Raw genomic sequence first — 406,567 nt, forward strand, 5'->3', positions numbered from 1 at the left:
CTGAACGTGGAGCCGCTTGTCGGAATCGAACCGACGACCTTGTCATGACGAGGAGCACGGTTGATACCGGCCAGAACCTTCGTCCCCTGAACGTGGAGCCGCTTGTCGGAATCGAACCGACGACCTTGTCATGACGAGGAGCACGGTTGATACCGGCCAGAACCTTCGTCCCCTGAACGTGGAGCCGCTTGTCGGAATCGAACCGACGACCTTTTCATTACGAGTGAAACGCTCTACCGACTGAGCTAAAGCGGCAAGGTCCGCCGGGGGTCGCCCGCCGAACCTCGACGAGTCTACCTAGCGGGATCCGCTCGATCGAAATCGGGCTGACGTGGTCTCGATACACGCCCAGCTCGCTGGCGCTCGCGGGCGCACTCGACCACCGGACCACCGGTGATCGAGTGCCGCCGAGGAACGAGGCGGCGTATCGAGATCACCATCGGAGGACGCAGCGCGGAGTACTCGACCACCGTGGTGGCTCTAGAATCGGCGACTGTGGAGCCCACCGAGCAGACCCTGGCCGAGCTGGAGGACATGCGCGCGAGCATCGACAACATCGATGCCGCGCTCGTTCACATGCTGGCCGAGCGCTTCAAGTGCACCAAGCGGGTGGGGAAGCTCAAGGCCGAGCACCACCTGCCGCCGGCCGACCCGGAGCGGGAGTCACGGCAGATCGCGCGGCTGCGGTCCCTGGCAGCCGAGGCCGACCTCGATCCCGCCTTCGCGGAGAAGTTCCTGACCTTCATCATCGACGAGGTCATCCGGCACCACGAGGCCATCCGCGGCTGAACGCGCACACGACATCGGAGGACCCCATGGCCATCACTGACGACGTACTCGCCGAGATCGACGACGACACCCTCTCCACGATCGCCGACCGGCTCGGCATCGACCAGGCCCAGGCACGTGCCGTCGTCGCGGACGCGGTCCCCGCGCTGGTCGGCGGCCTCGGCAACAACGTCCAGAGCGAGGACGGCGCCGCCTCCCTGGCGCGAGCCTTGGGCGACCATGCCGACGCCCAACCGCTCAGCAACCTCGACGACCTCGTCGGAGGCCTGCTGGGCGGCGGCATCCTGAAGCACGTCTTCGGCGACAAGGTGCCCGACGTGTCGGACGCCATCGGCAGCAAGAACGGCACGAGCGGCGTCGACGCGCAGAGGATCCTCGCCGTCGTCGCCCCGATCGTCATGGCCATCCTCGCCAAGAAGCTCGGCGGTCAGGCCGGCGGCGGCGCGGCCCAGCAGCAGCCGGACCTCGGCTCGATCCTCGGATCGATCCTGGGTGGTCGCTAGCCGCTAGGCCTTGCAGACCGTGCCGTCCTTGGGGACCTTCCCACTGACCAGGTAAGCGTCGACCTTCTCGTTGATGCACTCGTTGCCGGCGGCGTAGGCGGTGTGGCCGTCGCCCTCCCGCGTGACGAGCACGCCGGTCTTCAGCTGCGCGGTGAGCGCCTTGGCCCACTCGTACGGGGTGGCCGGGTCGCGCGTGGTGCCCAGCACCAGGATCGGCTCCGACCCCGACGCGTCGATGGGGATCTGCGGGTGCGTCGGCTTGATCGGCCAGGACGCGCAGCCGAGCACGCCCCACGCCAGCGCCTTGCCGAACACCGGCGAGACCTTCTCGAACCGCGGGATGCTGGCCTTGACCTCCGCGACGGTGCTGTGGTCCTCGGTGTCGAGACAGCTGACGGCGTAGATGGACTCGCCGATGTTGCTGGCGAAGTGGCCGTCGCTGCCGCGCTGGAAGTAGGCGTCGGCGAGCTTGAGGAACAGCGAGCCGTTGCGCTGCAGGCCGAGCTGCAGCGCCTGGGTCAGCACGGGCCAGGTCTTCTTGTCGTAGAGCGTGACGGCGACGCCGTAGAACATCAGGCCCTCGGTGAGCTTGCGGTCCTCGCCGGTGCGCAGCGGGCTGGCGTCGGCCGACGCGAGCAGGTCGCTGAGGCGCTGCAGCGCGACGTCGGGGTCGCGGCCGAGCGGGCACGAGCTCTTCTGCACGCAGTCCTCGACGTAGGCCCGGATCGCGCGGCCGAACCCGGTGGCCTGGCCGAGGGCGCCGTCCTCCGCGCTGAGCGACGGGTCGACCGCACCGTCGAGCACCATCCGGCCGACCTTCTCCGGGAACAGCGTCGCGTAGGTGGCGCCGAGCTGGGTGCCGTAGGACGCACCGAACCAGTCGAACGTCGTGCTGCCCATCAGCGCCCGGACGACGTCGAGGTCGCGCGCGGCCTCCTCGGTGGACACGTGGGCGGCGAGCTCGCCGTCCTTGCGCTCGCACGCCTTGCCGAGCTCGGTGTAGTCGCTGCGGAACGCCTCGATCTCGGCGGCGTCGTCGGGCGTGGGGTCGCTCGCGGCGAAGTCGTCGAACCGACGGTCGCCGAAGCACTTCAGGGGGTCGCTCGCCCCGACGCCGCGCGGGTCGACGCCGACGATGTCGTACTCGTCGAGCACCGCGTCGGGGAGCTGGCCGTGCAGGTAGTCGGCGAACGTGGTGGCGACGCCGCCGGGGCCGCCCGGGTTGACGAACAGGTAGCGGCCGCCCTTGCCCTCGGCCGGGATGTCCTTGACCCGCACGGTGGTGGTCTCGCCCTCGGGCTTGTCGTAGTCAATCGGCACCTTCACGTCGGCGCACCGTCCGTCGCCGCAGTCGGACCACTTCACCGTCTGCGTGTAGAACGGCCGCAGCCCGTCCGGACCGGTCTCGCCGGTGGCCTTCGGCAGCGCGGCCTCGTCGTCACCGCTCACGAGCGCGTAGGAGACGAGGCCGGCACCGACGAGGACGACGGCGAGGAGGAGCGCGATCAGCGCAGGGCGACGGGTCACGGCAGGAATCCGATCATCATGCGTTCGAGGGCCAGCTGAGCAGCGGCGTTGGCGTCCAACGCCTCACGACACTCGACGATCGCATCGATGCGTCGGAGGGTCGACTCGGGCGTCCACATCCGGGCGGCGGTCTCGACGTCGGACGCGACGTCGGCGTTGACCAGCGGCGCTCCCGACGCGCACTGCACGGCGACGACGTCGCGGCAGAACGCGAGCAGGTCGAGCAGCACGCCGTCGATGCCGTCGCGGGCCAGGCGGGTGCGGCGGCGCTTCTGGTCGCGCTCGAGCCGCGAGGCCTCGCCGGCGTACCCGGCGGGACGGCGGCCACGCTCCTCCACGCCCCACGAGGCACGGAGGTCGGACGTCTCCCGCTCGTCGGCGACGTCCGCGATGGCGGCAGCGCGGGCCGTGGCCTCCTCGTTGATGGCCTGCGCGGCGGCCAGGCAGTCGCCGAGGCTGCGGATGCCGAGCGGTATGGCCAGGATCGCGCGGCGGCGCTCGCGGGCCTCGGGGTCGCGGGCCAGCCCACGGGCTCGGCCGATGTGCCCCTGCGACGCGGCGGCCGCGGCGTGCGCGAGCTCGGGCTCGATGCCGTCGCGGGAGACCAGCAGCCCGGCGATGGCGTCGGTGGGCGGCGTGCGGAGCAGGACCGGACGGCAGCGGGACCGCACGGTGATCATGACGTCCTCGACGGCCGGGGCGCAGAGCATCCAGACCGTGTGGGACGCCGGCTCCTCGATGGCCTTGAGCAGCGCGTTGGCCGCCTGGTCGGTGAGCCGGTCGGCGTCCTCGACGATGAGCACCTGCCAGCGCCCGAGCGCCGGCCGGAGCGCGGCCTTGCGGACGTACTCGCGGGCGGTGTCGATGCCGATGGTCAGGCCGTCAGTGCGGATGACCGCGATGTCAGGGTGGCTGCCGGACCGGGCCGTGGTGCAGGAGTGGCACTCGCCGCAGCCGCCGTTCTCGCACTGCAGCGCGGCGGCGAAGGCACGCGCCGCGTTGGAGCGCCCGGAGCCGGGCGGACCCGTGAACAGCCAGGCGTGCGTCAGGTGTGCCGGGTCCGCGAGCGCCGCCTGCAGGGTCTCGACGACGGGCTCCTGACCGACGAGCTCGGTCCAGACGCTCACTGTGCCTGGCCCAGCCACGGCTCGACGGCGGCGAGGATGCGCTCCGCCTGCTCGTCGGGCTGCTCGTCGCCGGGCACCACGAGGTAGTGCTGGGCGTCCTCGGCGGCCAGCGCGAGGAAGTGCTCGCGGACGCGCTGGTGGAACGCGAGCGGCTCGGCCTCGATGCGGTCGTGGTCGCCGGCGCGACTGAGCCCCGTGCGCGGGTCGACGTCGAGGACGACGGTCAGGTGCGGCCGGAGGTCGGACGTGGCCCAGCGCAGGACCTGCTCGAGCTCCTGCGCGTCGATGGACCGTCCCGCCCCCTGGTACGCCAGCGCGGAGTCGACGTACCGATCCGTGATCACGACGGAGCCGGCGGCGAGGGCCGGCAGCACCACCGTGTCGACGTGCTCGGCCTTGTCGGCCGCGTAGATGAGTGCCTCGGTGCGTGCCGACACCTCCCCGGTGGCGTGGTCGAGGACGATGCGCCGCAGGGCGGTGCCGACGTCGGTGCCGCCCGGCTCGCGGGTGAGCACGACGTCGTGGCCGCGGTCGCGCAGCGTGCGCGCCAGCCGCTCGGCCTGGGTGGACTTGCCACCGCCCTCACCACCTTCGAGGGCGATGAACACCCCGCGTTCGGTGAAGAGCGGCTCCATGGCAAGGGAGCCTAATGGGCGGCTCCCACCCGCTCGGGGGGAGCCGCCACTCCTCAGGCGCTGAGCTTCTCGTCCAGCTGCCGCGGGGCAGACCCGCGGCCGATCTGGATCCGGCGCGGCTTGGCCTGCTCGGCGACGGGGATGCGGACGGTCAGGACCCCGTCGGTGTACTCGGCGTCGAGCGCGTCGACGTCGAGGGTGTCGCCCAGGAACATCTGGCGGCTGAACGTGCCGAACGCACGCTCGCCGACGATGCGCTCGGCACCGTCGATCTCCGGACGCCGGCGGTCGGCGTGGACGGTGAGGACGTTGCGCTCGACGGTCAGGTCGATGCTCTCCGGGTCGATGCCCGGGAGCTCGAGCTCGATGACGAACGTGTCGTCGAGGCGGTAGGCGTCCATCGGCATGACGGCCGGGCGCTCGGTGGTGCCGAACACGGCATCGGCCAACCGGTCGAGGTCGCGGAACGGATCAGTGCGCATCAACATCTCACAGCCTCCTGTCGGTCGTGCTCGGTCTCCCGAGCAAATCTATGCTGAGTGGTTGAGATTATATGAACCATGTGTCAGGCTTTCAAGCATGGATCTCGACCCGAGGCAAGGACTGTTCGGCATCTCGGTGGCCGCCGAGCTGACCGGCGTCAACGCCCAGATGCTGCGGACGTACGAGGCTCGCGGCCTGATCGATCCCCACCGGACCGAGGGCGGGACGCGTCGCTACAGCCAGCACGACATCGCCCGCGTCGACCGGATCACCAGCCTGCTCGCCGACGGCCTGAACATCGCCGGGATCGCGCAGGTGCTCGCGCTCGAGGCGGAGGTCGCCCGGCTGCAGGAGCGGCTCGACCAGCACGGGTGAGTGCACCGTACCCTCCCGGACCGGCATGATCGCCCCATGCGAACTTCACGACTGGAGGCGTTCAGCGACGGCGTCCTCGCCATCATCATCACGATCATGGTGCTGGAGCTGGAGGTGCCGCACGGGGAGACCTTCGCGGACCTCCGCGAGGCCACCGGCATCGGCCTGCTGACGTACGTGCTGAGCTTCGTCTACATCGGCATCTACTGGAACAACCACCACCACATGTTCCAGCTGGTCGACCGGATCAGCGCCGGCGTGCTGTGGGCCAACCTCCACCTGCTGTTCTGGCTCTCGCTCTACCCGTTCACGACGGCCTGGATGGACGAGTCCGACCTCGCCCGGGTGCCCACGACCGTGTACGGCATCAACCTGATCGCCGCCGCCATCGCGTACTACGTGCTCCAGCTGCGGATCTTCGCCGCGGAGGGACCCGACGGGCCGCTGCGCCGAGCCGTCGGTCGCGACCTCAAGGGCAAGCTCTCCCCCGTCATCTACCTCTGCGGCATCGTCGCGGCGGCCAGCGGGAGCGAGGAGCGCGAGTGGACCTCGTGGCTCGCGGTGGGCTTCTTCGCCGTCGTGGCGATCCTGTGGCTGATCCCCGACCAGCGGATCGAGCGGACCATCCGGGAGGCCGAGGCCACCGGCTGACGTCGGCATGGTTGGTTTACCAGGTTCAGTGGGCAAGTTCGCACATCTCAAGGCAAATTTGCCGTAAGGAGTGCTGGTTTCCCTACTGAACCTGGTAAACCACCCACCCGTTGAGCCGCTCAGGACTTCTTGGCCGCGGCCTTCTTGGTCGTCTTCTTCGCCGTCTTCTTGGCCGCCGCCTTCTTGCGGCCGCCCTTCTTGGCCGGGCCCTTGGCGCGGCGCTCGGAGAGCAGCTCCTGCGCGCGCTCGGCGGTGATGTTCTCCAGCGAGTCCTCCTTGCGGAGGGTGGCGTTGTACTCGCCGTCGGTGACGTACATGCCGAAGCGGCCGTCCTTGACGACGATCGGCTTGCCGCTGACCGGGTCGTCGCCGAGCTCCTTGAGCGGCGCGGCCGCGGCCCGACGGCCGTAGGTCTTGGGCTGCGCGTAGATGGCGCGGGCCTGCTCCTCGGTGAGCGTGAGCAGCTGCTCCTCGGTCTCCAGCGAGCGCGAGTCGCTGCCCTTCTTCAGGTACGGGCCGTAGCGGCCGTTCTGCGCGGTGATCTCGACGCCGTCGACGTCGGTGCCGACGACCCGCGGCAGCGTGAGCAGCTTGACGGCGTCGTCGATGCCGATGGAGTCCAGGCTCATCGTCTTGAACAGGCTCGCCGTGCGCGGCTTGGCCGACTTCGGCGCGTCCGCCGGCAGCGCCTCGGTGACGTAGGGACCGAAGCGGCCGTTCTTGGCCACCAGCTCCAGGCCCGTCTCCGGGTGGGTGCCGAGGCTCTTCTCCTGGCCGGCCGGGTTGGCCAGCAGCTCCTTGGCCTTCTCGAGCGTGAGCTCGTCGGGCGGGAGGTCCTCGGGGACGTTGGCGCGGGTGGGGACGTCGACGCCGCCGTCGCCCGGCAGCATCGGCGGGCCCTCGACGTACGGCCCGTACCGGCCGACGCGCAGGTTGATGTCGTCGCCGATCGGGAACGTCGCGAGCCCGCGGGCGTCGATCTCCGGCAGGTTGTCGACGAGCCGCTTGAGTCCGGTGTCGTGCTCGCCCTCGCCGGTCCAGAAGCTCTGCAGGACGGCGACGCGGTCCTCGCGGCCGCCGGCCACCTCGTCGAGGACGTCCTCGAGCTCGGCGGTGAAGCTGTAGTCGACGAGACGGGAGAAGTGCTGCTCCAGCAGGCGCACGACGCTGAAAGCGATCCATGCCGGCACCAGCGCCGTGCCCTTCTTGTACACGTAGCCGCGGTTCTGGATGGTGCCGATGATCGAGGCGTAGGTGGACGGGCGCCCGATCTCCCGGTCCTCCAGCTCCTTGATCAGGCTGGCCTCGGTGTAGCGGGCCGGCGGCTTGGTGGAGTGCTCGGCCGACCCGAGCTCGGCGGCGGTGACCGTGTCGCCCTCGGCGACGTTCGGCAGCTTGGTCTGCTGGTCGTCGTTCTGCGCGTCGGGGTCGTCGCCGGACTCCACGTAGGCCTTGAGGAAGCCGTAGAACGTGATGGTGCGGCCGGACGCGGCGAACACGGCGTCCTGCCCGGTGGTGGCGTGGGCGCCGATGCGGATCGAGACGCTGTTGCCCTTGGCGTCGGTCATCTGCGATGCGACGGTGCGCTTCCAGACCAGCTCGTAGAGCTTGCCCTCGTCGCCGGACAGGCCGACCTGTTGCGGCGTGCGGAACGACTCGCCCGCCGGGCGGATGGCCTCGTGCGCCTCCTGGGCGTTCTTGACCTTGCCGGCGTAGGTGCGCGGCGCGTCCGGCAGGTACTCCGCGCCGTACAGCTCGCGCACCTGGGCGCGGGCCGCGGTGAGCGCGGTCTGCGACAGCGTCGTGGAGTCCGTCCTCATATAGGTGATGTAGCCGCCCTCGTACAGCCGCTGGGCGACCTGCATCGTGCGCGCGGCGCCCCAGCCGAACTTGCGGGACGCCTCCTGCTGCATCGTCGTGGTGCGGAACGGTGCGTACGGACGGCGCGTGTACGGCTTCGACTCGACCGAGCGGATCGTGAAGGTCTGGTCGTTCAGCGCGGTGGCCAGCGCCCCCGCGGCCTCGGCGTCGAGGTGCACGACGTCGGTGGACTTCAAGAGCCCGTCGTCGCCGAAGCTCGACCCGGTGGCGACGCGCTTGCCGTCCACGGAGTGCAACTTGGCCGGGAACTGGCGCGGGTCCGCGCCCTCGCCGGCGTCGAAGGTGGCCTCGAGGTCCCAGTAGGCGGCGACCTTGAACGCCATGCGGGCCCGCTCGCGCTCGACGACGAGGCGGGTGGCGACCGACTGGACTCGACCGGCCGACAGACCGCTCATCACCTTCTTCCAGAGCACCGGGCTGACCTCGTAGCCGTAGAGACGGTCGAGGATGCGGCGGGTCTCCTGCGCGTCGACGAGGTCCATGTCGATGTCGCGCGGGTTGGCGATGGCGCGCTGGATGGCCTCGCGGGTGATCTCGTTGAAGACGATGCGCCGCACCGGGACGGTGGGCTTCAGCTCGTCGAACAGGTGCCACGCGATGGCCTCGCCCTCGCGGTCCTCATCCGTGGCCAGGACGAGCTCGTCGGCCTCCTTGAGCAGCTTCTTCAGCTTCGTGATCTGCGACTTCTTGTCCGCGGAGACCACGTAGACCGGCTCGAAGGAGTTCTCGATGTCGACGCCGAGGCGGGCCCACGGCTCGCCCTTGAACTTGGCCGGCACCTCGTCCGCACCCCGCGGGAGGTCGCGGATGTGACCGACGCTGGAGTCCACGACGTAGCCGTCGCCGAGGTAGCCCGCGATGCTGCGGACCTTGTTCGGTGACTCGACGATGACGAGCGTGGTCAACGGCTGCGCCTCTTTCCTGGGGTAGGTCGGCCCATACGGTAGCCCGTCCTGTCAAGGGACCGACGCGAAGGGGCGCACCACGGACGGATCCGCGGTGCGCCCCTCGTGCGCGTCTCGGGTCAGGCCGTGGCCGGAGCCGGGGCCTCCTCCTGGACGTCGCCGATCGCGATCGGACGACGCTTGGAGACGTAGACGGCGATGATGATGACCACCACGGCCACTGCGGCGATCGAGTACCGCACCCACGCGTTCTCGTCCTCGCCGTAGGCGAACTTGATGATGACCGGCACCGCGAGCAGCGAGACCAGGTTCATCACCTTGAGCAGCGGGTTGATGGCCGGGCCGGCGGTGTCCTTGAACGGGTCGCCGACGGTGTCGCCGATGATCGTGGCCTCGTGGGCCTCCGATCCCTTGCCACCGTGGTTGCCGTCCTCCACCAGCTTCTTGGCGTTGTCCCACGCACCACCGGAGTTGGCGAGGAACACGGCCATCAGCACGCCGGTGCCGATGGCGCCGGCCAGGTACGCACCCAGCGGGCCGATGCCGAGGCCGAAGCCCACCGCGATCGGCGCGAAGATCGCCAGGATGCCCGGCGTCGCCAGCTCACGCAGCGAGTCGCGCGTGCAGATGTCGACGACCTTGCCGTACTCCGGGCGGCCGGTGCCGTCCATGATCCCCGGGATCTCCTTGAACTGGCGGCGCACCTCGAACACGACCGCACCCGCGGCGCGACCGACGGCGTTGATCGCCAGGCCGGAGAACAGGAACACGACGGCCGCACCGATGATCAGGCCGACGAGGTTCGACGGATCGGCGACGTTGAGGATGCCGCTGAACGCGTAGGTCTCGCCCACCTTGATGTCGGCGGCGCTGCCGGCGTCCAGACCGGAGTCCTGGATCGCGTCGCTGATGGCGTCGCTGAACGAGCCGAACAGCGCGGTGGCGGCCAGCACGGCGGTCGCGATCGCGATGCCCTTGGTGATGGCCTTGGTGGTGTTGCCCACCGCGTCGAGCTCGGTGAGGATCTGCGCACCCTTCTCGTCGACGTCGCCGGACATCTCCGCGATGCCCTGGGCGTTGTCGCTGACCGGGCCGAAGGTGTCCATCGCGACGATGACGCCGACGGTGGTCAGCAGGCCGCAACCCGCGAGCGCCACGCAGAACAGCGCGACCGTGACCGAGCCGGAGCCCAGCAGGAACGCGCCGAACACGGCCGCACCGATCGTGATGGCGGTGTAGACGGCCGACTCGAAGCCGACCGACAGGCCGGACAGGATGACCGTGGCCGGGCCGGTGAGGGCCGTCTTGCCGACGTCCTTGACCGGACGCGTCTCCGTGCCGGTGAAGTAGCCGGTGAGCGCCAGGATGATCGCGGCGAGCGCGATGCCGATGAGCACCGCGATAATCGCGATGACGCGCGGCGAGGTCTCCTGGCCGAACAGCTCGAGGCCGGGCTCGCCCTGGCCGGTGGCCTGGGACAGCGTGGCGATCAGGCCGCTCGGGTCGATGCCCTTGAGGTCGTCGAAGCTCGACGGCAGGTAGAACCAGGCGAACACCGCCGTGCCGACGGCCGAGATGAGGGCCGACAGGTAGAAGGAGCGGTTGATCGTGGTGAGGCCGCCCTCGCCCGCACGGGGGCGGGTGATGTAGACGCCGATGATCGCGGTGATGGCGCCGATGGCCGGGACCACGAGCGGGAACACGAGGCCCTTCTCGCCGAAGGCGACGGAGCCGAGGATCAGCGCCGCGACGATCGTGACGGCGAACGACTCGAACAGGTCGGCCGCCATGCCGGCGCAGTCGCCGACGTTGTCACCGACGTTGTCGGCGATCGTGGCCGCGTTGCGCGGGTCGTCCTCGGGGATGTTCTGCTCGACCTTGCCCACGAGGTCGGCGCCGACGTCGGCCGCCTTCGTGAAGATGCCGCCGCCGACACGCATGAACATGGCGAGCAGCGCGGCGCCGAAGCCGAAGCCCTCGAGCACGGCGGGGGCGTCGGCCTGGTAGATCAGCACGACGGCCGAGGCACCGGCCAGGCCGAGGCCGACCGTCATCATGCCGACGTGGCCGCCGGTGCGGAACGCGATCTTCATGGCCGGGTCGCGACCCTCGGTCTGCGCGGCCGCGGCGACGCGGACGTTGGCCCGCGTGGCGAGCCACATGCCGAGGTAGCCGATGGCGGCCGAGAACGCCGCGCCGACCAGGAAGAAGATCGACCGGCCCCACTGGACCTTGTCGTCATCCGGGATGAACCAGATCAGGACGGCGATCGGCAGGACGAACAGACCCAGCGTCCGGAACTGTCGGCCGAGGTACGCCGCTGCGCCCTCCTGGACCGCCTGGCCGATCTGCTGCATCTTCTCGGTGCCTTCGCTGGCCCTGAGGACCTCGGCACGGAAGACCGCCGCCAGGATGAGTGCGAGGACCGCGACGCCTGCGACGACGGCCACGAGGATCGTGTTGTCGTCGTTCAGGTCGAGGTTCTCGGCAGCCGCAACGTACGTCGCGTGAACCATGAATTTCCTCCACGAATGAGGCAAGACTTACCGGGACGTAACGTAACGGCCCACTGTGACGGGCACGACACCGGGTAGGTCAGCGGTGCGACTGGACGGCCGCCTCGACCGTGGCGTGCAGGCCGAAGACCTTGTCGAGCCCGGTGATCTCGAAGATCTTGAGGATCCGCTCGTGGGTGCAGACGATGTCGAGCGAGCCGCCGTCGGCGCGGACGCGCTTGAGGGCACCCACCAGCACCCCGAGGCCGGTGGAGTCGAGGAACTCGACCTGCTCGACGTCGACGATGAGGCGGCGGTGGCCTGCGTCGATGGCCGAGACGATGGACTCGCGCAGGCGCGGCGCCGTGTACACGTCGATCTCGCCGCCGACCGCGATGATCTCGAACGGTTCGGCGGTGCGCGTGCTCAGCGTCAGCTCCATGGCGCCCTTCCTGTCTGAAGAATTGAACCACGCGGGGCGCTCCCGCGCGTCCCGTCGGGAGCGTCTGGGAGACTCGCCGCGTGGATCCGGCGGACCTCCTCACCCGCTACGGCGACCGCGTCACCCACGTGCAGCGCGTGCCGGCCCGGGACGCCGTCGTCGAGCCGTGGCCGGACTGGGTCGACCCGCGGGTCCGGGCGGTGTTCGAGGGCCCTTCGGGCGGCGGCGTCACGGAGCTGTGGGCCCACCAGGCGGAGGGTCTGCGGCTGGTGCGCGACGGCCGGCACGTCGTGATCTCCACGGGCACGGCGTCCGGCAAGTCGCTCGTGTTCCAGGTCCCCGCGCTCGACGCCCTCGCGGCCGGTCGCGCGGGCAGCGGGCTGCACGGCCACCGCGCCCCCACTGTTCTGTACTTGGCGCCCACCAAGGCGCTCGCCGCGGACCAGCTGCGCCGGCTCGCCCCCGCCGCGTCGCTGGCGCGCGCGGCCACCGTCGACGGCGACAACAGCCGCGAGGAGCGGGCGTGGGCGCGCGACCACGCCGACTACGTGCTCACCAACCCCGACACGCTGCACCACTCGATGCTGCCGGGCCACGACCGCTGGACCCGGCTGCTCGGTGGCCTGCGGTACGTCGTGGTCGACGAGTGCCACCACTACCGCGGGGTGTTCGGCGCGCACGTGGCGCACGTGCTCCGTCGGCTGCGACGGGTGTGCGCCCACTACGGGGCCGACCCGGTCTTCGTCCTGTCGTCGGCCACGGTCGCGGAGCCGGCCGCGTTCGCGTCGCGGCTCACCGGGCTCGACGTCGCGGCGGTCACCGACGACGCGTCGCCGCACGCGGCCCGCACGATCGCGCTCTGGGAGCCGCCGCTGGTCGGGGCGGCGCACTCCTCGCAGGCGCCGACGCGACGGCCCGCCACCACCGAGGCGGCCGAGATCCTCACCGACCTCGTCGTCGCCGGCACCCGCACCCTGGTGTTCGTGCGGTCGCGGCGGGGAGCGGAGTCCGTGTCGGCCGGAGCACAACGACGACTCGACGAGGTGGACCCGTCGCTCAAGGGCAGCGTGGCCACCTACCGCGGCGGCTACCTCCCCGAGGAGCGTCGCGAGCTGGAGCAGCGCCTGCGCGACGGGTCGCTGCTCGGGCTGGCCAGCACCAACGCGCTGGAGCTGGGCATCGACGTCGCCGGGCTGGACGCCGTGGTCAGCGTCGGCTTCCCCGGCACCCGGGCGGCGCTGCAGCAGCAGCTGGGCCGGGCCGGTCGCGCCGGCCAGGAGTCGCTCGGCGTGCTGGTGGCCCGCGACGATCCGCTCGACACCTATCTCGTGCACCACCCCGAGGCCCTGCTCGGCGCGCCCGTGGAGGCGTCGGTGTTCGACCCGGACAACCCGTACGTCCTCGGCCCGCACCTCGCCGCGGCCGCGCACGAGCTGCCGCTGACCGAGACCGACCTCGAGCTGTTCGGCCCGCGCGCCGCGGAGGGCGTGGCCGCCCTGGAGGAGGCCGGCTGGCTGCGCCGCCGGGCAGCGGGCTGGTACTGGACCCGGCGCGACCGCGCGTCCGACCTCGCCGACCTCCGCTCGAGCGGCGGGTCACCGGTGCAGATCGTCGACTCCGGCACCGGACGGCTGATCGGCACGGTGGACGCGGGCTCGGCGGACGCCACGGTCCACGACGGCGCGGTGTACGTGCACCAGGGCGAGGTGCACGTCGTGCAGGAGTACGACGTCGAGGACGGCGTGGCGGTCGTGCGCCCGGACGACCCCGGCTACACCACCATGGCGCGGTCCACCACGGAGATCACCGTCGTCGAGTCGCAGCGCACCCAGCGCTGGGGTGCTGCCGCCATCCACCTCGGCACGGTGGACGTGGTGAACCAGGTCGTGTCGTACAGCCGGCGGACGCCGCAGGGCACCACGCTCGGCGAGGACCCGCTCGACCTTCCGGCGCGCACGCTCCGCACCACCGCGGTGTGGTGGACGCTCGAGCCAGGGGCCGTCGTCGACGCACTCGCCCCGGTCGACGTGCCCGGTTCGGCGCACGCGGCCGAGCACGCGGCCATCGGGCTGCTGCCGCTCCTGGCCACCTGCGACCGCTGGGACATCGGCGGGGTGTCCACCGCGATCCACGCCGACACGGGCACGCTGACCGTCTTCGTCTACGACGGCTATCCGGGCGGTGCCGGCTTCGCCGAGCGCGGCTACGAGGTCGCCGCCCGCTGGCTCCGCGTCACGCGCGACGCGATCGAGGCGTGCGAGTGCCCGTCCGGGTGCCCCTCGTGCATCCAGTCACCCAAGTGCGGCAACGGCAACGAACCGCTCGACAAGGCCGGCGCGGTGCTGCTGCTGGACGCCCTTCTCGAGGGTGCTCCGATGCCCTCTGCAACGGCACCGTGACGTGCGTCGCACGCCCTTGATACCAGCGAAAATCTGGGAGTAGCGTCCAATTTCGACACCGTGCATGTCACCGCGGCGCTCGGGGGGTTGAGCGAAAGGTGCCAACCGCATGTCACTCCCGACGATCCTTCGCAGCCACCGCCTCGCTTGGGGAGCAGCCCTGTCGGCCGCTCTCGTCGCCGCGGGCCTCGGCGCAGCCACCTCCCCCAGCTCGGCAGCCGGCTTGCTGCCCACCACCACGACGCTGACCACGAGCGCCAACCCGGGGCCGTCCGGCGGCTCCGTCCAGCTCACCGCGACCATCAAGGTGACCGTCGGCCTCTCCCCCGTCACCCCGACCGGCTCGGTGACGTTCACGATCACCCCGCGCAACAGCACCGGCACCCCGGTGACCACGCAGTCGGCGCCGATGACCGGGTGCATCCTGCTGTCGTCCAGCTGCAAGGCCGTCACGACGCTGAACCTGACCGGGGCGCTCTCCAACGGTGCGACCGTCGTCGCGTCCTACGGCGGCGACCTCCTGGCGGGCGCCAGCTCGTCGGCGCCGCTCACGCAGGAGGCCGTCGACACGACCCAGTGCAACGCCGACGCGGCGTGCCAGGACAGCAACACCTCGCCGAGCGGGACCACCGCCATGCAGGTGCTCGTGGCCGACCAGAACGTCAACCAGAACTACCAGATCCACATCGCCTGGTCCCCGAGCGGACTCAGCTGCACCACGCCCGGCGCGGGCGACACCGCGGTCTGGGACGTCACCTACCAGGCGGCGGGCAAGACCGGGGTCTACACGGTCTTCGGCAACACCGCGATCGCCGCGCAGTCCGTGGCGTACCGGATCTGCTACGGCTCCGACCAGCCGTTCCTGACGTACGACGGGACGCCGGCAGCGCTGGTGAGCACCAACCCGGTGACGTACGAGGGCGTGCTCCCGCAGTGCACCACCGAGGGCGAGCCGTACCACGACAACGGCTGGGGTCTCGGCGACCCGTCGCACAACCACGGCAAGGGCAAGCCGCAGCCGCCTGTGTCGACCGTGCCGCCGCCGTGCGTCGTCGGCGCCACGTTCACCGCCGCGAGCGGCAGCACGCCGGCCAAGCTCGCCACCACGATCTCCGCCCCGGCGGGTGATCCGAAGACCACGCACTGATCAACCGCGGTCAACCGGCCGCGGACGTCCGGGGGGAGAGAAAGGAATCCCCCAGAATGACGGTTCAGACGAAGGTCCTCGACATCAGACCCCTGGTGCGGCTCCTCGCCGTGCTCTCCCTCCTCCTGGCGGGCGTGGTGGCACTCGCACCACCGAGCTCCGCCACCGGAGCGCTCCTTCCGAGCAAGACCGTGCTGACCACGGACGCCGCTCCCGCGGTGGCCGGCGGCGACGCCCACCTCACGGCGACCGTCTCGATCCTGAACGTCGGGTTCCGGCCGGTGACGCCGCACGGGACGGTGACGTTCACCCTGACGCCGTCGGTCGGTGACCCGGTCGTCCTCAACGCCACGCTCGGCAACTGCACGTTCTTCCCGCGCCGGTGCACGGCCGTCGTGACGGCGCACCTGACCGACGACCTGATGGACGGCGCCAGCGTGGTGGCGCACTACAACGGTGACCTGGTCGCCAAGCCGAGCACGTCCAACGAGCTATGGCAATCCACCTGGTACCCGGCCCAGTGCAACGCCGACACCTTCTGCGGGCACTACACGTCCTCGGACAGCGGCACCACGGACATCTACATCCAGGTGGACGACCAGGGCGTCGACCAGGACTACCAGATCGAGGCCGGCTTCTCGACCGTCCCGCTCTCGTGCACGAAGGCGGGAGCCGGCGACACCGCGGTCTGGAACGTGACCTATCCCGCGGCGAAGGAGGTCACCTACACGACGTACGGCGCGACCGCGGTGAAGTCCAAGTACACGCCGACGCGCATCTGCTACAGCTCGGACCAGCCGTTCAGGACGAAGTACGGGTCGTGGGCCAAGCAGGTCGCCCCGGGCGCGTACGAGGGTCTGCTGCCGCTGTGCAAGCCCGAGTCTGCCGGGCCGTGCGTGTCCGGAGCGGACTTCTACCCGGCTGGTGGCGACTGCGAGGGCGGATGCCCGGCGCAGCTGAACACCTACATCCGGGCGCCGGAAGGTGACCCGAAGACGACGCACTAGTCGTCGCGCCGGTCACACCGGCACGGCATCGGCGAGCCCGAGACGACGGGACAGCTCACGCATCTCCGCCTCCCAGGCGGCGAGCGTCTCCGGCTCGACGCGGCCCTCCGACTCCTCGCGCAGGAGCCGGAGGGCCATCGCCACGTCGTGGAGACTGCCGCGCTCCCGTGCCGCCTCCAGGCCGGCGAGCCGGGCCTCGTGCGCCTCGTCGTGCTCGCCGAGGGCGGCCAGGCCTGCGGCACGGACGCGCTGCAGCAGCGGCACCGTGGCCACCAGACCCGGGGCCGCGAGCGCCTCACCCAGCGCGCGGACGGCGAGCTCGACCGCCTCGCCGTGCCGTCCCGCCAGCTCCAGCGCCTCCGCCCGGAGAGCGTCGATGACCCTGACCTCACCGGTCTCACCGGCGCCCTCGCAGTACCGGCGCGCCTGCTCGAGCAGGTCGAAAGCCTCGTCGAAGCGTCCCTCGCGGGCCGCCATCCGGCCCAGCTGGTACTGCCCGAACGCCACCTCGGTCTCGGCGCCGATGCCGCGCCACACCCGCATGGCACTCCGCAGCAGCCCGTGCGCCTCGGCGAGCCGGCCCTGGTCGATGAGGACCTCGGCGATGTTCGCCTCCGCGGTGGCGGCGCTCCACTCCCGTCCGGCGCGGCGGTAGACCTCGGCGGCGGCGCGGTAGTGCGCGAGGGCCTCCGGCCACTGGCCGACGAAGTAGTCGCGCATGCCCAGGCTGTTGTGGATGCGACCCTGCCCGGTCAGGTCGCCGAGGCGCTCGTAGATCTCGAGGGACTGCAGCGCGCGCGGCGTCTCGCTCGCGCGGCCGAGTGCGACCTCGGACCGGTCGAGGTACTCGAGGGCGTGCGCGAGGACCTGGTCGTCGCCGGCGCGCTCGGCCTGCTCGACCGCCCGGGCCGCCCAGGTGACGGCCTGCGCGTCGCGGCCCTGGAGGTGCAGGGCTCGCGCGTACCGAGCCATCAGCTCGCCGCGGACCAGCGCGGCCGCGTCGCTGTCGTCGTCCTCGACGGCGTTCAGACCCTTGGTGATCCAGCGCAGCGAGCTCGAGTACCGGGCGCTGGCGCCCTCGACCAACGCCATCTTCATCCGGAGGCGCGCGAGCGTGGGGCCGTCGAGATCGTCGAGGCGCAGGGCGAACCGGAAGGCGGCGCGCGCCTCGTCGAACTCGCCGAGCTCGAACCGCACGTCGCCGAGCGCCTCGTAGGTGCCGAGGAGGTCGAGGTCGGAGCGGTCGCGCAGTCGGCGCGACGCCTCGACCGCCCGCTGGAACGCGTCGGCAGCCTCGGAGTTGGCGTAGCTCGCGAGCGCACGTTCCGCCGCCAGCAACGAGTACCGCCAGGCGTCGCGGAACCGGGCGCCCTCGAAGCAGTGGATCGCCAGGAGCGCCGCCTGCTCCTCGCGGTCGGGACCGAGCACCTCGATCACCTCGGCGGTGAGGGCGTGCAGCCGGGACCGGCGCCGATAGGCGAGGCCCTCGTAGGCGGCGTCGCGGGCCATGTGGTGGTGGAACTCGACCCGTCCGTCGCCGAGGTCTGCCACGAACTCGTGCAGCGTCCGGAGCTCGTCGGGACGGGCCGCGCCGGACCCACCCTCGGCGCGCAGCACCGCGTCCAGGACCTTGAGCTCGACGACCATGCCGAGCACCGCCGCCGCGCGCAGTGTTCTGCGCACCGGCGGGGTGAGCCGGTCGATGCGCGACGTCACGACCTCCTCGACCGAGTCCGGGAGATCCCGCGCGTCGGGTGAGTGGCGCGCGTGGTGGACGAGCTCCTCGAGGAACATCGGGTGCCCCTCGGCCCGCTCGATCAGCGCGGCGACGCGGTGCGCCGGGAGCGGGTCGTCGTCGGTGAGCGCCGCCACGAGCTCCTCGACCGCCACGGGATCCAGGGGCCCGAGCTCGATGACCGTGGCCTCGTCGGCGATCTCGGCCCGCTCGTCGGGACGGTAGACGGCGACGACGAGCCACGGCCGGGTGCCGGCCTCCGCCACGAGGCGCCGGAGCACGTCGACCGACGCGTCGTCGAGGAGGTGCGCGTCGTGGAACACCACGACCGCCGGCTCCGCGACGAGGTGGCCGAACAGCTCGCTGATCACCCACTCCAGGCGTTCCTTGCGGGCCTCCTGGTCGAGGTCCCGCACCACGTCCGTCATCGCGAAGTCGGCCTCGACCACCGGCCCGAGCAGGGGCAGCCACGGGACCATGTCGGGGGCCTGCTCGCGCACGACCAGACCGAGAGCGTCGGCGACGGCGGCCCTCGACGCCGTGGGGTCGAGCCGCAGCTCGCGGTAGAGCATGTCCTTGAGCGCCTTGTACGGCGTGGACCGGGCCAGTCCGTCCCCGGTGACCCACATCGTGCGCCGGCCGGCGCGCACCGTGAGCTCCTCGACGAGGCGGGTCTTGCCGATCCCGGCCGGGCCGACGACGTCGACGACCTGCCCGGCTCCGCCGGCGGCCTCCTCCATCAGGCCCAGGAGCAGGTCGAGCTCGTGGTCCCGCCCGACGAGCGGGGCCTGGCCGGTCGCCCGACGCTCGACGAGCGGGAGGACGGCCTCGACCGAGACGGCGTCGATGGGATCCGTCTTGCCCTTGACGTGGAAGGGCGGGATCTGACGGGTGCGGAAGCGGCCTCGGACCCGCTCGGAGGCTGCGAGGGTGGTGAGGAGCTGACCCGGTTCCGCCGTGGCCATCAGCCGAGCGGCCAGGTTCACCGAGTCGCCGGACGCCGAGTAGGTGCGGCGGTAGGGCGGGCCGAAGTCCCCGGCGAAGACGCGGCCGGACGTCATCCCGCCACGTCGCGGCAGCGCGCCCGCGTCGTCGATGACGCTGCGCATCGCGGTGAGCACCCGCGCCTCGTCGTCACCGACGCGCCGCGGGGCTCCGGACATGTAGATCAGCTTGACGCTGTCCTCCGCGAGGTCCGACGCGACGAGGGTGACCTCGCTCCGTGCGGCCGCGTCCTGAGCGTCGCAGACGAAGGCCTCGATGGCGTCGGTGACGGCGTCGGGTCCGTCGCTCGCGGCGAGGGCCGCGAAGCCGGCCAGCTCGAGGAACCCGACCGCGACCGAGCGGTGCTCGCTCTCCGAGCCGCCGCTGAGGAAGTGGTCGCGCAACGGGGCCGGCAGGGCGCTGCCCAGGTCCACGTCGGGATAGACGGTCGCCGGGCGGACCTCGAGGGGGTCGAGACGGAGGCCGGTCGCCTCGACGTCGACCAGCCGTCCGTCGTCCTTGGCCCGGGTGACGATCGGCGTCCCGGACTCCTTCAACAGCTGGACGGTGAGCGGGTCGAGGACGATCTCGCCGGCGTCGGCGATCTTCTCGAAGTGCGTGACCTTCGTGGCCACGTCACCGGCGACGATGAGCTCGCGGTGGTGGTTCCCCACGAGGTAGAAGTCGACGTCGCCCGACGCGATCCCGATCGACATGCCCAGCTGGACGGGTCCGATCGAGGTGCGGAGCCGGCCGGCGCGCCGGATCACCCGTTGCATCTCGGTCGCGGCCACCAGGGCTCGAGCCGCGTGGTCCGGCCGGTCGATCAGGAGGAGCACGGCGTCGCCGCCCCACTTCACCAGCTTCCCGCCGTGCTGATACACCGGCTCGAGCAGCTTCTCGAACAGCGCGTTGAGGATGTCGCCCATCTCCTCGGCGCCGATCTTGCCGCGGCGGGCGAGGGACTCGGTCAGGCTCGTGAAGCCGGAGACGTCGGCGAACACGACGGTGCCCGGAATGCTGCGGCGTCGCTGGTCGTCCCGCTCGTGCAGCCACCGCTGGACCAGCTGAGGCACGTACGGGCCGAGGACCGCCTGGTCTCGATCCATCTCCGCCTCCGTGTCGTCGAACCCCCCGACACGTGATTCGAGGATAAGCGCGAAGGCGGGACCGACGAACCGGATGAGACCCAGCCGACACCGCACCACATATTCCACAAGATCTCTTGTGCAATACCTCTTGTGCATCTATGGTCGGTCCATGTCCACACCCCGTCGCTCCGGATCCCCCGAGGTCCGCACCGTCACCGAGGCGGTCGCGCTCAGCGCGCTGGCCCACCCGGTGCGCTCACGACTGATCGACGCGCTGCAGGTCGACGGGCCGTCGACGGCGAGCGTGCTCGCCCGCCGCACCGACCAGGCCGTCGGCAACGTCAGCCATCACCTGCGCGTCCTGGCCGAGGCCGGGTTGGTGGAGGAAGCACCCGAGCTGGCGAAGGACCGACGCGAGCGGTGGTGGCGCCTCGCCACCGCCGGCTTCCGGTGGTCGCACTCCGACCTCGTGGGTGATCCGGCGGCGGAGGCCGCCGGTGCCGCGGCCGAGTCGCTCCAGCTCCGTCGGCAGGTGGACCGCACCAGCGCGTGGCTGGACGCGGCCGAGTCGAACGAGACGTGGCGGGACGCAGCGTTCGCGACCCAGAGCTGGCTCCGTCTAACCCCGGAGGAGCTGGCGGAGCTGAGTCAGGAGATCGTGGCGCTGGTCCGGCGTTGGTCCGAGCGCGAGGTCGATGACGACCTCGAGCGGGAGTCCGTCATCGTCTACTCGCGCGGATTCCCGAGCAAGCCGTGACCGCCCTCCAGGCCGAGACGCGTCCGGCCCCTCCTCCCCTGCGTCGGAACCGCCGGTTCACGCTGTTCTGGATCGGCGAGGGGGTCAGCCTGCTCGGCAACGCGACGACCACGCTGCTGCTGCCGCTGGCGGCGATCACCGAGCTGGGCGCCGGGCCCGGGTGGATGGGTGCTCTCACGGCCGCTGCCTGGCTCCCCTGGCTCGTGGTCGGCCTGCCGGCGGGCGCCTGGGTGGACTCCTGGTCGCCGCGGTCGGTGATGATCACGGCCGACGTCGTCGCCGCCGTGGCGCTCGCCAGCGTCCCGGTGTGCGTCGTGCTGGACGCCCTGACGCTCACCCAGCTCGTCGTCGTTGCCCTGGTGAACGGCACGAGCACGGTGTTCTTCCGCTCCGCCTACGTGAAGCTCGTGACCGACATCGTCCCGTCCGAGCACCTGGAGCAGGCGAACGGCCGCCTCCTCGGCACCGAGTCCGCCATGCAGGTGGCCGGACCGGGGATCGGCGGGCTCGTCGCCCACGCGGTCACGGCCGCCGGCGCGCTGCTCCTGGACGCGGTGAGCTTCATGGTGTCCGCCGTGTGCCTGTGGCGCCTCGGGCCGTCGAGCTCGACGTCCATCGAGCCGTCCGAGACGCCGACGCTGCGCAGCCGGATCGCCACCGGTGTCGCCTACGTGACGCACGACCACTACCTCCGCGTCCTCATCGTCATCGGCTGCGTCTCCAACTTCGGGCTGACCGGCATCACTACCCTGCTCGTGCTGTTCCTGGTGGATCACGTCGGGCTCTCGTCCGCTGGCGTCGGGATGGTGATGGCGTGCGGCAGCGTGGGCGGCCTCCTCGGGGCGACGCTGGCGTCGTCCGCGTCGCAGCGCTGGGGGTCCGGCCGGGTGTCGACCTTGTTCCTCGTGGGGTCCGGGGTCACCAGCCTCCTCGTCCCGCTCGGAGCATCAGGACCCCGCGTGGTGCTCACGGTCCTCGGCCTCTTCGGCACCGGGGTGCTGGTCGTCGCCGGCAACGTGATCCGTGGGGCGTGGCGTCAGCGGTACGTGCCGGCCGAGCTGATGGGGCGGGTGGCCACGACGAGCCAGATGATCAACTTCGGTGCGATGCCGCTGGCCGGCCTCACGGCCGGGTGGCTCGGTGCGCACCTCGGGCTCCAGGTCACGCTGGCCGTCATGGCGGTGATCAATGCCGTCGCGTGCTGGGCGATCCTGCTGACGCCGCTGCGTCGCGCTCGTCACCTTCCCGCCGCACCGGCCGGGACGTAGTCCGCCGGGGCGGCCCGGGCGTCGACCTCGAAGGTCCAGACCCGGCCCCACCACCGATCCGTCTCCCGGCGTGCGGTGACGGTGGCGACGCCGAGGTCCATGCGGCACCGGACCAGCCGAGCGCCGTTGCGCCGGGCGACGTCGCGCGCGGCGGCGCATCCGTCGCGGCCGGCCGAGGCGGCACGGGAGCCGGCGAGCGCGGCGAGATCCGCCGCGGACGTCGCCTGGTGGTGGACACGGACGGCGACGGCGACCTGCGTCATGATCACCGCGACCGCGCAGAGGGCGGCGCCGACCCAGACGGCGTGCGCCGTGATCGACCCACGATCGGACCGGCTCACGGCGACTCGTCGGCCGACACCGCCGAGGCCCGCAAGGTGCGCGCGCCGACGTGCGAGAAGAACGGCAGCGGCAGCCGGGACCGGGCCGAGACCTCGACCGTGACGAGCCCGTCGTGGGAGGACACCTGGACCGTGGCGCCCGGAGGCGACTGCCGACGGGTGATCGACTCCGCCGTCGCCGGCGTCTCGCCGCGTGCCACGAGCCGCGCGCCCTCACGAGCCGCGTCGACGAGCTGGACCTGGGTGAGGCCGAGCGACACCATCCACAGCAGGAGCACGGCGAACGCGACCCCGAAGGGGGCGAGGACGGCCGTCTCCGCGGTGACCATGCCCCGTGCGTCGTTCACAGGAACGGCAGGTGGGCGTGGCGCACGAGCTCGAGCAGCGTGCTCGGGTCGAGCGCCCGGGTGAAGATGTCGGCGAGGTGACGGAAGAACCAGCCGTCCGGGTCGCCCAGCTTCATCAGCAGCGACGCGATCATCACGGCGCCGAGGGTGCCGACGGCGAACTCCGCGGTGGCCATGCCGCGGTCGTGGGTGGGGTGCATGGGTGTCCTTTCCGGGTGGCGCGGCCGGCAGAGCAGGGGACGCCGGCCGCGCCGGTTCGGGGTGGTCAGACGTTGGTCAGAGACCGGGGATGAGGCTCGGGATCTTCTCGAGCACGCCCTGGACCAGGTCGCCGAACCACTGGGACTGGCCGATCTTGACGAGCACGCCGCCCACGGTGCAGGCGCCCAGGGTGCCGACGGTGTACTCGGCGGTGGTCATGCCTCGTTCGGCGCGACGGCGAAGGCGTTCGACGGTCATGAGGTGTCCTTTCGGAGTGGATGGATGCCAGAAGATGGCTCCGGCGCGAACCGGTTTGAGGTCTCGAGCCGCGGCCTGGGGACGAGCCGAGGGCGAGCGGGCCCTGTGGACCGCTCGTGTCACTCAGCCGAGACGGAGCGTCCCCACCACGCCGATGACCGTCGGGACCACGCCGACGAGCAAGAACGCCGGGAGGAAGCACGCCCCCAGCGGCGCCGCCGTGCGGACACCGACGCGACGGCTCTGCTCACGCAGCGCGGCGCGACGTTCTCGACGCAGCTCGTCGGCGACCGAGCCCACGACCCGGGACACGGGCGTCCCCGAGGCGTCGGCCCGCCGGAACGCGCGACCCAGCGGCGCCAGGACGGGCTGCTGCGCCAGGTGGGTCCAGACCGACTGCGGATCGCCGGCCACGGCGAGGCGTGAGGCGACGGCGGCGAGCTCGTCGCCGAGCGGCGGGTCGGTGACGTCGGCGACGGCGGCGAACGCCGCGACCGGCGGACGGCCGACGTCCAGGGCGGCGACCACGAGGTCGAGCGCCGTCGGCAGCTGAGAGGCGATCTCAGCCGCGCGCCGGCGCGACGCGACCGTCTCCATACCTGCCACAGCCGACCGTGCCGCCGGCGTGACCACCGCAGCCGCCAGGAGGCCGATGACGGGACCGAGCAGGAGCACCGCAGCCACCGGAACCAGCACCGTGGCCGCGAGGACGGCGTCCACCGCAGCGCGAGGCTCGTCCGCGACGAACAACCGTCGACACCGGCCGTCGACCTGCGGCGGCACCCACCACCACGCGGCGAGGGCTGCGAGCAGGGCGGCGCTCACCGGCCGACCTCGGGGGCGGCGGCGATCCGGTCGACCCAGGCGACCCCGGCGCACGCCAGGGCGACCCCGGTGGCCAGGCAGAGGGAGCCGGGCAGCGTCCCGGTCAGGACGTGCACCGGATCGGCACCGAGGCCCGCGCCGAGCGACAGCCCGAGCACCGGCAGCACCGCCATGAGCCGACCGGTCGCCCGCGCCGGAGCGGCCTCGGACCGCACCTCCCGCTCGACCTCGGCATCGTCGCGCACGGTGGCGGCGACGCGATCGAGCACTCCGGCCAGCGGCGCGCCGACGCGCTCGGCCACCTGCCAGGCCGCCGCGAGGTCGTGCAAGGCCGACGCGCCTGGCTCGCGACCCGCCGTCCGCAGCGCTGCCGGGACGTCACCGCCGTGAGCCGCTGCGGTCGCCGCCGGTCGCAGCGCCGGGACGTCGTCGCCCAGGGCGGCCAGCGCGTGCTGCGGAAGGATGCCGGCTCGGAGCTCGGCGGCGAGCAGGTCGAGCGCGACGCACGTGTCGGTCCGGCGGCGGCCGGCGGCCGTTCTCGTCCGGACGGCGACCACCTGGCGCCACACGAACAGCGCTGCGCCCAGCGCGGTGGCGGCCACCACCACGCGCGGCGGACCGGCGACGGACGCGACGACGACCACGGCGGTGACGACCAGGACACCGCCCACCGGCCGGCCCAGCCGTCTCAGCCGCGACCACGACGGCCCGCCGATCCGCCCCGTCCTGATCGCCACGATCCAGGCACCGGGCGGACGTGCCAGGAGGACCGCGAGCGCCGCGAACGCGGCTGCGCCGCCCGCGAGCGCCGTCACGGTGCTCGCGGGAGGAGGTCGTCGAGGCGGTCCCAGGCAGGTCCGCGGGACGTCCCGTCGGCGTCGAACGTGAGGGCCGGCAGACAGTGCACCAACGCGTCGTCGCCGGCGACCAGCATCCCGATCTGACGCAGGCGCCGCTGCCCTCGCTCGTCGCGGTCGAGGTGGAGGACGAGCGAGAGCCCGGCCGCCAGCTGGCTGTGCACTGCTGCCCGCGGCAGTCCGGCGGCGACGCCCAGGGCCTCGAACCTCGCCGGGACGTCGGACGGGGAGTTGGCGTGGACCGTGCCGCACCCGCCCTCGTGCCCGGTGTTCAGGGCGGCGAGGAGGTCGACGACCTCGGCACCGCGGACCTCGCCGACCACCAGCCGATCAGGGCGCATGCGCAAGGCCTGCCGCACGAGGTCGCGCATCGTGACCAGGCCGGCACCCTCGACGTTCGCGGGCCGCGCCTCCAGGCCGACGACGTGCGGATGGTCGGGGCGCAGCTCGGTGGCATCCTCCACCACGACGAGCCGCTCGCCGGACGGGACGATCGACAGCAGGGCCGCGAGCAGCGTGGTCTTGCCCGACCCGGTGCCGCCGCTCACCACGAAGGCGATCCGCGCGGCGACGATCGCCCGGAGCCACTCGGCCCCGTCCGGTGCCAGGGTGCCGGCGGCCACGAGCTCGTCGAGCGTGAACGACCGGCGGGCTGGGACGCGCAAGGAGATCAGCGTGCCCGGACGGGCCAGCGGCGCGAGGACGGCGTGCAGGCGGGTGCCGTCCGGGAGCCGGGCGTCCACCCAGGGACTGGCGTCGTCGAGGCGGCGACCCGCCTGCGCCGCGAGCCGCTGGGCGAGCCGGCGGACCGCGTCGTCGTCGGGAAAGGTGACCGGCGTGCGCTCGAGCCCTGAGCCGCGGTCGAGGTGGACCTCGTGGGCGCCGTTGACCAAGACGTCGGTGACGCCGTCGAGGACGAGCAGCGGCTCCAGGGGCCCGGCCCCGACCGTCTCCCGACGGAGCTCGTCGACGATCGTCAGCACCGTGGCGCTGTCGGCGAGGCGCTGCTCGGCACGCAGTGCGGCCGCAACGGTCTGCGCCGTCGGCTCGGCCGTGTCCGCGGCGAGGCGACGGCGCACGCGGGCCACGAGACGAGGGTCGTTCACGGGACCGAGACCCGTGCGTCGAGACCGAGGACGTCAAGGACGAAGCCGGCCACGCGTCGGGCCGGCCTCGACCCGCCGGGTCCGTGCCCGTGGTCGACGGCCTGGCGGAGGTGGCGGTCGTGACGCAGGCGGGCGAGCACCGGGAGCCCCAGAGCCTCCGACACCGCCTCGCTCCCGATGCCGCCGGGACGGACCACGGAGACCAGCGCGACCGACGACGTGTGCGGCTCGAGCCGCGCGACCACCCGCCGCGCCGCACCGACCGCTCGCACCTCCTCCGGCACCAGCACCACCGTGAGCACCGACCGGCCGACCAGCTCGGCGCCCGCAGCGTCGAGGTGGCGCGGCACGTCGGCCACCACGACGTCGAAGCCACGCAGTCCGGCGGCGAGCACGCCACCGATCGCGTCCGGGACCTCCGGTGGCCCGTGCCGTCCCCACGACAGCACCGACACACCGGCGTGCGTGGGCAGAGCATCGGCGAGCGAGCCGGCCGCCACCGTGCCGGCCGCGTGGCCGAGGTCACCCCACCGCAGCCCGTCGGCGTGCTCGGCCCCGAGGACGAGCTCGATGCCGCCGCCGAGCGGGTCGGCGTCGAGCAGCAGTGTCCGGAGCCCGCGGTCCGCCGCACCCAGCGCGAGTCCCGTGGCCACCGTGGACGCTCCTGCGCCGCCGACCCCGCCGACGACGGTGACCAGGCAAGCCTCACCGCGACCGTCGAGCGCGACGGCGAGCATCTCGACGACGCGTCGGTCGTCCGCGTCGGTCACGACGTCGACCGCACCGACCGCGACCGCGTCCGGCCAGGACGCCTCGCGCTCGCGGGTGAGCAGCAGGACGTGGTCGCGACGCGGCAGCCGCGCGCGGCCGATGCCCGGGGCGAGGTCGTCGCCGAGCACCACCGCCGCCGCCCCGCGCCACGACCGCCGGACGGCGGACACGTCGGTGGCCACGTCGGGCGTGGACCCGACCGCCGCACACCAGCGCAGTGCGACGTCGAGCAGGTGCTCATCGGCGGTGCCGATCAGTAGGGGCGAGGGGTCCGGTGCGTCGTCCACCCCGCCAGCGTGGCCGCCGGTGACCCCACGGGCCCAGGCCCGCTCGGCCCGCTGTGGACGGGTGAGCGCAGCTGCTCGCCCTGTGGACCGTCAGACGGCCACCGGCACGTGCTCGTACCCGCGGAGCACGCGGGTGGCCCGCCGCTCGGTCGGGCCGCTGACCTGCAGGTCGGGGTAGCGCTCGAACAGCGTCCGGAGGGCGATCGTCCCCTCCAGCCGAGCCAGGCCCGCGCCGAGGCAGTAGTGGGCGCCCGACGAGAAGGCCAGGTGGTCGCTCGCGTTCTCGCGGGCGACGTCGAACACCTGCGGGTCGGTGAACACCGCCGGGTCGCGATTGGCGCCCCCGAGAAACACCACGACCGGCTCGCCCTTGGTCAGCGCCTGCCCCTGGACCTCGACGTCGTCGTACGCCGAGCGCAGCGTCATCTGCACCGGCGAGTCGTGCCGCAGCACCTCCTCGACGGCGTTCGGCCACAGCTCCGGCTTCTCCCGCAGCAGCTCGAGCTGGTCACGGTGCCGGTCCAGCTGGACGACGCCGTTGCCGATCAGGTTGACCGTGGTCTCGAACCCGGCGCCGAGCACCAGCAGTCCGAGGGCGCGCAGCTCGTGCTGGTCGAGCCGCTCCTCGTCGGACGTGGTCGCCAGCCGGCTCAGCAGATCGGTGCCCGGGTCGCGGCGCAGGTTCTCGATGTGCTGGTCGAACCAGACGTTCAGCCGCCGGACCGCCTTCTCAGCCGTCCGGTAGTTCCGCCACCCGAGCAGCGGCTCGAGCAGCATCGCGGCGTCGTTGCCCCAGACGAGGATGTCGGCCTGCCACCGCTCGGGCACGCCGAGCAGGTCGGCGATCACCACGACCGGCAGCCGCGACGCGTACGCCTCGACGACGTCCCACTGCGACGCGCCGCCGCGCGCCATCTCGTCGAGCAGCCCCTCGGCGATCTCGGTGATCCGCTGCTCCAGCGCCGTCACCGACCGAGCGGTGAACTCCCGCGAGACCAATCGGCGGTAGCGGCCGTGCGCGGGTGGGTCGACCGCGAGCAGCGACGGCGGGTCCATCGGGCCCATCGCGTCCGGGTCCATGACCTTGCTGAGCACCCGGCGCGTGAACGGCGGCAGCTCGCCGTGCCCACCGCCGACGCCGAACGTCGGCGACCGCAGCACCTCGCTGGCGACGGCGTGCGAGACCGTGCCGGACATCAGCTTCGTCCGCTTCACCGGGCCGGCGGCGCGGACCCGCTCGTACTCGTCGAACGGGTCCGCGTTGAGGGAGGCATCGGCCAGGAGGCGCGCGATCGGGTCCCCACGTCGCATCGCCAGACGGAGGAAGCCCTCGCCGACGCCGTGCCCCAGGAACCAGGTCGTCCACGACCTGGGGAGGGAGCCGCGCTCAGGCCGCCGTGAGCTCACGGTCCCGGTGGGCCTCGAGGATGTCGAGGACGGGCTGGTGCCAGGCGTGCAGCGCGGACCAGCGCTCGTCCATCTCCGACTCCCCGAGGTTCGTGTCGATCTGCGTCTCGACGTGCAGGCGCCACCGGTACTCCAGCTCAGCGAGCAGCTCGTCGGGGCCGGCGAACGCGTCGGCGTAGTCGTCGCACCACGGAAGCACCCCGTCGCGCCGGATCTCGGCCATCGCGCGCACCTCCCGGATGACGTCCTGGCGGCGTCGGGTCTCGGTCCAGGTCATCGGCCTCCCCTTTCCACGGGATCAACACGATCGACGGTACGAGGGAACGACCCTCCCATCATCGGCCTGCGGGACCCCTTCGGCGTCCGACCAGGGTCGGAGACCCGTTCCGACCGCGAACGGATGTCCTCGCCGCGCCCGCGTACCTACCCTGGTGACATGCGTGTGCCGACGATGGTCACCCCGGTGCTCGCCCGCATCGAGCGGGTCAGCGAGGAGCACGGCCTCGCGTACCCCTGGTGGATCCCGATCGCGTCGTGGTCCGGCCAGCTCGGAGCGGCCCTCGCCGCCCTGGCCCAGCGGAAGGAGCTCGCGTCCGGCTGGACCGTCCTCGTGGTCGCACTCCTGGTGACGCCCGCGGCGATCCAGCTCCTGAACGGGCGGTGGATCAGCTGGTGGCTGGAGGCCCTGCTCGCGCTCGGCGCGGTGGGCGTGATCCTCAGCCTCCCTCAGGACGGTCTCGGCGCCGCCGACCTCGCCCCGTTCGTCCTCTGCCTGATCGCCGCGGAGTCCACGGCTCGCGAGGGCTACCGCCGCGGCCTGGTCGTCACCGGTGCCGCCGTCGCGATGGTGCTCGTCGCGTGGTCCGCCGGACACGTCGGAGCCGTCGCGGTGAACCTGCTCGTGGTGATCCTCGGCGCCGACATCGGCTACATGTTCCACTGGCAGGCCCGCGCCCTGGCCGCCGAGCGCGAGGCGCGCGCCAGCGAGCACACCCGCGCGACGCTCGCCGAGCGCGACCGCATCGCTCGCGAGATCCACGACCTCGTCGCGCACTCGCTGAGCGTCACGATGCTGCAGATCACCGGGGCCCGGCGCATGCTCACCGACTCCGCCGATCTGAAGGGGGACGACGTCGAGGAGGCCATCGACGCCCTCCGCGACGCCGAGCGCGTCGGCCGCCAGGCCATGCACGACATCCGGCAGACCGTCAGCGACATGGCCACCGAGGGCGACCAGACCCGGCCACTGCCCGGCGCCGACGACCTGCCGTCGCTCGTCCAGCGCGTGCGGAACGCCGGCCTCAACGCGGGCTACCAGGTCCACGGCGACATCGGCCGCCTTCCACCGGCGCTCGGCCTCGGCCTCTACCGCGTCGTGCAGGAGTCGCTCACCAACGTCACGAAGCACGCCCCGGGTGCCGCCGCGAACGTCAGCATCGCGGTGGGCCGGAGCGACGTCCGGCTGACCGTCCGTAGCACGCGGACCGACCGCACCGAACCCGACGGCTCCGGCTCCGGCATCACCGGCATGGAGGCGCGCATCGCCCAGCTCGGCGGTCAGCTGTCGTCCCGCCCCGTCGGCGAGGAATGGGTGGTCGAGGCCCTCGTGCCGCTCGAGGCCGACGAGAAGGGGCCGCACTGCGTGGTGTCGTCGAAGATCCAGTCGATGACCGGCCCCACGGAGCAGCCGGCCACATGACCACGGAAGACCAGCCGACCCGCGTCATGCTCGTGGACGACCAGGAGCTCGTGCGCTCCGGCCTGCGACGCATCCTCCGGCGCCGCGACGGCTTCGAGATCGTCGCCGAGTGCGGCGACGGCGACGAGGTGCCGGCCGCCCTCGCCGAGCAGCCGGTCGACGTCGTCGTGATGGACCTGCGCATGAAGCGCGTCGACGGCATCGAGGCCACCCGGCGTCTCCGCGACGACGAGGAGGCGCCACCGGTCCTCGTCCTCACCACGTTCGACAGCGACGAGATGCTGTCCGGTGCCCTGCGCGCGGGCGCGAACGGCTTCATCCTCAAGGACTCCTCCGCCGAGGACCTGATCCGCGCCGTCCGCACCGTCGCCGACGGGGACTCCTGGCTCGATCCAGCCGTCACCGCCCGCGTGCTCACCCGGTACCGCGACAGCGGCGAGGCCACCCCGCTCGCGTCGGAGCACGAGGAGGTGCTCACGTCGCGCGAGCAGGAGGTGCTGCACGCGATCGGGTGCGGGCTCTCGAACCAGGAGATCGCCCAGGCGCTGTTCATCTCCGAGGTCACCGTGAAGAGCCACATCGGCCGGGTGTTCGTGAAGCTCGGCCTGCGCGACCGGGCCGCCGCCGTCGTCTACGCGTTCGACCACGGCATCGTGCGACCGGGCGACACCGAGCGGCTCGCCGGGTCCTGACCGTCAGTCCCCGGCCGGGTGGGCGTCCCGCGGGTTCACGGGCAGCGTCCGGAGCTGCTCGACGACGCGGCGCTGGTAGAACACCTGGCCCCGGCCGTTCGGGTGGATGCCGTCCGGCCCGATGTACTTGTCCTGGTTCCCGTCGCCGCGTGGGTGCTTGGCCGAGCCGGTCCCCGTCAGCCAGTTGTCCGTGTAGGGGTCGATGAAGCCCACCACGTTGTCGTGCTCGGCGGCAGCCTGCCGCAGCACGTCGGTCATCTCGAGATACATCGGGGTGGGGTGGTCCGGGATCGTGTCCGACGAGATGGGCTCGACCCCGACGATGACGATCGGCGTCGTCGGCAGGCGCATCTCGACGGCGGTCAGGAACCGGTCCACCGCGTCCCGGTACGCGTCGGCCGAGTACATCGCGCTGTCGTTCAGCGACCCGTTGACGAGCAGGGCGTCGATCGGTGCCGTGTCGATGGCCTGCAGCCGCTCCTCCGACCCGTAGCGCGTCGACTCGCTGAGGTTGAAGTACCCCGCGAGCGGGACCTGGAGGCCGGCGTTGAGGTAGCCGGTCCCGCTCTGGGCCATGTTCCAGACGCGGAAGCCGGTCAGCGTCGCCAGGGTCGGTGCCGCCGACCGCGAGATGGACCCCTTGTAGGGGCTGGGCTCGTACATGGAGTCGGAGACCACGCCGATCGTGAACTCCGGCTTCGCCGCCTTCACCGTCACCGGCTCGTCGGCCGAGTGCTCGACGCCACTGAAGATCGTCGGTCCCTCGAAGCGCACGGTGACCGTCCTGGTCTTGGGCAGGGTGATGACGAGCCAGTCGTCGCGCCCGTCCGTGTCGTCGACCCAGAACGCCTTCTTCGAGACCGGCCGGCCGTCGAGCCACACCCGGGCCTCGGACTGCCGGTACGTCTTGTAGTGGATCGCGAACCGCCGCCCGGTCACGACGAACCGGACGTCGACCCCCTTCGCCACCGAGTTGTTCAGGAAGAACTCGGCCGCGTCGTCGAGCGTCAGCCCACCGAAGTGCGTGCCGAGCGGCTGCGGCGGCAGCGAGTACGTGAACACGTCGTCGCGGTCCCACCGGATCTCCTCGCGGTCGCCCCACTTCGGCGGACGGGTACGCAGCGACGCCTTGACCTCGTCCGGCCCGAGGACCTCGGTCGACATCGGGTGCATCAGGTCGCCGAACGTCACCGGCCGCGGCTTCTCCGCCGTGCCCGACGACGGTCGCGCCAGGACGAACCACGCGAGCGCACCCGCGACGACGAGGCCGGCGGCCACGCCGGCGACGACTGCGTTCCTGCCCCCGAGACCGCGGCCTCTGATGGTTCCTCCTGGGGCGGACTCGTGATCTCCCGGTCACGGTAGTCCAGACCGACCTGTCCGGTCCGCACTTCCGGGCTGGATCAGCGCCCTATCCTGGCGACGTGCCACCTGCGCGTTCGGCAGCCTTCTTCGACTTGGACAAGACGATCATCGCCAAGTCGAGCACGCTCGCGTTCAGCCGCCCGTTCTACGACGGCGGGCTGCTGAGCCGTCGCGCCGTGCTGCGCAGCGCCTACGCCCAGTTCATGTTCGCGGCGAGCGGTGCCGACCACGACCAGCTCGAGAAGATGCGGAACTACCTCACGCAGATGATCACCGGCTGGGACGTCGAGGTGGTCCGCCAGTCCGTCGCCGAGACGCTGCACGCGATCATCGACCCGATCGTCTACGACGAGGCCGTCGAGCTCATCGAGCTGCACCACGCCGCCGGCCGCGACGTCGTCATCGTGTCGGCCTCCGGCACCGAGGTCGTCGAGCCCATCGGCGAGATGCTCGGCGCCGACCACGTCGTCGCCACCCGGCTCGTCGAGGAGGACGGCAAGTACACCGGCGAGGTCGAGTACTACGCGTACGGACCCAACAAGGCCAAGGCCATGCGGGAGCTCGCCGAGGAGCGGGGCTACGACCTCGACGCCTGCTTCGCCTACTCCGACTCCGAGACCGACGCCCCGATGCTCGAGACCGTCGGGCACCCGTTCGCCGTGAACCCGGACAAGGCGCTGCGGAGGCTGGCCGAGGAGAACGGCTGGCCGATCCTGCAGTTCGTCAGTCCGGTGTCCATGCGCGCCCGGCTCGGCCTCGACACCCGCGTGGCCAAGGCCGCGGCGGTCGGCGTCGTCGCCGTCGGCGTCGGAGCCATCGCGCTCGCCATGGTCGGCCGGCGGCGACGGCCCGCCCGGCGTGGGTTCCGGGCCGTGGGCGGAGTCAGGTAGAGCTGTTTGTGAACCCGAGCGCAGAAGGTTACGACTCAGTAGGTCTATCGTCCTCCCGGCCTCTGGCGTAGAACGTAGGGAAGAACTACACAGACGGCACAGCAGCTCAGTACCCACGCGGCGATCTCCCGTCCCAAAGGGCAGTCGCACCCGGGACATCCGCGACACTCAGGGATCACGCGGCCCCGAGGCGACGATACGACGAAGGCACGCTTGGTAGCTGCAGCTTGCTGGCCCGTGGCGGCGTCACCCTCGACGGTGGCGCCGCCTATCTGTTCCTAACGAGGGTCGGCGGGAAGCACGTCGCGGACGGCCTGGAGGCCGGCCTCGTCGTCGCGGTGCACGACGGCGACGTCCCAGAAGTGGTACGGGCGCTCCTCGAGCGGGGTGTCGAGGTACGCCGACCGCTCGACCATCTCCTCGATCGGGTAGCTGCCGACCGGGCGGCTGCCGTTGTCCCAGACGCGGACGTGCGCGTAGCCGAGGTCGGCGAGCTCGTCCCAGACGGTCAGGGGGTCGTAGCCGGCGAGCCGGGTGAGGTCGTGGTGGTACTCGAAGAACAGCACCGGCTGGGTGTCGGCCCAGGTGCGCGCGACGGCCGGCACGAGCGTGACGTCGTACCCGTCGGTGTCGGACTTCACGAGCCGCACCTGGTCGAAGTCGGGGTGCCGCTTGCGCAGCTCGTCGACGGTGATCGTGGGCATCGTGTCGGTGGACTGTCCCGGCTCGAACCGCGTGGTGCCGCCGCCGCGGACCGGGGCGAGGTCGACGTCGTCGGCGTACGGCAGGAGGAGCGAGGGCTCGACGGCCACGTCGTCGCGCGCGTCGACGTTGCGGTGCAGGAACTCCAGGAACGCGTCGTCGCCCTCGACGCACAGCACCGAGCCCGGGGCCGCGTCGAGGATCTGCAGCGCGGAGTCGCCCACGTTCGCGCCGATGTCGATCGTCACCACCGGACGGCCGTCGCGCTGGGCGAGAGCCGCCGCCAGCCGCGGCAGGTTCTGCCCGTACTCCGGCTCGACCCGCGCGTAGTCGGGGAGCCGGTGCGACCACGGGAGCACCATCTCCACCCCTTGCACCGTGCGGGTGACCGGACGCATCGGGAACCGGTCACGGACCGCCCAGCCGGCACGTCGCACGACGCGCTGGACCAGCGTCTCCGGTGTCTTGGGGGGCATGCACGCTCCTTCGTGTCGACGATGAACTCTAACCGGGCACCGCCGTCACGTACGGTATTCGTCGTGAGCATCCCTGCTGCCACGCGCCCTCGGAGCGTGGCCATCGACCTCGTGCGCGTCATCGCCGTCGTCGCGGTGGTGACCCGGCACACCTGGTACGACCCCGACGGCGTCGTCGCCCAGGTGATCTGCCCGTGGGCGATCGCCGTCTTCTTCGTCCTCACCGGCTACCTGTGGTCGTCCCGCAAGACGCTCCAGCAGGAGGTCGACTCGCGCGCCACGGCCCTGCTCCTGCCGTACGCCGTGTGGATGGTGCTGATCAGCATCCCGTACTTCATCTGGGCGTTCACGTCTCCCGGCCTCGCCGAGACCGCCCAGGAGCTGGACCTCAGCCAGTCCGCGTGGGCCACCCGGCTGCTGCTCGCGGTGGTCTACGGCTCGCAGCTGCTCGTGCAGCCGTACAGCGCGTGCTGGTTCTTCACGGTGATGTTCATCGCCGTGGTCCTGCTGCGCTACCTGGGCCGGTTCCCCCGCCGCTACACGTGGATCATCCTGGCGCTCACCGTCGTCATCACCGTCGTGGTCCCGAAGATCCTCTGGTACCCGCCGCTCGGCGCCGGTCTAGCGCTCGTCTGCATGCTCTTCATCGTGCTCGGCCAGGAGTTCCGCAAGGTCCGCGATCGCATCACCCGGCCGCTCGTCACCGGCGCCGCGCTGTTCGCGATCGGCGCGCTCGCGGTGTACCTCGGCGCCGCCCACAACACGGACGGCGTGCTCATCGAGGTGAAGCTCTCCACGTACGGCTACCCGGTGCTCGGCCTGCTGACCGGCGTCGTCATGAGCGTCGGCGTGGTCCTGATGGCCGAGGCGTTCGAGTCGCGCATCCCCGACAAGGCGGCGCCGTTCATCACCGAGGCGGCCTCCACCGCGACGTTCTCGATGTTCCTGCACCCCGTGCTGCTGTGGATGCTGAAGAACCCGCAGGAGGGCCACGTGCCCGTGCAGAACTACTTCATCGCGCTGCTCGTGCCGTACGTCATCGCCGTCGTGTGCCTGCGGCGCGGCTGGCTGACGTGGCTCACCGGAGCACCGCGACCGCCGCTGCCGGTGGCCGACACCATCGGGAGGCTGCCGGTGGTCGGGCGCCCGTGGCGCTCGCTCGTCGGGTCCAGCTAGGAAGGCAGGGGCGTCCGGGAGAGCCAGGCGGTGCCGAGACGCTCGGTCACCGGCTCCTGGCGCACGACGTGCAGGTCGGCCGAGGCGAAGAACTCCTTCAGCTCGGACCACGCGTAGCCCGGGACGTCGTGGTACTCGAGCACGACGCGCTCGACACCCTTCCAGTCGGCCGGGTCGGAGCCGAGGACGATGTCGTACTCGGCGCCCTCGGTGTCGATCTTCACGACGTCGACCGAGCCGCCCGCGTGGGCCTTGGCCTCGGCGAAGGTGACGCACGGGATCTCGATGACCTTCGAGCCCTCCGGTGCCGTGATGCCGTTCAGGCCGCTGCCGCCCTGGTTGTCGGCGAAGCTCAGCGTGCCGGTGGACGACGACACCGCGACGTTCTCGACGGTGACGCGGTCGTCGAGCTTGTTGGTCTCGATGTTGCGGCGCGTGTACTGGTAGGTGGACGGCGACGCCTCGAACGTCTGCACCCGGGCGTTCGGGTGCAGCGTGGCGAACGCCATCGAGAAGCAGCCGATGTGGCCGCCGATGTCGAGTGCCTGGAGCTCGGGTCCGAGGTCACCGGTGAACCAGCCGAGCCGGTACGCGTCCTCGACGAAGATCTCGTAGACCGGCACCCGCGCGCCGGCGACGTTCGGGCACGCGACCGTCAGGCCGTTGTCGGTCTTGAAGACCAGGTCGGGCGAGCGACGAGCGATCTGGGTCAGGACGGCGGGCCCGTTGTCGAAGCCAGTCACCGTCTGCCGCACCCGCTTCGAGGCACGGGTCAACCGTTCGAGCATGGAGCACAACCTAACCGAGAGATGGGTGGGACGAGATCAGGGGACACCGATGATCGCCTTGTCGCGCCCGGCCGTCAGACGCTTCAGGGACATCGCCGGCTTCTCCAGGTAGTGCCAGCTGAGCCAGGCGATCGGCATCGTCGTGGCGACGCACAGGAAGGCGAAGACGACGTAAGGCATCGGATGGTCGACGTTGACGACGGCCCAGATCTGCGTGATCGGGAACGCATAGATGTAGGTGCCGTACGAGAGGTCGTTCGGGTAGTTGATCCGACCCCCTCGGCGTGAGGTGGCGACGTACATCAGCGCATAGGCCCAGAAGATCGGGGCGAGTGTGTGGAACCAGCCGATCGTGGCGAGCCCGAGGCAGACGGCGAGGCAGGCGAGGACTGCGGCCAGCGAGAGCTTGATCTTGTCGCGGTAGATGTAGAGGACCGCCCCGGCGAAGAAGAACCCGCCCAGGCGGGCCAGCGGCTCCAGCAGGGTGAAGATTCCTCCGTCGACGTCGCCCTTCGCTCGTCCGCCCGTGGCCGTGTTGCTCACCGTGGACAGGTCTTGGCCGAGCTTGTCGTAGATCTTGATGAATGCGCAGCAGAGGAACGCGAAGACGATGCCCGGGTTCACCAGCTTGCGTGGGACGACCAGCACGAGGATGCCGATGCACATCCAGAGACCGAACTCGAAGAACAGCGTCCAGGCGGAGAAGTTCCAGATCCGGTCGACCGGGATGCTGCCCTCTGGGATGGTGCCGTGGATGTCGAACTGCTTCAGGACGAACAGCAGGTTCTTGTAGACGTAGCTCGCCGCGCTGCCCCAGTCGTAGCCCGACAGTGACCTGCCCTGCAGCACCCGGGACAGCGGGCCGAGGATGACCGCGACCAGCAGGAACGACGCGATCCAGGCCGGGTAGATGCGCAGCAGGCGGCGCCACAGGAAGTCACCGAACGACCGCGAGCTCAACCGGCTGGCGGTGATCAGGTACCCCGACATCACGAAGAATCCGGCCAGCGCGTACGTACCGACCGTGTCCTTGAAGATGAGCTTCGGCATCTCGTCGGCATAGCCGCCGAGCGTGATCGCATGGACCAGGATGATGCCCCCGGCGAAGGCCAGTCGAATGGCATTGATGCTGTTGCATCGGGAGTCCAGGGCCTCACCCAGCGTCTTCACCCGGACACTCTAACGGCGCACCGACCCCGGGCCGGACGATTCCAGATTCTCAGACGATTCACACCCCAACCTCCCGAACGGAGGGCCCCACGCCGGTAGGCTCTCCCGCCGTGACCACGACGAAGACCGAGCCGACGACCGAGGACCGCGCGCCCGAGAGCACGGGGCTGATCCGCCGGATCGTCGCCCTCCTCCCCGCCGGTCACTGGGTCTACCTGCTCTCGCTCCTCGTGCCGCCGATGATCGTGGCGCTGCTGTTCCAGACCGCACGCCTGCACGCGGTTGGCACGACGATCGGGTCGCTGTCGTACTTCGACAAGCTGCACTCCGACATCGCGTTCCACCTCGCGGTGATCGTGTTCTGGGTCGGAGCGTTCGCCATCGTCCGGAGACGCGGATCGCGACGGGCCCTGGTCATCGCGCTGCACGTGTTCTTCACGCTGCTGAGCCTGATCATCATCATCACGCACCTGTTCTTCTACATGCTCGACCTGATGCCGAACCTGGCGTCGTTCCAGCTGGTCACCCTGGTGTTCCAGGTCGCGGCGGTGCAGATCATCCGCGCCGAGGCGAACTCCGCGCTCGTCGCCGTCGCCTTCGCCGGCGCGATCCTGGCCAACTTCTTCCCGCACGTGATCACGCACTGGGTGGTCCGCCGGCGCACCCCGCGCAAGCTCAGCACGCCCCCGGAGGAGCCGCGGCCCACGTCGTTCTCCACGCGGACGATCGCCGTCGGCACGGCCGTCACGTGCGTCGTGCTGCTGGTCATCGCCGGGCTGCCGAACATCACCGACTCCACCAACTTCACGCGCAACCGCGCCGTCAGCATGCCGATGGAGGCGGTCAAGGACCACTTCCAGGGCGACCCGCCCGGCTTCGTCCAGCCCACCCGCGCCGACATCCCCGACCAGACCAAGCTCGTCAGCACGCCCAGCACGAAGAAGCTGAACGTCGTGATGATCGTGCTGGAGTCGCACGGCCGCGTCTCCACGACGCTGGGCGACCCGAAGCTCGACACCACCCCGGTGATGTCGGAGCTGGCGAAGTCGAGCCTCGAGGCCACCCGCGAGTTCACCGTCGTGCCCAACACCACCAAGTCGATGGTCACCGCGAACTGCGGCGTCGCTCCCCCGCCGGACACGATCAACAGCGAGGCGAAGCCGGGCGGCATCGCGTCCAAGTGCCTCGCGAACCTGCTCCGGGAGCAGGGCTACGACACGGCGTACTTCCAGTCGGCCACCCGCACGTTCGAGAACCGCGAGAAGGTCGTCAAGGGCTTCGGCTTCGAGCACTTCAACGCCGAGGAGAACTACGCCAAGAAGGGCTTCAGCACCGTCAACACCCTCGGCTACGAGGACGACATCATGGTGAAGCCGAGTCTCGACTGGGCAAAGCAGCGCAAGGACAAGCCGTTCTTCATGGAGTACCTCACGGTCACGGCGCACACCAAGTACGTCATGCCGAAGGGCTTCAAGCTCAAGCACTACGTCGACGACAAGAAGCACAACGACTACCTCAACGGCGTGCGCTACCAGGACCGGTTCGTCGGCAAGATCATCGACGGCTTCAAGAAGGCCGGGCTCGCCGACAACACGATCTTCGTCGTCACCGGCGACCACGGCGAGGCGTTCCGCCAGCACGGCCGGCGCCTGCACAGCGACGTGCCGTGGACCGAGGGCCTCCAGATCCCGCTCCTCATCAAGATGCCGGGGCGCTGGGAGAACGGCGCCAAGATCGACCACCTCGTGCAGAACATGTCGATCCTGCCGACGATCGTCGACCTCCTCGGCTACAAGGTCGAGGGCGGCGAGTACCACGCGTCCTCCATCCTGAAGCCGGAGGAGAACCCGGCGCCGCGCATCTCGCACTGCTGGAACGTCGACCAGTGCGGCGTCTACTTCCCCGACGACCGGCACGCCTTCATCTACTTCTACGACTACCGGCCGTCGGAGTACTACGACCTGTCGAAGGACCCGCTGGAGAAGAACGACATCGTCGACACGCTGTCCGAGGACACCCGCAAGAAGTGGGAGCGGAAGATCGTCGCCTGGGTCGCCGAGACCAAGGCCGTGCACGACCTCAGCCGCAGGCTTGCCAAGAAGGAGGGCCGCACCTCCGCGGAGTGAGGCCGGCTCAGTGGACGGTGCCGAGCGGGACGATGCCGCCGGCGGGGACGTCACGCGAGGCGATCGCCCGGCCGCCGACGACCGCGCCCTTGCCGATCGTCACGTCGCGCAGGACGAGGCTCTGCAGCGCCAGCCACGCACCGTCCTCGACGCGGATGTGACCGAGCCGCACCGCGAAGTCCGACGTGCGGTGGTCGTGGTCTCCGGGGCACAGGAAGACGCCCTGCGAGAGGCACACGTCCGAGCCGAGCGTGATGTGACCGGCGGTGTGCAGCCAGGAGTCCTCGCCGACCCAGGTGTCGTTGCCGATCACCAGCTTCCACGGCCAGGTGACGCGCACCCGGTGCCGGATGATGACGCCCGAGCCGATCTTCGCGCCGAACAGGCGAAGGACCGGCGGCCGCAGGCGGCGCGGGAACCACCAGGACGTGAAGAACAGGCCGTGCACGAGGGTCCAGGCGACCTGCCACAACCGGCCACGACCGCGATCGTTCCCTCGGTCGGCGTACGTGGCGAGGCGCGGGTACAGGGGTGCCGCGTCTTGGGTCATGGCCGCAACCATTCCAAGGGTCGGGGTCAGCGGCACCTCGGCGGGCCAAAGATGGCCCGGACGGACTAGAGAAGGACTAGGAAGCGTCTCAGTGGACGGACCCGAGACGGATCACGCTGCCGGGCGGCACGTCCTTGGTGACGATGGCCCGGCCGCCGATCACCGTGCCGGTGCCGATCTTGACCTCGCGGAGCACGAGGGCCTCGGCCGCCACCCACACCCCGTCGTCGATCGTGATCGGACCGGGCCGGGGCCGGAAGTCCGACGACTTGAAGTCGTGGTCGCCGGCGCACAGGAAGACTCCCTGCGACAGGCAGACGTCCGAGCCGATGGTGATGTGACCGGCGCTGTAGAGCCAGCTGCCCTCGCCGATCCAGGAGTCGTCGCCGATGGAGAGGTACCACGGCCACTGCACGCGGACGCGGTGCCGGATGACGACGCCCTTGCCGATCGTCGCCCCGAACATCCTCAGGACGACCGGACGGAGCCGGCGTGGGAACCACCAGGCCGTGAAGACCGTGCCGTGGACGATCATCCACAGCGCGTTCTTGACCTTGCTGCCCTTGTCCCAGCCCTGTCCCTTGTACGTGCCCAGGCGCGGGTAGTGGAACTGTTGTTGCTCAGTCACGCGAGTCAGCCTTTCCGGTGCACTGACGTGAGGACGTCCTCGAAGCGGTCGGTGATAGCACCCGACTCGAACTTATCCTCCGCGACGGCACGAGTGCGACGCCCGATCTCGGCGACCGCGTCGGGATCCTTGACGAGGTCGAGCAGCCACGTCGTGGACCGCTCGGCCGACTCGTCGTCGGGCTCGGTGACGAAGCCGCCGCTGGCCAGGATGTCGGCCGCCGCCGGGTTGTCGCCGGGCATCAGCCCGAGGATCGGCCGGCCGGCCGCCATGTAGGAGAGCACCTTGCTCGGGATGGAGAACGTGGTGGCGTCGGGCTCGAGCAGCGCGACGAGGACGTCCGCGGAACCGAGCACCTCGGGGAGGTCGTCGGCAGGCTGGAACGGGAGCACCCGCATCGGCAGGGCGGCCTCAGCGCGAGCCAGGGCCGCGAGCTCGTCGGCCGGCTCCCCCTCCGACACGACCGTGAGCGCGGCGTCGACGCCGCGGTCGCGCACGGCCCGCAGGAGCTCGACGAGCAGCATCGGGTTGTGCTTGCGGCCCAGCGTCCCGGAGTAGAGCAGCCGGAGCTCGGCGTCGGCGTCGAAGAGGTCGGCGGTGCGGCGGTTGTCGCGGTCGACCGGGTAGATGTCGTCGAGCGGCGCCCAGTTGGGGATGACCGACGTGCGCTCCGGCGGGATGCCCCAGTCGTCGTACACCTCGGTGAACGTCGGGCCGATGGCGACGACGTGGGAGGCCCGCTTCGCGCACCAGGCCTCGAGCCGCACGAGGAAGCGGGCGCCCGGTCCGGCGATCAGGCGGGGCAGCCGCCGGCGCAGCTCCGCGCCGAGGGCGAAGCTGTAGATGTCCTGGTGCCAGAACACCCACGAGAGCTTTCGCCGGCGGGCGTACCAGGCGAAGAGGACCAGCGCGAACAGCGGGATGTTGCACGCCACGACGGCGTCGACCTGCTGACCGTCGAGCCGCTTCCGCCAGTGCTTGGCATAGGCGCGCTCGAACCGCAGCCGGCCGAACGGGTCGTACTTCTTGAACGGCGTGTCGATCGTGATGCCGGTGAAGCTGAGCCCCTCGGGGTCCCCCGGCTGGCGCTCGAGGTGTCCCTTGCCGCTGACGTACTGGTTCGAGAAGACGTGCTCGACGTCGTGCCCGCGCTCAGCGAGCCGCCGGGACAGCTCGGCCTGGAACGGATGGCCCGAGAAGTCGTGCAGGACGATCCGCATGGATCAGGATGCAGCGACGAGCTGGTCGTAGATCCATCGGTAGGTGGCCTCGAGACCGGTGGCGAGGGAGATGGAGGGCTCCCAGCCGTAGATCGAGCGGAACATCGTGTTGTCGCTGTTGCGGCCGCGCACGCCCTGCGGAGCGGTGAGGTCGTGGTTCTTCTCGACCTTGATGCCGGCGATCTCCTCGAGGATGCCGATCATCTGGTTGATGGTCACGAGCTCGGCGCTGCCGAGGTTGACCGGCTCGACGTTGTCGCCGGCCAGGATCTCGCGCGTGCCGCGGATGCAGTCGTCGATGTACATGAAGCTGCGGCTCTGCTCGCCGTCGCCCCAGACCTCGATCGTGTGGTCGCCGCTCAGCTTGGCCTGGGCGATCTTGCGCGAGAGCGCGGCCGGAGCCTTCTCACGGCCGCCCTCGTACGTGCCCTCGGGGCCGTAGACGTTGTGGTAGCGGGCGACGCGGGTCTCGAGGCCGTAGTCCTCGCGGAAGTGCCGCGCCATGCGCTCGCTGAACAGCTTCTCCCAGCCGTAGCCGTCCTCGGGGTCGCCGGGGTAGGCGTCCTCCTCCTTGAGGGCGGTGACGTCGGCGGACTGCTGCTTGGCGCCGTTGTAGACGCAGGCCGAGCTGCTGTAGAAGAAGCGCCGGGTGCCGGCGTCGCGCGCGGCGACGAGCATGTTGGTGCTCGTGAGCACCGACAGCATGCACTCGGCCTTGTTGTTCTCGATGAAGCCCATGCCGCCCATGTCGGCCGCGAGGTTGTAGATCTCCTCGGTGCCCTCGGCGATCTTGTGAGCGTCGACCGGGTCGGAGCAGTCGGCGACGATGTTCTCCGCGCCGTCGTGCACCTGGTGCCACTCGCCGAGACCCTTCACGTCGACCGACCGGACCTCGTAGCCGTCCTCGAGGAGCCGTCCGACCAGGTGTCCTCCGATGAAGCCGCCGCCACCGGTCACGAGTACGGTCATGTCGATCTCAACCTCCGATTCAGGGGCGCCCGAGAAGAAGGTGACCCGTCGATGTCTGCGCTCGGCACGAGCGCGGCGAGATACCCCGCCGTGAGGGAATCCTAGGCCACGCGTCCAGCGTTCGGCAGGAGGTTGGACGAACACCCAGGTGCGTGACCTCAGGTGTGACCGGCTCGTTTATCCTGATGCGTGCTGCGGGGCAAGAAACGCCCGGCCATCCGGCCCAAGTGGGCCGAAGACGGACGCCATCGCGCATACACTCACACCACACAATCGTCGGCCGCGTGCAACGGCCGCGTCACCGACATGAGGGGAACTCGTGGATCTGCGTCAATTCTTGGGCATCATCCGTGCCCGCTGGAAGTTCGTCGTGGTCACGATCGGCGTCGGCGCACTTCTGACCACGGGACTCCTCCTCAAGACCTCCCCGTCGTACGCGTCCACCACGACGCTGTTCATCTCGACGCCGGCTACCGGCGCGGCTGACACGTACTCGGGCACGCTCACGGCCGGGCAGCGCGCCCAGTCGTACGCGAACCTCGCCACCGACAGCGAGGTCCTGCAGCGCGTCGCCGACCGTCTCGACATCAAGATGAGCACCGGCGAGCTGCGCGGCAAGATCAGCACCTCGGTCGTGACGGGCACGCTGCTGCTGAAGATCGACACGAAGGCCAGCTCCCCGGAGCTCGCGCAGCAGATCGCGTCCGTCGAGGCCGACGAGATCATCCGCCTCGTCAAGAACCTGGAGACGCCCAGCGACACCGAGATCCCCGCGCCGATCATCGCGCGCGTGGCCGGCAAGGCGTCGCTCAACAAGAACGCCGTCGCGCCGAACATCTACCTCTACCTCGGCGTCGGCCTCATGCTCAGCTTCCTGATCGGCATCGCCGGCGCGGTGCTGCGCGACCTCCTCGACACCACGGTCAAGACCGGCGACGACGTCGAGACCATGACCGGCAACGCCCTCATGGCCACGCTGCCGTACGACGCCCAGGTGAAGAAGCAACCCCTGAGCATCGAGGAGGGCAACGGATCGCTCGGCGAGGCGTTCAGGGTGCTGAGGACGAACCTGCAGTTCGCCAACCTCGACGCCACCCGGCAGATGATCGTCGTCACGAGCGCCGTGCCCGACGAGGGCAAGACGTTCGTCGCCACGAACCTCGCCATCTCGATCGCCAAGAGCGGCCGCTCGGTGCTGCTGCTCGACGCCGACATGCGCAACCCCAACGTCGCGGACATCCTCGGCCTGGAGAACTCGGTCGGTGCCATCTCGGTCCTGCTCGGCCGGGCCACGCTCGAGCAGGCCACGCAGGAGCACGTCAGCGGCGTGAGCTTCCTGGGCACGGGCCCGCGTCCGCCGAACCCGTCGGAGGTGCTCGACACCCAGGCCATGCGCGACCTGATGTCGACGCTGCGTGCCAGCTACGACGTCGTCATCGTCGACGCCCCGCCGATGCTGCCCGTCGCCGACACCGCGATCCTCATGACCGAGGTCGACGGCGCGCTCCTGCTCGCCCGGTTCGGCTCCACCACGCGTGAGCAGCTGCGCCAGGCGGTCAACCGCATCGAGACCGTCGGTGGCCGCCTGTTCGGCACCGTGCTCAACCGCACGCCGCGCAAGGCCCTCGGTCGCTACGGCTACGGGTACGGCTATGGCTACGGGTACGGCTACGGCGAGGTGCCGACCGCTCCGAAGTCGGTCGAGTCCGATCGCAAGGCGTCGTCCGGCGGTGTCATGAGCGGCGCGGGGCGTCGGGTTCGACGATGACCATCAGTCGTCCCGCGCCTGACCAGCGCGAGATCGACACCACGCCCGTCGGGCCTCCACCGCTCGGGAACAAGGGGCTGCCGTACGCCTTCGTGGCGCTCTGCCTGCTGCTGTTCATCCCGCTCGGCGTCAAGGGCATGACCTACGCGATCATCGCCGGCGCAATGATCGTGCTGGCCACGCTGCTGTTCGTGCTCGGCATGGAGAAGTTCGGCACCTGCGTCATCTGGCTGGCGATGTTCACCGCTCCGATGACGGCCGTGGTGCTGCCGGGCGCGAGCATCGTCACCGCCGCGGACTTCTGCTGCGTCGTCGGGTTCTCGCTGCTGTTCCCGATCATCGTCCGGAAGCACCTGTGGGTCCCGTGGCAGTTCGGCGTCGGGTCGCTCGTCTTCTTCACCCTCGGCATGATCGTGTCGTTCCGCGTGCCCGTGCCGTTCGCGTCGATCGACCTCAACCTGCGCGTCACCGCGGCCACGATCCTGATGCCGCTGGCCTTCGCCTGGTGGGCGCCGCGCGGCCGCAAGCTGTTCTGGATCGTCGCCGCCTACCCACTGGGCCAGTGCTTCAACGTCGTGTACGCGGTCCTGCAGGGCCCGACCCTCGGCAACGGCCGCTACAAGGGCCTCACCGAGCAGCCCACCGCGTTCGGCTACGCGTCCCTGCTGGCGCTGTGCGTGATCCCGTTCCTCATGGTCTCGGTGCAGAGGAAGTACCGGTGGATGGCCGGGCCGGCCGCGCTCATCCTCATCTACGGCATCTGGATCAGCGGCAGTCGTGCGTCGCTGCTCGTCCTCGCCATCCTCGTCGTGCTGTACCCGCTGCTCGAGCGCTCGCTCAAGGCCGCCTACGTCGTCGCCTTCCTGGGCGTCATCGGCATGGCGATGTTCCAGCGCATCCTGGACCAGAACGGCGGCTCCAACGCGCTGGCCCGCCTCTTCGGCGGCAGCGGCTCCGGCGGCTCCGACGAGGCCCGCATCGACGGGCTGATGGACGCGTTCCACGTGTTCGAGAAACATCCGATCTTCGGCGCCGGGTACGAGTTCGACACCTTCCTGGCGCACAACATCTACATGCAGGTGCTCACCTGCGTCGGCGTCGTCGGGTTCGTCGCGTTCATGCTCATCCTCTGGGCGTTCGCGATCCCGCTGTTCACCGGCCGTCAGCCGTACCGCCTGCTCGCGTACCCCGCCGTCGCCTACATCGTCGTCGGTCCCATCACGCCGAACCTGGGCAGCCGCTACGTCGGCATCATGCTCGCGGTGAGCCTCATCGGCGCGACGATCGGCCGCATGGGGCCCGACGACGTGCTCGAGGACGACGAGCCGCCGCCCGGGCCGGAGCCGCGGCACTCGGCACGTCTCCGCCGCATCACATGACCCGGCTGCCCAGACCCCTCGAGCCGCTCTGGCCGCTCGCGAAACGGCTGCACCGTCTCGGTGCCCGCACGTCGGGGATCATCTTCCGCCGGCTCTCCGGCCTGTTCGGTGCCCGCGGCCTCCCGCGCCACGGCACGGACCGCACGATGCTCACCGCGTCCGCCGAGCCGGAGACCGTCACGGTCCACGGGTCCGACTCCGCCGAGCACCTGCGCCGCCCGGTCCCGGAGGGCGCTCCGCCGCGGCACCCGGCGTACACGTCCGTCGCGAGCTTCGCCGTGCCGTCGCGCTTCACCGCCGAGCTCACTGACGGCGTCGTCGTCGGCGACTACGGCGCGACGATCACCGCCGGCGGGCTGTTCGACTTCGAGACCAGCCCGTACTTCTCGATCGACGACTGGCGCGAGCACCCGCTGTTCCTGCGTCCCCGGCTGCCCGCCATCGAGCCGTTCGACGGCACCCTGCTGGCCCTGGCCACCCGCGGCGGCGGCTACAGCTACTACCACTTCCTCTTCGACGTCCTCCCGCGCTTCGGCATCTTCGCCGAGACCATGCCGGGGGTCGAGCCCGACGCGCTCTACCTGCCCACCACCGAGCCGTACCAGCGCCAGCTCCTCGAGCTCACCGGCCTCGACCGCTACCCCGTCGTCGAGACCGGCAAGAACCGTGCGGTGCGGGCGAGCCGTCTGCTCGTCCCGTCGCCGCCGAACCCGCTGGAGGTCGCGCCGCGCTGGATGGTCGACTGGGTGCGCAAGCAGCTGCCGGCCGGCGACGTCACCGGCAAGCCGCGCCGCATCTACGTCACCCGCGGCGGCGCCAGGCACACCCGGCGGCTGGAGTCCGAGGCCGAGGCGTGGCCGCTGCTGGAGGAGCGCGGGTTCACCCGGCTCGACCCCGGCTCGATGAGCGTCCGCGACCAGATCGACCACTTCGCCGCCGCCGAGGTCATCGTCGGCCTCCACGGCGGAGCGCTCACCAACCTCGTGTTCGCCTCGCCGGGCGTGAAGGTGCTCGAGGTCTTCGCGCCCACCTACGTGAAGCACTGCTTCTGGGCCATCACCGACAGCATCGAGGGCGCCGACTACCGCTACCTCGTTGCCGACCGTCCCCAGATCGACCCGGACGACTGGCTCACGGTCATCCAGGACGACATCGACCTGGACGCCGAGCGACTCATCCGCGCGGTGGACGAGCTCCTCGAGAGCTGAGTCATCTGCCGCCCACGGCCCGGCACCCCCGCCGCTAGGTGAGGCGGTGCTCGACGGTGTCGGTCACCGGCGGCTCGAGCTCGTCGGCCTCCGGCGCGTGGATCGAGTCCGCGCTGTCGTGCCGCCACGTCATGACCGCGGCGAGCCAGGCGCAGCAGAAGACGCTGACACCGATCATCGCCCAGGCCACGCCGTCGAGGTCGTCGGCCTTCATCCCGACGTAGGCGAGCACGGCCAGCAGCACCGTGGAGACGCCCTCCGCCACCGACGCCGCGACGACCCGGCCCTGCGCCTGCGCGGCGGCCGCGAGGACGCGGCGGAGGGCCAGGAACGCCCACGCGATCACGAGCAGGCGGCCCAGGCCGATGGCCGGCTCGAACTCGTCGCCGAAGAAGATCCGGATCGCCGGGCCGAGCACGATCTCGATGCCCAGCACCATGGCGGCGGCCAGGCCGACCGACGCGAGGACCCAGCGGCGCATGACGCCGATGGAGTCACCCGGCTCGAGGCTCGCGAGCTTCGGCAGCAGGGCGAGCGCGACCCCGTTCAGCGCCACGAGCGGCAGGCTGGTGACCGAGACGGCCACGGAGTAGATGCCGAGTGCGGCCTGCCCGAGGACGACGCCGACGAGCAGCTGGTCGAGGCCGAGGGCGTCGAGCGGCTTGAGGCCAGTGGTCCAGGCCCGGCGCGCGAACGCGTGCACCTCGGACGACGGCACGGCGAGCGACGTGTCGCCGGTGGGCTTGCGCAGCATGCACCAGCCGAGGACGCTGCCGCCGGCGAGCGACGCGGCGTAGATCGCCAGGATCGTCGGGGCGTGCTCGGTGGGCACCGCGACGAAGATGATCACGACCGCCGCGACGTAGGCGGCGATGCCGATGAGGCGAGCCGAATTGACCCGCTGGATGGCGCCCTCGCCCTGGAGCAGCGCGAGCGCCAGGTAGTTGAGGCACTGGAAGTAGGCCACGGCCGCACCCAGCACGGACAGCAGCAGCCACTCGTCCTCGTGCCGCACGACGATCGCCGTGAGGATGCCCGCGACGAGGCCGGGACCGAGCATGGCGAGCGTCCACCGGCCGATCAGGCCGCGCGCCGCGTCGCGCGCGGCGGCACCGGACGCACCCACGGCGTGCGACGCCGCGGCCGGCAGCCCGCCGACCCCGAACGCCGAGCACAGCGACGCGACGACGATGACGAGCACCATCAGGCCTCGTCCGTCGGCCCCGAGCATGCGGGCCACGATCGGGCCGGAGACGAACGTCAGGACCTGCACCCCGACGCCCGCGAGGGCGATGGAGACGATGGCACGCAGACCTCCAGCCCGAAGGCGGTGCGTGAGGCGGCCGACGGCCGAGCCCTGGTTCATGCGTCCCCTGACGTCGAGTGCGGCGCCACACTACCCGTGAACTTGACCGATGCGTGCCAGGTCAGCGGCCAGTTCCGCATAGACTCCCTGCGACGGTGACCGCGAGCAGAAGAGCGACGATGAGCGAGAACGAGATCCTTCCCGTGCAGGCACCCTCCTGGGGGCGTCGACTGGCCGGACTGGACGGCATGCGCGGCACGGCTCTGCTGGGCATCATCGCGGCCCATGCCATCATCTTCTTCCCGCCGCTGCGGGCGGACGGGTCGGGCATCTACACCGGTGCGCAGAACGCCGCCGTCGGCCTGCTGTCCTACTCGCTGACGTTCTTCTTCGTGCTGTCGGCGTTCCTGCTCTACCGGCCGTTCGCGTCGGCCATCATCAAGGACCGGCCGAACCCGCCCACCTACGACTTCTACCGGAACCGCGTCCTGCGCGTGTGGCCCGCGTACCTCGTCGTGCTGGCGATCGTCGGCTTCGGCTTCGGGCTGACCGTCGTCGACAAGGACGCCCCGACGCTCGAGGGCCTCGGCCGGCTCACCGACCCGGTGCTGCTGATCACGAACGTCCTGCTGATCCAGAACTACAGCCCGTCGACGGCCTACACCGGTCTCGGCGTCTCGTGGTCCCTGGTCACCGAGATCGGCTTCTACGTCCTGCTCCCCCTGATGGGCTGGATCGGCGTGCTCGTGGCGCGCCGCCGCAGCCGCGTCTTCGCCGCGCTCGTGCCCGGCATCCTGCTCTTCGTCGTCGGCGTGGCCTGCCGCATCATCGCGATCGCGTGGAACGACGGCCACGACGTCAAGCCGCTCACCACCTGGAACTCGGTCTTCGACCGCAGCACCCTCGTGCAGTGCGACCTGTTCGGCGTCGGCATGATCGCCGCCGCGCTGCTCGTGACGTCGCAGTCGATGTCGCCCACCGCCATGAAGCGGCTGCACCGGTGGGGCTGGACCGCGATCGCGCTGTGCGCCGTGATGGTCGTGATCCTCGGCCGCGGCGAGCGGCTCACGACGTTCATGGGCATCGCGTTCGCCGCCGGCATCGTGCTCACCCAGATGTCCGGCGCTGACGCCGCGTGCCGCTGGTTCGTGAAGGTCATGGACACCGCGCCGCCGCGCATCGCCGGCGAGATCAGCCTGAGCACCTATCTGTGGCACTACCCCGTGCTGCTGTTCCTGCTGAAGCACTGGGGCGACGAGCTCCGCTACGACGGCAACGGCGGCGTCATCGTCGCGTGGCTGGCCGTGGCGATCCCGTCGCTGATCCTCGGCGCGATCACGTACCGGCTCGTCGAGCTGCCGGCCATGAGCCGCAAGCGGCGCACCGACCGGGCCCAGCCCGACGCGAAACCTGCATAGCCCTTCGACCTCGTCGCGGTTTACCAGGTTCAGTGGGTAAACCGACACATCTCACGGCAGATCTGCCGTGAGATGTGCAAGTTTGCCCACTGACGTCACGAGAGTCCGACGATCCGAGCAAGGAGGACCGGAGCCGGCCCACTGCCGCCGTCACCTTCCAAGGCAATTCAGCACTCCTCAGGGCAGATGTGCCGTGAGGAGTGCGAGCTTGCCTACTGAACCTGGTAAACCGACACCAGGAGCGGCGATTAGTTAGTCCTTCTTCTGCACGAAGATCATCAGCGAGGCGGCCATGCGTTGCGGCAGCAGGCGCTCGATGAACGCGGCGACGCGCCAGGCGAGCCGGGACTTTCCGGCGTACTGGGGCTCGCAGATCTGGCCGTACACGACGACGTGGTGGCCGGCGAAGTAGCGCTTGATGTCCCTGCGCGTGTTCATGGTGTAGCGGACCGGGAAGACGTCCTCGGGCAGGCGGTCGGGCTGCAGCTTCTTGAGCAGCTGCACGTGCCGACGGTTCGGGATGACCCGGGCGCCGATGCCCACGAAGCTCCACTTGAACGGCGTGCGGGCCGCGAACCAGCCGCCCGGCTTGAGCACGCGCATGACGTCGTTGGCGACGTCCTGGGCGTCCTCGCGGTTGATGTGCTCGAGCACGAAGTCGGCCATCACGAGGTCGAAGGTGTTCTCCTCGAACGGCAGCGGCGCGCCGAGCTCGACGACATGCGCCTCGTCGAGGGACGGGTTGGTGGTGACGGCGGGGTCGACGTCGGTGCCGACGACCTCCTTCACGCGGCCGCGCAGCATCCGCAGGCGGCGCTGGAAGGGAGCGATCGGCTCGACGGCCCACCAGCCGCGGCCGGCGCCGAAGTCGAGCACACGGCTGTCCTCGTCGACGAGCGCGTTGATGCGGGTGTAGAAGTCGACGCTGCCGTCCATGCGGCTGTATCCGCCGGCGGTGACCTCCGGGTAGAGGTGCGTCAGCGTCGGGTGCGGGGTGTACTGCTGGTCCGTCTCGGTCACGGGGACACCCTACGCATCAGACGTGCTCAAGAAGGCGGAAGTCTCCTCGATTCCCGACTCGATCCTGGCGACGTCGACCCGCACCATCTCCTCCACCATCGCCTCGAACGAGGTGGTGGCCTCCCAGCCGAGCGTGTCCCGGATGCGCGTCGGATCGCCCAGGAGGCCGGGGGTGTCGGCCTGGCGGAGCAGGTCGGCGTCGTGCTGCACGTACGACCACGGGTCGGCGAGACCGGCAGCACCGAAGGCGACGTCGACCAGCTCGCGCAGCGAGTGGAGCGTGCCGGTGGCGACGGTGAAGTCCATCGGCTCGTCGTGCTGGAGGATCGCGTGCATCGCGACGACGTAGTCGGTCGCCGCGCCCCAGTCGCGCGACGTGTCGAGGTTGCCCAGCGTGATGCGGTCGCGCTTCCCGGCGGCGATCTCCGCCGCGGCGCGCGTGATCTTGCGCGTGACGAACTCGGGACCGCGCAGCGGGCTCTCGTGGTTGTAGAGGATCGCGACGCTGACCGGCAGCCCGTCACGCTCGCGGCGCTCGACCGCCGACCGGTGCGCCAGGCTCTTGGACTCCGCGTACGGGTTGCGCGGGTCGTGCGGCGTGGTCTCGTCCTGCGGGCTCGGCGCGGCGGTGCCGTAGATCTGCGACGTCGACGGCTGCAGCACTCGCGTCTCCGGGGCCAGCTCGTGGACCGCCTCGAGCATGCGGTCGACCGCGTGCGCGTTCACCTCGTGCGCGAGCGCCGGGTTGGCCCAGCACTCGTTGACCTGTGTCATCGCAGCGAGGTTGTAGATCTCGTCGGGCGCGTGTTGCTCGACCAGCCGACGGAGGTCGGCGGTGTCGCGGAGGTCGAGCTCCTCCAGCACGATCTCCGGCAGGTACGGACGGAGCGGGTGCGGAGCGCCGGGCATCGTGGTGCCGACGACGGTGTAGCCGAGGGAGACGAGGTGACGGGCGAGATAGGTGCCGTCCTGGCCGGCGACTCCGGTGATCAGGGCGGTGCGGCTCACGCAGTGCCTTCCAGGGCCGCCAGGTCGGCGTCGACCATCAGGCGCGCCAGCTCGGCGACGCCGGTGGTGGTGGTCCAGCCGAGCACCTCGCGCGCCTTGGTGGGGTCGGCGATCAGGCCGTCGACCTCGTTCGGCCGCTCGTACTGGTCGCCGTGCTTCACGTGGTCCTGCCAGTCGAGCCCGACGTGCGAGAACGCCAGGTCGCAGAAGTCGCGCACGCTCGTGCCGACGCCCGTGCCGAGGACGAACGTGTCGGGCTCGTCGTGCTGCAGCATCTTCCACATGCCCTCGACGTACTCCGGCGCATAGCCCCAGTCACGCACGGCGTCGATGTTGCCGAGCACCAGCGACTCCTGCAGGCCGAGCTTGATGCGGGCGACGGCCTGGGTGATCTTGCGGGTCACGAAGTTCTCGCCGCGGCGGGGCGACTCGTGGTTGAACAGGATGCCCGACGCGGCGAACATGCCGTACGCCTCGCGGTAGTTGAGCGTGGCCCAGTGCGCGAAGACCTTGGCGGCGCCGTACGGCGAGCGCGGTGCGAGCGGGCTCGTCTCGACCTGCGGCGGCGGCGTGGAGCCGAACATCTCCGACGTCGACGCCTGGTAGAAGCGGCAGTCGAGCCCGGACGCCCGGATGGCCTCGAGCAGGCGGATCGTGCCGATGCCGTCGGTGGACGCGGTGTACTCGGGCAGCTCGAACGACACCTGCACGTGGCTCTGCGCCGCCAGGTTGTAGACCTCGTCCGGCTCGATGGCGTGGATCAGGTTGGTGAGGCTGACCCCGTCGGTCATGTCGCCGTAGTGCAGGTGGAAGCGGGCCGACGTCTCGGCGTCGTCGCGGAGGTGGTCGATGCGACCGCGGTTGATGGAGGACGACCGTCGCACGAGTCCGTGCACCTCATAGCCCTTGGAGAGCAGGAGCTCGGCCAGGTACGAACCGTCCTGTCCGGTGACCCCGGTGATGAACGCGCGCTTCATGTGAGAACTTTCGGTCGGTGCTGTCCGTACGGCCGCACGAGCATATCGGCCACGTATGATTGCGTGGGCCGTCGGCCCGCCACCCCAGAGCTGGAGGATCCATGGAGTCGAGCGGTGTCGAGCGCGCCGGCAGCCTGTTCACGGAGTTCGCCGTCGAGCCTCGCTGCGAGGCCTGCCTGTCGACCGCCATCGAGCACCACCCGACGTCGCGCAAGAGCGGCTCGGTCATCTACGAGTGCTCGGTCTGCGGGCTGCACGGCATGGCCACACGCCCGAAGCTGGAGGCCCTCGCCGAGTTCGCCACCACGTACGACCGCGACATGTACGCCGACTGGGTCGACATCACCCGCGCCGGCCAGCTCGACCACGACCACGCCGAGGTGCTCGACCGCATCGAGTCCCTCGTCGGCGGCTCCGAGGGCCGCAGCATCTTCGACGTCGGCGCCGGCGCAGGCTCGTTCCTCTCGATGGCGCGCGACCGCGGCTTCCACCCCACCGGCAACGACCTCTCGCAGGGCGCGGTCGACCTCGCGGGCGAGAGCGGCATCGAGCTCCTGCTCGGCGACCTGTCGGAGATCGACGACGCCGGCGAGCACGACGTCGCCACGCTGTGGTGCGTGCTCGCCCACGTGCCCGACGGCGACCAGCTCCTGAAGGACGTCTTCGACGTGCTCAAGCCCGGCGGCCTGATGTACCTGCAGACCCCGCGCTGGTCGGCCATGGACACCATGGGCATGAAGGCGCACGACTGGACGCGCGGCCGCATGACCAAGATCACCGACCGGCGCCTGGCGATGCACCACATGGTGCTGCACACGGCCGACAGCATCCGCGCCCAGCTCGAACGCCTCGGCTTCGAGGTCGTCGCCGTCGAGCCGCACGTCCGCTACACGCTCACCACCGCCAGCTACCTCGGCTCGCTCGGTTTCGGGGAGACGTGGCAGCAGCGCCTCGCCAAGCCCATCGACGGCCTGCTGAACCGCGACCTGTTCTTCCGCAACGTCCTCGACGTCTACGCCCGCCGCCCGCTCGACGCCTAGGACGCGAGCGGCGAGGCCTCGGCTCCGCGGGCGAACGCCTGGCTCGCGTAGTTGAGCCACTGGTGCACGCCCGGGCTGTCGCCGCGCGCGTAGGCAGCGAGGGCCGACCGGTAGCCGTCGGGCACGGCGGCGTGACCGGCCTCGGGCACGGTGACCGACGCGGGGTCGATGCCGCGCTCCACCAGCACGAGCCGCTCGGCGGCGCGAGCCACGACGCCGGCGTGCGACGCGAACGCACCGCACGTGGCGATCTCGGCGTGGACGAGGGCGGCGACGACCAGGCCGGGCGCCTCGGTGGGCTGCACGAGCATCCGGGCGAGCTCGTTCAGGCGGTCGGCACCGATGGGGTTGGCCGGGCGGCCGAGCTCGTCGTCCGGCACGGATCCGGCCGCGGCCATGGCGTGGAGCCGCGCGATGGCTTGCAGCGGCGCCTTGCGCCAGGTGGACAACAGGCCGAGCAGCTCGGTCGACAGGTGCAAGGCTGCGCGGGCGGTGGTGTCGCCCCCGCCGGCCGCGAGCGCGTCGGCGTCGACGCCGCTGCCTTCGAGCGACGCAGACGCGGCGGCGCCGAGCAGCAGGGACCGCGCCGTGTCCTCGGGCGTCGTCTGCCGGAGGCCTCGGTCGCGCAGCAGGGCGTCGATGCCGTCGCGCGTGGCCGAGTAGGACGAGGGCACGCCCTCGAGCGACAGGACGGCCAGGAACGGGTCACTCACCGGGTGAGCGTATCGGCGCGCGTCCCCGGTCTTCCGAGGGTGTCCCGGTAGCCTGCGACGTGATGAACGAGTCCGGTGTCCTGAGCACAGAAGCCGCTCCCGGCGGACGGACCGGCGCGGAGCGAACCGCCACCTGGATGGTCGGCGAGCGGCTCTCATGCGTGCTCCACATGGGTGACAGCTCGCTCGCGTACCTGCTGGCCGACCAGGGCCACGAGGTGGTCATCGCGGGCGACGACGTCACCGGCGTCCGCCACCCCGAGATCCAGTACGTGAAGAGCCAGGGCGAGCGCTTGCCGTTCATCTCCGACGTGTTCGACGTCGTCATCGCCCCCGAGCTGCGCGACGCGCCCGTGGCGCTCGCCGAGTACGCCCGCGTGCTGATGCCCGGCGGCCTGCTCTCCACCGTCACCCGCACGTACGACAGCTCGATCCCCTGGATGCGCAAGCTGCGCGAGATCGTCGGCGACTGGTCCCCCGCGCACACCCCGGCCGACACGTTCACCGCCAGCGGGCTGTTCGAGGAGCCGGAGACCAACGAGTTCGGCACCTGGGAGGAGCTCGACCTCGCCGGCCTGCTGCGCTTCGCCGAGCAGACCAAGCACCCGTCCGTCGGCGACGACGCCATGGCGCGCGTGCACGAGCTGTTCACGTCCTACGGTGCCCAGACCGGCACCCTGCGGCTGCGCCACCAGACGCACTGCCTGCGAGCACGCGTCGTCAAGGAGAACCTCGCCCGCGAGGAGGCTCCGCCGGACGCGACGCTGATCGAGCTCGGCTAGGAACATCTCGATACACCTGCTCGCAGAGCTCGCATGCACTCGATCATCGAGCGGTGCGTCTCGGGGGTCGAGTGCGTTCGCGAGCGCCAGCGAGCTGGGCGTGTATCGAGACCACGAGGCGGATGCAGGCTCGTCTGACCCCTATATCGGCGCGGCGCGGCGCACGAGCGACCGCACCATGGCCCGGCGCTTGGCGATCTGGTCCGACAGCAGCACCTTCGTGCTGCGGCGGACCGGCTGACGGTGGAACAGGTGGTAGTTCTCGCCGTTCGTCGTGAGCTGGTAGCCGAGCCGCTCCGCCAGGATCTCCAGGGACCGACGGGTGTGGAACGCGATGTGCTGGCCGGAGCCGAGCATGTAGTACCACCACTCGTCCGGCTTCGGCGGCGCCGCAGGGTCGTGCAGCATCGTGGTGAAGAACATCCGGTCGTTCGCGGCGGCCACCTTGGCGAGCTCCTCGGCCGGGTCGACCAGGTGCTCCATGACCTCGAACGCCGTGACCATGTCGTACGAGTCGAGCTCGTCGCCGTCGAACCCCGGCGCGAGGACGTTCTTGGCGTACGGGTCGAACGTGTAGAAGTCGAGGCCCTTGTCGCGCATCATCCGGGTGAGCGTGCCGTAGCCGCCGGCCCAGTCGAGGAACCGGCCGCTGCCGAGCCGCTCGCTGCGGATCAGCAGCGACGTCACCGTGGCGAGCAGGCGACTGCGACGCAGCAGGCCGGCGTCGCCGTCGTAGATGGCGCTGTCGTACGCCTCGTCGAGCCAGTACGGGTTCGGGGCGGTGATGATGCCGCACGACGGGCAGAGGTGGAACTCCACCTCGTAGCGATCGAGCACCGTGCCGTTCTCGAAGTGCTGCATCCGGGTGCCGCAGATGACGCAGTCGTGGTCCTGGCCCTGGGTGCGCTCGCTCACCGCAGCAGTGTAGGGCGTGTCTGCGGGATTCGTCGGCACTCTCTCCTACCGTTGCGAGAGAAGGAAGGAGAAGGCATGAGCGAGTCACTGGTCGACCTCGGGCTGGCCCTGGTGTGCGGGACCTGCGAGTGCGAGATCGACTTCCCCGATGCCACCACCGCGGAGGTGGGCGTGTGCCGCGAGTGCGGCATCGCGTTCCTCGTCGACCGCCCCGTCGCGAGCAGCCGCACCGCCTGAAACCTCCGTAGACTTGCCCGGTGAAGTTCCTCAACGGGCTGCAGCCGGCGCACGACCTCACGTACAACGACGTGTTCATGGTGCCGGGCCGCTCCGACGTCACGTCGCGGTTCGACGTCGACCTCTCCACCTCCGACGGCACCGGCGCCACGATCCCGATCGTGGTCGCCAACATGACCGCGGTCTCGGGTCGTCGCATGGCCGAGACCATCGCGCGCCGCGGCGGCATCGCGATCATCCCGCAGGACATCCCGATCGACGTGGTGGCCTCCACCGTCGCCCGGGTCAAGGCCTCGCACACGCTCTACGAGACGCCGGTGACCGTCGACCCGACGATGACGATCGGCGAGACCCAGGTGCTGCTGTCGAAGCGCGCGCACGGCGCCGCCGTCGTCGTCGAGGACGGCAAGCCGGTCGGCATCGTCACCGAGCGCGACGGCGCCGAGATGGACCGCTTCGCCCAGGTGCGCGAGGTGATGAGCGGTGAGCTGTTCACGGTCGAGGCCGGGCTGGAGGCGCGCGAGTACTTCGACGCCCTCGCCGGGTCGCACATCGGGATCGCGCCGGTGCTCGACGGGGGTCTTCTCGCCGGCGTGGTCACCCGCACCGGCGCGCTGCGCTCCACGATCTACACGCCGGCCGTCGACGCGGACGGCCGCCTCGTCGTCGGTGCCGCCGTCGGCATCAACGGCGACGTCCGCGCCAAGGCGGACGCCCTGCTGGCCCTCGGGATCGACGTCATCGTCGTCGACACCGCGCACGGTCACCAGGAGAAGATGCTCGAGGCCCTTCCGCTCGTCGTCGCGGCGCGTGACGCCCACGCCGAGCGCACCGGCCGTCGCGTGCCGGTGGCGGCGGGCAACGTGGTCTCCCCCGACGGCACCCGCGACCTGATCGCCGCCGGCGCGGACGTGGTGAAGGTCGGCGTCGGACCGGGCGCCATGTGCACCACGCGGATGATGACCGGCGTCGGTCGGCCGCAGTTCTCCGCCGTGCTCGAGTGCGCCGAGGCCGCGCGCGCCGAAGGCCGCCACGTGTGGGCCGACGGCGGCGTCCGCTACCCGCGCGACGTCGCCCTGGCCCTCGCGGCCGGCGCCGGCAGCGTCATGATCGGCTCCTGGTTCGCGGGCACGTACGAGAGCCCGGGCGACATCCGGCACGACACCGACGGCCGCCCGTACAAGGAGTCGTTCGGCATGGCGTCGTCACGCGCCGTGGCCAACCGCACCCGCGACGCCGCCGGTTTCGAACGCGCCCGCATGGCCCTGTTCGAGGAGGGCATCAGCACGTCGCGGATGTACCTCGACCCGGCCCGCCCCGGGGTGGAGGACCTCCTCGACGCCATCACCGCCGGCGTCCGGTCGTCGTTCACCTACGCCGGCGCCCGCACGCTCGAGGAGTTCGCCGACCGCGTGGTCGTCGGCGTCCAGAGCGCGGCCGGCTACGACGAGGGCCGCCCCCTCCACGCCAGCTGGTAGTCACCGTCGTTTCGACAGGCTCAACGACCGGTGGTTGAGTGAGCCCCGGTCCTTGAGCTTGTCGAAAGGACGTTCTGAGCGGCGATCCCCGCCACGACGATCGCGAGGCCGTCGGCGAACGTGTCGGCGCGGGCGAGCGGGTCGTCGTCGATCGCCCCGGCGCTTCCGGCCTGGAGGGCTAGCTGCTCGTCGGTGACGTGGCCGAGCACGAAGTACAGGACCGTGGCGGCCGCCACCGGGTCGCCGAGGATCTCCTCGAGCCGGGCGCCGGGATCCACCTCGCCGAGCCCGAACGCGTGGGCGGCCGCCACCAGCTCGCCGCCGTCGCGGTAGGCCAGCATGGCGTCGCGCAGCGCGTGGGCGTAGCCGCGCACCTGGTCCTCCCAGGAGCCGTCGACCGGACGGTCGCCGCGGCGCAGCACCTCGTCGGCCACTGCGGCGAGCAGGGCCTGCTTGCTCGGGAAGTGCCAGTACAGGGCGCTGGCTCTGACGTCCAGGTCGGCGGCGAGGCGGCGCATCGACAGGTCGGCCAGTCCGTACCGGTCGAGCACGTCGAGCGCGTGCTCGACGACGTCGGACCGGGAGTGGCTCATGACGCCGCACGCTACCTGAACACCGTTCACCTGAGCCAGGGATTCGGACCCTAGTCGGCACGGGCCCGGTCCCCTAGGCTGCCCGACACGCGGATGCCTCGGGGGACGTCTTCGCGGCGACGCGTCACATAGGGGGAACATCACGATGCGCAGAACCAAGGGGTGGGCTGTGTCCGCAGCCCTGACCGCGCTGGCCGCCACCGCCGCTGGGATCCAGTCGGCGTCCGCGGCGCCCAGCGACCGCCCGGCCACGCAGACTCGCCAGATCTCCGAGGACGGCTCCCGGGCCGACTCGGCGATCGCGAAGGCCCGGGACCATGCCGACCGCACCAAGGTCGGCGCCCACCAGAAGCTCGTCGTCACGGACGCGCTCGCCGACTCCACCGGCGAGACCCACGTCCGCATGCGCCGCACCTACCAGGGGCTCCGCGTGATCGGCGGCGACCTCGTCGTCCACCAGTCCGCGAACGGCGCGTTCGAGGGATCCTCGCAAACGCTGAAGGCGGACCTGACACTGTCCGCGCAACCGGAGGTCACGGCCGCGAAGGCCGCGGCCAAGGTCAAGGCGAGCAAGGACTCCAAGCCCGAGCTCGTCGTGGACGCCACCACCGCCACCCCGCGCCTCGCCTGGCGGGTCACCGTCAGCGGCGCGCAGAAGGACGGCACCCCGAGCCGCATCGACAACTACGTCGACGCCCGCTCCGGCAAGGTCATCCGCAGCGAGCAGCGCATCCAGACCGTCGATGGTGACGGCAACACGCTGTACAGCGGTCTCGTCCCACTGCGCCTCACCCAGTCCGGGTCGTCGTACCAGCTGAAGGACCCGACGCGCGGCGGCACCTACACGGTCGACGTCAACAACGGCACCGACAACATCCTGTGCACGCTGCTCGGCCTCGGCTGCCCGAAGGAGACGCTGTTCACCAGCACCGACACCCACTTCGGCACCGGCTCCAACAGCAACCGTGAGTCCGCCGCGGCCGACGCGCAGTTCGGCACCAACGTCACCTGGGACTACTACCAGCAGACGTTCGGCCGCAACGGCATCTTCGGCACCGGCGCCGGCTCGTACAACCGCGTCCACTACGGCAAGAACTACGTGAACGCGTTCTGGGACGGCAAGCGCATGACCTACGGCGACGGCGACGGCTCCGGCTACGGACCGCTCACCTCGCTCGACGTCACGGGCCACGAGATGTCGCACGGCGTCACCGAGAACACCGCCGGTCTGACCTACTCCGGCGAGTCCGGCGGTCTCAACGAGGCCACCAGCGACATCTTCGGCACGATGGTCGAGTTCTTCGCGGCCAACAGCCAGGACCCGGGCGACTACCTCATCGGCGAGGAGTTCGACCTCGCGCACCACACCGGGTTCCGCCGCATGGACAACCCGGCGAGCGACGGTGACTCGCTGAGCTGCTGGTCGACGAACGCCAAGAACGTCGACGTGCACTACTCCTCCGGCATCGGCAACCACTTCTTCTACCTGCTGGCCGAAGGGTCGGGAGCGAAGACGATCGGTGGGGTCGCGCACAGCTCGACGACCTGCAACGGCTCCACGGTGACCGGCATCGGCCGGGCCCAGGCCGCGGCGATCTGGTACCGCGCGCTCACGGTCTACATGACGTCGAGCACCAACTACGCCGGTGCTCGCACCGCCACGCTGAACGCTGCCAGTGACCTCTACGGGGCAAGCAGCGCCCAGCGCAACGCGGTCGCGGCCGCCTGGAGCGCGGTGAGCGTCGGCTGAGCCACGGCAAGGGTTCGGTCGTCAGTAACCGCCGGAGTATCCGCCGTCGCTGTCGGACTCCGCGGGCTCCTTCTTGACGACCGAACCCTTGTCGTCCAGCACGTACCAGATCTGGTCCACTCCCTGCCCGTTCACGTCGCCGGCCGCCTTGTCGCCGGCGTAGTAGTACAGCGGGTGACCGGCGTAGGTGGCCTGGTTCCCCGTCGTCGTCGTGCCGATGAGGCTCGCGTTGGCACCGTCGCCGGCAGTCGGCTTGCCCTTCACGACGGGCCACTGCGCCTTGCACGTGGCGTCACAGTCCATCGACGCGGTGTTGTCGCCGTCGTGGACGAAGAGGTAGAGCGTGCGGCCGCTGCCGTCGACGAGGATGTCGCCGAGCGACGAGTCGGCCACGGCGATCGTCGACGGGTCCTGCGGGGCGGAGCTGGCCGGGGCGCCGGCGTCGTCCGATCCGGAGGAGTCCGACCCGCAGGCGGTGAGGCCGAGCGCGATCGTGGCGGTGAGGCTGAGGATGGCGAGGAGTCGCTTGGTCATGGCCGTGGTACGCGGGGGCAGGAGAAAGGGATTGACCGCAATCCATCCGACGCTCCCGGACGTACCGTGAGGTGTGGAAGTGTTCTCCCGCGCTGATCGCACCGCGGACGCCGCGCTCATCGCGGGGTTCGCGCTCGGTGACGCGCAAGCGACCACGGCGTTCGTCCGTCGCTTCCAGCACCCGGTCTTCGGCATGGCGTACTCGGTGACCCGGGACCAGGGCCTCGCCGAGGACGTCAGCCAGGAGGTGTTCGTGCGCGCGTGGAAGGCGGCCGGGAGCTACGACGTGCGGCGCGCGTCCGTCCTCACCTGGCTGCTGACGATCACCCGGAACGCCGCCATCGACGCGATCCGGACCAAGCGCCCGACGCCCGTCGACGACGACTCCCTCGACCCGCTGCTCGAGGCGACGCTCCAGCCGCCGAGCGCCGAGGACGTCGCGCTGCTGTCTCTGGAGTCGCGGCAGGCGGCGGAACGGCTGCGGAGCCTGCCACCGGAGCAGGCCCGGGCCGTCACGCTCGCCGTCATCGGCGGCTGCACGGCCGCGGAGGTCGCCCGGCGCGAAGGCATCCCGCTGGGTACGGCCAAGACCCGGATCCGGACCGGCCTGCACCGGCTCCGCGACGCGATGAAGGAGGCCCGGCATGACTGACGAGCACCTGACCGACGACGCGCTCGTCGCGCTCGCCCTCGGTGACTTCGGGCCGGGCCAGGACGACGAGCTGCAGCACCTCGGCACCTGCAGGACGTGCCGCGCCGCCTACGACGAGCTGTCCCGCACGGTCGACTCCGTGATGACGGCGGCCCCGTCGGTGGCGCCGCCCGCCGGGTTCGAGGCCGGGGTCCTCGGCCGCATCGCGGCCGAGGCCGCTCCCCGCCGACGTCCACGACGCACCCTCCTGCTCGTCGCCGCGGCCGCCGCGGTGCTCGGCGTCGCTCTCGGAGCGGTCGGTGCCCGGACGCTGGTCGACGATCCGACGCTGTCCGCCAGTGCCGACGGCGCCGCGCTGCGCACCAGCTCCGGCTCCGAGGTCGGCACGGTCGAGCCCAGTGCCGTCGGCGGCGAGGAGGTCGTCGTCCTGCAGGTCACCGACGGCAGCCCCGGGACGCACTACACGTGCCGGATGGTGCTCACGGACGGCAGCACGCGCGACGCCGGCGACTGGCGGATGCCGGCGTCCGGACGCTCCACCTGGATCGCCTACGGCTCCGCGGACACCGTCGATCGGGTCGAGCTGGTGACCGACGACGGCGACGTCTGGTCGTCGGCAGAACTTTCCTGATCGTTCACCGGCGAAACCTCTTCCCATCCCCCGGACCGTGACGTAGGTTCCACCTGTCACACCGACGATCGGGGGATCCGTGGGCACCATTCGTACGCGCCTGTGCGCACTCACCAGCGGCCTGGCGGCCGCCGCAGCCATGGGCGTCGTCGCGATGCCGAGCGCGTCCGCGGCGCCGAGCACCCTCGTCGTCAGCGAGGTCTACGGCGGGGGCGGCAACACCGGCGCCCCGTTCCAGAACGACTTCATCGAGCTCTACAACGCGGGCTCCTCCGCGGTGGACCTCTCCGGCTACTCGGTCCAGTACCACTCCAGCTCGGCGACCGGCAGCTGGCAGGTCACCGGGCTCCCCGGCAGCATCGGCGCCGACGAGCACTTCCTCGTCGCCGAGGCGGCCGGCGCCGGGAACGGCGACCCGCTGCCGACCAGCCAGGCGTCCGGGTCGATCAGCATGTCCGGCACGAGCGGCACGGTCGCGCTGGTCCACGGCACCGCCGCGCTGACCTGCGGGGTCGACTGCACCACCGACGCAACCGTCGTCGACCTGGTCGGCTACGGCACGGCGGCCATCCACGAGGGAGCGACCGCAGCGCCGGCGACGTCCAACACGACGTCGGCCCAGCGGAACGCGTCGGGTGCGGACACCGACGACAACGGAGCCGACTTCAGCACGGCAGCACCGACTCCCGAGGGCGACGGCGGCGGCAGTGGCGACCCCGAGCCGGGCGACCTGCGCATCCACGACCTCCAGGGCGACGGGTGGATCTCCCCGAAGGCAGGCGAGCAGGTCACGAACGTGCCGGGCATCGTCACCGCCGTGCGCACGAAGGGCTCGCGCGGCTTCTGGATCCAGGACTCGACCCCCGACGACGACCCGGCCACGAGCGAGGGCGTCTTCGTCTTCGGCAGCCCCGGGAACGTCGCCGTGGGCGACTCCGTGCTGGTCAGCGGCAAGGTGAGCGACTTCTACCCGAGCGGGCCGCCGTCGAGCGGCTCCGACCTGTCGGTGACCGAGATCGGCTCCCCGACCGTCACGGTGCTGTCGAGCGGCAACGACGTGCCGGCGCCGATCGTGATCGGGCCGACCACCGTGCCGGGCACGTACGCCCCCGACCTCGGCGGCTCGAACATCGAGGGCACGCCGGTCACGCCCGACCGCAGCGCGCTCGACTTCTACGAGTCGATCGAGGGCATGCGGGTCCAGGTCGACGACGCCCGTGTCGTCGGGCCGTCGAACAAGTACGGCGAGCAGTTCGTCACCACCAAGCCGGACAAGGCCGCGAGCTACCGCGGCGGTGCCGTGCTGCTCGGCGAGAACCTCATCCCGTCCGGACGGCTCGAGGTCGTGGCCAACGACGGCGCGAACCTCGGTCTCGACGTCGGCGACGTGCTGCAGGGCGCCACCGTCGGGCCGATCGACTACTCCGACTTCGGCGGCTACCTCGTGGCGGCGCAGACCGTCGGCACGGTCCAGCACAACCACCTGCCGCGCGTCACGGCGAGCGCGCAGACCGCCCGCCAGCTCGCGGTCGCGACGTACAACGTCGAGAACCTCGCGCCGTCGGACTCCGACAGCAAGTACGCCGCGCTCGCGGAGGGTGTCGTGGAGAACCTGGCGAGCCCGGACGTCGTGGCGCTGGAGGAGGTCCAGGACAACACCGGCGCGACGGACGACGGCGTCGTGGACGCGACCGACACCCTGACGAAGCTGACAGCGGCCATCTCCGCCGCCGGCGGCCCGGACTACGAGTGGCGCAGCGTCGACCCGGTGAACGACAAGGACGGCGGCCAGCCCGGCGGCAACATCCGCGTGGCGTTCCTGTTCAACCCGAAGCGGGTGAGCTTCGTCGACTCCGGCAGCTCCACGGTGGACCGGTCCACCACCGGCACGCAGGTCCAGAAGCACGTCTTCGCCCTGCCAACGCTGTCCCTCTCTCCCGGTCGCATCGATCCGACGAACCCGGTCTGGCGCGACAGCCGCAAGCCGCTCGTCGGCGAGTTCCGGTTCCGGGGCAAGCCGGTCTACGTCATCGCCAACCACTTCAACTCCAAGGGCGGCGACCAGAACGCCGACGGCCGGTACCAGTACCCGGAGCAGTCGTCCGCGACCCAGCGGGCCGGCCAGGCGCTCGTCGTGCACCGGTTCGTCGAGCAGCTGAAGGCGGCGAGCAAGCAGGCGCGCGTCGTCGTGCTGGGCGACTTGAACGACTACCAGTTCAGCCCGACCCTGTCCGTCCTCCGCACCGGCAAGGCCGACGGCACCGGGACGCCGATCCTGAACGACCTGATCACGACGCTCCCGGCGGACCAGCAGTACACGTACATCTTCAACGGCGTCTCCCAGGTGCTCGACCACATCCTGGTGACCCCGAACCTGAAGAAGGTGCAGTACCAGGTCGTCCACGTGAACGCCGAGTACCACGACCAGGTCAGCGACCACGACCCGCAGGTCGTCCGCATCACGCCGTGATCTCGATACACCGCCTCGTTCCTCGGCGGCACTCGATCACCGGTGGTCGAGTGCCCCCGCGAGCGCCAGCGAGCTGGGGGTGTATCGAGACCACCTCAGCCAGTCAGGACTCCGTGCTCGACGCAGCGGGCGGACCAGCCGCGGGGCACGACCTGGACCACCATGCGGCGGCGGCAGTGCGTGCAGAACCGCGGCGGCTCCATGGTCAGGCGGTCACGGCAGCGCGCGTGGTCGCCGGACGCGAGGTCCTCGCCGCAGTGGCCGCAGTACGTCACAGGGTCTTGGACAGCTCGCGGATCGGCATGCCGAGCTCGGTGAGCAGGTTCAGGTCCTCGTCGGCGTCGCGGCCGAGCGTGGTCAGGTAGTTGCCGACGATGACGGCGTTGATGCCGCCGAGCAGGCCGTCGCGGGTGCCGAGGTCGCCGAGCGTCAGCTCACGGCCGCCGGCGTAGCGCAGGATCGTGCGCGGCATCGCGAGGCGGAACGCGCCGATGGCCCGGAGCGCGTCGGCGGAGCTCATGACCTCCTGGTCGCCGAACGGCGTGCCCGGGCGCGGGTTGAGGAAGTTCAGCGGCACCTCGTGCGGGTCGAGCGCCGCGAGCTCGGCGGCCAGCTCGGCGCGCTGCTCGAGCGTCTCGCCCATGCCGATCAGCCCGCCGCAGCACAGCTCCATGCCGGCCTCGCGGACCATCTGGCAGGTCTCCCAGCGCTCCTCGTACGAGTGCGTGGTGACGACCTGCGGGAAGTACGACTTCGCGGCCTCGAGGTTGTGGTTGTAGCGGTGCACGCCCATCTCGACGAACTCGTCGACCTGCTCCTGCGTGAGCATGCCCAGCGACAGCGCGATGTTGATGTCGACCTCGGCCTGGATGGCCTTGATGCCCTCGCGCACCTGGTCCATCAGCTTGCGGTCGGGGCCGCGGACGGCGGCGACGATGCAGAACTCGCTGGCGCCGGTCTTCGCGGTCTGCTTCGCCGACTCGACGAGCTCGGGGATGTCGAGCCACACCGAGCGCACGGGCGACTGGAACAGGCCCGACTGGCTGCAGAAGTGGCAGTCCTCGGGGCAGCCGCCGGTCTTGAGCGACACGATGCCCTCGACCTCGACCTCCGGACCGCACCACGCCATGCGCACCTCGTGCGCCAGCTCGAGCAGCGCGGGGACGTCCTCGTCCGGCAGCTGGAGGATCTCGACGAGCTGGTCGCGGTCGAGACCGCGGCCCTCGGCGAGCACCTGGGTGCGGGCGGTCTGCAGGATGCTGCTCACGTGGTCCCCATTCTTTGACACCGAATCGTCCGCGATCCTAGCCTGAACGCTGTTCAGGAGATAGGGGCCCGGCGGGGGTGCCGGGCCGTGGCGGCGAAGGAGCCCCGTGACCGTCAGTCAGCTCGACGCACGCCACGTCTGGCATCCGTACGCCCCGATGCACGACCCGAACCCGCCGCACCAGGTGGTGTCGGCGTCCGGCGTGACGCTGACCCTGGCCGACGGAACCGAGCTGCTCGACGGCATGTCGTCGTGGTGGGCCGCCGTGCACGGCTACCGGCACCCGCGCCTTGACGCCGCCGTCATGAAGCAGCTCGACTCGATGGCGCACGTCATGTTCGGCGGCCTCACCCACGAGCCGGCCGTCGAGCTGGTCCGGCGGCTCGTCGACCTCACGCCAGCCGGCCTCGACCACGTCTTCCTCGCCGACTCCGGATCGGTCTCCGTCGAGGTCGCGCTGAAGATGGCCCTGCAGTACCAGCGTGGTCGCGGCCAAGCGCAGCGCACCACGATGCTGAGCATCCGCGGTGGGTATCACGGCGACACGTTCGGGGCGATGAGCGTCAGCGACCCGGTGGGCGGCATGCACGAGATGTTCACCGACACCCTCGCCTCGACCGTCTTCCTCCCCCGTCCGCCGGCGGGCCTCGACGCGGACATCGACGCCTGGATCGCCGAGTCCACGTCGCTCGTCGAGCAGCACGCCGACCGCGTCGCCGCCGTCATCGTGGAGCCCGTCCTGCAGGGCGCGGGCGGCATGCACGTCTACCCGCCCGCCGTCGTCCGCTGGCTGCGCGAGCAGGCCGACGCGCACGGCTGGCTGCTGATCCTCGACGAGATCGCCACCGGCTTCGGCCGCACCGGCACGATGTTCGCCACCGAGCGTGCGGGGGTCGTCCCCGACGTCATGTGCGTCGGCAAGGCCTTGTCCGGCGGCTACCTCACGCTGGCGGCCGCGCTCTGCACCTCCGACGTCGTCGAGGGCGTCGAGGCGAGCGAGGCCGGCGCCCTCATGCACGGCCCCACCTACATGGGCAACCCGCTGGCCTGCGCCGTCGCCTCCGCGAGCCTCGACCTCCTGGGGGAGAATGACGCGCTCGCTGCAGTCGCCCGCGTCAACGCCGGTCTCGAGTCCGGTCTCGCGCCCGCCCGCGACCTCGGCCACGTGCTGGACGTCCGGACGCTCGGCGCAGTGGGCGTCGTGCAGCTCGACCGTCCCGTGGACATCCCCGTGGCCGCCCGCGCCGCAGCCGGTCTCGGGGTCTGGATCCGGCCGTTCCGCGACCTCGTCTACGTCATGCCGCCGTACGTCAGCACCGACGACGAGGTGGCCCGCATGGCGGCCGCCGTGGTCGCTGCGGCACAGTCGTGCGTATGAGCTTCGACGACTGGCTCGCCGAGCAGGCGGCCAAGCGTCGGGACGCCGGGCTCGAGCGCTCGCTGGTGTCCCGCGCGCCCGACGACGACCTGGTCGACCTCGCCGGCAACGACTACCTCGGCCTCTCCCGCGACTCGCGCGTCGTGGCCGCCGCGTCCGGCGCAGCCCACCGCTGGGGCGCCGGCGCGGGTGCGTCGCGCCTGGTCACCGGCACGCTCGGCGTCCACGACCAGCTCGAGGCGGCGCTCGCCGTCTGGGTGGGCACCGAGGCTGCGCTGGTCCACTCCACCGGGTACCACGCGAACCTCTCGGCAGTGACCGCCCTGGCCGACGCCGACACGCTTATCGTCTCCGACGCCCACGTCCACGCCTCCCTCGTCGACGCGTGCCGGCTGGCCCGAGGCCGCGTCCAGGTCGTGCCGCACCTCGGGGTCGCCGAGGTCGAGGAGGCACTGTCCGAGCGCACGGAGTCGCGCGCCCTCGTCATCACCGAGTCGATCTTCTCCGTGCTCGGCGACGCCGCCCCGCTGACCGAGCTCGCGGACGTCTGCGCGCGCCACGGTGCCGTGCTGGTCGTCGACGAGGCGCACGGCCTCGGCGTCGCCGGCGACGGCGGGCGGGGGCTGGTGAACGCCACCGGCCTGGCCGGGCGCCCGGACGTGGTCGTGACCCTCACGCTCTCCAAGGCACTCGGCGCGCAAGGTGGCGCGGTGCTCGCGTCGCAGGCCGTCGTCGACCACCTGGTCAACCGCGCCCGCCCGTTCATCTACGACACCGGGCTGGCGCCGGCGGCAGCCGGAGCGGCGCACGCGGCCCTCGACGTCATCACCCTCGAGCCCGCCCTCGTGCAGCGCGTCAACACCGTCGCCACGGCACTCGCCGACACCGTCGGAGTCGACCGCCCGGCCGGCGCCGTGCTGTCGGTCCCGATGCCGGGACCCACCGAGGCCGTCGCCGCGCAGGCCGCCTGCGCTGCGGAGGGCATCCGGGTCGGGTGCTTCCGGCCACCCTCCGTCCCCGACGGCATCAGCCGGCTCCGCCTCACCGCCTCCGCCGGCATCTCCGACCTGGACCTGGCCCGCGCCTGCGACGTCCTGAAGACCGTCCTCCCGTGACCCGCTTCATCGTCGTCACCGGCACCGACACCGGCGTCGGCAAGACGGTCGTCACCGCGGCGCTCGCCCGGCTGTTCCAGTCGCGCGACCAGACCGTCCGGGTGGTCAAGCCCGTGCAGACCGGTGTCGCCGAGGGCGAGCCCACCGACGCCGACGAGGTCAACCGCCGGTGCGGCGAGATCGCCGAGGACCTGGCCCGACTCGGCCAGCCGCTCGCGCCCGAGTCGGCCGCGCTGGCCACCGGTGACGCGCTGCCCACGGTCGCCGAGCACGTCGAACGGATCCGCGCCGTCGACGCCGACGTCGTGATCGTCGAGGGGGCCGGCGGCGTGCTGGTCCGGCTCGACCTCGACGGCGGGACCATCGTCGACGTCGCCACGGCGCTCGACGCCGAGGTCGTCGTCGTCACGCGGGAGTCGCTCGGCACGCTCAACCACACCGGGCTCACCGTCGAGCACCTGCGCCGGGCCGGCCTCGACCCCGTCCTCGTGCTCGGCTCCGTGGACGCCGTCCCGTCCCTGGACGCGTCGCACAACCACGACGACCTTCCCCGCCTCACCGGCTGCCGGGTCGTCGGCCGCGTTCCCGCAGGTGCGGGCGGCATGGAGGTCGAGGACTTCCGCCACGACGCGCCGGCCTGGTTCGCCGAGCTCGACTGAAAGCCGAAGGTTGCGGCGTGTGACCTGTCGCACATCGCGCCGGTTTCCCCTACGGTCGTCGTGGGCGCGGCAACGTGCCGCGCTTCATCGGGGGAAGAGGTGAATCCTGTGGTCGAAGAGATCACACCGGAGGCACACGCGGAGTACCAGCGCATCCACGCGACCGGCGACTTCGCCGAGCTCAAGCGGTCGTACCTGGGCTTCGTCGTGCCGCTGACCATCGCGTTCATGGTCTGGTACCTGCTGTACGTCCTGGCGTCGAACTGGGCGACCGACTTCATGGCCCACAAGCTCGTCGGCAACATAAACGTGGCGCTGGTGTTCGGGATCCTGCAGTTCGTCACCACGTTCGCGATCGCGTACTGGTACGCCAAGTACTCGTCGCGGCGGACGGACCCGATCGCGGACTCGCTCCGTGATCAGTACGAGCAGGAGATCGAGCGATGATCGACCTTCTCCTCCCCATGGCCACCGAGGACGACAAGCAGAACCTCACCGGCGGGCTGTTCGTCGTCGTCGTCCTCCTCACCGTCGCCATCACGTTCTGGGCGAGCCGGAACACCAAGACCGCCAAGGACTACTACGCCGGTGGCCGCAGCTTCACCGGCTTCCAGAACGGACTCGCCGTCTCGGGCGACTACATGTCCGCGGCGTCGTTCCTCGGCATCTCCGGAGCGATCGCGCTGTCCGGCTACGACGGGTTCCTGTACTCGATCGGGTTCCTCGTCGCGTGGCTGGTGGCCCTGCTGCTCGTCGCCGAGCTGCTCCGGAACTCCGGGCGTTACACGATGGCCGACCAGCTCGCGTACCGGATGCGTCAGCGCCCAGTACGCACGGCGGCCGCGACGTCCACCGTCGTGGTGTCGATCTTCTACCTGCTCGCCCAGATGGTCGGCGCCGGCGCCCTCGTGGCGCTGCTGCTCGGCGTCAGCAGCGAGTCGGCGAAGAACTGGACCATCGCGGGCGTCGGCGTCCTGATGATCTTCTACGTCGTCGTCGGCGGCATGAAGGGCACCACCTGGGTGCAGATCGTGAAGGCCGTCCTGCTGATGACGGGCACGATCCTCATCACGGTTCTCGTGCTCGCGAAGTTCGACTTCAACCTCTCGGACCTCCTCGGCACTGCCGCGGACGAGAGTGGCAAGGGCTCGGCGTTCCTGGAGCCCGGGCTGAAGTACGGCGTCTCGACGACGAGCAAGATCGACTTCGTCTCGCTCGGCCTCGCACTCGTGCTCGGCACCGCCGGGCTGCCGCACATCCTGATCCGCTTCTACACCGTGCCGACGGCGCGGCAGGCGCGGAAGTCGGTGCTGTGGGCGATCGGCCTGATCGGCAGCTTCTACCTGATGACGCTGGTCCTCGGCTTCGGCGCCGCGGCCCTGGTCAAGGGGGACGAGAAGACACAGATCGCCGACTCCGGCGGCAACCTCGCGTCACCACTCCTCGCGGAAGCCGTCGGCGGTGGCAACGGGTCCACGGGCGGAGCGGTGCTGCTGGCGCTGATCTCGGCGGTGGCGTTCGCGACGATCCTCGCGGTCGTGGCCGGCCTGACGCTCACGTCGGCGTCGTCGGTGGCCCACGACCTCTACGCGAACGTGTGGAAGCGCGGAGCGGTCACCGAGAAGCAGGAGGTGAACGTCGCACGCGTGGCGGCCTTCGTCATCGGCGGCATCGCGATCGCCCTGGCGATCCCGGCGCAGAAGCTGAACATCGCGTTCCTCGTGGCGCTCGCGTTCGCGGTGGCGGCGTCGGCCAACCTGCCGGCTCTGCTCTACAACCTGTTCTGGAAGCGGTTCAACACGCGCGGTGCGGTGTGGAGCATCTACGGCGGACTGATCGTGTGCGTCGGCCTGGTGTTCTTCTCGCCGGTCGTGTCGGGATCGGAGACGGCACTGTTCACCGACCACGACTTCCACTGGTTCCCGCTGAGCAACCCGGGCATCATCTCGATCCCGGCCGGCTTCCTCTTCGGCTGGCTGGGCACCGTGACCTCGACGGACCGCACCTCCGAGGACCGGTACGTCGAGCTGGAGGTCCGCGCGCTGACGGGCGCCGGTTCGGAGAAGTAGGGGCCGGAGTGCCCCGCGAGTGACCTCGGTCACCCGCGGGGCACAATGGCGAAAGAGCCGACGGAGGAGAGACATCGTGACCAGCGAAGCCATCGACAACCTGTCCCGTGAGGATCGACGTTTCGAGCCGCCGGCGGACCTCGCCGCCGACGCGAACGTGAAGGCCGACGCCTACGAGACGGCGAGCGCCGACCGGTTGGCGTTCTGGGAGGAGCAGGCGAAGCGGCTGGACTGGGAGACGCCGTGGGAGCAGGTCCTCGACTGGTCGGGCGCGCCGTTCGCGAAGTGGTTCGTGGGCGGGAGGATCAACGCCGCGTACAACTGCGTCGACCGGCACGTCGAGGCCGGCAAGGGCGACAAGGTCGCGTTCCACTGGGTCGGTGAGCCGGAGGACGACACCCGCGACATCACGTACGCCGAGCTGAAGGACGAGGTCTGCAAGGCGGCCAACGCGCTGCTCGAGCTGGGCGTGCAGTCCAGCGACCGGGTCGCGATCTACATGCCGATGATCCCGGAGACCGTGGTCGCGATGCTCGCGTGCGCCCGGATCGGCGCGCCGCACACCGTCGTGTTCGGCGGCTTCTCCTCGCAGGCGCTGATCGACCGCATCCACGACTGCGACGCCCGGGTCGTCATCACCGCCGACGGCGGCTACCGCCGGGGCGAGCCGGCCGGCTTGAAGCCCGCCGTCGACACCGCCCTGGAGCAGTGCCCCGACGTCCGCTCGGTGCTCGTCGTCCGCCGCACCGGCCAGGACGTCGACTGGACCGAGGGTCGCGACGTCTGGTGGCACGAGCTCGTCGACGGCCAGTCCGCCGAGCACACGCCCGAGGCGTTCGACTCCGAGCACCCGCTGTACGTGATGTACACGTCGGGCACCACGGGCAAGCCCAAGGGCATCCTGCACACCACCGGCGGCTACCTCGTGGGCACGTCGTACACGCACTGGGCGGTCTTCGACCTCAAGCCCGACACCGACGTCTACTGGACCGCCGCCGACATCGGCTGGGTCACCGGCCACAGCTACATCGTCTACGGGCCGCTGGCCAACGGCACCACGTCGGTCATGTACGAGGGCACCCCGGACACGCCGCACAAGGGCCGCTGGTGGGAGATCATCTCGACGTACAAGGTCAACATCCTGTACTGCGCGCCCACCGCCATCCGCACGTTCATGAAGTGGGGCGCCGAGATCCCCGAGAAGTACGACATGTCGACGCTGCGGGTCATCGGCTCCGTCGGTGAGCCCATCAACCCCGAGGCCTACGTCTGGTACCGCGAGACCATCGGCGGCGGACGCTGCCCGGTCGTCGACACCTGGTGGCAGACCGAGACGGGCCAGATCATGATCAGCCCGCTGCCAGGCGTCACCGCCGGCAAGCCGGGCTCGGCCATGACCCCGCTGCCGGGCATCGAGGCCAAGGTCGTCGACGACGAGGGCAACCCCGTCGGCAACGGACACGGCGGCTACCTCGTCCTGACCGAGCCGTGGCCGGCCATGCTGCGCGGCATCTGGAACGACGACGAGCGGTTCAAGGAGACCTACTGGTCCCGGTTCAAGGACATGTACTTCGCCGGCGACGGCGCCAAGCTCGACGACGACGGCGACATCTGGCTGCTCGGCCGCGTCGACGACGTCATGAACGTGTCGGGCCACCGCATGTCGACCACCGAGATCGAGTCGGCCCTGGTGTCGCACCCGAAGGTCGCCGAGGCGGCGGTCGTCGGCGCCAACGACCCGGACACCGGCCAGGCCGTCCACGCCTACGTCATCCTGCGCGAGTCCGCCGGCGACGGCGGCCCGGAGGTCGTCCAGGAGCTCCGCGACCACGTCGCCAACGAGATCGGCAAGATCGCCCGCCCGAAGTCGATCATGGTCGTCCCCGAGCTGCCCAAGACCCGGTCCGGCAAGATCATGCGCCGCCTGCTCCGCGACGTCGCGGAGAACCGCGAGGTCGGCGACGTCACCACGCTGGCCGACACGAGCATCATGGACAAGATCAGCGCCGGCATGCAGGACGCCAAGAACCAGGAGGACTGATGACGCCACCTGAGGAGCGAAGCGACGAACGGTGGCGCAGGTCGAGTGTGCACGCCGAAGGCGTCCGGCGTATCGAGACCATCTGAATGCTTCGAAGTGGTCTCGATACACGCCCTCGTTCCTCGGGCGCGCTCGACCACCGGCTCGATGCGCAGGCCAAAGACCATCGGTAGGGTCGGAGCATGACTGACGTCGATCAGAAGCCGGACGAGCCCACCATCGGACGCCTGGTGGCGGAGGCCAGCCGCGACATCTCGAGCCTCGTCCAGGCGGAGATCCAGCTCGCCAAGTCCGAGCTGAAGGTCAGCGTCCGCGCCGGCGGCATCGGCGCTGCGATGCTGGCCGTGGCCGGGTTCCTCGGACTGCTCATCACGGTTTTGGTCTCGATCTCGATCGCGTACTTCCTCGTCATGGCCGGTCTCGACCCTGCGTGGGCGTTCCTGATCGTCGCCGGCGCCTACCTGCTGCTCGCGGCCCTGCTCATCGGCCTCGGCATCGTGATGCTCAAGCGCATCCGCGCGCCCAAGAAGACCATCGAGACCGCAGGGAAGATCCCGGCAGCACTCAAGGGCGACCCCGGAGGAGCAGCCCGGCGACCGTAGCGGCGAGGCCCGCGAGGGCCAGCACGAGCAGCCACGCGTTCAGGGAGTCGCTCGCCCGGTCGACGAGCAGGTCGCGCATCTCGCGCGCGAAGTCCGTGCGCGCGGGCGTGCGGTCGAGCACCTCGGGCACCGCCCAGCCGGTGGCCACGCGCAGGACGCCCGCCACCAGGAGCGCGCCGACGCCGAGCCCCGCCAGCGCGAGCCCGCGTCGTCGCGCGAGCACGAGGGTCAGCAGGGACGCGACGCCGATCACGACCAGGCCGATCTTGGACTGGCCCGGCGTGTCCTCGACACGGTCGAGCACCTCGGGATCCGGGGAGTCGTAGACCGGCACCTTCAGCGTGGACGGGACGTCGACCGGGACCGGGAGCCCGCCGCTCGCCTTCTTGACGACGAAGGAGGCGATCGGGCCGATGTCGACCGTCAGCCGGTCCGCACCCCGGTCGAACGTGAGGCGGTGGGTCCGGCGCTGCGAGTCCTCCCACGCGTCGACGAAGCCGGGATCGTCGGAGAGCTGCGCGGCGAACCGCGCCACGACCTGGGCGACCGCGGCACTGGCGGCGTCGGGCAGACCGGCCGCCGAGCCGACGTCGTCCGACACCTGTGCGGCGAGCGCCTTCTGCAGCTCGGTGTCGTCGACGAACGTCCGGGTGAAGTCGACGTAGCCCTGCTCGTCCGCGACGTGCGTGGCGATCCAGAGCGCCGGCACGGTGATGATCGCGGCCACCACCGCGACGATCCAGGCGACGACCGATCCAGCTCTACGCATCAGGCGACTCCCGTCGCGGCCGCACTAGGTGCACCGACCCGTGTCGACCTGGCTCGACGCGGTCGCGCCCTTGCGGGCGTCGGCCCCGACCTGCTCGGCGGTCAGGGCGTAGCCGGTGGACTTGTCGGTGACGGAGGCAGCGAAGATCACTCCCAGCACCTTGCCATCCGGCGACACCAACGGCCCGCCGGAGTTGCCGGAGCGGACCAGACCGCGCACGGAGTACGTGCGGCGGGCGTTCTGGCCCTTGTCGTAGATGTTCGGGCTGCGCAGCGTCAGCTCGCCGCGGATGCGGGCCGCCCGGGCGTCGAACGGGCCGTTCTCCGGGAAGCCGAGGATGGCCGCCTCGTCGCCGGCCATGGCGTTCGATCCGAACGACAGCTCGGGGCGGTCGAGGCCGTCGGCCGCGAGGACCGCGATGTCCAGCTCGGGGTCGAACAGCACGACGCGGGTCTTCACGCGGCTGCCGCCGATCTCCACGAACGGCTCGTCGACACCCGCGACGACGTGGGCGTTCGTCATGACCCGGCCGGGTGCGTAGACGAATCCGGACCCCTCGACGCCGCGGTTGCACTCGGCCAGCCCGATCACCTTCACCACGCTGCGTGACGCAGCGCGGACGCCGGGCTGGTTCAGCGTCGCGTCGTCCGGCGGGTCGACGGCGGTGATCCGCTCGTTCTCGAACGGGTCGATGTAGCGCGGGAAGAGACTGTCGTCGAGCGTGCGGTTGAACGAGCGCAGCAGGTCCGATGCCTTCGTCGGCATGACGTCGTCGACGTGATCGAGGATCGTGGAGCCGCGGACCGCGGTGGAGAGGTACGGGATCGTGGAGCCGCTCACCGAGTAGCCCAGCGCCCACGCCGCCACCAGCATCGCGACCACGCTGAGGACCGCCCCGCCGAGGGCGTCGACCCACTTCAGCGGCTTCCAGGTGAGTCCGCGGCGCAGGTCCGTGCCGATGTAGGTGCCGACGCCCTGGCCGATGGCCGCGGCCAGCACCACGAGGGCGAGCGCGAGCAGCGACGACGACAGCGTCGGCGTGTCGTCGGACAGGAACTTGGGGACGATCGCGACGGCCAGCAGGCCGCCCGCGAGCAGTCCGATGGTGGCGACAGAGTTGACCACGAAGCCCTGCACGTAGCCGGACACCGCGTACGCGAGCAGCACCAGGACCAGGATGACGTCGAGCGAGTTCACAAGATCTCCGGCAGGGGTCGTGTGACGTTGTCGTCCCAGGGCTGCTCCCAGCCGAGCGCCGCGAACAGGCGGCTGATCACGCCGGCGGTGAAGCCCCACAGCGGCACCTCGGAGCCCACCTCGAACGCGGGTCCGCGCCAGCCCGTGGGGTGCACGACGCTGAACCGGTTGGCCGGGTCGATGAGCAGATGAATCGGGTGGTGCAGGATGCTGCCGACCTCGGCGGTGGAGACCGGCTCGAGGGTGCGCGGCTTCAGCCAGTAGGCCAGCACGCACGTGACGGCGAAGTTGCTCGGCGGCAGCCAGAGCGTCGGGAGGGTGCCGAACACCAGGAGCTCGTCGGCGTCGATGCCGACCTCCTCCTGGGCCTCACGCAGGGCGGTGGCGACCGCGTCGGCGTCGTCGGGGTCGGACGCACCGCCGGGGAAGGAGATCTGGCCGGCGTGGTTGCGCAGGGTCGCCGCCCGTTGGGTGAGCAGCAGCTCCGGGCCGTCCTGGCCGTCGGCGAAGCAGATGAGCACGGCGGCCGGGCGGGCGTCGGGCGGCGGGTGCGGGAAGCGCGGGGCCAGCTGCTCGGCGCGCACGGACCCGGCCAGCTCGGCCAACGGATGCAACCAGTCGGGAAGCTGGTCGACCACGTCGGTGTCGGTCACCGCTCGACTCCCAGGTGCTGTCGGATCGCCGCCGTGAGGTCGGCGTACGACCGGAACGGGGTGCGCTCCGTGAATACCATTCTTCCCTGGGAGTCCACGAAGACGCTCATCGGCAGACCGGACACGCGGAGCGGACCGCGGACCTTCGAGGACCGGTCGACGAGAAGCGGGTAGGTGACGTTCGAGTCCTTCGCGAGCCGCAGCGCGGCCTCCGGCGCGGCGTCGGCCATGTCGATCCCGAGGACGCGGACCCGGCCGTCGTAGTCGCGGTCGGCGCGGGCCAGCAGCGGCAGCTCGTCGCGGCACGGTCCGCACCAGCTCGCCCAGAGGTTGATGATCGTGGGCGTGCCGGCCAGCCCGGCGAGGGTCACCTTCCGGCCGCCGCCGAGGCAGTCGAGCGTCACGTCGGGCAGGGCGTCGTCGCTCGGTGCCTTCGCGTCGGAGGCCGGGCAGTCCTCGATGCCCGCGGCAGTCTTCAGGTCGGCGAGTTCGCCGGCCGACGCCCCCGACGGCTCCGCGCCACCGCCGAACGTCGGCTTCGTGCTCGGCTCGTCGGACCCGCCGCAGGCGGAGAGCAGCAGGGTGGCGAGCAGCGCAGCGGCCAGAGCCTTCACGCGCGGCCTTGGGTGGTGACGAGCTTCTCGGCTTCCTCCGGGTCCGTCGGCCCGGTGCCGTAGGCGGGGCACCAGCGGGCGACCGGGCAGGCGCCGCACGCCGGTTTGCGCGCGTGGCAGCGGCGCCGGCCGTGCCAGATGAGGTGGTGGCTGAGCATGGTCCAGTCGCGCTTGGGGAACAGTGCGCCGACGGCATGCTCGGTCTTGACGGCGTCCTTGCCGGTGGCCTCGTCGACCCACTCGAACCGGCGGACGAGCCGGGCGAAGTGCGTGTCGACGGTCAGGCCGGGGACGTCGAACGCGTTGCCGAGCACGACGTTCGCGGTCTTGCGGCCGACGCCGGGCAGGGTCACCAGGTCGGTGAGGCGGCCGGGCACCTCGCCGTCGAACCGCTCGACGAGAGCACCGGACAGCTTCAGGATGCTGTCGGTCTTGGCGCGGAAGAACCCGGTGGTCTTGACGATCTCCTCGACGTCGGCGCGGTCGGCCCCGGCGAGGGCCGTGGCGTCGGGATAGCGGGCGAACAGGACCGGCGTGACGGCGTTGACGCGGCGGTCCGTGGTCTGTGCCGACAGCACCGTGGCGATCAGCAGCTCGTACGGATTCGTGAAGTCCAGCTCGCACCCGGCGTCGGGGTAGGTCTCCGCGAGGACCCGGTTGATCTTGCGGGCGCGTCGTACCAGCGTCGTCGCTGGCTGAGAGGTCTGCTCGGCCACGACGCCAGGGTACGGGGCATGGATAGACTGTGACCGAGGCAACAAGTGAAGGATGGCCCGTGACTGACGACGTGCTGCGGCAAGCGCCGCTGTTCTCCGGACTCGACGACGAGGCGGCCGGGCTCATCGAGTCGTCGATGGGGAGTGTCTCCCTCAAGCGCGGCGAGGTGCTGTTCAACGAGGGCGACGACGGCAACCAGCTGTACGTCGTCACCGACGGCAAGATCAAGCTCGGGCGCACGTCGCCCGACGGCCGCGAGAACCTCCTGGCCATCCTCGGCCCGGGCCAGATGTTCGGCGAGCTCTCGTTCTTCGACCCGGGCCCCCGGTCGGCCACCTGCACCGCGGTCACGGACGTCGACCTGAAGAGCCTCGGTCACGACGCCCTGCTGCCCGTGCTCGCGTCCCACTCCGACGTCGCCCTCGCGCTGCTGCACCAGCTCGCCGGCCGTCTGCGTCGCACCAACGAGGTCGTCGGCGACCTCGTCTTCTCCGACGTCCCCGGCCGCGTCGCCAAGGCCCTGCTCGACCTCGCGTCCCGCTTCGGCCGCCGCGCCGACGACGGCGTGCACGTCAACCACGACCTCACCCAGGAGGAGCTCGCCCAGCTCGTCGGCGCCTCCCGCGAGACCGTCAACAAGGCCCTCGCCGACTTCGCCTCCCGTGGCTGGCTCCGCCTCGAGCCCCGCAGCGTCGTCATCCTGGACCTCGAGCGCCTCCAGCGCCGCGCCCGCTGACCCGACCTGGGGTCCCGGGGTCCTCGAGATTTGGCCGCTTAGGCACCGTTCCGCGGCCAGAACGACGGATTTTGCGTTGATCAACGGCCAAATGTCGGGCGCGGGCCACGGTACCCGCGCTCACGAAGGGCTTCATAGACGCGCCAGGCGATCGCGCGCTCGTTCTTGAAGTCCTCCGTGGTCACCACGATGAGCCGCCACCCGAGCGACTCCAACAGCTCACGACGCAGATGATCGCGTTGGCGCTGGCGGGCGTCGCGCTCGTGGACCCACCCGTCGTGCTCGACGATCACTCGGTACTCGGCGTACGTGAGATCACCCTTGGCGATCTGCACGCCGTGGTCGTCGACAATCGGCGGATTCGGCTCAGGAATCGGCAGGCCGGCCTTCATGAGGATCCAGCGGACGTCGGACTCGCGCGGGGAGTCGACGCGCGGTCGCACCCACGGCGCGACGCGCCGGGCTCTCTGGACGCCGTCGAGATGTGACTTCCGGGCGTACTCGTTCAACGCGTAGACGTCGGTGCTTCCTTGCCGCACGAGCCAATCACCCACCCGAAGCAGCTGTCGTTCTTCGAGCTGGGTGGCGACGTCGACGAACGTCCGGTCGGGCCCGAGGATCGGTACGCCGGCCATGTCGAGCGGGCTGAGCTCTCCCTGCCGTCGGTGCACCACGATCCCAGGTCGCTCGACATGCAAGCGCGACGCCGTCGAGATGTGGATCGGCGTCTCGGCAACTCCGTCGTAGCCGCGCCATCGCAGGTTCGAGACATGACTCAACGCAGCGTCGGGTGGCATGACGAGGAAGGCGCCGCGGACGAGCAGATCGAAGGAGATCGGCGTCTCCACCGTCCGGTGCACGCCACGGAAGACCTGCGCGAAACGACGACCCTGGAGCATGCGTCGCGTCACGCCGAAGCGTGCGGCCTGGGCCGGCGTGAAGGCGCGGCCGTGCAGCTCTGGAGGGATGACGCGCACCGACTGACGATGACCTGGATTCGTCGATCTAGCCGGAGCACGTCCACAAGTCGGAGATGTGGCCGGTTACGCACCAGATTTCGACGCTAGCCCCTCGAAAATGGTGCGCAACGGGCCAAATCTCGAGGACCCGGGGGCTACGACGACCGCAGGTAGGTGAGCTGGGCCTCGACGCTGAGCTCGGCGGCGGGCCAGAGGGACTGGTCGACGTCGAAGTAGACGCGCTCGACGACCTCGCGGGCGGTGGTGGCGCCGGCGGCGAGGGCCTCGCGGACCTGGTCGAGGCGCTCCTGGCGGTGGTCGAGGTAGTAGTCGAGCACCGCGGCGGGGTCGTCGACGACGGGGCCGTGGCCGGGCAGGATCCGCTCGACGAGGCCCTCGGCGGTCAGCTCGCGCAGCAGGGCGATGGAGTCCAGGTACGGCCCGAGGACGCCGTCGGGGTGGACGACGACCGTGGTACCGCGGCCGAGCACCATGTCGCCGGTCAGGAGCGTGGGCTCGTCGGCGAGGCGGAAGCAGGTGGAGTCGGACGTATGGCCGGGCGTCGCGACGACCACGACCTTCAGGCCGTCGATGTCGATGGTCTCGCCGTCGACGAGGGGCTCGGCGTCGTGGCAGAACTCCGGATCGGTGGCACGGGACGGCGCCCCGGTGAGCTCGATGAACCGCTCGATCGACTCGGTGTGGTCGACGTGCCGGTGCGTGAACAGCACCAGGCCGACGTCGCCGGCGGCGGCCAGCACCGCCTGGAGGTGGGCGTCGATGTCCGGACCGGGGTCGACGACGATCGACCGGGTGGCCCCGGGCTCGCGCAGGACCCAGGTGTTGGTGCCGTCGAGCGTCATGACGCCCGGGTTGGCGGCCAGGACACGCGTGGCGCGATCGGTGACGACCAGCGGCTCAGAGGTGGTGGTCACGGGTCCTCCAGCGGGTTCTCCAGGTACAGCTGTCCGTCGACCTCCACGAGCTTCGGTTCGATCGGGATGATCGACCGGGCGGCCGCTGCCTCAAGGATGCCCTGAGCCGTGAGTCCCGACACCTCTTTGCACGTGATCGCCGTGGGCGGCAGCATCGCCGCCTCGCCGGCCTTCATCGCCGCCAGGGCCGTGGTGAGGGGCATCCAGGCGGCCTTGTCGGACTCCCCCGGCAGCTCGCCGACGACCTGGCCCGCGGGCAGCGCGGCCACGAAGAACCGGGTGTCGTAGCGACGCGGCTCGAACTCCGGCGTGATCCAGTGCGACCAGGCGCCGAGCAGGTCGGCGCGCAGCACCAGCGATCTCTCGGCGAGGAACTGCGCGAACCCGTACTCGCCGTTCTCCAGCGCGACGCGGGCGGCCTGCATCTCCGACGAGCTCGTGTCCCCCACGACCGTGTCGGCGTCCGGCCCGGCGAGCAGGATGCCGGACTCCTCGAACGTCTCGCGCACGGCGGCCACGACGAGCGCACGGGCCGTCTCGGGGTCGCACCCGAACCGCTCGCCCCACTCCTCGGCCGACGGACCGACCCAGTCGACGGGCGCGGCGTCGGACTCCTGCACCTTGCCGCCCGGGAACACGTAGACGCCCGGCGCGAACGCCATCGTGCTCTGGCGGCGCATCAGGTACGCCTCGATGCCGTCCGCCCCGTCGCGGACGAGCACGATCGTGGCCGCGGGCCGTGGCGTCGCCGGGTTGCCGGCCACCTTCGCCGCGTGCTCGCGCAGGCTGTCCGGCACCGGGATGCGCATCAGCCGACCTCGACCACGAGCTCGACCTCCACCGGTGCATCGAGGGGCAGGACGGGGACGCCGACGGCGCTGCGGGCGTGCTTGCCGGCGTCGCCGAAGACGTCGCCGAGCAGCTCGCTGGCGCCGTTGGCCACGCCAGGCTGCCCGGTGAAGTCGGGAGTGCTCGCCACGAAGACCGTGGCCTTCACGACGCGCACGACGGAGGACAGCTCGCCGATCTCCGCCTTCACGGCGGCCAACGCGTTCAGGGCGCACTGCCGGGCGCACTCGGTGGCCACCTCGGCGGACACCTCGCCGCCGACCTTGCCCGTGGCGATCAGCTCGCCGTCGCGCATCGGCAGCTGGCCGGCCGTGAAGACGTGCGCACCGCTGCGCGCGGCCGGCACGTAGGCGGCCACCGGTGGCACCACCGCGGGCACGGGCAGGCCGAGCTCGGCGAGGCGCTCCTCCGGGGTGCTCATGACTCGATCGGCCGCTTGAAGTAGGCGACGAGGTTCTCGGGGTTCATGCCCGGCACGATCTGCACGAGCTCCCACCGATCGGCCCCGAAGTTGTCGAGGATCTGCTTCGTGTTGTGCACCAGCACCGGTGCCGTCAGGTACTCCCACTGCGTCATGAGGCGACCCTATCGCCGCATTAGTAGGGTCTACGCCGTGACCATCGCCACCCCCCTGCACGTCGTCACGGGCAAGGGCGGCACGGGGAAGACCACGGTCGCCGCCGCGTTGGCGACCGCCCTCGCCCAGTCCGGACAGCGCGTCCTGCTCTGCGAGGTCGAGGGCCGCCAGGGCATCGCGCAGCTCTTCGACGTCCCGCCGCTGCCCTACGAGGAGCGCAAGATCGCCATGGGCCTGGGCGGCGGCGACGTCTACGCGCTGGCGGTCGACGCGGAGTCCGCGCTGCTCGAGTACCTGCAGATGTACTACCGGCTCGGACGGGCCGGCAAGGCGCTCGACCGCTTCGGGATCATCGACTTCGCCACCACGATCGCTCCCGGCGTCCGCGACGTGCTGCTCACCGGCAAGGTCTACGAGGCCGCCAAGCGACGCGAGGGCAAGGACTTCAGCTACGACGCGATCGTGCTCGACGCCCCACCCACCGGCCGCATCGCCCGCTTCCTGAACGTCAACGAGGAGGTGGCCGGGCTGGCGAAGGTCGGTCCGGTCCGGCGCCAGGCCAACTCGATCATGGAGATGATGCGGAGCAGCAGCACGCGCGTCCACCTCGTGACCGTGCTGGAGGAGATGCCCGTGCAGGAGACGCTCGACGGCATCGCCGAGCTGAAGGACACCCGGCTGCCGGTGGGCCACGTCATCGTGAACCTGGTGCGGGGAGCGTTGATCGGCGCGGAGACCGCCGAGGCGCTCGAGTCCGGGCGGCTGGGCAGGAAGCAGGTCGCTGCCGCGCTGTCGAAGGTGGCCGTCGACCCCGCCGCCGCCGACGACCTCATCGCGACCGGCCACGCCCACCTCCAGCGCCAGGCGCTCCAGGAGTCGCAGCGCGAGGTGCTGGCGACGTCCGGGCAGCCCACCGTCGAGCTGCCCCTGCTCGGCGACGCCATCGACCAGGGCGCATTGTTCGAGCTCGCCGAGATACTGCGCGACTCGGTCCTGGAGGACGCATGAGCCCCGCACCCACGCGCGCCAAGGGTCGCGGCCGCCGGTCCCGCACCGCCGGACCGTCGGCGCCGGCGACGCGCACCGACTCGATCGACGTCGACGCACTGCTGGCCGACCGCGGCACCGAGATCATCGTCTGCTGCGGCTCCGGCGGCGTCGGCAAGACCACCACGTCCGCCGCCCTCGCGCTGCGGGCCGCCGAGCAGGGCCGCCGCGTCTGCGTCATGACGATCGACCCGGCCCGACGCCTGGCGCAGTCGATGGGGCTCACCGAGCTCGACAACGTCCCGCGCCCGGTCGACGGCGTCGACACGTCGGCCGGCGGCGGTCTCGACGCGATGATGCTCGACATGAAGCGCACCTTCGACGAGGTCGTCGAGGCGCACTCCACGCCGGAGAAGGCGCAGCAGATCCTGGCCAACCCGTTCTACGTGGCGCTCTCCAGCTCCTTCGCCGGCACGCAGGAATACATGGCGATGGAGAAGCTCAGCCAGCTGCACTCCGACGAGAACCACACCTGGGACCTCATCGTCGTGGACACCCCTCCGTCGCGGTCGGCACTCGACTTCCTCGACGCCCCGGAGCGGCTGTCGTCGCTGCTCGACGGCAAGTTCGTCCGGCTGATGGTGGCGCCCGCCCGAGGGCCGGCCAAGCTGCTCAGTGCCGGCGTCGGTCTCGTCACCGGCGCCCTGAGCAAGGTGCTCGGCGCCCAGATGCTCACCGACCTCCAGGGCCTGATCGCCGCGCTGGACACGATCTTCGGCGGGTTCCGCCAGCGGGCCGAGGCCACGTACGCGCTCCTGCAGGCCGACGAGACGGCGTTCGTCGTCGTGGCCGCGCCGGAGCCCGACGCGATGCGCGAGGCCGCCTACTTCGTCGAGCGGTTGTCGGAGGAGTCGATGCCGCTGGCCGGGCTCGTCGTCAACCGCTCGCACCTCGACGCCGGCGTGCTCACCGCAGCGGACGCCGAGTCGGCCGGCCGCAAGCTGGCCGACGGGTCCAAGGCCGAGCGCGGCACGTCGGAGCTGCTGGCGGTGCATGCCGCCCGGGCACGCGTCGCCGCCCGCGAGTCACGCGTGGTGCAGCGCTTCACAGCGGCGCACCCGCGTGTCCCGTCGGTCTGGGTGCCGGCCCTCGCCGGCGACGTGCACGATCTCGACGGACTCCGTGAGATCGGCGAGCTGCTGGCGGAGTCCTAGGTCGGGGGCCCTAGGACGCAGCCTGCAGGATGGTGCGCCAGGTCGTCACGTTCGGACGACGACGCAGCAGGGCACGACGCTCGCGCTCGGTCATGCCGCCCCAGACACCCCACTCGATGCGGTTGTCCAGAGCCTCGACCAGGCACTCCGCCCGGACCGAGCACCCGCCACAGACCTGCTTGGCACGGTTCTGCTCGGCACCCTTGACGAACAGTGCGTCCGAGTTGCCCTGACAGGCGGCGACCGCCGCCCAGTTTTCGTTCCACCCCATGATGTACCTCCCGAGATTTCAGCCCTGGTGAGCCGAAAGTGATACGTGTGAACAACCTAAGAATTTGGGGCGTATGGGGTCAGACACGGACGGGCCAAATCTCGATAGTCCTTTCGGGCTACCGACGCTGCGCTCCCGCGCACCGTGAGAGCAGCAGAAACGTCACGTAACCTTGGTCCATGTCCTGGGACGATCTCGCTGACTCCGTGCGCAAGACGGTGCAGAACGAGCCCGTCCACGACAGCACGGGGTCGATCCTGTTCTCGATCACGCGCCTCGCGGCCCTGGCCGGCGTCGTCGTCGCGGCGGTGCTCGTGCCCGGCGTCGCGTTCATGGCGGTCACCGCCAACAACGTCAGCAACGACCTTGTCGACCTGCCGCTGGAGCTGCAGGTCCAGCCGAACCCGCAGACCACGCGACTGCTCGCGTCCGACGGCAGCCTGCTCGCGTACTTCTACCAAGAGAACCGGCAGGACGTGCCGCTCGAGGGCATCGCGCCGATCATGCAGGAGGCGCTCCTGTCCATCGAGGACAACCGCTTCTACGAGCACGGCGCCCTCGACCTCAAGGGCACGCTGCGCGCCCTGGTCAACAACGCGTCGGACGGCCAGACCCAGGGCGGCTCGTCCATCACGCAGCAGCTCGTGAAGCTGACGCTCGTGCAGCAGGCCACCACCAAGGAGCAGGTGCGCGCGGCCACCGCCAAGTCCACGGCTCGCAAGATCCGCGAGCTGAAGCTGGCCATCGCCTACGAGCGTGAGCACACCAAGAAGGAGATCCTGGAGCGCTACTTCAACATCGCCTACTTCGGCGACGGCGCCTACGGCATCCGGTCGGCCGCGTACCACTACTTCTCGGTCAGCCCCGACAAGCTCAACACCCTGCAGGCGGCCACGCTCGCGGGTCTGGTGAAGAACCCCGTGGAGTTCGACCCGCGCATCTACCCGGAGCGGGCCCTCCAGCGTCGCAACACCGTGCTGCAGGTGATGGAGCGGCTCGGCAAGCTGCCCAGCGACCAGGCCGAGGACCTGATGGCCAAGCCCCTCGGGCTGAAGATCAAGAGCTTCCCGAACGGTTGCGTCGCGTCGAAGGCGGAGTTCTCCTGCGACTACATCCGGCGCTACCTCCTCCGAGAGCCGGCGCTCGGCGCGACGCTCAAGGAACGTCAGGCCCGGCTGGAGCGCGGCGGCCTGACCATCAAGACCAACATCGACGTCCGGATGCAGAAGGCCATCAACAAGGCCGTGACGTCCACCGTCGGCGCGAAGGACAAGGCGATTGGCTCGATGGCCCTCGTCGAGCCTGGCACCGGCAAGGTCCGGGGCATCGCGCAGTCCAAGCCGATGGGCCGCAACAAGAAGAAGGGCCAGTCGTTCATCGACTACTCGGTGCCGACCAGGTACGGCGACTCCGTGGGATTCCAGGCCGGGTCGACGTTCAAGATGTTCACGGTCGCTGCAGCGTTGAAGAAGGGCATCCCGGTCTCCAAGACCTACAAGTCACCGCAGAACCTGCTCATGAGAGCCGGCACGTACTTCGACTGCGAAGGTGGGGGCGTCGGCGATTGGCCCGTCAAGAACTCGACGGGCGCCGGCACGTTCAACATGTACCGAGGAACCCGTCAATCGGTGAACACCTACTTCGCCCAGCTCGAACGTGATGCCGGGCTGTGCAACACCGTCAAGGCTGCTCAGTCGATGGGCATCCCGGTCGACACCGACTCCAAGGATCACTTCACAGACGTCGTCGGTCCGTTCACCCTGGGCGTCACGTACGTGAGCCCACTGGACATGGCCGCGGCGTACGCCACACCGGCATCCGGCGGGATCTACTGCGAGCCGATGCCGGTCGACCAGATCGTCGACCAGAACCGCAAGGTCATCAAGAAGTACACCAAGCAGTGCGATCGGGCGATGGACAAGGACGTCGCTGCGCAGATCAACGACATCCTCACGGGACTGCAGAAGCCCGGTGGATTCGGTTACAGCAACGGCACAGCGCTGCGCATCCCGTCGGCCGCCAAGACCGGTACCACCAACGACAACAAGTCCGTCTGGTACATGGGTTACACGCCCGAGCTGGTTGCCGCGTCGATGATCGCCGGCGTCGACTCCAAGGGCAAGCCGCGGTCCCTGGCCGGAGTGACGCTACGAGGAGTTCCCGTGAGCTTCGCTCGTGCCGGGGGTAGCTCGCTGGCCGGCCCGATGTGGAAGATCGCCATGGGCGTCATCCAGGACTACCTCAGTCCGGTGGCGTTCGACCCGCCGCCGGAGCGCGAGCCGCGGCCCGAGCCCAAGAAGAAGAAGCCGGACACCAACGAGGAACGACCCCCGGGAGACGGCAACAACGGCAACGGACACGGCGGCGGCATCATCATCAACCCGCCGGACCCGCACTGACGGTCGTCAGGCTCCGAGCTGGCGCTTGACCTCGGCGGCCACGGTGCCACCGTCGGCGCGACCCTTGACCTGAGGCTGCACGACGCCCATCACAGCACCCATCGCCTTCATGCCCGCGCCCGCAGAGCCGGTGGACTCGATCGCGGCGGTGACGATCTCGCGGATCTCGTCCTCGCCGAGCTGCGCGGGCAGGTACTCGGCGATGATCGCCGACTCCTCCCGCTCCTTGGCGGCGAGCTCGGGACGGTTGCCGGCGTCGAACGCCTCAGACGCCTCGCGCCGCTTCTTGGCCTCGGAGGTGAGCACGCCGATGACGTCGTCGTCGGTGAGCTCCTTGGCCTCCTTGCCGGCGACCTCGGCGTTCGTGATGGCCGTGAGCACCATGCGGAGGGTGCCCGAGCGCAGCGAGTCACGGGCCTTCATCGAGGCGGTGAGATCGGCGCGGAGGCGGTCCTTGAGCTCAGACATGCCCTCAGCCTAGGGCCCGTAGGGTGGTCGTATGCGACCGCTCGCCTGGACCTTCGGAGCCGCGCTGGCCGGTCTGGCGTACTCGGCGATCTACGAGGTGCGGGCGTTCACGCTGCGGGAGGCGACCGTGCCGGTGCTGGCGCCGGGGTCCGCACCGCTGCGGGTTCTGCACCTGTCCGACGTGCACATGACGCCGACGCAGCACCGCAAGCAGGGCTGGCTGCGCGGGCTCGCAGAGCTCGAGCCCGACCTCGTGGTCAACACCGGTGACAACCTCGCGCACGTCGACGCGCTGCCACCGGTCCTGGACGCCTATGGCGACCTGCTCGACCTGCCGGGCGTCTTCGTGTTCGGCTCCAACGACTACTTCGCCCCGAAGCTGAAGAACCCCGGCCGCTACCTGACCGGTGGCACGGGGGTCGAGGCGTCCGGCTCCTGGAACCGCTACATGGACCTGCCGTTCCGGGAGATGCGCCGGGCGTTCGAGGCGCGCGGATGGGTCGACCTCTCCAACCGCCACGCCGACGTCGAGGTGGCCGGACGTCGTCTCGCGTTCGTCGGCGTCGACGACCCGCACCTCGGCTACGACGAGCTCGACGAGGAGCCGGCCGACACGACCGCCGACCTCGCCATCGGCGTCGCGCACGCCCCGTACCTGCGCGTGCTCGACCGCTGGAACGCGCTCGGCTACCCGCTGATCCTCGCCGGTCACACCCACGGCGGACAGCTCTGCATCCCGTTCAAGGGCGCCATCGTCACCAACTGCGACCTCGACCCGGCACGCGCCAAGGGCCTGCACCAGCACCAGGTCGGCGGGCACGACCCGTCGTGGCTGCACGTCTCCGCGGGCCTCGGCACGTCGCCCTACGCGCCGGTCCGCTTCGCCTGCCGCCCCGAGGCAACTCTGCTCACGCTCACTGGGATAGACTCCCTCGGGTTGCCCGCGTAGGGCACCAGCCACGGGGTGTGGCGCAGCTTGGTAGCGCGCGTCGTTCGGGACGACGAGGCCGCAGGTTCAAATCCTGTCACCCCGACCAGTTTCTCCTGACGCTCTCGTAGCCGGATCGCAATCTGCAGCGGCGGGCGGGCGACCTCCCCTGTGAAAGACTGACCGCATGGTCGAGGAGCCGCGTCCCACCAAGAAAGTCGTGAAGAAGGTCGTCAAGAAGACCGTCGTGCGGCCGGCCTCCACGATCTCCACCGGCACCCGCCCGGCACCGCCGAAGGCCACGGCCGCGGCACCGCCGAAGAAGACCGTCAAGCGCCCCTCGATCGACCTGTCGTCGGTGCGGACCCGCGGCGCGGGCGCCGCCCACGGGGTCACCGACCGGCTGCTCGACGCACGCGACGTCGTCCGCGACGGCCTGGCCAACGGCTGGGACGCGCTGCGCCGACTGCGCCTCCCCCACCTGGTCGGGTGGCAGGCGGCGCTGATCAGCGGACTGTTCGTCGGCCTGGTCGCGGTGCTCCTCGGGTGGGCGTCGGCCGAGCTGTTCACGGCGACGCGCGGCACGTCGTCAGGCGGCGGCTGGGGCGGGCTGGCCCTCGTGGTCGTCGCGTTCGTCGCGTTCTTCCTCGGCGAGCTCCTGCTCGACGGGTTCGGCGTGGAGCAGCCGCGACTGACCAGCTTCCTCGGTGTCGTCCTGGTGTTCGTGGTCATCCTGATCGCGTTCCTAGAGCCGGCGCAGAGCCAGGCGGCGTGGATCCTGCTCCCCGTGCTCGGGGCGCTGATGTTCGCCGCGGCCGAGCGGCTGGTGACGTTCGCCGTCAACCAGCCCACCGAGCAACGATGACGGAAATTCTCTGGACACCGCCGGACGGCGGGACGCGGCTCGACGCCTTCGCCCAGGAGGCCCGGCCGCAGGCCTCGTCGTACCCGGAGCTCTGGCAGTGGTCCGTCGACGACCTCGAGGGGTTCTGGCAGGCGGTCTGGCGCCACTTCGACGTTCCCGCCGTCGGCGAGCCCGTCCCGGCGCTCGCCGACGACGCGATGCCGGGGGCGCGCTGGTTCCCGAACGTCCGGCTCAACTACGCCGAGGCGATGCTCCGCCTGCCGGGCCGGGCCGACGACGACGTCGTGGTCGTCGGACGGTCGCAGTCGCGCGACGAGGTCCGGCTGACGGCGGCCGAGCTCCGCGACCAGGTGGCACGCGCCCGGGCCGGTCTCGTGCGTGCGGGCGTCGGCCGCGGCGACCGCGTGGCCGCCTACGCGCCGAACATCCCCGAGACGCTCGTGCTGATGCTGGCCGCCGTGAGCCTCGGCGCCGTGTTCAGCTCGTGCGCACCGGAGTTCGGCGTGCAGAGCGTCATCGACCGGTGGCAGCAGATCGAGCCCACCCTGCTGCTCGCGGTCGACGGCTACCGGTACGGCGCCAAGGACGTCGACCGGCGCGACGAGGTGGCCGCCATCCACGCGCAGCTGCCGAGCCTGCGCACCGTCGTCCACCTGCCGTACCTCGACGCGGACTCCCCGACCCCGGACGGCGCGATCACGTGGGCGAACCTCACCGCCGAGTCGGCGCCGCTCACGTTCGACCGGCTCCCGTTCGACGCGCCGCTCTACGTGCTGTTCTCCTCCGGCACCACCGGCCTGCCGAAGCCGATCGTGCACGGCCACGGCGGCATCACGGTCGAGCACCTGAAGACCCTGGCGCTGCAGAGCAACCTCGGACCTGACGACACGTTCTTCTGGTTCTCCACCACCGGCTGGATGATGTGGAACTACTTGGTCTCCGGCCTCGGCGTCGGGTCCACGATCGTCATGTTCGACGGCAACCCGGGCCACCCCGACCTGTCGATGCTCTGGCACCTCGCCGACGAGCTCGACGTCACCTACTTCGGCACGTCGGCCCCGTTCCTGCTGCAGTGCCGCAAGGAGGGCCTGCGCCCGCGCGACGTCGCGGACCTCTCGTCCCTGCGCGCCGTCGGGTCCACCGGCGCTCCGCTGCCCGCCGAAGGGTTCCGCTGGGTCTACGACGCCGTGGGCGACGACCTGCAGCTCGGCTCGGTCTCCGGCGGCACCGACGTCTGCTCGGCGTTCGTCGGCGCGGCCCCCACCGTCCCGGTCTACGCCGGCGAGATCTCGTGCCGCGCCCTCGGCTGCGCCGTAGACGCGTTCGACGACACCGGCCGCTCCGTCGTCGGCGAGACCGGGGAGCTGGTCATCACCCGCCCGATGCCGTCCATGCCGGTCAGCTTCTGGGGCGACGCCGACGGCAGCCGGTACCGCGAGTCCTACTTCGAGGAGTACCCCGGCGTCTGGCGGCACGGCGACTGGATCACCATCACCGACCGCGGCACCTGCATCGTCACCGGCCGCAGCGACGCCACCCTGAACCGCGGCGGCGTCCGCCTGGGCACGTCGGAGTTCTACGCCGTCGTCGAGTCGCTGCCCGAGGTCGCCGACAGCCTCGTCGTGCACCTCGAGGACGACGAGGGCGGCGCCGGCAACCTGCTGCTGTTCGTCGTGCTCGCCGAGGGCGCGACGCTCGACGACGAGCTCACGTCATCCATCGCCCGTGAGCTGCGCACCCGCCTGTCGCCCCGCCACGTGCCCGACGCCGTGCACGCCGTGCCGGTCCTCCCCCGCACGCTGTCCGGCAAGAAGCTCGAGGTACCGGTCAAGAAGATCCTGCGCGGCGCCTCCATCGAGCAGGCCGCCGCCAAGGGCGCCCTGACCGATCCCACGTCGCTCGACGTCTTCGTCGAGCTCCGCTCCCGCTGGCAGTGACGTTTTCGCCCAGTTTCGGCGAGAAACAGGGCGAAAGTGTCACGCTCAACGGGAAAGCAGGAGCTCCGCGATCTGGATCGTGTTGAGCGCGGCGCCCTTGCGCAGGTTGTCGCCGCTCACGAACAGCACGAGGCCGGTGCCGTCGGGGACCGAGTGGTCCTGACGGATGCGGCCGACCAGGCTCGGGTCGGTGCCGGCGACCTGCAGCGGCGTGGGCACGTCGACGAGCCGGACGCCGGGCGCGCTGCCGAGGATCTCGGTGGCGCGCTCGGGCGTGATGGGCCGGTCGAACTGCGCGTGAATCGACATCGAGTGACCGGTGAACACCGGGACGCGCACGCACGTGCCGGCGACCAGGAGCTCGGGGATGCCGAGGATCTTGCGGCTCTCGTGCCGGAGCTTCTGCTCCTCGTCGGTCTCGCCCAGCCCGTCGTCGACGATCGTGCCCGCCATCGGCAGGACGTTGAACGCGATGGGCGCGACGTACTTGACCGGCTCCGGGAACTGCACGGCGGAGCCGTCGTGCGTGAGGGCGTCCGCCTTGTCGACGACGGCGAGGGCCTGCGAGTGCAGCTCCTCGACGCCGGCGAGGCCCGAGCCCGAGACCGCCTGGTACGACGCGACGACGAGCCGCGCGAGGCCCGCCTCGTCGTGCAGCGGCTTGAGCACCGGCATCGCGGCCATGGTGGTGCAGTTGGGGTTCGCGATGATGCCGCGGCCACCGGGTCCGTCGCCCGCGGGGATGTCGTGCGGGTTGACCTCGCTGACCACGAGCGGGATCGACGGGTCCTTGCGGAACGCCGACGAGTTGTCGATGACCGTCACGCCGGCCTCGGCGAAACGGGGCGCCTGGACGCGCGACATCGTGGCGCCGGCGGAGAACAGCGCGACGTCGAGCCCGGACGGGTCGGCGGTCTCGGCGTCCTCGACGACGATCTCGCCCCCCTTCCAGGGCAGCGTCTTGCCGGCCGAGCGGGCGGACGCGAAGAACCGCACCTCGTCGGCCGGGAAGTCGCGCTCGGCGAGAAGCTGACGCATGACGGCGCCGACCTGTCCGGTGGCACCGACGACTCCGAGCTTCATCGGCCCGTCCCTCCGTAGACCACGGCCTCGACCTCGTCCGAGCCGAGCTCGAACGCCTCGTGGGCGGCGTTGACGGCGGCGTCGACCTGGTTCTCGGCCACGACGACCGAGATCCGGATCTCCGAGGTGGAGATCATCTCGATGTTCACGCCGGCCGAGGCGAGCGCCTCGAAGAACGTGGCGGTGATGCCCGGTGACGAGCGCATGCCGGCGCCGACGATCGACACCTTCCCGACGCTGTCGTCGTACTGGAGCCGCTCGAACCCGACCTGGTCCTTCAGCCGGGCCAGCGCCGTCATGGCGGTCTGGCCGTCGGCGCGCGGCAGGGTGAACGAGATGTCCGTGAGCGCCGTGGCCGCGGCCGAGACGTTCTGCACGATCATGTCGATGTTGATCTGGGCGTCGCCGAGCGCGCGCAGGATGGCCGCGGCCTCACCGACCTTGTCGGGCACGCCGACGACGGTGATCTTGGCCTCGCTGCGATCGTGCGCGACTCCGGAGATGATGGCTTGTTCCATGGTGGTGTCCTTCAGGACGTCGTCGGCTGCCACGACCCACGTGCCGGGCTTGTCGGAGAACGACGAGCGGACGTGGATGGGCATGTCGTAGCGGCGCGCGTACTCGACGCACCGCAGGTGCAGGATCTTGGCGCCGTTGGCCGCCATCTCCAGCGTCTCCTCGTAGGAGAGCCGCGGGATCTGGCGGGCGTTGGGCACGATGCGGGGGTCGGCGGTGAAGATGCCATCGACGTCGGAGTAGATCTCGCAGACGTCGGCACCGAGCGCCGTGGCCAGGGCGACGGCCGTGGTGTCGGAGCCGCCGCGTCCGAGCGTGGTGATGTCCTTGGTGGTCTGCGAGACGCCCTGGAAGCCGGCGACGATGGCGATGGCCTCGTCGTCGAGCGCGGCCTGCAGGCGCCCCGGCGTGACGTCGATGATCTTGGCGCGGCCGTGCTCGGCGTCGGTGATCACGCCGGCCTGCGAGCCCGTGAACGAGCGAGCCTCCTGGCCGAGGTTGCCGATGGCCATCGCGAGGAGCGCCATCGAGATGCGCTCACCGGCGGTGAGGAGCATGTCGAGCTCGCGGCCCGGGGGAAGCGGCGAGACCTCGTTCGCGAGGTCGATGAGGTCGTCCGTGGTGTCGCCCATGGCCGACACGACCACGACGACGTCGTGGCCGGCCTTCTTGGTCGCCACGATGCGCTGGGCGACCCTCTTGATGCTCGTGGCGTCCGCCACGGAGGAGCCGCCGTACTTCTGCACGACAATGCCCACGGGAAATCCTCGGGGGTGGGAATCAACACTGGTCAGCCCGGGCGGCGCTGACCAGGCCACACCAGTCTACCGGGCCGGAACCGCCGGGAGACCACGAGATTCTGCCGAATCCGTTTCGAGCAGAAATCAAGAAGGCATTCCGTCAGTGGATGCTGCCAGAATTCCTGCCATGCATCGTCAGATCGCCGGAAAGCTCACCGGCCGCGCCACCAAGTGGATCGTGCTCGCCTTCTGGGTGGTGCTCCTCATGGGCACGGCCCCGCTGGGCGCCAAGCTCATCGACGTCCAGAACAACGAGGCCTCGTCCTGGCTGCCGCAGTCGGCCGAGTCCACGAAGGTCGTCGAGGAGCTCACGGGCACCGTCAGCCCCAACGACATCCCCACGCTCGTCGTGTACCACCGGTCCTCCGGACTCACCGCCGACGACCTCGCCGCCATGGACGAGCAGGCCGCCGAGATCCGCGAGATCGACGGCGTCACCAAGGCCGGCGTGCTCACGCCCAACGCGGCGCGCGCCCTCGCCTCCTCGGGCCAGCCCGCGCCCACGCTCGTGTCCGACGACGGACAGGTGGGCTACCTCTACCTGACGTTCAACTTCGGCACGAACGGGTGGAACGACATCCCCGACGCGGCCGACGAGATCCGCGACATCGCGAAGATCCCGGGCGTCACCGTCCACCTGGCCGGCTACGGCGGCCAAGCGGCCGACGCGGCGGAGGCGTTCGAGGGCATCGACACGAACCTGATCTTCATCACGCTCGGCGTCGTGATCGTGATCCTGCTGTTCACCTACCGCAGCCCGATCCTCTGGCTGCTGCCGATCCTCAGCGCGGTGTTCGCGTACAACGTGTCCGCGGGCGTGGTCTACCTGCTCGCCAAGTACGCCGACCTGACGGTCAACGGGCAGAGCCAGGCCATCCTCGGCATCCTCGTCATCGGCGCGGGCACCGACTACGCGCTGCTGCTCGTCGCGCGATACCGGGAGGAGCTCCGTCGGCACGACGACCGGCACGAGGCGATGGCGTTCGCACTGCACCGCGCGGCGCCCGCCATCCTGGCCAGCGCGGCCACCGTCGTCGTCGGCATGCTCTGCCTCTCGTTCGCCGAGCTGAACTCCACGGCCGGTCTCGGACCGGTGCTGGCGATCGGCGTCGCCATCACGTTCCTGGTCATGGTCACGCTGCTGCCGGCGCTGCTCGTCATCGTCGGCCGCTGGATCTTCTGGCCCAAGCGCCCCGGCTTCGGCTCGCACGAGCCCAACACCACGGGCCTGTGGGCCAAGGTCGGCGAGCGGATCAGCGTCCGTCCCCGGGCGGTCTGGTCGGTCACGGCCCTCCTGCTCGCGGCCGCCTGCCTCGGCCTGTTCTCGCTCAACACGTCCGGCCTGTCCACCGAGGACAGCTACACGAAGAAGTTCGACTCGATCAAGGGCCAGCTCTTGCTCACCGACCACGGGCTGTCCGACAGCTCCAACACGGTGCAGATCACGGCCAAGACCGACCGCATCCCGGCGGTCGAGGACGCGATCGCCTCGGTCGACGGCCTCGGTGCGCCCACCGCGGTCAAGGAGATCGGCCACGGCCGGAGCTACTTCGAGGCCACCATCGGCGAGGACATCTCGTCCACGGCGGCGTTCGACATCGTCGAGAACACCCGCGCCGCGGCGCACGACGTGAAGGGCGCCGACGCGAGGGTGGGCGGCGGCTCAGCCTTCTACCTCGACACCAAGGACGCGTCGATCCGCGACAGCAAGGTGATCATCCCGATCGTCCTGGCCGTCGTGCTCATCATCCTGATGGTGCTGCTGCGGGCCCTGGTCGCGCCGCTGGTGCTGATCGCCACGGTGGTGCTGTCGTTCGGTGCCGCGCTCGGTCTGTCGGCGCTGCTGTTCAAGCACGTCTTCGACTTCGCCGGGTCCGACCCCGGGTTCCCGCTGTTCGTGTTCGTGTTCCTCGTCGCGCTGGGCATCGACTACAACATCTTCCTGATGACCCGGGTCCGCGAGGAGACCATCAACCACGACACCCGCAAGGGCTCGCTGATCGCGCTGTCGTCCACCGGCGGCGTCATCACGTCGGCCGGCCTGGTCCTGGCGGCCACGTTCCTGGTGCTCGGCACCATCCCGCTGGTCTTCCTGGCCGAGCTGGGTGTCGCCGTGGCGCTGGGCGTGCTGCTCGACACGATGATCGTCCGGTCGGTGCTGGTCACCGCGCTCAACCTCGATCTGGGCAACAAGATCTGGTGGCCGAGCCGGCTCGACCAAGGCGCCGCGGGCACCCCGCCGCCGACCGACGAGCTGCAGGAGTCGCGGGTCTAGCCCGATGACGGACGATCGCAGCTGGGGCCGCGCCGCGGACCGGCTCGCCGCGGAGCACCGGGGCGAGCCGACGCGGTGGGTCGAGGAGCTCTGGGCCACGGAGGAGCGCGACGAGGTCGACCTGCCGTGGGACCGCACGGACCCGTTCCCGGACGTCGCCGACTTCGTGGCCTCGCTCGGCCGGGGCGCGGGACGGCGTGCCGTCGTCGTCGGTGCAGCTCTGGGTGCTGACGCCGAGGCGCTCGCGCGGGCCGGCTGGGACACCGTGGCGTTCGACATCTCCGCGTCGGCGGTCTGGCTGGCCCGGCAGCGCTACCCGGAGTCGTCGGTCCACTATCGCGAGGGCAACCTGCTCGAGCTCTCCGACGACCTGGTCGGCGCGTTCGACCTCGTCGTCGAGGTGTTCACCGTGCAGGCCATGCCGCCGAGCGTCCGGTCGCAGGCCACCGCGGGCATCCGGCGGCTGCTCGCCCCGGGTGGCACCGCGGTGGTCGTGCAGTTCGTGCGCGGCGACGCCGACCCGGACGACGGCCCGCCCTGGCTGCTCGATCGGGCCGAGATGGAGTCGTTCGCCGGCGACGACGTGACGCTCGCGGACCTCCAGGTCCGGCCCTCCCCTCGCGGCGAGGGCGGCCAGATCTGGGTGGGAACGCTGCGCCGCTAGCGGTACTCGGGGTTGTGCGTGTAGTCCCGCACGCCGTCGTCCCAGACGGTGCGCTGGTTGCCGTACGCCGGGATGCCGTCGCGGAGCATGACCGCGAGGTGCATCAGGTTGTACGTCATGAACGTCGTGTTCCGGTTCGTGAAGTCGTTCTCGGGTCCGCCGGAGCCCGGGTCGAGGTAGGACGGGCCGGGCCCGGCCTCGCCGATCCAGCCGGCGTCGGCCTGCGGCGGGATGGTGAAGCCGACGTGCTGCATCGAGTACAGGACGTTCATCGCGCAGTGCTTGATCCCGTCCTCGTTGCCGGTGATCAGGCAACCGCCGACCCGGCCGTAGAAGGCGTACTGGCCGTCGTCGTTGAGCAGGCTCGACGCCGAGTACAGCCGCTCGATGACCTGCTTCATGATGCTGCTGTTGTCGCCGAGCCAGATGGGTCCGGCCAGCACGAGGATGTTCGCCGCCATGACCTGCTCGAGGATCTCCGGCCAGGCGTCGACCTCCCAGCCGTGCTCGGTCATGTCGGGGTAGACGCCGGTCGCAATGTCGTGGTCGATCGCGCGGATGGTCGTGACGTCGACACCGTGGCTGCGCATGATGTCGGCGCTCTTGGTCACGAGCCCGTCGGTGTGGCTGGGCTCGGGCGACCGCTTCAGGGTCGCGTTGATGAAGACGGCCGAGAGGCCGGAGAACTCCGGGGCAGAACTCATGGCGACACGCTGGCGCACCGGAATGAGCTCGCGCAAGGGCTATGCTCCCCGATGAGAGGGCTTCCTCTCAGATCGAGGGAGAACGATGACGCACGAGATCGCACGCCCGCGTGCCCAGCGGGTCGACGCGCGCACCAACGCGCAGCGGATCATCGACGTCGCCGCCGTGGAGCTGGCGGCCGGCCGGTCGCCGTCGCTGGAGGAGATCGCCGCGAAGGCCGAGCTGGGCGTCGCTACCCTCTACCGCCACTTCCCGAACCGGGAGAGCCTCGTCGCCGCCGCCACGCACGCGGTGTTCGAGGAGGAGATCGTGCCGCGACTCGACGCCGCGCAGATGATCGGCTCGCCCCGCGAGACCCTCATCGACATCACGCTGCGCATCGCCGACCTGGCCGACGGTGACGGCCTCAGCCTGACGGCCGAGCTCGCCGACGACCTGCTGGCCAGCTACCGCGAGCCGTTCGGCGTGCTGCTGCGTGCCGCGAAGGCGCAGGGCGAGATCCGCGAGGACCTCGAGGTCGAGGACATCCCGCACGTGCTCGGGATGCTCGTGGTCGGCTTGTCGAAGCCGGGCATGACGCACGCGCTGCGCACCCGCTACCTGACGCTGATGTTCGACGCGCTCCGGCCGGGACACCCCGGCACCCTGCCGCCGGGAGACATGCCCTAGGACGAGATGGCCGTGCGGCCCTCGAACGCGCGGCCGAGGGTGAGCTCGTCGGCGTACTCGAGGTCGCCACCGACGGGCAGGCCGCTGGCGAGCTTGGAGACCTGCAGGCCCAGCGGGCTGAGCATGCGGATGAGGTAGGTGGCCGTGGCCTCGCCCTCGAGGTTCGGGTCGGTGGCGATGATGACCTCGGTGACCGTGCCGTCGTTCAGGCGCTGGAGCAGCTCCTTGATGCGCAGCTGGTCCGGGCCGATGCCGGCGATGGGCGAGATGGCGCCGCCGAGCACGTGGTACCGGCCGCGGAACTCGCGTGTGCGCTCGATGGCGACGACGTCCTTGCTCTCCTCCACCACGCAGAGCACGGTGGGGTCGCGCCGCGGGTCCGCGCAGATGCGGCACTCGGTGTCGACGGTGACGTTGCCGCAGATCGAGCAGAAGTGGACCTTGGCCTTCACCTCGGTGAGCACGGCGGCGAGGCGCTTCACGTCGTCAGGGTCGGCGTCGAGCAGGTGGAACGCGATGCGCTGGGCGCTCTTGGGGCCGACGCCGGGCAGCCGCCCGAGCTCGTCGATGAGGTCCTGGATCACGCCGTCGTACACCGGACCAGCCTAGTCGGGGGGTCCTACGAAATTCGCCAGCATGTCGTGGCCGCGCGCCGTCAGGATCGACTCCGGATGCATCTGGACGCCTTCGACGGGATGGGAGCGGTGACGCAGGCCCATCACGACCCTCGACGCGGTGCGCGCGGTGATCGCGAGGTCGTCGGGCAGGGTGGCCGGGTCAACGACGAGCGAGTGGTAGCGGCCGCAGGTCAGCGGGGTCGGGAGGCCGGCGAAGACGCCGGTTCCGTCGTGGTGCACGAGCGACGGCTTGCCGTGCACGACCTCCGTCGCGCGCACGACTGCGGCGCCGTAGGCCTCCGCGATCGCCTGGTGGCCCAGACACACCCCGAGGACGGGCAGGGTGGGGCCGAGGCGGCGGATCGCCTCGACGCTGACGCCCGCGTCGGACGGTGTGCCCGGCCCCGGCGAGACGACGAGGTGGGTGAAGCCGCCCGCCGCGATCTCGTCGACCGTGACCGCGTCGTTGCGCACCACCTCGGCCGACGCCCCCAGCTCCCGGACGTACTGCACCAGGTTGAAGACGAACGAGTCGTAGTTGTCGATGAACAGGACTCGCGGCCTCGCGGTCCCTAGCGCCGAAGGCGCGGGAGGGAGCTCTGCGACCGAAGGGCCACCGCTAGCGACCGTGTCGGCCTGGAGCGAGGTGGCCACCGGCCCGGGCGGCCACGTGCCGACGCCCTCGACCTCGGTGACCGGCACGACTCCACGCAGGGCGTTGGCGACGAAGACCTCGGAGGCGCGAGTGAGGTCGGCGGTGGTGAGGCGGCGCTGGATCACCGGGATGCCTGCGCCGATCAGCGTCTCGACCACGCGCGCCCGGCCCGTCCCGGGGAGGATGCGTCCGTCGAGCGGCGGGGTGTGAACGCCGTCGTCGTGGACGACGAACACGTTGGCCCGGGACGTCTCGAGCACGCTGCCGTCGTCGTCGAGGACCAGAAGGTCGGTACCCATCGCCGCCCACGGTCCGGCACCCCCGCCGGGACCCCCGGGCAGGTCGTGGGCCAACGGGCCCCGATCGACCCACTTGTGCGCGCCCCATCCGCCGGGCACCACGCGCGGCACCAGGCGGAAGGCGTCGACGTCGTCGGTGATCGTGGCCGTCGTCATGGAGACCACGACCCCGCCGGCCGAGGGGACGGCGTCGAGGCGCAGCCGGTGGCGCCCGGCCAGACCTCGGGCCTTGCGGTGCACCGCCGCCTCGAGACCGGCGCGCACCGTCTGGCCGTAGACCGACCGGACACTGGCATCGAGCCTCGCCACGTGCGCCTCGACGTCCATCGCCTGGCCGTCCACCACGAGGAGGGTGTCGAAGACGCCTCGCCGCGTGTCCGCACGCCCCGTCCTTTCGACAGGCTCAGGGACCGTTCTCTCGGCACCGGCGGTTGAGCCTGTCGAAACCTCGAGCCGGCCACCGATGGCTTCGATGAGCGGGCGGGCCTTGACCAGGCACTCGGCGTACTCGCCGTCCGGGGTGGAGTCGGCGACGATGCCGCCGCCGACGCCGAGCCAGATGCGGTCGCCGGCGATCTCGAAGGTGCGGATGGCGACGTTCAGCTCCAGGCCGGCGGTCGGGCTGACGTGGCCGATCGCGCCGGTGTAGGTCTCGCGCGCGGTGGGCTCGAGGGCCGCGGCGACCTCCATCGCCCGCACCTTGGGGGCGCCGGTCACCGAGCCGGGTGGGAACGTGGCCCGCAGCAGGGCGGAGGACGGCACGTCGTGGGCGACGTGCCCGACCACGTCCGACACCAGGTGCCAGACCGCGTGCCGCTCGGCCCGCACCAGCGCCGGCACCCGGACGCTGCCCGGCGTGCACACCCGGCCGAGGTCGTTGCGCATCAGGTCGACGATCATCACGTTCTCGGCGCGGTCCTTCGCCGACGCCTCCAGCTCGGCCGGGTCCGAGTCCAGCGGCGCTGTGCCCTTGATCGGCGACGTGAGCACCTCGTCGCCGGTGCGGCGGAGGAACAGCTCGGGCGAGAAGCTCGCGACCGCACCCTCGGGGGCGTCGACGAACGCGGCGTAGGCCGGAGCGAGGGCGTCGACGCCGGCGCAGAACAGGTCGAGCGGGTCGCCGGCGAACGACGCCTCGAGCCGGGCGCACAGGTTGACCTGGAAGATGTCGCCGGCGCGGATGTGCTCGAGCGCCTCGCTCACCGCGGCCCGGTGGCTCTCCGGCGACGGCGTCATCGCGAACGCGCCGACGTCGAACGACTCTGACGTCGCCTCCCCCGCCAGGGCGTCGAGCACGTCGGTGTCGTCGGCCGGTCCGATCGACTCGAGCCACCAGACGCCGTCGGTCAGGCGGAGGACGCGGTCGTAGAACGCGAGCCGGGCCGGCGGCTGCGGCACCGGACGGTGCGCCGGCTCCGGCAGCCGCTCGACGAGGCGGCCGAGCTGGTACCCCCAGACGCCGATCCAGCCACCTCCGAACGCCGGGCCCGGACGGGGTGCGGGATCGTCGACGACCTCGAACGGGTCCTCGCCGGGCTGGAGGACCCGGACCGGGTCGAAGGCGATCAGCGCCTCGCCGTGGTGCCAGTCGCCGATCAGGGCGACCAGCCGGTCGCGCCCACGGAACCGGCGCAGGACGTCGAGCGGCTCGAGGGCGAGATCGAGCCGGACGCGGCGGACGTCAGTCGTCGCCAATGACGCGGGCTCCCAGCTCGCGCGAAAGCAGCTGCTCCGGGTCGTCGTCGCCGGTGTCGACGACCGGGTCGTCCGGGTGCGCGGCCGCGTCAGGGTCCTCGCGCTCGGCGGGGCTCGACTTCTTGGCCATGGCCTCGTGCACCGCCTCGGGTGCCTTGACACCGGAGGTCTTCGGGGCCGGCGCCTCGGCCGGGGTCTGGTCGCGCGACGGGTCGGCCGACGGGTCGACGATCGCCTCGATGCGCCACGAGACGCCGAGCACCTCGCCGAGCGCCTGCCGGAGGTGGTCGCCGGAGCCCTTGCTGACGAAGGAGTCGCGGGCGCCCGCGTTGACCAGCGCGATCGTCAGGGTCTCGCCGTCGCGGGAGACGACCTGCGCGTTCTGGCTGAGCATCACCCACGTGTAGCGGCTGATGTTCTTCACCGCGTCCAGCACGCCCGGCCAGAGGCGCCGGACGTCGGCGATCCCGAGGTCCCCGGTGGGCTGCTCCGTCAGTTCGGCTTCCGGCTCGGGGGTCGTTTCGACAGGCTCAACGACCGTGTGCTGCTCAGGCTCGACCGCTTCCTCGGTCCTTGAGCTTGTCGAAAGGACTTCCGGATCAGGTGAAGAGGTGGCTTCGACGGTCTCAACCACCGGCGCAGGGGCCCCGTCGATGCCGATGCGGCGCTCGAGGCGGTCGAGGCGGGCGGAGAAGCCGAGGGCCCCGTGGTCGGCGCCGGGGACGAGGATCCGGGCGCACATGATCTCGAGCAGGAGGCGGGGCGCGGTGGCACCGCGGAAGTCGACGAGCGCGGTGTTCACGATGTCGGCGGCCCGGGTGAGCTCGGCGGGGCCGAATCCGGCCGCCTGACCGCGCAGCCGCTCCGCGCGGTCGCCCGGCACTTCGAGCAGTCCGGTGGTGAGGGCGTCCGGCACGGCCGCGACGATCACGAGGTCGCGGAGCCGCTGCAGGAGGTCCTCGGCGAACCGGCGCGGGTCCTGGCCGGACTCGATCACCTTGTCGACGACGCCGAACACCGTGCCGCCGTCGCCGGCCGCAAAGGCGTCGATGGCCTCGTCGAGCAGCGCGTCGGGCGTGTAGCCGAGCAGCTGGACCGAGAGGTCGTACGTGACCCCGTCGGACCCGGCGCCGCCGAGGAGCTGGTCGAGGACGCTGAGGGTGTCGCGCACCGACCCGGCACCGGCCCGGACGACGAGCGGCAGCGCGTTGGGCTCGAGCTTCACGCCCTCGCGCTCGCACAGCTCCATCAGGTAGTCGCCCAGCACCTTGGGCGGCACCAGGCGGAACGGGTAGTGGTGCGTGCGCGAGCGGATGGTGCCGATGACCTTGTCCGGCTCGGTGGTGGCGAAGATGAACTTCAGGTGCGGCGGCGGCTCCTCGACAAGCTTCAGCAGCGCGTTGAAGCCCTGCGGCGACACCATGTGCGCCTCGTCGATGATGTACACCTTGTACCGGCTGTTCACCGGGGCGAAGAAGGCGCGTTCGCGCAGGTCACGGGCGTCGTCGACGCCGCCGTGGCTGGCCGCGTCGATCTCGATGACGTCGATGCTGCCGGGGCCGCCGCGGGCGAGGTCGCGGCAGCTCCGGCACTCGCCGCACGGCTCGGCGACGGGCGCCTGCTCGCAGTTGAGCGCGCGGGCGAGGATGCGGGCGCTGGTGGTCTTGCCGCAGCCGCGCGGTCCGGAGAACAGGTAGGCGTGGTGCACGCGGTTGGCCGACAGGGCGTGCCGCAGCGGCTCGGTGACGTGCTCCTGGCCGATGACCTCGGCGAAGGTCTCCGGCCGGTACCGGCGGTACAGCGCGAGGGGTGCGTCCACGGTGCGACCCTAACCGTCGACCAAGACACGGTCACGAAGCCAGGCGTCCACCAGGCGGTACGCCTCGGCCCGCGGCTCCGCCGTGGACAGGAAGACGTCGTGACGGGCGCCCTCGATGGGCACGGACGTGACCGCGTCGCCCAGGCAGCCGGCCCAGCGCGCGATCTGCCGGACGTCCAGGACGAGGTCCATCCCCTCGACCTCCGGCGACCACGCCAGCGCCGACTGGCTGCGGGTCGAGCGCAGCACGAGCGACGGGACGCCGACGTCGAGCCCCTGGTGCAGCCGGGCGTGCCCGCGTCGGATCGCGCTGAGCCAGCCGTACCGGACCGGGCAGCCGGCGAGCGGCTTGGAGTCCAGGTCGTACTCCCACTCGCCGTGGGCCGTGACGCTCAGGCTGGCGCCGTACGCGTCGCCGTCGGGCAGGAAGCTCATCTCCGCGAACGGCCGGATCCTGGCCATCAGGTGGATCAGCATGGTGCCGATGCCCCGCATCCACGGCTTGCCCTGCAGGTCGAACCACGGGCTGTTCAGCACCATCCCGTTCACCCCGGCCGGGCGGGTGCGGTCCAGCCAGAGCGGGAGGATCAGCCCGCCGGTGGAGTGGGCCGCGAGCAGCACCGGGGCGTCGGCGGTCTCGTGCCGGACGGCGGCGAGCGCCTTGGACAGCTCGGCGTCGTAGAGCGCGAGGTCCGAGACGTAGTGCCGCGACTGGCCCTCGCGCCAGGACCGTCCGCACTTGCGGAGGTCGAGCGCGTAGAACGCGAACCCGCGCTCGGTGAAGAAGTCGGCGAGCTCCTTCTGGAAGAAGTAGTCGGTGAACCCGTGGACGTAGAGCACGGCGCGCTGCGGGTTCGCGGGCGGCTCGCGGCGCACGAGGGTCGCGACGACCTGCCCCTCGCCGTCGGGGTCGTCGCCCAGCTCGATGACCTGCTGCTCGTAGCCGTCACCGAGGATGTCTGGCTGCCAATCCGCCATGCGCGCAGGATATGGGTACGTCGACACAATGGGTTCCGTGCCTGCCTCCGACACCCAGAAGTCCCTCGACCTCGCCCTGCGCGTGGGCGAGATGCTGCTGGCCAACGGCGCGGGCGCGGCCGACGTCACCGCGACGATGTCGTCGATCACGCACCACCTCGGGCTGCGGCAGGCCATCGTCGACGTCACCTTCACGATGCTGACCATCGCCCACCAGGGCGGCCCGGACGAGGCGCCGATCGCCCTGCGCCGCAACGTCACGCAGCGGGAGATCGACTACGCCGACCTCACCGCCGTCGACCACCTCGTCGCCGACCTGCTCAGCGACCGCATCACGCGCGACGAGGCGGCCCAGCAGGTGCTGCAGCTGGCGTCGTCCGGCCACCCGACGCCGCGATGGGCGGTCACCGTGAGCTGGGGCGTCGTCGGGGCCGGGGTGGCGCTGCTCCTCGGCGGCGACTGGATCGTGCTGCTCGTCGCGGCCCTCGCAGGCGGGGTGATCGAGGTGCTCCAGCGACGCCTGGCCCGGTTCCGGCTGCCGTTCTTCTACTCGCAGGTGGCGGGCGGGTTGCTGGCGACGCTGCTGGCCGTGGCCCTCGCCGTCACCGACGTCCCCGTCGATCCCTCGCTCGTGGTGACGGCGAGCATCGTCATGCTGTTGGCCGGCCTCGGCTTCATGGGCGCCATCCAGGACGCGCTGACCGGCTTCTACCTCACCGCCCAGGCCCGCATCCTCGAGGTGATGATCGCGACGATCGGCATCATCGTGGGCGTCAGCTTCGGTCTCGCCGTGGGCGACTCGCTCGGCGTCGACCTCGGCCTCGAGCCCGGCCGGTCCGGCCTCTCGCACCTGCCCGGCGTGATCGCCGGCTGCGCGATCACCGCCGGCGGGTTCGCGTTCAGCGCCTACGCCCCGCGCCGCATCCTGCTGCCGATCGCGCTCATCGCCGGCGTCGGTGGCGCGCTCTACTACACGCTCACGGACCGCGGCGTCGGTCCGGCGGCCGCCTCCGGCATCGCCGCCGTGGTCATCGGCTTCGTCAGCTACGGCGTGGCCGGCCGCGGCCGCGTTCCACCGCTGGTGATCGTGGTGTCCTGCATCGTGCCGCTGCTCCCGGGCCTGTCCATCTACCGCGGCCTCTCCCTCCTGGCCGCGGAGAACTACGTCGGCATCATCGCGATGATCACGGCGGTCGCCGTCGCGATCTCCCTCGCGGCCGGCGTCATCCTCGGCGAGTACGTCGCGCAGCCGCTCGGTCGCGAGGCCCGACGCCTGGAGCAACGCCTGGCCGGCCCGCGCCTCGTCGGACCCATCAGAGCCCGTCTGCACAAGCGCTCGGATCGCTAGCGCACGACCGTTCGCAGGGTGCGCTCAGCGCGCAGCAGCCGGACCTGCTGCCCCCAGGTCAATGTGATCCGGTCAGCCTCTATGCCGTCGCCGAACACCACCAACGAGTCGGACTCGACCCGCACGGTCAGCGCGTCCTCCTCGAGGAGGCCCGCCACCAGGTCCGCCCCGGTGGACGGAGACGGCCACGGTTCGCGTACGAACCACGCCAGCGTCGGGTCCGACGGACTCGGCAGCCGGAGGTCCGGTGCCTGGATCCTCTGGAGGGAGCGGAGCCAGCCGGTCGCACCGGTACCCGTGCCGACGATCATCCCTGACGACGACTGCCGTTCTGTCGTCTCACGCCAGCTGAGCTCGTATCGCGCCGACTGATGATCAGGTCGGCCCAGAAAGATCTCGTTCAGCGCCGTCAGGGTCTGACCGTCGTCGACGGACGCCTCCACCATCGTGCGCTCGCACAGCTCGACCCGCCCTGCTGCAGTCGCCTGCAGGAGGTCCGGAACGGCTGCCGGAGAGTGACAGACCAGGACGCCCGCGTTCACCATCGGCACCGGATCGACACCTAGCACGCATTGGCCCTCCAGGTACTTCGCGACGTTCGCCACAAGGCCGTCGGGCCCGACGACCACGACGATGTCGTCGGGCCCAAAGACGAAGCGGTTCAGCTCCGCGCGCTCGACAGCCGCGCGACGCCAGTCGACCGGGATGGCCCGTGCCACTGCGTCCAGCGCCGACTGCGTCCGCTCGTGACGATCCACCAGCGGGTCGAGGCTCTGACCGCGGCTCTCGAGGAAGAACGCCGCCTGGCCTACGGTCGCGTGCCGTGCGATCAGTTCCTCGTACTCCGTGGTGCGGCGTACCACCACGACGCGGGGAGTCATCGCTCTGCCGTCGCAAGTCGGGCCATCAGCCCGGTGAGCAGATCAGGCGTGATCGTGACCTGACCGATCTCGGGCAGGTGGCCTGCGACCCCGCATCGCAAGCGCGAGGACGAGCTCCTGGGGGACGCCGTCGTAGGCAGCCATGCGCGCCCGCTCGTTCTCGGCCTCGGCGGCGCCGGTCAGACGCTCCGCCTCCGCACGAGTCTCGGCGAGGGTCGCGATGCGTTGCGCCTTCGCCTCGGTCGCGATCTGCTCAGCGGCCGCAGCCTCCTCAGCCTCACGGCGCGCGTTGGCTCCATTCTCCTCGATCAGTTGCTGGCGCCGGCGCGCGAGCTCGATCTCGTTGGCGAGCTCGTTCTCGCCGATCGCTGCCTCGCGCTCGACCGCGAGCGCCCGACGTTCGAAGGTGGCCTTGTCCGCCTCCTGCTGGATCGCCTCGCGCGCCGGCGTCTGCAACGCCTTCTCGACGTCGGGCTCCGGCCGGACCAGCGAGATCCGCACCCCGATCACCTCGACGCCAACCGACCGGAGTCGTTCGTCAGATCGCATGGCGGCGAGGACGCGTGTACGCACCTCGTCCGGGTCGACCGCCAGAGCCTCGGCCAGGCTCAGCCCGGCGAAAGCCGAGGTCGCCGCCGCGACCGTTCCCCCGGTGATCATGCTGCCCACGACCTCGAGCGGGTTCTCCGTCCACAGACCGCTGCGCAGATCGACGGAGAAGTCGACGCGTGCGGCGGCCAGCTCCGGCTCGGCGAACCGGAAGGAGACGGTCAGCGGGACGGCGATCTGGTGAAGGTCCGACGTGCGAACCGGGACCAGCAGGGTGTGCTCGCGGTCCTCGACGGGCACCTCGCTGATGGCGGCGCTCATCGGTCGGAACCAGAACGCCGCGCCGGCACCGCTGTGTCGCCGACGACCGCCGCTGAGGTGCAGCAGGTGCCCGGTAGCCGTGGTACGGACGTGCCGGGCGAAGGGGTAGTTCGTGATGGTGGCCATGTTCGGGCCTCGCTTCCTGAAGTTTATCGTTAGTTTGACGATAAGCCTCCGTTCCATTTCTTGTCAAGATGACGATAAGTACCTATGCTCAGAACGTGAGCCACCCGCCGTTCGCCGTCACTGTCGACCTGGTCGTGCTGACAATCCGGGAGTCCGAGCTGTGCGTGCTCCTCGTACAGCGCGGCGAGGAGCCCTTCTCCGGTCAGTGGGCTCTGCCCGGAGGGTTCGTCCTGGTCGACGAGGACATCGAGGCCGCCGCCTACCGCGAGCTGGCCGAGGAAACCGGCGTGTCCGAAGGCCTGCACCTCGAGCAGCTCGCCTCCTACGGGGCGCCCGACCGTGACCCGAGGATGCGCACCGTGAGCGTGGCCTGGCTGGCACTGGCGCCGGAGCTCGCCGAACCGGTGGCCGGAACGGACGCCGCACACGCCGAGTGGGTGCCCGTCGCTGAGACAGGCCTTTTGACGCTGGCCTTCGATCACGAGCGCATCCTCGCGGACGGATTGGAGCGCGCTCGGGCGAAGATCGAGTACTCGCCCCTGGCCGCCGCCTTCTGCCCAACGGAGTTCACGGTCGGGCAGCTGCGGAAGGTCTACGAGGCGGTCTGGGGGCATTCGCTGGATCCGCGGAACTTCCACAGGAAGGTCACCCGGACCGAAGGCTTCCTGAGCGAGACGGGTGGCACATCCACGATCGACGGAGGTCGACCCGCGAAGCTCTACCGGGCTGGGACGCGCGCGATGCTCAATCCTCCGATCAGACGCTGAGCGCGATCGGTCGATCGCCAAGGTCCTGATGCTCGGAAACGCCTGCTCAGGAGCCCACCCGATGGGATGATCGGCGCCAGGAGAGCAGATGAGGCGCCGAATCTCAGGACGTATCGGGGTGCTTGCCGTCGTGCCCTTCTTCCGCCGTCTCGGATTCCACGTCCGGCGGCTCACCGGCGGAGTGGATCACTCGTTCTTCGTCCGGCTGTTCGGCGCGCTCGCCGCGATCGTGCTGACCGCGTCCGTGCTCGTCGCCCTGTCCGAGGGGCCACGCGACGACGTCGGCGGGTTCTTCCGCAAGGTCGGCACGAGCATCTACTGGGCCGTCACGACCGTGATGGGCTCCGGCGACGCGTCCTACGTCACCACGCCCGGCGGCTTCATCATCAGCTGGCTGCTGGTGCTCTTCGGCGTCGCCATCGTCGGCGTCATCACCGCTGCCCTCGTGGGCTTCGTCATCGACTTCATCCTCAAGGAGGGGCAGGGCATGGGCGCTTCGGGATATCGCGACCACATCGTCGTCTGCGGATGGAACTCCACGGCTCGCGAGCTGATCGCCGAGCTCAGCACCGACGAGTACACGACCAAGGTCGTCGTGGTGCACGACTCGGACAAGAACCCGGCCGGCAGCGGGGTCTACTTCGTCAACGGCGACATCACCAACGCCGACGACCTGCGCCGGGCCGGCATCGAGGAGGCGATGGCCGCGATCGTCTGCCCCGCCGACGCCAGCAACGGCGCGGACATGCGGTCGATCCTCACCTGCATGGCCATCGGCGCCATCGCCCCGACGGTGCGCACCGTCGTGGAGGTGAACAACCCCGAGCACGTCGACCACTTCCTCCGCGCCAACGCCGACGAGGTCGTCGTGACGTCGCGCATCGCGTCCCGGCTGCTCGCCCGCTCGTCGCTCTACCCGGGCCTGGCGCAGCTGGTCACCGACATCGTGTCCGGCGGAGAGGGGTCCGAGCTCTACCGCGTGGAGATCCCCGACGAGTGCATCGGCCTGACGCTCGACGAGCTGTCCGCCCGCCTGCGCAGCGACCACAGCGCGACCTTGCTGGGCGTGAACCGCGACGGCGTCGCGTTCGTGAACCCGCCCTCCGACTTCCGGCTGGAGCGCGGCGACGACGCGGTCGTGGTGGCCGAGTCGCTCGGCACCCTCGCTCCGCTGAGGATGTCGCACGACGACTGACCGAGTGCTCCTTCGTACCTGGTGGTAGTAAGTACCCAAGGTCTACGGGCAAGGAGCCGGCATGAGACTTCACCTGACCGAGGAGGACGCCGCCTTCCGCGAGGAGATGCGCGAGTTCTTCACCACCCAGGTCCCGCAACACATCCGCGACACCGTCGCCGCTCGCCGCGAGCTCAGCAAGGAGCAGATGGTCGAGTCGATGCAGGTGCTCAACGCGGCCGGACTCGCTGTGCCGGGCTGGCCGGTCGAGTGGGGCGGCAAGGACTGGACCCCGCTCCAGCGGCACATCTGGCACGAGGAGCTGCAGCTCGCGAACGTCCCGCAGCCGCTCGCCTTCAACGCGGGCATGATCGGCCCGGTCATCGCCGCGTTCGGCTCGCAGGAGATGAAGGAGCGGTTCCTGCCGAAGACCGCCAACCTCGACATCTGGTGGTCGCAGGGCTTCTCCGAGCCCGACGCCGGGTCCGACCTCGCGTCGCTGCGCTGCGCCGCCGTCCGCGACGGTGAGGAGTACGTCGTCAACGGGCAGAAGACCTGGACGACGCTCGGCCAGTACGGCGACTGGATCTTCACCCTGGTCCGCACCAACCCGGAGGCCGAGAAGAAGCAGGCCGGCATCTCGATGCTCCTCATCGACATGACCGACCCGGGGGTCACGGTCCGGCCGATCGAGCTGATCGACGGCAGCGTCGAGGTGAACGAGGTGTTCTTCGAGGACGTCCGCGTCCCCGCCGAGAACCTCGTCGGCGAGGAGAACAAGGGCTGGACCTACGCCAAGTTCCTGCTCGGCAACGAGCGCGTCGGCGTCGCGCCGGTGGGTGCCACCAAGCGGATGCTGGCGCAGGCCAAGGAGCACGCCGACCTCGACGACGTCCTCGTGGCCAGCCGCATCGCCGAGCTGGAGAACGAGCTGATGGCGCTCGAGCTCACCGCGCTCCGCGTCGTCGCCCACTCCGCCGACGGCAAGCCGCACCCCGCGTCCTCGGTGCTCAAGCTGAAGGGCAGCGAGCTGCAGCAGGAGGTCACCGAGCTGATCGTCGACCTCGCCGGCCCGATGTCACTGGCGTCCGGCGCCGGTGATGGGTCCGACGTCCCCGACTGGGCCCGGGTCGCCACTCCGGGCTACCTGAACTTCCGCAAGGCCTCCATCTACGGCGGCTCGAACGAGGTCCAGCGTCAGATCATCGCCGGCACGATCCTGGGACTGTGAGGTAGTCATGGACTTCACCCTTGACGACGAGCAAGAGGCCCTCCGGGACGCCGTGCGCGGCCTGCTGGGCAAGGCGTACGACTCCTCGGAGACGCGCCGCGAGGTCACGAAGCAGGACCCCGGCTTCGGCGAGGACACCTGGCAGCGGCTCGCGGAGATGGGCGTCCTCGGTCTACCGTTCGCCGAGTCCGACGGCGGCATGGGCGCCGGACCGGTGGAGGTGTCGATCGTGGCCGAGGAGGTCGGGCGCGTCCTCGCGCCCGAGCCGTTCATCGAGACGGTGGTGCTGGCCGGCGGCATCGTCGCCGCCGCGGGCACCGACGAGCAGCGCGCCGACGTGCTCGGCCGGGTGGCCGAGGGCTCGCTGATCCTGGCCGCCGCGCTCAAGGAGATCGGCGAGCCGGTCACGGCGTCGCAGTCCGGCGACGGCTGGACGCTGTCCGGCTCCAAGGAGCCGGTCCTCCACGGCGAGCGCGCCGACGCGTTCGTGGTCAGCGCAAAGACCGACGCCGGTACCGGCCTGTTCCTCGTCGAGGGCGACGCGTCGGGCCTCACCCGCACGGGCTACCGCACCCACGACGGCGGCCGGGCCGCGCACGTCGCGTTCGACGGCACGTCGGCCACCCCGCTCGGCGACGTCTCGGCCGACCAGGCCGGCGTCCTCGAGACCGCGGTGGCGAGCGCGCAGGTCGCGTACTGCCACGAGGCCGTCGGCGCGATGACCGTCGCGCTGAACACCACCGTCGAGTACCTCAAGACCCGCAAGCAGTTCGGGGTGCCGCTCAAGACGTTCCAGGCGCTCACGTTCCGCGCGGCCGACATGTACGTGTCGATGGAGCTGGTGCGCAGCGTGGCCAGCTGGGCGACGCTCGTGCTGACTGACGAGCCCACCCGGGCGCTCGAGGCGGCGTCGCGCGCGAAGCTGCAGGTCAGCACGTCCGGCCGGCACATCGGCCAGGAGGCCATCCAGCTGCACGGCGGCATCGGCATGACGGCCGAGTACTCGGTCGGCCACTACACCAGCCGGCTCACCGCGATCGACCACTGGCTCGGCGGCGGTGCGGACCACCTCAAGCGGCTGGCGTCCTCGGTCGGCGACCACGAGGTCGTGGAGCCGCTCCCGGAGTGATCTAGGCGCAGGTGACGCCGGTCGGCTTGGCCGGCGGGCCACTGCCGAGCGCCGACGTGATCAGCGCGAGCACCACGGGGTCGGACGTGAGCTGGGTGTGCTGGGTCAGCGCGTCCGGGCACAGCTCCTGGACCGTCAGGTTCAGGGCGCCCGTCAGCTCGGCCGTGCCGATCGGGGTGACGGCCGCGTCCGTCGTCGACGAGACGGTGATGAAGCGGGGCCCAGACGGCGTCTCGTCACCCTCGTTCAGGTCCTTCATCAGGTCGCTGTCCGGCGCGAGCTGCTGGCACGCCTTGGGGCAGCGGTCCGGATGCTCCACCTGGGCTCGCGCGGCCAGCTCGGTGCCATGGTGCGGTGAGCCGATCGTCAGCACGCGCCGGGCGATGCGGTCGCCGCCGTACTTCTTGACCCACAGCCGGGCGACGATCCCGCCCTCGGAGTAGCCCACGACGTCGAGCGACGGGGCGTGGGTGCGCCGCAGCGTCTTCCGGGCGACGCGCCCGAGGTTGGCCGCCTGGCCACGCATGTCTCCCGTGCCCTGCGCCTTCGGCGCCACCTCCACGACGTCGCGACCGTCGGCCTTCAGTGCCGAGATCACGAGGGACAGCGACTCCATCCGACCGCCGTACCCGGGCACCACCAGCACCGGACCCCGGTCGTCCTGCGCCACCGGCGTCTTGTTGCGGTCGGCCACGACGAGGACGCCGCCCACCACGACGGCGGCGACCGCCATCACGAGGACGGCGGTCAGCAGGGTTCGTCGCCTGGAGTGCACGGGTCTATCGTGCCGGGTCCGGGCAATCCGCGCCGGAACGCGAAGGACCCCTCGCGCACCCGACAGAGGTCACTGACCCTTGCTGCCTTCCGGCCCTGGGGGAGTTGGGTGATGTGTCGCCGCGCGAGGGGCTGTGCCCATCGTACGGGGCGTGCCCGATGTGATCGAGTGCGGCCCGGGCCGGTATCCTCGCCCGCGGAGGATTCGCATAGTGGCCTAGTGCGCTCGCTTGGAAAGCGGGTTGAGTGAAAGCTCTCAGGGGTTCGAATCCCCTATCCTCCGCCGAGACGCAGCGAGCCTGGCTACCTAGGGGCGCTCCCCACCTGCGCTGGTGATGTGAAAAACGAGCCGGCGGAGGTTTACCGACGCCCCGCAGCGGCTCGAGGTTCGCAACATGTGACGCCGAAAGCGTCAAGAGCGTCGAATAACGCCCTGAGCGTCACAAACCGCGAAGACGAAACCGCGAAGACCTATGTGTCCTCGTGAGCGACGAACGGGCTGCGGCGCTCCCAGGCGGCGACGCCGACGAACGCCATGGCGACGATGATCCAGCCGACGATCGCGTCGAGGACCCAGTGGTTGCCGGTGCCCACGATGACGACGGCCATGATCAGGGCGTAGGCGATACCGGCCAGGCGCATGAGGCGTGGCACGCCGGCGCGGATGAGGACGAGGGCGACCCACAGGGCCCACCCCGCGTGCAGGGACGGGAACGCGGCGAGCTCGTTGGTCCAGCCGCCGAACCCGCGCGGGGCGGACGCGTCGGCTCCCCACCACCCGGCGTCCGCGTGCAGGCTGAGGACGTCCGTGTACAGACCGTCGACCAGGCGGGGCGGCGCAGTGGGGGCGAGGAGGTAGAAGCAGAGGCCGATGATCGTGGCCAGCACGAGCGCGCGGCGGGCGGTGACGTACTCGGTGGCGCTGCGACGGTAGAGCCAGACGAGCACGATGACGGTGACGAAGTAGTGGGTGGTCGCGTACCAGTAGCTGCCGAAGACGCCGAGCCAGTCGACGCGGACGAACAGGTCGTTCAGCCATCCCTCGATGGCGAACCGCCAGTCCTTCTCGAAGTTGAGGATGTCGAGGGCGCGGCCGCGGGCCGGCGAGAAGTCGTTGGAGGCGAGCAGGCGCGACGCGCTGTACGCGACGTACAGGACGGCCAGCATGGCCAGCTCGATCGCGCCGCGCTTCAGCTTGTGGACCAGCGCCACCTTGCGCAGAGTGGAGGCGGGCACCTCGACGGCCGGGCGCGTCAGCTCGTCCATCCCACCTCCTGGGCCTCTGATGCGTCATGCATCAGTCCACATCATGGTGACAGGCACCACTGACGGACAACCAGGATTATCCCTGATCTGTTCCCTGACCTGGCCAACATCACACGAAATCCTTCGTCACACCGGCCGCTGCATAGACTGACCGCGTGATCTTCCGACGGGTGAACGACGGTCGTCCGTACCCGGACCACGGCCTCGCGCAGCGCGACTGGGCGGAGATCTCTCCCTCCCAGGTGCGCCTCGACGACCTCACCACCACGAAGACGCAGCTCGATCTCGAGCACCTCCTCGACGACGACTCCACCTACTTCGGCGACCTGTTCGCGCACGTCGTGGCCTGGAACGGCGAGCTGTTCCTGGAGGACGGGCTGCACCGCGCCGTCCGCGCCGCGCTGCAGCAGCGCGCCATGCTCCACGCCCGCGTCCACACGATCGAGGCCGCATGACGTCGCGCCACCCCGCCCTGGTCATGACCGCGGCCGTCGCCGTGTTCCTGCTCGGCTCGTTCTACGGGTTCAGGCTCCTGACGGCGGACGCCGACACCGGCGACGAAGGACCGTCCTGCGACACGCGCACGGTCGCGGCCGGCGACGACCTCACCAGCAACCTGGTCGCGGTCGACGTCTACAACGCCAGCCAGCGCGCCGGCCTCGCCAACCGCGTCAGCATCAACCTGCAGCGTCGTGGGTTCCTCGCCGGGAAGATCGCCAACAGCACCAGCAAGGTGCAGCCGAAGGTCGCGGCCATCCTCACCACCGACCGCGACGACCCGCGCGTGAAGCTGGTCGCCCAGCAGCTCGGCCCGGACGTCGAGCTCGCCGAGCCGGACATCCCCGTGGACGACAACGTGGTCGTCGTCGTCGGCGACGACTACAAGAAGCTGGCCAAGGCGCAGACCAAGGTGCAGGCGACCTCGGCCGTCACGGTCTGCGTGCCGATCGTCAAGATCCCGTAGCTACGTGCCCCAGCCGGCGAGGCGGCCGTGGCGGCCGACCTCGCGGAGCCGCTTCTCCGTGGCCTCCCGGACGGCGCGGGTCGTCACCACGAGGATGTCGTCGCCGTGCCGGAACCGGGTGATGCGGTGCGGCTCGACCGGCTCTCCCCCGCGCACGACGAGCGCGACGGACGCGCCCTCCGGGAGCCGGAGCTCGTCGACCTGGACGCCGGCCAGCTTCGAGCCGCGGGACACGTGGGCCTGGAGCAGGTCGGCCGAGATGCGCTCCAGCGGGGCGGCCTCGACCTCGATGTCGCGCGTCCCGTCGTTGCGGACGCCCGCCCATCGCGCCAGGACCCCGAGCGGCCCGGCCTGCACGAGCGTGTAGACGACCACCGTCACGAAGACGATGTTGAACAGGTCGTCGGAGCCCTTCACGTCGTTGGCCAGCGGGATGGTGGCGAGGATGATCGGCACGGCGCCGCGCAGGCCGGCCCAGGCGAGGAACGTCTGCTCGCGCCACGGCACCTTGAACCACACGGCGCAGGCGAGGATCGACAGCGGCCGGGCGACGAACGTGAGGATGGCGCCGGCGGCCAGGCCGGTCCAGACGTGCCACCACTCGATGGAGTCGGGGCTGGCGAGCAGGCCCAGCATTACGAACAGCCCGATCTGCGCGAGCCACGCGATGCCCTCGACGAACGACCGGGTGGCGCGCCGGTGCGGCAGCTCGGTGTTGCCGAGGACGAGGGCGGCCAGGTAGACGGCGGCGAACCCGCTGGCGTGGACGGCCGTCGCGGCGCCGTACGCGAGGATCGTGAACGAGAGCACGACGAGCGGGTAGAGGCCGGACGACGGCAGCGCCAGGCCACGCAGGAGGCGGGCCGCGACGAACCCGATCGCGATGCCGATCGCCGAGCCGCCGATGAGCTCCGCGACGATGATCGCGGCGAAGATCCACGGTCCGTCGTGCGACAGGTCGCCGGTGCTGATCGCCAGGACCAGTACGACGATCGGGGCGTCGTTCACGCCGGACTCGGCCTCCAGGGTGCCGGTGACGGACTTGCGCAGCGGCACGGCCCGGAGCACCGAGAACACCGCGGCGGCGTCGGTGGGCGTCAGCACCGCGGCCAGGAGCACGGCGAGCTCCCAGCGGAGGTCGAGCAGGTAGTGCGCACCGACCGAGACGACGATGACGCTGATCGCCGAGCCCAGCGTCGCGAGCGTCAGGCTGAGGCCGAGCGACGGCCGCACGTCGGACCACTCCGTGGTGAGACCGCCCTCGGCGAGGATCAGCACGAGGCCGGCGAAGCCGAGCGCCAGGGCGAGGTCGGCGTCGGCGAAGTCGATGCCCGCCCCGGAGCTGCCGAGGAGCAGGCCGAGGAAGAGGTAGACCAGCAGAGAGGGCAGGCCGGCGCGGACGGACACGCGGACCGCGAGGACGGCCGCGACGAGGACGGCAGACCCGATCAGCAGGAACGTGTCGAGCTCGTGGACATCCACACAGCCTCCTCGCGCTCGACGGATGGCGATTCTATCGGGGCCGCACTCGACGGTTTTCGGTGACAGCATGAGCGGGTGCAGCGGCTCACCTACGGCGACGACCCCAGCCAGGTCGCCGAGCTGTACCGACCGACGGTCCCGAGCCGCGGCGTGGTGGTCGTCGTCCACGGCGGGTTCTGGCGCGCGAGGTACGACTGGTCGCTCGGCCGGCCGCTGGTGCAGTCCCTGGTCGGCGAAGGCTGGACGGCCCTGAACCTGGAGTACCGCCGCACGGGGAACGGCGGCGGCTTCCCGCAGACGTTCGACGACGTCGCGGCCGGGATCGACCTCCTTGCGGACATCGACGTCGACACCTCGCGCGTGGTCACGCTCGGCCACTCGGCCGGCGGACACCTCGCCGTCTGGGCCGCCGGGCGACCGAGCCCGCGCGTGCCCGTGACCGCGGCGATCTCGCAGGCCGGGGTCCTGGACCTGCGTGGCGCCCTTGAGCAGCGGCTCGGCGACGGTGCGGTCGAGCTCTTCCTCGGGCCCTACGACGCCGAGGCGTACGCGAACGCCGATCCGCTGTCGCGGGTCCCGCTCGACGTGCCCGTCGTCTGCGTCCACGCGCCCGACGACGACACCGTGCCGATCGTGCAGTCGCGGACCTACGTCGACGCCGCCCGGTCCGCCGGCGCCAAGGCCGGGCTCGTGACCGTGGGCGGCGGCCACTTCGGGGTGGTCGACCCCGCGAGCGACGCCTGGCGGCGCACCCTCACCGTGCTCGAGACCCTGTGAGCCGCTTCTCGAACCAGTGCCGCGCGTACGGGTTGTCGTTGTAGCGCTCGATCTCCCGGTAGCCGGCCGACCGGTACAGCGACAGCGCCTCGACCAGGGTGTCGTTGGTGTCGAGGCGGACGACGCGGTGGCCGAGCCCCGCCACCTCCTGCTCGAGCCGCCCGAGCATCCGGCGGGCCAGGCCGGCGCCGCGCCAGTCCGGGTGCACCCACATCCGCTTGATCTCCCCGACGCCGTCGGCGAGCGTCTGGACGCCGCCGCACGCGACGACGTCCCCGTCGCTGCGGGCCACGAGGAACCGCCCGGTGGCGCCACCCATGGCGTCGGCGTCGTGGTCGGCCTCGTGGGCGTCGAACCCGCTGGGGAACCGACGGTCGAGCTCGTCGAGATAGGCGCCGACGGCCGTGCGGGCGTCGGGCCCCGCAGGGTCGACGACCTCGAAGGTGACCGTCGCGGCACGCATCAGGAGGTCGGCCCGACCGAGCACCTGGCCCAGCTCGTCGGCCAGGCGCGGGGACAGCTCCGCGAGCAGTCCACGGGCGAGACCCTCGGACCGGTCGTCCAGGTCGCCGCGGGCGCGACGGCCGGCAGCGGTGAGGCTGACGACCCGGCGACGCCTGTCCTCCGGGTCGGGCGAGACGTCGACCAGGCCCTCACGCTGCAGTCCGCGCAGGAGCCGGCTGACGTATCCCGAGTCCAGCCCGAGGCGGGTGCGGAGGTCGCGCACCGTGACCGGCTTCTCGATCTCGAACAGGAGTCGCGCCGACCCGTAGGCACGGCCGGTGCCGAGGAACGACTCGTCGAGCACCCCGGACCGCCGGCCCCACGTGCGGTTGAACGCGCGCAGCGTCGCCACCGTGTCCATTCTCTGACTTTAGTCAGAGACCTTGCCGGCGTCCAGCCGCTAGACTCCCCGGAACTTGTTCGGGGGTTGCAGAAGGGCAGACCGTGAGAGCACGCACCACACTCCTCGCCGCCGCAGCGCTGGCCGCCACCCTGGCCGCAGCCCCGGCCGCGTCGGCCGACGAGCCGCTGCGCGACGTCATGTGGGTCGGCAACAACTGGGCCGGCACCGCCACCGTCATCGACGCGAACACGCGTGAGGTGCTCAAGACCGGCGTGGACCTGGTGCCCGACAAGGCCCAGGAGCTCCGCGACATCCGCCTCAGCCTGCCCCGGCTCCTCCTGTTCGCCGCCGTGCGCCAGCTGCCCGGCGAGGGCCACGACCAGTTCGTCGACGACATGTTCACCACGCCCGACGGCAAGCACCTCGCGGTGTCGCGCCCGAGCCTCGGCGACGTCGTCTGGATCGACATCGAGAAGGCCACCACCACCGGCGGCCCGAGCAGCATCACGGCCGAGCAGCCGATGGACGGCTACCGCACCGACCACATGGCCGTCTCCCCCGACGGCCGCCGACTTCTCGTCTCCGACTCCACGGAGCGCCAGGTCATCGAGTTCTCGATGGTGGACGAGACCGTCAACGGCAAGCAGATCAAGATGGGCGACCGGCTGCGCACGTTCCAGTCCGGCGAGACCCCGCACGAGAGCAACTACAGCGCCGACGGCTCGCGCATCTTCCACGCGTCGATCGGCAAGGTGTACCTGCCGCTCGACAACCCGAAGCAGCCCGGCCACGACGCCGTGAAGGGCGACCGCTGGTTCGAGATCGTCGACAACGGCACGTTCGGCATCACCCGCCGCTGGCAGATGGGCAAGGAGCTCGCCGAGGCCGGCCACCCGGGCATGAGCGCCGCGGTCCGCCCGATGGCGGTCGCGCCGGGCGAGCGGTTCATCTACTTCCAGGTGTCCTACTTCCACGGCATCGTCGAGTTCGACACCGAGGCGCCGGACATCAACCACAAGGTCAACTACCGCACCCGCGGCGTGCCCGAGCCGTCCACCGGCGCGGTCACACGACTCATCCCGCTGCCCAACAAGATTCCGGACGTGCCGTTCACGCAGTACGTCAACGACTCGGCGCACCACGGCCTCGCGATCAACGACGCGGGCGACACGCTGTGCGTCGCGGGCACGATGGACGACTACGCCGCCCTCGTCGACCGTGCGTCCGGGGCCTACCAGCTCTTCGACAAGACGACCACGGGCCACAGCTACGGCAAGCCGTACTGGTCGACCGAGGGCCTCGGAGACACCTGCTGGATCTCGCTCAGTGACGACGACTCGGTCGCCGTGCTCGACTTCGACACCAAGCAGGAGATCGCGTACCTGCCCGTGGGCGACCACCCGCAGCGCATCCGCCACGGCGTCGTCCCGGAGTCGGTCGTCGCCAGCTGGTGACGTGGTCTCGATACACCTCCAGCTCGCTGGCGCTCGCGGAGGCACTCGACCACCGGATTCCACGGTGATCGAGTGCCTGCGAGCTCTGCGAGCAGGTGTATCGAGATCACTCAGGCGAGCACGCGGCCGAACAGGGCCTGCAGCTCGGTGAAGTGACGCTCGGTGGCGGCCTCGTCGTAGCTCGACGTGTCCGACATCGTGAAGCCGTGGGCGGCGCGGGGGTAGACGGCGGTGGCGTAGGTCAGCCCGGCGGCGTCGAGCGCTGCGTCGAAGGCGGCGATCGCCTCCGGCGGGTTGGAACGGTCGTGGTCCGCGTGCCCGGCGACAACCTCGGCGCGGACGGACGCGAGCAGCCGGTGCGGGCTGTCCTCGGCGTCCGTCACCAGCCCGCCCGCGTGGAAGATCCCGACCGCAGCCACGTCGTCCGGACGGCCCGCGGCCGCACGCAGCGCCAGACGCCCGCCCATGCAGTAGCCGGTCACGCCGACCGGACCGCGCACGCCCGGCAGCCCGAGCAGCGCGTCGAGGTACGCCTCGCGGTCGGCGGCGGCCTGGTCGGGCGTGTGCGCCTTCACCCGTGCCATCGCGGTCGGGACGTAGGCCTCCCGGTTCTCGGCCACCCGAAGGTCAGCCGTCGGTGCGACCTCGGCTGCCGTGCCGTCGCGGTAGAAGACGTTCGGCGCCATGACGACGAAGCCCCAGCCGGCGATGCGGTCGGCCATCTCCTCGATGCGGGGACGCAGCCCGAACGCGTCGATGTAGAGGAGCACGGGCGGGTGGTCGCCGGTGGTGTCCGGTCGGCTGACGTAGGCCTCGGCCACGCCGTCGGGGGTGGAGATCTCGATCGTCTCTGCGGTCACGCGACGACGCTACGCCGAGTCGCGTGGCCCTCGGCCCGATGGCAGCCTGAGAAACACGCGAGAAAAGGGGGACCATGGCCACGGACACGCACGAGACGACCGTCCGGCCGCCCGTCATCTGGACCGGCGTCGGCATCGCGGTGACGGGGATGGTCGTCACCGGGCTCTTCATGGTGCTGCCGGTCGGCACCGTCTGGATCATCGTCGGGGCGGCGGTCATCGCCGCGGGACTCGGCACCGCCTGGGCCGGCGGCGTGATGGGCGACGTGCACGGCGGCGCCGGCCGCGGATCCACCACCACCGGCGTCCTCCCCGGTGCGCGCTCCGAGGACCCCGACGCCATCGAGAGCGCCGTGACCGCGAACCGCGAGGCGGACGAGCAGCTCGCGGAGGCCACCGACCTCACGCGCGCTCCTGCGTCACCGCTGACGATCGCGTCGGTCGGCCTGGTGATCCTCTCGCTCTGGCTGATGTTCTCGCCGTGGCTGTTCGGCTTCTCGCTCGACGACGGGGCCGGTCAGGTGATCCTCGACCAGGCGATCGTCGGCGTCGTCGTGGGCCTGTGCGGCCTCTACGCCCACCAGGTCGGGCCGAGCGTCGTCGCCGGCGGACTCGCGGCCCTGGCGGCGCTCGCCGTGGTGGCCGACGGCCTGTTCCGGCACACCCTCGAGACGATCTACGACGTGAACCAGGTGGTGGTCGGCGTGCTCATGCTCGTCGGCGCCGCCGTGGTCGTCATGATCGCCCGATCCGGTGTCGGTCGGCGATGACCTGCTCGGCGACCTGCGAGAGCTTGATGTTCTGGTCCTGCGACAGCCGGGTGAGGTAGGCGAAGGCCCTGCTCGCGTCGAGGTCGAACGCGCGCATCACGATGCCTTGGGCCTGGCCGATGATCGTGCGCGACTCCACGGCAGCGCGCAGCTGCTGCTCGGTGTCCGCCGCGGCGAGGGCCACCGTGGCGTGTGCGGCGAGCAGTCTCGCGACCTCGACGTCGGCCTCGTCGAACGCACCGGCCCGCCGCGAGTACAGGTTGAGCGAGCCGATGCGTCGCGTGGCCGTCTCCAGGCTGGCACCGATGGTGCTGCGGTAGCCCAGCTCGGCGGCGGCCGGACCCCACGCGGGCCAGCGCGGGTCGCCCGCGATGTCGTTCACGAGGTGGAGCTCGTCGCCGCCTCGCACGGAGTCCAGGCACGGACCCTCGTCGAGCTCGGCCTGCAGCTGGTGCGCACGATCGACGTCCTCGCTCGTGCCGGCGGGGGTCTCGACCCGGTTCCGGCCCATGACGAGCATCAGGCCGGCGTCCTCGCACCCCACCGCCGTGCACGCGTACCGCGTCACCGCCTCGACCGTCCCGGCGTGCGTGTCCAGGTCGGCCAGCTCGCGCGACATCTGGGAGAGCAGCCTGCTCACGTCCACCGAACCACGTCCTCTCCCCTCGAGCCTGGCACGGCCGGGCTCGCGCGGCATCAGGCCGGGACGGCGAGCATCGTCGGCTCGGCGCGGCCCCGCAGCAGGAGCGGCTCGAGCAGCGTCCACCGCTCGCGCTCTCGCGGGTGCGCGTTGTCGACGATGCGCTGCGACGCGACGACCCGACCGTCGTGGTTCTTGGCCTGCTCGGTGAGGCGCGCGGCCTCGTTCACCGGGTCGCCGATGACCGTGTACTCCAGCCGGTGGGTGGCGCCGATGTTGCCGGCGATCACGATGCCCTGCGAGACCCCGATCCCGGCGTCGAGCTCCGGCACCTCCTCGCGGAGCCGCTCGGCCATGACCCGTGCAGCGCTCAGGGCGCTGGCGGCGGCGTCGTCCAGGGCGAGCGGCGCGCCGAAGATGCACAGCGCGGCGTCGCCCTCGAACTTGTTGACCAGGCCGCCGTGCTCGCCGACGACGTCGACGACCACCGAGAAGAACCGGTTGAGCGCGGTGACGACCTCCGCCGGCGGACGCGTGGCCGCGAGCGTGGTGCTGCCGATGACGTCGACGAACAGGGCGGCCGCCTCCAGCTCCTGACCGCCCAGCTCGACGCCGTGCTCGAGCGCCTGCCGGGCGACGTCCTCGCCGACGTGCCGGCCGAACAGGTCGCGCAGCTGCTCGCGCTCGCGCATCGCCGCGACCATCCGGTTCAGCCCGGCCTGCATCTGGCCGATCTCGCCGTTGTCGTCGACAGACACCTCGACGTCGAGGTCACCCGACTCGACCTGCGCGAGGGCGGTGGTCATGTCGCAGAGCGGCTCGCCGATCGACTTCGCGAGCAGGATCGTCGAGAGCAGCCCGACGCCCAGGATGACGAGCCCGATGATCAGGCCGCTGACGGCGATCCGGTCGATCGACGCCTCGGCGAACGGCGCGAACGCGACGAGCAGCACGAACCCGAGCACCGGGACGCCCGTGGTCAGGGTCCAGGTGAAGATGGCCCGCTCGCCGACCCCCGCCGCGGTGCCCGGCGCGGGTGGGTGCACCACGAGTGCGGCCACCGTCGCCGGCCGCAGCAGGCGGGTGAGGAGCATGAAGCTCGTCGTGGCGGTGGCGAGCCCACCGAACAGGACCATGCCGCTCGACACGAACCCGAACGGCACGTTGGTCGGCAGGTTCAGCACGAGGAAGGGGATCGACGACAGCGTCCACGTGATCGCCTGGAGCAGGAAGAGGTACCACGGGAGGCCGATGGTCAGCTCGGCCTCGCGCTTGGTGGGCGCGGTGCCGCGGACGGTCCAGCCGAGCGCGTCGCTGGTCCGCGGACCGCCGAAGACCGCGAGGATCGACCAGCTGGCGAGCGTGCAGAACGCGGCCAGGACGAGGTTGTCGCGGGTGACGTCGGACGTCGTCGCCTCCGGCGGCAGCGGGACGACGAACAGGTACTCGACCAGCAGGATCGTCGCGCCGACGACGTTCGCGACCCACGTGTCGAGCAGGACGTGCCACGGCCGGACGCCCTCGACGTGCTTGTGCATCATGAGTCGAATGCTGACGGAGCGACGACCGGCGGCGCAATGGCACGATGGGCTGCCATGGAGGCGAGGGACGTCGACACCCGGCTCGGCCGATTGCACGTCCGTGTCTCCGGCTCCGGCCCCGGGATACTGATGTGGCCGAGCCTGCTGATGGACGGGACGCTGTGGGACGCGCAGGTCGCGCACTTCGCCGACCGGTTCACGACCGTCGCCGTCGACCCGCCCGGCCATGGCCGCAGCGAGCCGCTCACCAGCGGCTTCACGTTCGACGAGTGCGCCGGGGCCGCCGTCGACCTCCTCGACGCCCTGGGGCTCGAGCGGGTGCACTGGCTCGGGAACTCGTGGGGTGCGATGACCGGCGGCGTGTTCGCGGCGCGCCACCCGGACCGCGTCGGCGTGAGCGTGCTGATGAACGGCACCGCCTCCGTCGCACCGCGACGCCAGCGCGTCGAGTACGGGCTCCTGCTTGCGTCCGCCCGCGCGCTCCGGGGCATCCGGCCGCCGCTCACCCGCTCGGTGGTGAAGGCGTTCCTCGGCCCGACCAGCCGACGCGACCGTCCCGAGGCGGTGCGGACCGTGCTCGACGTGGCGCAGCGCAACGACGTCCGCTCGGTCAGTCACGCCATCCGGAGCGTGGTGTCACTGCGGCCGGATCACCACGACCTGTTCTCGAGCATCCGCACCCCGGTCGTCGTCGTGGCCGGCCGGGAGGACGCGACCTTCCCGCTGCCGGAGCTCGAGGCGATGGCAGCCGCGATCCCCGACGCCGAGCTCGTCGTGCTCGAGGACGCCGCCCACCTGGTGGCACTCGAGGTGCCGGACGTCGTCAACGCCCTGGTGGACCGGGCACTTGCACGGACTGGTTGATTTCCCGAAAAGTCGTACGACGCAACCACATCGTTCGTATGGTCCGAGGATGCGTCGCTTCCTCCTCGTCCTCGGACTGACCCTGGCCCTGGCCACTCCCACCGCAGCTCACGCCGCCGACGACACGGACACCCCCGTCGTCGTCGCCGCCACGCTCAGCCCCACCACCGTGGACGTCAGCACCGACGACCAGCAGGTGCAGGCCACCCTTCGCATCACCGACGCCACCGGCGTCAAGGCGGTGAGCGGGCGGCTCGAGGCGGTCGACTCCAGCCAGACCACGGCCGTGCGCTTCGGCGTCGGCATCCTCGGCACCAAGACCGACGGCTACTGGCGGATGACATTCACGATTCCGCAGGGCGCCACCCCGGGGACGTGGCGGTTGGCCTACTCGACCTTGGACGACGCCGGGAACCAGGGCAGCAGCGCCGACGTCCCGGTCGAGTCGCTGCCGATCGTCGACGTCACGTCCGTCGAGAACCCCGACGCCGACGGCCCGGTGCTCGTCTCGACCGAGGTCTCGCCCACGTCCGTGGACGTCGGACCTGCCGCCCAGGACGTCACGGCGACCTACCACGTCACCGACGCGACCGGTGCCGCTCACGTGCTGACCAGCCTGTGGGCGGTCGGCGAGGGAGAGGCGACTCCGAACCAACAGGCGGAGCTCGTCGACGGCACCCCACAGGACGGGACCTGGCAGACGACGTTCACCATCCCGAAGGGCGCCGTGGCCGCCGACTGGCAGGTGCGCATCCTGGCCATGGACGATGAGCTGGGCAACGTCACGTCAGGCATCCTGATCCCGCCGTCGAAGCTCGCGACGGTGAAGGTGGCCTCCTCCACCGCACCCGACGCGCCCACCGGCGTGCACGCGACCGCCGTCGACGGCGGCGCCACCGTCTCCTGGACGGCGCCCGACGACAACGGCCTGCCGATCACCGGCTACGTCGTCTCGGCACTGCCGGGAGAGATGACCAAGACGGTCCCGGGCGACCAGACGTCGGTGGCCTTCGACGGCCTGACCAACGGCACGGCGTACACGTTCACCGTCGTCGCGGTCAACGACGTCGGACCGAGTGACCCCTCCGCGCCGTCGAACGCCGCGACCCCAAACCACGTGTTCGAGACCGGACCGACCGCGACGATCACCGGCGACGTGCAGGAGCAGGCCGTGCTCACCGCGCACGAGGGCACGCCCTCGCCGGCGCCGAGCTCGTTCAGGTACCAGTGGTTCAGCGACGGCACGCCGATCGACGGCGCCACCGAGCGCACGTTCGAGGTCACCTCGGCCGAGGTCGGCCACGCGATCACCGTGATGGTGACGGCGCACCTGGACGGGTACGTCGACGCGTCGGACGTCTCCGACCCCACCGGCACCATCGGGTCCGCCCTCGACGTCGCAACCTCCAAGGCGATCGTGCAGACCGGCCGCACCGTGCGCGTGACCGCGCTGGGACTGCAGAGGCGTGAGCCCTACACGGTCACGATCGGTGGCGTCCTGGTGAAGTCGTACACCGCCAGCTACAGCGGCACCGTGAGCGCGTACGTCCGCGTCCCCGCGTCCCTGCCGGACGGTCCGGCCGAGGTGAAGGTCACCGCGGCGTCGGGCCGCTACGGCATCACGTCGCTCTACAACGCGGCGCCGGCCGACTTCACCGTCGTCCCGGACGACACTAGCGTCCAGCGCGGCGGAGCGACCCAGGTGACGGTCACCGGGATGGCACCGAACGAGCCGGTCCGGATCACGTTCTCCGGCCGGACCGTCTCGCCGCGTGGTGCGGTCGCTGACGCCGACGGCACGTACAGCCAGAGCGTCCCGGTCGGCACGCGCGTGGGCGCGCGGCCACTGAAGGCGATCGGGCTGTACTACCAGCGCACGGGCGTCGTGACCGTCACCGTCACGCCCTGATCGGGGCGTGACTCGGCCCGGCGAGGGGTGATCGCGCGGAAACCCCGCGGACGCCCCTCGCCCGGCCCTACGCTTTCCCGGTGCGCCGCATTCTCATCGTTCTCGGGATGGTGCTGGCCTTCGCCGCTCCCTCCACCGCTCATGCTGCCGAAACCGATCCGCCGCAGATCGCGAGCATGGTCCTGCAGCCGACTGCGGGGGTCGACGTCTCGGCCGGTCCGAAGACGGTCCGTGCGGTCCTCCAGCTCACCGACCCGAGCGGCGTCAAGCTCGTGACGGCCACGCTGGAGTCGGTCGACACCACCCAGGTCACCCCGCTGCGCGCGGGCGCCAGGGTGGCGGGCACCGCCGCCGACGGCACCTGGTGGATCAACTTCTCGCTGCCGCAGGGTGCGGCCCCGGGTCAGTGGCGACTGAAGATCGGCGCGGTGGACGACAACCTCGGCAACCGGCTGAACGGCGCCACGATCCCCGAGGCGTCGCTGCCCACCATCAACGTCACGTCCGTGCCGGACGCCGACGTCGACGGACCGGAGCTCGTCTCCTCCGAGCTCTCCCCCACGACCGTGGACGTCGGGCCGTCGGCCCAGCAGGTCACCGCGACCTTCCACGTCACCGACCAGACCGGCGTGGCGCACGTGTTCGGCGGGCTGCGCGCCGTGGGCGGCGGCCAGGTGACGCCGAACGTCCAGGCCACGCTCGTCGACGGGACGCCGCAGGACGGCACCTGGCAGGCGACCTACACGATCCCGAAGGGCGCCCTCGAAGGGCAGTGGCAGGTCCGCCTCCTCCTGCTCGACGACGTGCTGACGAACAGCACCAACGTGCTCCTCATCCCGCTGGCCAACCTGGCCAAGGTGACGGTGAACGTCTCGCACGTCCCGGACCAGCCGACCGACGTCCGCGCCACCGCCGGCAACGAGCGCGCCACCGTGTCGTGGACCGCGCCGGCCGCGAACGGCACGCCGATCACGAGCTACGAGGTGACCACCAACCCCGGGGGCACCGTCACGACGGTGGCCGGGGACAAGACCTCGGCGGTCGTCGAGGGCCTGACCAACGGGACGCCCTACACGTTCACCGTCGTCGCGATCAACGCCGTCGGCCCGAGCACGGCCTCCGCCCCGACGAGTGCCGTCACGCCCAACAACGTCTTCACCACCGGCCCGACGGCCACCATCACCGGCCACGCCCAGGCGGGCGAGACACTGACCGCGCACGAAGGCACCCCGTCGCCCGAGCCCGACGCCTACGCCTACCAGTGGTTCGCCGCCGGCGTGCCGATCGTCGATGCCGACGGCAAGACCTTCGAGCTGACGTCCGCGCAGGTCGGCAAGACCGTCACCGTCATGGTGACGGCGATCAAGGACGGCTACGTCTCCGCGTCCGACGTCTCCGACCCGACGGCCGTCATCGCGACGCCGCTCGACGTCGCAAGCGCCAAGGCCATCGTCCAGAACGGCCGCTACACCCGCGTCACGGCAGCCGGGCTCGGCAAGCGCGAGGCCTACACGGTGACGCTCAACGGCGTCGTGGCGAAGACCGGGAAGGCCAGCTACGCCGGCACGGCCGGTGCGAGCTTCAAGGTCCCGACCACGCTGGCCGAGGGCCCGGTCGACGTCGTCGTCACCGCCGCCTCCGGCTCGACCGGCCGCACGACCTTCTACAACGCGAAGCCGCGTACGTTCAGCGTCGTGCCGGGCGACACCAGCGTCGCGCGGAACGGGACCACCACCGTCCTGGTCACCGGCATGGCGCCGGGCGAGAAGGTGCGAGTCACGTTCTCCGGTCGCGCGGTCTCTCCGCGGGGCGCGGTCGCCGACGCGGACGGCACCTACAGCCAGTCGTTCACGGTGGGCACCCGGCTGGGCGCCCGGCCGCTGAAGGTGTTCGGGCTGTACACCGCTCGGAACGGCGCCTCCGCGGTCACCGTGACGCCCTGACAGGCTTGGCCCATGACCCTGGCCATGTTCACCCTCGAGGGTGATCAGCTCGTCCCGTCCGACATCGCCCGCAGCATGTGGAGCCACGACCAGATGCACGGCGTCGCGGTGAGCGGAGCGCTCGCACGAGCCCTGGAGACGACGCTCTCGGAGATCGGGCGCACCGACCTGCACCCGGCCCGGTACACCGTCGACCTGTTCCAGCCGGCGCGGATGTCGCCCTGCACGGTGACCACCGAGGTGGTGCGTGAGGGCCGCAGGATCTGCCTGATCGACGCGACGCTGCTCCAGGAGGGCGAGCGCGTCGCCCGGGCCAGCTGCATCTTCCTGCTGCCCACCGAGTCGCCGAGCGGTGACGTGTGGACGCCCGACGACCACCCCAAGGCGCCGCCCGCCGACGAGGTGCCTCCGAGCGAGGAGCCTCGGGTCCCGTTCTTCACCAGTGCGGCACCGTGGTCGCAGTCGTTCTCCGACCACCAGAACGCCGGCCGCAAGCAGACCTGGCAGGCCGGGCTGCCGGTCGTCGCCGGCGAGGAAGGCACACCGTTCCAGTCCGTGGCCAGCGTCGCCGACGCCACGAGCATGGTCGTGAACTGGGGCACCGAGGGCGTGCAGTTCATCAACACCGACATCACCCTCGCCCTGGCCCGCCCGCCGGTCGGGCGCGAGGTCGGCCTGTCGGCCACCGACCGCGTCGAGGTGGACGGCATCGCCGTCGGCACCGTCGAGGTCTTCGACCGGGCCGGACCGCTCGGCACCGCCATGGTCACGTCCCTCGCCAACGGCCGCCGCCCCGTCGACTTCGAGGACGTCGACTTCTCCGACGACGGCACCCGCCGCTGACGAGAGGGTTCCGGCCTTCTGACGAGAGAGTTCCGGCCCACTGACGAGAGGGTTCCGGCCCCCTGACGAGAGGGTTCCGGCGCCGGAAGTCTCTCCTCACGGGGCCGGAGTTCTCTCGTCGACGCGCCGGAAGTCTCTCGTCAGCGGGTCCCTACGATGGCCGCATGCGGATCGTGGTGCTGGCAGGTGGGTTCGGTGGGTCGCGCTTCGTCAGCGGGGTCCGCGACGCCGTCGGTCCGGACGACGAGATCACTGTCGTCGCCAACACCGCCGACGACATCTGGCTGTTCGGCCTGCGGGTCAGCCCGGACCTGGACACGATCATGTACACGCTCGGCGACGGCATCGACGCCGAGCGCGGCTGGGGCCGGACCGACGAGACCTGGAACGCCAAGGAGGAGCTCGCCACCTACGGCGAGCCGCAGGCGTGGTTCGGTCTCGGCGACCGCGACCTCGCCACCCACGTCGTCCGGACGGCACGCCTGCGCGAAGGGCTGACGCTGACCGAGGCGACCGCGGAGCTGTGCCGCCGATGGCAGCCCGGGGTCACGCTGCTGCCGATGACGGATGCCCAGGTCGAGACCCACGTCGCCACCACGGTCGACGGCCAGGACCAGGTCATCCACTTCCAGGAGTACTGGATCAAGCACCACGCCGGCGTGCCGGTGCGCGGGATCGAGCTCCAGGGGATCGAGGACGCCGGGCCGACGCCGGAGGTGCTCGCCGCGCTCGAGTCGGCCGACGTGATCCTCGCGGCACCGTCGAACCCGATCGTGTCGATCGGGCCGATCGTCTCGGTGCCGGGCATGCGCGACGCGCTGTCCGACGCGAAGGCTCCGGTCGTCGGGGTGTCGCCGATCATCGGCGGGGCCGCCTTGCGCGGCATGGCCGACCAGCTGCTCGACGCGCTCGGCATCGAGATCAGCGCCACCGGCGTGGCCCGGTATCACGGCGACCTCCTCGACGGCTGGCTCGTCGACACCGAGGACGCCGACCAGGTCGACGCGATCGAGGCCGCGGGCATCACCGCCCGGGCCGTCCCGCTCTACATGCGCGACGCCGAGACCTCGCGCCAGCTCGCGCTCGACGCGATCGCGCTCGCCACCGAGCTGCACTCATGACCCTCGCCCTCGAGCCGGTCGACGGGATCGGCGAGGTCCGCCCCGGCGACGACGTTGCGGCGATCATCGCCGAGCACGCGACGCTGCAGGACGGCGACGTCGTGGTCGTCACCAGCAAGATCGTCAGCAAGGCGGCCGGCCTCGCCGCGCCGGACAAGGAGCAGCTCCTCGCAGAGCAGACCGACCGGGTCGTCGCCGAGCGCGGCGGGACGCGGATCGTCCGCACGCACCACGGGCTGACGATGGCGGCCGCCGGCATCGACGCCTCGAACGTGGAGACCGGCTCGTTCCTCCCGCTGCCGCCCGACCCGGACGCCTCCGCCCGCGAGATCCGTGCCGGCCTGGCTCGGCTCACCGGCTGCCGGGTCGCCGTCGTCGTCAGCGACACCGCCGGCCGCGCCTGGCGGAACGGCCAGACCGACATCGCCATCGGCTGCGCCGGCCTCCTGCCGCTCGACCCGTTCACCGGGCGCGAGGACTCCTACGGCAACCCGCTGCTGGTCACGGCTCCGGCTGTGGCCGACGAGGTCGCCGGGGCCGCCGAGCTGGCGTCGGGCAAGCTCGGCCGGCGGCCGGTCGTCGTCGTGCGGGGGCTGGACGAGCGCCTCCTCACCGAGGACGACGGACCGGGCGCCGCCAGCATCGTCCGCGACGAGGACAGCGACCTGTTCGGCCTCGGCTCCCGCGAGGCCGTGGTGGCCGCGCTGGCCGGCCCCTCCCGCGGCTTCCCGATCACGGATGCGGCGCCGGAGGACATCGTCGGACTCGCCGCGGTCCCGGACGGCGTCACGGTCACCGTCGACGGGGCGACGATCCAGATCGAGTCAGCCGACCCCGTCGCCGCCGGCGAGATCCGGCAGCGCCTCCTCGCCCTGGCGCACGCGCATCGCCTCGAGGTCAGCGTCGAAGCCTCAGACGCGCGCTGACGTCTGGGTGGTCTCGATCTCCCCCACGGGCAGGCCCGCGGGAGGTGCCCCCAGCCGACGTCGCTGGCGCTCGCGGGCGCACTCGACCACCGAGCCCCTCGGTCACTGAGGCGAGGACACGGTCCTTGAGCTTGTCGAAAGGACGTCCAGCAGATTCTTCGTGCGCGGCCCGACGCCCAGCGCCTCGGCTTCGCGGAGGTGGGTGACCGTGTCGACGTCACGACGCGCGGCCGCAGGTGCGGGCAGGGGCACCAGACCGGCCGCGCGGTGGGCTCCCGCCGATCCGACGCCGTAGGAGGTCACCAGCTCCAGCGGCTCACGCGAGACGACGAGCGTGGTGCCGTCGCCGTCCGCGTCGGTGCAGAAGGAGTGCACGTGCTCCTCGGCCAGCCGCAGGACCTCCGTCAGCGCGTCGGCCGTGAGGCACGGCAGGTCGGACGGGACGACGACCACGCGGTCGGCTCCGTCGGCGACGGCCTGCTTGCACCCCGCGGCAACCGCGTCGTTGAGTCCGGTGCCGGGGTCGTCGAGGAGAACGCACTGGTCGAGCGAGGCGCGCACGTCCTCGTCGGAGGAGACCACGAGCACAGCATCGACGCCGGCCAGCAGGACGTCGACGACGTCGAGCGCGAACGCCCGCGAGACCGCCTCGCGGTCCGCGTCGGAGAGGTCGAGCCGGGACTTCCCGGTGGTCCAGGACCGGATCGGGACGACGGCGGCGACTCGTTCAGGCGACCGTGACACGCTGCGCCTCCTCGACCGTCCCGTAGAGCGTGGTGCGCTGGCGGGCGGGCCGGCCGGCGAGGCGGGCCATCTGCTCCAGCTCGTCGGTGGACTTCCGCGACCCGTTGGTGGACCCGGCCATGCGGCTGATCGTCTCCTCCATCAGCGTGCCGCCGAGGTCGTCGACGCCGCCGTTCAGCACCTGGGTGCAGACGTCCGGGCCGAGCTTCACCCACGAGCACTGGATGTGGTCGATCAGCCCGTGCAGCATGATCCGCGCCATCGCGTGGACGGCCCGGTTGTCGCGCGTCGTCGGTCCGGGTCGGGCGACGCCGGCGAGGTAGATCGGGCTGGACTGGTGCACGAACGGTAGCGGCACGAACTCGGTGAAGCCGCCCGTCTCGCGCTGGATGCCGGCGATCACGTTCAGGTGGTCGACCCAGTGCCGCGGGTGGTCGACGTGGCCGTACATCATCGTCGACGTCGTGGGCAGCCCGACGTCGTGCGCCGTGGTGACGACCTCACGCCACTGCGCGGCAGGCAGCTTGCCCTTGGTGAGCACCCAGCGGACGTCGTCGTCGAGGATCTCGGCTGCGGTGCCGGGCAGCGAGTCGACGCCGGCCTCCTTGATGGAGACGAGGAACTCTCGCAGGGACAGGCCAGTGCGCGCGACCCCGTTCATGACCTCCATCGGGCTGAACGCGTGCACGTGCAGCTCGGGCGCGACCTGCTTCACGGCGCGCGCCAGGTCGGCGTACGCGGTGCCGGGCATCTGCGGGTCGATGCCGCCCTGCATGCAGACCTCGGTGGCCCCGACCTCCACCGCCTCGCGGGCGCGGGCGGCCACCTCGTCGAGGGAGAGCGTGTAGGCGTCGGCGTCGGTGCGGCGCTGCGCGAACGCGCAGAACCGGCAGCCGACGTAGCAGACGTTGGTGAAGTTGATGTTCCGGTTGACGACGTAGGTGACCTCGTCCCCGACGGTGTCGCGGCGCAGGTCGTCGGCCAGCGAGCAGAGCGCCTCGAGCTCTGGGCCCTCTGGCGCGCACATCAGCGCGAGCGCCTGGTCGGTGGACAGTCCGCTCGGGTCGTTCTCAGCGGCGCGCAGGGCCGAGGCGATGTCCGTGTCCAGCCGGGCCGGCGCGCTGGCGCCCACCCGTCCCTGGATCGACGCCCAGTCGCCGTAGACGTCGTCGAAGTCGCCGCGACGGTCCTGCCGGCGGCCCTCGTCGTCGACCGCGGTGTGCAGGTCGGCGCGGCCGGTGGTCTCCCAACCACCGTCCGGCTCCTGCCAGGGCAGCCCGGCCGCCAGCGCCGCAGGATCGGCGAGCCCGTCGGGACTGACCAGCGCGTCGACGTGCGACCGCAGCCGCGGGTCGAGCCAGGGCTCGGCGAGGTACGACGGGTGCGCGGTCAGCCGCTCGCGCAGCTCGAAGCCGGCCTCGTCGCACAGCGCGGTGAGCGTCTCGATCTGCGGCCACGGCCGCTCGGGGTTCACGTGGTCCCTGGTCAGCGGGCTGATGCCACCGAAGTCGTCGACCCCCGCGTCGAGCAGCGCCCGGCACTCGGCCAGGTCGACCAGGTTGGGCGGCGCCTGCACCCGAGCCGACGGCCCGAGCACGACGCGCGTGGTCGCGATGGCGGCGAGGTAGTCGTCGAGCGGAAGGTCGTCGGTGTGCCGCATCGCCGTGTCGGGCTTGGCCCGGAAGTTCTGGACGATGACCTCCTGCACGTTCCCGTACTCCCGGGAGACCTGGCGCAGCGCGAAGATGCTCTCGGCTCGCTCCTCGAGCGTCTCGCCGATGCCGACGAGGATGCCCGTGGTGAACGGGACGTTCAGGCGGCCGGCGTCCTCCAGCACGCGCAGACGGACGGCGGGGTCCTTGTCCGGGCTGCCGAAGTGCGGCTGGCCCTTCTCCTCGAACAGGCGCCGCGACGTGGTCTCCAGCATCATGCCCATCGACGGCGCCACCGACTTGAGCCGGTTCATCTCCGCCCAGCTCATCACGCCGGGGTTGAGGTGCGGCAGCAGCCCCGTCTCCTCCAGCACGCGGATCGCCATCGCACGGACGTACTCCAGCGTCGAGTCGTAGCCGGCCTCGGCCAGCCACTCCTTCGCCTCGGGCCACCGATCCTCCGGCCGGTCGCCGAGCGTGAACAGGGCCTCCTTGCAGCCCATCGCCGCGCCCTGACGCGCGATCTCCAGCACCTCGTCGGGCGAGAGGAACGGCGCCTCGAGCTTGCCCGGCACGGTGACGAACGTGCAGTAGTGGCACCGGTCGCGGCACAGCCGGGTGAGCGGGATGAACACCTTGCGGGAGTAGGTGACGACGACCGGACGGCCGGCGTCGGCGAGCCCGGCGTCGCGCACCCGGCGGGCGACGGCCATCAGGCGGTCGAGCTGCTCGCCGCGGGCCGCGAGCAGAGCCGTGGCCTCGGCGACGTCGATGCTCCTGCCGTGCTCGGCGCGCGTGACCGCGCGCTCGACCTCCCGGCCCGTCATCTCGCGCTCAGCCGTCACAGCCCCTGCCCGGTGATCCGGATCCCGGCGTGCGTCTTGTACCGACGGTTGATGGCGATGATGTTCGCGGTGAGAGCCTCGACCTGGGCCGCGTTGCGCAGCCGGCCGCCGAACAGACCACGCATGCCGGGGATCCGGTCGGCCAGCTCCACCACGACGGCGACGTCGTCGCGGTCCTCGCCCAGCACCAGGACGTCGGTGTCGACGTCGGTGATCGAGAGGTCGCCGAGGATGACGGCGGACACGTTGTGGAACGCGCCGATGACCCGCGAGCCGGGGAGCAGCGTCTGCGCCTGCTCGGCCGCGCTGCCGCCCTCGACCGGCAGGACGAACGGACCTTGCTTGTCGAACCCCAACGGATTCACGCAGTCGATGACGATCTTGCCGTCGAGCACGTCGACGAGGTCGGTCAGCGTCTTCTCGTGGGCGTCGAACGGGACGGCCGCCAGCACGACGTCGGCCGCCTCGGACGCGTCGCGGTTCGCGGCCCCGCGCACGGTGGCGGCGCCCTCGACGCCGGCGAGGGTCTCGTTCAGCTCGGCCGCGGCCTGCTCGGCGCGCTCCGCGTCGCGGGAGCCGAGCACCACGTCGAGGCCGGACGCCGCCCAGCGCAGGGCGAGTCCCCGCCCCTGGGCCCCGGTCCCGCCGAGCACACCGATGGTCATCTCGTCAGTCGTCACGGCATCCATCATCGCGGTTCGAGAACCAGGACCGGGATGGACCTCTCGGTCCAGGCGTCGTACTTGTCGAAATCGGCGTAGAGGTCGATCAGCTTCGGCCACAACGCGGCCTTCTCGGCAGCGTCCGCCTCGTGCGCCCGCACCGGCCGGCCGCGCTCGCCAGGCAGGTCGATCCAGACCTCGGGCGTCGCGAGCAGGTTGCGGTACCACTGCGGGTTCGACGGCAGCCCACCCTGCGAGGCGACGACGACGATGTTCGCGCCGTCCTCGAGGTAGACGAGCGGCGTGTGGAAGTGCTTGCCGGACTTCCGGCCCACGTGCCGGAGCAGCAGCGTCGGCACCGGCTTCTTGAAGCCCGCCCCGATCCGCCACTTCCGGCCGATGCGTCCGTTCGTCAGCCGGAAGACGCGCGCCTGCGCCTTCGAGCCGAGCCGGATGAGCTTGGCGGTCAGCGGGGCGTCGAGGCCCGGCGGTCGTTCCTCGGGCAGGGCGAAACGTCCCACGTCAGATCCCTCCGTCACGGTCGTCGCGGAAGACCGGGTCCCGGCCCTCGGCCCGGGCCTGGACGGCCTCCTCGAAGTTGTCGGTGAGCATCCGCAGGTAGAGCTGGCCGATCCCCTCCACCGGCATGTAGCTCTCCAGCGAGCCGGCGGCGATGCCGGCGTGCAGCGACCGCTTCGTCATCTCGATGCCCGGCTGGGAGAACCCGGCGATCCGCTCGCCGATCGCGACGGCCTCGTCCACGACGGGGTCGGCGACACGGGAGACCAGGCCCATCCGCAGCGCCTCGTCGGCGTCGACGTCGCGGCCGGTGAACATCAGGTCGGCAGCGTGGCTGGTGCCCACCGCCCGCGGGAGCAGGTAACTCAGCCCGAGCTCGTTGGCGGTGAGGCCGTTGTTGATGCCGGCGGCCCGGAAGTACGCGGTGGGAGACGCGATCCGGATGTCGCAGGCGAGCGCCAGGCACAGCCCGCCCCCGACGGCGGCCCCGTCGACCGCGGCGATGACCGGCTGGTGGAGCCGGCGGAGGGTGGCGACGACGTCCTCGAGGACCTCCATCGATCGCAGGGCGTACGCAGGGCGCGGGAGTCCGTCCGCGTGCGGCGGCTTGCCGGCCGACTTCTGGTCCGCGCCGGAGGAGAACGCCCCGCCGGCCCCGGTGAGGACGATCGCGCGGACGTCGTTGTCGCGGCCGAGCTCCACGAGCTGATCGCGCACCGGGACCATGACGTCGAAGGCCATCGCGTTGAGTCGCTCGGGCCGGTTCAGGATGACGACGGCGACGCCAGGAGCGGGCCGCTCGACCTCGACGAACATCCCACGAGACTAGAACACGTTCTAGAGTGCTGTCATGCGCAACGGAATCGTCCTCTTCACCTCCGACCGCGGCATCCGCCCGGCGACCCTCGCCCGCGCGGCCGAGGAGCGCGGCTTCGACACGTTCTACGTGCCCGAGCACACGCACATCCCGGTGAAGCGGGAGGCGCTGCACCCCACCGGCGGCGAGGAGCTCCCGGACGACCGGTACATGCGCACGCTCGATCCGTGGACCACGCTTGCCACCTGCGCCGAGGTCACCGAGCGGATCGGGCTCTCGACGGCGGTCTGCCTCCCCGTCGAGTCCGACCCGATCACGCTCGCGAAGACCCTGGCCACGCTCGACCACCTGTCCGGCGGGCGCGTCACCATCGGCGCCGGCTTCGGGTGGAACACCGACGAGCTCGACGACCACCACGTGCCCGGGCCCAAGCGGCGCACGGTGCTCAAGGAGTACCTCGAGGCGATGCGCGCACTCTGGACCCAGGAGGAGGCCGCCTACGACGGCGAGTTCGTGTCGTTCGGGCCGAGCTGGGCCTGGCCCAAGCCGGAGCGGCCGATCCCGGTGATCATCGGCGCCGGCGGCGGCCCGAAGACGATGACGTGGATCGCCCGGCACGCCGACGGGTGGATGACGACGCCGCGTGAGGACAGCACCGCCCAGTGGGCCGACGTGCTGCGACAGGAGTGGGCCGACGCCGGCCGTGACGGCGAGCCCGACATCCGCGTGCTCGTCGCGAAGAAGCCGACCGAGGAGGACTTCGCCGACTGGACCGCTGCGGGAGCGTCGGAGCTCATGTGGGGCGTCCCCGACGTCGACGAGGCGGGCGTGCTCGCCTACCTCGACCGCCTGGCCGGCCGACTGGGCCTGGCGGTTCCGCAAAACTGAAACACGTTCTAGTATTGGCGTCATGCGATTCACCTACGCCGAGGCGATGACCGACGCGACGTACTACGCCCCGCTCGCCCAGGCCGCGGAAGCAGCCGGCTACACGTCGATGACGGTGGCCGACTCGGTGATCTACCCCGGCGAGTCCGACGCGAGCTACCCGTACACCGACGACGGCAACCGGGAGTTCCTCGAGGGCAAGGAGTTCATCGAGACGATGACGCTCTGCGCCTGGCTCGGCGCGGTCACCACGACGCTGCGGTTCACCCCGTTCGTGCTGAAGCTGCCGATCCGCCCACCGGTGCTCGTCGCCAAGCAGGCGTCGTCGGTCGCGTACCTCACGAACAACCGCCTCGGCCTCGGCGTCGGCCTCTCCCCCTGGCCCGAGGACTACGCCGTCATGGGCGTCCCGTGGGCCCGTCGCGGCAAGCGCTTCGACGAGTGCATCGACATCCTGCGCGGCCTGACGTCGGGCGGCGAGTTCGGCTTCAAGGGCGAGTTCTACGACATCCAGCCGATCACGCAGACCCCCGCGCCCACCGAGCCGATCCCGATCCTGATCGGCGGCCACTCCGACGCGGCGCTGCGTCGCGCGGCACGCCGTGGCGACGGCTGGATGCACGGCGGCGGACCGAACGAGGACCTCGATCAGCTCCTCGACCGGCTCGACGCCATCCGCAAGGAGGAGGGCGTGGAGAACGAGCCGTTCGAGATCCACGTGATCTCGATGGACGCTTACGACGTCGACGGCTGCAAGCGCCTCGAGGACCGCGGCGTCACCGACGCGATCGTCGGCTTCCGCTACCCCTACATCAAGGGCCCGGACCCCGAGCCGCTCGACACCAAGATCGCGCACCTGGAGAAGTTCGCCGAGAAGGTCATCGCCAAGGTCAATCCCTGACCGACAGGGCGCGGTCCGCAAGCGCCACGACCGATGAGACCGGGCTCGACCGTCGCGCTCCAAGCCGTGGACAGGGCCTCCCCCGGCGGGCGTAGGTCTGCTTATGATGTGCGGAGCATCCTGCAAGTCGGGCGGAGGGGTCGCGCGTGGAGTCAACGGCAAGCCTCACCCAAGGCCCTGACGTCCGCCGGCACGTGGCCGAGGTCTCGGCGAACATGTTCGACCGGCTCGCGGAGATCACCGCGTCGATGCGGGACGTCCTCGCGACCAGGATCCAGGAGCTCGACGGCGACCCGCGGCTGGTGGACATGCTCGGGTCGAGCATCGCCGGCAACGTGGAGAACATCCTCCAGGCGCTGCAGCACGACGTGCCGCTCGAGCGCATCGAGCCGCCGTCGGCCGCCTACGAGTACGCCCGCCGGCTCGCCCAGCGCGGCGTCCCCGTGAACGCCCTGGTCCGGGCGTACCGGCTCGGGCAGCAGCACTTCATGGAGCAGGCCTACGCCGAGTCGGCGAAGCTCGACGTCTACACCGACGTCCGCGCCGCGGCGTACGAGGAGATCGCTGCCTGGGCGTTCGACTACATCGACTGGATCTCCCAACGCGTGGTCACGGTCTACGAAGCCGAGCGCGACAACTGGCTCGCCGAGCGCAACGCCAGCCGCCTCCAGAGCGTGAACCAGCTCATCGACGGCGAGATCAGCGACGACGAGGCTTTGGAGACCGCGCTCGGCTATCGCCTGCGGGTGCCGCACCTCGGCGTCATCGTCTGGGCCGACGAGAACGAGACCCTTCCCGACGTGATGATGCACTTCTCCCGCTGCGTCAACACGATCGCGGAGCGCATCGGCGCCGGGTCGCCGCTCGTGATCGCGCAGGACCGGGTGAGCGCCTGGGCGTGGATCCCCATGGGGAACACCGCACCCACCGACGCCGAGCTGCGCGAGGCGGCCCGGCAGAAGTCCCAGCCCCAGTTGTCGGTCGCCCTGGGCACCGTCCACTCCGGTCCGTCGGGCTTCCGGCAGACCCACCTCGAGGCCCGCGCCGCGCAGCAGGTCGGCGTGCTGCGCTCGGACCCGGCTGACCACGTGGTCAGCTTCAGCGACCGGGGCGTCGGTGCCGTGGCGCTGCTGTCGCACGACCTGGTCGGCATGCGCGCCTGGGTGCGGTCCCTCCTCGGCGACCTCCTCATCGACGACGAGCAGCACGAGCGTCTTCGCGACACCCTCCTGACGTTCCTGCAGAACGACGGCAGCTACACGGCCACCGCGGCGACGATGGTCATGCACAAGAACTCGGTGAAGTACCGCGTGACCAGCGCCGAGAAGGTCCTCGGCCGCAAGGTCGCCGACGACCGTCTCGACATCGAGCTCGCTCTGACCGCCTGCCGCTGGCTGGGCGTGCGGACGCTGAACGGTCCGTGATCAGCCCGGATCGACGATGAACCCGGCGAGGCGGTGCTCCATCCAGGAGACGTCGCCGAGCGGCGGTGAATGGGCGGCCTTCTCGATCGGGATCTCGCGTCCGGAGGGTAGGACCCATCTCAGGACGTTGTGGCCCTTCATGCCGTGGTGTCGTCGGTGGAGGGCCCACAGGTTGAACCCGGCTGTCGGTCCGTCGGGGTGTGGTTCGCGGTGGTCGATGTCGCACTCGTCGGCTGGTGTGGTGCAGCCGGGTGCTTGGCAGGTGGCGTCGCGGAAGGCGATGGCCTTCTTGAGGATCTCGGGGGCGTAGCGGCCGAGGTAGGCGTGGTCGAGGGTGTGGCCGGCCGGGTCGGTGATGATCCGGTGCCACAGCGTGTTCCCGGAAGCGACCAGGTCGGTGATCCAGGCGGCGGGGATGACCCAGGATCCGTCGGCCGCGACGATCGGGTCGTCGTTCACTCCGGCGAGGGAGGCGGCGGGGATGGTGACGGCGATGTCGGCGTGGATCGCGGGCTCGCCGGTCTCGTTGGTGGTGAGCCAGGCGGCGAGGAGGTCGGCACGGCGCTGCTGGAGGGTGCGGGGGTCGTCGGTACCGAAGGCCTTGGCCTCCTTCGTCAACCGCTTGTCGATCGCCGCCAACAGGTAGGACGGCAGCTTGGCGTCGAGCAGCCCCATGCCGTCCTCGCCGTGGAACGCGTCGACCCGCCGGGTCTTCCGTTCGTCCTCGGCGCGCTTCTCGTGCTCGTCCGGCTCGACGCGGGCGATGAACCGGCGCACCCACTGGCGCAGCTGGGCGGTGGTGTGGGTCTCGGCGTACGTCACGACCCGCTGATCGAGCCGGACGATCGACGCGTCGCGCTTCAGCTTCTCGATCCCGTCGGAGATGATCATCAGCCGGACCGCGTCCACCCGCCCGTCGCGGAACGCCAGCCACGTCAACGGCGCGCCGTCACGGACCCGACGTGCCACCGAGAGCCGGCGGTGCACCTGGCCCTCGGACAGCCCCATCGCGGTGCCGATCTCCATCGTGATCACGGCGACGTTCGCCTGCTTCGCCAACGGCGACAGGTCGGTCGCGTTGACCCGGGCTTCCTCGTCGATCGAGTACTGGAGCATCCCGGCCCACTCGGCCGCCTCGGCGACCGCTCGAGACCGGGTCAGCTCGCTGAGCCGGTCAGTCTCGATCATGTGTTCGATTCTATCCCATATGACCGCCCGTTGGCAACGGACCCACGCGCCTTTTTCGCCTGAAATTCCAGTCAGGACACCGGAGTCAACCCCGCGCGCAGCCCCGGCTTGTCGATCTTGCCGACCGGGTTCTTGGGCAAGGCCTCGACGATCTGGATGTCGGCCGGGACCTTCACCCGCGTGAGGTGGGTGCGGCAGTGGTCCAGCAGCTGCTCGGTCGTGGTGGTGGCCCCCGGGTAGGTCACGACGAACGCTACGGGCACCTCCCCCATCACGTCGTCCGGACGGCCGACGACCGCGACCTCGAGGACGCCCTCGACCTCGGCCAGGACGGTCTCGATCTCCTTGGGGTACAGGTTCTCGCCACCGCGGATGATCATGTCCTTCACCCGGTCGACGAGCTGGAGGTAGCCGTCCTCGTCGAGCCGGCCGACGTCGCCGGTGTGCAGCCACCCGTCGACGATCGTCTCCGCGGTCGCCTCCTCCTGGTTCAGGTAGCCGCGCATGACGGTCGGGCCGAAGATCAGGACCTCGCCGGTCTCACCCGTGGGCACGTCCTCGCCCTCCGGTGACACGACGCGGATCTGCTGCCCCGGCAGCGCCGGCCCGACGGTGCCGAGCTTGCGGACGCCGTCGATGGGGTTGCAGGCCGACGCGCACGTGCCCTCGGTGAGCCCGTACCCCTCGACCATGACGAAGCCGAACCGGTCCTGGCAGGCCTCCAGGAGCTCCCGCGTGACCGGGGCGGCGCCGCAGACGACGAACCGCAGCGAGGACGTGTCCGGCTGGACCTCCTCCGGCAGCGAGACCAGCAGCGCGTAGATCGTGGGCACGGCCGAGAAGTAGGTGGGGCGGAGGCGCTCGACGTGGTCGAAGAACGTCGACGGCGAGAACGACTTCACGATGCTCACCTGGCCGCCGGCTCGCAGCGGCGAGAGCACGCTCACCACCACCGCGTTGACGTGGAACAAGGGCAGGATCAGCAGGCAGTGGTCGTCCGACGTGAGCGACAGGTGCTCCACCATGCTCGACGTCATGGCGTCGAGGTTGGCGTGGGTGAGCATGACGCCCTTCGGACGCCCGGTGGAGCCGCTGGTGTAGACGAGCAGCGCCACGCCGTCGGGCGACGCGGGGTGCGGCGCGACCGTCTGGTCGGTCTCGCGGCGCAGGTCACCCACGGCGAGCACCGGGACGCCGAGCCCCAGCGAGTCGTCCTGCGCCACCACGAGCTTCGCGCCGGCGTCGGTCACCTGGTGGCCGGCCTCCGACACGGTGAAGGCGGGGTTCACCGGCGTCGCCGTGCCACCGAGCCGCCAGGCGGCGAACACGGCGAGCAGGAGCTCGACGCGGTTGGGCAGCATGACGGCCAGCACGTCACCGGGGCCGAAGCCGAGCTCGCGCAGCTGCGTCGCGACGGCGTTCGTCCTGGCGTCGAGCTCGGCGAAGCTCAGCTCGGTGTCGTCGTCGCGCACGGCAGGGTCGTCGCCGCACCGCTCCGCGAGCAGCCAGGGCAGGTATCCGAGGTCGGACATGGTCCGTACCACCTTTCATCGAGGGGATCAGTCGAGCAGGAGGAGGACGCCGGCCGCGGTGAAGAGGACGGCGACGGCGAGGCACGTGACGGCGCCGCGGCGGAGGACGTTCTCGCGGTGCTCCCGCTCCTCGGACGGCAGGGCCTTGGTCACGAGCGCCTCGGCGTTGGCGCGGCCCCAGAGACCCAGGGCGCCCAGCACGACGGCCACCACGCCGCAGGTGACGACGTCGAACGCCTCGGTCATGAGGCCGGCACCGACTCGGTGGGCGCAGCGTCAGGATGCGCGGGGCGGTAGTCGTCGGCGTACCGCACGTCGGCGGCGCGGATCCGGGCGGTCAGCCACGACGTCCAGCGGTCGTCCCTCGTCTCGGCCTCCAGCTGCGTGCGGAACGCCGCACCGTCGCGGGCGAAGTCGGCGGGCTTGGGCTTCGCGACGGCGGTGACCGTGCCGACGTTCCAGCCGAACTGTCCCTCCACCGGGCCGTAGTAATCGCCCTTGGAGGTGCCGAAGACCGCGCGCCCGACGGCCGGCTCCAGCTGCTCGCGGGCGACGGCCCCCAGCTCACCCGCCTTGTCCTTGGTGCTCTCGTCGATGCTGACGTCGGCGGCCACGGCACGGAACGACTCGCCCTTCTCCAGGCGGTCGAGCGCGGACTTCGCCCCGGCCTCGTCGGCCACGACGATGTTCTGCACGGTGCGTCGCTCCGGGACGCCGAGCTCGGCCTTCCGGCGCTCGAACTCGGCTGCCAGCTCCGCGTCGCTGATCGAGACGCTGCCGATGACGTCCTTCATGAGCCGCTGCACCGCGAGCTGCCGCTTGAGCTCCTCGAGGACGTCCTGCTCGGACGTCCCGACGTTGCCGAGCGCCCGGACGAAGTCCTCGCGCCCGCCCTCGCCGAACTGCTCGGCGATGTAGCGGTCGAGGGCGTCGCGGGCCTGCTTGTCGGAGATGCGGATCCCCCGCCTCGCCTCCTGCCGGTCCAGGATCATGCTCACCGCGACGGACTTCGCGGCGTCGCGGCGGAACGTCTCGAGGTCCTTGCCGGCCTTGGGCGGGACGATGCCGTACAGCGCCCGGAGCGCGTCGATCCGCTCGTCGAGCTCTTCCACCGTGACCACGTCCTTGCCGACGACGAAGGCCGCACCGTCGGGGACGGAGGAGTCGTCGGCGCTCGCGGCGACACCGCCCACCGTGGCGGCGACCACCGCCACGACCAGGGCGACGAGCGGAAGCTTGCTGACGTGTCTGTTCATCGCGATGACCTCATCATGCTCATCGTGCGCCGACCAGCTCGGGGACGGCTTCCGGCATCCGCACCACGTCCGTCGGCTCGGTGGAGTCCTGGGCGAGCCAGACGACGAACCGGGACGCGCCGAGAGCAGCGCCGACGGTGACGGCGAGCAGCATGCCGAACTCGGAGATGACGGACAGGTGGGAGAAGGAGAGGACGCCGTACCCGATCCCGGAGGCGACGGCGGCGAGCGTCACCGCTCGTCCGAGGCGGCGGTCGCCCCGGCTCACCGACTCGCGCAGGATCACGGTGAACTCGCAGGCCACCGCTGCCGCCAACGACCCGACGGCCGCGGTGAGCGGATTCAGGCCGGCGCCGACGAGCCGCATGCCGGCGAGCACGAACCCGGTGGCCAGCACGGCGGAGGCGACGGCGAGGACCGCGTCGGTCCGGCGGCGCAGGCCGATCAGGAGCACGAGCCCGGCCACGACGATGCCCAGCCCGGCGGTCAGGTACTGGCGCTCGGACAACGCCTCGTAGCTCGACACCGCGACCATCGGGAGGCCGGTCACCTCGACGCGCAGCCCCGTCGGCGGGGTGGGCAGGATGCGGCGGACGTCGTCGCGGAGGGCCTGGAGCTCCTGGGCGTCGTCGAGGCGCACGCCGAACGACAGGATCGACATCTTCTGGTCCGAGCGCATGACGCTGCTGGTCAGGTACCGGGGCAGGAGGCGCATCGCGGCCTCGAGCTCGCCGGCCGTGGGGTCGCTGCCCAGGAACGACAGCAACGACGCGGGCGACACCACCGGACGCATCTCGTCGCCGTGGGCCGCGACGACCGTCTGCTCGGCCCGGTCCATCCAGGCGAGGCTCGCCTGGGAGACGGTGTCGTCGCCGGTCAGGGTCACGGCGACCTCGCCGGACGACCCCATCACGCTCTCGACGTGCTTGGCGTCGGAGAAGGCCGGCAGGTCCGAGGCCAGGGACCGGAAGTCCGCCGTCAGCGGGAGGTGCGGGAGGGACGCCCATCCCGCGGCCGCGATGGCCACGGCCACGACGGCAGCGCTCAGGCGCACGCCACGGGACGGCGCTCGGCCCGACGCTGCCGGGCGCGGGCCTTCGGCAGGGTAGTCGGGCAGCCGGAGCCATCGGTGCGCTAGCAGGCTCACGCCCAGCGTGACGAGCACGCCGAAGCCGAGGGCGATGCCGAGGTCGCGGACGACCGGCAGGGGCGCGACGGCGAGGGCGCCGAAGCTCGCCGCGGTCGCGGCCGCCGCGGCGACCACCACCCGCTCCCCCGCGCGTCGGTGCAGATAGGTCATGAAGTCGCTGCCGATGCCGAGCAACACGGGCAGGAACGCGACGACGCCCAAGGTGAGCGGGATCGACAGCCAGCCCGCCAGCGCGAGCGTGATCGACGTGCCGACCAGGGTCGTCGCCAGCGGCAGCAGCCGCAGCCGGCGCCGGGTCCAGGACATGAGGACGAACCAGCCGCCGACGGCGAGCAGCGCCGCGCCGCCGAGCACCGGTACCTCCGTGCGCACCTGGTGCCCGAGCGCGGTGATGACCGACGGGACGCCGGAGACCGTGACGTCCTGGGCCTTCACTCCGGAGTCGTCGACCGTGGACTCGACGGACTCGACCAGGTGCTCCAGCGCGTGCTGGTCGGCGCCCTCGCGCGGGCGGACGAGGATCGCCACCGCGTCCTCGGCCGGCACCACGAAGTCCCACTGGGGCCGCGGCTGGCCGGTGTCGTTGTAGACGACCTTGCGCACGAACGTCTGGTTGTGGAGCGTCGGCAGCCCGCCCGGAAGCCCGCCGGCGAGCAGGTCCGCGTACCGCTCGTCGAACTTCGCGGTGGCGCGACGGCCCGCGGCCTCGGCCTCGCTCGCCGAGGCGCCCTTCTTCTGCGCGGCGGCGACGGCCTTCCCGCGCAGCCCGTCGCGGTACCCCGACAGCTCGGCCAGGAGCGTCTGGGCCTGGCCCGCCACCTGGTTGAGCACCGTGGCGGGTCCGTACAGCGCTGCCACGTCGGGCAGTTGCGCCAGCTCACCTTCGAGGCGGAGCAGCTGCGGGAGGTTCTCGTCGGAGAGCAGGTCGTACGGCTTCCTCGACTCCAGCAGGACCACGATCGGGTCGCCACCGAAGGACTTCGCGACCTCGTCGGTGGCCCGCGTCGTGGGATCGCCGCTGGGCACGAACGCGTCGACCCCGGTCTCGACGTCGAGACGTGCGAGCCCGACGACGACGAGCACGAGCGTCGTCAGGCCACCGACCGCCAGGAGGAGTCCGCGCCGCGTCATCTCGGGACGGGGTCCTGACGGACGTGCGGATAGGTGCCGGAGAACTCCTGCGGGTCGTTGTGCATGCCCGGTGCCGGGTACGGGTTGAACTGCGTCATCGGGCTGAGGTTCAGCGGCAGGCTCAACGAGTTGAGGCCGACGATCGTCTTGACCCGCGCGATGTTGCCGTTCGGGTCGGACCCCTGGGCGTACTGCGCGTGGTTGGTCCAGTACGACACGATGTCGCGGCCGTACGGCTTGAGGTACGCCAGCATCGGGTTGAGGTCGGCAAGGTTCGTCTTGAAGGTGCCGATCGCGGGCTCGGCCGCGTCCGTGAACCTCGGCACCCGGTCGAGGGTGGCCGGCGACAGCTTGAGGACCCGGTCGAGCGCCGGGAGGAGGCCTCGGAGGTCGGAGGTCGTCGCGGGCAGCTCCTCGAGCGCCGCGCTGAGGTCGCCGGAGCCGCGGTCCAGGTTCGCCGCCACGGCGCCGAGCGGCTTGGAGAGCTCGCTCAGGGCGTCGCTGGCGTCCGAGGTGGTCTGCATGAAGGAGGGCAGCCGCTGCATCAGGGCCTTGAGGTCCGCGCGGTGGTCGGCCATCGTCTCGGTGAGCGCGTCCGAGTCCTTCGTCAGCTGCACGATCCGGCCCTGCTGGGTGTCGAGCGCCTGGAGGACCGCGGTGGCCCGCTTCGTGACGGACTCGAGGTCCTCGGACTGGTCGGCGAGCGCGTCGAGCGCGCCGCTCCCGTCGCGGCCGAGGTCGCCGAGGCCCCGGACGAGGGCGTCGACGTCGTCCTGGCGATCCTTCGTCGCCAGGCCGCTGGACTGGATCGTCCTCGCCAGGTCCTCGCGGGCGGTGGCGTCGAGGCTGGTGAGGACGTCGTTGAGCTGCACGCTCGGGCGGCCGGTGCCGGCCGGCAGCGCGCGGCCGGCCTCGATGCGATCGCCCTTGCCGTCGACGACCTCGAGGTACGTCTCCTCGATCAGCGTCTTGTTCCGCACGGTGACGGTGACGCCGTCGTGCAGCGGGGCGACGTCGTCGTCCAGCTCGAGCGTCACCCGGGCGTTCGAGCCGTGCGTGGTGATCTCCTCGATCTTGCCGACGTTGACGCCGGCCATGCGCACGTCGGACTGGAACACGAGGTTGTCGACGTCCGGCAGCGTCACGTCGACGCGGTAGCCGGTGTCGGAGACCAAGGGGATCCGGCCGCCGGCGTTGGTCCACAGGAACCCGAGGATGGCGGCGCACAGGGCGACGAACGCGGCCACCACGACGCCGCGGACGACGGGGATGAGGGTGTACGGGATTCGCATGGCGTCCTCACCGTCCCTTCTGCAGGGACGACTTCAGCTTCACGGGGATGGACTCGGGCGCGATGGAGAACTGGCCGCGCAGGATGCCGCGGTTGGCGTCGCGCAGGCTGCCCACGGAGTTGGTGTTGTAGACGAACGCGGACAGGTCGTCGAGGTACGGCAGCAGGCCCTTCGTGAGGGGCTGCAGGTCCTTCGTGATCGGCCGCAGGTCGCCGATCAGGCGCCGCAGGTCGTACGAGGCCGGCTTCAGGTCCGCGGCCACCGGCTTGGCCTTGTTGACCACGGGACGGGCGTCGTCGAGGAACCCGTCGAGCTCGTCGACGGACTCGTCGAAGCGCGACAGCGCGTCGGGGAGCTCGTCGCTGGCGTCGCGGACGTCGTCGAGCGTCGGGTCGAGCTGGCCGATCAGCGCGGCGACGCTCGTGGACGCTCGGCGCAGCTCGGTGGAGAGCTCAGGCAGCTGGGCGAGCGACGCGTCGAGCGAGCCGTCCTGCTTCGCGACCGTGCCGAGCGTCTTCTGCAGCGACGTCGCCAACCGGGTGAGGCGCTTGTCGTTGCCACCGGTCGCGGTCGAGATCTCGGACATCGCGGTCACGAGCCGAGCCAGCTTCTCGCGGCGCGCGTCCAGCTGGTCCATGACCGGCTTGAGCTTCTTCAGCACCTCGTCGGTGGCCGTCAGGCCCTTGGGCAGCTCGGTGGGGGCGTTCGCGAGGGCCACGTCGGACTCCGCGAGCAGCGAGGTGAGTCCCGCCTGGGCGTTCTCGTCGAGGTGGGACAACACCTCGTCGACCTGGACGGGAGCGACCGAGTTGGCGACCGGCAGCACGTCGCCGTCGGAGAGCTTCTTGCCGTCCGGGGTGCCCGGATTGACCTCGACGTACATGTCGTTGAGCGGGCTCTTGGGCCGCAGCACCACCCGCGCGTTGTCGTAGACGGGGTACTTGTCCTCGATCCGGAGCTCGAGGACGGCCTCGCCGGACTTGGACACCGAGGCGGACCGGATGTCACCGACGTTGACGCCGGCGATGCGGACCTCCTGGCCGTTGCCCGGGCTGACGGCCGGAGCCTCGTCGAACGTGGCCATCACGGAGTACTTGTTCTCCCACGGCGGGTTGAAGCGCTCGTGCGAGAGGAAGTAGCCGGCGAAGATCGCACCGAGCAGGACGAGGACGGCGATGGCGATGAGGTTGCGGCCCAGCCCGGGCTCGCTGCGCGCTCGCTCCCAGAACCGCCCGACACCGCGGGTCAGTGTCGTCATCGCTGCTCACCCTGCTTAGCGATCCCGGTGAAGAGCTGCTCGAGGCTGATCGGCAGTCCGGCCAGCGAGCCCGGCCCGACGCCCGGCATGAAGCTGATGGCCGAGCCGTTGTTGTCCATCATGTTGGCCTGGGCGAGGTTCGACACCATGTAGGCGAGCTCCTTGTAGAAGGGCCGGTCGGCACCACCGCCGGCGTAGTCGCCGGTGCCGTGCCACGGCGACTTCACGGTCTTCATGATCGGTCCGTTGACCCGGTCCAGGACCGGCCCGCGCAGGTTGTCGACCGTCCCGGTGAGGTCCTGCGTCGTGGGCACCAAATTCTTCATGACCGGGTTGGCGTCGGTCAGGACGGTGCGCAGCGAGGCCACGACCGGTCGGGCCTCCTCGGCCACCGGTCCGAGGTTCTCGAGCAGGTCGTCGAGCTCCTGCACGGAATCTCGCGCCGGACCGGCGGTCCTCTTCAGGTTGTCCAGCGTCCCGCGCAGGTCCTGCATCATCCCGATCGTCTCGTCGAGCGTCTCCGGCATGACCCGTGTGGACGTGCGGAGGTCGTCCCGCCGTGCCGCGAGCACCGACGACGTCGACGCCAGGTCGGTGACGATGCCGTCGAGCTGGTGGTCCTTCGCCGCGAGGACGCGCGCGGTCGACTCCAGACCGCCGACGAGCTTGCGCAGGTCGGTCTTGGGCCGCGTGCCCTGCATGGCGGTCATGGCGCCCGTGGCCGGCTCGAGGGTGTCGGGTGCGTCGGAGACCAGCTTCCGCAGCGCCTTGGACCCCTTCGTGTCGAGGGTGTCGTCCAGGTCGCTGACGCTGCTGCGGATGCCCTCGCGGGCGCCCTCCGGCATGGCCGCGGCCACGGCGTCGAGCTCGACCGGCAGGTTCGTCCGCGAGTGCGGGATCGTGCCGTGGAACCTGCCACGGAGCCCGCCGGGCACGATGTCGACGTAGTAGTTGCCGCCCAGCAGGGTGGCCGGCCGGATCCGTGCCGACGGCGACTTGCCCATCGCGTCCAGCGAGTCACCCTCGACCTCGAGGCGGACCTCGGTGATGCCGTCGTCGTTGCGGTGCACGGACTTGACCACGCCGATGTCGACGCCGGCGATCTTCGCGTCGGAGACGAACGCGCGAAGGCGGTGCGCGTCGGTGAACTCGACGGTGATCGTGTCGCCGGGCTTCACGGCCGTGATGATGGCCTGCTTCTGGAACAGGGCGATGCCGGCGATCAGCGAGAGCCCCACGAAGATCGTGCCCCAGTGCAGCGTCGACAGACGGCGGCGCTTGGGCGTGCCACGGCGCTTCATCAGCGGATCCCTCCGTTGGCGCGCGACTTGTCGAGCGCGGCTTCACCCGGACCCGGGTAGGGGTTGCGCGGCACGGGCAGCGCCAGGCCGGCGACGGACTCCATGCCGGGCAGGATCATGATCCGCAGCCAGTGCCCCGCCTTGTCGCCGTGGGACAAGGTGTCCGTGGTCTGCGTGTAGTAGTTCGAGATCTCGTCGGAGTACTGGCCGAAGATCGAGGCCGGCGGGGCCGCCGAGTCGCCGGTCTTCACGAGCTGACGGGCCAGCGGCCGGGCGTCGTCGATCAGCCCGGTCAGGTCCTCCACGGCGGGCTCGGCCTGGTGGTTGACGTCCGGCATGCGGCGCAGCGGCTTCACCGACTCCCGCAGCAGCCCGCGGAGGTCCGGGACCGAGTCGCCGAGAGCTGTCGCGCCTGGACGCAACCTGGTCATGGCGGACTCGGTGTCGGCGAGCGGCTTGTTGAGCGAGTCCAGCGCCGTCCTGGTGGCGTCGAGCGTCGACGGCCCTTCCTTCAGCGTGTTCTTCAAGGGCTCGGCCTCGTCGACGCCCATCGCCTTGAGCGTGGTGCCGAACTGACGGGTCAGGTCAGCGATCTCCTGATCGCGGTCCGCGAACCGGGCGGACAGGGTGTCGGCCGCCCGCAGGAACCCGACGAGCGACGAGCCGTCGTCCTTCGCGAGGGTCGACGACACGGTGCTCAGGTCGTCGAGCAGGCCGGGGGCGCTCCCGACTGCTGCGTGCATGTCGTCGGCGTGTCCGACCATGCCGCCGCCGAAGTTGGTCAGCGTCGTGGAGGCCGCGTCGCGGGTCTTCTTGTCGAACGTGTTGAACAGCTCGTTGATGTCCTCCGCGCCGATCGTCTGCTTCACCGGCAGGGTGGCTCCGGACGCGAGCTCGCCGGCGGCCTTCGTCCCCGGATCGAGGTTGACGAACTTCTGGCCGAGCCCGGAACGGTCCGAGATGCGGGCGGTCGCGTCCTGGTGGACGACCGTGTCCGGGTCGTCGAGCTTGAGGATCGCCACCGCGCGGCCGTCCTGCAGCTTCATGTCGTCGACGAAGCCGACGCGGGTGCTGGCGACCCGGACGTCGTCGCCGGGGTTCAAGCCGTTCATGTCGGCGAAGACGACTTTCACGACCTTGCGCTCGGCCAGCGGCGACCCGTGGGTGGCGTTCAGGCCGAAGAGCACGGCCACCCCGAAGAGGGCCATCATCACGACCCCGACGATGAAGGGGGTCTGCTTCGAGGACAGCACGTCAGTTACCTCCGAACAGGAATCCGAGAAGACTCTTTTCCTGCTTCTTCTCCAGGCCGGTGGGTCCGTCGGACGTGCCCGAGAAGTCGAGCAGGCCGGCTAGGGGCTTCTGGGTCGACGGCGCCGCCTCCGGCTGGCTCGACGCCTTGGGCTTGCTCACCGGCACCAGGCCCGTGAGCATCGCGGTGTTGATCGACGCGTTGACGCGGAAGTAGTGCGACAGGCCGTCGTGACCGTTGGTCGTCAGCGCCCAGTACCGGATGAAGTTGAATAGGTTCTCCCGGTTGGCCGTCACCTTGCTCACCACCGGGCGGGTCGAGCCCACAGCGGTCGCGAGGTCCGGGCCGCCCTTGCGCATGTCGTCGGCCGCCGGGGTCGCGACGTCGAGCAGCTTCTGGGCCCGCTCGAGCACCGGTCGCGACGTCGCGAGCGCCGGGTCGAGCGCGTCCGACATGGCCGTGAGCTCCTTCGAGATCTGCGGCAGCCTGTCGGTGAGCGGTCGCATGCCCTCGAGCGTCGGCGTGGTCTGCTCGGCGGTCCCGGACAGGTGATCCAGGGTGGAGCGGGCCGACGCCAAGGTCTTCGGCAGGCGCTGGAGGGTCTTGTCGAGGTCCTCCTGCTGGGCGCTGGACGCGGCCAGCAGCTCGTCGGCCGAGTCGACGATCTTGTCCATCGCCTTGCCGTCGTCGGTGGCCAGCGCCTTCGCGACCGGCTCGACGTTCTCGATCAGCGACCCGAGCAGCTCGTTGTGCTGCGCGAGGACGGCGGCCATCTTCTCGGTCTCCCGCATGCTCGGGGCGAGCGACGTGAGGGCGGCGTCGGCCTTCTTGCCGTTGCCGCGCAGCCCCGACCCGAGCGTCGTCACGAGCGCACCCATGCCCTTGCCAGTGGGGTCGTCGAACGTGTTGAGGACGTCGTCCAGTCCGACGTTCGAGGCCGTCCGGCTCACCGGGACGCGGGCGGACAGGTCGAGCGTCGGAGCGCCCGCCGTGCCCCGGTCGATGTCGACGTAGCGCTCGCCGAGCAGGCTGACCGGACGGATCGTGAACGTGGCGTCGTCGTGAAGCGGCATCGCGGCTCGGTCGAGCGACATCGTGACCTCGGCGTGACCCTTGCGGACCGCCAGCTTCTTCACGGTGCCGACGACGACGCCGTCGACCTTGACCTGGTTGCCCTCGACGAGCGGGGCGGCCGACGTGAACTCGGCGACCACCTTCGTGCCGTCGTCGCCGCCGATCTCGCGGACCCCCAGCACGAGGGCCGCCGCCACCAGCAGCGCCGCGACTCCCGTGGTCAGCACTCGCATCCTCGGCGTCATCGCATCTCGCTTCCGTACGCGTCTTCCCACGGCTGACCGACCGGCTGCCCCGGCTTCGGGGTGAGGTTCTGGGTCACGCCGGGGCCCTTCATGCCGACGCCGATGGCGGACTCCAGCCCGGCCTGGACGTAGAACCGGGTGTAGTGACCGTTGGCGTCGTAGTTGCCGGCCGCCGAGCCCCAGTTGGTGGCCCAGCCGGCCACCTCGGGCGTGTACGGACGCAGGAAGTCCAGCACCGGCGTGAGCGAGGTGAGGGCCTTGTTCGCCTCGGGGAGGGTCTTGCTGCCCGTGTCCATCAGGTCGGGCGTCCAGCCCAGCAGCCGGGCCAGCGAGCCGAGCGTCGGCCGCAGCTGTGCCACGGCCGGACGCAGGTCCTGCAGCAGCGGGCGCAGGTCCTTGGAGACCGAGGCCAGGCGGTCGGTCGCCGGGTCCAGGTCCTCCAGGAGGGGAACGGTGGCGTCCACGGTGTCGGGGACGAGGCCCAGCGTGTTCTCGGCCTCGTCGAGCACGTCCGGCAGCCGATCCAGCGTCTCGCCGAGCGCCTGGCGCTCGGTCACCGTCGCGGCGGTGGTGGCCCCGAGGTCATCGACGATCTGCGCGATGCTCCGGTCACGGCGCTGCAGGATCGTCATCGTGTTGTCGAGCTGGGTGACCAGCTGCTTGATGGCCGTGCCGTCGGTGCCGACCTCGCGGAGCACGGCACCGAGCGCCTGCACGGCCGGTCCGGCCGACTCCAGCGACGCGTTCGCCTGCTTCTCCCGTCCGTCCAGCGTGGTGGCCAGGCGGTCGGTGAGGGAGTTGAGCTTCTTGCGGGTCGGGGCGTCGAGCGCGGCGAGGACCTTGTCCAGCTCCACCGGCTCCGCCTGGACCCCGGCCAGCATCGCGCCGTCCGGGAGCTCGGCGTTCTTCTCCGGGCCGTCGTGGATCTGGAGCAGCCGCTCGCCCAGGGCCGCCTTCCAGACGACCTCGGCCTTGGCGCCGTCGTGGAGCCGGCCGTACGACGTGTCGAGGTCGACCTCGATCTTCGCCTTGCCGTCCTCCACCTCGATGCTCGAGATCGACCCGGCCTCGTACCCGTTGCGCATGACCGAGCCGCCCTCGAAGAGGTTGTTGGCGTTCGGCAGCACCATGGAGACCCGGTAGTCGTCGGAGCCCGAGCGGACCAGGGCGGCTCCGCCGACGAGGCAGCAGGCCACCACCAGTGTGATGATCTTGGGCATGCGTCAGTCCATCCCCAGCGGGCCGGCGGACTCACCCGACAGGAACTGCCGCACGAACGGGTCCGGGGAGTTGAAGGCCGCCTCGGCCTCGCCGTAGTGCACAGCCTTGCCCTTCCAGATCACCCCGACGTAGTCGCTCACCTTCCGGGCGGTGCGGATGTCGTGGGTGACGACGAGGTAGGTGCCCTTGTGCCGCGAGTGCATGTCGAGGATGACGTCGTTGAGCAGGCTCGTGCGGACCGGGTCGAGGCCGGAGTCCGGCTCGTCGAAGAGCACGATGTCCGGCCCGAGGATGAGCGCCCGGGCGAACCCGGCGCGCTTGCGCATGCCGCCGGAGATCTCGCTGGGCAGCTTGGACGCCGCCTGCTCCAGGCCGACCTCGGCCAGGCTGTCCATGACGATGTCGGCGATGTCGGACTCCGACGTGTCGGTGTGCTTCCGCAGCGGGAACGCGACGTTGTCGAAGATGTTCATCGACCCGAACAGCGCGCCGTCCTGGAACAGCACGCCGAACCGCTTGCGCAGCTCGTACCGCTCCTGCTTGGAGATCCCCCAGATGTTCTGTCCGTGGATGAGCACCTCGCCCCGGTCCGGCTCCAGCAGCCCGACGAGGTGCTTGATGAGCACGCTCTTGCCGGTGCCGGAGGGGCCCAGGATGGTGGTGATCGCGTCGTCGACAAAGTTCAGGTTCAGCCCGGTCAACACGTCGAACGGTCCGAAGGACTTGTGGACGTCGCGCACCTCCATCGAGTGCACGCCGTTGCCGGCCGGGCGCTGGTCGGTGGTCGCGGTTTCCAGCTCCACGCTCATCTCAGGGACTCCTAGTTTCCGATCGGGGCGTTGGGAGACAACCCCCAGAACAGCTGTGTTCCGAGCGCCCCGATCAGGTGGATCAGGACCATGTTGAGGATCATCGACTTGGCGGTGTTCTTGCCGACCTCGACCGAGCCACCACGCACGGTGTAGCCGTAGTAACAGGCCACGAACACGATGGCGGTGCCCATCGTCATGCCCTTGATCATCGAGAAGAGATAGTCGGCGGGGTTCTGATAGAGCCAGAAGATGAACATGTGGCCGCCGGGTGAGACACCGCCGACGTAGTAGACGGTCACGAGGATCTCGCCGAGCGACATCATCCCGAGGCTGACGGCGTACAGGAACGGCATCGCCATCCAGGCGGCGACCACGCGGGTGCCGACGAGGTAGCTGCGGGAGTCGACGCCCATGACCTCGAGCGCGTCGACCTCCTCGGAGATCTTCATCGAGCCGATCTCGGCGACCAGGCCGCAGCCGACCTTCGCGGCGAGGATGTAGCCCCACATGTAGGGGACGAGCTCGCGCACGGCGCACCAGGCGTTGAAGATGCCCGAGTAGATCGGAGCGCCGACCTGCTTCGTGGTGTAGATCGCCTCGGTGCCGCACATCGTCCCCATGACGAACTGCATGCTCCAGATGATCAAGCCGCTGGAGAGGATCAGGACGGCTGCCTGACGCACGACCTCGGCCCAGTGCGTGCGGACCTCCGGGAGGCTGCGCGTCACCTGGGCGGAGAAGACAAGGATCTCGCCGCCGGTGCGCAGGGCGCTCTTGACGGACTCCAGCGCGCTGCGGGCGCTGAGCACCGTGTCCTCGGGCTGAGGGGGTGCGAGGCGGTCCTGACGGGGTGTCCCGTCCTCGGTCATGGTCATCGCCGCCCCCTCACTTGAAGACCTGGATGTCGGGGTTGAGGCCCAGCAGGATGTTGGTGAAGACGACGTTGACGACCCAGATCATCGCGAAGGCGATGACGACCGCCTGGTTCACCGCGCGGCCGACGCCGATGGCGCCGCCCTTGGCGTACAGGCCCTTGTAGCAGCAGACGACGCCGATGATCAGGCCGAAGATGGTCGTCTTGACCACGCTGCCCCAGATGTCCGGGGTCGTCAGGTTCGCGAAGAGGTTGTTGTAGAACGCCCAGGGGTTCGCGCCCAGGACCAGCACCGAGGCGATGTAGCCGCCCAGCAGGCCGAAGCACAGAGCCACGACGTCCAGCAGGCCGGTGATGAGCGTGACCGCGACGACGCGCGGCAGCACGAGCGTCCGCACCGGGTCGACGCCGAGGACCTCCATGGCGTCGATCTCCTCGCGGATGCGCCGAGCTCCGAGGTCCGCGGTGATGGCCGAGCCGACGACGCCGGCCACGACCATCGCGTTCACCCAGGGGGCGAACTCGCGGATGCTCGCCATGATGAAGAACGACCCGAGCCGCTCCGGCATGCCGAAGAGGTTGTAGAGGTTGCCGCCCTGCAGGCCCGGCGCGCCGAGGCCGAAGAACGTGCAGGAGACCGCCATCGGGATCCAGCACTGCTTGAGGATCAGGAACATCTGGTCGACGGCGTCGCGCCAGTAGTCCCACGGGCCGCGCACGGCCATCCACAGGACCTGGCCGCCGAGGACGCCCATCTCGCCGAGCTCGACGAACATCGAGCGGATGGTGCCGGACGAGCGCTTGGACCGGACGGCCGGTGCGCGCGCCTCCTCCGGCGCCGGCTGGGTGGCGGTCATCGGGCAGCACCGCCCTCGGATGCCGTCACGCAACGACGTGGGTGCATGTGGACCGCCTGGGAGTTGAGGTTCCGAACTCCCGCCACTCTTCAGGCGACTGTGACGCGGCGCACTGTCCGAGCAGACAAACTTTGCAGCCCTCTTTGTCGGTTAGGACCTACGCCCTGGAACGGCCGGGTCACTAGCGTGACGGGATGAAGGAATCCCGCGTCCCGGCGCCGCGGCCGCGTCCTCGCATCGACGTCCCGGTGGCCGTGCGCGGGGCGTCGACCGGCTTCAGCATCCTCATCATCGGCGGCCTCATGTCCCCGATCATCGCGGCGTTCTCGCCGCCCCTCGCCGGCACCTGGCTCACCGCCGTCGCGATCTCCGCGTTCATGATCTCGGCCCGTCACGTGGGCCTGGCGTCCGTGCCGGTGCTGCACGGTGCGTTCGCCGCGGTCGCGTCCTACGTCCTCGTGCTGCCTCTGCTGCTCCCGTTCGAGGGCGCCCGCAACCTGCCGCAGATCCTGTTCACGTTCGCCACCGCCATCTCCGTGGGGGCGTGCACGTCCTGGATCCAGGCACGTCGCGGCGGGTCAGCGGAGCCGGCGGAGAGCGGTCCGAGCCGCGTGGTGGCCGACGAGGCCGTGCGCCCCGGGCCCCGGCGGCGCGGCCGCTGAGCACAGGAACACGCCCGGCACTCCGGTGCCGTAGGGGTTCAACGCCAGCCGTGGACCGACCAGGGTCTGGACCGGCGTCTTCTCCCCGGTGATGATGTCGCCCCCGACGTAGTTCGGGTTGTCCCGCGCGATCTGTGCCGTCGTGCGGACCCTCATGGCGCGGACGTGGTCGCGCACGCCCGGGGCGAACCGCTCGATCTGCCGGAGGACGAGCTCCGTGGCGTCACCGGTGTACCCGGAAGGCACGTGCGCATAGGCATCCACCGGGTGCAGGGAGCCCTGCGAGCGGGACGGGTCCGCGAGGTACTGCTGGCCGAGCAGGACGAAGGGCCGGTCGGGCATCTCGCCGCCAGCCGTGGCGCGCTCGGCGGCGGCCGTCTCGGCGAACGTGCCGCTGAGGTGGACGGTACCGGCCCGTCGGGCGGGCTCATAGCTCCAGGGGATGCCGTCCTCGACCGCGAGGGCGACCTGGAATGCCGCCGTGCCGTGCTGGAACCTCCGGTAGGCCTTCGACGTCCGGCGCCCCAGCCGGTCCCCGAGGATCCGGGCCGCCGACCGTGGCGACGTGTCGAGCATGACGATGTCGGCGCGGGGCAGCTCGTCGATCGACGAGACGTGGATGCCGGTCTCGACCCGGCCGCCGGACTTCTCCAGCAGGGTGATCATCGCGTCGGCGATCGCCGCCGACCCGCCGACGGCGACCGGCCAGCCGAAGCGGTGCGCGGCGGTGGCCAGCGCGGCGCCGATGGCCGAGGAGAGCAGCCCGGACATTGGCCGGAAGTTGTGGGCCGCCACGCCGCCCCAGAGGGCACGGGCCTCCTCGGTGCGGAACCGCCGGGCGAGGAGCCCGGCGGGCAGCGGCGCGTAGAGCCCGAAGCGGGCGAGCGCGATCGGGTGGCTCGGGACGTGCGCCAACGGCTGGAGGAACTCGTCGGCGATCCGGTCGAACCGCTCGGTGAGCGGGCCGTACATCCGGCGGTAGGAGCGGGCGTCGGCACCGAGCGACGCGGCGGTCTCCTCGACCGACCTCACCGCGGCCGCGCCACGTCCGCCGTCGAGCGGGTGGGCGTACTGGACGTCGGGCCAGGCCCACCGCAGACCGGCCTCGGCCAGGTCGAACCGCCGGGAGAAGACGGACTCCACCGCGAACGGGTGGAACCCGGAGCACTCGTCGTGGACGAGTCCCGGCAGCGTCGCCTCACCGGAGCGGACCCCGCCGCCGGGGGTGTCCGCCGACTCCAGGACGGTGACGTCGACCCCCTCGGCCGCGAGGGTGACGGCGGCAGCGAGCCCGTTGGGCCCGCTGCCGACGATCACCGCGCTCGTCATGCAGACGACGCCGGCGTCTGCTCGGCCGGAGCGGCGTCGATCCGGAACGTGCCGGGCACGTAGTTCGAGTGCCGCCACTCGACCTGGAGGTCGATCGGACCGTTGGGCAGCCACGGCTGCTGGGCGATCGCGTCGGTGACCTGCCAGGTGCCTCGCTCCACGATGCCGAGCGCGGCGTCGATGACGCGGTACTCCTGGGTCGGCTTGTTCACCGGCCGGGACTCCACGTAGGCGACCACGAACTCGCCCGGCTTGAAGTGCAGCCGGCGCTGGATCGCGGCGATCAGGCGCTCGTCGTGGATGTGGCCGTCACCGAAGTTCCAGCCGAGGATCACGTTGGCCGCGAACTCGGCCTCGCGGATCGTGTACCGGTTGATGTCGTCGCCGAGCGTGTGCATCAGCACCGAGAACAGGCCGGGACCCTGGCTGTGCAGCGACCGCCAGCCGAGGGTCAGCTGCATGGTCATGTCGGCCGCGTCCCGGTCGAGCTTCATGGCCTCCTGCAGTTGCTCCACCTGGAGCCGCGCGGGGGTGTCGAGCTCGTTCAGCCGCTCCTCGGCACCGGGTGCGAACGCCCACGTCGCCGACGCCCAGTTGCCGGCGTACTGCCGCATCGACGGCAGGAACGACACGAGGTCGGGACGCAGGTTGCCGAGCACGGGGAAGAACAGCAGCGCGGCGACGATGAGGGCGAGCAGCCAGCCGTTCGAGAAGTCGCCGATGTAGTAGCCGTCGTCGTTGCCCAGCCCCACGAAGAGGATCATCGCGATCAGGCCGTAGGCCACGTTCCACTCCAGCGGCACCGCGAGCGGGAACGTCGAGATGATGAACGCGTGGAACACCACCATGATCAGGGCGGCCACGAGAGCGATCTCCGGCGTGGTGGTGAACAGCAGCACGAGCGGGACGATCAGCTCGATCGAGGTGCCGCCGATGTGCGCCATGAACCAGGCCAGACCGGACGGGCGCAGGTCGTTCGGGAAGTCGCGGTAGTGCGCCTTGCGGAGCTTCTTCGACGGGTTGAACGGGGCGTTGGAGATCATCGGCGGCACCACGTTGGTGAAGTGGTGGCCGAACTTGGAGAAGCCCGCGCCCATCCAGATGATGACGATCAGCAGCTTGAACGCGATGATCATGTCGACGTAGCCGAGGGTCGCGGAGAAGATCAGCGCCGGCATGTACTGCTCGCTCCGGGCGCTCAGGAAGACCACCTTGTCGCGGAGTCCGTTGAGGATCAGCAGCACGACGGGGAGGATCATCGCCCAGTCGCGGACGAGGCCGCCGGTGGAGTCGGGCTCCATCGCGGTGAGGTCGGAGTTCGCCACGCCCGGGAGCACGAGCGCCAGCACGAGAGAGCCGAGCAGCGCGGCGTAGAGCGCCACGTCGAGCAGGGTGCGGGTGTCGCCGCCGGTGCCGGGGACCTTGTCGCCCCACGGCGCCATCCGGATGGTGCCCGGCCGCAGCCAGTAGCGGACGCCGCCGGTCATCGGCTTGAACCGGCCGCACAGCGGACCCCACGTGCCGCCGAGCGCCATGGCCTCGATCAGCAGGGTCCACAGCACGACCTTCTGGTACACGATCGGCTCGTCCCACCAGCTGGTGAAGCTGCCCAGACCCCCGACGTCGGAGGTGGCCGAGATGACGAGCAAGCCGCCGAGGGAGTACAGGACGACGAGCTTCAGCAGGTAGATCATGTGGATCATCCGGGGGGTGCCGAAGCCGTTCTCGGCCCAGAACGTCGACGTGATGCGGATGCGCTCCAGGAACGGCCGGCGGACGAAGTCCTCCGGCGCGATGTCCGGTGCGATCGGGGTCAGGAAGGGCATGGGGTCACGCTCCAGCGGTGGCGAGGATGGTCGGGGTCACGCTCTGAACGTAGGGAGCCCTGTGAGTGGGATCACTGTCCTCAGCGGACAAGGATTCGGTCGGCGTTCGTTCGGCGGGGCCGGAGCCGGCCGGCCCGCTACGACCGGTGCGCAGCCGCGGCGACGGTCGTGCGGATCGCGTCCGCGACCTGCTCCGGGCAGTCGTGGAAGGGGACGTGTCCGCCGTCGAGCGTGACGTGCCGCGCGGCCTCCAGGACCTCGCGAGCGCGAGCCGACTGGCGACCGTGGAGCAGCAGCCGATCGGCGTCGCCCCACGCCACGGTGACGGCGCCCTGGTCCAGGTCGCCTGGCTCGAACAGGTAGTCGTCGAACGCCTTCAGGGCGGCCACGAACGCGGGCGCCGCGAATGCGTCGGTCAGCGTGGCGACCACCTCGTCGAACGGCATCTGCGACGGGCGCTTCACCAGCTGCGCCAGCAGCGCCGCGCGGCCCGGTCCGGTCCGAGCTGCCTTGAGCACGGCGGGCTGGAGCGGCTGCGGCATCCGCGCGAGCGCCGCCAGCGAGAGCTGGGCGTACCGGCGCTCGGCCGCGGTCCAGAACCCCGCGGGCGAGATCGCCGTCGCCGAGCGGACCGCGCCGCGCTCGGCCAGCTCGAGTGCGATCGCACCACCCATCGAGTTGCCCGCGACGTGCGGGCGGTCGAGGCCCTGCTCGTCGAAGAACGCCTCGAACGCGTCGGCGTAGGCCCACACCGACGGGGTCACCCCGGCGGGCAGCGGGTCCGACCGGCCGAACCCGGGCGAGTCGCAGGCGAGGACGTCGTGCTCGTCGTGGAGGAGGTCCATCACCGGGCGCCAGGCCTGTCCGTGATGACCGACGCCGTGGATGAGGACGAGCGGGCTGCCGTGGCCTTCGCGAAGATGATGCACCCGGCCACGCTACGAAGACGGGCGCGTCCAGGGATCTGGCTGAGAGCACAAAGATCGGCGCCGACTTCGTCCTGCCGGCCCACGACCAACCGGCCCGGCACGACCTACGTTCCACCCATGAGCCACTCACTCACCGACCAGATCGCCGTCGTCACCGGCGCCGCCCACGGCATCGGTCTCACCATCGCCCGGACCCTCGCGGACGCCGGGGCGTCCGTCGTCGTCTCCGACATCGACGAGGCCGCTGCCAAGGCCGCCGCCGAGCAGATCCCGCGGGCCACCGCCATCGCCTGCGACGTCACCGACGAGGCGCAGGTGAAGTCCCTCGTCGACCAGACGGTGTCCACCCACGGCGCCCTCCACGTCATGGTGCCGAACGCCGGCGTCGCCACGGTCACGCCGATCCTCGGGATGGATCTGGCCACGTGGCGGTCGGTCACGTCGGTGAACCTGGACGGCGTCTTCCTGGCCCTGCGCTACGCGGCGCCGGCGATCATCGAGAGCGGCGGCGGCTCCGTCGTCACGATCGCCTCGGTCACCGCCAACGCCGGCTCGCCCCTGATCGCCCACTACGCCGCCGCGAAGGCCGGTGTCGTCAACCTCACCAAGACGGCGGCCGCCGAGCTCCGCGACCAGGGTGTGCGGGTCAATGCGGTGCTTCCCGGCTTCGTCGACACCGCGCTCGTCACGAACCAGGTCTCCTCGTTCGAGCAGGCGCTCGGCCTCGACGCCGGCGGCTTCGACCAGCTCATCGCCATGAAGCAGGGCCGGTACGGCACGGTCCAGGAGGTGGCCGACGCCGTGCTGTTCCTCGCGTCGGACGCCGCCTCGTTCTGCAGCGGCTCCGGGATCGTGCTGGACGGCGGACTCAACACCTCGCTGCTGTGACCGTTCGTGCCCGATGACCAAGGGGCCGGCGCCGGTTGTGCCCGGTCACGAACTTCGTCGCCGGCCGTTCCGTCCGCGCCGACGAGGCGCGAAGGTGAGCAGATGAAGGTGACGCGATGAACGCCGCAGCCGTGCACGTCGTGGGCGTGGGGATGATCCCGTTCTCCAAGCCCGGACGCAGCGACCCGTACGACGTCATGGGGGCCGAGGCGGCCCGTCGCGCCCTGGGCGACGCCGGCATCGGCCTGGCCGACGTGCAGCAGGCCTTCGTCGGCTACGTCTACGGCGACTCGGTCTCCGGCCAGGCGGCGCTGTACCGGCTCGGGCCGGCGGGCATGCCGATCGTCAACGTCAACAACAACTGCGCGACCGGCTCGTCCGCCTTGTGGCTGGCCCGCCAGGCCGTCGCCTCCGGTGCGGCCGACTGCGTGCTGGCCCTCGGCTTCGAGCAGATGACCCCCGGAGCCCTGGCGTCCGTCTTCACCGACCGGCCGGACGCGCTGCGGCTCTTCAACGAGGCGCGCGCCGACCACCAGGGCGAGGCCGACGGCGTCCCCACCGCGGCGCAGTTCTTCGGCAATGCCGGCCGGGCGTACATCGACGAGTTCGGCATGGACCCCGCGACGCTGGCCCTGATCTCGGTGAAGTCGCGCCGGCACGCCGCTGCGAACCCCTACGCGGTCTTCACCGACCCGGTCTCCGTCCACGACGTGCTCGAGTCCCCCACGATCCACGGTCCCCTGACCCGTCTTCAGTGCTGCCCGCCGACCTGCGGGGCGGCGGCGGCCGTCCTCTGCAGCGAGGAGTTCGCCCGGCGGCACGGGCTCGACACGTCGGTCCGCATCAAGGCGCAGGCCATGACGTCGGACCAGCCGGACACCTTCGACGGCGACCCGCGGGCCCTGGTGGGCGCCGGCATCGCCCGCCGTGCGGCGGACGCCGTCTACGAGGAGTCCGGCGTCGACCCGCTCGACATCCCCGTCGTGGAGCTGCACGACTGCTTCACCGCCAACGAGGTCCTCGCCTACGAGTCGCTGCGTCTCACCCCGGACGGCACGGCCGAGAAGTTCATCCTCGAGGGGGAGAACACGTACGGCGGCCGGGTCGTCACGAACCCGTCCGGCGGCCTGCTGTCGAAGGGACACCCGCTCGGTGCCACCGGACTGGCCCAGTGCGCCGAGCTCGTGTGGCAGCTCCGCGGCCAGGCCGACGACCGCCAGGTGCACGGCGCGCGTCTCGCGCTGCAGCACAACCTGGGGCTGGGCAGCGCGTGCGTCGTCACTCTCTACGAGAAGGTGTGACCGCGTCGCCGCCACCGCAGAGGTCGCGGCGCCAGTCGAGGATGCTGAGCGCCAGCATGGCGTCGCGGCTGTTCGCGAGTCGCGGGGCGTCCGGGTCGATCGACTGGAGCGCCTGCTCGACGCGGTAGCGGATCGTGTTGCGGTGCACGTGCAGCCGCTCGGCCGCCTGGGCGTGGTCGCCACCGAGCTCGAGGAAGACGAGCAGCGTCTCCCGCAGTCCCTCGTTGCGCTCGCACGGCTCGGCCAGCCCGCCCAGGACACGTCGGACGAAGTCCTCGAGCTCGACGTCGTCGTCGCGCATGAGCGCGACCGCGGCGACGTCGGCGAACGCCACGGCGGTGCGCGTCGGGTGTGACGACGCGAGCTGCTTGGCCCGGGACGCCTGCCGGATGCTGCGCCGGAACCCCTCGAGACCGGCGTGCGGGTCGCCGATCGCGATCCGGACGTTGAGGTCCTGCTCGCGCAGCCACCGCGCGAGGTCCTCCGTCGACAACCGGTGCGCGGCGCGGGTCGCGAACCACGCACGGCCCTCGTGCTCACCCGTCGTGACGAGCAGGTGCGGGGTGTGCGGACCGAGCGTCCGGGTGACGTGCGCCGCCACCTTGTCGAACGTCTGGAGGCTGTCGGCCCGGGACTCCGCGCCCGGGGCCCACAGCTCAACGGCGAGATGGGTGCCCTGCAACGGATAGCCGAGGACGCCCTCGATCTGCGAGACGTCGGTGACCTGCCCGGTCAGCACCTCGTTCACCCAGTGCTGGCGCACGCCGCTGCGGCTGCGGACCCAGCGCTCGCGCTCCTGCTCGTACTCGCGGGCGACGATGTCGCAGATGCGGTCGATGAACAGCGCGACGCGGGTGACGATGTTGCTGATCACCGAGACCTCGTACCGCACCCCCATGCCGTCGGCCACCTCGAGGCACATCGCGGTGAACCGTGCCTGCCCGAACCGGTACGCCCGCATCAGCGACGCCACCGAGACGTCGTTCTGCGCCAGCCGGCGCGCGTACTGCACCGCGCCCGGTGGAGCCTCGACCGTCGTCGGGTCCTTGCCCTCGTAGAGCGTCTGGATCAGCAGCAGCGTGTTCTCGCTGATGCTGGAGACCAGCAGGTCGCGGGTGCTGGCGTCCGCCACCAGGTCGGCGATCTCGTCGCCGGTGAAGGTGACCAGCGCGTCGACGAACTCGCGACGACGGGTCAGGACCTCCCGGATGATCTCCTCGACCCCGGTCTCCGCGTCGTCCACCACCTCGGGGACCACCGCCATCCTCGGACGCTTGTCGTCGTCCCAGTCGTCGAGCTCGTGCGAAGGCAGATCAGAGGCCGGGAGTCCCATGGTCGTTCCTCTCAGGCGGACGTGACGGTCGTGCGGAGCGTGGGCTTGTCGATCTTGCCGACGGGGTTCTTGGGGAGCTCGTCGACGAGGGTGACGGAGACCGGGAGCTTGTAGTCGCTCAGCCGTTCCCGGCAGAGCTCGAGCAGGTCGTCGGCGTCCGCGGTGGCGTCGGGGCGCCGGGCGACGAAGGCGACCGGCACCTCCCCGAGCACGTCGTGCGGCATGCCCACGACGGCGGCCTCCAGGACGTCGGGGTGCTGGTACAGCACCGACTCGATCTCCTTGGGGTAGATGTTCTCTCCGCCGCGGATGATCATGTCCTTCACCCGGTCGACCAGCACGAGGTAGCCGTCCTCGTCGAACCGCCCGACGTCGCCGGTGCGGAGCCAGCCGTCGACGATCGACTCCGCCGTCTCCTCCGGCTTGCCGAGGTACCCGACCATCACCGTGGGCCCGGCGATCGCGACCTCGCCGACTTCACCGGCCGGCAGCTGCCGGCCGTCCGAGTCGACGACCGCGACCTGCTGCCCGGGCAGCGGCAGCCCGACGGTGCCGGGCTTGCGGAGGCCGTGGAGCGGGTTGATCGTCGACGCGCACGTGGTCTCCGAGAGCCCGTAGCCCTCCACCAGCACGACGTCGAACCGCTGCTCGAAGCGGCTGATGAGCTCGGCCGGCATCGGGGCCGCACCGCACACCACGAACCGCAGGGACGACGTGTCTGGGTGGACGTCCTCCGGCAGCGCACTGAGGATCGCGTAGATCGCCGGCACCGCCGAGAAGTACGTCGGCCGCAGCCGCTCGACGTCGGCGAAGAACCGGTCGCGGGAGAACTTGCCCGTGATCGAGACCTGCCCGCCGGCGCGGAGTGGCGTGAGCGTGCCGAGCACGATGCCGTTCGCGTGGAACAACGGGAGCACCAACATGCTGTGGTCCGCCTCGGTGACCTCGAGCCACTCGATGAACGACGCGGTCATGGCGTCGAGGTTCGCGTGCGTCAGCATCACGCCCTTGGGCCGGCCGGTGGTGCCGCTCGTGTAGATCAGCAGCGCCAGGTCGTCGGCCGAAGGGTCGGCGAGCTCCGGCGCCGACGACGACGTCAGGTCGTCGACCCCGATCGTGGTGACGTCGGCGACCGGACCGGTGCCGTCGGCGGTGACGAGCAGGACAGAACCGGCGTCGAGCACCTGGTGCGTGGCCTCGGCCCCGGTGAGGACCGGGTTGAGCGGGTTCACCGTCGCCCCGAGACGCCACGCGGCGAACAGCACCACGACGAGCTCGACCCGGTTGTCCAGCTGCACGGCCACGACGTCGCCCCGGCCGACGCCGTGGTCGGCCAGGGTGCCCGCCGCCGCGGTGACGCGGGCGGCGAGCTCCCTGTTCGTCAGGTCCGTGCGGTCGTCGCCGATCGCCGGTGCGTCAGGTACGGAGCGCGCGCGGTCGTCTGGGAGCGAGGCGAAGTGCATGACCGGTGATCAGCCGACCGTCAGGACCGGCTCGGAGACCAGGCCGAAGCTTCGCAGCTGACCCAGCAGCTCGCGGTGCCCGAACGCCTGGCAGCCCGAGGCGAAGCCGACCTTCTTCGGCGGCTGCTGGAGCAGCGCGTAGGCGGCGTAGGCCTGCAGCAGCCCGGTCTGCTTGTAGTTCTCCTTGCCGTGGATCACGCAGTGCGCGCGGCCCAGCGGACCGGAGGCGTGCGCGGAGTCCATCGACTTGTTGACGCGCGGGTTCTCGCGCGGCGGCATCTCGCTCATCACCTGCGACGCCGTGGCGGCGAGCGCGGCGTACTTCTCCTCCACGCCCATGCCCTCGGTCGCCTGGATGGCTCCGGCGACGATCTGCGGCACGGCGAGCATCAGCCCGCGGTTGAAGACGCCGCCGAGCGCCCGGACGTTGGCCACGCGGGGATCGTTCTTGTACCAGACCGGGTGCGAGGTGCCGCCCCACGGCAGCGCGAGCGCGACCTCGTGCTGACCGGGAATGTTCAGGTGGTAGTGCCCGGCCTCGGGGTCGAACGGCACGTACTGATTCTGCTCGAGGTAGTGCGCGTCGGACAGCGCGGCGTTGAAGAGGATCGTCTGTGTCGACGCGATCGTCGGGCTGCCGCCCCAGAAGACCGCGATGTCGAGGGTGTCGAGGCCGGGCTGCTCGAGGGCGAGCTCGGCGGCGATCTCGCCGGTCGTGTACATCTGCGCCAGGCCGGGCGACAGCAGCAGGCCCGCACCCGCGAAGTCCTCGCCGTACGTGTCGGCGCACTTCATGACCCAGTCCTGCTCACCGGTGGTGTCGGTGTAGTTGACCCCGGCCGAGAGGCAGGCCTCGACGACCTCGGGGCCGAACCGGCTGAACGGACCGACGGTGTTCAGCACCACCGAGGCTCCGGTGAACAACTTGGTGAGGGCGTCGACCTCGTGCTCGACCTGGACGACCTCGTAGTCGGCGGTCTCGATGCCGGGCACGTTCGCGCCCATCGAGGAGGTGAGCTTGTCCTCGTCGCGGCCGGCGGCCACGAACGGCACGTTGTACTCACGGAGGTACTCGCAGATCAGTCGGCCGGTGTATCCGGACGCGCCGTAGACGACGACGGGCTTGTCACTCATGTTCAGTCCTTTGCTCGGAAGTTCGGGTGTCGGGTCACATGCCCATGGCGCCGTCGACGGACAGCGCCACGCCGTTCACGAAGGCGGAGTCGTCGGAGGCCAGGAACGCGACGGCGTCGGCGATGTCCTGCTCGGTGGCCAGGCGGCCCGACGGGGTCAGGCCGATGACGGCACCGACGGCCTCGTCTGGCGAGCCGAACAGCCCGAGCTCCGCGGTGTCGTTGGCGAGCTGGGCCCCCATGGCGTTGGGCACAAGACCCGGGCACACCGTGTTGACCCGGACGCCGTAGCCCAGGCGACCGGACTCGGCGGCGGCGACGCGGGACACGCGGTCGACCGCCGACTTGGAGGCGGAGTAGGCGCCGATGCCCGGGAACGCGATGGTGGCCGCGACCGACGCGATGTTGACGATCGCGCCGCCGCCGCCCGCCGGCCCCTCGGGGCGCATGGCGCGGAAGGCGTGCTTGATGCCGAGCATCGTGCCGAGGACGTTGACGTCGAGGATGCGGCGCGCGTGCTCGGGGTCGAGGTCGACGAGGAGGTCGGTGATCTCGATGCCGGCGTTGTTCACCAGGACGTCGAGGCCGCCGAGCGCGGCGAGCACCTCGGGCATCGCGGCTTCCCAGGACGCGTCGTCGGTGACGTCGAGCTGCACGAAGGCGGCCTTGTGCCCCTGGTCGGCCAGGGCCTCGGCGCTCGCGGCGCCCGCCTCGGCGTCGACGTCGGCCAGCACGACAGCGGCTCCCTGCGTGGCGACCGTCTCGGCCATCTTCAGGCCCAGACCGCGGGCCGCTCCGGTGATGAGGACCTTCCGGCCGCTCAGATCGCACGTTGCCATGTCGTTCTCCCCTTGCTCGGTGGTTGTGACCTGACCCACAGCAGAACAGAACTTTGGACACTTGGCAAGAGAATTCTTGACAAGTGTCCAGTAGGATGGGTTCATTCGTGCCAGCGCTCAGAACGCGCCTAGAATTTGGGCACGACGGACGAAAGGTCCTGCAGTGGTCACGTACAGCGAGCGCGTCGCGAACGCCGGCGTCGACAAGTTCAGCCGACGCCGCGAGGAGCTGGCGACCTCTGCCCTGGAGACCCTGGCCGAGCGCGGGTACGCCAACACCGGGCTGCGCGACATCGCCCAGCGGTCGGAGTTCTCGCACGGCGTCCTGCACTACTACTTCCAGGACAAGAACGACCTCATCCAGCACTGCGTCCGGCAGTACAAGAGCGAGTGCGCCACGCAGTACGACGACATCGTGGCCACCTCACAGACCGCGGACGAGCTCGACGAGCGGTTCTGCGCAGCCATGGCCGACACGCTGCGCGACGAGGCCTCGATGCACCGGCTCTGGTACGACCTGCGCAACCAGAGCATGTTCCAGGCCGAGCTGACCCCCGTCATCCAGGAGATCGACGGCCTGCTCGAGCGCATGATCTGGACGATCGTCACCCGCTACGCCGAGCTGCGCGGCCGCGACCCCGTGGTCGACTCGCCGCTGGCCTACGCGATGTACGACGGGATGTTCGAGCAGGCGCTCGGCGCCTTCCTCACCGGGGATCTGAGCGCGCTCGACGCGGTGGCCGCGAACTGCGGCCGCATCCTGCGACTCATCGTCCCCTAGAGGGTCGACTGCACCCCGGCCAGCAGCTGGCGGGCCATGACGATGCGCTGCACCTGGTTGGTGCCCTCGTAGATCTGGGTGATCTTGGCGTCGCGGAGCATGCGCTCGACGGGGTAGTCGCGGCTGTAGCCGTAGCCGCCCAGGACCTGCACCGCGTCGACCGTGACCTGCATGGCGGTGTCGGACGCGAAGCACTTCGCGGCCGCGCCGAAGAACGTCAGGTCCGGCTCGCCGCGCTCGGACCGGCCGGCCGCGGCGTAGACGAGCTGGCGGGCGGCCTCGATCTTCATGCCCATGTCGGCGAGCATGAACTGCAGGCCCTGGAAGTCGGCGATCGGCTTGCCGAACTGGGTGCGCTCCTGGGCGTAGCCGAGCGCGTAGTCGAGGGCGCCCTGGGCGACGCCGACGGCCTGCGCGGCGATCGCGATGCGGCTGTGGTCGAGCGTGCGCATGGCGATCGAGAAGCCCTCGCCGACCTCGCCGATGATGCGTTGTGCGGGGATCCGCACATCTTCGAGGTAGACCTCGCAGGTGGGCGAGCCCTTGATGCCGAGCTTCTTCTCCGGGGCGCCGAACGAGATGCCCGCGTCGGACTTCTCGACGACGAACGCGGTGATGCCCCTGCTGCCCTTGGACGGGTCGGTCTGGGCGAGCACGGTGTAGAACTCCGAGACGCCGGCGTTGGAGATCCAGCGCTTGGTGCCGTTGATGACCCACTCCTCGCCGTCGCGGACGGCGGTGGTCTGCTGGTTCGCCGCGTCGGAGCCGGCGTCGGGCTCGGTCAGGCAGTAGGAGAAGCTGCCCTCGCCGCGCGCCAGGGCGCCGAGGTACTTCTGCTTGAGCTCCTCGGAGCCGGCGAGCTGCACCGGCAGCGACCCGAGCTTGTTGACCGCGGGGATCAGCGAGGCCGAGACGTCGACCCGCGCGATCTCCTCCACGATGATCGCGCTCGCGAGCGCATCCGCACCCGCTCCCCCGTACTCCTCAGGGACGTGGGCGGCGTGGAAGTCCGACGCCACCAGCGCGTCGTGCGCCTCCTGCGGGTAGCGCGCGTGCTCGTCGACGTCGGCGGCGTACGGTGCGATCTTGTTCTCACAGACGGACCGGACGGCCTCGCGGATCGCGCGGTGGTCCTCGGACAGCTCGTACGTCATCACTTCTCCTGGTAGGGGTAGAACCCGTGGCCGGCCTTCTTGCCGAGCAGTCCGGCCTCGACCATGCGGTCGAGGATCGGCGGCGGCGAGTACAGCGGCTCCTTGAACTCCTCGTACATCGAGATGCCGATGGCGCGGACGGTGTCCAGGCCGATCAGGTCGCTCAGGGCGAGCGGGCCCATCGGGTGCCCGCAGCCGAGGACCATGCCGCGGTCGATGTCGGCCGCCGACGCGTAGCCGGCCTCGTACATCCGGATCGCCGAGAGCAGGTACGGCACGAGCAGGCTGTTGACCACGAATCCGGCGCGGTCGGTGGCCTCGATGGGCTCCTTGCCGAGCTCGTCGGTGACGAACGACCGCATCCGGTCCATCGTGGCTGACGCGGTGGTGAGCGACGGGATGAGCTCGACGAGCTTCATCACCGGGGCGGGGTTGAAGAAGTGGACGCCCATGACGTGGTCGGCGCGGCCGGAGACGGCGCCGAGCTTCACGATCGGGATGGACGACGTGTTGGACGCGAGGATCGCGTCGTCGTCGGTGAGGATCTGTCCGACCCGGCGGAACAGGTCGAGCTTGGTGCACTCGTCCTCCGTGGCCGCCTCGACCACCAGGCGACGGTCGGCCAGGGCCTCCAGGTCGTCGACGAAGCGGATCCGGTCCAAGACCGCCGCGACCTCGTCGGCCGCGATCTTGCCGCGACTCTCCGCCCGGCGCAGTGACGCCTCGACCCGCGCCTCCGCCGCCTTGGCCGCATCGGCCGAGACCTCGACGCCCACGACGTCCAGCCCCGCCCGTGCGGCGACCTCGACGATGCCGGACCCCATCAGCCCGCCACCGATCACTCCGATCCGCTCGATCATCTGACCCTCCCTGTTGATACTGAGTACCGTACTAGCAATACTCCGTACCACCAAGTAACGTCGAAGGATGCCGGACCTCCCGCCCAGTACCGCGCGCGACCGTCTCGTGACCTCCGCCTTCGAGCTGTTCGACGCCCAGGGCTTCGACGACACGACCGTCGACGACATCGCGAACCACGCCGGCGTCGGCCGCACCACGTTCTTCCGCCACTTCGGATCCAAGGAAGCCGTCATCTTCCCCGAGCACGAGAAGCTGCTCGCCGGCATCCAGGCCCGACTCGAGGCCAGCGACCCCGACACCCGCGACCTCGCCGTGGTCGAAGCCGCCCGCCTCGTCCTCCGCTACTACGTCGGCGAGGGCGACCAGGCCCGGATCCGCTACCGGCTCATCTCGTCGGTGCCTGCGCTCAGGGCGCGGGAGATCGCCGGGATCCGGCAGTACGAGAAGACGTTTGCCCGGGCCCTGTCGGCGTGGATGGCCGACTCACCCGACGGCGCGCTCCGGGCCGAGCTCCTCGCCGCGGCCGTCGTCACCGCACACAACCACGTGCTCCGCCGCTGGCTGCGCGGCGAGACCAAGACCCCCGAGGACGACTTCGCCCACGCGATGACCATCGTCCTCGACCGCGACCGGTCACCGGCCGAGCAGACCGCGGTGGTCGTGCTCCGCACGGACGCGGACACCGAGGCGGTCAGCGCAGCGGTCACCAAGGCGCTGCGCACCCTGTGACATGGGAGAACCCCCGATCCGGCTGGAGACGGGGGTTCTCGATGGCGGTGGGATTTGAACTCGAAGATCGGCCATTCGCGACGTGCGCAGAAGCCAGAAGATGCTGCAATCCCAATGAGTTCGGATCACAGCTATCTGTCCGGATCCCACCAGTTCACACCGAGGTGTGCCCAAAATGTGCCCACGAACTGCCCGATCACCGGGTCACAATTGCTGCGTCCGCGGGACGGGTCCGTCAAAGCATGTCGGCGTACTCAGCACGTCCCACTCGTTGCCGCGGTGTGGGAACTTCGCCAGCAGCAGACTGTCGCCACCACGGACCCACTGTCTTGGGCCTGGCGCAGCCCAGGCTCGCGGTGCCCGCGCACAGCAGATCCCTCAACGGTACGTCCTCATCGGTCGTGCTGACGGCCACTCAGCCACACGCATCCAACTGCGACCTCCCTCGACCCGAAGCAGAAGCATTGATCAGACGTCGCTCCCGGAATCGACGAACTATCCAGGCGCCCGCCCACGAGCTATATCGCGCCCTGAAGTTCTCTCACAGTGCGACGATCAAGGGTTCTAGAACAGTCACGGCTTCATTCATCAGGGTCACCAGAGACTCTCGACCGCTACCGTCAGACCATCGATTGGTAGCCTCGAGCATGGCTGCTGTCAACGCAGCGGCGGTGATGCGGAGTGCGAAGTCGTCGACGGGGCGACCGGAATGTTCGGAAAGTAGTCGAGCGTAGAGGTCCCTGGTTCCGCTGCCTTCCGCACCTTGTCGTGCCTTCAAGGCCGGGACCGTGGCGAAGAGCCTGAGTCGCGCCAGAGCGGTCTCCCGTTCTGCTTCGACAGCGGCGGCTACCGCCGTGACCGCCGCCATCACCATCGCGAACAGGGACGCCGAAGTTTCGCTCCCTAGACATTGCTCGACAAGCGAGTCGTACTCGTCGTCGAGAACCGTGTCCTCCTTCGTCGGAAAGTAGCGGTAGAAGGTCGTGGTCGAGATGTCCGCCGCGTCGGCGATTTGCTCGACCGTCGTCTCGTCGTAGCCCTGCGCTGCGAACAGTCGCAGGGCTTCGGCCCGCACGCTGCGACGCAACTTGATCTTCTTTCGCTCGCGCAAACCGAGCGGCGGTCTACCTGTCAACGCGAACCTCACCATCCTCTGCATTCGAATTGGGAGTCGAAGCAGTCGGGATGGGGCCAGGGGCACGTGAAACGCGACGAGGAAGACCAAAGACAGCAAGCATGACGCCCAGCACTGTAATCGCTACTGACGCCAGGAATACGGACGCCATGCCGTGCACGAACGCTCCCTTAACGGTCGTCACCAAGGCGTTGTCGCCGATCCCGTACGCGAAGTTGACCGCCACGCCAATGCCGGGGCGCACCGCGCCCTCGGCTGCTGCCGGCACGGTGCCGTCATCGAGCTTCGAGTGGTAAGCCGTGCTCAGGACCGTGCCGAGAATGGCAACTCCGACCGTCCCGCCGATCTGTCGGAGCGCTTGCAGAAGACCGGCGCCAGCGCCGGCCCGGTCAACAGACAGAGCGCCCATGGCGATCGACATGGAGGCGGGCATGACTAGACCAATGCCGACACCCAGCAGCGTGATCCAGCTTGCCGTGAAGGCAAAGCTGGTGCCGATATCGGTCGTTGCTGCCTGGCCAAAGGCGAGCGCCGACACGCAGAGGCCACCGATGACGAGGAGTCGGGGACCGACGCTCTTGACTAGCCGCGGTCCAACTCGGGTGGCGACCATCATGCCGCCGATCATGGGCAGTAGTCGTATGCCAGTCTCAAGGGGATCCGAACCACCGATGTCCTGGAAGTATTGCGGCATCACAAACAACAAACCGAACAATGCGAAGTTCGCAACTGTCGACAGCGTCGTGCCCACCATGAATTCTCGGCTTCGGAACAGCGACAGATCGACGACGGGATGGATCGAACGGCGCTCCCACAAGACGAAGCCCACAAGCACGACCACGCCCGTCGCGATCGTGCACAGGGCCGTCACATCCGACCAGCCCTCGTCGCCGGCCCTGATCAGCCCGAACGTCGCAGAGACCAGCGCAGCAGACGACAGCACGATGCCAGGCAAATCGACCGGCTGAGACTTCTCGCTCCTCGTCTCGGGAAGAAAGATCGCCAGGGCGAGGACGCCGACCGCAACCATTGGGGCGTTGATCAGGAACACCCAACCCCAGGCGAAGTGGGCCAACAACCAGCCTCCGACGATAGGGCCCAGCGGGAGCCCGACGGCGCTGCAAGTCACCCAGATGTTCATGGCGCGCATCCGTTCATCGCGATCAGCGAACAGCACAGGCAACATAGCTAGCGACAACGGAATCATGGCTGCCCCACCGATCCCCTGGACAGCGCGCGCCACGATCAAGTCGCCGGCCGACTCGGCGAACGCGCAGGCGGCCGATGCGATGCCAAACAGGACGAGTCCGCCAAGCAGGAGCCGCTTGCGTCCAAGTCGGTCCCCAAGCCCTCCCATCGGGATGATCAATGCTCCCAGCACCAGGGTGAAGGAGGCACCGAACCACTGCATCTCGCTGGTGGATGCATCCAGTTCGCTTGCGAGCGTCGGAAGCGCGACGTTGAGGACCGTCATGTCGAGCCCGACGGTGAGCATTGAGAACGCCAGAGCAGCCAGCGCCCACCAGCGCCCGACCGTTTCGGGACTTTCTACCTTTTGGGTCATTCCCCCATTATGGGTCTCCGACCCCGTCTGTCAAGACGGTGACGCTCCTACGAAGCCCTTTCAGGATGGCTGGGGCTATGGTCACTAGCTCGCGTTCGGCTTCGTCGCTGGCGGCCCTCGTCGTCAAGTCGCTTCGGCTGTTGCGTCTATGACGACGAGACAGGCCGCCGTCTGGTCGCACGATTGCTTGCGCCTAGCGGCTTTTGCGCCCGGGTCATAGAAGATTGACCTCGTCGACTGGTCTATTCCGAGACGACCAGCCCTCCTGGTGGGCATCTGAAGGTTGATTCTTTGGGAGATCATCGAGTCGTGCCGCGGCAATCCCAAGCCGTTGAACTACTGGCGTGGCGGCTGAGAGGTCGGCTGCGATGATTGGTCAGCAGATATGACATTGGGCCGCCGACGATTGCGCAGCGCACGCGCCGCACTGGCGACCAGCGTTAACACCGCGGCCGCCACGATGACCATTGCGACAGGTCGACCGAGTAAGTACGTCGCATTTCCGTCCGAGTACGCCACGGTCTGGCGCAGAGACGTTTCCAGCGTTGGCTGCAGAACAACCGCCAGTACGAACGCGGCCATGCTGAAGCCGGATCGTCGCAGCAGGAAGCCGAGTAGACCGGCGACGAGCATCACTACGACGTCGAACATCGAGTTCCCGTCGGCGTACACGCCGACGACGCAAAGACCGATGATGAACGGCATCATGGCTTGAGGCGGCACCGCGAGCAGACGGGTGAAAAGGCCCACGAGCGGCAGGTTCAGCACCAGCAGCATCAGGTTGCCGATATACATGGCGGCGATGACGGTCCAGAACATCTCCGGCTGGTCGTCGACGAAGGTGGGCCCCGGCACGATGCCGTTGAGCAGCAGGGCCGCCAGCACCAGCGCCATCGTCGGGGCGAACGGGATGCCGAGCACCATCAGCGGGATGAACGCCGCCCCGGCCGCGGCGTTGTTCGCGGCCTCGGGGCCCGCGACCCCCTCCACCGCTCCGCGCCCGAACTTCTCCGGGTGCCGGGACAGCTTCTTCTCGGTGACGTAGGAGGCGAACGTCGACAGCACGGCGGCCGGTCCGGGCACGAGACCAAGCCCGAACCCGATGAGGGATCCGCGCAGGGCCGCGGGCGCCGCCTGACGTGTCTCCTCCCGGTTCGGCAGCAGCTCGCGCAGACGGGGCGCGCTGACGCGTTCCGGAGACCAGCGTCGCCCCGCCATCGTCAGGGCCTCGGCGATCCCGAAGACCCCCATCACCAGGGCGATGAAGCTGAACCCCTCGGCGAGCGTCGTGGTCCCGAGCGTGAACCGCAGGTCTCCGTCGGCCGGGTCGATGCCGACGGTGCCCACCGCCAGTCCCGCACAGATCATCACGACGGACTTGGCGGCCGAGCCGTTCGACAGCGCGGCGAGCAGGACGAGGCCGGCGAGGCACAGCGCCATGTACTCGGGCGGCCCCAGCTTGACCGCGACCGAGCTGAGCGTCGGGGCGAAGAGCATGAGCCCGACGATCGAGATCGTCCCGGCGACGAAGGACGAGATCGCCGCGATGGTCAGGGCTGGGCCGGCCCGGCCCCGGCGCGTCATCTGGTTGCCGTCGATCGCGGTCACGACCGACGACGCCTCGCCCGGCACGTTCAGCAGGATGGACGTGGTGGAGCCGCCGTACGTCGAGCCGAAGTAGATGCCGGCGAAGAGGATCAGCGACCCGGTCGGACCCACCTGGGTCGTGATGCCGAGCAGCACGGACATCGCCCCGATCGGGCCGATGCCCGGCAGGACGCCCACCAAGGTGCCGAGGACGACGCCCGCGAGGGCGAGCAGCAGGTATGTGGGGTCGGCGAAGGCGGCGAAGCCGCCGGCGAGGTCGTTGATCACGGGTCGTCCTCAGGCTAGACCGAGGCGGCCGGCCGGGAGGGGGACGTAGAGCCACTGCACGAAGATGAGCCACGTCGCCACGCCGAACGCGACGCCGAGGGCGACGGGCGCCCACCAGCCCTTCAGGCCCATGATCTTCGCGATGACGATCATCGCCACCGACAACGTGGTGACCAGACCGACGTCGTCGCCGACCGCCGGGACCACCGCCGAGGCGACGAGGACGCCGCCGATGCGAGGCCAGTGGACCTCTCCCTGGAAGTCCTCCTCGTCCTCGTCCGCAGGCGCCGACGTCGCGGTGCCCCGGAGCTCCTGGACCAGGACGAAGGCGGCGGCGGGCACCAGGATCACCGCGACCAGGAACGGGAAGAAGCCCGCACCCGTGTCGTGCACCGACCCGAAGCCCTCGTTGAGCGCTCCGACGCCGTACGCGACACCGACGACGAGGAGCGCCCCGGCGGTCACCGACTCCACGGAGATCGGTGACCGCCGGGAGGTCTCGCCTCCGGGCCGAGCGGCACTGCTCACTTGCTGGACCCGAGAACCTGCTTGGCGTTCGCGGCCTTGTCCTTCAGGTGCTTCGCGGCCTCCTCCGGCGGGGCGGCGCTGACGATCAGGCCGAGCTTCTTGGCCGCCTTGGCGAAGGCGTCACTCTTCAAGGCCTTCTCGAACGTCGAGGCGAGCTTGTCCTTGACGTCGGCCTTCAGGCCCTCCGGCGCGATCAGCGTGTTGTACGCCAGCCACTCGACGTCGATGCCCTGGCTCTTGAAGGTCGGGACGTCGGGCACGAGGTCGACCGTGTCGGCGGACGTGATGCCGAGCGCGCGGAGCTTTCCGGACGACAGCTGCGGCAAGGCGCTCGCCAGCTGCATGACACCCACGTCCACATTCTTGCCCAGGAGCGCGGTCGTCGTCGCCTGGTCACCGTCGAACTTGACGCGCTTGAGCTTCACACCGGCCTTCTGCTCGAGCAGGTCGGCCGGGATGCGGTAGTTGAGCGGACCCTCGCCGATCGTGATCGAGGACGGATGGGCCTTCGCCGCGTCCACGAGGTCACCGAGGTCCTTGAACGGCGACCCGCCGGGCACGACGAACATGATCGGGCCGGCGATGAGCTCGTTCAGCACGGTGAGCTTGTCCGGGTCGTAGGAGACGTCCTCCGTCTGCGGAACCAACGTCAGTGGCCCGTCAGGGACGACGCCGATCGTGTACCCATCCGGCTTCGCGTTCAGGATGGCCGTGGTGCCGACCGAGCCCGCTCCACCCTCACGATTCACGACCTGCAGCCGGTGGCCGAAGTCGCCGTCGTCGTTGATGATGTCGACGAGAGCGCGCGTCGTGGTGTCGATGCCGCTGCCGGCCGGGTACGGGACGATGACCTGGACATCGCGTCGCGGGTACGACGAGCCGGAGTCGCTCGAGCCACACGCCGTGGCCAGCAGAGCCAGGGCCGTCAGGGCGGCTACGAGAGCGATCCGCGCACGTCCAGCGGTCGGAATGACGTTCATGCTGATCTCCTTGTCGGGAACACGGCCCGGCGGTGCCCCGAGACACCGGGCGAGCGGTGCCGCTCAGTCCACTACCGGCCGACACAACGCGTCAAAGACGAGAACGCACCCCGACATATTGCGTTCGGCAATACATGACTCATTGTCTCCACCAATGCATAGCCGTCGGTTTTGCTCTTTGACGCATCGATGTCGCAGTTCGGACGATGGGTCTCCGCGGCCCCTCGACGCCGCCGCTCATCCACCGTGAAAGGTCCTCGATGGCTTCCTCTGCGCCCGATCCGGCGCCACCGGTCCTCGTCCGGACGAGCGACGGGATCGCCACGGTCACCTTGAACCGTCCCACCCGCCGCAACGCCGCCTCGTGGGACCTGGTGACCGGCCTGCTCGACGCGCTGGAGCAGGTGCGCGACGACGCGAACGCCCGGGTCCTGGTGCTCACGGGCGCGGGTGGCGACTTCTCCGTCGGCGCCGACCTGGCCCGCGTGAGCTCGGACGAACGGTCCGCGCAGGAGACCAGGACTCTGCGCGGACGCTCCCTCGAGGACGACCACGAGCGGCTCGCCGTCGCCAGCACGGTGACCGAGCGACTCGTGACGTTCCCGAAGCCGACGATCGCCGCCGTCGACGGCGCCTGCGCCGGCGCCGGTCTGTCGATCGCGCTCGCGACCGACCTCCAGGTGGCCAGCTCGGACGCGGTGCTGGTCACGGCGTTCGTGAGCGCCGGGGTCTCCGGCGACCTCGGCAGCGCCTGGCTGCTGTCCCGCGCCGTCGGCCCGGCTCGGGCTCGCTCCCTCCTCCTCGACCCCCGACGGCTGACCGGAGCCGAGGCCGCTGCGATCGGGCTCCTCACCGAGGCGACCGACGACCTGCCCGGGCGGGTCCACGAGCTGGCGACGAAGCTCGCCCGACAGGCTCCGCTGGCCATGCGACTCGCCAAACTGAATGTTGCCGACGCCATGACGTCGACCCTCACCGACTACCTTCGAGCGGAGGTGCCCCGGATGGTCGAGAGCGCTCGGAGCAAGGACGCGCGCGCCGCCGCACGGGCGTTCATCGAGCGCCGAGCGCCCGAGTTCACCGGGGAGTGAGGAGATCCATGTCCGCACCGCTGGCAGGGCTGCGCATCGTCGAGTTCGGTCACTACATCGCTGCGCCCGCGGCCACCCAGATCCTGTCGGACCTCGGCGCCGACGTGGTCAAGGTCGAGCCGCCCGCCGGGGACCAGGCGCGCACGATCGGTGCGTACGGCGAGGGCATCGTCGCCGCGTACAACCGGGGCAAGCGATCCGTCGTGCTCGACCTCAAGGACGCCGACGACCGCGCCCGGGCGCTCGATCTCGTCGATGCCGCCGACGCGGTCGTGCAGAACCTGCGCGCGGGCGTCATGGACCGCCTCGGGCTCGGACCGGATGCGCTCCTGGGCCGCCGACCCGACCTGGTCTACGTCTCCGTCTCCGGATTCACGCCCGGAAGCCCGTCCGAGAACCGGCCGGGCCTGGACATCGCGGCCCAGGCCGAGAGCGGCATGATGTGGGTGACCGGGGAGCCCGACGGGGATCCGCAGCGCATCGGCTTCCCCGTCGCCGACGTCGGTGCGAGCTACGCGGTCGTGCAGGCGGTGCTCGCGGCGCTCCTGCGACGCGAGCGGACGGGCGAAGGAGGGGTCGCCCACGTCTCCCTGGTCGACGTCGCCATCCACATGCAGTCGGCGATGTGGGGCGAGTGGGCGATGACCGGCACCGAGCCGCGCCGGAAGGGCAACGGCCAGGCCACCGCGGCACCGGCGGCCGACCTGGTGACGACGGCCGACGGTCTCATCGTGCTGTCGGCGTACACGACGACGCACTTCGCTCGCCTGTGCGAGCTGATCGGGAAGTCGTGGATGACCGAGGACCCCCGCTTCCGCGACAACCCGTCACGCGTGGCGCACCGGCGAGAGCTCCTCACCGAGATCAGCGAGGTGCTCGGCACGCGCACCACCGACGACTGCCTCCGGTGGCTCGGCGAGGCCGGGCTCGTCGCAGCCGCCGTCCGCCGGTACAGCGACGTCGCCTCATCTCCCGACGTCGCGGCCGGGTCGATCCTCACCACCGGGGTCGACTGGAGAGGCCGACGCTTCCAGGTGCCGTCCCTCCCGTTCGTCCTCGACGGCGTCGATCCGGTCGAGGAGATGGTCGTTCCGCATGCAGGAGCGAACGCCCCGGACGAGCTGGGAACTTGACGTCCCCCGGACCTGGACCTTGGATCACCCCATGAACGTCCGCGAGCTCGAGTGCTTCCTGGCCGTCGTCGACCACGGCGGCATCACCCGGGCCGCCTCAGCCCTCTACCTCGCTCAACCCTCGCTGTCGCAGATCATCCGGCGCCTCGAGGCCGACCTGGAGGTCGAACTGTTCCGCCGCGTCGGGCGCGGCCTCGTCCTGGCACCCGCCGGCGAGGCGCTCGTCGGGCCGGCCCGGCAGGTCCTGCGCGACGTGGCGCAGGCCCGTCAGGTCGCCGCCGGTTACCGCGGGCTCGAAGGCGGCCGTGTCGACATCGCCATCTCGGCCTCGCTGACGTCGAGCTTCCTCGCCGCCTGGGTCGGCGACTTCCGCCGCAAGCATCCCAAGATCACGGTCCGGCTCACCCAGCACGACGGCGACACCGACGAGATCGTCACCCTGATCCGGTCCGGTGCCGCCGAGCTCGCCTACACCGTAAGTCCCGTCTCGCGGCAAGGGATCGCCTGCCAGCACATCGGACAGGGCGAGATCGTGCTGGCGCTCCCGCCGGGGTGGCGCTTGGACCTACCCAACCCTGTTCCCGTCGAGCGGCTCGCCGGCCTGCCGATGGTGGTCGACCGTGGCTTCGGTCGCGACTACCTCGCCCGGATCCGCGACGAGTACGACGTCGAGCCGGAGATCGTCGTGGACATCAGCGAAGCCGGCGACCTGCTCCCGCTTCTGGCGACCGGAGCCGGAGCGGCCCTGCTGCCCACCCGCCAGGCGATGGCGGCCCGCCGACGAGGAGCCACCCTGCTCGCGATCGAGCCTCCGCCGTTGCGCGACATCTATGCCATCACCCCGACCTCGCCTCTCACGCCTCAGGCGCAGCGCTTCCTCGAGCTGAGCATCGAGAACCTGCAGCGATGGCACCGCGCGGTGCAGGGGCGCATGGAGAAGGGACTGAGCCTGCTCGATGCCGCGATCGAGGCGGACGAGCGTCTCGAGCTGGCGTACCGCCGACTCGCCGACCAGCCGAACCTGTCCGACGCGACCGAATCGACAGAGAGCCACGCCCTTCCATAGCCCAGGCGGAAGGCCTCCGCCTTCGAACCGAAACAGGATGACTGAATGACTTCCAACACCACGCCACGGCAGCGCTTCCCGCGGTCCGTCTACGGCAGCGGTTCGGAGCCGGATGTCCGATTCACGCTAGCGAATGAACGCACCTTCCTTGCCTGGATCCGCACGTCACTCGCCCTTGTCGCCGCCGGCGTCGCGCTGGAAGCTTTCGACGTTCCCATCGTCAGCGGCCTTCGACTGACCGCTGCACTCGTACTGATCGTGCTCGGGATGCTCGCGCCGGTGCAGGCCTGGTTCGGTTGGATGGCTGCCGAGAAGGCACTGCGCCGTGGCCTGCCCCTACCAGCCCCCCACCTGGCTGGCCCAATCGGAATCGGTGTCGGCATCGCGGGTCTCCTCATCGCGACCGGTCTGGTCGTCTCATGAGCACATCTCTCGGACAACAGGGTGCGCAGGCTGAGAGGACTGCGCTCTCTTGGCAGCGCACCAGCCTCTCATTTGCTGTCGTGGATCTGCTCGGTGCCAGGGCACTGCTCGTGCAAGTCGACGTCACGGGCTACCTCGTCGTTCTAACCGTGTTCCTGCTCATAGGCATTGTCTTGGTAGTCGGCCACTGGCGATACCTCGTCCTTCGCACGGTGCTATCGAACGAGGGCCTCGGCGCACGACCACGCGTCCTGAGCGCCTTTCCCCTCCTGCTGTGGGCTGTCGCCGCCCTCTGCATGGCAGCACTGGCAGCCGTCTTCCTCGTTGATCAGATTCTCGATTGAGATCCACCGAGATTGCGGTCGGCAGGGATATGCACGTCCTCGAGGTATACCTCGCCGGTGGGCGATCGCTTGATGCCGATCTTCTTCTCTCCAGGACACGAGCGAAATGCCTGGGTCGGACTTCTCGACCACGAATGCGGTGATGCCCTTCGCTCCCCTTCGTGGGTCAGTCTAGGGCGAGCACGGTCTCGCACGGCCACAAGGATCGCGCGGTAGTCGTAGGACAGCTCCTACGTCATCACGCCTCCTGGTGGGGTAGAAGCCGTGGCCGGTCTTGTCGAGCAAGCCGAGTCGACCATTCGTTCGAGCAGGTGTGACGGCGGGCTTACAACGGCTTCTCGAACTCCTCGCACATCGAGATGCCGATGGTGCGGACCGTATCCAGGCCGATCACGTCACTCAACGCGAGGGTCCCATCGGATGACCGGAGCTCAGACCATGCGCGGTCGATCTCGGTGGCCGACGTGTACCCGGGCTCGTGCATCCGGATCGCCGACAACAGGTACGGCACGCCACCCTGGCCCTGCGACGACTCTGAAGCTGCTTGAGTCAGCATGGGGCTTGCCCATCCGCCTAAGCAGCGTCGAACCTCCCGCCCAGGACGCGCTTGGCGTTCTCGAGGGTCACAGGCGATGCGGTCGAGACCGATCCCGAGTCGTACGGAGGCTCAGGGGCGTACTCAATGATGAGTTGGACGGTCTTCGCCACCTCGTCGCCCAGCATCCGCCCAGACAAGGTGAGAGCAAGATCGATCCCCGCGGACACTCCTGCTGCGGACGCGTAGTGCCCGTCGAACACCACCCGCTCGTGCGACGGCGTCACGCCGAAGGCGGGCAGCTGGTCGAGCGCGCCCCAGTGCGAGGTCGCCGACCTTCCCTTCAGTAGGCCCGTAGCAGCCATGATGAGCGTGCCCGTGCACACGGAGGTCGTCCATGTGCTCGTACGGTCGACCGTTCGCAGCCATTCGTGGAGCCTGCCGTCGGCCATGTTGGCGCGTTGGCCGGGCCCACCGCCGATCAGGACGACGTCCGGGTTCGTCACGTCGTCCAGGCCGTTGACCACGTTGACGGAAACCCCCTTCAGGTCGTTGACGATAGCGCCGGGGTTCTCGGCGACGAACACGACGTCCGTCTCGGGGAGGCGGGCGAACACCTCGTACGGGCCCATCACATCCAGCGAGGTGAAGTCGGGGTAGAGGGCGATGGCGACCTGCATGATGGTTCTCCGATCGAATCGAGGTCAGATGTGACGGTGGCTGGTGAGAAGCGAGGCGTCAGCGCTTGCGGAAGATGCGCTCGCGACGAAGGTGGTCGACGGCGACGGCGCTGACGAGGATCGTCCCGATGACGATGCTGTTGTACTGGGGTGGGATCTCCGACAGGACCAGGGCGTTGTCGATGAGGGACAGGAGCAGTGCGCCGATCGCGACGCCTTGGATCGAGCCCATTCCTCCCATCAGGCTGATTCCGCCGATTAGAACGGCGGTGATGACAATCAGGGTCGTGCCCGTCCCACCGGCGGTCACCTGCCCGGCACCGACGCGAGCCGAGTAGACGATGCCAGCGAGCCCGGCCGTGACGGCTGCCAGGACGTACAGGGCGAGGTCGATGCGCGTGACCCGCAGGCCGTTGGCGACCGCGGCCTGGCGGTTCCCGCCCAGGGCGCGGACATTCACGCCGAACCGGGTCCACTCAAGCAGGAACCAGAACAGCAGGCCCACTGCGATGGCGATGAGGACGACGTTGGGGACTCCCAGGATGCTGCCCTGGCCGATGTCCTGCACGACCTGCGGCAGCGGCAGCACGTCGTTGCCGCCGGTGACCAGGTTGTCCACGCCCGTGAGCATGTAGAACACGCCCAGCGTCGCGATGATCGGTGGCACGTGCCAGTAGGTGATGACCAGGTGGTTGAGAACACCGATCAGCGCTGCGAGTGCAATCCCGCCCAGCACCGCGAGAGGCCAAGGCACCGAGGACACCAGCATCTTGCTCGTCATCAGGGCAGAGAGGGTGAAGACCGCTCCGGCCGAGAAGTCCAGGCCGCCGCCGATGATCAGCATCGCCGCGCCGCAGCCCATCACGAAGTAGATGACAGAGCTGCGGAAGATCTCGGTGATGTTGTCCTCGCTGAGGAACAGGTCGGACTTGATCGACGCGGCCGCGCCGATCACCAGGATCACCATGACCAGCGTGGTCTCCTGACGCGCCATGACACTGCGCAGCCGGTCTCGTCGTGACCTCTTGTCGTCCACGTGAGGCGCCTCCCTGGGGTTCTCGGTCTGGGCGGTACGTCCTGGGCGTGACATCACGGTGCTCATCACGCGACCTCCGTCGTCACGGTGTCGCCCGCGATCGCACCGGTGATCAGGCCGACGACGTCGGCTCGCGTGGTGTCGGCGACGAGTCTCGAACCCACCGTCCGTCCGAGGCGCAGCACCGTCACACGGTCGGCGTGCTTGAACACGAAGTCGAGGTCGTGACTGACGCAGATCACGGCCTTGCCCGCGGCCCGGAGCCCATCGATGATCTCGCCGACGTGCGCGGTCTCCTGAACACCGAGAGCCGCGGTGGGCTCGTCGAGCAGGATGAGCGGCTTGTCCATTCGGACGGCACGCGCGATCGCGACCACCTGACGCTGGCCTCCGGAGAGCAGCCCGACCGGCGTACGGACGTCGCCGACCCGCACCTTGAGCTCGCGCAGCACCTGAGCGGCATCCCGCTCCATGCGCTTGCGGTCGAGCACCATGCCGAGCTTCCGCGGAAGGTTGCCGAGCGCCATGTTCTGCGCGATGTCCAGGCACTCGACGAGTGCGAGGTCCTGGTAGACCACGGACACTCCGCGCTCCTTCGTGTCCGCCGCCGAGCGGCGCAGGGCCATCCGCCGGCCCTGCATCATGATCTCCCCGTCGTCGGCCTCGTGGATGCCGGTGATGATCTTGATCGCGGTCGACTTCCCGGCACCGTTGTCGCCGACGACCGCGTGCACCTCCCCGGCATACGCATCGAGCGCCAGATCCTCGAGCGCCATGACGGACCCGAAGAACTTCGACACGCCCCTGAGACGCAGCACAGGAGTCTGTTCATCACCCATCAGACCCAGCCTTTCGCGATGTAGGCCTTCACCTCGTCCTTGTCGACCACTGCCACCTTGACAGGAACCGGGGCCGCCTTCTTGCCCTCTGCAACATCGAGGACGCCGTCGAGGATGTCCTTGCCGAGACCGCACACGTCCTGCATGACGGCCGACCGCGCGGTGCCGTTGGACAGAGCCTCGGCGCCTCCGTTGTCCTCGCCGATGACCACGATGAAGGTCTTGCCGACGCGATCCTTGGCCTTGATCGCCGCAGCCGCTCCCGGCGTGACGGTGCCCATGTGCGTGGCGATGTCCGTGATGTCGGGGTGCGCGGTCAGCAGGGCATTGACCTGTGGCAGGGCCTTGGCGGCGTCGTCGCCCGTGTAGACCTCACCGGCGATCTTGACGTTGTCGTACTTCTTGACGGCACCCTTCACGCCGTCCATCCACGCCTTGCCGAGGTCGGTGTTGGAGGCCGCCACGAGGCCCACGACGTGCTCGCCCGGCTTGTTGGCGATGCCACCGATGATCGCGTCACCGAGGGCCCCGAAGTCCGGACCGGCGTTGACGTCGGCGCCGCTCTCCGGCCCACCCGGGCCGTACAGCGTTCCGGTCACGATGCCCTTGGACTGAGCCTGCTTGAGGAGCGGCGTGAACGCCTCGCTCATCGGCATCGTGACGATGCCGTCGACCTTGTTCGCGATCGCCTGCTGCAGCTTCTGGATCATGGCGCTCGGATCGTCACCCGAGCCGCTCGGCCCGGACTCCTGCAGCTTCACCGACCGCTTGTCGGCCTCGTCCTTCATGCAGTCGCCCAGCGTGCGCCATGAAGGGTACTTCGGCAGCGGGTTGACGAACTGGACCGTGTCGGCCTTGCCGCCCGCGGCGTCGCTCGAGCCGTCGTCGCTGTCGGTCGAGCACGCCGCTGCTGCGGCGAGCAGAACCGCGGCTGGGACGACGGCGGCGACGGGGAACCGGGCCCGGATGGATGTGCGTGACATGGATGAATACCTCCTGATGTGGACCCCGGCGTCAGGCCGCGGCGTGTCCCCGATGGATGAGATCGTTGATGGTCTGCGTGAGCCGGGAGAAGGCGCGGTCGGCGGACGGGACCCGGGGCGCGAAGTCGATCCAGCCATGGACCAGTTCTGGGTCGACCTGCACCGTCACCTCTATGCCGGCCGCCTCGAGGCGGCGCCCGAACTTCTGCTCCGAGGAGCGCAGTGGGTCGTGTCCGGCGACTGCCAGGACCGTGGGTGGTAGCTCACCCAGCCACTTCGCGTGACCCGGAAGGACGTACGGCGAACGACGCGCCTGCACCGTTCCCAGATACATCCGCAGGTAGTAGGCGAGGTCGTCTCGGGTGATCCGCGGACCGTCCCGGTACGTCTGCATGCTCGGAGCATCCAGGTCGTCGTCGACGACCGGGTAGACGAGCACCTGGCCGTCGATGCGAGGTCCACCGTCGTCCCGCGCCGTCAGTGCGACGCACGCTGCCAGCGTCGCGCCCGCGCTGTCGCCGGCGACGAGGAAAGGGAGATCCGGCCGGAGCCGAGCGGCCCACGTCGTGGCGTCCCATGCGTCCTGGAGAGCAGCGGGGAACGGATGCTCCGGCATGAGCCTGTAGTCGACCGAGACCACGACGGATTGGGTGTCACGGCAGATCCGTCGTGCGACGAGATCGTGGGTGTCGAGGTCCCCGACCACCCAACCCCCGCCATGGAGGTACACCATGACGGCGGCGGGGCGGGCGGGCGTGTAGATCCGCGCCGGGATCGACCCGGCACCGCCCGGCACGTGCTCGTCCGTGACGCGGTCGACCGCGATCGGTGCGGCACCGTGGGTGAAGACGGAGACGGCGTCACGCATGGACTGACGCAGCTCGACGGTGCTCAGCTCGGCCACGGGGACGGGCGGGCCGAGCTCGGCCAGCAGCGCCGTGACGTCGCGATCGACAGACGTCTCGGCCACAGTGCCCGTCATGCTCGGCCCGCCGGTCATCAGATCAGCTCCAGCCCTTGTCGAGGTAGCCCTGAACCTCGTCCTGGGGGACCACGGCGACGTGGATCGGGATCGACGCCGCCGGCTTGCCCTCGGCGGTGTCGACGATCCCGTCGATCATGTCCTTGCCGAGGCCGCAGTTGTCCTGCAGGAGGATCAACCTGGACGTCCCACCCTGGATCGACTCCAGGCCACCGTTGTCGTGACCGCCGGCGACGAGGAACGTCTTTCCCACGAGCTTCTTCGCCTTGATCGCCGCGACGGCACCTGGCGTCACGGTGCCCATGTGGGTCGCGATGTCGGTGACGTCCGGATGCGCGGTCAGCAGGGCATTGACCTGCGGGAGTGCCTTGGCGGCGTCGTCGCCGGTGTAGACCTCACCGGCGACCTTCACGTTGTCCGTCTTCTTCACGGCGGCCTTGACGCCGTCGAGCCATGCCTTGCCCAGCCCGGTATCGGCTTGGGCGACCAGACCCAGGACGTGCTGGCCAGGAATCTTGGAGATCGCCGTGATGATCGTCTCCCCGATCGCCGTGAAGTCCGGTCCGGCGTTGACGTCCGCACCGCCGTCACTCCCACCGGTACCGAACAACGTGCCGGTCAGGATGCCCTTCGCCTGAGCCTGCTTGAGCACCGGCCCGAAGCCCTCGCTCGCCGGGAACGTGACAATGGCTCCCACCTTGTTGGAGATCGCCTGCTGCACCTGCTGGATCATGGTGCTGGCATCGAGCGCTGATCCGGTCGGTCCACTCTGCTTGAACGGGACGCCACGCTTGTCCGCCTGGTCGCTCATGCACTGTCCGATCGCCTTCCATGCCGGATAGTTCGGCAGCGGGTTGACGAATTGGATCGAGCTGAGCTCGCCGCCCTTGGCTTTGTCGCTTGAGCCGCCGTCGCTGTCGGTCGAGCAGCCAGAGGCCGCGACGGCCATAAGTGCGAGCGCCGGGATGACGCCGGCCATCCGCTTCCGGGTGTGACGCCGGCTGAGGGTGTGAATCATGGTTCCTCCTGGTGTGGGTCTCGGCGTCATGCCGAAGCGATGCCCCGATGGATCAGCTCGTGAATGCTCGTGGTCAGGCGCGCGAAGGCCCGGTCCGCCGCTGGGACGCGGGGCGCAAAGTCGAACCAGGCGTGCACGAGCTCGAGGTCGAGCTGGACGGTCACCGGCACGCCGGCCGCTTGCAGCCGCTCCGCGTACGCCTCCTCCGACGACCTCAGCCGGTCGTGCCCCGCGATCGCGATGACCGCGGGCGGCAGACCGGCCAGGGACTCGGCCCGGGCCGGCAACGCGTATGGCGATCCGGCCGCAGCCTCCGTTCCGGCGTACTGGTCGATGAAGAAGCGCAGATCCTCGCGGGAGTTCGGGACGTCGTCGCTGAGCTCCACCATGCTCGGTGCGTCGTAGTCGTCGTCGATGCCCGGATAGATCAGCACCTGCCCGTCGATCCGGGGGCCGCCCTCGTCACGAGACCGCAGAGCGGCGCACGTGGCGAGCGTGCCTCCGGCGCTGTCCCCGGCGACGAGGACCGGAAGGTTGGGGAACCGCTCGACCGCCCAGACGATCGCGTCGTACGTGTCGTCGATCGGCGCGGGGAAGGGGTTCTCCGGGATCATGCGATAGTCGACCGACACCACGACCGACCGAGTGTCGTGGCAGAGCCGGCGCATCGCGACGTCGGACATGTCGAGACTCCCGGTCATCCACGCGCCACCGTGCATGAAGACGATCAGTGCGGCAGGCGTCTCGGCGTTGTACACCCGGACCGGGATCTTGCCATCGCGGCCTGGGACCACCTCGTCGGTGACGCCGTGCACGGAGAGCGGTGTGACACCCTCGGTGAAGTACGCCATGGCTTCGCGCCCGGCTTGGCGATGCTGCTCGGGCGTGAGGTCGGCTGCGGCGACCTGCTCGGGCGGCGCGAGCTCCGACAGGAGCTCGACGACATCCGGATCGATCGGTACCTCGTTCATGCTGCTCCTCCAGGGCGGATCGCGATCTTGAGTCCCGCGCCGTCGCGGAACGTCTGCACGGCACCGCCGTACGCGGCGAGCGAGAAGTCGTGGGTCACCATGGGGGCGAGCTTCTCGTCGCCCCAGGTCTGAGCCAGCCGGTGCGCCCGGTCGAAGCTGTTGTGGACCGCCATGCTGCCGACCACCGTGATCTCGTTGCGGTACACGTCGAACGGTCGAAGCTTGACGATGGCGTCGGGCTCCGCGACGCCGAAGCACTGCAGCACACCGCCACGGCGAACCCGGCGGAGACCGTCCTCGATCGCCTCGACGACGCCGGAGCAGTCGATGACGGTCTCCCACCGTTCATCGGGATCGATCTCGGACGGCGAAGAGACGACTCGCAGGCCGAAGGACTCGGCGAGCGCGCGGCGGGACGCGTTGGGCTCGATGACGGTGGCCGGATCCGGGGCGAGATCGTTGGCCAGGAGACCCATCATCAGGCCCATCGTTCCGGCGCCGTAGATGAGGTAGCGGTCCTGCGCGTTTCTCGGCAGGACATCGAATCCGTGGATCGCACAGGCGAGAGGTTCGGTGAGGATGGCACCCACCTCCGAGACGCCCTCCGGGAGCTCGTACACCAGATCCGAGGGCACGCGGACCAGCTCGGCCGCACCGCCGTCGGTCGTCACGCCGAGGGCCTCGTAGCGCTCGCACAGGTTGGCACGTCCGCGTCGGCACTCGGCGCACGTGCGGCAGGGCATGTTCGGGTCGACCGTGACGAGCCGTCCGACGTGGTCACGGCTGACGTCACTGCCGGCGTCGACAACCTCTCCGTAGAACTCGTGCCCCGGCACGACCGGGTACCGGTCGTACGGCAGCTCGCCGTCGAGCAGGTGGATGTCGGTGCCGCAGATGCCGACCGCACGAACCGCCACGACCACGTCGCGGGGTCCGGGAACCGGATCAGCCACGTCCTGCACCGAGACGACCCCCGGTCGCTCGATCACCGCTGCCTGCATGAAGGCTCCTGTCCTGGCCGACGCCTGTCGGGTGCCTCACATCGTTGGCCAGGCCATACGGTCGAGCAAGACGTTGATGGCCGGATCTGGTGCCCGCTTCATGCCCGATCTCGTCGACGCTCCACGCTCGTTCCGGGAAGAATCGGCGCTCACGCTGCCCGTGCTGGCGCCGGCGGGCGCCCGCGGGCATGACCGATCGGCGGTCACACACGGACCACGGAGGGGCCGCAGGCGGCGAGGCGGTCGGCCTCAGACGGCGACAGCTTGCGGTCCGTGACGATCACGTCGAGGTCGGACACGTCGGCGAAGTGGCAGAAGCTGGACACCGCGAACTTGGAGCTGACCCCGGTGAAGACCCGGCGACGCGACACCTGGACCGCAGTCTTCTTGACCTCGGCGACGGCCGGATCCGGCGTCGTGAGCCCCCGCTCACGTGAGATCGCGTTCGCGCCGATGAACGCGACGTCGATCACGAAGTTGCTCAACATCTCCACCGCCCAGTGGTCCACCGTGCCAAGCGTGTTGCCCCGGACCCGCCCCCCCAGCAGGTAGACCGAGACGGTCTTGCGATCGGCGAGCATCGACGCGATCGGGAGCGACGCGGTGACGACCCGCATCCGGCGGTCCGGAAGACTGCGGGCGATGACCTGGGGCGTGAAGCCCTCGTCGATGAACAGCGTCTCGGCGTCCTCGAGGTGACGCACGGCCTCAGCGGCGATGTGACGCTTCTCCTCGACGTGAGACACCTCTCGCGTCCCGAGGTCGGACTCGTAGGCAGCCGTCTCGACCGGAAATGCCTGTCCGTAGGCACGGCGGACCAGCCCGTGGGCCTCGAGGACGCTCAGGTCCCGCCGGACTGTCTCGACCGACACCCCGAGCACCTCGACGAGGTCGGTGACGGCCACCGAACCCCTGGCACGCGCGATCTCCAAGACCTGCCGCTGCCGATCTCTCGGGCCCACAGGACGAGCCTAGACTTCCGGTCGCCCAGTCGGGACCATCTCGCGGGACCGCAGGTCACACATGGAGGAACGTCTCGCCCGGATCACTTAGGAGACGTCCGACCTCGGTCAGGACGCGCGAGCCGAGCTCACCGTCGACCAGGCGGTGGTCGAACGACATCGCCAGCTGGGTCACCTTGCGAATGATGATCTGGCCGTCGACGACCCACGGCATGTCGCGCACCGCACCGAAGGCGAGGATCGCCGCCTCCCCGGGGTTGAGGATCGGCGTTCCGGCGTCGACGCCGAGCGCGCCGATGTTGGTGATCGTGATCGTGCCTCGCGCCATCTCGGCCGGCGGGGTCGTCCCCGCCCGCGCCGACTGCACGAGCGCGTCGATCGCGTGGGCGAGACCGGCCAGGTCGAGCAGATGGCTGTCCTTGATGTTCGGCACCAGGAGACCGCGAGGCGTCGCGGTCGCGATCCCGAGGTTGACGAAGTGCGGAACGACGATCTCCTGCGCTTCGTCATCCCAGCGTGCGTTGATCTCCGGAAAGCGGCGGACGGCGAGCAGGAATGCCCGGGCGACGAACACCAGCGGCGTCAGACGGACGTCCCGCCAGGCCCGGTCGGCTCTGAGTCGATGAACGAGCTCCATCGTCCTGGTCACGTCGACGGTCAACCACTCCGTCACGTGAGGGGCGGTGAATGCGGACCGGGTCATCGCCGCTGCGGTGGCCTTCCGGACACCCTTGATCGGCGTCCGCGTCTCGCGAGCGTCCGCGACGGCACTCACGGGCGGCTCGCTCGTCAGAGCCGCGGCCGCCTCGACGTCCTGGCGAGACACGACGTCTCCGGACGACGGGGTCACGGTGTGCAGGTCGACGCCGAGACGCTTGGCGAGGAGCCGGACCGGAGGCTTGGTCCGGACCCTGGGGCCCGCGTCGGTGCGGTGGCCGATCACCGGGCCCGGCCCCGGCGGGTCCGACGGACGGGAGGCGCCGAGACGGACGCGGCGTGGCTCGGCCGCCGCCGGAGCCCGGCCGACGAGGACCAGCGGCTCTTCGTCCTCGGTCTCCACGTCGCCGGCTCCGGCTCCGTCGTCGATGGTCACCAGCGCGGACCCGACGTCGACGGTCGTCCCTTCGTCGACGTGCACCGTCGCGATGGTCCCGGCCGCGGGTGACGGGAGCTCGACCACGGATTTGGCGGTCTCGATCTCGACGAGGACGTCGTTGACCTCGACCACGTCGCCGACGACGACGTGCCACGCGACGACCTCGGCCTCGGTCAGTCCTTCGCCGACATCAGGCAGGGCGAACTCGATCATGCTCCGCTCCTCAGAAGCTCAGGCTGCGGTCGATGGCCGCGAGCACGCGGTCGACGTCCGGGAGGAACGCGTCCTCGACGGCGGCGGGTGGATACGGAAGGGAGTAGGCGCCGACGCGCAGCACGGGGGCCTCCAGGTCGTAGAAGCAGTGCTCGGTCACGGCAGCCGCGATCTCCGCGCCGATGCCGGCGAAGGTCGAGGCCTCGTGCACCACGACCACGCGGCCTGCAGCGGCTGCCGCCGAGCGCAGGGTCCGGAGGTCCAAGGGTGCGATGGAGCGCAGGTCGACGACGCCGACGGAGAACCCGTCGAGCGCGGCGGCGTCCGCCGCCGCGAGAGCCGTCTTGACCGTCGGGCCGTGTGCCACCACGGTGCAGTCCGAGCCGGGCCGAAGGACCGCTGCCTCGTGGAGGCCCCGGGACGGGGCATCCGTCAGCTCGCCCTTGTCCCAGTAGCGGCGCTTCGGCTCGTAGAAGATCACCGGGTCGTCGGAGGCGATCGCCTGTTGGATCATGTGGAACGCGTCGTCCGGGGTCGAGCACGACACCACGCGAAGTCCGGCCGTGTGGGCGAAGTAGGCCTCGTTGGACTCGCTGTGGTGCTCCACCGCGCCGATTCCTCCCCCGACCGGGATGCGTACCACGACCGGCAGGGCAAGTCGCCCACCGGAACGGGCGCGCATCTTGGCAAGCTGGCTGACGATCTGGTCGAACGCCGGGTACACGAAACCGTCGAACTGGATCTCGCAGACCGGTCGATACCCGCGCAGGGCCAGGCCGATCGCCGTGCCGACGATGCCGGACTCGGCCAACGGGGTGTCGACCACCCGGCCTTCGGCGAAGTCCTTGTGCAGCCCGTCGGTCACCCGGAAGACGCCGCCCAGGACTCCGACGTCCTCACCCATCACGACGACCCGGCTGTCGTCCTCCATCGCCTTGCGCAGCCCTGCGTTGATCGCAGCGCCCAACGTCACCGTCGACATCTCACGCCTCCGATCCGAGAGCGGACAGATGGGCCAGATAGGCCTCCCGCTCCTCCACGAGCGGTTGGTGATCGTCCGCGTAGACCCGGTCGAAGAGGTCCTCCAGCGGGCTCGACTCCAGATCTCGGCAGGCCTCGCGGACGCTGACCGCGAACGTGTCGGCCTCCGCGGCGAGCGCGTCGAAGTAGTCCGCGCCGACTCCGTTCTCACGCAGGAACGACTCGATCCGGGTCAACGGGTCACGAGCGGTCCAGGCGGCGAGCTCGTCCTCGGAGCGGTATCGCGTCGGGTCGTCGGAGCTGCTGTGCCCACCGAACCGGTACGTCTGCGCCTCGATCAGGGCCGGTCCGCCGCCGTCGCGAATCCGCTGCGCAGCGTGGGACGTCACGGCGTGGACCGCCATGACGTCGTTGCCGTCCACGTGGTAGGCGTCGAGCCCGAACCCGGCCGCCCGGACGTGGAGCGGAGTGCTCATCTGCTTCTCCGTCGGCGTCGAGATGGCCCACTGGTTGTTCTGGCAGAAGAAGAGGACCGGCAAGGATCCCGTCGCCGCCCAGTTGAAGGCCTCGTTGACGTCGCCCTGACTGGCGGCTCCGTCGCCGAAGTAGGTGGCGACGACCTCGTCCGTCCCCTCCATGGCAGCCCCTGCCGCGAATCCGGTCGCGTGGAGGGTCTGGGTGCCCAGCACGAGCGAGTAGATGTGGAACCGCGCGGGAGCGGGGTCCCAGCCGGAGTGAGCCGCGCCCTTCCACTGACGCATCAGGTCCGCCGGCGCGACGCCTCGACAGAGCGCCGCCGCGTGCTCGCGGTAGCTGGGAAAGACCATGTCCGTCGGCCGCAACGCGGTGACGGAACCGACCTGAGCGGCCTCCTGTCCCCAGCTCATCAGCCACAGGCTCAGCTCACCCTGGCGCTGCAGTGCCAGAGCCTCCTGGTCCATGCGTCGGGCCAGAACCATGTGCCGGTAGAGCTCCAGGGCGAGCTCCAATGACACGCCGAGCTTCGTCCCAACCTCGGTGACCTGGCCGTCGGGAGCGATCAGCTGAACCATCTCCTGCTCGTCGACACGTGCCCGATGGTCGTCGATGAGGTCGGTCAGTGCCGATGCGTGAGCCATGGTCCTCTACCGCCGTCCGGAGCCGTGGGGCTGATGGGCGACCCGGGCTTCGCTTGGGGTCCTGGCGTCCAGAGCCGAGAACAAGGCGGCGTCGACGACGTCGACCAGGCCTTCGATCGACCTCAGGACGGTCTCGGCCTGGATGCGGCTGCTCGAGAAGGTCGCACTGAACACGCGGCGACCGTGGGCCGGCCGCGACAGCTCGGCCTCGACGACGTCTGCGCCACGCCGGTTGAGGATCGCTGCCATCTGGAGCAGGTCCGCTCGCGACCCGTCCGCCGCCATGGCGACGGTGACGACGAAGAGGGACTTCGGCGTGAGTTCTGTCATGTCGTACCGCTTTCTGTGAGTTCTGGACGCCGTGGTGTGGCGTCGTCCTCGCCGTCGCCCATGGATCGCACGGGCGGGAGGCGCTGCGGATCGGTCAGCCCGTCTTTCCTCCCGCTTGATCGACTCGTGGCGGTCGTGCGACGGACGCCACGAGCTCCACCTCGACCGATGCGTCCAGCGGGAGGACGGCAACCCCGACCGCGCTGCGGGCATGGACCCCACCGGCTCCGAAGGCGGCCTGGAGCAGCTCGCTCGCCCCGTTCGCCACGACGGCCTGGTCGGTGAAGTGCGGTGCGCTCGCGACGAAGACCACGACCTTCACGATCTGGTCGACCAGGTCGAGGTCCCCCACTTCGTTCCTCACAGCCGCGATCGCGTTCAGAGCACACTGCTGCGCGCAGACCCGTGCTGTGTCGAGGTCGACCTCGAGTCCGACCTTGCCCGCGGCCACGAGCGCCCCTTCCCGGAGCGGGATCTGGCCGGCCGTCCAGACGAGTCGACCCGAGCCCACGGCGGGTCGGTAGGCGGCGAGGGGTGGCGTCACGTCCGGCACCGCCAACCCAAGCCGGTCCAGCCGACGTTCGACTTCCGAGCTCATCACGAGACCATCGATCCTGCGCGCCGGAACCGGGCCGGCGTGATGCGCTCGTGCCGCAAGCCACGCTCGAGCAGGTCGGCCGGTGCATCGGCCTCGAGCACGGCCGCAGCTGCCCACCGCGCGAGTGCCGGGGCGGTCTGCACCCCGTAGCCCGCCTGACCGGCCAGCCAGAAGAAGCCGTCGGCCTCCGGCTCGTGACCGACGACGAGGTTCTCGTCAGGACTGAACGTCCGCAGCCCCGCCCACGAGGTGCGCACCGATCGCGCCGGGATGGTCGTCATCTCGCGGATCTCGTCGAGCGAGCGCGCGATCTCCAGCGCATCGGCACGGGCGTCGGTCGGTTCCGACGGGGTCCGGTCGGCGGGCGAGCACAGCATCTGGTCGCCTTCAGGCTTGACGTAGAAGGTCTCGTCGACGTCGTACAGCATCGGCAGACCGGCGAGTGACAGTCCGTCCGGGCCGGCCGTGGTGAACGCGGTGCGCCGTCGCGGCGTGAGACCCAGCGGCGCGAGGCCCGCCGCGACGGCGACGACGTCCGCCCACGCTCCGGCGGCGTTGACGACCACGGACGCACCCACCCGACCTCCGTCGGCCAAGTGGATGTCCCAGCCCGTGTCTCGCCGGCTGAGCCGACTGACGTGGGCCGCACGTCTGACGTCGCCCCCGCGGTGCCGGAAGCCACGGACGTAGCCCTGGTGAAGGGCGTCGACGTCCATCTCCATCGACGCGGGCTCGTGCAAAGCCGCCTCGACCGCGCCTTCGCGCAGCAGCGGACACAACCGTCGCGCCTCGCGCTCGTCGACCAATGCCACGTCGCCGACAACTCCGTCGACCTCGCGGTGGAGCTGGTCGAGGACCGCCCCTCGTCCGACCCGGGCGACCTGCAGCAGGGCACGGGGGCGGAGCAGGTCGGACTCGAACTCCTCCGGTGGCGCCTCGAGGAACGCGCGGCTGCCCATCGTCAATGCCCGGACGTCCGCGCCGCCGTAGGTCTCGAGGAACATCGCCGCGGATCGCCCGGTCGCGTGATGGCCGAGCGTGTCCTCCATGTCGAGCAGCAGGACGCTGGTCTCCGGTGCCAGCTCGTAGGCCACCGAGACTCCGGCGATGCCCCCGCCGATCACGACGACGTCCCAGCGATCGCCGTTCACAATCCCGCCCGAACGGGTCGGCCGGGGAGGACGTCCACCTGCAGCTGCGCGTCGCGGACGATCTCCTCGCCGTTAACGATGACGTGCGCGAATCCTGCGGACGGTCGGACCGGATCCTGATAGGTCGCGGTGTCAGTGACAGTCTCCGGATCGAAGACGACGACGTCCGCGTAGCACCCTTCCTGGATCCTGCCCCGCTGCCGCATCGACGGCACCGCCGACTCGAGGATCTGCGCCGGGTAGAGACTGCACTTGGCCAACGCCTCCGCGAGCGGCAACGTTCCGGTCTCGCGGACGCCGACCCGCAGCGTCTTCGCGAAGGTCCCGGCGCCGCGCGGATGCATCCGGGCGGACTGCGGCGGGGGCCACTGGAACGCGTCGAGGACCTGGTCGGCGTCGAGAATGAGCGGAACTGCGTCCGATGCGACTGCAGCGCCCGGCAGTCCGACAATCTGGACCAGGCGCTCGGGATCGTACGCCTCGTCGAACGCCTTGATGAACGCCAGCCCCGACGGGTCGGCGTCACGGATCTCCAGAAGCCTCTCCCGCGAGGCGACCGTCTCGCCGGTACGGGCGTAGATGACGTCCTCCGGCGTGCCGGTGGCGCCCAGCACGTGCAGGCGGTCCGGGTGGAAGTAGTCCGACCCGATTCCGGTCATCCCGGCTCCGTAGGGGTACACCTCCGTGGTGACCGTGGCCCCTTCGGCGCGCACGCCGTCCACCAGGCGGTGCACGCGGTCCAAGTACCGCGTCGACGTGGAGTTGATGTGGCAGAAGTGGAGGTGAGCGCCCGTCTCGCCGGCGACCTTCGTGAGCTCCTCGGCGCCGTCGATGACGACGTCGGGGTCCTGTTCCACCAACGGGCGCGCGTGGGTGAAGGCCGGCACACCCATGCTCTCGGCGAGGCGCGCGACGGCGACGTATTCCGACGGTTCGGTGGCAGGGGCGTAGCCCAGCAGGACGCCGATCCCGACGGCGCCGTCGGTGAGCTCGTGACCGAGCAGGTCGAGCATCGCGGACGTCTCGCCCGGCAACGCCGGAGCCCGCCAGTCGTCCGAACCGAGCCCGTGCTGAAATCCCAGCGCGCCCCCTGTCAGCTGCGCACCCGCCACCACGTGTCGTCGGATCGATGCCCAGGAGACCGAGAACCCGTAGTTGATCGGTCTGCCCTCACGGGCTGCCCTCTCGTACGCGACTCCCACCGGCGCCACGCCGGCCTCAAGCTCGAGCGCTGTCGTGACACCGTCCAGCACCTGCAGACGACCTTCCAGGATCGCCTGGCTGTGACTGTGCAGGTCGATGAACCCCGGCGCCACCACTTGGCCTCGAGCGTCGATCTGGCGACGTCCACGCAGGACGGCCTCGGTCACCACCGCGATGCGGTCGCCGTCGATCCCGACGTTCCGGACGGCGTCGAGACCAGTCTCCGGATCGATGACGCGCCCGCCACTGATTACCGCGTCGTAGACGGTCTCGTCCACGCTCGCGGACAGGTGCTGAGGTGCGGCCATGACAAGGGTGCGCTTCCTGGAGAGTGCTGACCCCGACACCGTAGGGCCCCGGTGACGCGCATTTTTCGTCCGAACCAACAAATTGCAGCCCGGCACTTCGTTCCATCGACCACAATCGAGCGCGCTAGATTCGCATCACGAGACGACCCACCGAGCGGACACCCCATGACTGACGACGGTTCACGAACGACGCTGGTCCGCGTCCTCCAGGAGCTGAGCGAGACGCTGCTGACCGTCATCCACGGGCTTCCCTCACCCTCGGCAGAGCTCGGAGGCGTCGCCTTCCATGACCCCGTCGACGAGGCGTACCTTCCGCGGAACGCCTTGGTTCTAGGGATCGGGCTCACGCAGGACGCGGAGATCGCCGAGTTGCTGGCGCGTCTGAAGGACCGAGGTGCGATCGGCCTGGTCGTCCGCGGTCCTCGACTGCTGACGGACGAGATCACCCGGGCCGTCGACACGTCCGGGATCCCGCTCATCGCCTTGGCGTCCGGAGCGTCCTGGGCGCAGCTGGCGGCGATGATCCGGTCCTTGTCGGTGGAGGACCTGGTCGGAGGTGAGGACGCCGAGAGTCTCGGCGGCCTGCCATCGGGCGACCTGTTCGCGCTCGCCAACGCAGTCATGGCGGTGATCGACGCGCCCGTCACGATCCTGGACCGCAGCTCACGAGTGATCGCCTTCTCGGGCCGCCAGGACGAGGGGGACGCGTCGCGGATCGAGACCATCCTGGGACGCCAGGCGCCGGAACGGTTCACGGCGGCGTTCGTCGAGCGCGGCGTGTTCAACGCGCTCTACCGCAGCGACAGCCCGGTGTGGATCGAACCGGGTCCCCCCGGGACAGACCTCCCCCGCGTCGCGGTCGCCGTACGGGCGGGCGACGAGGTGCTGGGGTCGATCTGGGCGGTCGTGCGCGAACCGCTCTCCGAGCAGCGGACCCAGGCGCTGATCGACGCGACCAAGCTCGTGGCCCTGCACATGATGCGACTGCGCGGCGGAGCGCTCGGCGCACAACGCCTCCGCGCTGACCTGGCCAGCACGGCGCTCAGCGGCGGGCCCGGGGCCCAGGAGGCTCTGCGACGCCTCGGGCTCGCCGGAGAAGCGGTCCTCGTGCTCGCGATGGGACTGCTCGCCGCCGAGCCGAGCTCGGTCGAGGCTCACGCCCGTAGCCAGGCCGAGCGACAACGGCTCAGCACGGGGCTCGCCGTGCACCTGGCGGCGGTGCACCCCCGGTGTGCGACGACGCTCGTCGGGGAGGTCTGCTACGCGCTCATGCCCGCCGGCCAGGAGTCCGACGCCGACGCCCAGAGCCGCGCCGCTCGCATCGCAGGTGAGTTCTTGTCACGCGTGACGGATGGCGAGAACGCCCTCATCGGGATCGGACGCGTGTCGTCCGACCTCACGCGGCTGGCCGACGGGCGTTCGAGCGCCGACCGGGTGCTGCGCGTGCTGCTCGAGCACGGGGGCCGGCATCGCCGGGTGGCACGGTTCGAGGACGTCCACGTCGAGACGCTGCTCCTCGAGCTCCGCGACCTTGCGGCGGCCCGCGGGGACCGGCCGACCGGCCCCGTGGCGCGGCTGATCGAGTACGACCGCCGCAAGGACTCACAGCTCCTGGAGACCCTCGAGGCCTGGCTCGACGCCTTCGGAGACGTTGCCACCGCGTCAGCTGCGTTGTTCGTGCACCCGAACACCTTCAGGTACCGCCTGCGTCGAGCCGTCGAGGTCAGCGGACTCGACCTGGACGACTCCGAGGCCAGGCTGGCGGCCATGCTCCAGCTTCGCATCGTGCACGCCCTGCCCGGTCGCCCTTCCTCGACCGACTAGAAGAAGGTGAAGATGCCGTCGACGACGTCGTACGACTCGTCGACGACGGGGATGTATTGCCACTTGTCGAAGGCGCCGCACGGGTGGCTGATCCCGGAGACCACCACGTCACCGACGGCGAGCGGGTCGTCGGCCGGGATCCTCACAAAGGCGTGCTGGTCGTTCAGACCCGTGACGTTGAAGGAGCCTGAGAGGTCCCGCGTGCCGGCGGTGCCCTGCGGGACCACTCGCACAGGCGACGGCAGGCCGTAGTCATAGGGAGCGTCGCGCTTGCCGAACCCCACGATGGCCAGGCCGGGCTCGGGCCGCGACAGGACGGTGGCCCACAGCTCGAAGGCGGGCTCGAGCCGAGGCGTCGAGGCCTCGGCGCGTGCCCCGAGCGGTGAGGTCAGCTCGAACATCTCGACGTCGTGAGTGATGTAGCACCCGCTTCGCACCACCGTGCGGACTGCCCGGTCGAACGCCTGCGGGCCGAGGACATCGGCGACCAGGTCGAAGTAGGAGCTCCCGCCCGCGCTGACGATGATCTCCTCGCCCGCAGGAAGGAGCCGCTGCGCATCCAGCTCGTCGACGAGGCTGTGGATCCTTCCCAGGTAGGCCGTGCTCTTCTCCAGCACGGTGGACAGGTCGGGTCCAGGGATGAGGCCCTCGAACCCAGCCACCCCGCATAACGACAGGTGGGCCGAGTCGTTCACGCGGACCGCCAGCTCGAGTGCCTCGTCGATGCTTCGGCAGCCGCATCGGCCGCCGTCGTAGCCGAGCTCGATCAGGACGTTCACCGGGCGGCCGACTGGAGCCTCGCCGAGGATCGCGTCGGCGAGGTCCACGCCGTCGATGCTGTCCACGAAGAAGTAGATCTCCACGTCGGGATCGGTGCGCATCTCCTCCGCGAGCCATTGGAGTCCGAGCGGGTCGACGAGTTCGTTGGCCAGGAGGACACGGCTGACCCCGAAGGCTCGATACGTCCGGCACTGGCGCACCGTGGCGGCGGTGATCGCCCAGGCTCCCGCGTCGAGCTGACGCGCGAAGAGCTGCGGCGCCATGCTCGTCTTGCCGTGCGGAGCGAGGGACACCGAGTGCTGGCGGCAGAACTCCGCCATCAACGCGATGTTCGACGCCATCGGGGCTTCCTTGATGATCATGGCCGGCAGGTCGAGATCACCAGCGAGGACGTTCCAACCTCGGGCTGCGACGTCCCGGGCAGCCACCGTGTCACCGTCGGCCAGCGGCAGCCCCTTCACCGTCGCGTCGAGCTCGCGACGACCCAACGACTCGAGCCGATCCCTGTCGATCATGTTCGCGTGCCCTCTCGCTGTTCGGCCGGTTCCCCGCCGTCGGAGAAGGCCAAGCCTAGGTAGGTCTCCTCGACCACGCGCAGCAGCTCAGGGGACGCCGGTGCCGACCGGACGATCTGACCGTTCTCCATCACGACGACGTGATCGGAGACCGCCATCGCCAGGCCCGGGTCCTGCTCGACGAGGACCAGCGCGCCCCCGCTGCGCGCCGCGAGGTCGCGCAGGACGAGCTGGATGTCCTGCACGGCGATCGGGGAGAGCCCCAACGTCGCCTCGTCGATCAGCACGAGCCTCGCGTTCCTGGCCAGGGCGGCCGCGACCGCCAGCTGCTGGCGCTCGCCGCCGCTGAGGTTGCCGGCGCGGCGGTCCCTCTTCTGGGACAGCGACGGGAACCGTTCCCACAGGGTGTCGATGCTCGCGGACTCGCCGCGGTGCGCCGACCGGCCGGCGCGCAGTGCCTCGCGCAGATGTTCCTCGACCGTCAAGTCATGGAAGACCTTGTCCTCTGCCGGGATGAGGCTGATGCCCAGTCGAGCTCGCTCGCGGCTGGAGAGCTTCGTGACGTCGACGGGAGGACGGTCCGGGCCGGACCAGACGACTCGTCCTGCGCTGACCCGGCCACCCGAGCCGGGAGGGAACCCGCCAATGGCGAACAGGAGGCTGGACTTCCCTGCGCCGTTCCGGCCGACGATGCCGACCGACTCGCCCAGCTCCAAGGAGATCGTCGCGCCCAGGACCGCGGTCTCGCCGGCGGCGTACGAGACGTGGACGTCGTCGATCACGAGACCACGCGTGTCGTGTCCGGGCTCGCGCCGCGTCGCTTTGGCCGGGGCCCGGCGTCGGAGGTCCATCATGGACCGACGCATCCGGCGGGGTACGTCGAGGATGACCAGGGTCGATAGCAGGGCGAAAATGATGCCTTCGATCGGCAGCAGGTTCTGGCTGAGCCACGAGCTGCTGGCCGAGCCACCGACGTAGGAGTCGAGGAACGGTGGGATCGCGACCACGATCGCCGAACCGACGAGGGCGCCGCCCAAGGAGGTCGAGCCACCGATGACGACCATCACGATGAAGTTGACGCTCAGCAGCAAGGTCGCGCTGGAGTAGGACACCGTTCCGACGAAGTACCCCACGAGCCCACCGGCCAGGAACTGAAGGCCGGTCGAGATCGCGAACGCGGCCACGACGTACCTCGAGCGGGACACCCCCGCGACCCGCGCGGCGTCCTCGTTGTCCCGGATGGCGCTCCACGCTCGACCGACGCGGGACCGTTTGAGGTAGCTCAGGTACATGTACGTCAGGAGGGCCGCGACCGCGGCGGTCCACAGCCACTTCGTCGGGGTGTCGATCGTGAGGCCGAGCACGCTCGGCGAGGCCAGGTAGTAGCCCTCGTAGGCGCCCTGCTTCGCCTGCAGGATGTTGCCGCCTTCGCTGATGATGTAGAACATCGCGAGCGTGCTCAGCAGCAGGTAGACGCCGGACAGGTTTCGGGTGGGGACCGAGGCGATGGCACCGACGAGGAGTCCGGCGCAGGTGACGAGGACGAGGACGAGGAGGAACGGCAGGCTCAGCACGTTCTGCAGGTATACGGCGCAATAGCCGCCCGCCAGGAGCGACGACGCCGTCAGCACGGACGGCCGGCCCACCCAGCCCATCAGCAGGGTCAGGCTCATCGCGGCGATGCCGTAGAGGATCGCCGTGACGGCGATCGACTGCTGATAGCCGTCGGCGACGGCGCTCACGACCAGTGCCCCGACGAGGGCGACAGCGGGAGGCGCGGCCCACACGATCCCCCGGCTCGAGCGAGCTCGTCTCCAGAGAAGACGCGGTTGTGCGGTCGACGGCTTAGTCTCGGACATCAGGCACTACTTCCCAGGAAGCTTTCCACGACGGCGTCGTCGCGGAGGACGTGATCGACCGGTCCGACAGCGACGACTCGACCCGATGACAACGCCACCAGTCGGGAGGCCAGTCGCACCACGAACGCGACGTCGTGGTCCACCAGCACCACGGAGCCGCCGGAGCGCTCACGCCACTGACTGATCAGGTCGACGATCGCGGATCTGTCGGCCTTGGCCACTCCCGACGCCGGTTCGTCGAGGAGAAGCACGCTCGGTTCACCCACGAACACCCGCAAGAGGTCCGCCATCTTGCGCACGCCGTAGGGAGCTTCGTCCAGGCGAACTCCGATGAACTGGCCGAGCCCGTACTCGTCGGCCAGGGCGCCTGCACGGTCGAGAGCCGACCGTTCCGCACTCCGCCCGGCCCGGAGGCCCAGGAGGCTGGCGACCAACGACGAGGGCCAGGCGGGCTCCACCCCGAGGGCGATGAGTTCCCGGACCGTCAGGTCCTTGATGGCGCCGACGGACTGGAAGGACCGACCCACGCCGTAGCGGGGCACCCGCTCGGCGCGGATCTTGGTGACGTCGTGCCCGCGGACCCGCACGGCACCTGCCGTCGGCGAATAATACCCCGACATTACGTTGAGGATGCTGCTCTTCCCCGAGCCGTTCGCACCGATCAGGCCGACGGTCTCGCCCTCCGCGACGTCGAACGTGACCGAGTCCAGGATGTCGACCTCACCGATCGCCAGACAGACCCCGTCAAGGCTCACGGCCTGTGACTGGCTCGCCTGCGGCGATGCTCCGAGCGTCGTGGTCATGCGAGCCTCACAGTCTCTGCGCGACCGGGCGGCCGAAGAAGCCGTACGGTCGCACCATCAAGGTGATGAGCATCAGGGAGTAGACGATGACGATGCTCCACTGACCGCCCAGGACGTAGTTTGTGAACGTGTAGACGCCGGCGACGACGAGCGAGCCGATCACCGCTCCCTCAAAGCTCTCCAGGCCTCCCAGCACCGCCGCCGGGAAGGCGAGGAGGAGGATCTCCGGCAGTGTCAACGCGACCGCGGTTCCCTGGGCGTAGATCACGCCGGCCACGGCTGCGCACACGCCGGCCATGGCCCAGGCGAGCCCCGAGAGGACCTCCGTCCGGATGCCGTAGTACTCAGCCAGCGACTCGTCCGCCGACAGGGCCCGCATCCGCAGACCCGTGATCGAACGGGAAAGGAACAGGACCAGGCCGACGGCTATCGCGACGGTCATGGCGATCGCGATGAAGGTCGTGGCCTGCACGGACGTGTCGAGCAACGGCACGCGCGCTCTCGTCGCCGGAGCGATCTCCCGAGGGTCGGTGCCCCAGAGCATGATGACGGCCTGGGTCAGGATGATCGACAGCATGAAGGTGAGGACGACCTTGTCGAACTCGGACCCTCCGTGGAGGAACCGCATCAGCAGGTAGTAGCCGAGGAAGCCCACCGAGGCCATGACGACGCATGTCGCGAGGAGTCCGGGCCAGTAGCCCATGCTCGGTCCGAGCGCGCTCATCACGTACGCACCGAGCATGATGAACTCGCCCTGGGCGAAGTTCATCGTGCCGGTGGTGCGTACGAGCAGAACTACGCCCAGGTTCACGAGGCTGTAGACGGACCCGAGCAGCATGGCGCTCGCCACGAGGCTCACCAGCGAAGCCGCGGTCATCTCAGCTCTTCCTCTGCGACTGCGTCGTCATGGCCAGTGGCTACTTCGAGATGATCTCGATGGGATCGCCCGCGTAGGCGATGCCACCGGAGTCCGTCGACGTCACGAATCGCATCGCCGTGAACCCTCGATGCTCGTCACGGGAGTACGTGATCGGACCGAACGCGAAGCCATCGAGGTCCGTGGACGTCGACTCGAGTGCAGCGATGAAGTCCTTGCTCGAGCACGGGTAACCACACTTCTTCAGAGCCGCGGCAGCGATCATCGTCTGCGCGTAGCCTTCGGGGATCTGCGTGGATCCAGGGTCGAGGCCGGCCGCCTTGGCTGCCGTGACGTACGCCTTCAGCCCGTCGCTCTGCTCGGCCGCGGAGGGAGACTGCAGGTTCGCCGAGGCGGCGATGTCGTGGTAGCCCGACTTCGCGACGAGGGCCAACGAGGAGGGACTGCTTGCAAAGGCCCACGACGCGATCGGCGTGTCCTTGGGCAGACCAGTCGCATCAGCGGCCTTCACGGCGGTCAGGAGGTCCGACTCGAGGACCAGGAAGATCACCGCGTCCGGCTTCTTGTCGACGATCGTCTGGAGCTGCGAGCTCAGGCTGGCGGCACCCGGCGGGGCCGTCTGCTCGGTCACGATGTCGATGCCGAGCTCCTTGGCCTTGGCGGCCAGTGCGACCGACTGCTGCTCACCGGCGGGCGTCGCGTACCGCAGGATCCCGACGCGCCCTTCCGGCGCGACGTCCCCGTCGTCCATGCGATTCTTGATGTAGCTCAGGGTCGCCTCGCTCTGGGCGTTCACGTTCGCGACGGTGGAGAAGACGGTGTTCTTCGGATCCAGGAGGTCTGGCGGCGACCCGGTCGCCAAGAGGGCCATGTTGTCGGCCTTCGCGCGCTTCACGACTGGTCCGAGGTCGACGCTTCCCAGGAAGCCCGCGATGGCGCTGACACCCTGCGACTTCAGGTCCGAGTACGCCGACACCGCCTTGGCCGCGTCCGAAGCCGTGTCACGCACGATGAGCTCCACGGAATGACCGTCGATCCCACCCGCCTTGTTGATGGCGTCAGCGGCCGCGGTCATCCCCTTGAGCTGGGCTACGCCGCTCGCCTTGCTACGGCCGGTCTGGTCGATCTCGACGCCGATCTTGTACGAGCCGCCCGACGAGGACGAGTCGTCAGACCCGCCGCAGGCTGCAAGGACGCCCGAGACCATGAGACCGGCCGCGAGCGTGCTGACCACGCGGGCCGTTCGACCGACTCGGGGCGGGCGTACGGTGCGCCCGGCTGTGCTGAACGTCATCTGTTCTTCCTTCGGCTCGGGCCCGAACAGGTCTCGTTGACCGGTGCGGCGTCGTTGGTGCCGCGAGATGCAGGGCTTCCACGGGTGATGACGGACGACCGTAGTCGTGATCCGTGGGTCGCAAGTTGTTCGCCGCGACCATTCTCGAGGTCGGAATTCGTCCGGTCTGACAGACGGCTGAGGTTCTCAGCGTGACCGGGTGAAGTGGTCGACCAGAGCGTCGACCCAGGCCGTCAGGTGGCGCTCGCCGCGTTCGGCGGTGGCGGCGCCTGGGTCACCGAGGACGCCGTTGGCGGCCAAGGACCGGGTGCCGTCCCGGAAGAGACGTTCGGCCGTGGCCTCGTCAAAGTCGCCCACATAGCCGGCCGCGGCCTTCTCCATCCTCACCAGTTCCGGATGGATGGCGAGCATGACGGAGGTCTCCCACTCGCCCGCATGCACACCGCTCGCGGCCGGCGGGATCCCGTCGACGGCAGACACGGCGTGGACCACGCCGAGGAACGCCTCGAGATCGTCGAAGGGGATGAACGCCGCCGTGCCGATCATGCCGTCGACCTGCCGGGCGAGGCGACCGAGAGGGCCGAAGTTCCCACCGTGTCCGGAGAGTGCGAAGACGCGATCGACCCCGTGCGCGGCGAGACTGGCGACGCACGCCTTCACCTGGTCTTGGAAGCTCTGTTCCGAGATCGACAAGGTTCCCGGGAAGGCCAGGTGGTGCGAGGAGACGCCGACCGGCAGGGTCGGCCCGACCAGGAGCCCGGGCATCCGCTCGCCCACGCGTCGTGCTGTCTCCGTCGCGATGAGCGTGTCCGTCGCGAGGGGGAGGTGCGGGCCGTGCTGCTCGATCGCGCCCACGGCGATCAGGGCAGAGCGCTCGCCAGCTGCCACGACGCCCTGCACCTCCGGCCACGTCATCGCATGGAGAGAGTGTCCGGCGAGCGGCGTCATCGGATGCCTGCGCTCGAGCCCGGCGGGCGAGAACCACGAACAGGTGTCGCAGCGCGGGTCGGCTCAACCATCTCGTGGGACCACGGGGGATCGGCGCCCTTTCGCGAGCAGGTAATCGACGCCGCGTGGGAGGCGAAGTTGGCGACGTCCTCCAGGTCGGCGGAGTCGAGCATGCCGGGTGCGGGCCACGCTCGCCGGCCGGACCAGGTGAGCATGGCCGCCGTGAACGCGTCACCGGCTCCAATGGTGTCGACGACCTCGGAGGACCTGGCCACGACCTGAGCTGCTCCCGCTGGAGATGCGACATACGCCCCGTCGGCCCCGTGCGTCAGCGCGACCAGACGGCCACGGCCCTCTGACGCCAGGGTGTCCGCGACGAGCTGCGCAGATGCGCCGGGGAAGAGGACCGCAGCGTCCTCGTCGCTCATCTTGAGATGGGAGACGGCCGGCCGGAGAAGGTCGAAGGTCTGGCGCCACACGCTCGGGTCCGGCTGGATCGAGAGCCTGACGTTGGGGTCGAGGCTGACGGGGATGGCGCGGGCGGCCGCTTCCTCGGCGAGCGCGCGTACCAAGTTGGCCCCGGACGGCAGGACGGTGCCGATCGACCCGACGTGGAGCATGTCGAACCGACTCGGGTCCGGTAGGAACGTCGGGTTCCAGTCGACGTCGAGTTCGTACGTGGCGGCCCCGCCGGCGGACAGCGAAGCTACGGCAGTCGACGTGGGTACGCCGGGTGGGCCGACTGCCTCGAGTGCCACCCCGGATGCCGCCAGGTGATCGCGGACGGCTTGACCGCGACGGTCGACACCGACGTGCGCCGCGAGCGTCGCCGCCACGCCGAGGCGTGCCAGACCGACAGCGACATTGAGCGGAGACCCGCCAACGTGCTCCCTCACGAGGGCCGACCCGTCGCGTACAACGTCGACCAGCGCTTCACCCACGACCAGCACGTTCACACTTCTCACCGACTTCTCGCGGGCCGCTACCTGCGGGTCCAATCTAGGGTTTTAGAGTGCGCAGCTTCTCGTCCAGCCGGACGATCTTCGTGCCTCGCCTTGGTTGTACTCGACGGAACCCGGCGGCACTCAGACTGCTCGACGGCGCCGAGGAAGTCAGGTGCAACGAGATGATCATGCCGACGGCGAAGGGGTGCGCCGACCTGCCGTCGTGGCGGACGGGATCGCGTCGCGCGGCTAGCTCAGCAGGACTGGATCCGGCAGCGCACCTGTTCGCCGATCTCGGCGAGGACCGTGATCTGCGCAGCACTGAGCGGATCGATGACGAGGTCGCGGACGGCGGTCACGTGGCCCGGCGCGGCCTCGACGACCTACGAACCGCTCGCCTTCGCGCGAGGAACACACCGAACAGCAATGCCGCGCAAGCGCTGGCAGGTTCTACCTGCGATTGCCCGGAGGTCTGCTTGCAATTCCAAACTGGGCGCAATGACCTACGCCCTTTCCGGGATAGCACACGTGAAACAGGAGAGGCAGTGAAGGCACTTTTGAGCTGCGCGCAGGTTCTCGGACACGGTGCCGTGCACTCTGCGGCCCAATCTCATCCGCATCGTGAGAAAAGTGTGCCCAAAATGTGCCCAAACCGACTTTGTGAAAAAGTGAAACCCCCGATATCGCTGCAATTGCAGTCAAAATCGGGGGCTTCAACTTTGCGGTGGCGGTGGGATTTGAACCCACGGTGGGTTTGACCCCACACATCATTTCGAGTGATGCACCTTCGGCCGCTCGGACACGCCACCGCGGGGTACCTTACCCGACCTCCCACAGCGAATTCAGCCCGGGCAGAGTGGTCCCATGAGCTCGGAGATGCCCGCTGACCTGCTGACGCACGCCCTGGACGCCAAGGGATTCATGCCCGACGACGAGGGGGCGTTCCTGCACCGGCTCGGGCGCGAGCGGCTGCCCCACGGGCCGGCGCTGGAGATCGGGACGTACTGCGGGAAGTCGGCCATCTACCTGGGTGCCGCGGCGCGCGAGGTGGGCGGCACGGTGCTCACCGTCGACCACCATCGCGGGTCCGAGGAGAACCAGGCCGGGTGGGAGCACCACGACGCGTCGCTCGTCGACGCGGAAACCGGGCTGATGGACACGCTGCCCGTGTTCCGGCGGACGATCCAGCGGGCCGGGCTCGAGGACCAGGTCAACGCCGTCGTCGGCCGCTCGACCACCGTGGCCGCGTGGTGGCGCACCCCGGTCAGCCTGCTGTTCATCGACGGCGGTCATGCCGAGGTCCACGCCCAGAACGACTACACCGGTTTCGCGCACTGGGTCATGGCCGGCGGCACCCTCGTCATCCACGACGTCTTCGAGCGGCCCGAGGACGGCGGCCAGGCGCCGTTCCACGTCTGGCAGCGCGCCGTGCAGTCGGGCAGCTACGAGCCGCTGGAGACGGTCGGCTCGATGCGGGCGCTAGTGCGGACCCGGGGAGACGCCGGTGAGCTGGTCGGTTGACGGGCAGTCGCACTCCAGCGCGAGCTCCTCGAACTCCACGCCGATGCCGTGGCCGGTCATGATCCCGGCGCCGGGCGTGGTGCCGGTGAGGACGTCCCAGGCGAGGATGACCGCCGCGGCCGTGTAGGTGGTGTGCTCCACCGGCCAGTTCACGTTCTCGGGGTAGACGAGGCCGGTCCAGTACTTGCCCTCGTCGCTGCGCAGGTGCTGCATGTCCGCGAACAGCTTCTCCGCGCGCTCGTCGCCGATGGAGGCCAGCGCCATCACGAGCTCGCACGTCTCGGCGCCGGTGACCCAGGGGTTCGTGCTCACGCAGCGGATGCCGAGGCCGTCGACGACGAACGTGTCCCACTCCGACGCGAGCATCTCGCCGGCCGCGGGACCACGCACGGCACCGCCGAGCACCGGGTAGTACCAGTCCATCGAGAACTGCGACTTGTCGAGGAACTGGTCGCGGTGCTCCCGCACGGCGTGGCCGAGCCGGCCGCCCGCGAGCTCCCACTCCGGCTGCGGCTCGTCCATCAGCTCGGCGAGCGCGACGCCGGCCCGCAACGACTGGTAGATGCTCGAGCTGCCGGCGAGCAGCGCCTCACGATTCACCGTGGCCGGGGCGTGGTCCTCCCATTCCTGCGACCACGCGATGCCGCCGAACGGCAGCTGCAGGTCGACGACGCGGTCGAGGGCGCGACGCACGACCGGCCACATCCGCTCGACGAACGCGCGGTCCTGCAGCACCGTCCAGTGGTGCAGCACCCCGACCGCGACGTACGCGTTCATGTTCGACTCGGTGCTGTGGTCCTCGACCGTGCCGGCGACGAACTTCATGGGCCACGAGCCGTCGGGGCGCTGGTGGTGCGCCACCCACTCGTACGCCTTGGTCGCTGCCTCCAGCTCACCGCCCACGACGAGCGCCATCGCGGCCTCGACGTGGTTCCAGACGTCGGTGTGCTCACCGATCGTCCAGGGGATGGCGCCGTCCGGCTCCTGCATCCCCGCGATGCTGGCCGCCGTCTCGGCAACCTGGTCGGGCGTCAGCATCAGGCTGATTCAGGCTTCCGCAGGTACAGCACCATGCTCTTGCCGATCAGCGGGTTGAGCGCCTTCTCCGCCAGCCGGGTGGCGACGCTGTAGCGAGGGGTCTTCATGATGTCCCACACCAGCACCTGGTGGTACGCCTTCACGAGCGGGTGGTCGTCGTTCTTCACGCCGACGGCGCACTTCAGCCACCAGTACGGCGAGTGCAGGCCGTGCGCGTAGTCGATGCCCTCGAACACCATGCCGGCGTTCTGCAGCTTTCCGATCAGCTCCTTGTCGGAGTAGATGCGGATGTGGCCGCCGGGGGTGTTGTGGTAGTCCTCGGACAGCTTCCAGCAGATGATCTCCGGCAGCCACCGCGGCACCGTGACGGCCATCGTGCCGCCCGGACGCAGCACGCGGACGAGCTCCTCGATGGCCTGGATGTCGGCGGGGATGTGCTCCAGCACCTCGGACGCGACGACGCGGTCGAACTCGCCGTCGGCGAACGGCAGCGCCAGGGCGTCGCCCTCCTTGATGTCGGCCGACGCGCCCTCGGGCACCTCGCCGGCCTCTTTCATCGCGCCGAACAGCTCGAGCACGTTGGCGAGCTCGTCGGCGTCCTGGTCGAAGGCGATGACGTCAGCGCCTCGGCGGTACATCTCGAAGGCGTGGCGGCCGGCGCCGCAGCCCATGTCGATCACGCGGTCGCCAGGCTTGAGGCCCAGCCGCTCGAAGTCAACGGTGAGCATGCTCTTCTCCTTCTGCCGCCCGCGGCCCGGCATCCCCGCCGGCGATCACTTCCTCATACGCAGCGGCGGTGGCCTTCGCCACCGCAGCCCAGCTGAAGGTCTCCAGCGCTCTCTTGCGACCGGCGGCACCCATGGCCGCGCGGCGCTCCGGGTCGTCGAGCAGGTCGCCGATGGCGTTGACCAGCTCGCCGACGTCACCCGGGGTGACGAGGGTGGCGCACTCGCCGTCCGCGCCGACGACCTCAGGGATGGCGCCGGCGCGGCTGACGACCAGCGGCGTGGCGCAGGCCATCAGCTCGGCCGTCGGGAGCGAGAAGCCCTCGTAGAGCGACGGGACGCAGGCGATCTCCGCCGACCCCATCACCTCGACGAGCTCGGTCTCGCTGATCCCGTTGACGAACCGGACGTCGTCGCCGATGCCCAGCTGGTCGATGAGCTTGGTGGTGCGACGGCCCGGCTTGGTGACGAGCACCAGCTCGACGTCACGCTCGGTGCGCAACTTGGCGAACGCCTCGAGCAGCGTGGCGACGCCCTTCATCGGAGCGTCCGCGCTGGCCATGGCGACGAGGCGACCGGGCACGCGCGGCTTGGTGGGCGGCACGAAGACGTCGTCGACGCCGAGCGTGATGACCTCCAGGCGCGAAGGGTCGACGCCGAAGTCGGCGACGATGTCGTTCTTGCTCGACTCCGAGACGGTGAGGATCTTGGGCAGCTGGCGGGCGACCTTCTTCTGCATCCGCAGGAAGCCGTACCAGCGGCGCAGCGCCAGCTTCTTGCGCCAGGTAGGCGCGTTGGCGAGGTCGATGCGGCGGTCGAACGTGATCGGGTGGTGGATGGTCCCGATCACCGGGAAGCCCATCTCAGCGGCGTCGAGCAGGCCGTACGCGAGCGTCTGGTTGTCGTGGATGATGTCGAAGTCGTCGCGGCGGTCCTTGAGCAGCTTCGCCGTGCGCTTCCAGAACGTCTTGGGCTCCGGGAAGCCCGCCGTCCACATCGTCAGCACCTCCTCGACGTCGACGAGGTCGCGGTACTCCGACGGCCACGGCGTGCGGAAGGGATCCGGCTCGCGGTACAGGTCGAGCGACGGGACCTTGGTGAGCGTGACGCCCTCGTCCAGCTCGGGGTACGGCTGGCCGGAGAACACCTCGACGGTGTGGCCCAGCGCCACCAGCTCGCGGCTCAGGTGGCGCACGTAGACGCCCTGGCCGCCGCAGTGTGGCTTGCTGCGGTAGGACGTGAGTGCGATGCGCAAGGTGCCGCCTCCGTGGTGGTTGACCTGGGACTATCTTCCCCCGCGGTTCCCCGGGTAGAACGAGTGGGTGGCGGTGACCCCGCCGTCGACGGCGAACTCGCCGCCGGTGGTGTAGCTGCTCTCGTCGCTCGCGAGGTACACGTACAACGGTGCGATGTCCTCCGGCGTTCCCACGCGCTCGAGCGGAACGCGGGTCGCGCCGTACTCCATGGCCGCGTCGCCGCCGTGCACCTGGGTCATCGGGGTGTTGATCATGCCGGGGTGGACGGAGTTCACGCGGACGTTGTGCGCGCCGAGCTCGACGGCCGCCGCCTTGGTCATCCCGCGGATCGCGAACTTGCTGGCCGTGTAGGCCGCGAGGGACGCCATGCCGGCCAGGCCCTCGACCGACGAGCAGTTGATGATCGAGCCGCGACGGTTGGCCTTCATGACCGGCGCGACGGCGCGCATGCCCAGGAAGCAGCCGCGCAGGTTCACGTCGATGACCAGGTTGAAGTCCTCCAGCGGCATGGTGTCGACCTCGCCGAAGCGCAGGATGCCCGCGTTGTTCACGAGCACGTCGACCCCGCCGCCGAGATCCTCCTCGGCGTGCGCCATGAGGGCGTCCCAGGACGCCGGGTCGCTGACGTCGAGGTGCGTGAACGTCGCGGCGTCGCCGAGCTCCTTGGCCAGCGTCTCCCCCGCGTCGTCGGCGACGTCGGCGATGATCACCCGGGCGCCCTCGCCGACGAAGGCGCGCGCGATGGCCTCGCCCTGTCCTTGGGCGCCGCCGGTGATGACGGCGCGCTTGTCCTTGAGTCGAGACATCGGGGTTCTCCTAGAGCGTCAGGATGGAGTCGGCGGCGAACGAGAGCTCGGGGTCGCGGTCGGCGAAGAAGCCGCCCAGGGTCCGGTCGAGCTCGTCGGCGGACCAGAGGTCGCTCTCGGTGTCGAAGCGCTGGTCGACGGACGGCGCGGCGAGCAGCGCCACCATGCCGCCGTAGACGACGAACACCTGGCCGCTGATGCGCGCGGACGCCGGCGACGCGAGGTACGCGACGAGCGGCGCGACGTGGTCGGGGCTGTACGGGTCGACGGCCTGACCCGAAGTGTCCTCGCCGAAGACCTCGGCGGTCATGGCCGTGCGGGCGCGGGGGCAGATGGCATTGGCGCGCACGCCGATGCGAGAGAGACCGCGGGCGGTCGAGAGCGTCAGCGCGGCGATGCCGCCCTTCGCGGCGGCGTAGTTGGCCTGGCCCGGCGATCCGGTGAGGAACGCTTCCGACGCCGTGTTGATCACGCTCGCGTCGACCGGGGCGCCGGTGTCCTTGGCGACCTGGCGCCAGTGGGAGGCGGCGTTGCGGGAGAGCAGGAAGTGGCCGCGCAGGTGGATGCGGAGGACGAGGTCGAACTCCTCGTCGGACATGTTGAACAGCATCCGGTCGCGGGTGATGCCGGCGTTGTTCACGACGACGTCGAGCGAGCCGAAGGACTCCAGCGCGGTCTGCACGATCAGGTCGGCGGTGGACCGCTCGCCCACGTCGCCGGCGGCGATGACCGCCTCGGCGCCGAGCGCCTTGATCTCGTCGGCGGCCTCGTCCGCGGCTCCGGGCAGGTCGTTGAGCACCACGCGCGCACCGGCCTTCGCCAGCGCAACCGCCTCGGCACGTCCGAGACCCGCGCCCGCGCCAGTGACGACGGCGACGCGGCCGTCCAGGGAGGTGGAGCTCATTCGTCCACGATCTTCAGCGCTGCCTTCGGGCAGGACGCGACGGCCTGCTCGATCCGGGCCCGGTTCTCGTCGGTGACGGTCCCGTCGTCGATCTGCAGGAAGTCGTCGTCGTCGAGCCGGAACACGTCCGGCGCGACCGCCTCGCACAGTGCATTCGACTCGCACAGGTCGTAGTCGGCAACAACCCTGGCCATTGCTGTCCCTCGCTTCGACACCTCGATTAGAACGTGTTCTAGTCTAACCCGTGCAGGGTCCGTTTGGACACGTCCCCCGGAAAGGCCTTCGAGGATGAGGACCATCACCGACCGCGTCGCCGTCGTCACCGGTGGTGGCAGCGGCATCGGCCGAGCCACCTGCGAGGCCCTGGCCCGACGCGGTGCCGACGTCGCCGTGCTCGACGTGAGCGAGCAGAACGCCGCCGAGTCCGCCGACCTCGTGCGGTCGATCGGCCGCCGGGCGAGCGTGCACACCGTCGACGTCCGCGACGCCGAGCGCGTCCAGGCCGTCGCCGACGAGGTCGTGGAGCACCACGGCGCCTGTCACATCCTGGTGAACAACGCCGGCGTCACCTCGGCAGGCGGGTTCGAGGAGGAGTCGCTCGACGACCTGCACTGGATCGTCGACATCAACGTCTGGGGCGTCGTCCACGGCTGCCGCGCCTTCCTCCCCGCGCTGCGCGCCGCCGACGAGGGGCACATCGTCAACATGTCGAGCATGGTCGGCCTGCTCGGCCTGCCGCACAACGTGGCCTACTCGCTGACCAAGGGCGCCGTCCGCTCGTTCACCGAGGCCCTGCGCGCGGAGCTGGTCACCACGGACGTCGGCGTGACGGTCGTCTTCCCCGGCGCGATCCGCACCAACATCACGAACGCCGCTCGCGGCACCCACGCGGCCCGCCTCGCGACGATGGGCCAGTCCCGGCTGGCGCCACTGGCGATGCGGCCGCCGAGCTCCGTCGCCAAGCGGATCGTGCACGCCATCGAGAAGGACCGGGCCCGGGTGACCGTCGGTCCCGACGCGCGCGCCGTCGACCTGCTGACCCGCGTCTACCCCAGCCGGTCCGGGCTCGTCGGGCGCGTGACGTCGAAGGTGAAGACCTAACCGAGGGCGGTGAGCTTGTCGATCACCCAGTCGCCGCCGTCGCGCTCCAGGGTGACGACGAGGCTGTTGCGCAGCAGCTGCTGCTTCTTGGCCTTGCCGGTGCCGACCGTGGTGGTCTGGTTCGCGAACACGAGGACCTTGGCCTTGGTCTCGCTGACGTCGATGATCGCCGACGCCACGGCCGCCGCCTCGAGGACGATCTTGTTCTTCTCGGTGTTCGCCCGGACCTGCTCCATCGTCGACCGGTACTCCTTGCGGAAGCCCGGCGTCATCTTGGCCGTCGCGGTCTCCATGTCCTGGTCGAGCGACTTGTAGTCGTAGGACAGCGTCCGCTGTGTCAGGTCGGCGGCCGAGACGAGCACCTGGGTCCGCGCGTCCTCGTCGATCGTCGGCGACCCGTGCTCGGCCCGCCACCAGCAGACACCCACGCCGGCCGCGGCGAGGAGCACCGCTCCGGCGAGCAGCAAGGTCAGGCGCTCCTGGAGGAACGTGCGGACGTCGCGGGGTTCCTGGAGTTCAGGTTCCGTGGTTTCGACAAGCTCAACCACCGTGGGCTCGACGAGCTCGACCTCCGTGGGCTCGTCGGACTCGACCACCGGCTCCGGCTCGGGCGCCGCCTTCGGCTCGGGCGGGAGGTCGGACTGGCAGTAGCGGCACTTGGTGGCCGCGGCCTTGATCGTCTCCGCGCAGAACGGGCAGATCCGCTCGTCCTTCTTCAGCCTCGCCATGTCAGCCCACGAACTCCAGGTCGGAGACGAGCCACCGGCCGTCCTTCTCCGTCATGGTCAGCTTGATCCGCCAGGACGTGTCCTGGGTCTTGCCCTTCGTGCCCTTGTTCTGGACCTTGCTGCCGGCCGCGACGTACACGGACGCCGAGTCGTCGTCGACCTCGCCGAGCCCGATCTCGTCGACGTGACCGGTGGACATCGACTCCTGCGCCTCAGCGGCCTCGGTCAACGTCTTCACCGACGACTCGTACTGCTTCTTGAACGTGCCCGTGGCGCCGTCGAGCACCGCGTCGGTGAGGGGCTTCATGTTCGTGTGGTCGACCTTGAGGAACGCGAGCACTTCCGTGCGCGCGGCTCGCGTGATGGCGGCGTACTGGTCGTCACGCTCCTCAGCCGGCGTGCTGCCCGGGGCCGCGGCGCTGCCGCGCACGGCGAACATGACGAGCCACCCGAGCAACCCCACGAGCACCACAGCGAGAACGACGTCGACAGCTCTCCTACGACTCACTCGATCGCCTTCTTGTACTCGTCCCGCCAGTCGACCGGGGCCGGCGCGTACTTCATGCCGCGCATGTTGGTCGGCGGCCCGGTCTTGCACTGTGCCGGATAGTACGGCTCGAAGCTGTGATCGGAGCTCAGGGGCGCGCTGACGCCGGACCGCATCTCCGACGTCGGACGCCACTGGCTCGGCGGCAGGTACCCGTCGGTGCACGGGTTCGGCACCATGTTGAGGTTCAGGTGAACTCGACCGAAGTGCTGCTTGCCCTGGGTCTGGGCGGTCGGGCCGGCCGCGACGAGCCGCGGCAAGGTCACCAGGAGCTGCTCGAGGGCCGGCAGCCGGCTGTCGAGCACCTTCGCGATGTTGGTCAACGTGCCGAGCAGCGTCGGGAGCTGGCGACGCAGTGTCTTCACCACGATGACGAGCTCGTCGGCGGCGGGACCGGCCTGCGCGAGCACCTTCCGCAGGTCGGCGTCGGACGTCGCGAGCGTGCCGGTGAGCGCGGCGAGGTCCTCGGAGAAGGACTGGATGTTCGCGGCGTTGTCCTGCTGGGTCCGCAGCACCGTGCCGGCCGTGTTGATCAGCGAGATCGTCTCCGGCTCGTGGGCGCGGGCCTCGTCGATGAACTTCGTCGCGCTGTCGACCATCGTGCGCAACGGCTGCGCGTTGTCACGGAACATCGTGCCGAGCTCGTGGATGACGTCGCCCAGCTCGGGGCCGTCGAGGCTGCTGACGAACCGGCTCAGGTCGGTGAGCAGCACGTCCTCGCCCACCGGGAGGCTGTCCTTCGTGCCGCGCACGGTGTCGCCGTCCTTGAGCATCGGCCCGGACCTCGACGTCGGCTCGAAGGACAGGTACTGCTCGCCGACGGCGCTCAGGTTGTGCACGAAGACCGGAGAGCTCGCCGGGACCTTGGCGTCGTCCTTCAGGCGCAGGTCCACGCGCAGGCCATCGGCGTCGACGGACATCTTGGTGACCTTGCCGATCTTCACGCCGCGGTAGGTGGCCTCGCTGCCCTCGAACAGGCCGCCGGAGTCGGGCAGCGTGACGTGGACGGTGTAGCCACGGCCCAGGACGGAGTCGACGAAGCCGAGGTAGGACGCGCCGACGTAGCCCATGCCGAGCACGCTCAGCAGGACGAACGCGATGAGCCGGACCTGGATGCCGCGCCTCATGACGACCCACCTCCCAGCAGGCCGCTGATCAGGCGTTGCACGAACCCGCCACTGGTGTTGCCGCTGTTCGGCGTGGGGGTGAGCAGGTCGGTGGGCTTCGGGGCCGGACCGGACGCGCCGGACTTCCCGGCGTCGCGCTGCACGTCGGTCAGGGTGCTCTCCACCGTGCCGACGTCGTGCTTGTCGCACAGCGGGATGTTCTTGAGGACGGAGCAGAGCTTGTCGATCGCGTCGCCGGCCGGCGAGCAGATCGGCGCCAGCGGCGTGGCACGGCAGAGCCGGACGAGGTCGGGCAGCGTGGTCGGGATCAACCCGCCCTCGCTGATCGGGGTGAGCTTGATCTGGAACTTGAAGACGACGTTCGCGAAGTCGCCGTGGATGGCGTCGCCCGCCTCGAGCGAGAACGGGTAGCTGGCCGCGGCGACGGTGCCCGGCACGAGCTCGTCCCCGGTGTCGGCGAGCTTCCGCAGCACCGGCTCGAGGTGCTGAAGCTCGGCCACCAGGTCGTCCTTGGTGGCGTTGACCACGCGGGTGCCGACGACCCCGAGGTCGTCCAGCTCGGACAGGGTCTTCACGAGGTCCTGGTGCTGGTTGCGCAGGGCGGTGACGGCGGGACCCACGGCGTCCAGGGCCTTGCCGATGGTGTCCTTCTCGGACACCAGCGTGGCGCTGAGCCCGTTGATCGACTCCATCGCCTGGACGATGTCGTTCCGCTGGTCGTTCAGCGTGGAGACCAGCGTGTTGACGTTGGTGAGGACGTGCTTGATCTTCCCGGTGCGGCCCTCCATCATCTCGTTCAGCTCGTGCGTGATGGTCTGCAGCTGGCCGATGCCACCGCCGGTGAGCACGAACGACAGCGCACCGAGGACCTCCTCGACCTCCGGGTTGCGGCCGGTGTCCTCCATCGGGATCACGTCGCCCTGGCCGAGACGCCCGGTGCCCGCGACCTCCTTGCCCTCGGCGTCCGTGGGCTTGGAGAGTGCCACGTACTTCTCGCCCAGGAGGCTGGTCTGGCGGATCGTGGCCTGCGCGTCGTCGGGCAGCTTCACGTCGTCGCGGATGCGCATCTTCACGCGGGCGTGCCAGCCTACGCGCTTGACCGAGACCACCTGGCCGACCGGGACGTCGCCGACCATCACCGACGAGCGCGGGACGACGTTCAGTGCGTCGGCGAAGTCGGCACTGACCTCGAACCCGTCGCCCTCGCTGACCTTGTTGCCGGGCAGCGGGAGGTCGTAGATGCCGTCGAACCCGCAGCCGCCCAGGACGAGCGCCAGGGAGAGCATGGCGACGATGCGGCGCTTCATCCCAGACCACCTCCCAGCAGCGAGAGCAGCGACCGCGGGCCGTCGCTCGGGGTGCCGCCGGACGGTGCCGGCGTCGGGGTGGAGGCGTCGGGCTTGGTGACCCCCGTGCCGACGGCCTTCGACGCGATCGGCGCGGTGATGGGCAGGAGCGGCTCGAGGAGGGTCGACAGGATCTTGCAGACCGACTCGGGAGCACCGGAGTTGACGAGGGTCTGGCAGAGGAACTGGTCCGGACGGAACAGGATGCCTGGGGCCACCTGGAGCCGGGAGCCGAAGCTGCCCGTGGAGGGGTCGAAGGCGAGGCCCAGGTTGCCGAGCGCCAGCGAGCCCTTCTCGACCACCAGGCCGAGATTGTCCTTCTGGCGGTCGACGCGCTTCAGCAGGCTGTTCAGCAGGTCGATGTCCGTCTTCAGGTCGGCACGGTTGTCGTGGACGAAGCCCTTCACCGAGCCGAGGACGTCGCCGAGCGCCTCGAGCACCTTCGCGATCTCGTCCTTCTCGCCGGCCAGCTGCCCGGACACCGACGTGAGGCTCTCCATGAACTGCTGGACGGTGGTGTCGTTGGCCGCCAAGGTCTGGGTGATCTCGGCGAGCTGGCTGACGTTGTCGAAGAGCGGGCCGCGGTTCCGGGAGAACGTGTTGGCGGCGGCGGACAGGTTCCGGATGGTCTCCGAGCCGAGCTTGCCGTTGCCGTCCAGCGCCTTCGCGCCGGCGGTGAGCAGGGCGTCGAGCGCTCCGCGCGTGGACCCGGCCTTCGGGCCGAGCGTCGTGGAGAGGTCGTTGATCGCCTTGTACATGCGGTCGAGCTCGATCGGTGTGTTCGTGCGGTCGAGCGGGATGTCGGCGCCGTCGGCCATGACCGGGCCCGACCCGTAGGCCGGGAAGACCTGCACGTAGCGGTCGGCGATCAGCGTGGGGGTGACGACGGCGGCCTTCGCCCCGGCGGGCAGCTTGTACTGCGCGTCGTACTTCATCACGACGCGGACGCTGTTGCCGTCGGGCACCACGTCGGTGACCTCGCCGATCCGCACGCCCATGACGCGCAGCTCGGTGCCCGGGTACACCGCGACGGCGCGGTCGAAGTGCGCGGTGAGGGTGCGGCTGCCGTTGCCCGGGAAGATCACGAACGCCACGAGCAGCAGCAGCGCGACGCCGGCGGACGCCGCCAGCATCACGTGGTCGCGGATCCAGGTGGTCACGTTCGTCATCGCGTGCCTCCCGGAGGTGCCGGGATGAACTCGCCGTCGAAGATGCCGGTGATGTTCGGGACGATGGCGTCGAACCACGGGCCGGTGCCGAGCACGTTGCCGAGGATGTTGACGTACGGGCCGTAGTTGCGGATCAACGTTTCGATCTGGTCCTCGCGGGCGTGCAGGAACGTCAGGACGTTCTCCAGGCGGTCGAGCGTCGGCTTGATCTGCTCCCGATTGTCCTTCACCAGCCCGCCGAGCTGGTCGGCCAGCTCGGTGGCGTTGACGAGCAGGGTGTGGATCGTCTCCTTGCGGATCTCGAGCTCGTGGAAGATCAGGTCGGCCTGCTTCATCAACCCGACGAGGTCGCCCTTGCGCTCGTCGAGCAGCTTCGTGACGTTGCGGGCGCGCGAGAGCAGGGCCTCGATGTCGTCGTCGCGGGACGCGATCGACTTCGACAGCCGGGACAGCCCGGTGAAGCTCGACCGCACCTCGGGCGCGGCGGCGTCCACCGTCTCGGCGAGCGTGCCGAGCGCGTCGGTCAGCTTGTCCTTGTCGATCTCCTCGGTGGTGGTGGTCAGCGTCCCGAGGGTGCCGACGATGTCGTAGGAGACGTCGGTGCGGGCGAGCGGGATGGTGGACCCGCCCTTCATCTCGCCGCCGCCCTTGGACGTGAGGTTGAGGAACTTCTCGCCGAGCAGGCTCTTCACCTCGACGCTGGCCCGGGTGTCCCGGCCGAGCGACGTGCCCTTCACGTCGAAGTCGATGACGATCTTCTGCTGGCCGATGTGCAGCTTGCTGACGCGGCCCACCCGGATGCCGGCGACCTGCACCTCCGCGCCGGTGCGCAGACCGTTCGCGTCGGTCAGCTCGGCGTGGTACGTGGTGCCGCGGAAGCCGGGCAGCTTCTGCAGGTTGAACGCGAGGACCATGACGAGCAGCAGCAGCGCCAGGGCGACGACGCCCAGCTTCTGCAGTCTCGAGTCGCTGCGGCGCGCCATCACTGACACCTCTTCGCGCGGCTGACCATGGTGAACTCGGCCATGTACTTGCGGGCCACCTCGGGCAGGGAGTCCATGATCTGGCTCGGCAGCACGACGCCGCCCTGGAACTCGCAGAGGTAGTAGTTGTACCAGGAGCCGTAGACGCCGATGCGGGTCTGCTTGGCCAGCATGGTCGGCAGCAGGTCCAGGGTCCGGTCGAGGTACTTCTTGTTCGCCGGCTTCGCCAGCTCGGTGAACAGGCGGCGGATCTGCTTGACGTCGGCGGTCACGAGCGGACGGGCTCGCGTCAGCAGGTCCGCCACCGTCTCGGTGACCTGGGAGATGTTGTCGAGCGACGTGCCGATCGTGGTGCGGTCCTTGGCCAGGTCGCCGAACCACGCCCGCATCGACGTCAGCAGCTCGTCCAGCTGCTGGTGGTGCTCGTCGACGGTGCCCATCAGCGTGCTGAGGTTGGTGATCACGTCGCCGATGAGCTCGTCGCGGTCGGCGAGGGTGTCGGTGAGCGACGCGGTGTTGGCGAGCAGGTCCTGCACCGTGCCGCCCTCGCCCTGCAGCACGCGGACGAGGTTGAGCGACAGCTTGTTGACGTCCTCGGGACGCAGGGCGGAGAACAGCGGCTGGAAGCCGTTGAACAGCGCGGTCAGGTTGAGGGCCGGCGTGGTGCGGCTGGCCGGCATCGTCGCGCCGGCCTTGAGCCGCGGCGCGTCCTTCTTGCCCTGCTCCAGGGACATGTAGCGGTCGCCGATCAGGTTCAGGAACCGGACGTTGGCGCGCGAGTCCTTCGTCAGCGGGACGTCGTCGTCGACCTCGAACGTCACCTTCGCCTGGGTGCGGTGGTAGAACTCGACCTTCGTGACCTTGCCGACGACGACGCCGGCGATGCGCACCTGGTCGCCGGAGGTCAGCTCGGACGCGCTGTCGAAGATCGCGTGGTACTTCGACTGGGAGCCGAAGCTCAGGCCGCCCATGATGATCACGAGCATGCCGGTGACGGCGAGCGAGACCACCGCGAAGATGCCGAAGCGGATCGCGGCGAGGGTGAACGTCACGTCGCGCGCGGTCATGCGCGGACCCCGCGACGAGGGCCTCTTCGCGGCGCTCACTTGATGCCTCCGCCCGGGTCGTCACGGTTCGACCCGTCCTTGAGCGGCACGTACGGGGCCGGGATCTGGTGGTTGTCGGGCAGGCCGAGGCACCAGGGTCCGTGCCCGATCTCGCCGTAGACCGGCTTGTCCTTCTCGGTGTACGGGGTGCGCTGGGGGGCGCCCAGCTCCATCGTCTGGTGGATGATCTGGTTCTGGAAGACGTTCTGGGAGTCCGGGATCTGGTGGTCCAGGCCGGAGATCACGCAGGGGATCTCCGGGGAGTAGGTGTCCAGCAGCTTCAGCAGCGGGCGCGCGGTCTGCACCTGCGAGACGAGTCCCTTCTCGTTCTCCTTCAGCGTGACCGTCGTGATCTGCGCGAGTCCCGTCAGGCTGTCGAGCGCCCCGTGGAACTGCTGCTCCTTCGCGGAGATGGTGTTCGCCGTGACGGTCGCGTTCTTCAGCAACGTGATGATGTCCGGCGCAGCCATGTCGTAGGTCTTGGAGACGTCGGAGAGCAGCTTCAGGTCCGACTTCAGCGTCGGCAGGTGCACGTTGACGCGGTTCAGGTAGTCGTCGAGCTCGACGAACGTCTTGCCGAGCTGGTCGCCCTTGCCCTGCAGCGCGTGCGCGAGGGCGTACAGCGTGGCGTTCAGGTCGCCCGGCCGGATGGAGCGGAGCAGCGGGAACAGGTTGGCCAGGATGCTTTGGATCTCGGTGTTCGTGGAGACGCGGTTCGCCGGGATGACCGAGCCGTCGCGGAGCGGGCTGGCCGCGGACCCACCCTTCTGCGGCACCAGCTCGACGTAGTTCTGGCCGAACAGCGTGGTGGGCAGGATCCGGGCGTTCACGCTGTCCGGGATCTTCTCGGCGGCCGACGGCTTCAGGGCGAGGGTGATCTTGGCGTGCTCGCCGTCGCTCTCGATCTTGTCGACGTACCCGACGAGGGCGCCGTGCAGGCGGACGTCGCCGAACCGGGCCAGCTGGAGGCCGGCGCGGTCGGCCATCACGGTGACGTCGGTGCTCTTGGTGAACTTCTTGTCGTAGATGGCGATGGAGAGCGCGATGAGCAGGCCGATGGTGACGATCGACGCGATCCCGGCAAGGGCGAGCCTCCGGTGCTCGCCCGGAGAGTCGTGGAAGACGTTGATCAGCATCCGGCTACCCCGTGATCCGCACGGTGGTGGTGGAGCCCCAGATGGCGTAGCTCAGGAAGAAGTCGGCGACGACGACCGTCACGATCGACGTCCGGATCGCGCGGCCGACCGCCACGCCCACGCCGGCCGGGCCGCCGGTGGCGGAGAAGCCGTAGTAGCAGTGGATGAGGATGATCAGGACGGCCAGGACGAGCAGCTTGCCGAACGACCAGAGCACGTCGACGGGTGGCAGGAACTGCAGGAAGTAGTGGTCATAGGTGCCCACCGACTCCCCGTAGATCAGTGTCGTGATCAAGCGTGGTGACAAGTACGAGGCGAGCAGCGCGACCGTGTAGAGCGGGATGACGGCGATGAAGCCGGCCACGATGCGGGTGGTCACCAGGAAGGGCAGCGACGGGACACCCATGACCTCCAGCGCGTCGATCTCCTCGTTGATGCGCATCGCGCCGAGGCGCGCGGTGTAGCCGCAGCCGACGGTGGCCGCCAGCGCGATGGACGAGACGAGCGGCGCGACCTCGCGAGTGTTGAAGTACGCCGAGATGAACGCGGTGAACTTGGCGACGCCGATCTGGCTCAGCGAGGCGTAGCCCTGCAGGCCGACCTCGGTGCCGGCGAAGAACGCCATGAACGCGATGACGCCGACCGTGCCGGCGATCACCGAGAGCGCGCCGACGCCGAACACGACCTCGGCCAGCGTCTTCGCGACCTCCTCGCGGTAGCTGCGCAGGACGCGCGGCGTCCAGCCGATCGCCTTGACGTAGAAGATCAGCTGGTCGCCCCAGGTCTCCAGACGGAGACGCTGGGACTTGACGAACTCGCCGCTGAGGTCGCTGAGGGTGCTCATCTACAGACCTGCCTGGGGCACGAACTGGAAGTACAGGGCGGTGATGATCGAGTTCAGGAAGAACAGCAGCATGAACGCGAGGATCACCGACTCGTTCACGGCGCGGCCGACGCCGGCCGGACCGCCGCCGGCGTTGAGTCCCTTGTACGCGCCGACGATCGCGGCGAGGAACCCGAAGACCGCCGCCTTCACCATCGAGACGTAGATGTCGGGCAGCGTCGCGAGCGCGGTGAAGGAGGAGAGGAACGCGCCGGCCGAGCCGCCCTGCACGATCACGGTGAAGTAGTAGCCGCCACCGATGCCCGCCGCGATCACGATGCCGTTGATGAGCACGGCGACGGTGAGGGTGGCGAGGGCGCGGGGGACGACCAGGCGGGCGACGGGGTCGATGCCGAGGACCTCCATGGCGTCGATCTCCTCGCGCATCTTGCGCGCGCCGAGGTCGGAGCAGATGGCCGAGCCCGCCGCTCCCGCGATGATCAGGGCCGCGGCGATCGGGGCGGCCTCGCGGACGGTGGCGAGCACCGCCGTGGCGCCCGCGAACGACTGGGCGCCGAGCTGTCCGGTGAGGTTGCCGACCTGCAACGCGATGATCGCGCCGAACGGGATGGACACCAGGATCGTCGGCATCAGCGTGACCGACGTGACGAACCACGCCTGCTCCACGAACTCGCGTCCCTGGAACCGCGTGGTGAACGTCATCTTGATGACGTCCCACGTCATCGCGACGACTTCACCGGGTCCACGGACCACGGATGCGGCACTCAGGCCCATGACTCCTCCTGTGGCCCGTCAGGCCGACTCGTGGTAGAGAACGAGTCCGATGTGACCTGGGTTACGTCTTCGCGGCCCCGGGATGCCGCGTGGCGGCCCGCGCGACGACCGAAGAACGACGCCTCGCCCAGCTGGGTGCCCGACGAGTAGCCCTCGCCATCCACCGCGATGTTCGAGGCGCAGGCCCCGGCCGCATACACACCCTCCACGGGCGTGCGGTCCACTCGCAACACCCGGCCGTCCTCGTCGACCCGCAGGCCGCCGCAGGTGAAGCCGGCGTAGAAGCAGCGTCCGGGGGTCAGGTCGTAGGCGCCGTAGGGCGGGGTGTCGAGCGGCTCGACGTACTCCGCCGCCTTGTGGAACGTGGGGTCGTCGCCGTCCTGAGCAGCGGCGTTGTACTCGTCGAGCGTCTTCCGCAGGGAGCCGGCGGGCACGCCCAGGCCGGTCTCCATCTCCTCGACGGTCTCCCACCCGTCGACGAGCGGCTGGAACCCGTACGCGGGCTCGGCCATGTGGGTGGAGTCGAGGATCAGCCAGGCCTGGCGGTCGGGCTGCGCGAAGACGAACGAGGTGGTGCGCGAGTGGTAGGAGTCCTCGGCGACGAACCGCTCGCCCCGGTTGTTCACGCAGATGCCCTTGAGCATGTCGCCCGGCGGGTAGAAGGGGCCGGTGATGAACCAGCCGTCCATGTGGTCGGCCACGCCGCCGACCGACTCGCCGAGCCGGATGCCGACGCCGTCGTCGTACGTGTTGCCCAGCGGCATGCCGTTGGACTGGAGCGCCTCGAGCGCCGGCGCGTGCTCGTGCACCATGTCCGGGTTCATCACGAAGCCGCCGGCGGCGATCACCACCGCACCGGCCCGGATGGCGCCGGTCTCGGTGAACTGCTTCCAGGCGGCGCCGACGACGGCGTCACCGTCGGTGATCAGGTCCGTGACGCCGGTCTCGAACCGGACCTCGACGCCGAGGCGGTCGAGCTCCTTCAGCGCGAGGTCGACGACGAGCGCCGCGCCGCCGGTGTCGCCGGGGACGGGCGGCTGGTGCCCGCGCGGCGCAGGGACGGCGAGGTCGCGGAACGGCCACACCTTCTCGTTGCCGCTGAACATGACGCCCTCCGTGCCCGGCTGCATCACGGCCTTGCCGGGGTAGAAGGAGCGCTCGAACTCGAAGCCCAGAGCCTCGAGCCAGTGGAAGTGCTCGACGCTGCCCTCGGTGTAGAGGCGGATCTTCTCCGGGTCGCACTCGGGCGAGACGGCGGACAGGTACTTGGCCATCTCCTCCGGGGTGTCGTCGTACCCGGCGGCCTGCTGCACCGGGGTGCCGCCGCCGAGGTAGAAGTGCCCTCCGGCCATCGCACTCGTGCAGGAGAGCCGGCCGCCGCGGTCGACGACGAGCACGGACGCACCCGCTCGGGCCGCCTCGATGGCGGCTGCCGTGCCGGCCATGCCGGCGCCGATGACGAGGACGTCGACCTCGTCGGACCACTGCTGCGTCACGAGTAGGTCACCCGCACCTTCTCCGTGGCGGCCTCGCTCTGGCAGGCGAGCCGGATGCCGTCGTCGAGGTCCTCGTCCTCGAGCACGTCGTTGTTGCGCATCGTGACCTCGCCCTCCAAGAGGCGGACGGCGCAGGCCGAGCACTCGCCGAGCCGGCAGGAGTACGGCGCCTTGACGCCCTTGCTCTCCAGGTGCTCCAGCAGAGTCCGTCCGGCCGGCCAGTCGTCGTACTCCAGGTTCTCGCCGTCGAGCTCGACCTGGAGGTGGGAAAACGTCGCTTCGACAGGCTCAACGAGCGTGCCGCTAGAGCTTGTCGAAAGGTCTTCGTCGTCGTCGCTCGCGCCGGGCTCACGGTCGGCGTCGGTCTCGAACGGGTTGCCGCCGAGGGAGACGAACTTCTCCTGGTGCCGGCGCTCGCGCGGGAACTCCAGGTCCTTGAGCGCGTCGACCGTGAGCTTCATGAACGGGCCGGGACCGCACACGAACGCGTCCCACTCGAGGTACTGGGACGCGAACGCCTTCATCTGCTCCTGCGTGGGCAGCCCCTGCACCGACTCGAGCCAGTGCACGACCTGGAGCCGGTCAGGGTGCTGCGCCGCGAGGTCGGCGAGCGCCCCGGAGAAGATCACGGAGCGCTCGTCCCTGTTGGCGTAGAACAGGACGATGCGCCCGGAGCCGCGGGCCAGGGCCGTCCGGGTGATCGACATGATCGGCGTGATGCCGCTGCCGCCCGCGAAGAGCAGAAGGTCGGCGTCGAGGTCCTTGGGCGTGAAGATGCCTGACGGCGGCAGGACGCGGAGACGGTCGCCGGCCTTCAGGTTGTCGCAGATCCAGCAGGAGGCGTAGCCCTCCTCGGTGCGCTTCACCGTGATGGTGATGGGTCCCTCGTCAGCTGGCATCGACGAGAGCGAGTAGCTGCGCGCCACCAGGCCGGTGCGGTCACTGGGCACCGCGACGGTCAGGAACTGGCCGGGCTTGTGGGCGAACTCCGCCCGGTGCTCGCCGGGGTCGAGCACGATCGAGCGGGCGTCCGCGGTCTCCTCGACCACGTCCACCACCTCGAGCTCGTAGGAGTCAGCCATCGCTGGTCTCGATCGGGTCGACTCCGGCTCCGATCGGGACGACGCCCTCACGCACCGCGGCCTCGATCGAGGCGAGCAGTCGCGGACAGGCCTGGTGCACCGGCCGACCCCCCTCGCGCCGGGAGAGCTCGGCGAACGTCGCGCAGTCGCCGGCCTCCTGGTTCCACTGGATCGACGTGTGGTGGTCGCTGTTCTTGCGGACCTTCACCCGGACGAGGCAGTCCAGGCACGCCACCTCCACCAACCGGCTCCGGGTGTAGAGCTCTCGGTCAGCCAGGGTCTCCGGGCTGGAGGGGACGATGTACGCCATGGATCAAGCCTTGGCCTTCTCGGCCTCGCGGTCCTCGGCCTCCTTGCGCGCGAGGTTCTCGGCCACTTCCGCGCGCCAGTTCTCGTTGGCCTTCGTGGTGTCGACCTCGAACTCGAAGCGCTCCACCATCTCCGGCTCGATGTCGGCCTTGTCGACGTAGAACTGCTCGTACCAGCGGCGCAGCTGGTAGACCGGGCCGTCCTCCTCGCAGAGCAGCGGGTTCTGGACCGGCGCCTTGTTCAGCCAGATGTTCACGTCCTGCATGAAGCCCTCGCCGAACATCTCGGCGTAGCGCCGGCCGATGTAGTCGGCGGTCTCCTCGTCGACGCCCTCGGGCTTCTCGACGACCAGTCCGTACTGCAGGTTGAACGAGTTCGGGCCGGTCGGCACGTGGCAGTTGATCAGGATGACCTTGGTCAGGAAGCCCTTGTAGTCGGTGTCGAGCCAGTTGATCATGTACGACGGCCCGTAGTAGGTGGCCTCCGACTTGAGGATCAGGTCCTCGTCGCCGTAGCCCTGGGCCTTCATGTCCGGCCGCCCGGTGGACTCCATGAACTGGGTGGCCTTGTCGCCCTCGAACACGTTGCGGAAGTTCGTGGGGAAGGCGAAGTGGATGTAGAAGAAGTGCGCCATGTCGACGACGTTGTCGATGATCTCGCGGCAGTGCGCGTTCTCGACGGGGATGACGTTCCACGTCCACTCGGTGTACTTGTCGGTGCCGACGCCCTCGAGCACCGGCGGCAACGCCTCCAGGTCGGCCTCGCTGCCCTCGGGGTCGTGCCAGATCAGGAGCTGGCCGTTGCGCACGACGCTCTCGTAGCGGTGCGTCCGGGCGCGCAGCGGCACGCGGCGGGCGTAGGGGATGGCCTTGCACTTGCCGTCGCCGCCCCAGCGCCAGTCGTGGAACGGGCAGGCGACCTCGTCGCCCTTGACGGTGCCCTGCGTCAGGTCGCCGCCCATGTGGCGGCAGTAGCCGTCGAGCACGTGAAGCTCGCCCTGCGAGTCGGCCCAGACGACGAGCTTGCCGCCGAACGCCTGCACGGCGTGGGGCTTGCCGTCCGTGAAGTCGCGCTCGAGGCCGAGACAGTGCCAGCCCCGCGCGAAGCGTTCCGGAACGGATCCGGTGTCCAGGGTGCGAGTCTCAGTCACGGTTGCCCTCCCATGAAGTTGCACCGACGGTGTTCGTCCCAGCGCTCGGGCGCTGTGGACCAAAACGAGAACACGTTATAGTTTTACCACATGTACGTCGCCCTGACAGCCGACCAGCTTCGCCTTCGGGACGAGCTCCGAGGCTACTTCGCCGAGCTGGTCACCCCCGAGCGTCGAGCCGCCCTCGCGGCCGCCACGGGAGAGTTCGGCGACGTCGCCGTCTACAAGGAGGTCATCCGCCAGATCGGCGAGGACGGGTGGCTCGGGATCGGCTGGCCGGAGGAGTACGGCGGCCAGAACCGACCCATGGTCGACCAGCTGATCTTCACCGACGTCGCGGCCGTGGCGGGCGTCCCGATCCCGTACCTGACGCTCAACACCGTCGGGCCCACGATCATGCAGTACGGCAACGACGAGCAGAAGGAGTACTTCCTCCCGCGCATCGTCAAGGGCGAGCTGCACTTCTCCATCGGCTACTCCGAGCCCGGTTCCGGCACCGACCTCGCGTCGCTGCGCACGAAGGCCGAGCTCGACGAGGGCACGAACGAGTGGGTCATCAACGGCCAGAAGATGTGGACGTCGCTGATCCAGTACGCCGACTGGATCTGGCTGGCCTGCCGCACCGAGCCTGACGCACCGCGCCACAAGGGCCTGTCGATGATCCTGGTGCCGGCCGACTCCGAGGGCTTCTCCTACACGCCCGTGCACACCGTGGCCGGCGTCGGCACCAGCGCCACCTACTACGACGACGTCCGCGTCCCGGCCGAGAACCTGATCGGCGGCCGCGGCGGCGGCTGGTCGCTCATCACCAACCAGCTCAACCGCGAGCGCGTCGCGCTGACGTCGTCGGCCGCGTTGGTGCACTCGATCGAGCTCGTCACGGACTGGGCCCGGCAGACCAAGGACGCGAACGGCGTCCGGATCATCGACCAGCAGTGGGTGCAGATCCTGCTCGGCCGCGCCCAGGCGCGCGTCGACGCGCAGACGCTGATGGGCTACAAGCTGGCCGCCGAGATCGACACGATGTCGCCGGCCGACGCGTCGGCCACCAAGGTCTACGGCTCCGAGCTGGCGGTCGAGGTCTACCGCTCGTTGATGGAGATCGTCGGCCCAGCGGCCGGGCTGGCCGCCGACTCGTCGGGTGCCGTGCTGGCCGGCCGGCTCGAGCGGTACTTCCGCTCCGCGCTGGTGATGACCTTCGGCGGCGGTACCAACGAGATCCAGCGGGACATCATCGGCTACGTCGGGCTCGGCCTGCCCGCCGCGAAGCGTTAGGAACGCGCATGGACTTCACGTTCTCCTCCGACGCCGAGGACGCCGCGAGCCTCGCCGCGACGATCCTGGCCGACCACACGAAGCCCGAGCGGCTCGCCGAGGTCGAGGCCGGTGGCAACCGGTTCGACCCCGTGCTTTGGAAGGCGATCACCGACGCGTTCGACGGCGCCGAGCTCGGCTTCATCGAGCTCTGCCGGGTGCTCGTCGAGGTGGGCCGCACTGTGGCGCCGATTCCGCTGGCCACCGACGGCGTCGCCCGGCTGTTCCTCGCCGAGCACGACCTGACGCCGGACGCCGGCATCCTGAGCTGCGCGATCTCCGAGGAGCACGACTACGCGCCCAGCGTCCCCACCACCACGGTGGCGCGCGACGGCGACGAGGTCGTCGTCACCGGCACCAAGTACCTCGTGCCGGCGGCCACGGTCGCCGACGCGTTCCTGGTGACCGCCGCGTCGCCGGACGGATCCGTCGTGGTCCGCCTGGACGCGAGCGAGGTCCAGGTCCGCGAGCAGAAGCTGAGCGACGGCGACACCGTCGGCCTGCTGGAGATCGACGCTCGCGTGCCCGCCGACCGACTGGTCCCGGACGGGAACCGGCTCGTCGCCCTGGCCACCGTCGCCACGTGCGCCGTGCAGCTCGGCGTCGTGGAGGGGGCAGTCCGGCTCACGTCGGAGTACGCGAAGACGCGCGAGCAGTTCGACCGGCCGATCGGCACCTTCCAGGCCGTCGCCCAGCGGCTCGCCGACGGCTACATCGACATGCGCATGCAGGCACTCACCGTGTGGCAGGCCGCCTGGCGGCTGTCCGAGGGTCTGCCGGCCGAGGAGGCCGTCGCCACCGCCAAGCTCTGGGCCGCCGACGCCGGTCACCGGGTCGCGCACACCACCGTGCACGTCCACGGCGGCGTCGGCATCGACCTCGACGGCGAGGCGCACCGCTACTTCACCGCCGCGAAGCGGTACGAGCTCGAGCACGGCAGCGCCACCGACCAGGCCCTCCGTCTCGGCCGGCTCCTGGCGGCCGGACCGGCGTGACCATCCGGGACCTGCTCCTGGCCCGCGCCGAGCAGGACACCCCGGCACTCCTGACCCGCGACCGCACCTGGTCGTGGCGCGAGCTGGTGGCCGACGCGACCGCCCGTGCCGCCGCCGTCGAGTCGATGCTCGACCCGGACCGGCCTCCGCACGTCGGCCTGCTGATGGACAACACCCCGGACATGCTGCTCGGCCTGTGCGCCGCCGGCCTCGGCGGTCACGTGGCCGTCGGGGTCAACAGCACCCGCCGCGGCGACGCCCTGCTCGCCGACCTCCACCGCGCCGACGTCCAGGTCCTCGTGACGGACGCCACGCACCGTCCCCTGCTCGACGGGTTGGACCTCACGGGAATCAACGTCCTTTCGACAAGCTCAAGGACCGACACGGTGGTTGAGCTTGTCGATACCACGCCCCACCCGTCGGATGGCTCGCTCTTCATGCTCATCTTCACGTCCGGCACCAGCGGGCGTCCGAAGGCGGTGCGGATCACCCACGAGAAGGTGACCTACCCCGGTCAGTACCTGGCCGAGCGGTTCGGGCTGACCGGCGACGACGTCCACTACCTCGCGATGCCCCTGTTCCACTCCAACGCGGTGATGGCGTGCTGGGCGCCGGCGCTGGTCACCGGTGCCGCGGTCGCGCTGAGGGAGAAGTTCTCGGCCTCGGAGTTCCTGTCCGACGTCCGTCACTACGGCGCCACGTACGCGTCGTACGTCGGCAAGCCGCTCACCTACGTCCTCGCCACGCCCGAGCAGCCGGACGACGCCGACAACCCGCTGCGCATCGTCTTCGGCAACGAGGCCGGCGACCGCGACGTGCAGGCGTTCGGCGACCGGTTCGGCTGCCTGGTCGTCGACGGATTCGGCTCGACGGAGAACGCGGTGGTCGTCAGCAAGCTGCCCGGGTGCCCGCCCGGCGCGCTCGGCTGGCCCGGCGAGGGCGTCGCCGTCCACGACCCGGAGACCGGCGAGGAGTGCCCGCCCGCCGAGCTCGATGCCGACGGCAAGGTGACCAACCTCGACGAGTGCGTCGGCGAGCTGGTCAACACCACCGGCGCAGGGCAGTTCGCCGGCTACTACAACGACGAGGAGGCGACGGCCGAGCGGAAGCGCGGCGGCATGTACTGGTCGGGCGACCTCGCCTACCGCGACGCCGACGGCTGGGTCTGGTTCGCGGGTCGCACGGCCGACTGGTTGCGCGTCGACGGCGAGAACCTGGCGTGCGCACCGATCGAGCAGGTGCTGCTCCGCCACCCCGCGATCGACCAGGTGGCCGTCTACGCCGTGCCGGACGAGCGGTCCGGCGACCAGGTCGCGGCCGCCCTGGTCCTGCGCGACCCCCTCACCCCGGAGGCGTTCGAGCAGTTCCTCGACGACCAGCGCGACCTGTCGCCGAAAGCCCGCCCGCGCTACGTCCGCGTCGTCGACGCCCTCCCCCGCACCGCGACGCACAAGGTGCTGAAGCGCGACCTCACCGCCGCCGGCACGGCCGACGCCACCTGGACCCGCGAGGAGCGCGGCACCCGCTACCGCAGAATGTGACGCCCAGGGCGTCATGGGGCTCGAGTAACGCCCTGAGCGTCACATTTCGCGAAGGCCCACGAGCGCTGGAGCGGTTTGGAACACTGGGGCCACTGTGACTGAAGCAGCGATCCCCAGCACCCGCACGTCGCCCGTGGCGACGGCCGACGTCACGGCCAAGGCCGGGCTCGTGCTCCTGCTGCTCCTGGCGCTGCTGTTCCCGGACATGAGCCACTTGCGCGACAAGGCGGCCGGCCTCCGCGCGATCGGGTACCCAGCGGCGTCGTTCCTGATCCCGGCGCTGTGGTGGGCGTTCTGGAAGGACCGGATGAGCTTCCCGTGGCTGCCGGACCTGCTGGTGACGCTCACCTGCTTCACGGACATCCTCGGCAACCGGATGAACCTGTACGACACGGTCGAGTCGTTCGACGACTGGATGCACTTCATGAACTGTGCGTTCCTCGCGGCGGCCGTCATCATGCTGACGCTCCCCCGCACGACCACGCTGCCGCGCACGATCGAGCGCGGCCTGGCCTTCGGCGCCACGGCCGCGATCGCCTGGGAGATCGCGGAGTACTACGCCTTCATCGCGAACTCCACCGAGCGGCGGTTCGCGTACGCCGACACCCTCAGCGACCTGGCCCTCGGCGTCCTGGGCGCGATCGTCGGTGCGTGCGTCGTCCACCACCTGTGGCAGCAGGGCAGGCTGCAGGACACCGTGCCGGTGCCGCAGTCAGCCTGACTTACGCCCGACGAGGTGGAAGACGCGGCTGATGCCGCGGTACGGGTCGCGCCGGCTCGCCTCGAGCTCGGTGGCGGCGGTCGCCCGCACGCGCTCGGCGTCGGTCGGGTCGAGCTGCACGCCGGCGAAGTCGAGCCAGTCGACGAACAGCCAGACGCCGTACCACTGCACGGGCTCGACGCCGCGTGGGCGGAGCAGGTCGGTGATGCCGTCGACGGTCTGGCCCCACGTCGGCACCCCGAGCACGCCGATCTCGGTGGTCGCGTCGAAGCCGGCGAGGGCGTCGTCCCATCGCTGCTCCATGGCCGGGCGCACCGCCCCGGCGTCCTTGTTGCCGGCCATGATCGAGACCACCCCGCCGTCGGCGACGCAGCGGGCCAGCTGGTCGACCAGCGGCTCGGGGTCCTCCTGGTAGCCGATCACGCCGTGGCACAGGACCGCGTCGAACCGGCGTCCGCCCACCGCCTCCTCGGCGTGCTCACCGTCCGCCGCGACGAGGGTCACCCGCCCGCGGGCGTCCTCGGCCAGCCGCTCGACCCGCTCTTGAGCCTTCTCGAGCATCCCGGCGGACGAGTCGAGCAGGGTCACGTCGTAGCCCGCCGCGGCCAGCGGCAGCGACTGGTGCCCGGCGCCCCCGCCGACGTCGAGCACCGTCGCCGGAGCCGGCGGCAGGTGCTCCATGAGCTGGTGGTGCATGACGTAGGTGCGGACGTAGCCCTTCACCGACGCGTACGCGTCGACCGCGAACTGCTCGGCGAGGCCGTCCCAGGTGTCGTCCCCCACGCCTCCAGACTAGGACGAGCCTCCATCGAGCTTCGCCCGCTCCGCCAGGTCGTCGATGCGGGGCTCGGCCGCGGCCAGCATCTTCCGCATCAGGTCGACGTCCGAGCCCGACGGCGGCTCCATCGCCGTCATCGCGACGGCCAGGCTGGCCGTGCCGCGGCACAGGCCGACGGCACCGAGCGTGAGGACGTAGTGGTCGCCGTCGACGTTGTTGCCGGCGCGCTTCATCGTGTCGAGCGTGGCCTTGCAGGTGCCGGGCGGGTAGGTCTCGTAGACGAGCGAGAACTGCACGGCGCGGTCGTCCTGGGCGGTGATGCGCTTCTCGAAGTCCTTCGAGCCGTAGCTGCAGATGATCGAGCTGGACGGGGTGTCGCGCGGGCTGACCGTGGACACGACGACCTTCCCGCTGACCTTCGTGGCCGCGAGGCGGGCGATCGGGATCGACGTGCACAGGTCCGCGAGGTCACGGCCCGGCCCCTTCGCACTGCTGCCCGAGCTGTCCGGCGACTTCTTGCCCGAGGCGTCCCCCTTCGGGGTGCTCGACGCGTCGGCCGGCGCGACCGATGAGGACCGGTCGTCCCGGTCGCTGGGTGATCCGTCGGACCCGCCACCGCAGCCGGCGGCGAGACCGCACAGCATCACGGCGACGACGAGCGCGCGAGTTCGGGGCACGGTCCAGAACTGTGCCACGGCGAGGGCCGCCGCGTCCTCACAAGCTGGAGAGTCGCTTGACCGTCTCTTCGTACTCGTTGATCAGGTCGGCCATCACGTCGGCGACGGGACGGACCTCGTTCATCGAGCCGACGATCTGTCCGACGGGCATCGAGATGGCGTCCGGGTTGTTGGCCGCGTTCATCCGGTTGTGCGCGTCGGCGACCAGCAGGTTCTGCAGGGGCATCGGCAGCGGGGTGGGCGCGTCCTCGGACTCCCAGGCCTGCGTCCACTTGGTCTTGAGCAGGCGCGCGGGCTTGCCGGTGTAGATGCGGGTGCGCACGGTGTCGGCGCTCGAGGCGCGGAGGAAGGCGTCGGTCATCGCCGGGTTGGAGCCGAGGTTCTCGTACTCCTTCGTGGTCAGCCAGACCGAGCCGGTCCAGACGCCCTGGGCGCCGAGTGCGAGCGACGCGGCGACCTGCCGGCCACGGCCGATGCCGCCGGCGCCGAGCACCGGGACGTCGGGCCCGACCGCGTCGACGATCTCCGGGGTCAGCACCATGCTGGCGATCTCGCCGGTGTGGCCGCCGGCCTCGTAGCCCTGGGCGACGATGATGTCGACGCCGTTGTTCACGTGCGACAGCGCGTGCTTGGCCGCACCGGCCAGCGCCGCCACCTGCACGCCCTTCGCGTGGGCCTTCTCGATGACGTCGACGGGAGGCGAGCCGAGCGCGTTGGCGATCAGCACCGGGCGGTGGTTCAGCGCGATGTCGACGTGCGAGCGGGCCACCGAGTGCAGCCAGCCGAGCACGCCCTCGCGGCCCTCGCCCTCCGGCAGCGGCGGGACGCCGAGCTGCTGCAGCGTGCGGTCGACGAAGGAGATGTGCTCCGGCGGGATCATCGCCTGCAGGTCGACGGACGTGCCCTCGGTGGGCACCTTCATCGGCATGACGACGTCGACGCCGTACGGCTTGCCGTCGGTGTTCTCGTCGAGCCAGTCGAGCGTCTTGTCCAGCTCCTCCGGGTCGTTGAACCGGACGGCGCCGAGGACGCCGAGACCGCCGGCGCGCGAGACTGCGGCGGCGACGTGCTCGGACGGGGTGAAGGCGAAGATCGGGACGTCGATCCCGAACCGGTCGCACAGCTCGGTGCGCATCAGGCGCTCGCCCCCTCGGTGCTCAGCGACTCGAGCATGAGCTCCTTCGCTCGCGGGTACTGCGCCTTGCCGGTGGCGTTGCGCGGGATCTCGTCCACGAGCGTCATCGCCCGCGGCAGCTTGTAGCCGGACAGGTGCTCGCGCAGGAACGTGCGGAGCTCCTCGAGCTCGAGCGTCTCGCCCTCGCGCGGCTGGACCACGGCGGCGACGGACTGGCCGAACTTCTCGTCGGGGATGCCGACGACGAGGACGTCGTAGACGGCCGGGTGGCGCTTGATCGCCATCTCGACCTCCTCGGGGTAGACCTTCTCGCCGCCGGTGTTGACGCAGTTGGAGCCGCGGCCGAGCAGGGTGACCCGGCCCTCCTCCTCGATCCGGGCGAAGTCGCCGGGCACCGAGATCCGCATGCCGTCGACGACCAGGAAGGTCTCCGCGGTCTTCTTCTCGTCCTTGTAGTAACCGATCGGCACCGAGCCGCCCCGGCCGAGCCGGCCGACCTTGCCGACGTTCGTGGCGAGGTCGAGCACCTGGTTGTTCTCGTCGAGGACGACGCTGTTCGGGCCGAGGCCGACGACCGGGCCGTCACTGGAGATGTGCGTCTTGTCCTGCATGCCCATGCCCTGGAAGCCGGTCTCGCTGGCGCCGACGGAGTCGGTGTAGACGGGGTTCGGGAGGGCGGCGATCCAGCGCTCCTTGACCTCCGGGGAGAAGATCGCGGCGCTGCTGGAGACGGCGAACAGGCTCTCGCCGCTGTACGGCTTGTCGGTGGCGGCGGCGCGCTCGAACTCCTCGATGAGCGGCCGGGCCATGGCGTCGCCGGTCATGAAGATCAGCACGACACCGTTCTCGTCGATGATCTCCCAGGTCCGCTTCGCGTCGAACTTCGGCTCGAGGATCGTCAGGTGGCCGGCGAACAGGTGCATCAGCAGGCCCGCCTGGGCGCCGCCGTGCATCAGCGGGCTGAGCGGGAACGTGACCATCCGGCCTTCCTGCGCCGCCTGCTTCGACTGGTCGTACTCGTCGAGCGCCTCGCCGGTGTAGAAGTCGATGCCGCCGCCGAGCGTCCGCCAGAAGTCCTCGTGGCGCCACATGACGCCCTTGGGGAACCCGGTGGTGCCGCCGGTGTAGATGATGTGCAGGTCGTCTGCGCTGCGCTCCTCGAAGTCGCGCTCGGCGGACTGGTCGGCGATCGCGTCGGCGTAGAGGACCCCGTCGAACGCGGAGATGTCCGACTGGTCGTCGGGCTCGATCGCGTCGGGGATCACGACGACGGTCTGCAGCTTGGGGTGGTTGGGCTTGGTCTTGGCCACGAGCGGCGCGTAGACCCGCTCGACGACCAGGGCCACGACGTCGGCGTTGTCGAAGAGGTAGTTGAGCTCGCCCTCGACGTACCGGTAGTTGACGTTGATGTTGACCGCGCGGATCTTGACGATCGCCAGCACCGCGACGACGTGCTCGATGCTGTTCTTCGCGTAGATGGCGACGTGGTCCCCGGGCTTCACCCCCTGCGACTGCAGGTAGTGCGCCAGCTTGTTGGACTCGGCCTCCAGCTCGGCGTACGTGACGGTCCGGTCGCCCACCTTGACGGCGGGATTGTCGGGAGCGGCGTCGACGGCGTGCTCGAAAAGGTCCGCGATGTTCAGGGCCATGAGCCCAAGACTAGAACACGTTCTCATTTCTGACTACGCTGCCGTCCATGTCTGAGACCGCTCCCCACTGCCTCGTCGAGCTCGAGGGCAACACCCTCGTCGTCACCATGAACCGCCCGGAGGCGCGCAACGCGCTGTCCGGCGAGATGCTCCAGATCATGAGTGACGCCTGGGACCGGGCGAACGCCGATCCCGACGTGAAGGTCGTCATCCTCACGGGTGCAGGCGGCTACTTCTGCGCCGGCGCCGACCTCAAGGCGATGACGTCGACGTCGCCGTCGGAGCGGTTCGAGTCCGGCGAGTACGACCCGTCAGTCATCAAGTCGCTGCTCAAGGGCTTCCGGGTCACGAAGCCGGTCATCGCGGCGGTGGAGGGCCCGGCGATCGCCGGCGGCACCGAGATCCTGCAGGGCACGGACATCCGCGTCGCCGGCGAGTCGGCGCGGTTCGGCGTCTCCGAGGTGAAGTGGGGCCTCTACCCGCTCGGGGGCTCGGCCGTGCGCCTCGTGCGCCAGATCCCGTACACCGTCGCGGCCGACCTGCTGCTGACCGGACGCCACATCAAGGCGCCGGAGGCGAAGGAGCTCGGCCTCATCGGCCACGTCGTCCCCGACGGCGAGGCGCTCGTCAAGGCCCACGAGATCGCCGACGTCATCGCCGCCAACGGCCCCCTCGCCGTCCAGGCCGTGCTGAAGACCATCCGCGACTCCGAGGGCAAGCACGAGGACGAGTGCTGGAAGGACGACGCCGCCGTCGGCGCCGCCGTCTTCGCCTCCGACGACGCCAAGGAGGGCCCCCGCGCCTTCATGGAGAAGCGCGCCCCCCAGTTCCAGGGGAAGTGACTCACCACCCCTCGGTGGTCGAGTAGCGGAGGCCGCCCGCGGCCGGAGCGTATCGAGACCACGTCACCAGTCAGGTGGTCTCGATACACCCCAGCTCGCTGGCGCTCGCGGAGGCACTCGACCACCGGGGGTCAGTTGACGTCGAGGTCGCGCAACCGCTCCGGGTCGGCGAGGACGTCGATCTCGGCGATCCGGCCGTCGACGACGGTGAAGGCCATCACCACCTGCACCTTCCCCTTCGGCGCGACGACCGCGCCGGCCAGGCCGTTGACGAGCACCGGACGGACGAACGGAGCGAGCTGACGGGTGAGGGCCGCCTGCGACGCGACCTCCTGCGCACCGCGCAGGGTGAGCGTGAGCTGCGGCCGTGCCGTGCCGCCGTCCGAGCGGAGCACGACGTCCGGGTCGAGCACCGACACCAGCGCCTCGAAGTCCCCCTCGTTGGCGGCGGCGAAGAACGCGTCGACGACCTCACGCTGCCGCGCGACGTCCGGGTCGGGGTCGGGCGTCTGACCCCGGACGCGACGGCGCGCGCGACTGGCGAGCTGGCGGGTGGCCTCGGACGAGCGGTCGACCATCGGCGCGATCTCGTCGAACGGGACCCCGAACATGTCGTGCAGCACGAACGCGAGCCGCTCCGGCGGCGTGAGCGACTCCAGCACGACGAGCAGCGCCAGGCCGACTCCGTCCGCCATGACCGCCGTCTCCTCCGGATCAGGTCCAGATTCCTCGGTGATGATCGGGTCCGGGACGTGCACCTCGCGACGCGTCCGTCGTGCGCGCAGCTGGTCGAGGCACACGCGTGCGACGACCGTGGTCAGCCAGGCACCCAGGTTCTCCACGGCCGACGTGTCGGTGCGGTTCATGCGCAGCCAGGCGTCCTGCACGGCGTCGTCCGCGTCCGCGGCGGAACCGAGCATCCGGTACGCCACCGCCCTCAGCTGGGGCCGGTGGGCCTCGAAGTCCTGTTCGGTCATCACCTTCATGTCTAGACGACGCGCGGGAAGGGCGGAATGTGACCGGCCAGACACCCAGACCGGTCACATCATCCGGCGGCCGCGAGTCGTAGGGGCATGAACACTCTCAACCAGATCATCGTCATCGCTGCTGCCGGCTGGGTCGGCTTCTCCGCGTACGCCATCTGGGCGCGCCTCGGCTTCGTCGTCGACAACATCGAGGCCTACGGCGTGCCCGAACGCTGGTGGCCGTGGCTCGGCACCGTCAAGGCGCTGGGTGCGGTCGGCCTGCTGGTCGGTCTCGCCGTCCCCGCGGTCGGCGTCGCGGCCGCCGTCGGCCTCGTCCTGTACTTCGTCGGCGCCGTCGTCACCGTCCTGCACGCGCACGCGTACAGCCACGTCCCGTTCCCGCTGCTCTACCTCACCCCGGCCGCGGTGGCCGGTGCCCTCATCGCCGCCGCGTGATCAGCCGACGCTGCGGTCGCCGGTCCAGAACTGGGCGCGGAGGGCCTTCTTGTCGGGCTTGCCGAGCGGGGTGAGGGGCAGCGCGTCGACGGCGATGACCTGTTTCGGCGACTGCACCGAGCCCTTGCGGTCCTTCACGGACGCCTGGATCTCGGCGACCACGTCGTCGGTGAGCTCGGCGCCCTCGCGCAGCACGACGATCGCGGTGACCGCCTCGCCGAACTTCTCGTGCGGGGTGCCGATGACGCCGACCTGCGCGACGGCCGGGTGCTCGCCGATGACGTCCTCGACCTCGCGCGGGAAGACGTTGAAGCCGCCCGTCACGATCATGTCCTTTACGCGGTCGACGATGAACCAGAAGCCGTCCTCGTCCTCGCGGGCGATGTCGCCGGTGTGCAGCCAGCCGTCGCGGAACGTCTCGGCCGTCTCCTTCGGCTTGTTCCAGTAGCCGGCGGCCAGCACCGGGCCGGCGACGCAGATCTCGCCGGGCTCACCCTGCGGGACGGGCTGGCCGTCCTCGCCGAGCAGGGCGGTGCGCAGGAACGCGCTCGGCCGGCCGCAGCTCGCAAGGCGCTCGGGCGTGTGATCGCCCTTGGCCAGGTACGAGATCACCATCGGGCACTCGGACTGGCCGAAGTACTGCGCGAAGATCGGGCCGAACCGGTCGATCGCCTCGGCCAGCCGCGTCGGGTTGATCGCCGACGCGCCGTAGTAGACGGTCTCCAGGCTGGACAGGTCGCGGGTGCGCGAGTCCGGATGGTCCATCAGCGCGTAGAGCATGCTCGGCACGAGCATCGTCGCGGTGATCTTCTCCTTCTCGATGGTCTCGAGCACCGTCGCCGGGTCGAACCCCGGCAGGACGACGAGCTTGCCGCCCTTCGCCACCGTCGGCGCGAAGAACGCGGCACCGGCGTGCGAGAGCGGCGTGCAGATCAGGAACACCGGGGCTTCCGGCCACTCCCACTCGGCCAGCTGCACCTGCGTCATCGCGGCGATGCTCGACGCGGTGCCGATGACGCCCTTCGGCTCGCCGGTGGTTCCGCCGGTGTAGGTGATGCCGACGACGTGGTCCGGCGCGAGGTCCTTCGCCACCAGCGGTGTCGCCTCGTAGGTGGCGGCCTTCTCGGCGAGGTCGTCGATGGTGATGACGGTCTCGAGCGACGGGACCTTGGCCTTCAGGTCCTCCGCGCGCTCGAGGAACTTCGGGATGTTGTCGACGATCAGCGCGGTGGCGCCCGCGTCGGTGAGCACGTAGGCGTGGTCGTCCAGCGACCCCAGCGGGTGCAGCGCGGTGCGCCGGTAGCCCTGGGTCTGGCCGGCGCCGATGAGGAACAGCACCTCCGGCCGGTTCGCGGCGAGCAGGCCGACGGCCGTGCCCGTCCCGGCGCCCAGCTCCTCGAGCGCCTGCACGTAGCGGCTCATCTGCTCGGTCATCTCCCGGCCGGTGATCGTCCGGTCGCCGAGCTGCATCACCTCGGCGTCGCGGTGCCGGCGCAGGGAGTGCAGGAGCATCTGGCCCGAGTGCGGGCCGCGGTACAGGTCTTCGTCGCGGGACATGGCTCGAGACTAGAACGTGTTCTATCTAGGTGGCAACGCGGTCACAGCACGGAGTCGGCGACCATCATCCCGATCACCACGCCGATCGCCGACCCCACGACCAGGACGGCCAGCCAGAGCCACGCGGCCAGGACGCGCTGCGGTGCGGAGGTCTCCTCGGCGGGTGCCGACGGGTCCGCCGACCCGTACGCCGGGTCGCCCAGCGTCGACCGGACGAACGGGACCTTCGCCCGGACCAGCGGGGCCTCGAACATGGACGGGGGCTTCTCGCCGCCGGCTCGCACCAGGTAGCCGCCGATGCCGATCCCGGCGACGACGAGCCCGCCGAGCGCCATGAACCAGAACAGGACCCCGCAGACGATCCACCCGACGGCGCCGTCCATGTTCTCGGGCGGGTCGATGCCGAGCTGCAGGAAGTTGAAGCCGAGCGCCCCGAACAGGGCGGCCCACAACAGGGGACCGACGCCGGACACGTCGTCGGCGTACCAGCCGGACGCGACGACCAGGAAAAAGGCGACGACGAGCCCGGCGACGACGCCCCCGATCAGGAGCGCGGTCTGGCCGTCGCCGCACACCTGGTCCGGATTGATCTGGTACGGCCCGCCGCTGGCGCAGTAGCCGCCGTTCTCGATCATCACGTCGCGCATGGCACGGTAGACGCACGTCAGTGCGACCGCGAAGCCCGCCGCGGTGACCAGGACGGCGGCCAACGGGACCGGCCGGACGCCCTGCCGATCGGTCCCGTCCGCCATCAGAGCGCCAGGGAGCCGGCCCAGTCGATCCAGCCGATCGTCGGATCAGCCGGGTCGACCTTGAGCTTCACCTGCTGTCCGGCGACGGCCTTCGCGAGGTACACCTGCTCGACGACCTGCGTCACCGTGAGCGGGTACGGGACGCCGCCCTCGGGGAACACGGTGAGCTCGATGGCCAGCGTCGGCTGGAAGTTCACCATGGCCCCGGTCTGCGCAACGTTGACGATCGAGCCGGTGGCGTCCTTGCCGGTCAGCGCGAGGTTGGCCGCCTGCGTCTGCTGCGCCATCATCTCGTTGGCAGCCGCCATCTGGCCCATCGCGTTCTTCATCTGGGCGCCGGGGTCGAAGTCCTTGCTGATCTCCTTGGCCTGCTTGTTCAGGTCGTTGATGCTCTTGAAGAACCCCACCGTCAGCCCCCCATGTAGAGCTGGTTGAAGCGCTGCCCGACGGCGGTGCCGCCCTGCATGCGCTGGCCCCAGCCGGCGGCCGCGGCGTCCCAGTCCTCCGCGCTGATGCCCACTGCGAGGGCGGCGGCGTGGGCCTGGGCCGGGTCGGCGGCGGCTGCCCCGAGGGACTTGCAGACGGACGCGTACTGCTCCAACGTCACGCCGTTGATCGGCTCGAAGTCGCCCTCCTGGGACTCGGCCGCGGCGGTGTTCGCCGCCATCGCCTGCTGCTGGGCCTGCATCGCCGCTGCCTGCTGCGCGGCAGCCATCTCCTGGGCCTGCGCCCCCATCTGCTGCGCCTGCTTGATCATGTCGGGCGCCTGCTCGACGACGTTCTTCATGTCCTTGAACTGCTTGAACATCCCCATCGGAAACTCCCTGCGTTCGAGGGGCAAGGACGCCCCTGATCCGCGCAATGTACTCCCGCGAAAGGTGCACCGAGAACCAAACGAGAATTAGTAGAACGTGTTCTATCCTGGGCCGATGCACGACGTCGTGGTGGTCGGATCCGGTGGCGGCGCAATGATCGGCGCCTACCTCGCACAGCACGCGGGATTGTCCACGGTGGTGCTCGAGCGCACCGACCTCGTCGGCGGCACGTCGGCCTACTCCGGCGGCGCGTGCTGGCTCCCGGGGTCGGACGTCCAGCAGCGGGCCGGCATCGGCGACTCCACCGAGTCCGCCCGCGCGTTCCTCGAGGCCCTGCTCCCGCCGGGCGACCACCCGCTCGTCGACACGTTCCTCGACGAGGCTCCGCGTCTCGTGGCGGCGCTCGAGGCCGACGAGCTCTTCGACTTCGAGTGGCTGCCGTTCCCCGAGTACTTCGACGCGCCCGGCCGGGCGACGATGGGCCGCTCGATCCAGCCGGTCAACGTCAAGCGCGACGAGCTGCCCGCGGAGGCCGCGTCGCTGGTGCGGCCGCCGGTCGAGCGCGACCGCGTCGGTGCCGGCGGACGCAACACCCTCAGCGGCGGGCAGTCGCTGATCGGACGCTCCCTCGCCGCGTTCCTCCGCGACGGGGGCACCGTCCGCACCGGCCACCACGTCACCGGCTTCGTCGTCGAGGACGGTCGGGTGGTCGGGGTCGAGGCGACCACGCCCGACGGCCCGATCGAGGTGCGGGCCCGGCTCGGCGTCCTCGCGGCGGCCGGCGGGTTCGAGGGCAACCAGGCGCTCCGCGAGGAGCGCGGCGTGCCCGGCGACGCCGAGTGGTCCATGGCACCGCGCGGCACCAACCAGGGCGAGCTGATCGACGCCGGCGCCGCGATCGGCGCCCGGGTCGCGAACCTCGACCAGGGCTGGTTCTGCCCGGGCCTCGCCCAGCCGGACGGCGGCGGCTCCTTCACCCTCGGGTTCCGCAGCGGCGTGATGGTCGACGCGAACGGACGCCGCTACGCCAACGAGTGCCTGCCGTACGACCGGTTCGGCCGCGAGATGGCGAAGTCCCCCGACCGCATCCCGTCCTACCTCGTCTTCGACTCCCGCGAGGGCGGCCGGCTGCCGGCGATCGCGATGCCCGAGGGCGACCCGGAGGAGCACCTCGCCGCCGGCACCTGGGTCCGCGCCGACACCCTCGCCGAGCTCGCAGACCGGCTCGGGCTGGCCGACCTGGAGGCCACCGTGAAGCGCTTCAACGCGTTCGTCGACACCGGGGTCGACGAGGACTTCGGCCGCGGGTCCGACGAGTACGACGTGTTCTTCGCCGGCGGCCCCGGCCCCAACAAGGCGTTGGTGGAGGTCGACCAGCCGCCGTTCTACGCCGCTCGGTTCGTGCTCTCCGACCTCGGCACGAAGGGCGGACTCGTCACCGACGAGCACGGCCGGGTCGTGAGCACGGGCGGCGAGCCGATCCCGGGCCTGTACGCCGCGGGCAACACCGCCGCGTCGATCATGGGCGCGCTCTACCCCGCGCCGGGCGTGCCGCTGGGCACCGCGATGGTGTTCGCGTCACGAGCGGTGCAGCACCTCGTCGAGGAGGCAGGCGCATGACCGATCCCCTGCGCGTCATCCAGTGGACCACCGGCAACATCGGCCGCCGCTCGCTGCACGCGATCATCGAGCGCGACGACCTGGAGCTCGCCGGCGTCTACGCGCACGGCGCGGACAAGGTCGGCGTCGACGCGGGTGTGCTCGCGCACCACCCGTCCACGACCGGCGTCCTGGCCACCGACGACGTCGACGCGCTGATCGCCCTGGCGCCCGACGCCTGCGTCTACAACCCGCTGTGGTCGTCGACCGACGAGCTGGTGCGGCTGCTCGAGGCCGGGATCAACGTCTGCACGACGGCCGGCTGGATCAACGGCACCAAGCTCGACCCGGCCGAGCGAGCCCGGGTCGAGGACGCCTGCAAGCGCGGCGGCTCGTCGATCTACGGCAGCGGCGCCCACCCGGGCATGACCAACATCGTCGCGCTGACGTTGTCGGCCAGCTGCGCGCGCGTCGACGGCATCCGCATCACCGAGTCGGTCGACTGCTCCACCTACGCGTCGGCCGAGACGCAGTCCGCGATGGGCTTCGGCCAGGACCCGGAGACGCCCGGCCTCGCCGAGAGCGTCCGCCGCGAGAGCGAGGTCTTCGCCGAGTCCGTCGCGATGATGGCCGACGCGATGGACGTGACGCTCGACCGCATCGACTTCGACGTCACGTTCACCGCCGCCACCGGCGACTCCGACCTCGGCTTCATGAAGATCCCGGCCGGCACCGTCGGCAGCGTCTACGGCTACCACCGCGGCTGGCTCGGCGAGCGGCCGTTCATCGAGGTCGGCTTCAACTGGACGATGGGCGACCAGGTCGTGCCGCCCAAGCCGCTCAAGCACGGCCACGACGTCCAGGTGTTCGGCGCGCCGAACATGCGCACGATCATCCACTGCCTCCCGCACGACGACTGGGACGAGGAGGGCTTCATGGGGCTCGGCATGATCTACACCGCGATGCCGGTCACCAACGCGGTGCCGAGCGTCGTCGCCGCTTCGCCGGGCATCGTGACCCTCGCCGACCTGCCGGTCGTGACCGGTCGGGCCCGCCGGTGAGCCGCACAGCGTCGCTCGCCCGGGTGACGGCGGCGTACGTCGTCGCGCTCGCCGTGGGCTGGACCTGGCTCGCCGCCGGCCCGAGCACCGACCACCTCTGGCTCGACACCTTGATCGCCGACCTGCTCGCGACCCTGGTGATCTTCGGCGCGAGCCGGCTCTGGAAGAACTCGAGCCTCTACGACGCGTACTGGAGCGTCGTGCCGCCGGCGATCCTCGCCTACTGGTGGGCCGAGGCGGGCACCGACGGCCTGCGCGTCTGGCTGGTCGCGCTGGTGATGGCGGCGTGGGCGATCCGGCTGACCGGGCACTGGGCGAACGGCTGGCCGGGCCTGCACCACGAGGACTGGCGCTACGTCGACCTCAAGCAGAACGCCGGCCGGCTCGAGCCGCTGATCGACCTGATGGGGATCCACGTCTTCCCGACGCTGCAGGTCTTCCTCGCGATGACGCCGGTCTACGTCGTCACCGTGCGGCCCGATCACGACACCGGCTGGCTCGACGTCGTCGCGTGCGTCGTCGGCCTGGGCGCGGTCCTGTTCGAGCACGTCGCCGACGTGCAGATGCTCGCGTTCGTCCACGACCGGCAGCCCGGCCAGGTGATGGACCGCGGGCTGTGGGGCTGGTCGCGCCACCCGAACTACGTCGGCGAGGTCGGCTTCTGGTTCTCCCTCGCCCTGTTCGGTCTCGCCGCCCGGCCGGACGAGTGGTGGTGGATCTTCGTCGGCACGATCACGATGCTCGGGATGTTCCTCTTCGCGAGCATCCCGATGATGGAGAAGCGCAGCCTGGAGCGCCGCCCGGACTACGCGCAGGTCGTCGAGCGCGTACCGGTGTTCCTGCCGTGGCGTCCCAGATGAGTCGACCGCGGGTGGTCGTCGCCGGTCTCGGCGACAGCGGGCTGCTCACCGCCATCCACCTGTCCCGCCACTGCGACGTCGTCGGGATCTCGGCCAAGCCAGGGCTTGTCAGCGGGCAGGAGCTCGGCATCCGGCTGAGCAGCCCCGACGAGTGGGCCGAGCAATACTGGGTGCCGTTCGACAAGTACCGCCGACTCGACCGGGTCCGCACGGTGCACGGCGCGCTCACGGGGCTCGACCTCGACGCACGGCAGGTGACGATCGAGGGGGCGGACGGCTCGACGCTCGTGGAGGACTACGACGTGCTCGTCGTCTCGACCGGCGTCACCAACGGCTTCTGGCGGCAGCCCGTCGTGCAGTCGGCCGACGAGGTGGACGCCGCCCTGCGTGCCGACCACGAGCGGATCGCCGCCGCGAGCTCCGTCGCCGTCGTCGGCGGTGGCGCCGCGGCCGTGGGCACCGCCGCGAACGTCGCCGCACGCTGGCCGGACAAGCAGGTCGACCTCTACTTCCCCGGCGAGCGCGCCATCCCGTCGCACCACGGACGCGCATGGGGCTCGGTCCGCGAGATTCTCGAGGAGCGCGGCGTCGGTCTGCACCCCGGACACCGCGCGGTCGTCCCCGACGACGCGGACCAGATCACGAAGGGGCCGGTCGAGTGGTCCACCGGTCAGCCGCCGGCCGGGGCCGACGCCGTCGTGTGGGCGATCGGCCGGGTCCGCCCGAACACCGGCTGGCTGCCGGCCGAGCTGCTCGACGACGACGGCTTCGTCCGCGTCACCCCCGAGCTCCAGCTGCCCGGCCACCCCGAGGTCTTCGCGATCGGCGACGTTGCCGCCACCGACCCGCTGCGCTCGTCGGCCCGCAACCGCGCCGACCGCGTGCTCGCCCGCAACATCCGCGCCCACCTGCGCGGCCGTCGGCTGAAGAGCTACCACCCACCGCGTCGTCGCTGGGGCTCGGTCATCGGCACGCAGGAGAACGGCCTCACGGTCTATGCACCGAACGGCTACGCGTTCCGCTTCCCGCACTGGTCGATCCGCGTCATCCTCCGCGGCCTCATCACCCGCCTCGGGATCTACAAGGGCGTGCGCAGCAATCGATGAGCCACGGACCTTGAGCCTGTCGAAAGGTCATTTCGACAAGCTCAATGACCGGTGGTCGAGTGCGCCCGCGAGCGCCAGCGAGCTGGGCGTGTATCGAGACCACCTGGCTCTCAGGTCAGTCGGCGTCCGGTTCCTCGTGCGACGTCTGTTTCGGTGCGAACCAGCCGAGGTATACGAACCGACCGAGCATTCCCAGCATCAGCGCGACCCAGATCGTGCCGAAGATCGGGTGGTCCCCGAACAGGACAAAGACCCCGACCCCGAGGAACACTGCGCACATCACGGCATTCATTCGGTTGAACCAGAGGCGACGGGTCTCGGAGTAGCACCAGGACCGCCACGGCTCGTCCGCCATACGTTCATCGTGACGCTTCTGTGCATTCACGTCCTCGATTCCGACGATCTGCGGGTGATCTCGATACGCCCGCTCGCAGAGCTCGCAGGCACGCGATCACCGATAAGCGAGCCCCGGTGGTCGAGTGCGCCCGCGAGCGCCAGCGAGCCCGTCGTTGGGGGCACCTCCCGCGGGCCTGCCCGTGGGGGAATCGAGACCACCTCAAGCGAGCCACGGACCTTGAGCTTGTCGAAAGGTCTAGGCCGGGGTGAACGAGGCCATGGTCCGGGCGGGCTCCCAGTAGGCCTTCATCGACGCGACGCGGCCGTCGTCGTGCACGACGTAGACCATGATCAGGTCGGTCGTCGTGTAGCTGCCGTCCGGGAAGGACGTCTTGATGCGGCCGATGTTCGCGCAGGTGTTGCTGCCGGGGTTGGCGAAGGAGTCGTTGATCTCGAACTCGAAACGGTCGATCGGGGCGATGGCCTTCTCCCAGAACGCGCGGATGCCGTCGTGCCCATGGTGGCCCTTGCCCTCCTCGTCGAACATCGACGGGCCGACCGGGTCCTCGAGCACGGCGTCCTCGGCGTAGACCGTGAGCCACTCCTCCAGGTCGCCCTTGGCCACCGCGGAGTACGAGCGCTGCGACGCGGCGCGGGCCGGGTGGTCGTCGTTGGGTGCGTTCCACGTGATGGCGTCGGACGTGATCATGGCCGTCACTGTAGGGCGCTCTTGCTCGAAAAACTAGAACGTGTTTCACTTTGCGCATGGCAGAGCTCGGAACGCTGCACGCGCCCCTGAAGGTCGAGTTCGACTACACCCGCTCCCTCGGTCCGACGCTCTCGGAGTTCATGAGTGGCCTGCGTCGCCACCAGGTCGTCGGCGGTCGGCTCGCGGACGGGACGGTCGTCGTCCCGCCCCCGGAGTACGACCCGCAGACGCTCGACCCGGTGAAGGACCTGGTCCCCGTGGCCGACGAGGGCATCGTCCAGTCGTGGACCTGGGTGCCCGAGCCGGTGAAGGGCCAGCCGCTGGACCGGCCGTTCGCCTGGGCGCTCGTGCTGCTCGACGGCGCCGACCGCCCGCTGCTCCACGCTGTCGCCGTCGACTCCTCCGACGCGATCGAGACCGGCCTGCGCGTGCGCGCCCGCTGGTCCGACGAGCCGGCCGGGGCGATCACGGACATCCGCTGGTTCGAACCGGCGGATGTCGCTTCGACAAGCTCAACGACCGCTTCGACAGGCTCGACCACCGAGGCGGTGGACGGCATCATCAGCCCGGTCCACCTCGACTACGACTACGCGGCCTCCCCCGAGGAGTCGAAGTTCTTCCGCGGCCTCGCCGACGGCAAGATCCTCGGCCAGCGCTGCCCGAAGTGCCAGAAGGTCTACGTCCCGCCGCGCGGCGCCTGCCCGGTGGACGGCGTGCCGACGACCGACGAGGTCGAGGTGGCCGACCACGGCACCGTCACCACGTTCTGCATCGTCAACGTGCCGTTCCTCGGCCAGAAGATCGAGCCGCCGTACGTCTCGGCGTACGTGCTGCTCGACGGCGCGGACATCGCGTTCCTGCACCTGATCCTCGGGGTCGAGGCCAGCGAGGTGCGGATGGGCATGCGCGTGAAAGCCGTGTGGAAGCCCCGCGACGAGTGGGGCACCACGATCGAGAACATCAGCCACTTCGAGCCGACGGGCGAACCGGACGCCGACTTCGAGAGCTACAGGATCCACCTCTGATGCGTGACATTGCGATCGTTGGGTTCTCCCAGCGCCAGATGAAGGAGTTCGACGGCTCCCCCACGTGCGTGGAGCTGCTCGTCCCCGTCTTCGCCGACCTCTTCGAGCAGACCGGGTGGACCAAGTCGGACATCGACTTCTGGTGCTCCGGCTCCAGCGACTACCTTGCCGGCCGGTCGTTCTCGTTCGTCTCCGCCGTCGACGCCATCGGCGCGCTGCCGCCCGTCATGGAGTCGCATGTCGAGATGGACGCCGCCTGGGCGCTCTACGAGGCCTGGGTGAAGATCCAGACCGGTGAGGTCGACAGCGCGATCGTCTACGGCTTCGGCAAGGCGTCCGCGGGCGTCCTGCGCCGCACGATGTCGCTGCAGCTCGACCCGTACACGGTCACGCCGCTGTGGCCCGACGCCGTGTCGCTCGCCGGGCTGCAGGCGCGGCTCGGACTCGAGCAGGGCGCGTGGGACGAGCAGGCGATGGCCGAGGTCGTCGCCCGCTCGATGACCGACGCCACCACGAACGAGTGGGCCATCCGCAAGGGCGAGACCACCGCCGACGACGTGCTGGCTCAGCCGGTCTACGCCGACCCGCTGCGTCGCTGGGACTGCGCGCCCGTCTCCGACGGCGCGTCCGCCATGGTGATCGCCGCGACCGGCAAGGCCGAGACGGCCGCAAACGGTGCCGCGTGGATCACCGGGTTCCAGCACCGCATCGACACCATCGCGATGAACGGCCGTGACCTCACCGCGTCGCCGAGCACCCGGCTCGCCGGCGAGGCCGCCGGCACCGACGGCGTCGACCTCGCCGAGCTGCACGCCCCGTTCTCCCACCAGGAGCTGATCCTGCGCTCCGAGCTGGGGCTGGCCGACGACGTCCGCATCAACCCGTCGGGCGGCGCGCTCACCGCGAACCCGATGTTCTGCGCCGGGCTCAACCGCATCGGCGAGGCGGCCCAGCAGGTCTGGTCCGGTAACTCCCAGCGAGCCCTGGCCCACGCCACGTCCGGGCCCGCGCTCCAGCAGAACCTCGTCCTGACGATGGAGGCCCGAGCATGAGCCACACCCTCGCCGCCGTGATCGGGGTCGGCCAGACCCACCACCGCGCCAAGCGTGAGGACGTCTCGATCGCCGGCCTCCTCCGTGAAGCCGTCGACCGCGCCCTGGCCGACGCCCAGGTGACGTTCGACGACATCGACGCCGTCGTCGTCGGCAAGGCGCCCGACCTGTTCGAGGGCGTGATGATGCCCGAGCTGTACCTGGCCGAGGCGCTCGGCGCGGCGGGCAAGCCGCTGCTGCGCGTGCACACGGCCGGGTCGGTCGGCGGGTCGACGTCGATCGTCGCCGCGTCGCTCGTGGAGGCCGGCATCCACGAGCGCGTGCTGACCGTCGCGTTCGAGAAGCAGTCCGAGTCCAACGCGATGTGGGCGCTCTCCGTGCCGGTGCCGTTCATCATGCCGGTGCACGCAGGCGCGGGCGGCTACTTCGCCCCGCACGTCCGCTCGTACATCCGACGCTCCGAGGCGCCGAACCACATCGGTGCGATCGTCGCGGCGAAGGACCGGCAGAACGCGCTGAAGAACCCGTACGCGCACCTGCACAACGCCGACACCACCGTCGAGTCGGTGCTCGCGTCGCAGATGCTCTGGGACCCGATCCGGTACGACGAGACCTGCCCGTCGTCCGACGGCGCCTGCGCACTGGTCATCGCGTCCGAAGCCGCCGTCGAGCGGTCCGACATCAAGAACCCCGCGTGGATCCACGGCACCCAGATGCGCAGCGAGCCCACCACGGCCGCCGAGCGAGACCAGGTGAACCCGCACGCCGGCCGCGAGGCCGCCGCCGCGCTGTGGAAGCAGGCCGGCATCTCCTCGCCGATCGACGAGATCGACTGCGCCGAGATCTACGTGCCGTTCTCCTGGTTCGAGCCGATGTGGCTGGAGAACCTCGGCTTCGCCGAGCAGGGCGACGGCTGGCGGCTCACCGAGGCCGGCGAGACCGCGCTCGACGGGAAGATCCCGGTCAACATGAGCGGCGGCGTGCTGTCGTCGAACCCCATCGGCGCGAGCGGCATGCTCCGCTTCGCCGAGGCGTCGCTGCAGGTCATGGGCGAGGCCGGCGAGCACCAGGTCGACGGCGCCCGCAAGGCCCTCGGCCACGCCTACGGCGGCGGCTCCCAGTTCTTCGCCATGTGGGTCGTCGGGTCCGACAAGCCCCGCTGACGAGAGACTTCCGGCCCGCTGACGAGAGACTTCCGGCCCGCTGAGGAGAGCCGTAATCCTCTCGTCAAGGGGCCGGAAGTCTCTCGTCAGCGGTTGGAAGGGGCGGCCACCTGGATGCACTGGTCGTCGTAGTAGCTGACGGCGAGGGTGCCGTGGTCCTTCGGGCCGGCGGTGGTGATGTGCAGGGGTGTCTTGGCGAGGATCGACGCGCGCGGGATGGTCAGGACGTAGCCGTCGCTCGTCGAGTCGAGGGTGACGTAGCCGCCCTTGCCGAAGCTGCAGTCGAGGCTCTCGCCCTCGGGGACGCCGCGCTGGATCACGACGCGGGCGGTCTTCCGCCGGTCCGGGATGGGGATCACGTCCAGCGACCTGCCGTCGGTGGTCATCAGCTTCATCGGCTTCGCGTAGTCGACGTCGGCCGTGACGCCCTGGTCGGCCAGTGCGCGCTCGAGGCCGTCGGCGTCGTCGAACCGGTGCACGGTGACGACCACGTCGCCGTCCGCCTGCTTCTCCACGGCGAACGCCGGAGACGAACCGCCGACGGCCAGGCCGATGCCGACCGCTGCCGCGACAGAGGCGGCCAGCCCGCCCAGGGTGAGGGTGCGGGCCCGGCGCTGGGGCCGGCGGTCCGCGACGACGGTGCGGAGCTCGGCGAGCAGGGCGGTCTCGAAGGTGTCGAGGTCGGTGGTCATGTCAGGCCTCCAGGGGGTTGGGAAGAAGGACGTCCGCCTGCACGCGGCGGCGGGCGCGGTGGAGCCGGACCCGGGCGGTGCCGGGCTTGATGCCGAGCGCCGCGGCGGCGTCTGCCACCTCGAGCCCGTCGACGGCGACGAGCTCCAGCAGGGCACGGTCGCGGTCGGGCAGGTCGGCGATCGCCCGGTAGAGGGACCGCAGCTCGCGTTCGGCGTCGATCCGCTCCTCGATACGGGCCAGGGAGTCCGCGTCGAGCAGCCGTCGTGCGCCGGCTCTCCGGGTGGCGCGGCGCTCGGTGGCCTGCCGCCGCACCTCGGACGCGACGACCCGCCGGGCGATGCCGTGCAGCCAAGCCGCAGGCACACCGCGGTCCGGCTTGTACGAGCCCGCCGCGTCGATGGCGGCGAGGAACACGTCGCTCGTCAGGTCCGCTGCGAGGTGCGGGTCGGACACCCGGCGCGCGACGAACCGCCGGATGGCCGGCAGGTGCTCACGGTAGAACGCCTCGAACGCGGCCGGGTCGGTGCCGATCGCGCGGACGGCGGAGGCGTCGTGGTCCATGCCTCCTATTGGCACGGACGGCGGTCGGCGTTACAAGTGGTCTCGATACACGCCCAGCTCGCTGGCGCTCGCGGGCGCACTCGACCACCGGTGGTCGAGTAGCGGAGGCCGCCTGCGGCCGAGGCGTATCGAGACCACGTCTCCCGGTCAGGCCGTGTACTGGACCGGGAGCTCCTTGATGCCGTTGATCCAGCCGTGGCGGAGGCGCTTGGCCTCGCCGAGCTGCGTGATGTCGGGCAGGCGGTCGGCCAGGGTGTTGAACATGATCTCGACCTCGAGCCGCGCGAGGTTGGCGCCGACGCAGTAGTGCGCGCCGTGGCCGCCGAACGACAGGTGCGGGTTCGGGGTGCGGGTGATGTCGAAGACGTCGGGGTTCTCGAAGACGTCCTCGTCGTGGTTGGCGCTGGCGTAGTAGAGGCCGACGCGCTGGCCCTTCTTGACCTCCACGTCGCCCACCATCACGTCGTTGATCGCGGTGCGCTGGAAGACGGTGACCGGGGTGGCCCAGCGGATGACCTCGTCGACCATCGACGCCGGGCGCTCCTTCTTGAACAGCTCCCACTGGTCCGGGAACTGGAAGAACGCGTTCATGCCGTGCGTGATGGCGTTGCGGGTGGTCTCGTTGCCGGCGACCGACAGCATGATCACGAAGTAGCCGAACTCGTCCTCGCCGAGCTGGCCGTGGCCGTCGACGTCGGCGTTGATCAGCTTGGTGATGATGTCGTCCTTGGGGTCCTGGCGCCGCTGCTCGGCCAGCCCCATCGCGTAGCCCAGGATCTCGGCGGCGGCCTCGTCCGGGCTGCCCTCAAAGTCCGGGTCGTCGTAGCTCATCATCGTGTTCGACCAGTCGAAGAGCTTGCCGCGATCCTCCTGCGGCACGCCCAGCAGGTCGGCGATCGCCTGGAGCGGCAGCTCGGCGGCCACCTCGCTGACGAAGTCGCCCGAGCCCTTCGCGATGGCGTCGTCGACGATGTTGTTGGCGCGTTCCTCGAGCACCTCGTGCATCGCGTTGATGGAGCGCGGGGTGAAGCCGCGGCTGATGATCTGACGGGTGCGGGTCTGCTCCGGCGGGTCCTGGTTGATGAGCATGATGCCCTGCATCTCGACCTGCTCACGGGTCATGTCAGGGGCGAAGCGGATGATCGCGCCGTTCTCCTGGCTGGAGAAGTCCTTGCTGTTCTTCGACACGGCGGCGACGTCGGCGTGCTTGCTGACGGCGTAGAAGCCGTTGCCGCCGAGCATCCCGGCGCGTGCCTCCGGGGTCTGCTCGACCCACCACACCGGAGCGGTCTTGCGCAGCTCGAGGAACTGGTCGTGCGGGATGCCTGCCTGGTTCAGGTCCGGGTCGGTGGGGTCGAATCCCTCGGGCACGTTGGGTGCAGCGGTCACGTCAGATCCTCGTTTCTGTAACACGTTCTACTTATCGTGCCATGCATCCGGTTCTTTCGGAAGCCTTGCCCAAGACGAGAACGTGTTCTAGTTTTGCCCCATGGGCACCCCTGTGATCGTCGACGCTGTCCGCACGCCTATCGGCAAGAGGAACGGCCTCCTCGCCGGCGTGCATCCCGCCGTCCTGCTGGGCCTGGCCCAGACCGAGGTCATCTCCCGAGCCGGGATCGACGCCGAGCTGATCGACCAGGTCATCGGCGGCTGCGTCACCCAGGCCGGTGAGCAGTCCAACAACATGGTGCGCCGCGCGTGGATGCACGCAGGCCTCCCCAACCACACCGCATCCACCGCCATCGACGCCCAGTGCTCGTCGGCGCAGCAGGCCACCCACCTGATCAACGCGATGATCGCGGCCGGACAGATCAAGGCCGGCATCGCCTGCGGCATCGAGTCGATGTCGCGGGTCGGCCTCGGCGCCAACGTCCCGCCCGGCACCGGCGACCCGCGCCCCGACGGCTGGTCGATCGACCTGCCCAACCAGTTCGAGGGCGCCGACCGCATCGTCCGCGACCGCGGCTTCAGCCGCGAGGAGGTCGACGCGTTCGGCCTCTGGTCGCAGGAGAAGGCGCGCGCCGCCCAGGACGAGGGCCGGTTCAAGCGCGAGATCTTCGGCGTGACCGCGCCGGTCCTCGGCGAGGACGGCCAGCCCACCGGCGAGACCCAGCTGGTCGACGCCGACCAGGGCATCCGCGAGACGTCGCTGGAGAAGCTCGCCACCCTCAAGCCCGTGCTCCCCGAGGGCACGCACACGGCCGGCACCTCGTCGCAGATCTCCGACGGCGCCTCGGCCCTGCTGCTGATGGACTCCGACCTCGCGTCGTCGCTCGGCCTCACGCCGCGCGCCCGCATCGTCTCGTCGTGCCTCGTCGGCGCCGACCCGTACTACCACCTCGACGGACCGGTCCAGGCTACCGAGAAGCTGCTCGCCGACACCGGCATGAGCATCGCCGACATCGACGTCTGCGAGGTCAACGAGGCCTTCGCCGGCGTCGTCATGTCGTGGGCCAAGGTGCACGAGGTCCCCGAGGACAAGATCAACGTCAACGGCGGAGCCATCGCGCTCGGCCACCCGGTCGGCTCTACCGGCACCCGCCTGCTGACCACCGCTCTGCACGAGCTGGAGCGGCGTGACGCCAGCACGGCCCTGATCTCCATGTGCGCCGGCGGCGCGCAGGCGTCGGGCACCATCATCGAACGCCTCTGACAGAAGGGCCGCCATGTCCAAGAACGACACCCAGCGCGTCAGTGCCGATCGTGATGGGGCCGACTACGTGGTGGTCGGCGCCGGGAGCGCCGGGGCCGCCGTCGCGTCCCGTCTCGCCGAGTCCGGCGCGTCCGTGATCCTGCTCGAGGCGGGCAAGAAGGACTCGTCGATGCTGGTCACCAAGCCCGGCATGATCGGCCCGATGCACGCCGAGCCCAAGATCAAGAAGACGGTCGACTGGGGCTACTACACGACGCCGCAGAAGTACATGAACAACCGCGTGATCCCGCAGACGCGCGGCAAGGTGCTCGGCGGGTCGAGCTCCATCAACGGCCTGCTCTGGGTGCGCGGCAACCGCGCCAACTACGACTCGTGGGCGGCCGAGGGCAACGAGGGCTGGGACGCCGACTCGGTCAACGCGGTCTACAAGCGCGTCGAGGACTTCGAGGACGGCGAGAACGACTACCGCGGCGCCGGCGGGCCGATCAAGGTCACCCGCCACACCCAGCGCACCGAGGCGTCGCTGCAGTTCGAGCAGGCCGCGGCCGACACGCTCGGCGTCAAGATCCTCAAGGACTACAACGCCGCCGAGCAGGAGGGCATGAGCCACTTCCAGCAGAGCGCGTTCGGCGGCAAGCGGTACTCGTCCTCCCGCGGCTACCTCACCAACACCAGCTGGCCGACGCTCACCGTCGAGCCGCTCGTGCACGTGCAGAAGGTCGTCATCGAGAACGGCCGGGCCACCGGCGTCGAGGTCGTCGACAAGAAGGGCCGCCGCCGCACGATCCGCGCGGGCAAGGAGGTCATCCTCTCCGCCGGCGTCTTCGGCTCCGCCCAGCTGCTGCAGCTGTCCGGCGTCGGTCCGGCCGACCACCTCACCGAGCTCGGCATCCCGGTGCTGGCCGACCTGCCGGTCGGCGACAACCTGCACGACCACCTGTTCGTCCCGACCACGTGGATCATGCCCAACGCCGTGCACCGCGGGACGCCGGGCTACTTCGCCCGCGGGCTCGCCAAGGAGCTGACGGTCGGCCACTCCTTCCTGGAGAACTCGGTGTTCGAGACGGTCGGCTTCGTCCGCACGTCGCTCGCCACCGACGTCCCCGACCTGCAGCTCCACGTCCTCCCCTGGGCCTACCCGTCGCCCAACCAGGACGCGCCGGTCCGGCACGAGGTCGACAAGCGTCGCGCCATCACCGTCATGTCGACGCTGATCTACCCGCGCAGCCGCGGCACGCTCCGCCTCGCGTCGACCGACCCGACCGCCGCACCGCTGATCGACATGAACTACCTGGCGGAGGAGAAGGACCAGCAGGTGCTCGTCGAGGGTGTCGAGATGATCCGCGAGATCATGAAGTCCGCCGCCTTCAACGGGAACGTCGAGTCCGAGCTGCACCCCGGCCCGCTCTACGGGTCGGCGGACCTGAAGGCGGAGATCCTCAACCGAGCCACCACCGTCTACCACGGCGTCGGCACCTGCCGGATGGGCGTCGACGACCGTGCCGTCGTCGGGCCCGACCTCAAGGTCCGCGGCATCGACGGCTTGCGCGTCGCCGACGCGTCGATCATGCCGTCGATCATCGGCGGCAACACGAACGCCCCGTCCATCATGATCGGGGACAAGGCAGCGGAGCTGATCCTCCAATGACCGGAGAGCGCTGATGACCACTCGACCGAAGACCCTCACCCCCGAGTTCCTCGAGGGGCTCGTCCAGCGCGTGCCCGGCGGCACCGGCAACACCTGGAAGCTGACCGAGGTCTACACCGGCGACCTGCTCGTCGAGCTGCCGCAGTCGTCGGAGGCCGACATCGAGCAGGCGGCCGCGAAGGCCCGCGAGGCGCAGGCCGTCTGGGGCTCCTGGCCGCTGAAGAAGCGCCTCGACGTGATGAAACGGTTCCACACGCTCGTCATCGAGAACCAGATGCTCATCACCGACCTCATCCAGGCCGAGAGCGGCAAGAACCGGCGGATGGCGTTCGAGGAGTCGTGCGACGTGCCGATGGGCACGAGCCACTACATCAAGCGGGCGCCGAAGGTGCTCAAGGACCGCAAGCACGCGGGCCCGGTCCCCGTGCTCTCGCACTCCACCGAGGTGCGCCGGCCGAAGGGCGTCGTCGCGATCATCGCGCCTTGGAACTTCCCGTTCGCCACTGGCGTCTCGGACACGATCCCCGCGCTCATCGCCGGCAACGGCGTCGTGCTCAAGCCGGACAACAAGACGGCGCTGTCGCCGCTCCTCGGCATCCGGCTGCTGGAGCAGGCGGGCATGCCGGAGGGCCTGGTGCAGGTGGTCTGCGGTGAGGGCCCGGACGTCGGCCCGACGCTGCTCGCCAACGCCGACTACGTCATGTTCACCGGGTCCACCGCCACCGGCCGGATCATCGGTGAGCTGGCCGGCCAGCACCTGATCGACTGCTGCCTGGAGCTCGGCGGCAAGAACCCGATGCTCGTGCTCGACGACGCGAACGTCGACGAGGCCGTGCACGCCGCGCTGTTCGGCGGGTTCGGCAACTCCGGCCAGATCTGCATGCACATCGAGCGGCTGTACGTGCACGAGAAGGTCTACGACGAGTTCCGCGACAAGTTCGTCGCCGCCACCCAGGCCATGAAGATCGGTGCGGAGTACGGCTTCGGCCCTGACCTCGGCTCGCTCGTCTCGGTGGACCACAAGGACCGGGTCGCGTCCCACGTCGACGACGCGGTCGCGAAGGGCGCCACGGTGCTCACCGGCGGCAAGCCGCGGCCCGACCTCGGCCCCGCGTTCTACGAGCCGACGATCCTCGAGGGCGTCACCCAGGACATGCTCGCCGGCTCGATGGAGACGTTCGGTCCCGTCGTCGGCCTGTACAAGTTCTCGTCGGACGAGGAAGGCATCGCCCTCGCCAACGACACCGAGTACGGGCTCAACGCCAGCGTCTGGAGCACCGACGCGAAGCGGGCCCAGTCGGTGGCGCGGCGGATCGAGTCCGGCAACGTCAACATCAACGACATCCTCGCCACGGCGTACGCGTCCAAGGGCACCCCGTCCGGCGGGCTCAAGCAGTCCGGCGTCGGCGCGCGGCACGGCGACCAGGGCCTACTGAAGTACACCGACGCGCAGAACATCGCGGTGCTGAAGAAGCAGGTGATGGAGCCGCAGGGCAAGCAGACGTACGACGCCTACGCCAAGCAGACGCAGACGTCGCTGAAGCTGATGCGGAAGCTGCGGCTCCGCTGATGCGCCGCGTGATGACGGGGGTCCTGGCCGCGATCGCCGTCATCGGGCTGGCCGCGCCGGCCCAGGCCGCCGACCTCCCGCCGGTGCCGGACGGCTTCCACTGGGGCGTCGCCACCAGCGGCTACCAGTCCGAGGGCTACGCGACTCCGAGCAACTGGTCGGTGTACGACGACAAGAAGGAGCCGTACGGCAACAGCGTCGACTTCCTCCACCGCTACAAGGAGGACATCGCCAACGCCGCGAGCCTGGGCGTCGACACGTTCCGGTTCGGCGTCGAGTGGCCGCGGTTCGAGCCGCAGCCCGGCGTCTACGACCCCGCCGCGTTCGCGTTCTACGACGACGTCGTCGCCGAGATCGAGAGCCACGGCATGAAGCCGATGATCACGCTCTCGCACTGGGTGCACCCGAAGTGGTTCACCGACCAGGGCGGCTGGGGCAGCAGCAAGGCGATCGACCAGTTCGTGGCGTTCTCCAAGCAGGTCGTCACCCGGTACGCCGGCCAGGGCGCCACCTGGATCACGTTCAACGAGCCGTTCATCTACCTGCAGCACGAGCTGACCGAGGGCGCGAGCCCGTTCAGCACGCTGTTCCTGCCGAGCCGGCTGGTGAAGGCGCACAACGCGGTCTACGACCTGATCCACCAGCTCGACCCGGGAGCGATGGTCTCGAGCAACGTCGCCTACATCCCGGGCGTCGAGCCGGTGCTGGACGCCGTCTTCCTGAACCACATGAAGAAGGACTTCCTCGGCATCGACTACTACTACGGCGCCGCGCTCGACAACCCGACGGCGCTGTACGCGTTCATCGGCGCGCAGTTCTGGAAGATCCGGCCGGCGCCCGAGGGCCTGTACTACGCGCTGAAGCTGTACCACCGCCGCTTCCCCGACCTGCCGATCTGGATCGTCGAGAACGGCATGGCCACGGACAACGGCAAGACGCCGCGCGCCGACGGCATCACGCGCTCGCAGCACCTGCGCGATCACATCTATTACATGCAGCGCGCGATCGCCGACGGCGTCCCGATGATCGGCTACAACTACTGGTCGATCACCGACAACTACGAGTGGGGCAGCTACCGGCCGCGGTTCGGGCTCTGGACCGTCGACGCCGCCACCGACCCGACGCTGACGCGCAAGCCCACCGACGGCGTGGCCACGTACACGGACATCATCGCCAACGGCGGCGACCCGGCCGACTACGTCCCGACGATCAAGCCGGGCCTGTGCAACATCGACAACCTGGCGACGAGCTGCCTCAAGCGGCTGCTAGGGCTATGATGAGCGACCTCGTCCGCACCGCCGTCTGGGGCACCGGGAACGTCGGGCGCGCGGCCATCCGTGCCGTCGACGCGCACCCGGAGCTCGAGCTCAGCGCCGTCATCGTCAGCAATCCGGAGAAGGTGGGCAAGGACGCGGGCGAGCTCGCCGGTGTCGATCCTCTGGGGGTGCCGGCCACCGACGACGCGGACAGCGTGCTGGGCACCGTCGACGCGGTGGTCTACGCGGCGTCCGGCGAGATCCGGCCGGACGAGGCGCTCGCCGACGTCGTGAAGGCGATCCGCACCGGCGCCGTCGTCGTGACGCCCGCCCTCTACGCGCTGTACGACCCGGTCTCCGCTCCGCCGGAGCTCCGCGAGCCGGTCGCCGACGCCATCGCCGAGGGCGGCGGCTCGTTGTTCGTCTCCGGCATCGACCCGGGCTGGGGCAACGACATCCTCCCGGTGCTGGCCAGCGGGCTCGCGTCCACCGTCGAGCAGATCCGCTGCCAGGAGATCTTCGACTACACGACCTACGACCAGCAGGACTCCGTCCGCTACATCATCGGCATGGGTGAGCCGATGGAGTACGAGCCGCCGATGGTCGCGCCGACGATCCCCACGATGGTGTGGGGCGGGCAGGTCCGACTGATCGCCCGAGCGTTGGGCGTCGAGGTGGACGAGATCCGCGAGAACGTCGAGCGGCGCGCGCTGGACGAGACCGTCGAGAACGCCGCGATGGGCACGTTCGAGGCCGGCACCCAGGGCGCGCTGCGCTTCGAGGTGCAGGGCATCGTCGACGGCGAGCCGGTGATCGTCGTCGAGCACGTCACCCGCATCCACCCGGACTGCGCGCCGGACTGGCCCACCCCGCCGGACGGCGGCGACGGCGCCCACCGCGTCGTCATCGAGGGCCGGCCGCGCATCGAGGTCACCGTCGAGGCGACCGACGAGGGCGGCAACCGCGCCGCCGGCGGCAACGCCACGGCCGTCGGCCGGATCGTCAACGCGATCCCGTGGCTGCGCTCCGCCGACCCGGGTCTCTACGACGCGCTGGACGTCCCGCTGACGCCGGCCGTGGGCAAGCTCAAGAGGAAGGCCTCCGCATGATCGTCGACGTCCCGCTGGGCAAGGACCCGATCGAGTACGTCTGGGGCGAGATGGTCCCGGGCATCGGCGGCGCCGCCGCGACGCTCTCGCTGAAGGTCTACTCCGACTCCACGCTCGGGCTGCGCGAGTTCGAGGCCGCCCGGCTGCGGATCGCGCAGATCAACGGCTGCCTGTTCTGCCAGGACTGGCGCACCGAGCGCGACGGCCAGGTCGTCGAGGAGACCTTCGACGAGTCCGTCCGCGAGTGGCGCACCACCGACGCCTTCGACGAGCGCACCCGCCTCGCCGCGGAGTACGCCGAGCTGTTCGCCACCGACCACCACAGCATCGACGACGACTTCTGGAAGCGGATGCTCGCCGAGTACGACCAGCGCGAGGTCGTCGAGCTCAGCATGTGCCTCGGCTCCTGGCTGTCCTTCGGCCGCCTCAACCGCGTCCTCGGCCTCGACACCGCCTGCGTGCTCCCCAGCCACCGCTGAGTCTGGGCCTGTCGGTTTACCAGGTTATGTAGGCAAGTTGACGCGCACTGACACGTCACCAGGCAACCCATCACTCCTCCAGGCAAATCTGCCGTGAGGAGTGTTGGTTTGCCTACTGAACCTGGTAAACCGTCACCGCGCGCCGAACTTACGCGGGCATGAACTCCCCGCCGTTGACGTCGAGCGTCGCGCCGGTGACCTCCGAGGCGTAGTCCGACAGCAGGTAGAGGATGGCGCCGGCGCAGGCCTCGTCGGTGGGGATCCGGCCGACGGGGATGTTCGACGCGATCTCGTCGTAGACGTCCTGCTCGGTGATGCCCTTCTGCTCGGCGGTCATCGTCAGGTAGAACCGCACGCCGGGGCCGTCGAGCCAGCCCATGATCGCCTGGTTCACCCGGATGTTCTTCTCGCCGAGCTCCAGTGCCATGTACTTCGACGCCATGTCGAGCGCGGACTTCGCCACGGCGTACCCGGCCTCGCCACGCAGCGGGCGACGCGTCGACATCGTGCCGACGTTCACGATCGAGCCGCCGTTCGTCATGTGCGGGACGGCGGCGCGCGACATCTCCAGCGCGCCGAACAGGATGACGTCCATGGCACGGCGGAGCTGCTTGTCGGCGGTCTCGAGGAGATCGGTGAAGCCGGGGTGCGAGTACGCGGAGTTCACCAGGCCGGTGACGGTGCCGTACCGCTCCACCGCGGTGGACACGACGCGCTCGACGTCCTCGGGCTTGCGGACGTCGCACGGCACGGCGACGGACTCGCCGCCGGCAGCCGCGATCTCCTTGGCCGTCTGGTCCATGACCTCGGACGAGCGGGCCGCCATGACGACCTTCGCGCCCTCGGCCGCCGCACGGGCGGCGAGCTTGGCGCCGAGGCCGGCGCCGACGCCGGAGACGATGACTACCTGGTCCTTGAGCATCACGACTTGATCTCCTTCTGGTAGAACGCGAAGTCGCGCTCGAGCTCGTCCTCGGTGAGGCCGAAGTCCTCTGCGGTGTAGGCGTGCGAGGTGCCGTGGCGTTCGGCGCGGTTGCGCTCCACGTACTCCTCCAGCGCCTCACGGTCGGCCGGGAGGCCTAGGGCGGTGGTGACGCGGACCGCCTCGCCCACCGGGTCTGTCACGGTGTCGGCGAACTGCACGTCGATGAAGCTCTCCGGACGCCGGGCCCGGACCTCTTCGAAGTCCTTGAGGGTCTTGGAGAAGCGGCCGCTCCAGTAGGGCCCGAGGTCGTGCGGCCGGACGTCGTCGCTGTACTGAGCGCTGATCGCCGCGACCATCGACGCGTACGACGGCACGGCCTTCACCGCGGACCGGTGCGTCATGACGATCTTGCAGCCGGGGAACGTGTCGAGGATGGTGTCGACGGCCATCAGGTGGTGCGGCGACTTCAGCACCCACGGCAGGCCCTTGCGGTCCGGGTTCTGCCACTGGAGCACCTGCAGCCACTCCTTGAGCTCCCGGTAGGCCGGCGCCTGGTCGACCGAACGCAGCCAGTCGCCGTACGTCGGCACCCAGTAGAAGGAGTCGAAGCTCATCGAGGTGAACGTGCGGTCGAGGACGATCACGTCCTCCTCGGGGCCGTCCCACTCGATCGTGTGGATGTCGCCGAAGTCGGGCGACATCTCCAGGAACAGCTGGAACTTGTCCTTGGCCTTCTGCTTGCGGATCTCGGCACCGGGACCCTCACCGGGGAACGGCAGCAGGTACGACGTCTCCCAGGAGAGCGTCGTCGTGACGTGCGGCGACGAGGCGAGGAGCCGGTGCATGAGGGTGGAGCCGGTGCGCGGCAGTCCGCAGATCTCGGCGGCGAGCGTCACCTCCTCCTCGAGGATCTCCGGGTGCTGGGCCTGGAGGTCCCGGAGGCGCAGCCGGTCGGAGAGCAGCGCGGTGAGGCGCTGCTGCGTGAGCATCAGCCCGAGCTCCGACAGCCGAGCCTCCTGCTCCAGCGACTTCGTGAGCACGCGCAGCGGCTCGACGAACCACTCGTCGCCGTAGTCGCTCAGGCCGGTCTTGTCGCGCGCCGCCCCGAGAAGGGTGTCGACGTCGAGGGCGCTCATGCCGAAACCGTCCTTTCGACAAGCTCAAGGACCGTGTGCTCAGTGAGCGTACGGTCGTTGAGCTTGTCGAAACGACGCCTGGTCATGCGTCCTCCAGGTCGATCACGCGGCACGTGGGGATCGGGTTCTCCGATGCACCGAGCCAGCGCAGCAGGGCGGTGCCGCTGCTGTGGCCGGCGGTGTCGATCCAGTTGCCGAAGCCCGGGTCCTTGTCCGCCACGACGAGCGTGAGCCGGCCGTCCTGGTTCAGCACAGCGGTGTGCTTGTTGACGGTGACCTTGCGCTCGTGGTCGAGCGACTCCATCCACCAGTTGTCGAGCTGGAAGTTCCAGTACGGGCAGTCGGGCACGTCGGTCTCGATCACCCACGCCTGGCCGGGCTCGAGCGTCCAGTACGCGTGCAGGTAGAAGATCTCCGGGTCGCCGCCGGCCTTCTGGAACATCTCCTGGCCGAAGTCGGCGAGCTCGTTGGGGCGCTTCATGAACATGTCGGTCCACGTCGCGAAGAGCTCGGCGGTGCCGTGCAGCGAGAACGCCGCGGTGGCGAGCGCCTTCGCCATGAACGCCGGGTCGAGCTCACCGCGCTCGATCGGCTCGCCGACGCGCTCGATGTGCCATGTGCCCGGCTTCTCGGTCTCTCGGTCGAGGTACGTCTGCCGCACGACGAGGCCGGTGGAGTCCGGCGCGAGCGGCAGCCAGTTCTTCTCGTGCGGCTCGGCGCTGGCGATGATCTCGACGGTGCCGTCGTCCTCGAGCACCAGGTCGCGATCGGAGATCTCGCCGGTCGACGCCATCGTGCCGTCCTTGGCGTAGCGGTTCGCCTTCGAGCCGATGCTGAAGTAGGAGATCGTGCCGCGCGTGCCGGTGATCCGGTACGTGCGGTCGCCGCGGATGTTGGCGGAGAGGTAGACGTTGTCCGGGTTGTCCGCGCCGAGCTTCACCCGGTCGAGCTCGTGGAACCGGGGGAAGTCCGGGTCGGCGTTCTCGATCGTGGAGTAGAGCATCTCCCGCAGCAGGCGGGTCAGGTAGCGGTAGCCCTCCGCCCGGTCGAGCGGGGTGTCCGGCGCGGTGTCACGCAGGACCACCTGCCCGGCCTGCTCCAGCGCACGGCAGAAGTCGGTCCACGCCTGCCCGGAGCTGATCTCCGGCGAATCGCCCATGCGGAGAATCTAGAACACGTTCTACATTTAGTCGAGCGGTTCCCCGTGGTCAGTCGAGGATGAAGGTGACCTCCAGGGCGACCTGCCAGGCGGTGATCCGGCCGTCGGAGACCTCGACCTTCTGGTCCTTCACCCATGCGCCTTGCACGTTCCGCAGGGTCTGGTTCGCGCGCTCGATGCCGACGGCGACCGCGTCGTCGAAGCTCGTCTCCGACCGTGCGCTGATGTTGGTGATGCGTGCCACGGAGACCATGACGTCCTCCCGATGGTGGTGGTGTCTCCTCACCATGGCACCGATCGACGCCGGCGGACAGGGCTCAGCCGGCGAGGTGGCCGGCGTCGACGTACTGGATGCTGCCGTGCACGGCCTTGGCGTCGTCCGACGCGAGGAACACCACGACGGCCGCGACGTCGTCGGCGTCCATCAGCCCGCGCTTGGCCGCGACGCGCATGATCAGCTCCCAGTCGGCGCCCTCGGGGACGTCGATCGTCTGGGCCTGCGGGGTGTCCATGCCGCCCGGGCAGACGCAGTTCACCCGCAGCGACGAGTCGAGGTACTCCACCGCCAGCGCCTTCGTCAGGCCGACGATCCCGTGCTTCGCCGCGGTGTAGGCGGCCGAGTACGCCTCGCCCATCGCTCCCGCGACGGACGCGACGTTCACGATGTTCCCTCCGGCCTCGAGCAGGTGCGGGATCGCGGCCTGCGCGGTGAAGAACGCGCCGCTCAGGTTGAGGGCGATGTCGTGGTGCCAGTCGTCGTCAGTGACGTCGGTGGTGATCCGGAAGTCGTGCCGGCCGGCGTTGTTCACCAGCACGTCGAGGCGACCGAAGGCGTCGACGGTCGCGGCGACGGCGGCGCGGCACTCGTCGGCCGACGTCACGTCGAGCTGGCCGTACCGCACCGCCCCCGGCAGGTCGGCGCAGGACTTGGCGACCGCCGCCAGCCGCTCCTGGTCGCGCGACGCTGCGTAGACCTGGCCGCCGCCGGCGGCGAACCGGCGCACCGCGGCGGCACCGAGTCCGGAGGACGCGCCGGTCACGAGGATGCTGCGGCCGGCGAAGGGTTGTCCGTTGCTCATGGCTAGATCATCCTCGACAGATGACTCGCGAGGCATACCTTCAGCGGATGAACGTCGCAGTGCTCGGGGCGTTCGACGTCGCGTCGACGTACCTCGGCGTGAAGCTCGGGCTCTACCAGTCGCTGGCCGACCACGGTCCGAGCACGGCCGCCGAGCTCGCCGAGCGCACCGGCACGAACGAACGGCTCGTCCGGGAGTGGCTCGAGCAGCAGGGCGCGACCGAGCTCCTGGACGCGTCGGACGAGAGCGGTGAGTGGCGCTTTGCCCTGCCCGACGGCCACGCCGAGCTGCTGCTCGACCCGCTCGAGGTCGACAGCGTCGCCAGCACGGTGATGTCGCTGGCCGGCGACCTCGCGCAGGTGCCGCGGCTCGTCGAGTCGTTCCGCACCGGTGTCGGCATCCCGTACGCCGACTACGGCCCCGACGTCGCGACCGGCCAGGCCATGGGGACGCGCCCGATCTACAAGAACGAGATGAAGGCGTGGTTCGACGCCGTGCCCGGGCTGTCCGACCAGCTCGCCCGCGGCGACGCCCGCGTGCTCGACATCGGCTGCGGGATCGGCTGGTCGAGCGTCTACCTCGCGCAGGCCTATCCCGGCGTGACGGTCCTCGGCGTCGACCTCGACGAGCACTCGATCGAGACCGCGCGGAAGGTGGCCGAGGAGGAGGGCGTCAGCGACCGCGTGACGTTCGAGCTGCGCGACGTCGGCACGCTCTCCGGGGCCGGCTACGACGTCGCGACGATGTTCGAGATGCTGCACGACCTGGCCCGGCCGGTCGAGGTGCTGCGCGTCGCCCGCGAGGCCGTGGAGCCGAGCGGCGTCGTGCTGGTGGCCGACGAGCCGACCAACGACGCCTACGTGGGCGCGGCCGACGAGGAGGAGCGGCGCCACTACGGCTGGAGCCTGCTGCACTGCCTGCCCGCGACCATGTCCGAGCCGGACTCGGCGGCCACCGGCACAGTCATCCGCCCGGACACCGTCCGCCGCTACGCGGAGGAAGCCGGGTTCAGCGAGGTGGAAGTGCTGCCCGTCGACGAGACCAGCTTCCGCCTCTACCTGCTGCGGCCCTGACCTACTCTGCGCGGGTCAGGCGGAACACCTTGATCTGGCGGTCGGTCTTCTTCTCGTAGAGGGCGAAGTTCGGCCAGGTCTGGATCATGTGCTTCCAGGCGGACGCGCGCTCCTCGCCGTCGAGCCGGCGCGCCACCATCCGCATCGTGCGACGGCGGAACCGCACGGTCACCTCGGGGTTGGCCTCGATGTTCACGACCCAGACCGGCTGCTTCGGCCCGCCGAAGTACGAGCCGGCGATGAGGATGTCGTCGCCATCGGGCACGCAGAGCAATGGCGTGGAGCGGGCGATGCCGCTCTTGCGGCCGACCACCGTGAGCATCAAGTTCGGGAGCCCGGCGATGTCGAGGATGGTGAGGCGTCCGCGCGTGATCCGCTGGAGCATCTTGTCGATCCAGGTGATCTGCGGCAGCAGCCGCGGCATCCAGGGGATGGCGCCGATCCGGACGGCGAGCGGTGTGAGCAGACCCATGGGCGGGAGGCTAGACGGTCTGCCAGTCGTCGGCCGCCAGCACCCCGGAGGGCGCCGAGCCGAGCACGGTGGCGATGACGAAGTCGGTGGCGAGGTCGGAGAAGACCCGGTGGCGGGACAGCATCGCGTGCTTGCCGTCGGCGACCCGGACGAAGGACAGGTTGGTGGTGCGGCTCAGCGCGTCAGCGACGATCTCGGCGTTCCGGAGCGGGGCGACGCGGTCGGCGGTGCCGTGGACCATCAGCACGTCCCGGCCGCGGAGGTCGGCGTTGCCGTCCTGCGGGTAGAGGTACGGGTTGAGCGCGACGACGCTGGTCACCGACTCGTGGTGGCCGGCGAGGAGTGCGGCGCGGCCGCCGAGCGAGTGCCCGACCAGCGCCGTGGGCAGGTCGCCGTGCTTCTCGCGGAGGTGCTCGATCGCCCAGTGCGCATCGTCGACCGGCGTGTGGTCGGTGTTCCAGCCGCGCGTGGAGTTGAGCAGGCGGTAGACCGCGACGCGTCGGCGCCCGGCCCGCGCGATCTTGCGGGCGATCGGGATCATCCGCAGCACGGACAGCTGGACGGGACTCACCATCATGTTGCCGCGCCGGCTGCCACCCCCGTGCAGCACGACGACGACGGCCTCCGGGTCCTTCGGCACCCTCGTCGGGATCAGCCGGGCTCGAACGCTCACCCGACCATTGTTCCCAAGGGCCGGTGACCTTGCAGGGCGACCGAGGTCAGGCGCCGTAGACCGGCTCGGGATCGGCGCCCTCGGCGATCAGCTCGCGCAGCGCCGGACCGACCTCGGCGGTCTCCCAGCGTCGGCCGGCGTCGCGCTTCGGACCGTGGGTCCAGCCCTGCTCGAGGCAGATCTGCCCGCCGTCGATCTCGATGACGCGGCCGGTGACGTCGCCGGCCTCCACCGAGGCGAGCCACGCGACGACCGGGGAGTTGTCCTCCGGCTCGGCCATGCCCGACGTGTCGAACGCACCCTCGGTCATCCGGGTCTTCGCGACCGGCGCGATGGCGTTCACGGTGACGCCGTAGCGTCCGAGCTCGGCGGCGGCGACCAGCGTCATCCCGGCGATGCCGGCCTTGGCGGCGGAGTACGTCGTCTGGCCGATCGAGCCCTGCAGGCCGGCCCCCGACGACGTGTTGATGACGCGGGCCTCGCGCTGGCGACCCTCCTTGGACTCGTTGCGCCAGTAGGCGCCGGCGTGCCGCAGTGGCGCGAAGTGGCCCTTGAGGTGGACGCGGATCACGGCGTCCCACTCGTCCTCGGCGGTGTTCACCAACATCCGGTCGCGGACGAAGCCGGCGTTGTTCACGAGGATGTCGAGCCCGCCGAATGTGTCGATGGCCTGCTGCACCATCGCGGCGGCCTGCTCGAAGTCGGCGACGTCCGCGCCGTTGGCCACCGCCTCGCCGCCGAGCGCCTCAATCTCCTTGACCACTGCATCGGCGGGCGACTCCTCCTTCTCGCCGGCCAGGGAGACGCCGAAGTCGTTCACGACGACCTTCGCGCCCTGCCGGGCCAGCTCGAGCGCGTGGGCGCGGCCGATGCCACGGCCGGCGCCGGTCACGATCGCGATGCGTCCGTCGAGAAGGGTCATGACTGCTGCTCCTTGAACACGTGCAGGAAGACGGGGGGCTCGCCGCCGCCGTGGCAGGCGACGTTCGCGCCGGAGACGTAGGACGCGAGGTTGGAGGCGAGGAACGCGACGAGGCGGCCGATCTCCTCCGGCTCGGCCATCCGACCGAGCGGGATGGTGGCTTCGACGGCCGCCGCGGTGGCGTCGTCGCCGTAGTGGTCGGCGGAGTCCTCGGTGCGGCAGAGCCCGACGTCGATGCTGTTGATCCGCACCTTCGGCCCCCACTCGACGGCCAGCGACCGGGTGAGCGAGTCGACGCCCGCCTTGGCTGCGCCGTAGCTGGCGGTGCCGGGCGACGGTCGGATCGCGGAGACCGACGAGATGTTCACGATCGAGCCGCCGTCGCCGGCCTGCATCACAGCGTTGGCGGCTTTGGAGACGGCGAGCACGGCGTCGAGGTTGAGGCCGATGATCTTCTCGTCGAGCCGCGGGCTGGAGTCGGCGGCCAGCGCGTAGGGGGCACCGCCGGCGTTGTTCACCACGAGGTCGAGGCGACCGTGCGACGCGACGATCCCCTCGACGAGGGCCGTCACGGCCTCGGGGTCGCGGACGTCGCAGACGCGGTGCTCGGCACCGACCGGCGGATCGGCCTCGGACCGCCCGCAGGTGATCACGGTGGCACCGGCTTCGAGCAGCACCGTCGTGATTCCGCGCCCGATCCCGCGCGCGCCGCCGGTCACCAGGGCGATGCGTCCGGACAGGTCCACGGCCAGAGTCATGGCTGATAGGCTACCAAGCAAACGTTAGGTAGGTAGCCATGAGCGTCCGTTCTGAGGCTCGTGACGACGGGATCCACGTCGTCACGATGGAGCACCCGCCGGTCAACGCGCTGCCGGTGCAGGGGTGGTTCGACGTCGCCGCCGCGCTCGACGAGGCCGGCGCCGACCAGGCCACGAAGGTCGTGATCCTCCGTGCTGAGGGCAAGGGCTTCAACGCCGGCGTCGACATCAAGGAGATGCAGAACACCACCGGGTTCGACGCCCTGATCGGCGCGAACAAGGGCTGCTACGCCGCGTTCAAGGCCGTCTACGAGTGCCCGGTGCCGGTCATCGCGGCCGTGAACGGGTTCTGCCTCGGCGGCGGTGTCGGGCTCGTCGGCAACGCGGACATCGTGGTGGCCAGCGACGACGCCTATTTCGGCGTCCCCGAGGTGAACCAGGGCGCGCTCGGCGCCGCCACGCACCTCGCCCGCCTCGTGCCGCAGCACCTGATGCGCACCCTCTACTTCACCGCCAAGACCATCCCGGCCGCCGATCTCGTGCAGCACGGCTCGGTCTACGGCGTCGTGCCGCGCGCCGACCTCGACGACCTCGCGCTGAGCCTCGCCGCCGAGGTCGCGTCCAAGGACGGGCGTGTCATCCGCGCCGCCAAGGAGGCGCTCAACGGCATCGACCCGATCGACGTGAACACCAGCTACCGCTTCGAGCAGGGCTTCACGATGGAGCTCAACCTCATGGGCGTCAGCGACGAGCTGCGCGACGAGTTCGCGGGCACGGACAAGGCGAAGCAGAAGTGAAGGCGCCGTCCAAGGAGCTGTCGATCGACGACGTCGTCGGCCGGCTCGAGAGCGGGATGACGCTCGGCATCGGCGGCTGGGGCTCGCGCCGCAAGCCGATGGCGCTGGTCCGCGCGATCCTGCGGAGCGACCTCACCGACCTGCACGTCGTCTCGTACGCCGGTCCGGACGTCGGGCTGCTGCTCGCCGCCGGCAAGGCCAGCAAGGTCACCTACGCGTTCGCGACGCTCGACTCCATCCCGCTCGAGCCGTTGTTCGGCCGCGCCCGCCAGGACGGCACCGCGGAGTTCCGCGAGTGGGACGAGGGCATGTTCCAGACCGGCCTGCGCGCCGCCGCCCAGCGCCTCCCGTTCCTGCCGATGCGCGCGGGCCTCGGGTCCGCGGTGCTGGAGAACGACCCCGCACTGCGCACCGTCACGTCGCCCTACGACGACGGCGAGGAGCTCGTCGCGGTGCCGGCGCTCACCCTCGACGTCGCGCTCGTGCACATGAACCGCGCCGACACCCAGGGCAACGCCCAGTACCTCGGCCCGGACCCGTACTTCGACGACCTGTTCTGCATGGCCGCGCGCGAGGCGTACGTGTCGACGGAGCAGATCATCGACCCCGCCGGCCTCACCGTCGACGCTCCCCTGCAGAGCCTGATCATCAACCGCACGATGGTGGCCGGCGTCGTCGAGACGCCCAACGGCGCGCACTTCACCACCTGCACGCCTACCTACGAGCGCGACGAGACGTTCCAGAAGGCCTACGCCACCGCCGCGAAGGATCCCGACGACTGGGCCGCGTTCAGCGAGCGTTTCCTGTCCGGAGACGAGGACGCCTACCAGGCCGCGGTGAAGGCGTTCCACGAGGAGGCTGCCTCATGAACGCGCAAGCATCCGGTGGTCGAGTGCCCGGCGAGCGCCAGCGAGCTCGGGTGTATCGAGACCACCTCGTCCGACGTGGTCTCGATACGCCGCTCGTTCCTCGCGGCTACTCGACCACCGAGAAGCTCGGAGATCACTGATGACCGACGTGACCCGCTCGGAGTACTGCGCCGTTGCGATCGCCGACTGCTTCGCCGACGACGGGGAGATCATGGGCAGCCCGATGGGTCTGCTCCCGACGCTCGGCGCGCGGCTGGCCAAGAACACGTCGAACCCGCTGCTGATGCTCACCGACGGCGAGGCCCGGATCCTCAAGGGCACCCCGCCGCTCGGGCAGAGCGCGGACGTCGTCGAGGGCTGGATGCCGTTCCGCCTCGTGCTCGAGGCCGTCGTCCCCTACGGCAAGCGCCACGTGATGATGGGCGCCACCCAGATCGACCGGCACGGCAACCAGAACATCTCCGCGATCGGCCCGTGGGAGAAGCCGACCCGTCAGCTGCTCGGCGTGCGCGGCGCCCCCGGCAACACCGTCAACAACCGCACGTCGTACTGGGTGCCCAAGCACTCCGAGCGCGTCGTGGTGGAGCAGGTCGACATCGTCTCCGGCGTCGGCCGGGCTCGTGCGGAGGCGGCAGGCAAGGCGGCCACGCGCTTCCACGACGTCCACCGCCTCGTGACGAACCTCGGCGTCTTCGACTTCAACGGGCCGGACCACACCATCCGTCTCCTGTCGGTGCACCCCGGCGTCTCGGTCGACGACGTCCGCGCCGCCAGCGGCTGCGAGATCCACGTCGACGGCGACGTGCCGGACACCCGCACTCCCACCGACGAGGAGCTGCTGCTGATCCGCGAGCTGCTCGACCCGAAGGGCCTCCGCGAGCGCGAGGTGCCCAGTGATTGACCAGCTGCTCCGCACGCCGCTCACCGAGCTGACCGGCGTCCGCCACCCGGTGGTGCAGACCGGCATGGGCTGGGTCGCCGGCCCGAGCCTGGTCAGCGGCACCGCGAACGCGGGCGGCCTCGGCATCCTCGCGTCGGCCACGATGACGCTGCCCGAGCTGGAGCAGGCGATCCTCGAGGTGAAGTCGCGGACGGACCAGCCGTTCGGCGTGAACCTCCGCGCCGACGCCGCCGACGCCCCGGCCCGCTGCGACCTGCTGATCGAGCACGGCGTGAAGGTCGCGTCGTTCGCGCTCGCCCCCAAGCCCGAGCTGATCGCGAAGCTCAACGAGCACGACATCGTCGTCGTCCCGAGCATCGGCGCACCGAAGCACGCGGTGAAGGTCGCGTCGTGGGGCGCGGACGCCGTGATGATCCAGGGCGGCGAGGGCGGCGGCCACACCGGCTCGGTCCCCACCACGCTGCTGCTCCCCACGGTTCTCGACGCCGTCGACATCCCGGTCATCGCGGCCGGTGGGTTCTTCGACGGGCGCGGCCTCGCCGCAGCCTTGGCGTACGGCGCGGCCGGCGTCGGCATGGGCACACGGTTCCTGCTGACCGCCGACAGCCGTGTCCCCGACGCGGTGAAGCAGCGCTACCTCTCTGCAGGCCTGGACGACACCGTTGTCACCAAGAAGGTCGACGGCATGCCGCACCGGATGCTGCGTACCGAGCTGGTCGAGGACGTCGAGGGCACGTCCGGCCTGCGCCGCCTGATCCCGACCGCCCGCCGCACGCTCGAGTTCAAGCGGATGGCCGGCATGAGCTGGAAGCAGCTCGCCGTCGACGGCCGTGCGATGCGCAAGGAGCAGGGCCGCACGCTCGGCCAGATGGCGCTCGCCGCCAACACTCCGATGATGCTCAAGGCCGGTCTCGTCGACGGCGACCCGACCGCCGGCGTCCTCGCGTCCGGCCAGGTGGTCGGCGTCATCGACGACCTCCCCACGTGCGAGGAGCTCATCGACCGCGTCGTCACCGAGGCGGCGGCTGCCCTGCGCCGGATCGGCGACTACGCCGTCTGAGCGGCCCCCGGGCCCTCCAGCAGCTCCACGTCCGCGGCGTGCATCGGCTCGCCGCAATGGTCGCACCTCAGGTCGACGTGGCTGATCTCGCCGCACGCGAGATGGCGGTGCAGCACCGGCGGACCAGCCTTGCCCGCCAGCCACGTGTCACCCCAGCGCGTCATCACGAGCAGGACGTCGACGAGGTCGGCGCCCTTCGTGGTGAGGACGTACTCGTAGCGCGGCCTGCGGTCATACGGGCGCCGCTCGAGCACCCCCTCGGAGACGAGGTGGTTGAGGCGCTCGGTCAGCACCTTTCGTGAGATTCCCAGGTCCGCCTGGATCTGGTCGAACCGGTTCATGCCCACCCAGACGTCCCGCAGGATCAGCGGCGACCAGGGCTCGCCGATCACGTCGAGGGTCCGGGCGATCGAGCAGGCCATGTCGCCGAAGCTGGTGCGTTGCATGAAGCCAATCTACCACCCAGGGTTCCCTCAAGGAACTTTCGATGCTACGGTCTTGGAGTCTCTTGAAGGAACTCGGAAGGAACTACGATCATGAGCAAGGTCATCGCAGGACTGTCGGTCTCGGTCGACGGCTTCATCACGGGCAAGGACCCGCGACCCGGTCACGGCCTGGGCGACGCGGGGATGCTCTTCGACTGGTACGGCGACGGCGACGTCCCCAGCCAGGTCTTCGACGGCTTCCGCCTGAGCGCACGCAGCGCGGAACTGTTCGACTCCCTCGCCGCTCGGGTCGGCGCCAGCCTGATGGGTCGCAAGACCTACGACGACTCCGAGGGCTTCGGCGGCGGCGGACCGCACCCGACGGCGTCGGTCGTCGTCCTCAGTCATCGTCCGGCGCCGATGTCGAGCGACCGGCAGACGTTCGTCTCGTCCGGCATCGAGGACGCGGTCGCGGCGGCCAAGGAGGCCGCCGGCAGCAAGGACGTGGGCCTGATGGGCGGCGAGCTCGTCACCGCGGCCGTCGAGGCCGGTCTGGTCGACGAGATCGTGCTGCACCAGATCCCGGTGCTGCTCGGCAGTGGCCGGCGGTTCTTCAACGCTCTTCCCGAGCACGTCCGGTTGCGTATCCTCGAGGTCGTCCCGGCGCCCGGCGTCACTCACCTGCACTACGAGGTCCAGCGATGAGCACCATGGCCACCGACGAGCAGATCCAGCAGCTGGCCGCGACGGCCAAGCCGTTCAGCGTCGCCCTCCTCTCCTGGGCCGACGGCCGGCACCAGGACGGCGCCGACGCGATCGAGCGCGAGCACCAGCGCCGCATGATCGGCATGCACCTCGACGGCACCATCGCCGTCCTGTGTCCGGTGCCGTCCGGGCCCCTGGCCGGGGTCGCGGTGATGACGAAGGAGGTCGACGAGGCCACCGAGATCATGGCCGCCGACCCCTGTGTCCAGGCCGGGATGATGACCGTCGAGGTCCACCCCTGCGTCGGGTTTCCGGGGGACACGATTCCCGGGTGATCGCCCCGTGATTGTCGGTGGCGCGTGCTAGCGCGACCTGCAGAAAACCCTGAAGCCACAGGGTTTTCCACTGGTATTCGAACGCTCGTTCGAGTAGAGTGGGAGCATGTTCGGGGGAACGACCACCACCATCGCGGCGATGCGTGACGCAGCGCGGGCGATGACGTCGGTGGCGGTCTCCACCGCCGACGAGCTCCGGGCCCTGGCCGCCGCACGCGACGCGATCGAGGCCGCGATGTGCGAGCGGCTGGCCGAGATGGACCAGACCAAGGCGCACGAGGACGAGGGTGCGTCGTCGATCCGGACGTGGGGTCGCCGTGAGCTGCACCAGGACGCCGGTCGCACGGCTGCGATGGTGCGTGCCGCGTCGACGTTCCGGGATCTGCCGGCGGTGGCTGTGGCGGCTCGGGCGAGCCAGATCAGCTTCGAGCACGTCCAGGCGTTCACGTTCGCGCTCAAGCACGTCGGGCGTGCTGAGACCATCGCGTTGGCCGAGCCGTTGCTCGACGTGGCGAAGACTGTCACGCCCGGTGAGCTGTTCGCGAAGGTCCGTCAGGCCAAGGCCGTGATCCACGGCGAGGACCTGGACAAGGCCTGGCTGCGTGGGATGGCCAAGCGCGACCTCAAGATCACCCGCTGCGGCGACGGCTGGCACGTGACGGGTTTCCTGGACGTGGAGACCGGTGCCAAGCTCAAGACGATCCTGACCAACCTGTCCGTCCCGCGTGACGCCGGCGATGAGCGCAGCCCGGCCGAGCGCCGGATGGATGCCCTCGACGACGTCTGCACCAGCGTCCTGGCGAACGGTCTGCCGGCCGACAACGGCACCAAGCCGCACGTCTTCGTCACCGTCGAGGCCGACACATTGCAGGCCATGGCCGACGAATCCGCCGCCCGCGCCTTGGACCTGGATCTGAAGCCGGCGCACCTCGAAGGGTTCGGCCCGATCGGACCCCAGCTCCTCGACCACCTCCTCTGCGGCGCCGAGATCACCCCGATCCTCATCAAGACCATCGGCGCCAACACCGAGGTCCTCGACGTCGGCCGCACCGAGCGCTACGCCACCCTCAAGCAGGCCACGGCCATCCGCCTCAGACAAGGCGGCGTGTGCGCTTCCCCCGGATGCCACCACCCCATCGCCCACCTCCACCACGAACGATGGTGGTCACAAGGCGGCCCCACCGACCTCGACAACCTCATCGGGTTGTGTCGAAAATGCCACACCCTCGTCCACACCGGACAGCTCCAGCTCACGGGCTAGCGCGGCACGTACTTCAGCACCACCGCACCGGAGGTGAACTCGGTCCGGTCGACGAGCCGCAGGTCGACGACCCGCGACAGGCCTCCGAACAGGTACGGGCCGTGGCCGGCGATGCGCGGGTGCACGATGACGTCGTACTCGTCGATGAGCCCCAGCTCGGCCAGGGCGGTCGGCAGCGTGACGCCGCCGGTGGCCAGTCCGTTGCCCGGTTCCTCCTTGAGCTCCCGCACCGCGGTCTCGAGGTCGCCGCGCACGAGCTCGGCGTTCCAGTCGACGCTCTCCAACGTGCTCGACACGACGTACTTGGGCGTCTCGGTGATGATCGGCGCGAACGACGCCATCCAGTCGGGCATGTCCGGCGACGGGTCTCGCCAGCCGTCCTCCATCAGCTGGTAGGTGATGCGCCCCAGGATGAGCGCGTCGGCCTGCTCGACGCCGCGCTCGGAGTACTGGTGCATCTCCGCGTCGACCATGCCCTCCCGGTGGTCGCAGCATCCGTCCAGCGTGACGTTGATCGAGTATCGAAGCGGCCGCATGGAGCGAGGCTAGTCGTCACGTCCGGGCCGGTCACTCGTTCTACAGTGAGAACGCGTTCTACCAGGAGGCCTCATGCGCCGCGCCCTCGTCCTCGTCACCGCCCTGCTGGCCAGCCTCGCCCTCGTCGCACCCGTGGCGCCGGCGTCGGCCGAGCCGCTGCCGGTTCCGTACAGCTTCCTGCCGAACGCGCTCTTCGGCGGCGCACCGAACGCGGATGCACGCGGAACGAACGACTGGACGTGCAAGCCCACCGCCGAGCACCCGCGGCCGGTCGTGCTCGTGCACGGAACCTTCGGCAACCGCGCGACGAACTGGCAGACGTACGGACCGCTGCTGAAGAACAACGGCTACTGCGTCTTCGCCCTGACCTACGGCGCGCTCAAGGCCCCGTACCCGGTCAGCGCGCTCGGCGGGCTCGGCGACATGCGGATCAGCGCCCAGCAGCTCGGGGACTTCGTAGACGAGGTCCTGGCCGCGACCGGCGCCACGAAGGTCGACCTCGTCGGCCACTCCCAGGGCACGCTGATGCCCAACTACTGGGTGAAGTTCCTCGGCGGCGCGTCGAAGGTCGGCTCGTACATCTCGCTCGCCCCGCTCTGGCACGGCTCCAGCATCCCGGTGCTGCCGCAGCTCACGAAGCTGTTCAACCTCGACCCCGACGCGGTCCCGCTCTGCGCCGCGTGCGGCCAGATGGACCCGGGCTCGAGCTTCATCAGCGAGATCCAGGACGGCGGCGCCGCGGTCCCGGGCGTCACCTACGTCAACATCATGACCAAGTACGACGAGCTGGTCCGGCCCTACACGAGCGGCATCGAGGACGGGATGACGAACATCGTCCTGCAGGACGGCTGCAAGCTCGACTACACCGAGCACTTCGAGATCGCCGCCGACCGCAACGCGACGCTCTACGTCCTCAACGCCCTCGACCCGGCCCACCCGCGGCCGATCCGCTGCACGCTGACCCTGCCGTTCATCGGCGGGCTCTAGTCGTCCTCGATCACCGAGTTCGGGCGGAAGGACACCGGGTCGCCGCGACGCGTGGGGCGGACGAGCTCGAAGCCGCCGGTGCGGACGAGCACCTGCTCGCCGGGGGCGTCGCGCAGCAGCTCCTCCGCGCACGACGGGTGCAGCGGCGGGAAGGCAAACAGCAGCGCTGCAGCCTCCTCCGCGGAGCCGACGAACGCGACCGGCCACGTCAGGGACTTTCCGCAGCTGCCGCAGATCCGGCTGAGAGCGCACTGGATGGCGCGCTTCTTCACCACGCCGGCGTCGACGGTCCCGTCGTCGCGTTGCTGGGCGAAGAGCTGCGTCGTCATGCCGCCGAGCTCGACCAGTGCCCCAGCTCCGAGCGGGCGCGGGGGCGCTCCTCGTCCTTCAGGCGACGGCCGCGCTGCTCGCCGCGGGGAGCGGTGGGCGGCGGGTCGTGGCTGGTCAGCTTGTCCGGGAGCGACAGCTTCATGATCGTCCGCAGCACCTGCATGTACTGACGGCCCAGCGGGCCGGTCGTGTACGGGATGTCGTAGCGCTTGCACAGGTCCTTCACCTTCACCGCGACCTCGGCGTACCGGTTGCTCGGCAGGTCGGGGAACAGGTGATGCTCGATCTGGTAGCCGAGCTGACCGGACATCAGGTGCGTCAGCTTGCTGCCCTCGAAGTTCGCCGAGCCGAGCATCTGGCGGAGGTACCACTCGGCGCGGGTCTCGTCCTCCAGCTCCTCCTCGGTGAAGTGCACGGCACCGTCGGGGAAATGGCCGCAGAAGATCACCAGGTACGCCCACACGTTGCGCATCAGGTTGGCGGTGGCGTTCGCGGTCAGCGTGCGCAGCCAGAACGGGCCGGTCAGTGCGGGGTAGACGATGTAGTCCTTGAGCGCCTGCTTGCCGACCTTCTTGTAGATCTGCTTGAGCTGACGCTTCAGGACCTTCGGGTTCTTCTCGCCCTTGCGGATGGCGCCGATGTCGAGGTCGTGCAGCGCGACGCCCCACTCGAAGAACAGCGCGAGCAGCGCGTTGTAGACCGGCTGGCCGAGGTTGACCGGGTGCCACTTCTGGTCGCGCGTCATGCGCAGGATGCCGTAGCCGATGTCGTTGTCGTGACCGATGACGTTGGTGAACTGGTGGTGGATGTAGTTGTGCGAGTGCTTCCACTGCTCGGCCGGCTGCGTGGTGTCCCACTCCCAGTTGCTGGAGTGGATCTCCGGGTCGTTCATCCAGTCCCACTGGCCGTGCATCGTGTTGTGGCCGATCTCGATGTTCTCGAGGATCTTCGCCGAGCCGAGCATCACGGTGCCGAGCAGCCAGGCGGGCGGGAAGAAGCTCGCGAACAGCGTGATGCGGCCGGCCGCGGCGAGGCGGCGCTGGATCTTGATGATCCGCAGGATGTAGTCGCGGTCGGCCTGGCCGCGCGACTCCTCGATCTCCTTGCGGATCTGGTCGAGCTCGCGGCCGATCGCCTCCACCTCCTCGTCGGTGAGGTGGGTGTACTCGCGCACGTCGGAAAATGCCATGAAGAATCCTTGGGTTGGTCTAGAGCTCGAGCGTGCAGTCGCCCACGGGGACGCAGATGCACGTCTGGATGTATTGCTGCGGGTTGTCGTGCTCCTCGCCGCTGCGCAGGTCGCGGACCTTGCCCTCGGCGAGCGGGACGTCGCAGGTGTGACAGATGCCCATGCGGCAGCCGAACAGCATGTTGATGCCGTTCGCCTCGCCGGCCTCGAGCAGCGTCGTGGCGCCGTCGACCTCGAAGCTCGGCCCGTCGACGCCGAACGTCACGGTGCCGCCGGTCTCGCCGTCGGCGTCGAGGTTGAGGGTGAAGCGCTCGACGTGGAGGTGGTCGCGCAGGTCGTGCTCCTCGTAGTGCTCGATGGTCGCATCGAGCATCGGCGCCGGCCCGCACGCCCAGGTCTCGCGCTCCTTCCAGTCCGGACAGACGTCGTCCAGCTGGTCGGGCGTGAGGATGCCGTCGGCCTCGGTGAACCGCTCGTAGAGCGTGAAGGCGTCCTGCTCCTCCGACAACGACCGCAGCTCGGCGCGGAACATCATGTCGTCCTCGTGCAGGGCGGAGTACGCCATCACGACGTCGGGCATCGACTGGCGTCGCGCCATCGTGCGCAGCATCGACATCACCGGGGTGACGCCGCTGCCGCCGACGAGGAAGAGCATCTTGGCCGGCGGCGGGTCGGGCAGGATGAAGTTGCCCTGCGGTGCCGCGAGCCGCACGATCGTGCCGGGCTTCACGCCGTTCACGAGGTGGTCGGAGAGGAAGCCCTCCGGCATCGCCTTGACGGTGATGCTGACGGTGCCCCCGCTCCGCGTCGGCTCGGACGACAGCGAGTACGAGCGCCAGTGGAACTTCCCGTCGACCTCGACCCCGATGCCGATGTACTGGCCCGGCTGGTGGTCGAACCGCCATCCCCACCCGGGTCTGATCACGATCGTCGACGCGCGGTCGGTCTCCGGGATGACCTCCTCGATCCGGCCGCGCAGCTCGCGCGCGGTCCACAGCGGATTGAGCAGCTTCAGGTAGTCGTCGGGTGACAAGGGCGTCGTGAGTGCCTTGCCGGCGGTCCGGACGCGCTTGAGCAGCGTGGACTTCTCGATGAGCGGTTCCGCCACGCGACCTCCTCGGGACGATGTCTGTAACTAGCCGTTACATCCACCGTCACACCGGAGTCCGGAGGCAGCAAACCGAGAGCGGATCTCGTCCTAGGAGGGGCCGGAGATCAGGCTCGAGACCTGCTCGGCGATCGCGCGCCGGACGTCCACGACATCGGCGCCGGTGGCGTCGGCCATGAACTCGCCGAAGATCAGCCAGCCGAGCACGGTGACGCCGGCGACCGAGGTGGACACCGCGCCCTCGCCCTCCGCGTCGCGCCAGAGTCCGGAGAACAGCTCGGTCGTCGACGCGGTGCCGGGCACGGCCGCCTCCGGGCTGTCGAGCACGGCGTGGACGAGGGTGCGCCAGTACGACGGGCGCGCGGCCAGCAGGTCGAGCAGCTCGGCGACGACATCGGCGCCGGCCTCGCCGCTCGTCGGCAGCCCGGACTCGACGACGGCGGAGACCACCGCGTCGGCGTCGGCCGCGAGCATCTGCTCGAGCACGTCGGCCTTCGTGCCGAAGTGCCGGTGCACCAGCGCGTGGTTGACGCCGGCGCGGGCGGCGATGTCGCGCACCGAGAAGCCGTCCGGCCCGCGCTCGGCGACCAGGGCGCTGGTGGCGGTCAGCACAGCGGAGCGAACCTGCTCGCGACCCCGAGGCTTCGTCATGCGCAAAGCCTACCCAGAACTGTAACCAGACGGTTACACTCCCGGACATGCGTCGAGCCCTCGCCGTGGCCACCGGCCTGCTGCTGGCCCTCTCCCTCGCCAGCCCGTCGTCAGCGGACGACAGTCCGTCGCTCAGCCTCCCGCCGATCCCGGCGATCAAGGGGCTGCCGATCCCGTCGCTGCCCACGGACCTCCTCGTCCCCTCGTTCATCGGCAAGGCCGCGACGCGCCAGCCGCTCGCCAGCCCGGTGAACCCACAGAACCCGTGGCTGTCGAACAACGACACCAACTCGATGCACAACGACGCGTACGCCTCCGACGCCTACAAGGTCAGCGGCCCGCTCGGGCGGCGGCTGAAGATCAAGTCCGCGTCGTACGGCGTGCGTGAGTGCGCGACCATCGCGTTCGACTCGCGCGGTCGCATCGTCGGCCTGTGCGGCGGGCTCGAGGGCTTCTCGATGATGGTGATCAACCCGCGGACGCTCAAGCCGATCTCCGAGATGCGCACGTCGGCGCGCAACCTGCTCACCAGCGCCAACCCGTTCACCGACATCTGCGGCGGCACCTACTTCTTCCTCGATGACGACAACGTCGCCTACCCGACCACGGCCGACCGGTCGATCCTCAAGATCAAGGTCCCGTTCACCGGCAAGCTCGTGAAGCAGCAGGAGTGGTCGCTCAAGAGCGTCGTGCCGTCCGGCGACTGCCTGATCGCGACGATGCCCGACTGGGACGGCCGGCTCTGGTTCTTCACGCAGCAGGGCGTCGTCGGCACGCTCGACCGGACCACCGGCGCGGTGCAGGCCATGCACCTGCCGGCCGGCGAGGAGGTCACCAACTCCGTCGCCACCGACGAGGACGGCGGCATGTACGTCGTCTCGACCCACGCGCTCTACCGCCTCGACGCCGACGCCAATGACGTCCCGGCCGTCACGTGGCGTGAGGTCTACGACCGCGGCACCCGGTTGAAGACCGGCAACCTGTCGCAGGGGTCCGGCACCACGCCGACGCTGCTCGGCGACCGGTGGGTGGCCATCAACGACAACGCCGACCCGCAGACCAACGTGCTCGTCTACGACCGTCGCGTCGGCGTCGCGAACCGGCTCCACTGCGCGCAGCCGACGCTCGCCCCGAACGCCGGCACCACCGACAACAGCCTCGTGGCCGCGGGGAACTCGTTCATCATCGAGAACAACTACGGGTACGACGGTCCGGTCAGCACGATCCTCGGCAAGACCAGCACGCCCGGTCTCGCGCGGGTCATGGTCGACGACGACGGCTGTCACGTGGCGTGGACGAACGACTCCATCGCGCCCAGCTCGGTGGCCAAGGCGTCGCTCGGCAACGGGCTGCTCTACGCGTACACGAAGCCCGCGACCCTCAACGGCCTGCCGAACCTGTTCGACGCCTGGTACTTCACCGCGATCGACATCCGCACCGGCAAGACCGTCTGGAGCCGGCTGACCGGTACGGGCATCCAGTGGAACAACCACTACGCGGCGATCTACCTCGGCAAGCGCGGCGTCGCGTACATCGCCACCCTGGCCGGCCTCGTCCGGATCTCCGACGGATGAGGACGGTCGTCGTCAGCGGTGCCGCCAGCGGGATCGGCGCCGCGACCACGGCGCTGCTCCGGGACCAGGGCGACCGCGTCATCACCGTCGACCAGCGTGACGCCGACGTCGTCGCCGACCTCTCGACCGTCGCGGGACGGGGCGAAGCGGTGGCCGCCGTCCAGGAGCTGACCGACGTCGTCCACGGCGTCGTGCCGTGCGCCGGCGTGGCCGGGCTGACCGGGGTCGACCCGGCGCTCGTGGTGTCGGTGAACTACTTCGGCGCCGTCGAGCTGGTGCGCGGGCTGCGGCCGCAGCTCGCCGCGGCCGACGGCGCGAGCGTCGTGCTGCTCGCGTCGAACTCGATCACCTGCCAGCCCGGCTGGCGCGAGTCCGTCGCCGACCTCTGCCTCGCCGACGACGAGGCCGCCGCCCGCGCCGACGCCGCGCAGACCGAAGCCGTCCACGTCTACCCCGCGACGAAGGCCGCACTCGCCCGCTGGGCCCGGCGCGAGGGCGTGACGGAGGACTGGATCGGCCAGGGCATCCGGCTCAACGCCGTCGCCCCCGGGATGATCGCGACCCCCATGACGGACCAGCTGCGCGAGGACCCCGAGCTCGGCGTCTTCGCCGACGTCTACCCCACCGCCGTCGCCCGCCCCGGCCGCCCCGAGGAGATCGCCGCCCTGATCGGCTTCCTGCTGTCGGACGCCAGCAGCCTGATGGTCGGCTCCGTCGTCTACGCCGACGGCGGCACCGACGCGATCATGAACCCGTGACCCACCCACCGGTGGTCGAGTAGCGGAGGCCGCCCGCGGCCGACGCGTATCGAGACCACGCCTGGCGTCAAGTGGTCTCGATACACCTCCAGCTCGCTGGCGCTCGCGGAGGCACTCGACCACCGGTCATTGGGCCTGTCGACATGACCTTGCGTCACGTCCTTTCGACAAGCTCAAGGCCCGTGGCTCACCCCAGCCTCGGTGGTCGCCGACGCGTATCGAGACCACGCCTGGCGTCAGGTGGTCTCGATACACCTCCAGCTCGCTGGCGCTCGCGGGCGCACTCGACCACCGGTCATTGGGCCTGTCGACATGACCTTGCGTCACGTCCTTTCGACAAGCTCAAGGCCCGTGGCTCGCCTCAGCCTCGGTGGTCGAGTAGCGGAGGCCGCCCGCGGCCGACGCGTATCGAGACCACGCCTGGCGTCAAGTGGTCTCGATACACCTCCAGCTCGCTGGCGCTCGCGGAGGCACTCGACCACCGAGCTGCGTCAGCGGGACTCGACGTACTTCTTCAGACCCTTGGTGCCGGTGTCGAGGGCGCCCTTGAGGACGCGCTTGAGGATGAAGCCGGGGAGCGGGACCTTGACGTCGACCTCGAGGTCGAGGTGCACGTGGGTGCCGCTGCCGGACGGGGTCAGCGTGTACGCGCCGTTCTGCTTCGACTGGAACGAGCTGGAGACGAGAGTCCAGGACACCGACCCGGGCTCGTCCCACGTGTAGTCGGTGACCTCCTCGTCGCTCATCCCGGCGGCGCTGACCTTCGCGCGGACACGGTTGGGTCGTCCGTCGGGGTGCCGCGACTCGACCTCCGCCGACTGGTGCGAGCCGGACCGCTCGGGGAGGTCCTCGACCGCCGCGATCGCGTCCAGGACCTGCTCAGGGGTCGCGTCGATGTCGATGTCACTGCTGCCGCTGACTGCCACGCGCGTCACCGTACTCCGCTGACGCGGGTCCCGAGGGCGGGTTGCAGCCAGCGACCGACGAACGCGCGGAGCTCGTCGGGCGACCGCGGCGTCGCCGGCGGGTGCTGCAGGAACGAGACCATCAGCCGCATCATCAGCTCGGCGAGGTCGTCGAGCTCGTCGTCGCCGATGCCGAACGCCGACCAGTCGAGCGAGAGGTTCCGCAGGATCCGTGAGCCGAGCTCGACGCCCACGGCCGACGTGACGCCGTGGCCGAACAGGCTCTGGTCGTCGGCCTCGAGCAGGATGCCGATTCGCGGGTCCTTCGGGATCTCCCGCAACGAGAACAGCATCGACTCGGTGAACACGTCGAGCGGCGTCTCGGCCGACGCGAGGTGCGCCTCCATCCGGGCGACGAAGTCGGCGGCGCCGGTCTCCGCGACGGCGGTGAGCAGGTCGGTCAGGTTCGGGAAGTAGCGGTAGACGGTCTGCCGGGTGACGCCCACCTCGGCAGCGACGTCGGACAGCGTCGTCTTCGGCACCCCCATCCGCGCGATGCACCGCGTCGCCGCGTCGATCAACCGCTCGCGCGCCAGCTCCTCGGTGCGCGGCGGGTCGCCCTGCCAGCCGTGGTGCCCCATCAGGCGGTCACCGGCACGCGCCGCCGGGTCCGGTACAGCGCGACGAGCACGGCCGTCGACGCGACGAAGCACGCGATGACGTACCAGCCGCTGCCGATCGGGGTGCCCTCGACCGTCAGGCCGTCCGCCGCGTCGAGGAAGTCCGGCAGCGCGGACAGCCAGAACACGGCGTGCGCCACGAGGAACGCGGCCGGGAAGATCGCGGCGAACCGGCTGAGCGGCTCGGTCGCCGGTTCGCGCGCGTCGCGGAACAGCAGCCAGCCGCCGACCAGCCACACCAGGCCGAGCTCGATGCCGATCACCCACGCCTGGGCCGTGTGGTTCGGGGAGTCGCCGCCGAAGATCCCCGACGGGATGCCGCCGACCAGCATGCCGAGCGGAGTGAGCACGCCGGCCACGACGGTGCGCCAGGCGATGGACCCGCCGGACCGCTGCTTCCCGTCGCCCACCAGCCGGAGCACGAGGTAGGTCATGAACGCCAGCGAGACCGACGCGAACAGCAGCATGCTCGTCATCGGCACCGAGGCGAACATCGGGTGGCTGACGTCCTGGTTGTCGTCGTTCCATGCCCACCACTTCAGCTGCGGGCCGAGGTGGTCGAAGATCTCGTAGAACACCTGCGAGACGAACGCGACGCACACGGCGCCGACGAGCGGGCCGCGCCGGGCGAAGATCCCGAACCCGCGCACCACCTCGTACGCGAGCGCGGTGATCGCCGGGTAGAACGCCACGATGTACAGCGGCAGCCGGTCGTACATGAACTGCACCGTGAACTCGTTGTGGGCGAAGATGAAGCCGTAGATGTCGTCGAGGCCGAACCACTCCGGGAAGTACAGGGGCGGCTCGGTGACGGCCAGGTAGCAGAGCGACGCGAACCAGAGCGCGAGGTTGATCGGGTCGCCCTGGCGGTAGCGGCGCACGGCGTGGACGAGCGCGAAGATCGCGCCACCGATGATCAGCACCTCGAGCACCGGCTGGGTCCAGCTGTAGAGGTCGAACGGGTCCCGCACCGAGACGACGGTGCTCACGTCGTGGCAGCTGAAGCCGAGCTGCTGGGTCAGGGCGTCGGCGGCGTCGTCGCAGGTGGCGCTCACGAGGCTGCCTTCGGCGTGTAGTCGTCAGCCGGCGGGTCCTGCATCGGGTCGAAGCCGTACGGGATGGTCGTGCGCCCGAGCCTGGACCGCACCACCTGGCGGGCCAGGCCGTAGAGGACGCGCGGGCTGCGGAACATGTCGCCCAGCGACTCGTCGAGGTTGAAGACCTTGGCGAAGTGCTCGTCGATGACGTCGTCCTCGCGCGCGGCGCTGGTGATGAGCTGGAACGCCTTGCCGCCGGCGTAGGTGGAGAGGCGCTGCCGCCAGCGCGACACCGTCTCGGTGCCCTCGCCGCACTCGTACCCCTGGTCGCGCGCCATCGCCATCGTCCACGGCACCTTGAGCAGCGCGACCTGGTCCTTGGTGAACCGCTGGGCGAAGCCGCGGTCGAGCGTCGGCACCTTCTCCAGCGACTGCTTGAGCAGCACGGCCGACATCGATGCCGAGCTCATCCCCTGCGCGTAGAACGGGTTGAACGCGCAGATCGAGTCACCGACGAACACCAGCCCGGCCGGGCCGTTGACCTTGTCGAAGCGACGCCACACGTTGCCGGTGGAGCGGGTCAGGTGCACCTCCGACGTCGGCGTGCTCTGCTCCATCGCCGCCGCGAACAGCGGCGTGCGCAGCCGCTTGGCCGAGAGGGTGAAGTCCTCGACGGTGCGCGGCATGTCCAGGCCCCACGAGCCCATGCAGGCGATGGCGCGGTTGCCGTCGATCGGGAAGAAGTTGGAGAGGTAGGAGTGCTCGTCGGGCTTGTCCGGGCTCGGGTCGAGCGTCGGCATGATCACGATGTGCTTCCACCACCACGACTCCGGCCGCTCCTCCTCGGACGGCAGGTCGTACCAGCGCGAGATGTACGTGACCTTCGCGTCGAGCGTCTTGACCGGCGGCTCGGCCCACCCCTTCTCGGCGAGCCACGACATCACCGACGACCCGCGGCCGAGCGCGTCGACGACGAGGTCGGCGGCGATCCGCTCCTGCAGGTCCGAGCCCTGCTGCAGCAGCACGCCGGTGACCGACCCCTGGTCGAGGTCCAGTCCCTGCACCGTGACGTCCTCGCGGATCGTCACGTTGGGCAGCGCTCGCACCTTGTCGCGCAGCACCCGCTCGATGAGCACGCGGGACGTGTAGATCATCGTCATCGCCGACGCCTTGCGCGCTGCCCAGCCGTCCTCGTTGAGGTAGGCGGCGTCGAGCGACGGGTTCAGCAGCATCCCGCCGCCGGCGATCAGGTCGTCCTCGAACCCGGGGAACAGCTCGTTGATGGCGCGCCGGCCGCTGTTGAGCATGAAGTGCGGGTGCTTGCTCTGGGGCACGCCGCGCCGGTGCTGCGCGTCCGGCGGGAGGACGTCGCGCTCGAGCACGACCACCTCGTCGAAGTGCCGCGCGAGCGCTCCGGCGGCGCACAGCCCCGCCACGCTTCCCCCGAGGACCACCGCTGACCTGCCGAGCATCGGCGCACCTCATTCATACAGATTTTCCGCGTGTGTATGAATGTAGGGAGGTTGCCCGACCCTGTCAACGGCCGTGGTCTCGATACGCGTCGGCGACCACCGAGGCTGGGGTGAGCCACGGTCCTTGAGCTTGTCGAAAGGACGTACGCAAGGTCATTTCGCCAAGCTCAATGACCGGTGGTCGAGTGCGCCCGCGAGCTGGGCGTGTATCGAGACCACCTGGCGTCAGACGTGGTCTCGATACGCGTCGGCCGCAGGCGGCCTCCGCTACTCGACCACCGAGGCTGAAGCGAACCACGGTCCTTGAGCTTGTCGAAAGGACGTGACGCAAGGTCATGTCGACAAGCTCAATGACCGGTGGTCGAGTGCGCCCGCGAGCGCCAGCGAGCTGGGCGTGTATCGAGACCACCTGGCGTCGGACGTGGTCTCGATACGCGTCGGCCGCAGGCGGCCTCCGCTACTCGACCACCGAGGCTGAGGCGAACCACGGTCGAGTGCGCCCGCGAGCGCCAGCGAGCTGCGTGTATCGAGACCACCTGGCGTCGGACGTGGTCTCGATACGCGTCGGCCGCAGGCGGCCTCCGCTACTCGACCACCGAGGCTGAGGCGAGCCACGGACCTTGAGCTTGTCGAAAGGTCTCAGGTCATTTCGACAGGCTCAATGACCGGGCTAGAGGCGCTCGAGGATGGTGACGTTGGCCTGGCCGCCGCCTTCGCACATGACCTGGAGGCCGTAGCGGCCGCCGGTGCGCTCGAGCTCGTTGAGCAGGGTGGTCATCAGGCGGGTGCCGGTGGCGCCGATCGGGTGGCCGAGCGCGATGCCGCCGCCGTTGACGTTGACCTTCTCGTGCGGGACGTCGAGCTCCTGCATCCAGGCCAGCACGACGGACGCGAAGGCCTCGTTGCACTCGAACAGGTCGATGTCGTCGACGCTCATGCCGGCCTTCGTCAGCGCGTGCTGCGTCGCGGTGATCGGGCCGGTGAGCATCCAGACCGGGTCGTCGGCGCGGACCGAGAGGTGGTGGACGCGGGCGCGCGGGGTGAGGCCGTGGTCCTTCACCGCCTGCTCCGACGCGACGAGCATCGCGCTCGCCCCGTCGCTGATCTGGGACGCGACGGCGGCGGTGATCCGGCCGCCGGGAGCCAACGGCTGCAACGCCGCCATCTTCTCCAGCGACGTCTCCCGCGGCGTCTCGTCGACGGCGAAGTCGCCGACGGGCGCGATCTGCGACTCGAACCGGCCGTCGGCGATCGCGGCCCGTGCCCGCTGGTGCGACGCCAGCGCGAACGCCTCCATGTCCTCGCGGCTGATGGCCCACTTCTCGGCGATCATCTCGGCGGAGCGGAACTGGCTGACCTCCTGGTCGCCGTACCGCGCGAGCCAGCCGGGTGACTCGGCGAACGGCGTCGTGAACCCGTACTGGTCGGCGACGAGCATCGCGGCGGAGATCGGGATGGCGCTCATGTTCTGCAGGCCGCCGGCGACGACGAGGTCCTGCGTCCCGGACATCACGCCCTGGGCGGCGAAGTGCACCGCCTGCTGCGACGACCCGCACTGGCGGTCGATCGTCACGCCGGGCACGTGGTCGGGCAGCCCGGCCACCAGCCACGCGGTGCGCGCGACGTCGCCGGCCTGCGAGCCGATCGTGTCGCAGCAGCCCATGACGACGTCGTCGACGGCGCCGGGGTCGATGCCCGTGCGGTCGACGAGCGCCTTCAGCACGTGGCCGCCGAGGTCGGCGGAGTGGACGGACGCGAGCGAGCCGCCGCGCTTGCCGACCGGCGTGCGGACGGCGTCGATGATGAATGCTTCAGCCATGTGAGGCGATCCCTTCGAGAAGGATGGAGAGGTACTGAGTGGCGACCTCGTCGGCCGACAGCTCGCCACCGGGGCGGTACCAGCTGACGGCGACCCAGACGGTGTCGCGGAGGAAGCGGTAGACGAGCTCGACGTCCAGGTCGGCGCGCAGCTCGCCGGCATCGACGGCCTCGCGGAGCAGCCCGGTCCAGAGCTTCTGGAAGCGCTTGTTCCGCTCGATGAGGTACGCGAACCGGTCGAACGTGGCGAGGAAGTCGGCGTCGTTCTGGAAGATCGCCACCTCGCTGTGGTGCGCGTCGATCGCGGCGAACGACGCGCGCACGACGGCGTCGAGCTTCTCCAGCGGCGAGCGGTCGCTCGCGACGATCTCGTCGTACTGGTCGAAGAGCTGCTGCTGGAACGTGTCGAGCAGCTCGTCGACCATCGACTCCTTGGAGTCGAAGTGGTGGTACAGCGAGCCGGAGAGGATGCCGGCCGCGTCGGCGATGTCGCGCACCGTGGTGTTGCGGAACCCACGCTCGGCGAACAGCTTCCCCGCAATGGCGAGGAGCTCGTCGCGGCGCGTCGTCGTCGAAGCCTCAGGCATGTTGGCTGCTCACGGAGACGACCTCGCCGGTCAGGTAGGTGGAGTAGTCGGACGCGAGGAACACCATCACGTTGGCCACCTCCCAGGGCTCGGCGGCCCGGCCGAACGCCTCGCGCTGCTTGAGCTCGGCCAGCAGCTCGTCGCTGGTGACCTTGGCGAGGAACGGGTGCATGGCCAGCGACGGGGCGACGGCGTTGACGCGGATGCCGTGCGGGGCGACGTCGAGGGCAGCGCAGCGGGTGAGCGCCATGACGCCGGCTTTGGCCGCGGCGTAGTGCGCCTGGCCCTCCTGCGCCCGCCAGCCGATGACCGACGCGTTGTTCACGATGACGCCCTTCGTGCCGGCGTCGCGCATCCGGGTGCCGGCGGCGCGGATGCAGCGGAAGGTGCCGGTGAGCGTGATGTCGAGGACCTTCGACCACTCGTCGTCGGTCATCTCGAGGACGTCCGCGGTGCCGCCGAGGCCGGCGTTGTTGATCATCACGTCGACGCCGCCGTGCTCGTCGGCGAGGTCGAGCAGCGCCTGCACCTGCGCCTCGTCGGTGACGTCGACGACGAGCGAGTGCACCCGGTCGGCGCCGAACTCTGCACCGAGCGCCTCCTGTGCCTCGGCCAGCCGACGCTCGTGGGTGTCGCTGATGACCAGCGCCTTCGCACCCTCCTCGAGCGCGCGTCGGGCCACGGCGGCACCGATGCCGGCGCCGGCCGCCGCGGTGACAACGACGACCTTGCCCTTCAGCAGGTCGTGACCCGGCACGTAGTCGGGCGTGGACTGCTCGGGTCGCATCACACTCACGGGCGGGGCTCCTTGGGGAGGCCGAGCACGCGCTCGGCGAGGATGTTCTTCTGCACCTCGTCGCTGCCGCCGTAGATCGTGTCGGCGCGGGAGAAGAGGTAGAGGTTCTGCCAGCGGTCGAGGTCGTACTCGGCACTCTGCGTGGTGAGCGAGCTCTTGCCGCGGACGTCCATGGCCAGCTCACCGAGGCGGCGGTGCCAGGTGGCCCACACCAGCTTGGCGACGTTGTCGGCACCCGGCGTCGCGGCGGTGAGCGAGCGGATGGCGTTGACGCGCATCACCTCGAACTCGGCGCTCTGCGCGGCCAGCCGATCGCGGAGCACCGGGTCGCCGAGGGCGCCGTTGCTGCGGGCGAGGTCGATCAAGTCGTTCAGCTCGCGCTCGAACCCGACCTGCTGGCCGAGCACCGAGACGCCGCGCTCGAAGCCGAGCAGCGCCATCGCGACCTTCCACCCGTCGCCGGGCTCCCCGACGACGAGGTCGGCGGCCGTGCGGGCGCCGGTGAAGAAGACCTCGTTGAACTCGTGGCCGCCGGTGATCTGCTTGATCGGGCGGACGTCGACGCCCTCCTGGTCGAGCGGCACGAGCAGGAACGACAGCCCCTGGTGCCGCGACGACCCAGGCTCGGTGCGGGCGAGCACGAAGATCCAGTCGGACTTCTGCGCCCACGACGTCCACACCTTCTGGCCGTCGATGACCCACTCGTCCCCGTCGAGGACGGCCTTGGTGCTGACGGCCGCGAGGTCGGAGCCGGCGCCGGGCTCGGAGTAGCCCTGGCACCAGAGCTCGTCGACGGTGCGGATCGTGGGGAGGAAGCGCGCCTTCTGCTCGTCGGTGCCGAACGCGATGAGCGTCGGCCCGAGCAGCTGCTCGCCGAGGTGGTTGACGCCCTCGGGCGCGTCGGCCCGGGCGTACTCCTCGTGGAAGATCGCCTGCTGCGCGAGGCTGAGGTTGCGGCCGCCGTGCTCCTCGGGCCAGCCGAGGCAGGTCCAGCCGTGCTCGGCGAGGAGCTTGTTCCAGGCGCGACGTTCCTCGTACGCGGTCTCGCCGTCGCCGGTGCTGCCGACGCCGCGCAGCTCGGCCCACTCGCCGACGAGGTGCTCGGCGAGCCAGGTGCGCACCTCCTCGCGGAAGGTGTCGTCGGCAGCGCTCACATGCGGTAGCCTACCAAGCAATTGCTTGTTTGGGATACGCCCTCGCCCCGGTGGTCGAGTAGCCCGTGAGGAACGAGCGGGCGTATCGAGACCACGTCGGCGCAGGATTGGAGGAATCGTGAGCGACACCGTTCCGGGGCTCGTCCGCCGCGCCGCGGAGCAGTTCGGCGACGACCCGGCCTTCGTCATGGACGGCCGCTCCCTCTCGTTCGCCGAGCTCCACGACGCCGTCCGGCGCACGGCCGCGGTCTACCGCCAGCACGGCGTGACCCCCGGCGAACGGGTCGTGCTCTGGGCCCCCAACAGCATCGAGTGGGTGGTCGCCGGGCTCGCCGCGACCTACGGCGGCGGCGTGCTGGTGCCGGCCAACTCCCGCTACACCGCGCACGAGGTGGCCGACCTGGTCGAGCGCACGAACGCCGCCGTGGTCGTCGTCGCCGACGGGTTCCTCGGCCGCACCCAGATCGCCGACCTCCGCGCCCTCAAGCCGAGCGCCCCGATCCTCGACCTCGCCGGCCTCGACGCCCTCGCCGCCGAGGCGCAGGACCTCGCCCGGGTCGAGGCGGCCGCCGACGCCGTCGGTCCCGACGACATCGCCGACATCCTGTTCTCCTCCGGCACCACCGGCCGGCCCAAGGGCGTGCTTAGCGCGCACCGCCAGACCGTCGCGGCGGCCGCGAGCTGGAGCGCCGTCGGCGAGGTCACCGGCGACGACCGGTACCTCGTCATCAGCCCGTTCTTCCACTCCTACGGCTACAAGGTCGGCATCCTCGTCGGTCTGCTGCACGGCTGCGCGCTCTACCCGATGCAGGTGTTCGACGCCGACGCCGCGCTCGACCTCATCGCGTCCGAGCGGATCACGATGGTGCCCGGCGCCCCGGCGATCTTCCTCGGCCTGCTCGAGTCGCCGAAGTTCGCGAGCACCGACACGTCGTCGCTGCGGTTCGCCAACACCGGCGCGGCCAACGTGCCCGTCGCGCTGGTGGAGCGGCTGCAGACCGAGCTGAGCTTCGACCTCGTGATCACCGCGTTCGGCATGACCGAGTGCGTCGTCGCCACCATGTGCCGGCGCGGCGACAGCGACGAGACCATCGCCACCACCTGCGGTCGCGCGATCGACGGCATGGAGACCGCGATCGCCGAGCCCGAGACCGGCGAGCACCTGCCGGCCGGGCAGGAGGGCGAGCTGCTGCTGCGCGGGTCGCAGGTCATGCTCGGCTACCTCGACGACGAGGAGGCCACCGCCGAGGCCATCGACGCCGACGGCTGGCTGCACACCGGCGACGTCGGCGTGCTCGACGAGCGCGGCTACCTGCGCATCACCGACCGCCTCAAGGACATGTACATCTGCGGCGGCTTCAACGTGTACCCGGCTGAGGTCGAGCAGGCGCTGATGCGGCTCGACGGCGTGGTCGACGTCGCCGTCATCGGCATCCCCGACGAGCGGCTCGGCGAGGTGGGCAAGGCGTTCGTCGTCCGCCGCGACGAGAGCCTCGAAGCGGACGCCGTCATCGCGTTCGCGCGCGAGCGGCTGGCCAACTTCAAGGCGCCGCGAGGGGTTGAGTTCGTCGAGACCCTGCCGCGGAACCTGTCCGGCAAGGTGCTGAAGAACGAACTCCGTCATTCAAGTGAGGGGAGCGACGCATGAGCGAAGAAGAAGTGGTGACCTACGAGGTCGTCGACGGCGTCGCCCGCGTCACGCTGAACCGGCCGGAGTACCGCAACGCGCAGAACTCCAAGATGACCTACGCGCTCGATGCGGCGTTCCAGCGCGCCACCGACGACGACGACGTGAAGGTCATCGTGCTGGCCGGGAACGGCAAGCACTTCTGCGCCGGCCACGACATCGGCACCCCCGGCCGCGACGTCGACCAGACCTTCGACCGCAAGGCCGTCATCTGGTGGGACCACACCGACAAGGAGGGCGGCGACCTGCGCTTCGCCCGCGAGTCGGAGGTCTACCTCGGCATGTGCCGCCGCTGGCGCGAGGTGCCCAAGCCGATGATCGCGATGGTGCACGGCGCGTGCATCGCCGGCGGCCTGATGCTGGCGTGGTCGTGCGACTTCATCGTCGCGTCCGACGACGCGTTCTTCTCCGACCCCGTCGTGCGGATGGGCATCCCGGGCGTCGAGTACTTCGCGCACCCGTGGGTGATGAACCCGCGCGCGGCCAAGGAGTTCCTGTTCACCGGCGACCGGTTCGACGCCCAGCGCGCGCTGTCGCTCGGCATGGTCAACCAGGTGGTGCCGGCCGACGAGCTCGAGTCGACCGTGATGGCGATGGCCGGCCGCATCGCGCAGATGCCGCGGTTCGGCCTGGCGCTCACCAAGAAGGCCGTGAACCAGGCCGAGGACCTGCAGGGCCTGCGCGCCGGCATGGACTCGGTGTTCGGGCTGCACCACTTCGCCCACGCACACAACGCCGAGACGTCCGACGACTCGTTGGGCGGACTGGACGCCAAGAAGATGGCCGAGAAGAACAAGGAGAACGGGTGAATCTCGACCTCTCCCCCGAGGAGGAGGCGTTCCGCGACGAGGCCCGTGCCTGGCTGTCCGCGAACGTCCCCCGCGAGCCGCTGCCGTCGATGGACACCGCCGACGGCTTCGAGGCGCACCAGGCGTGGGAGCGGAAGCTCGCTGACGCCCGCTACTCCGTCGTCTCGTGGCCGGAGGAGTTCGGCGGCCGCGAGGCGTCGCTCGTGGAGTGGGTGATCTTCGAGGAGGAGTACTACCGCGCCGGCGCGCCCGGCCGCGTCTCGCAGAACGGCATCTTCCTGCTCGCGCCGATCATCTTCGACCACGGCACCGACGACCAGCAGCGACGCTGGCTGCCGTCGATGGCCACCGGCGAGACCATCTGGGCGCAAGCGTGGTCGGAGCCGGAGGCCGGGTCCGACCTCGCGTCGCTGCGCTCCACCGCCCGACGCGTCGTCGGCGGCTGGCGGCTGAACGGCCAGAAGACGTGGTCGTCACGCGCGGCGTACGCGCACATGGGCTTCGGCCTGTTCCGCTCCGACCCGGAGGCCGAGCGGCACCGCGGCCTCACCTACTTCTGCTTCCCGCTCGACGCCGACGGCGTCACCGTCCGGCCCATCGCCCAGCTCGACGGCGAGGCCGGCTTCGCGGAGATCTTCTTCGACGACGTCTTCGTCCCCGACGAGGACGTGCTCGGCGAGCCCGGCGACGGCTGGCGTGTCGCGATGAGCACCGCCGGCAACGAGCGCGGCCTGTCGCTGCGCTCGCCCGGCCGCTTCTGCGCCGCCGCCGACCGTCTCCTGGATCTGTACTCCACGGTCCTTGAGCCTGTCGAAAGGACTGCCAAGTCCGCCGACGTCGTCGACGCCTGGGTCCGCGCCGAGGCCTACCGCCTCTACACCTGGGGCACGGTGACCCGCCTCGCCGACGGCGGCGACATGGGCGCGGCCGGCTCGGTGAACAAGGTGTGGTGGAGCGAGCTGGACGTCGCGCTGCACGAGACGGCGCTCGACCTGCTCGGGCCCGACGCCGAGGTCGAGTCACCGTGGACCGACGGCTACCTGTTCTCGCTGTCCGGCCCGATCTACGCGGGCACGAACGAGATCCAGCGCAACATCGTCGCCGAGCGGATCCTCGGCCTTCCGAGGGAGCCGCGCGGATGAGGTTCGAGCTGACGTCTGACCAGCGCGACTTCATGTCGACGCTGGACGGGCTGATCGCGTCGTCCGACCCGGTCGCGGTGAACCGCGCGTGGTCGGTGGGGCAGACCGAGCCCGGCTTCGACCTGTGGAAGCGGATCGCCGACATGGGTGTGCCCGCGCTGCTGGTTCCGGAGTCCGAGGGCGGCCTCGACGCGAGCCCGGTGGAGCTGGCCTGCGCGTTCGAGGTGCTCGGCCGGCACGCGGTGCCCGGGCCGTGGATCGAGTCGGCCGCGTTCCTCGCCGTCGCGCTCGACGGGAAGGACCGACAGGAGATCGTCGAGGGCACGATGGCGTCGCTCGCCGTCCCGCCGCTCGTCCCGTACGCGGTGGACGCCGCGGAGGCGCAGCGGCGCTACGTCGTCGTCGACGGCCGGCTGCACCGAGGCGAGGTGAAGGACGTGGTGACGTCGATCGACGCGAGCCGTCGCCTCGCCCGCGTCGAGCCCGCGCCGGACGGCCTGATGTCCGCGCGTGTGCACGACGACCGCGCGCCGATGCCGAAGACCGGCGTCGAGCGTCCGCTCGAGGGAGCGTTCGTGATGGCGGTGCTGGCGACGTCGGCCGAGCTGCTCGGCGCGGCCGAGCGGGTGCTCGACGACTCGGTCACCTACGTGCAGCAGCGCACGCAGTTCGGCCGGTCGATCGGGTCGTACCAGGCGATCAAGCACCAGCTGGCCGACGTGCGCATCGCGCTCGACTTCGCCCGGCCGCTCGTCTACGGCGCCGCGGTGGACCCGACGCTGCGCGCGGTCTCGGCGGCGAAGATCCAGTGCGCGGAGGCGGCGCACCTGGCCGCCCGTGTGGGCCTGCAGGTGCATGGCGCGATCGGCTACACCGCCGAGTACGACCTGAGCCGCTGGCTCCTGCGCATCCGTGCTCTGATCAGCGCCTGGGGCACCCCCGCGTACCACCGCGAGACCCTGCTCGCCGAGCTGCTGGACTCCCGATGACCGACCTCGTCCCCACCCGGGAGCACGAGGAGCTGGCCACGTCCGTCCGGCAGCTCCTGCAGAAGGGCAAGTCCCCCGAGGACACCTGGTTCGCGCTGTGCGACCAGATCGGCGCGGCCGCCCTGACTATCCCCGAGGAGCACGGCGGCGCCGGCTTCACCCTCGCCGAGACCTACGTGGTGCTCGAAGAGCTCGGCTACGCCCTGACACCGTCCCCACTCCTCTCCACTGTCGTCGCATCACGGTCGCTAGCGGCGGAGCCGCGGGAGGGAGCGCCAGCGACCGAAGCGACGGATTCTCGGTCGCTAGGGACGGAGTCCCGGGAGGGAGCGCCAGCGACCGAAGCGACATCAGAGTCGCTCGCAGCCCAGCTCCTCCCCCGCATCGCCGAAGGAACGACCGCCACTCTCGCCACCGGCGACGTGACGTGGAACGGAGCCCTGAGCGGCACGGCCACCCCCGTCCTCCACGCCGACGTGGCCGAGTTCCTCCTCGTCGCAGCCAAGCACGACGACGGCGTCGGCCTGTTCAGCGTCGATCCCGAGGCGATGGGCCTGACCCGCACCCCGCTCGCCGGGATGGACCCGACCCTCAGCTTCGCCACGCTCGACTTCACCGACGTCGACGCCGACCCGATCTCGATGGACGCCACCGAAGCCCTCGCCGCCGCCCACCGCGTGGGAATGCTGGCGACGGCGGCACTGCAGGTCGGCTGCGCCCAGCGCGGCCTCGACATGACCGTCGCGTACGCGAAGGAGCGCGAGCAGTTCGGCCGCCCGATCGGCTCGTTCCAGGCCCTGAAGCACCGGATGGCCGACATGCTCGTGAAGGTGCAGATGTCCCGCTCCGGCGCCTGGGCCGCGGTGCAGGCCCACGTCCACGGGACGCCCAACGCCGACCGCCTCGCCGCGGCCGCCGCGTCCTACTGCAGCGAGGCGGCGCTGCACGTCGCGTCCGAGACGATCCAGCTGCACGGCGGCATCGCGATCACCTGGGAGCACGACGCCCACCTCGTCCTCAAACGCGCGCAGTCGTTGAGCCGCCTCTACGGCGCCCCGCACGAGCAGCGCGCCGCGCTCATCCCATGACGACGCCGGCGGTCGACATCTCCTTCCACGGCGCCCCGTCGGGCGCGGCGGAGATGGCGGCGGAAGTCGAGCGTCGCGGTGCGGTGAAGGGGCTCTTCGTGCCGGAGGGCGCTCACGACCCGTTCATCACCTTGTCGTTGGCGTCGGCGAGCACGGAGCGACTGGAGGTCGGCACGGGCATCGCGCTGGCGTTCGCGCGCTCGCCGATGTCGATGGCCTACTCCGCCTACGACCTGCACCAGCTCTCCGGCGGCCGTTCGATCCTCGGGCTCGGCTCGCAGATCAAGGCGCACATCACGCGGCGCTACGACATGCCGTGGTCGGCGCCGGCGAAGCGGATGGGCGAGTACGTCGCGGCGCTGAAGGCGATCTGGCACTCCTGGCAGACCGGCGACCCGCTGGACTTCCAGGGCGACTTCTACTCGCACACCCTGATGCCGCCGCTGTTCAACCCCGGCCCGCTGGGCTTCGACGCCCCGCGCGTCTGGATCGCCGCCGTCGGCCCGCTGATGGTGAAGGCGGCCGGGACGTTCGGCGACGGGATCATCACCCACCCTCTCATCTCCCGCAGCTACCTCGAGGACGTCACCATCCCGGCGCTGGCAGAGGCCCGCGCCGGCCGCGGCGACCACCAGTTCGAGATCGCGACGATGGCGATGGTGGCGACCGGCCACACCGAGGAGGCCCTTGCCGACGCGATCGCCGGCACCCGCAAGCAGATCGGCTTCTACGCGTCCACCCCGGCGTACAAGCCGGTGCTGGACCACCACGGCTGGGGCGACCTCCACGACCAGGCCCACGCCTTCACGAAGTCAGGCCGCTGGTCCGAGCTCGCCGACCTCATCGACGAGGAGGTCCTGAACACCTTCGCCGTCGTCGGCGACGTCGCAACCGCCGGTCCCGCGCTGGTCGACCGCTTCACCGGCCTTGCCGATCGGCTTACCCTCTCACTGCCGTACAAGACGATCCCAAAGCTACCCATTGATGTCGCGGATGCGCGCGAACGGCGACTTCCTAGGCCGGGGCTCCCAGTCACTGGAATCTGAGAGGTTCGACCGTTGCCGAATTGACTAATTCGCCCGGAGAACCGATTCCAATAGATGAAGCCCTCAACAGAACTAGGGTGCGGCATGTGGACAGCTCAATTGTTGGAGCGCTCGGAACCGGGCTCAGTGTTACGACCTTTCTGGTCGGCTTCTCTTCGATACGGCTGCGCGGCCAGCGTGACCGCGCACTGGCGCATTCGGACAGTGTGGTCCGCGACATCATTCGCGCTTCCAGTGAAGGCCGAGCCCTCAGCGACGCCGAGGTAGAGCAGAGTACTCACGGCATTTGGGAAGCCAGGCAAATCGATCCCGTTGCAAGATGGGGCGTCTACTTCTACTGGACCGTCGCAACTCTGATGCTGATTCTCAGCACAGTCGGAGGGCTTAAGAGCGATGGAACGTTCACGTGGAACCCGGAAGACTGGAGCGCCGACACCTTCACCGTAATTTTCTTGTTGATTCTTCAAATCGGTGTCTGCAGCGCCGGAACTGCGGACTACAGGTTCGTCCAGCGTGACCTGATTTCGCGTCTCGACGCTAGCTCTTTGGGCATTGTCGAGCGTGCAATGGCGGCGCGCGACACAGGCGAACTTGAACAGGCGTTGATGCTCGCTGACAACCTTGCGAAACGCTTGCCGTCCTGGCCTTGGGTATATGCATTCAAGGGACACCTACTCACGACACTCGACCGTCCTGAGGAAGCATTGGCGGAATTCGACCGCGCGATTGCGCTGCGTTCAGATGATGCTGTTGCCCGCATAGGGCGAGCTGAGCATCGGCTCGTCGCCGGCGATGCCCAAGGGGCGCTTGACGACCTGGATGCCTTACCGCCTTCCCGGACTTCGGAAACCGGGGTATTGCGGTTGAAGGGGAGCGCGTTGTACAAACTTGGCCGTCGCGATGAGGCGGTTGCATTGCTGAGCAGCGTGGTGCGACGGGACCCCAGTGACGCCGACGCACGTGTCGCCCGCGGAGAAGCGCTGGCCGGCCCAGAGATTCACTCCGAGCATCATCCGTCATCGCCCATTGCTGCGCTCGGTGCCGTTGTGCTCGAGGAGGGCGAAAAGGTGGCGCTATCCACACTGTCCGACATCGGACGAGAGAGCCTTTCTAGGGAGGATGTCGATACAGCGATCCAAGACTTCACGTTTGCACTCGAACAGTCGCCCGGTGATCGCCGTTTACTCCGACTTCGCGCAGATGCCTACTTCCGCAATGGTGAATTGGAGGCTGGCCGATCAGACTATGACGCGGCCATGAGCGGAGCCGACGACACCCAGGTCGCGATCGCTTTGAGACAGCGAGGAGCGTCGTACCGGAGAGCCGGAGACGCTTCCGAAGCCATCGCAGACTTCACAGCGTCGTTGGCCGTGCAGCCTACGCACCAAGCCTACTTCTACCGGAGCCTCGAGTACGAGTGGTTGGGGCGGCCGACTGACGCTCTAACCGACATCGACGCTGCCTTAGGGCTCGCACCCAATGACGACGACTACCTTTCCCATCGAGCATCGCTGCTCGCGGCGACAGGTGCCCATGCGGCTAGCGATGCCCTCTTCCGCGAGATCGAAATCCGCTCCCCCTCGAACGCACACAACTACTACCTCTGGCTGGGCGCCCTTCTACGTCGTGGCGCTGTCATAGACGCTCTCGCTCTCAGTGCACGCGCAGTCGCCAGCTGCCCCACGGACGCCGATCTTCGTCTGATCTCTGCTCAAGTCCGGTCACAAAACGGCCAAGTTGATAGGGCTCTTCTAGAGATTGAAGAGGCCCGTGAACTGGGAGCGCACGAGGCGCAGGCTGCATATCTCGCCGCGCAAGTGCTGGCAGGTGCTGACCGGATGGAAGAAGCCGAGGATCGGGTGAATCGCGCGGCTGAGGAACCTTCGCGCTTCAGAAATGCAGCACTCATGACGCGGCATCGGATCCGGAGGCTCGCGGGGAACCTCGAAGGAGCGCTCAGCGATCTAGACGTGGCGACAACTCTCATGCCCAACGTGCCTGCCGTATGGGTAGAACGAGGCTGTCTCCGGATGACGATGGACGGCCCGACTGAGGACGCTTTGGCAGACTTCAATCACGCGCTCACTCTCGATGCGAACTCCATAACCGCGCTGAACCATCTTTCGGACTACTACCTGCGCTTGGGCGACATCTCCGCAGCGGTAGCGGCAGCTGAGCGATCTCTTTCGCTGCAAGAAAACTCCGAGGACAGGGTCGGTCTGGCACGGACCCTTATTCGCGCGCACAGGTGGGACGAGGCCATCGAAGTGCTGTCCGACATCGTCCGGGCAAGTCCAAGCGATGCGGAGCATCTCTGGCAGCTGGCTGCCGCGTACTCAAACTCAAATCGGTTCGAAGAAGCAGAAGCGACCTTTTCAGCCTTGGTGCAACTGGACGAATCGAACTTGAACGCCTTGGCTGGCCTGGCAGTGACGATTAGTCAGCAGGAACGATCCGATGACGCAGTTCGCGCCTTCCGCGTACTCCGTGAGCAGTTCGGAGCTGCGGCTCAGGAGTGGGTATCCACCCACCTGTTCGAGGAATTTCTCCCCAAATACGAGGTCGTGAAGGCGGACTGGGACAGTTCGGGAAAGGAGACGGGATAGCGCTCTCTCGGTAGAGACAGTGGGCGCGAAGGCACATCATCTGCGCCCCTGTACCGTGGTCAGCCGCTAGCGTGGGGCAATAGTGAACAACGTTTTCGAGCCGGCCACGCTTGGCCCAGTGGAACTCCGCAATCGCACGATTAAGGCCGCGACCTTCGAGGGCCGCACCCCCGAAGGCCTCGTCACCGATGAGCTGATTGACTACCACCTCGCGCCGTCTCGTGGCGGGGTAGGCCTGACGACGCTCGCCTACCTCGCCGTCTCCCCAGAAGGCCGGACCGAGAAGGAATGCATCGTCGTCAACAAGGCGTCGGCACCAGGCTTGGCGCGACTGACCGATGCGATCCACGAGACCGGCGCGAAGATCGGCGGCCAGCTCGGCCACGCAGGCCCGGTAGCCAATGGCCGCTCGAACGGCGTCCACGCTGTTGCCGCCTCGCGCATGCCTTCGCCGCTGAGCATGCAGATGATCCGCCAGGCGACCGCCACAGACATCGCCCGCATCACCCGCGACTACGTGCGTGCCGCGCGTGTCATGACGGACGTCGGCTTCGACGTGCTCGAGATCCACGTCGCCCACGGCTACTTGCTCAACTCGTTCCTCGCGCCGAAGCAGAACCGACGCAAGGACGGCTGGGGCGGCTCCCTGGAGAACCGCGCCAAGTTCGCCCGAGACATCATCCGCTGTGTTCGCGAGGAGGTCGGCGATGCTGTCGCCGTCACCGCGAAGATCGGCATGACCGAAGGCTCGCCCGTGGGCTTCTCGATGCCGGAGAGCCTGAAGTTCGCGCAAATGCTTGAGTCCGACGGGCACCTCGACGCGCTCGAGCTCAGCGCCGGCAGCTCGCTGCTGAACCCGATGTACCTGTTCCGCGGCGACGTCCCTCTCAAGGAGATCGCGGCCAACATGCCGCCGCTCGTTCGCGTGGGTCTGAAGACGCCGGTCGGCAAGCGCTTCTTCAAGGCCTATCCGTTCCAGGAGGCCTATCTACGCGACAAAGCTCTCGAGTTCAGGAAGGCGCTCTCGATGCCGCTCATCATGCTCGGCGGCATCAATGACAAGGCGACGATGGACCAGGCCATGGCCGACGGCTTTGAGTTCGTCGCCATGGCCCGCGCCCTCCTCCGCGAGCCCGACTTGCTCAACCGCATGCAGGCCGGTGAAACGGACATCGGGCTCTGTATCCACTGCAACCGGTGCATGCCGACTATCTACTCCGGTACACGCTGCACTGTCCGGAAGCCGGAAGGCGCCAAATAGCTGCGCTCCCGACCCAACTGTGTCGACAAGAGGAAGTACAGGATCTCGAGAGCTTGGGTCACAACTGGAACTCCGGCCGCCGTCTGACCCGTCGACGTGAGGTTCTAACACTCCTATGAGCGCCGCGGCTAGAGGGCGCTCGCGAGATCGACCGTCGATCAGCCGAACCTCTCCTCTTCGCGCTCAACGACAAGACCTCGAGCAAACCAACCGACGATAGTCACAGCGAGAAGCACTGCTCCTTCGGCCTCGTCATGCGTCACATCGCTGTACGCCTCACTGCCGTGCCGATCTCTCTGTCCCTTATAGAGTGACTTGAGCATTCCGACGAGGAGCTCCTTGGATGGAAATTGCGAATGCTCACGAAGGAATGGCAAGCGCCAGTTTGCGTCGGCTTTTTCGATTGTGCGGATGGAGTGCCCAAGAGTGGCATTGGAATCGGTGATCTGGAGAGCTACGAAGGACGCTGATTCGACAGCCCTAACGGCGTAGGCGTATGCAGCACTGTCGTTCGGCTCAAGGTCATACACGGCGTTCCAGGCTTTCGAAAGCAGTTCGCCTGCAGGTGACTTGGCAGACATAACGGTTTCCGCGGCCACCTGAACGCCTTCCGGCACACGGGTAGCCAACCGTGCACCTCCGTCCTTCTTCACCACGTGATACTTCGATCTGCCTATGACCAGAATCTCAGAGAGCCCAGTTGCGTCGGCACCGTAAGAGTCTTCATACAGCCTGTAATCGATAAGTCGCAGGAGGTCCCTGTCCGAGATGCGCATAAGGAACTTTCGAAACTCGACCTGATTGAGCAAGCCCGAGTACTCCGGGTTCAAACTAAAGTCGATATCGAGCGCGTTCGACCACGTATGCAGTTTCGATGGATAGACCGAACCCTTGTTCTGGACCGACTTCCAAAGCCATGTGATCAGAGCGGGCCGCATGGTCGGCGGAACTCCCGGACGAAGAACCTTCCAGTCGGATGCTTCCTCGTCCGTTACATCGAATGGGACGAAGCTCATCGCATCATCCTATTCGGGCACGCCATGCACATTTGAGATTCAAACCCAGGGAGCTAGCGTCGGGCGATAGAAGCGCCAAGCATCAAAAGTCCCGCGCCCAGAATCAGGCTAGAGACCACCCACGAAAGCGGCTCCGGGTTGTTCGATGCCACGAAATTTGTCAACGTTTGCGCGAAGCCGCCACCGGCGAGAACCCCTCCCAGGAGTTCCAGCCACGCCACCCGTTTTGAACGACTTTGAAGCATGGCCCGCGCATGATGCACCTGGGCCTCGGATACTGAGTCGGACTCCTCACGACGGGCGATTCGTATGGCTTCGATCGAGAGATCCTCGACGTACTCGTCCTGGGTCGCGAGCAACGCTTGGAAAGCGCGTTCCGAGAATGAGTTGGGGCGCGGGCGTCGGGCCAGCTCTCGAGCAATTGCCTCAGAGACTGGTGACAAATCGCTCACGTCAAACCTCCTCTCGTAAAGCGGGTCGCCCTGGCCAATTGGCGTTGCTGGTGGGCGACGTGAAGCTGCAAATCAGAGAGTTGTCGCCTGGCTTGCATGTCAAGGGTTCGATCTTCAGTAGCGCGAACTTGCCGACCAGCGACACGTGAGAGAGCCGTCGAACCGGCCAATACTGCAAGGGTGGAAACAGCCGTACCTAGTAGCGCTGCCCACGGTAGGTTCGCCGTGGCGAAATCGGAGCCAGAACCTACCGCCGCCGTGACCGCACTCAGACCCGTCGCAAACAGGGCGACGGATACCGCGGCAAGTTGTCGAACGCGCAGGCCGCGGCGGCGCTTCTCGACGTCTTGGGCCCATTCCAGTTCTTGCGCCACCAAGTCCTGCATCGCCTCGTCGAGGTACTCGTCGAAACGATTGCTGTCCTCGTCCCCACTGGCGGTCACATCTCCGATTCTAGTTTGTGACGGGCGTTCATGAAGCGGACATGTGGGTGCGCACTTTGCGACTATGTCGCTTCATCCCGCTGGAAAATTGCGTCAACGGTCGGAATCGCTTGACGACCCAAGAAGGGATCCGGACCTTGTCGTTGCAAGGCTCGTGTCACAGAACCACCCCACCATCTCGTCTCCCTGGTGAAAGCAGACATCACAAGGAGTGAGCAAGATGCGAGTGTTCATCGCAGGTGGAACGGGAGTGGTCGGGCAGCCGCTGGTGCGGCAGCTGGTGGAGCGGGGGCACGAGGTGGTCGCGACGACCACCAGCCCCGGCAAGATCGAGCTGCTGGAGAAGCTGGGCGCGAAGGGCGTCGTCATGGACGGGCTCGACGCGATCGGCGTCGGTGAAGCCGTCGCCGCGGCGGCGCCGGACGTCATCGTCAACCAGATGACCGGGCTGTCCGAGACACACGCGGGGAAGCCGAACCTGCGGCACCCCGAGAAGTTCTTCGCCGCCACCAACCGGCTGCGCACGGAGGGCATGGACAACCTGCTCGCCGCGGCCGAGGCGACCGGCGTCCAGCACGTCCTGGCGCAGAGCCACGCCAGCATGAACGGCCAGCGCACGGGCGGCTGGATCAAGACCGAGGACGACCCGCTGGAGGACCTGCCGGTGTCGGCCGCGATCTTGCACCTCGAGAAGGTCGTGCTCGCCGCCGGCGGCGGGGTCCTGCGCTACGGAGGCTTCTACGGGCCCGGCGCCAACGACGACCAGGTCGAGATGGTGAAGAAGCGGATGTTCCCGATGGTGGGCGCCGGCACCGGTCACTTCTCCTGGATCCACGTCGAGGACGCCGCGAGCGCCACCGTGCTCGCGGTCGAGCAGAAGGTCCAGGGTGTCTACAACATCGTCGACGACGACCCGGCACCCGTGAGCGAATGGCTACCGCACCTCGCCGACGTCGCGGGCGCGAAGCCTCCGCGACGCGTGCCCAAGTGGCTCGCGAAGCTGCTCGCCGGTGACATGGTGGTCGGCATGATGACCGAGGGCCGCGCCTTCTCCAACTCGAAGGCCAAGGCGGATCTCGGCTGGACGCTGAAGTACCCGTCGTGGCGCGACGGCTTCAAGGCCGAGCTGGCATGACCCGCGCCGAGACGTTCGAGGAGCTGCGGCCGTTGCTGTCGGCGATCGCGTACCGCATCCTCGGCAGCGTCGCCGAGGCCGAGGACGCGGTGCAGGAGACGTGGCTTCGCTACGAGTCCACGGACACCGAGCCGCGCTCGGCCAAGGCGTTCCTGTCGGCGGTGGTCACGCGCATCTCGATCGACGTGCTGCGCTCCGCGCGCGTCCGCCGCGAGGCCTACGTCGGGCCGTGGTTCCCCGAGCCGGTGCTTGAGGACCCTTACGACGACCCGGAGCGGTCGGCCGAGCTGGCCGACTCGCTCTCCATGGCGGCCCTGGTGCTGCTCGAGCGGCTCAGCCCGCTCGAGCGCGCGGTCTTCGTCCTGCGCGACGTGTTCGCTTTCGACTTCGCCGAGATCGCGTCGGCGGTCGACCGGTCCGAGGCGGCGGTGCGCCAGCTCGCGGTCCGGGCCCGCCGCCACATGGACGAGGGCCGGCCGCGCTTCGAGGCCGACCGCAAGGAACGCGAGGAGCTGGCCTCCCGGTTTTACGACGCCCTCCGCGAGGGCGACGTCGACGCGCTCCGCGAGCTGCTTGCCGCCGACGCCATGATCATCGGCGACGGTGGCGGCAAGGCCCCGGCCTTCTCCCGCGGCATCCACGGTGCCGACAAGGTAGCCCGTGCGCTGGCGGCGTCGTTCCCGCTCATCGCGATGGGCGGCGCGGGCGTCGAGCAGCACGAGGTCAACGGCCAGCCCGGCGCGATCCTCCGCGACGGCGAGGGCCGCGTCATCGGCACCCTCGTGCTGGAGATGCTCGAGGGTCAGATCCAGACCATCCGCGGCGTCCTCAACCCGGACAAGCTGCACCACCTCGGCCCCGTCGGGGACGCCTGGGCGGTTGATCGGCAGGCGAAGAAGGCGCGGCGCGAGGCGCGGTGAGTGTCGTATCGGGTCGATCCCGTTCGTAGACCTGGTGGGAAGGAACTTCGAACAGAACCGGGAGAAACGAGATGACCACCGAGTTCGTCAGCACCACGATCACCATCGACGCGTCGGCCGCGGCGGTGTTCGCGGTGCTCGCCGACCCGAGGAAGCACGCGTCGATCGACGGCACCGGGCGGGTGGAGGAGCCGGTCGACCCGAGGCCGATGACCGCGGCCGGGCAGGTGTTCGCGATGGCGATGTATCACCCGAACCATCCGAACAAGAACTACACGACCTACAACCAGATCCTCGACTTCGAGCCGGGGCGCGTCATCTCCTGGCGTACCGGCTACCTGAAGGACGATGGCGAGCTCGGGTTCGGTGGCTGGTTCTGGCGCTACGACCTGACGCCCGTCGGCCCGGAGCAGACCGAGGTCACGCTGACGTACGACTGGTCCGCCACCGACGCGGACGTCCGCGAGCGGATCCAGTTCCCGCCGTTCCCGCCGGAGCACTTCGTCGCGTCGCTCGAGCATCTCGCCGGGCTGATCTGACCGTGGGCCCGCAGACTAGGTGGGTGCAGACGTTCCTCCCGTACCCCGACTTCGAGCGGTCGGCGCGGGTGCTGGACCAGAAGCGGCTGGGCAAGCAGCGGGTCGAGACGATCCAGGTCGTCCGCGCGCTGACCTGGGAGGACTACGGCTGGAAGAACCACCCGGCCGTGCTGATGTGGAGGGGCTTCGAGGAGGCGCTCGGGCGGTACGGGTTCGTCTGCTGCGACGTCTGGACCGAGCTCGGGTTCGGCGACACCTGCGCCACCACCATCGCCGACGACCTCCGCGCCTTCGGCATCACCGACCTCCGGAGCCAGGCCGAGCTCGCCGAGGGCGGCGCGCTGCCGCCGTGGCTCGGCGACGACGACCTGCACCGCAGTCACCAGTCCGCCTTGCTCCGCAAGGACCCGGAGCACTACGGGTCGACGTTCCCCGGCGTCCCCGACGACCTTCCCTACGTCTGGCCGGTCCGCTCGGAGAAGGTGCTCGAGCGGGAGCGGATCAGACGCGAGCGAGACGCCGGCGCGGCCGAGGGATGACCGACGGCACCCGGGCGGCGTACTCGTCGTAGGCGGTGCCGAAGTGTCGGCGCAGGTCGCGCTCCTCGAAGTGGATACCGACGACGATGTAGCCGGTCGACGCCGCCGCGAACAGCAGGTGCGAGGCGCCCAGGTGCGGGGTCGCCCAGAACGCGACGAGCAGCCCGGTCATCAGCGGGTGCCGCACGATCGCATGGAGGCCGCGGACCTCCAGGTCGCCCGCCTCCCGGGCCTCGGCCCAGCCGGCCTGGCGCAGCCCGGTCAGCTCGAGGTGGTCGACCGCGAACGTCGACGCGACCGCCAGCGCCCACCCGGCGCCGCACAGGATCCACACGGCGACCGCAGCAGCGCCGTCGACGTGCCACACCCTCCCGCCGAACGGTTCCCAGAACAGCAGCGTCAGCACCAGGCAGGCGTTGGTGGCGAGGACGTAGACCGTGCGCTCGATGCGCGGGGGGACGCTGCGGCGCATCCACGTCTTCACCGTCGGCCGGGCCATCACCGAGTGCTGCACCGCGAAGAGGAGGAGCAGTGCGAGGTCGATGACGACGGCCTTCCCCGTGGAGACCCGATGCGGGCCGTCGACGGTGCGCGGCACGATCTCGTCGGCCAGGAACGCGATGGTCCACAGGGTCACCGCATTGAAGCCGAGCCAGCCGAGGGCGGACAGGGCGAGGTCAACGAGTCGTCGCATGACGTCGATGCTTCCCGCTCCGCGCCGCCGGCACAGCCGTGGAACTACCTCACTTCGTCGGGTGCGTGGCGACGTACCAGGCGGCCACCTGCGCCCGCGACCGGAAGCCGAGGCGCAGCCGGATCCGCTCGAGGTGCGACTCGGCGGATCGCTCGGTGATGCCGAGCCGCTCGGCGATCTCGCGGTTGGGAAGGCCCTCCGCGACGAGCGCGGCCACCTCGGCCTGCCGAGCGGTGAGGCCGGACGGGACGTCGCGCCGCACCGCCGGAAGACCGAGGAAGCGGCGGACCTCGGCGACGACGGCGTCCGCGTCGCCGATCGCCGGGAGGTGCGAGCGGCCCTCGAGCTCGACGAGCTGGGCGCCCGGGATGGCACCGGCCAGCGCACGGCCCTGCTCGAGCGGAGCGGCCCGGTCGTCGCGACGGTGCAGCACGAGCGTCGGGGCCTGGACGCGCGGGAGGGCGGGGCGGACATCGAGGTCGTAGGCGAGCTGGAGCAGCGCGACCGCGGTCTCCGCCGACGACGCGGCGCGCTGGTACCGGGTGAGCGCCTCCCGGGTGCCCGCGTCGGCGTCGGGCGCGAAGACGCTCGTCAGCAGGTCGGAGCCGAGGCCCCAGCTCGCGCCGAGCACGCCGAGCACGTGGTGCCGGCTGGCCTCGTCGCCGATGGCCGAGCCCTGCGCCCAGCCGCCGTAGAGGACGAGCTTGGAGACGACGTCGGGATGATCGGCCGCCCACTGCGCGGCGACGGGCGCGCCCATCGAGAAGCCGAACAGCTCGACGTCGGCGGCGCCGAGCGCGTCGACGACGGCGCTCACCGTGTCGAGCTCGAGCTCCATCGTGCGCGGCCCGTCATAGGCGTCGGAGAGGCCACAACCGGGTCGGTCGTAGCGGACGAGCGTGCGGCCCTGGGCGAGCGCGTCGAAGAACGTCCGCTCGACCGGGACGGCCCAGCCGAGCTGGAGGTGGCTGAGCCAGCCCGGCACCACAACGAGGTAGGGACCGCGCCCCGTCGTCTCGAACGCGACGCCACCGACCCCCGCGAGCTCCGCCGTGCCGTTCACGATCGGGCGTCGAGCTCGGCGAGCTGGCGCTTGGTGGCGACCAGCCGATAGGACGCGTCGACGAGCTCGGCGATCTCGGTCCAGTCGACGTCGGGTGCGGCGAGGTCGATCGCCCGGCCGCCGTACGGGCCGTAGTAGGCGGGCACGAAGAAGCGCGGGTCGTCCTCGATGGCGGGCAGGTCGACCGGGTCGGGCGTGAAGATCAGCGCGCTCGGCACCTGCCGATGGTTCCCCGGGCTGAGCTTCTCCGAGCCGCCGAACGCGGCGAAGATCTTGTTCGCCCGGAACGTCGGCCGTCCGTACGAGATCCTCTCCGTCGCGCCCGGCAGCGCGAGCGCGATGGCCCGGAGCTCGGCCAGGCCGGGGTCGTCGTCGCTGAACATCACCGGGTGCGCCATGGGATCAGCCAACCACGACGAGCTCGACGTTCTCCGCACTCGCACCGGTTTTTGCCTGCAACCACGGCGGGACGCGCGTCACAGACCGATTCGCGTCCCCGGGTGTACGTTCCGCGAAACCGTCCAGTCTCGGGCGTACCGAAGGAACACGATATGAAGCGACATCGCATCATCATCGGGGCCATCACCGGACTGCTCACCGCAGCGTCCATAGGAATCACGGGAGTACCGGCGTCCGCGTACGAGGACGACTCCACCGGTTGGCGCTTCCAGGGTTCAGCGGCAGGATCCACCGTCCGAGCCTTCAACAACAACGTCACCTCCGGCCTGACCGCCGAGTCGAGCCTCGACACCGAGTACTACCGGACGTCGACCAACGGTCTCGGCCGCGTCGTCGTCCCGGGCCTCCTCGACGTGAGCGCGCTCAGCACGTCGGTGAAGTCGAGTCCGGTGTACGGGAACTCGCAGGTGCAGTCGAAGTCGCGTGCCACCGGCGTGAAGCTCCTCGGTGGAGCGATCACCGCCGACGCGGTCGACGTCTCGAGCACCGCGAAGGTCAACGACGGCTGGCTGTCCGCAGGGTCGGAGACCACCTTCACCAACCTCAAGATCGGGTGGCGCCGGTATCCGGTGAACGTCGCACCGAACACGAAGATCCGGATCGCCGGACTCGCGGAGGTCGTCCTGAACTACCAGGACTCCTCGGAAGACGAGGAGTCGGCCGAGGCGAACGCCGCCGGCATCAAGGTCACCCTGCTCAAGCCGCAGGGCGAGAGCGGCGTCGGCGCGACGATCAAGGTCGCACCCACCTCCGCACGGGTCAGCCCGGGTGAGTACTCCACCCTGGCGCCGTTCTTCGGCGGTGGCGCGTACGGGTCGAAGGTCACCGCGCAGGTCGGCAACCTCCTGGGCATCAAGTCGGATCCGACGGCACCGGTGATCATGCCGGGCAACGGGACCGACGACGAGTTCCTGATCAACTCGGTCGGGCTCGTCAACGTGACCCCGGTGTCGGTGATCGGAGCGGTCATGAACACCGCTCGCGCTCGCTTCGCCAACGAGGTGGAACCGCTCTGGGCGCAGACGACGTCGCGCGTCACCGGTGTCAGCCTGCTCAACGGGCGCATCCGGGCCGACGTGATCGCGAGCGGAGCCCTCGCCACGGACAGCGACGAGGCCGGGTTCAGCATGCAGGGCGACGCCACGATCACCGACCTGGTGATCAACCGTCGGAAGATCCGGATCCCGCAGGGTCCGAACACGGTGTACCGGATCCCGGGCATCGCCACGGTCACGGTGAACGAGCAGATCCGGCCGAACCCCCGGTCGATCATCGTCCGTGCCCTGCACGTCCGCCTGCTGAAGGCCTACGGCGGCTTCCCCGCCGGGGCGGACATCGAGGTGGCCGTGTCGAAGCTGAACGTCGGCTTCACGTTGCAGCTCCCGCCCGGCGGGCTCGACTAGACCGGCTCTAGAGGAGGACGCCCAGCCACCGGTCGATCGCTGACCGGATGGCTGCGGCGTCCTTCTTGAGCGAGTGGTCACCCTCCACGACCACGAGCTCGATGTTCGTGGGCAGGGTCTTCGGGTCGGGGACGCCGAACGGGTCACGGGAGCCCTGGACGACGAGCGTGGGAACGGCGACGCCGACGAGCTCCGGCAGCCGAGTCTTCTCCGGCCGGCCCGGCGGGTGGAGCGGGAACGCCAGGCACAGGACACCGGCGGCCCCGACGTCGCCCGACGTCCGGCACGCGACGCGCGCCCCGAACGAGCGGCCGCCGACGATCAGGGGCAGGTCGTCGGTGTGCAGGTGCTCGGCGACGGCCGACCACGCGGCGTCGACCTGGGCCGGCGGGGCCGGGGCCTTGCGGCCGGCGACGCGGTACGGCTGCTCGACGAGCGCGACGGCGAGCCGTGCTGCCAGCGCCACCGCGGAGGCGAGGCCGAGGTCGTGCGCCGTCACCCCACCGCCGGCGCCGTGGCCGAGCATCATCAGCCCGCGCGACTCGTCGGATCGGGTGAGGTGCACCCGCGCGTCACCGTGCGGCGTCGGCACCAGGGAGACGTCGGGCTCGGCCATGCCGTTCAGCGTGCCAGACGTGTGAAGGGCCCCGACCGCAGACGCGGTCGGGGCCCTTCGAGGTTCTGTCAGATGGCGCGAACGTTCTCGGCCTGCGGGCCCTTGGGGCCCTGGGCGAGGTCGAACTCGACCTTCTGGTTCTCGTCGAGCGACTTGTAGCCCTCGGACTGGATGGCGGAGAAGTGGACGAACACGTCCTCGCCGCCCTCGTCCTGCGCGATGAAGCCGAAGCCCTTCTCGGCGTTGAACCACTTGACGGTTCCCTGAGTCATAGTTCTTCCTTCGTTCGGTGCCGCAGGCACTGTGCCTGCTTGCTGCTGAAGACATCCACGTGCTGATGTCCAGCGAACCGAAGACCAGGAACTACGAGATACAAGCCGCCACGTTCGAGTGCGGCCAGGACGGCTGTCGCCATCCCTTCAACCCTTCAAGCGTACGGCACTGTCCACAGGTTAGTCGACGCCGAGCGATGTCCACAGGGCTACGTTCATCGCTGGATGCGACCTCTCCGTGTTTCTAGGCTCGTTCGTATGGTCCAGTCGCAGCCTCAGCAGGTGCTCTCGCAGCTGCATGCGCTCCTGGACTCGGTGCCGCTGGACGCCTACTCCGGTCTCGCCGGCGTTGAGCTCGCGGAGGTCGCGACGTCGCTGATGCGCCTCGGTGCGCGAGTGAAAGCGCACGAGCTGGCGGCGACGCGTGCCGTGGAGACGTCCGGTGAGGCGCGCCGTCAGGGGGCAACCTCGACGGGGTCGCTGTTGGCGGGCTCGTTCGGTGGCGACCGGCGATCGGCCGACCGCGCCGTGAAACAGGCCGAGGCGATCGCTGCTGCGAGTCAGACGAACCAGGCTCTCGCGCAGGGTGAGGTGTCCGTCGGCCAGGCGGACTTGATCGTGCGGACCCTGCGGAACCTTCCAGAATCGGTGACGGCGTCGCAGCGGGAGGCGTGCGAGACCCAGCTGCTGTGTGACGCGCCCCGGATGGATCTCAAGCAGCTCGCTCGGCGGGCGGACCGGATCAGTGAGGTGTTCGCACCCGACGAGGTCGATGCGGTCGAGAACGGCATCGTCGCCGACCGGGAGAAGGCCGCGTGGGCGCGGACCGAGTTCTGGATGGTCGACCAGCGCGACGGCACCGCGAAGTTCGGCGGTGTGATCCCGGAGGCTCAGGCCGACATGCTCCGCAACGCCCTCGAAGCGATCAGCGCACCCCAAATCAAGAACAACGACGACGACGTGCTGCTGGACTCCCGGCCCACCTACGCGCAGCGGCTCGGGTGGGCGTTCTGCTCCCTGGTCGAGGCCATCCCGGCCGACAAGCTGCCCGACACCGCCGGCGTCGGCGCCATCTTGACCGTGAACCTGGATCACGAGGTCCTCGTCGACAAGGTCGCCTGCGCCACCCTGTCCACCGGCACGAAGATCTCCGCCGGCCAGGCCCGACGGATGGCCTGTTCCTTGCGGATCCTGCCCGCGGTCTTCGGCGGTGAGTCACTCCCGCTGGACGTGGGACGAGCCAAGCGGCTGTTCACCGGCCACCAGCGGCGGGCTCTCGAGTTTCGTGACCGCGGCTGCATCTTCCCGGGCTGTGACCGACCACCGTCCTGGTGCGTCGCCCATCACGCTCGAGAACGCTGGGCCGACGGCAGCGACACCAATCTCGAGGATGGGGTACTCCTCTGCCCCCACCACCATCGCGTCCTGCACGACGACGGATGGGACATCCGCTTCGCACCCGACGGCATGCCCGAGCTCGTCCCACCACGGACGCTCGACCCCGCCCGAACACCCCGCCGCCACGCCCGATTCACCACTACGCTCGCATCGTGAACAGCGTCTTCGAGCCTGCCCAGCTGGGGCCTGTCCAGCTCCGCAATCGGACCATCAAGGCCGCCACCTTCGAGGGGCGCACACCGGACGGTCAGGTCACCGCCGCGCTGATCGACTACCACCTCGCGCCCGCGCGTGGCGGCGTCGGCCTCACCACCGTCGCGTACCTCGCGGTCTCGCCGGAGGGGCGGACGCAGAAGGAGGGCATCGTCATCGGCGACGACACTGCGGCTGGCCTCCAGCGCCTCACCGACGCGATCCACGAGACCGGCGCCAAGATCTCCGGCCAGCTCGGCCACGCCGGGCCGGTGGCCAACGGCCGGTCCAACGGGGTCCATGCCCTTGCTGCGTCACGGATGCCGTCGCCGCTCAGCATGCAGATGGTCCGCAAGGCCACGGCGGCCGACATCGCCCGCATCACTGACGACTACGCCCGCGCGGCCCGGATCATGGCCGACACCGGGTTCGACGTGCTCGAGATCCACATGGCGCACGGGTACCTGCTCAACTCGTTCCTCGCGCCCAAGCAGAACCGCCGCAAGGACGGCTGGGGCGGATCGCTGGAGAACCGCGCCCGGTTCGCGCGCGACGTCGCCACGGCGGTCCGCGACGCCGTGGGCGATCGCGTCGCCGTGATCGCCAAGGTCGGCATGACCGAGGGGTCGCCCGTCGGGTTCGGCATGGAGGAGAGCCTGGAGTTCGCGCGGATGCTCGAGGCCGACGGCAACCTCGACGCCCTCGTGCTCAGTGCGGGCAGCTCGCTGCTCAACCCGATGTACCTGTTCCGCGGCGACGTGCCGCTGAAGGAGTTCGCGGCGTCGATGCCGGCCCCCGTCCGGCTCGGCATGCGGACGCCGGTCGGCCGGAAGTTTCTCAAGGCCTACCCGTTCGAGGAGGCCTACCTGCGCGAGAAGGCACTCGCCTTCCGCGCGGCGCTGTCGATGCCGCTGGCGATGCTCGGCGGCATCAACAACCGCGCCACCATGGACCGCGCGATGGACGAGGGCTTCCAGTTCGTCGCGATGGCGCGGGCACTCCTGCGCGAGCCCGACCTGCTGAACCGGATGCAGGAGGGCGAGACGTCCGAGGGCATCTGCATCCACTGCAACCGGTGCATGCCCACGATCTACTCCGGCACGCGCTGCACGGTGCGCGAGTCCGTCGTTTAGGTCTGACTCAGGGCAGGGCGGCCGCGTAGCGTTCGGCCAGCTCGCGAACGTGATCGACGAGCTCCGGCGGCTCGCTGACGTGGAACGGGATGCCGAGCATCGAGATCCAGACCGCGACGACCTCGAGGCTGTCCCCGCCGGTGACCAGCACGCTGCCGCCGTCGGGGTGCGCCTCCACCGTGCCGACGGCCGGGTTGATCCGGCTGATCACCTCGTCCACCGGGGCGTCGACGCGGATGCGGGCGTGCACGGCCCAGCCGGTGCGGGCCACCTCGCGGACGACGAACTCGGTCAGGTCGCCCGGGAAGTCGGCCGGCGCGAACCGGCGGCCGCCCGGCGTCTTCAGCTGCAGCCAGTCGACGCGGTACGGCTGCCACTCGTCGGTCCCCGGGTCGCGGGCCACGAGGTACCAGCGGCGCTGCCAGGCCACCAGGTGGTACGGCTCGAGCTCGAGGTGGTCGCCGCGGTACGTGCACCGGATGCCGTCGTGGTCGCGAATGGCGAGCGAGAGCGCTTCGAGCACGGACGCGTCGACCTCCGGGTCCTCGACGTTGCTCGACGTGTTCACCGGCCCGGCCGACGTCGCCTTGGTCAGCGCGCGGATCTTGCGACGGAGCCGGTCTGGCAGCACCTGCTCGAGCTTGGCCAGCGCCAGCTCGCTGGTCTCCTCCACGCCGGCGATGCCAGTGGCCGCGCGGAGGCCGACGGCCACTGCCACCGCCTCCTGGTCGTCGAGCAGCAGCGGCGGCAGCTTGGCGCCCGCGCCGAGCTGGTACCGGCCGCCCGGGCCGCGGACCGCGGTCACCGGGTAGCCGAGCTCGCGCAGACGCGTGACGTCGTTCCGGATGGTCCGGTCGGAGACACCGAGCCGCTCGGCCAGCTCGGCACCGGTCCAGTCGGGGCGGACCTGCAGCAACGAGAGGAGGTTGAGCGTGCGTGTGGCGGTCTCACCCATCGCGAAAATACTTTCGTCAGGCCGGAACATTGCGGAACCGTATCTTCCGCAATGCTACCTAACGTGATGCTCACACCCACCAAGGAGAGCACCATGACCACCACCGACATCCGTCCCTTCACCGTCGAGATCCCCCAGAGCGAGATCGACGACCTGCAGCAGCGGCTCGCGAACACCCGCTTCGCCCAGCCCGTCCCCGGCGACTCGTGGCAGTACGGCACCCCGACCTCGTACCTGCAGGACATGGTCGAGCGCTGGAAGTCGTTCGACTGGCGCGCGGTCGAGGCCCGGATCAACGCCCACCCCAACTACCTCACCGAGGTCGACGGGCAGACCATCCACTTCGTCCACGTCCCGTCCGAGAAGGCCGACGCTCCCGCCGTCCTGCTCGCCCACACCTACCCGGGGTCGTTCCTCGAGTTCCTCCCGATGGTCGACGAACTGGCGAAGGACTTCCACGTCGTCGTCCCGTCGATGCCGGGCTTCGGCTTCTCCACCCCGGTCGCCGACACCGGCTGGACGATGGAGCGCACGGCCCGCGCCTACGACACCTTGATGCGCCGGCTCGGCTACGACTCCTACGGCGTGCACGGCTCCGACGGCGGCGCGATGGTCGGCCGCGAGCTGGCCATCCTCGACCCGGAGGGCTTCCTCGGGGCGCACGTCCTCCAGCTGTTCTCCTTCCCGTCCGGCGACCCGAGCGAGTTCGAGGGCTTCGGCCCCAAGGAGTACGCGGCGCTGGAGCACATGCAGTGGTTCCAGTCCGTCGGCGGCTACAACGCCATGAACGGCTCACGGCCGCAGACCGTCGCTGCCGGCCTGTCCGACAGCCCGGTCGGCCAGCTCGCCTACTCCGAGCTGTTCGAGAGCTTCGGCAACGGGACGTCGCTGGTGACGCCGGAGCAGGTGCTCGAGCAGGTGACGCTCTACTGGCTGACCAACACGTCGGCCGGGTCGGTGCGGTACCACTACGAGGAGGCGCACGCCGACCGCAACCCAGTCGTCAGCACCGGCCGCATCGGGGTCGCCGTCTTCAAGGACGACTTCCAGACCATCCGGTCGCTGGCCGAGCGCGACAACGCGAACATCCAGCACTGGTCCGAGCACGACCGCGGCGGCCACTTCGCCGCCCTCGAGAACCCCGAGGCGATCGTCGCCGACCTGCGGGAGTTCTTCGGGACGGTCTAGTCGACGCTCTCCGCGCGATCACGGAGCGAGGCGTTGAAGTTCTCGTGATGCTCCTGGATCGCACCGCCCATCATCAGGCGGAAGACGGGGTAGAACAGCCCGGTCACGGTCTCGACGTGGGTCACCCGCGTCGAGCCGTCCGGCTGTTCGTCCAGCGCCACCTCGCGGGTGCCGGCGAAGAACCAGTCGCCCGCGACGTTGCCGTGCCAGCGGAAGAGCACCTTCGGCTCGAGGTCGGTGAGCGTCGCCTTCACGGTCGCCGACGGCCGCCTGGGCATCGCGAGCTTCATCGACAGGGTGCTGCCGACCGCCGCCTCACCGGAGATGGTCGGGATCGCGGTGTTCCACTCCGACCAGCGCGGAAGATCCACCAGGACGCGCCAGACGGTCGCGGCGTCCGCGGCCACGGGGAACGTGGTCCTGAACTCGGCCATGGCTCACCATGGCAGCGTCACCGGAACGACGGGGGCAATACGCAGAACTCGTTGCCGTCGGGGTCGGCGAGCACGACCCAGGGCACGTCGTCACCCTGGCCGATGTCCACGTGCTTCGCGCCCAGCCCGATCAGCCGGTCGACCTCGGCCTGCTGGTCGTCGCCGATGACGTCGAAGTGCAGCCGCACCTTGCCGAGCTTCGGGTCGAACGGCGGACCGCCCCAGGAGATCTTGCTGCCACCGTGGGGCGACTGGATCGCCGTCTCCTCGTCCTGGTCCCAGACCAGCGGCCAGCCGAGGGCCTCGGACCAGAAGTAGCCGACGGCCTGCGAGCCGTCGCAGGAGAACGCCCCGATGCGAGCGGTGTCCTTGAGGAAGTTGTTGATGGGCTCGATGACGCAGAACTCGTTGCCCTCCGGGTCCTGGAGCACGACGTGCAGCTCCTCGGGCAGCTGGCCGACGTCGAGGTGCGCGCCGCCGAGCGTGAGCGCCCGCTCGACCGTCTCCTTCTGGTCGTCCCACGACGACGTCATCAGGTCGAAGTGCATCTTGTTCGGCCCGGGCTTCGGGATGTCGGCCTTCTCGAAGTAGATCGGGAACTCGTGCTCGTTCGACGGCAGGAGCCACGTCGGTTTGTCCTCGGCGATGTCCCGTTCCAGCACCCCGGCCCAGAAGCGCGCCTGCGCCTCGGGGTCGAGCGCGTCGAAGGCCAGCCCGAAGATCTCTGCTCCCATCCGCCTAACCTACGGCGCTGAGGTCGAGCGTCGCCAGGCGCTCGGGGTCGGCGAGGACGTTGATCTCGACGATCCGGCCGTCGCGGACCACCGGGCTGAAGACCGAGAACGGCTTTCCGTCGCGCACCGTGACCAGGCCGACGGCGCCGTTGACGAGGACGAGCACCCGCTCCACGTCGACCGCCTGGAACGCCCGTGCCTGGGAGGCGACCCGCTCGGCGCCGACGATCACACCGGAGAACGGGTGGGCGGCGCCGGCGTCGGCCCGGAGGACCACGTCGGGGTCGAGCACCTCGAGCAGGGCCTCGAAGTCGCCACGCTGGGCGGCGTCGGTGAACGCGTCAAGGACGCGGCGCTGCTCGGCGTGGTCGGCGGCGGCCGGCGGCGCCTCACGGACGCGGCGCCGCGCACGGCTCGCCATCTGCATCGCCGTGGACGCGGAGGCGCCGACGATGTCACCGATCTGCTCGAACGGGACGCCGAACATGTCGTGGAGGACGAACGCCGTGCGCTCGCGCGGCTTGAGCGCGTCGAGCACGACGAGCAGCGCGAGCGTCACCTCGTCGGCCTGCTCGGCCGCGGCCTGCGGGTCGGCGACGTAGGCCGTCACGACCGGGTCGGGCACGTGGACGTCGAGCGACACCTCGACCTTGGACTTCCGCGAGCGGAGCAGGTCGAGCGAGATGCGGCTGACCACCGTGGTGAGCCAGCCGCGCAGGTTCTCCACGTCGCTGACGTCGGTGCGGGCGAGACGGAGCCACGCCTCCTGCACCGCGTCGTCGGCCTCGGTCACCGATCCGAGCACGCGATAGGCCACGCCGTGCAGGTGCCGGCGGTGCTCCTCGAACTCGGCTGCCAGGTCGTCCTGTGTCTGCATGTCAGGTTCCTCCATCGTCATCCGTCACCTCTATGACGAACGAGAAGAGTCAGACATGACAGGAGACACCCTCATGGAAGCACGCATGACCCACCCCGTCTTCGTCGTCCCCGCGGCGATGGAGGCCCTGCAGGCGTACAGCAAGGCCGCCCACGGCCTCGGCATCTCGAACGAGCTGATCGAGATGGTGCACCTCCGCGCCAGCCAGATCAACGGCTGCAGCGTGTGCGTCGGCATGCACTCCACCGCCCTGAAGAAGGAGGGCACCAGCGACGAGCGGCTGTTCTCGATCGCCGCGTGGCGCGAGACGCCGTACTTCACCGACGCCGAGCGCGCCGCGCTGGAGCTCACCGAGGTCGTGACCCGCATCGCCGACAAGGGGGACGCGGTGCCCGACGCGATCTGGGACGAGGCCGCCCGCCACTTCGACGACGAGGGGCTGTCCGGCCTGCTGATCGCGATCACGTCGATCAACGTGTGGAACCGGCTGAACGCAGCCACCCACCAGATGGCCGGCGCCGACTGGGCCTAGGTGGCCGTCCGGTAGGTCCCGCGGTGGAACAGCAGCGGGTCGGACGCGTCGCCCTCCCCGAGGTCGTCGACCCTGCCGATCACCAGGTAGTGGTCGCCGGCCTCGTGGACGGCGTGCACGGAGCAGTCGACCCAGCCGACGACACCGTCGAGACGCGGCATCCCGTTGCCGGTCCGGTTCCAGGAGACGTCGGCGAACTTGTCCTCGGCCAGCGACGCGAACCGGTTGGAGAGCTCGGACTGCTCGGCGGCGAGGAAGTTCACGCAGAACCGGCGTGAGAGCCGGATGGCGGCGAAGGCGCGAGACGTCTTCATCGGCAGGAACGCGACGAGCGGCGGGTCGAGCGAGACGCTGGTGAACGACTGGCAGGTCATGCCGACCGGGGTGTCGCCCTGCATCGTGGTGACCACGGTGACGCCGCTGGCGTAGCGGCCGAGGACGTCGCGGAACTTCATCGCGGCGGCGCGCGCGGCCTCGCCGTCGATCTCGGCGACCTCGCCGGGACGCCAGGCGAACACCTCACGGTGGCCGCCGAGGTAGGAGTCGATCAGCTCACGCGGCGGCCAGGTGGCCGCGGCGTCCGGGCTCATGCCCTCCGGGACTGTCCTCTCCCCCATCTCGACCACTATCCGGACTGCCCGAACGCGTGGCCCCAGTACGAGACGGCCGTGGACTCCCGGGCGACCCAGCGCCGGTCGTCGACGGTCAGGCCCTCGCAGCCGAACTCGACGTCGAAGCCGCCGGGCGACTTCACGTAGAACGACACCATCTCGTCGTTCATGTGCCGGCCGAGCGTGGCCGACAGCGGCGCCTTGTGCTTGCGCACGCGCTCGAGCGCGCGGCCGACGTCGTCGAGCTTCTCGACCTCGAGCATGATGTGGACGCAGCGGCTCGGGTTGGGCATCGGCAGGAACGCGAGCGAGTGGTGCCGCGGGTTGACGCCGAGGAACCGCAGCCAGACCTTCGAGCCGGGCTCCTTGCCCACGAACTCGCCGGGCATGGACATCGAGTCGCGGAGCCGGAAGCCGAGCACGTCGCGGTAGAAGCGGAGCGCCTCGACGTCGTCGGTGACCGGGATGACGACGTGGCCCATGCCCTGGTCGCCGGTGACGAACCGTGCGGCGTACGGCGTGACGACCGGCCGCGACTCGTACGTGATGCCGTGGAACAGCTCGAAGACGTTGTCGAACGGGTCGCTGAACCGGATCAGCTCCTGCACGCGGCGCTCGGCGAGCTCCTCGTCGGTGCCCTCGGAGAAGTCGACGCCGGCCTTGTTCAGGTGCTCACGCGCGGCCTGCAGGGCGTCGTGGTCGGCCATCTCCCAGCCGACGCACTCGAGGCGGTCGACGTCGGACGGGAACACGACGAGCCGCGCGGAGACCTCGTCGATGCGGAAGTAGAGGTTGCCCTCCGTGGGGCCACGGCCCTCGGCGAGCCCGAGGACCTTGCCGCCGAAGTGCCGCCACGCCTCCAGGTCGGTGCTGGCGACCCGGGCGTAGCCCATCGACTTGATGTCGATCATGAGCGGCTCCTCTCCTGGTGACGCGCGAGGAAGGCGGTGCAGACCTCGCGGAACTCGTCCGCTGCCTCGATCTGTGCCCAGTGACCGCAGTTCGGAAACACGTGGAGCGACGCGCGCGGGATCATCTTCAGCGCGACGAGCGCGCCGTCGAGCGGGTTCACGCGGTCCTCACGGCCCCAGGTGAGCAGGGTCGGGCGGGTGAGCCGGTGCGCCTCGCGCCACAGCAGCCCGTCCTCCATGGTGTCGGGGTTCCAGAACGACATGCCCATCGACGCCATGGCCTTCTGCGCTCCGGGCGCGGTGGCGTCGGCGAGACGCTCGGCGACCAGCTCGTCGGTGACGAGGTCCTGGTTGACGACCATCGTGGAGATGAACGCGCGCATGGCCTCGGCCGACGGCGCGGCGCCGAAGTCCATCAGGCGCTTGACGCCCTCGGTGGGGTCGGCGTGGAACAGGTTGACCGACGCGCCGCCCGGGCCCATCAGCACGAGCCGGCCCACGCGCTCGGGGTACTCGAGGGCGAACCGCATCGCCGTGCCGCCACCGAGGCTGTTGCCGAGCAGGTGGATGCGGTCGATGCCGAGCTCGTCGAGCAGGTCCTTCAGCGCGTTCGCGGCGAACCGGAAGAAGTGACCGACCACTTCGGGCTTGTCGCTCTGGCCGAAACCGGGCTGGTCGACGAGCAAGGTGCGGAAGTCCTCGGCGAAGCCGGGCAGGGCGGAGCCGAAGTTCGACCACGCCGACGCGCCGGGACCGCCGCCGTGCAGCATCACCAGCGGCAGGCCGCCGCCGACGTCGGTCGGCTCGCCGGCCTCGTAGTAGTTGAGCGTCAGCTCGCCGGCCTTGGCGGACCGACGAGTCGATTCGCGGTCAAGGCCTGGCATCAGTACATCCCCGGGTCGACCTTGTGTCCGAACTCGTGCATGCCGTACATCTGCAGCGCACGCTCCGGGTCGTTGGCCGCGTGCACGCGACCGGCGTGGGCGTCGCGCCAGGCGCGCTGGAGGTACGTGCCGTTGGCGAGCGCTCGGCCGCCGGACGCCTCGAAGAGGTCGTCGATGGCGTCGATGGCGCGCTGCGTGCCGAGCACCTGGTCTCGGCGGACCTTGAGGCGCAGCGACAGCGGGATCTTCTCGCCCTTGGCGACGAGCGCCTGCTCCTCGCGGATGTTCTGCATGGTCAGCGCCCAGGCGGCGTCGATCTCGCTCGACGCGCGGGCGATGCGGACGGCCGCGAACGGGTCGGAGGACGCCTTCTCACCGGCGTACGCCGCGCGGACGCGGGCCTGCTGCATCTCGACGTGCTCGGCGTACGCACCACGGGCCATGCCGATGATCGGCGTGCTGATCGTGGTGGTGAACAGCGAGTGGAACGGGAGCTTGTAGAGGTCGCCCGGGTTCTGCTCCTGGCCGGGGCCGAAGCAGCGGCCGGTGTCGCCCATCGAGAGGGTGAACTCCTCGGGGACGAACGTCTCGGCGACGACGATGTCGTTGGAGCCGGTTCCGGCGAGGCCGACGACGTTCCAGACGTCGACGATCTCGTACTTCTCGCGGGGGACCATGAAGGTCCGGAAGTCGACGACCTGGCCCTCCTCGTTGAACACGAGGCCGCCGAGCAGGACCCAGGTGGCGTGGGCGGAGCCGGAGGAGAAGCTCCAGCGGCCCTCGAGCGTGAAGCCGCCCTCGGTGATGGTGGCCTTGCCGGTGGGGGCGTACGACGAGCTCAGGCGGGTCGAGGTGTCCTCGCCCCAGACGGCCTGCTGCGCGTCGTCGTGGAACAGGGCGACCTGCCACGGGTGCACGCCGAGGACCGACGAGATCCAGCCGGTGGAGCCGCACGCGCCGGCGATCATGCTGACCGCGGTGTAGAAGTCGATGGGGTCGGACTCGAGCCCGTCGAAGCGCTTCGGCTGGAGCATGCGGAAGAACCCGGTGTCCTCCAGCTCCTTGACCGACGCGTCGGGCACCTGCCGCAGGCGCTCGGTCTCGTCCGCGCGCTCGCGGAGGGTGGGCAGGAGGTCTCGGATGCCGTCCAGAACTGCTTGGCTCATGGAGCCAATACTAGAACACGTTCTAGTGGGAAGTCCATCGCAGCGGTTGCCGCTCCGCCGCTCCGGGTACGAGGCAGAGATGACCTTCACCGAGCGAGCCGCTTCTGTCGTCAAGGCCGGGTTCGGCGCGGCCTCTCACCTGCGCTCCGCGCGCATCTTCCACCCGGACGGAGCGCTGTTCACCGGCACGCTCCGGCTGAGCGACGCCGCGTCGCCCGCGGCCGCCGCCCTGGGCGCACCCGGGTCGTGGCCGGTCACCGTCCGGGCGTCGAAGGCGCTCGGGACCCCGGGCGAGTGGGCGGACATCCACGGCATCGCCGTGCGCGTGAACCATGACGTCGGGCTGGTGGACCTGCTGTTCGCGACGGTCGGCAGCAGGGTGCCGTTCGTCCTTGCACCGTCGCGGGGCTGGGGCACCCAGCCGTACAGCACGCTGCTGCCGTACCAGACCGACAAGCACCACGTCGTGCTGCGCCTCGACGCCGCGGAGCCAGACCGCGCCACCGCCGGCGACCTTGACTCGATCCGCAGCGCGGTCGCGACCGGTCCCCTGCTGTTCGTGGTGTCCGAGCGGACGATCCTCGGATCGTGGCGCCCGATCGGACAGCTCGCCCTGGAGGAGCGGACCGAGGCGCAAGTCGCGTTCGACCCGGTGGTCAACCAGCACCCGCGCCTCGCCTACCCCGACGCGCTCGCCCGCTTCCGCTCGTGGGCGTACTCCGGCTCGCGCCAGGGTCGGGACGCGGACACCGGGGACGTCGTGACTACCGCCGGACGCGATAGCGGAGGTGCGTGACGCCCTCGCCCTCGAGCACGCGGACGAGCTCGAGATGCCGCTGGTCGACGCCCTCGAAGAGCGGACGGCCTCCGCCGAGCAGGATGGGCACGAGGTGGATCTGCAGCTCGTCGAGCACGCCGGCGGCGATCGCGCGCTGGGTGACTGCCGCGCCGTGGACCAGGACGTCCTGGTCACCGGCCGCCTCCCTCGCCGCCGCGAACGCCTCCTCGACGTCGTTGCCGTAGTGGACGAGCGGCCAGTTGGCCGTCCAGTCCGGGCGGGGCCGACGGCTGAGGATGTGCATCGGGACGCCGTCGTGGTGGTCGCCGCCCCAGCCCTCGGCCGGCTCGAACGTGCCGCGGCCGGCGACGATCGCGCCGGTGGCCATGAACTCGTCGATGACCTGCTGGTTCACCGGCCCGGGCTGCTCGGCCAGCACCCAGTCGTGCAGGGCGTCGCCGCCGTCGCCGAGGCCGTTGTCGTCGGTCTCGTTCGGTCCGGCGACGTAGCCGTCGAGCGACATCGACATGTAGAGAACAGTTGCCATGGTGGCTCTCCTGTCACGCGCTGGGCGCGATGTTCTGGTTGAGGTGGAAGAGGTTGTCCGGGTCCCACGCGTCCTTGAGCGCGGTGAGGCGGGCGAGCTTCTCCGGGCTGTAGGCGCGACGGACGCCGGCGACGCCCTCGTCGGTGAGTGAGTTGACGTAGACGCCGTTCGCGAACGGCTCCATCGCGGCGCCGTACCGGCGGGCGACCTGCAGGCGCCACTCGTCCTCGGCCGGGTCGGTCCAGCGCGTGGCGCTGACGAACTCGAAGACCGTGTCGCGGCCGCTGAACGCCGTCGCGTCGTCGGGCACGTCGGCGATGGCACCGCCATAGGCCTGGAAGCTGGCGTACGGGAGCTCGCCGGTGCCGTCGGGCGAGCCGCGCAGGATGAACGCCTCGATCGCGTCGTCGGAGAGCTCGGCGAGGAAGTGGCCCTTCCAGTACCGGCGGTGGTGCGGCGCCTCGAGGTCGTAGTCGTCCATCTGCTGCAGCTCGAGGTACGAGCGCTCGATGATCTGCTCGCCGGACGGGCGGAGATCGCGCAGTGCCTCGGTCAGCTCGACCATGCCGGTGGGGTCGCCGACCCAGACGAAGCCGAGGTCCACGTGCAGACCGTCGCCGACGTCGCCGACCCAGGCCGTGAGCGTGCACTGCCGCGGCGCGGTGGCCGCCAGCTCGCGCCAGCCGCGCATCGCCTCGGCGGCGGAGTCGACCGGGAAGGTGAAGATCGCTTGGGTGGTCCGGCCGGTGACCTCGTGCAGCCGGAACTCGAAGTCGGTGACGACGCCGAAGTTGCCGCCACCACCGCGGAGCCCCCAGAACAGGTCCGGGTTCTCGTCGGCGCTCGCACGGACCTGGCGGCCGTCGGCGGTGACCACCTCGAAGGAGACGACGTTGTCGCACGTCAGCCCGTGCTGTCGGGCCAGCCAGCCCATGCCGCCGCCGAGCGTCAGCCCGCCGACGCCGGTGTGCGAGACGTTGCCGGCGGTGGTGCCGAGGCCGAGCGGGAGGCTCGCCCGGTCGAGCGCGCCGAGCAGCGCGCCGCCCTGGACGCGAGCCCGCCGGGCCTCCGGGTCGACGGTGACCCGGTCCATCGGGCGGAGGTCGATCACGAGCCCGCCGTCGGCGATGCCGTGCCCGACGACGCTGTGGCCGCCGCACCGCACCGACACCTCGAGGTCGTTCTCGCGCGCGTGACGGATCGCGGTCGCGACGTCGTCCGGCGTGCTGCACCGGACGATCAGCGCGGGCCGGCGATCCACCATCGCGTTCCACACCTGGCGGGTGCGGTCGTACTCCGGGGAGTCCGGGGTGACGACCTCGCCCCCGAGGTCCGTCACGCGACGGCCTCGGCGACGGGGGCGACGTGGTGGTCGTGGCCGCCGGAGTAGTCCTGGCGGCGGTAGAGCATCACGGCGAGCATGGTGACCAGCATCAACGTGTGGCCGCCCATCATCAAGGTCCCCGCGGAGATCCAGTCGGCAGCCAGCGGCGCCAGGAGGACGACGAACGGCGCGACCATCGCGACCGACATCTCCACGATCATCTGCCGCGGGTGCCCGCGGAACGCCATCCAGCCGGCCATGCCGATCGTCATGTCGGCCGCCATCACCAGTGTGTGGACCACGTCGTGGTCGTGGATGCCCGGCCAGACGACCATCCAGATCCCGCCGAGGATTCCCATGCCGGCGAACATCGCGAGCACCATCTCGACGTAGTGCCCGATGAACTTCAGAGTGCTGCGATTCATGTGTGTGTCCTTTTCACTAATGCGAAGTATCTCGCGTCAGTGACGCTACGCCGGGTCGAGCGTTAATGCAAGAGTTTTCGCGTTATAGTTTTCGCATGGACAGCGGACGACCGATGCAGAGGCCCGGCGGCCGCTCCGCGCGGGTCCGCGCTGACGTCCACGCCGCGGCACTCGACCTGCTGCAGAAGCACCAGTGGGAGGAGCTCAGCGTCCCGATGGTCGCCGAGGCGTCGGGCGTGCACCAGGCCACGATCTACCGGCGCTGGGGCACGATGTCGGGGCTGCTGAACGACGTGGTGAGCGAGTGGTCGGCCACTGACGCCGCGCTGCCCGACATCGGCTCGCTCCGCGACGACCTGCTCGCCTACGCCGCCGCCGTCGCGAAACCGCTGCAGGAGCAGATGGTGCCGCTGATCCTGCGTGCCGTCGTGATGGAGATCCGGCCCGGCGAGAAGCGTCAGCCGTCGGCGTCGTTCCTCGAGCGGGAGCAGCAGCTGCAGGAGATGCTCGACCGCGCCGAGGCCCGCGGCGAGGCCGTGCCCACGCTCGCCGAGCTGCTCGAGATCGTCGTGGCGCCGCTGTACTTCCACGCCCTGTTCAGCGAGCCACTGCCGGTCAAGGAGTCGGCGCGTCTGGTGGACCGGCTCCTCGACGTCGTCGCGCAGCGCGCCTAAGAGGTCGGGGCCCAGAGCCGGTCGGCGTCGCCGGCGGCGACAGCACCGCGGTAGACGTCGACTTTGTGGTCGATCATCGCCAGGCTCTCCTGGATCTCGGCCAGCCTGGCGCGCACGTCGTCCCGGTGTGCCTCGAGGAGGGCGAGGCGCTCGCTCTCATTCCCGGGCCCGGCGGCGACGAGGTCCGCGTAGCGCTTGATCGTCCGGACAGGCATCCCGGTGGCCCGCAGCTTGGTGCAGATGGTGATCCACTTCAGGTCGAGCTCGCGGTAGCGGCGACTTCCCCCGGGCGTGCGGTCGACCGGCGTGACGACGAGGCCGGCACGCTCGTAGTAGCGCAGCGTGTGGACGCTGACGCCGCTCAGTCGGGCGGCCTCGGCGATGCTGACGCCGTCGCGCTTGACTTCGAGCACGCTCTAGATCTTAGCGTCGAGGGCATGAGCATCAGGGCCGTGGACCGCACCGTCGACCTCGACCGATGGGCACGGGTCGGGGTCCTTGCCACCTGCTGCGCCAGCATGATCCTGGTGGTGATGGACCTGTCCATCGTGAACGTCGCGCTGCCGTCGATCCGCCACGACCTGGACGCGTCGGTGTCCGGCCTCGCGTGGACCGTGGACGCCTACACACTCGTCCTGGCCAGCTTCCTGCTGCTGGCCGGCTCCACGGCTGACCGCGTCGGACGCCGCCGCGTGTTCCGGGTCGGGCTGACGGTGTTCGGGCTCGGCTCGCTCGCTTGCGCCCTGGCGCCCGGGATCGGCTGGCTGGTCACCGCACGGGCGATGCAGGCGGTCGGCGGGTCGATGCTCAACCCGGTGGCGCTGGCGATCATCGCCACCACGTTCACCGAGCGGCGGGAGCGGGCACGTGCCATCGGCGTGTTCGGCGCCATGTCGGGACTGGGGTTGGCGCTGGGCCCGATCGTGGGCGGGGTGCTGGTCGATGCGGTCGGCTGGCGCGCTGTCTTCGCGATCAACCTGCCGGTCGTGGTGGCTGCCCTCACGGCTACGAGGTTGTTCGTGCCGGAGTCGCGCGCGGAACGGGCCCGCCGCTTCGACCTCGTCGGTCAGGTGCTCGTGACCACCACGCTCGCGAGCGTCGTCTACGCCACGCTCGAGGCCGGGACCTCCGGGTGGGGGTCGACCGTCGTGCTCGGCCTGCTCGCCCTGGCGGCAGCGTGCGTTCTCGGACTCGTGGCGTACGAACAAGGGCGTGCCGACCCGCTCCTCGAGCTGCGCCTGTTCCGCAGCCTGCCGTTCTCCTCGGCGATCCTCATGGCCGTCCTCGCGACCTGCGGGTTCGGTGCCTTCCTGTTCGTCTCGACGCTGTACCTGCAGGAGGTCCGCGACCTGTCCGCCATGCACGCCGGCCTCTCGCTGCTCCCGGTGGGCGGCCTGGTCGCGCTGCTCTCCCCGGTCGCCGGCCGACTGGTCGCGGCACGCGGCCCGCGGCCGCCCCTGGTGGTCGCCGGGTCTGCGCTGGCCCTCGGGGGCCTGGCGTCGCTCGGGCTGCGTTCCGGGACATCAATGCTCGTCGTGCTGGCCGTGTTCGCGCTGTTCGGCGTCTTCCAGGGCACCATCAACCTGCCGATCACGACCACCGCGGTGGCGGGCATGCCGCCGTCGATGACCGGCACTGCCGCGTCGCTCGCCTCGACGGGCCGACAGGTCGGCATCAGCCTGGGCGTCGCGGTCGCGGGCTCGATCGTCGGCGCGAGCCGGGGCAGATCATTCACCGACACCACCCAGGCCGTCTGGTGGATGGTGCTCTGCCTCGGGACCGTGATCGTCGTGCTCGGCGTGCTGAGCACCCGCGCAGACCGGCGCAGATTCAGCTAGAGCAGGAGAGGGCCGACGGTCGCGATGCCGTCCTGGATGGCGCGGACGCCGGTGTTGCCGAAGCCGATCACCAGCTGCGGCGGGTGTGGACCGGGCGCCGAGCGGTAGCGGCTCATCCCGTACAGACCGACCCGCCGCTCACGCGCGGCGTCGGCCACGGCCTGCTCGTCGGCGCCCTCGGGCAGGTGTGCGACGGCGTGGAAGCCGGCGGCGAGGCCAGTCAGTCGGACGCCCGGGGCGTGCTCCACGAGCGACGTCACGAGGGCGTCGCGACGCTTGGCGTACTCGGACCGCATCCGGCGCAGGTGCCGGTCGTAGCGGCCGGACTCCATCAGGGCGACGAGCGCCAGCTGGTCGAGGGTTGGGGCGCCGCGGTCGGCCAGCTGCTTCGCGACCCCCACCGGCTCCACGAGCCACTCCGGCAGGATGGCCCAGCCGAGCCGGAGGGCCGGGACGAGCGACTTGCTCACCGTGCCGATCGAGACGACGTGCTCGGGCGCCAAGCCCTGCAGGGAGCCGACGGGCTCGCGGTCGTAGCGGAACTCCGCGTCGTAGTCGTCCTCGATGACGACCGCGTCGCGCTCGCGAGCCCAGGCGAGCAGCTCGTGGCGTCGCTCCGCGGCCAGCACCACGCCGGTGGGCCACTGGTGCGCCGGAGTCACCACGACCACCCGGGCACCGCTGACGTCCAGGGCGGCGACGTCGATGCCCAGGTCGTCGACGGGGACGGCGACACAGTCACCCAGGGCAGCCCGGGCCGCGGCGGTGACAGTGCCGATCGAGCCGGGGTCCTCGACGGCGACGACGGTGCGGCCCGTCTCGGCCAGGGCCCGCAGCACGATCGCAAGGCCTTGCTGGAAGCCCGCACCCACGACGATCCGCTCGGCCGTGGTGTCGACGGCGCGGACGCGTCGCACGTAGGCGGCAAGCACCTCGCGGAGCCGGAGGTCGCCACGTGGGTCGCCGTAGTCGAACGCGGTGTTCGGGGCGGTGCGGCAGGCCTCGCGCACGGCCCAGGCCCAGTCGTCGCGCGGGGCGAGGCCGAGGTCGGGGACGCCGGAGGCGAAGTCGGCGATCAGTCGGGGCGCGGCAGGTGCCGGTGCCGGAGAGGGCTCGACGGTCTCGCGCGAGGCGATGTCGGCGACGCGCGTCGCAGATCCGGACCGGGAGGTCAGGTAGCCCTCGGCGACGAGCTGCTCGAAGCACTCCTGCACGACGCCGCGGGACACCCCGAGCTGGCCGGCCAGCGATCGCGAGCTCGGCAACCGCTCACCCGCGGCCAGCCGGCCGGAGCGCACGGCGTCGCGGAGCTGGGACTCGATCTGCACGCGCAGCGGCGTCGACGCCTCACGGTCGAGAGTGAGCAAGAGCTCCGGCGCCGAAGTGGACCACTCGATGGCCATGAAACTGGACCTTAGCAGTGGGTCGCTTCGGCCATAGCGTCGTGGACATGACCTCCTTGTTCACCCGCCCGCTGCTCCTTCGACTCGTCTCGGTCGTGGCGGTGGCCATCGGCTTCTACCTCCCGCTCGCCGCCGTGCCGATGTTCGCCGACGAGTCGGGCACGACGGCCGCCGCCGGCCTCGCCAACGCGGCCCTCCTCCTCTCGACCGTCGCCGGCGAGCTCGCCACGCCGCGGCTGGTCGCCCGCCTCGGCTACCGCTGGGCCCTGGTCGTCGGGCTCGTCCTGCTCGGCGTTCCGGCCCTCGTCCTGCTCACCCCGGCCGGCGCCTCGATCGCCGCGATTGTCGCGGTCAACGCCGTGCGCGGTCTCGGCTTCGCGGTCTCCGTCGTCGCCGGCGGCGCCCTCACTGCGGCGCTGATCCCCGCCGACCGACGCGGCGAGGGCCTGGCGCTCGTCGGACTCGTCGGCGGCATCCCGTCGCTGCTCGCCCTCCCGTTCGGCACCTGGGCGGCCGGGCACTGGGGCTACGAGGTCGTCTTCGTCCTGACGGCGGTCGTGCCGGTCCTCGCCATCGTCACCGTGCCCGGCCTGCCCGCCCGGCGGGCCACCGAGGGCGGCGCGCACGGCCTTGTCGCCGGGCTGCGCAACGGCTCGCTGATGCGGCCGGCCGCGATCTTCGCCGCCTCCGCGTCGGCGGCCGGCGTGGTCGTCACCTACCTCCCGCTGGCCGTCGCGTCGCACGCCGCGTGGGTCGCTCCCGTCGCCCTGCTTTTGCAGCCGGCGGCATCCACGGTCAGCCGCTGCGTCGCCGGCCGTCTCGGCGATCGTCGCGGTCAGGCCTGCCTGTTGGTGCCGGCGATGGCGATGTCGGTCGTCGGCATGACGGCCATGGCGGTCACGAGCTCGGGCGTCCTGGTGGTCGCCGGGTCACTGGTCTTCGGCACCGGGTTCGGCGTCCTGCAGAACGCGACGCTCGCCCTGATGTACGCCCGCGTCCCGGCCTCCGGGTACGCGACGGTCAGCGCCATCTGGAACGGCGCCTACGACCTCGGCATGGGCGCGGGCGCGATCGTCGTCGGCGCCCTCGTCGCCTCGACTGGATTCAGCGCCGCCTTCCTCGTCGTCGCCGCGTGCATGCTCCCTGCGCTCGCGATGGCCCACCGAGAGGCTCGACCGAGCAAGCCGCGCGCCGGCGGCCTCGACCTCGTTCCCGCCGCGGCGGCCTAGTCGCGGCGGGGCAGCCGCCACGGCTCGGTACTCGGGTTCGCGATGCGGACGGGAGTGCGGCGCCGGGCGAAGGCGACCATGGCCGCACCGAGCAGCAGGGCCAGCAGGCCGGCCGGGCCGCTCCAGCTCGCCGGCGTCGACGCCCCGGTGTCCGGAAGCACCGAGTCGTCGCCGCCGGACGAGCCGTCGTCCGAGCCGCCGGAGCCGCCCGAGCCACTCCCCCCGTCGTCGCCGCCCGGCGGGACCGCCGCCACGGCGAACGTGGTGCAGTCCTCTCCGTCGCTGGCGTTGCCGGCGGCGTCCGTCGCAGTGACGCAGACCTCGTGGTCGCCGACCGACAGCGAGGACGTGTCGATCACGGCGCTCAGCGTCCGGGTCGCAGCCAGCGGCGAGGCGAGCGCGGCCATCAGGCCCCGGTTGGCCGAGCCCATCGGCTCCCAGTCGCCACCGTCGAGCGAGTAGCCGACCGACGCCACGGACCGCGCGTCGTCGGCCGTCGCGGAGACGGTCGCGTCGTCACCCTGCGTGACCGGGTTCGGCGTGACCGTGAGGCTGGTGATCGTCGGCGCCGTCGTGTCCGGCGCGAGCACCGTGAAGGTCGTGCAGTCCTCGCCGTCGCTCGTGTTGGCCGCCGCGTCGACGCCGATCACGCACACCTGGTGTGTGCCGATGGCCAGCGCCGAGGTGCTGATCGTCGCGGTGACGCCCTCGGTACCGTCGCCGAAGGCACCGTCGGCGGCGTCCATGTCGACCGGGTTGTCGCTGTCGAGCACGTAGGTCGCGCCGGAGACCTCGCGGTCGTCCTGGACGGTCGCGGTCAGTGTCACGTCGTCGCCGACGGTCGGCTCATCAGGCGTCGCGATGACGTCCGCGACGGTCGGGTCGGTGGTGTCCGGCGGCGCCAGGATCGTGAACGTCTCACACGCCGTGCCGTCGCTCGTGCCACCGAGGACGTCGTGCACGGTGATGCACACCTCGTGGTCTCTCACGCCCAGGCCGGACGTGCTCGCCTGGACGATCACGCCCTCCTCGGGGCTGTCGAAGGCGCCGTCCGAGGCCTGCATCGGCTGGGCCGTGCCACCGTCGATCGCGTAGGTCGCCGAGGCCAGTGGGGCGCCGAACGCACCTGCCAGGCCCGAGACCTGGATGTCGGTGCCCAGGATGACGGGGTTCGGGACCACGACGACGGCGGACGCGACCGGCGGGAGGTAGTTCGCCGGCAGCACCGTGAAGGTGATGCAGGTGTCGTCCGCAGCGTTCGACGTGCCGTTCGCGTTCGTGCCGACCACGCAGAGCTCATGGTCGCCCGGGGCCATCGCAGTCGTGTCGAAGGTGCCGCTGATGTCCTCGGTGGCCTCGTCGAAGTCGCCGTCCGCGGCGCCCATGTCCGTCGGGTCGCTGCCGTCGATCGCAAACGTCGCCGCGTCGAGGGCCGAGCCACCCGAGCTGTCGGCCGTCGCGGTGACCGTCACGATGTTGCCGGCGGCGACCGGGTTGGGCGATGCCACCACGTCGGTGACCTCGACGCCCTCGGGGTCGGTGTTCTCGGCCTCGACCGTGATCGTCGTGCAGTCCTCGCCGTCACTGGCGTTGTCGGCGGAGTCGGACGCCGTGACGCAGAGCGTGTGCTCGCCCGGCTCGAGGTCCCTGGTCGACACCGTGGCCGTGACGTCCTCCTCGGCCCCGCCGAAGGAGCCGTCGGCGGCGTCCATCGGCTCGGGCGCCGCGCCGTCGAGCGAGTAGGTGGCCGAGGCCACGTCGCGGTCGTCGGAGACCGTCGCCGTCAGCGTCACGTCGTCACCGACGGTCGGGTGGTCGGGCGTGGCCGCCACGTCGGACACCGTCGGGTCGGTCGTGTCCGGTGCGAGCTCCACCAGGAACGACGCACAGTCCTCGCCGTCGCTCGTGTTGTCCGAGGAGTCGGTGGCCGTCACGCAGACGGTGTGCGAGCCCTCGCTCAGCGACGACGTGGCGATCGTGCTGGTGACGTCCTCAGTGGTGCCGAGGTACTCGCCGTCGTCCGGCGTCATGGTGACCGGAGAACCTCCGTCGAGCCGGTACGTCGCCGCGGCCACGCCACCGTCGTCCGTGACGGTGGCGGAGAGGGTGACGTCGCTCCCGATCGTCACCGGGCTCGGCGACGCCGAGAGGTCCGAGACCGTCGGGTCGGAGCTGTCGGCCTCGGCCCTGTAGATCCAGACGTAGTTGTCCTCGACGCCCGTCTGGGCTCCGGCGTCGTTGCTGACCCGGAAGTAGAAGTACTCGCCCCAGTCGTAGACGTCGGCCGGGTCGACGTCCGCCGTCACCTCCTCCGTGGACTCGTCGAACGCGCCGTCCACGGCGGTCAGCGTGCCGGACGAGCCGTGGAGCGACCAGGTGCCGCCGGTGATATTGGCGCCGTCAGTGCTCATGACCGTGGCGGTGAACTTCCCGGTGGCCGTCGCCGGCAGTGGGTCGGGCAGGACCTTGGCGTCCTGGACCACGAGGGCGCCGGTGCTCGGGTCGAGGATCTTGATCCACTCGCAGTCGTACCCGTAGCCCTCGTTGCCCTCGCCGTCGACGCCGTCGACGCAGACTGAGTACTCGCCCGGCGAGATCGACGACGTGTCGATCGTGCCGGTCACCTCTTCGGTGTTCTCGTCGAAGGTGCCGTCGACGGCGTCCATCGCGACGTCGTCGTTCCCGTCGACGCTGAAGTGCGCAGCGTCCACGCCGCTCCGGTCCGCCAACGTCGCCGTGACGACGATCGGTGCGCCTTGGACGACCGTGTCCGGCACGAAGGTGATGTCGGAGACCTCCGGCGGGTCGGTGTCGGGCACGACGACGGTGAAGGTCACGCAGTCCTTGCCGTCGCTGGTGTTGCCGACGGCGTCGTAGCCGATGACACAGGCCGTGTGGGAACCGTCGTCGAGGTTGCCGCTCCAAAAGCTCGTCTCGACGGGCTCGGACTCCTCGTTGAAGTCGCCGTCGGTGGCGTACATCTCCTCCGCGGGCTCGCCGTCGATGCTGTACCGCGCGCCGGCGACGTCGGCACCCGGCGTGTGCGCGACGGTGGCCGAGAGATCGACGTACTCACCTTGGGTGACCGTGGACTCCGACACCTGCACGTTGGAGACGGTGACCGCGTTCGGGTCCGCGGCCTGGACGCTCAAGGTCTTGCAGCTGGTGCCGTCGCTGTCGTTGCCCGTCGTGTCGGTGGCGACGACGCAGAACTCGTGCGGGCCTGGAGTCAGCGATCCGGTGTCGACGTTCGCGGTGAGGGACTCGTACGGTTCGTCGAACGAGCCGTCCTCCGCGTTCATCGCGACCTCGGGACCACCATCGATCGTGTAGTACGCGGACGCGACGCCGACGCTGTCGGCGGCATCGGCCGTCAGGACGACCGTGGGGCCGGGCACCACGACGTCGCGGTCGAGCATCACGTTGCTCACGGTCGGCGGCTGAGTCTCGTCGACCTCGTAGGTGATCGTGACCGACGGCGTCGCATTCGCGGCCGCCAGGCTGGACGAGCCGCCGGCGGGCACCAGGTTGGACCCGCCGCCGCCGCCGGCACCACAGCCGCCGGTCTCGCTGGCGCCGCCACCGCCGCCGCCGTACAGGCCGCCACCACCGCCGCCGCCCCAGTACGTGCCGTAGCTGTTGCTGCCGCCGTCGCCGCCCTTGCCGAGCGCACCGGCCGGGGCGTTCGTGCCGCCGGCACCGCCCGCGCTGGCCGTCCCCTTCTTGCCGCCGGTGCAGCCCAGCGCGGCGGAGCTGCTGCCGTCGGCACCCGCGTTGCCGCCCGGGGCGTCGAAGGCGCCGCCGCCACCGCCACCGGCGGCCACGAGCACCCGAGAGGTCAAGTTCGAGCTGCCGACGCGGACGTCGGACGCGCCGCCGCCGCGGGCAGCGCCGTTGCCACCGCGGCCGCCGCCGTTGAAGCTGGCGTTACCGCTGCCCGAGTCACCGTTGCCGCCCACCCAGACCGAGACGTAGTCGCCGGGGTTCACCGCCACCGTGCCAGTGACCGTGGCCGCCCGCCCCGGACTGGCTGAGGTGTTCGAGTCCCCGTGGCCGCCGGTCGCGACCACCTGGAGGCTGGTCACGCCCAACGGGACGGTGAAGTGCTGCTCGCCTCCGGTCAGCGAGAAGCTCAGGTTGATCGTGGCCGAGCTGGCCGGCGCGGCCGTGGCGACGAGCAGCGCGGCCGGCAGAGCGACCGTGGCCGATGCGGCCGTGACGAGATGAAGTCCGCGGCGCAAGCGCCCCCCGAGCATCGGCATGTGTCCCCCAACAGAGTCCGAGTTGGTTGATGTTGGCACATACATATGCCTTCTGTCAGCGGAATCGGAGGATTCGTCCGGGTAACCACTGGGGTCTAGGAGTTCGCGAGAGCCTTCCAGTCCTCGAGGCGCTGGGCGATCAGGGTCGCGCGGGCGTCGGCGTCGCGGCCGTCGAGGACGGCCAGGTCGGCGGCGTCGGCGCGCAGGTAGACGCCGGAGGTCCGGGCGTTGAGGGTGAGGTCGGCATCCGACCGGGTGATCCAGTGGCCGGTGGCGCGGTCCTCGGTCTCGCAGGTGATCTGGCCCGTGCCGTGCAGCTGCGGGGCGTTCGGGTCGCGGGGTCGCTCACCCTTCCAGGCGTAGAAGATCCCGGCGGGATCCTTCGTCTCCTTCGCGGCCTCGCTCCAGTAGCGGGCGGACAGGGTGCCGTCCTCCTGCCAGGAGCGGCCGTTCACCTCGAGCATCCGGTCGCGGTCGCGCGAGATGCGCAGCAGGCTCACCGCCGACGGCTCCAACGCGCTCCGCTCCGTGGTGGAGAACTGCCACCAGAGACCCTCGATGCGCGACAGGACGCCGAGGTCCTCGATCGCCTTGCGCAGCTTCTGGTTCATGGCCGCGACCTCGTCCGCGTCGCTCGCGTCGCCGTACCGCACGCAGGTCAGGCCGAGCAGGTCCGTGGGCAGCTTGGCGCCCTCGGCGTGCAGGATGAACGTCCGGTCCATGCCGAGCACGCCGCCGAACAGGCCGGCCTCGAAGACGACGTTGTCTCGCGGCGACGCCTGGCCGGCGTCCGGCGCCGCGCTCTCCACGCTGGTCCAGTCGTCCCGGGCGAAGATGAACGCGGCGAAGTCGACCTCATGGGTCAGCTCGACCAGGCGACCGAGCGTCGTGCTGCCCGGGTTGAACGTCACCGTCCACGGCTCGACGTCCGCGACGTCCTCCAGCCCGACCGTCAGCCCGTCGAGCAGCGCGGCCTGCTTGCCGGAGGACCCGAGGAAGATGCGTGGCTTCGCCATCGGCGCAGCCTACTGAAACCTCAGGACTGCGCGGCCTTCAGACCGAGGGCGATCTCGACGAGCTGGTCCTCCTGGCCGCCGATCAGCTTGCGCCGGCCCGCCTCGAGCAGGATCTCCGCGGCGGAGACGCCGTAGCGCTCGGCGGCGTTGTCGGCGTGACGGAGGAACGACGAGTAGACGCCGGCATAGCCGATCATCAGCGCGTTCCGGCTGAGCGTGCACTCCTCCGGCATGGCCGGACGGACGACGTCCTCGGCCGCGTCGACGACCTGCATGAAGTCGACGCCGGTCTTCCAGCCGAGCTTGTCGGCGACGCCGATGAACGCCTCGAGCGGGGTGTTGCCGGCGCCGGCGCCGAAGCGGCGGACCGAGCCGTCGATCTGCGTCGCGCCCGCGCGGGCGGCGATGACCGTGTTGGCGACGCCGAGCCCGAGGTTCTCGTGGCCGTGGAAGCCGACGGTGGCGTCCTTGCCGATCTCGGCCACGAGCGCGGACACGCGGTCGGAGACGTCCTCCATGATCAGCGCGCCGGCGGAGTCGACGACGTAGACGCACTGGCAGCCGGCGTCGACCATGATGCGCGCCTCCTTGGCGAGGCGCTCCGGCGGCTGGGTGTGGCTCATCATCAGGAAGCCGACGGTCTCCAGGCCCAGCTCGCGGGCGAGACCGAAGTGCTGCTGCGACGTGTCGGCCTCGGTGCAGTGCGTGGCGACGCGGCAGATCTTGCCGCCGTTGTCCTGGGCGGCGCGGATGTCGTCCTTGGTGCCGACGCCGGGGAGCATGAGGAACGCGATCTTGGCGTTCTTCGCCGTCTCGGCGGCGAGCTTGATCAGGTCCTGCTCCGGCGTCGCGGAGAACCCGTAGTTGAACGACGAGCCGCCGAGGCCGTCGCCGTGCGTGACCTCGATGACCGGCATGCCGGCGGCGTCGAGGGCGCCGACGATGTCACGCACCTCCTGCTCGACGAACTGGTGCCGCTTGTGGTGCGAGCCGTCGCGCAGGCAGGTGTCGGTGAGGCGGAGGTCGAGGGCGCTGTCCGGGTCGGTGTCGGTCCAGCGGCGGGCGAGGTCGTTGACGGTCACTTGAGCATCCCTCTCGCGATGTTCTCGCCGACCTGCGTGGCGGCGGCGGTCATGATGTCGAGGTTGCCGGCGAACGGCGGCAAATAGTCGCCGGCGCCCTCCACCTCGATGAAGGTGCTGACCTTCGTGCGGCCCTGCGTGGCAGCCGAGGCGTCGTCGAACTGCGGGTCCTGCAGCAGCCGGTAGCCGGGCACGTACTTCTGCACGTCCGCGACCATGCTGACGATCGACTCGGCGATGGCGTCGCGGTCGGCGTCGGCGTCGACGGCGCAGAAGATGGTGTCGCGCATGATCATCGGCGGGTCGGCCGGGTTGAGGATGATGATCGCCTTGCCGCGCTCGGCGCCGCCGATGGTCTCCACGCCCTTGCTGGTGGTGCGCGTGAACTCGTCGATGTTGGCGCGGGTGCCGGGACCGGCCGACGCGCTGGAGACCGACGCGACGATCTCGGCGTACGGCACGGGCGTCACGCGCGAGACGGCGTAGACCATCGGGATGGTGGCCTGGCCGCCGCAGGTGATCATGTTGACGTTCTCGGCGTCGAGGTGCTCCTCGCCGTTGACCGGCGGGATGACGGCCGGGCCGACGGCGGCGGGCGTGAGGTCGATGGCGCGGATGCCGGCCTCGGCGTAGCGCGGCGCGTACTCACGGTGCACGTACGCGGACGTCGCCTCGAAGATCAGGTCAGGCAGCTCGTCCTGCTTGAGCAGCCAGTCGACGCCCTCGTGGGTGGACGTCAGACCCTTGTCGGCGGCGAGCTTCAGGCCCTCCGACGCCGGGTCGACGCCGACCATCCAGCGCGGCTCCACGACGTCGCTGCGGAGCAGCTTGTAGAGCAGGTCGGTGCCGATGTTGCCCGGCCCGACGATGGCTGCGGTGACCTTGTCACTCATCGTTCACTCCTTGAAGGTGACGGTCAGGGGTGCGAACCCGCTGATGGACGCCGTGACGCGGTCCCCCGCGGCGAACGGCACGAAGGGCCCGAGGGCCCCGGACAGGATCAGGTGGCCCGCACGCAGCGGGTCGCCGAAGCGCGCGGCCTGGACGGCGAGCCAGCGCAGCGCCTCGAGCGGGTCGCCGAGGCAGGCGGCGCCGGTGCCGGCGGAGCGCTCCTCGTCGTTGATGGTCAGGCTCATCACCACGTCGCGCGGCTCGATCTCGCTCAGCGGGAGGCCGTCGTCGCCCACGACGAACAGCCCGCTCGACGCGTTGTCGGCGACCGTGTCCGTGAACTCGATGTCCCAGTCCTGGATCCGGCTGTCGACGATCTCCAGCGCCGGGATCGCCACGTCGACAGCGTCGCGGACGAAGTCGAGGGTGATCTGCTCCTCCGGCACGTCGATGTCGCGGCCGAGCCGGAACGCGACCTCGGCCTCGACCCGCGGCTGCAGGAGCGTGCGCATCGAGATCGGGTCGTCGTGGCTGACGTCCATGTCGTCGAGCAGGTAGCCGAAGTCGGGCTGGTCGACGCCGAGCTGGTTCTGCACCGCCTCCGACGTCGCGCCGATCTTGCGACCGACGACGGTGGCCCCGCCGGCGAGCCGCATCTGGACCAGCCCCTGCTGCACGGCGTAGGCCCCCTGGAGGTCGTCCGTGGAGATCAGGTCGCGCACGGCCGCGCACGGCACCCGGGTCTCCAGAGCGGTCGCGAGCCGCTCGGTGGCCGCAGCGATGGCCGCGGCATCGGCCGTGGAGGAGGTCACCGCGCCATACTAGAACCTGTTACAGTTTTGCGGAAGTCAGCACCCTGCCGACCGCGTCATCGGAGGCCAGATGGAAGACACGCACGACGTCGTCGTCGTGGGGGCCGGCGGGGCGGGGATGACCGCCGCGCTCGCCTGCGCGAACCACGGGCTCGACACCGTCCTGATCGAGAAGAGCCCGTACTTCGGCGGCTCGACGGCTCGGTCCGGCGGCGGCGTGTGGATCCCCGGCAACCGGGCGCTCCGCGAGGCCGGTCAGGTCGATCCCGACGACGCCGAGCAGTCGCGTCGGTACCTCGAGGCGATCGTCGGCGACGTGGTGCCGAAGGAGCGCCGCGAGACGTTCCTGAACCGCGGCCCCGAGGTCATCGACTTCCTGATGGATCACACGCCAGTGCGCCTGCGCTGGGTGCCGGAGTACTCCGACTACCTGCCCGAGCAGCCCGGCGGACGCCCGCGCGGCCGCAGCGTCGAACCGATCCCGATGGACGGCCGCATCATCGGTGACGAGCTCGAGCGGCTCTGCCCGCCGTACACGAAGGCGCCGGCCAACCTCGTCGTCACGCAGGCCGACTTCCGCAAGATCAGCCTCGGCCTCCGCACGATCCGCGGCCCGATCACGATGATGCGCGTCGTGCTGAAGCGGCTGCTCGACACGTTCCGCGGCCGCCGCATGTACGCCATGGGCAACGCCCTCTCGATCAGCCTGCGCAAGGGGCTCATGGACGCCGGCGTGCCGGTGCTCTACGAGACCGAGCTGACCGGGCTGGTCGTCGAGAACGGCCGCGTCGTCGGCGTCCGCGCCGACCGCAGTATTGATGGAGGGGGAAGCGAGGAGGTCGTCATCCGCGCCAGCAAGGGCGTCATCCTCGGCGCCGGCGGGTTCGAGAAGAGCGACGCCCTGCGCGAGAAGCACCTCCCGCAGCCCACCGACGCCGCCTGGAGCACCGCCGCTGCCAGCAACACCGGTGGGGGCATCGAGGCCGGCGTCGCGATCGGCGCCGCCACCGACCTGATGGACGACGCGTGGTGGGGCCCGACGATCCCGCTGCCGTCCGGCCCGTGGTTCTGCCTGGCCGAGCGCAACCTGCCCGGCTCGATCATCGTGAACTCCGCCGGTCGGCGGTTCATGAACGAGGCGCTCCCGTACGTCGAGGCCACCCACGCGATCTACGCGGGCGAGGCCACCGGCGTCTCGCACGTGCCGGCCTGGATGGTCATCGACCAGCGCTACCGGAACCGCTACCTGTTCGCCGGGCTCGGGCCGCGGCAGCCGTTCCCCGGTCGCTGGTACAAGTCCGGCGTGGTCCAGAAGGCGGGCACGCTCGCCGAGCTCGCCGCGAAGATCGACGTCCCGGCCGACGCGCTCGAGGAGACCGTGCGCCGGTTCAACGGCTTCGCCGAGTCCGGCGTCGACGAGGATTTCCACCGCGGCGAGAGCGCGTACGACCGTTACTACGCCGATCCGCGCGTGAAGCCCAACCCGTCGCTGCACCGCATCGACAAGGGCCCGTTCTACGCGGTGAAGATCGTGCCGGGCGACCTCGGCACGAAGGGTGGGATCGTCACCGACGAGCGCGGCCGGGCGCTGCGTCCCGACGGCTCGGTGATCGACGGCCTGTACGCCGCGGGCAACTGCTCGTCGGCCGTCATGGGCCACACCTACGCCGGGCCCGGCGCCACCATCGGGCCGGCGATCACGTTCGGCTACCTGGCAGCAGAGGACATCGCGCATGCCGATTGATCCCGACGTCGCGATCGGTGCCGAGGTGGGCACCCTCGAGTTCTCCTGGTCCAGCAGCGACGTGCTGCTGTACCACCTCGGCATCGGCGCGCAGGACCTCCGCTACACGCTGGAGACCGACCCCGGCTTCCAAGTGCTGCCGAGCTTCGCGGTCGTCGCGCCGACGTTCCACGCCACCGAGGCGCCGAGCCTCGACCTGCCCGGCTGCGACATCAACCTGGCCCAGGTCGTGCACGGCTCGCAGGAGGTGCAGGTCGCGTCGCCGCTGCCGCCGTCCGGATCGGCCAGCCTGACCACGTCGATCGTCGACGTCTGGGACAAGGGCAAGGCCGCCGTCATCTGGCAGGAGGGCGTCGCCACCGACCCGAGCGGCACCGAGCTGTGGCGCGTGCGGTCGTCGATCTTCGTGAAGGGTGAGGGCGGCTGGGGCGGTGACCGCGGCGAGAGCACATCGGTCCCGGCGCCGGAGCGCGCTCCCGACGCGTCGATGACGTACGACGTGCGCCCGGAGCAGGCGCTGCTCTACCGCTTGAGCGGCGACCGCAACCCGCTGCACGCCGATCCGGAGTTCGCGAAGCTCGCCGGGTTCCCCGCGCCGATCCTGCACGGCTTGTGCACCTGGGGCATCGTCCTGCGCGAGGTGACGGACACCCTGCTGGGCGGCGACGCCACCGCGGTCGCCGGCTTCAAGGGCCGCTTCACCGGCGTCGTCTTCCCCGGCGAGACGCTCACCGTGAACGCCTGGGACGAGCCGGACGGCATCGCCGTCGCCGCGACCGTCGGCGACGGCGACCGCCCCGCCCTCTCCGACTGCCTCGTCACCCGCCGCTGACGGACTCGGTGGTCGAGTGCCCCCGCGAGCGCCAGCGAGCTGGGGGTGTAACGAGACCACCAGACGTGATCTCGATACACCTGCTCGCAGAGCTCGCAGGCACTCGATCACCGAGGGCTTCCTCCCGTCGGAGGCCACGCCTAGGTTCGGGGGATGAGCTCCGAGCCGACCCAGCACACCATCGCGTCGTACGAGGCGATCGTCGACGACTACGCGGAGGAGACTGCGGGGCCCGCCGTCCTCGCCAGCGGACTGACCGCGCTGGCCGAGGCCGTGCCGGGGGGCCACGCCCTGGAGGTCGGGTCCGGCCCGGGCTGGGACGCCGACGTGCTGGAGGAGGCTGGACTTACCGTCCGCCGCACCGACCTGACCGAGGGGTTCATCCGGTTCCAGCGCGACCGCGGCAAGCAGGTCGACCGGCTCGACGTCGTCGCCGACGACCTCGGCGGTCCGTACGACGCCGTCATGGCGCTGCATGTCCTGCAGCACGTGCCGACCGTCGAGCTGCCGGCCGTGCTGGCCAAGGTCGCCGGAGCCCTGCGGCCGGACGGCTGCTTCCTCGTCTCCATCCCGCGCGGCGAGGGCGAGGGGTGGGAGACCGGCGAGTCCGGCAGCCGGTACTACCGCGCGCTGCACACCAAGGACGAGCTGCTCGGCCTGCTCCGCGACGCGGGCCTCGAGCCGGAGTGGACCGACCAGGCGCTTGACGAGGAGTCCGGCTGGCTCTGCGTGCTGGCCCGCCGCTGACCTAACCCCGGTGGTCGAGTGCCTCCGCGAGCGCCAGCGAGCTGGAGGTGTATCGAGACCACCTGTTGACGTGGTCTCGATACGCCGCTCGTTCCTCGCGGCTACTCGACCACCGAGGGTGGCGTGCATTTCTTGACTCGTTCAGGAAAAGCAGGCAAGGTCGGAGGCATGGTCGACACGGCGCAGCTCGAGGGGACGCTCAGGGGGGTGGGTCTGCGCGTGACCCGTCCTCGCGTCGCGGTCCTCGACGCGGTGCACGACCACCCGCACGCCGACACGGACTCGATCATCCAAGCGGCCCGTCGCGACCTCCCGGACGTCTCGCACCAGGCCGTGTACGACGTCCTCCGCGCGCTCACCGACGCCGGGCTGGTGCGCCGCATCCAGCCCGCGGGCTCGGTGGCGCGCTACGAGGCACGCGTCGGTGACAACCACCACCACGTGGTGTGCCGCTCGTGCGGATCGATCGCCGACGTCGACTGCGCCGTCGGCGAGGCGCCCTGCCTGCACGGCGACGCGGACCACGGCTTCAGCATCGACGAGGCCGAGATCGTCTTCTGGGGGCTGTGCCCCAGCTGCTCCACCACCACCAACCGAGGGAAATCATGACTGAGAAGCCAGACACGCCCACCCACGACGGCAGCGAGAGCGAGAACCCGGCGATCGACGCACCGGAGCCCGCCACGAGCGGCCGCCCCCGGACGAACCGCGACTGGTGGCCCAACCAGCTGGACCTGACCGTGCTCCACCAGCACGCCACGAAGTCCAACCCGATGGACCCGGACTTCGACTACAAGAAGGAGTTCGCCAAGCTCGACGTCGAGGCGCTCAAGGCCGACATCGTCGAGGTGCTGAACACCTCGCAGGACTGGTGGCCCGCCGACTTCGGCCACTACGGCGGCCTGATGATCCGCATGAGCTGGCACTCGGCCGGCACCTACCGCATCGAGGACGGCCGCGGCGGCGCCGGCGACGGCGGCCAGCGCTTCGCCCCGCTGAACAGCTGGCCGGACAACGCCAACCTCGACAAGGCGCGTCGCCTGCTCTGGCCGGTGAAGAAGAAGTACGGCCGCAAGATCTCGTGGGCCGACCTCCTCGTGCTCGCCGGCAACGTCGCCCTGGAGGACATGGGCTTCGAGACGTTCGGCTTCGCGTTCGGCCGCGAGGACGTCTACGAGCCCGAGGAGATCTTCTGGGGTCCGGAGGACACCTGGCTGGGCGACGAGCGCTACAGCGGCGACCGCGAGCTGTCCGGCCCGCTCGGCGCCGTGCAGATGGGTCTCATCTACGTCAACCCGGAGGGCCCGAACGGCAACCCCGATCCCGTCGCCGCCGCGCGCGACATCCGCGAGACGTTCAGCCGCATGGCCATGAACGACGAGGAGACCTTCGCGCTCATCGCCGGCGGTCACACGTTCGGCAAGACGCACGGCGCCGGTGACGCCGACCTCGTCGGCCCGGAGCCGGAGGGCTGCCCGATCGAGGGTCAAGGCCTCGGCTGGAAGAGCAGCTATGGCACCGGCAAGGGCCCCGACACGATCACCAGTGGCCTCGAGGTCACCTGGACGGACAAGCCCACGCAGTGGAGCAACCGGTTCCTGGAGATCCTGTTCGGTCACGAGTGGGAGCTCACCGAGAGCCCGGCCGGCGCCAAGCAGTGGGTGGCCAAGGACGGCGACGAGATCGTCCCCGACGCCTACGACCCGGACAAGAAGCACCGCCCGACGATGCTCACCACCGACCTCGCCCTCCGGTTCGACCCGGAGTACGAGAAGATCGGCCGCCGCTTCCTGGAGAACCCCGACGAGTTCCGGCTCGCGTTCGCGAAGGCTTGGTACAAGCTGCTGCACCGCGACATGGGCCCGGTCTCGCGCTACCTCGGACCGTGGGTCGCCGAGCCGCAGCTCTGGCAGGACCCGGTGCCGACGGTCGACCACGAGCTGGTCGACGACTCCGACGTCGCGTCGCTGAAGGAGACGATCCTCGGCTCGGGTCTCTCCATCGCGCAGCTGGTGTCCACCGCGTGGGCTTCGGCCGCGAGCTACCGCGACACCGACAAGCGCGGCGGTGCCAACGGCGCCCGCATCCGGCTCGAGCCGCAGCGCAGCTGGGCCGTCAACGAGGGCACCGGTGAGGTCATCGCGAAGCTCGAGGCGATCCAGCAGGAGTTCAACGACGCGCAGACCGGCGGCAAGCGCATCTCGCTGGCCGACCTGATCGTCCTCGCGGGCGCCGCGGCCGTCGAGCAGGCGGCCAAGAACGCCGGCCAGGACGTCACCGTGCCGTTCCACCCCAGACGCACCGACGCGTCGCAGGAGCAGACCGACGTCGACTCGTTCGCCGTCCTCGAGCCGCGGGCCGACGGGTTCCGGAACTACCTGCGCGACGGCGAGAAGCTCCAGCCGGAGGTCCTGCTGCTCGACCGCGCCAACCTGCTGTCCCTGACCGCACCGGAGATGACCGTGCTGGTGGGCGGCCTTCGGGCGCTCGGCGCCAACCACGGCGGGTCGAAGCACGGCGTGTTCACCGACCGGTCCGACGCCCTGACGAACGACTTCTTCGTGAACCTGCTCGCCGCAGGCGCGGAGTGGAAGGCGTCGGAGTCCACGGAGAACGTGTACGAGATCCGGGACGTCGAGAGCGGCGACCTGCGCGGCACCGCCACCGCCGTCGACCTGGTCTTCGGCTCGAACTCGGTGCTCCGCGGCCTGTCCGAGGTCTACGCCGCCGACGACGCCGCGGAGAAGTTCACCCGCGACTTCGTCGCCGCGTGGACGAAGGTCATGGAGCTCGACCGCTTCGACCTGCGCTGACCGGGCCCACGCTGAGCGTGACGTTTTCGCCCGGATTTTCCGAATTTCCGGGCGAAAACGTCACTGCCAGCGAGCACGGCCGGCCTAGGTGCCGAGGATGAGACCCGACGTGGGGACGCCGGTGCCGGCTGTGACCAAGACATGGCGGGCGCCGGCGACCTGGTTCACGGACGTGCCGCGGACCTGGCGGACCGCCTCGGCGATGCCGTTCATGCCGTGGATGTAGGCCTCGCCGAGCTGGCCGCCGTGCGTGTTCAGCGGGAGGCGGCCACCGATCTCGATGGCGCCGTCGGCGATGAAGTCCTTCGCCTCGCCCGTGGCGCAGAACCCGAGCTCCTCGAGCTGCATGAGGACGTACGGGGTGAAGTGGTCGTAGAGGACGGCGGTGTCGATGTCGTCGGGCGAGAGGCCGGACTGGCGCCACAGCTCGCGACCGACGACGCCGATCTCGGGGATGCCGAGGTCGTCGCGGAAGTACGACGTCATCACGAACTGGTCGGGCGCGCTGCCCTGAGCGGCCGCGACGATCGGGACCGCGCCGGCCTTCAGGTCGCGGGCTCGCTCGGTGGACGTGACGACGATGGCCACGCCACCGTCGCTCTCCTGACAGCAGTCGAGCAGGCGCAGCGGGTCGGCGATCATCCGCGACGACTGGTGGTCCTCCAGCGTGATCGGCTTCTCGTAGAAGAAGGCGTTCGGGTTGGTGGCAGCGTGTCGGCGGTCGGCCACGGCGACCCGGCCGAAGTCCTCCGACGTCGCGCCGTACTCGTGCATGTAGCGGCGGGCCTGCATCGCGACGGTCGCGGCCGGCGTCGACAGGCCGTACGGGTAGGTCCAGGCGTTGTCGAGGCCGTTGGTGTTGGCCTGCGCCGCGGCAGCGCCCTGCACCTGGCCGAACCGGTGGCCGGAGCGCTCGTTGAAGCCGCGGTACGCGACGACGACGTCGGCCACGCCGGTGGCGACGGCCATCGCCGCCTGCTGCACCGTGCCGCACGCCGCGCCGCCGCCGTAGTTGATCCGGCTGAAGAACCGCAGCTCGCCCATCCCGAGCTCGCGGGCCAGGGCGATCTCCGCGGTGGAGTCCATCGTGAACGTGGTGAGCCCGTCGACGTCCGACGCCTCGAGGCCCGCGTCGGCCAGCGCGGCGAGCGTCGCCTCCGCGGACAACTGGAGCTCGGACCGGCCGGACTCCTTGGAGAACTCGGTCGCACCGATGCCGGCGATCGCCGCCACGCCACTGAGGCTCATCGACGCACCTCCAGCCTGGCGTTGACGTGGTTGCCGAGCGACACCCGCCCGGTCACGTCGATGGTGGTGACCCCGTCATCCTCGGACACGATCTCACCGGTGAACCGCAGCGTGTCGTACGGGTGGGCCGGGGCGCCGAGCCGCAACGCGCACGAGAGCACCTGCGTCTGCGGTCCGGACCAGTCGGTCACGTACCGCTGCACGAGGCCGGTGGTGGTGAGGATGTTCAGGAAGATGTCCTTGCTGCCGTGCGACTGCGCGAGGTCGCGGTCGTGGTGCACGTCCTGGAAGTCGCGCGTGGCCAGGGCCGTGGAGACCACGAGCGTCGGCGTGATGGGCAGCTCCCAGACCGGGAGGTCGGAGGCGGGCTCCGGCTCGGGCTCCGCCGGCGCCGTGCCGACCGGTCGCCACTGAGCGAGGGTGAGCTCATCGTCGATGCGGTCGAACCAGACCTCCATCGCGTCGCCGATCGCGACGCCGGCCGGGACCTCGCCAACCATCCGGACCCCCTCGTCGAGCTCGATCAGGGCGATGGTGAGCGGCAGCTGCTTGCCCGGCACCTGCGGGGCGTGGTGCTCCAGGAAGGAGTGGACCGCGCCTCGGCCCGACGCGACGACGTAGCCGCGGTCCATCGCGTGGCACGACGGGCACACCGGTCCGGGCGGGTGCCGGAGCTCGCCGCACGCGTTGCACTTCTGGATGCGCAGCTCGCCGGCGGCGGTGCCCTCCCAGAAGAACGCCGAGTCGCGGTTCACCATCGGCCGCACGAGCTTGGTCCGGTCGACGGTCGGCCGCCCGGTGCCCGGCTTGAACTTGAGCACCCGGAACAGCATCGTCGCGACCTCTTCACCGTCGACGGTCCAGGTGTTCCGCGTGGTGACGAAGTAGCCCTCGCCGACGCCGGTCTGCTTGGGGCCGACGACGTCGTCGAGCCGCGAGCTGATGCTCACCCGCTCGCCGGGGCGCAGGGTGCGGGCATAGGTCTGGTCGCAGTTGGTGCCGAGCACGGACGTGTAGCCGGCGTCGTCGAGCGCGACCATCGTGTCCCACAGCGGCTCGCCGGGCGGGCGCTCCGCGACGAGGCCGGGCATGGTCCACACCTGCGCCATCGCCGGCGGCGCCTCGCAGTCCGGACCCGGCTGCCAGCGCGGGTTGGTGTCGCCGATCGCCTCGGCCCAGTGGCGGATCATCGGCTCGTTGACCGGGTCAGCGCCCTCGCGGGCCTCGGCGTAGCCGCGAGCCTTGATCTCGTCGAACCGTTCTTGCAGGTCGCTCATCGGGGCACCTTCGGGAGGTCGAGTCCGAACATCGCGATCAGCTCACGCTGCACCTCGTTGACGCCCCCGCCGAACGTGAGCACGAGGTTCCGCTTGCTGGTGGCGTCGAGGTACTCGGCGAGGCGGCCGGTGGCCGGGTCCGCCGGGTCGCCGTACGTGGTGACGACGTCGTGCAGCGCCAGGCCGAGCCGCTGCACCTCGTCGCTGGCGAGGACCTTCGACGTCGACGCGTCGGCGACGGCCTGCCGGGCAGTACTGTCCGCCGCCCGCGGCCCTGCACCCCCGCCGGGTCCACTGCCCGTCGCGACGGACCAGTTCAGCAGCTCGTTGACGCGGAACGCGGCGGTGACGCGGGCCAGGGTGTCGCGGACCCACGGCACCTCGAGCACCGGCGTGCCGTCGGGCGTGGTGCGGCCGTCGGCCCAAGCGACGACGCGGTCACGGAGGCCCTCGAGCCGGCCGGCCGGACCGAGCATGACGCGCTCGTGGTTGAGCTGCGTGGTGATCAGCTCCCAGCCACGGTTCTCCTCGCCGACGAGCATGTCGACGGGCACCCGCACGTCGTTGTAGTACGTGGCGTTGGTGTGGTGGGAGCCGTCGCTGGTGACGATCGGCGTGGACGAGTAGCCGGGGTCGCGGGTGTCGACGATGAGGATCGAGATGCCGCGGTGCTTGGGGGCGTCGGGGTCGGTGCGCACGGCGAGCCAGACGTAGTCGGCCGCGTGGCCGCCGGTGGTCCACATCTTCTGGCCGTTCACGACGTAGTGGTCACCGTCGCGACGGGCCGTGGTGCGCAGCGAGGCGAGGTCGGTGCCGGCGTCCGGCTCGCTGTAGCCGATCGCGAAGTGCACGTCGCCGGTGACGATGTCCGCGAGGAACATCTCCTTCTGCTTCTCCGTGCCGTACACCTGCAGCGTCGGGCCGACGGTCTGCAGGGTGACGGCCGGCAGGTGGACGTCCGAGCGCGCGGCCTCGTTCACGAACGCCTGCTGCTCGATGGCGCTGCGGGCCTGGCCGCCGTACTCCTTCGGCCAGCCGACGCCGAGCCAGCCGTCGGCACCCATCTGCTTGATGATCCGGTGGTAGGCCGGGCCGTGCCGGTCGCTGCGCATCTCGTCCTCGTCCTCGTCGCTGACGAGGGTGCTGAGGTAGTCGCGCGCCTCCTGCTTGAACGCGCGATGCTCCTCGGGGAGCTCGGCGTTCTTGCCGGCGGTCTCCGTGATCGGCACCGCGCCGATGGCGGTCGGCCCGCCGAGGTGACGGGTGACGTCGCGGACGCCGGCGAAGTACGCGGCCATCGAGTAGGTGATGTCGACGCCCATGCCGCCGTGCAGGTGCTGGCAGGTCTGCATCGCGGTGGACGCGCGCTCGGTGAACCAGTGGGCGGCGACGGCGAGGTCGTCGTCGGCCGGGTCGCCGGCGTCGAGGCGGCGGGCCACCTCGGCCGCGGTGAGCGTGACCGTCCGCGACACGATGTAGACGTCGGCGATCTGCTGCGCGACGGCCTGGAACTCGGCCAGCGAGCGACCGAACTGCTTGCGGTCACGGACGTAGCCGGCGGTCAGGTCGCGGGCGCCCTCGACCAGACCCGCTCCCCAGGCCGCGAGCCCGGCGGTGGCGTGGCTGCGGACGACGTCGGCGTCCAGCTCCCCGAGCGCCGGCGCGTTCTCGAACGTGTAGGTGGCCTCGGTCGTCCCGCGCGACGTCGCGGTCTCGACGCGAGAGACGCCCGGACCATCCACGTCAACCAAGGCAACGGTCCTTGAGCCTGTCGAAAGGTCGGTGCCCGACACCAGGAGCACGGTCGGACCGTCCAGCACCGGCACCCCGATCGCTGTGCCGCTGACGCCGGAGCCGTCGACGGTCGCGTCGGTCCGCAGCGCCGGCGAGAGGAACAGCTCCCCCGCCACGATCTTCGGGACCAGCTCGCTCTGCAGCGCGTCGGAGCCGGAGCGGACGAGCGGGAGCAGCCCGCACGCGAGCGTCTCCCAGACCGGCAGATCGGCGGCGCGGCGTCCGACCTCGTGCAGCAGCACGCCGACCTCGGTCATGCCGAGACCCTCGCCGCCGTGTGCCTCCGGAGCGGCCAGGGCGAGCAGCCCGGACTCCTGCAGCGCGCCCCAGGAGCCGTCGCCGCGGTCGAGCACGTCGCCGATGACGGACCGCACCTCGTCGAGCAGCGAGTCCACGACATTCCTCCTAGAAGCTGGCAGGCACTCCGCCGAAACTATAACGTGTTCTAGTGACCTTCCGACGGTTCGTGCCGGACCTCCCCTCGGTCGACCTGCCCGAGGGCGAGTGGTTCGAGCTCCCTCGCCGGGGCCGGACCTGGCTCACCGACGTGCCCGGGCCGACGCCCGACGCTCCCACGATCGTGCTCCTGCACGCGGTCGGTTGCACGGGTCAGCTGACCTGGTTCCCGTCGATCCCGCGGCTCGCCGAGCGCTACCGGGTCATCACGTTCGACCAGCGGTGGCACGGCCGCGGCATCACGTCGGAGCGGTTCCTGGTGTCCGACTGCGCCGACGACGTCGCCGCGCTCGTCGACCACCTCGGACTCGACCGGCCGATGGTCGCCGGCTACTCGATGGGGTCGGTCGTCGCTCAGCGCGTCTGGCGCCAGCACCCCGACGCCGTCGGCGGCCTCGTGCTCGCCGCCAGCACCGCGCACTTCCGCACCAACGGACGCGAGCGGCTGTTCCACGCCGGCATGGAGATCGGCATGGGCCTCACCGCGACGCTCTCGCGCTCGCGCACCGTCAACCGGGCGAGCGCCGCGGCCGTGGAGGCCATCGACGGCGACCGGTCCGACACCGCGCGCTGGGCGATGAACCAGTGGCGCGAGACCAGCCCGTGGGCGATCGGCCAGGCCGTCGCGTCGCTCGGCCGACACCATTCCACGCCCTGGCTCGGGCAGATCGACGTCCCGACCGCCGTCGTGGTCACCACCCGCGACCGCGTCGTCCCGCCGGAGCGTCAGCGCGAGCTCGCCGCCCGCATCCCCGGCGCCACCGTGCACGAGGCGCTCTGCGGCCACGCCGGCTGCGTCATGGAGCACCAGGCGTTCGTGCCGGCGTTCCTCGAGGCCGTCCACGCCACCAACGCACGCATGCGCGACCGACAGCTCGCCTGAGGTGGTCTCGATACACCCCACTCGCTGGCGCTCGCGGGGCACTCGACCACCGGTGGTCGAGTAGGCCCGAGGAACGAGGGCCGTATCGAGACCACTCAGGCGTCGAGGACGGCGGCCTTCATCGCCTTGAGCTCGTCGGGGAAGGCGTCGACGAGGTCCCAGACGCGGGGCATGAGCTCGCTGCAGGCGATGGCGCCGATGTGGATCTCGCCGTTGTTGCTCATGACGGTGATGTTCAGGCCGGCACCGTGGAAGATCGGGCCGAGCGGGTAGAGGGCGTCGATGCGCGCGCCCATGAAGTACAGCGGCACCGGCGGGCCCGGCACGTTGGAGATCACGAGGTTGTGGATCACCGGGGCGCGCTCGGCGAGGCGGAGGTCCGAGACCATGCGGACCGCCAGGCCGAACGTCCGCGGCGCGGCGAACTCGGCCCACTCCTGGAGGGTGTCGGCCGGCACCGCCTTGTGGTGCTCCTTGGCGTTCGCGTTGGCGACGGACATCTGGGTGATCCGCTCGCGCGGGTCCTCGACGTCGGTGCCGAGCCGGCAGAACATCGACGACACCTTGTTGCGGCCGGAGCGCTTGGACTCGCTGTGCACCGAGACCGGCACGCTGGCGAGCAGTGACGAGTCGGGCAGCTCGCCGCGCTCCTCGAGGTAACGACGCAGCGCGCCACCGCTGAGGGCCAGCACCACGTCGTTGACGGTGGCGCCCGGAACGGCGTTCTTGATCGCCTTGATGTCGTCGAGCGAGATGTCGGTGAACGCGATGGAGCGGTGGCCGGTGATGGTGCCGTTGAACGACGTGCGCGGCGCGGTGAGCGGGGCGGCCATCGCCGTGCCCTGACGCGCGCGCCGGCCGGTCTCGACCAGGGTGCGGACGGTGGGCGTGACGAGGCGGGCCAGCTGCCACGGCTTGGCCACCGTGGACACGACGCCGCGGCCGAAGAGCTCCCAGTCGCCCGGCACGCGCTGCTGCTGCACCAGGGCGCCCGGGGCGTCGGCGCTGTCGAGCGGCGGCGCGTCGGGCTCGAGGCTGCAGAGGTACGAGATCATGTTGGAGCCCGAGACGCCGTCGACCGACGCGTGGTGCATCTTCGAGAACACCGCGATCCGGCCGTCGGCCAGGCCCTCGATCACGTGCATCTCCCAGAGCGGGCGGCTCCGGTCGAGCGGGATGCCGGCGAGGTGGCCGGCCACCTCCGACAGCTCGCGCTCTCCCCCGGGCGCCGGCACCTCGAGCCGGTGGACGTGCCGGTCGATGTCGAACTCCTCGTCGACCACCCAGAGCGGGAAGTCGATGCCACCGGGCACGGTCTTGAGCTTGCGGTTGAACATCGGGACGTCGGAGACGCGGCGCGACAGCTCCTTCTTGAACGAGCCGAAGTCGTAGCCGCCGGGGATGGTCGCGGGATCGACGACGATCAGCCCGCACACGTGCATGAGCTGGGCGCCGCTCTCCAGGTACAGGAAGCTGGCGTCCAGACCGCTGAGTCGATCCATGGCCGGTATCCTAGCGTTTTAGAACGTGTTCTACTAATGCGGAAACCGTCGGAGGGACGCCCATGTCAGCCGGGTTCAGGCGCCGTCAGATCGCTCTCGCGGCGCTGGCGTTCAACGCGATCCGGCCGCCCAAGAACCCCTGGGCCGGCATCCCCGGGTTCGCCCTCGGCTGGCCCACCAGCGAGCTCGCGCCGCACCTGCTCACCGCCGGCCTGGCCGACACCGCCGCCGAGCTCCTGCTGCGGAAGGACCGCTCCAAGCTGGGCCTGCTCGCCGCCGCCGCGGCCGCCGGGATGCTCAGCCACTCGATCGCCCGCTCCCGCCGCACCGGCACCGAGCTCGACGAGGCCCTGCGCGAGAGCATCGGCGAGAACTACCTCGAGACCCTCGACCTGGCCGGCCCGCTCGACCTGCGCGTGCCCCGCGGCTCCGTCGCTCGGCCGTTCCACCTACGTCGGCGCGACGTCGGGTGGATCCGCAACGTCCAGTACGTCGAGGGCGGGCGCCGCGCCCGGCTCGACATCTACCGGCCCAAGGACCGCGACCTCACGAACGCGCCCGTCCTGCTCCAGATCCACGGCGGGGCCTGGACGATCGGCGCCAAGGAGGAGCAGGGCCTGATCCTGATGAACCGCCTGGCCCAGCAGGGCTGGGTGTGCGTCGCCTCCAACTACCGGCTCGCGCCCAAGCACCGGTGGCCGACGCAGATCGTCGACGTGAAGCGGGCCGTCGCGTGGATCCACGAGAACATCGCCGACTACGGCGGCGACCCGTCGTACCTGGCCATCACCGGCGGCTCAGCGGGCGGACACCTGTCCGCGCTCGCCGCGCTCACCCCGAACCTGAAGGATTACCAGCCCGGGTTCGAGGACGCCGACACGTCGGTCGACGCCTGCGTCCCGTTCTACGGCGTCTACGACGTCGCCGGCCTGACCGGACCGATGTCCGTCGAGATGCGCGACCGTTTCATCGCGCCGTGGGTGTTCAAGAAGAGTGCTCAGGACGCGATGGACGAGTTCGTGCAGGCGTCGCCGATCGCGCAGGTCGACGAGCACGCGCCCGACTTCTTCGTCATCCACGGCGCGAACGACACGTTGGCCCCCGTGCAGCAGGCCCGCGACTTCGTCGAGGCGCTTCGCAAGAAGTCAGCGGCGACGGTCACGTACGCCGAGCTGCCCGGCGCGCAGCACGCGTTCGAGGTGTTCTCGTCCTACCGCAGCCAGCACGCCACCGGCGCCGCGCAGCGCTGGCTGCAGTGGCACCGGGCCCGGTGGGCTCAGGCCCAGACCGACGCGACGTCACGTCGGTAGCGGCGGCCGGCCAGCGCCGTCACCACCACCACGACGGGGGCCGGGATCTGCCTCCGCAGGGCACGACGCGCGTCCGCGTCGGCACCGTCCTGGAGCCACGCGAGGATGTTGCCGAGCCGGCCACGCTGCGCCCGGACCACCTTCTTCGCGGCCGTCTGCATGGGCGGAGCGTCCTGGTACGCGGCGTTGATCGGCTCCAGGTCGCGCTCCTCGTGCTCGAGGTGGCCGAGCAGGACGTCGCTGAAGCTCGCGAGGGCCTTGCGGGCCGCGTCCGCCGAGAGGGCGGTCGGGTGATTGTGCAGCGCCTCCATCGTCGACGTCGCCGTGTCGAGCGCGCCACGCATCTGGTGGTGCTCCTCGTCCAGCTCGGCGACGGAGGAGAGGTCGGCGTCCGTCCTGCGCAGGGCCGGCCAGAAGACCTCTTCCTCGTACTTGTGGTGGTGGCGCACCTCGGAATCGAACCAGTCCCAGGCTCTCTTGAGGTCGTTCGCGCGGGTCTGCGAGCCCGACGGGAACGTGGCGAGGGCGTCGTCGAAGCGGGAGAGGTCCCGACGGAACGCCGCGTGAATGATCGTGTTCATGGTCCGGTGTTCGGTCACGACAGAATCTCCCCGAGATTGGTATTCTGACTAGAACCTCATTCTAGTTGAAATGGTTGAGGCCGTCAACGACCAGGAGTGACGTGGAGCGCGAGGCCGTCGAGGAGAAGCGGGCGTACGACGCCACGCGCCGGCGCGAGCGCGCGTCGCAGCAGCGCAGCGAGACCCGCGACCGCGTGCTGGCGGCGGCCGAGGAGCGGTTCCTCGCCGACGGCTACGCCGGGACGCGGATGACCGAGATCGCGGCGACGGCCGGGGTCTCCCTCGCCACCGTCTATGCGGCCGGCCGCAGCAAGGGCGAGCTCATCCAGCAGGTGATCCAGCGCGCCACCGCCGGCGTCCCGTCGGACGACCCGCTCGAGGAGCCGCCGGAGTTCGACGCCGCGGGCCGGCCCGCGCTGCGGCACATCGCCGCCGAGAACGAGCCCGAGCGTCAGGTCGAGCTGATCGCCGACCGCATCTCCGGCGTGCTGGAGCGGATCAGCCCGCTGTGGGCCGTGCTGCGTGACGCCGCGAGCGTCGACGAGACCGCGGCGACGTCCCTGGAGAACTCGCTGAAGCGCCGGCTCGTCTCATTGCGCGCGGCGATCGGGATGATCCCGGGAGAGCGGCTGCGCGGCGACCTCCGCGAGGCCACCGACACCCTGTGGGCACTGTCCAGCCCGGAGATCTACCTGATGCTGCGCACCTCCCGGCGCTGGAGCCACGCCCGCTACCGTGCCTGGCTGCGCGAGACCCTCCGCGTCCAGCTGCTCACCGCGGCCTGAGGCTCAGTCCCACCGAGAGCACGTCGTCGACCTGCGCGCCCAGGGCTCGGCGGACGCGGTCCTTCAGCGGCAGGAGGTAGCGGCCGTCCTTCGGGAACAGGGCCGTCGTGAAGTCGATGCCGCCGATCCGCACCTCGACCGCCACCTGGCCCCAGTACTCCAGGCCGGCGGCGGCCTCCTTGATGTCCGCGCTCTCGTCCTCGGGGATCGCGACGAAGTAGTACGGCGCCGGCCCGCGCCACTCGATGACGGGCCCTGAGAACTCGACGTCCACGGGCCCATCATCCAACGGCGAGCTGCAGCGCCACAGCGATCATCGTCGCCGCGATGCACACCTCGAGCACCTGCCAGGCGCGTGGCCGGGTGAGCGCGGGTGCCAGCAGGCGGGCGCCGAAGCCGAGGCCCGTGAACCAGACGATGCTGCCCACCGCCGCGCCGAGGGCGAACCACCAGCGGCCGCCAGCCACGTCGTCGTGCGTCGCGGCGATCGAGCCGAGCAGCAGGACGGTGTCGAGGTAGACGTGCGGGTTCAGCCAGGTGAGCGCCACCGCACGGCCGACGACGGTTCGGCGGGACTCGGCCGGGCCGCCGTTCGTCGACAACGCCTCCGACTGACGGGCGCGTCGCAGGGCCTGCGCCGCGTACCAGAGCAGGAACGCGACGCCCAACCACCGGACGACGTCGAGCAGCACACCCGCGCGGTCCACGGCGGCGCCGACGCCGCTGACACCGGCCGCGATCAGCACGACGTCGGAGACCGCGCACACGGCGACGACGGCGAGGACGTGCGCCCGCATGATCCCCTGCCGCAGGACGTAGGCGTTCTGCGCGCCGATGGCGACGATGAGCCCGAGACCGGTGCCGAGCCCGGCAAGCAGACTGGCGACCACGGTCAGCTGCGGGGCAAGCCGAGGATGCGCTCGGCGGCGACGTTCCGGAGAATCTGCGTGGTGCCGCCGGCGATGGAGAGGCAGCGGTCGAGCAGCATCGCGTGGACGTCCTGGGCGATGTCCGGGTCGTCGGCGAGCAGGGCGTCGGGGCCGTGCAGGCTGACGATCAGGTCCGATGACTCCTGCCGGTTCCGGACGCCGAGCAGCTTCGCGACGCTGGACTCCGCGCCCGGGCCCTGGCCGCCGATCGACCGGAGTGTGGAGCGGACGCCGAGCAGTCGGCAGACCGTGCCGAGCGCGACCTGCTGACCGACGCGGGCAGCCTCGAGGTCGCCGCGGCCGGCCACCAGCTCGATCGCCCGCTCGGTGCTCGGGCCGAGCTTGGAGCCCATCGCCACCCGCTCGTTCGCGAGCGTCGTGCGGGCCAGCCGCCAGCCGTCGTTGACCTCGCCCACCACGCAGTCGTCGGGCACGAAGACGTCGTCGAGGAAGACCTCGTTGAACATCGCCTCGCCGGTCATCTCCCGCAGCGGCCGGACGTCGATGCCCTCGGACGTCATGTCCACGAGGAAGTACGTGATGCCCTTGTGCGGCGGGGCGTCCTTGTCGGTGCGCGCGAGGCAGATGGCCCAGTCGGCGTCGTGCGCGCGCGACGTCCAGACCTTCTGGCCGGTGAGGCGCCACCCGTCCCCATCCCGGACGGCGCGAGTGCTGAGCGACGCGAGGTCGGACCCGGCACCGGGCTCACTGAACAGCTGACACCAGAAGATGTCGCCGAGCAGCGTCGGCAGGACGAACCGGTCGCGCTGCTCCTCGGTGCCGTGCTGGACGATCGTCGGCACCGCCCAGCCGCCGATGGCGATGTCCGGGCGGACGAGGCCGGCGCGGGCCAGCTCCTCGTCGACGACCAGCTGCTCGACCGGGCCGGCGTCCAGGCCGTGCGGCTTCGGCAGGTGCGGCATGAAGTAGCCGGCGCGCGCCAGGGCTGCCCGCTGCTCATACGTGGGCAGCGTGGCGATCGACGCCAGCTCGTCGCGGGTGGTCGCCCGGAACGCCTCATCGGCACCGTGGAAGTCGATCTCCATCGTGCGGCGCTCGCCGTCCAGCGCGCGCCGGGCCAGCCGGGCGGCCGACTGCTCGCCGCCACCGGTGAGGGCGCCGACGATCCCGCGAAGCGCCACGGCACGGCGCAGGTACAGGTGGGCGTCGTGCTCGAACGTGAACCCGATGCCGCCGAGCACCTGGATGCAGGTCTGCGCGACGGAGACCGCGCCGTCGAGCGCCACCACGGCGGCGACGTCGGCGGCGAAGTCGGCCTGGTCGGACCGTGCGGCGACGGCGGCGTCCCACGCGGCCGCGGCGATCGACTCGGTGGTCTCCAGCATCTCGGCGCACAGGTGCTTGACCGCCTGGAACGAGCCGATCGGCGCACCGAACTGCTCGCGCACCTTGGCGTAGGCGACGGCGGTGTCGAGGCACCATTGCGCGACGCCCGACGCCTCGGCGGCCGCGATCGTCACCAGGACCCGGCGGACGAGTGCGTCGTCGACCCCGTCCAGCGGCGTGCCCCCACCGGAGATCGAGACACGGCCTCCGCGACGCGACAGGTCCGGGCCGGCGACCGGCTCGACGGACCAGCCGTCACCGTCGTAGAGCCGCCACCCACCGTCGTGCGGGGCGAGCAGCCACCGGGCGTCCACGGCTCCGACGGCCAGTGAGTCGGTGAGCGCCAAGGCCGCACGGCCGCCGGACGCGAGGTCGGCGAGCGCGTCGGTGGCCGACGTCCGGGCGAGCACCTGCGCGACGACCGTGGTGGAGAGGATCGGTCCGGGCACGAGACCGTAGGCAGCCGCCTCGACCGCCACCACCTGGTCCAGAAGATCGCCCCCGCCGCCGCCGTGCGACTCCTCGATGGCGATGCCGGTGAGGCCCATCTCGACGACGGCCTGCCACGTCTTGGCGAAGGCGGCGGCGACGTCGGACTCCGACTCGCGGACGGCCGCGGTTCCACCGAGCTCGACGGCCCACGCCCGTATGCTCGAGCCGAGCTCGAGGTGCTCGCGCGTCACGCCGACAGGCATGCTTCGCCTCCGAATCTAGAACGTGTTTCAATAATAGGATGACCAGTGTGACAGAGACTCCCGGCTCGAACGCCCAGCGCGAGCGCCGTCGTCGCATCCTCGACGCCACCATCGCCCTGGCGAACGAGGGCGGGTTCGACGCGGTGCAGATGCGCGAGGTCGCGGACAACGCCGACGTCGCCCTGGGCACGCTGTACCGGTACTTTCCGTCGAAGGTGCACCTGCTGGTCACCGCGCTCGGCCGCCAGTTCGAGCGAGCCGAGGCGCAGGCGCAGGGTCGCCCCGTTCCCGGCGACACCCCGCACGAGCGGGTCATGCACGTCCTCGGCGTCACCACCAAGGCCATGCAGAAGCAGCCGCAGCTCACCGAGGCGCTGACCCGCGCGTTCATGTTCGCCGACGCGTCGGTGTCCGAGGAGATCCACTACGTCGGCATGAAGCTGACCGCGATCATCACGCACGCCATCGAGGGCACCGATCAGACCCGCGAGCCCACCGAGGAGGACACCGCGATCGTCCGCGTCATCGGCGACGTCTGGCTGTCCGCCCTGATGGGTTGGGTCACCGGGCGCACCACGGCGGACGAGGTCGAGCGGTCGATGGACGTGGCCGTCCGCCTGCTGCTGCGCTGACACGACTCAGCGGATCGAGCCGCGACCCGCGATGAGCGGGAGGTCGAGCGGCGTCACCCAGCCGGGCGGCAGGTCGTTCACGGCGGGCACGGCGTTCAGCGCGCGCATGCCCGTGGCCAGGCAACCGGCGGTCGCAGCGTCGCGGCCGCTGCCGTCGCTGAACCGGAAGGCGGTCTCCTGCGTGATCGACGGCGTGCCCTCGATCTCGACCCGGTAGACGTCGTCCTGCCCGCCGCGCGGCCAGTCGGGCGCCGAGTCCTGACCGACGCGGTTCACGTGCCGGAGCTGGATGCGGGTCTCGCCCTTGTACACGCCGTTGATCGTGAAGCTCACCGCCGCGACCTGGCCGGGCTGGATCACGCCCTTGGCGCTCTTCACCTCGACCGGCGTGACCCACTTGTCGTAGGTGGTGGTGATGTCGTCGAGCTCGACGCCGACGGCCTCGGCCATCATCGGCACCGTCGCACCCCACGCCATGATCAGGATGTCCGGGATCTCGAGGATCGCCTGGTGCTCCGGCTCGCGGCCGATGCCCATCTCGTCCTCGTAGTCACCGAGGTAGTTCACGTAGTCGAGGATCTCCAGCGCGCGGACGACGCGGACCTCCGACGTCAGGCCCATCAGCGTCATCGGGAACAGGTCGTTGGCGAAGCCGGGGTCGATGCCGGTGGTGAAGCACGACGACCCGCCCGCGGCGCACGCCTCCTCGACCGGGGTGATCCAGTCCGGCGGGTTCTGCTTCATCGCCGGCCACACCCACGGGGTCATGGCGGTGGAGACGACGTCGACGCCGGCACGCAGGAACGCGGTCATCACGCGGATGTTCTCGTCGGCGTGCAGGGCGGTGGGGCCGTAGTGGACGAGTGCGTCGGGCTTCAGCGCGACGAGGGCGTCGAGGTCGTCGGTGCAGGTGACGCCGACGGGGTCGCGACCGCAGAGCACGCCGACGTCGACGCCGACCTTCTCCGGGTTGCTCACCCCGACGCCCGCGAGCTCGAACTCGGGGTGGTCGAAGACCTCCGACAGGACGAGCTTGCCGACGAAGCCGGTGCCCCAGACGACGATGCGTGAGGTCATGCCCCGATCAGCCCCTTTCCGGTGACGAGCGGCAGGTCGAGCGCGGTCACCAGACCCGGCTTGGCGTCGACCACCGCCGGGATCGCGTTGACGAGCCGCATCGCGGTGGCCTTGAGGCCTGCGGTGTTGTGGTCGCCGTCGCGACCGAGCAGCTGGACGTCGACGACGTAGTTGGGCTCGCCCTTGATCTCGACGCGGTAGCAGCCCTTGCCCGCGGGCTGCGGCCACTCGGGCGCGATGTCGTCGTGCACGCGGGTGACGTGCTCGAGCACGATCACGTCCTTGCCGCCGACCTTGCCGCGCAGCTCGAAGTGGAGCCCGGCGACGGTGCCGGCCTCGATGGTGCCGCTGTCGATCTCGAACGTCTTCTCCGCGGGCACGCGCTCGTAGAACTCCTCGACGTCCTCGAGCTCGACCCCGAGGCCGGCCGCGATCTGGTGCACGACGCTGCCCCACGCCATCGTCAGCACGCCCGGCTCGAGCAGCATGGGGACGTGGTCCATCGGCTTCCCGAAGCCCATGACGTCGAACAGGATCATGCCCTGGTCGTAGGTGTTGTAGTTGAGCACCTCGGAGCAGCGGACCTGGTCGATGCGCTCGCTGATGCTGGTCAGGGAGAGCGGGAGCCAGTCGTTGGCGAAGCCCGGGTCGATGCCGTTGACGTAGAGCGACGCACCGCCCTCGACGGCCGCCTGCTTCACGCCGCCGGCCATGTCGGCCACCGAGCCGCACGGGAACTGCAGGAACACCGGCCCGCTGGACACGACATTCAGGCCGGCGCGCAGCAGGCGCTCGAGGTCGGCCATCGCCTCGAACAGCCGGTCGTCGGCCATCGCGGTGTTGACGACGCAGTCCGGCTTGAGGGCGATGATCTCGTCGACGTCGTTCGTGGCGAGGACGCCGAGGTCCTTGCCGAGGTTCGCGAGGCGGCCGGCGTCCTGCCCGACCTTGTCCGGGTTGGACACCCAGACGCCGACGAGCTCCAGGTCAGGGCGGGCGTCGATGCCGGCGATGGCGTTCTTGCCGACGTTGCCCGTGCTCCACGCGACGACGCGGTAGGTCATTGCGGCTCCTCCAGGTCGGGCAGGCCCATGTCGAGGTTGGGTGCGTCGATGCCGCCGTCGACCTCGATCACCTTGCCGGTGACGTACGAGCCGGCGGGGCTGGCGAGGTAGAGGACGGCGGCGGCGATGTCGTCGGGGTCGCCGATGCGGCGGAGCGGGGTGTTGGCCTCCATCGCCGCGGTGAGGCCCTCGTCGCCGGTGACGATGTCGAGCGCCGACGTGGCGACCGAACCGACGGCGACGGCGTTGACCCGGACGCGCGGCGCGAGGTCGCGAGCGGCGAGCCGGGTCCACTGGGCGAGCGCGGCCTTGGCGGTGCCGTAGGCGAGGTAGCCGCGACCGGTGACACGGCCCATCACCGAGGAGATGTTCACGACCGAGCCGCCGTCGCCGGCCAGCAGGTGCGGCAGGGCGGCGCGCGTGAGCGCGTGCGCGGTGGAGACGTTGAAGTGGAACGCGTCCTCCATCGACGCGACGTTGGTGCGGACGAACTCCTTGGGCATCCAGCCGCCGACGTTGTTGACCACGACGTCGAGCCGCCCGAAGGCGTCGACGGCGGCCTGGCCGAGCCCGGCGGCCTGGTCGAGGTCGGACAGGTCGGCCGGCACGATGTGCGCCTGCCGTCCGTGCGCCTCGACCTGCGCGGCGACCTCCTTGAGCTGCTCCTCCGTGCGGGCGGACAGCACGACGTCGGCTCCGGCCTCGGCGAGGGCGACCGCGCTGGCCGCCCCGATCCCTCGGCCGGCTCCGGTGACGACGGCGACGCGGCCGTCCAGACGGAACCTCTCCAGCACCATGTCGGGACAGTAGCGCACAAACTAGAACGTGTTCCAGTTTTCTGGTCTACAGTCGGGACCATGCTCGACCTCCAGACCATCTCCGATCGCATCGAGATCGACGACCTGATCACGCGCTACACGCGCGCCGTCGACCAGCTCGACTGGGCGCTCTACGACACCGTCTTCACCCCGGACGCGACGATCGACTACACCGCGAGCGGCGGCATCGCCGGCACCCGCGACGAGGTGCGCGACTGGCTCGCCGCCACGCTGCCGATGTTCGCGCAGATGCAGCACTACGTGTGCCAGAAGGAGGTCACCCTCCACGGCGACACCGCCGAGCTCGTCGTCTACCTGATGAACCCGATGGCCATCGAGCAGCCCGACGGCAGCATGTGGCGGATGGAGATGGGCGGCCACTACCTGCACCAGCTCGTCCGCACCCCCGACGGCTGGAGGAGCCGCGAGCTCGTCGAGAAGATGGTCTGGGACCGCAAGGACTGACGCGACCTCTGCGATAGTGGCCGGCATGGCGATCAAGCTCGTCCAGCGCCTCCTGAGCCGGCAGCTGGGCAACCCGTCCGGGCTGCTCGGCGGAGTCGTCGCGAACCAGCTCAACGAGCGGAACGGCGCATCGATCACTGCCGCCGTGGACGCCCTGGGGTGCACCGGCGGTGAACGGGTCGCAGACATCGGGTTCGGTGGCGGGATCGGGCTCGGGCTGCTCCTGGACGCCGTCGGCGCCGACGGGCGGGTGCACGGCATCGAGCCTTCCCCCTCGATGGTCGCCCGGGCCAGGAAGACCTATGCGTCGCAGGTGGCCGGTGGTCAGCTCGTCCTGGCCGACGGAGCGATGGACTCGCTGCCCGTCGAGGACGGCGAGCTCGACGGCTGGATCAGCCTGAATACGATCTACTTCATCCCGAAGCTCGAGGAGGCCTTTGCGGAGGCGGCTCGGGTCCTCGCGCCGAGCGGGCGTGGCGTACTTGGCGTGGCGGACCCGGACTGGCTCGGCCGCCAGCCGTTCGCCGAGCACGGCTTCATTGTCCGCCCGCTCGACGAGGTGACCGGGATGCTCGAGGCCGCCGGTCTCGCGGTGGACGTGAAGACGCTTGCCAGGCCCGGGTCGGACGTGAGCTACAACCTGCTGATCTGCACGCGCGCGGGCTGATGTCGCACCGGGTCGTCCTCGGGCTGTGCGGCCCGCCGGGGTCCGGGAAGAGCACGCTCGCGGAGCGGATCGCCGCCCACCTGGGCGCGCACCTGTCCGTCGCGATCGTGCCGATGGACGGGTTCCACCTCCCGCAGGCGGTGCTGCGCGAGCGAGGGCTTCGCGACGTGATGGGGCGCATCGACACGTTCGACGCCGAGGGCTACCTCGAGGTGCTGCGCCGCCTGCGCGAGCCCGGCGTCACCGTGCGGGCGCCGGGGTTCGACCGGACGGTCGAGGAGCCGGTGCCCGACGCGATCGAGGTCCGGCCCGAAGTCGAGCTCGTGATCACCGAGGGCAACTACCTGCTCGACGACGCGCCGCCGTGGGACCAGGTGCGGTCGCTGCTCGACGACGTCTGGTGCGTCGACCTCGACGACGACGTCCGGCGCGAGCGGCTGCTCCGCCGGCACGTCGCGTTCGGGAAGACCGAGGACGAGGCTCGCGCGTGGATGGAGCGGGTGGACGAGCCGAACACCGACAGAGTCAGAGCGGGCTTCGACAAGCTCAACCGGCGGCGGCCATTCGCGTGACGGCCTCGTCGATGATCTCGGGCGTGGTGGCCAGGTTGAGCCGGGCGAACCCCTCGCCGCGACCGAAGTCCAGGCCCGACGTGAGGGCGACTCGGCCCTTCTCCAGGAAGGCAGCGGCTGGGTCGTCGCCAAGGCCGAGCTCGCGGCAGTCGAGCCACGCGAGGTAGGTGCCCGGCTCCGGGTTCCACCGCACCTGCGGCAGCCGGTCGGCCAGCGCCTTCTGCAGGAGGTCGCGGTTGTCGGCGAGGTCCGCGTGGAGGCCGTCGAGCCACTCGCGGCCGCCGTCGAGGGCCGCGACGCCGGCGATCACGCCGAAGTGATTGGGGCCGTGGCCGACGACGTACGGCAGCGACGCCAGCTCGTCCGTCGTGGCCGCGCCGCCCATCGCGACCGCGGCCTTCATGCCGGCGAGGTTCCACGCCTTCGACGCCGAGAACACCGAGTACGCGTCGTCGGAGCCGTCGACACTCAGGTACGGCACGAACTCGGGACCGGCGACCGGCGCGTGGATCTCGTCGACCACCACGCGGACGCGGTGCTCGGCCGCCAGCCGGGCCACGGCGGCCAGCTCGTCACGGGTGTGGACCACCGACGTGGGGTTCTGCGGGCTGCACAGCAGATAGGTGACACGGCGGCCACCGAACGCCGCCCGCTCGAATGCGGTGCCGAGGGCGTCGAGGTCGAGCCGGCCGTCGGGCCCCAGCGGCGCCTCGACGATCGAGCGACCCGCGTGCTGCACGAACCCGAAGAACGGCGGGTACACCGGCGGGTTCACCACGACCGGGTCGCCCGGGTCGGACACGAGCCGGATCATCTCGACGAGCCCGGTCATCACGTCGCCCACCAGGGCGGTGCGCTGCACGTCGAGGTCGTCCCAGCCCCAGCGGTCGGCCGCGAACCGCGCCAGCGCCTCGGCGTACACCGGTCCGTCCTGGGGATATCCGGTGTCGCCCAGCGCGACGGCCTCGGTCAACGCCTCCGTCACGGCGGGCGCCGGCCGGACATCCATCTCCGCGACCCAGAGCGGGAGCACGTCGGGGTCGTACGCCGTCCACTTCATGCTCGTGCGGCGGCGCAGGTCGTCCAGGGTCAGCTCACGCAGCGGGTGCATGCCGCCATCGTGTCACCGGTGCGAAGCGAAGAACTCCCGGAGCAGCGCCGAGGACTCCTCGGCCAGCACGCCGCTGACCACCTCGGGGCGGTGGTTGAGCCGACGGTCGCGGACGACGTCCCAGAGCGACCCGACGGCCCCGGCCTTGTCGTCGAACGGACCGAACACGAGCCGAGAGACGCGGGAAGCGACGACGGCACCGGCACACATCGTGCACGGCTCGAGCGTGACGACGAGGGTGCAGCCCTCGAGCCGCCACGACCCGAGCGCGGTCGCGGCCTCGCGGAGCGCGACGACCTCCGCATGGCCGGTCGGATCGGCGTCGCGCTCGCGGGTGTTGCGGCCGGTGCCGATGACCGTGCCGGCGGCGTCGACGACGACAGCACCGACGGGCACGTCGCCGTCGGCGGCGGCCGCGGCGGCGAGGTCGAGCGCCTGCCGCATCAGATCGGCATCAGTGGGGATGGCGATCACCGCACCAGCAGGTCGAACGCCTCGCCGAAGCCGAGCCTCGCCGCCACGTCGGACAGGATCTCGTCCGGGTACAGGTCGTCGTCGTCGCAGAGCACGCCGAGCTCGATGGCCGGCATGCCGAGGTCGCTCACGATGTCGAGGTCGCCGGCCGGCTGCGGGACGTCGTCGTCGTCCGGGTCCTCGACGTCGAGCAGGTCGGCGATTCCGCTGGCGAGCGGCCAGTCCAGGGCGGCCGTGACGTCGGACAGCAGCGCCCGAACCTCACCACCCGAGCGGCGCAGGATCACGAAGAAGTCGTCGTTCATCGACACCAGCCCGAGCACGCCCACGTCGGACGGGAAGCGGCCGAGCGCCTTGGTGAGGTCGTCGAGGTCCTCGGCGAGCGAAGGGCGCAGCTCGACCAGCTGCCACTCGCCCTCGTCGCGATAGGCGGCCACGGCGAAGTCGACGTCGTCCTCGGCCATGAGTTGATAGTGACAGAGGGATTTCTCGAGCCGCCACTATCGTGCAGGTCATGCACGTTCATGTCGCCGACCACCCGCTCATCTCGCACAAGCTGACCGTGCTGCGCGACGAGCGGACCGACTCCCCCACGTTCCGCCGCCTGGCCGACGAGCTCGTCACGCTGCTGGCGTACGAGGCGACGCGCGACGTGCGCGTCGATCCGGTGACGGTGCAGACCCCGGTGGCCGAGGCGCGAGGCGTGCGGCTGTCCACACCGCAGCCGCTCGTGGTGCCGATCCTGCGCGCGGGCCTCGGGATGCTCGAGGGCATGCAGCGCCTGCTGCCGACGGCCGAGGTGGGCTTCCTCGGCATGGTGCGCAACGAGGAGACGCTCGAGGCGACCACGTACGCCGAGCGCCTGCCCGACGACCTCGCACGTCGTCAGTGCTACGTGCTCGACCCCATGCTGGCGACCGGCGGCACCCTGTCCGCGGCCATCGAGTTCCTCGTCCAGCGCGGCGCCGACCACATCACCGCCGTCACGCTGCTCGCCGCCCCGGAGGGCATCGCCCGCGTCGAGGCGGACCTCGCCGACATCGGCGTCCCCGTCACCCTCGTCACCGCCGGCCTCGACGAGCGGCTCAACGACAAGGGCTACATCGTCCCCGGCCTCGGCGACGCCGGCGATCGCCTGTACGGCGTGGTCGGCTAAGTCCTTTCGTCAAGCTCAAGGACCGTGTGCCTGCTACCCGAGAACCGGTCGTTGAGCTTGTCGAAACGACGTCAGAGGGAGCGCAGGATGTCCTCGACGCGCTCCTTGGCGTCGCCGAACAGCATCTGGGTGTTCTCGCGGAAGAACAGCGGGTTCTGCACGCCCGCGTAGCCGGCGGCCATCGAGCGCTTGAAGACGATGACGTTCTTCGCCTCCCACACGCGGAGGACGGGCATGCCGGCGATCGGGCTGCCCGGGTCCTCGGCGGCGGCCGGGTTCACCGTGTCGTTGGCGCCGATGACGAGGACGACGTCGGTGTCGGCGAGGTCGTCGTTGATCTCGTCCATCTCGAGCACGATGTCGTAGGGCACCTTCGCCTCGGCGAGGAGCACGTTCATGTGGCCGGGCAGGCGGCCGGCGACCGGGTGGATGCCGAACCGGACGTCGACGCCCTTGGCGCGGAGCTTGGAGACGAGGTCGGCCACCGGGTACTGGGCCTGCGCGACGGCCATGCCGTAGCCGGGGGTGATGACGACGCTCGACGCGTCGCCGAGCAGCTCGGCCGCGCCCTCGGCGTCGACCTCGCGGTGCTCGCCGTAGTCGGTGTCGTCGTCGCCCGACGCCTCGATGCCGAAGCCGCCGGCGATGACGGAGATGAACGACCGGTTCATCGCCTGGCACATGATGTACGACAGGTACGCACCGGAGGAGCCGACGAGCGCGCCGGTGACGATCAGCAGGTCGTTGTTCAGCAGGAAGCCCGCGGCGGCCGCGGCCCAGCCGGAGTAGCTGTTCAGCATCGAGACGACGACCGGCATGTCGCCGCCGCCGATCGACGCGACCAGGTGCACGCCGAGCCCGAGCGACACGACCGTGACGAGCACCAGCAGCCACATGTGCGGCGACGCGACGTAGACGATCGTCAGCACCGCGAACGCGGCCAGCGCGCCGAGGTTGAGCAGGTTCTTGCCGGGCAGCACGAGCGGCGCCGACTTCATCCGCGCCGACAGCTTCAGGAACGCGATGATCGAGCCGGTGAACGTGACGCCACCGATGAAGACGCCGATGAACACCTCGGCGCTGTGGATCCGCTCCAGCGACTCCAGCGCGTAGTGGGGGTGCTCGAGGTGGCCGTTCCAGCCCACGAGCACGGCCGCGAGACCGACGAAGCTGTGGAACAGCGCGATCAGCTCGGGCATGCCGGTCATCTCGACGGTTCTCGCCCGGGCCAGGCCGATGGCGGCGCCGATCACGACGGCGATCACCAGCAGCACGACGCCGATCGCCTCGGCGTCCTGCACGGCCAGGATGACCGTCGCGACCAGCGCGATGGTCATGCCGACGATGCCGTAGAGGACGCCGTTGCGCGACGACTCGTGGCGTGACAGGCCGGCCAGGCTCATCACGAACAGCAGGATCGCGACGATGTAGGCCGCCTGCGCGACGGACTCTGCACTCATGGCCCTCAGCCCTTCGAGAACATGCTGAGCATGCGTCGGGTCACGGCGAAGCCGCCGAAGATGTTGATGCTCGCGAGCAGGATCGCCACGAACGAGAGGATGCGCGTCGCCGGGTCGTCGCCCACGACCTGCAGGACCGCGCCGACGACGATGATCCCGGAGATCGCGTTCGTCACCGACATCAGCGGTGTGTGCAGCGCGTGGTGCACGTTGCCGATCACGTAGTAGCCGATGATCACCGCGAGCACGAGCACGGTGAAGTGCTGCGGCAGCGGGTCCGGCGCGTACGCGTTGATCAGGAACAGCGCGAGCACGCCGATGCCGATCAGCGTGAAACGGCGCTCCTGGGTCATCGGCTGCTTCTCGACGACCGGCTCCTTCTCCTTCACCGCCGGCATCGGCTTGGTGGGGGCGGCGGAGACGCTGACCGGTGGCGGGGGCCACAGGTTCTCGCCCTCGCGGACGACGGTCATGCCGCGCTGCACCACGTCCTCGAGGTCGAGCACGACCTGCCCGTCCTTCTCCGGCGTGAGCAGCTTCATCAGGTTGACGACGTTGGTGCCGTACAGCTGCGACGCGACGGTGGGCAGCCGGCCGGCGAGGTCCGTGTAGCCGATGATCGTGACGTCGTTGTCGGTGACCACGACCTCACCGGGCTTGGAGCCCTCGACGTTCCCGCCCTGCGCGGCCGCCATGTCGACGATCACGCTGCCGGGCTTCATGCTCGCCACGTCGGCGGCCGTGACCAGGCGCGGCGCCGGCTTTCCGGGGATCAGCGCGGTGGTGATGATGATGTCGACCTCGGCGGCCTGCTCGGAGTAGATCTCCGCGGCCCGCCGGTTGTACTCGTCGGTGGTCTCCTTGGCGTAGCCGTCGCTGCCCATCTCGGACTCGACGTCCACCTCGATGAACTCGCCGCCGATCGACTTCACCTGGTCGGCGACCTCCGGACGCGGGTCCATCGCGCGGACGACGGCACCGAGGCTGCTGGCCGCGCCGATCGCGGCCAGTCCGGCGACGCCGGCGCCAGCCACCAGGACCGTCGCGGGCGGCACCTTGCCCGCCGCGGTGACCTGGCCGGTGAAGAACCGGCCGAACGTGTGGGCGGCCTCGACGACCGCGCGGTAGCCGGCGATGTTCGCCATCGAGCTGAGGACGTCGAGCGACTGGGCGCGCGAGATGCGCGGCACCGCGTCCATCGCGAGCACAGTGATGGGCTTGGCGGCCAGCTCGTCGACCAGGTCCGGGTTCAGGCCCGGCGCCAGCATGCTGATCAGGTAGGAGCCGTCGGCCAGCCGGCCGATCTCCTCCGACGTGGGCGCGTTGATCTTCAGGACGATGTCGCGGCCCCACACCTCGTCGGCGGACGCGACGGTGGCGCCGGCCTCGGCGTAGCCCTCGTCGAGGAAGCTCGCCTTCTCGCCCGCGCCCGACTCGACGGCCACGTCGTAGCCCAGGTCGATCAGCTTGGCGACCGTCGCGGGGGTGGCTGCGACTCTCGTCTCCCCGGGCGTCGACTCCGCCACGACTCCGATCTTCACCCGGCGCACACTAGCGTCATGCACCCGAGGTGACCACCTGATGAGACTGGTGTCTCACCAGGTGGCGACGGCCTCAGTGGTTCCGCAAGGTGTCGATGAGCTCGTCCTTGTTCATGTCGGAGTAGCCCTCGATGCCGAGCTCCTTGGCACGGTCCTGAAGCTCGTCGACGGTGCGGTCCTCGTAGTCCTTGGCCTCACCACCCTTGCGGCCGACCTCGGACTCGCCCTCGTTGGCGGCGGCGTTGGAGATGCGTGCGGCCTTCTCCTTGGACGCGCCCTCGTCGCGCAGGTCCTCGTACATGTCGGGCTTCTTCAGGCTGCTGTTCTTGTCACCGGGCATCGTGGTCCTCCTCCTCGTCTGCGTCGGGTTGCGGCAGCTCGACGACGTCGTCCTCCGCATCGGCACCCGCGGCGAACCTCGGCTCGTCCGCGGGCTCGTGCTCGGGATCGGGTGCTGCGATCGGTTCCTCCGGCGTGCTGGTCACGGGCTTCTCCTCTACGGTCCAGATGTATGACGTTCCCCCGTGGACGGACGTCATGCATCGACGGTTGGAATAGTTGCGTCGGGGTACTACCTGCCCGACCCGACAGGAGGCCCGATGCGTGCTGCACTCGTGGTGGCGCTGGTCGTCGGCCTCGCCGCGTGCGGGATCACCACACCCCCGCTGGAGCGGGCCGCGGGGGACGCGACGTCCGCCACCGGCTCCGCCGCGCTCGCCCTGCGCGGCCTCGACGACGGTGACCTGACGTCCGCCGTCGCGGAGACGACCATCGAGGACGCGGTCACCACGGCGTCCAAGGCGGCCAGGGAGGTCGCGGCCTACCCGGCGAAGAACACCCGGGAGAAGCAGCTGCAGGAGCAGGCGGTCGCCGCCATCGCAGACGCGGTGAAGGACCTGCACCGGGCCCGCGACGGCGTCAGGCAGCCGGCACAGCGCGCGAGCCTGGTCGACCGGCTCACCGCTGACCGCGACCGCCTCGACGAGCTCACGACCAAGGCCGGGTCGCTCTGATGAAGAAGTACCTCGCCGTCGCGCTCGGCATCCTCACCGCCATCGGCGGGTTCGTCGACATCGGCGACCTGGTCACCAACGCCGTCGTCGGCGCGCGGTTCGGGCTCTCGCTGGCGTGGGTGGTCGTCGTCGGCGTGATCGGCATCGTGCTGTACGCGTACATGGCGGGCAAGGTCGTCGCGCTCAGCGGGCGGGCGACGTTCGAGATCATCCGCGAGCGCCTCGGCGCCAGGGCCGCCCTGATGAACCTCGGGGCGTCCTTCCTGATGACGCTGCTGACCCTCACGGCGGAGATCGGCGGCATCGCCCTGACGCTCCAGCTGCTCACCGGCATCGTGCCGCTCGCCTGGATCGTGGTGGCGACGCTCGCGGTCTGGCTGGTGATCTGGCTGGTCAAGTTCACCTGGATGGAGAACGCCGCCGGTCTCCTCGGCCTGACACTCATCGTCTTCGTCGTGTCGTTCTTCGTGCTGGGCCCCGACTGGGGCGACACGGTCGACCAGATCACCCAGCAGTACCCGCACCCCGGCGAGCACCCGCTCACGTACTGGTTCTACGTCGTGGCCCTGTTCGGCGCCGCCATGACGCCGTACGAGGTGTTCTTCTTCTCCTCCGGCGCCGTCGAGGAGCGCTGGGGACGTCAGGACCTCATGCTCGCCCGGCTCAACGTCGGGATCGGCTTCCCGCTCGGCGGCTTGCTGTCACTGGGCATCGCCGGCAGCGCCTTCCTCGTCTGGTCGCCGGAGAAGGTCGACGTCTCGAGCCTGTCGCAGGTGGTCCTGCCGGTCGGCGAGGCGCTCGGCACGATCGGGTTGGCGCTCGTGCTGATCGGCGTGCTGGCGGCCACCATGGGCGCAGCGCTGGAGACGGCGCTCTCCTGCGGCTACACGCTGGCCCAGTACGCGGGCTGGCCGTGGGGCAAGTGGCACCGGCCGGCGAAGGCGCCGCAGTTCCACGTGACGATCATCGTGTGCCTGCTGATCGCGTGCGGCGTGCTGGCCACCGGGGTCGACCCGATCATGGTGACCGAGTTCTCGGTCGTCTTCAGCGCGGTGGCCCTGCCGCTCACCTACGCGCCGATCCTCGTCGTGGCCAACGACCCCGAGTACGTCGGCGAGGAGACCAACGGACCGGTGCTGAACGCCCTGGCGCTCGTGTACCTCGTGATCATCGTGGTGGCCGCGGTCGCCGCCATCCCTCTGATGGTTCTGACAGGACTCGGCTCATGACCAGACTTCCCCCGCACCCGGCGAAGGACGGCAAGGTGCTCGACGCGAACGTGCACCTGCTCGACCGGCTCGTGGTCGACCGGAACGACGAGCCGGTGTCCGTCGTGAGCGACCTCGAGCTCGAGAGCGAGGACGGCGGGCGCCCCCGCATCGCCAACCTCGTGCTCGGCTCGGCGATCGTGTCCCGGTTCCTGGGGGGCCACCCGCCGAAGCACCACCTCGACCGGATGGCGTGGCGGAAGGTCGCGGCGCTCGACACCGTCGTGCACCTCAGGGTCGACCGCTCCGAGCTCGACGTGATCTGGTTCGAGCGCTGGTTGCGCCGCCACGTGATCGGCCGGATCCCCGGAGGTCGCCGTGATCCTGAGTGACCTGATGGCCCGCGAGGTGCGGTGCGGCGACGAGCGGCTCGGCCACGTGATCGACGCGCGGTTCGTCGTGCGCGGCGCGGTCGAGGGCTCGCTCGCCGAGGCTCAGCTCGTCGGCCTCGTCGTCGGGCCGAAGCGGCGGATGAGCGTCCTGGGCTACGAGCGCGCCGAGCAGGACCGGCCCGCCCTGCTCAACTGGTTCTTCGGCCGGCGGCAACGCGAGAGCTTCCTGGTCGACTGGGACGACGTCGCGTCGGTGGACGGCGACGCCGTCGAGCTGCGCGAGGGGTTCACGCGCTGGTCGTCACGACTCCGTTGAGCGCGGCCTGCGGAGCACCCAGGCGGGCAGGACGAGCCAGACCAGCGTGGTGAGTCCGGCAAGCACGGCGGCCGCGACGGATGCGGCCGTGGAGCTGAGCACCGTGTCCACGATGAGCCAGACCGCGCCGACGTTGGCCACGGCAAGCAGGACCAGGCCAGCACGCGAGAGCTTGTGTGCGGCATCGACGAGGAACGGCCGCTGGCCGCGGTGGAACAGCGCCCGGTGCAACGCGACCGGGCTGAGGAGGAGCAGCGTCGCACTGATGGCGGAGAGCAGGACCGCGACGTAGACGTCGTGGCGCGACTCCGGCAGGTCTTCGAAGTTCGGCGAGAACGGCAGGGTCAGCAGGAAGCCGCTGAGGATCTGCACGCCGGTCTGCGCGACGCGCAGCTCCTGGAGCAGCTCGTTCCAGTTGCGGTCGAGCCCCTTGTCGCGTGCGTGCTCCTCCATCCTTCGAACCTACGTCGCTCCACGCCCGAGCGGGAACGTCGCGACGGTCTCGTAGCGCGGGCGGCGGCGCGGACCCTCCCCGAGGTGGCTCGCGACGAGCGCGACCTCGTCGAGCGCCCAAGACGGGCCGCGGTAGGCGTCGAGCAGTCGAACCCACGGCGTCGTCTCGACCGGCCGGCCCATGCGGGCGACGGTGACGTGGCGGCGGAACCGCCGGCCGTCGACCTCGATGCCGGACGTGCTCGCAGCCGTGCGGGCGCCCGACGCCAGACGGTCGAGCTCCGCCGGGTCGTCGACGTCGACGCCGGCCCAGAGCACCTTCGCCCGCGCGACGTTCGGGAACGCGCCGCCGCCGGTGATCGTCGCGGTCGTCGGGCGCCGCTTCTGCGCGGCCCGCTCGAGCCGGTCGACGAGCCCGTCGAGCTTGTGGTCCGCGACGTCGGCCATGAAGGCGAGGGTCAGGTGGAGCTGGTCGGCCTGCGTCCAGCGGAACGGGCCGGCCTCGCGCCGGACCTCGAGGAACGCGTCGAGGTCCTCGATCACCTCGGCCGGCGGGACGACGGCGGCGAACATCCTCACCCCATCAGTGTGCGGGCAGGATGGAGGCATGGAGATCTGGATGAACCCGTCGTGCTCGAAGTGCCGGTCCGCGAAGGCCGACCTCGACGCCGCCGGCGTGCAGTACACCGAGCGGCGCTACCTCGACGAGCCGCCGACGCCGGCCGAGCTCTCCGAGGTGCTCGACCGCCTCGGCCTCGAGCCCTGGGACATCGCCCGCCCCAAGGAGACTCGCGAGGCCGGCATCGACCACCCGAAGGACGCCGAGCACCGCGACGCCTGGATCGCCGCGCTGATCGAGAACCCGCGCGCCATCCAGCGGCCGATCATCACCGCCGACGACGGCAGCGCCTACGTCGCCCGCGACCCCGAGACCGTGCAGCAGGCGATCGGTCGGGCGTAGTCGACTGTCACCAGGCTCGCCGGACGGACGCCAGCCCCAGTGCCCCGGCGGCGAGGCAGGCGACCGCGACCACCGCGGTGAACCACGGGAAGACCGACTCGAGGCTCCACTGCGTCGCGGCCCAGCCCGCCCCGATCGTCGGCACGGCCATGGCGCCGTAGGCGAGCAGGTAGAACGCCGACATCACCTCGCCGCGGTGTCCGGCGGGCACGACGCTGCCCAGGTGACGCAACGAGCCGCCCATCGCAAGCCCGAACGTGAGGCCCATCAGGACCGCCGCGGCGACGACGAGGCCGGCCGAGCGGCTGTCGAGGGCGAACAGGCTTAGCACCAGAGCGAGGGCCGTGCCGAAGTCGCCCGCGACCGCCGCGCGCCGCGCTGCGAGCCGGCCGCCGAAGGCCTGGCCGAACGCGCCCGCGCCCGCCATGGCCGTCACGACCAGGCCGCCGAACACCAGGCTGTGGATGCCGGTCGAGACGCCCGCGAAGGCTGGGAACAGCGACAGGTAGACGCCGAGCACCGACCACGCCGCCATCACGCCGAGGACGGCGAACCGGAAGTCGGCCCGGATCTCGGCGGGCACCCTTGGCCGGGCGATCCGCACGGGCTGGGTCGAGCGGTCCCGGTGCGTCTCCGGCATCGGCAGCAGCGCGGCGAGCAGGAGCACGACCACCAGCGTGACGATCGCGTACGGCGTCACCAGCGGGTCGGGGGCGAACTGCGCCAGCAGCGAGGCGGACAGGATGGTCACCGCCATGCCCACGTTGATCGTGATGCCGGTCAGGTGCCCGGTCCGCGCACCGTCGTCCGGGCGGAGGTCGAGCATCGCGGCGGTCGCCACGACCACGACCGTGCCGACGGCGGCCCCGTGCAGCGCGCGGGCGACGTAGAGAGCGGTCACGTCGCGGGCGAGCATGAAGACCACCAGCCCGACGACCATCGCGACCACCGCGCCGAGCAGGAGCGGCTTGCGGCCGTAGCGGTCGGACACGACGCCAGATACGAGCACCGCGACCAGGGCGCCGAAGGCGTAGACCGCGAAGACGAGCGTCGTGGTGATCGGGGTGAGGCGCCATTGCTCCTCGTAGATGCCGTACAGGGGCGCCGGTGCGCCGGAGACGCCCAGCGAGACCGCCAGCAGGAGCATCAGCAGCGGGTAGGCCGGGAGTTGCCGGCCGAGGCCGAGCCGGGTGTCGATCGTGGTGGTCATGCTTCTCCTGCGTGCTAGGTTCGATGTAGATCGAACAGGTCAACACTCAGGACAAGTTCGATGAACATCGAACTTATTCCCATCCTCCGACAGGAGATTTCTCGTGACCACGGAGACGTCCGGCACCGCCCCGGTGGCGCCTCTTCCCGACGTCCTGGACGCGTTGTCCGACCCGGTCCGGCTCGAGATGGTCCGCCGGCTCGCTGCCGAGGGCGGACCGGTCGCGTGCTCCCGGCTCTACGACGGCATCGGCAAGTCGACCGCCAGCCACCACTTCAAGACCCTGCGCGAGGCGGGCATCATCGAGCGGAGCTCCCGCGACGGGCAGACGTTCCAGCGCCTCCGTGTCGACGAGGTTGAGGAGGCCCTGCCGGGCGTGCTCACCGCCATCGTCGCGGCAGCCCGCCGGTAACGACTAGACCAGCCCGAGGTCGATCAGGCTCTCCGCGGTGGCGACGATCGCGTCCTCCCGCGACCGCGGCTCCCAGCCGAGCACCTCGCGTGCCTTCGCGTTCGACACACGCTTGGCCTTGTTGAGCTCGGGCACGACGAGCTTGAGCGTCGGGTCGAAGATCGAGGCGACGCGCACCAGGAACGCCGGGACGCGCCGCGTCGGCACCCTCTTCGCCCGCTCGCCGAGGCGCTCCCGCAAGACTGACGCCATGTCGGCGGTGCTCATGGGTTCGCCCGCGACCGCCAGGAAGCGCTCGCCCGCCGCGGCCGGGTCCGTCATGGCCCGCACGTGCAGGTCGGCGACGTCCCGCACGTCCACCACCGAGTACGACAGCGGCGGAAGACCGGGCACCTTCCCGGTCATCAGCCGGGACACCAGCTCGACCGAGGTCGAGTAGTCCGGTGCGAGCACCGGCCCGTACACGCCCACCGGGTTGACGGTGGCCAGCTCGGGCCCGCCGGCCGCGACGAAGTCCCAGGCGGCGCGCTCGGCCAGGGTCTTCGACCGCGTGTAGGCGCCGACGTCGGCCGTCGCGTCCGTCCAGTCGTCCTCGGTGAACGGCGTCGACCGCGGCTCGTGGCCGTAGCCGACGGCCGCGAACGAGGAGGTGAGCACGACGCGTCGGACGCCGGCTTCCCGGGCGGCACGGAGGACCCGCAGCGCCCCGTCACGCGCCGGCACGATCAGCTCGTCCTCGTCCTTCGGGACGCCGAGCGGGAACGGGGACGCGACGTGCAGCACGTACTGGCACCCGGCGACCGCCTCCGGCCAGCCGTCGTCGGACGTGAGGTCGGCGACGGCGAAGGTGACGTCGGCGTCGGCGGGGGCGCCACCCCGCGCCAGCATCGCTCGGACGTCGTCCTCGCGGCCGGCGGACCGGACGGTGGTCCGCACCCGGTAGCCGTCCTCCAGCAGCCGCAGGATGCAGTGCACCCCGACGAACCCGGAACCCCCCGTGACCAGAACCGTCTCGTCGCGCACGCCTGGCTCCTTCGCCTCAGCCCCGAGAGGCTCCATCGTGGCGCATCAGTAGTACCAGGGGTAGTCCGACCAGTCCGGGTCGCGCTTCTCGAGGAACGCGTCGCGGCCCTCCTGGGCCTCGTCGGTCATGTAGGCGAGGCGGGTGGTCTCGCCGAGCAGCACCTGCTGTCCGACGAGCCCGTCGTCGATCAGGTTGAAGGAGTACTTGAGCATCCGCTGGGCCGTGGGGCTCTTGGCGTTGATCATCGCGCCCCACTCCAGGGCGACGCGCTCGAGGTCGGCGTGCGGGACCACCTTGTTGACCATGCCCATCCGGTGGGCGTCGTCGGCGGTGTACTCGTCGCCGAGGAAGAAGATCTCGCGGGCGAACTTCTGGCCCACCTGGCGGGCGAGGTAGGCCGAGCCGAAGCCGCCGTCGAAGCTGCCGACGTCGGCGTCGGTCTGCTTGAAGCGGGCGTGTTCGGCGGAGGCGAGGGTGAGATCAGCGACGACGTGCAGGCTGTGCCCGCCACCGGCCGCCCAGCCGGGCACCACGCAGATGACGACCTTCGGCATGAACCGGATCAGCCGCTGGCACTCCAGGATGTGCAGGCGCCCGAGCTTGGCCGGGTCGACCGTGTCGGCAGTGTCGCCGTCCGCGTACTGGTAGCCGGCCTTGCCGCGGATCCGCTGGTCGCCGCCGGAGCAGAACGCCCAGCCGCCGTCCTTGGGGCTCGGGCCGTTGCCGGTGAGCAGGACGCAGCCGACGTCGGACGACGTGCGCGCGTGCTCGAGCACGGCGAGCAGCTCGTCGACGGTGCCGGGGCGGAACGCGTTGCGGACCTCGGGCCGGTCGAACGCGATGCGGACCGTGCCGTGCTCCACCGCGCGGTGGTAGGTGAGGTCCTGCAGGTTCTCGAATCCCGGCACCGGCTGCCAGGCCGACGCGTCGAAGATCTCGCTGACGTTCTCGAGCGCACTCACCCGGCGAGGTTAGCGCGGTGGTTGGTTTACCAGGTTCAGTAGGCAAACTGACGCCGACCGCGCACGCCCCACGGCAAGCTGCCACATCTCACGGCAGATCTGCCCTGAGATGTGCGAGTTTGCCCACTGAACCTGGTAAACCTCACACCGTCGCCGATGACACTCCCAGATACCGGCGGTATGTTGACTGGATGAGCAAGAGATTCGACGGCCAGGTCGCCGTGATCACCGGGGCGGCCCGGGGCATCGGCGCAGGCGTCGCCCGCGGTTACGTCGAGCGCGGAGGCAAGGTCGCGCTGCTCGGCCTCGAGCCGGACCTGCTGAAGCAGTTGTCCGACGAGCTCGGCGACGCGGCCGAGTGGTGGGAGGTCGACGTCCGCGACGGTGCCGCCGTCACCCACGGGATCGACGCCGCTGCGGAGCACTTCGGCCGCATCGACCACGTGCTCGCCAACGCCGGCATCGCGTCGTACGGCACGGTGCGGCAGATCGACGAGGTCGCGTTCGACCGCGTCATCGACATCAACATCACCGGCGTCTTCCGCACGCTGCACGCCGCGATCCCGCACCTGGAGAAGACCAAGGGCTACGCGCTCGTCGTCGCGTCCCTCGCCTCGTTCGGCACCCTCGCGGGCCTCGCGTCGTACAACGCGAGCAAGGCCGGCGCCGAGTCGCTGGCCCTCGCCACGAAGCAGGAGGTCGCCCACCTCGGCATCGGGGTCGGCGTCTGCCACCCGTCGTGGATCGACACCGACATCGTCCGCAACGCCGAGAAGGACCTGCCGTCGTTCCGCGCCGCCCGCAAGAAGATGCCGTACCCGGCCAACTCGACGACGTCGGTCGAGGAGTGCGTCGAGGCGATCCTCACCGGCCTCGCGAAGCGCAAGGCCCGCGTCTACGTGCCCAAGGGCGTCGTCCTCGCGAACTTCACCAAGCCGCTGCTGAACAGCGCCGCGGCCTGGCCGCTGGTCCGCCGCATGGCGAGCGCCCAGGTGCCCAGCCTCGAGCGCGACGTCGAGAACCTCGGCCGCTTCCAGCACTCCCACGTGCCCCTCACCGACCGCTCCGACCCGAAGGACAACCCGGCCTGAGCGCAGACCTCGCCCAGCTGGCGGACGAGCTCTACGCCGTCCCGCCCGGCGACTTCGTGTCCGCGCGGAACACGAAGGCCAAGCAGGTGTCGGACTCCGACGTCGCCGCGCAGGTGCGCGCCCTGACGAAGCCGTCGGTCGCCGCCTACGTCGTGAACCTGCTGGTGCGGGAGTCGCCGGAGGAGATCGAGGACCTCATCGAGCTCGGCGACCGGCTGCGCGAGGCCCAGTCGTCCCAGGACGGCACGACCTTGCGCGCGCTCGACAGGGAGCGACGCGAGCTCACCCGCACGATCGCGAAGAACGGCATCCAGCTCGCCGCCGAGGCCGGCACCAAGGTCAGCGCCGCCGCGGAGGCACAGGTCGACGACACCCTGCGCGCGGCCATGGCCGACCCCGAGGCCGCCGACGCCGTGCGGACCGGTCGGCTCACCCGAGCGCTCGACGCCAGCGGCTTCGGTGGCGTCGACCTCGACGACGCGGTCGCGGTGCCGGAGACGCTCGCGACGGTCACCCCGCTGGCGCCGCGGCGCAAGGCCAAGGCGGCGAGCCAGAAGGACAAGGCGATCGCCGCCGCGCGCGAGGAGGTCGCGTCGGCCGAGCGGACCGAGAAGCAGGCGCGGAAGGTCGCCGACCGTGCCCGCCGTGATCGCGACGCGGCGCTCGAGCGCTACCAGGAGCTCGACGACGAGGCGCAGCAGCTGCGGGCCGCGCTGAAGAAGGCGGAGCAGCGGCTCGCGGCCGCCGAGCACGACCTGGAGTCGGCGCGCGAGGACGTCGACGAGGCGGAGGAGGACGAGGACGCCGCGCAGCAGGCCCTCGACGCGGCCCAGCGCGAGCTCGACCGGCTCACCTAGTGCTGGACGCTCGCCGCGAGGGACACCATGTGCCCGAGGCGGGCGATCTCCGACGGCAGGAACTCCGGTCCGCCGCGACGGCCGACGACCACGACGAACCCCGTGCCGTCGCGCAGCCGGCCGGGGCTCGCGGTGAGCAGGATCGAGTCCCACGCCGAGACGCCGTCGACGGCGTGCGTGGTGCGCAGGCGCAGCCACCCGTTCGCGGCCTCGACGACGTCGTCGCCCTTCAGCCGGGGGGCCGCCGGGCTCGCGTGCCACACCTCCGGCCCGTCCTCGCCGCGACGTACTGCCATCGCCCAGTCGGTGCGGAACGTGTCGGGCACGACCGACACCAGGTTCTCGACGGCCTTCCCCGGCTCCTGCGTGAACGCCTCGACCGCCTCCAGGTCCATCCGGAGGTTCGCGCCGGCGTTGTACCGAGAGATCCAGTGCACCCGTACGCCCTCGAGCGCGTGGCACGCGGTCACCAGGGCATCGGGCATGAGGCGCGGCGGCAGCTCGAGCAGCACGTCGTCGACGGCCACACCGTCGGCCCGGTGCTCGACGATCTCGATCGCCTCGATGTCGGCCCCCGCGCCACCGAGCGCGGACGCCAGCGCGCCGAGGGAGCCGGGCACGTCGGGCAGCTCCACGCGGAGCAGGAACGCCATGGCGGTATCTCACCACGGCGACGTTGCGGTTGTGTGACATCGATAGCGTTGGGGCTGTGACCAGCACAGACACGGTGACCCCTGCCCGCACCGCAACCCGCACCTGGTTCCGCGCCATCGCCGTCGCCGAAGCCGTCTCCTGGCTCGGACTCCTCATCGCGATGTTCTTCAAGTGGATCGTCCAGGACGACCCGCACACGGGCATCGAGGGCGGCGTCCCGGTCATGGGACCCATCCACGGCGCGATCTTCGTCGCGTACGTCGTGATGTGCTTCGTCGCCCGCAGCCGCTTCGCCTGGACCGCCCGGACGACGCTCGTCGCGCTCGTCGCTGCGGTCCCGCCGTTCGCCACCGCGGTCTTCGAGGTCGTCGCCGACCGCAAGGGCCTGCTGGCGCGCCGATAGTCTGTCGGCCGTGGAGGAGCACTCGCGCGGCGCGCGCTACCTGACGCGGATCAACCAGTCGCGCCTGCTCGCCGAGCCGCCCGTGCGCATCCTCGGCACCCTCGTGCTCCGCTCGGACACCCACGTGGGCGCGTTCACCGAGTTCGGCCGCAACGTCGAGTGCCAGCACGCCGAGATCGGGCGCTACAGCGAGATCGGCCCCAGCAGCCTGCTCGGCGCCACCGGCCACCCGCTCGACTGGCTGAGCGTCTCCGCGTTCCAGTACAAGAAGGCCACCTGGGGCTGGCACCCCACCGCGTCCGACGCCGAGGTCGTCGAGCCCGAGGTCGACGGCCGCCCGTCGTTCCGCGGCGAAGGGCTCGGCAGCATCGGCAACGACGTGTGGCTCGGCGCGAACGTCGTCGTGCTCAAGGGCGTCACCGTCGGCCACGGCGCCGTGGTGGCCGCCAACTCCGTGGTGACCAAGGACGTCGAGCCGTACACGATCGTCGGCGGCGCCCCCGCCAAGCCGATCCGGCGGCGCCACGACGACGCCCTCGTCGACGAGCTGCTCGAGCTCGCCTGGTGGCGGTTCACCCCCAACCAGCTGAAGGGCGTCTCGTTCCACGAGCCCGCCCAGGCGGTCAAGCAGCTGCGCGAGCGGGTGCCCGACCTGGAGCCCTACGAGCCGGGGTTCGTCGAGATCACCAAGCCCGCGCCCGCGCCGCGGCGACGCCGGTTCCGCCTCCGCTGAACGTGCCCGTTCGACCCGCTGTGGTTATCGTCGAGACATGCCGTTCCGGAAGAAGAAGACCGCTCGTGACCAGCTCGAGGCGCGCCTCGACGACTTCGTCTCCCAGGCCGATGACCTGCGGCAACAGGTAGCCGCTCGGGCCCCGGAGGTGCGCGACACGCTCCTGGAGCGCCTCGACGCGGGGCTCACCGAGGTGCGCACCCGCTGGCCGGACATCCGCGACGAGCTCCTCGACCGCGCTCCCACGCTGAGCGAGGAGACCCTCGACAAGCTGCCGGACGCCGTCTCGGACAAGGTGCCGGACGAGATGAAGCCCAAGAAGAAGCGCCGCCTTCGCAAGGTCGCCGTGCTCGGGCTGATCGCCGGCGCCGGCGCGGCGGCGTTCAGCGCCGTCCGAGGCAAGGGCCCGTCCACCCCGCCGCCCCCGCCGTACGACCGGCCGAAGCCCGCCCCGGCGCCCACCCCGGCTGCCCCGCCCACCGCTGCGGACGTCGTCGACGAGGCGCCTCCGCCGCCGGCGTAGTGCAAGACTTGGGCCCATGAGGTCCATCTGGAAGGGATCGATCAGCTTCGGGCTGGTCAACGTCCCGATCAAGGTCTACAGCGCGACGGAGAGCCACGACGTCTCGCTGCACCAGGTCCACGAGAAGGACGGCGGCCGCATCCGCTACCAGCGCAAGTGCGAGGTGTGCGGCAAGGTCGTCGCCTACGAGGACATCACCAAGGCCTACGACGACGGCACCCAGACGGTCGTGCTGACCGAGGAGGAGCTCAAGTCGCTCCCCGCGGAGAACAACCACGAGATCGAGGTCGTGGAGTTCGTGCCGGCCGACCAGATCGACCCGATCATGCTCGACAAGCCGTACTACCTCGAGCCCGACGCCCGCGCGCTCAAGCCGTACACGCTGCTGCGCCGCGCGCTGGAGGAGACGGACCGGATGGCCGTCGTCCAGTTCGCGCTGCGGCAGAAGTCGCGGCTCGCCGTGCTGCGCGTGCGCGACAAGGTGCTGATGCTCCAGACGATGCTCTGGGACGACGAGGTGCGCGAGGCGTCGTTCGACGTGCTCGACGAGGTGCCCCGGATCAGCGCCAAGGAGCGCGAGATGGCCGCGCAGCTGGTCGACTCGCTCGCCGGCGACTTCGACGCCAGCCAGTTCTCCGACGACTACCAGGAGCAGCTGAAGACCCTCGTCGAGGCCAAGCTCGAGCAGGGCGACGCGCTCGACACCGCCGCCACGTTCGGCGAGACCGAGGACGAGGAGGGCGAGGGCGCCGAGGTCGTCGACCTGATGGAGGCCCTGCAGCGCAGCGTCGAGAAGAGCAAGAGCAAGAAGACGGCCGCCAAGAAGTCGACGGCCAAGAAGAGCTCGTCGTCGAAGAAGGCCAAGAAGGGCGCGTAGCGTGGCGCGGTCCTCGGGTGAGACCGTCAGCATCGGCGGGCATCGTCTCCGCCTCACGCACCTGGACAAGGTGCTGTACCCCGAGACGGGCACTACGAAGGCCGACGTCATCCGGTACTACGTCGAGATCGCGCCGTACATGCTGCCGCACGTGGCCGACCGCGCCGCGACGCGGAAGCGGTGGGTCGACGGCGTCGGCACCGCCGACAAGCCGGGCCAGGTGTTCTTCGAGAAGAACCTGCCGGACTCGGCGCCGAGCTGGATCCGGCGGGCGTCGATCCAGCACAAGACGAGCCGTAACAGCTACGTCGTCATCGACTCCGAGGCCGTGCTCGCATGGCTGGGCCAGATGGCGGCGCTGGAGATCCACGTCCCGCAGTGGCGCGTCGGCCCGCACGGCAAGCAGCTGAACCCGGACCGGTTCGTGCTCGACCTCGACCCCGGGCCGGGCGCCGGGCTGCCGGAGTGCGTCGAGGTCGCGAAGAAGGCCAGGAAGATGCTGTCCGACCTCGGCCTCGACGCGTACCCGGTGACGTCGGGCAGCAAAGGCATCCACCTGTACGCCGGCCTCGACGGCAGCCACGACGCCGACTACGTCAACGCGTTCGCGAAGCAGTTCGCCGAGGCGCTGGAGAGCGAGCTGCCCGACCTCGTCGTCAGCACGCAGAAGAAGTCGCTGCGCGGCGGCAAGGTGCTGGCCGACTGGAGCCAGAACAACAAGGCCAAGACCACGATCGCGCCGTACTCCCTGCGCGGGCGGCTCGAGCCCACCGTCGCGGTGCCGCGGACGTGGAAGGAGCTGAACGATCCCGACCTGCGGCACCTCACCTACGACGAGGTGCTGGAGCGGATGAAGCGCCGGAAGGACCCGCTCGCCCCTTTAGGACGTGAGTCGGCCGGCGGTGAGGTCAGGACCGACAAGCTCACGCTGTACCGGTCGAAGCGGGACGCGTCCAAGACTCCGGAGCCGGTGCCCGAGGAGTCGCCGCTCCCGGGTGACGGGAACGCGTTCGTCATCCAGGAGCATCATGCGAGCCGGCTGCACTGGGACTTCCGGCTCGAGCACGACGGCGTGCTGGTCTCGTGGGCGCTGCCCAAGGGCGTGCCCACCGACCCGAAGCAGAACCACCTCGCCGTGCAGACCGAGGACCACCCGCTGGAGTACGGCACCTTCGAGGGCACGATCCCGAAGGGGGAGTACGGCGGCGGTGAGGTGACCATCTGGGACACGGGCACCTACGAGCTGGAGAAGTGGCGCCGGAACGAGGTCATCGTGACGCTCACCGGTCGCCCCGGCGGCGGGCTGGGCAAGCCGCGACGGCTCGCGCTCATCAAGACCGGCGAGAACTGGTTGATCCACCTGATGAAGGACCAGGGCACGGTCAAGCCGTCCACGCCGCCGCCCGCTGCGAAGGGCGAGGCGATCAAGCCGATGCTGGCGTCCGCCGGCGACGCGGTCGACGTCGACGACGGCAACGACTGGGCGTTCGAGATGAAGTGGGACGGATATCGCGCGATCGCGGTCTGCGACGGCGACGCGGTGACCCTCTACAGCCGCTCCGGCAAGAACATGAGCGCCGACTACCCCGGGGTCGCCACGGCGCTCGCGGCGAAGAACCTGCCCGACACGGTGCTCGACGGCGAGGTGGTGGCCATCGGCCCGAACGGGGCGCCGTCGTTCGGTCGCCTGCAGAACGGCCAGGAACCCATCCGCTACTTCGTCTTCGACGTGCTCCGCCACGACGGCACGGGCTTCATGAACGACCCGTACACCGAGCGCCGGGACGTGCTGGCCGGCATCGACCTCGAGTCGGACGCGGTCAAGGTGCCGGTGGCGTTCGAGGGGTCGCTCGAGGACGCCATCGAGTCGAGCAAGGAGCTCGGTCTGGAGGGCGTCGTCGCCAAGCGGCTGGAGAGCCGGTACCGCAGCGGCACCCGGTCGTCGTCGTGGATCAAGATCAAGCACCAGCGCATGCAGGAGGTCGTGATCGTCGGCTGGCGACCGGGCAAGGGCAACCGTCAGGGCGCCATCGGGTCGCTGCTGCTCGCGGTGCCGGGCGACGACGGTCTCGTCTACGCGGGTCGGGTCGGCACCGGGTTCTCGGCGAAGATCCTCGACGACCTCGCGGCCAAGCTCCAACCGCTCGAGCGGAAGACGTCACCGGTCGACGGTGACCTGCCGCGCGAGGTCACGCGCGACGCGCACTGGGTGCGTCCGTCGCTCGTCGGCGAGGTGACCTTCGGCGAGTGGACCTCCGACGGGAACCTCCGCCACCCGGTGTGGCGCGGACTACGGCCCGACAAGAAGCCTGAGGACGTCCGGATCGAGTCCTGACGCGCAGCCCTGGACCTCCGGGGCTTAGGGTGGACGTGATCGGTTGAGATGCCAGCCGGACACGCACCATCCGGAAGGGCGGCCTCGACCTCGCGGTCCCGGCCCGTGACCTCATGCCTCGAGACCTCTACGATCCGTCCGACATCCACTCCTCGACCAGCTCGCCAGCTGGTGCCGGGTTCTCCACGTGCCGCACCACCTCGGCGGCGAGACGCTCCGGCTCGACCCCGCTCTCGTGCCACAGCAGCGCGACGCCTCTGCCGGCGGCGCACGTCCGGCACATGCTCCGCACCGACGCCACGGCGTCGCGGCCGTTGTCGGCGCTGCTCAGCACCACCACGGGGTCGTCTCCGTCGTCGTCGCGGAGGTCTCGCAGCGCCGCGGCTCCTGCGGCCGTGTCCAGGTCGGCCACCGCGTCGTGGCCGGAGCCGATCCAGCCGGTCTCGGCGGAGACGAGGTGCACGCGCTTGCCGCGCGCGGACAGCCCGTCGGCCACGGCCAGTCCGATGGTGTCGGCCTGCCCGAAGATCGTGATCGGTTCGGGGGTCACGAGTCCGTTCCTCTCTGGGGTGGTCGGCAGGTCAGACGTACCCCTGGCCTCGACCTCCCAAACCGGTCGTATGCTGGCCGCGACCTGGACCTTCCGATGAACCGGGGGCAAGCGCTCGTGACCGACTTCTTCTCCGAGATGGTGCTGGAGCTGCACGACCACGCCGACCCGGAGCGCACGGTGGAGGGCATTGTCTCCTGGGCGCAGCGAGCCGCCGAGTGCACCGACGCGGGCATCATGCTCGTCCACGCCCGGAACCGGATCGAGACCGCTGTGGCCACGTCGCCGCGCGTCACTGAGGCGCACGACCTGCAGATCAAGCACGGTGAGGGGCCCTGCCTCGAGGCGCTCGAGGACGGCGAGGCCTACATGAGCGGCGACGTCGAGCACGACACGCGCTTTCCGAAGTGGGGGCCGTCCGTGGCGAAGCTGGGCTACCACAGCGTGCTGAGCCTCCCGCTCGCCACGCGGGCACGCAAGTACGGGTCGCTCAACCTCTACGCCGAGACTCACGACGCGTTCGACGAAGACGACTTCGCCGTGACCCAGATCTTCTCCCGTCACGCTGCGGTCGCCCTCGCGGCTGCCCACGAGCAGCACGGGCTCCAGGTGGCCATCGACGCGCGCAAGCTCATCGGCCAGGCGCAGGGCATCCTCATGGAGCGCTTCGACATCGACGCCGACCGCGCGTTCGACTTCCTCCGCCGACAGTCGCAGGACCACAACATCAAGCTGCGTGACGTCGCCGCGTGGATCGTGAAGCACCGCACCGATCGCGCCGCTGGTCCCCCGGTCCGCAACAGCTGAGCACTCCCGCCGGGTCGCACCCGGTGTTACAGTTTTCTGACACGTGTAGCCGAACTGTCAGGATCGACCGTGACGCTGACCGCCGCTCCGGCGCTCACCACCCGCTCCGTCGTGCTGAGCCTCCTGCTCGGCGCGCACCCGGGACGCCTGCCCGCGCGCGACCTCGTCGCGATGGGCGAGGAGTTCGGCGTCGCCCCGGCCACCACGCGCGTCACGTTGTCACGTCTCGTCGCCGCCCGTGACCTCGTCAACGACGGCGCCACGTACTCGCTGAGCGAGCGTCACCTGCGCCGCCAGGCCGCGCAGGACGAGGCGCTCGCGCCGCGGGTCGGGCCGTACGACGGGTCCTGGACCGTGCTGGTGGTCACCGCCACCGGTCGCGACGCCGCGAGCCGCGCCGGGCTGCGGGCCGACCTGCGCCGCTGGCGGCTGGCCGAGCTGCGCGAAGGGGTCTGGATGCGGCCCGCCAACGTCGCCACACCCGTGGCCGACGACGGGCTGGTGACCCTCCGCTCCTACCCCGACGACGACCGCGCGCTCGTCGCTCAGCTGTGGGACCTCGACGCGTGGGTCGCCACCGCCGACGAGCTGCTCGCGGCCGCCGACCCGTCGGGCCCGCTGCGCGACCGCTTCGTGGCCAACGCCGCCATCGTCCGCCACCTGCGCGCCGACCCGCTGCTGCCGACCGAGCTCCGGCCCGACCGCTGGCCCGCCGACCACCTCCGCTCCGTCTACGACGACTTCCGCTCCGAGCTCACCGCTCTACGCACCGAGGAGAAGACATGACCACCACGCACGAGGTGACGAACCAGGTCCCGCCCCTGGTCGACTACGACGCCTCCGACTACGCCCCGTACGCCGAGGCCCTCACCCGCGCAGGGGCCACGGACGCGCACGACCGCATCCACCGCATCGGCGTCGAGGCCGGCTCCGCCGAGGTGCAGCACCTGGGCGACCTGGCCGAGCGCAACAAGCCGATCCTGCACACGCACGATCGGTACGGGAACCGGATCGACCAGGTGGAGTACGACCCGAGCTACCACGAGCTGATGCGCCGGGCCGTCGGGTTCGGCTTGCACGGGGCGCCGTGGGCCAGCGACGACCCGCACGCGCACCTCGAGCGCGCGCTCGGCATGAGCATCTGGATGCAGACCGACGCCGGCCACGGCTGCCCGATCTCGATGACGTACGCCGCCGTCCCGGCGCTCCGCGTCGACCCGGCGCTGGCGGCCCAGTACGAGCCTGGCCTGAGCAACCGCGCGTACGACCCGTCCTTCGCGGCACCGGCCGGCAAGGCGGGCCTGATCGCCGGCATGTCGATGACCGAGAAGCAGGGCGGCTCGGACGTCCGCGCCAACACCACCCGCGCCGTCGAGCAGCCGGACGGCACCTACCGGCTGACCGGCCACAAGTGGTTCACCTCGGCGCCGATGTCGGACATCCTGCTGACCCTCGCGCAGACCGATGCCGGCGTCACCTGCTTCGTGCTCCCGCGCGTGCTCCCCGACGGAACGCCCAACGCCATCGCGCTGCAGCGCCTGAAGGACAAGCTCGGCAACCGCTCCAACGCGAGCAGCGAGATCGAGTACGACGGGGCCGTCGGCTGGCGGCTCGGCGACGAGGGCCGCGGCGTCCGCACCATCATCGAGATGGTCAACATGACCCGGCTCGACTGCACGATCGGCTCGGCGTCGAGCATGCGCGTCGGGGTGCAGCAGGCGGCGCACCACGCGGTGCACCGCTCGGCCTTCGGCAAGGCGATCGTCGACCAGCCGCTGATGCGCAACGTGCTCGCCGACCTCGCCGTCGAGGCGGAGGCGTCGAGCACGGTCGCGCTGTGGCTCGGCGACCTCACCGATCAGGCGCTCGCCGGCGACGAGCGCGCCATCGCGCTGCGGCGGATCGGGCTCGCGGTCTCGAAGTACTACGTCTGCAAGCGGGCGCCGATGCACGCGGCCGAGGCGCTGGAGTGCCTGGGCGGCAACGGCTACATCGAGGACTCGCGCATGCCGCGCCTGTTCCGCGAGTCCCCGCTGATGAGCATCTGGGAGGGCTCCGGCAACGTCGCTGCGCTCGACACGCTGCGCGCGGTCGGCCGGCAGCCGGAGACGCTGACGGCGCTGTTCGACGAGCTCGACGCCGCGTCCGGGTCCGACGTCCGGCTCGACGCGTTCGTCTCCGAGCTGAAGGCCGACTTCGCCGACCTGGAGACGCTGGAGCACCGGGCCCGTCGGGTCGTCGGCGACCTGGCGCTCGCGCTGCAGGGCTCGCTGCTGGTGCGGTTCGGCCACCCGGCCGTCGCCGACGCGTTCGCGGCGACCCGCCTCGACCGCGACTGGGGCACGGTGTTCGGCACCCTGCCGACCGGCCTCGACCTCGCGCCGATCATCGAGCGCGCCACCCCCAAGGTCGGCTGATGAGCGACCACCCCGCGCCCTGGCGCGACAGCTGGACGGAGGGCGACGAGTCGCCGTTCGCCGGGCGTGAGTCATCCGCTCCGGAGCCTGAGTACCGCACGCTGACGTACGAGGTGACCGGGCGGATCGCCCGCATCACGTTCAACCGGCCGGAGCGCGGCAACGCGATCACGGTCGACACGCCGATCGACCTGGCCGCTGCCGTGGAGCGCGCCGATCTCGACCCGCGCGTCCACGTGATCGTCGTGTCCGGTCGCGGCACCGGGTTCTGCGGCGGGTACGACCTGTCGATCTTCGCGGAGAACGGCGGCCGTCCCGACGACACCGTCGACGACCTCACCGGCACGGCCGTCGACCCCGTCGTGCAGGCCAACAACCACGACCCGTCGGGCACGTGGGACCCGATGCTCGACTACGCGATGATGAGCCGCTTCAACCGCGGGTTCTCGAGCCTGCTGCACGCGAACAAGCCGACCGTCGCCAAGCTGCACGGCTTCTGCGTCGCGGGCGGCACGGACATCGCCCTGTACGCCGACCAGATCATCTGCGCCGACGACACCAAGATCGGATACCCGCCCACCCGCGTCTGGGGCGTCCCGGCCGCGGGCATGTGGGCGCACCGGCTCGGAGACGCTCGGGCCAAGCGGCTGCTGCTCACCGGCGACTGCCTGTCCGGCAAGCAGGCGGAGGAGTGGGGCCTGGCCGTCGAGTCGTGCCCGGCCGACCAGCTCGACGAGCGCACCGAAGCCCTGCTCGAGCGGATCGCGATGATGCCGGTGAACCAGCTGATGATGGTCAAGCTCGCGATGAACAGCGCGCTGCTCGCCCAGGGCACTGCGACGTCACAGATGATCAGCACCGTGTTCGACGGCATCTCCCGCCACACCCGCGAGGGCTACGCGTTCCAGCAGCGGGCAGCCGACGTCGGCTTCCGCGAGGTGGTCAAGGAGCGCGACGAGGCCTTCGGCGACCACGGCCTCCCCGGCAAGCCCTGATCTCGATACACCTGCTCGCAGAGCTCGCAGGCACTCGATCAGCGGGTTCCGGTGGTCGAGTGCGCCCGCGAGCGCCAGCGAGCTGGGCGTGTATCGAGACCACTAGTTGTCGCGCAGGGCCACGAGCCCGCCGAGCACGCCGACGTACGCGGTGCCGTCCGGGCCGAGCGTGATGGGCGCGTAGTTGTTGTTGAACCCGAGGCCGTTGCCGGCGCGCTTCTTGAACACCGTCTGGCCGGTGCGCCAGTCGATGGCGGTGAAGTACCAGTTGTCCTGGAGCAGGCCCGGCAGCTTTGGCTTCGTGTACGCGTAGAGCAAGCCGTTGGCGAGCGACACCTTCGGCACGACGGTGGGTGAGATCTCGTCGCTGTGCCAGACCCGGGTGCAGGTGCGCGCGTCGGGATCGACGTCGATGCGCTCGAGCCCGGGCTTCGTGGTGCGGCCGCCGATCGTCGTCGTCGGGCCGCGGTAGCCGTAGTTGTTCTCCACCACGATCGAGCGGTGCGCGACGACGAGCGAGTTGTCGGTGGAGCTGGCGCCCTTCTCGAAGACCGGGATGCGGCAGACCTCGCGGTCGCCGGTCACGTCGCGGCCACGCTGGTAGACGACGACGTTCACCGGGTCGGCGTTGTCGGTGATGGTGATGAGGCCGTCGTCCATCAGCGTCGGCGTGGTGCCGGAGCCGGCCTGCGTCTGGCCGGGCTTCGTCCTGCCGTCGTTGTCGTAGTCCTGGCGCCAGGTGACGGTCGGGGTGCCGTCGGCCGCGGCGTCGAAGCGGTAGAGCGCGTCGTCGGTGACGATGTAGACGCCGCCGTCCTCGCCGATCGCGAACGAGTTGCCGACGTGCTCGCCGGTGCGCAGGATCTTGACGCTCGCGTCGTCGCGGTCGATGGTGCCGACGACACCGTCGACGGTGACGAACCACAGACGCCCCGACCAGTCCGGCAGCGCGGAGATGATCTTGTCGCGGCGCTTCACGTACCCGTTGAGGTTCACGTCGCGGACGGTGGTGAGCTTCGGCGCACCGTTCGCGTCGGACGTGGTGACGGTGAGCATGTGCCGGTTCGTGGTGCCGAGCACCGCGCGGTCCTGCTCGTCGAGGTAGAAGTAGCCGCCGCCGGTGAAGTCCCCGAACAGCTTCGTCGGGCTGGTGGTCAGCAGGTCGCGACGCGGGAGCACCTTGGACGCGAGCGTCTTGAGGGTGACCGGGTCCATGATGCGCAGCGTCGGGCCGGTGACGCCGACGCACACCGAGACGATCCGGCCGTGCGAGTCGAACGTGACGGACGCGCAGTCGGCGACGAGGAACGTCGACGTGACCGTCATGTCGTGGCCGAGCGGGCCGGGGCCGGTGTACGCGTCGGTCTGGTAGGCGTCGTCGTGGATGTTCGAGAGACCGTCCGGCGCCATGAACGGGTGCTGCGGGACGGTGGTGCCGGCGATCGGGTTCGGCGTCGCGGGCGAGCCGACGAAGTCCGGCGGCTTCGGCCCGAGGCCGGGAGTGTCGGGGATCGGCGCGGCCCCGGCGCTCACCGCACCCAGCACGAGCGCGGCCGCCGACAGACCGACCGCCAGGGTCGTGCGTCGCAGGCTGGCCATGGCTCGGACGCTAGCAGCGTGCAACCGGTTGGGGGCCTGGAACGACGGGTCACAGCCCTCGCGCTGAGTTCACCGACGGCCGAACAGGCGCCCCAGCCTCGAGCCCTTGGACACCGAGAACCCCGCGAGCGTGACGTCGAACGGATCGACCCGCCCGTCGTCCGGCATGCCGTCGTAGCCCTCGAGCACGAAGCCGAACAGGTGGTGCAGGCACGCCTCGCTGAGCTCGAGCGGGTGGAACGGGAACGGGTAGTCGTTATCCTCGTCGTCCGTGGCGGGATGCTCGCCGGCCCAGAACGGCTCCTCGAAGGCGAGGCGCTCGCCCAGGTCCTCGATGACGGCGCCACTCTCGCCACTGACGCTCAGGGCTCGCTGCAGGTCGCCGTCGGGACCCCAGACCCCGAGCGCGAACCAGTCGACGACGCTGTGCATGGCGTGCGCGGACACCGAGCGCCCCGGGTACTCCGCCAGGAACCGGGCGTCCAGCTCCGACGGCCGGTCGCGGGCCACCTGATCCGTGCAAACCACGGCGACCCCCGGCCACACGGCGGCGTAGACCATGCCGCGGTCCGGGATGCCGACCTCCGCCAGGGTCCGGTCCTCCGCGGGTGTCACCTCATGACCGGGGAAGAGGCGACGGACCAGCTCGTCCGTGGCGGCGCGGTCGAGCACCGGCTGCGCGGCCAGCACGCTCGCCACGTCACCGTCGGCGTAGCAGATCAACGAGCTCTTGGCGCCCATCCCGTCACCGACCCGTCTGCTCGAGGTGTGCGTGGACCAGGGGGACGACCGACGCGCCCTCGCCACTGGCTGCCGCGACCCGCTTCATCGAGCCGGACCGCACGTCGCCGGCCGCGAACACCCCGGGGACGGTCGTCTCCAGGCTGGCCGGCGGGAGCGCGTCGCGCCAGCGGTCCTTCGGGACGTCACGGCCTGTGAGGACGAAGCCGTGCTCGTCGCGGGCGACGTCGTCAGGCAACCAGTCGCAGTGCGGCTCGGCGCCGAGGAGCAGGAACAGCCCGTGCGCGTCGCGGCGGGTGACCTCACCGGTCGCGACGTCCCGGACGTCGATCCACTCCAGTCGGCCGTCGCCGCCGCCGTCCGCCACCTCCGAGCTCTCCTGGATCGCGATCGTCGCGTTCGCCTCGATCTCGTTGATCAGGTAGCGCGACATCGACTCCGACACGTCCGGGCGGCGCACGAGGATCGTCACCGACCGCGCGAACCGGGCGAGGTGGATGGCCGCCTGCCCGGACGAGTTGCCGCCACCCACCACCACGACGTCGCGACCCTCCATCTCGCGGGCCGCCGTCATCGCGCTTCCGTAGAAGACCCCCAGACCGGTGAGGGCCTCCACGTTCGGGACGCCGAGCTTGCGGTACGCGACGCCGGTGGAGACGACCACGGCCCGCGCCTGCACGTCGCCGCCCTCGGTGTGCACGGTGAACGTCGGCCCGGTGCTCAACCGCTGGACGTCCCACCCCGTGAAGAACCGCGTGCCGAACCGGATCGCCTGGTTGCGCGCGCGCTGCGCCAGGCGCATGCCGGAGATGCCGCGCGGGAAGCCGAGGTAGTTGCGGATCATCGAGCTCGTGCCGGCCTGGCCGCCGATCGCCTCCGCCTCGATCACCACCGTCGACAGGCCCTCCGAGGCCGCGTAGACCGCGGCCGCGAGACCGGCCGGGCCGGCGCCGACGATCGCGACGTCCGCCGTGCCTTCTGTCCCGCCCTGCTCGGTGAAGGTCCCGGGTGTCCCGTAGAACATCGTCGCCACCTCGCGCACGCTCTCCGGCGCGAACAGGCCACGCTGGATCGCGTTGACCAGCGGGAAGCGCGGCAGGGGTGCCGGGCCCTGGGCGGCAGATGAGTCAATCTCGCCCTCCCAGCGCGCGAGGATCTCGCGGCCCACGTCGGAGTCCGGCGTGTGCACGCGGTTGGGCATGCCCATCCGGTCGAGGAAGTCGCGGATGCCGAGCGTCAGGGCGTCGGGAGCCGGCGAGACGATGCTGACCGTCTCCACCTCCGGACCCGCCACGGTCGAGCCCCAGTCCGAGAGCAGCTCCACCACCGCGGTGTGGAACTCCTCGTCGCGCACACCGCGCGGCATCAGCAGCACGGCGTCGTACTCCCCGCGACCGAGTCCGGGCCGCAGCCGGGGTGCGTCGTCGAGGAACCGCTCCCACGGCGGCACGACCATCCGGCGGGCCGACGGCACCACCGTGCGCCACCGACGGAACGCCTCGCCCACCTCGGCGTCAGGCAGCCGGGAATCGGTGACGATCAGCGCGACCTGGGCGCCTGAGTCGACGACCGCCTGGGCCTCGTACTCCGCCTCCTCCGCCGACAGCGCCATCACCAGCTCGTAGTCGCGCTGGTAACGGCCGAACTCGTCGAGCAGGAACGTCGCGTGCTCGGCGGAGACCAGCAGGATCGCTGGTCGCTGGTGCTCAGGCATCGTCCTCGACCTCCAGGTCGTCACGGTCGGCCCACTCGAGCAGCGGGGCGATGTCGAACACGGCGTCGTCGATGCCGGCGTGCAGGTCACCGAGCTCGGCGTACCGCGGCGGCACGGTCTCGATGGTGAAGTCGTGCGGGTCGACGTCGTCGACCTCGTCCCACCGGATCGGCGTCGACACCCGACCGTCCGGGAACCCGCGCACCGAGTACGCGGCCGCGATGGTGTGGTCGCGGGCGTTCTGGTTGTAGTCGACGAACAGGTGCGCCGGGTCCCGGTCCTTGCGCCACCACGCGGTGGTGACGTCAGGCGAGCGCCGCTCCACCTCACGGGCGAACGCGAGCGCGGCCCGCCGGACCTCCTTGAAGCCGTGGTCGGGCTTGATCCGCACGTAGATGTGCATGCCCTTGCCGCCCGACGTCTTCGGCCAGCCCGTCGCACCAAGCTCGTCGAGCACCTCGTGCGCCACGTGGGCGACGCGCTGCACGGTGGCGAAGTCGCACTCCGGCCCAGGATCCAGGTCGATGCGCCACTCGTCCGGCTTCTCGGTGTCCGCCCGCCGGCTGTTCCACGGATGGAACTCGACGGTGGACATCTGCACGGCCCAGATCACCGCGGGAAGCTCGGTCACGCAGAGCTCGTCGGCCGTCCGGTCGTAGCGCGGGAAGTGCAGCCGCACCGTCTCGATCCACGGCGGGGCTCCGGCGGGGATCCGCTTCTGGTGCACCTTCTTGCCCGCCAACCCCTTGGGGAACCGGTGCAGCATGCACGGCCGCTCGAACAGCGCGTTGACGATGCCGTCGCCGACGGCCAGGTAGTACTCGACGAGATCGAGCTTGGTCCACCCGCGCTCCGGGAAGTAGACGCGGTCGGGGTTGGTCACGCGCACGACCTCGCCCTCGACCTCGACCTCCGTCGCCGGTGACGCCACGGGGAAGAATCTACTGGTCAGCGCCGACCGACGACGCCTCGCAGGAATCGCACGAGCCAGCGGCGGGTCCGTTGGGCCTCGGGGATCGGGTGCGTCATCCAGACGTGGAACATCGACGGCACCTCGCGCACCTGGAGCTCGACGCCGCTGTCGCCGGCACGCTCGGCCAGCTCGTCGACGGCCGGGCGCAGGATGTCGCGGTCACCGATCATCACCGTGAGCGGCGGCAGGTCGTCCAGGCGTCCCTCGAGCGGGCTGACCATTGGGTCGGACGGGTCGCGGTCGCCCGCCCACCAGCGGCCGGCCGCCCGCAGGCCGCTCTCGGCGAGCATCGGGTCCTTGCTCTCCAGGTCGGCCACGGCGTCCTCGTGGAGCGTGGCGTCCAGCCAGGGGCAGAGCGCCACCACGGCCCGCGCCTGCGGCCGGCCGGCGTCGCGGAGCTGCTGCGCCAGCACGAGCGCCAGCGCACCGCCCGCCGAGTCACCCATCAGGACCGTCGGTCCCTGCCCGGCCTCGTGCGCCGCGAGGTCGGTGAGTCGCGGCACGACGTCGTCGACCGTGGCGTCCGGAGCGAGCGGGTAGGCCGGCACGACCACCTCCGCCGGGGTCGAGGCCAGGGCGCGCACCAGACGCCAGTAGTCGGTCGTCAACGGGTGGACGTAGCCGCCGCCGTGCAGGTAGACGACGGTGACGATCGGCTCCTCGTCGCGCGGCCGGACCCGCCAGACCGTCATGCCGTCGACGGTCTCCTCGCGCACCTCCATGCGAGTGCGCGTCCACCACGTCGGCGGCCGGTTGCCCGACCGCTGGCGCTTCCGCGCGATCCGGAGGGTGTTCTCCTCGCCCTCGAAGGCGTCCTTGTCGCGGTTCGCGCGCATGCCCAGCACGTACACCCTCGCCGGCCAGGAGGCTCGGCGCTCGTTCACGGTCCATCGCATCGACGCCACGTCTTCCGATCGTGCCATCGACCGCGGGAGCTCGCGTTTCGAGCAGGTCAGCCTGGGTACAGGTCGTCCATGCAAGCCGTCGTCCTGAACTGTTCCCTCAAGCCGTCCACCGAGCCCTCGAACACCCAGGAGCTGGCTGATGTCGTGATCGGCGCCCTCGAGGAGGACAACGTCGCCGTCCGCACGTTCCGGCTCGCGGACCTCAACCTCGCCCACGGCGTCGAGACGGAGATGTCGGCCGACGACGAGTGGCCCACCGTCCACGACGCGATCCTGGAAGCCGAGATCCTCGTCGTAGCGACCCCGACGTGGGTCGGACACCCGTCGTCGTACGCGCAGCAGGCCCTCGAGCGCCTGAACGCGATGGTCGGCGAGACGGACCCGAAGGGTGAACCGGTCGCGTTCGGCAAGGTCGCCGGCGTCGTCGTCACCGGCAACGAGGACGGCGCGCACCACGTGATCAGCGAGATGGCCGGCGGGCTCATCGACATCGGGTTCACCATCCCGGGTCAGGCCTGGACGTACTGGAACCGCGGTCCCGGGCCCGGCCCGGAGTTCACCGACACCGACGAGGGCCACGACTGGTCCGCAAAGACCGGCCGCACGATGGCGGAGCGGCTCGCCTCCACGGCACGGGCGTTGTCATGAAGCTCCCCAGCCCCCGCGGTCCACTGAGCCGGGCGGTCGTCGACTACCTGCGCGACCCCGAGGCCCGAGCCATCGGCCTGCCGGCCGACCTGCCCACCGACCTCGACACCGAGGACCGCGAGCTCGCGCTCTGGGTGATGTACGAGCTGTTCTACCGCGGCTTCGACGACGTCGACGACGACGCCGAGTGGGACCCGGCGCTGCTCGCGCTCCGCAACCGGCTCGAGGCTGAGACGGAGACGCGCCTTCGCCAGGAGTGGGCGGCGTCGGACCGGCCCCGCTCGTTCGAGGACCTGATCGAGAGCTACTCCGACGCGCCGTCCACCGCGGCTTTCGTGCGTCGCCAGGCGACCGCCGATGACGTGCGCGACGTCCTCAAGCAGATGAGCGTCTACCACCTGAAGGAGTCCGACCCGCAGGCCTTCCTCGTCCCCCGGCTCGAGTCCGCTCCCAAGGCGCTGTTCATGGAGCTGCAGTTCGACGAGTTCGGCGACGGCGACCCGGAGCGCGTGCACACGGTGCTGTTCGCGTCGGCGATGCGCGCCGCCGGTCTGGACGACACCTACGGCGCGTACGTCGACGACGCCACCGCCGAGACCCTGGCGATCAGCAACGCGATGTCGATGCTCTGCCTGCGCCGCCGCCTCCGGTTCGCCGGCATGGGCCACTTCGCGGCGTTCGAGGCCACCAGCTCGCTGCCGTGCAAGGACTGGGTCCGCGGGTTGACGCGGCTCGGGTTCGACGAGGACGTGATCCGCTACTTCGACGAGCACGTCGAGGCCGACGCCGTGCACGAGCAGCTGGTCCGGACGGTCTGCGACCGGATGACCGGCGGCGACCCCGCGCTGGAGGACGAGATCGTGTTCGGCGCCTTCGTCTGCATGGAGCTGGAGTCACGGAGCGCTGCGGCGCACCTTGCCGACGAGGCCGCGGCATGACCCGCCGGCCGATGCCGCTCGACGGCCCGCGGATCGTCCGCGGCGTGGGCTTCGTCGTCGACCCCGACGGGGAGGCCACCAAGGCCGAGCGGCCCGCAGTCGCCGTGTGTCGCTGCGACGCCAGCGCCCGCAAGCCCTGGTGCGACGGCACGCACAAGCTCCTCGCCCGGCGCGCCAAGGACTAGTGGTCTCGATACACCACCGGTCATTGAGCTTGTCGAAATGACATGACGACCTTTCGACAAGCTCAAGGTCCGTGGCTCGCCTCAGCCTCGGTGGTCGAGCAGCGGAGGCCGCCCGCGGCCAACGCGTATCGAGACCACGCTTTCTAGGCGGCGACGTCGGCGCGCTCGCGCATGGTGTCGAGCAGGCGGCGCAGCCGGCGGGAGACCTGCATCTGGCTGATGCCGAGCCGGTCCGCGATCTCCTGCTGGGTGCACTCCTCGACGAACCGCATGTGCAGCAGGTCCTTCTCGTCGCAGGAGCAGTCCTCCAGGAGTCCGCGCAGGGTCACGGACTCGTCGATCGCGTCGTAGCCGGGATCGCCGTCGCCCAGACGCTCACCCAGGCTCGGGCCGTCGGCGCCCACGGGGCGATCGAGCGACTCGCAGGCGAAGCAGCCGCGGGCGGCGAGCGCCTCGGTGACCGCCTCGGGGGCGACGTCGAACGACTCGGCGAGCTCACCGACGTCGGCCTGGCCCGGCTGCGCTGCCTCGGCGGTGATGGCCGCCTGCAGCTCCTGCACGCGGCGCGGCGGCCGCACCATCCAGGCGTGGTCGCGGAAGTGTCGCTTCAGGTGGCCGCGGATCGTCGCGGCGGCGTACGGGGCGAAGTCGCCGGTGCCGGCGTCGTAGTTCCGGGCCGCCTTGACCAGCGCCAGGTTCGCGACCTGCACCAGGTCGTCGGTCTCGACCCCACGGCGTGCGTAGCGGAGCGCGAGTCGGCGGGCCAGATCCAGGTGCTCGACCACGAGGTCATCGGCGTCCTGGGTGGTCGGCGGAGAGATGTCAGTGGCGGAAGCCATCGTGCGTCCCCTCGAGAGATGACGTTCGGCGGCTGCTGCTCAACCTGTTCACCACCGTCACACGCGTCACCAAGCACCGCAAACCGAGACGAGATCAGCCCCTACTCCCGCTGAGCCAAAAAAATCTGGTCCGAAAGGACTATTCCGGCTTGCATCTCACGCTCAGACGGTCCACGCTAAGCACTAGCAACGCGTGGTTGAGCATCCAGCCGACAAACACTTCGAAACGGTTGAGGAGCTCCCTGCGATGCCGAACTTGAAGCGTCTTCCCAAGCCCCTGATGGATGTCTACGAGTGGCAGTACGACGGCCTGTGCATGGGCCTCGAGTCGTCCGTCTTCTTCTCCCCCGACGCCGAGCGCGGAGCCGCCAAGCTCATGCGCGAGCGGCGCGCCAAGGCGATCTGCGCCGAGTGCCCGGTGATCGACCAGTGCCGCGACCATGCCCTGTCGGCCCGCGAGGCCTACGGCGTGTGGGGCGGCCTCAGCGCCGACGACCGCGCCGAGCTCCTCGGACAGCGACTGGCCGGATGATGTGGCGGTGCCGGCGGCTCGGTGCTGAACCGCGGCACCTCGGCGTCCGCGTGTCTCGAGCAACGCGGATGTCGTGGCCCGGGAGTACCCCGCCGGCACCGCATCATTCGTCCCGGAGCGCATCATGACCACCCTCGACACCGAGGAGAAGTGGTCCGACGAGGAGCTCAGCAGCATCCGTGAGGGCCTCTCCGACATGGCCGCGACGCTCCGCGCCGAGCTGGTCGGCGTCGACGCCGACATGACGGCCGTGCTCGGCGACCAGTGCAACGACGACATCGACTGGGCCGACAAGCAGGTCGGCCTGATCACCGACACCTTCCGCGCCGACAACACCCGAGCCGTCCTCGAGCAGACCGAGCACGTCATCGACCGCCTCGACGCCGGGCTCTACGGCATCTGTGAGCAGTGCGGGCGGACGATTCCCCGGGCTCGCATGCAGGCGTTCCCGCGGGCCACCTGCTGCATCGGCTGTCTCTCCTGAGCGCCGACGGCCCCACCCCCGTCAGGGGGTGAAGACCATCTTGATGGCGCCGTCCGCCTTCTCCTGCCACATCTGGTACGCCTTCGGGGCCTCCTCGAGCGAGACGTGGTGGGTGGCGAAGCCCTCCAGCCCGAGCGGGTCCTGGTCGTTCTCGGCGAGCGGGAGGATCTCGTCGGCCCAGTTCTTCACGTTCGCCTGACCCATCCGCAGGCTCAGCTGCTTGTCGAAGATCGTCTTGAGGTCGATCGGGTCGACGGCTCCGACGTAGACACCGCTCAGCGACACGGTGGCGCCGCGCCGGGCGATCGCGATGGCGAGGTTGAACGCGCCGAGCCGGTCGATGCCGGCGTTCAGCATGAGCGGCCGGGCGAGGACGTCGGGCAGCATGCCGACGGCCTTCTGTCCGGTCTCCGCGACCGGCGACCCGTGCGCCTCCATGCCGACGGCGTCGATGACGGCGTCGGCGCCGCGTCCGCTGGTGGCCTCGAGCACCTGGCCGACGACGTCCTGGGACTGCAGGTCGATCGTCTCGACGCCAAGCGAGGCCGAGCGGGCGAGGCGCTCCGGCACGAGGTCGATCCCGATCACGCGGATGCCGCGCAGGATCGCGATGCGAGCCGCCATCTCGCCGATGGGGCCGAGGCCCAGGATCGCCAGGGTCTCGTCGGCCTTCACCTCGGCGTACTCGATGGCCTGCCACGCGGTGGGGGCGACGTCGGAGAGGTAGAGGAACCGGTCGTCCGGCGGGCCGTCCGGCACCTTGATCGGACCGTAGTCGGCGTGCGGGACGCGGAGGTACTCCGCCTGCGCGCCGGGGACACCGCCGTAGAGGTCGGTGTAGCCGAACAGCGCGGCGCCGTTGCCGTGCTCGCGCACCTGGGTGACCTCGCACTGGGTCTGCAGCCCGCGGTCGCACATGAAGCACTGGCCGCAGGAGATCTGGAACGGCACCACGACACGGTCGCCGATCTCCAGGTTGCTCACGGCCGAGCCCTTCTCCACCACGCGACCCATCGGCTCGTGGCCGAGGACGTCGCCCGGGTGCAGGAACGGCCCGAGCGCCTCGTAGAGGTGCAGGTCGGAGCCGCACAGGCCCGACGAGGTGATCTCGATGACGGCGTCGGTCGGCTCCTGGATCGTCGGATCCGGGACGTCCTCGACGGACACCTTCCGCTTGCCCTGCCACGTGACAGCTCGCATGTGGTCCTCCTGAAGCTCGGTTGCCGAGGACGTACCCAACCCATCCGTCGCAAACCGTGGTTGAACCGGAAGCGGCGGGGTACAGGTCAGGAGCCGATGAAAGGAGTGCCCATGAGCACCATCACCGACTCCATCGACGTCGACGTCGACGTCACCACCGCCTACAACCAGTGGACACAGTTCGAGACCTTCCCCCAGTTCATGGAAGGCGTCGACGAGGTCAAGCAGCTCGACGACACCCACCTGCACTGGGTCACCTCGATCGGGCCCGTGACGCGCGAGTTCGACGCCACAGTCACCGAGCAGCACCCGGACGAGCGGGTCGCCTGGAAGTCCGACGACGGCCCCGAGCACGCGGGCGTCGTCACGTTCCACCGCCTCGACGACAACAAGACCCGCGTCTCGGTCCAGATGGACATCGACCCCGAGGGCTTCGTCGAGAAGGTCGGCGACGCCGCCGGCATCCTCGACCACCGCGTGAAGGGCGACCTCGAGCGGTTCAAGGAGTTCATCGAGTCGCACGACGGCGCCGAGACCGGTGCCTGGCGCGGCGAGGTCGAACGCCCCTAGTCAGAACACCGGCTTGCCGCCGGTGACGCCGAGGACGGTGCCGGACACGTAGCCCGCCTCCTGGTCGACGGCCAGGAAGACGAACGCCGGCGCCACCTCGGCGGGCTGGCCGGCCCGGCCGAGCGGGGTGTCCTCGCCGAACTTCTCCAGCTTCTCCACCGGCTGGGTCGCGGGCTGAAGCGGCGTCCAGATCGGGCCCGGCGCGACGGCGTTCACGCGGATCCCGTCCGGGCCGAGCTCGGCCGCCAGGTTCACCGTCGCGTTGTTGATGGCCGCCTTGGTGGCGGCGTAGTCGAGCAGCGTGGTCGACGGCTCGTACGCCTGGATCGACGCGTTGTTGATGATGCAGCCCTTCGACTCCCGCAGGTGCGGCACGGCCGCACGGGTCATCCAGAACAGGGCGTAGAGATTCGTGCGGAACACGCGGTCGAGCTGCTCGTCGTCGATGCTCTCCAGGCCGCCGCCGCGGGCCATCTGGAAGCCGGCGTTGTTGACCAGGACGTCCAGCCCGCCCAGGGCCTCTGTGGACTCACGGACGACGCGGTCGCACTCGCTGCTGTCGCGCAGGTCGGCCTCGATCGCCACCGCGCGACGACCGGCTTCCTCGACGAGGGCCGCGGTCTGCTTCGCGTCCTCCACCTCCTCGGTCATGTACGTGAACGCAACGTCCGCTCCCTCGCGCGCGTAGGCGATGGCGACGGCCCGTCCGATGCCGGAGTCGCCGCCGGTGATGAGCGCCCGCTTCCCCTCGAGCCGGGCGTGGCCCGCGTACGACAACTCGCCGTGGTCGGGCTGCGGATCCATCGGTGCGGTGAGGCCGGGCGGCTCCTGCTGCTGCGCTGGGAACGACATATCTGGCTCGTTCCCGTTTCCCCAGCGGTGAAACGGGGCACATAGGGCGGATGAGTGTCGAGTCACCCGACGTCCCGACGTCGCCTCCCACCGGCGGGCCCGAGATGATCCCCCGAGAGTCCATCGAGTTCGGCCCCCTGATCATCGCCTTCGACGACCGCGTCCTGCGTCCCCGCCCGTGGACCGCGGCCCAGTCCGAGTGGGCGGCCGACCTGGTGCCCAGCTTCTCCCCCGGTCCCCGCATCCTCGAGCTCTGCTCGGGCGCCGGGCACATCGGCCTCCTCGCCCTGAGCCTGGTCGACGAACGACACCCGGGCGCGTCGCTCGTCGCCGTCGACCTCAACCCCGCGGCCTGCGCGTACACGCTGCTGAACGCGGCTGCCGCCGGGCTCGAGGACCAGGTCGACGTCCGCGAGGCGCACATCGAGGAGGCGCTGTACACGTTCGAGACGTTCGACCTCGTCATCGCCGACCCGCCGTGGGTGCCGCACGCCGAGATCGGGAACTACCCGGCGGACCCCGAGCTGGCCATCGACGGCGGCGACGACGGGCTCGCCGTGACCTGGCCGTGCGTGCAGGCCGCGCGCCTTCACCTGGCCGTCGGCGGCGCGATGGTGCTGCAGCTGGGCACGACCGCCCAGGTCGACGCGCTCCGCGAACGCCTCGCCGCGGAGGGCGACCCGCTCCAGATCCTCGAGGTGCGCGAGCACGAGGGCGGCGTCCTGCTGCGGCTCGCGCGCACCGTGGAGGAGGACCTGCTGTGACGTCACCGTGGCTGGACCGGCCGTCGAAACCGGTCCAGGACCCACTGAACCCGGAGCAGCCCGTCGACGACCTCGTCGTGGGCGCCGGCCTCACCGGGCTGGCCACGGCCCTCATGCTCGCTCGGGCCGGCCGGGACGTGCTCGTCGTCGAGGCGCGGCACGTCGGCGCCGTCACGACGGGCAACACCACGGGCAAGGTGTCGCTGCTGCCGGGCACGAAGCTCGGCTCGATGCGACACAGCCAGTCCGACCGCGTGTGCCGGGCGTACCTCGACGCGTGCGAGGAGGGCCAGCAGTGGCTGTTGCGGTTCTGCGCGGACCACGGGGTCGACGTCGACCGACGCGACGCGATCACGTACGCGGCGTCGCCCGACGAGATCGGCACGGCGCGGCGAGAGCTCGAGGCCAGCCAGGCGCTGGGACTCGACACCCACTGGGTGGACAGCATGGACGTGCCGTTCCCGTTCCACGGCGGCGTGGTCCTGCCGGACCAGGCGCAGATCGACCCGATGCCGGTGCTCGACGCGCTCGTCGACCAGATCCACGAGCACGGCGGACGCGTGCACGAGGGCCGCCGCGTGGTGGGCGCCTCGCTCACCGGCACCCGTCGCGCCACTCTCGACGACGGCACCGAGCTCACCGCGAAGGAGATCGTGCTCGCCACGGGCGTCCCGGTCCTCGACCGCGGTCTGTTCTTCGCCAAGGTCGAGCCCAAGCGCTCGTACGCGCTCGCGTTCACCGGCGCCGCGGCGCCCGACGGCATGTTCCTCTCGGCCGGGTCCGCGCACAGCCGCTCGATCCGCGACGCGGCCGGACCCGACGGGTCACGGCGACTGCTGGTCGGGGGCGAGGGTCACACGGTCGGACGCACCGACTCCGAGCGTGGCCACGTCGACCGGCTCCGCCAGTGGACCGCCGAGCACTTCCCCGGTGCCATGGAGACGCACGCGTGGTCAGCGCAGGACTACAGCCCGCACGACGGGCTGCCGCAGATGGGCAAGCTGCCGCGCGGCGGCGGCCACATCTACATGGCCACCGGCTACGACAAGTGGGGCATGGCAGCCGGCATCGCCGCGGCACGCACGATCTCCGGCCAGATCCTCGGCAGCAAGCCGTCGTGGGCCACCACCATCGGCCGGCGCATCACCCGGCCTGCAGGTGCGGCGAAGATCGCGCGGATCAACGCGGGTGTGGGCGTCGCGCAGGTCGCGCAGGTGGCGGAGGGGCTCCGCGACCACACCTTCCCGAAGGGGTCCGGCGAGTCCTGCACGGTGACCACCGTGTGCACGCACCTCGGTGGCGCGCTCGACTGGAACGACGAGGAGAAGTCCTGGGACTGTCCGCTGCACGGGTCCCGGTTCACCGCAGACGGCGACGTGCTGGAGGGACCGGCGACGAAGCCGCTCAGGCGGCGGAAGGACTGACCTCGAGCGCCTCGGTGAGCAGGGCGACGAGCGCCTCGAGCTGGACGTCGCCGGCCTCGCCGACCTCCTCGTCGGAGCCCTCGAGGGCGCGGGCGGCGAGCCCGGCCTTGCTGTCGATGAGCTCGACGATCTTGGTGTCGATCGTCTGCGCGGCCAGGATGCGCCACGCGGTGACCGGCTCGGTCTGGCCGATGCGGTGCACGCGGTCGATGGCCTGGCGCTGCTCGGCGTCCGTCCAGGACAGCTCGGCGAGCACGACGTTGGACGCGACCTGCAGGTTCAGGCCGACGCCGGCCGCGGTGAGCGAGCAGACCACGACCGAGACGTCGGGATCGTTGGTGAAGGCGTCGATGGCCTCCTGGCGCGCCTTCGGCGTCTGGTCGCCGCGGACCGACGCGTGCCGCAGGCCGGCGCGGGTGAACGCCTCCTCGGCGATGTCCATGACCTCGATGTGCTTGGCGAAGAACACCACCTTGCCGGCGCTGCGCGCGAGCTGCGTCGTGTAGTCGGCGGCGAGGCCGGCCTTGGCGCGGCCGATCCGGCGGACCATGGTGAACACGTTGTCGCCGCCGGACTCGCTGGCCTCGTCGCGCTCCCACGCGGCGACCTGGCGGACGAGCTCGCGGTCGATGCCGTCGACGACGCCCTCGTCGCCGCGGGCCGCGAGCACGCGGTGGTAGCGGGCGACCATGCGCCGGGCGAGCTCCTGCTCCGCGGCGCGGATGGAGCGGCCCTCCTCGCCGTCGAGCTCGACCGGTAGGTCGGCGATGCGGCGGGCGGGGATGTCGGACGCGACGTCGACCTTGCGGCGCCGGACGATGCCGAGGTCGATGACGCTCTGACGCGCGGCCGGGTAGAAGCCGGCGTCGAGCGGCGTCAGGCCGGTCTCCTCCAGCGCGTGCATGAGCTCCGGGCCGGGCTTCTTCTCGTCGATCCAGCCCAGGAACTGCCAGATGGCACGGAAGTCGTCGATGTCGTTGATCAGCGGCGTGCCGGTGAGCGCCATCAGCAGCGGGCGCACCGTGCGGGTGCGGATGCGCTCGGACAGCTCGAGCGCGTGCTGCGAACGCTGCGACGTCTTGTTCTTGATGAAGTGCGCCTCGTCGAGCACCATGCCGCGGAAGCCGAACGTGCCGAGCCAGCCGATGTGGCGGTCGAGGATCTCGTAGTTGACGACGACGATGTCGGCGAAGCCGTCGACGTCCTGGCCGTCGCCGTGCACGACGGTGGCCGAGCGCTTGGGCGTCCAGATCTCCGCCTCGCGCGCCCAGTTGGTCTTGACGATGTTGGGCACCACGCAGAGCAGCGGGTAGGCGTCGGCGGCCTCGGCGGCGAGGAGTGCCTGGGCGGTCTTGCCGAGGCCGGGCTCGTCGGCGAGCAGGAACGTGCGGTGGCCCTCGGCGGCCGCGGCGACGACCTCGGCCTGGTGCTTCATCAGCTCGGGGCCGGCGCCGACGTGGTCGATGGGCTCGGGCAGCGCCATGCAGGCGGCGGCACCGTCGGCCGCGCGCTCGAACGAGGAGAGCAGCGGCTCGATGAGCTCCCAGGTGGAGAGGCGGGCCGTCTTGGTCTCGGGCCGCTGGGCGGCGCTGAAGTCGGGCGCCATGAACGGGTTGGTGAGCTGACGGGCCATGACGGACTGCGGCACGACGCGACGCTCGACGGGCGCGGCGACCTCGTCGGCCTCGTCCTCCGTGGTCACCTCGACCTCGGCGGCGACGCCGCCGGCGGCCAGCAGGTCGGCCCGGAGCGCGTTGGTCTCGGCGGACACCTCGGCGTCGTCGGCGAGCAGGGCCAGGAGGCCGGGTTCGCGCGCCGCGGTCTTGGCCAGGATGGTGCCGAGCCCGTCGAGGCGCTTCATCTGCTCGGTGCGCTGGGCGTCGGTGAGGTCGGGGTCGGTCTTGGCGCGGGCGCGCTCCTCGCGCACCAGCAAGCCGATGGCCTGGAAGGACGATCGGGTGGACGCCGTGACGCGTCCGCGCTGCACGGCGTTCTCCACGTCACGGACAGCCTTCGCCAGCACCGGCAGGAGTCCTTCCTGCTGGACGGCTGGGCGGTTGCCGCGCGAGCGTCGACGGTTGCCCGACCGGCGGGTGTCCGAGTTGGCCACAGGCTCCTCCTTGGATGAGCGGCCGTGCCGTGGACGCAGGAACGCCCGCGGAACACTGCGGCGTGCCGGCCAGACGTGCTGCCGACTTGCTGGTGCGAGCCCCTCGTGGCTGCATGGAGCGTGAGGAGGCGACCAATGACCGCAGTACCTGTCGAACCCGACCCGAACCACGAGGCTCGTCCCGAGGACGACCCCTCCATCGTACCGTCTGGCGAGCCCGAGAGCGCGCCGGATTCGCCACAGGAGATCTGAATGGACTCAGCCATCGACCTCGGGCGTCCCACGTCCGGCGACGTCGTCGACCTCATCCTCGAGGACCATGACCGGTTCGAGCGCCTGCTCCGGCAGCTGCGGAGCACGGCATCCGACCGCGACGCGGTCCGGCAGGCCTTCGCCGCCCTGCACGTTGCCCACGCCGAGGCGGAGGAGAAGCACGTCTACCCGCGGCTGAAGAAGGCCAGCTCGGTGACCAAGGACGAGGCCGAGCACGGCGAGCACGAGCACGCCGAGGGCAACGAGGCGCTCCTCGCGGTGCTGGAGTGCGCCGGCACGGACACCCAGAAGTTCGACGACGCCGTCGAGGAGCTCGCCCGCGTCGTGAACCACCACCTCACCGAGGAGGAGCTGACGATCCTCAACCCCGCCCGCGAGGACACCGGCGAGCAGCTGCGGGCCGAGCTCGGCGAGGCGTTCGCCACCGAGCGCAACCGCCAGATCGACGACGACTGCGGCCGCATCGAGAACGTCCGCCGCCTGGTCAACAAGGCCAAGCGCCACGGCCTCATCGACGAAGGCGAGTGACTCGGTGGTCGAGTGCCGAGCGAGCGCCAGCGACTTCGTTGGGGGCACCTCCCGCGGGCCTGCCCGTGGGGGAATCGAGACCACCACTGTGGAAGGCAGACTCGACTGCTCTTTGCGTCGTCGACAGGATTCGCGGATGGCGTGGATGTACATCCTCAAATGCTCCGACGACTCCTATTACGTCGGCAGCGCCAGAAACATCAAGCACCGTCTGTGGCAGCACCAGAACGGACTCGGAGCCGAGTACACGAAGCATCGGCGCCCTGTGGAGCTTGTCTACGCGGTCGAGTGCGAGAACGTCGGTCAGGCCTTCTGGCTCGAGAAGCGGGTGCAGAACTGGTCGCGCAAGAAGCGTGAGGCCCTCATCCGGGGCGACTTCGAAGCGTTGCCAGGACTGGCCAAGAAGGACTTCAAGCGAGGGTGATCTCGATACGCCTGCTCGCAGAGCTCGCAGGCACTCGATCACCGAGCCGCTCCGGTGGTCGAGTGCCCCCGCGAGCGCCAGCGAGCTGGGGGTGTATCGAGACCACCAGCAACGGTGATCTCGAAACACCCGCTCGCAGACCTCGCAGGCACACGATCACCGAGCCGCTCCGGTGGTCGAGTGCCCCCGCGAGCGCCAGCAAGCTGGGGGTGTATCGAGACCACCAGCAACGGTGATCTCGAAACACCCGCTCGCAGACCTCGCAGGCACACGATCACCGAGCCGCTCCGGTGGTCGAGTGCCCCCGCGAGCGCCAGCAAGCTGGGGG

404 protein-coding genes, 4 tRNA genes and 1 other RNA gene are annotated in these 406,567 nt (G+C 70.3%); 168 read left to right on the top strand and 241 right to left on the bottom strand.

The window, feature by feature from the left end; genetic code table 11:
• Window positions 1-179: 179 nt before the first annotated feature.
• Window positions 180-255: transfer RNA gene (locus FHP06_RS09050), tRNA-Thr, on the bottom strand.
• Window positions 256-516: 261 nt separating this feature from the next.
• Between FHP06_RS09050 and FHP06_RS09055 the strand changes: the two genes are divergently transcribed.
• Window positions 517-789 carry a chorismate mutase gene (locus tag FHP06_RS09055; RefSeq protein ID WP_147686688.1) on the top strand — a complete coding sequence of 91 codons (273 nt, stop codon included), beginning with the start codon at window positions 517-519 and terminating at the stop codon, window positions 787-789.
• Window positions 790-815: 26 nt separating this feature from the next.
• Complete coding sequence (locus FHP06_RS09060) at window positions 816-1,292, top strand: DUF937 domain-containing protein (RefSeq protein WP_147686001.1); 477 nt, start codon at window positions 816-818, stop codon at window positions 1,290-1,292.
• A gap of 3 nt (window positions 1,293-1,295) precedes the next feature.
• Here the strand turns inward: FHP06_RS09060 and FHP06_RS09065 are convergent, their stop codons facing one another.
• From FHP06_RS09065 to FHP06_RS09080, 4 genes are read right to left on the bottom strand one after another with little or no spacing between them, the layout of a single operon-like run.
• Window positions 1,296-2,819: an alpha/beta hydrolase gene (locus tag FHP06_RS09065; RefSeq protein WP_187271861.1), complete on the bottom strand. Its 1,524-nt coding sequence runs from the start codon at window positions 2,817-2,819 to the stop codon at window positions 1,296-1,298.
• Complete coding sequence (locus FHP06_RS09070) at window positions 2,816-3,946, bottom strand: DNA polymerase III subunit delta' (RefSeq protein WP_147686005.1); 1,131 nt, start codon at window positions 3,944-3,946, stop codon at window positions 2,816-2,818. Before FHP06_RS09070 ends, FHP06_RS09065 begins: the two co-directional genes overlap by 4 nt.
• Window positions 3,943-4,581: a dTMP kinase gene (gene tmk / locus FHP06_RS09075; protein WP_147686007.1), complete on the bottom strand. Its 639-nt coding sequence runs from the start codon at window positions 4,579-4,581 to the stop codon at window positions 3,943-3,945. The genes FHP06_RS09070 and tmk overlap by 4 nt, the downstream gene beginning before the upstream one ends.
• Window positions 4,582-4,634: 53 nt before the next feature.
• Window positions 4,635-5,063 carry an Hsp20/alpha crystallin family protein gene (locus tag FHP06_RS09080; RefSeq protein WP_330999618.1) on the bottom strand — a complete coding sequence of 143 codons (429 nt, stop codon included), beginning with the start codon at window positions 5,061-5,063 and terminating at the stop codon, window positions 4,635-4,637.
• A 97-nt stretch (window positions 5,064-5,160) separates the two neighbouring features.
• Between FHP06_RS09080 and FHP06_RS09085 the strand changes: the two genes are divergently transcribed.
• Entirely contained in the window at window positions 5,161-5,439 is a 279-nt protein-coding gene (locus FHP06_RS09085) for a MerR family transcriptional regulator (RefSeq protein ID WP_147686011.1), read from the top strand.
• A 36-nt stretch (window positions 5,440-5,475) separates the two neighbouring features.
• The gene (locus FHP06_RS09090) at window positions 5,476-6,090 is read left to right on the top strand and encodes a TMEM175 family protein (RefSeq protein WP_147686013.1); all 615 of its coding nucleotides are present in this window, start codon (window positions 5,476-5,478) and stop codon (window positions 6,088-6,090) included.
• Between the two features lie 119 nt (window positions 6,091-6,209).
• Here FHP06_RS09090 and topA read toward each other — a convergent pair whose 3' ends face one another.
• The 3 genes from topA to FHP06_RS09105 form a co-directional block, all read right to left on the bottom strand.
• On the bottom strand, window positions 6,210-8,876 hold the full coding sequence (topA, locus tag FHP06_RS09095) for a type I DNA topoisomerase (RefSeq protein WP_147686015.1): 2,667 nt from the start codon (window positions 8,874-8,876) through the stop codon (window positions 6,210-6,212).
• Between the two features lie 119 nt (window positions 8,877-8,995).
• Window positions 8,996-11,392, bottom strand: coding sequence for a sodium-translocating pyrophosphatase (locus tag FHP06_RS09100; RefSeq protein WP_147686017.1), 2,397 nt, complete (start codon window positions 11,390-11,392; stop codon window positions 8,996-8,998).
• A 79-nt stretch (window positions 11,393-11,471) separates the two neighbouring features.
• Window positions 11,472-11,813: an STAS domain-containing protein gene (locus tag FHP06_RS09105; RefSeq protein ID WP_147686019.1), complete on the bottom strand. Its 342-nt coding sequence runs from the start codon at window positions 11,811-11,813 to the stop codon at window positions 11,472-11,474.
• Window positions 11,814-11,893: 80 nt separating this feature from the next.
• On the opposite strand from FHP06_RS09105, the gene FHP06_RS09110 reads away from it, so the two are divergent.
• The 3 genes from FHP06_RS09110 (at window position 11,894) to FHP06_RS09120 (ending at window position 16,366) form a co-directional block, all read left to right on the top strand.
• Window positions 11,894-14,212 (top strand): DEAD/DEAH box helicase, encoded by a 2,319-nt coding sequence (locus tag FHP06_RS09110; protein ID WP_147686021.1) that lies wholly within the window; start codon window positions 11,894-11,896, stop codon window positions 14,210-14,212.
• 109 nt (window positions 14,213-14,321) lie between these two features.
• Window positions 14,322-15,359, top strand: a complete 1,038-nt coding sequence (locus tag FHP06_RS09115; protein WP_147686023.1) for a hypothetical protein — start codon at window positions 14,322-14,324, stop codon at window positions 15,357-15,359.
• A 56-nt stretch (window positions 15,360-15,415) separates the two neighbouring features.
• Window positions 15,416-16,366, top strand: coding sequence for a hypothetical protein (locus tag FHP06_RS09120; protein WP_147686025.1), 951 nt, complete (start codon window positions 15,416-15,418; stop codon window positions 16,364-16,366).
• A gap of 12 nt (window positions 16,367-16,378) precedes the next feature.
• On the opposite strand, the gene FHP06_RS09125 is transcribed toward FHP06_RS09120, so the two are convergent.
• The gene (locus tag FHP06_RS09125) at window positions 16,379-20,194 is read right to left on the bottom strand and encodes a tetratricopeptide repeat protein (protein WP_187271862.1); all 3,816 of its coding nucleotides are present in this window, start codon (window positions 20,192-20,194) and stop codon (window positions 16,379-16,381) included.
• 151 nt (window positions 20,195-20,345) lie between these two features.
• Here FHP06_RS09125 and FHP06_RS09130 point away from each other — a divergent pair, with 151 nt between their 5' ends.
• Both FHP06_RS09130 and FHP06_RS09135 read left to right on the top strand, forming a co-directional pair.
• A complete protein-coding gene (locus FHP06_RS09130) occupies window positions 20,346-20,933 on the top strand; it encodes an ArsR/SmtB family transcription factor (RefSeq protein ID WP_147686029.1) in 588 nt (195 codons plus the stop codon).
• Window positions 20,930-22,201, top strand: a complete 1,272-nt coding sequence (locus FHP06_RS09135; protein ID WP_187271863.1) for an MFS transporter — start codon at window positions 20,930-20,932, stop codon at window positions 22,199-22,201. Before FHP06_RS09130 ends, FHP06_RS09135 begins: the two co-directional genes overlap by 4 nt.
• On the opposite strand, the gene FHP06_RS09140 is transcribed toward FHP06_RS09135, so the two are convergent.
• The 10 genes from FHP06_RS09140 to FHP06_RS16010 all read right to left on the bottom strand — a co-directional run bounded on the left by FHP06_RS09140 (window position 22,171) and on the right by FHP06_RS16010 (window position 28,878).
• Window positions 22,171-22,542, bottom strand: coding sequence for an Rv3654c family TadE-like protein (locus FHP06_RS09140; RefSeq protein ID WP_230973459.1), 372 nt, complete (start codon window positions 22,540-22,542; stop codon window positions 22,171-22,173). The two genes, FHP06_RS09135 and FHP06_RS09140, sit on opposite strands and share 31 nt — an antisense overlap.
• Window positions 22,539-22,871: a TadE family type IV pilus minor pilin gene (locus tag FHP06_RS09145; protein ID WP_147686033.1), complete on the bottom strand. Its 333-nt coding sequence runs from the start codon at window positions 22,869-22,871 to the stop codon at window positions 22,539-22,541. Before FHP06_RS09145 ends, FHP06_RS09140 begins: the two co-directional genes overlap by 4 nt.
• A 14-nt stretch (window positions 22,872-22,885) precedes the next feature.
• Window positions 22,886-23,089: a DUF4244 domain-containing protein gene (locus FHP06_RS09150; protein WP_147686035.1), complete on the bottom strand. Its 204-nt coding sequence runs from the start codon at window positions 23,087-23,089 to the stop codon at window positions 22,886-22,888.
• A 76-nt stretch (window positions 23,090-23,165) separates the two neighbouring features.
• A complete protein-coding gene (locus FHP06_RS09155; RefSeq protein ID WP_147686037.1) occupies window positions 23,166-23,348 on the bottom strand; it encodes a DUF4244 domain-containing protein in 183 nt (60 codons plus the stop codon).
• A gap of 123 nt (window positions 23,349-23,471) precedes the next feature.
• Window positions 23,472-24,173, bottom strand: coding sequence for a type II secretion system F family protein (locus tag FHP06_RS09160; RefSeq protein WP_147686039.1), 702 nt, complete (start codon window positions 24,171-24,173; stop codon window positions 23,472-23,474).
• Complete coding sequence (locus FHP06_RS09165; protein ID WP_187271864.1) at window positions 24,170-24,988, bottom strand: type II secretion system F family protein; 819 nt, start codon at window positions 24,986-24,988, stop codon at window positions 24,170-24,172. The genes FHP06_RS09160 and FHP06_RS09165 overlap by 4 nt, the downstream gene beginning before the upstream one ends.
• Window positions 24,985-26,118, bottom strand: a complete 1,134-nt coding sequence (locus tag FHP06_RS09170) for a TadA family conjugal transfer-associated ATPase (protein WP_230973460.1) — start codon at window positions 26,116-26,118, stop codon at window positions 24,985-24,987. Before FHP06_RS09170 ends, FHP06_RS09165 begins: the two co-directional genes overlap by 4 nt.
• A 14-nt stretch (window positions 26,119-26,132) precedes the next feature.
• Entirely contained in the window at window positions 26,133-27,194 is a 1,062-nt protein-coding gene (gene ssd / locus FHP06_RS09175; protein ID WP_147686045.1) for a septum site-determining protein Ssd, read from the bottom strand.
• A gap of 90 nt (window positions 27,195-27,284) precedes the next feature.
• Window positions 27,285-28,601, bottom strand: a complete 1,317-nt coding sequence (locus FHP06_RS09180; protein WP_187271865.1) for a cytochrome P450 — start codon at window positions 28,599-28,601, stop codon at window positions 27,285-27,287.
• Entirely contained in the window at window positions 28,582-28,878 is a 297-nt protein-coding gene (locus tag FHP06_RS16010) for a hypothetical protein (protein WP_187271866.1), read from the bottom strand. Before FHP06_RS16010 ends, FHP06_RS09180 begins: the two co-directional genes overlap by 20 nt.
• Window positions 28,879-29,037: 159 nt before the next feature.
• Between FHP06_RS16010 and FHP06_RS16015 the strand changes: the two genes are divergently transcribed.
• The gene (locus FHP06_RS16015) at window positions 29,038-30,300 is read left to right on the top strand and encodes a sensor histidine kinase (RefSeq protein WP_187271867.1); all 1,263 of its coding nucleotides are present in this window, start codon (window positions 29,038-29,040) and stop codon (window positions 30,298-30,300) included.
• Window positions 30,297-30,992, top strand: coding sequence for a response regulator transcription factor (locus FHP06_RS09190; RefSeq protein WP_147686051.1), 696 nt, complete (start codon window positions 30,297-30,299; stop codon window positions 30,990-30,992). The genes FHP06_RS16015 and FHP06_RS09190 overlap by 4 nt, the downstream gene beginning before the upstream one ends.
• Before the next feature lie 3 nt (window positions 30,993-30,995).
• Here FHP06_RS09190 and FHP06_RS09195 read toward each other — a convergent pair whose 3' ends face one another.
• A complete protein-coding gene (locus tag FHP06_RS09195) occupies window positions 30,996-32,270 on the bottom strand; it encodes an SGNH/GDSL hydrolase family protein (protein ID WP_147686053.1) in 1,275 nt (424 codons plus the stop codon).
• Window positions 32,271-32,416: 146 nt separating this feature from the next.
• On the opposite strand from FHP06_RS09195, the gene FHP06_RS09200 reads away from it, so the two are divergent.
• Window positions 32,417-33,247 (top strand): HAD family hydrolase, encoded by an 831-nt coding sequence (locus FHP06_RS09200; RefSeq protein WP_147686055.1) that lies wholly within the window; start codon window positions 32,417-32,419, stop codon window positions 33,245-33,247.
• A 278-nt stretch (window positions 33,248-33,525) separates the two neighbouring features.
• Here the strand turns inward: FHP06_RS09200 and FHP06_RS09205 are convergent, their stop codons facing one another.
• Window positions 33,526-34,425, bottom strand: coding sequence for an FkbM family methyltransferase (locus tag FHP06_RS09205; protein WP_147686057.1), 900 nt, complete (start codon window positions 34,423-34,425; stop codon window positions 33,526-33,528).
• A 63-nt stretch (window positions 34,426-34,488) separates the two neighbouring features.
• Here FHP06_RS09205 and FHP06_RS09210 point away from each other — a divergent pair, with 63 nt between their 5' ends.
• The gene (locus FHP06_RS09210; protein ID WP_187271868.1) at window positions 34,489-35,601 is read left to right on the top strand and encodes an acyltransferase family protein; all 1,113 of its coding nucleotides are present in this window, start codon (window positions 34,489-34,491) and stop codon (window positions 35,599-35,601) included.
• Here FHP06_RS09210 and FHP06_RS09215 read toward each other — a convergent pair.
• Together FHP06_RS09215 and FHP06_RS09220 are read right to left on the bottom strand one after the other, a co-directional pair.
• Window positions 35,598-36,389: an FkbM family methyltransferase gene (locus FHP06_RS09215; RefSeq protein WP_147686061.1), complete on the bottom strand. Its 792-nt coding sequence runs from the start codon at window positions 36,387-36,389 to the stop codon at window positions 35,598-35,600. The two genes, FHP06_RS09210 and FHP06_RS09215, sit on opposite strands and share 4 nt — an antisense overlap.
• A 36-nt stretch (window positions 36,390-36,425) precedes the next feature.
• On the bottom strand, window positions 36,426-37,559 hold the full coding sequence (locus FHP06_RS09220; protein ID WP_147686063.1) for an acyltransferase family protein: 1,134 nt from the start codon (window positions 37,557-37,559) through the stop codon (window positions 36,426-36,428).
• Window positions 37,560-37,669: 110 nt separating this feature from the next.
• Between FHP06_RS09220 and FHP06_RS09225 the strand changes: the two genes are divergently transcribed.
• Window positions 37,670-39,685, top strand: a complete 2,016-nt coding sequence (locus tag FHP06_RS09225; RefSeq protein ID WP_147686065.1) for an LTA synthase family protein — start codon at window positions 37,670-37,672, stop codon at window positions 39,683-39,685.
• Window positions 39,686-39,692: 7 nt separating this feature from the next.
• On the opposite strand, the gene FHP06_RS09230 is transcribed toward FHP06_RS09225, so the two are convergent.
• The 4 genes from FHP06_RS09230 to FHP06_RS09245 form a co-directional block, all read right to left on the bottom strand.
• Window positions 39,693-40,235 carry an LbetaH domain-containing protein gene (locus FHP06_RS09230; protein ID WP_147686067.1) on the bottom strand — a complete coding sequence of 181 codons (543 nt, stop codon included), beginning with the start codon at window positions 40,233-40,235 and terminating at the stop codon, window positions 39,693-39,695.
• A gap of 88 nt (window positions 40,236-40,323) precedes the next feature.
• Window positions 40,324-40,863 (bottom strand): LbetaH domain-containing protein, encoded by a 540-nt coding sequence (locus FHP06_RS09235; protein WP_222706435.1) that lies wholly within the window; start codon window positions 40,861-40,863, stop codon window positions 40,324-40,326.
• 5 nt (window positions 40,864-40,868) lie between these two features.
• Window positions 40,869-42,083 (bottom strand): glycosyltransferase family 4 protein, encoded by a 1,215-nt coding sequence (locus FHP06_RS09240; RefSeq protein ID WP_147686069.1) that lies wholly within the window; start codon window positions 42,081-42,083, stop codon window positions 40,869-40,871.
• A 3-nt stretch (window positions 42,084-42,086) separates the two neighbouring features.
• Window positions 42,087-43,052 (bottom strand): NAD-dependent epimerase/dehydratase family protein, encoded by a 966-nt coding sequence (locus FHP06_RS09245; RefSeq protein ID WP_147686071.1) that lies wholly within the window; start codon window positions 43,050-43,052, stop codon window positions 42,087-42,089.
• Between the two features lie 319 nt (window positions 43,053-43,371).
• Here FHP06_RS09245 and FHP06_RS09250 point away from each other — a divergent pair, with 319 nt between their 5' ends.
• The 3 genes from FHP06_RS09250 to FHP06_RS09260 are packed head-to-tail and all read left to right on the top strand — an operon-like array spanning window position 43,372 to window position 47,407.
• The gene (locus tag FHP06_RS09250; protein ID WP_147686073.1) at window positions 43,372-44,820 is read left to right on the top strand and encodes a polysaccharide biosynthesis tyrosine autokinase; all 1,449 of its coding nucleotides are present in this window, start codon (window positions 43,372-43,374) and stop codon (window positions 44,818-44,820) included.
• Complete coding sequence (locus FHP06_RS09255; RefSeq protein ID WP_147686075.1) at window positions 44,817-46,199, top strand: O-antigen ligase family protein; 1,383 nt, start codon at window positions 44,817-44,819, stop codon at window positions 46,197-46,199. Before FHP06_RS09250 ends, FHP06_RS09255 begins: the two co-directional genes overlap by 4 nt.
• On the top strand, window positions 46,196-47,407 hold the full coding sequence (locus tag FHP06_RS09260) for a glycosyltransferase family 61 protein (protein WP_147686077.1): 1,212 nt from the start codon (window positions 46,196-46,198) through the stop codon (window positions 47,405-47,407). Before FHP06_RS09255 ends, FHP06_RS09260 begins: the two co-directional genes overlap by 4 nt.
• A gap of 34 nt (window positions 47,408-47,441) precedes the next feature.
• Here the strand turns inward: FHP06_RS09260 and FHP06_RS09265 are convergent, their stop codons facing one another.
• Window positions 47,442-48,773, bottom strand: coding sequence for a lipopolysaccharide biosynthesis protein (locus FHP06_RS09265; RefSeq protein ID WP_147686079.1), 1,332 nt, complete (start codon window positions 48,771-48,773; stop codon window positions 47,442-47,444).
• A gap of 119 nt (window positions 48,774-48,892) precedes the next feature.
• Here FHP06_RS09265 and FHP06_RS09270 point away from each other — a divergent pair, with 119 nt between their 5' ends.
• Window positions 48,893-50,131, top strand: coding sequence for an acyltransferase family protein (locus FHP06_RS09270; protein WP_147686081.1), 1,239 nt, complete (start codon window positions 48,893-48,895; stop codon window positions 50,129-50,131).
• A gap of 252 nt (window positions 50,132-50,383) precedes the next feature.
• Here the strand turns inward: FHP06_RS09270 and FHP06_RS09275 are convergent, their stop codons facing one another.
• Genes FHP06_RS09275 through gmd form a run of 3 tightly spaced genes read right to left on the bottom strand, consistent with a single transcriptional unit; the run spans window position 50,384 to window position 53,136 of the window.
• Window positions 50,384-51,151: a class I SAM-dependent methyltransferase gene (locus FHP06_RS09275; RefSeq protein WP_222706436.1), complete on the bottom strand. Its 768-nt coding sequence runs from the start codon at window positions 51,149-51,151 to the stop codon at window positions 50,384-50,386.
• Between the two features lie 9 nt (window positions 51,152-51,160).
• Complete coding sequence (locus tag FHP06_RS09280; protein WP_187271869.1) at window positions 51,161-52,159, bottom strand: GDP-mannose 4,6-dehydratase; 999 nt, start codon at window positions 52,157-52,159, stop codon at window positions 51,161-51,163.
• Window positions 52,156-53,136: a GDP-mannose 4,6-dehydratase gene (gene gmd / locus FHP06_RS09285; protein ID WP_147686085.1), complete on the bottom strand. Its 981-nt coding sequence runs from the start codon at window positions 53,134-53,136 to the stop codon at window positions 52,156-52,158. The genes FHP06_RS09280 and gmd overlap by 4 nt, the downstream gene beginning before the upstream one ends.
• A 101-nt stretch (window positions 53,137-53,237) precedes the next feature.
• Between gmd and FHP06_RS09290 the strand changes: the two genes are divergently transcribed.
• A complete protein-coding gene (locus FHP06_RS09290) occupies window positions 53,238-54,176 on the top strand; it encodes a class I SAM-dependent methyltransferase (RefSeq protein ID WP_147686086.1) in 939 nt (312 codons plus the stop codon).
• Here FHP06_RS09290 and FHP06_RS09295 read toward each other — a convergent pair.
• Window positions 54,173-54,889, bottom strand: coding sequence for a Fic family protein (locus FHP06_RS09295; protein WP_147686088.1), 717 nt, complete (start codon window positions 54,887-54,889; stop codon window positions 54,173-54,175). The genes FHP06_RS09290 and FHP06_RS09295 overlap by 4 nt on opposite strands.
• Window positions 54,890-54,951: 62 nt before the next feature.
• Here FHP06_RS09295 and FHP06_RS09300 point away from each other — a divergent pair, with 62 nt between their 5' ends.
• On the top strand, window positions 54,952-55,671 hold the full coding sequence (locus FHP06_RS09300; protein WP_147686090.1) for a methyltransferase domain-containing protein: 720 nt from the start codon (window positions 54,952-54,954) through the stop codon (window positions 55,669-55,671).
• Window positions 55,672-55,812: 141 nt separating this feature from the next.
• Here the strand turns inward: FHP06_RS09300 and FHP06_RS09305 are convergent, their stop codons facing one another.
• Window positions 55,813-56,586 carry a class I SAM-dependent methyltransferase gene (locus FHP06_RS09305; protein ID WP_147686092.1) on the bottom strand — a complete coding sequence of 258 codons (774 nt, stop codon included), beginning with the start codon at window positions 56,584-56,586 and terminating at the stop codon, window positions 55,813-55,815.
• Window positions 56,587-56,661: 75 nt separating this feature from the next.
• Here FHP06_RS09305 and FHP06_RS16020 point away from each other — a divergent pair, with 75 nt between their 5' ends.
• Both FHP06_RS16020 and FHP06_RS09310 read left to right on the top strand, forming a co-directional pair.
• The gene (locus FHP06_RS16020) at window positions 56,662-56,823 is read left to right on the top strand and encodes a hypothetical protein (RefSeq protein WP_187271870.1); all 162 of its coding nucleotides are present in this window, start codon (window positions 56,662-56,664) and stop codon (window positions 56,821-56,823) included.
• Between the two features lie 20 nt (window positions 56,824-56,843).
• Entirely contained in the window at window positions 56,844-58,301 is a 1,458-nt protein-coding gene (locus tag FHP06_RS09310; protein WP_147686094.1) for a GuaB1 family IMP dehydrogenase-related protein, read from the top strand.
• Between the two features lie 20 nt (window positions 58,302-58,321).
• Here FHP06_RS09310 and FHP06_RS09315 read toward each other — a convergent pair whose 3' ends face one another.
• Window positions 58,322-58,894, bottom strand: a complete 573-nt coding sequence (locus tag FHP06_RS09315) for a TetR/AcrR family transcriptional regulator C-terminal domain-containing protein (protein WP_147686096.1) — start codon at window positions 58,892-58,894, stop codon at window positions 58,322-58,324.
• A 169-nt stretch (window positions 58,895-59,063) separates the two neighbouring features.
• Here FHP06_RS09315 and FHP06_RS09320 point away from each other — a divergent pair, with 169 nt between their 5' ends.
• Window positions 59,064-60,644, top strand: coding sequence for a M4 family metallopeptidase (locus tag FHP06_RS09320; RefSeq protein WP_230973461.1), 1,581 nt, complete (start codon window positions 59,064-59,066; stop codon window positions 60,642-60,644).
• A 21-nt stretch (window positions 60,645-60,665) separates the two neighbouring features.
• Here the strand turns inward: FHP06_RS09320 and FHP06_RS09325 are convergent, their stop codons facing one another.
• Window positions 60,666-61,178 (bottom strand): COG4315 family predicted lipoprotein, encoded by a 513-nt coding sequence (locus FHP06_RS09325; protein WP_147686099.1) that lies wholly within the window; start codon window positions 61,176-61,178, stop codon window positions 60,666-60,668.
• 73 nt (window positions 61,179-61,251) lie between these two features.
• Here FHP06_RS09325 and FHP06_RS09330 point away from each other — a divergent pair, with 73 nt between their 5' ends.
• The 3 genes from FHP06_RS09330 to FHP06_RS09340 all read left to right on the top strand — a co-directional run bounded on the left by FHP06_RS09330 (window position 61,252) and on the right by FHP06_RS09340 (window position 64,931).
• On the top strand, window positions 61,252-61,830 hold the full coding sequence (locus FHP06_RS09330) for an RNA polymerase sigma factor (RefSeq protein ID WP_147686101.1): 579 nt from the start codon (window positions 61,252-61,254) through the stop codon (window positions 61,828-61,830).
• Complete coding sequence (locus tag FHP06_RS09335) at window positions 61,823-62,461, top strand: anti-sigma factor family protein (protein WP_147686103.1); 639 nt, start codon at window positions 61,823-61,825, stop codon at window positions 62,459-62,461. The genes FHP06_RS09330 and FHP06_RS09335 overlap by 8 nt, the downstream gene beginning before the upstream one ends.
• A 79-nt stretch (window positions 62,462-62,540) precedes the next feature.
• A complete protein-coding gene (locus FHP06_RS09340) occupies window positions 62,541-64,931 on the top strand; it encodes an endonuclease/exonuclease/phosphatase family protein (protein ID WP_222706437.1) in 2,391 nt (796 codons plus the stop codon).
• A gap of 95 nt (window positions 64,932-65,026) precedes the next feature.
• Here FHP06_RS09340 and bsaP read toward each other — a convergent pair whose 3' ends face one another.
• Both bsaP and bioB read right to left on the bottom strand, forming a co-directional pair.
• Window positions 65,027-65,206: a biotin synthase auxiliary protein BsaP gene (bsaP, locus tag FHP06_RS09345; RefSeq protein WP_147686105.1), complete on the bottom strand. Its 180-nt coding sequence runs from the start codon at window positions 65,204-65,206 to the stop codon at window positions 65,027-65,029.
• The gene (gene bioB, locus FHP06_RS09350) at window positions 65,203-66,198 is read right to left on the bottom strand and encodes a biotin synthase BioB (RefSeq protein WP_147686107.1); all 996 of its coding nucleotides are present in this window, start codon (window positions 66,196-66,198) and stop codon (window positions 65,203-65,205) included. Before bioB ends, bsaP begins: the two co-directional genes overlap by 4 nt.
• Before the next feature lie 106 nt (window positions 66,199-66,304).
• Here bioB and FHP06_RS09355 point away from each other — a divergent pair, with 106 nt between their 5' ends.
• From FHP06_RS09355 to FHP06_RS09385, 7 genes are all read left to right on the top strand, one after another.
• Window positions 66,305-67,576 (top strand): adenosylmethionine--8-amino-7-oxononanoate transaminase, encoded by a 1,272-nt coding sequence (locus tag FHP06_RS09355; RefSeq protein WP_269140122.1) that lies wholly within the window; start codon window positions 66,305-66,307, stop codon window positions 67,574-67,576.
• A complete protein-coding gene (locus tag FHP06_RS09360; protein WP_147686109.1) occupies window positions 67,573-68,691 on the top strand; it encodes an 8-amino-7-oxononanoate synthase in 1,119 nt (372 codons plus the stop codon). The genes FHP06_RS09355 and FHP06_RS09360 overlap by 4 nt, the downstream gene beginning before the upstream one ends.
• Entirely contained in the window at window positions 68,688-69,350 is a 663-nt protein-coding gene (bioD, locus tag FHP06_RS09365) for a dethiobiotin synthase (protein WP_147686111.1), read from the top strand. Before FHP06_RS09360 ends, bioD begins: the two co-directional genes overlap by 4 nt.
• A 108-nt stretch (window positions 69,351-69,458) precedes the next feature.
• On the top strand, window positions 69,459-69,797 hold the full coding sequence (locus FHP06_RS09370) for a DUF485 domain-containing protein (protein ID WP_222706438.1): 339 nt from the start codon (window positions 69,459-69,461) through the stop codon (window positions 69,795-69,797).
• Complete coding sequence (locus FHP06_RS09375) at window positions 69,794-71,419, top strand: solute symporter family protein (RefSeq protein ID WP_147686113.1); 1,626 nt, start codon at window positions 69,794-69,796, stop codon at window positions 71,417-71,419. The genes FHP06_RS09370 and FHP06_RS09375 overlap by 4 nt, the downstream gene beginning before the upstream one ends.
• Window positions 71,420-71,495: 76 nt before the next feature.
• A complete protein-coding gene (gene acs / locus FHP06_RS09380; RefSeq protein ID WP_147686115.1) occupies window positions 71,496-73,460 on the top strand; it encodes an acetate--CoA ligase in 1,965 nt (654 codons plus the stop codon).
• Between the two features lie 182 nt (window positions 73,461-73,642).
• On the top strand, window positions 73,643-74,062 hold the full coding sequence (locus FHP06_RS09385) for a phage holin family protein (RefSeq protein ID WP_147686117.1): 420 nt from the start codon (window positions 73,643-73,645) through the stop codon (window positions 74,060-74,062).
• Here the strand turns inward: FHP06_RS09385 and FHP06_RS09390 are convergent.
• From FHP06_RS09390 to nth, 5 genes are read right to left on the bottom strand one after another with little or no spacing between them, the layout of a single operon-like run.
• A complete protein-coding gene (locus FHP06_RS09390; protein ID WP_147686119.1) occupies window positions 74,025-74,831 on the bottom strand; it encodes a hypothetical protein in 807 nt (268 codons plus the stop codon). The genes FHP06_RS09385 and FHP06_RS09390 overlap by 38 nt on opposite strands.
• A gap of 24 nt (window positions 74,832-74,855) precedes the next feature.
• Window positions 74,856-76,028: a MarP family serine protease gene (locus FHP06_RS09395; protein ID WP_147686121.1), complete on the bottom strand. Its 1,173-nt coding sequence runs from the start codon at window positions 76,026-76,028 to the stop codon at window positions 74,856-74,858.
• Complete coding sequence (locus FHP06_RS09400; protein WP_230973462.1) at window positions 76,025-76,681, bottom strand: NUDIX hydrolase; 657 nt, start codon at window positions 76,679-76,681, stop codon at window positions 76,025-76,027. The genes FHP06_RS09395 and FHP06_RS09400 overlap by 4 nt, the downstream gene beginning before the upstream one ends.
• The gene (locus FHP06_RS09405; protein WP_187271871.1) at window positions 76,678-77,295 is read right to left on the bottom strand and encodes a TlpA family protein disulfide reductase; all 618 of its coding nucleotides are present in this window, start codon (window positions 77,293-77,295) and stop codon (window positions 76,678-76,680) included. The genes FHP06_RS09400 and FHP06_RS09405 overlap by 4 nt, the downstream gene beginning before the upstream one ends.
• Window positions 77,292-78,011: an endonuclease III gene (nth, locus tag FHP06_RS09410; RefSeq protein ID WP_230973463.1), complete on the bottom strand. Its 720-nt coding sequence runs from the start codon at window positions 78,009-78,011 to the stop codon at window positions 77,292-77,294. The genes FHP06_RS09405 and nth overlap by 4 nt, the downstream gene beginning before the upstream one ends.
• A gap of 59 nt (window positions 78,012-78,070) precedes the next feature.
• Here nth and FHP06_RS09415 point away from each other — a divergent pair, with 59 nt between their 5' ends.
• Complete coding sequence (locus FHP06_RS09415) at window positions 78,071-78,748, top strand: Crp/Fnr family transcriptional regulator (RefSeq protein WP_147686125.1); 678 nt, start codon at window positions 78,071-78,073, stop codon at window positions 78,746-78,748.
• 80 nt (window positions 78,749-78,828) lie between these two features.
• Here the strand turns inward: FHP06_RS09415 and FHP06_RS09420 are convergent, their stop codons facing one another.
• The 5 genes from FHP06_RS09420 to FHP06_RS16025 all read right to left on the bottom strand — a co-directional run bounded on the left by FHP06_RS09420 (window position 78,829) and on the right by FHP06_RS16025 (window position 82,067).
• Window positions 78,829-79,725 carry a DUF559 domain-containing protein gene (locus FHP06_RS09420; RefSeq protein ID WP_147686127.1) on the bottom strand — a complete coding sequence of 299 codons (897 nt, stop codon included), beginning with the start codon at window positions 79,723-79,725 and terminating at the stop codon, window positions 78,829-78,831.
• A gap of 137 nt (window positions 79,726-79,862) precedes the next feature.
• Window positions 79,863-80,642, bottom strand: coding sequence for an MBL fold metallo-hydrolase (locus FHP06_RS09425; RefSeq protein ID WP_230973464.1), 780 nt, complete (start codon window positions 80,640-80,642; stop codon window positions 79,863-79,865).
• Window positions 80,639-81,451, bottom strand: a complete 813-nt coding sequence (locus FHP06_RS09430; protein ID WP_147686129.1) for an NUDIX hydrolase — start codon at window positions 81,449-81,451, stop codon at window positions 80,639-80,641. Before FHP06_RS09430 ends, FHP06_RS09425 begins: the two co-directional genes overlap by 4 nt.
• Entirely contained in the window at window positions 81,451-81,912 is a 462-nt protein-coding gene (locus FHP06_RS09435; protein ID WP_147686131.1) for a RidA family protein, read from the bottom strand. The genes FHP06_RS09430 and FHP06_RS09435 overlap by 1 nt, the downstream gene beginning before the upstream one ends.
• Complete coding sequence (locus FHP06_RS16025; protein ID WP_187271872.1) at window positions 81,909-82,067, bottom strand: hypothetical protein; 159 nt, start codon at window positions 82,065-82,067, stop codon at window positions 81,909-81,911. Before FHP06_RS16025 ends, FHP06_RS09435 begins: the two co-directional genes overlap by 4 nt.
• A gap of 37 nt (window positions 82,068-82,104) precedes the next feature.
• On the opposite strand from FHP06_RS16025, the gene FHP06_RS09440 reads away from it, so the two are divergent.
• Together FHP06_RS09440 and FHP06_RS09445 are read left to right on the top strand one after the other, a co-directional pair.
• The gene (locus FHP06_RS09440) at window positions 82,105-83,076 is read left to right on the top strand and encodes an ArsA-related P-loop ATPase (RefSeq protein WP_230973465.1); all 972 of its coding nucleotides are present in this window, start codon (window positions 82,105-82,107) and stop codon (window positions 83,074-83,076) included.
• A complete protein-coding gene (locus FHP06_RS09445) occupies window positions 83,073-84,269 on the top strand; it encodes an ArsA family ATPase (protein WP_147686135.1) in 1,197 nt (398 codons plus the stop codon). Before FHP06_RS09440 ends, FHP06_RS09445 begins: the two co-directional genes overlap by 4 nt.
• 10 nt (window positions 84,270-84,279) lie before the next feature.
• Here FHP06_RS09445 and FHP06_RS09450 read toward each other — a convergent pair whose 3' ends face one another.
• Window positions 84,280-84,540, bottom strand: a complete 261-nt coding sequence (locus FHP06_RS09450) for a WhiB family transcriptional regulator (RefSeq protein WP_147686137.1) — start codon at window positions 84,538-84,540, stop codon at window positions 84,280-84,282.
• A gap of 179 nt (window positions 84,541-84,719) precedes the next feature.
• Between FHP06_RS09450 and FHP06_RS09455 the strand changes: the two genes are divergently transcribed.
• Window positions 84,720-86,939, top strand: coding sequence for a transglycosylase domain-containing protein (locus tag FHP06_RS09455; RefSeq protein WP_147686139.1), 2,220 nt, complete (start codon window positions 84,720-84,722; stop codon window positions 86,937-86,939).
• 6 nt (window positions 86,940-86,945) lie between these two features.
• On the opposite strand, the gene FHP06_RS09460 is transcribed toward FHP06_RS09455, so the two are convergent.
• The gene (locus FHP06_RS09460; RefSeq protein ID WP_147686141.1) at window positions 86,946-87,407 is read right to left on the bottom strand and encodes a GatB/YqeY domain-containing protein; all 462 of its coding nucleotides are present in this window, start codon (window positions 87,405-87,407) and stop codon (window positions 86,946-86,948) included.
• Window positions 87,408-87,438: 31 nt separating this feature from the next.
• Between FHP06_RS09460 and FHP06_RS09465 the strand changes: the two genes are divergently transcribed.
• The 4 genes from FHP06_RS09465 (at window position 87,439) to FHP06_RS09480 (ending at window position 91,137) form a co-directional block, all read left to right on the top strand.
• Window positions 87,439-88,356 carry a metallophosphoesterase gene (locus FHP06_RS09465; protein WP_147686143.1) on the top strand — a complete coding sequence of 306 codons (918 nt, stop codon included), beginning with the start codon at window positions 87,439-87,441 and terminating at the stop codon, window positions 88,354-88,356.
• Window positions 88,357-88,367: 11 nt separating this feature from the next.
• Window positions 88,368-88,444: transfer RNA gene (locus tag FHP06_RS09470), tRNA-Pro, on the top strand.
• Between the two features lie 78 nt (window positions 88,445-88,522).
• Window positions 88,523-89,200 carry a hypothetical protein gene (locus tag FHP06_RS09475; protein WP_147686145.1) on the top strand — a complete coding sequence of 226 codons (678 nt, stop codon included), beginning with the start codon at window positions 88,523-88,525 and terminating at the stop codon, window positions 89,198-89,200.
• Window positions 89,197-91,137 (top strand): acetoacetate--CoA ligase, encoded by a 1,941-nt coding sequence (locus tag FHP06_RS09480; protein WP_147686147.1) that lies wholly within the window; start codon window positions 89,197-89,199, stop codon window positions 91,135-91,137. Before FHP06_RS09475 ends, FHP06_RS09480 begins: the two co-directional genes overlap by 4 nt.
• Window positions 91,138-91,182: 45 nt before the next feature.
• Here FHP06_RS09480 and FHP06_RS09485 read toward each other — a convergent pair whose 3' ends face one another.
• Together FHP06_RS09485 and FHP06_RS09490 are read right to left on the bottom strand one after the other, a co-directional pair.
• Window positions 91,183-92,220: an aspartate-semialdehyde dehydrogenase gene (locus FHP06_RS09485; protein WP_147686149.1), complete on the bottom strand. Its 1,038-nt coding sequence runs from the start codon at window positions 92,218-92,220 to the stop codon at window positions 91,183-91,185.
• Window positions 92,217-93,494, bottom strand: coding sequence for an aspartate kinase (locus tag FHP06_RS09490; protein WP_147686150.1), 1,278 nt, complete (start codon window positions 93,492-93,494; stop codon window positions 92,217-92,219). The genes FHP06_RS09485 and FHP06_RS09490 overlap by 4 nt, the downstream gene beginning before the upstream one ends.
• Before the next feature lie 169 nt (window positions 93,495-93,663).
• Here FHP06_RS09490 and FHP06_RS09495 point away from each other — a divergent pair, with 169 nt between their 5' ends.
• Window positions 93,664-95,811: an MMPL family transporter gene (locus FHP06_RS09495; protein ID WP_147686152.1), complete on the top strand. Its 2,148-nt coding sequence runs from the start codon at window positions 93,664-93,666 to the stop codon at window positions 95,809-95,811.
• A gap of 4 nt (window positions 95,812-95,815) precedes the next feature.
• Entirely contained in the window at window positions 95,816-96,475 is a 660-nt protein-coding gene (locus tag FHP06_RS09500; protein WP_147686154.1) for a class I SAM-dependent methyltransferase, read from the top strand.
• On the opposite strand, the gene FHP06_RS09505 is transcribed toward FHP06_RS09500, so the two are convergent.
• Complete coding sequence (locus FHP06_RS09505; protein WP_147686156.1) at window positions 96,472-97,179, bottom strand: flavodoxin family protein; 708 nt, start codon at window positions 97,177-97,179, stop codon at window positions 96,472-96,474. The two genes, FHP06_RS09500 and FHP06_RS09505, sit on opposite strands and share 4 nt — an antisense overlap.
• Before the next feature lie 85 nt (window positions 97,180-97,264).
• On the opposite strand from FHP06_RS09505, the gene FHP06_RS09510 reads away from it, so the two are divergent.
• Complete coding sequence (locus tag FHP06_RS09510; RefSeq protein WP_147686158.1) at window positions 97,265-97,849, top strand: TetR/AcrR family transcriptional regulator; 585 nt, start codon at window positions 97,265-97,267, stop codon at window positions 97,847-97,849.
• Here FHP06_RS09510 and recR read toward each other — a convergent pair.
• Genes recR through FHP06_RS09530 form a run of 4 tightly spaced genes read right to left on the bottom strand, consistent with a single transcriptional unit; the run spans window position 97,846 to window position 103,912 of the window.
• The gene (recR, locus tag FHP06_RS09515; RefSeq protein ID WP_147686160.1) at window positions 97,846-98,445 is read right to left on the bottom strand and encodes a recombination mediator RecR; all 600 of its coding nucleotides are present in this window, start codon (window positions 98,443-98,445) and stop codon (window positions 97,846-97,848) included. The genes FHP06_RS09510 and recR overlap by 4 nt on opposite strands.
• Window positions 98,446-98,454: 9 nt before the next feature.
• Entirely contained in the window at window positions 98,455-101,115 is a 2,661-nt protein-coding gene (locus tag FHP06_RS09520; protein WP_147686162.1) for an aminodeoxychorismate synthase component I, read from the bottom strand.
• Complete coding sequence (locus FHP06_RS09525) at window positions 101,102-102,934, bottom strand: DNA polymerase III subunit gamma and tau (protein WP_147686164.1); 1,833 nt, start codon at window positions 102,932-102,934, stop codon at window positions 101,102-101,104. Before FHP06_RS09525 ends, FHP06_RS09520 begins: the two co-directional genes overlap by 14 nt.
• Window positions 102,935-102,943: 9 nt before the next feature.
• Window positions 102,944-103,912, bottom strand: coding sequence for an alpha/beta hydrolase (locus FHP06_RS09530; RefSeq protein ID WP_147686166.1), 969 nt, complete (start codon window positions 103,910-103,912; stop codon window positions 102,944-102,946).
• Window positions 103,913-103,940: 28 nt separating this feature from the next.
• On the opposite strand from FHP06_RS09530, the gene FHP06_RS09535 reads away from it, so the two are divergent.
• Window positions 103,941-105,260, top strand: coding sequence for a threonine/serine exporter family protein (locus tag FHP06_RS09535; RefSeq protein WP_147686168.1), 1,320 nt, complete (start codon window positions 103,941-103,943; stop codon window positions 105,258-105,260).
• Here FHP06_RS09535 and FHP06_RS09540 read toward each other — a convergent pair.
• Window positions 105,257-106,141: an NAD(+)/NADH kinase gene (locus FHP06_RS09540; protein ID WP_147686170.1), complete on the bottom strand. Its 885-nt coding sequence runs from the start codon at window positions 106,139-106,141 to the stop codon at window positions 105,257-105,259. The two genes, FHP06_RS09535 and FHP06_RS09540, sit on opposite strands and share 4 nt — an antisense overlap.
• Before the next feature lie 42 nt (window positions 106,142-106,183).
• The gene (locus tag FHP06_RS09545; RefSeq protein ID WP_222706439.1) at window positions 106,184-107,137 is read right to left on the bottom strand and encodes an SPFH domain-containing protein; all 954 of its coding nucleotides are present in this window, start codon (window positions 107,135-107,137) and stop codon (window positions 106,184-106,186) included.
• Window positions 107,138-107,232: 95 nt separating this feature from the next.
• Here FHP06_RS09545 and FHP06_RS09550 point away from each other — a divergent pair, with 95 nt between their 5' ends.
• From FHP06_RS09550 to FHP06_RS09565, 4 genes are all read left to right on the top strand, one after another.
• The gene (locus FHP06_RS09550; RefSeq protein ID WP_230973467.1) at window positions 107,233-107,904 is read left to right on the top strand and encodes an NUDIX hydrolase; all 672 of its coding nucleotides are present in this window, start codon (window positions 107,233-107,235) and stop codon (window positions 107,902-107,904) included.
• Between the two features lie 88 nt (window positions 107,905-107,992).
• Window positions 107,993-109,099, top strand: a complete 1,107-nt coding sequence (locus FHP06_RS09555; RefSeq protein ID WP_147686173.1) for a potassium channel family protein — start codon at window positions 107,993-107,995, stop codon at window positions 109,097-109,099.
• A gap of 61 nt (window positions 109,100-109,160) precedes the next feature.
• Window positions 109,161-110,309: an acyl-CoA dehydrogenase family protein gene (locus FHP06_RS09560; protein ID WP_147686175.1), complete on the top strand. Its 1,149-nt coding sequence runs from the start codon at window positions 109,161-109,163 to the stop codon at window positions 110,307-110,309.
• Between the two features lie 7 nt (window positions 110,310-110,316).
• Window positions 110,317-111,438: an acyl-CoA dehydrogenase family protein gene (locus FHP06_RS09565; protein WP_147686177.1), complete on the top strand. Its 1,122-nt coding sequence runs from the start codon at window positions 110,317-110,319 to the stop codon at window positions 111,436-111,438.
• A 1-nt stretch (window position 111,439) separates the two neighbouring features.
• Here the strand turns inward: FHP06_RS09565 and FHP06_RS09570 are convergent, their stop codons facing one another.
• A complete protein-coding gene (locus tag FHP06_RS09570) occupies window positions 111,440-112,213 on the bottom strand; it encodes a lipase family alpha/beta hydrolase (RefSeq protein ID WP_147686178.1) in 774 nt (257 codons plus the stop codon).
• Window positions 112,214-112,252: 39 nt separating this feature from the next.
• An RNA gene (gene ffs, locus FHP06_RS09575) (signal recognition particle sRNA small type) lies at window positions 112,253-112,349 on the bottom strand.
• 61 nt (window positions 112,350-112,410) lie between these two features.
• Between ffs and FHP06_RS09580 the strand changes: the two genes are divergently transcribed.
• A tRNA-Ser gene (locus tag FHP06_RS09580) sits at window positions 112,411-112,495 on the top strand.
• 188 nt (window positions 112,496-112,683) lie between these two features.
• Here the strand turns inward: FHP06_RS09580 and FHP06_RS09585 are convergent.
• Window positions 112,684-113,478 carry a phosphatase PAP2 family protein gene (locus FHP06_RS09585; protein ID WP_147686180.1) on the bottom strand — a complete coding sequence of 265 codons (795 nt, stop codon included), beginning with the start codon at window positions 113,476-113,478 and terminating at the stop codon, window positions 112,684-112,686.
• Between the two features lie 155 nt (window positions 113,479-113,633).
• On the opposite strand from FHP06_RS09585, the gene FHP06_RS09590 reads away from it, so the two are divergent.
• Together FHP06_RS09590 and FHP06_RS09595 are read left to right on the top strand one after the other, a co-directional pair.
• Complete coding sequence (locus FHP06_RS09590; RefSeq protein ID WP_147686182.1) at window positions 113,634-113,933, top strand: type II toxin-antitoxin system VapB family antitoxin; 300 nt, start codon at window positions 113,634-113,636, stop codon at window positions 113,931-113,933.
• A complete protein-coding gene (locus FHP06_RS09595; RefSeq protein ID WP_147686183.1) occupies window positions 113,930-114,442 on the top strand; it encodes a LytR C-terminal domain-containing protein in 513 nt (170 codons plus the stop codon). Before FHP06_RS09590 ends, FHP06_RS09595 begins: the two co-directional genes overlap by 4 nt.
• Here FHP06_RS09595 and FHP06_RS09600 read toward each other — a convergent pair whose 3' ends face one another.
• Window positions 114,443-115,924 carry a potassium/proton antiporter gene (locus FHP06_RS09600; RefSeq protein ID WP_147686185.1) on the bottom strand — a complete coding sequence of 494 codons (1,482 nt, stop codon included), beginning with the start codon at window positions 115,922-115,924 and terminating at the stop codon, window positions 114,443-114,445.
• Between the two features lie 75 nt (window positions 115,925-115,999).
• Between FHP06_RS09600 and FHP06_RS09605 the strand changes: the two genes are divergently transcribed.
• Window positions 116,000-116,701 (top strand): alpha/beta hydrolase family protein, encoded by a 702-nt coding sequence (locus tag FHP06_RS09605; RefSeq protein WP_222706440.1) that lies wholly within the window; start codon window positions 116,000-116,002, stop codon window positions 116,699-116,701.
• Here FHP06_RS09605 and FHP06_RS09610 read toward each other — a convergent pair.
• Window positions 116,679-117,566 (bottom strand): bifunctional helix-turn-helix transcriptional regulator/GNAT family N-acetyltransferase, encoded by an 888-nt coding sequence (locus FHP06_RS09610; protein ID WP_147686187.1) that lies wholly within the window; start codon window positions 117,564-117,566, stop codon window positions 116,679-116,681. The two genes, FHP06_RS09605 and FHP06_RS09610, sit on opposite strands and share 23 nt — an antisense overlap.
• Before the next feature lie 83 nt (window positions 117,567-117,649).
• On the opposite strand from FHP06_RS09610, the gene FHP06_RS09615 reads away from it, so the two are divergent.
• The gene (locus FHP06_RS09615) at window positions 117,650-119,002 is read left to right on the top strand and encodes a YncE family protein (protein ID WP_147686189.1); all 1,353 of its coding nucleotides are present in this window, start codon (window positions 117,650-117,652) and stop codon (window positions 119,000-119,002) included.
• Between the two features lie 110 nt (window positions 119,003-119,112).
• Here the strand turns inward: FHP06_RS09615 and FHP06_RS09620 are convergent, their stop codons facing one another.
• Complete coding sequence (locus tag FHP06_RS09620; protein ID WP_147686191.1) at window positions 119,113-119,862, bottom strand: dienelactone hydrolase family protein; 750 nt, start codon at window positions 119,860-119,862, stop codon at window positions 119,113-119,115.
• 74 nt (window positions 119,863-119,936) lie between these two features.
• Here FHP06_RS09620 and FHP06_RS09625 point away from each other — a divergent pair, with 74 nt between their 5' ends.
• A complete protein-coding gene (locus FHP06_RS09625; RefSeq protein ID WP_222706441.1) occupies window positions 119,937-120,632 on the top strand; it encodes an SPW repeat domain-containing protein in 696 nt (231 codons plus the stop codon).
• Here the strand turns inward: FHP06_RS09625 and FHP06_RS09630 are convergent.
• A complete protein-coding gene (locus FHP06_RS09630; protein ID WP_187271873.1) occupies window positions 120,598-121,272 on the bottom strand; it encodes a GAF and ANTAR domain-containing protein in 675 nt (224 codons plus the stop codon). The genes FHP06_RS09625 and FHP06_RS09630 overlap by 35 nt on opposite strands.
• 56 nt (window positions 121,273-121,328) lie before the next feature.
• Entirely contained in the window at window positions 121,329-122,813 is a 1,485-nt protein-coding gene (locus FHP06_RS09635) for an adenylate/guanylate cyclase domain-containing protein (protein ID WP_147686195.1), read from the bottom strand.
• A gap of 54 nt (window positions 122,814-122,867) precedes the next feature.
• Between FHP06_RS09635 and FHP06_RS09640 the strand changes: the two genes are divergently transcribed.
• The 6 genes from FHP06_RS09640 (at window position 122,868) to cofE (ending at window position 130,419) form a co-directional block, all read left to right on the top strand.
• On the top strand, window positions 122,868-123,677 hold the full coding sequence (locus FHP06_RS09640) for an alpha/beta fold hydrolase (protein WP_147686197.1): 810 nt from the start codon (window positions 122,868-122,870) through the stop codon (window positions 123,675-123,677).
• Window positions 123,678-123,726: 49 nt separating this feature from the next.
• Window positions 123,727-125,586, top strand: coding sequence for a fibronectin type III domain-containing protein (locus FHP06_RS09645; RefSeq protein ID WP_147686199.1), 1,860 nt, complete (start codon window positions 123,727-123,729; stop codon window positions 125,584-125,586).
• Window positions 125,587-125,666: 80 nt separating this feature from the next.
• Window positions 125,667-127,529, top strand: coding sequence for a fibronectin type III domain-containing protein (locus FHP06_RS09650; protein ID WP_147686200.1), 1,863 nt, complete (start codon window positions 125,667-125,669; stop codon window positions 127,527-127,529).
• A 12-nt stretch (window positions 127,530-127,541) separates the two neighbouring features.
• The gene (locus FHP06_RS09655; RefSeq protein ID WP_147686202.1) at window positions 127,542-128,372 is read left to right on the top strand and encodes a thioesterase family protein; all 831 of its coding nucleotides are present in this window, start codon (window positions 127,542-127,544) and stop codon (window positions 128,370-128,372) included.
• A gap of 164 nt (window positions 128,373-128,536) precedes the next feature.
• A complete protein-coding gene (cofD, locus tag FHP06_RS09660) occupies window positions 128,537-129,493 on the top strand; it encodes a 2-phospho-L-lactate transferase (protein WP_147686204.1) in 957 nt (318 codons plus the stop codon).
• Window positions 129,490-130,419: a coenzyme F420-0:L-glutamate ligase gene (gene cofE / locus FHP06_RS09665; protein ID WP_147686206.1), complete on the top strand. Its 930-nt coding sequence runs from the start codon at window positions 129,490-129,492 to the stop codon at window positions 130,417-130,419. Before cofD ends, cofE begins: the two co-directional genes overlap by 4 nt.
• Before the next feature lie 102 nt (window positions 130,420-130,521).
• On the opposite strand, the gene cofC is transcribed toward cofE, so the two are convergent.
• Genes cofC through FHP06_RS09690 form a run of 5 tightly spaced genes read right to left on the bottom strand, consistent with a single transcriptional unit; the run spans window position 130,522 to window position 135,657 of the window.
• On the bottom strand, window positions 130,522-131,163 hold the full coding sequence (gene cofC, locus FHP06_RS09670; RefSeq protein ID WP_147686208.1) for a 2-phospho-L-lactate guanylyltransferase: 642 nt from the start codon (window positions 131,161-131,163) through the stop codon (window positions 130,522-130,524).
• A complete protein-coding gene (locus FHP06_RS09675; protein ID WP_147686710.1) occupies window positions 131,147-133,642 on the bottom strand; it encodes a bifunctional FO biosynthesis protein CofGH in 2,496 nt (831 codons plus the stop codon). The genes cofC and FHP06_RS09675 overlap by 17 nt, the downstream gene beginning before the upstream one ends.
• Window positions 133,643-133,656: 14 nt before the next feature.
• On the bottom strand, window positions 133,657-134,349 hold the full coding sequence (gene npdG / locus FHP06_RS09680) for an NADPH-dependent F420 reductase (RefSeq protein WP_230973468.1): 693 nt from the start codon (window positions 134,347-134,349) through the stop codon (window positions 133,657-133,659).
• Entirely contained in the window at window positions 134,349-134,843 is a 495-nt protein-coding gene (locus FHP06_RS09685) for a nitroreductase/quinone reductase family protein (protein WP_147686212.1), read from the bottom strand. Before FHP06_RS09685 ends, npdG begins: the two co-directional genes overlap by 1 nt.
• 1 nt (window position 134,844) lies before the next feature.
• Window positions 134,845-135,657 carry an enoyl-CoA hydratase gene (locus tag FHP06_RS09690; RefSeq protein WP_147686214.1) on the bottom strand — a complete coding sequence of 271 codons (813 nt, stop codon included), beginning with the start codon at window positions 135,655-135,657 and terminating at the stop codon, window positions 134,845-134,847.
• 34 nt (window positions 135,658-135,691) lie between these two features.
• On the opposite strand from FHP06_RS09690, the gene FHP06_RS09695 reads away from it, so the two are divergent.
• From FHP06_RS09695 to FHP06_RS09705, 3 genes are all read left to right on the top strand, one after another.
• Window positions 135,692-136,546, top strand: coding sequence for an LLM class F420-dependent oxidoreductase (locus FHP06_RS09695; RefSeq protein ID WP_147686216.1), 855 nt, complete (start codon window positions 135,692-135,694; stop codon window positions 136,544-136,546).
• A gap of 22 nt (window positions 136,547-136,568) precedes the next feature.
• A complete protein-coding gene (locus FHP06_RS09700; protein WP_147686218.1) occupies window positions 136,569-137,447 on the top strand; it encodes a TIGR03619 family F420-dependent LLM class oxidoreductase in 879 nt (292 codons plus the stop codon).
• A 146-nt stretch (window positions 137,448-137,593) separates the two neighbouring features.
• The gene (locus FHP06_RS09705) at window positions 137,594-138,871 is read left to right on the top strand and encodes a PucR family transcriptional regulator (protein WP_147686220.1); all 1,278 of its coding nucleotides are present in this window, start codon (window positions 137,594-137,596) and stop codon (window positions 138,869-138,871) included.
• Here FHP06_RS09705 and FHP06_RS09710 read toward each other — a convergent pair whose 3' ends face one another.
• The 14 genes from FHP06_RS09710 to FHP06_RS09775 form a co-directional block, all read right to left on the bottom strand.
• Complete coding sequence (locus FHP06_RS09710; RefSeq protein WP_147686222.1) at window positions 138,872-140,059, bottom strand: HNH endonuclease signature motif containing protein; 1,188 nt, start codon at window positions 140,057-140,059, stop codon at window positions 138,872-138,874. It abuts the gene before it with no gap.
• A 71-nt stretch (window positions 140,060-140,130) separates the two neighbouring features.
• The gene (locus tag FHP06_RS09715) at window positions 140,131-141,591 is read right to left on the bottom strand and encodes a class I adenylate-forming enzyme family protein (RefSeq protein WP_147686224.1); all 1,461 of its coding nucleotides are present in this window, start codon (window positions 141,589-141,591) and stop codon (window positions 140,131-140,133) included.
• A 27-nt stretch (window positions 141,592-141,618) separates the two neighbouring features.
• Complete coding sequence (locus FHP06_RS09720) at window positions 141,619-141,837, bottom strand: hypothetical protein (RefSeq protein ID WP_147686226.1); 219 nt, start codon at window positions 141,835-141,837, stop codon at window positions 141,619-141,621.
• Window positions 141,834-142,847 carry a peptidylprolyl isomerase gene (locus FHP06_RS09725; protein ID WP_147686228.1) on the bottom strand — a complete coding sequence of 338 codons (1,014 nt, stop codon included), beginning with the start codon at window positions 142,845-142,847 and terminating at the stop codon, window positions 141,834-141,836. The genes FHP06_RS09720 and FHP06_RS09725 overlap by 4 nt, the downstream gene beginning before the upstream one ends.
• Window positions 142,848-142,866: 19 nt before the next feature.
• Complete coding sequence (locus FHP06_RS09730; protein ID WP_147686230.1) at window positions 142,867-145,128, bottom strand: MMPL family transporter; 2,262 nt, start codon at window positions 145,126-145,128, stop codon at window positions 142,867-142,869.
• Window positions 145,125-146,420 (bottom strand): MlaD family protein, encoded by a 1,296-nt coding sequence (locus FHP06_RS09735; RefSeq protein WP_147686232.1) that lies wholly within the window; start codon window positions 146,418-146,420, stop codon window positions 145,125-145,127. Before FHP06_RS09735 ends, FHP06_RS09730 begins: the two co-directional genes overlap by 4 nt.
• A gap of 7 nt (window positions 146,421-146,427) precedes the next feature.
• Window positions 146,428-147,678 carry an MlaD family protein gene (locus FHP06_RS09740; RefSeq protein ID WP_147686234.1) on the bottom strand — a complete coding sequence of 417 codons (1,251 nt, stop codon included), beginning with the start codon at window positions 147,676-147,678 and terminating at the stop codon, window positions 146,428-146,430.
• Window positions 147,675-148,979, bottom strand: coding sequence for an MlaD family protein (locus FHP06_RS09745; protein ID WP_147686236.1), 1,305 nt, complete (start codon window positions 148,977-148,979; stop codon window positions 147,675-147,677). Before FHP06_RS09745 ends, FHP06_RS09740 begins: the two co-directional genes overlap by 4 nt.
• Window positions 148,979-150,232: an MlaD family protein gene (locus FHP06_RS09750; RefSeq protein ID WP_147686238.1), complete on the bottom strand. Its 1,254-nt coding sequence runs from the start codon at window positions 150,230-150,232 to the stop codon at window positions 148,979-148,981. The genes FHP06_RS09745 and FHP06_RS09750 overlap by 1 nt, the downstream gene beginning before the upstream one ends.
• A 1-nt stretch (window position 150,233) precedes the next feature.
• On the bottom strand, window positions 150,234-151,532 hold the full coding sequence (locus FHP06_RS09755; RefSeq protein WP_187271874.1) for an MlaD family protein: 1,299 nt from the start codon (window positions 151,530-151,532) through the stop codon (window positions 150,234-150,236).
• Window positions 151,533-151,546: 14 nt separating this feature from the next.
• Window positions 151,547-152,770, bottom strand: a complete 1,224-nt coding sequence (locus FHP06_RS09760) for an MlaD family protein (RefSeq protein ID WP_147686242.1) — start codon at window positions 152,768-152,770, stop codon at window positions 151,547-151,549.
• 3 nt (window positions 152,771-152,773) lie between these two features.
• The gene (locus FHP06_RS09765; RefSeq protein WP_147686244.1) at window positions 152,774-153,580 is read right to left on the bottom strand and encodes an ABC transporter ATP-binding protein; all 807 of its coding nucleotides are present in this window, start codon (window positions 153,578-153,580) and stop codon (window positions 152,774-152,776) included.
• Window positions 153,581-153,591: 11 nt separating this feature from the next.
• Window positions 153,592-154,458 carry an ABC transporter permease gene (locus FHP06_RS09770; RefSeq protein WP_147686246.1) on the bottom strand — a complete coding sequence of 289 codons (867 nt, stop codon included), beginning with the start codon at window positions 154,456-154,458 and terminating at the stop codon, window positions 153,592-153,594.
• 10 nt (window positions 154,459-154,468) lie between these two features.
• Complete coding sequence (locus FHP06_RS09775) at window positions 154,469-155,314, bottom strand: MlaE family ABC transporter permease (RefSeq protein ID WP_222706442.1); 846 nt, start codon at window positions 155,312-155,314, stop codon at window positions 154,469-154,471.
• 194 nt (window positions 155,315-155,508) lie between these two features.
• Between FHP06_RS09775 and FHP06_RS09780 the strand changes: the two genes are divergently transcribed.
• On the top strand, window positions 155,509-155,976 hold the full coding sequence (locus tag FHP06_RS09780; protein WP_187271875.1) for a hypothetical protein: 468 nt from the start codon (window positions 155,509-155,511) through the stop codon (window positions 155,974-155,976).
• Here the strand turns inward: FHP06_RS09780 and FHP06_RS09785 are convergent.
• The 3 genes from FHP06_RS09785 to FHP06_RS09795 form a co-directional block, all read right to left on the bottom strand.
• Complete coding sequence (locus FHP06_RS09785; protein WP_147686248.1) at window positions 155,893-157,305, bottom strand: phytoene desaturase family protein; 1,413 nt, start codon at window positions 157,303-157,305, stop codon at window positions 155,893-155,895. The two genes, FHP06_RS09780 and FHP06_RS09785, sit on opposite strands and share 84 nt — an antisense overlap.
• Window positions 157,302-159,131 (bottom strand): DUF3556 domain-containing protein, encoded by a 1,830-nt coding sequence (locus tag FHP06_RS09790; RefSeq protein ID WP_147686250.1) that lies wholly within the window; start codon window positions 159,129-159,131, stop codon window positions 157,302-157,304. The genes FHP06_RS09785 and FHP06_RS09790 overlap by 4 nt, the downstream gene beginning before the upstream one ends.
• Window positions 159,132-159,268: 137 nt before the next feature.
• The gene (locus tag FHP06_RS09795; protein WP_147686252.1) at window positions 159,269-160,060 is read right to left on the bottom strand and encodes an alpha/beta fold hydrolase; all 792 of its coding nucleotides are present in this window, start codon (window positions 160,058-160,060) and stop codon (window positions 159,269-159,271) included.
• A gap of 117 nt (window positions 160,061-160,177) precedes the next feature.
• Between FHP06_RS09795 and FHP06_RS09800 the strand changes: the two genes are divergently transcribed.
• Both FHP06_RS09800 and FHP06_RS09805 read left to right on the top strand, forming a co-directional pair.
• Window positions 160,178-160,948, top strand: a complete 771-nt coding sequence (locus FHP06_RS09800; protein WP_147686254.1) for an SDR family NAD(P)-dependent oxidoreductase — start codon at window positions 160,178-160,180, stop codon at window positions 160,946-160,948.
• Between the two features lie 116 nt (window positions 160,949-161,064).
• Window positions 161,065-162,249 (top strand): lipid-transfer protein, encoded by a 1,185-nt coding sequence (locus FHP06_RS09805; RefSeq protein ID WP_147686256.1) that lies wholly within the window; start codon window positions 161,065-161,067, stop codon window positions 162,247-162,249.
• Here FHP06_RS09805 and FHP06_RS09810 read toward each other — a convergent pair.
• The 4 genes from FHP06_RS09810 to FHP06_RS09825 are packed head-to-tail and all read right to left on the bottom strand — an operon-like array spanning window position 162,227 to window position 167,017.
• On the bottom strand, window positions 162,227-163,582 hold the full coding sequence (locus FHP06_RS09810) for a PucR family transcriptional regulator (protein ID WP_147686258.1): 1,356 nt from the start codon (window positions 163,580-163,582) through the stop codon (window positions 162,227-162,229). The genes FHP06_RS09805 and FHP06_RS09810 overlap by 23 nt on opposite strands.
• An 11-nt stretch (window positions 163,583-163,593) precedes the next feature.
• The gene (locus tag FHP06_RS09815; RefSeq protein ID WP_147686259.1) at window positions 163,594-165,045 is read right to left on the bottom strand and encodes a class I adenylate-forming enzyme family protein; all 1,452 of its coding nucleotides are present in this window, start codon (window positions 165,043-165,045) and stop codon (window positions 163,594-163,596) included.
• 9 nt (window positions 165,046-165,054) lie between these two features.
• Entirely contained in the window at window positions 165,055-166,179 is a 1,125-nt protein-coding gene (locus FHP06_RS09820; RefSeq protein ID WP_147686261.1) for a DUF5938 domain-containing protein, read from the bottom strand.
• Window positions 166,180-166,213: 34 nt separating this feature from the next.
• Complete coding sequence (locus FHP06_RS09825) at window positions 166,214-167,017, bottom strand: SDR family NAD(P)-dependent oxidoreductase (RefSeq protein WP_147686263.1); 804 nt, start codon at window positions 167,015-167,017, stop codon at window positions 166,214-166,216.
• A 163-nt stretch (window positions 167,018-167,180) separates the two neighbouring features.
• Between FHP06_RS09825 and FHP06_RS09830 the strand changes: the two genes are divergently transcribed.
• Entirely contained in the window at window positions 167,181-167,798 is a 618-nt protein-coding gene (locus FHP06_RS09830) for a TetR/AcrR family transcriptional regulator (RefSeq protein ID WP_147686265.1), read from the top strand.
• Here FHP06_RS09830 and FHP06_RS09835 read toward each other — a convergent pair.
• Window positions 167,795-168,952 carry an acyl-CoA dehydrogenase family protein gene (locus FHP06_RS09835; protein WP_147686267.1) on the bottom strand — a complete coding sequence of 386 codons (1,158 nt, stop codon included), beginning with the start codon at window positions 168,950-168,952 and terminating at the stop codon, window positions 167,795-167,797. The two genes, FHP06_RS09830 and FHP06_RS09835, sit on opposite strands and share 4 nt — an antisense overlap.
• Window positions 168,952-169,809 carry a 3-hydroxybutyryl-CoA dehydrogenase gene (locus FHP06_RS09840; RefSeq protein WP_147686713.1) on the bottom strand — a complete coding sequence of 286 codons (858 nt, stop codon included), beginning with the start codon at window positions 169,807-169,809 and terminating at the stop codon, window positions 168,952-168,954. The genes FHP06_RS09835 and FHP06_RS09840 overlap by 1 nt, the downstream gene beginning before the upstream one ends.
• A 70-nt stretch (window positions 169,810-169,879) precedes the next feature.
• Here FHP06_RS09840 and FHP06_RS09845 point away from each other — a divergent pair, with 70 nt between their 5' ends.
• Window positions 169,880-170,542 (top strand): TetR family transcriptional regulator, encoded by a 663-nt coding sequence (locus tag FHP06_RS09845; RefSeq protein WP_147686269.1) that lies wholly within the window; start codon window positions 169,880-169,882, stop codon window positions 170,540-170,542.
• Between the two features lie 541 nt (window positions 170,543-171,083).
• Here the strand turns inward: FHP06_RS09845 and FHP06_RS09850 are convergent.
• The 5 genes from FHP06_RS09850 to FHP06_RS09870 all read right to left on the bottom strand — a co-directional run bounded on the left by FHP06_RS09850 (window position 171,084) and on the right by FHP06_RS09870 (window position 176,624).
• On the bottom strand, window positions 171,084-171,692 hold the full coding sequence (locus tag FHP06_RS09850) for a TetR/AcrR family transcriptional regulator (protein WP_187271877.1): 609 nt from the start codon (window positions 171,690-171,692) through the stop codon (window positions 171,084-171,086).
• Window positions 171,667-173,241: a DHA2 family efflux MFS transporter permease subunit gene (locus tag FHP06_RS09855; RefSeq protein ID WP_147686273.1), complete on the bottom strand. Its 1,575-nt coding sequence runs from the start codon at window positions 173,239-173,241 to the stop codon at window positions 171,667-171,669. The genes FHP06_RS09850 and FHP06_RS09855 overlap by 26 nt, the downstream gene beginning before the upstream one ends.
• A 336-nt stretch (window positions 173,242-173,577) precedes the next feature.
• Entirely contained in the window at window positions 173,578-175,116 is a 1,539-nt protein-coding gene (locus FHP06_RS09860; RefSeq protein ID WP_147686275.1) for a tripartite tricarboxylate transporter permease, read from the bottom strand.
• Between the two features lie 9 nt (window positions 175,117-175,125).
• Entirely contained in the window at window positions 175,126-175,644 is a 519-nt protein-coding gene (locus tag FHP06_RS09865) for a tripartite tricarboxylate transporter TctB family protein (RefSeq protein WP_147686277.1), read from the bottom strand.
• Window positions 175,641-176,624, bottom strand: a complete 984-nt coding sequence (locus FHP06_RS09870; protein ID WP_147686279.1) for a tripartite tricarboxylate transporter substrate binding protein — start codon at window positions 176,622-176,624, stop codon at window positions 175,641-175,643. Before FHP06_RS09870 ends, FHP06_RS09865 begins: the two co-directional genes overlap by 4 nt.
• 260 nt (window positions 176,625-176,884) lie before the next feature.
• Between FHP06_RS09870 and FHP06_RS09875 the strand changes: the two genes are divergently transcribed.
• Genes FHP06_RS09875 through FHP06_RS09895 form a run of 5 tightly spaced genes read left to right on the top strand, consistent with a single transcriptional unit; the run spans window position 176,885 to window position 180,681 of the window.
• Window positions 176,885-177,715 carry an enoyl-CoA hydratase/isomerase family protein gene (locus tag FHP06_RS09875; RefSeq protein ID WP_187271878.1) on the top strand — a complete coding sequence of 277 codons (831 nt, stop codon included), beginning with the start codon at window positions 176,885-176,887 and terminating at the stop codon, window positions 177,713-177,715.
• 8 nt (window positions 177,716-177,723) lie between these two features.
• Window positions 177,724-178,848 carry a CaiB/BaiF CoA transferase family protein gene (locus tag FHP06_RS09880; protein WP_222706443.1) on the top strand — a complete coding sequence of 375 codons (1,125 nt, stop codon included), beginning with the start codon at window positions 177,724-177,726 and terminating at the stop codon, window positions 178,846-178,848.
• Between the two features lie 31 nt (window positions 178,849-178,879).
• Window positions 178,880-179,914 carry a LysR family transcriptional regulator gene (locus tag FHP06_RS09885; protein ID WP_187271879.1) on the top strand — a complete coding sequence of 345 codons (1,035 nt, stop codon included), beginning with the start codon at window positions 178,880-178,882 and terminating at the stop codon, window positions 179,912-179,914.
• A gap of 45 nt (window positions 179,915-179,959) precedes the next feature.
• Window positions 179,960-180,337 carry a YidH family protein gene (locus FHP06_RS09890; protein ID WP_147686287.1) on the top strand — a complete coding sequence of 126 codons (378 nt, stop codon included), beginning with the start codon at window positions 179,960-179,962 and terminating at the stop codon, window positions 180,335-180,337.
• A complete protein-coding gene (locus tag FHP06_RS09895) occupies window positions 180,334-180,681 on the top strand; it encodes a DUF202 domain-containing protein (RefSeq protein WP_147686289.1) in 348 nt (115 codons plus the stop codon). The genes FHP06_RS09890 and FHP06_RS09895 overlap by 4 nt, the downstream gene beginning before the upstream one ends.
• A 325-nt stretch (window positions 180,682-181,006) precedes the next feature.
• Here the strand turns inward: FHP06_RS09895 and FHP06_RS16210 are convergent, their stop codons facing one another.
• The 17 genes from FHP06_RS16210 to FHP06_RS09980 all read right to left on the bottom strand — a co-directional run bounded on the left by FHP06_RS16210 (window position 181,007) and on the right by FHP06_RS09980 (window position 196,782).
• The gene (locus FHP06_RS16210; RefSeq protein ID WP_230973469.1) at window positions 181,007-181,237 is read right to left on the bottom strand and encodes a 3-hydroxyacyl-CoA dehydrogenase family protein; all 231 of its coding nucleotides are present in this window, start codon (window positions 181,235-181,237) and stop codon (window positions 181,007-181,009) included.
• Between the two features lie 17 nt (window positions 181,238-181,254).
• On the bottom strand, window positions 181,255-181,896 hold the full coding sequence (locus tag FHP06_RS09905; RefSeq protein WP_147686291.1) for a DJ-1/PfpI family protein: 642 nt from the start codon (window positions 181,894-181,896) through the stop codon (window positions 181,255-181,257).
• 58 nt (window positions 181,897-181,954) lie between these two features.
• Window positions 181,955-182,932 carry an ABC transporter permease gene (locus FHP06_RS09910; RefSeq protein ID WP_187271880.1) on the bottom strand — a complete coding sequence of 326 codons (978 nt, stop codon included), beginning with the start codon at window positions 182,930-182,932 and terminating at the stop codon, window positions 181,955-181,957.
• 65 nt (window positions 182,933-182,997) lie between these two features.
• A complete protein-coding gene (locus FHP06_RS09915) occupies window positions 182,998-183,771 on the bottom strand; it encodes an ATP-binding cassette domain-containing protein (protein WP_147686295.1) in 774 nt (257 codons plus the stop codon).
• Window positions 183,771-184,754, bottom strand: coding sequence for a sugar ABC transporter substrate-binding protein (locus tag FHP06_RS09920; protein WP_187271881.1), 984 nt, complete (start codon window positions 184,752-184,754; stop codon window positions 183,771-183,773). Before FHP06_RS09920 ends, FHP06_RS09915 begins: the two co-directional genes overlap by 1 nt.
• Before the next feature lie 31 nt (window positions 184,755-184,785).
• Window positions 184,786-185,724, bottom strand: coding sequence for an alpha/beta hydrolase (locus tag FHP06_RS09925; RefSeq protein ID WP_187271882.1), 939 nt, complete (start codon window positions 185,722-185,724; stop codon window positions 184,786-184,788).
• A 34-nt stretch (window positions 185,725-185,758) separates the two neighbouring features.
• Window positions 185,759-186,754, bottom strand: a complete 996-nt coding sequence (locus tag FHP06_RS09930) for a sugar ABC transporter substrate-binding protein (RefSeq protein ID WP_187271883.1) — start codon at window positions 186,752-186,754, stop codon at window positions 185,759-185,761.
• Window positions 186,755-186,780: 26 nt separating this feature from the next.
• Window positions 186,781-187,725, bottom strand: coding sequence for an alpha/beta hydrolase (locus tag FHP06_RS09935; RefSeq protein WP_147686303.1), 945 nt, complete (start codon window positions 187,723-187,725; stop codon window positions 186,781-186,783).
• The gene (locus FHP06_RS09940) at window positions 187,722-188,726 is read right to left on the bottom strand and encodes an alcohol dehydrogenase catalytic domain-containing protein (RefSeq protein ID WP_147686305.1); all 1,005 of its coding nucleotides are present in this window, start codon (window positions 188,724-188,726) and stop codon (window positions 187,722-187,724) included. Before FHP06_RS09940 ends, FHP06_RS09935 begins: the two co-directional genes overlap by 4 nt.
• A gap of 203 nt (window positions 188,727-188,929) precedes the next feature.
• Window positions 188,930-189,688, bottom strand: coding sequence for a DeoR/GlpR family DNA-binding transcription regulator (locus FHP06_RS09945; protein ID WP_147686307.1), 759 nt, complete (start codon window positions 189,686-189,688; stop codon window positions 188,930-188,932).
• Window positions 189,689-189,743: 55 nt separating this feature from the next.
• Window positions 189,744-190,997, bottom strand: a complete 1,254-nt coding sequence (locus FHP06_RS09950; protein ID WP_147686309.1) for a dihydrolipoamide acetyltransferase family protein — start codon at window positions 190,995-190,997, stop codon at window positions 189,744-189,746.
• 10 nt (window positions 190,998-191,007) lie between these two features.
• Window positions 191,008-191,979 carry an alpha-ketoacid dehydrogenase subunit beta gene (locus FHP06_RS09955; protein ID WP_147686311.1) on the bottom strand — a complete coding sequence of 324 codons (972 nt, stop codon included), beginning with the start codon at window positions 191,977-191,979 and terminating at the stop codon, window positions 191,008-191,010.
• Window position 191,980: 1 nt separating this feature from the next.
• On the bottom strand, window positions 191,981-193,030 hold the full coding sequence (locus tag FHP06_RS09960; protein WP_187271884.1) for a thiamine pyrophosphate-dependent dehydrogenase E1 component subunit alpha: 1,050 nt from the start codon (window positions 193,028-193,030) through the stop codon (window positions 191,981-191,983).
• Window positions 193,031-193,102: 72 nt separating this feature from the next.
• Window positions 193,103-193,426 carry a hypothetical protein gene (locus FHP06_RS09965; protein ID WP_147686314.1) on the bottom strand — a complete coding sequence of 108 codons (324 nt, stop codon included), beginning with the start codon at window positions 193,424-193,426 and terminating at the stop codon, window positions 193,103-193,105.
• 94 nt (window positions 193,427-193,520) lie between these two features.
• Complete coding sequence (locus FHP06_RS09970) at window positions 193,521-194,024, bottom strand: RidA family protein (protein WP_147686316.1); 504 nt, start codon at window positions 194,022-194,024, stop codon at window positions 193,521-193,523.
• The gene (locus FHP06_RS09975; protein WP_147686317.1) at window positions 194,024-195,175 is read right to left on the bottom strand and encodes an NAD(P)/FAD-dependent oxidoreductase; all 1,152 of its coding nucleotides are present in this window, start codon (window positions 195,173-195,175) and stop codon (window positions 194,024-194,026) included. The genes FHP06_RS09970 and FHP06_RS09975 overlap by 1 nt, the downstream gene beginning before the upstream one ends.
• Window positions 195,172-196,782 (bottom strand): amidohydrolase family protein, encoded by a 1,611-nt coding sequence (locus FHP06_RS09980; RefSeq protein ID WP_222706444.1) that lies wholly within the window; start codon window positions 196,780-196,782, stop codon window positions 195,172-195,174. Before FHP06_RS09980 ends, FHP06_RS09975 begins: the two co-directional genes overlap by 4 nt.
• A gap of 69 nt (window positions 196,783-196,851) precedes the next feature.
• Between FHP06_RS09980 and FHP06_RS09985 the strand changes: the two genes are divergently transcribed.
• Window positions 196,852-198,510, top strand: coding sequence for a helix-turn-helix domain-containing protein (locus tag FHP06_RS09985; protein WP_147686319.1), 1,659 nt, complete (start codon window positions 196,852-196,854; stop codon window positions 198,508-198,510).
• On the opposite strand, the gene FHP06_RS09990 is transcribed toward FHP06_RS09985, so the two are convergent.
• The 8 genes from FHP06_RS09990 to FHP06_RS10025 form a co-directional block, all read right to left on the bottom strand.
• A complete protein-coding gene (locus FHP06_RS09990; protein ID WP_147686321.1) occupies window positions 198,507-199,805 on the bottom strand; it encodes an amino acid deaminase in 1,299 nt (432 codons plus the stop codon). The genes FHP06_RS09985 and FHP06_RS09990 overlap by 4 nt on opposite strands.
• Window positions 199,802-201,547, bottom strand: coding sequence for an ABC transporter permease subunit (locus FHP06_RS09995; RefSeq protein WP_187271885.1), 1,746 nt, complete (start codon window positions 201,545-201,547; stop codon window positions 199,802-199,804). Before FHP06_RS09995 ends, FHP06_RS09990 begins: the two co-directional genes overlap by 4 nt.
• Window positions 201,548-201,663: 116 nt before the next feature.
• Entirely contained in the window at window positions 201,664-202,467 is an 804-nt protein-coding gene (locus FHP06_RS10000) for an ABC transporter ATP-binding protein (RefSeq protein WP_147686325.1), read from the bottom strand.
• Window positions 202,468-202,474: 7 nt separating this feature from the next.
• Complete coding sequence (locus FHP06_RS10005) at window positions 202,475-203,344, bottom strand: branched-chain amino acid ABC transporter permease (RefSeq protein ID WP_147686327.1); 870 nt, start codon at window positions 203,342-203,344, stop codon at window positions 202,475-202,477.
• Between the two features lie 40 nt (window positions 203,345-203,384).
• Entirely contained in the window at window positions 203,385-204,638 is a 1,254-nt protein-coding gene (locus tag FHP06_RS10010) for an ABC transporter substrate-binding protein (RefSeq protein ID WP_147686329.1), read from the bottom strand.
• Window positions 204,639-204,824: 186 nt separating this feature from the next.
• Complete coding sequence (locus FHP06_RS10015) at window positions 204,825-205,553, bottom strand: creatininase family protein (protein ID WP_187271886.1); 729 nt, start codon at window positions 205,551-205,553, stop codon at window positions 204,825-204,827.
• 29 nt (window positions 205,554-205,582) lie between these two features.
• Window positions 205,583-206,551 (bottom strand): PfkB family carbohydrate kinase, encoded by a 969-nt coding sequence (locus tag FHP06_RS10020; RefSeq protein ID WP_330999619.1) that lies wholly within the window; start codon window positions 206,549-206,551, stop codon window positions 205,583-205,585.
• A 701-nt stretch (window positions 206,552-207,252) separates the two neighbouring features.
• Window positions 207,253-207,339 (bottom strand) — tRNA-Ser (locus tag FHP06_RS10025).
• 55 nt (window positions 207,340-207,394) lie between these two features.
• Here FHP06_RS10025 and FHP06_RS10030 point away from each other — a divergent pair.
• Window positions 207,395-208,051 (top strand): class I SAM-dependent methyltransferase, encoded by a 657-nt coding sequence (locus tag FHP06_RS10030; protein ID WP_230973471.1) that lies wholly within the window; start codon window positions 207,395-207,397, stop codon window positions 208,049-208,051.
• On the opposite strand, the gene FHP06_RS10035 is transcribed toward FHP06_RS10030, so the two are convergent.
• From FHP06_RS10035 to FHP06_RS10060, 6 genes are read right to left on the bottom strand one after another with little or no spacing between them, the layout of a single operon-like run.
• Entirely contained in the window at window positions 208,010-209,089 is a 1,080-nt protein-coding gene (locus FHP06_RS10035; RefSeq protein WP_147686335.1) for a prenyltransferase/squalene oxidase repeat-containing protein, read from the bottom strand. The two genes, FHP06_RS10030 and FHP06_RS10035, sit on opposite strands and share 42 nt — an antisense overlap.
• On the bottom strand, window positions 209,089-209,817 hold the full coding sequence (locus FHP06_RS10040) for a class I SAM-dependent methyltransferase (RefSeq protein WP_147686337.1): 729 nt from the start codon (window positions 209,815-209,817) through the stop codon (window positions 209,089-209,091). Before FHP06_RS10040 ends, FHP06_RS10035 begins: the two co-directional genes overlap by 1 nt.
• Window positions 209,804-211,069 (bottom strand): glycosyltransferase family 4 protein, encoded by a 1,266-nt coding sequence (locus tag FHP06_RS10045; RefSeq protein WP_147686339.1) that lies wholly within the window; start codon window positions 211,067-211,069, stop codon window positions 209,804-209,806. The genes FHP06_RS10040 and FHP06_RS10045 overlap by 14 nt, the downstream gene beginning before the upstream one ends.
• A 30-nt stretch (window positions 211,070-211,099) precedes the next feature.
• On the bottom strand, window positions 211,100-211,876 hold the full coding sequence (locus FHP06_RS10050; RefSeq protein WP_147686341.1) for an SDR family NAD(P)-dependent oxidoreductase: 777 nt from the start codon (window positions 211,874-211,876) through the stop codon (window positions 211,100-211,102).
• 10 nt (window positions 211,877-211,886) lie between these two features.
• Complete coding sequence (locus FHP06_RS10055; protein ID WP_147686342.1) at window positions 211,887-212,780, bottom strand: 3-oxoacyl-ACP reductase; 894 nt, start codon at window positions 212,778-212,780, stop codon at window positions 211,887-211,889.
• Window positions 212,777-212,974, bottom strand: coding sequence for a ferredoxin (locus FHP06_RS10060; RefSeq protein WP_147686344.1), 198 nt, complete (start codon window positions 212,972-212,974; stop codon window positions 212,777-212,779). Before FHP06_RS10060 ends, FHP06_RS10055 begins: the two co-directional genes overlap by 4 nt.
• 94 nt (window positions 212,975-213,068) lie before the next feature.
• On the opposite strand from FHP06_RS10060, the gene FHP06_RS10065 reads away from it, so the two are divergent.
• Complete coding sequence (locus FHP06_RS10065) at window positions 213,069-213,881, top strand: SDR family NAD(P)-dependent oxidoreductase (protein ID WP_147686346.1); 813 nt, start codon at window positions 213,069-213,071, stop codon at window positions 213,879-213,881.
• Here the strand turns inward: FHP06_RS10065 and FHP06_RS10070 are convergent.
• The 14 genes from FHP06_RS10070 to FHP06_RS10135 are packed head-to-tail and all read right to left on the bottom strand — an operon-like array spanning window position 213,878 to window position 227,678.
• Window positions 213,878-214,609, bottom strand: coding sequence for a hypothetical protein (locus tag FHP06_RS10070; protein WP_147686348.1), 732 nt, complete (start codon window positions 214,607-214,609; stop codon window positions 213,878-213,880). The genes FHP06_RS10065 and FHP06_RS10070 overlap by 4 nt on opposite strands.
• Before the next feature lies 1 nt (window position 214,610).
• A complete protein-coding gene (locus tag FHP06_RS10075; protein WP_187271888.1) occupies window positions 214,611-215,072 on the bottom strand; it encodes a hypothetical protein in 462 nt (153 codons plus the stop codon).
• Window positions 215,073-215,113: 41 nt separating this feature from the next.
• Window positions 215,114-216,283 carry an MCE family protein gene (locus FHP06_RS10080; RefSeq protein ID WP_147686352.1) on the bottom strand — a complete coding sequence of 390 codons (1,170 nt, stop codon included), beginning with the start codon at window positions 216,281-216,283 and terminating at the stop codon, window positions 215,114-215,116.
• Complete coding sequence (locus tag FHP06_RS10085; protein ID WP_147686354.1) at window positions 216,280-217,590, bottom strand: MCE family protein; 1,311 nt, start codon at window positions 217,588-217,590, stop codon at window positions 216,280-216,282. The genes FHP06_RS10080 and FHP06_RS10085 overlap by 4 nt, the downstream gene beginning before the upstream one ends.
• Entirely contained in the window at window positions 217,587-218,798 is a 1,212-nt protein-coding gene (locus tag FHP06_RS10090) for an MCE family protein (RefSeq protein ID WP_147686356.1), read from the bottom strand. The genes FHP06_RS10085 and FHP06_RS10090 overlap by 4 nt, the downstream gene beginning before the upstream one ends.
• Window positions 218,795-219,781 carry an MCE family protein gene (locus FHP06_RS10095; RefSeq protein ID WP_147686358.1) on the bottom strand — a complete coding sequence of 329 codons (987 nt, stop codon included), beginning with the start codon at window positions 219,779-219,781 and terminating at the stop codon, window positions 218,795-218,797. The genes FHP06_RS10090 and FHP06_RS10095 overlap by 4 nt, the downstream gene beginning before the upstream one ends.
• Complete coding sequence (locus tag FHP06_RS10100) at window positions 219,781-220,848, bottom strand: MCE family protein (RefSeq protein WP_147686359.1); 1,068 nt, start codon at window positions 220,846-220,848, stop codon at window positions 219,781-219,783. Before FHP06_RS10100 ends, FHP06_RS10095 begins: the two co-directional genes overlap by 1 nt.
• 35 nt (window positions 220,849-220,883) lie before the next feature.
• Entirely contained in the window at window positions 220,884-222,023 is a 1,140-nt protein-coding gene (locus tag FHP06_RS10105) for an MCE family protein (RefSeq protein ID WP_147686361.1), read from the bottom strand.
• Between the two features lie 4 nt (window positions 222,024-222,027).
• Window positions 222,028-222,867, bottom strand: a complete 840-nt coding sequence (locus tag FHP06_RS10110) for an MlaE family ABC transporter permease (RefSeq protein ID WP_147686363.1) — start codon at window positions 222,865-222,867, stop codon at window positions 222,028-222,030.
• Window positions 222,868-223,641: an MlaE family ABC transporter permease gene (locus FHP06_RS10115; RefSeq protein WP_147686365.1), complete on the bottom strand. Its 774-nt coding sequence runs from the start codon at window positions 223,639-223,641 to the stop codon at window positions 222,868-222,870.
• Window positions 223,632-225,137 carry an FAD-binding protein gene (locus FHP06_RS10120; protein ID WP_230973472.1) on the bottom strand — a complete coding sequence of 502 codons (1,506 nt, stop codon included), beginning with the start codon at window positions 225,135-225,137 and terminating at the stop codon, window positions 223,632-223,634. The genes FHP06_RS10115 and FHP06_RS10120 overlap by 10 nt, the downstream gene beginning before the upstream one ends.
• Complete coding sequence (locus FHP06_RS10125) at window positions 225,134-226,219, bottom strand: ferredoxin--NADP reductase (protein ID WP_147686367.1); 1,086 nt, start codon at window positions 226,217-226,219, stop codon at window positions 225,134-225,136. The genes FHP06_RS10120 and FHP06_RS10125 overlap by 4 nt, the downstream gene beginning before the upstream one ends.
• Entirely contained in the window at window positions 226,212-226,529 is a 318-nt protein-coding gene (locus FHP06_RS10130) for a hypothetical protein (RefSeq protein ID WP_147686370.1), read from the bottom strand. Before FHP06_RS10130 ends, FHP06_RS10125 begins: the two co-directional genes overlap by 8 nt.
• A gap of 3 nt (window positions 226,530-226,532) precedes the next feature.
• Complete coding sequence (locus FHP06_RS10135; protein ID WP_147686372.1) at window positions 226,533-227,678, bottom strand: Rieske 2Fe-2S domain-containing protein; 1,146 nt, start codon at window positions 227,676-227,678, stop codon at window positions 226,533-226,535.
• 90 nt (window positions 227,679-227,768) lie between these two features.
• Between FHP06_RS10135 and FHP06_RS10140 the strand changes: the two genes are divergently transcribed.
• From FHP06_RS10140 to FHP06_RS10155, 4 genes are all read left to right on the top strand, one after another.
• The gene (locus tag FHP06_RS10140; protein ID WP_147686374.1) at window positions 227,769-228,953 is read left to right on the top strand and encodes an acyl-CoA dehydrogenase family protein; all 1,185 of its coding nucleotides are present in this window, start codon (window positions 227,769-227,771) and stop codon (window positions 228,951-228,953) included.
• An 8-nt stretch (window positions 228,954-228,961) separates the two neighbouring features.
• Window positions 228,962-229,987: an acyl-CoA dehydrogenase family protein gene (locus FHP06_RS10145; protein ID WP_147686376.1), complete on the top strand. Its 1,026-nt coding sequence runs from the start codon at window positions 228,962-228,964 to the stop codon at window positions 229,985-229,987.
• On the top strand, window positions 229,984-231,528 hold the full coding sequence (locus FHP06_RS10150; RefSeq protein WP_147686378.1) for an AMP-binding protein: 1,545 nt from the start codon (window positions 229,984-229,986) through the stop codon (window positions 231,526-231,528). Before FHP06_RS10145 ends, FHP06_RS10150 begins: the two co-directional genes overlap by 4 nt.
• A gap of 94 nt (window positions 231,529-231,622) precedes the next feature.
• Window positions 231,623-232,249: a hypothetical protein gene (locus FHP06_RS10155; RefSeq protein WP_147686380.1), complete on the top strand. Its 627-nt coding sequence runs from the start codon at window positions 231,623-231,625 to the stop codon at window positions 232,247-232,249.
• Here FHP06_RS10155 and FHP06_RS10160 read toward each other — a convergent pair.
• The 4 genes from FHP06_RS10160 to FHP06_RS10175 are packed head-to-tail and all read right to left on the bottom strand — an operon-like array spanning window position 232,241 to window position 236,488.
• Window positions 232,241-233,032 carry a class I SAM-dependent methyltransferase gene (locus tag FHP06_RS10160; protein WP_147686382.1) on the bottom strand — a complete coding sequence of 264 codons (792 nt, stop codon included), beginning with the start codon at window positions 233,030-233,032 and terminating at the stop codon, window positions 232,241-232,243. The two genes, FHP06_RS10155 and FHP06_RS10160, sit on opposite strands and share 9 nt — an antisense overlap.
• 9 nt (window positions 233,033-233,041) lie before the next feature.
• Window positions 233,042-233,704: a hypothetical protein gene (locus tag FHP06_RS10165; RefSeq protein ID WP_147686384.1), complete on the bottom strand. Its 663-nt coding sequence runs from the start codon at window positions 233,702-233,704 to the stop codon at window positions 233,042-233,044.
• Window positions 233,705-233,741: 37 nt separating this feature from the next.
• On the bottom strand, window positions 233,742-234,839 hold the full coding sequence (locus FHP06_RS10170; RefSeq protein WP_147686386.1) for an NAD(P)H-dependent flavin oxidoreductase: 1,098 nt from the start codon (window positions 234,837-234,839) through the stop codon (window positions 233,742-233,744).
• Window positions 234,839-236,488 (bottom strand): acyl-CoA synthetase, encoded by a 1,650-nt coding sequence (locus tag FHP06_RS10175; RefSeq protein WP_147686388.1) that lies wholly within the window; start codon window positions 236,486-236,488, stop codon window positions 234,839-234,841. The genes FHP06_RS10170 and FHP06_RS10175 overlap by 1 nt, the downstream gene beginning before the upstream one ends.
• Before the next feature lie 47 nt (window positions 236,489-236,535).
• On the opposite strand from FHP06_RS10175, the gene FHP06_RS10180 reads away from it, so the two are divergent.
• Window positions 236,536-237,330, top strand: coding sequence for a crotonase/enoyl-CoA hydratase family protein (locus FHP06_RS10180; protein ID WP_147686390.1), 795 nt, complete (start codon window positions 236,536-236,538; stop codon window positions 237,328-237,330).
• A gap of 131 nt (window positions 237,331-237,461) precedes the next feature.
• Here the strand turns inward: FHP06_RS10180 and sigJ are convergent, their stop codons facing one another.
• Window positions 237,462-238,307 (bottom strand): RNA polymerase sigma factor SigJ, encoded by an 846-nt coding sequence (gene sigJ, locus FHP06_RS10185; RefSeq protein WP_230973473.1) that lies wholly within the window; start codon window positions 238,305-238,307, stop codon window positions 237,462-237,464.
• 96 nt (window positions 238,308-238,403) lie between these two features.
• On the opposite strand from sigJ, the gene FHP06_RS10190 reads away from it, so the two are divergent.
• Window positions 238,404-238,751, top strand: coding sequence for a DoxX family protein (locus FHP06_RS10190; RefSeq protein ID WP_147686393.1), 348 nt, complete (start codon window positions 238,404-238,406; stop codon window positions 238,749-238,751).
• On the opposite strand, the gene fadD8 is transcribed toward FHP06_RS10190, so the two are convergent.
• Genes fadD8 through FHP06_RS10210 form a run of 4 tightly spaced genes read right to left on the bottom strand, consistent with a single transcriptional unit; the run spans window position 238,752 to window position 241,874 of the window.
• Window positions 238,752-240,308 (bottom strand): fatty-acid--CoA ligase FadD8, encoded by a 1,557-nt coding sequence (gene fadD8 / locus FHP06_RS10195; protein ID WP_147686395.1) that lies wholly within the window; start codon window positions 240,306-240,308, stop codon window positions 238,752-238,754. It lies immediately after the preceding gene.
• 41 nt (window positions 240,309-240,349) lie between these two features.
• Window positions 240,350-241,060: a hypothetical protein gene (locus tag FHP06_RS10200; protein WP_147686396.1), complete on the bottom strand. Its 711-nt coding sequence runs from the start codon at window positions 241,058-241,060 to the stop codon at window positions 240,350-240,352.
• Window positions 241,060-241,467, bottom strand: a complete 408-nt coding sequence (locus FHP06_RS10205) for a hypothetical protein (RefSeq protein ID WP_147686398.1) — start codon at window positions 241,465-241,467, stop codon at window positions 241,060-241,062. Before FHP06_RS10205 ends, FHP06_RS10200 begins: the two co-directional genes overlap by 1 nt.
• Before the next feature lie 2 nt (window positions 241,468-241,469).
• Entirely contained in the window at window positions 241,470-241,874 is a 405-nt protein-coding gene (locus tag FHP06_RS10210) for a hypothetical protein (protein WP_147686400.1), read from the bottom strand.
• A gap of 115 nt (window positions 241,875-241,989) precedes the next feature.
• On the opposite strand from FHP06_RS10210, the gene FHP06_RS10215 reads away from it, so the two are divergent.
• From FHP06_RS10215 to FHP06_RS10230, 4 genes are read left to right on the top strand one after another with little or no spacing between them, the layout of a single operon-like run.
• A complete protein-coding gene (locus FHP06_RS10215; protein ID WP_147686402.1) occupies window positions 241,990-243,495 on the top strand; it encodes an FAD-dependent oxidoreductase in 1,506 nt (501 codons plus the stop codon).
• A complete protein-coding gene (locus tag FHP06_RS10220) occupies window positions 243,492-244,535 on the top strand; it encodes an NAD(P)H-dependent amine dehydrogenase family protein (RefSeq protein WP_147686404.1) in 1,044 nt (347 codons plus the stop codon). Before FHP06_RS10215 ends, FHP06_RS10220 begins: the two co-directional genes overlap by 4 nt.
• A complete protein-coding gene (locus tag FHP06_RS10225; RefSeq protein WP_147686406.1) occupies window positions 244,532-245,395 on the top strand; it encodes a DUF1295 domain-containing protein in 864 nt (287 codons plus the stop codon). Before FHP06_RS10220 ends, FHP06_RS10225 begins: the two co-directional genes overlap by 4 nt.
• Window positions 245,392-246,501: an FAD-dependent oxidoreductase gene (locus FHP06_RS10230; protein ID WP_147686408.1), complete on the top strand. Its 1,110-nt coding sequence runs from the start codon at window positions 245,392-245,394 to the stop codon at window positions 246,499-246,501. The genes FHP06_RS10225 and FHP06_RS10230 overlap by 4 nt, the downstream gene beginning before the upstream one ends.
• A 115-nt stretch (window positions 246,502-246,616) precedes the next feature.
• Here FHP06_RS10230 and FHP06_RS10235 read toward each other — a convergent pair whose 3' ends face one another.
• Complete coding sequence (locus FHP06_RS10235; protein WP_147686409.1) at window positions 246,617-246,856, bottom strand: hypothetical protein; 240 nt, start codon at window positions 246,854-246,856, stop codon at window positions 246,617-246,619.
• 237 nt (window positions 246,857-247,093) lie between these two features.
• Complete coding sequence (locus tag FHP06_RS10240) at window positions 247,094-247,546, bottom strand: nuclear transport factor 2 family protein (RefSeq protein WP_147686411.1); 453 nt, start codon at window positions 247,544-247,546, stop codon at window positions 247,094-247,096.
• Window positions 247,547-247,602: 56 nt separating this feature from the next.
• Here FHP06_RS10240 and FHP06_RS10245 point away from each other — a divergent pair, with 56 nt between their 5' ends.
• Genes FHP06_RS10245 through FHP06_RS10255 form a run of 3 tightly spaced genes read left to right on the top strand, consistent with a single transcriptional unit; the run spans window position 247,603 to window position 250,786 of the window.
• Window positions 247,603-248,571 (top strand): Zn-ribbon domain-containing OB-fold protein, encoded by a 969-nt coding sequence (locus FHP06_RS10245; protein ID WP_147686413.1) that lies wholly within the window; start codon window positions 247,603-247,605, stop codon window positions 248,569-248,571.
• Window positions 248,571-249,623 carry a thiolase domain-containing protein gene (locus tag FHP06_RS10250; RefSeq protein WP_147686415.1) on the top strand — a complete coding sequence of 351 codons (1,053 nt, stop codon included), beginning with the start codon at window positions 248,571-248,573 and terminating at the stop codon, window positions 249,621-249,623. Before FHP06_RS10245 ends, FHP06_RS10250 begins: the two co-directional genes overlap by 1 nt.
• On the top strand, window positions 249,620-250,786 hold the full coding sequence (locus FHP06_RS10255) for a thiolase domain-containing protein (protein ID WP_147686417.1): 1,167 nt from the start codon (window positions 249,620-249,622) through the stop codon (window positions 250,784-250,786). Before FHP06_RS10250 ends, FHP06_RS10255 begins: the two co-directional genes overlap by 4 nt.
• An 86-nt stretch (window positions 250,787-250,872) precedes the next feature.
• On the opposite strand, the gene FHP06_RS10260 is transcribed toward FHP06_RS10255, so the two are convergent.
• The 3 genes from FHP06_RS10260 to FHP06_RS10270 form a co-directional block, all read right to left on the bottom strand.
• Window positions 250,873-251,478 (bottom strand): hypothetical protein, encoded by a 606-nt coding sequence (locus tag FHP06_RS10260; RefSeq protein WP_147686419.1) that lies wholly within the window; start codon window positions 251,476-251,478, stop codon window positions 250,873-250,875.
• Window position 251,479: 1 nt separating this feature from the next.
• Window positions 251,480-252,040: an RNA polymerase sigma factor gene (locus FHP06_RS10265; RefSeq protein ID WP_147686421.1), complete on the bottom strand. Its 561-nt coding sequence runs from the start codon at window positions 252,038-252,040 to the stop codon at window positions 251,480-251,482.
• A gap of 147 nt (window positions 252,041-252,187) precedes the next feature.
• Window positions 252,188-253,429 (bottom strand): cytochrome P450, encoded by a 1,242-nt coding sequence (locus FHP06_RS10270; protein WP_147686423.1) that lies wholly within the window; start codon window positions 253,427-253,429, stop codon window positions 252,188-252,190.
• Window positions 253,430-253,529: 100 nt separating this feature from the next.
• Here FHP06_RS10270 and FHP06_RS10275 point away from each other — a divergent pair, with 100 nt between their 5' ends.
• From FHP06_RS10275 to FHP06_RS10300, 6 genes are read left to right on the top strand one after another with little or no spacing between them, the layout of a single operon-like run.
• Window positions 253,530-254,693, top strand: coding sequence for a steroid 3-ketoacyl-CoA thiolase (locus FHP06_RS10275; RefSeq protein ID WP_147686425.1), 1,164 nt, complete (start codon window positions 253,530-253,532; stop codon window positions 254,691-254,693).
• A 13-nt stretch (window positions 254,694-254,706) separates the two neighbouring features.
• A complete protein-coding gene (locus tag FHP06_RS10280) occupies window positions 254,707-256,341 on the top strand; it encodes a GMC family oxidoreductase (protein ID WP_147686427.1) in 1,635 nt (544 codons plus the stop codon).
• A 13-nt stretch (window positions 256,342-256,354) separates the two neighbouring features.
• Window positions 256,355-257,911, top strand: coding sequence for a succinic semialdehyde dehydrogenase (locus FHP06_RS10285; RefSeq protein ID WP_147686429.1), 1,557 nt, complete (start codon window positions 256,355-256,357; stop codon window positions 257,909-257,911).
• Complete coding sequence (locus FHP06_RS10290) at window positions 257,911-259,188, top strand: glycoside hydrolase family 1 protein (protein WP_222706445.1); 1,278 nt, start codon at window positions 257,911-257,913, stop codon at window positions 259,186-259,188. Before FHP06_RS10285 ends, FHP06_RS10290 begins: the two co-directional genes overlap by 1 nt.
• Entirely contained in the window at window positions 259,188-260,276 is a 1,089-nt protein-coding gene (locus FHP06_RS10295; protein WP_147686431.1) for an NAD(P)H-dependent amine dehydrogenase family protein, read from the top strand. The genes FHP06_RS10290 and FHP06_RS10295 overlap by 1 nt, the downstream gene beginning before the upstream one ends.
• Complete coding sequence (locus tag FHP06_RS10300; RefSeq protein ID WP_147686432.1) at window positions 260,273-260,755, top strand: carboxymuconolactone decarboxylase family protein; 483 nt, start codon at window positions 260,273-260,275, stop codon at window positions 260,753-260,755. The genes FHP06_RS10295 and FHP06_RS10300 overlap by 4 nt, the downstream gene beginning before the upstream one ends.
• A 148-nt stretch (window positions 260,756-260,903) precedes the next feature.
• On the opposite strand, the gene FHP06_RS10305 is transcribed toward FHP06_RS10300, so the two are convergent.
• From FHP06_RS10305 to FHP06_RS10325, 5 genes are all read right to left on the bottom strand, one after another.
• A complete protein-coding gene (locus FHP06_RS10305) occupies window positions 260,904-261,677 on the bottom strand; it encodes an SDR family oxidoreductase (RefSeq protein WP_230973483.1) in 774 nt (257 codons plus the stop codon).
• Window positions 261,677-262,816 (bottom strand): sulfotransferase family protein, encoded by a 1,140-nt coding sequence (locus FHP06_RS10310; protein ID WP_147686436.1) that lies wholly within the window; start codon window positions 262,814-262,816, stop codon window positions 261,677-261,679. The genes FHP06_RS10305 and FHP06_RS10310 overlap by 1 nt, the downstream gene beginning before the upstream one ends.
• Window positions 262,817-262,898: 82 nt before the next feature.
• Window positions 262,899-263,975 carry a DUF1214 domain-containing protein gene (locus FHP06_RS10315; RefSeq protein ID WP_147686438.1) on the bottom strand — a complete coding sequence of 359 codons (1,077 nt, stop codon included), beginning with the start codon at window positions 263,973-263,975 and terminating at the stop codon, window positions 262,899-262,901.
• A gap of 49 nt (window positions 263,976-264,024) precedes the next feature.
• Window positions 264,025-264,228 (bottom strand): dodecin family protein, encoded by a 204-nt coding sequence (locus FHP06_RS10320; protein ID WP_147686439.1) that lies wholly within the window; start codon window positions 264,226-264,228, stop codon window positions 264,025-264,027.
• 64 nt (window positions 264,229-264,292) lie between these two features.
• On the bottom strand, window positions 264,293-265,054 hold the full coding sequence (locus FHP06_RS10325) for an SDR family NAD(P)-dependent oxidoreductase (RefSeq protein ID WP_187271889.1): 762 nt from the start codon (window positions 265,052-265,054) through the stop codon (window positions 264,293-264,295).
• Between the two features lie 47 nt (window positions 265,055-265,101).
• Here FHP06_RS10325 and FHP06_RS10330 point away from each other — a divergent pair, with 47 nt between their 5' ends.
• A complete protein-coding gene (locus FHP06_RS10330; RefSeq protein ID WP_187271890.1) occupies window positions 265,102-266,127 on the top strand; it encodes a class I SAM-dependent methyltransferase in 1,026 nt (341 codons plus the stop codon).
• Window position 266,128: 1 nt separating this feature from the next.
• Here FHP06_RS10330 and FHP06_RS10335 read toward each other — a convergent pair whose 3' ends face one another.
• The 4 genes from FHP06_RS10335 to FHP06_RS10350 are packed head-to-tail and all read right to left on the bottom strand — an operon-like array spanning window position 266,129 to window position 268,952.
• A complete protein-coding gene (locus FHP06_RS10335; RefSeq protein ID WP_147686445.1) occupies window positions 266,129-266,599 on the bottom strand; it encodes a nitroreductase family deazaflavin-dependent oxidoreductase in 471 nt (156 codons plus the stop codon).
• Between the two features lie 10 nt (window positions 266,600-266,609).
• Window positions 266,610-267,272: an alpha/beta hydrolase gene (locus FHP06_RS10340; protein ID WP_147686447.1), complete on the bottom strand. Its 663-nt coding sequence runs from the start codon at window positions 267,270-267,272 to the stop codon at window positions 266,610-266,612.
• 46 nt (window positions 267,273-267,318) lie between these two features.
• On the bottom strand, window positions 267,319-268,194 hold the full coding sequence (locus tag FHP06_RS10345) for an SDR family oxidoreductase (protein WP_147686449.1): 876 nt from the start codon (window positions 268,192-268,194) through the stop codon (window positions 267,319-267,321).
• On the bottom strand, window positions 268,191-268,952 hold the full coding sequence (locus tag FHP06_RS10350) for an SDR family oxidoreductase (RefSeq protein WP_147686451.1): 762 nt from the start codon (window positions 268,950-268,952) through the stop codon (window positions 268,191-268,193). Before FHP06_RS10350 ends, FHP06_RS10345 begins: the two co-directional genes overlap by 4 nt.
• 38 nt (window positions 268,953-268,990) lie before the next feature.
• On the opposite strand from FHP06_RS10350, the gene FHP06_RS10355 reads away from it, so the two are divergent.
• The 4 genes from FHP06_RS10355 to FHP06_RS10370 all read left to right on the top strand — a co-directional run bounded on the left by FHP06_RS10355 (window position 268,991) and on the right by FHP06_RS10370 (window position 272,579).
• The gene (locus tag FHP06_RS10355) at window positions 268,991-269,749 is read left to right on the top strand and encodes an enoyl-CoA hydratase family protein (protein ID WP_147686453.1); all 759 of its coding nucleotides are present in this window, start codon (window positions 268,991-268,993) and stop codon (window positions 269,747-269,749) included.
• On the top strand, window positions 269,746-270,618 hold the full coding sequence (locus tag FHP06_RS10360; protein WP_147686455.1) for a CoA transferase subunit A: 873 nt from the start codon (window positions 269,746-269,748) through the stop codon (window positions 270,616-270,618). Before FHP06_RS10355 ends, FHP06_RS10360 begins: the two co-directional genes overlap by 4 nt.
• 139 nt (window positions 270,619-270,757) lie before the next feature.
• Window positions 270,758-271,519: a CoA-transferase subunit beta gene (locus tag FHP06_RS10365; protein WP_147686457.1), complete on the top strand. Its 762-nt coding sequence runs from the start codon at window positions 270,758-270,760 to the stop codon at window positions 271,517-271,519.
• Window positions 271,512-272,579: an NAD(P)H-dependent flavin oxidoreductase gene (locus FHP06_RS10370; protein WP_147686459.1), complete on the top strand. Its 1,068-nt coding sequence runs from the start codon at window positions 271,512-271,514 to the stop codon at window positions 272,577-272,579. Before FHP06_RS10365 ends, FHP06_RS10370 begins: the two co-directional genes overlap by 8 nt.
• Here FHP06_RS10370 and FHP06_RS10375 read toward each other — a convergent pair.
• Window positions 272,567-273,025, bottom strand: a complete 459-nt coding sequence (locus tag FHP06_RS10375) for a winged helix-turn-helix transcriptional regulator (RefSeq protein WP_147686461.1) — start codon at window positions 273,023-273,025, stop codon at window positions 272,567-272,569. The two genes, FHP06_RS10370 and FHP06_RS10375, sit on opposite strands and share 13 nt — an antisense overlap.
• 90 nt (window positions 273,026-273,115) lie before the next feature.
• Between FHP06_RS10375 and FHP06_RS10380 the strand changes: the two genes are divergently transcribed.
• The 3 genes from FHP06_RS10380 to FHP06_RS10390 all read left to right on the top strand — a co-directional run bounded on the left by FHP06_RS10380 (window position 273,116) and on the right by FHP06_RS10390 (window position 275,305).
• Window positions 273,116-273,709: a dihydrofolate reductase family protein gene (locus tag FHP06_RS10380; protein WP_147686463.1), complete on the top strand. Its 594-nt coding sequence runs from the start codon at window positions 273,116-273,118 to the stop codon at window positions 273,707-273,709.
• Complete coding sequence (locus FHP06_RS10385; RefSeq protein ID WP_147686465.1) at window positions 273,706-274,044, top strand: hypothetical protein; 339 nt, start codon at window positions 273,706-273,708, stop codon at window positions 274,042-274,044. The genes FHP06_RS10380 and FHP06_RS10385 overlap by 4 nt, the downstream gene beginning before the upstream one ends.
• Window positions 274,045-274,150: 106 nt before the next feature.
• Window positions 274,151-275,305, top strand: a complete 1,155-nt coding sequence (locus tag FHP06_RS10390; RefSeq protein WP_147686467.1) for an HNH endonuclease — start codon at window positions 274,151-274,153, stop codon at window positions 275,303-275,305.
• Here FHP06_RS10390 and FHP06_RS10395 read toward each other — a convergent pair.
• The gene (locus tag FHP06_RS10395; RefSeq protein WP_147686469.1) at window positions 275,302-275,841 is read right to left on the bottom strand and encodes a dihydrofolate reductase family protein; all 540 of its coding nucleotides are present in this window, start codon (window positions 275,839-275,841) and stop codon (window positions 275,302-275,304) included. The two genes, FHP06_RS10390 and FHP06_RS10395, sit on opposite strands and share 4 nt — an antisense overlap.
• A gap of 73 nt (window positions 275,842-275,914) precedes the next feature.
• Between FHP06_RS10395 and FHP06_RS10400 the strand changes: the two genes are divergently transcribed.
• Window positions 275,915-276,829 carry an esterase/lipase family protein gene (locus FHP06_RS10400; RefSeq protein ID WP_147686471.1) on the top strand — a complete coding sequence of 305 codons (915 nt, stop codon included), beginning with the start codon at window positions 275,915-275,917 and terminating at the stop codon, window positions 276,827-276,829.
• Here FHP06_RS10400 and FHP06_RS10405 read toward each other — a convergent pair.
• The 4 genes from FHP06_RS10405 to FHP06_RS10420 all read right to left on the bottom strand — a co-directional run bounded on the left by FHP06_RS10405 (window position 276,826) and on the right by FHP06_RS10420 (window position 280,107).
• Entirely contained in the window at window positions 276,826-277,158 is a 333-nt protein-coding gene (locus tag FHP06_RS10405; protein WP_147686473.1) for a hypothetical protein, read from the bottom strand. The two genes, FHP06_RS10400 and FHP06_RS10405, sit on opposite strands and share 4 nt — an antisense overlap.
• Entirely contained in the window at window positions 277,155-278,348 is a 1,194-nt protein-coding gene (locus FHP06_RS10410; RefSeq protein WP_147686475.1) for a fatty acid desaturase family protein, read from the bottom strand. The genes FHP06_RS10405 and FHP06_RS10410 overlap by 4 nt, the downstream gene beginning before the upstream one ends.
• A gap of 19 nt (window positions 278,349-278,367) precedes the next feature.
• The gene (locus FHP06_RS10415; RefSeq protein WP_147686477.1) at window positions 278,368-279,456 is read right to left on the bottom strand and encodes a ferredoxin reductase; all 1,089 of its coding nucleotides are present in this window, start codon (window positions 279,454-279,456) and stop codon (window positions 278,368-278,370) included.
• A 90-nt stretch (window positions 279,457-279,546) separates the two neighbouring features.
• On the bottom strand, window positions 279,547-280,107 hold the full coding sequence (locus tag FHP06_RS10420) for a TetR/AcrR family transcriptional regulator (RefSeq protein WP_147686479.1): 561 nt from the start codon (window positions 280,105-280,107) through the stop codon (window positions 279,547-279,549).
• A gap of 47 nt (window positions 280,108-280,154) precedes the next feature.
• Here FHP06_RS10420 and FHP06_RS10425 point away from each other — a divergent pair, with 47 nt between their 5' ends.
• Complete coding sequence (locus FHP06_RS10425; protein ID WP_147686481.1) at window positions 280,155-281,681, top strand: NHL repeat-containing protein; 1,527 nt, start codon at window positions 280,155-280,157, stop codon at window positions 281,679-281,681.
• Window positions 281,678-282,439: an SDR family oxidoreductase gene (locus tag FHP06_RS10430; RefSeq protein ID WP_147686483.1), complete on the top strand. Its 762-nt coding sequence runs from the start codon at window positions 281,678-281,680 to the stop codon at window positions 282,437-282,439. Before FHP06_RS10425 ends, FHP06_RS10430 begins: the two co-directional genes overlap by 4 nt.
• Window positions 282,440-282,930: 491 nt before the next feature.
• On the opposite strand, the gene FHP06_RS10435 is transcribed toward FHP06_RS10430, so the two are convergent.
• From FHP06_RS10435 to FHP06_RS10470, 8 genes are all read right to left on the bottom strand, one after another.
• Window positions 282,931-283,365 (bottom strand): SRPBCC family protein, encoded by a 435-nt coding sequence (locus tag FHP06_RS10435; RefSeq protein WP_147686485.1) that lies wholly within the window; start codon window positions 283,363-283,365, stop codon window positions 282,931-282,933.
• Between the two features lie 5 nt (window positions 283,366-283,370).
• Window positions 283,371-283,985 carry a TetR/AcrR family transcriptional regulator gene (locus FHP06_RS10440; RefSeq protein ID WP_147686487.1) on the bottom strand — a complete coding sequence of 205 codons (615 nt, stop codon included), beginning with the start codon at window positions 283,983-283,985 and terminating at the stop codon, window positions 283,371-283,373.
• Window positions 283,985-285,079, bottom strand: a complete 1,095-nt coding sequence (locus tag FHP06_RS10445; RefSeq protein WP_147686489.1) for a hypothetical protein — start codon at window positions 285,077-285,079, stop codon at window positions 283,985-283,987. The genes FHP06_RS10440 and FHP06_RS10445 overlap by 1 nt, the downstream gene beginning before the upstream one ends.
• Window positions 285,076-286,533, bottom strand: coding sequence for an NAD(P)/FAD-dependent oxidoreductase (locus tag FHP06_RS10450; protein WP_147686490.1), 1,458 nt, complete (start codon window positions 286,531-286,533; stop codon window positions 285,076-285,078). Before FHP06_RS10450 ends, FHP06_RS10445 begins: the two co-directional genes overlap by 4 nt.
• Before the next feature lie 670 nt (window positions 286,534-287,203).
• On the bottom strand, window positions 287,204-288,352 hold the full coding sequence (locus FHP06_RS10455; protein ID WP_147686491.1) for an acetyl-CoA C-acetyltransferase: 1,149 nt from the start codon (window positions 288,350-288,352) through the stop codon (window positions 287,204-287,206).
• On the bottom strand, window positions 288,345-288,938 hold the full coding sequence (locus FHP06_RS10460; RefSeq protein ID WP_147686492.1) for a TetR/AcrR family transcriptional regulator: 594 nt from the start codon (window positions 288,936-288,938) through the stop codon (window positions 288,345-288,347). The genes FHP06_RS10455 and FHP06_RS10460 overlap by 8 nt, the downstream gene beginning before the upstream one ends.
• On the bottom strand, window positions 288,931-289,725 hold the full coding sequence (locus FHP06_RS10465) for an SDR family oxidoreductase (protein WP_147686722.1): 795 nt from the start codon (window positions 289,723-289,725) through the stop codon (window positions 288,931-288,933). The genes FHP06_RS10460 and FHP06_RS10465 overlap by 8 nt, the downstream gene beginning before the upstream one ends.
• A 5-nt stretch (window positions 289,726-289,730) precedes the next feature.
• Window positions 289,731-290,888 carry an acyl-CoA dehydrogenase family protein gene (locus FHP06_RS10470; protein WP_187271891.1) on the bottom strand — a complete coding sequence of 386 codons (1,158 nt, stop codon included), beginning with the start codon at window positions 290,886-290,888 and terminating at the stop codon, window positions 289,731-289,733.
• 118 nt (window positions 290,889-291,006) lie between these two features.
• Between FHP06_RS10470 and FHP06_RS10475 the strand changes: the two genes are divergently transcribed.
• The 8 genes from FHP06_RS10475 to FHP06_RS10510 all read left to right on the top strand — a co-directional run bounded on the left by FHP06_RS10475 (window position 291,007) and on the right by FHP06_RS10510 (window position 301,516).
• A complete protein-coding gene (locus FHP06_RS10475) occupies window positions 291,007-292,536 on the top strand; it encodes a FadD3 family acyl-CoA ligase (protein ID WP_147686496.1) in 1,530 nt (509 codons plus the stop codon).
• Window positions 292,533-293,384 carry an enoyl-CoA hydratase gene (locus FHP06_RS10480; protein WP_147686498.1) on the top strand — a complete coding sequence of 284 codons (852 nt, stop codon included), beginning with the start codon at window positions 292,533-292,535 and terminating at the stop codon, window positions 293,382-293,384. Before FHP06_RS10475 ends, FHP06_RS10480 begins: the two co-directional genes overlap by 4 nt.
• Window positions 293,381-294,526, top strand: a complete 1,146-nt coding sequence (locus FHP06_RS10485) for an acyl-CoA dehydrogenase family protein (RefSeq protein ID WP_147686500.1) — start codon at window positions 293,381-293,383, stop codon at window positions 294,524-294,526. The genes FHP06_RS10480 and FHP06_RS10485 overlap by 4 nt, the downstream gene beginning before the upstream one ends.
• Window positions 294,523-295,515, top strand: a complete 993-nt coding sequence (locus FHP06_RS10490; protein ID WP_147686502.1) for an acyl-CoA dehydrogenase family protein — start codon at window positions 294,523-294,525, stop codon at window positions 295,513-295,515. Before FHP06_RS10485 ends, FHP06_RS10490 begins: the two co-directional genes overlap by 4 nt.
• Window positions 295,512-296,603: an acyl-CoA dehydrogenase family protein gene (locus FHP06_RS10495; protein ID WP_147686503.1), complete on the top strand. Its 1,092-nt coding sequence runs from the start codon at window positions 295,512-295,514 to the stop codon at window positions 296,601-296,603. The genes FHP06_RS10490 and FHP06_RS10495 overlap by 4 nt, the downstream gene beginning before the upstream one ends.
• Window positions 296,600-297,649, top strand: a complete 1,050-nt coding sequence (locus FHP06_RS10500; protein WP_147686504.1) for a TIGR03617 family F420-dependent LLM class oxidoreductase — start codon at window positions 296,600-296,602, stop codon at window positions 297,647-297,649. Before FHP06_RS10495 ends, FHP06_RS10500 begins: the two co-directional genes overlap by 4 nt.
• Before the next feature lie 86 nt (window positions 297,650-297,735).
• On the top strand, window positions 297,736-300,255 hold the full coding sequence (locus FHP06_RS10505) for a tetratricopeptide repeat protein (RefSeq protein WP_147686505.1): 2,520 nt from the start codon (window positions 297,736-297,738) through the stop codon (window positions 300,253-300,255).
• Between the two features lie 82 nt (window positions 300,256-300,337).
• Window positions 300,338-301,516: an oxidoreductase gene (locus tag FHP06_RS10510; protein WP_147686506.1), complete on the top strand. Its 1,179-nt coding sequence runs from the start codon at window positions 300,338-300,340 to the stop codon at window positions 301,514-301,516.
• 158 nt (window positions 301,517-301,674) lie between these two features.
• Here FHP06_RS10510 and FHP06_RS10515 read toward each other — a convergent pair whose 3' ends face one another.
• Genes FHP06_RS10515 through FHP06_RS10525 form a run of 3 tightly spaced genes read right to left on the bottom strand, consistent with a single transcriptional unit; the run spans window position 301,675 to window position 303,427 of the window.
• Complete coding sequence (locus tag FHP06_RS10515) at window positions 301,675-302,532, bottom strand: hypothetical protein (protein WP_147686507.1); 858 nt, start codon at window positions 302,530-302,532, stop codon at window positions 301,675-301,677.
• A 53-nt stretch (window positions 302,533-302,585) separates the two neighbouring features.
• Window positions 302,586-302,984, bottom strand: coding sequence for a hypothetical protein (locus FHP06_RS10520; protein WP_147686508.1), 399 nt, complete (start codon window positions 302,982-302,984; stop codon window positions 302,586-302,588).
• Complete coding sequence (locus FHP06_RS10525) at window positions 302,981-303,427, bottom strand: hypothetical protein (protein ID WP_147686509.1); 447 nt, start codon at window positions 303,425-303,427, stop codon at window positions 302,981-302,983. The genes FHP06_RS10520 and FHP06_RS10525 overlap by 4 nt, the downstream gene beginning before the upstream one ends.
• Before the next feature lie 220 nt (window positions 303,428-303,647).
• Here FHP06_RS10525 and FHP06_RS10530 point away from each other — a divergent pair, with 220 nt between their 5' ends.
• The 4 genes from FHP06_RS10530 (at window position 303,648) to FHP06_RS10545 (ending at window position 306,560) form a co-directional block, all read left to right on the top strand.
• Complete coding sequence (locus FHP06_RS10530; protein ID WP_147686510.1) at window positions 303,648-304,562, top strand: NAD-dependent epimerase/dehydratase family protein; 915 nt, start codon at window positions 303,648-303,650, stop codon at window positions 304,560-304,562.
• Window positions 304,559-305,482, top strand: coding sequence for an RNA polymerase sigma-70 factor (locus FHP06_RS10535; RefSeq protein ID WP_147686511.1), 924 nt, complete (start codon window positions 304,559-304,561; stop codon window positions 305,480-305,482). The genes FHP06_RS10530 and FHP06_RS10535 overlap by 4 nt, the downstream gene beginning before the upstream one ends.
• A gap of 71 nt (window positions 305,483-305,553) precedes the next feature.
• A complete protein-coding gene (locus FHP06_RS10540; protein WP_147686512.1) occupies window positions 305,554-306,021 on the top strand; it encodes an SRPBCC family protein in 468 nt (155 codons plus the stop codon).
• Between the two features lie 23 nt (window positions 306,022-306,044).
• Window positions 306,045-306,560: an MSMEG_6728 family protein gene (locus FHP06_RS10545; RefSeq protein ID WP_187271892.1), complete on the top strand. Its 516-nt coding sequence runs from the start codon at window positions 306,045-306,047 to the stop codon at window positions 306,558-306,560.
• Here FHP06_RS10545 and FHP06_RS10550 read toward each other — a convergent pair.
• Genes FHP06_RS10550 through FHP06_RS10560 form a run of 3 tightly spaced genes read right to left on the bottom strand, consistent with a single transcriptional unit; the run spans window position 306,523 to window position 308,715 of the window.
• Complete coding sequence (locus tag FHP06_RS10550) at window positions 306,523-307,254, bottom strand: NnrU family protein (RefSeq protein ID WP_147686513.1); 732 nt, start codon at window positions 307,252-307,254, stop codon at window positions 306,523-306,525. The two genes, FHP06_RS10545 and FHP06_RS10550, sit on opposite strands and share 38 nt — an antisense overlap.
• Window positions 307,255-307,303: 49 nt before the next feature.
• Window positions 307,304-308,317, bottom strand: a complete 1,014-nt coding sequence (locus FHP06_RS10555) for an alpha/beta fold hydrolase (protein WP_230973474.1) — start codon at window positions 308,315-308,317, stop codon at window positions 307,304-307,306.
• A complete protein-coding gene (locus FHP06_RS10560) occupies window positions 308,314-308,715 on the bottom strand; it encodes an MmcQ/YjbR family DNA-binding protein (protein ID WP_147686515.1) in 402 nt (133 codons plus the stop codon). Before FHP06_RS10560 ends, FHP06_RS10555 begins: the two co-directional genes overlap by 4 nt.
• Before the next feature lie 153 nt (window positions 308,716-308,868).
• On the opposite strand from FHP06_RS10560, the gene FHP06_RS10565 reads away from it, so the two are divergent.
• Complete coding sequence (locus tag FHP06_RS10565) at window positions 308,869-310,179, top strand: choice-of-anchor P family protein (RefSeq protein WP_147686516.1); 1,311 nt, start codon at window positions 308,869-308,871, stop codon at window positions 310,177-310,179.
• Between the two features lie 7 nt (window positions 310,180-310,186).
• Here FHP06_RS10565 and FHP06_RS10570 read toward each other — a convergent pair whose 3' ends face one another.
• Both FHP06_RS10570 and FHP06_RS10575 read right to left on the bottom strand, forming a co-directional pair.
• The gene (locus tag FHP06_RS10570) at window positions 310,187-310,795 is read right to left on the bottom strand and encodes an alpha/beta hydrolase family protein (protein ID WP_147686517.1); all 609 of its coding nucleotides are present in this window, start codon (window positions 310,793-310,795) and stop codon (window positions 310,187-310,189) included.
• A gap of 68 nt (window positions 310,796-310,863) precedes the next feature.
• The gene (locus FHP06_RS10575; protein ID WP_147686518.1) at window positions 310,864-311,067 is read right to left on the bottom strand and encodes a cold-shock protein; all 204 of its coding nucleotides are present in this window, start codon (window positions 311,065-311,067) and stop codon (window positions 310,864-310,866) included.
• A gap of 258 nt (window positions 311,068-311,325) precedes the next feature.
• On the opposite strand from FHP06_RS10575, the gene FHP06_RS10580 reads away from it, so the two are divergent.
• Both FHP06_RS10580 and FHP06_RS10585 read left to right on the top strand, forming a co-directional pair.
• Window positions 311,326-312,621, top strand: a complete 1,296-nt coding sequence (locus tag FHP06_RS10580) for an HNH endonuclease signature motif containing protein (RefSeq protein WP_187271893.1) — start codon at window positions 311,326-311,328, stop codon at window positions 312,619-312,621.
• On the top strand, window positions 312,618-313,790 hold the full coding sequence (locus FHP06_RS10585) for an NADH:flavin oxidoreductase (RefSeq protein ID WP_230973475.1): 1,173 nt from the start codon (window positions 312,618-312,620) through the stop codon (window positions 313,788-313,790). Before FHP06_RS10580 ends, FHP06_RS10585 begins: the two co-directional genes overlap by 4 nt.
• A gap of 7 nt (window positions 313,791-313,797) precedes the next feature.
• Here FHP06_RS10585 and FHP06_RS10590 read toward each other — a convergent pair whose 3' ends face one another.
• Complete coding sequence (locus tag FHP06_RS10590) at window positions 313,798-314,745, bottom strand: helix-turn-helix transcriptional regulator (protein WP_147686521.1); 948 nt, start codon at window positions 314,743-314,745, stop codon at window positions 313,798-313,800.
• A 93-nt stretch (window positions 314,746-314,838) separates the two neighbouring features.
• On the opposite strand from FHP06_RS10590, the gene FHP06_RS10595 reads away from it, so the two are divergent.
• On the top strand, window positions 314,839-315,933 hold the full coding sequence (locus FHP06_RS10595; protein WP_147686522.1) for an epoxide hydrolase family protein: 1,095 nt from the start codon (window positions 314,839-314,841) through the stop codon (window positions 315,931-315,933).
• Here the strand turns inward: FHP06_RS10595 and FHP06_RS10600 are convergent.
• The 3 genes from FHP06_RS10600 to FHP06_RS10610 are packed head-to-tail and all read right to left on the bottom strand — an operon-like array spanning window position 315,930 to window position 317,978.
• Complete coding sequence (locus FHP06_RS10600) at window positions 315,930-316,367, bottom strand: SRPBCC domain-containing protein (protein WP_147686523.1); 438 nt, start codon at window positions 316,365-316,367, stop codon at window positions 315,930-315,932. The two genes, FHP06_RS10595 and FHP06_RS10600, sit on opposite strands and share 4 nt — an antisense overlap.
• A 17-nt stretch (window positions 316,368-316,384) precedes the next feature.
• Window positions 316,385-317,101: a VOC family protein gene (locus FHP06_RS10605; protein ID WP_147686524.1), complete on the bottom strand. Its 717-nt coding sequence runs from the start codon at window positions 317,099-317,101 to the stop codon at window positions 316,385-316,387.
• Between the two features lie 4 nt (window positions 317,102-317,105).
• Window positions 317,106-317,978 carry a sigma-70 family RNA polymerase sigma factor gene (locus FHP06_RS10610; protein WP_147686525.1) on the bottom strand — a complete coding sequence of 291 codons (873 nt, stop codon included), beginning with the start codon at window positions 317,976-317,978 and terminating at the stop codon, window positions 317,106-317,108.
• 85 nt (window positions 317,979-318,063) lie between these two features.
• Between FHP06_RS10610 and FHP06_RS10615 the strand changes: the two genes are divergently transcribed.
• Window positions 318,064-318,510 carry a carboxymuconolactone decarboxylase family protein gene (locus FHP06_RS10615; RefSeq protein WP_230973476.1) on the top strand — a complete coding sequence of 149 codons (447 nt, stop codon included), beginning with the start codon at window positions 318,064-318,066 and terminating at the stop codon, window positions 318,508-318,510.
• Here FHP06_RS10615 and FHP06_RS10620 read toward each other — a convergent pair.
• From FHP06_RS10620 to hsaA, 4 genes are read right to left on the bottom strand one after another with little or no spacing between them, the layout of a single operon-like run.
• The gene (locus FHP06_RS10620) at window positions 318,507-319,127 is read right to left on the bottom strand and encodes a flavin reductase family protein (protein ID WP_230973477.1); all 621 of its coding nucleotides are present in this window, start codon (window positions 319,125-319,127) and stop codon (window positions 318,507-318,509) included. The genes FHP06_RS10615 and FHP06_RS10620 overlap by 4 nt on opposite strands.
• Window positions 319,128-319,135: 8 nt before the next feature.
• Window positions 319,136-320,032, bottom strand: coding sequence for an iron-dependent extradiol dioxygenase HsaC (gene hsaC, locus FHP06_RS10625; protein WP_147686529.1), 897 nt, complete (start codon window positions 320,030-320,032; stop codon window positions 319,136-319,138).
• Window positions 320,029-320,916 (bottom strand): 4,5:9,10-diseco-3-hydroxy-5,9,17-trioxoandrosta-1(10),2-diene-4-oate hydrolase, encoded by an 888-nt coding sequence (gene hsaD, locus FHP06_RS10630; RefSeq protein WP_147686531.1) that lies wholly within the window; start codon window positions 320,914-320,916, stop codon window positions 320,029-320,031. The genes hsaC and hsaD overlap by 4 nt, the downstream gene beginning before the upstream one ends.
• The gene (gene hsaA / locus FHP06_RS10635) at window positions 320,916-322,082 is read right to left on the bottom strand and encodes a 3-hydroxy-9,10-secoandrosta-1,3,5(10)-triene-9,17-dione monooxygenase oxygenase subunit (protein ID WP_147686533.1); all 1,167 of its coding nucleotides are present in this window, start codon (window positions 322,080-322,082) and stop codon (window positions 320,916-320,918) included. Before hsaA ends, hsaD begins: the two co-directional genes overlap by 1 nt.
• Window positions 322,083-322,161: 79 nt before the next feature.
• Here hsaA and FHP06_RS10640 point away from each other — a divergent pair, with 79 nt between their 5' ends.
• On the top strand, window positions 322,162-322,878 hold the full coding sequence (locus FHP06_RS10640; protein ID WP_147686535.1) for a hypothetical protein: 717 nt from the start codon (window positions 322,162-322,164) through the stop codon (window positions 322,876-322,878).
• Here FHP06_RS10640 and FHP06_RS10645 read toward each other — a convergent pair.
• From FHP06_RS10645 to FHP06_RS10655, 3 genes are read right to left on the bottom strand one after another with little or no spacing between them, the layout of a single operon-like run.
• A complete protein-coding gene (locus tag FHP06_RS10645) occupies window positions 322,847-323,407 on the bottom strand; it encodes a dihydrofolate reductase family protein (RefSeq protein WP_147686536.1) in 561 nt (186 codons plus the stop codon). The genes FHP06_RS10640 and FHP06_RS10645 overlap by 32 nt on opposite strands.
• A gap of 13 nt (window positions 323,408-323,420) precedes the next feature.
• Complete coding sequence (locus FHP06_RS10650) at window positions 323,421-324,746, bottom strand: FAD-binding oxidoreductase (RefSeq protein WP_230973478.1); 1,326 nt, start codon at window positions 324,744-324,746, stop codon at window positions 323,421-323,423.
• Entirely contained in the window at window positions 324,743-325,156 is a 414-nt protein-coding gene (locus FHP06_RS10655) for a hypothetical protein (RefSeq protein WP_147686538.1), read from the bottom strand. Before FHP06_RS10655 ends, FHP06_RS10650 begins: the two co-directional genes overlap by 4 nt.
• A 95-nt stretch (window positions 325,157-325,251) precedes the next feature.
• Here FHP06_RS10655 and FHP06_RS10660 point away from each other — a divergent pair, with 95 nt between their 5' ends.
• A complete protein-coding gene (locus FHP06_RS10660; RefSeq protein WP_187271894.1) occupies window positions 325,252-325,830 on the top strand; it encodes a TetR/AcrR family transcriptional regulator in 579 nt (192 codons plus the stop codon).
• Here the strand turns inward: FHP06_RS10660 and FHP06_RS10665 are convergent.
• Complete coding sequence (locus FHP06_RS10665; RefSeq protein ID WP_147686542.1) at window positions 325,827-326,243, bottom strand: MerR family transcriptional regulator; 417 nt, start codon at window positions 326,241-326,243, stop codon at window positions 325,827-325,829. The two genes, FHP06_RS10660 and FHP06_RS10665, sit on opposite strands and share 4 nt — an antisense overlap.
• 24 nt (window positions 326,244-326,267) lie before the next feature.
• On the opposite strand from FHP06_RS10665, the gene FHP06_RS10670 reads away from it, so the two are divergent.
• Window positions 326,268-327,668, top strand: a complete 1,401-nt coding sequence (locus FHP06_RS10670; protein WP_147686544.1) for an MFS transporter — start codon at window positions 326,268-326,270, stop codon at window positions 327,666-327,668.
• Here FHP06_RS10670 and pdxR read toward each other — a convergent pair.
• Window positions 327,665-329,071 carry a MocR-like pyridoxine biosynthesis transcription factor PdxR gene (pdxR, locus tag FHP06_RS10675; RefSeq protein WP_147686546.1) on the bottom strand — a complete coding sequence of 469 codons (1,407 nt, stop codon included), beginning with the start codon at window positions 329,069-329,071 and terminating at the stop codon, window positions 327,665-327,667. The two genes, FHP06_RS10670 and pdxR, sit on opposite strands and share 4 nt — an antisense overlap.
• Before the next feature lie 47 nt (window positions 329,072-329,118).
• On the opposite strand from pdxR, the gene FHP06_RS10680 reads away from it, so the two are divergent.
• Window positions 329,119-330,300 carry an MFS transporter gene (locus tag FHP06_RS10680; protein WP_147686548.1) on the top strand — a complete coding sequence of 394 codons (1,182 nt, stop codon included), beginning with the start codon at window positions 329,119-329,121 and terminating at the stop codon, window positions 330,298-330,300.
• Here the strand turns inward: FHP06_RS10680 and FHP06_RS10685 are convergent.
• The 5 genes from FHP06_RS10685 to FHP06_RS10705 form a co-directional block, all read right to left on the bottom strand.
• Entirely contained in the window at window positions 330,297-334,562 is a 4,266-nt protein-coding gene (locus tag FHP06_RS10685) for an Ig-like domain-containing protein (RefSeq protein WP_187271895.1), read from the bottom strand. The two genes, FHP06_RS10680 and FHP06_RS10685, sit on opposite strands and share 4 nt — an antisense overlap.
• Window positions 334,563-334,657: 95 nt before the next feature.
• Window positions 334,658-335,578 carry a TIR domain-containing protein gene (locus FHP06_RS10690; RefSeq protein WP_147686552.1) on the bottom strand — a complete coding sequence of 307 codons (921 nt, stop codon included), beginning with the start codon at window positions 335,576-335,578 and terminating at the stop codon, window positions 334,658-334,660.
• A 20-nt stretch (window positions 335,579-335,598) separates the two neighbouring features.
• Entirely contained in the window at window positions 335,599-336,660 is a 1,062-nt protein-coding gene (dmpG, locus tag FHP06_RS10695; protein ID WP_147686554.1) for a 4-hydroxy-2-oxovalerate aldolase, read from the bottom strand.
• Window positions 336,657-337,553 carry an acetaldehyde dehydrogenase (acetylating) gene (locus tag FHP06_RS10700; protein WP_147686556.1) on the bottom strand — a complete coding sequence of 299 codons (897 nt, stop codon included), beginning with the start codon at window positions 337,551-337,553 and terminating at the stop codon, window positions 336,657-336,659. Before FHP06_RS10700 ends, dmpG begins: the two co-directional genes overlap by 4 nt.
• Before the next feature lie 3 nt (window positions 337,554-337,556).
• Window positions 337,557-338,363, bottom strand: a complete 807-nt coding sequence (locus FHP06_RS10705; protein WP_147686558.1) for a 2-keto-4-pentenoate hydratase — start codon at window positions 338,361-338,363, stop codon at window positions 337,557-337,559.
• Window positions 338,364-338,433: 70 nt separating this feature from the next.
• On the opposite strand from FHP06_RS10705, the gene kstD reads away from it, so the two are divergent.
• From kstD to katG, 5 genes are all read left to right on the top strand, one after another.
• Window positions 338,434-340,107, top strand: coding sequence for a 3-oxosteroid 1-dehydrogenase (kstD, locus tag FHP06_RS10710; RefSeq protein WP_147686560.1), 1,674 nt, complete (start codon window positions 338,434-338,436; stop codon window positions 340,105-340,107).
• Complete coding sequence (locus FHP06_RS10715; protein ID WP_147686562.1) at window positions 340,097-340,939, top strand: MaoC/PaaZ C-terminal domain-containing protein; 843 nt, start codon at window positions 340,097-340,099, stop codon at window positions 340,937-340,939. The genes kstD and FHP06_RS10715 overlap by 11 nt, the downstream gene beginning before the upstream one ends.
• Before the next feature lie 153 nt (window positions 340,940-341,092).
• Window positions 341,093-341,686 (top strand): class I SAM-dependent methyltransferase, encoded by a 594-nt coding sequence (locus tag FHP06_RS10720; protein WP_147686564.1) that lies wholly within the window; start codon window positions 341,093-341,095, stop codon window positions 341,684-341,686.
• 168 nt (window positions 341,687-341,854) lie between these two features.
• Window positions 341,855-342,295, top strand: a complete 441-nt coding sequence (locus FHP06_RS10725) for a Fur family transcriptional regulator (RefSeq protein ID WP_147686566.1) — start codon at window positions 341,855-341,857, stop codon at window positions 342,293-342,295.
• Window positions 342,292-344,499, top strand: coding sequence for a catalase/peroxidase HPI (gene katG / locus FHP06_RS10730; protein ID WP_147686568.1), 2,208 nt, complete (start codon window positions 342,292-342,294; stop codon window positions 344,497-344,499). Before FHP06_RS10725 ends, katG begins: the two co-directional genes overlap by 4 nt.
• Before the next feature lie 84 nt (window positions 344,500-344,583).
• Here the strand turns inward: katG and FHP06_RS10735 are convergent, their stop codons facing one another.
• From FHP06_RS10735 to FHP06_RS10745, 3 genes are read right to left on the bottom strand one after another with little or no spacing between them, the layout of a single operon-like run.
• Entirely contained in the window at window positions 344,584-345,747 is a 1,164-nt protein-coding gene (locus FHP06_RS10735; RefSeq protein ID WP_147686570.1) for a lipid-transfer protein, read from the bottom strand.
• Entirely contained in the window at window positions 345,744-347,024 is a 1,281-nt protein-coding gene (locus FHP06_RS16295) for an FAS1-like dehydratase domain-containing protein (protein ID WP_147686572.1), read from the bottom strand. The genes FHP06_RS10735 and FHP06_RS16295 overlap by 4 nt, the downstream gene beginning before the upstream one ends.
• Window positions 347,021-349,213, bottom strand: a complete 2,193-nt coding sequence (locus FHP06_RS10745) for an acyl-CoA dehydrogenase (protein ID WP_230973479.1) — start codon at window positions 349,211-349,213, stop codon at window positions 347,021-347,023. The genes FHP06_RS16295 and FHP06_RS10745 overlap by 4 nt, the downstream gene beginning before the upstream one ends.
• A 53-nt stretch (window positions 349,214-349,266) precedes the next feature.
• Between FHP06_RS10745 and FHP06_RS10750 the strand changes: the two genes are divergently transcribed.
• Entirely contained in the window at window positions 349,267-350,157 is an 891-nt protein-coding gene (locus FHP06_RS10750; protein WP_147686576.1) for an alpha/beta fold hydrolase, read from the top strand.
• A gap of 95 nt (window positions 350,158-350,252) precedes the next feature.
• On the opposite strand, the gene FHP06_RS10755 is transcribed toward FHP06_RS10750, so the two are convergent.
• Window positions 350,253-351,659 carry a WS/DGAT/MGAT family O-acyltransferase gene (locus FHP06_RS10755; protein ID WP_147686578.1) on the bottom strand — a complete coding sequence of 469 codons (1,407 nt, stop codon included), beginning with the start codon at window positions 351,657-351,659 and terminating at the stop codon, window positions 350,253-350,255.
• Window positions 351,660-351,721: 62 nt separating this feature from the next.
• Here FHP06_RS10755 and FHP06_RS10760 point away from each other — a divergent pair, with 62 nt between their 5' ends.
• A complete protein-coding gene (locus tag FHP06_RS10760) occupies window positions 351,722-352,969 on the top strand; it encodes an alpha/beta hydrolase (protein WP_147686580.1) in 1,248 nt (415 codons plus the stop codon).
• Here FHP06_RS10760 and FHP06_RS10765 read toward each other — a convergent pair.
• Window positions 352,936-353,568, bottom strand: coding sequence for a hemerythrin domain-containing protein (locus tag FHP06_RS10765; protein ID WP_147686582.1), 633 nt, complete (start codon window positions 353,566-353,568; stop codon window positions 352,936-352,938). The genes FHP06_RS10760 and FHP06_RS10765 overlap by 34 nt on opposite strands.
• An 83-nt stretch (window positions 353,569-353,651) precedes the next feature.
• On the opposite strand from FHP06_RS10765, the gene FHP06_RS10770 reads away from it, so the two are divergent.
• On the top strand, window positions 353,652-354,335 hold the full coding sequence (locus tag FHP06_RS10770) for a TetR/AcrR family transcriptional regulator (RefSeq protein WP_187271896.1): 684 nt from the start codon (window positions 353,652-353,654) through the stop codon (window positions 354,333-354,335).
• Here FHP06_RS10770 and FHP06_RS10775 read toward each other — a convergent pair.
• Genes FHP06_RS10775 through FHP06_RS10785 form a run of 3 tightly spaced genes read right to left on the bottom strand, consistent with a single transcriptional unit; the run spans window position 354,322 to window position 357,306 of the window.
• Window positions 354,322-354,609, bottom strand: coding sequence for a DUF1905 domain-containing protein (locus FHP06_RS10775; RefSeq protein ID WP_147686586.1), 288 nt, complete (start codon window positions 354,607-354,609; stop codon window positions 354,322-354,324). The two genes, FHP06_RS10770 and FHP06_RS10775, sit on opposite strands and share 14 nt — an antisense overlap.
• A gap of 7 nt (window positions 354,610-354,616) precedes the next feature.
• Window positions 354,617-355,225, bottom strand: coding sequence for a LysE/ArgO family amino acid transporter (locus tag FHP06_RS10780; protein WP_147686588.1), 609 nt, complete (start codon window positions 355,223-355,225; stop codon window positions 354,617-354,619).
• 2 nt (window positions 355,226-355,227) lie between these two features.
• Window positions 355,228-357,306: an acyl-CoA dehydrogenase gene (locus tag FHP06_RS10785; RefSeq protein ID WP_147686590.1), complete on the bottom strand. Its 2,079-nt coding sequence runs from the start codon at window positions 357,304-357,306 to the stop codon at window positions 355,228-355,230.
• A 38-nt stretch (window positions 357,307-357,344) separates the two neighbouring features.
• Here FHP06_RS10785 and FHP06_RS10790 point away from each other — a divergent pair, with 38 nt between their 5' ends.
• Window positions 357,345-357,938, top strand: coding sequence for a TetR family transcriptional regulator (locus tag FHP06_RS10790; RefSeq protein WP_147686592.1), 594 nt, complete (start codon window positions 357,345-357,347; stop codon window positions 357,936-357,938).
• Between the two features lie 6 nt (window positions 357,939-357,944).
• Here the strand turns inward: FHP06_RS10790 and FHP06_RS10795 are convergent, their stop codons facing one another.
• The 3 genes from FHP06_RS10795 to FHP06_RS10805 are packed head-to-tail and all read right to left on the bottom strand — an operon-like array spanning window position 357,945 to window position 360,876.
• A complete protein-coding gene (locus FHP06_RS10795) occupies window positions 357,945-359,015 on the bottom strand; it encodes an NAD(P)H-dependent amine dehydrogenase family protein (protein WP_147686594.1) in 1,071 nt (356 codons plus the stop codon).
• Window positions 359,012-360,079 (bottom strand): NAD(P)H-dependent amine dehydrogenase family protein, encoded by a 1,068-nt coding sequence (locus FHP06_RS10800; protein ID WP_147686596.1) that lies wholly within the window; start codon window positions 360,077-360,079, stop codon window positions 359,012-359,014. The genes FHP06_RS10795 and FHP06_RS10800 overlap by 4 nt, the downstream gene beginning before the upstream one ends.
• On the bottom strand, window positions 360,076-360,876 hold the full coding sequence (locus FHP06_RS10805) for an SDR family oxidoreductase (RefSeq protein WP_147686598.1): 801 nt from the start codon (window positions 360,874-360,876) through the stop codon (window positions 360,076-360,078). Before FHP06_RS10805 ends, FHP06_RS10800 begins: the two co-directional genes overlap by 4 nt.
• Window positions 360,877-360,936: 60 nt before the next feature.
• On the opposite strand from FHP06_RS10805, the gene FHP06_RS10810 reads away from it, so the two are divergent.
• From FHP06_RS10810 to FHP06_RS10820, 3 genes are read left to right on the top strand one after another with little or no spacing between them, the layout of a single operon-like run.
• On the top strand, window positions 360,937-361,362 hold the full coding sequence (locus tag FHP06_RS10810) for a nuclear transport factor 2 family protein (protein ID WP_147686600.1): 426 nt from the start codon (window positions 360,937-360,939) through the stop codon (window positions 361,360-361,362).
• A 25-nt stretch (window positions 361,363-361,387) separates the two neighbouring features.
• A complete protein-coding gene (locus FHP06_RS10815; RefSeq protein WP_147686602.1) occupies window positions 361,388-362,029 on the top strand; it encodes a methyltransferase domain-containing protein in 642 nt (213 codons plus the stop codon).
• Window positions 362,029-362,601 carry a nucleoside/nucleotide kinase family protein gene (locus FHP06_RS10820; RefSeq protein ID WP_147686604.1) on the top strand — a complete coding sequence of 191 codons (573 nt, stop codon included), beginning with the start codon at window positions 362,029-362,031 and terminating at the stop codon, window positions 362,599-362,601. The genes FHP06_RS10815 and FHP06_RS10820 overlap by 1 nt, the downstream gene beginning before the upstream one ends.
• Here FHP06_RS10820 and FHP06_RS10825 read toward each other — a convergent pair.
• From FHP06_RS10825 to FHP06_RS10835, 3 genes are read right to left on the bottom strand one after another with little or no spacing between them, the layout of a single operon-like run.
• Window positions 362,576-363,712, bottom strand: a complete 1,137-nt coding sequence (locus FHP06_RS10825; RefSeq protein ID WP_147686606.1) for a MalY/PatB family protein — start codon at window positions 363,710-363,712, stop codon at window positions 362,576-362,578. The two genes, FHP06_RS10820 and FHP06_RS10825, sit on opposite strands and share 26 nt — an antisense overlap.
• Window positions 363,713-363,724: 12 nt before the next feature.
• Window positions 363,725-364,156, bottom strand: coding sequence for a tRNA adenosine(34) deaminase TadA (gene tadA, locus FHP06_RS10830; protein WP_147686728.1), 432 nt, complete (start codon window positions 364,154-364,156; stop codon window positions 363,725-363,727).
• A 26-nt stretch (window positions 364,157-364,182) separates the two neighbouring features.
• A complete protein-coding gene (locus FHP06_RS10835; RefSeq protein ID WP_147686608.1) occupies window positions 364,183-364,650 on the bottom strand; it encodes a tRNA adenosine deaminase-associated protein in 468 nt (155 codons plus the stop codon).
• 50 nt (window positions 364,651-364,700) lie between these two features.
• On the opposite strand from FHP06_RS10835, the gene upp reads away from it, so the two are divergent.
• Window positions 364,701-365,342 carry a uracil phosphoribosyltransferase gene (gene upp, locus FHP06_RS10840; RefSeq protein WP_147686610.1) on the top strand — a complete coding sequence of 214 codons (642 nt, stop codon included), beginning with the start codon at window positions 364,701-364,703 and terminating at the stop codon, window positions 365,340-365,342.
• A gap of 71 nt (window positions 365,343-365,413) precedes the next feature.
• On the opposite strand, the gene pntB is transcribed toward upp, so the two are convergent.
• From pntB to FHP06_RS16030, 4 genes are all read right to left on the bottom strand, one after another.
• On the bottom strand, window positions 365,414-366,802 hold the full coding sequence (pntB, locus tag FHP06_RS10845; protein ID WP_147686612.1) for a Re/Si-specific NAD(P)(+) transhydrogenase subunit beta: 1,389 nt from the start codon (window positions 366,800-366,802) through the stop codon (window positions 365,414-365,416).
• 5 nt (window positions 366,803-366,807) lie between these two features.
• A complete protein-coding gene (locus FHP06_RS10850) occupies window positions 366,808-368,343 on the bottom strand; it encodes a Re/Si-specific NAD(P)(+) transhydrogenase subunit alpha (protein ID WP_147686614.1) in 1,536 nt (511 codons plus the stop codon).
• 73 nt (window positions 368,344-368,416) lie between these two features.
• A complete protein-coding gene (locus tag FHP06_RS10855; RefSeq protein ID WP_147686616.1) occupies window positions 368,417-368,683 on the bottom strand; it encodes a DUF7218 family protein in 267 nt (88 codons plus the stop codon).
• On the bottom strand, window positions 368,673-368,828 hold the full coding sequence (locus tag FHP06_RS16030) for a hypothetical protein (protein ID WP_187271897.1): 156 nt from the start codon (window positions 368,826-368,828) through the stop codon (window positions 368,673-368,675). The genes FHP06_RS10855 and FHP06_RS16030 overlap by 11 nt, the downstream gene beginning before the upstream one ends.
• Window positions 368,829-368,942: 114 nt before the next feature.
• Here FHP06_RS16030 and FHP06_RS10860 point away from each other — a divergent pair, with 114 nt between their 5' ends.
• Genes FHP06_RS10860 through FHP06_RS10875 form a run of 4 tightly spaced genes read left to right on the top strand, consistent with a single transcriptional unit; the run spans window position 368,943 to window position 371,272 of the window.
• The gene (locus FHP06_RS10860) at window positions 368,943-369,356 is read left to right on the top strand and encodes a hypothetical protein (RefSeq protein WP_147686618.1); all 414 of its coding nucleotides are present in this window, start codon (window positions 368,943-368,945) and stop codon (window positions 369,354-369,356) included.
• The gene (locus tag FHP06_RS10865; RefSeq protein WP_147686620.1) at window positions 369,356-370,585 is read left to right on the top strand and encodes an NRAMP family divalent metal transporter; all 1,230 of its coding nucleotides are present in this window, start codon (window positions 369,356-369,358) and stop codon (window positions 370,583-370,585) included. The genes FHP06_RS10860 and FHP06_RS10865 overlap by 1 nt, the downstream gene beginning before the upstream one ends.
• The gene (locus tag FHP06_RS10870) at window positions 370,582-370,956 is read left to right on the top strand and encodes a hypothetical protein (protein ID WP_147686622.1); all 375 of its coding nucleotides are present in this window, start codon (window positions 370,582-370,584) and stop codon (window positions 370,954-370,956) included. Before FHP06_RS10865 ends, FHP06_RS10870 begins: the two co-directional genes overlap by 4 nt.
• On the top strand, window positions 370,943-371,272 hold the full coding sequence (locus FHP06_RS10875; protein ID WP_222706446.1) for a hypothetical protein: 330 nt from the start codon (window positions 370,943-370,945) through the stop codon (window positions 371,270-371,272). Before FHP06_RS10870 ends, FHP06_RS10875 begins: the two co-directional genes overlap by 14 nt.
• Here FHP06_RS10875 and FHP06_RS10880 read toward each other — a convergent pair.
• Together FHP06_RS10880 and thpR are read right to left on the bottom strand one after the other, a co-directional pair.
• Window positions 371,258-371,725: a DUF6328 family protein gene (locus FHP06_RS10880; RefSeq protein WP_147686624.1), complete on the bottom strand. Its 468-nt coding sequence runs from the start codon at window positions 371,723-371,725 to the stop codon at window positions 371,258-371,260. The two genes, FHP06_RS10875 and FHP06_RS10880, sit on opposite strands and share 15 nt — an antisense overlap.
• 9 nt (window positions 371,726-371,734) lie before the next feature.
• Window positions 371,735-372,298 carry an RNA 2',3'-cyclic phosphodiesterase gene (gene thpR / locus FHP06_RS10885; protein ID WP_230973485.1) on the bottom strand — a complete coding sequence of 188 codons (564 nt, stop codon included), beginning with the start codon at window positions 372,296-372,298 and terminating at the stop codon, window positions 371,735-371,737.
• Window positions 372,299-372,332: 34 nt separating this feature from the next.
• On the opposite strand from thpR, the gene FHP06_RS10890 reads away from it, so the two are divergent.
• The gene (locus FHP06_RS10890; protein WP_147686628.1) at window positions 372,333-372,686 is read left to right on the top strand and encodes an arsenate reductase family protein; all 354 of its coding nucleotides are present in this window, start codon (window positions 372,333-372,335) and stop codon (window positions 372,684-372,686) included.
• 7 nt (window positions 372,687-372,693) lie between these two features.
• On the opposite strand, the gene FHP06_RS10895 is transcribed toward FHP06_RS10890, so the two are convergent.
• Complete coding sequence (locus FHP06_RS10895) at window positions 372,694-373,896, bottom strand: MFS transporter (RefSeq protein WP_147686630.1); 1,203 nt, start codon at window positions 373,894-373,896, stop codon at window positions 372,694-372,696.
• Window positions 373,897-373,999: 103 nt separating this feature from the next.
• Between FHP06_RS10895 and FHP06_RS10900 the strand changes: the two genes are divergently transcribed.
• Window positions 374,000-374,308, top strand: coding sequence for an ArsR/SmtB family transcription factor (locus FHP06_RS10900; RefSeq protein WP_222706447.1), 309 nt, complete (start codon window positions 374,000-374,002; stop codon window positions 374,306-374,308).
• Between the two features lie 3 nt (window positions 374,309-374,311).
• Here the strand turns inward: FHP06_RS10900 and FHP06_RS10905 are convergent, their stop codons facing one another.
• Window positions 374,312-375,331, bottom strand: coding sequence for an SDR family oxidoreductase (locus tag FHP06_RS10905; RefSeq protein WP_187271898.1), 1,020 nt, complete (start codon window positions 375,329-375,331; stop codon window positions 374,312-374,314).
• 45 nt (window positions 375,332-375,376) lie between these two features.
• Window positions 375,377-376,294 (bottom strand): 1,4-dihydroxy-2-naphthoyl-CoA synthase, encoded by a 918-nt coding sequence (locus FHP06_RS10910; RefSeq protein ID WP_147686634.1) that lies wholly within the window; start codon window positions 376,292-376,294, stop codon window positions 375,377-375,379.
• A 191-nt stretch (window positions 376,295-376,485) separates the two neighbouring features.
• Here FHP06_RS10910 and FHP06_RS10915 point away from each other — a divergent pair, with 191 nt between their 5' ends.
• Both FHP06_RS10915 and FHP06_RS10920 read left to right on the top strand, forming a co-directional pair.
• Complete coding sequence (locus FHP06_RS10915; RefSeq protein WP_147686636.1) at window positions 376,486-377,385, top strand: SDR family oxidoreductase; 900 nt, start codon at window positions 376,486-376,488, stop codon at window positions 377,383-377,385.
• Window positions 377,386-377,441: 56 nt separating this feature from the next.
• Entirely contained in the window at window positions 377,442-378,242 is an 801-nt protein-coding gene (locus tag FHP06_RS10920; RefSeq protein WP_147686638.1) for a hypothetical protein, read from the top strand.
• Here the strand turns inward: FHP06_RS10920 and FHP06_RS10925 are convergent.
• The gene (locus tag FHP06_RS10925) at window positions 378,239-378,895 is read right to left on the bottom strand and encodes an ACT domain-containing protein (RefSeq protein WP_147686640.1); all 657 of its coding nucleotides are present in this window, start codon (window positions 378,893-378,895) and stop codon (window positions 378,239-378,241) included. The two genes, FHP06_RS10920 and FHP06_RS10925, sit on opposite strands and share 4 nt — an antisense overlap.
• A 56-nt stretch (window positions 378,896-378,951) precedes the next feature.
• Here FHP06_RS10925 and FHP06_RS10930 point away from each other — a divergent pair, with 56 nt between their 5' ends.
• Genes FHP06_RS10930 through FHP06_RS10950 form a run of 5 tightly spaced genes read left to right on the top strand, consistent with a single transcriptional unit; the run spans window position 378,952 to window position 383,767 of the window.
• Window positions 378,952-379,299 (top strand): DUF3817 domain-containing protein, encoded by a 348-nt coding sequence (locus FHP06_RS10930; protein WP_222706448.1) that lies wholly within the window; start codon window positions 378,952-378,954, stop codon window positions 379,297-379,299.
• Between the two features lie 10 nt (window positions 379,300-379,309).
• A complete protein-coding gene (locus FHP06_RS16340) occupies window positions 379,310-380,032 on the top strand; it encodes a CatB-related O-acetyltransferase (RefSeq protein ID WP_187271899.1) in 723 nt (240 codons plus the stop codon).
• A gap of 37 nt (window positions 380,033-380,069) precedes the next feature.
• A complete protein-coding gene (locus tag FHP06_RS10940; protein ID WP_147686643.1) occupies window positions 380,070-380,555 on the top strand; it encodes a hypothetical protein in 486 nt (161 codons plus the stop codon).
• Window positions 380,556-380,571: 16 nt separating this feature from the next.
• Window positions 380,572-381,432 carry a non-homologous end joining protein Ku gene (gene ku / locus FHP06_RS10945; protein WP_147686645.1) on the top strand — a complete coding sequence of 287 codons (861 nt, stop codon included), beginning with the start codon at window positions 380,572-380,574 and terminating at the stop codon, window positions 381,430-381,432.
• Window position 381,433: 1 nt separating this feature from the next.
• A complete protein-coding gene (locus FHP06_RS10950; RefSeq protein WP_147686647.1) occupies window positions 381,434-383,767 on the top strand; it encodes an ATP-dependent DNA ligase in 2,334 nt (777 codons plus the stop codon).
• 127 nt (window positions 383,768-383,894) lie between these two features.
• On the opposite strand, the gene FHP06_RS10955 is transcribed toward FHP06_RS10950, so the two are convergent.
• The gene (locus tag FHP06_RS10955) at window positions 383,895-384,317 is read right to left on the bottom strand and encodes a hypothetical protein (RefSeq protein WP_147686649.1); all 423 of its coding nucleotides are present in this window, start codon (window positions 384,315-384,317) and stop codon (window positions 383,895-383,897) included.
• 96 nt (window positions 384,318-384,413) lie between these two features.
• Here FHP06_RS10955 and FHP06_RS10960 point away from each other — a divergent pair, with 96 nt between their 5' ends.
• The 4 genes from FHP06_RS10960 to FHP06_RS10975 all read left to right on the top strand — a co-directional run bounded on the left by FHP06_RS10960 (window position 384,414) and on the right by FHP06_RS10975 (window position 388,536).
• Window positions 384,414-385,124, top strand: a complete 711-nt coding sequence (locus FHP06_RS10960; protein ID WP_147686650.1) for a GAF and ANTAR domain-containing protein — start codon at window positions 384,414-384,416, stop codon at window positions 385,122-385,124.
• Between the two features lie 69 nt (window positions 385,125-385,193).
• Window positions 385,194-385,910, top strand: coding sequence for a PaaX family transcriptional regulator C-terminal domain-containing protein (locus tag FHP06_RS10965; RefSeq protein ID WP_187271900.1), 717 nt, complete (start codon window positions 385,194-385,196; stop codon window positions 385,908-385,910).
• The gene (locus FHP06_RS10970) at window positions 385,907-387,541 is read left to right on the top strand and encodes an acyl-CoA dehydrogenase family protein (RefSeq protein WP_147686653.1); all 1,635 of its coding nucleotides are present in this window, start codon (window positions 385,907-385,909) and stop codon (window positions 387,539-387,541) included. Before FHP06_RS10965 ends, FHP06_RS10970 begins: the two co-directional genes overlap by 4 nt.
• Window positions 387,541-388,536, top strand: coding sequence for a crotonase/enoyl-CoA hydratase family protein (locus FHP06_RS10975; protein ID WP_147686655.1), 996 nt, complete (start codon window positions 387,541-387,543; stop codon window positions 388,534-388,536). The genes FHP06_RS10970 and FHP06_RS10975 overlap by 1 nt, the downstream gene beginning before the upstream one ends.
• Window positions 388,537-388,638: 102 nt before the next feature.
• Here the strand turns inward: FHP06_RS10975 and FHP06_RS10980 are convergent, their stop codons facing one another.
• From FHP06_RS10980 to FHP06_RS11000, 5 genes are all read right to left on the bottom strand, one after another.
• On the bottom strand, window positions 388,639-390,135 hold the full coding sequence (locus FHP06_RS10980; RefSeq protein WP_147686657.1) for an SMP-30/gluconolactonase/LRE family protein: 1,497 nt from the start codon (window positions 390,133-390,135) through the stop codon (window positions 388,639-388,641).
• A 69-nt stretch (window positions 390,136-390,204) separates the two neighbouring features.
• On the bottom strand, window positions 390,205-390,876 hold the full coding sequence (locus tag FHP06_RS10985) for a DUF6928 family protein (RefSeq protein WP_147686659.1): 672 nt from the start codon (window positions 390,874-390,876) through the stop codon (window positions 390,205-390,207).
• Between the two features lie 4 nt (window positions 390,877-390,880).
• On the bottom strand, window positions 390,881-392,590 hold the full coding sequence (locus tag FHP06_RS10990; protein ID WP_147686661.1) for an NAD(P)/FAD-dependent oxidoreductase: 1,710 nt from the start codon (window positions 392,588-392,590) through the stop codon (window positions 390,881-390,883).
• A complete protein-coding gene (ligD, locus tag FHP06_RS10995; RefSeq protein ID WP_147686663.1) occupies window positions 392,583-393,521 on the bottom strand; it encodes a non-homologous end-joining DNA ligase in 939 nt (312 codons plus the stop codon). Before ligD ends, FHP06_RS10990 begins: the two co-directional genes overlap by 8 nt.
• A gap of 17 nt (window positions 393,522-393,538) precedes the next feature.
• Window positions 393,539-394,459, bottom strand: a complete 921-nt coding sequence (locus tag FHP06_RS11000) for an alpha/beta hydrolase fold domain-containing protein (RefSeq protein WP_187271901.1) — start codon at window positions 394,457-394,459, stop codon at window positions 393,539-393,541.
• Between the two features lie 78 nt (window positions 394,460-394,537).
• Between FHP06_RS11000 and FHP06_RS11005 the strand changes: the two genes are divergently transcribed.
• The 3 genes from FHP06_RS11005 to FHP06_RS11015 are packed head-to-tail and all read left to right on the top strand — an operon-like array spanning window position 394,538 to window position 396,239.
• A complete protein-coding gene (locus FHP06_RS11005; RefSeq protein WP_147686667.1) occupies window positions 394,538-395,116 on the top strand; it encodes a flavodoxin family protein in 579 nt (192 codons plus the stop codon).
• The gene (locus FHP06_RS11010) at window positions 395,113-396,054 is read left to right on the top strand and encodes an iron-containing redox enzyme family protein (protein ID WP_147686668.1); all 942 of its coding nucleotides are present in this window, start codon (window positions 395,113-395,115) and stop codon (window positions 396,052-396,054) included. The genes FHP06_RS11005 and FHP06_RS11010 overlap by 4 nt, the downstream gene beginning before the upstream one ends.
• A complete protein-coding gene (locus FHP06_RS11015; RefSeq protein ID WP_147686670.1) occupies window positions 396,051-396,239 on the top strand; it encodes a CDGSH iron-sulfur domain-containing protein in 189 nt (62 codons plus the stop codon). Before FHP06_RS11010 ends, FHP06_RS11015 begins: the two co-directional genes overlap by 4 nt.
• Window positions 396,240-396,382: 143 nt before the next feature.
• On the opposite strand, the gene FHP06_RS11020 is transcribed toward FHP06_RS11015, so the two are convergent.
• Window positions 396,383-397,078, bottom strand: a complete 696-nt coding sequence (locus FHP06_RS11020) for a sigma-70 family RNA polymerase sigma factor (RefSeq protein WP_147686672.1) — start codon at window positions 397,076-397,078, stop codon at window positions 396,383-396,385.
• A 247-nt stretch (window positions 397,079-397,325) separates the two neighbouring features.
• On the opposite strand from FHP06_RS11020, the gene FHP06_RS11025 reads away from it, so the two are divergent.
• On the top strand, window positions 397,326-397,610 hold the full coding sequence (locus FHP06_RS11025; RefSeq protein WP_147686674.1) for a WhiB family transcriptional regulator: 285 nt from the start codon (window positions 397,326-397,328) through the stop codon (window positions 397,608-397,610).
• Between the two features lie 73 nt (window positions 397,611-397,683).
• A complete protein-coding gene (locus FHP06_RS11030; RefSeq protein ID WP_222706449.1) occupies window positions 397,684-398,094 on the top strand; it encodes a TraR/DksA family transcriptional regulator in 411 nt (136 codons plus the stop codon).
• A 21-nt stretch (window positions 398,095-398,115) separates the two neighbouring features.
• On the opposite strand, the gene FHP06_RS11035 is transcribed toward FHP06_RS11030, so the two are convergent.
• Window positions 398,116-399,294 carry an alcohol dehydrogenase catalytic domain-containing protein gene (locus FHP06_RS11035; RefSeq protein WP_147686676.1) on the bottom strand — a complete coding sequence of 393 codons (1,179 nt, stop codon included), beginning with the start codon at window positions 399,292-399,294 and terminating at the stop codon, window positions 398,116-398,118.
• Window positions 399,295-399,405: 111 nt separating this feature from the next.
• Between FHP06_RS11035 and FHP06_RS11040 the strand changes: the two genes are divergently transcribed.
• Complete coding sequence (locus FHP06_RS11040) at window positions 399,406-399,864, top strand: SRPBCC family protein (RefSeq protein WP_147686678.1); 459 nt, start codon at window positions 399,406-399,408, stop codon at window positions 399,862-399,864.
• Here FHP06_RS11040 and FHP06_RS11045 read toward each other — a convergent pair whose 3' ends face one another.
• Entirely contained in the window at window positions 399,865-400,716 is an 852-nt protein-coding gene (locus FHP06_RS11045) for a glucose 1-dehydrogenase (RefSeq protein ID WP_147686680.1), read from the bottom strand.
• 50 nt (window positions 400,717-400,766) lie between these two features.
• On the opposite strand from FHP06_RS11045, the gene FHP06_RS11050 reads away from it, so the two are divergent.
• Entirely contained in the window at window positions 400,767-401,480 is a 714-nt protein-coding gene (locus FHP06_RS11050; protein ID WP_230973480.1) for a methyltransferase, read from the top strand.
• Window positions 401,477-402,904, top strand: a complete 1,428-nt coding sequence (locus FHP06_RS11055; RefSeq protein ID WP_147686682.1) for an FAD-dependent oxidoreductase — start codon at window positions 401,477-401,479, stop codon at window positions 402,902-402,904. The genes FHP06_RS11050 and FHP06_RS11055 overlap by 4 nt, the downstream gene beginning before the upstream one ends.
• On the opposite strand, the gene FHP06_RS11060 is transcribed toward FHP06_RS11055, so the two are convergent.
• A complete protein-coding gene (locus FHP06_RS11060) occupies window positions 402,885-405,014 on the bottom strand; it encodes a DEAD/DEAH box helicase (RefSeq protein ID WP_222706450.1) in 2,130 nt (709 codons plus the stop codon). The two genes, FHP06_RS11055 and FHP06_RS11060, sit on opposite strands and share 20 nt — an antisense overlap.
• Window positions 405,015-405,266: 252 nt before the next feature.
• On the opposite strand from FHP06_RS11060, the gene FHP06_RS11065 reads away from it, so the two are divergent.
• Together FHP06_RS11065 and FHP06_RS11070 are read left to right on the top strand one after the other, a co-directional pair.
• Entirely contained in the window at window positions 405,267-405,815 is a 549-nt protein-coding gene (locus tag FHP06_RS11065) for a hemerythrin domain-containing protein (RefSeq protein ID WP_147686684.1), read from the top strand.
• Between the two features lie 136 nt (window positions 405,816-405,951).
• Complete coding sequence (locus FHP06_RS11070) at window positions 405,952-406,239, top strand: GIY-YIG nuclease family protein (RefSeq protein WP_147686686.1); 288 nt, start codon at window positions 405,952-405,954, stop codon at window positions 406,237-406,239.
• The last annotated feature ends 328 nt before the right edge of the window (window positions 406,240-406,567 follow it).

Source organism: Aeromicrobium terrae (assembly GCF_008039565.1).
Lineage (GTDB): Bacteria > Actinomycetota > Actinomycetes > Propionibacteriales > Nocardioidaceae > Aeromicrobium > Aeromicrobium terrae.

What these genes read in the sequence shown, in the direction of transcription:
- FHP06_RS10855 (WP_147686616.1), bottom strand. Translation starts at nt 368,683, where the DNA reads ATGCCCGGTGACAAGAACAGCAGCCTGAAGAAGCCCGACATGTACGAG.
- FHP06_RS10125 (WP_147686367.1), bottom strand. Translation starts at nt 226,219, where the DNA reads ATGGCTGACTCCTACGAGCTCGAGGTGGTGGACGTGGTCGAGGAGACC.
- FHP06_RS10565 (WP_147686516.1), top strand. Translation starts at nt 308,869, where the DNA reads ATGAAGCGACATCGCATCATCATCGGGGCCATCACCGGACTGCTCACC.
- FHP06_RS10490 (WP_147686502.1), top strand. Translation starts at nt 294,523, where the DNA reads ATGAGGTTCGAGCTGACGTCTGACCAGCGCGACTTCATGTCGACGCTG.
- FHP06_RS09445 (WP_147686135.1), top strand. Translation starts at nt 83,073, where the DNA reads ATGAGCCCCGCACCCACGCGCGCCAAGGGTCGCGGCCGCCGGTCCCGC.
- FHP06_RS09725 (WP_147686228.1), bottom strand. Translation starts at nt 142,847, where the DNA reads ATGAACAGACACGTCAGCAAGCTTCCGCTCGTCGCCCTGGTCGTGGCG.
- fadD8 (WP_147686395.1), bottom strand. Translation starts at nt 240,308, where the DNA reads ATGTCCCGCGACGAAGACCTGTACCGCGGCCCGCACTCGGGCCAGATG.
- FHP06_RS10455 (WP_147686491.1), bottom strand. Translation starts at nt 288,352, where the DNA reads ATGGCTGAAGCATTCATCATCGACGCCGTCCGCACGCCGGTCGGCAAG.
- FHP06_RS09450 (WP_147686137.1), bottom strand. Translation starts at nt 84,540, where the DNA reads ATGGGGTGGAACGAAAACTGGGCGGCGGTCGCCGCCTGTCAGGGCAAC.
- FHP06_RS09120 (WP_147686025.1), top strand. Translation starts at nt 15,416, where the DNA reads ATGACGGTTCAGACGAAGGTCCTCGACATCAGACCCCTGGTGCGGCTC.
- FHP06_RS09710 (WP_147686222.1), bottom strand. Translation starts at nt 140,059, where the DNA reads ATGATCGAGACTGACCGGCTCAGCGAGCTGACCCGGTCTCGAGCGGTC.
- FHP06_RS09460 (WP_147686141.1), bottom strand. Translation starts at nt 87,407, where the DNA reads ATGTCTGAGCTCAAGGACCGCCTCCGCGCCGATCTCACCGCCTCGATG.
- FHP06_RS09385 (WP_147686117.1), top strand. Translation starts at nt 73,643, where the DNA reads ATGACTGACGTCGATCAGAAGCCGGACGAGCCCACCATCGGACGCCTG.
- FHP06_RS09895 (WP_147686289.1), top strand. Translation starts at nt 180,334, where the DNA reads ATGAGCACATCTCTCGGACAACAGGGTGCGCAGGCTGAGAGGACTGCG.
- FHP06_RS10440 (WP_147686487.1), bottom strand. Translation starts at nt 283,985, where the DNA reads ATGGGGCACCACGGCTGGCAGGGCGACCCGCCGCGCACCGAGGAGCTG.
- FHP06_RS10480 (WP_147686498.1), top strand. Translation starts at nt 292,533, where the DNA reads ATGAGCGAAGAAGAAGTGGTGACCTACGAGGTCGTCGACGGCGTCGCC.
- FHP06_RS09270 (WP_147686081.1), top strand. Translation starts at nt 48,893, where the DNA reads ATGAGCGAGAACGAGATCCTTCCCGTGCAGGCACCCTCCTGGGGGCGT.
- FHP06_RS10815 (WP_147686602.1), top strand. Translation starts at nt 361,388, where the DNA reads ATGGCGATCAAGCTCGTCCAGCGCCTCCTGAGCCGGCAGCTGGGCAAC.
- FHP06_RS09205 (WP_147686057.1), bottom strand. Translation starts at nt 34,425, where the DNA reads ATGCCCCCCAAGACACCGGAGACGCTGGTCCAGCGCGTCGTGCGACGT.
- FHP06_RS11040 (WP_147686678.1), top strand. Translation starts at nt 399,406, where the DNA reads ATGAGCACCATCACCGACTCCATCGACGTCGACGTCGACGTCACCACC.
- FHP06_RS09260 (WP_147686077.1), top strand. Translation starts at nt 46,196, where the DNA reads ATGACCCGGCTGCCCAGACCCCTCGAGCCGCTCTGGCCGCTCGCGAAA.
- FHP06_RS09255 (WP_147686075.1), top strand. Translation starts at nt 44,817, where the DNA reads ATGACCATCAGTCGTCCCGCGCCTGACCAGCGCGAGATCGACACCACG.
- FHP06_RS09085 (WP_147686011.1), top strand. Translation starts at nt 5,161, where the DNA reads ATGGATCTCGACCCGAGGCAAGGACTGTTCGGCATCTCGGTGGCCGCC.
- FHP06_RS10130 (WP_147686370.1), bottom strand. Translation starts at nt 226,529, where the DNA reads ATGGCGTACATCGTCCCCTCCAGCCCGGAGACCCTGGCTGACCGAGAG.
- FHP06_RS09715 (WP_147686224.1), bottom strand. Translation starts at nt 141,591, where the DNA reads ATGTCCGACCTCGGATACCTGCCCTGGCTGCTCGCGGAGCGGTGCGGC.
- FHP06_RS09495 (WP_147686152.1), top strand. Translation starts at nt 93,664, where the DNA reads ATGCATCGTCAGATCGCCGGAAAGCTCACCGGCCGCGCCACCAAGTGG.
- FHP06_RS10800 (WP_147686596.1), bottom strand. Translation starts at nt 360,079, where the DNA reads ATGACCTACCGCGTCGTCGCGTGGAGCACGGGCAACGTCGGCAAGAAC.
- FHP06_RS10460 (WP_147686492.1), bottom strand. Translation starts at nt 288,938, where the DNA reads ATGCCTGAGGCTTCGACGACGACGCGCCGCGACGAGCTCCTCGCCATT.
- FHP06_RS10895 (WP_147686630.1), bottom strand. Translation starts at nt 373,896, where the DNA reads ATGACCACCACGATCGACACCCGGCTCGGCCTCGGCCGGCAACTCCCG.
- FHP06_RS10235 (WP_147686409.1), bottom strand. Translation starts at nt 246,856, where the DNA reads ATGGCGGACGAGCCGTGGCGGTCCTGGTGCTACTCCGAGACCCGTCGC.
- pdxR (WP_147686546.1), bottom strand. Translation starts at nt 329,071, where the DNA reads ATGGCCATCGAGTGGTCCACTTCGGCGCCGGAGCTCTTGCTCACTCTC.
- FHP06_RS09850 (WP_187271877.1), bottom strand. Translation starts at nt 171,692, where the DNA reads ATGGTGAGGTTCGCGTTGACAGGTAGACCGCCGCTCGGTTTGCGCGAG.
- FHP06_RS16020 (WP_187271870.1), top strand. Translation starts at nt 56,662, where the DNA reads ATGAGCGAGTCACTGGTCGACCTCGGGCTGGCCCTGGTGTGCGGGACC.
- FHP06_RS09080 (WP_330999618.1), bottom strand. Translation starts at nt 5,063, where the DNA reads ATGCGCACTGATCCGTTCCGCGACCTCGACCGGTTGGCCGATGCCGTG.
- FHP06_RS10380 (WP_147686463.1), top strand. Translation starts at nt 273,116, where the DNA reads ATGAGCAAGGTCATCGCAGGACTGTCGGTCTCGGTCGACGGCTTCATC.
- FHP06_RS09300 (WP_147686090.1), top strand. Translation starts at nt 54,952, where the DNA reads ATGAACGAGTCCGGTGTCCTGAGCACAGAAGCCGCTCCCGGCGGACGG.
- FHP06_RS10915 (WP_147686636.1), top strand. Translation starts at nt 376,486, where the DNA reads ATGAGCAAGAGATTCGACGGCCAGGTCGCCGTGATCACCGGGGCGGCC.
- FHP06_RS10600 (WP_147686523.1), bottom strand. Translation starts at nt 316,367, where the DNA reads ATGGCCGAGTTCAGGACCACGTTCCCCGTGGCCGCGGACGCCGCGACC.
- FHP06_RS09930 (WP_187271883.1), bottom strand. Translation starts at nt 186,754, where the DNA reads ATGATTCACACCCTCAGCCGGCGTCACACCCGGAAGCGGATGGCCGGC.
- FHP06_RS09730 (WP_147686230.1), bottom strand. Translation starts at nt 145,128, where the DNA reads ATGACGCGGCGCGGACTCCTCCTGGCGGTCGGTGGCCTGACGACGCTC.
- FHP06_RS10030 (WP_230973471.1), top strand. Translation starts at nt 207,395, where the DNA reads ATGAGCTCGGAGATGCCCGCTGACCTGCTGACGCACGCCCTGGACGCC.
- FHP06_RS10390 (WP_147686467.1), top strand. Translation starts at nt 274,151, where the DNA reads ATGTTCGGGGGAACGACCACCACCATCGCGGCGATGCGTGACGCAGCG.
- FHP06_RS10680 (WP_147686548.1), top strand. Translation starts at nt 329,119, where the DNA reads ATGACCTCCTTGTTCACCCGCCCGCTGCTCCTTCGACTCGTCTCGGTC.
- FHP06_RS10210 (WP_147686400.1), bottom strand. Translation starts at nt 241,874, where the DNA reads ATGGGGATGTTCAAGCAGTTCAAGGACATGAAGAACGTCGTCGAGCAG.
- FHP06_RS09430 (WP_147686129.1), bottom strand. Translation starts at nt 81,451, where the DNA reads ATGCGCATCCCGGTGCCGGACAGCCTGCGCGAGCACGCGGCGAAGGTG.
- FHP06_RS10500 (WP_147686504.1), top strand. Translation starts at nt 296,600, where the DNA reads ATGACGACGCCGGCGGTCGACATCTCCTTCCACGGCGCCCCGTCGGGC.
- FHP06_RS10065 (WP_147686346.1), top strand. Translation starts at nt 213,069, where the DNA reads ATGAGGACCATCACCGACCGCGTCGCCGTCGTCACCGGTGGTGGCAGC.
- FHP06_RS11000 (WP_187271901.1), bottom strand. Translation starts at nt 394,459, where the DNA reads ATGCGATGGACCGTGAACGAGCGCCGAGCCTCCTGGCCGGCGAGGGTG.
- FHP06_RS10100 (WP_147686359.1), bottom strand. Translation starts at nt 220,848, where the DNA reads ATGACCGCGCGCGACGTGACGTTCACCCTCGCCGCGATCCGCTTCGGC.
- FHP06_RS09765 (WP_147686244.1), bottom strand. Translation starts at nt 153,580, where the DNA reads ATGAGCGTGGAGCTGGAAACCGCGACCACCGACCAGCGCCCGGCCGGC.
- FHP06_RS10430 (WP_147686483.1), top strand. Translation starts at nt 281,678, where the DNA reads ATGAGGACGGTCGTCGTCAGCGGTGCCGCCAGCGGGATCGGCGCCGCG.
- FHP06_RS10425 (WP_147686481.1), top strand. Translation starts at nt 280,155, where the DNA reads ATGCGTCGAGCCCTCGCCGTGGCCACCGGCCTGCTGCTGGCCCTCTCC.
- FHP06_RS10220 (WP_147686404.1), top strand. Translation starts at nt 243,492, where the DNA reads ATGACCGATCCCCTGCGCGTCATCCAGTGGACCACCGGCAACATCGGC.
- FHP06_RS09745 (WP_147686236.1), bottom strand. Translation starts at nt 148,979, where the DNA reads ATGAAGCGCCGTGGCACGCCCAAGCGCCGCCGTCTGTCGACGCTGCAC.
- FHP06_RS09700 (WP_147686218.1), top strand. Translation starts at nt 136,569, where the DNA reads ATGCGATTCACCTACGCCGAGGCGATGACCGACGCGACGTACTACGCC.
- FHP06_RS16015 (WP_187271867.1), top strand. Translation starts at nt 29,038, where the DNA reads ATGCGTGTGCCGACGATGGTCACCCCGGTGCTCGCCCGCATCGAGCGG.
- FHP06_RS10580 (WP_187271893.1), top strand. Translation starts at nt 311,326, where the DNA reads ATGGTCCAGTCGCAGCCTCAGCAGGTGCTCTCGCAGCTGCATGCGCTC.
- FHP06_RS10805 (WP_147686598.1), bottom strand. Translation starts at nt 360,876, where the DNA reads ATGGTGCTGGAGAGGTTCCGTCTGGACGGCCGCGTCGCCGTCGTCACC.
- FHP06_RS10080 (WP_147686352.1), bottom strand. Translation starts at nt 216,283, where the DNA reads ATGAGGCGCGGCATCCAGGTCCGGCTCATCGCGTTCGTCCTGCTGAGC.
- FHP06_RS09595 (WP_147686183.1), top strand. Translation starts at nt 113,930, where the DNA reads ATGACGTCGCGCCACCCCGCCCTGGTCATGACCGCGGCCGTCGCCGTG.
- FHP06_RS10315 (WP_147686438.1), bottom strand. Translation starts at nt 263,975, where the DNA reads ATGGGCGATTCGCCGGAGATCAGCTCCGGGCAGGCGTGGACCGACTTC.
- FHP06_RS10785 (WP_147686590.1), bottom strand. Translation starts at nt 357,306, where the DNA reads ATGCCTGTCGGCGTGACGCGCGAGCACCTCGAGCTCGGCTCGAGCATA.
- FHP06_RS10285 (WP_147686429.1), top strand. Translation starts at nt 256,355, where the DNA reads ATGACCACTCGACCGAAGACCCTCACCCCCGAGTTCCTCGAGGGGCTC.
- FHP06_RS10365 (WP_147686457.1), top strand. Translation starts at nt 270,758, where the DNA reads ATGACCGACGTGACCCGCTCGGAGTACTGCGCCGTTGCGATCGCCGAC.
- FHP06_RS10305 (WP_230973483.1), bottom strand. Translation starts at nt 261,677, where the DNA reads ATGCTCAAGGACCAGGTAGTCATCGTCTCCGGCGTCGGCGCCGGCCTC.
- FHP06_RS10990 (WP_147686661.1), bottom strand. Translation starts at nt 392,590, where the DNA reads ATGCCTGAGCACCAGCGACCAGCGATCCTGCTGGTCTCCGCCGAGCAC.
- FHP06_RS09880 (WP_222706443.1), top strand. Translation starts at nt 177,724, where the DNA reads ATGTCCGCACCGCTGGCAGGGCTGCGCATCGTCGAGTTCGGTCACTAC.
- FHP06_RS10330 (WP_187271890.1), top strand. Translation starts at nt 265,102, where the DNA reads ATGAACGTCGCAGTGCTCGGGGCGTTCGACGTCGCGTCGACGTACCTC.
- FHP06_RS09535 (WP_147686168.1), top strand. Translation starts at nt 103,941, where the DNA reads ATGGGTTCCGTGCCTGCCTCCGACACCCAGAAGTCCCTCGACCTCGCC.
- FHP06_RS09820 (WP_147686261.1), bottom strand. Translation starts at nt 166,179, where the DNA reads ATGAGTGACAAGCCCGTCGTCGTCTACGGCGCGTCCGGATACACCGGC.
- FHP06_RS09560 (WP_147686175.1), top strand. Translation starts at nt 109,161, where the DNA reads ATGAGACTTCACCTGACCGAGGAGGACGCCGCCTTCCGCGAGGAGATG.
- FHP06_RS10535 (WP_147686511.1), top strand. Translation starts at nt 304,559, where the DNA reads ATGACCCGCGCCGAGACGTTCGAGGAGCTGCGGCCGTTGCTGTCGGCG.
- FHP06_RS10115 (WP_147686365.1), bottom strand. Translation starts at nt 223,641, where the DNA reads ATGGGCCTGAGTGCCGCATCCGTGGTCCGTGGACCCGGTGAAGTCGTC.
- FHP06_RS10335 (WP_147686445.1), bottom strand. Translation starts at nt 266,599, where the DNA reads ATGGGTCTGCTCACACCGCTCGCCGTCCGGATCGGCGCCATCCCCTGG.
- FHP06_RS09510 (WP_147686158.1), top strand. Translation starts at nt 97,265, where the DNA reads ATGACGCACGAGATCGCACGCCCGCGTGCCCAGCGGGTCGACGCGCGC.
- FHP06_RS09740 (WP_147686234.1), bottom strand. Translation starts at nt 147,678, where the DNA reads ATGACGACACTGACCCGCGGTGTCGGGCGGTTCTGGGAGCGAGCGCGC.
- FHP06_RS09915 (WP_147686295.1), bottom strand. Translation starts at nt 183,771, where the DNA reads ATGGGTGATGAACAGACTCCTGTGCTGCGTCTCAGGGGCGTGTCGAAG.
- FHP06_RS10055 (WP_147686342.1), bottom strand. Translation starts at nt 212,780, where the DNA reads ATGAGCTCCACCTCCCTGGACGGCCGCGTCGCCGTCGTCACTGGCGCG.
- FHP06_RS10790 (WP_147686592.1), top strand. Translation starts at nt 357,345, where the DNA reads ATGACCAGTGTGACAGAGACTCCCGGCTCGAACGCCCAGCGCGAGCGC.
- FHP06_RS09810 (WP_147686258.1), bottom strand. Translation starts at nt 163,582, where the DNA reads ATGGGACTCCCGGCCTCTGATCTGCCTTCGCACGAGCTCGACGACTGG.
- FHP06_RS10980 (WP_147686657.1), bottom strand. Translation starts at nt 390,135, where the DNA reads ATGGCCAGCCTGCGACGCACGACCCTGGCGGTCGGTCTGTCGGCGGCC.
- FHP06_RS09720 (WP_147686226.1), bottom strand. Translation starts at nt 141,837, where the DNA reads ATGACCGAGGCGTTCGACGTCGTCACCTGCGGCGTGGTGGCCGTCGTG.
- FHP06_RS10890 (WP_147686628.1), top strand. Translation starts at nt 372,333, where the DNA reads ATGGAGATCTGGATGAACCCGTCGTGCTCGAAGTGCCGGTCCGCGAAG.
- FHP06_RS09190 (WP_147686051.1), top strand. Translation starts at nt 30,297, where the DNA reads ATGACCACGGAAGACCAGCCGACCCGCGTCATGCTCGTGGACGACCAG.
- FHP06_RS11025 (WP_147686674.1), top strand. Translation starts at nt 397,326, where the DNA reads ATGCCGAACTTGAAGCGTCTTCCCAAGCCCCTGATGGATGTCTACGAG.
- FHP06_RS10940 (WP_147686643.1), top strand. Translation starts at nt 380,070, where the DNA reads ATGCCGTTCCGGAAGAAGAAGACCGCTCGTGACCAGCTCGAGGCGCGC.
- FHP06_RS10095 (WP_147686358.1), bottom strand. Translation starts at nt 219,781, where the DNA reads ATGGCGCGCCGCAGCGACTCGAGACTGCAGAAGCTGGGCGTCGTCGCC.
- FHP06_RS09390 (WP_147686119.1), bottom strand. Translation starts at nt 74,831, where the DNA reads ATGCGTAGAGCTGGATCGGTCGTCGCCTGGATCGTCGCGGTGGTGGCC.
- FHP06_RS10405 (WP_147686473.1), bottom strand. Translation starts at nt 277,158, where the DNA reads ATGACGACGCAGCTCTTCGCCCAGCAACGCGACGACGGGACCGTCGAC.
- FHP06_RS10985 (WP_147686659.1), bottom strand. Translation starts at nt 390,876, where the DNA reads ATGGGCGCCAAGAGCTCGTTGATCTGCTACGCCGACGGTGACGTGGCG.
- FHP06_RS09130 (WP_147686029.1), top strand. Translation starts at nt 20,346, where the DNA reads ATGTCCACACCCCGTCGCTCCGGATCCCCCGAGGTCCGCACCGTCACC.
- FHP06_RS10835 (WP_147686608.1), bottom strand. Translation starts at nt 364,650, where the DNA reads ATGGCCGAGGACGACGTCGACTTCGCCGTGGCCGCCTATCGCGACGAG.
- FHP06_RS10190 (WP_147686393.1), top strand. Translation starts at nt 238,404, where the DNA reads ATGAACACTCTCAACCAGATCATCGTCATCGCTGCTGCCGGCTGGGTC.
- FHP06_RS11065 (WP_147686684.1), top strand. Translation starts at nt 405,267, where the DNA reads ATGGACTCAGCCATCGACCTCGGGCGTCCCACGTCCGGCGACGTCGTC.
- FHP06_RS10560 (WP_147686515.1), bottom strand. Translation starts at nt 308,715, where the DNA reads ATGGCGCACCCGGTGATGTTCAGCGACGACGACCCCGGCCTGGCCGAG.
- FHP06_RS16010 (WP_187271866.1), bottom strand. Translation starts at nt 28,878, where the DNA reads ATGACCTGGACCGAGACCCGACGCCGCCAGGACGTCATCCGGGAGGTG.
- FHP06_RS10550 (WP_147686513.1), bottom strand. Translation starts at nt 307,254, where the DNA reads ATGCGACGACTCGTTGACCTCGCCCTGTCCGCCCTCGGCTGGCTCGGC.
- FHP06_RS10640 (WP_147686535.1), top strand. Translation starts at nt 322,162, where the DNA reads ATGACCTTCACCGAGCGAGCCGCTTCTGTCGTCAAGGCCGGGTTCGGC.
- FHP06_RS09775 (WP_222706442.1), bottom strand. Translation starts at nt 155,314, where the DNA reads ATGACCGCCACCCAGCCGGCGCCGGAGGAGGCGCGCGCACCGGCCGTC.
- FHP06_RS11070 (WP_147686686.1), top strand. Translation starts at nt 405,952, where the DNA reads ATGGCGTGGATGTACATCCTCAAATGCTCCGACGACTCCTATTACGTC.
- FHP06_RS10105 (WP_147686361.1), bottom strand. Translation starts at nt 222,023, where the DNA reads ATGCTGATCAACGTCTTCCACGACTCTCCGGGCGAGCACCGGAGGCTC.
- FHP06_RS16025 (WP_187271872.1), bottom strand. Translation starts at nt 82,067, where the DNA reads ATGACGCAGTGGGAGTACCTGACGGCACCGGTGCTGGTGCACAACACG.
- FHP06_RS10820 (WP_147686604.1), top strand. Translation starts at nt 362,029, where the DNA reads ATGTCGCACCGGGTCGTCCTCGGGCTGTGCGGCCCGCCGGGGTCCGGG.
- FHP06_RS10000 (WP_147686325.1), bottom strand. Translation starts at nt 202,467, where the DNA reads ATGACCACGACGCTCGGAGCATCGCCGCAGGCGAGCCAGTCACAGGCC.
- FHP06_RS09675 (WP_147686710.1), bottom strand. Translation starts at nt 133,642, where the DNA reads ATGACGGGCCGGGAGGTCGAGCGCGCGGTCACGCGCGCCGAGCACGGC.
- FHP06_RS09905 (WP_147686291.1), bottom strand. Translation starts at nt 181,896, where the DNA reads ATGCAGGTCGCCATCGCCCTCTACCCCGACTTCACCTCGCTGGATGTG.
- upp (WP_147686610.1), top strand. Translation starts at nt 364,701, where the DNA reads ATGCACGTTCATGTCGCCGACCACCCGCTCATCTCGCACAAGCTGACC.
- FHP06_RS10230 (WP_147686408.1), top strand. Translation starts at nt 245,392, where the DNA reads ATGAGTCGACCGCGGGTGGTCGTCGCCGGTCTCGGCGACAGCGGGCTG.
- FHP06_RS10620 (WP_230973477.1), bottom strand. Translation starts at nt 319,127, where the DNA reads ATGGGGGAGAGGACAGTCCCGGAGGGCATGAGCCCGGACGCCGCGGCC.
- FHP06_RS11015 (WP_147686670.1), top strand. Translation starts at nt 396,051, where the DNA reads ATGACCCGCCGGCCGATGCCGCTCGACGGCCCGCGGATCGTCCGCGGC.
- FHP06_RS09455 (WP_147686139.1), top strand. Translation starts at nt 84,720, where the DNA reads ATGTCCTGGGACGATCTCGCTGACTCCGTGCGCAAGACGGTGCAGAAC.
- FHP06_RS09875 (WP_187271878.1), top strand. Translation starts at nt 176,885, where the DNA reads ATGGCTTCCTCTGCGCCCGATCCGGCGCCACCGGTCCTCGTCCGGACG.
- FHP06_RS09695 (WP_147686216.1), top strand. Translation starts at nt 135,692, where the DNA reads ATGCGCAACGGAATCGTCCTCTTCACCTCCGACCGCGGCATCCGCCCG.
- FHP06_RS10450 (WP_147686490.1), bottom strand. Translation starts at nt 286,533, where the DNA reads ATGCTCGGCAGGTCAGCGGTGGTCCTCGGGGGAAGCGTGGCGGGGCTG.
- FHP06_RS10050 (WP_147686341.1), bottom strand. Translation starts at nt 211,876, where the DNA reads ATGTCTCGACTCAAGGACAAGCGCGCCGTCATCACCGGCGGCGCCCAA.
- FHP06_RS10825 (WP_147686606.1), bottom strand. Translation starts at nt 363,712, where the DNA reads ATGCACCCGCTGCGTGAGCTGACCCTGGACGACCTGCGCCGCCGCACG.
- FHP06_RS11050 (WP_230973480.1), top strand. Translation starts at nt 400,767, where the DNA reads ATGAGTGTCGAGTCACCCGACGTCCCGACGTCGCCTCCCACCGGCGGG.
- FHP06_RS10170 (WP_147686386.1), bottom strand. Translation starts at nt 234,839, where the DNA reads ATGCGCACCGAGCTGTGCGACCGGTTCGGGATCGACGTCCCGATCTTC.
- FHP06_RS10070 (WP_147686348.1), bottom strand. Translation starts at nt 214,609, where the DNA reads ATGGCGAGGCTGAAGAAGGACGAGCGGATCTGCCCGTTCTGCGCGGAG.
- FHP06_RS09060 (WP_147686001.1), top strand. Translation starts at nt 816, where the DNA reads ATGGCCATCACTGACGACGTACTCGCCGAGATCGACGACGACACCCTC.
- FHP06_RS10345 (WP_147686449.1), bottom strand. Translation starts at nt 268,194, where the DNA reads ATGACCCTTCTCGACGGACGCATCGCGATCGTGACCGGCGCCGGCCGT.
- FHP06_RS09500 (WP_147686154.1), top strand. Translation starts at nt 95,816, where the DNA reads ATGACGGACGATCGCAGCTGGGGCCGCGCCGCGGACCGGCTCGCCGCG.
- FHP06_RS09965 (WP_147686314.1), bottom strand. Translation starts at nt 193,426, where the DNA reads ATGACAGAACTCACGCCGAAGTCCCTCTTCGTCGTCACCGTCGCCATG.
- FHP06_RS10400 (WP_147686471.1), top strand. Translation starts at nt 275,915, where the DNA reads ATGCGCCGCGCCCTCGTCCTCGTCACCGCCCTGCTGGCCAGCCTCGCC.
- FHP06_RS10515 (WP_147686507.1), bottom strand. Translation starts at nt 302,532, where the DNA reads ATGAGCTTCGTCCCATTCGATGTAACGGACGAGGAAGCATCCGACTGG.
- FHP06_RS10385 (WP_147686465.1), top strand. Translation starts at nt 273,706, where the DNA reads ATGAGCACCATGGCCACCGACGAGCAGATCCAGCAGCTGGCCGCGACG.
- FHP06_RS10015 (WP_187271886.1), bottom strand. Translation starts at nt 205,553, where the DNA reads ATGACGTGGCCGGAGGTGCAGGGCGTCGTGGCAGCTGGCGAGCGCTCT.
- FHP06_RS09735 (WP_147686232.1), bottom strand. Translation starts at nt 146,420, where the DNA reads ATGCGAATCCCGTACACCCTCATCCCCGTCGTCCGCGGCGTCGTGGTG.
- FHP06_RS09785 (WP_147686248.1), bottom strand. Translation starts at nt 157,305, where the DNA reads ATGACGAGCGCGGTGATCGTCGGCAGCGGGCCCAACGGGCTCGCTGCC.
- FHP06_RS09360 (WP_147686109.1), top strand. Translation starts at nt 67,573, where the DNA reads ATGAGCTTCGACGACTGGCTCGCCGAGCAGGCGGCCAAGCGTCGGGAC.
- FHP06_RS10685 (WP_187271895.1), bottom strand. Translation starts at nt 334,562, where the DNA reads ATGCCGATGCTCGGGGGGCGCTTGCGCCGCGGACTTCATCTCGTCACG.
- FHP06_RS10720 (WP_147686564.1), top strand. Translation starts at nt 341,093, where the DNA reads ATGAGCTCCGAGCCGACCCAGCACACCATCGCGTCGTACGAGGCGATC.
- FHP06_RS09435 (WP_147686131.1), bottom strand. Translation starts at nt 81,912, where the DNA reads ATGAGCACCCCGGAGGAGCGCCTCGCCGAGCTCGGCCTGCCCGTGCCC.
- FHP06_RS10320 (WP_147686439.1), bottom strand. Translation starts at nt 264,228, where the DNA reads ATGGTCTCCGTGGCACGCATCACCAACATCAGCGCACGGTCGGAGACG.
- FHP06_RS09985 (WP_147686319.1), top strand. Translation starts at nt 196,852, where the DNA reads ATGACTGACGACGGTTCACGAACGACGCTGGTCCGCGTCCTCCAGGAG.
- pntB (WP_147686612.1), bottom strand. Translation starts at nt 366,802, where the DNA reads ATGAGTGCAGAGTCCGTCGCGCAGGCGGCCTACATCGTCGCGATCCTG.
- FHP06_RS10060 (WP_147686344.1), bottom strand. Translation starts at nt 212,974, where the DNA reads ATGGCCAGGGTTGTTGCCGACTACGACCTGTGCGAGTCGAATGCACTG.
- FHP06_RS10010 (WP_147686329.1), bottom strand. Translation starts at nt 204,638, where the DNA reads ATGACGTTCAGCACAGCCGGGCGCACCGTACGCCCGCCCCGAGTCGGT.
- FHP06_RS10355 (WP_147686453.1), top strand. Translation starts at nt 268,991, where the DNA reads ATGAGCGTCCGTTCTGAGGCTCGTGACGACGGGATCCACGTCGTCACG.
- FHP06_RS10865 (WP_147686620.1), top strand. Translation starts at nt 369,356, where the DNA reads ATGAAGAAGTACCTCGCCGTCGCGCTCGGCATCCTCACCGCCATCGGC.
- FHP06_RS09100 (WP_147686017.1), bottom strand. Translation starts at nt 11,392, where the DNA reads ATGGTTCACGCGACGTACGTTGCGGCTGCCGAGAACCTCGACCTGAAC.
- FHP06_RS09950 (WP_147686309.1), bottom strand. Translation starts at nt 190,997, where the DNA reads ATGATCGAGTTCGCCCTGCCTGATGTCGGCGAAGGACTGACCGAGGCC.
- FHP06_RS10145 (WP_147686376.1), top strand. Translation starts at nt 228,962, where the DNA reads ATGGACTTCACGTTCTCCTCCGACGCCGAGGACGCCGCGAGCCTCGCC.
- FHP06_RS10290 (WP_222706445.1), top strand. Translation starts at nt 257,911, where the DNA reads ATGCGCCGCGTGATGACGGGGGTCCTGGCCGCGATCGCCGTCATCGGG.
- FHP06_RS10660 (WP_187271894.1), top strand. Translation starts at nt 325,252, where the DNA reads ATGGACAGCGGACGACCGATGCAGAGGCCCGGCGGCCGCTCCGCGCGG.
- FHP06_RS10035 (WP_147686335.1), bottom strand. Translation starts at nt 209,089, where the DNA reads ATGCTGACGCCCGACCAGGTTGCCGAGACGGCGGCCAGCATCGCGGGG.
- FHP06_RS10465 (WP_147686722.1), bottom strand. Translation starts at nt 289,725, where the DNA reads ATGCGACCCGAGCAGTCCACGCCCGACTACGTGCCGGGTCACGACCTG.
- FHP06_RS09855 (WP_147686273.1), bottom strand. Translation starts at nt 173,241, where the DNA reads ATGACCCAAAAGGTAGAAAGTCCCGAAACGGTCGGGCGCTGGTGGGCG.
- FHP06_RS10590 (WP_147686521.1), bottom strand. Translation starts at nt 314,745, where the DNA reads ATGGGTGAGACCGCCACACGCACGCTCAACCTCCTCTCGTTGCTGCAG.
- FHP06_RS10970 (WP_147686653.1), top strand. Translation starts at nt 385,907, where the DNA reads ATGACCACCACGCACGAGGTGACGAACCAGGTCCCGCCCCTGGTCGAC.
- FHP06_RS10140 (WP_147686374.1), top strand. Translation starts at nt 227,769, where the DNA reads ATGTACGTCGCCCTGACAGCCGACCAGCTTCGCCTTCGGGACGAGCTC.
- FHP06_RS10655 (WP_147686538.1), bottom strand. Translation starts at nt 325,156, where the DNA reads ATGAATCGCAGCACTCTGAAGTTCATCGGGCACTACGTCGAGATGGTG.
- FHP06_RS09540 (WP_147686170.1), bottom strand. Translation starts at nt 106,141, where the DNA reads ATGACTCCCCGCGTCGTGGTGGTACGCCGCACCACGGAGTACGAGGAA.
- FHP06_RS10575 (WP_147686518.1), bottom strand. Translation starts at nt 311,067, where the DNA reads ATGACTCAGGGAACCGTCAAGTGGTTCAACGCCGAGAAGGGCTTCGGC.
- FHP06_RS09890 (WP_147686287.1), top strand. Translation starts at nt 179,960, where the DNA reads ATGACTTCCAACACCACGCCACGGCAGCGCTTCCCGCGGTCCGTCTAC.
- FHP06_RS09625 (WP_222706441.1), top strand. Translation starts at nt 119,937, where the DNA reads ATGGCCACGGACACGCACGAGACGACCGTCCGGCCGCCCGTCATCTGG.
- FHP06_RS09825 (WP_147686263.1), bottom strand. Translation starts at nt 167,017, where the DNA reads ATGGCAACGTGCGATCTGAGCGGCCGGAAGGTCCTCATCACCGGAGCG.
- FHP06_RS09645 (WP_147686199.1), top strand. Translation starts at nt 123,727, where the DNA reads ATGCGTCGCTTCCTCCTCGTCCTCGGACTGACCCTGGCCCTGGCCACT.
- FHP06_RS09555 (WP_147686173.1), top strand. Translation starts at nt 107,993, where the DNA reads ATGAGGCGCCGAATCTCAGGACGTATCGGGGTGCTTGCCGTCGTGCCC.
- FHP06_RS10240 (WP_147686411.1), bottom strand. Translation starts at nt 247,546, where the DNA reads ATGATCACGTCCGACGCCATCACGTGGAACGCACCCAACGACGACCAC.
- FHP06_RS10810 (WP_147686600.1), top strand. Translation starts at nt 360,937, where the DNA reads ATGCTCGACCTCCAGACCATCTCCGATCGCATCGAGATCGACGACCTG.
- FHP06_RS09800 (WP_147686254.1), top strand. Translation starts at nt 160,178, where the DNA reads ATGAGCCACTCACTCACCGACCAGATCGCCGTCGTCACCGGCGCCGCC.
- FHP06_RS09990 (WP_147686321.1), bottom strand. Translation starts at nt 199,805, where the DNA reads ATGATCGACAGGGATCGGCTCGAGTCGTTGGGTCGTCGCGAGCTCGAC.
- thpR (WP_230973485.1), bottom strand. Translation starts at nt 372,298, where the DNA reads ATGTTCGCCGCCGTCGTCCCGCCGGCCGAGGTGATCGAGGACCTCGAC.
- FHP06_RS09155 (WP_147686037.1), bottom strand. Translation starts at nt 23,348, where the DNA reads ATGACCGTCGAACGCCTTCGCCGTCGCGCCGAACGAGGCATGACCACC.
- FHP06_RS09815 (WP_147686259.1), bottom strand. Translation starts at nt 165,045, where the DNA reads ATGCACTTCGCCTCGCTCCCAGACGACCGCGCGCGCTCCGTACCTGAC.
- FHP06_RS09290 (WP_147686086.1), top strand. Translation starts at nt 53,238, where the DNA reads ATGGAGTCGAGCGGTGTCGAGCGCGCCGGCAGCCTGTTCACGGAGTTC.
- hsaA (WP_147686533.1), bottom strand. Translation starts at nt 322,082, where the DNA reads ATGAGCCAAGCAGTTCTGGACGGCATCCGAGACCTCCTGCCCACCCTC.
- FHP06_RS09240 (WP_147686069.1), bottom strand. Translation starts at nt 42,083, where the DNA reads ATGCGGATCGTCCTGCACGACTTCTCGGGCCATCCGTTCCAGGCCGAG.
- FHP06_RS10595 (WP_147686522.1), top strand. Translation starts at nt 314,839, where the DNA reads ATGACCACCACCGACATCCGTCCCTTCACCGTCGAGATCCCCCAGAGC.
- FHP06_RS09325 (WP_147686099.1), bottom strand. Translation starts at nt 61,178, where the DNA reads ATGACCAAGCGACTCCTCGCCATCCTCAGCCTCACCGCCACGATCGCG.
- FHP06_RS16210 (WP_230973469.1), bottom strand. Translation starts at nt 181,237, where the DNA reads ATGCTGACTCAAGCAGCTTCAGAGTCGTCGCAGGGCCAGGGTGGCGTG.
- FHP06_RS09245 (WP_147686071.1), bottom strand. Translation starts at nt 43,052, where the DNA reads ATGACCGTACTCGTGACCGGTGGCGGCGGCTTCATCGGAGGACACCTG.
- FHP06_RS10175 (WP_147686388.1), bottom strand. Translation starts at nt 236,488, where the DNA reads ATGGCCCTGAACATCGCGGACCTTTTCGAGCACGCCGTCGACGCCGCT.
- FHP06_RS09375 (WP_147686113.1), top strand. Translation starts at nt 69,794, where the DNA reads ATGATCGACCTTCTCCTCCCCATGGCCACCGAGGACGACAAGCAGAAC.
- FHP06_RS10200 (WP_147686396.1), bottom strand. Translation starts at nt 241,060, where the DNA reads ATGGCGGACGGGACCGATCGGCAGGGCGTCCGGCCGGTCCCGTTGGCC.
- FHP06_RS09145 (WP_147686033.1), bottom strand. Translation starts at nt 22,871, where the DNA reads ATGGTCACCGCGGAGACGGCCGTCCTCGCCCCCTTCGGGGTCGCGTTC.
- FHP06_RS10735 (WP_147686570.1), bottom strand. Translation starts at nt 345,747, where the DNA reads ATGAGCCTCAGTGGCGTGGCGGCGATCGCCGGCATCGGTGCGACCGAG.
- FHP06_RS09115 (WP_147686023.1), top strand. Translation starts at nt 14,322, where the DNA reads ATGTCACTCCCGACGATCCTTCGCAGCCACCGCCTCGCTTGGGGAGCA.
- katG (WP_147686568.1), top strand. Translation starts at nt 342,292, where the DNA reads ATGACTGAGAAGCCAGACACGCCCACCCACGACGGCAGCGAGAGCGAG.
- FHP06_RS16295 (WP_147686572.1), bottom strand. Translation starts at nt 347,024, where the DNA reads ATGAGCGACCTGCAAGAACGGTTCGACGAGATCAAGGCTCGCGGCTAC.
- FHP06_RS10570 (WP_147686517.1), bottom strand. Translation starts at nt 310,795, where the DNA reads ATGGCCGAGCCCGACGTCTCCCTGGTGCCGACGCCGCACGGTGACGCG.
- FHP06_RS10180 (WP_147686390.1), top strand. Translation starts at nt 236,536, where the DNA reads ATGTCTGAGACCGCTCCCCACTGCCTCGTCGAGCTCGAGGGCAACACC.
- FHP06_RS09960 (WP_187271884.1), bottom strand. Translation starts at nt 193,030, where the DNA reads ATGGTTCAGCTGATCGCTCCCGACGGCCAGGTCACCGAGGTTGGGACG.
- FHP06_RS09805 (WP_147686256.1), top strand. Translation starts at nt 161,065, where the DNA reads ATGAACGCCGCAGCCGTGCACGTCGTGGGCGTGGGGATGATCCCGTTC.
- FHP06_RS09780 (WP_187271875.1), top strand. Translation starts at nt 155,509, where the DNA reads ATGAAGGAATCCCGCGTCCCGGCGCCGCGGCCGCGTCCTCGCATCGAC.
- FHP06_RS09545 (WP_222706439.1), bottom strand. Translation starts at nt 107,137, where the DNA reads ATGGCCACCATCACGAACTACCCCTTCGCCCGGCACGTCCGTACCACG.
- FHP06_RS09315 (WP_147686096.1), bottom strand. Translation starts at nt 58,894, where the DNA reads ATGAGCCACTCCCGGTCCGACGTCGTCGAGCACGCGCTCGACGTGCTC.
- FHP06_RS10110 (WP_147686363.1), bottom strand. Translation starts at nt 222,867, where the DNA reads ATGAGCACCCTCAGCGACCTCAGCGGCGAGTTCGTCAAGTCCCAGCGT.
- FHP06_RS10090 (WP_147686356.1), bottom strand. Translation starts at nt 218,798, where the DNA reads ATGACGAACGTGACCACCTGGATCCGCGACCACGTGATGCTGGCGGCG.
- FHP06_RS10215 (WP_147686402.1), top strand. Translation starts at nt 241,990, where the DNA reads ATGCACGACGTCGTGGTGGTCGGATCCGGTGGCGGCGCAATGATCGGC.
- sigJ (WP_230973473.1), bottom strand. Translation starts at nt 238,307, where the DNA reads ATGACCGAACAGGACTTCGAGGCCCACCGGCCCCAGCTGAGGGCGGTG.
- FHP06_RS10715 (WP_147686562.1), top strand. Translation starts at nt 340,097, where the DNA reads ATGCCGATTGATCCCGACGTCGCGATCGGTGCCGAGGTGGGCACCCTC.
- FHP06_RS10325 (WP_187271889.1), bottom strand. Translation starts at nt 265,054, where the DNA reads ATGAGCAACGGACAACCCTTCGCCGGCCGCAGCATCCTCGTGACCGGC.
- FHP06_RS10295 (WP_147686431.1), top strand. Translation starts at nt 259,188, where the DNA reads ATGAGCGACCTCGTCCGCACCGCCGTCTGGGGCACCGGGAACGTCGGG.
- FHP06_RS09970 (WP_147686316.1), bottom strand. Translation starts at nt 194,024, where the DNA reads ATGAGCTCGGAAGTCGAACGTCGGCTGGACCGGCTTGGGTTGGCGGTG.
- FHP06_RS10860 (WP_147686618.1), top strand. Translation starts at nt 368,943, where the DNA reads ATGCGTGCTGCACTCGTGGTGGCGCTGGTCGTCGGCCTCGCCGCGTGC.
- FHP06_RS11045 (WP_147686680.1), bottom strand. Translation starts at nt 400,716, where the DNA reads ATGTCGTTCCCAGCGCAGCAGCAGGAGCCGCCCGGCCTCACCGCACCG.
- FHP06_RS09530 (WP_147686166.1), bottom strand. Translation starts at nt 103,912, where the DNA reads ATGGCGGATTGGCAGCCAGACATCCTCGGTGACGGCTACGAGCAGCAG.
- FHP06_RS10700 (WP_147686556.1), bottom strand. Translation starts at nt 337,553, where the DNA reads ATGAGTGACAAGGTCACCGCAGCCATCGTCGGGCCGGGCAACATCGGC.
- FHP06_RS10280 (WP_147686427.1), top strand. Translation starts at nt 254,707, where the DNA reads ATGTCCAAGAACGACACCCAGCGCGTCAGTGCCGATCGTGATGGGGCC.
- FHP06_RS09760 (WP_147686242.1), bottom strand. Translation starts at nt 152,770, where the DNA reads ATGCCCAAGATCATCACACTGGTGGTGGCCTGCTGCCTCGTCGGCGGA.
- FHP06_RS10310 (WP_147686436.1), bottom strand. Translation starts at nt 262,816, where the DNA reads ATGAGCGCCCTCGACGTCGACACCCTTCTCGGGGCGGCGCGCGACAAG.
- FHP06_RS10870 (WP_147686622.1), top strand. Translation starts at nt 370,582, where the DNA reads ATGACCAGACTTCCCCCGCACCCGGCGAAGGACGGCAAGGTGCTCGAC.
- FHP06_RS10725 (WP_147686566.1), top strand. Translation starts at nt 341,855, where the DNA reads ATGGTCGACACGGCGCAGCTCGAGGGGACGCTCAGGGGGGTGGGTCTG.
- FHP06_RS09955 (WP_147686311.1), bottom strand. Translation starts at nt 191,979, where the DNA reads ATGTCGACGGTGACGTTGGGCGCTGCGATCAACGCAGGGCTGCGCAAG.
- FHP06_RS10350 (WP_147686451.1), bottom strand. Translation starts at nt 268,952, where the DNA reads ATGACTCTGGCCGTGGACCTGTCCGGACGCATCGCCCTGGTGACCGGC.
- FHP06_RS09835 (WP_147686267.1), bottom strand. Translation starts at nt 168,952, where the DNA reads ATGACGTACGAGCTGTCCGAGGACCACCGCGCGATCCGCGAGGCCGTC.
- FHP06_RS10670 (WP_147686544.1), top strand. Translation starts at nt 326,268, where the DNA reads ATGAGCATCAGGGCCGTGGACCGCACCGTCGACCTCGACCGATGGGCA.
- FHP06_RS09485 (WP_147686149.1), bottom strand. Translation starts at nt 92,220, where the DNA reads ATGAAGCTCGGAGTCGTCGGTGCCACCGGACAGGTCGGCGCCGTCATG.
- FHP06_RS09215 (WP_147686061.1), bottom strand. Translation starts at nt 36,389, where the DNA reads ATGCTCGAACGGTTGACCCGTGCCTCGAAGCGGGTGCGGCAGACGGTG.
- FHP06_RS11035 (WP_147686676.1), bottom strand. Translation starts at nt 399,294, where the DNA reads ATGCGAGCTGTCACGTGGCAGGGCAAGCGGAAGGTGTCCGTCGAGGAC.
- FHP06_RS10255 (WP_147686417.1), top strand. Translation starts at nt 249,620, where the DNA reads ATGAGCCACACCCTCGCCGCCGTGATCGGGGTCGGCCAGACCCACCAC.
- cofE (WP_147686206.1), top strand. Translation starts at nt 129,490, where the DNA reads ATGACCCTCGCCCTCGAGCCGGTCGACGGGATCGGCGAGGTCCGCCCC.
- FHP06_RS10420 (WP_147686479.1), bottom strand. Translation starts at nt 280,107, where the DNA reads ATGACGAAGCCTCGGGGTCGCGAGCAGGTTCGCTCCGCTGTGCTGACC.
- FHP06_RS10880 (WP_147686624.1), bottom strand. Translation starts at nt 371,725, where the DNA reads ATGGAGGAGCACGCACGCGACAAGGGGCTCGACCGCAACTGGAACGAG.
- FHP06_RS11010 (WP_147686668.1), top strand. Translation starts at nt 395,113, where the DNA reads ATGAAGCTCCCCAGCCCCCGCGGTCCACTGAGCCGGGCGGTCGTCGAC.
- FHP06_RS10530 (WP_147686510.1), top strand. Translation starts at nt 303,648, where the DNA reads ATGCGAGTGTTCATCGCAGGTGGAACGGGAGTGGTCGGGCAGCCGCTG.
- FHP06_RS10085 (WP_147686354.1), bottom strand. Translation starts at nt 217,590, where the DNA reads ATGAAGCGCCGCATCGTCGCCATGCTCTCCCTGGCGCTCGTCCTGGGC.
- FHP06_RS10690 (WP_147686552.1), bottom strand. Translation starts at nt 335,578, where the DNA reads ATGGCGAAGCCACGCATCTTCCTCGGGTCCTCCGGCAAGCAGGCCGCG.
- FHP06_RS10540 (WP_147686512.1), top strand. Translation starts at nt 305,554, where the DNA reads ATGACCACCGAGTTCGTCAGCACCACGATCACCATCGACGCGTCGGCC.
- FHP06_RS10245 (WP_147686413.1), top strand. Translation starts at nt 247,603, where the DNA reads ATGGCAGAGCTCGGAACGCTGCACGCGCCCCTGAAGGTCGAGTTCGAC.
- FHP06_RS09230 (WP_147686067.1), bottom strand. Translation starts at nt 40,235, where the DNA reads ATGACCCAAGACGCGGCACCCCTGTACCCGCGCCTCGCCACGTACGCC.
- hsaC (WP_147686529.1), bottom strand. Translation starts at nt 320,032, where the DNA reads ATGATCGACATCAAGTCGATGGGCTACGCCCGGGTCGCCAGCACCGAC.
- FHP06_RS09845 (WP_147686269.1), top strand. Translation starts at nt 169,880, where the DNA reads ATGCCGGACCTCCCGCCCAGTACCGCGCGCGACCGTCTCGTGACCTCC.
- FHP06_RS09585 (WP_147686180.1), bottom strand. Translation starts at nt 113,478, where the DNA reads ATGGACGAGCTGACGCGCCCGGCCGTCGAGGTGCCCGCCTCCACTCTG.
- FHP06_RS09335 (WP_147686103.1), top strand. Translation starts at nt 61,823, where the DNA reads ATGACTGACGAGCACCTGACCGACGACGCGCTCGTCGCGCTCGCCCTC.
- cofD (WP_147686204.1), top strand. Translation starts at nt 128,537, where the DNA reads ATGCGGATCGTGGTGCTGGCAGGTGGGTTCGGTGGGTCGCGCTTCGTC.
- FHP06_RS09480 (WP_147686147.1), top strand. Translation starts at nt 89,197, where the DNA reads ATGACGGAAATTCTCTGGACACCGCCGGACGGCGGGACGCGGCTCGAC.
- tmk (WP_147686007.1), bottom strand. Translation starts at nt 4,581, where the DNA reads ATGGAGCCGCTCTTCACCGAACGCGGGGTGTTCATCGCCCTCGAAGGT.
- FHP06_RS10250 (WP_147686415.1), top strand. Translation starts at nt 248,571, where the DNA reads ATGCGTGACATTGCGATCGTTGGGTTCTCCCAGCGCCAGATGAAGGAG.
- FHP06_RS10795 (WP_147686594.1), bottom strand. Translation starts at nt 359,015, where the DNA reads ATGACCTCACGCATCGTCGTCTGGGGCACCGGCTTCGTCGGCAAGCTC.
- tadA (WP_147686728.1), bottom strand. Translation starts at nt 364,156, where the DNA reads ATGCGGCAGGCGCTCGACCTCGCCGCCGCGGCCGCCGCCGACGGCGAC.
- FHP06_RS09690 (WP_147686214.1), bottom strand. Translation starts at nt 135,657, where the DNA reads ATGTTCGTCGAGGTCGAGCGGCCCGCTCCTGGCGTCGCCGTCGTCATC.
- FHP06_RS10605 (WP_147686524.1), bottom strand. Translation starts at nt 317,101, where the DNA reads ATGGGAGCAGAGATCTTCGGGCTGGCCTTCGACGCGCTCGACCCCGAG.
- FHP06_RS10275 (WP_147686425.1), top strand. Translation starts at nt 253,530, where the DNA reads ATGGGCACCCCTGTGATCGTCGACGCTGTCCGCACGCCTATCGGCAAG.
- FHP06_RS10610 (WP_147686525.1), bottom strand. Translation starts at nt 317,978, where the DNA reads ATGCAGACACAGGACGACCTGGCAGCCGAGTTCGAGGAGCACCGCCGG.
- FHP06_RS10760 (WP_147686580.1), top strand. Translation starts at nt 351,722, where the DNA reads ATGTCAGCCGGGTTCAGGCGCCGTCAGATCGCTCTCGCGGCGCTGGCG.
- FHP06_RS09465 (WP_147686143.1), top strand. Translation starts at nt 87,439, where the DNA reads ATGCGACCGCTCGCCTGGACCTTCGGAGCCGCGCTGGCCGGTCTGGCG.
- FHP06_RS09610 (WP_147686187.1), bottom strand. Translation starts at nt 117,566, where the DNA reads ATGGACACGGTGGCGACGCTGCGCGCGTTCAACCGCACGTGGGGCCGG.
- FHP06_RS09655 (WP_147686202.1), top strand. Translation starts at nt 127,542, where the DNA reads ATGACCCTGGCCATGTTCACCCTCGAGGGTGATCAGCTCGTCCCGTCC.
- FHP06_RS10300 (WP_147686432.1), top strand. Translation starts at nt 260,273, where the DNA reads ATGATCGTCGACGTCCCGCTGGGCAAGGACCCGATCGAGTACGTCTGG.
- FHP06_RS11005 (WP_147686667.1), top strand. Translation starts at nt 394,538, where the DNA reads ATGCAAGCCGTCGTCCTGAACTGTTCCCTCAAGCCGTCCACCGAGCCC.
- FHP06_RS11020 (WP_147686672.1), bottom strand. Translation starts at nt 397,078, where the DNA reads ATGGCTTCCGCCACTGACATCTCTCCGCCGACCACCCAGGACGCCGAT.
- FHP06_RS10005 (WP_147686327.1), bottom strand. Translation starts at nt 203,344, where the DNA reads ATGACCGCGGCTTCGCTGGTGAGCCTCGTGGCGAGCGCCATGCTGCTC.
- hsaD (WP_147686531.1), bottom strand. Translation starts at nt 320,916, where the DNA reads ATGCCAGGCCTTGACCGCGAATCGACTCGTCGGTCCGCCAAGGCCGGC.
- npdG (WP_230973468.1), bottom strand. Translation starts at nt 134,349, where the DNA reads ATGGATGCCGTGACGACTGACGAGATGACCATCGGTGTGCTCGGCGGG.
- FHP06_RS09150 (WP_147686035.1), bottom strand. Translation starts at nt 23,089, where the DNA reads ATGCACCCCACCCACGACCGCGGCATGGCCACCGCGGAGTTCGCCGTC.
- FHP06_RS09475 (WP_147686145.1), top strand. Translation starts at nt 88,523, where the DNA reads ATGGTCGAGGAGCCGCGTCCCACCAAGAAAGTCGTGAAGAAGGTCGTC.
- FHP06_RS09790 (WP_147686250.1), bottom strand. Translation starts at nt 159,131, where the DNA reads ATGCCCTTCCTGACCCCGATCGCACCGGACATCGCGCCGGAGGACTTC.
- FHP06_RS09125 (WP_187271862.1), bottom strand. Translation starts at nt 20,194, where the DNA reads ATGGATCGAGACCAGGCGGTCCTCGGCCCGTACGTGCCTCAGCTGGTC.
- FHP06_RS10960 (WP_147686650.1), top strand. Translation starts at nt 384,414, where the DNA reads ATGAACCGGGGGCAAGCGCTCGTGACCGACTTCTTCTCCGAGATGGTG.
- FHP06_RS10040 (WP_147686337.1), bottom strand. Translation starts at nt 209,817, where the DNA reads ATGCTCACCGTTGACTTCGAGCGGCTGGGCCTCAAGCCTGGCGACCGC.
- FHP06_RS10410 (WP_147686475.1), bottom strand. Translation starts at nt 278,348, where the DNA reads ATGGCATTTTCCGACGTGCGCGAGTACACCCACCTCACCGACGAGGAG.
- FHP06_RS10975 (WP_147686655.1), top strand. Translation starts at nt 387,541, where the DNA reads ATGAGCGACCACCCCGCGCCCTGGCGCGACAGCTGGACGGAGGGCGAC.
- FHP06_RS09885 (WP_187271879.1), top strand. Translation starts at nt 178,880, where the DNA reads ATGAACGTCCGCGAGCTCGAGTGCTTCCTGGCCGTCGTCGACCACGGC.
- FHP06_RS10495 (WP_147686503.1), top strand. Translation starts at nt 295,512, where the DNA reads ATGACCGACCTCGTCCCCACCCGGGAGCACGAGGAGCTGGCCACGTCC.
- FHP06_RS09920 (WP_187271881.1), bottom strand. Translation starts at nt 184,754, where the DNA reads ATGTCACGCACATCCATCCGGGCCCGGTTCCCCGTCGCCGCCGTCGTC.
- FHP06_RS09505 (WP_147686156.1), bottom strand. Translation starts at nt 97,179, where the DNA reads ATGAGTTCTGCCCCGGAGTTCTCCGGCCTCTCGGCCGTCTTCATCAAC.
- FHP06_RS10925 (WP_147686640.1), bottom strand. Translation starts at nt 378,895, where the DNA reads ATGGCGTTCCTGCTCCGCGTGGAGCTGCCCGACGTGCCCGGCTCCCTC.
- FHP06_RS10265 (WP_147686421.1), bottom strand. Translation starts at nt 252,040, where the DNA reads ATGGACCACGACGCCTCCGCCGTCCGCGCGATCGGCACCGACCCGGCC.
- FHP06_RS10395 (WP_147686469.1), bottom strand. Translation starts at nt 275,841, where the DNA reads ATGCGGCCGCTTCGATACTCGATCAACGTCACGCTGGACGGATGCTGC.
- kstD (WP_147686560.1), top strand. Translation starts at nt 338,434, where the DNA reads ATGGAAGACACGCACGACGTCGTCGTCGTGGGGGCCGGCGGGGCGGGG.
- FHP06_RS10375 (WP_147686461.1), bottom strand. Translation starts at nt 273,025, where the DNA reads ATGCAACGCACCAGCTTCGGCGACATGGCCTGCTCGATCGCCCGGACC.
- FHP06_RS09105 (WP_147686019.1), bottom strand. Translation starts at nt 11,813, where the DNA reads ATGGAGCTGACGCTGAGCACGCGCACCGCCGAACCGTTCGAGATCATC.
- FHP06_RS09565 (WP_147686177.1), top strand. Translation starts at nt 110,317, where the DNA reads ATGGACTTCACCCTTGACGACGAGCAAGAGGCCCTCCGGGACGCCGTG.
- FHP06_RS09770 (WP_147686246.1), bottom strand. Translation starts at nt 154,458, where the DNA reads ATGACCATGACCGAGGACGGGACACCCCGTCAGGACCGCCTCGCACCC.
- FHP06_RS09940 (WP_147686305.1), bottom strand. Translation starts at nt 188,726, where the DNA reads ATGCAGGCAGCGGTGATCGAGCGACCGGGGGTCGTCTCGGTGCAGGAC.
- FHP06_RS10755 (WP_147686578.1), bottom strand. Translation starts at nt 351,659, where the DNA reads ATGGATCGACTCAGCGGTCTGGACGCCAGCTTCCTGTACCTGGAGAGC.
- FHP06_RS09935 (WP_147686303.1), bottom strand. Translation starts at nt 187,725, where the DNA reads ATGAACGAGGTACCGATCGATCCGGATGTCGTCGAGCTCCTGTCGGAG.
- FHP06_RS09090 (WP_147686013.1), top strand. Translation starts at nt 5,476, where the DNA reads ATGCGAACTTCACGACTGGAGGCGTTCAGCGACGGCGTCCTCGCCATC.
- FHP06_RS10615 (WP_230973476.1), top strand. Translation starts at nt 318,064, where the DNA reads ATGACCCACCCCGTCTTCGTCGTCCCCGCGGCGATGGAGGCCCTGCAG.
- ku (WP_147686645.1), top strand. Translation starts at nt 380,572, where the DNA reads ATGAGGTCCATCTGGAAGGGATCGATCAGCTTCGGGCTGGTCAACGTC.
- FHP06_RS10260 (WP_147686419.1), bottom strand. Translation starts at nt 251,478, where the DNA reads ATGACCACCGACCTCGACACCTTCGAGACCGCCCTGCTCGCCGAGCTC.
- FHP06_RS10645 (WP_147686536.1), bottom strand. Translation starts at nt 323,407, where the DNA reads ATGGCAACTGTTCTCTACATGTCGATGTCGCTCGACGGCTACGTCGCC.
- FHP06_RS09870 (WP_147686279.1), bottom strand. Translation starts at nt 176,624, where the DNA reads ATGAACGTCATTCCGACCGCTGGACGTGCGCGGATCGCTCTCGTAGCC.
- gmd (WP_147686085.1), bottom strand. Translation starts at nt 53,136, where the DNA reads ATGAAGCGCGCGTTCATCACCGGGGTCACCGGACAGGACGGTTCGTAC.
- FHP06_RS09265 (WP_147686079.1), bottom strand. Translation starts at nt 48,773, where the DNA reads ATGAACCAGGGCTCGGCCGTCGGCCGCCTCACGCACCGCCTTCGGGCT.
- FHP06_RS09640 (WP_147686197.1), top strand. Translation starts at nt 122,868, where the DNA reads ATGGAGGCGAGGGACGTCGACACCCGGCTCGGCCGATTGCACGTCCGT.
- FHP06_RS09635 (WP_147686195.1), bottom strand. Translation starts at nt 122,813, where the DNA reads ATGATGCACAAGCACGTCGAGGGCGTCCGGCCGTGGCACGTCCTGCTC.